The 461373-nt window shown below is 54.7% G+C and carries 346 protein-coding genes, 1 tRNA gene and 2 pseudogenes (2 of these 349 running past the window's edge); 184 read left to right on the forward strand and 165 right to left on the reverse strand.

What is annotated here, in order from left to right; all coding sequences use genetic code 11:
• From SD425_RS07235 to eutC, 6 genes are all read left to right on the forward strand, one after another.
• Positions 1 to 349, forward strand: partial view of a restriction endonuclease gene (locus SD425_RS07235; protein WP_324676915.1) — the final stretch only. Its footprint begins 410 nt before the window's first position; the window shows 349 of its 759 coding nt (coding positions 411-759); its start codon lies beyond the left edge, outside the window; its stop codon occupies positions 347 to 349.
• A 260-nt stretch (positions 350 to 609) separates the two neighbouring features.
• Positions 610 to 1839 (forward strand): CehA/McbA family metallohydrolase, encoded by a 1230-nt coding sequence (locus tag SD425_RS07240; RefSeq protein WP_324676917.1) that lies wholly within the window; start codon positions 610 to 612, stop codon positions 1837 to 1839.
• Between the two features lie 257 nt (positions 1840 to 2096).
• Positions 2097 to 4886, forward strand: coding sequence for a beta-galactosidase GalB (gene galB, locus SD425_RS07245; protein ID WP_324676919.1), 2790 nt, complete (start codon positions 2097 to 2099; stop codon positions 4884 to 4886).
• 177 nt (positions 4887 to 5063) lie between these two features.
• On the forward strand, positions 5064 to 5819 hold the full coding sequence (locus SD425_RS07250; RefSeq protein ID WP_324676921.1) for a DUF6882 domain-containing protein: 756 nt from the start codon (positions 5064 to 5066) through the stop codon (positions 5817 to 5819).
• Positions 5820 to 5870: 51 nt separating this feature from the next.
• Positions 5871 to 6284, forward strand: a complete 414-nt coding sequence (locus tag SD425_RS07255) for a DUF1810 domain-containing protein (RefSeq protein ID WP_324676923.1) — start codon at positions 5871 to 5873, stop codon at positions 6282 to 6284.
• Positions 6285 to 6430: 146 nt separating this feature from the next.
• The gene (gene eutC / locus SD425_RS07260) at positions 6431 to 7207 is read left to right on the forward strand and encodes an ethanolamine ammonia-lyase subunit EutC (protein WP_324676925.1); all 777 of its coding nucleotides are present in this window, start codon (positions 6431 to 6433) and stop codon (positions 7205 to 7207) included.
• Positions 7208 to 7401: 194 nt separating this feature from the next.
• On the opposite strand, the gene SD425_RS07265 is transcribed toward eutC, so the two are convergent.
• Together SD425_RS07265 and SD425_RS07270 are read right to left on the reverse strand one after the other, a co-directional pair.
• A complete protein-coding gene (locus SD425_RS07265) occupies positions 7402 to 8235 on the reverse strand; it encodes a hypothetical protein (RefSeq protein ID WP_324676927.1) in 834 nt (277 codons plus the stop codon).
• Positions 8236 to 8612: 377 nt separating this feature from the next.
• Positions 8613 to 10190 carry a PQQ-dependent sugar dehydrogenase gene (locus SD425_RS07270; protein WP_324676929.1) on the reverse strand — a complete coding sequence of 526 codons (1578 nt, stop codon included), beginning with the start codon at positions 10188 to 10190 and terminating at the stop codon, positions 8613 to 8615.
• Positions 10191 to 10562: 372 nt separating this feature from the next.
• Here SD425_RS07270 and SD425_RS07275 point away from each other — a divergent pair, with 372 nt between their 5' ends.
• The 3 genes and pseudogenes from SD425_RS07275 to SD425_RS07285 all read left to right on the forward strand — a co-directional run.
• The gene (locus SD425_RS07275; RefSeq protein ID WP_324676931.1) at positions 10563 to 11030 is read left to right on the forward strand and encodes an EamA family transporter; all 468 of its coding nucleotides are present in this window, start codon (positions 10563 to 10565) and stop codon (positions 11028 to 11030) included.
• 67 nt (positions 11031 to 11097) lie between these two features.
• Positions 11098 to 12114, forward strand: coding sequence for an NAD(P)-dependent alcohol dehydrogenase (locus SD425_RS07280; RefSeq protein ID WP_324676933.1), 1017 nt, complete (start codon positions 11098 to 11100; stop codon positions 12112 to 12114).
• A 170-nt stretch (positions 12115 to 12284) separates the two neighbouring features.
• Positions 12285 to 12980, forward strand: a pseudogene (locus SD425_RS07285) (SDR family NAD(P)-dependent oxidoreductase); the annotation flags it as partial.
• 115 nt (positions 12981 to 13095) lie between these two features.
• On the opposite strand, the gene SD425_RS07290 reads toward SD425_RS07285, so the two are convergent.
• From SD425_RS07290 to SD425_RS07315, 6 genes are all read right to left on the reverse strand, one after another.
• A complete protein-coding gene (locus tag SD425_RS07290) occupies positions 13096 to 14670 on the reverse strand; it encodes an amidase family protein (protein ID WP_324676935.1) in 1575 nt (524 codons plus the stop codon).
• A gap of 161 nt (positions 14671 to 14831) precedes the next feature.
• The gene (locus tag SD425_RS07295; RefSeq protein WP_324676937.1) at positions 14832 to 15089 is read right to left on the reverse strand and encodes a BPTI/Kunitz domain-containing protein; all 258 of its coding nucleotides are present in this window, start codon (positions 15087 to 15089) and stop codon (positions 14832 to 14834) included.
• 137 nt (positions 15090 to 15226) lie between these two features.
• Positions 15227 to 17359, reverse strand: a complete 2133-nt coding sequence (locus tag SD425_RS07300; RefSeq protein ID WP_324676939.1) for a glycoside hydrolase 43 family protein — start codon at positions 17357 to 17359, stop codon at positions 15227 to 15229.
• A gap of 256 nt (positions 17360 to 17615) precedes the next feature.
• Positions 17616 to 18311 carry a DUF3823 domain-containing protein gene (locus tag SD425_RS07305; RefSeq protein WP_324676941.1) on the reverse strand — a complete coding sequence of 232 codons (696 nt, stop codon included), beginning with the start codon at positions 18309 to 18311 and terminating at the stop codon, positions 17616 to 17618.
• Between the two features lie 9 nt (positions 18312 to 18320).
• Positions 18321 to 20195 (reverse strand): RagB/SusD family nutrient uptake outer membrane protein, encoded by a 1875-nt coding sequence (locus tag SD425_RS07310; RefSeq protein ID WP_324676943.1) that lies wholly within the window; start codon positions 20193 to 20195, stop codon positions 18321 to 18323.
• A gap of 17 nt (positions 20196 to 20212) precedes the next feature.
• Positions 20213 to 23488, reverse strand: coding sequence for a TonB-dependent receptor (locus SD425_RS07315; protein ID WP_324676946.1), 3276 nt, complete (start codon positions 23486 to 23488; stop codon positions 20213 to 20215).
• Positions 23489 to 24033: 545 nt separating this feature from the next.
• Here SD425_RS07315 and SD425_RS07320 point away from each other — a divergent pair.
• Both SD425_RS07320 and SD425_RS07325 read left to right on the forward strand, forming a co-directional pair.
• On the forward strand, positions 24034 to 25014 hold the full coding sequence (locus SD425_RS07320; protein ID WP_324676948.1) for an aldo/keto reductase: 981 nt from the start codon (positions 24034 to 24036) through the stop codon (positions 25012 to 25014).
• Positions 25015 to 25302: 288 nt separating this feature from the next.
• The gene (locus SD425_RS07325; RefSeq protein WP_324676950.1) at positions 25303 to 25953 is read left to right on the forward strand and encodes a zinc ribbon domain-containing protein; all 651 of its coding nucleotides are present in this window, start codon (positions 25303 to 25305) and stop codon (positions 25951 to 25953) included.
• Positions 25954 to 26055: 102 nt separating this feature from the next.
• Here the strand turns inward: SD425_RS07325 and SD425_RS07330 are convergent, their stop codons facing one another.
• The 6 genes from SD425_RS07330 to SD425_RS07355 form a co-directional block, all read right to left on the reverse strand.
• Entirely contained in the window at positions 26056 to 26505 is a 450-nt protein-coding gene (locus SD425_RS07330) for a GNAT family N-acetyltransferase (RefSeq protein WP_324676952.1), read from the reverse strand.
• A gap of 40 nt (positions 26506 to 26545) precedes the next feature.
• Positions 26546 to 27367, reverse strand: a complete 822-nt coding sequence (locus SD425_RS07335) for an aldo/keto reductase (protein WP_324676954.1) — start codon at positions 27365 to 27367, stop codon at positions 26546 to 26548.
• Between the two features lie 234 nt (positions 27368 to 27601).
• Positions 27602 to 28339 carry a 3-oxoacyl-ACP reductase family protein gene (locus SD425_RS07340; protein WP_324676956.1) on the reverse strand — a complete coding sequence of 246 codons (738 nt, stop codon included), beginning with the start codon at positions 28337 to 28339 and terminating at the stop codon, positions 27602 to 27604.
• Between the two features lie 110 nt (positions 28340 to 28449).
• Entirely contained in the window at positions 28450 to 29505 is a 1056-nt protein-coding gene (locus SD425_RS07345; RefSeq protein WP_324676958.1) for an SDR family oxidoreductase, read from the reverse strand.
• A gap of 152 nt (positions 29506 to 29657) precedes the next feature.
• Positions 29658 to 30551 (reverse strand): pirin family protein, encoded by an 894-nt coding sequence (locus SD425_RS07350; RefSeq protein ID WP_324676960.1) that lies wholly within the window; start codon positions 30549 to 30551, stop codon positions 29658 to 29660.
• Between the two features lie 155 nt (positions 30552 to 30706).
• On the reverse strand, positions 30707 to 31756 hold the full coding sequence (locus SD425_RS07355; RefSeq protein WP_324676962.1) for an alpha/beta hydrolase: 1050 nt from the start codon (positions 31754 to 31756) through the stop codon (positions 30707 to 30709).
• A 415-nt stretch (positions 31757 to 32171) separates the two neighbouring features.
• Between SD425_RS07355 and SD425_RS07360 the strand changes: the two genes are divergently transcribed.
• Both SD425_RS07360 and SD425_RS07365 read left to right on the forward strand, forming a co-directional pair.
• Positions 32172 to 34379, forward strand: a complete 2208-nt coding sequence (locus tag SD425_RS07360; protein ID WP_324676964.1) for a TonB-dependent receptor — start codon at positions 32172 to 32174, stop codon at positions 34377 to 34379.
• A 570-nt stretch (positions 34380 to 34949) separates the two neighbouring features.
• Positions 34950 to 36260: a glycosyltransferase family 4 protein gene (locus SD425_RS07365; RefSeq protein ID WP_324676966.1), complete on the forward strand. Its 1311-nt coding sequence runs from the start codon at positions 34950 to 34952 to the stop codon at positions 36258 to 36260.
• A 200-nt stretch (positions 36261 to 36460) separates the two neighbouring features.
• Here the strand turns inward: SD425_RS07365 and SD425_RS07370 are convergent, their stop codons facing one another.
• Both SD425_RS07370 and SD425_RS07375 read right to left on the reverse strand, forming a co-directional pair.
• Entirely contained in the window at positions 36461 to 37342 is an 882-nt protein-coding gene (locus tag SD425_RS07370; RefSeq protein ID WP_324676968.1) for an alpha/beta hydrolase, read from the reverse strand.
• Between the two features lie 238 nt (positions 37343 to 37580).
• Complete coding sequence (locus SD425_RS07375; protein ID WP_324676971.1) at positions 37581 to 38597, reverse strand: SDR family oxidoreductase; 1017 nt, start codon at positions 38595 to 38597, stop codon at positions 37581 to 37583.
• Between the two features lie 225 nt (positions 38598 to 38822).
• Here SD425_RS07375 and SD425_RS07380 point away from each other — a divergent pair, with 225 nt between their 5' ends.
• From SD425_RS07380 to SD425_RS07395, 4 genes are all read left to right on the forward strand, one after another.
• Positions 38823 to 39524: a hypothetical protein gene (locus SD425_RS07380; RefSeq protein ID WP_324676973.1), complete on the forward strand. Its 702-nt coding sequence runs from the start codon at positions 38823 to 38825 to the stop codon at positions 39522 to 39524.
• A 113-nt stretch (positions 39525 to 39637) separates the two neighbouring features.
• Entirely contained in the window at positions 39638 to 40726 is a 1089-nt protein-coding gene (locus SD425_RS07385; protein ID WP_324676975.1) for a sensor histidine kinase, read from the forward strand.
• A gap of 65 nt (positions 40727 to 40791) precedes the next feature.
• On the forward strand, positions 40792 to 41577 hold the full coding sequence (locus SD425_RS07390) for a LytTR family DNA-binding domain-containing protein (protein WP_324676977.1): 786 nt from the start codon (positions 40792 to 40794) through the stop codon (positions 41575 to 41577).
• Positions 41578 to 41642: 65 nt separating this feature from the next.
• Positions 41643 to 42257, forward strand: a complete 615-nt coding sequence (locus SD425_RS07395) for a hypothetical protein (RefSeq protein WP_324676979.1) — start codon at positions 41643 to 41645, stop codon at positions 42255 to 42257.
• 34 nt (positions 42258 to 42291) lie between these two features.
• On the opposite strand, the gene SD425_RS07400 is transcribed toward SD425_RS07395, so the two are convergent.
• From SD425_RS07400 to SD425_RS07415, 4 genes are all read right to left on the reverse strand, one after another.
• On the reverse strand, positions 42292 to 43062 hold the full coding sequence (locus tag SD425_RS07400; RefSeq protein WP_324676981.1) for a LytTR family DNA-binding domain-containing protein: 771 nt from the start codon (positions 43060 to 43062) through the stop codon (positions 42292 to 42294).
• 30 nt (positions 43063 to 43092) lie between these two features.
• Positions 43093 to 43590 (reverse strand): DoxX family protein, encoded by a 498-nt coding sequence (locus SD425_RS07405; protein WP_324676983.1) that lies wholly within the window; start codon positions 43588 to 43590, stop codon positions 43093 to 43095.
• 34 nt (positions 43591 to 43624) lie between these two features.
• The gene (locus SD425_RS07410; protein WP_324676985.1) at positions 43625 to 44650 is read right to left on the reverse strand and encodes a sensor histidine kinase; all 1026 of its coding nucleotides are present in this window, start codon (positions 44648 to 44650) and stop codon (positions 43625 to 43627) included.
• 314 nt (positions 44651 to 44964) lie between these two features.
• On the reverse strand, positions 44965 to 46290 hold the full coding sequence (locus SD425_RS07415; protein WP_324676987.1) for a hypothetical protein: 1326 nt from the start codon (positions 46288 to 46290) through the stop codon (positions 44965 to 44967).
• Positions 46291 to 46485: 195 nt separating this feature from the next.
• On the opposite strand from SD425_RS07415, the gene SD425_RS07420 reads away from it, so the two are divergent.
• The 25 genes from SD425_RS07420 to SD425_RS07540 all read left to right on the forward strand — a co-directional run bounded on the left by SD425_RS07420 (position 46486) and on the right by SD425_RS07540 (position 82647).
• Positions 46486 to 47958: a CoA-acylating methylmalonate-semialdehyde dehydrogenase gene (locus tag SD425_RS07420; protein WP_324676989.1), complete on the forward strand. Its 1473-nt coding sequence runs from the start codon at positions 46486 to 46488 to the stop codon at positions 47956 to 47958.
• A 164-nt stretch (positions 47959 to 48122) separates the two neighbouring features.
• A complete protein-coding gene (locus SD425_RS07425) occupies positions 48123 to 49475 on the forward strand; it encodes an aminotransferase class III-fold pyridoxal phosphate-dependent enzyme (protein WP_324676991.1) in 1353 nt (450 codons plus the stop codon).
• A 317-nt stretch (positions 49476 to 49792) separates the two neighbouring features.
• Positions 49793 to 51169, forward strand: a complete 1377-nt coding sequence (gene hydA, locus SD425_RS07430) for a dihydropyrimidinase (protein WP_324676993.1) — start codon at positions 49793 to 49795, stop codon at positions 51167 to 51169.
• Positions 51170 to 51407: 238 nt separating this feature from the next.
• Complete coding sequence (locus SD425_RS07435; RefSeq protein ID WP_324676995.1) at positions 51408 to 52274, forward strand: nitrilase-related carbon-nitrogen hydrolase; 867 nt, start codon at positions 51408 to 51410, stop codon at positions 52272 to 52274.
• Positions 52275 to 52455: 181 nt separating this feature from the next.
• The gene (locus tag SD425_RS07440) at positions 52456 to 53793 is read left to right on the forward strand and encodes an FAD-dependent oxidoreductase (RefSeq protein WP_324676997.1); all 1338 of its coding nucleotides are present in this window, start codon (positions 52456 to 52458) and stop codon (positions 53791 to 53793) included.
• Between the two features lie 215 nt (positions 53794 to 54008).
• Positions 54009 to 55412, forward strand: coding sequence for an NAD-dependent dihydropyrimidine dehydrogenase subunit PreA (gene preA / locus SD425_RS07445; protein WP_324676999.1), 1404 nt, complete (start codon positions 54009 to 54011; stop codon positions 55410 to 55412).
• Between the two features lie 465 nt (positions 55413 to 55877).
• Complete coding sequence (locus SD425_RS07450; protein ID WP_324677001.1) at positions 55878 to 56465, forward strand: DUF4255 domain-containing protein; 588 nt, start codon at positions 55878 to 55880, stop codon at positions 56463 to 56465.
• An 11-nt stretch (positions 56466 to 56476) separates the two neighbouring features.
• Positions 56477 to 57247 carry a hypothetical protein gene (locus tag SD425_RS07455; RefSeq protein WP_324677003.1) on the forward strand — a complete coding sequence of 257 codons (771 nt, stop codon included), beginning with the start codon at positions 56477 to 56479 and terminating at the stop codon, positions 57245 to 57247.
• Between the two features lie 24 nt (positions 57248 to 57271).
• Positions 57272 to 59062, forward strand: coding sequence for a phage tail sheath family protein (locus tag SD425_RS07460; RefSeq protein ID WP_324677005.1), 1791 nt, complete (start codon positions 57272 to 57274; stop codon positions 59060 to 59062).
• A 228-nt stretch (positions 59063 to 59290) separates the two neighbouring features.
• Complete coding sequence (locus SD425_RS07465) at positions 59291 to 59725, forward strand: phage tail protein (protein WP_188815841.1); 435 nt, start codon at positions 59291 to 59293, stop codon at positions 59723 to 59725.
• 3 nt (positions 59726 to 59728) lie between these two features.
• A complete protein-coding gene (locus tag SD425_RS07470; RefSeq protein ID WP_324677009.1) occupies positions 59729 to 60178 on the forward strand; it encodes a phage tail protein in 450 nt (149 codons plus the stop codon).
• 3 nt (positions 60179 to 60181) lie between these two features.
• The gene (locus SD425_RS07475) at positions 60182 to 60346 is read left to right on the forward strand and encodes a DUF5908 family protein (protein ID WP_324677011.1); all 165 of its coding nucleotides are present in this window, start codon (positions 60182 to 60184) and stop codon (positions 60344 to 60346) included.
• Positions 60347 to 60462: 116 nt separating this feature from the next.
• Positions 60463 to 61161 carry a LysM peptidoglycan-binding domain-containing protein gene (locus SD425_RS07480; RefSeq protein ID WP_324677013.1) on the forward strand — a complete coding sequence of 233 codons (699 nt, stop codon included), beginning with the start codon at positions 60463 to 60465 and terminating at the stop codon, positions 61159 to 61161.
• A gap of 108 nt (positions 61162 to 61269) precedes the next feature.
• Positions 61270 to 63045 (forward strand): type VI secretion system tip protein VgrG, encoded by a 1776-nt coding sequence (gene vgrG, locus SD425_RS07485; protein ID WP_324677015.1) that lies wholly within the window; start codon positions 61270 to 61272, stop codon positions 63043 to 63045.
• A gap of 20 nt (positions 63046 to 63065) precedes the next feature.
• Positions 63066 to 63362: a PAAR domain-containing protein gene (locus SD425_RS07490; protein WP_324677017.1), complete on the forward strand. Its 297-nt coding sequence runs from the start codon at positions 63066 to 63068 to the stop codon at positions 63360 to 63362.
• Position 63363: 1 nt separating this feature from the next.
• A complete protein-coding gene (locus SD425_RS07495; RefSeq protein ID WP_324677020.1) occupies positions 63364 to 63825 on the forward strand; it encodes a GPW/gp25 family protein in 462 nt (153 codons plus the stop codon).
• Between the two features lie 20 nt (positions 63826 to 63845).
• Positions 63846 to 66965 (forward strand): baseplate J/gp47 family protein, encoded by a 3120-nt coding sequence (locus SD425_RS07500; RefSeq protein WP_324677022.1) that lies wholly within the window; start codon positions 63846 to 63848, stop codon positions 66963 to 66965.
• Complete coding sequence (locus SD425_RS07505) at positions 66962 to 69649, forward strand: hypothetical protein (RefSeq protein ID WP_324677023.1); 2688 nt, start codon at positions 66962 to 66964, stop codon at positions 69647 to 69649. The genes SD425_RS07500 and SD425_RS07505 overlap by 4 nt, the downstream gene beginning before the upstream one ends.
• A 321-nt stretch (positions 69650 to 69970) precedes the next feature.
• Positions 69971 to 73000, forward strand: a complete 3030-nt coding sequence (locus SD425_RS07510; RefSeq protein ID WP_324677025.1) for a hypothetical protein — start codon at positions 69971 to 69973, stop codon at positions 72998 to 73000.
• 17 nt (positions 73001 to 73017) lie between these two features.
• Positions 73018 to 74382 carry a contractile injection system tape measure protein gene (locus SD425_RS07515; protein WP_324677027.1) on the forward strand — a complete coding sequence of 455 codons (1365 nt, stop codon included), beginning with the start codon at positions 73018 to 73020 and terminating at the stop codon, positions 74380 to 74382.
• A gap of 21 nt (positions 74383 to 74403) precedes the next feature.
• Positions 74404 to 78183, forward strand: a complete 3780-nt coding sequence (locus SD425_RS07520; RefSeq protein ID WP_324677029.1) for a hypothetical protein — start codon at positions 74404 to 74406, stop codon at positions 78181 to 78183.
• Between the two features lie 13 nt (positions 78184 to 78196).
• A complete protein-coding gene (locus SD425_RS07525) occupies positions 78197 to 79513 on the forward strand; it encodes an ATP-binding protein (protein WP_324677031.1) in 1317 nt (438 codons plus the stop codon).
• A gap of 156 nt (positions 79514 to 79669) precedes the next feature.
• A complete protein-coding gene (locus SD425_RS07530; protein WP_324677033.1) occupies positions 79670 to 80158 on the forward strand; it encodes an ankyrin repeat domain-containing protein in 489 nt (162 codons plus the stop codon).
• Positions 80159 to 80356: 198 nt separating this feature from the next.
• Positions 80357 to 81667 (forward strand): family 1 glycosylhydrolase, encoded by a 1311-nt coding sequence (locus SD425_RS07535; protein ID WP_324677035.1) that lies wholly within the window; start codon positions 80357 to 80359, stop codon positions 81665 to 81667.
• Between the two features lie 242 nt (positions 81668 to 81909).
• Positions 81910 to 82647, forward strand: coding sequence for an SDR family NAD(P)-dependent oxidoreductase (locus SD425_RS07540; protein ID WP_324677037.1), 738 nt, complete (start codon positions 81910 to 81912; stop codon positions 82645 to 82647).
• Positions 82648 to 82722: 75 nt separating this feature from the next.
• Here the strand turns inward: SD425_RS07540 and SD425_RS07545 are convergent, their stop codons facing one another.
• Positions 82723 to 83586, reverse strand: a complete 864-nt coding sequence (locus SD425_RS07545; protein ID WP_324677039.1) for a hypothetical protein — start codon at positions 83584 to 83586, stop codon at positions 82723 to 82725.
• Positions 83587 to 83625: 39 nt separating this feature from the next.
• Entirely contained in the window at positions 83626 to 84075 is a 450-nt protein-coding gene (locus tag SD425_RS07550) for an ABA4-like family protein (RefSeq protein ID WP_324677041.1), read from the reverse strand.
• A 182-nt stretch (positions 84076 to 84257) separates the two neighbouring features.
• Between SD425_RS07550 and SD425_RS07555 the strand changes: the two genes are divergently transcribed.
• The 3 genes from SD425_RS07555 (at position 84258) to SD425_RS07565 (ending at position 86722) form a co-directional block, all read left to right on the forward strand.
• Positions 84258 to 84989 carry a hypothetical protein gene (locus SD425_RS07555; RefSeq protein WP_324677043.1) on the forward strand — a complete coding sequence of 244 codons (732 nt, stop codon included), beginning with the start codon at positions 84258 to 84260 and terminating at the stop codon, positions 84987 to 84989.
• A 355-nt stretch (positions 84990 to 85344) separates the two neighbouring features.
• Positions 85345 to 86382, forward strand: a complete 1038-nt coding sequence (locus SD425_RS07560; protein WP_324677045.1) for an endopeptidase — start codon at positions 85345 to 85347, stop codon at positions 86380 to 86382.
• 73 nt (positions 86383 to 86455) lie between these two features.
• Positions 86456 to 86722: a carboxypeptidase-like regulatory domain-containing protein gene (locus SD425_RS07565; protein WP_324677047.1), complete on the forward strand. Its 267-nt coding sequence runs from the start codon at positions 86456 to 86458 to the stop codon at positions 86720 to 86722.
• 302 nt (positions 86723 to 87024) lie between these two features.
• On the opposite strand, the gene SD425_RS07570 is transcribed toward SD425_RS07565, so the two are convergent.
• The 11 genes from SD425_RS07570 to SD425_RS07620 all read right to left on the reverse strand — a co-directional run bounded on the left by SD425_RS07570 (position 87025) and on the right by SD425_RS07620 (position 102200).
• Complete coding sequence (locus SD425_RS07570; protein ID WP_324677049.1) at positions 87025 to 88182, reverse strand: AMP-binding protein; 1158 nt, start codon at positions 88180 to 88182, stop codon at positions 87025 to 87027.
• A gap of 446 nt (positions 88183 to 88628) precedes the next feature.
• On the reverse strand, positions 88629 to 89051 hold the full coding sequence (locus tag SD425_RS07575) for a hypothetical protein (protein ID WP_324677051.1): 423 nt from the start codon (positions 89049 to 89051) through the stop codon (positions 88629 to 88631).
• A gap of 179 nt (positions 89052 to 89230) precedes the next feature.
• Complete coding sequence (locus SD425_RS07580; protein WP_324677053.1) at positions 89231 to 90766, reverse strand: lipase maturation factor family protein; 1536 nt, start codon at positions 90764 to 90766, stop codon at positions 89231 to 89233.
• A gap of 719 nt (positions 90767 to 91485) precedes the next feature.
• The gene (locus SD425_RS07585) at positions 91486 to 91815 is read right to left on the reverse strand and encodes a potassium transporter KefB (RefSeq protein ID WP_324677055.1); all 330 of its coding nucleotides are present in this window, start codon (positions 91813 to 91815) and stop codon (positions 91486 to 91488) included.
• Positions 91816 to 92112: 297 nt separating this feature from the next.
• A complete protein-coding gene (locus SD425_RS07590) occupies positions 92113 to 93657 on the reverse strand; it encodes a serine hydrolase domain-containing protein (RefSeq protein WP_324677057.1) in 1545 nt (514 codons plus the stop codon).
• A gap of 81 nt (positions 93658 to 93738) precedes the next feature.
• Positions 93739 to 94557 (reverse strand): hypothetical protein, encoded by an 819-nt coding sequence (locus tag SD425_RS07595; protein ID WP_324677059.1) that lies wholly within the window; start codon positions 94555 to 94557, stop codon positions 93739 to 93741.
• 366 nt (positions 94558 to 94923) lie between these two features.
• The gene (locus SD425_RS07600; protein WP_324677061.1) at positions 94924 to 97449 is read right to left on the reverse strand and encodes a cellulase N-terminal Ig-like domain-containing protein; all 2526 of its coding nucleotides are present in this window, start codon (positions 97447 to 97449) and stop codon (positions 94924 to 94926) included.
• A gap of 110 nt (positions 97450 to 97559) precedes the next feature.
• Positions 97560 to 98384, reverse strand: a complete 825-nt coding sequence (gene menB / locus SD425_RS07605; RefSeq protein ID WP_324677064.1) for a 1,4-dihydroxy-2-naphthoyl-CoA synthase — start codon at positions 98382 to 98384, stop codon at positions 97560 to 97562.
• Between the two features lie 116 nt (positions 98385 to 98500).
• The gene (gene menD / locus SD425_RS07610; protein WP_324677066.1) at positions 98501 to 100330 is read right to left on the reverse strand and encodes a 2-succinyl-5-enolpyruvyl-6-hydroxy-3-cyclohexene-1-carboxylic-acid synthase; all 1830 of its coding nucleotides are present in this window, start codon (positions 100328 to 100330) and stop codon (positions 98501 to 98503) included.
• Between the two features lie 170 nt (positions 100331 to 100500).
• Positions 100501 to 101760, reverse strand: coding sequence for a chorismate-binding protein (locus SD425_RS07615; RefSeq protein WP_324677068.1), 1260 nt, complete (start codon positions 101758 to 101760; stop codon positions 100501 to 100503).
• On the reverse strand, positions 101757 to 102200 hold the full coding sequence (locus SD425_RS07620) for a hotdog fold thioesterase (RefSeq protein WP_324677070.1): 444 nt from the start codon (positions 102198 to 102200) through the stop codon (positions 101757 to 101759). Before SD425_RS07620 ends, SD425_RS07615 begins: the two co-directional genes overlap by 4 nt.
• A gap of 80 nt (positions 102201 to 102280) precedes the next feature.
• On the opposite strand from SD425_RS07620, the gene SD425_RS07625 reads away from it, so the two are divergent.
• Positions 102281 to 102901 (forward strand): histidine phosphatase family protein, encoded by a 621-nt coding sequence (locus SD425_RS07625; protein WP_324677072.1) that lies wholly within the window; start codon positions 102281 to 102283, stop codon positions 102899 to 102901.
• 219 nt (positions 102902 to 103120) lie between these two features.
• Positions 103121 to 103912 (forward strand): LytTR family DNA-binding domain-containing protein, encoded by a 792-nt coding sequence (locus tag SD425_RS07630; RefSeq protein WP_324677074.1) that lies wholly within the window; start codon positions 103121 to 103123, stop codon positions 103910 to 103912.
• A 168-nt stretch (positions 103913 to 104080) separates the two neighbouring features.
• Here SD425_RS07630 and SD425_RS07635 read toward each other — a convergent pair whose 3' ends face one another.
• A complete protein-coding gene (locus tag SD425_RS07635; protein WP_324677076.1) occupies positions 104081 to 104617 on the reverse strand; it encodes a hypothetical protein in 537 nt (178 codons plus the stop codon).
• Positions 104618 to 104828: 211 nt separating this feature from the next.
• The gene (locus SD425_RS07640) at positions 104829 to 106172 is read right to left on the reverse strand and encodes a glycosyltransferase (protein ID WP_324677078.1); all 1344 of its coding nucleotides are present in this window, start codon (positions 106170 to 106172) and stop codon (positions 104829 to 104831) included.
• Positions 106173 to 106315: 143 nt separating this feature from the next.
• Here SD425_RS07640 and SD425_RS07645 point away from each other — a divergent pair, with 143 nt between their 5' ends.
• The 5 genes from SD425_RS07645 to SD425_RS07665 all read left to right on the forward strand — a co-directional run bounded on the left by SD425_RS07645 (position 106316) and on the right by SD425_RS07665 (position 114684).
• Positions 106316 to 107710 carry a sensor histidine kinase gene (locus tag SD425_RS07645; protein ID WP_324677080.1) on the forward strand — a complete coding sequence of 465 codons (1395 nt, stop codon included), beginning with the start codon at positions 106316 to 106318 and terminating at the stop codon, positions 107708 to 107710.
• Between the two features lie 517 nt (positions 107711 to 108227).
• A complete protein-coding gene (locus tag SD425_RS07650) occupies positions 108228 to 109925 on the forward strand; it encodes a pyruvate dehydrogenase complex dihydrolipoamide acetyltransferase (RefSeq protein WP_324677082.1) in 1698 nt (565 codons plus the stop codon).
• 366 nt (positions 109926 to 110291) lie between these two features.
• Positions 110292 to 112865, forward strand: coding sequence for a TonB-dependent receptor (locus SD425_RS07655; RefSeq protein WP_324677084.1), 2574 nt, complete (start codon positions 110292 to 110294; stop codon positions 112863 to 112865).
• Positions 112866 to 113043: 178 nt separating this feature from the next.
• A complete protein-coding gene (hslV, locus tag SD425_RS07660; RefSeq protein ID WP_324677086.1) occupies positions 113044 to 113580 on the forward strand; it encodes an ATP-dependent protease subunit HslV in 537 nt (178 codons plus the stop codon).
• Between the two features lie 132 nt (positions 113581 to 113712).
• On the forward strand, positions 113713 to 114684 hold the full coding sequence (locus SD425_RS07665) for a deoxyhypusine synthase family protein (protein WP_324677088.1): 972 nt from the start codon (positions 113713 to 113715) through the stop codon (positions 114682 to 114684).
• Between the two features lie 201 nt (positions 114685 to 114885).
• Here SD425_RS07665 and SD425_RS07670 read toward each other — a convergent pair whose 3' ends face one another.
• Together SD425_RS07670 and SD425_RS07675 are read right to left on the reverse strand one after the other, a co-directional pair.
• The gene (locus SD425_RS07670; protein ID WP_324677090.1) at positions 114886 to 115173 is read right to left on the reverse strand and encodes a hypothetical protein; all 288 of its coding nucleotides are present in this window, start codon (positions 115171 to 115173) and stop codon (positions 114886 to 114888) included.
• Positions 115119 to 115853 carry a hypothetical protein gene (locus SD425_RS07675; RefSeq protein ID WP_324677092.1) on the reverse strand — a complete coding sequence of 245 codons (735 nt, stop codon included), beginning with the start codon at positions 115851 to 115853 and terminating at the stop codon, positions 115119 to 115121. Before SD425_RS07675 ends, SD425_RS07670 begins: the two co-directional genes overlap by 55 nt.
• 70 nt (positions 115854 to 115923) lie before the next feature.
• Here SD425_RS07675 and SD425_RS07680 point away from each other — a divergent pair, with 70 nt between their 5' ends.
• Positions 115924 to 116223 carry a hypothetical protein gene (locus SD425_RS07680; RefSeq protein WP_324677094.1) on the forward strand — a complete coding sequence of 100 codons (300 nt, stop codon included), beginning with the start codon at positions 115924 to 115926 and terminating at the stop codon, positions 116221 to 116223.
• Positions 116224 to 116311: 88 nt separating this feature from the next.
• Here SD425_RS07680 and SD425_RS07685 read toward each other — a convergent pair whose 3' ends face one another.
• The 3 genes and pseudogenes from SD425_RS07685 to SD425_RS07695 form a co-directional block, all read right to left on the reverse strand.
• On the reverse strand, positions 116312 to 117160 hold the full coding sequence (locus SD425_RS07685; RefSeq protein WP_324677096.1) for an SDR family NAD(P)-dependent oxidoreductase: 849 nt from the start codon (positions 117158 to 117160) through the stop codon (positions 116312 to 116314).
• A 262-nt stretch (positions 117161 to 117422) separates the two neighbouring features.
• Positions 117423 to 118262: pseudogene (locus SD425_RS07690) on the reverse strand (SDR family oxidoreductase).
• An 81-nt stretch (positions 118263 to 118343) separates the two neighbouring features.
• The gene (locus SD425_RS07695) at positions 118344 to 119246 is read right to left on the reverse strand and encodes a helix-turn-helix transcriptional regulator (protein WP_324677098.1); all 903 of its coding nucleotides are present in this window, start codon (positions 119244 to 119246) and stop codon (positions 118344 to 118346) included.
• A gap of 119 nt (positions 119247 to 119365) precedes the next feature.
• Between SD425_RS07695 and SD425_RS07700 the strand changes: the two genes are divergently transcribed.
• From SD425_RS07700 to SD425_RS07710, 3 genes are all read left to right on the forward strand, one after another.
• The gene (locus tag SD425_RS07700) at positions 119366 to 119782 is read left to right on the forward strand and encodes a hypothetical protein (protein WP_324677101.1); all 417 of its coding nucleotides are present in this window, start codon (positions 119366 to 119368) and stop codon (positions 119780 to 119782) included.
• A 5-nt stretch (positions 119783 to 119787) separates the two neighbouring features.
• Positions 119788 to 120213, forward strand: coding sequence for an AraC family transcriptional regulator (locus tag SD425_RS07705; RefSeq protein ID WP_324677103.1), 426 nt, complete (start codon positions 119788 to 119790; stop codon positions 120211 to 120213).
• Between the two features lie 66 nt (positions 120214 to 120279).
• Positions 120280 to 121041 (forward strand): SDR family oxidoreductase, encoded by a 762-nt coding sequence (locus tag SD425_RS07710; RefSeq protein WP_324677106.1) that lies wholly within the window; start codon positions 120280 to 120282, stop codon positions 121039 to 121041.
• Between the two features lie 87 nt (positions 121042 to 121128).
• Here the strand turns inward: SD425_RS07710 and SD425_RS07715 are convergent, their stop codons facing one another.
• Positions 121129 to 122991, reverse strand: coding sequence for a sensor histidine kinase (locus SD425_RS07715; protein WP_324677108.1), 1863 nt, complete (start codon positions 122989 to 122991; stop codon positions 121129 to 121131).
• Positions 122992 to 123089: 98 nt separating this feature from the next.
• Positions 123090 to 123893, reverse strand: coding sequence for a response regulator (locus tag SD425_RS07720; RefSeq protein WP_324677111.1), 804 nt, complete (start codon positions 123891 to 123893; stop codon positions 123090 to 123092).
• 327 nt (positions 123894 to 124220) lie between these two features.
• Here SD425_RS07720 and SD425_RS07725 point away from each other — a divergent pair, with 327 nt between their 5' ends.
• Both SD425_RS07725 and SD425_RS07730 read left to right on the forward strand, forming a co-directional pair.
• Complete coding sequence (locus SD425_RS07725; RefSeq protein ID WP_324677113.1) at positions 124221 to 124724, forward strand: T9SS type A sorting domain-containing protein; 504 nt, start codon at positions 124221 to 124223, stop codon at positions 124722 to 124724.
• Between the two features lie 30 nt (positions 124725 to 124754).
• Positions 124755 to 127151 (forward strand): hypothetical protein, encoded by a 2397-nt coding sequence (locus SD425_RS07730; protein ID WP_324677115.1) that lies wholly within the window; start codon positions 124755 to 124757, stop codon positions 127149 to 127151.
• 117 nt (positions 127152 to 127268) lie between these two features.
• On the opposite strand, the gene SD425_RS07735 is transcribed toward SD425_RS07730, so the two are convergent.
• The 4 genes from SD425_RS07735 to SD425_RS07750 all read right to left on the reverse strand — a co-directional run bounded on the left by SD425_RS07735 (position 127269) and on the right by SD425_RS07750 (position 129368).
• On the reverse strand, positions 127269 to 127403 hold the full coding sequence (locus SD425_RS07735) for a hypothetical protein (protein ID WP_324677117.1): 135 nt from the start codon (positions 127401 to 127403) through the stop codon (positions 127269 to 127271).
• A 290-nt stretch (positions 127404 to 127693) separates the two neighbouring features.
• Entirely contained in the window at positions 127694 to 128158 is a 465-nt protein-coding gene (locus SD425_RS07740; protein WP_324677119.1) for a hypothetical protein, read from the reverse strand.
• A 78-nt stretch (positions 128159 to 128236) separates the two neighbouring features.
• Positions 128237 to 128788, reverse strand: coding sequence for a 2'-5' RNA ligase family protein (locus tag SD425_RS07745; protein WP_324677121.1), 552 nt, complete (start codon positions 128786 to 128788; stop codon positions 128237 to 128239).
• Between the two features lie 22 nt (positions 128789 to 128810).
• Entirely contained in the window at positions 128811 to 129368 is a 558-nt protein-coding gene (locus SD425_RS07750) for a DUF1572 family protein (protein WP_324677124.1), read from the reverse strand.
• Between the two features lie 211 nt (positions 129369 to 129579).
• Between SD425_RS07750 and SD425_RS07755 the strand changes: the two genes are divergently transcribed.
• Complete coding sequence (locus tag SD425_RS07755) at positions 129580 to 131763, forward strand: hypothetical protein (RefSeq protein ID WP_324677126.1); 2184 nt, start codon at positions 129580 to 129582, stop codon at positions 131761 to 131763.
• Between the two features lie 65 nt (positions 131764 to 131828).
• Here the strand turns inward: SD425_RS07755 and SD425_RS07760 are convergent, their stop codons facing one another.
• Positions 131829 to 132854 (reverse strand): hypothetical protein, encoded by a 1026-nt coding sequence (locus SD425_RS07760; RefSeq protein ID WP_324677128.1) that lies wholly within the window; start codon positions 132852 to 132854, stop codon positions 131829 to 131831.
• 313 nt (positions 132855 to 133167) lie between these two features.
• Here SD425_RS07760 and SD425_RS07765 point away from each other — a divergent pair, with 313 nt between their 5' ends.
• Together SD425_RS07765 and SD425_RS07770 are read left to right on the forward strand one after the other, a co-directional pair.
• On the forward strand, positions 133168 to 134805 hold the full coding sequence (locus tag SD425_RS07765) for an amidase (RefSeq protein WP_324677130.1): 1638 nt from the start codon (positions 133168 to 133170) through the stop codon (positions 134803 to 134805).
• 215 nt (positions 134806 to 135020) lie between these two features.
• Positions 135021 to 135641: a DNA-3-methyladenine glycosylase I gene (locus tag SD425_RS07770; protein ID WP_324677132.1), complete on the forward strand. Its 621-nt coding sequence runs from the start codon at positions 135021 to 135023 to the stop codon at positions 135639 to 135641.
• Between the two features lie 21 nt (positions 135642 to 135662).
• On the opposite strand, the gene SD425_RS07775 is transcribed toward SD425_RS07770, so the two are convergent.
• From SD425_RS07775 to SD425_RS07785, 3 genes are all read right to left on the reverse strand, one after another.
• Entirely contained in the window at positions 135663 to 136088 is a 426-nt protein-coding gene (locus SD425_RS07775) for a hypothetical protein (RefSeq protein ID WP_324677135.1), read from the reverse strand.
• 264 nt (positions 136089 to 136352) lie between these two features.
• Positions 136353 to 136766: a hypothetical protein gene (locus SD425_RS07780; RefSeq protein ID WP_324677137.1), complete on the reverse strand. Its 414-nt coding sequence runs from the start codon at positions 136764 to 136766 to the stop codon at positions 136353 to 136355.
• Positions 136767 to 136935: 169 nt separating this feature from the next.
• Positions 136936 to 137088, reverse strand: a complete 153-nt coding sequence (locus tag SD425_RS07785) for a hypothetical protein (RefSeq protein WP_324677139.1) — start codon at positions 137086 to 137088, stop codon at positions 136936 to 136938.
• A gap of 553 nt (positions 137089 to 137641) precedes the next feature.
• Between SD425_RS07785 and SD425_RS07790 the strand changes: the two genes are divergently transcribed.
• From SD425_RS07790 to SD425_RS07800, 3 genes are all read left to right on the forward strand, one after another.
• Positions 137642 to 140188, forward strand: a complete 2547-nt coding sequence (locus SD425_RS07790) for an outer membrane beta-barrel family protein (RefSeq protein WP_324677141.1) — start codon at positions 137642 to 137644, stop codon at positions 140186 to 140188.
• A 301-nt stretch (positions 140189 to 140489) separates the two neighbouring features.
• On the forward strand, positions 140490 to 141602 hold the full coding sequence (locus SD425_RS07795) for a sensor histidine kinase (protein ID WP_324677144.1): 1113 nt from the start codon (positions 140490 to 140492) through the stop codon (positions 141600 to 141602).
• A complete protein-coding gene (locus SD425_RS07800) occupies positions 141599 to 142357 on the forward strand; it encodes a LytTR family DNA-binding domain-containing protein (protein ID WP_324677146.1) in 759 nt (252 codons plus the stop codon). The genes SD425_RS07795 and SD425_RS07800 overlap by 4 nt, the downstream gene beginning before the upstream one ends.
• A 93-nt stretch (positions 142358 to 142450) precedes the next feature.
• Here the strand turns inward: SD425_RS07800 and SD425_RS07805 are convergent, their stop codons facing one another.
• Both SD425_RS07805 and SD425_RS07810 read right to left on the reverse strand, forming a co-directional pair.
• On the reverse strand, positions 142451 to 143809 hold the full coding sequence (locus tag SD425_RS07805) for a hypothetical protein (RefSeq protein WP_324677148.1): 1359 nt from the start codon (positions 143807 to 143809) through the stop codon (positions 142451 to 142453).
• A gap of 49 nt (positions 143810 to 143858) precedes the next feature.
• Positions 143859 to 146906 (reverse strand): SusC/RagA family TonB-linked outer membrane protein, encoded by a 3048-nt coding sequence (locus SD425_RS07810; RefSeq protein ID WP_324677150.1) that lies wholly within the window; start codon positions 146904 to 146906, stop codon positions 143859 to 143861.
• 472 nt (positions 146907 to 147378) lie between these two features.
• On the opposite strand from SD425_RS07810, the gene SD425_RS07815 reads away from it, so the two are divergent.
• Positions 147379 to 148398: a chemotaxis protein CheB gene (locus SD425_RS07815; RefSeq protein ID WP_324677152.1), complete on the forward strand. Its 1020-nt coding sequence runs from the start codon at positions 147379 to 147381 to the stop codon at positions 148396 to 148398.
• A 12-nt stretch (positions 148399 to 148410) separates the two neighbouring features.
• Complete coding sequence (locus SD425_RS07820) at positions 148411 to 149499, forward strand: ATP-binding protein (RefSeq protein ID WP_324677154.1); 1089 nt, start codon at positions 148411 to 148413, stop codon at positions 149497 to 149499.
• Positions 149500 to 149578: 79 nt separating this feature from the next.
• Here SD425_RS07820 and SD425_RS07825 read toward each other — a convergent pair whose 3' ends face one another.
• The 3 genes from SD425_RS07825 to SD425_RS07835 form a co-directional block, all read right to left on the reverse strand.
• Positions 149579 to 150430 carry an endonuclease/exonuclease/phosphatase family protein gene (locus SD425_RS07825; RefSeq protein ID WP_324677156.1) on the reverse strand — a complete coding sequence of 284 codons (852 nt, stop codon included), beginning with the start codon at positions 150428 to 150430 and terminating at the stop codon, positions 149579 to 149581.
• Positions 150431 to 150610: 180 nt separating this feature from the next.
• Positions 150611 to 152383 carry a RagB/SusD family nutrient uptake outer membrane protein gene (locus tag SD425_RS07830; RefSeq protein ID WP_324677158.1) on the reverse strand — a complete coding sequence of 591 codons (1773 nt, stop codon included), beginning with the start codon at positions 152381 to 152383 and terminating at the stop codon, positions 150611 to 150613.
• Between the two features lie 78 nt (positions 152384 to 152461).
• Complete coding sequence (locus tag SD425_RS07835; protein WP_324677160.1) at positions 152462 to 155752, reverse strand: TonB-dependent receptor; 3291 nt, start codon at positions 155750 to 155752, stop codon at positions 152462 to 152464.
• 1178 nt (positions 155753 to 156930) lie between these two features.
• Between SD425_RS07835 and SD425_RS07840 the strand changes: the two genes are divergently transcribed.
• The 3 genes from SD425_RS07840 (at position 156931) to SD425_RS07850 (ending at position 162517) form a co-directional block, all read left to right on the forward strand.
• Complete coding sequence (locus SD425_RS07840) at positions 156931 to 159780, forward strand: TonB-dependent receptor (protein WP_324677162.1); 2850 nt, start codon at positions 156931 to 156933, stop codon at positions 159778 to 159780.
• Positions 159781 to 159825: 45 nt separating this feature from the next.
• Positions 159826 to 161352, forward strand: coding sequence for a T9SS C-terminal target domain-containing protein (locus SD425_RS07845; protein WP_324677164.1), 1527 nt, complete (start codon positions 159826 to 159828; stop codon positions 161350 to 161352).
• Positions 161353 to 161476: 124 nt separating this feature from the next.
• Complete coding sequence (locus SD425_RS07850; RefSeq protein ID WP_324677166.1) at positions 161477 to 162517, forward strand: type IV toxin-antitoxin system AbiEi family antitoxin; 1041 nt, start codon at positions 161477 to 161479, stop codon at positions 162515 to 162517.
• Positions 162518 to 162604: 87 nt separating this feature from the next.
• On the opposite strand, the gene SD425_RS07855 is transcribed toward SD425_RS07850, so the two are convergent.
• Together SD425_RS07855 and SD425_RS07860 are read right to left on the reverse strand one after the other, a co-directional pair.
• Positions 162605 to 163060 (reverse strand): hypothetical protein, encoded by a 456-nt coding sequence (locus SD425_RS07855; protein ID WP_324677168.1) that lies wholly within the window; start codon positions 163058 to 163060, stop codon positions 162605 to 162607.
• Positions 163061 to 163290: 230 nt separating this feature from the next.
• A complete protein-coding gene (locus tag SD425_RS07860) occupies positions 163291 to 164598 on the reverse strand; it encodes an LruC domain-containing protein (protein ID WP_324677171.1) in 1308 nt (435 codons plus the stop codon).
• A 626-nt stretch (positions 164599 to 165224) separates the two neighbouring features.
• Between SD425_RS07860 and SD425_RS07865 the strand changes: the two genes are divergently transcribed.
• Complete coding sequence (locus tag SD425_RS07865; RefSeq protein WP_324677173.1) at positions 165225 to 165419, forward strand: hypothetical protein; 195 nt, start codon at positions 165225 to 165227, stop codon at positions 165417 to 165419.
• A 99-nt stretch (positions 165420 to 165518) separates the two neighbouring features.
• Here SD425_RS07865 and SD425_RS07870 read toward each other — a convergent pair whose 3' ends face one another.
• From SD425_RS07870 to SD425_RS07890, 5 genes are all read right to left on the reverse strand, one after another.
• Positions 165519 to 167066: a TolC family protein gene (locus tag SD425_RS07870; protein WP_324677175.1), complete on the reverse strand. Its 1548-nt coding sequence runs from the start codon at positions 167064 to 167066 to the stop codon at positions 165519 to 165521.
• Positions 167063 to 168445, reverse strand: a complete 1383-nt coding sequence (locus SD425_RS07875; RefSeq protein WP_324677177.1) for an HlyD family secretion protein — start codon at positions 168443 to 168445, stop codon at positions 167063 to 167065. Before SD425_RS07875 ends, SD425_RS07870 begins: the two co-directional genes overlap by 4 nt.
• Complete coding sequence (locus tag SD425_RS07880) at positions 168438 to 169451, reverse strand: ABC transporter transmembrane domain-containing protein (protein WP_324677179.1); 1014 nt, start codon at positions 169449 to 169451, stop codon at positions 168438 to 168440. Before SD425_RS07880 ends, SD425_RS07875 begins: the two co-directional genes overlap by 8 nt.
• A gap of 501 nt (positions 169452 to 169952) precedes the next feature.
• On the reverse strand, positions 169953 to 170627 hold the full coding sequence (locus SD425_RS07885; RefSeq protein WP_324677181.1) for an LEA type 2 family protein: 675 nt from the start codon (positions 170625 to 170627) through the stop codon (positions 169953 to 169955).
• Between the two features lie 136 nt (positions 170628 to 170763).
• On the reverse strand, positions 170764 to 172056 hold the full coding sequence (locus SD425_RS07890; RefSeq protein WP_324677184.1) for a M48 family metallopeptidase: 1293 nt from the start codon (positions 172054 to 172056) through the stop codon (positions 170764 to 170766).
• 419 nt (positions 172057 to 172475) lie between these two features.
• On the opposite strand from SD425_RS07890, the gene SD425_RS07895 reads away from it, so the two are divergent.
• A complete protein-coding gene (locus tag SD425_RS07895; RefSeq protein WP_324677186.1) occupies positions 172476 to 174371 on the forward strand; it encodes an ABC-F family ATP-binding cassette domain-containing protein in 1896 nt (631 codons plus the stop codon).
• A 229-nt stretch (positions 174372 to 174600) separates the two neighbouring features.
• On the opposite strand, the gene SD425_RS07900 is transcribed toward SD425_RS07895, so the two are convergent.
• Both SD425_RS07900 and SD425_RS07905 read right to left on the reverse strand, forming a co-directional pair.
• Complete coding sequence (locus SD425_RS07900; RefSeq protein WP_324677188.1) at positions 174601 to 174951, reverse strand: DUF4844 domain-containing protein; 351 nt, start codon at positions 174949 to 174951, stop codon at positions 174601 to 174603.
• A 365-nt stretch (positions 174952 to 175316) separates the two neighbouring features.
• Positions 175317 to 175928, reverse strand: coding sequence for a transposase (locus tag SD425_RS07905; protein ID WP_416381027.1), 612 nt, complete (start codon positions 175926 to 175928; stop codon positions 175317 to 175319).
• 203 nt (positions 175929 to 176131) lie between these two features.
• On the opposite strand from SD425_RS07905, the gene SD425_RS07910 reads away from it, so the two are divergent.
• Positions 176132 to 177469 (forward strand): DUF5103 domain-containing protein, encoded by a 1338-nt coding sequence (locus tag SD425_RS07910; RefSeq protein WP_324677190.1) that lies wholly within the window; start codon positions 176132 to 176134, stop codon positions 177467 to 177469.
• 187 nt (positions 177470 to 177656) lie between these two features.
• On the forward strand, positions 177657 to 179123 hold the full coding sequence (locus SD425_RS07915; RefSeq protein ID WP_324677192.1) for a M48 family metalloprotease: 1467 nt from the start codon (positions 177657 to 177659) through the stop codon (positions 179121 to 179123).
• Between the two features lie 86 nt (positions 179124 to 179209).
• On the opposite strand, the gene ychF is transcribed toward SD425_RS07915, so the two are convergent.
• Positions 179210 to 180310 (reverse strand): redox-regulated ATPase YchF, encoded by a 1101-nt coding sequence (gene ychF, locus SD425_RS07920; RefSeq protein ID WP_324677194.1) that lies wholly within the window; start codon positions 180308 to 180310, stop codon positions 179210 to 179212.
• Positions 180311 to 180723: 413 nt separating this feature from the next.
• Positions 180724 to 181056, reverse strand: a complete 333-nt coding sequence (locus SD425_RS07925) for a DUF3276 family protein (RefSeq protein ID WP_324677196.1) — start codon at positions 181054 to 181056, stop codon at positions 180724 to 180726.
• Positions 181057 to 181397: 341 nt separating this feature from the next.
• On the opposite strand from SD425_RS07925, the gene SD425_RS07930 reads away from it, so the two are divergent.
• On the forward strand, positions 181398 to 182312 hold the full coding sequence (locus SD425_RS07930; RefSeq protein ID WP_324677199.1) for a DUF58 domain-containing protein: 915 nt from the start codon (positions 181398 to 181400) through the stop codon (positions 182310 to 182312).
• Positions 182313 to 182343: 31 nt separating this feature from the next.
• Here SD425_RS07930 and SD425_RS07935 read toward each other — a convergent pair whose 3' ends face one another.
• The 4 genes from SD425_RS07935 to SD425_RS07950 form a co-directional block, all read right to left on the reverse strand.
• Positions 182344 to 182967 (reverse strand): DNA-3-methyladenine glycosylase 2 family protein, encoded by a 624-nt coding sequence (locus SD425_RS07935; protein ID WP_324677201.1) that lies wholly within the window; start codon positions 182965 to 182967, stop codon positions 182344 to 182346.
• 17 nt (positions 182968 to 182984) lie between these two features.
• On the reverse strand, positions 182985 to 183638 hold the full coding sequence (locus SD425_RS07940) for a metallophosphoesterase (RefSeq protein WP_324677203.1): 654 nt from the start codon (positions 183636 to 183638) through the stop codon (positions 182985 to 182987).
• 64 nt (positions 183639 to 183702) lie between these two features.
• On the reverse strand, positions 183703 to 183999 hold the full coding sequence (locus tag SD425_RS07945; RefSeq protein ID WP_324677205.1) for a cation:proton antiporter: 297 nt from the start codon (positions 183997 to 183999) through the stop codon (positions 183703 to 183705).
• Between the two features lie 398 nt (positions 184000 to 184397).
• Positions 184398 to 185438: a GntG family PLP-dependent aldolase gene (locus SD425_RS07950; RefSeq protein ID WP_324677207.1), complete on the reverse strand. Its 1041-nt coding sequence runs from the start codon at positions 185436 to 185438 to the stop codon at positions 184398 to 184400.
• 108 nt (positions 185439 to 185546) lie between these two features.
• Here SD425_RS07950 and SD425_RS07955 point away from each other — a divergent pair, with 108 nt between their 5' ends.
• On the forward strand, positions 185547 to 186023 hold the full coding sequence (locus SD425_RS07955) for a hypothetical protein (protein ID WP_324677209.1): 477 nt from the start codon (positions 185547 to 185549) through the stop codon (positions 186021 to 186023).
• Between the two features lie 93 nt (positions 186024 to 186116).
• Here SD425_RS07955 and SD425_RS07960 read toward each other — a convergent pair whose 3' ends face one another.
• Positions 186117 to 186617: a metallophosphoesterase family protein gene (locus SD425_RS07960; RefSeq protein WP_324677211.1), complete on the reverse strand. Its 501-nt coding sequence runs from the start codon at positions 186615 to 186617 to the stop codon at positions 186117 to 186119.
• Between the two features lie 262 nt (positions 186618 to 186879).
• Here SD425_RS07960 and SD425_RS07965 point away from each other — a divergent pair, with 262 nt between their 5' ends.
• Both SD425_RS07965 and SD425_RS07970 read left to right on the forward strand, forming a co-directional pair.
• Positions 186880 to 187578, forward strand: coding sequence for an NUDIX hydrolase (locus tag SD425_RS07965; RefSeq protein ID WP_324677213.1), 699 nt, complete (start codon positions 186880 to 186882; stop codon positions 187576 to 187578).
• Positions 187579 to 187595: 17 nt separating this feature from the next.
• Positions 187596 to 188075 carry a hypothetical protein gene (locus SD425_RS07970; protein WP_324677215.1) on the forward strand — a complete coding sequence of 160 codons (480 nt, stop codon included), beginning with the start codon at positions 187596 to 187598 and terminating at the stop codon, positions 188073 to 188075.
• Here the strand turns inward: SD425_RS07970 and coaD are convergent.
• From coaD to SD425_RS07985, 3 genes are all read right to left on the reverse strand, one after another.
• A complete protein-coding gene (gene coaD, locus SD425_RS07975) occupies positions 188072 to 188539 on the reverse strand; it encodes a pantetheine-phosphate adenylyltransferase (RefSeq protein WP_324677217.1) in 468 nt (155 codons plus the stop codon). The two genes, SD425_RS07970 and coaD, sit on opposite strands and share 4 nt — an antisense overlap.
• A gap of 79 nt (positions 188540 to 188618) precedes the next feature.
• Positions 188619 to 189500 (reverse strand): DUF3822 family protein, encoded by an 882-nt coding sequence (locus SD425_RS07980; RefSeq protein ID WP_324677219.1) that lies wholly within the window; start codon positions 189498 to 189500, stop codon positions 188619 to 188621.
• A 93-nt stretch (positions 189501 to 189593) separates the two neighbouring features.
• Complete coding sequence (locus SD425_RS07985; RefSeq protein ID WP_324677221.1) at positions 189594 to 190091, reverse strand: NUDIX domain-containing protein; 498 nt, start codon at positions 190089 to 190091, stop codon at positions 189594 to 189596.
• A gap of 144 nt (positions 190092 to 190235) precedes the next feature.
• Here SD425_RS07985 and SD425_RS07990 point away from each other — a divergent pair, with 144 nt between their 5' ends.
• From SD425_RS07990 to SD425_RS08005, 4 genes are all read left to right on the forward strand, one after another.
• Positions 190236 to 190673 carry a PaaI family thioesterase gene (locus SD425_RS07990; RefSeq protein ID WP_324677223.1) on the forward strand — a complete coding sequence of 146 codons (438 nt, stop codon included), beginning with the start codon at positions 190236 to 190238 and terminating at the stop codon, positions 190671 to 190673.
• Between the two features lie 174 nt (positions 190674 to 190847).
• Positions 190848 to 192266 (forward strand): ATP-dependent DNA helicase, encoded by a 1419-nt coding sequence (locus tag SD425_RS07995; RefSeq protein WP_324677225.1) that lies wholly within the window; start codon positions 190848 to 190850, stop codon positions 192264 to 192266.
• A 96-nt stretch (positions 192267 to 192362) separates the two neighbouring features.
• Positions 192363 to 193025 (forward strand): hypothetical protein, encoded by a 663-nt coding sequence (locus SD425_RS08000; RefSeq protein ID WP_324677227.1) that lies wholly within the window; start codon positions 192363 to 192365, stop codon positions 193023 to 193025.
• 109 nt (positions 193026 to 193134) lie between these two features.
• Entirely contained in the window at positions 193135 to 193662 is a 528-nt protein-coding gene (locus tag SD425_RS08005) for a DUF1573 domain-containing protein (protein WP_324677229.1), read from the forward strand.
• Between the two features lie 76 nt (positions 193663 to 193738).
• Here SD425_RS08005 and SD425_RS08010 read toward each other — a convergent pair whose 3' ends face one another.
• The 5 genes from SD425_RS08010 to SD425_RS08030 all read right to left on the reverse strand — a co-directional run bounded on the left by SD425_RS08010 (position 193739) and on the right by SD425_RS08030 (position 197890).
• Entirely contained in the window at positions 193739 to 194116 is a 378-nt protein-coding gene (locus SD425_RS08010; protein WP_324677231.1) for a DUF423 domain-containing protein, read from the reverse strand.
• 30 nt (positions 194117 to 194146) lie between these two features.
• Positions 194147 to 194833, reverse strand: a complete 687-nt coding sequence (locus tag SD425_RS08015; RefSeq protein ID WP_324677233.1) for a YggS family pyridoxal phosphate-dependent enzyme — start codon at positions 194831 to 194833, stop codon at positions 194147 to 194149.
• A 107-nt stretch (positions 194834 to 194940) separates the two neighbouring features.
• The gene (locus tag SD425_RS08020) at positions 194941 to 195993 is read right to left on the reverse strand and encodes a VWA domain-containing protein (RefSeq protein WP_324677235.1); all 1053 of its coding nucleotides are present in this window, start codon (positions 195991 to 195993) and stop codon (positions 194941 to 194943) included.
• Positions 195994 to 196044: 51 nt separating this feature from the next.
• Positions 196045 to 196941 carry a hypothetical protein gene (locus SD425_RS08025; RefSeq protein WP_324677237.1) on the reverse strand — a complete coding sequence of 299 codons (897 nt, stop codon included), beginning with the start codon at positions 196939 to 196941 and terminating at the stop codon, positions 196045 to 196047.
• A 46-nt stretch (positions 196942 to 196987) separates the two neighbouring features.
• Entirely contained in the window at positions 196988 to 197890 is a 903-nt protein-coding gene (locus SD425_RS08030; RefSeq protein ID WP_324677239.1) for a DUF58 domain-containing protein, read from the reverse strand.
• Between the two features lie 37 nt (positions 197891 to 197927).
• On the opposite strand from SD425_RS08030, the gene SD425_RS08035 reads away from it, so the two are divergent.
• Positions 197928 to 198299 carry a DUF4296 domain-containing protein gene (locus SD425_RS08035; RefSeq protein WP_324677241.1) on the forward strand — a complete coding sequence of 124 codons (372 nt, stop codon included), beginning with the start codon at positions 197928 to 197930 and terminating at the stop codon, positions 198297 to 198299.
• A gap of 22 nt (positions 198300 to 198321) precedes the next feature.
• On the opposite strand, the gene SD425_RS08040 is transcribed toward SD425_RS08035, so the two are convergent.
• The 6 genes from SD425_RS08040 to egtB all read right to left on the reverse strand — a co-directional run bounded on the left by SD425_RS08040 (position 198322) and on the right by egtB (position 204531).
• A complete protein-coding gene (locus SD425_RS08040) occupies positions 198322 to 198672 on the reverse strand; it encodes a tRNA-binding protein (protein WP_324677243.1) in 351 nt (116 codons plus the stop codon).
• A 127-nt stretch (positions 198673 to 198799) separates the two neighbouring features.
• Positions 198800 to 199375 carry a DUF922 domain-containing protein gene (locus SD425_RS08045; RefSeq protein ID WP_324677245.1) on the reverse strand — a complete coding sequence of 192 codons (576 nt, stop codon included), beginning with the start codon at positions 199373 to 199375 and terminating at the stop codon, positions 198800 to 198802.
• 68 nt (positions 199376 to 199443) lie between these two features.
• The gene (locus SD425_RS08050) at positions 199444 to 200823 is read right to left on the reverse strand and encodes an MATE family efflux transporter (protein ID WP_324677247.1); all 1380 of its coding nucleotides are present in this window, start codon (positions 200821 to 200823) and stop codon (positions 199444 to 199446) included.
• 149 nt (positions 200824 to 200972) lie between these two features.
• A complete protein-coding gene (locus tag SD425_RS08055) occupies positions 200973 to 202061 on the reverse strand; it encodes a pyridoxal phosphate-dependent aminotransferase (protein ID WP_324677249.1) in 1089 nt (362 codons plus the stop codon).
• 52 nt (positions 202062 to 202113) lie between these two features.
• A complete protein-coding gene (gene egtD, locus SD425_RS08060) occupies positions 202114 to 203109 on the reverse strand; it encodes an L-histidine N(alpha)-methyltransferase (protein ID WP_324677251.1) in 996 nt (331 codons plus the stop codon).
• 120 nt (positions 203110 to 203229) lie between these two features.
• Positions 203230 to 204531 carry an ergothioneine biosynthesis protein EgtB gene (gene egtB / locus SD425_RS08065; protein ID WP_324677254.1) on the reverse strand — a complete coding sequence of 434 codons (1302 nt, stop codon included), beginning with the start codon at positions 204529 to 204531 and terminating at the stop codon, positions 203230 to 203232.
• 315 nt (positions 204532 to 204846) lie between these two features.
• On the opposite strand from egtB, the gene SD425_RS08070 reads away from it, so the two are divergent.
• The 3 genes from SD425_RS08070 (at position 204847) to SD425_RS08080 (ending at position 207677) form a co-directional block, all read left to right on the forward strand.
• Positions 204847 to 205143 (forward strand): KGG domain-containing protein, encoded by a 297-nt coding sequence (locus SD425_RS08070; RefSeq protein WP_324677256.1) that lies wholly within the window; start codon positions 204847 to 204849, stop codon positions 205141 to 205143.
• A 110-nt stretch (positions 205144 to 205253) separates the two neighbouring features.
• Positions 205254 to 206324, forward strand: a complete 1071-nt coding sequence (gene menC / locus SD425_RS08075) for an o-succinylbenzoate synthase (RefSeq protein WP_324677258.1) — start codon at positions 205254 to 205256, stop codon at positions 206322 to 206324.
• Positions 206325 to 206393: 69 nt separating this feature from the next.
• Entirely contained in the window at positions 206394 to 207677 is a 1284-nt protein-coding gene (locus SD425_RS08080; protein ID WP_324677260.1) for an aspartyl protease family protein, read from the forward strand.
• A 12-nt stretch (positions 207678 to 207689) separates the two neighbouring features.
• Here SD425_RS08080 and SD425_RS08085 read toward each other — a convergent pair whose 3' ends face one another.
• The 3 genes from SD425_RS08085 to SD425_RS08095 all read right to left on the reverse strand — a co-directional run bounded on the left by SD425_RS08085 (position 207690) and on the right by SD425_RS08095 (position 211969).
• The gene (locus tag SD425_RS08085) at positions 207690 to 208868 is read right to left on the reverse strand and encodes a porin family protein (RefSeq protein WP_324677262.1); all 1179 of its coding nucleotides are present in this window, start codon (positions 208866 to 208868) and stop codon (positions 207690 to 207692) included.
• Positions 208869 to 208961: 93 nt separating this feature from the next.
• Positions 208962 to 210083 (reverse strand): porin family protein, encoded by a 1122-nt coding sequence (locus SD425_RS08090; protein ID WP_324677265.1) that lies wholly within the window; start codon positions 210081 to 210083, stop codon positions 208962 to 208964.
• A gap of 149 nt (positions 210084 to 210232) precedes the next feature.
• Positions 210233 to 211969: a phospho-sugar mutase gene (locus SD425_RS08095; RefSeq protein WP_324677267.1), complete on the reverse strand. Its 1737-nt coding sequence runs from the start codon at positions 211967 to 211969 to the stop codon at positions 210233 to 210235.
• A gap of 456 nt (positions 211970 to 212425) precedes the next feature.
• Between SD425_RS08095 and SD425_RS08100 the strand changes: the two genes are divergently transcribed.
• Entirely contained in the window at positions 212426 to 214126 is a 1701-nt protein-coding gene (locus SD425_RS08100; protein WP_324677269.1) for a hypothetical protein, read from the forward strand.
• A gap of 68 nt (positions 214127 to 214194) precedes the next feature.
• On the opposite strand, the gene hppD is transcribed toward SD425_RS08100, so the two are convergent.
• Positions 214195 to 215331, reverse strand: coding sequence for a 4-hydroxyphenylpyruvate dioxygenase (gene hppD / locus SD425_RS08105; RefSeq protein WP_324677271.1), 1137 nt, complete (start codon positions 215329 to 215331; stop codon positions 214195 to 214197).
• Between the two features lie 169 nt (positions 215332 to 215500).
• Here hppD and SD425_RS08110 point away from each other — a divergent pair, with 169 nt between their 5' ends.
• Both SD425_RS08110 and SD425_RS08115 read left to right on the forward strand, forming a co-directional pair.
• Positions 215501 to 215899 (forward strand): hypothetical protein, encoded by a 399-nt coding sequence (locus tag SD425_RS08110; protein ID WP_324677273.1) that lies wholly within the window; start codon positions 215501 to 215503, stop codon positions 215897 to 215899.
• A gap of 91 nt (positions 215900 to 215990) precedes the next feature.
• The gene (locus tag SD425_RS08115; protein WP_324677275.1) at positions 215991 to 216284 is read left to right on the forward strand and encodes a DUF952 domain-containing protein; all 294 of its coding nucleotides are present in this window, start codon (positions 215991 to 215993) and stop codon (positions 216282 to 216284) included.
• 150 nt (positions 216285 to 216434) lie between these two features.
• On the opposite strand, the gene SD425_RS08120 is transcribed toward SD425_RS08115, so the two are convergent.
• Both SD425_RS08120 and SD425_RS08125 read right to left on the reverse strand, forming a co-directional pair.
• The gene (locus tag SD425_RS08120) at positions 216435 to 218345 is read right to left on the reverse strand and encodes an ABC-F family ATP-binding cassette domain-containing protein (RefSeq protein ID WP_324677278.1); all 1911 of its coding nucleotides are present in this window, start codon (positions 218343 to 218345) and stop codon (positions 216435 to 216437) included.
• A gap of 104 nt (positions 218346 to 218449) precedes the next feature.
• Positions 218450 to 218683, reverse strand: a complete 234-nt coding sequence (locus tag SD425_RS08125) for a hypothetical protein (protein ID WP_324677280.1) — start codon at positions 218681 to 218683, stop codon at positions 218450 to 218452.
• 188 nt (positions 218684 to 218871) lie between these two features.
• On the opposite strand from SD425_RS08125, the gene murI reads away from it, so the two are divergent.
• From murI to SD425_RS08140, 3 genes are all read left to right on the forward strand, one after another.
• A complete protein-coding gene (gene murI, locus SD425_RS08130) occupies positions 218872 to 219702 on the forward strand; it encodes a glutamate racemase (protein WP_324677282.1) in 831 nt (276 codons plus the stop codon).
• A gap of 641 nt (positions 219703 to 220343) precedes the next feature.
• The gene (locus SD425_RS08135) at positions 220344 to 223463 is read left to right on the forward strand and encodes a T9SS type A sorting domain-containing protein (RefSeq protein ID WP_324677284.1); all 3120 of its coding nucleotides are present in this window, start codon (positions 220344 to 220346) and stop codon (positions 223461 to 223463) included.
• A gap of 97 nt (positions 223464 to 223560) precedes the next feature.
• On the forward strand, positions 223561 to 225708 hold the full coding sequence (locus SD425_RS08140) for a T9SS type A sorting domain-containing protein (RefSeq protein ID WP_324677286.1): 2148 nt from the start codon (positions 223561 to 223563) through the stop codon (positions 225706 to 225708).
• Positions 225709 to 225795: 87 nt separating this feature from the next.
• Here the strand turns inward: SD425_RS08140 and SD425_RS08145 are convergent, their stop codons facing one another.
• The 3 genes from SD425_RS08145 to SD425_RS08155 form a co-directional block, all read right to left on the reverse strand.
• The gene (locus tag SD425_RS08145) at positions 225796 to 226122 is read right to left on the reverse strand and encodes an iron-sulfur cluster assembly accessory protein (RefSeq protein WP_324677288.1); all 327 of its coding nucleotides are present in this window, start codon (positions 226120 to 226122) and stop codon (positions 225796 to 225798) included.
• A gap of 195 nt (positions 226123 to 226317) precedes the next feature.
• Complete coding sequence (gene iscU / locus SD425_RS08150) at positions 226318 to 226734, reverse strand: Fe-S cluster assembly scaffold IscU (protein ID WP_324677290.1); 417 nt, start codon at positions 226732 to 226734, stop codon at positions 226318 to 226320.
• 118 nt (positions 226735 to 226852) lie between these two features.
• A complete protein-coding gene (locus SD425_RS08155) occupies positions 226853 to 228067 on the reverse strand; it encodes an IscS subfamily cysteine desulfurase (RefSeq protein ID WP_324677292.1) in 1215 nt (404 codons plus the stop codon).
• A 135-nt stretch (positions 228068 to 228202) separates the two neighbouring features.
• Between SD425_RS08155 and mce the strand changes: the two genes are divergently transcribed.
• From mce to SD425_RS08170, 3 genes are all read left to right on the forward strand, one after another.
• Positions 228203 to 228613, forward strand: a complete 411-nt coding sequence (gene mce, locus SD425_RS08160) for a methylmalonyl-CoA epimerase (protein ID WP_324677294.1) — start codon at positions 228203 to 228205, stop codon at positions 228611 to 228613.
• A 53-nt stretch (positions 228614 to 228666) separates the two neighbouring features.
• Positions 228667 to 229242, forward strand: a complete 576-nt coding sequence (locus tag SD425_RS08165) for an L-threonylcarbamoyladenylate synthase (RefSeq protein ID WP_324677296.1) — start codon at positions 228667 to 228669, stop codon at positions 229240 to 229242.
• 83 nt (positions 229243 to 229325) lie between these two features.
• Positions 229326 to 230774: a CCA tRNA nucleotidyltransferase gene (locus SD425_RS08170; protein WP_324677298.1), complete on the forward strand. Its 1449-nt coding sequence runs from the start codon at positions 229326 to 229328 to the stop codon at positions 230772 to 230774.
• 64 nt (positions 230775 to 230838) lie between these two features.
• On the opposite strand, the gene SD425_RS08175 is transcribed toward SD425_RS08170, so the two are convergent.
• The gene (locus SD425_RS08175; RefSeq protein ID WP_324677301.1) at positions 230839 to 233469 is read right to left on the reverse strand and encodes a PspC domain-containing protein; all 2631 of its coding nucleotides are present in this window, start codon (positions 233467 to 233469) and stop codon (positions 230839 to 230841) included.
• 49 nt (positions 233470 to 233518) lie between these two features.
• Positions 233519 to 233878, reverse strand: a complete 360-nt coding sequence (locus SD425_RS08180; RefSeq protein WP_086594019.1) for a PadR family transcriptional regulator — start codon at positions 233876 to 233878, stop codon at positions 233519 to 233521.
• Between the two features lie 337 nt (positions 233879 to 234215).
• Here SD425_RS08180 and SD425_RS08185 point away from each other — a divergent pair, with 337 nt between their 5' ends.
• Together SD425_RS08185 and SD425_RS08190 are read left to right on the forward strand one after the other, a co-directional pair.
• Positions 234216 to 235319, forward strand: coding sequence for a PorV/PorQ family protein (locus tag SD425_RS08185; RefSeq protein WP_324677303.1), 1104 nt, complete (start codon positions 234216 to 234218; stop codon positions 235317 to 235319).
• Positions 235320 to 235406: 87 nt separating this feature from the next.
• On the forward strand, positions 235407 to 240533 hold the full coding sequence (locus tag SD425_RS08190) for a C25 family cysteine peptidase (RefSeq protein WP_324677305.1): 5127 nt from the start codon (positions 235407 to 235409) through the stop codon (positions 240531 to 240533).
• Between the two features lie 73 nt (positions 240534 to 240606).
• On the opposite strand, the gene SD425_RS08195 is transcribed toward SD425_RS08190, so the two are convergent.
• The 3 genes from SD425_RS08195 to SD425_RS08205 all read right to left on the reverse strand — a co-directional run bounded on the left by SD425_RS08195 (position 240607) and on the right by SD425_RS08205 (position 243430).
• The gene (locus tag SD425_RS08195; RefSeq protein WP_324677307.1) at positions 240607 to 241092 is read right to left on the reverse strand and encodes a dihydrofolate reductase; all 486 of its coding nucleotides are present in this window, start codon (positions 241090 to 241092) and stop codon (positions 240607 to 240609) included.
• A gap of 126 nt (positions 241093 to 241218) precedes the next feature.
• Positions 241219 to 242151 carry a methionyl-tRNA formyltransferase gene (gene fmt, locus SD425_RS08200; RefSeq protein ID WP_324677309.1) on the reverse strand — a complete coding sequence of 311 codons (933 nt, stop codon included), beginning with the start codon at positions 242149 to 242151 and terminating at the stop codon, positions 241219 to 241221.
• A 49-nt stretch (positions 242152 to 242200) separates the two neighbouring features.
• Positions 242201 to 243430 (reverse strand): DUF1343 domain-containing protein, encoded by a 1230-nt coding sequence (locus tag SD425_RS08205; RefSeq protein ID WP_324677311.1) that lies wholly within the window; start codon positions 243428 to 243430, stop codon positions 242201 to 242203.
• Positions 243431 to 243478: 48 nt separating this feature from the next.
• Between SD425_RS08205 and SD425_RS08210 the strand changes: the two genes are divergently transcribed.
• Complete coding sequence (locus tag SD425_RS08210; protein ID WP_324677313.1) at positions 243479 to 244693, forward strand: ABC transporter permease; 1215 nt, start codon at positions 243479 to 243481, stop codon at positions 244691 to 244693.
• A gap of 138 nt (positions 244694 to 244831) precedes the next feature.
• Here SD425_RS08210 and SD425_RS08215 read toward each other — a convergent pair whose 3' ends face one another.
• Positions 244832 to 245518, reverse strand: a complete 687-nt coding sequence (locus SD425_RS08215) for a peptidoglycan DD-metalloendopeptidase family protein (RefSeq protein ID WP_324677315.1) — start codon at positions 245516 to 245518, stop codon at positions 244832 to 244834.
• A 164-nt stretch (positions 245519 to 245682) separates the two neighbouring features.
• Between SD425_RS08215 and SD425_RS08220 the strand changes: the two genes are divergently transcribed.
• Together SD425_RS08220 and SD425_RS08225 are read left to right on the forward strand one after the other, a co-directional pair.
• A complete protein-coding gene (locus tag SD425_RS08220) occupies positions 245683 to 246849 on the forward strand; it encodes a ferredoxin--NADP reductase (protein WP_324677317.1) in 1167 nt (388 codons plus the stop codon).
• 147 nt (positions 246850 to 246996) lie between these two features.
• Positions 246997 to 248742: a M3 family oligoendopeptidase gene (locus SD425_RS08225; RefSeq protein ID WP_324677319.1), complete on the forward strand. Its 1746-nt coding sequence runs from the start codon at positions 246997 to 246999 to the stop codon at positions 248740 to 248742.
• Between the two features lie 81 nt (positions 248743 to 248823).
• Here the strand turns inward: SD425_RS08225 and SD425_RS08230 are convergent, their stop codons facing one another.
• On the reverse strand, positions 248824 to 249120 hold the full coding sequence (locus tag SD425_RS08230) for a hypothetical protein (protein ID WP_324677321.1): 297 nt from the start codon (positions 249118 to 249120) through the stop codon (positions 248824 to 248826).
• 294 nt (positions 249121 to 249414) lie between these two features.
• Positions 249415 to 250008 carry a hypothetical protein gene (locus SD425_RS08235; protein ID WP_324677323.1) on the reverse strand — a complete coding sequence of 198 codons (594 nt, stop codon included), beginning with the start codon at positions 250006 to 250008 and terminating at the stop codon, positions 249415 to 249417.
• A 216-nt stretch (positions 250009 to 250224) separates the two neighbouring features.
• Between SD425_RS08235 and thiL the strand changes: the two genes are divergently transcribed.
• Positions 250225 to 251253 (forward strand): thiamine-phosphate kinase, encoded by a 1029-nt coding sequence (gene thiL / locus SD425_RS08240; protein WP_324677325.1) that lies wholly within the window; start codon positions 250225 to 250227, stop codon positions 251251 to 251253.
• 215 nt (positions 251254 to 251468) lie between these two features.
• Here the strand turns inward: thiL and SD425_RS08245 are convergent, their stop codons facing one another.
• The 5 genes from SD425_RS08245 to SD425_RS08265 all read right to left on the reverse strand — a co-directional run bounded on the left by SD425_RS08245 (position 251469) and on the right by SD425_RS08265 (position 260140).
• Positions 251469 to 251843, reverse strand: a complete 375-nt coding sequence (locus SD425_RS08245) for a hypothetical protein (protein WP_324677327.1) — start codon at positions 251841 to 251843, stop codon at positions 251469 to 251471.
• Positions 251844 to 251913: 70 nt separating this feature from the next.
• The gene (locus SD425_RS08250; protein WP_324677329.1) at positions 251914 to 252195 is read right to left on the reverse strand and encodes a GIY-YIG nuclease family protein; all 282 of its coding nucleotides are present in this window, start codon (positions 252193 to 252195) and stop codon (positions 251914 to 251916) included.
• Positions 252196 to 252267: 72 nt separating this feature from the next.
• A complete protein-coding gene (rlmD, locus tag SD425_RS08255) occupies positions 252268 to 253620 on the reverse strand; it encodes a 23S rRNA (uracil(1939)-C(5))-methyltransferase RlmD (protein ID WP_324679507.1) in 1353 nt (450 codons plus the stop codon).
• Positions 253621 to 253862: 242 nt separating this feature from the next.
• A complete protein-coding gene (locus tag SD425_RS08260; protein ID WP_324677331.1) occupies positions 253863 to 257834 on the reverse strand; it encodes a gliding motility-associated C-terminal domain-containing protein in 3972 nt (1323 codons plus the stop codon).
• A 77-nt stretch (positions 257835 to 257911) separates the two neighbouring features.
• A complete protein-coding gene (locus tag SD425_RS08265) occupies positions 257912 to 260140 on the reverse strand; it encodes a GEVED domain-containing protein (RefSeq protein WP_324677333.1) in 2229 nt (742 codons plus the stop codon).
• Between the two features lie 182 nt (positions 260141 to 260322).
• On the opposite strand from SD425_RS08265, the gene SD425_RS08270 reads away from it, so the two are divergent.
• Positions 260323 to 261129: an SDR family oxidoreductase gene (locus tag SD425_RS08270; protein WP_324677335.1), complete on the forward strand. Its 807-nt coding sequence runs from the start codon at positions 260323 to 260325 to the stop codon at positions 261127 to 261129.
• A gap of 107 nt (positions 261130 to 261236) precedes the next feature.
• On the opposite strand, the gene SD425_RS08275 is transcribed toward SD425_RS08270, so the two are convergent.
• Positions 261237 to 261761, reverse strand: a complete 525-nt coding sequence (locus SD425_RS08275) for a hypothetical protein (RefSeq protein ID WP_324677338.1) — start codon at positions 261759 to 261761, stop codon at positions 261237 to 261239.
• Between the two features lie 269 nt (positions 261762 to 262030).
• Between SD425_RS08275 and SD425_RS08280 the strand changes: the two genes are divergently transcribed.
• Positions 262031 to 262103: transfer RNA gene (locus tag SD425_RS08280), tRNA-Lys, on the forward strand.
• 437 nt (positions 262104 to 262540) lie between these two features.
• On the opposite strand, the gene SD425_RS08285 is transcribed toward SD425_RS08280, so the two are convergent.
• Positions 262541 to 263068, reverse strand: a complete 528-nt coding sequence (locus SD425_RS08285) for a hypothetical protein (protein ID WP_324677340.1) — start codon at positions 263066 to 263068, stop codon at positions 262541 to 262543.
• Positions 263069 to 263153: 85 nt separating this feature from the next.
• Between SD425_RS08285 and SD425_RS08290 the strand changes: the two genes are divergently transcribed.
• From SD425_RS08290 to SD425_RS08360, 15 genes are all read left to right on the forward strand, one after another.
• Entirely contained in the window at positions 263154 to 265898 is a 2745-nt protein-coding gene (locus SD425_RS08290) for an alpha-L-rhamnosidase (protein WP_324677342.1), read from the forward strand.
• 70 nt (positions 265899 to 265968) lie between these two features.
• A complete protein-coding gene (locus tag SD425_RS08295) occupies positions 265969 to 266340 on the forward strand; it encodes an L-rhamnose mutarotase (protein WP_324677344.1) in 372 nt (123 codons plus the stop codon).
• 543 nt (positions 266341 to 266883) lie between these two features.
• Positions 266884 to 268365, forward strand: a complete 1482-nt coding sequence (locus SD425_RS08300) for an alpha-L-fucosidase (protein ID WP_324677346.1) — start codon at positions 266884 to 266886, stop codon at positions 268363 to 268365.
• Positions 268366 to 268392: 27 nt separating this feature from the next.
• The gene (locus SD425_RS08305; RefSeq protein WP_324677348.1) at positions 268393 to 269838 is read left to right on the forward strand and encodes an alpha-L-fucosidase; all 1446 of its coding nucleotides are present in this window, start codon (positions 268393 to 268395) and stop codon (positions 269836 to 269838) included.
• 87 nt (positions 269839 to 269925) lie between these two features.
• On the forward strand, positions 269926 to 271788 hold the full coding sequence (locus SD425_RS08310; RefSeq protein WP_324677350.1) for a glycoside hydrolase family 35 protein: 1863 nt from the start codon (positions 269926 to 269928) through the stop codon (positions 271786 to 271788).
• Between the two features lie 88 nt (positions 271789 to 271876).
• On the forward strand, positions 271877 to 274273 hold the full coding sequence (locus SD425_RS08315; RefSeq protein WP_324677352.1) for a glycoside hydrolase family 3 N-terminal domain-containing protein: 2397 nt from the start codon (positions 271877 to 271879) through the stop codon (positions 274271 to 274273).
• A 72-nt stretch (positions 274274 to 274345) separates the two neighbouring features.
• Positions 274346 to 275386, forward strand: a complete 1041-nt coding sequence (locus SD425_RS08320) for a sialidase family protein (RefSeq protein ID WP_324677354.1) — start codon at positions 274346 to 274348, stop codon at positions 275384 to 275386.
• A 147-nt stretch (positions 275387 to 275533) separates the two neighbouring features.
• The gene (locus SD425_RS08325; RefSeq protein ID WP_324677356.1) at positions 275534 to 276784 is read left to right on the forward strand and encodes an ROK family protein; all 1251 of its coding nucleotides are present in this window, start codon (positions 275534 to 275536) and stop codon (positions 276782 to 276784) included.
• 112 nt (positions 276785 to 276896) lie between these two features.
• On the forward strand, positions 276897 to 278840 hold the full coding sequence (gene nagB / locus SD425_RS08330; protein ID WP_324677358.1) for a glucosamine-6-phosphate deaminase: 1944 nt from the start codon (positions 276897 to 276899) through the stop codon (positions 278838 to 278840).
• Positions 278841 to 279111: 271 nt separating this feature from the next.
• A complete protein-coding gene (locus tag SD425_RS08335; RefSeq protein ID WP_324677360.1) occupies positions 279112 to 280011 on the forward strand; it encodes an ROK family protein in 900 nt (299 codons plus the stop codon).
• A complete protein-coding gene (locus tag SD425_RS08340) occupies positions 280008 to 282365 on the forward strand; it encodes a family 20 glycosylhydrolase (RefSeq protein WP_324677362.1) in 2358 nt (785 codons plus the stop codon). Before SD425_RS08335 ends, SD425_RS08340 begins: the two co-directional genes overlap by 4 nt.
• Positions 282366 to 282530: 165 nt before the next feature.
• A complete protein-coding gene (locus SD425_RS08345; protein ID WP_324677364.1) occupies positions 282531 to 283823 on the forward strand; it encodes a sugar MFS transporter in 1293 nt (430 codons plus the stop codon).
• A 116-nt stretch (positions 283824 to 283939) separates the two neighbouring features.
• A complete protein-coding gene (locus SD425_RS08350; protein WP_324677366.1) occupies positions 283940 to 286591 on the forward strand; it encodes a glycoside hydrolase family 2 protein in 2652 nt (883 codons plus the stop codon).
• A gap of 16 nt (positions 286592 to 286607) precedes the next feature.
• Entirely contained in the window at positions 286608 to 288917 is a 2310-nt protein-coding gene (locus SD425_RS08355) for a family 20 glycosylhydrolase (RefSeq protein WP_324677369.1), read from the forward strand.
• 97 nt (positions 288918 to 289014) lie between these two features.
• On the forward strand, positions 289015 to 291321 hold the full coding sequence (locus SD425_RS08360; protein ID WP_324677371.1) for a GH92 family glycosyl hydrolase: 2307 nt from the start codon (positions 289015 to 289017) through the stop codon (positions 291319 to 291321).
• 89 nt (positions 291322 to 291410) lie between these two features.
• On the opposite strand, the gene SD425_RS08365 is transcribed toward SD425_RS08360, so the two are convergent.
• On the reverse strand, positions 291411 to 292502 hold the full coding sequence (locus SD425_RS08365; protein ID WP_324677373.1) for a LacI family DNA-binding transcriptional regulator: 1092 nt from the start codon (positions 292500 to 292502) through the stop codon (positions 291411 to 291413).
• Between the two features lie 1309 nt (positions 292503 to 293811).
• Between SD425_RS08365 and SD425_RS08370 the strand changes: the two genes are divergently transcribed.
• The 4 genes from SD425_RS08370 to SD425_RS08385 all read left to right on the forward strand — a co-directional run bounded on the left by SD425_RS08370 (position 293812) and on the right by SD425_RS08385 (position 300955).
• Positions 293812 to 296889, forward strand: coding sequence for a SusC/RagA family TonB-linked outer membrane protein (locus SD425_RS08370; protein ID WP_324677375.1), 3078 nt, complete (start codon positions 293812 to 293814; stop codon positions 296887 to 296889).
• 8 nt (positions 296890 to 296897) lie between these two features.
• Positions 296898 to 298493, forward strand: a complete 1596-nt coding sequence (locus SD425_RS08375) for a SusD/RagB family nutrient-binding outer membrane lipoprotein (protein ID WP_324677377.1) — start codon at positions 296898 to 296900, stop codon at positions 298491 to 298493.
• Positions 298494 to 298673: 180 nt separating this feature from the next.
• Positions 298674 to 299855 (forward strand): carbohydrate-binding family 9-like protein, encoded by a 1182-nt coding sequence (locus SD425_RS08380; RefSeq protein WP_324677379.1) that lies wholly within the window; start codon positions 298674 to 298676, stop codon positions 299853 to 299855.
• Entirely contained in the window at positions 299852 to 300955 is a 1104-nt protein-coding gene (locus tag SD425_RS08385) for a family 10 glycosylhydrolase (protein WP_324677381.1), read from the forward strand. The genes SD425_RS08380 and SD425_RS08385 overlap by 4 nt, the downstream gene beginning before the upstream one ends.
• 131 nt (positions 300956 to 301086) lie before the next feature.
• Here SD425_RS08385 and SD425_RS08390 read toward each other — a convergent pair whose 3' ends face one another.
• On the reverse strand, positions 301087 to 301713 hold the full coding sequence (locus tag SD425_RS08390; protein ID WP_324677383.1) for a TetR/AcrR family transcriptional regulator: 627 nt from the start codon (positions 301711 to 301713) through the stop codon (positions 301087 to 301089).
• 238 nt (positions 301714 to 301951) lie between these two features.
• Between SD425_RS08390 and SD425_RS08395 the strand changes: the two genes are divergently transcribed.
• Positions 301952 to 302830, forward strand: a complete 879-nt coding sequence (locus SD425_RS08395) for an NAD(P)H-binding protein (protein ID WP_324677385.1) — start codon at positions 301952 to 301954, stop codon at positions 302828 to 302830.
• A gap of 125 nt (positions 302831 to 302955) precedes the next feature.
• On the opposite strand, the gene SD425_RS08400 is transcribed toward SD425_RS08395, so the two are convergent.
• The 8 genes from SD425_RS08400 to SD425_RS08435 form a co-directional block, all read right to left on the reverse strand.
• Positions 302956 to 304002 (reverse strand): UbiA family prenyltransferase, encoded by a 1047-nt coding sequence (locus SD425_RS08400; RefSeq protein ID WP_324677387.1) that lies wholly within the window; start codon positions 304000 to 304002, stop codon positions 302956 to 302958.
• Positions 303999 to 304709, reverse strand: a complete 711-nt coding sequence (locus SD425_RS08405) for an HAD family hydrolase (protein WP_324677389.1) — start codon at positions 304707 to 304709, stop codon at positions 303999 to 304001. Before SD425_RS08405 ends, SD425_RS08400 begins: the two co-directional genes overlap by 4 nt.
• A 463-nt stretch (positions 304710 to 305172) precedes the next feature.
• Entirely contained in the window at positions 305173 to 306738 is a 1566-nt protein-coding gene (locus SD425_RS08410) for a hypothetical protein (RefSeq protein ID WP_324677392.1), read from the reverse strand.
• A 569-nt stretch (positions 306739 to 307307) separates the two neighbouring features.
• Complete coding sequence (locus SD425_RS08415) at positions 307308 to 308378, reverse strand: PmoA family protein (RefSeq protein ID WP_324677394.1); 1071 nt, start codon at positions 308376 to 308378, stop codon at positions 307308 to 307310.
• A 19-nt stretch (positions 308379 to 308397) separates the two neighbouring features.
• On the reverse strand, positions 308398 to 309762 hold the full coding sequence (locus SD425_RS08420; RefSeq protein WP_324677396.1) for a Gfo/Idh/MocA family oxidoreductase: 1365 nt from the start codon (positions 309760 to 309762) through the stop codon (positions 308398 to 308400).
• Between the two features lie 77 nt (positions 309763 to 309839).
• Complete coding sequence (locus SD425_RS08425; protein ID WP_324677398.1) at positions 309840 to 311219, reverse strand: DUF1080 domain-containing protein; 1380 nt, start codon at positions 311217 to 311219, stop codon at positions 309840 to 309842.
• A gap of 80 nt (positions 311220 to 311299) precedes the next feature.
• Positions 311300 to 312958 (reverse strand): RagB/SusD family nutrient uptake outer membrane protein, encoded by a 1659-nt coding sequence (locus SD425_RS08430; RefSeq protein ID WP_324677400.1) that lies wholly within the window; start codon positions 312956 to 312958, stop codon positions 311300 to 311302.
• A 35-nt stretch (positions 312959 to 312993) separates the two neighbouring features.
• Positions 312994 to 316077 carry a TonB-dependent receptor gene (locus SD425_RS08435; RefSeq protein WP_324677403.1) on the reverse strand — a complete coding sequence of 1028 codons (3084 nt, stop codon included), beginning with the start codon at positions 316075 to 316077 and terminating at the stop codon, positions 312994 to 312996.
• Positions 316078 to 316355: 278 nt separating this feature from the next.
• On the opposite strand from SD425_RS08435, the gene SD425_RS08440 reads away from it, so the two are divergent.
• Together SD425_RS08440 and SD425_RS08445 are read left to right on the forward strand one after the other, a co-directional pair.
• On the forward strand, positions 316356 to 317360 hold the full coding sequence (locus SD425_RS08440) for an FAD:protein FMN transferase (RefSeq protein WP_324677405.1): 1005 nt from the start codon (positions 316356 to 316358) through the stop codon (positions 317358 to 317360).
• A complete protein-coding gene (locus SD425_RS08445; RefSeq protein ID WP_324677407.1) occupies positions 317360 to 318577 on the forward strand; it encodes a Gfo/Idh/MocA family oxidoreductase in 1218 nt (405 codons plus the stop codon). Before SD425_RS08440 ends, SD425_RS08445 begins: the two co-directional genes overlap by 1 nt.
• A gap of 141 nt (positions 318578 to 318718) precedes the next feature.
• On the opposite strand, the gene SD425_RS08450 is transcribed toward SD425_RS08445, so the two are convergent.
• On the reverse strand, positions 318719 to 319525 hold the full coding sequence (locus SD425_RS08450; RefSeq protein ID WP_324677409.1) for an NIPSNAP family protein: 807 nt from the start codon (positions 319523 to 319525) through the stop codon (positions 318719 to 318721).
• 320 nt (positions 319526 to 319845) lie between these two features.
• On the opposite strand from SD425_RS08450, the gene SD425_RS08455 reads away from it, so the two are divergent.
• Positions 319846 to 322548: a glycoside hydrolase family 3 C-terminal domain-containing protein gene (locus SD425_RS08455; RefSeq protein WP_324677411.1), complete on the forward strand. Its 2703-nt coding sequence runs from the start codon at positions 319846 to 319848 to the stop codon at positions 322546 to 322548.
• A gap of 182 nt (positions 322549 to 322730) precedes the next feature.
• On the opposite strand, the gene SD425_RS08460 is transcribed toward SD425_RS08455, so the two are convergent.
• Positions 322731 to 323801: a nitronate monooxygenase gene (locus SD425_RS08460; protein ID WP_324677413.1), complete on the reverse strand. Its 1071-nt coding sequence runs from the start codon at positions 323799 to 323801 to the stop codon at positions 322731 to 322733.
• 428 nt (positions 323802 to 324229) lie between these two features.
• Between SD425_RS08460 and SD425_RS08465 the strand changes: the two genes are divergently transcribed.
• The gene (locus SD425_RS08465; RefSeq protein ID WP_324677415.1) at positions 324230 to 324484 is read left to right on the forward strand and encodes a hypothetical protein; all 255 of its coding nucleotides are present in this window, start codon (positions 324230 to 324232) and stop codon (positions 324482 to 324484) included.
• An 85-nt stretch (positions 324485 to 324569) separates the two neighbouring features.
• Here the strand turns inward: SD425_RS08465 and SD425_RS08470 are convergent, their stop codons facing one another.
• From SD425_RS08470 to SD425_RS08485, 4 genes are all read right to left on the reverse strand, one after another.
• Positions 324570 to 326795: a xanthine dehydrogenase family protein molybdopterin-binding subunit gene (locus SD425_RS08470; RefSeq protein WP_324677417.1), complete on the reverse strand. Its 2226-nt coding sequence runs from the start codon at positions 326793 to 326795 to the stop codon at positions 324570 to 324572.
• The gene (locus tag SD425_RS08475) at positions 326795 to 327787 is read right to left on the reverse strand and encodes a xanthine dehydrogenase family protein subunit M (protein WP_324677420.1); all 993 of its coding nucleotides are present in this window, start codon (positions 327785 to 327787) and stop codon (positions 326795 to 326797) included. The genes SD425_RS08470 and SD425_RS08475 overlap by 1 nt, the downstream gene beginning before the upstream one ends.
• A 3-nt stretch (positions 327788 to 327790) precedes the next feature.
• Positions 327791 to 328321, reverse strand: a complete 531-nt coding sequence (locus SD425_RS08480; RefSeq protein ID WP_416381028.1) for a (2Fe-2S)-binding protein — start codon at positions 328319 to 328321, stop codon at positions 327791 to 327793.
• 614 nt (positions 328322 to 328935) lie between these two features.
• Complete coding sequence (locus SD425_RS08485) at positions 328936 to 330072, reverse strand: acyltransferase (protein WP_324677422.1); 1137 nt, start codon at positions 330070 to 330072, stop codon at positions 328936 to 328938.
• Positions 330073 to 330479: 407 nt separating this feature from the next.
• Between SD425_RS08485 and SD425_RS08490 the strand changes: the two genes are divergently transcribed.
• Both SD425_RS08490 and SD425_RS08495 read left to right on the forward strand, forming a co-directional pair.
• A complete protein-coding gene (locus SD425_RS08490; RefSeq protein WP_324677424.1) occupies positions 330480 to 331298 on the forward strand; it encodes a helix-turn-helix domain-containing protein in 819 nt (272 codons plus the stop codon).
• A 65-nt stretch (positions 331299 to 331363) separates the two neighbouring features.
• Positions 331364 to 332494, forward strand: a complete 1131-nt coding sequence (locus SD425_RS08495) for an FAD-dependent monooxygenase (RefSeq protein ID WP_324677426.1) — start codon at positions 331364 to 331366, stop codon at positions 332492 to 332494.
• Positions 332495 to 332576: 82 nt separating this feature from the next.
• Here the strand turns inward: SD425_RS08495 and SD425_RS08500 are convergent, their stop codons facing one another.
• Positions 332577 to 332999, reverse strand: a complete 423-nt coding sequence (locus SD425_RS08500) for a VOC family protein (RefSeq protein ID WP_324677428.1) — start codon at positions 332997 to 332999, stop codon at positions 332577 to 332579.
• A 551-nt stretch (positions 333000 to 333550) separates the two neighbouring features.
• Here SD425_RS08500 and SD425_RS08505 point away from each other — a divergent pair.
• Together SD425_RS08505 and SD425_RS08510 are read left to right on the forward strand one after the other, a co-directional pair.
• Complete coding sequence (locus tag SD425_RS08505) at positions 333551 to 334372, forward strand: alpha/beta hydrolase (RefSeq protein WP_324677429.1); 822 nt, start codon at positions 333551 to 333553, stop codon at positions 334370 to 334372.
• 238 nt (positions 334373 to 334610) lie between these two features.
• Complete coding sequence (locus tag SD425_RS08510) at positions 334611 to 335177, forward strand: Crp/Fnr family transcriptional regulator (RefSeq protein ID WP_324677431.1); 567 nt, start codon at positions 334611 to 334613, stop codon at positions 335175 to 335177.
• A gap of 6 nt (positions 335178 to 335183) precedes the next feature.
• Here SD425_RS08510 and SD425_RS08515 read toward each other — a convergent pair whose 3' ends face one another.
• Together SD425_RS08515 and SD425_RS08520 are read right to left on the reverse strand one after the other, a co-directional pair.
• Entirely contained in the window at positions 335184 to 335504 is a 321-nt protein-coding gene (locus tag SD425_RS08515) for a putative quinol monooxygenase (protein ID WP_324677433.1), read from the reverse strand.
• A 140-nt stretch (positions 335505 to 335644) separates the two neighbouring features.
• Positions 335645 to 336337 carry a type 1 glutamine amidotransferase domain-containing protein gene (locus SD425_RS08520; protein ID WP_324677435.1) on the reverse strand — a complete coding sequence of 231 codons (693 nt, stop codon included), beginning with the start codon at positions 336335 to 336337 and terminating at the stop codon, positions 335645 to 335647.
• A 427-nt stretch (positions 336338 to 336764) separates the two neighbouring features.
• Here SD425_RS08520 and SD425_RS08525 point away from each other — a divergent pair, with 427 nt between their 5' ends.
• Together SD425_RS08525 and SD425_RS08530 are read left to right on the forward strand one after the other, a co-directional pair.
• On the forward strand, positions 336765 to 337631 hold the full coding sequence (locus SD425_RS08525) for an AraC family transcriptional regulator (RefSeq protein WP_324677438.1): 867 nt from the start codon (positions 336765 to 336767) through the stop codon (positions 337629 to 337631).
• Positions 337632 to 337713: 82 nt separating this feature from the next.
• A complete protein-coding gene (locus tag SD425_RS08530; RefSeq protein ID WP_324677440.1) occupies positions 337714 to 338520 on the forward strand; it encodes an inositol monophosphatase family protein in 807 nt (268 codons plus the stop codon).
• 35 nt (positions 338521 to 338555) lie between these two features.
• On the opposite strand, the gene SD425_RS08535 is transcribed toward SD425_RS08530, so the two are convergent.
• Together SD425_RS08535 and SD425_RS08540 are read right to left on the reverse strand one after the other, a co-directional pair.
• Positions 338556 to 339704 (reverse strand): MBL fold metallo-hydrolase, encoded by a 1149-nt coding sequence (locus SD425_RS08535; protein WP_324677441.1) that lies wholly within the window; start codon positions 339702 to 339704, stop codon positions 338556 to 338558.
• A gap of 322 nt (positions 339705 to 340026) precedes the next feature.
• A complete protein-coding gene (locus SD425_RS08540) occupies positions 340027 to 340899 on the reverse strand; it encodes an AraC family transcriptional regulator (RefSeq protein WP_324677443.1) in 873 nt (290 codons plus the stop codon).
• A gap of 220 nt (positions 340900 to 341119) precedes the next feature.
• Here SD425_RS08540 and SD425_RS08545 point away from each other — a divergent pair, with 220 nt between their 5' ends.
• The 3 genes from SD425_RS08545 (at position 341120) to SD425_RS08555 (ending at position 348862) form a co-directional block, all read left to right on the forward strand.
• The gene (locus SD425_RS08545; RefSeq protein ID WP_324677445.1) at positions 341120 to 342490 is read left to right on the forward strand and encodes a sugar porter family MFS transporter; all 1371 of its coding nucleotides are present in this window, start codon (positions 341120 to 341122) and stop codon (positions 342488 to 342490) included.
• A gap of 35 nt (positions 342491 to 342525) precedes the next feature.
• Complete coding sequence (locus tag SD425_RS08550) at positions 342526 to 345882, forward strand: DUF5107 domain-containing protein (protein ID WP_324677447.1); 3357 nt, start codon at positions 342526 to 342528, stop codon at positions 345880 to 345882.
• Positions 345883 to 345964: 82 nt separating this feature from the next.
• A complete protein-coding gene (locus SD425_RS08555) occupies positions 345965 to 348862 on the forward strand; it encodes a sugar-binding domain-containing protein (RefSeq protein ID WP_324677449.1) in 2898 nt (965 codons plus the stop codon).
• Positions 348863 to 348973: 111 nt separating this feature from the next.
• Here the strand turns inward: SD425_RS08555 and SD425_RS08560 are convergent, their stop codons facing one another.
• Positions 348974 to 349324, reverse strand: coding sequence for a nuclear transport factor 2 family protein (locus tag SD425_RS08560; RefSeq protein ID WP_324677452.1), 351 nt, complete (start codon positions 349322 to 349324; stop codon positions 348974 to 348976).
• 384 nt (positions 349325 to 349708) lie between these two features.
• Entirely contained in the window at positions 349709 to 350422 is a 714-nt protein-coding gene (locus SD425_RS08565) for a carbonic anhydrase (protein WP_324677454.1), read from the reverse strand.
• 480 nt (positions 350423 to 350902) lie between these two features.
• Here SD425_RS08565 and SD425_RS08570 point away from each other — a divergent pair, with 480 nt between their 5' ends.
• Positions 350903 to 351769, forward strand: a complete 867-nt coding sequence (locus tag SD425_RS08570) for a sugar phosphate isomerase/epimerase family protein (protein ID WP_324677456.1) — start codon at positions 350903 to 350905, stop codon at positions 351767 to 351769.
• A gap of 90 nt (positions 351770 to 351859) precedes the next feature.
• Here the strand turns inward: SD425_RS08570 and SD425_RS08575 are convergent, their stop codons facing one another.
• Positions 351860 to 352405 (reverse strand): GNAT family protein, encoded by a 546-nt coding sequence (locus tag SD425_RS08575; protein WP_324677458.1) that lies wholly within the window; start codon positions 352403 to 352405, stop codon positions 351860 to 351862.
• A gap of 68 nt (positions 352406 to 352473) precedes the next feature.
• On the opposite strand from SD425_RS08575, the gene SD425_RS08580 reads away from it, so the two are divergent.
• Positions 352474 to 352698 (forward strand): LytTR family DNA-binding domain-containing protein, encoded by a 225-nt coding sequence (locus SD425_RS08580; RefSeq protein ID WP_324677460.1) that lies wholly within the window; start codon positions 352474 to 352476, stop codon positions 352696 to 352698.
• Positions 352699 to 352800: 102 nt separating this feature from the next.
• Here the strand turns inward: SD425_RS08580 and SD425_RS08585 are convergent, their stop codons facing one another.
• The 3 genes from SD425_RS08585 to SD425_RS08595 form a co-directional block, all read right to left on the reverse strand.
• The gene (locus SD425_RS08585) at positions 352801 to 354126 is read right to left on the reverse strand and encodes a glycoside hydrolase family 28 protein (RefSeq protein WP_324677462.1); all 1326 of its coding nucleotides are present in this window, start codon (positions 354124 to 354126) and stop codon (positions 352801 to 352803) included.
• A 274-nt stretch (positions 354127 to 354400) separates the two neighbouring features.
• Positions 354401 to 356446, reverse strand: a complete 2046-nt coding sequence (locus SD425_RS08590) for a HelD family protein (RefSeq protein WP_324679511.1) — start codon at positions 356444 to 356446, stop codon at positions 354401 to 354403.
• A 170-nt stretch (positions 356447 to 356616) separates the two neighbouring features.
• Positions 356617 to 357057 (reverse strand): hypothetical protein, encoded by a 441-nt coding sequence (locus SD425_RS08595; protein WP_324677464.1) that lies wholly within the window; start codon positions 357055 to 357057, stop codon positions 356617 to 356619.
• Between the two features lie 568 nt (positions 357058 to 357625).
• On the opposite strand from SD425_RS08595, the gene SD425_RS08600 reads away from it, so the two are divergent.
• From SD425_RS08600 to SD425_RS08625, 6 genes are all read left to right on the forward strand, one after another.
• Complete coding sequence (locus SD425_RS08600; RefSeq protein ID WP_324677466.1) at positions 357626 to 358705, forward strand: glycoside hydrolase family protein; 1080 nt, start codon at positions 357626 to 357628, stop codon at positions 358703 to 358705.
• A 238-nt stretch (positions 358706 to 358943) separates the two neighbouring features.
• Positions 358944 to 359399: a hypothetical protein gene (locus SD425_RS08605; protein ID WP_324677468.1), complete on the forward strand. Its 456-nt coding sequence runs from the start codon at positions 358944 to 358946 to the stop codon at positions 359397 to 359399.
• A 199-nt stretch (positions 359400 to 359598) separates the two neighbouring features.
• A complete protein-coding gene (locus tag SD425_RS08610) occupies positions 359599 to 362808 on the forward strand; it encodes a TonB-dependent receptor (RefSeq protein ID WP_324677470.1) in 3210 nt (1069 codons plus the stop codon).
• Between the two features lie 18 nt (positions 362809 to 362826).
• Positions 362827 to 364347: a RagB/SusD family nutrient uptake outer membrane protein gene (locus SD425_RS08615; protein ID WP_324677472.1), complete on the forward strand. Its 1521-nt coding sequence runs from the start codon at positions 362827 to 362829 to the stop codon at positions 364345 to 364347.
• Between the two features lie 104 nt (positions 364348 to 364451).
• Complete coding sequence (locus SD425_RS08620) at positions 364452 to 368213, forward strand: DUF4450 domain-containing protein (RefSeq protein ID WP_324677474.1); 3762 nt, start codon at positions 364452 to 364454, stop codon at positions 368211 to 368213.
• Between the two features lie 48 nt (positions 368214 to 368261).
• The gene (locus tag SD425_RS08625) at positions 368262 to 370418 is read left to right on the forward strand and encodes a hypothetical protein (protein WP_324677476.1); all 2157 of its coding nucleotides are present in this window, start codon (positions 368262 to 368264) and stop codon (positions 370416 to 370418) included.
• A gap of 147 nt (positions 370419 to 370565) precedes the next feature.
• On the opposite strand, the gene SD425_RS08630 is transcribed toward SD425_RS08625, so the two are convergent.
• Positions 370566 to 372197 (reverse strand): glycoside hydrolase family 28 protein, encoded by a 1632-nt coding sequence (locus SD425_RS08630; protein ID WP_324677478.1) that lies wholly within the window; start codon positions 372195 to 372197, stop codon positions 370566 to 370568.
• Between the two features lie 303 nt (positions 372198 to 372500).
• On the opposite strand from SD425_RS08630, the gene SD425_RS08635 reads away from it, so the two are divergent.
• Positions 372501 to 373712, forward strand: coding sequence for a glycoside hydrolase family 88 protein (locus SD425_RS08635; protein WP_324677480.1), 1212 nt, complete (start codon positions 372501 to 372503; stop codon positions 373710 to 373712).
• A 129-nt stretch (positions 373713 to 373841) separates the two neighbouring features.
• On the forward strand, positions 373842 to 374219 hold the full coding sequence (locus SD425_RS08640) for a DUF4174 domain-containing protein (RefSeq protein WP_324677483.1): 378 nt from the start codon (positions 373842 to 373844) through the stop codon (positions 374217 to 374219).
• Between the two features lie 87 nt (positions 374220 to 374306).
• Here SD425_RS08640 and SD425_RS08645 read toward each other — a convergent pair whose 3' ends face one another.
• From SD425_RS08645 to SD425_RS08655, 3 genes are all read right to left on the reverse strand, one after another.
• Complete coding sequence (locus SD425_RS08645; protein ID WP_324677485.1) at positions 374307 to 377699, reverse strand: S41 family peptidase; 3393 nt, start codon at positions 377697 to 377699, stop codon at positions 374307 to 374309.
• 279 nt (positions 377700 to 377978) lie between these two features.
• Positions 377979 to 378446, reverse strand: a complete 468-nt coding sequence (locus SD425_RS08650; RefSeq protein ID WP_324677487.1) for a MaoC family dehydratase — start codon at positions 378444 to 378446, stop codon at positions 377979 to 377981.
• Between the two features lie 205 nt (positions 378447 to 378651).
• Positions 378652 to 380319, reverse strand: coding sequence for a PA14 domain-containing protein (locus tag SD425_RS08655; RefSeq protein WP_324677489.1), 1668 nt, complete (start codon positions 380317 to 380319; stop codon positions 378652 to 378654).
• Between the two features lie 377 nt (positions 380320 to 380696).
• Between SD425_RS08655 and SD425_RS08660 the strand changes: the two genes are divergently transcribed.
• Complete coding sequence (locus SD425_RS08660; RefSeq protein WP_324677491.1) at positions 380697 to 381416, forward strand: PD-(D/E)XK nuclease-like domain-containing protein; 720 nt, start codon at positions 380697 to 380699, stop codon at positions 381414 to 381416.
• Positions 381417 to 381640: 224 nt separating this feature from the next.
• Complete coding sequence (locus SD425_RS08665; protein WP_324677493.1) at positions 381641 to 381982, forward strand: hypothetical protein; 342 nt, start codon at positions 381641 to 381643, stop codon at positions 381980 to 381982.
• Positions 381983 to 382094: 112 nt separating this feature from the next.
• Here SD425_RS08665 and SD425_RS08670 read toward each other — a convergent pair whose 3' ends face one another.
• Positions 382095 to 383441, reverse strand: a complete 1347-nt coding sequence (locus tag SD425_RS08670) for an NAD(P)/FAD-dependent oxidoreductase (protein WP_324677495.1) — start codon at positions 383439 to 383441, stop codon at positions 382095 to 382097.
• A gap of 215 nt (positions 383442 to 383656) precedes the next feature.
• Between SD425_RS08670 and SD425_RS08675 the strand changes: the two genes are divergently transcribed.
• Positions 383657 to 384457 carry an SDR family oxidoreductase gene (locus tag SD425_RS08675; protein WP_324677497.1) on the forward strand — a complete coding sequence of 267 codons (801 nt, stop codon included), beginning with the start codon at positions 383657 to 383659 and terminating at the stop codon, positions 384455 to 384457.
• Between the two features lie 167 nt (positions 384458 to 384624).
• On the opposite strand, the gene SD425_RS08680 is transcribed toward SD425_RS08675, so the two are convergent.
• Complete coding sequence (locus SD425_RS08680; RefSeq protein WP_324677499.1) at positions 384625 to 385134, reverse strand: DinB family protein; 510 nt, start codon at positions 385132 to 385134, stop codon at positions 384625 to 384627.
• 351 nt (positions 385135 to 385485) lie between these two features.
• Here SD425_RS08680 and SD425_RS08685 point away from each other — a divergent pair, with 351 nt between their 5' ends.
• Entirely contained in the window at positions 385486 to 387609 is a 2124-nt protein-coding gene (locus SD425_RS08685; RefSeq protein ID WP_324677501.1) for an endo-1,4-beta-xylanase, read from the forward strand.
• A gap of 195 nt (positions 387610 to 387804) precedes the next feature.
• On the opposite strand, the gene SD425_RS08690 is transcribed toward SD425_RS08685, so the two are convergent.
• The 4 genes from SD425_RS08690 to SD425_RS08705 form a co-directional block, all read right to left on the reverse strand.
• Positions 387805 to 388755 (reverse strand): YafY family protein, encoded by a 951-nt coding sequence (locus tag SD425_RS08690; protein WP_324677503.1) that lies wholly within the window; start codon positions 388753 to 388755, stop codon positions 387805 to 387807.
• Entirely contained in the window at positions 388752 to 391421 is a 2670-nt protein-coding gene (locus SD425_RS08695; protein ID WP_324677505.1) for a PAS domain-containing protein, read from the reverse strand. The genes SD425_RS08690 and SD425_RS08695 overlap by 4 nt, the downstream gene beginning before the upstream one ends.
• A gap of 392 nt (positions 391422 to 391813) precedes the next feature.
• The gene (locus SD425_RS08700; RefSeq protein WP_324677507.1) at positions 391814 to 392137 is read right to left on the reverse strand and encodes a hypothetical protein; all 324 of its coding nucleotides are present in this window, start codon (positions 392135 to 392137) and stop codon (positions 391814 to 391816) included.
• Positions 392138 to 392355: 218 nt separating this feature from the next.
• Positions 392356 to 393114, reverse strand: coding sequence for an oxygenase MpaB family protein (locus SD425_RS08705; protein WP_324677509.1), 759 nt, complete (start codon positions 393112 to 393114; stop codon positions 392356 to 392358).
• 280 nt (positions 393115 to 393394) lie between these two features.
• Here SD425_RS08705 and SD425_RS08710 point away from each other — a divergent pair, with 280 nt between their 5' ends.
• From SD425_RS08710 to SD425_RS08775, 14 genes are all read left to right on the forward strand, one after another.
• Positions 393395 to 393550: a hypothetical protein gene (locus SD425_RS08710; protein ID WP_324677512.1), complete on the forward strand. Its 156-nt coding sequence runs from the start codon at positions 393395 to 393397 to the stop codon at positions 393548 to 393550.
• A 146-nt stretch (positions 393551 to 393696) separates the two neighbouring features.
• Positions 393697 to 394518: a hypothetical protein gene (locus SD425_RS08715; protein ID WP_324677513.1), complete on the forward strand. Its 822-nt coding sequence runs from the start codon at positions 393697 to 393699 to the stop codon at positions 394516 to 394518.
• A complete protein-coding gene (locus SD425_RS08720) occupies positions 394505 to 395737 on the forward strand; it encodes an alkaline phosphatase (protein WP_324677515.1) in 1233 nt (410 codons plus the stop codon). Before SD425_RS08715 ends, SD425_RS08720 begins: the two co-directional genes overlap by 14 nt.
• Before the next feature lie 845 nt (positions 395738 to 396582).
• Positions 396583 to 398202 carry a protein adenylyltransferase SelO gene (locus tag SD425_RS08725; RefSeq protein ID WP_324677517.1) on the forward strand — a complete coding sequence of 540 codons (1620 nt, stop codon included), beginning with the start codon at positions 396583 to 396585 and terminating at the stop codon, positions 398200 to 398202.
• A 160-nt stretch (positions 398203 to 398362) separates the two neighbouring features.
• Positions 398363 to 399691: a leucine-rich repeat-containing protein kinase family protein gene (locus SD425_RS08730; RefSeq protein WP_324677519.1), complete on the forward strand. Its 1329-nt coding sequence runs from the start codon at positions 398363 to 398365 to the stop codon at positions 399689 to 399691.
• Positions 399692 to 400226: 535 nt separating this feature from the next.
• The gene (locus SD425_RS08735; RefSeq protein WP_324677521.1) at positions 400227 to 401027 is read left to right on the forward strand and encodes a polysaccharide biosynthesis/export family protein; all 801 of its coding nucleotides are present in this window, start codon (positions 400227 to 400229) and stop codon (positions 401025 to 401027) included.
• A 15-nt stretch (positions 401028 to 401042) separates the two neighbouring features.
• Positions 401043 to 403355, forward strand: coding sequence for a GumC family protein (locus SD425_RS08740; protein ID WP_324677523.1), 2313 nt, complete (start codon positions 401043 to 401045; stop codon positions 403353 to 403355).
• Between the two features lie 400 nt (positions 403356 to 403755).
• Positions 403756 to 405075 (forward strand): O-antigen ligase family protein, encoded by a 1320-nt coding sequence (locus SD425_RS08745; protein WP_324677525.1) that lies wholly within the window; start codon positions 403756 to 403758, stop codon positions 405073 to 405075.
• Positions 405059 to 406501, forward strand: a complete 1443-nt coding sequence (locus tag SD425_RS08750; protein ID WP_324677528.1) for an oligosaccharide flippase family protein — start codon at positions 405059 to 405061, stop codon at positions 406499 to 406501. Before SD425_RS08745 ends, SD425_RS08750 begins: the two co-directional genes overlap by 17 nt.
• Before the next feature lie 372 nt (positions 406502 to 406873).
• The gene (locus tag SD425_RS08755; RefSeq protein ID WP_324677530.1) at positions 406874 to 407863 is read left to right on the forward strand and encodes a glycosyltransferase family 2 protein; all 990 of its coding nucleotides are present in this window, start codon (positions 406874 to 406876) and stop codon (positions 407861 to 407863) included.
• A 54-nt stretch (positions 407864 to 407917) separates the two neighbouring features.
• On the forward strand, positions 407918 to 408976 hold the full coding sequence (locus SD425_RS08760; RefSeq protein WP_324677532.1) for a glycosyltransferase family 4 protein: 1059 nt from the start codon (positions 407918 to 407920) through the stop codon (positions 408974 to 408976).
• 128 nt (positions 408977 to 409104) lie between these two features.
• Positions 409105 to 410022 (forward strand): glycosyltransferase family 2 protein, encoded by a 918-nt coding sequence (locus SD425_RS08765; protein WP_324677534.1) that lies wholly within the window; start codon positions 409105 to 409107, stop codon positions 410020 to 410022.
• 353 nt (positions 410023 to 410375) lie between these two features.
• A complete protein-coding gene (locus SD425_RS08770) occupies positions 410376 to 411173 on the forward strand; it encodes a HipA family kinase (protein ID WP_324677537.1) in 798 nt (265 codons plus the stop codon).
• Positions 411151 to 411534, forward strand: a complete 384-nt coding sequence (locus SD425_RS08775; protein WP_324677539.1) for a DUF3037 domain-containing protein — start codon at positions 411151 to 411153, stop codon at positions 411532 to 411534. The genes SD425_RS08770 and SD425_RS08775 overlap by 23 nt, the downstream gene beginning before the upstream one ends.
• 101 nt (positions 411535 to 411635) lie before the next feature.
• On the opposite strand, the gene SD425_RS08780 is transcribed toward SD425_RS08775, so the two are convergent.
• Together SD425_RS08780 and SD425_RS08785 are read right to left on the reverse strand one after the other, a co-directional pair.
• Positions 411636 to 412028, reverse strand: a complete 393-nt coding sequence (locus tag SD425_RS08780) for an STAS/SEC14 domain-containing protein (RefSeq protein ID WP_324677541.1) — start codon at positions 412026 to 412028, stop codon at positions 411636 to 411638.
• 126 nt (positions 412029 to 412154) lie between these two features.
• Positions 412155 to 412787: a chloramphenicol acetyltransferase gene (locus SD425_RS08785; protein ID WP_324677543.1), complete on the reverse strand. Its 633-nt coding sequence runs from the start codon at positions 412785 to 412787 to the stop codon at positions 412155 to 412157.
• A gap of 106 nt (positions 412788 to 412893) precedes the next feature.
• Between SD425_RS08785 and SD425_RS08790 the strand changes: the two genes are divergently transcribed.
• A complete protein-coding gene (locus SD425_RS08790) occupies positions 412894 to 413589 on the forward strand; it encodes an HAD family hydrolase (RefSeq protein ID WP_324677545.1) in 696 nt (231 codons plus the stop codon).
• 142 nt (positions 413590 to 413731) lie between these two features.
• Positions 413732 to 414826 carry an AI-2E family transporter gene (locus SD425_RS08795; protein ID WP_324677547.1) on the forward strand — a complete coding sequence of 365 codons (1095 nt, stop codon included), beginning with the start codon at positions 413732 to 413734 and terminating at the stop codon, positions 414824 to 414826.
• A 186-nt stretch (positions 414827 to 415012) separates the two neighbouring features.
• On the opposite strand, the gene SD425_RS08800 is transcribed toward SD425_RS08795, so the two are convergent.
• Together SD425_RS08800 and SD425_RS08805 are read right to left on the reverse strand one after the other, a co-directional pair.
• The gene (locus SD425_RS08800) at positions 415013 to 416395 is read right to left on the reverse strand and encodes a hypothetical protein (RefSeq protein ID WP_324677549.1); all 1383 of its coding nucleotides are present in this window, start codon (positions 416393 to 416395) and stop codon (positions 415013 to 415015) included.
• 175 nt (positions 416396 to 416570) lie between these two features.
• Entirely contained in the window at positions 416571 to 417467 is an 897-nt protein-coding gene (locus tag SD425_RS08805) for a DUF1080 domain-containing protein (RefSeq protein WP_324677551.1), read from the reverse strand.
• 157 nt (positions 417468 to 417624) lie between these two features.
• On the opposite strand from SD425_RS08805, the gene SD425_RS08810 reads away from it, so the two are divergent.
• The gene (locus SD425_RS08810; RefSeq protein ID WP_324677553.1) at positions 417625 to 418125 is read left to right on the forward strand and encodes a hypothetical protein; all 501 of its coding nucleotides are present in this window, start codon (positions 417625 to 417627) and stop codon (positions 418123 to 418125) included.
• Positions 418126 to 418400: 275 nt separating this feature from the next.
• Here SD425_RS08810 and SD425_RS08815 read toward each other — a convergent pair whose 3' ends face one another.
• From SD425_RS08815 to SD425_RS08830, 4 genes are all read right to left on the reverse strand, one after another.
• Positions 418401 to 419273 (reverse strand): alpha/beta hydrolase, encoded by an 873-nt coding sequence (locus tag SD425_RS08815; protein ID WP_324677555.1) that lies wholly within the window; start codon positions 419271 to 419273, stop codon positions 418401 to 418403.
• A gap of 336 nt (positions 419274 to 419609) precedes the next feature.
• Positions 419610 to 420188: a DUF4269 domain-containing protein gene (locus SD425_RS08820; RefSeq protein ID WP_324677557.1), complete on the reverse strand. Its 579-nt coding sequence runs from the start codon at positions 420186 to 420188 to the stop codon at positions 419610 to 419612.
• 38 nt (positions 420189 to 420226) lie between these two features.
• The gene (locus tag SD425_RS08825) at positions 420227 to 423604 is read right to left on the reverse strand and encodes a DEAD/DEAH box helicase (protein ID WP_324677559.1); all 3378 of its coding nucleotides are present in this window, start codon (positions 423602 to 423604) and stop codon (positions 420227 to 420229) included.
• 126 nt (positions 423605 to 423730) lie between these two features.
• Positions 423731 to 424189 carry a hypothetical protein gene (locus tag SD425_RS08830; protein WP_324677561.1) on the reverse strand — a complete coding sequence of 153 codons (459 nt, stop codon included), beginning with the start codon at positions 424187 to 424189 and terminating at the stop codon, positions 423731 to 423733.
• A gap of 316 nt (positions 424190 to 424505) precedes the next feature.
• On the opposite strand from SD425_RS08830, the gene SD425_RS08835 reads away from it, so the two are divergent.
• Together SD425_RS08835 and SD425_RS08840 are read left to right on the forward strand one after the other, a co-directional pair.
• Positions 424506 to 425135 (forward strand): hypothetical protein, encoded by a 630-nt coding sequence (locus tag SD425_RS08835; protein ID WP_324677563.1) that lies wholly within the window; start codon positions 424506 to 424508, stop codon positions 425133 to 425135.
• A gap of 82 nt (positions 425136 to 425217) precedes the next feature.
• Positions 425218 to 425832, forward strand: a complete 615-nt coding sequence (locus tag SD425_RS08840) for a porin family protein (RefSeq protein WP_324677565.1) — start codon at positions 425218 to 425220, stop codon at positions 425830 to 425832.
• Between the two features lie 144 nt (positions 425833 to 425976).
• Here the strand turns inward: SD425_RS08840 and SD425_RS08845 are convergent, their stop codons facing one another.
• Together SD425_RS08845 and SD425_RS08850 are read right to left on the reverse strand one after the other, a co-directional pair.
• On the reverse strand, positions 425977 to 428205 hold the full coding sequence (locus SD425_RS08845) for a M3 family metallopeptidase (protein WP_324677567.1): 2229 nt from the start codon (positions 428203 to 428205) through the stop codon (positions 425977 to 425979).
• Between the two features lie 138 nt (positions 428206 to 428343).
• Entirely contained in the window at positions 428344 to 430059 is a 1716-nt protein-coding gene (locus SD425_RS08850; RefSeq protein WP_324677569.1) for an FG-GAP-like repeat-containing protein, read from the reverse strand.
• A 487-nt stretch (positions 430060 to 430546) separates the two neighbouring features.
• Between SD425_RS08850 and SD425_RS08855 the strand changes: the two genes are divergently transcribed.
• The 3 genes from SD425_RS08855 (at position 430547) to SD425_RS08865 (ending at position 435757) form a co-directional block, all read left to right on the forward strand.
• A complete protein-coding gene (locus SD425_RS08855; RefSeq protein WP_324677571.1) occupies positions 430547 to 431407 on the forward strand; it encodes a phytanoyl-CoA dioxygenase family protein in 861 nt (286 codons plus the stop codon).
• Positions 431408 to 431585: 178 nt separating this feature from the next.
• A complete protein-coding gene (locus tag SD425_RS08860) occupies positions 431586 to 432587 on the forward strand; it encodes a glycoside hydrolase family 43 protein (RefSeq protein ID WP_324677573.1) in 1002 nt (333 codons plus the stop codon).
• A gap of 605 nt (positions 432588 to 433192) precedes the next feature.
• Positions 433193 to 435757, forward strand: a complete 2565-nt coding sequence (locus SD425_RS08865; protein WP_324677575.1) for a DUF5916 domain-containing protein — start codon at positions 433193 to 433195, stop codon at positions 435755 to 435757.
• An 84-nt stretch (positions 435758 to 435841) separates the two neighbouring features.
• Here SD425_RS08865 and SD425_RS08870 read toward each other — a convergent pair whose 3' ends face one another.
• Positions 435842 to 436654: an NIPSNAP family protein gene (locus tag SD425_RS08870; protein WP_324677577.1), complete on the reverse strand. Its 813-nt coding sequence runs from the start codon at positions 436652 to 436654 to the stop codon at positions 435842 to 435844.
• A gap of 217 nt (positions 436655 to 436871) precedes the next feature.
• Here SD425_RS08870 and SD425_RS08875 point away from each other — a divergent pair, with 217 nt between their 5' ends.
• Positions 436872 to 437423 (forward strand): hypothetical protein, encoded by a 552-nt coding sequence (locus SD425_RS08875; RefSeq protein ID WP_324677579.1) that lies wholly within the window; start codon positions 436872 to 436874, stop codon positions 437421 to 437423.
• A gap of 117 nt (positions 437424 to 437540) precedes the next feature.
• Here SD425_RS08875 and SD425_RS08880 read toward each other — a convergent pair whose 3' ends face one another.
• Positions 437541 to 438314: a hypothetical protein gene (locus SD425_RS08880; RefSeq protein ID WP_324677581.1), complete on the reverse strand. Its 774-nt coding sequence runs from the start codon at positions 438312 to 438314 to the stop codon at positions 437541 to 437543.
• A gap of 414 nt (positions 438315 to 438728) precedes the next feature.
• Here SD425_RS08880 and SD425_RS08885 point away from each other — a divergent pair, with 414 nt between their 5' ends.
• The 4 genes from SD425_RS08885 (at position 438729) to msrB (ending at position 441171) form a co-directional block, all read left to right on the forward strand.
• The gene (locus tag SD425_RS08885) at positions 438729 to 439490 is read left to right on the forward strand and encodes a hypothetical protein (protein WP_324677583.1); all 762 of its coding nucleotides are present in this window, start codon (positions 438729 to 438731) and stop codon (positions 439488 to 439490) included.
• Complete coding sequence (locus SD425_RS08890) at positions 439480 to 440214, forward strand: L,D-transpeptidase family protein (protein ID WP_324677585.1); 735 nt, start codon at positions 439480 to 439482, stop codon at positions 440212 to 440214. Before SD425_RS08885 ends, SD425_RS08890 begins: the two co-directional genes overlap by 11 nt.
• A gap of 141 nt (positions 440215 to 440355) precedes the next feature.
• Positions 440356 to 440694 (forward strand): hypothetical protein, encoded by a 339-nt coding sequence (locus tag SD425_RS08895; protein WP_324677587.1) that lies wholly within the window; start codon positions 440356 to 440358, stop codon positions 440692 to 440694.
• 30 nt (positions 440695 to 440724) lie between these two features.
• Positions 440725 to 441171 (forward strand): peptide-methionine (R)-S-oxide reductase MsrB, encoded by a 447-nt coding sequence (gene msrB / locus SD425_RS08900; RefSeq protein ID WP_324677589.1) that lies wholly within the window; start codon positions 440725 to 440727, stop codon positions 441169 to 441171.
• A 111-nt stretch (positions 441172 to 441282) separates the two neighbouring features.
• On the opposite strand, the gene SD425_RS08905 is transcribed toward msrB, so the two are convergent.
• Positions 441283 to 442329, reverse strand: coding sequence for an N-acetylmuramoyl-L-alanine amidase (locus SD425_RS08905; protein WP_324677591.1), 1047 nt, complete (start codon positions 442327 to 442329; stop codon positions 441283 to 441285).
• A gap of 174 nt (positions 442330 to 442503) precedes the next feature.
• Between SD425_RS08905 and uvrA the strand changes: the two genes are divergently transcribed.
• The 4 genes from uvrA (at position 442504) to SD425_RS08925 (ending at position 448466) form a co-directional block, all read left to right on the forward strand.
• On the forward strand, positions 442504 to 445047 hold the full coding sequence (gene uvrA, locus SD425_RS08910) for an excinuclease ABC subunit UvrA (protein ID WP_324677593.1): 2544 nt from the start codon (positions 442504 to 442506) through the stop codon (positions 445045 to 445047).
• Between the two features lie 359 nt (positions 445048 to 445406).
• Entirely contained in the window at positions 445407 to 446384 is a 978-nt protein-coding gene (locus tag SD425_RS08915) for a hypothetical protein (protein WP_324677596.1), read from the forward strand.
• A gap of 8 nt (positions 446385 to 446392) precedes the next feature.
• The gene (locus tag SD425_RS08920; protein ID WP_324677597.1) at positions 446393 to 447640 is read left to right on the forward strand and encodes a hypothetical protein; all 1248 of its coding nucleotides are present in this window, start codon (positions 446393 to 446395) and stop codon (positions 447638 to 447640) included.
• A 211-nt stretch (positions 447641 to 447851) separates the two neighbouring features.
• The gene (locus SD425_RS08925) at positions 447852 to 448466 is read left to right on the forward strand and encodes a class I SAM-dependent methyltransferase (RefSeq protein ID WP_324677599.1); all 615 of its coding nucleotides are present in this window, start codon (positions 447852 to 447854) and stop codon (positions 448464 to 448466) included.
• Positions 448467 to 448522: 56 nt separating this feature from the next.
• Here the strand turns inward: SD425_RS08925 and SD425_RS08930 are convergent, their stop codons facing one another.
• Complete coding sequence (locus SD425_RS08930) at positions 448523 to 449371, reverse strand: universal stress protein (protein WP_324677601.1); 849 nt, start codon at positions 449369 to 449371, stop codon at positions 448523 to 448525.
• A gap of 340 nt (positions 449372 to 449711) precedes the next feature.
• On the opposite strand from SD425_RS08930, the gene SD425_RS08935 reads away from it, so the two are divergent.
• Positions 449712 to 450695 (forward strand): ABC transporter ATP-binding protein, encoded by a 984-nt coding sequence (locus tag SD425_RS08935; RefSeq protein WP_324677603.1) that lies wholly within the window; start codon positions 449712 to 449714, stop codon positions 450693 to 450695.
• Positions 450696 to 450752: 57 nt separating this feature from the next.
• Here SD425_RS08935 and SD425_RS08940 read toward each other — a convergent pair whose 3' ends face one another.
• A complete protein-coding gene (locus SD425_RS08940) occupies positions 450753 to 451475 on the reverse strand; it encodes a potassium channel family protein (protein ID WP_324677605.1) in 723 nt (240 codons plus the stop codon).
• Between the two features lie 218 nt (positions 451476 to 451693).
• Between SD425_RS08940 and SD425_RS08945 the strand changes: the two genes are divergently transcribed.
• From SD425_RS08945 to SD425_RS08955, 3 genes are all read left to right on the forward strand, one after another.
• Positions 451694 to 453205: an NCS1 family nucleobase:cation symporter-1 gene (locus SD425_RS08945; protein ID WP_324677607.1), complete on the forward strand. Its 1512-nt coding sequence runs from the start codon at positions 451694 to 451696 to the stop codon at positions 453203 to 453205.
• Positions 453206 to 453324: 119 nt separating this feature from the next.
• Complete coding sequence (locus SD425_RS08950; protein WP_324677610.1) at positions 453325 to 454140, forward strand: alpha/beta hydrolase; 816 nt, start codon at positions 453325 to 453327, stop codon at positions 454138 to 454140.
• Positions 454133 to 455320: a PAS domain-containing sensor histidine kinase gene (locus SD425_RS08955; protein WP_324677612.1), complete on the forward strand. Its 1188-nt coding sequence runs from the start codon at positions 454133 to 454135 to the stop codon at positions 455318 to 455320. The genes SD425_RS08950 and SD425_RS08955 overlap by 8 nt, the downstream gene beginning before the upstream one ends.
• A 127-nt stretch (positions 455321 to 455447) precedes the next feature.
• Here SD425_RS08955 and SD425_RS08960 read toward each other — a convergent pair whose 3' ends face one another.
• The 4 genes from SD425_RS08960 to SD425_RS08975 all read right to left on the reverse strand — a co-directional run.
• The gene (locus SD425_RS08960; RefSeq protein ID WP_324677614.1) at positions 455448 to 456011 is read right to left on the reverse strand and encodes a GNAT family protein; all 564 of its coding nucleotides are present in this window, start codon (positions 456009 to 456011) and stop codon (positions 455448 to 455450) included.
• A 188-nt stretch (positions 456012 to 456199) separates the two neighbouring features.
• The gene (locus SD425_RS08965; protein ID WP_324677616.1) at positions 456200 to 456811 is read right to left on the reverse strand and encodes a hypothetical protein; all 612 of its coding nucleotides are present in this window, start codon (positions 456809 to 456811) and stop codon (positions 456200 to 456202) included.
• 151 nt (positions 456812 to 456962) lie between these two features.
• On the reverse strand, positions 456963 to 460211 hold the full coding sequence (locus tag SD425_RS08970; RefSeq protein WP_324677618.1) for an AsmA-like C-terminal region-containing protein: 3249 nt from the start codon (positions 460209 to 460211) through the stop codon (positions 456963 to 456965).
• Positions 460212 to 460427: 216 nt separating this feature from the next.
• Positions 460428 to 461373, reverse strand: partial view of a J domain-containing protein gene (locus SD425_RS08975; protein ID WP_324677620.1) — the 3' portion only. Its footprint extends 38 nt past the window's final position; 946 of the gene's 984 nt are visible here — the last part of the coding sequence; its start codon lies off the right edge, out of view; it ends in the stop codon at positions 460428 to 460430.

Raw genomic sequence — 461373 nt, forward strand, 5'->3', positions numbered from 1 at the left:
ACAAATTTATTTACCTAATGAGTATACGAAAGGAGAACCATTCTATGTGCTTATGGAAATGCAAAACAAAGTTTTAACCGGTTCTTATCATGTAGTAAGCTTTAAGGATACTCCAAGATCGATAATGTTGTTTTTGTCTAAAAATTTGGCAGCTGAGTATATAGAAAGAACAAAGGAATTTGATCTGGTTCCAAGAGGGATAAAACAAGAGTCTTATGACTTCTTAATACATTTTGCTAAAAGGATGGATCTAAAATTTCAGTTGAATATAATGCGTTATCCTGAGAGTGGAAATACCATGTCGGTATTTATAGAGCCTGATCAATTGAAAAGCGAATTTTTTGATTAAAGAAAACATTGCTAAAGTGGTTTTAACATGCGGAGTTAAAATACGTAAGATTAGATTTATTTTTAAATTATAGCCAAAAATATTTGTGTATGATCAATTTGTGTGTATTAATGTTAATAATTTACTAACGTCAATAAATAGGAGTGCACTCGCGGCTGCGCGTATTCTTGCCGACCAAAACAAGAATGACTACGCTACGCTTCTTGCTCATCCCAGGTGATTAGAAAAGCAGCGTGTTGACCAGAACCAAGCGCTGCACCATGGCATCTAAGAGTACCCTTAAAAACCATCTGTTCACGAGTGCCTTCGGAGCTGGCTTGCTGCTGATTACGTGCGGCGTGAGCAATACGGCCCTAGGGCAATCGAGCCACACTAGTCCGTGGGCGCCGACGATTATTAATACCCCGCCGCCAGTTGCTAGCATCACGAACGGGGTGTGGCTGAAGGGAGATCTGCACGTGCACTCTCGGCATAGCAAAGAGTCCTCGAACAACCCCATTGCGAAGATTCTGGCTTTCTCCCAGTCAGTCGGCATGGATTACCTAGGTATCACCGACCACGACAACCACGTGGAGGGCGACGTGGCGCACAACACCTGGGCCGACCCCGAGTTCAAATCCAACTCAGTATTGCTTCTCTACGGCGCCGAATGGACTACCACGCGCGGCCACGGCAACGCCTTTTCGGCTCGCCCCTACGATCATCAGCGGCTCTACGACGTGCGCGACCAGCGCGACATGGTAGTCGGGGCGGTGAAGAAGGAGCTAGGTATCCATCTGTCGGCCAACCACCCGAGCGGGAAGGACCATTTTGGCTACTCCTACGACATGCTCGAATCGCTGGAAGTGTGGAATTCCGTGCTGTGGTCTAAGAACGCCAATGCCATCATGATCTGGGACGACATGCTTTCCTCAGGCCGTAAGCTGACGGGTAGGGGCGGGAGCGACGCCCACCACGGCACTCCCGATGCGCCCGACAAAGCAACGCCCAATAGCAAGCAGGCAAAAGCCAACTACGTAGGCACGCCCACGACTTGGGTATTCGCCACCGCGCGTACCACGCAGGCCGTCGTGGACGCCCTGACCAACGGGCGAGTTTCGGTTAGCGCCAACCCGTACGCTCCGCGCGTTGAGTTCTACGCCGACCTAAACCAAGATGGCAAAATGGACCTGATGATGGGCGACAATGTCGTTGCCACGGGCAAGCCCGTCAAGTTTCGCGTGCAGCTCACGGGCAAGCTAGCGCCGGGAGCCGCCTATACCGTCAGCGTGGTGAAGAATGGCGGGCAGCTGGATACGTTGCAAATAAGCGGCAAAACGGCCATGGCCGAGTTTACCGATACGCCGGCAACGCTCGGGCGGACGTATTACCGTGTGATGGTGCAGGGGCCGCCTACGGCCTACCCGCAGGTGCCCGAGTCGATGGCGCTGAGCGAAAAGATGGTCGGGCTGTCGAATCCTATTTACTTCAACTTCGACCCTAACTTTTGAATCCGGAGCTTTCTACAATCAGGTTATGCCTGTTAGACCGTCGTGCTTCGGCTAGCGCAGCATGATCTACGGCTACCTACGGCTTTCTAAACTCTGCTCGGCTAGATTGCAAATTTGGTTGAGTCGGCTGCGCTGCTGCACCTAGCTTAGTAGTTGGTTAAGCGGCTTGTATGCAACAGGTCCGTATAGTTTTGGGAGGTGCGTTGCTTTACATTAGCCCTATAAACAACCAATTCACTGCACCTAGCTAGCCTTGCATGCTCAGAATATCCGCGCTTTTTCCTGTCGTCGTTGGCTTGCTAGCAGCCTTTTCCATTGATGGTGAAAAGCTTGCTGTTTTAACTAATCATATTTTTTCCAAGAAGATAGCTGATGCCGATAAGCCACCTTATGCGGTGCTAGCAACTAGGGAGCATATCCTGATCAACGAAGGCTGGAAGTTCTTCCGGTACGACTCGCCCGAAAAGGCCGACAGCCTGATCTACGACGTGCGGCCGGAAGTGCGGAACGAGCAGGACAGCAAAGCCGCCGACTCCCGACCCACCGAAGCTGTGGCTGTGACGGCCAACCGAACCGTGCTCAAGCCGTGGATTCTGCCCACGGGCAACGCCTTTCTGAAAGACCCGGCCAAGCGCCACGCCCGCCCCGCCGGTAATCCGGGCGGCAACTTCCCATTTGTGCAGACGCAGTTCAACGACCAAGCGTGGGAAAGCGTGGATCTGCCGCACGACTGGGCCATCAAAGGGCCTTTCTACGTGGGTGAGGGGGTGCCCATTGGCGGGGGCATGGGCCGCTTACCGGTGCAAGGCGTGGCTTGGTACCGAAAGAAACTTCAGATTCCGGCCTCCGACGCAGGTCGCACCATTTACCTGGACGTGGACGGGGCCATGTCGTACGCCATGGTGTGGATGAATGGCAAGCTGGTGGGCGGCTGGCCCTACGGCTACTCGTCTTGGCGCCTGGACCTGACACCTTATCTCATTCCCGGTGCCGATAACCAGCTCGCTATTCGCCTGGATAATCCGCCCGGCTCGGCGCGGTGGTACCCTGGGGGCGGCATCTACCGCAATGTGTGGCTGACCAAGGTAAACCCCGTGCACGTGGGCCAGTGGGGGACCGTCGTCAAGACCCGCAACGTGAGCAAGGCCGCGGCCACCATCGACTTGCGCGTGTCTGTTGCCAACAAGGCCACTAGCAGCGCCAGCGTGGACGTGGCAACGGAGATTTACGCCCTGAACGCCAATGGCGAAAAAACCGGCCGGTCCTTAGCTAAGCTAGCTCCGACGAAGGCGACGATTCGGGCCCAGTCCGCCGACACCGTTTCTGGTTCGGTTGTTATAACTAACCCCAAGCTCTGGGGACCGCCGCCTACCCAAACGCATAATCGGTACGTGGCCGTGACGACCGTTTCGGCCCAAGGTAAAACGCTCGACACGTACCAGACCACCTTTGGCATTCGCGAAGTGCGGTTTGATCCTGATAAAGGCCTCTTTGTCAATGGGGAGCACATCGTTATCAAAGGCGTCAACCAGCACCACGACCTAGGTGCCTTGGGTGCCGCCTTCAACGTGCGGGCTGCCGAACGCCAGCTGCAACTTCTGCGCGAAATGGGCTGTAATGCCATCCGCATGTCGCACAACCCGCCCGCACCCGAGTTGCTGGAGCTGACCGACCGCCTAGGTTTTCTGGTAATTGATGAGGTGTTTGACTCGTGGGAAACGAAAAAGACGCCGCTCGATTTTCACCTCATCTTCCCCGACTGGCACGAGCAGGACCTGCGGGCCCTAGTGCGCCGCGACCGGAATAGCCCCTCCGTTATCCTCTGGAGCTTTGGCAACGAGGTGGGCGAGCAGTACACGGGCGAGAGAGGCGCCGCCGTAGCGAGGGAACTGCATGCCATCGTGAAAGAGGAAGACCCCACCCGCCCAACCACCGTGGCCATGAACTACGCCAAGCCCGACATGCCGCTGCCAGCCGTAGTAGACGTCATCAGCCTCAACTACCAGGGCGAGGGCATCCGCTACGATGGCGCCTACAAGGGCTTAAAGGGCATAACCACGCCGCCGCTGTTCCCGGAGTTTCACAAGAAATTTCCCGGCAAGATGATTCTGAGCAGCGAGAACGCCTCGGCGCTGAGTAGCCGCGGCGAGTACCTGCTTCCGGTCTTCAACGGCAACAGCGCCCCCGTGCTCGACGGCCAGGGCGGCGACCCGACAACGCACCAGGTAAGCGCCTATGAGCTATATTCCGTCGCGTTTGGGTCGTCGGCCGATAAGGTGTTTGCCACCATGGCGCAGCACCCCTACGTGGCCGGCGGCTTCGTCTGGACGGGCTGGGACTACCTAGGTGAGCCCACGCCCTACTACTCCTCGCGCAGCTCCTATTCCGGCATCATCGACCTGGCCGGGTTCAAGAAAGACCGTTTTTACCTCTACCAAGCCTATTGGCGCCCGGAGGTGCCCATGGCTCACCTGCTGCCGCACTGGAACTGGCCTCAGCGCCTAGGTCAGGTGGTGCCCGTGCACGTCTTCACCTCCGGCGACGAGGCCGAACTGTTCCTGAACGGTAAGTCGCTGGGTCGCAAGAAAAAAGCAGCAGGTGAGTACCGTGTGCGCTGGGACGACGTGGTGTACGCGCCGGGCGAGTTGAAGGTGGTAGCTTACAAGAACGGCAAGCGTTGGGCAGAGGATGTCGTGAAAACTACAGGCGAAGCAGCTAGCCTCAAGCTCACCGCCGACCGTGCGACGATGGATGCCACAGGAACGGGCCTCATCTTCGTAACCGCGCAACTCACCGATAAAAACGGCTTGCCCGTATCGAATGCCAAGAACAAGATCCAATTCTTTATCGAAGGCCCCGGCGAGATTGTCGCCACTGACAACGGGGATGCAGCCAATATAGAGTCGTTTGCTTCGCCGGAACGGGAGGCATTTAATGGCAAGTGTCTCGTTATTGTGCGCGGGAAAAAAGGGCAAGCCGGAACGATCCGGTTGAAAGCGCAGGCTAGCGGGTTGGAAAGCGCGACTATTTCGTTGAAGAGCAAGTAAGGCTAGACACTGGTTTTGCTAGGTTTGTAGGCCACTCTGTAGGGCTAATACAATTAACGGCAGCTATATTGTCGCTACGAACTTGCACAAAAGCTGATTGCCGCTACTTCACGCAAGTACTGAATAGCGATAATGTAAATATCAGACGTAATTTTTGACAATATAACTGAGCATGGTTTGGAAGCTTTAGACTACAATGCTTTTGCTGGGGAATGTGTTGAGGAGTTGAAAGTTTTGCAAAACAAATTCCGAGAAGAGTACAATTTGAGCTGGTATGAGAACTGGTTCTATAATCAATCGACAGGATTATTTACCTTTTCGACTGATGATGTGGAATTAAATTTCAAATATTTCCAAGTGGGAAGTTTCTCAAAGAAGACAAATACTTGGAAGTGGGCGTGGGATAATGATAATACCCTTGATAATGTCAAAGAAATAACTAACGTCGCTAAAGAATTTGGACAAAAAAATAATTTTAACAAGCTCACAAACGCATATTTCGAAAGCGACGAAATTGAAGCATGGGAGTTTACTGCAATTGCAGCTAAATTGACAAATGGTATAGGTACTTATCGGCCTGTTGACGAACACTTGCAGATATTTTTGGTTATAACGGAGTTGGTTGATAGTGAAACTGCGCAAAGTATTAAAGCTAGGTACGTTGAGTGCGGTGCTCACGAATATAGAAGAATAGCCTTCGTCTGTAAGCATCTTAACCACAGTACTAAAGTTGGCTTTGAAGAAGCCTTTGAGACTTTTGGAGGTATGGAGTTATTAGAAGATGACGACTTTCAAGCCTGGTGTAATAAGTGTGAGCGTGTTAGAAAGAAAGAGAAAGGATGGAATGATAAGTCAATGGAATTTGCGCAAATAAAATTTGTTTGCGAAGACTGCTATTTTGAGATGAAAGAGCTTAACCTCGGATATAGATAGCGTAAGCTTTGGTAATTTAATTACTCATGCAATATGCCAACAGAAAATAAATTGCGTAGATTCCTCGACGCCCAACAAGCCGATTACCAAACCGCGCTATCCGAAATCAAAAACGGTAGAAAGCGCAGCCATTGGATGTGGTATATCTTCCCGCAGATTCAAGGGCTAGGCTTCAGTGAAACGTCGAAGTACTACGCTATAAAAGACGCAGCCGAAGCAGAGGAATACCTAGCTCATCCGGTGTTGGGGAGCCGGTTGGTGGAGATTTCCAGCGAATTGCTCAAGCAGCCGGGTAATGATGCGTACCGCATATTCGGCAGCCCGGATGATATGAAGCTGAAGTCTTCTATGACGCTGTTTGCGGCTCTGCCTGATACCAATCCGGTGTTTCAACAAGTGCTGGATAAGTTTTACGGCGGCGCGAAAGACAGCAAGACGCTGCAACTATTGAGGAATCAGCAATAGCTTATAAACAGATATTGGAGGCCCCAAGTCATGCTGAGCTTGTCGAAGTATCTCGCGTACAGTAGTAATTTCCTGATGATTAGAGTTAGCATAGCACGCGAGATGCTTCGACAAGCTCAGCATGACGTTCTACTTTCAACCTAGCTATGCCCGAAAATTTGCCCGCATTGCCTTCCCCCGACTCGCCCGAAGATCCTTGGGCGGGGCTGCGCGCCTTTACTGGTGCTCGCATTGCGCTAGGTCGCACGGGCACGAGCGTGCCGCTGCGGGAGTCATTAGCGTTTCGGATGGCGCACGCGCACGCTCGGGATGCGGTGTACTCGGTGCTGGCGACGGAGGAGTTGCTGGCTGAGTTAGGGCAGCTACAGTTAGCTGTGTGTCAGGTGAAAAGCCAGGCGCAGAATCGGCAGGAGTATTTGCAGCGCCCCGACCTAGGTCGCAAGCTAGATGAGGAATCCAAAGCGCTGTTGGTGGAACAAGCTCCTGACGCGTGTGATATTGCCATCATCCTAGCCGATGGTTTGTCGGCAACGGCTATCAACGAGCACGCGGTACCGCTGCTACGCCTACTGCTGCCTCAGTTGCAGCAAGTGGGTTTTCGGTTGGCGCCTATCACCTTGGCCGAGCAAGCTAGGGTAGCTATTGGTGATGAAATCGGAGAACTGCTGAAGGCTAGGCTCACGCTGATGCTAATAGGGGAGCGACCAGGGTTAAGCTCGCCGAGTAGCCTAGGCGCTTACTTCACCTACGCACCCAAACCGGGCCTTACCGATGAGGCGCGCAACTGCGTTTCAAACATCCGCCCAGAAGGCCTAGGGTATCCGCTGGCGGCTGATAAGCTGTTCTTCCTTATTCAAGAGGCGCTCAGAAGAAAGCTTTCAGGTGTAGGGTTGAAGGATGAGAGTGGCCTGCTGTCTGCCTAAGCACCTCAAGCTAATGCTAGGGTTAGAGCTAGAAAGCTCCCCTCCTTTTTTAAGGAGGGGGTTGGGGGTGGTTAAGAGCATTGAACGATCTAGAAGGCTAGGTCTAATCTTCTAGCCCTAGCCTAACCACCCCGGCCTGCGGCCACCCCTCCTTAAAAAAGGAGGGGTGCTCTCTAGCTCTAGACTTAGTGCGCTTAAGTCGTCTTATACAAATACCAGCCGTTGCCGATGGGTTTGATAACGATGATACTGTCGGGGTTGATGGCGGGCACGGCCTTGGCGTCGGGTTGGTAGAGTAGGCCAACGGTGTTTTCAACTAGCCCACCAATGAGAAACTCCAGGCAGGTGCCGCAGCCAGTGTCGCGGCGCGTGATGCGGCTGATAAACAGCGACTGGAGTATCTGACTGATGGCCGGGTCAGCATTGGCGGCTTGCTCGCCTAGGGCTAGCACGTCAGCACGCGGGGGGAAATACTGGCGGGCTTGCACCAAGTCGACCACCTGTTTGAACTCGGCTTGATTCTGCTTGAAGTGCTCGATGATGGTAGCATCGGCTCCGATCCACAGCTTGAGGTTGCCGACCGTGAAGGCATGCGGCGCGGCCGGGTGGCGTTGATCATACTGCGCTACTTCGGAGGCGGGCATGGTGGTGAGTACTTCCAGCATCTGTTGCCCTACGCCCGTCATGGCAAGGCCGCGCACGGCACGTAGTTTCCAAGTGCTTTCTTCCTTAGCAAAGTAGAGGTAGAAGTCGTTGCGGCTCACGGTATCACGCAGTTCTACCGTCACGACGGCTGAGGCAGAATCTTGCTGAAGCAGTTGGCAACGGCGCTGCAACTGCGGGGGGATCTGCTGCCCTAGGCTCTGCTGCTTGGCCTGTTGGAGCACTTCGCCACTGAGGTAGCTTCTCATCTCCGGCCACTGCTCTTTGGCAACAAACCGCTCCGCAATTTGCAGCGGCTTTTTCAGGGGCAGCGCGAGCAAGAGTTGGGGTAAGCACCAGCAAAGCAGGAAAAGAAAATATTTCATCAGAGAAAAGGTCAAAAAGCGGCTTGCTGAGGCGCAAACACTCAACCTTAACCTCCAAGATAAGTAGAAAATCAGAGTTTTAGGAGCGTCTTCTTGCCTTTGCAGATTGTGGATAAAGGCAAGTAAACGCAAGAGCACCATGCTGCGCTTGCCGAAGTATCTTGTGTGCTTTGTTGCCGACACCCGTACGATGTAGAGACGCAATACTTTGCGTCTCGTCGTTGGACGACCCACCTAGAACGACCTAGGTAAACAACATCAGCAACGACCAGACGCAAAATATTGCGCCTCTACATTGGGCAACGAAGCGGTAGAGATGCTTCAACCAGCGGACGCCAAATGAAGCATGATGCTCTTCCTTCCATAGGTTTCTCAGGCTACTGACGCCGACGCGATGTTGGGGTAGGAATGGCAGTCTTAGGGGCTGGCGCTTTGCTCGAAGATGGGCTAGGCTTAGGCGAGCTGCCGCCACTTTGGTAGGTGAATTCTACTAAACACCCTTTGCAGTTGGTGCCCTGCGGATCTTCTTTCGATGGCCCAGAGGTGACCGAGGAGCTATCCGTGGCCAGGTAGATTTTAGTGCCGTCGGGGGAGAAAGCTAGGTCACGGTAGCGGACGGGCGCCCGGAAATATGTGAGCGTATCGCCTACAACGCCGGTGCCGGCTGCGTTCAGTTGCAGGCGAATGAGCTTACCGTGCTTGAGGGTAGGCAGTAGGAGGGAGTTCTGCCAGCCCGGAATGGCCGCCGCTGTATACACAGCAATGTTGCTCGGGGCTTCGGAGGGCCACTCGGGCGTGTCAGGGTCATGGTTGCGGGTCTTGACGAAGAGCTTGTTGAGGAAGGCGTTCGAGTTTGGGTACAGCGTCTTGATCGGGTCGCGGTAGGAGGCACCGATGGCTTTCGCATTCTCGTTTTCGCTTTTAATGAAAGGATACGTCGTGTGCCACACACCGGGCAGCATGGCATGCTCCGACACGCCCGCGGCCAAACCGTTGTAGTTGTTGTCGTTGTAGCCAAGCACCAGCGGATGCCCATAGTTTTTGCCGCGTTCCAGCAAGTTCACTTCATCGTCGGAGAAGGGGCCGTGTTCGGAAGAATACAAATGTCCCACGCCGCCGATGACGGCATACGCTAGCCCCTGCGGATTGCGGTTGCCGTACGTCCACACAGCGTTTTGGCGGACGGCAGTAGAGAAGGGGTTGTCGTTGGGCACCCACTTGTCGGAAGCGTTGGTGTCGGCATCTGGCTCCAGGTTGAAGCGCAGAATTTTGCCTTCGTAATAGTTGGTTTGCTGGGCGTGGTTCGGGCGCCCGCCGTTGTCGAACTGTCCGGCACCTAGGTCGCCGATGCCGTAAAAGAGGTAGTCTTTGCCCTCAACGGGTGCAACAGCCAAGCGGCCACCGTTGTGGTCGCTGCTGCCGGGAATGGTGTCGCAGAGCGTGACGGGGTTACCTAGCTTTTGCGCCTGCGGGTTGTACTCGTAGCGCACCAAACGCGTGGTGAAGTAGTAGCCGCCGTAGTTGGGTTTGCCACCTTTGCCGGGCACATCGGCATTCGCAAAGCGGTAGAGGTAAACCAGATACACGTAGGGCTTGCCTTGCAAAAGCTGTGGGTGCAACGCCATGCCCATCAGGCCACCCTGGGGCCAGGGCTTACCGCCATCAATGCTCTCGGGGATCTTATCGTAGCGCGGAAACTGCCGCTCCTTGCTGATGTCGAGCAGCACTTGTTTGCTGCCGTCGGCGGGGTTGATGCGGCTGACGCGGTAACCTTTCGCCTCCGTGACCCAGAGGTAATTATCCGGACCATACGTCACCTCCCACGGGTCGCTGAGTTGGCGCGCAACGATGCGACGGCTGAAAACCTCTCCGCGCGGACCGGTTAGGTTTTGGGCTGAAACCGTTTGAAAGAGAAGAGTAAGTAAAGCAGTGAAGAGAATAAGCTTCTGACGCATAAATCGAGTAAGTAAAAGCATGTGCTGGTAGGCTGCCCTTTGCTGATGTTCGTCGGTCCGACACCCTAGGCGTCCGACCGGTTGTCGTCGCAGACCTAGGTGCACGCAACTCATTCTAGCATCTCATTCTACAACAACTAGTCGGACGCCTAAGGCGTCCGACCGGCAATCGACCGCAATACTGCCGGTTCGTCATCGGGTTGGGGCAGAACCAAACCGAGCCATTGTACCCCAAAACCGCCCCGCATGTTGTTAGCGCTGAGCTCCAACGAGGTAAACAACCAAGTGCCTAGGCAGCCGTACTGTTAGGCAGATAGCCTGACCGGCAGATCGGATAGGTGTGGTGTTATAAAAGCCGGATAGCCAAAGCGTATGTGGGTTCTTTTTTCTTTGTCGGCGGCGTTTCTGGCGGCGGTAGTGGTTACCCTGTCGAAAGCAGGCATCAAAAACGTTGATTCAAGCCTCGCTTTCGCCATCCAATCGGTGCTGATTCTGATTGTGTCGTGGTCAGTGGTGATTTTTCAGGGGAACCTGCCCGATCTAGGCCGTATCGAGCGCAAGGCTTGGATTTACTTGATCATAGCGGGCGTTGTCACGTGCCTGTCGTCGCTGTGCTCGTTTTACGCGCTGAAGCTAGGTGCCGCTTCGCGCACGTCGTCGCTGGACAAAGTGTCGTTGGTTTTCTCCATCACCTTAGCCGTCATTTTCCTGAAAGACAAAGTGAATTGGCAGCTTATCGTGGGGGCTTTGTTGATGGCTGCGGGTGCTATTTTTGTCGTTTTCTCCAGCGACATAACCAAAAAGGACGACAAGGCTCCAGCAAGCAACCAAGCACAGTAACACCGCCACGCGGAAAAACATCAAGCTTAGTCAGGGAGTTGAATAAGCTCGAATCAGCTTTACTCTCATGAAAGCCTATAAACTGCACGCCCCCAAAAGTCTGGACAACTTCCAACTCGGCGACTACGACGAACCCACCGTCAACGACAAACAAGTTAAAATTCAAGTAAAAGCGGTTTCTCTTAATTACCGCGACTGGGCCCTGGCCAACGGCTGGTTTGGCTATCCCGGCGAAAAGCTGCCATTCATCCCGTTCAGCGACGCGGCAGGTTTAGTGACGGAAGTTGGCGCGGCCGTAACTAAAATTAAGGTGGGCGACCGGGTGGCCGTCAACTTCTTTCCTGAGTGGCACGCCGGACCTTTCTCCCTTGCCAAAACGCACGCCTCCCTAGGTGGCAGTACCGACGGTGTGCTAGCCGAGTACGTAGCCTTCGACGAAGAAGCGGTGGTGAAAGTACCTGATTCGTTTTCCTACGAAGAGGCCGCGTGTTTTCCTTGCGCAGGCGTTACGGCCTGGCATGCCCTGGCGCTTCAAGCGCAGCTCAAGCCCGGCGATACGGTGCTGCTGCAAGGCACGGGCGGTGTATCCATCTTTGGCTTGCAAATCGTCAAGCTATTTGGTGCACAAGCCATTATCACGTCGAGCAGCAACGAAAAGCTAGGTCGGGCTAAAAGCCTCGGCGCCAACCTAACCGTCAACTACCAGGAAACGCCAGATTGGGAAACGAAAGTCCGCGAGCTGACCCAGGGCGAAGGCGTGAACTACGTGGTGGAAGTAGCGGGTAAGCTAGCCCAGTCGCTGAAGGCGGTGAAGGCCGGCGGCAGCATCTTCCTGATCGGGGCCGTGGGTGGGCCCGCCTCGCCCGAGGATGCCAAGAGCCTGCAAATGGCGCCCATTTTTATGAACCGGCTGCAATCCATCTATGTGGGCAGCACCGAGATGCTGACCGATTTGCTCAAGGCTTTCGACCAGAACAACATCAAACCCATCATCGGCAAAACCTTCGAATTCGACCAAGTGAAAGAGGCCTTGCAGTTTATGGGCAATGGCTCGCACTTCGGCAAAATCGTGGTGAAGTTTTAATTGCTAAGACACAAGTAGAAAGTCAACGCATGGCTGAGACGCAAAAGAATTGGTTTATCACTGGCGCTTCCACCGGCCTAGGTGAAGCACTAGCGACGCTGCTACTATAGAAAGGCGACCGGGTAGTAGCCACCTTCCGCAAGCCCGAACAAGTCGAGGAGTTCTCCCAAAAAGCGCCCGGCCAGAGCCTAGGAGTGCTGGCCGACATGACGAACGCGGAGCAAGTAACCACCGCCGTACAGCAAGCCATCGATGCCGTTGGTCGCCTCGATGTAGTGGTGAACAACGCCGGTTACGGCTCGCTGGGCAGCATTGAGGAAATTTCGGAGGAGGAAGTGCAGCGTCAATTCGACGTAAACGTATATGGGCCGCTGCGGATCGTGCGGGCGGTGCTGCCCCACATGCGGGCGCAGAAGTCGGGACACATTCTCAACGTCACCTCGGTAGGTGGAATTATTGGGATGGCGCACGCGGGCATCTACAACGGGTCGAAGTTCGCGCTAGAAGGCCTAGGCGAGTCGATGGCCGCGCAGCTCAAGCCGCTGGGTATCCACGTCACCAACGTGGAGCCGGGACCGTTCCGCACCAAGTGGGCCGGCGCCTCGGCCACGTACACCGAAAACAAGATTGCCGATTACGCCAGCTCCGTAGGTGAGGGTCTGAAAGCCTCGCTAGGCCGCGACGGTAACCAAGCCGGCGACCCGGTGAAAGCTGCCGAAGCCATGTACCAACTCGTGCGCCTACCCAACCCGCCCACGCACCTGCTGCTCGGCGGCTTCGCCTACCAAATGGTGCGGCAGAAGTTGCAAGCTATGCTCAAGGAAATCGACGATTTCGCTCACTTGGGCGAGCCAACTGATTTTTAAACGTAAGAACACTGCGCCCTCTGCGAAAACCTCTGCGCCTTCTGCGGGCTCAAGCCGTAACAACGACTTTTAGCCCGCAGAGGACGCAGAGGTTTTCGCAGAGGGCGCAGTGTTCTTACTTAGACAAGGCTGGAAAAAGCGCGGGCGCTTTACGGTGCTTAGTGGCTTGCTCGTAGGCGTAGGTGTACTTGATGAGCGTCGGCTCGTCGAAGGAGCGGCCTAAGAACTGCAAGCCTGCCGGTAGGTTGTCGTAGGTGAAGCCCATGGGCACGGTGAAAGCCGGTTGGCCGGTGTGCGGGGCAATGAGTTGGCTGTTATCGCCCTTGTACCCTTTGAAGTCGCCAACTTTCGCGGGAGGGTTGTTCCAGGTGGGATAGATGAGAGCCCCGAGCTGATAGCGGTCCATCACATCAGTCACGGCTTTGCGGAAGGCAATGCGCTTAGGGTCGGTGTACGGATCGGCGCAGGTGGTGCCTTCCGGCGTCACGGCGCTCTTTTGATGGTAGGTGAGGTTCTGGGCGATGTATGGGGCGAACTTACCGGAGGCAACAATCTCGTTGAGGTTCTTCACCGGCGCCTGCGGACCTAGGCCCGCGAGGTACTCGTTGATATCGTGCTCGAACACGGAGCACCACTGATCCTTGCTCACGTTGGCAAAGTCGGGAATCTCGACGGGGCCGACGATGATGGCGCCGGCTTTCTTCAAATCGGCTATAGCTTGCTCGAAGAGGACTTTCACCTGCGGATCAGGGTCCCGCTCGCTCAGGGTTCGCAGCACGCCGATGCGGGCGCCTTTCAGGCCGTTTTTGTCGAGGTACTGCTGGTAGCTTTTGGGAATTTTGCCTTCGCTGTATTTTGTGAGCGGGTCGGCGGGATCGTAACCAGCCATCACTTCAAGCAGGCGGGTAGCGTCGGCGACGGTGCGGGTCATGGGGCCGCCGGTGTCGTTGCGCAAGTACAGCGGCGCAATGCCGGCCCGGCTCACCAGACCTAGGGTCGGCCGGAAGCCCACCAGCGCATTGTGCGACGATGGCCCGCGGATAGAATTACCGGTATCAGTACCTAGCCCGGCCGTGCCAAAATTAGCCGCTACCGCCGCGGCCGTGCCACCGCTCGAACCGGCCGGCACATGCAGTAGGTTATAGGGGTTCAGCGTCTCGCCGGCAATGGAGCTGATCGACACCATAGGGCTAAACGCCCACTCGGCCATGTTCGACTTGGCCAGCACAATGGCCCCGGCTGCCTTCAACGATTTCACCGTGGTAGCATCCTCTGTCGGCACGAAGCCTTTCATCGCTAGCGAACCAGCGGTGGTCTGCAAGCCGGCCGTGTTGTAGTTGTCCTTTACGATGAGCGGAATGCAGTGCAGGGGCCGCAGCTTCTTGGTTTTCTGGTACTCGGCATCGAGCTGCCGGGCCGTTTCAAGCGCCTGGGGGTTGGTCAGGATAATGGCGTTCAGCTTGGTGGGCTGGTCGTAGGCCTCAATGCGCCGTAGGTACGCCGTCACGAGTTGCTCGCAGTTGCAGTCGCCCTTCTTAAGAGCTTGGTGCACGTCGGCAATGGTCGTTTCCTCCAGCTGGAACTTGGGTTTGAGCGGACGTAGGGGCGTAGGCGGTCGGCTGTAGCTGTGCAGCACAAAGGCGCTGAGCAGGAGCAGACCGCAAACGGAGAATAGTCGAATTCTATTCATGCGGGAAAGCTAGGGTTGATGCAATGTAGTACGTGAAAACAGACGCACTACCAAGCATGGTGTTGCAGCAATCCACAGAACCTAGCCTTATCCCGACAGGCTACCAGCAACTTTTAGCAGGTGTGTGCTTCGTAGCTCCCGGTTTTATGCCATGGCTGCTCCTATTTGCCTGCACAGTCCTTGCACTCTTGCAAGGTGTTGAAGGGGACAGTGCCTCCGCAACCACCCCAGGTAAATGGCATACACTTCTGCTCCTTGGGGTCATAGTAATACCGAACGAAAGCGGCATTGCACGGACCCGGATCAGGAGTAAGTTGACATTGCTCCGGTACTGCTGCTTCCGACTCTTTCTGGCAATTGGTGAGCAGCAACATGATAGCTAGGCCGGCAGCATACAAAGGGGTAGAGTAGCGTTTCATGTAAGCAGGAGCCTACGTCGCCTGTAATGGTTGCAAGCCTAACGTAACAAGGTAAGTACCCATACGGCTCCCAGAACAAAGCTGTCTGCCCCTAGGGCGTCCGGCCGGCAGATGGCTTTGCTCTGAGGTTTATCCTATTATTCAGTTACTACTTGCCACGAGAAGCACGCACCATCTTTTCGGTCGGGGTGGGTGCCGGGGGCGTCGGCGGCGCAAAGGCTGCCGCTGCGCGGGATGGCGAGCAAGTAGCGGTGGTTGCTGAGGTTCATCAGCATCAAATCGCCCCGCAGCATGTCTTGCCACTGAAACGTGCTGGCGTTGCTAGGTTCGCCCTTGATGATGCGCACTTCGCCCATACCTGCCAAGCCTACTGCCGTCACTAGGCCACCTTCTGACTCCGCGCCGCCCGCCGATTCGAGCGCAACGCGCCCTTGCCCTCGATCCACCACGCGGAAGCGCGAGGCGTTGCCTTTCGCCAGCGGACTGTTCAGCGGCACGGGGCGCAGCCAGCCGCGCCAGTTGATGAGCACCGTGCTGTCAGCTAGGCAGGTGAGGGTGATGGTTTTGCCCACTGGAATGGGTTGGGTTAAGCCTTTGGCGCGGGGCTGATCGACCACAAATCGGTCGAAGTCGGCGTAGCCACCAGCGGTGCCTTGCGTGTTGAAGTTGAACAACGTGTAGCGAATACCCTGGAACGTACGAAGCTGATACGGCAGCTTGATTTCGCCACCCATTGCCTGAAACGTGGCGCCGTCGGTGCTGTAGTGCAAGGTAGCTAGGTCGGTGTCGAAGTTACAGTGCGCCCGCAGCCACACTTTGGAGGCTTTGATCGGCTGGCGCTCTAGCTTCTCCGTTTGCTGGTCGTACTGCTGAACTTCAAAGCCTTCTGCCGTGCGCGCCACCCCGATCCAGGTGTACGGGAAGTTGAGCAACGCTAAGCCCGCCACGTCACCCACCTTTAAGCCTTTCAGCTCCAGTTCCGTTGTGGGTGTCGATTCGGGGCCGATGGCGCGTTGAGTAAGCGAGTTGCGCGCCGAGAAGAAGTCTTTGGCGGGTAAGGCGTGCAAGCGCAGGAAGCCCTTGCGCTCCGTCAGCGACCATTTGCTATCATCTGGCAAGTGGTTCCATTGCCAGAGTGGATTGAGCTTGCTGGTGCTGAACTCGTCGTTGCGCTTGAAGGGCGCCATGGGCGGCGAGCTAGCTCCCGTGTTGGGCTTGACCCAGGTGCGGGGCGAGCGTTTCAGGTTGCCGGGTAAGCCGAAGTAGGGCCAGCCGTTGGTCCACGTGACGGGTGAGATGGTCAGCAGGCGACCTACGGCATTGTAGTCCATCATCGAGAAGCCCCACCACTCGCCGGTGGGCGTCTGCACGATGCCGCCCTGGTGCATCGGGATGGCCGAGGAGAAATCATTGGTAGGCTGCGTGAGCTTGAACGGAGGTGTGCGGCCCGGCTGCAAGCGCCAGTTCACCCCGATACCTAGGGCCTCTTCGGCGCTGATGACCGTTACTTCATAGGGGCCGGTCGCCTTGTCGGCGCGGGCGCATACCATCATGCCAACTGGGTCGTAGATGGTGTTGGTGATGTAGTACTTGCCGTCGATTTTGTAGAAGTGTGAGCCTTCGCCCACACCGCTGCCCTTCGGGATGAGCACCTGCTCAGTGCCAGGCTTGGTATCGGTGAGGTCGTCGGTCAGCTCAGCAATCTTCAGCTCGTCGTAACCCCAGATAACGTAGGTTTTGCCATCGTCATCAAAGAGCACCGACAGGTCGTGGAACGATTTTTTTAGTTCTGTGTGCGTCCAGGGGCCAGCCGGGTTGGTGGCGGTGTAGAGTTGGGTGGTGCGCCCGTTCACGTTGGTAAAGATGTGGAACTTGCCCCGCGCGTAGCGAAACGAAGGCGCCCAAATGCCTTGGCCATACACGCTCTTGCCATCTTCGAGGCGGTAAGCCGGGCCGAAGTCTAGCTTCTCAGCCGCGTAGCTCATCAGCTCCCAGTTAACTAGGTCTTTGGAGTGCAGCACCGGCAGACCCGGCATGGTGTGCATGGTGGTGCCGGTCAGATAAAAGTCGTTGCCGACGCGGATTAGGTCAGGGTCGGAAAACTCCTCGTAGAAGAGCGGGTTGGTGAAAGTGCCGTTGCCATTATCGGCCATCCAGGTACGCTCGGTGGAGGCAGCAGTAGGTGCTTTGGCGCGGCGTTGGGCTTGTGTACTGTTCGGTAAAAAGCTAGCTGCTATCGTGAAGCCGAGTAGCAAAGCAGAGCGACTCATAGAAGAAAGGGGGACACAATGAGGCATGCGCGAGAATAGTAGGAAGAACAAGCTAGGGTCTCTCTGCTATTCGGTGCAACGTGGCGAAAAATCTGCGTGACTATCGCAGGCAGCGACTTACTCAGATTCCTCATGTTGCTCGGAACGGTAGAGAGTTCCTAGCTGGTCTATTGATGATTGATTGGGTTGGCAGCTTAAAAAAAGGACGGCCGATTGGCCGTCCTTTTTTGACAGTGATAAACGTATCTAATGACTGTTAGAAGTCTATTTTTTGCACCGGCGAATAGAATAACTCTGCCACACCTTGGGTTTTTACCCCTACACGAGCATAGCAGTAGCCCTTTAAGGAACCAGGTACAATGTAAGTTAGATTCAAGTCCTTATTCAGATCGGCTAATGCTGAACCGGCCAGTACGTTGCGTATGTTCAATTTTGTTTCGGCTTCTGTCTGTACCGCGCCATTGTTGGTGTCTACAAATTGCGTGGAGCTTACAAAGAGGGTAACAGATTCTATGTTCCGACCAGTAGCAACTCGGCTCACGCGGCAAGTGGCGTTAATATTGTTGCCAGACTTCTCGAAACGAGAATTGCTCACAACGTAGTAAGGCTGTACTGGCACGTCGACTACCGTATTGCCTTTCACTTGCACGTCGATGCTGTCGGTGTTGTTTACCCAAGGGCCGCTGTCGCGAAGGCGTACGAGCTTGTAGTTTCCATCAAACAAGGTGGCTGAATAAGTACCATCCTGGCTGACGTACACCGGAATCTTAGTGAATAGCTGATAGCCACGCTGCCAAAGCTCCAGTTGCACACCGTTGGTACGCACGCCTACAGGCTGATCCTGGTAGAGCACTCGTCCGCTGAGGGTCGAGCTAGGTGGGTCCACGTTATCGAGGTCACAACCGGTCAACAAGAAGGCGCCGACCAAAAAGAGGTTGAATAGTGCTTTCATGAGAAGACCTTATTGGAAAGGATTGCGAACAATCTTAGGGTTGTTGTTGATAACCGACTGGTCGATGAAGGAGTAGTAATTGAGCACCTGGAAGTTGCGCGGGGTGCGGAAGCGGGGTGCCACTTTACGGTCGAACACGTACTTGCCGTCGAGGGGGCTACCGGGGCGCACCACGCGGTAGGGGAACAGTACGTAGGCCACAGCGCTATACGTATTGGCGTTACCGTTCCACACTTGGTGCGCAATGCGCCAGCGCTTCAAATCCCACACGCGGTGGTCTTCGAAAGCTAGCTCTACCCGGCGCTCATTTTGCAGGCGCGCAATGTTCAGCGTGCTAGCTGTGAGGCTGTTGGCTGGGAAGCCAGCCCGCTCCCGTACGCGATTCACGTAGGTCAGCGCATCGTTCGTCTGCCCTAGCTCGAGGGCTGCTTCGGAGGCGTTGAGCAGTATTTCGCCAAGGCGGAAACGTACCCACCACACGTCGCTCAAGATACCGCGAGTACTCGTCTTAGGCACTGGGTCGATGTACTTGCGCAGATAGAAGCCCGTGTTGGAAACTTCCACCTGGGTAGCTTGTGGACCTGAGCTGCCCGTCAGCAGCTTGTTGTCGCCGTTGGGGAAAGCAGGTGGAGAATATGTGCTGCCAAGTCCCCCTTCAATGGTCTGATAGGCATTGGTCGTCGCATTCCAAACCTTTACGCCAGCCTGAATTTGTACCTCCTGCCCTTTGAAAGTAGAGCCGGGGTAGATAACGGTGCCGTAGAGGCGGGCGTCCTTGTTGGCAAAGGGAGCGCTCAGGTTGTCGTAGTAGATATAATCGGTGTCGGCGGCGTTGCGTGTTCTGATTTGCCCGGAGGTGCCATCCAGGTACTCGTAGGCTTCTACCAGGTTCAGGATGGGCGAGATGATGGAAGACGACAAGTTATCCTCCCGAATGCCGCGGGCAATGTTGTCGTAGGTGAAGCCGTGCCGTCGGCCTTTAGCCGTCAGAAAATCCTTAGCGAAAATCACCTCGGAGTTCGGCGCTTTCTTGGTAATAGCATCAAAGAAGTTTTCCCCTAGGTTGGGGTTGGTGCGGTACAGCGCGTACGGCCCGGCAATTACCTCTTTGGAAGCATCCAGTGACTTCTGGTAGTACTCCGTCGCCCGCGACGAAGGGATGCCAACTTCCCCGCCCGCCGTCTGAATGTTGAGGCCTGATAAGGAGTTGTACTTAGCAATAGAAGCGGCGTAGAGCATGGCCCGGCTCTTCAGCGCCATGGCTGTGTAACGGTTGGCGCGGGTGTTGCTGCCGTCATTGCCAATGGTGCCCTTAATCGCATCTAGCTCGCTGGCGATGAAGTCGTATACTTCCGACTCCTTGTTGCGTGGATTCTGCAGGGCAGAAGCATCGCCGCTGAAGTCGTAGATCAGCTGATTGGTGATGATAGGCACACCGCCCATCCGTTTCACCATTTCGAAGTACACGTAAGCCCGCAGGAAACGTAACTCCGATTTGAACTGCGTTTTCTGCGTATCCGACAGCGTTGTGCTGAACTTGTCGAGGTTATCGAGGGCTAGGTTAATGTCCCGGATCAGACCATAATCCCAGTACGTCCAGCGGTTGTTGGCAAAGGTGAAAAGGTCATTGGGCCCGTTGCCGTTGCCAGCCCACAGCGCCTCGTCGTAAGCGGTGAACTGTTCCCAGCCAGCATCAATCTGCGAGTGAGAAGGCAGGCGGTCGTAGTAATTAGCCAGCAAGCTGGTAATCAGGTTGGGGTCGTTCCAGATCTGCTCTTCCTTAACGATGGTAGGCGATTCGCGTTCGAGGAAATCCTTCTCGCAAGCCGACAAACCCGTCAGCAGACCTAGGCTCAGGATAAAGGTTTTATAAGAGAGCTTCATGAGTCAGGCGGGAAGAATTAAAAGCTAATAGCAAAACCGGCGTTGAACAAGCGCTGGGGAGGATAAATCAGACCACCGTTAGAAGAAATCTCGGGGTCAACATCAAGGTCTTTGATGTTCGTCAGCACGTACAAGTTAGTGGCATTCACATACACGCGGCAGGCCGAAACGCCAACTTTGCTCAGGACAGGTTTTGGGATGTTGTAACCTACCTCCAAGTTACGTAGGCGCAAGTAGCGGACGTTGCTGACCCAGAAGTCATTGCGGTTGTTATAGTTCGCATGACCAGCGGCGTCGCGTCGTACGGGCGGGTACTTGCCGGGTATCCAGGGGCTATCCGCGTTGTAAGGGTCGGCGTGGTGCCAGCGGTCTTCGAAGATGTAATTGGGTGAGGTGCCGTTGTTCTGGAATGGGATGCGTAGCTCCACCTCGCGGCGGAAGGTTTGCATGCCAGCCCCTACAATATCGAAGCTCAGCGTAAAGCCCTTGTAGCCTAAGGTCGTATTGAAGGCATAGTTGAACAAGGGTGGCGCCCCCTCAATGTAGCCAATAGGACGCTCATCGAGGCCATTGATCAGGCCGTCATTGTTCACGTCTTTGTAGATGAAGTCACCCGGTAGCTGCGTGCGGTTGCCCTGGCCATCGTTATTAACCGTATAGTCGGCAATTTGCTGCTCAGATTGGAATTGCCCAATCACTTGGTAGCCCCAGTTGATATTGCCCCACCGATCTACAAAGGAGTTGCGGTATTCATCCAAGGAGTTGCCAAAGCGAGGCTTATACTGTTGCAGGTCGCGGCGCCGGGCTAAGGTAGCGTTGGCGCTTACCGTATAGGTGAGGCCTCCGGCTTGGTTGGAGTAGGTTAATTGGCCTTCAATGCCACGAGTAGCATCGGTGTTCAGGTTAGCCTGCGGCAGCGCATAACCTACTTCGCTGGGTAGCAATAGGTCGTAGCGGGCAGCGGGTAACCCTTTGCGGCGACGCTCAAATACGTCGAACTGACCTGATATCTTGCCATTAAGGAAGCCGAAGTCTACGCCAACGTTCGACGAGATATTCGTTACCCACGAGAGCGTCGTAACAGGTAAGCCGCGCGGCCGCACGCCAAACACGTAATTGCCGTTGAAAATAGCGCTGCCGGAGGGGAAGTCGTAACCCGGTTGGTAGCTGTAAGGAGGAACTAAGTAGGTATTGTTGTTGGGGTCATCCAAGTCGTCCGCACCGGTGCGGCCATAGCTACCGCGTAGCTTCAACTCACTTAGTACGCTACTTCCTTTGAGGAAAGACTCCTCCGTGAGACGCCAGCCAACAGAAGCTGCTGGGAAGAAGCCGTAGCGCTTACCGGGCGCGAACAGCCACGAGCCGTCGTAACGACCGAGCACTTCTACCAAGTACTTCTGCTTGTAGTTGTAGTTTACCCGGCCAATGTAGCCTGCTCTAGCTCGTTCGTAGCGCTCATCAGCTAGGTAATCCTGGCTGGCAAATAACTGAATAGGAATGGTATTGTTAGGCGGTACAGTGTGAATAACGCTGTAGCGGTCGTCGGTGTCGTAGCGCTCGTAGGCCGCTACCGCCGCAACGCCATGGTCGCCAAACTGCTTGTTGTAATTCAGTTGAAGCTGTCCAAAACGGTCGAGGGTGTTGCGACGGCGGGTTTCGCGCCAGGGGTTTTGGTTGCCGCCCCCCGCCACCACGTTGTAGGCATCATTGGTTGGGTCGTATTTGTACGCGTTGTAGGTATACTCGAAGCCGTCGAAGTTGAAGTTAGTGTAGTTGTAGGAGCCCGTGGCGCGAGCCGTCAAACCAAAGTCAAAGCTGTACTCCGCAAAAATATTGGCTTTGGCCGCGCGGGTGTCTTCTTGAATAGGACCCGTAATATCGACGGCGTAAGTAGCCGGGTTAACGTTGACGTTGTGCGTCTGATTAATGTACTTGGGATTATCATTCGCATACGGCCGCTCGGTGGGCCACATGCTAAAGATGCTCAGGAAAGGGTTGAAGTAGTCATCCAAACCCGGCACGCCCGCTTGAAAGCGGTCTTCGTAACGGCCGCTGATCTGCGTACCAATTTTCAACCGGGGTGTTACCCTAGCTTCAATGTTGGATTGCAGGTTAGTGCGCTTAAAGTGAAAGTCTTTGATGAGTGCTTCCTGACTTAAGTGGGTGCCCGACAGATAGTACGTTACGTTGTCGCTTCCACCCGAGAGGCTGCCGTTCACAAAGTACTGCGGCACGTTAGGCCGCATCACCATCTTGTAGTAGTCGTAGCTCTGGTATCCCTTCTCGGTGCCCACACGCCACTTTTCAAGCTCAGCAGCCGTCAGAGGGGTGCCCGATACAGGGTCATTCACTACGTTGGGCGCACGGCGTGCCTGCTGGGCTAGGTTTTGCTCCGATTCAACCAGAGCGCGCTGGTGCTGGTAAGCATTCGCCGGGTGCGGGTACTTCGTAAAGTTCTGCAAGCCATAATAGCCCGAGATGCTGATGGTCGGCTTCTGCCCGGTCTTGCCTCGTTTGGTAGTCACTAGCACCACGCCGTTGGCGGCGCGCAGACCGTAGATAGCAGCGGAGGCGTCTTTTAGAATCGAGACGTTTTCAATGTCGGCAATACCTAGGTTGTTGAACTGGCCTACGTCGGACACAATGCCGTCGATTACATACAGCGGGTCGCCTAGATTACGGATCTGAATGGTCGAGCCGTTACCAGGACGGGCGTCGGGCTGACGAGCCGTAATGCCGGGCACACGACCTACCAGTGCGCTGGTGGCTGCTGCCGCCGGTGTACGCAAGATGTCCTCAGATTTAACGCTGCTTACTGCGCCCGTTACTGTCGCGCGCGACTGGGTGCCGTAGCCTACTACTACTACTTCGTCCAGTGCTTTCTCATCAGCCGCTAGCTTGATGCTCATGCGAGCAGTGCTCGAGGCGGGTAGCTCCTGGGTTTGGAATCCGATAAAGGAAAAGACGAGCGTGCTGCCTCCCTCTGGTACGTTCAGCGAGAACTGGCCCTGGGCATCTGTTGTCACGCCTCGGGTAGTGCCCTTCAGCACCACGTTAACGCCGGGTAGCGGCTCGCCTTTAGTATCAGTCACAACGCCTCGAACAGTGACGTCGGCTGCTTTCACGAGCGGCGCTGTGGTGCTCGTCGTAGCGCGTTTTAGCGCAGGTGTGTAGCGTGCATCTTCTTCTTCGGAGGCGCCGGAGGCGACGCTAACCGAGGCACATAAAGCTAATGGCACCAGAGAGCCACGAACTGCGCTACGAACAAAATTAGTTCGTATTGTTCTTTTCATAAGCTTAGGTAGGAGTTTAGTGACACAAAGAGGGTACGCTAGGGGTATTAATAACTGGGCCGGATAGGCGAGGTGGGAGTCGATGCATACAGTAGGAGAATTACATGGTGAGAGACGACGGAAAAAGTGTTTGACAAAGACTTACAGTAGCAGTATTCGGTAAGTTAATCTGTTCAATCGTTTGACGCAATCGATTTCTGCAATCGTTTGCCACAATCGATTGTGTCAGGTTTTTACTCGGTATAATAGTCTGAAGAGCAGATAGTTATACCGAAGTATCTAGTAAAATACTAGCGCTTGTAAGTAGATCGGAGGCGTAATACTAGAAAAATCATCAAACTATACCAACTTCATGATGCATTTTATTGTGCTTAAGCTATCAAGAATTGTATACAACCGGGGTCGTTAGCATAGGACAATCGAGTGATTCTAGCGCTTAGCTTGGAAGTGTGGTGGGGCTAGGCTAACACTAGCGGGCGCTACCTCAACAACGACCTCTCGTCGGAGGCCGGCGTATACAACACCACCAAACCAAAACACCCCTCATGGACTACATTCGCTTAGGCCAGACCGGCCTGAAAGTTTCTAAAATCTGCCTGGGCACAATGACCTACGGCACGCCCACCGACCGGTGGCCCTGGGCCCTGAACGAGGAGCAGAGCCGCCCCTTCATCCAGAAAGCGCTAGAGCTAGGTATCAACTTCTTCGACACGGCCGACGTGTACTCCAACGGTGCCAGCGAAGAGGTAGTAGGCCGCGCCCTACGCGACTTTGCCAAGCGCGACGAGGTAGTGCTAGCCACCAAAGTATACAACCCCATGGGGTCAGATCCGAACAACCGGGGCCTCTCGCGTAAGCACATCATGAGCGCCATCGATGCGAGCCTTAAACGGCTCGGCACCGACTACGTCGACCTGTACCAGATTCACCGCTGGGACTACGACACACCCATTGAAGAAACCTTGGAAGCGCTGCATGACGTAGTGAAGGCGGGCAAGGCTCGCTACATCGGCGCGTCATCGATGTATGCGTGGCAATTTGCGCAGGCACTGTACCTAGCTGATTTGCACGGCTGGACGCGTTTCGTAAGCATGCAGCCGCACTATAACCTCGTGTATCGGGAGGAAGAGCGCGAGATGCTGCCGCTGTGTGCGGATCAGAAGATTGGCGTGATTCCTTGGTCGCCGCTGGCCCGCGGGCTGCTCACGGGTGGCCGCAGCAAGGAGCGCAACGAAACTGAGCGGGCCAAAACCGACAACTTCGGCAAGTCACTCTACGGCCGCAATGATGATTTCGACGTAGCTGACCGCGTGACGGAAATTGCGCAGCAGCACGGCTTACCCAACGCCCAAATTGCCTTGGCTTGGATGCTATCGAAGCCGGTTATCACGTCGCCCATCGTGGGGGCCAGTAAGCCTGGTCACCTCGAAGACGCCGTAGCGGCTGTTTCGGTGAAGCTTTCAGGCGAAGAAATCAAGCGGCTAGAAGAACTGTATCAACCTCACCCGGTGCTAGGTTTCTCATAAGGCAGTAAGTTGGGCTTCCGTAAAAAGCCTTAATAAAAGCCGTCGTACTAAGCTTATTGAAGTTTCAAGCGTGCAAGCGTAACCTTAATCATTAGGTTTACCAATACACGCGTAATACTTCGACAAGCTCAGCACGACGGCTTTTTCTTATTAATTCAGCCTTTGAAAACTGAGCCTGTCTGATGAAATTACCTGAACAGATAAATAGCTTATTAGAAATGTTACTTTTGGCCCACCAGTAAACGATTCGAAGACAACTCCCTCCAACCGAGTATTACCCCAGCCGCTATGAGCAACATGATTCAGTTTGTCGCCAACCACGATGATCTGTCCACTGACAAAGGCTTTCAGTTCAAGTTCTACTGCGACAAGTGCCGCAACGGACACATGTCGCGGTTTCAGCCTAACGGTGTTGGTATTGCGGGTGAGCTAATGCGCGCCGCCGGCAGCCTATTTGGCGGGCTCTTCTCCGATGCCGGCAATGCCGCCTACCACGTGCAGCGCGCTATTGGCGGCAAAGCCCACGATGAGGCCCTGGAAAAAGCGGTATTAGAAGGCAAACAGCACTTCAAGCAATGTACGCGCTGCGGCCACTGGGTATGCCCCGATGTGTGCTGGAACAGCAAAGCCGGCCTCTGCGAAGACTGCGCCCCTGACGAACACGAGGAGCTAGCTTCCCAGCAAGCCCAAGCTAGCCGCGAGCAGATTTATACCAAAACTCGTCAGCAGGATTACACCAAAGACTTGGACTTCCTGAACCGTGGTGGCATAGCGCAGTGCCCGCAGTGCAACGCCAAACTGAACCCCGGCCAGAAGTTCTGCCCCGAGTGCGGCACGTCGAATATAGCGGCTCAAGGCAAGGAGAAGTTTTGTGTAGACTGTGGCACGAGCATGAAAGCCGATCAGCGGTTCTGCGCGGAGTGCGGCGCCAAGCAGTAGCAGCCATTGCTCCAAGTGCAGCGAGGAAGTTGAGCTATAAGTATTATAACTCAGCTTCCTCGCTGCATTCGGAATGACAACCGTTTTTTAAGTGCCTAGGTGTTACGGCCGCAGCATGTGAATGTGCTCAATATCATCTTCAAGGTAGATGTCATCTTGCTGCTCGAAGCCGAAGCTTTGGTAGAACTCTCGTAGGTAATACTGCGCGCCAATCTTAATGGGTTGCGGCCCAAACAGGGAATCGCACTGCCCGATGGCTTGCTTCATCAGCTCCCGACCTAGCCCGTAGCGCCGGTACTTCGGCGACACTACCACGCGGCCAATGCTCACTTGCTCGTAGCTCTTGCCGGCGTCGAAGAGGCGGGCGTAAGCAGCTAGGTCGCCGTTTTCGGCGAGGCCTAGCAGGTGATAGGCAGGCTCGTCTTGGCCGTCAATGTCTTGAAAAGCACAGGTTTGCTCCACTACGAATACTTCGCTGCGGAGCTGAAGCAAAGCATAGAGTTCGGTAAGAGCTAGGTCGTGAAAAGACTTGGTGGTCCAGTGTAGGATCATAGGAGGGACGGAAATAGCGTCAGGCAAAGGTAGAACGGCCTTACAAACTCCGCACAAAAGCGGCCATCTTCTCACGGGTGGCCTCATCGGGCAGCTCGCCTTCGCCCGCTTGCAAGTTGTCGGCGAGGTGCTGCGGGTCGCGGGTGCCGGGAATGACGCACGTTACGGCCGGATGCGAGAGGATAAATTTGAGTAGAAACTGGGGCCAGCTACTGATACCTAGCTCTGCCGCCCACGCAGGCAGCGGCTTGTTTTTTACGCGGCTTAGTAGGCTTCCTTCGGTGAAGGGCCGGTTGATGAGCGTGGCGACGCCGCGGGCCGCGGCCGCGGGCAGGAGGCGCTGCTCGGCGTGGCGGTCGAGGATGGAATAGTTGAACTGCACAAAATCAATGCGTTCCGTGGATAGCACCCGCTCCAATTCAGCATGCATGCTGTCGGTGTAGTGCGTGATGCCAATATACTTCACCTGACCAGCGGCCTGCCAGTCGCGCAGCGTGGCGAGGTGGGTTTGCCAATCCATGAGGTTGTGAATCTGGATCAGGTCGAGACTGGTGCGTTGCATTTTGCGAAGCGAGGCTTCCATTTGCTGAATGCCGGCCGTGCGTCCTTTGGTCCAGACTTTGGTGGCGTAGAAGAACTCCTCCCGGGCCGTCGACTGCGCCGTCAGGTCACCAATTACCTCCTCCGAGCGGCCGTACATGGGGGAGGAATCGATAACTGTTCCGCCTGCGGCGTGCAGGGTGTCAAGGGTTTGCAGAAGCGTTGGATAAGCGGCTTTGCTAGCGGTGTCGAACGTCTGCCAGGTACCTAGGCCGATGACAGGTAGTGGCTGTTGGGTGGAAGGAATGGGACGGGTAAGCATAGAATATAAGGTTTAGCGGGGCTTGTGCATGGCGTATCGCAGAACGATTCGCGTCTGCCGGTCCGATGCCCTAGACGTCTGACCGGTTGTCAGCTACGGGCGTTTGGTTGATCGTTCTTTCTGTCCCTAATAGGGTTGCATACATCCGCAACGACAACCGGTCGGACGCCCTAGGTGTCCGACCGGCGGGCGCGAGTCGTTTCGCGGTACGCGAAGTAGGGGCTTCGCGCTACATCAACTCATGTACAAGCCGCCGTTCACGTTGATTGTCTGCCCATTGATGTAGCCGTTGGTAGCGAGCAGCAGCACCGCGTCGGCTACTTCTTGCGGCTGGCCAAAGCGCTTCATCGGAATGAGGTCGGGGGTGATTTTGGGGTTGTTCCGGATCATGTCCGTCTCAACTAAGGCCGGCGCAACAGCATTGGCCGTAATGCCGTGCTGGGCTAGCAGCGACGCGTAGGAGTGCATCAGACCGATCAGGCCCGCTTTCGAGGCCGTGTAGTGCGGGCCGATAACGCCACCCGTTTGCGCCGCCGTCGACGAGATGGTAATAATACGCCCGAAGCCCTTCGCCATCATGCTCGGAATAGCAGCCTGACTGACCAAAAACGCCGACGTAAGATTGGTGTGCAATACCTGCTGCCAGTCGTCTAGCGTGATTTCAAGGAACGGCTTCGGCACGCCAATTCCCGCGTTGTTTACCAGGATATCGACCTCGCCGGCTCGCGCTCTTATCTGTTGGAAGAGCTGCGCCACTGCCTGTGCATCAGCTACATCAGCCTGAATAGCAAAGGCTTTGCCTTGCTGCTGCGTGATTTCCTGCACAAGGGCTTCGGCAGCTTCTTGGTTGGCGTGATAGTTTACGGCTACGGTAGCGCCCGCTCGGGCTAGGGTACGGGCAATGCTTTCGCCCAGGCCTCGGCTAGCTCCTGTCACCAAGGCTACTTTGCCGCTGAGGGGTTGGTTCTCCATAAGTACATGAAAGAGGTTGTCGGGACACGCCACGGCCCGTTCAATTATGGAACGGATTGGCTGCCTGATAGTCATAATGAACTGACGGTAAGGCACGCCGTGGCACGTGCCTACGGAATGATCTTTTCGGCTTTCAGGTGCTCAAACTGGTTGCGGAAGGACGTGAAGCTGTCCAGGTGCATTTCGTGGAAGCCAAAGCGGCGCAATTTATTCACGTCGAAGAAGGCGTCGGCTTCTACGTTGAAGATGAAGTCGCCGAAGGGCCACTGAGCTAGCTCATCCAGTGTGTGCTGCTTCAGGCCGTACTTCTCCACCATTTGCTGCCACAGCTCGGCTTTGTCTTCCATGTATTCGTGCAGCGGGAAGGTGATGGGCTCGGCATATTCCACCCCGAAGTACTCGGCGAACTTGGGCCACAGCTGACTCCAGCGGAAAATGTCGCCGTTGGTGACGTTGAAGATTTCCTCGTTGCACTCTTCGTGCGTCGAGACCCACTCCATGGCTTTGGCTAGGATATTGGCGTCCGTCACGTTCACTAGTACCTCGTAGGCTTTTAGGCTGCCAGGGAAGCGGAACGGCACCTTTAGCTCCTTGCACAAGCTGGCGTACACGGCAATGAGGTTGGCTAGGTTCATCGGGTTGCCCACGGCAAAACCCACCACAATATCGGGCCGCACGGACGTCCAGCTCCAGGCTTTTCCCACGGAGTGCTCACGCAGGAAATCTTCTTGGCTGTAGTAGAAATTGGGGGGAAAGTGGCGCGGATCAGTTTCCAGCGCGGGCGTTTTGTAGCGACCTAGGTGCGCGCCGTAGGCCTTGCCACCCTGAATAAACGTGACATGCTTGAAATTCGGCGCTACCTGTTCCAATCCAATCACGAGGTTGCGGAGCAAGTCCAAGTTGACTTGTGTTTGGGCGGCCAAGGTCTTGCCTTCAATATAAGCGGCGTAAAATACGTGCGTGACCTCGCGGAGCTGATCTGCCTGCTGGGCCACGGCTTCCGGGTTAAGCAGGTTTAGCTGCACGTATTGCGCTGTGGTTTCATAATCCAGCGGCGAAGCGGAGGTGACAATGGTATTCCAATTGCCGGTCGACAGGAGGTGGCTGACCGCGTTGCGGCCGATGATGCCGTTGCCGCCAACTACAAGAACAGTGTTCGTGGGCATGAGAAGCTAGGTTGAGGAAAAAGAATTGGTGAGCATGTAGAGACACATACTTGTGTCTCAATCGTTGCTGATGGTGTTTACCTAGGGATGTTCAAGGCCGGGTCGTTCAATGACGAGACACAAGTATGTGTCTCTACACCGGGCAACGTCGCTTAATGCTCGTGTTCGTCGTCTTCGAACTTGCCCATGCTACCGTTTTCGAAGTCGGCCATGGCTTGGATTAGCTCCTTATTGGTGTTCATCACGAAAGGGCCGTAGGTAGCCAGGGGCTCCTCGATGGGCTCGCCAGCTAGCACCAGCAGGATGCTGTCTTCGGCGCAAGTGACGGAGATATCCGACGAATCCCAGCCAAACACCACGAGCTGCTTGGTTTTTGCCGGACGGTCGCCATTGAACGTCACATCACCCTTCACCACGTAGATACCCACATTGTAGTCGGCGGGCAGGTGCAACGTGGCGTCGGCACCTTTGGCCAGGTGCACGTCCAGCATGATCATAGGGGAGAAGGTCTCGGCGGGACCGTGGGTGCCTTCGTAGTCGCCAGCGATGATGCGGATCGTACCTAGGCCGTCGGGCGTTTCGAGGCTGGGAATGCTAGTGGCAGGCAGCTCCTGGTAGCGCGGCGTAGCCATTTTGTCTTTCTTCGGCACATTCACCCAGAGCTGGGCTAACTCCAACGTGCCGCCTTCTTTGGCAAACTCCCGCTCGTGCCGTTCTTCGTGCAAAAGGCCCGAGCCGGCCGTCATCCACTGCACATCACCGGGTCCGATTTTGCCGCTGTAGCCGGCCGTGTCGCGGTGGGCTAGGTAGCCTTGGTACACGACGGTCACAGTTTCGAAGCCGCGGTGCGGGTGGGGCGGCGTACCCAGAGGCGCATCGGTGGGCGCTACTTCCATCGGGCCGGTGTGGTCGATGAGTAGGAAAGGGCTGAGCTGCCGGATACGTGGCCCCGGCATGGGACTGGTCACGTCGAACCCGTCGCCGACGAACTTCTTGTTGCCGTCGATAACCTGAAAGATCCGACGAGGTGTGGTGGCAGTTTCCATAAGGGGAAAGTTTGGGGGAAGGTGTTTGTAAGAAGGTCTGCTCAAGTTGTCATCCCGAGCTGCGCGAGGGACTGAGTTAGATACCTAGGTACCTAACTCAGTTCCCCGCGCAGCTCGGGATGACAAAGAGGCGCTTATACATTAACCGATAATGGCTAATCCAGTTCTTCCGTGAGGTTGAACGGCAATGGCTCGTGTTGCACGTGAAAAGCCTCTTTCAGCGCCCCGCGCATCAGGTTCCAAGCTTGCTCAGCGGCTTCTTTTGGGCCGTTGTGAGTGAAAGCGTGGTCTACACCCTGAAACTCCCGGTGCGTGACGGGTACATCGAACTGCCGCAGCTTCTCGGCATATGCATTGCCATCCTCGCGGAGCAAGTCGTACTCAGCCGTGATGATGAGAGCGGGAGCTAGGCCCGTCAGGTCGTCGGCTAGCAAGGGCGAGGCTAGTGGGTTCGTCCAGTCGGTGGGGCATGGGGCGTAGACGTGTTTGAAAAAAGCGGTTAGCTCTACGGAAAGTACCTGCTTGCGCCGGGAAAGCACGTGCTTATGGCGAGTACGCTCGGCAATATTGAGCGACGGATAATCCAGGATTTGCAGGGCCAGCGGAAACTCCTGCCGCTCCTTCACCAGCAACGCCAAGGCCGCCGCAATGCTGCCGCCCGCGCTGTGGCCGCCAATGGCGAGGCGGCTGGCATCGTAGCCTAGGTTAGCTGCTTGGTCATACAGCCATTTTACCACCTCATAGCTTTGCAGCACCGGCGCCGGGAACGGGTGCTCCGGGGCCAATGCATAGTCGACGTTCACTACTAGGCATTGCGCGTGATGGGCTAGGTAGCGGCACAGCGGGTCATCTTGCTGCGGGTAGCCGAGCATAAAGCCGCCCCCATGGAAATTCACATAGACTGGCAGAGGACCATTGAGTACGGCATTGGGCCAGTAAAAAGTAACCTTGGCGGGCCCGTAAGTCGTGGGTACTACTCGTTCCTCTATGGCGCGCATCTCTACTTCCGGCAGCCCTAGCTGTTTGGTTTTGAGGCGCATTCCTTTGATGAACTGGCGCAACAGCGCTAACCGAATACGGCCCGCCGTGGTGATGGTAGCACACTTATCAGCTTGAATTCGAAACGGTTTACTGCGGAAGGCCCACGTAAGTATGCCTGCGCCCAGGGCGGGCGCGAGGAGCAGGGCAGCGGTTTTCTTTTGCATAATCGGTTATGATGGCGCTGTTAAGAGCAGCGGGAAAGCTAGGTCGTTGGCGAGAGGCGTTTGAGCTGCTTTCATACGGAAGGCGGGACAAAAAGGAAGAAGCCTTTCCTCGTTCATTCATAATTGGGAAAGAGGCTAGTTCTAAGCTCCTTTCCTTTTTTAAGGAGGGGTTGGGGGTGGTTCCTTGTCGTTGAACGATACTAGTTTTAGGTTTCTAGCTCTAGTCTGACCACCCCCAACCCCTCCTCAAAAAAGGAGGGGAGCTTTTTAGCTCTAGCTTCTCTGGAAGTGGAAGCGCCCTACAGTTCGTCGGCGAAAGCCGCACCACATCCGCCTGATCCGACGCTTCGGTAACCTTTAGTTTCTGACGCCCCGGCTGGCGGCCACTTTTGGGTCATTCAAACGCCCCAAAGCCATGAAACGACTGCTACTTGCGCTGCTGCTCCTGCTAATTGCCACCTGCCACCTTGCCGCCCAAACCTCAACGACTACACTCAGCGGCACCATCCGCGACGCGGCTGGCCAACCTCTGCCCGGTGTGAACGTGTTTCTCAAAACCACCTTCGACGGCGCTAGCACTGATACGCTCGGGCACTTTCGTTTCACCACTACCCAGACCGGCACGCTACCGCTGTTCGTGTCGCTGCTGGGCTACGAGCCCCAGGAGCAGCCCGTCGCCCTAGATGGCACCAGCAAGAGCTTCGCGCTCCTGCTCAAGCCCGTGCGCAATCAGCTAGGATCGGTCGTTATTACCGCCGGTGCCTTCGAGGCCAGCGACGAGAAGCGCAGCACCGTGCTCACTACCCGCGATGTGCAAACCACTGCCGGCGCCCTAGCCGACATCAGCGGAGCCTTGAACACGCTACCGGGCACCTCGCGGGTGGGAGAAGAAGGCAAGCTGTTTGTGCGCGGTGGTGCCGCCGGCGAAACCAAGCAGTACCTCGACGGCCTGCCCCTGCAAACTCCCTACAACGCCAGCGTGAGCGGGGTGCCTTCCCGCGGCCGGTTTTCGCCCAACCTCTTCAAGGGCACGGTGTTCAGCACCGGCGGCTACTCGGCCGAGTACGGGCAGGCACTGTCGGCGGTGGTAGGATTAAACTCCTACGACCTAGCTCCGGAAACGCAAACGGGGCTCTCGCTTTTGTCGGTGGGGCTGAGCGTATCGCACCAACAGCGCTTCGAGCGGTCGTCGGTGGCCGTCACGGGCGACTACACCAATCTGCAACCCTACTACGGCTTGGTGCCCCAGCGCTGGGGTTGGATGAAAGCACCACAGAGCATGGGTGGCTCGCTGGCCTTGCGCCAACGCACCGGCGAAGCTGGCATGGTGAAAGTGTACGGCACCTTCACCCAATCGCAGTTTGCGCTGCGGCAGCCTGATCCAATGTTTGAGGGCGGTCGGCCAATTGCGCTGCAAAACAGCAACCAGTACGTGAATGCCACCTTCCGCAGTCCACTCACGCGGGGCTGGAGCGTGCAAACCGGCGTGGCTGGCACCCGCGACGAGCAAACCGTGCGCCCCGATGTGCAATATCTGCACGAGCTGGAGCAGTCGGTGGTAGGCCGGGTGGTGCTCACCAACGACTCGGCCAGCGCCGCCTTCAACCTGAAGCTAGGTGCCGAAGGCTTGGCCCAGCGCTACCAGCAGCAATACCGTAAGTACAGCGACGCCAACACCATACACCTAGGTTTTGAGGAGCAGCGTGTTACCACCTTTGCCGAGTCAGATGTGGCCTTCACCAACCAGCTCGTGGCCCGCGTGGGTGGCCGGGCAGAATACTCGCGGGTGCTAGGCCGTTGGAATGCGGCACCCCGTGTAGCCTTGGCGTATCAACTCAAGGAAGGAAGTCAGCTTTCCGCCGCCTACGGGTACTTTTACCAGACGCCCGCCAACGATCTGCTGCGCATTGGACAGTACAACTCGACCCTGCGCTTTGAGCGCGCCACGCACTACCTACTTACCTATCAGCGCACCCAAAATAGCCGCACGCTGCGCCTGGAAGCCTACTACAAAGACTACGCGCACCTGCTCCGCTATGACTCCACAGCGGCCCACCTGTATAATCCGGCCTTTTACCAAAGCACCGGCCACGGCTACGCCCGCGGGCTAGACATCTTCTGGCGCGACCAGAAAACGGTCAAGAACCTAGATTACTGGGTGAGCTACGGCCTAGTAGATACGCGCCGGCAGCAGCGCCTCGACCCCGTGCTGGCGGTTCCTACCTTCGCCTCGCGCCATAACCTATCAGTAGTGGGTAAGTACTGGATACAAAAGCTGCACACGCAGCTAGGTGCCACCTACAGCTACGGCTCGCCCCGCGCTTACTACAACCCCAATGAGGCGGGCTACAACCAAGGGCGTACCCCTAGCTTTCAGGACTTGAGTCTCAACCTGAGCTACGTAACAACGATCTGGAAAAACTTCACCGTAGTGCATGTGTCTTGTTCCAACGTATTGGGCCGCAACAACATTTACGGATACCGCTACGCTAATACGCCCAACGCCAACGGCCTTTACGACGGCGTTGCAGTTACACCCGCCGCCCCACGCATGATCTTCGCCGGCCTCCTGATTTCGATCAACAAGAAGCGCCCTGCCGATACCGAAACCGCACCCGAATAGCGGGGAAGTGGTTTTGGGCTGGTTCTAAAGTGAACAGTTGTGAATAAATTTTTGGCAAACCAGACGAACACAACCGGTGGCGCCAGTCGCCACGATAAGAACAGGAGCGAGGGCTGCCCCTAGCTTTTTGGTTGTTCAAAGCCTCGGCTAAGTAGCCGAGGCTCTTTTTATTAGCGCTGCCCTAGCCGCAATTGCACAAAACACCGATGTTGAAATCGAAGCGCAGGAGCAACTGCTAATCTGTTGCTCGTCGCATAGACACTACGCCAGGATACGTGCAGTTTGAAATATATTTTTAGGATATAAGCAAACTTTTTTTGCATAAAAACGATAATAGACTTAGAAGTCTTAGTAGAACTTCTAAGTCCAACTGAGTCAGTTTCCGCACCCCCCATTGCCTACTCCCATCCATTACCGCTTGTGTTTACCACAAGTAGCTGACCTAGGGCTCCTTCTGTGCATCAATCACCGGCGGTACCGCCTAGAATACCTGTGCGCCCGAAGGAAGCCGGAGATTACCTACAGCCACCTAAAACTACGTGGGCCCGTCCGGGGCTCGCACACCGCATCATGAAAATTCTCTTATCGGCTTACGCCTGTAATCCGGGGCTCGGGAGTGAGGAGGGCAATGGATTCAACTGGCTTTGGGAAACGGCTTCGCTAGGGCACGAAGTGTGGTGCCTGACTACGCCGCGGGGCAAAGAGAACCTAGAGAAAACCCTGGCTGCGCGCGCTGCGGAGCCCGCGGCGGCGCGTATCCACCCCGTTTACATCACGGTGCCGAAGTCCATTGATTATATGTACCGCTGGCAGTTTGGGGTGTACCTGCACTACATTGCGTGGCAGTACTACGCGTGGCGTGAGGCCAAGCGCCTCGACCAAAAGGTCGACTTCGATTTAGTACACCACGTTACCTACAATAGTCTGCAAATGGCCTCCTGGCTTTGGCGGCTTAAGAAACCGCTGCTGCTTGGCCCGCTAGGTGGCGGCATGCAGGCCCCGGCTTCCTTGCGCCGCTACCTGCCCGATTGGTTTAAGACCGAAACCATGCGCAACATCGTCGCGTGGCTGCTCACCACTTTTGACCCTAACGTGCGGCAGTCGTTGCGCCACGCAGCCCTAGTGCTGGCTGCCAACCGCGACACGGCCGAGCTGGCAAAGCGCCTCGGTGCTCGCAAAGTAGAGCTAGCGATGAGCGCCGGGCAACCCCTGAGCCTATACACACCCGCCTATGTGCCGCGACCGGCGTTGGAAAGCCGGGAACTACGCATCATGTGGCTGGCGCGCGTGTATCCGCGCAAAGGCCTGCACCTCGTGTTGGAAGCCTTGGGCAAAGTTGACCAACGGGTGAAGTTTCACCTCGACATCCTAGGCGACGGACCCGTGGGGCATTTAGTGCCCGGCTGGATTGCCGAGGCTGGCCTGCAAGACCGCGTGACGTGGCACGGCAAGGTGCCCTACGACACGATTCGGGAGCAGTACCTGAACCACGACTTGTTCATGCTCTGCACGTTGCGCGACACCTACGCGGTGCAGTTTACGGAGGCCATGGCCCTGGGCTGCCCGATTCTTACGCTCGATCTGCATGCCAACACGGACTTTGTGCCCGACACAGCCGGCATCAAAGTGCCCGTTTCAACACCTGAAGAAACGAGTGCGGCCCTGGCTCGCGCCGTTGAGCACCTCTACGATAACCCCGCCGAGCTAGAGCGTCTAGGTCGGGGTGGTTTTGCGTATGCGGCCCAGCAATCTTGGCCTGCGCTGGTATCACGCCTGCTGCACCGCGCGGCTTTGGCCTCGCACGAGCTAGCCGGCTTGGCCCCAGAGCCTACCATACCGCGCCTAGGCTTAGGCGGAAAACCTGCATTTAGCGCTGAGTAAATAAGTGACCTCTTAGGGAAAACAGAACATTAAGGCTTTGTAAGGAGCCGTATGGGCTGATTTGGTGCGCCTCATATAATCGCTCGTCAGAAAGGCCAGTCTGGATCAACGCGTTGCAGGCTCCACCCTTGCGGGACCCGCAACGTGTTAGCGGCACAAATATGTTGGGTGGTCACCTTAAGCATTACACGAAGTGCATGCTATTTTAATCTATCGCCAAATATAAAATGCAATGCATCATATTCTGTAATAAATGGAACCGACATATGGCTATCGTCTTTATAATACTTCCCCTGGTACTTCAATCCATTCTGCTTATTGTTTTCAAAATAGCTTTGCAATTTTAGTGCATTCCGCATGTGTATTGTATCATCTGTAGTATCAGCCAATACTTTGTCTATATCCATACTTTTATCTGCCGTGTTTGCAATACCTAGGTAGAGTGCTGTTCCTTGGAAATTTCTTTTTTCTAACGCCAGTTTTGTTTCTTTTAATAGGGTTTGGTTATCCCACCACATACTCGGATCAATACAGACATAGGAATTAAATAGATTGGTATGATGCACGAAAATTTGCATCGCGGTAAGTCCTCCTAGCGAGTGGCCAATCAGTATTTTGTACGGTTGTGTCGGGTAGTGCTGGTCAATGTAGGGCATCAATTCCTTTTCGATAAAAGAAATAAATGGTTTGCCCCCGCCAGTCGTTTTGCTGGACCCAGGAGCCCAAAAAGGAGGATCCGCGACATACGTGGGAGTTAAATCTTTTCTTCTATCCGGGTGAAGAATACCCACCACGATCATTTCCGGGCAAAGCGTATTGTAATTGGTGCTGAGGTATTGAATCATACTAGTCGCGGCGGCAAACTGGGCATCGGCATCAAATAGATAAACTACTGGATACCGTTTTTTTGCAGCCCCCTTGCCAGAAGCACCAGTGGGTAAATGGATATAGAATTTTCTATTTTCTTTTAATATGTTGGACTGAATACTGTGTGTTTTACCAAGGACCGTTTGGTTGCCTGGTTGCGCAGCACAGTGGAAGAATAAAAAAACACATGAAAGGAAAAGAATAAACTGTTTCATGTGCTTATCTGCTTATCAATGGCGTACAACATATACATTGCTGCTACTCCTTACTGCGACACTACCTCCTTGGCACACAAGATAGGAGCGTAAAGCATACGAATAGCTGCCTACTTTACGCTACTTAGCGTCTGCACTCCTACTGCGATAGAAGGTGCTACCAGCACCAGCCCATACAGACTTGGGAGCTGGTGTTGGTAGCGCCTTATGACTAGTGGCTTCGCTTATTCACATGCTCCTAGGTTAGCTTCGCTTCCTCACTAGCTGGCGCCTTAGTGCGTTGTTGCCAGGCCACTAGGCCCACTGCCAGACCAGCCGCTAGCGCGGCACCTAGCCACTGGCCATTGCGCGGCTTAGTGGGCTTGGCCCAACCACCCGAAATGCCCGTGCCGTGCGGGGCGGGCTGCGGCGTGAAGAGGCTGCCTTCTGACACTGGAGCAGGGTCAGCTTGCTGAAAATACGTGTCGAACAACCGGCGGCTGAGTCTGCCCACCGGACCCGGCGCCAGCGCGTACGACCAGCGCATAACATAAGCCGGCCAGCCGACCATCGTTGTGGGGCGTGGGTGCCGGGCTACGGCTAGTAAGGTGTCGGCGACTTTCTGGGCTGGGAACACTGGCGGCGCGGGTTTGATGAGCCGCCCCACGTAGTTGGCCCCGTGCTGAAAGCCGGGCGTGTCGATGTAGGAGGGATACACGTCGCAGACGTGGATGTGGGGCTCGGTGCTGAGCTCGGCGCGTAGTGTGTCCATTAGCCCGCGAAGCCCATATTTGCTAGCTGTGTAGGAGGCCGTGTAAGGCTCTGGGAGCCAAGCGCCCAATGACACCACGTTGAGCAGCATGCCCTCGCCCTGGCGCCGAAAGTAAGGCAGCACGGCGTGGGCGCCGTAGAGGTAGCCAAACAGGTTCAGGTGCAGAACTTGCTCGTGGGCGGCCAGCGGAACCTCTTCGAAGCGCCCGACGGCGCCGCTGCCGGCATTGTTGATCCAAACATCGATGCGGCCGGCACCAAACTCGTGCGCGGCTTCGGCGAGGTGGCGTACGGCTTCCGCATCAGTGGTGTCAGTAGGCACGGTGAGGACGCGGGCCCCAAAACGCTCGCATTCGGCGGCTACCTCGGCCAGCACCTCGGCCCGGCGGGCAGCCAGCACCAGCGTGGCACCTTCGCGGGCAAAGGTGAGGGCTGTTGCGCGACCGATGCCGCTGCTGGCCCCAGTAATCACAACGACGGCACCTTGTAAGGAATTCGTTTTCATAGCAACAAGCAGGTTAGAACGTGAGCTTCGTTTAACGCTAGGTTGTTGGTGAGGTTAGGCAAGGCAGACGCTGTGTGCGGATCCTGCTGCGAAGTACTGAGCGCGGAAATCAACACTTCATCGGCTTGATCCGACGCTTCGGTAACTCAAAATTTCAGCGCGCGGCGGCAGGCTGCACCTTTGACTCAATCAAACGCCACTAACACACTAACCCTGTTAAACGCCATGAAAAAGTCCGTCCTCCTGCTTGCCCTTGCCGCTGTTTCTTTTTCTGCTACTGCTCAAAAAACAGCCGCTCCTAAAGTTGCTACCACGCAAACTGCACCGGCTGGCTACACCGACATGATGGCCGCCACCATTCAGGAGTTGATGAGCACTGGCGACGTGGCCCAACTCAAGCAAGTAGGCAGCAAGTTAGAGCGCGCCGCGGCCGCCGTGCCCACCGATTGGATGCCTCAGTACTACCTAGCTTACGATCAGCTCATCATTTGCTTCCAAAGCAAAGAAGACGGTGAGGTAAAAGACAAATACCTCGATCAGGCGGAAGCGGCTCTTGCCAAGGCGCGCAAGCTAGGAGGCGACGAATCGGAGCTGCTCGTGCTGCAAGCGTATATCTATCAGGCCCGGCTCGGCATTGCACCCATGACCCGCTCCATGAAGTACTCGGGTATGGTGAAGGAGGCTCTGGCACAAGCAAAAAAGGTCAACGAAGCTAATCCACGCATTTACCTGGTGGAGGCCAACAACGCGTACTTCACGCCTAAGATGTTCGGTGGTGGCGCCGACGTAGCCAAGCCGCTCTACGAGGAAGCGAAAGCACGCTATGCGGCCTTCAAACCCGCCAACAACCTAGCGCCCAACTGGGGCGAGCGGCAGCTGCTAGGGCGGCTGAAAAGCTATGACACGGCTTCGGCCGCTACCAAATAAAGGCTTCCAAGGGGAGTGCCCGACCTAGGTCGGGCACTCCCCTTGGCACTTCCTGCGAAATTGCTGCAGCGTCTAATTCTGGTTAACTTGTCCTTATTCGTCTATCTAGCGCTATGGCCACGTCTTTATCTGCTCGCGACCGCACGAACGAATCGAGCTTACTTGGGAAGCATTATCCCAAAACCATCAAATGGTGGCGGAAGCTAGCCGGCATGACGCTGTTTGGCTTCTTGCTAAGCTTTCTGTTCTGCCCGAAGTGCGGCATTTTCACCGAAGATTTTGTGGTGACGCTGGGCTATACACTCTGCTACACCTACGGATTATGGCTGGCAAACGAGTACCCTAATCGCTGGCTCAACCGAAAAGCCGACTGGACCCAGAACCCCATCCGTAGTTTCCTGATTACGTTGGGCGCTTCCATGGCGGCCTCTCTGCTCGTTATTTCCCTGGTCAATATTGTCTTTTTGGCTTTTTACCACCACCGTCCGGTCAGCGCCATTCGCTGGCAGAATTTCATTTTCCCACTGATGACAACAGTGGTCGTGTCGCTGTTTATGCACAGCCGCTCGTTTCTGCTAGGCTGGCGCGATGCTGCCATCCGGGCCGAACGCATGGAGAAGGAATCGGCCGTGGCCCGGCTCGACTCGCTGCGTCGGCAGGTGGATCCGCACTTTCTGTTCAATTCCCTGAACGCCCTGACTTCGCTGGTGGAAGAAGACCCGACCCGCGCCGTGCGCTTCATCAAGCAACTCTCGCAGGTGTATCGCTACGTGCTCGACAGCCAGGACCACGAAGTAGTGACGCTGGCCGAGGAGCTGCGCTTCTCCGAGGCGTATCTGTATTTGCAGCGTACCCGCCTTGGCAACGGCCTCGACGTGCAGCTCGATTTACCGCCCGCCGATGAACTAGAGAACTTCATGGTGCCGCCATTGGCCTTGCAGCTTTTGCTTGAAAATGCCATCAAGCACAATGTGGCGCTCCAGAACCAGCCCTTGCACATCCGTATTCACCTCGATGAAACTAGCCACCAGCTCGTGGTGAGCAACTCGCTCCGGCCGCGCCGCCTAGCCCCCGGCGAGTCGACGGGCCTAGGGCTGAAAAACCTGGAGGCGCGCTACGGCTTCCTGACCCAGCAACTCGTGTCGGTGGAGAAAACGGAGCAGGAGTTTATCGTGACGCTGCCGGTGCTGGAACTCGTGTAGAAGCGCTTAGCTTGCGCCATTGTATTGCCTATTCATCGTATTTATTTGCCTACCTGTTCGTGCTTATGGCTCAACCTCTTCGCGCTCTTATAGTTGAAGATGAACCCCTAGCCGCTCGCCGCTTGGCCGAGCTGCTTAAAAAACAAGACTCGCCGGTGGAGGTAGTCGGCACGGCGGAGTCGGTGGCCGCGGCGGAAGCCTTTTTGCAAACCTTGCAGCCCGGCCCCGACGTGCTGTTCCTGGATATTCACTTAGCCGATGGGTTGAGCTTCGAGCTGTTTGAGCGGCAAGAGGTGAAATGCCCCGTTATTTTCACCACCGCCTACGACCGCTACGCTCTGCGCGCGTTCAAGGTGAATAGCGTCGATTACCTGTTAAAGCCCATTGACCCTGAGGAGCTAGCGGCGGCGCTGGTCAAATTGCGCAGCCTGCGCGCTACGCCAGCCGCACCGGCCTTCGACGCCGGTTTGCTTGCCGAAATGCTGCGCCAGGCGCAGCCGAGCACCAGCTACAAAACTCGCTTTGTGGTGCGCGTAGGCGAGCACCTGAAAGCCATTCCGACCGAGCAGATTGCCTACTTCTTCAGCCTCGAAAAAGCTACCCTGCTCCAAACCAAGGAGAACCGCCGCTTTGTGGTCGACTACACGCTGGAGCAGCTCGAAAACCTGCTCGATCCGCGCCATTTCTTCCGCCTGAACCGCGCCTACCTAGCTCACGCCGACGCCATCCAGGACATCATTCACTACACCAACAGCCGCCTCCAAACTGTGCTGCGCCCCGCTAGCTCCGATGAGGCTGTGCTCGTGAGTCGGGAGCGAGTAGCCGCCTTTAAGGCTTGGCTGGATCGATAAAGGAAAACTTGTGTAGTGGTAATTAGAAAATCGATCAGCTGGTCAGTCTTTTAGCCACTCTCCCTATGGCGCAGACTACTTTTCTTCCGCCTAAGCCTAGCATGAGAAGGCGGCGCGTAGCCACTTGGGTTTCCACGCTCGGGCATCCGTTGCTGACTGCCGTGCTGTTTTTGGGTTACGTCGCCTTTCGGCTGCTAGGTGGGCAAGGGGCGGCGTGGGTAGTGGGCTGTATGACGCTGGGTGTCGTGCTGCCGATTGCTTTCTGGAACTACCGGCAAGTGCAGCGGGGCGCTTACACCAACTTCGATGTATCGGTGCGGGAGCAGCGGCGCTCCTTTTATCCTCGGTTGCTGGTGTTGCTAGGAGCTGCAACAGCACTGCTGTTCTCGTTTCCGGCAGTGGCTCCGTTGCGGCCGGGCTTTGTAGTCGGCTTGGGCTTACTGATCGTTTGCTACGCCGTTAACTTCTGGTTGAAAGTGTCGCTGCACGCCGCCTTGTCGTTTTTCGTGGCGGGTTGCGTGGGCTCACTTGATGGGTGGAATTGGGGCTTGGTAGCCCTGGTGCTAGCGGTGGCAATAGCCACGTCGCGGCGAGTGCTGGGTCGGCATAGCACGCCCGAACTGCTAGTAGGGGCAGCCCTGGGAAGCTTGGCGGCGGGCGTTCTTCAGTTGTGGCGCTAGTTTGAAGATGCTAGCTGTTAGCCTCTTCCAGGTGTTAGCCTTCCAGCCAGTTCTTGAGTGCGCCGGCTTTCTCTCGACTTACTACCACTTCCTCGCTGGGCGCCGGGGCTAGGTCTAGCTTGAGCTTGCCATTGAAGTAAGGATGCAGGCGCTGCACGGCTTGCAAATGGGCCAAAAACTGCCGGTTAAGGCGAAAGAACTGCTGCGGATCAAGGAGCTTTTCGAGTTGCTCCAGAGTATAGTCCACCACGTAGCGGCGACCGTCGGTGGCCACCAGAGTTGTCACTTCGTTGCGGCTCTGGCACCAGGCTACTTGCGTGATGGGAAGCGGCAATAACTGCTCGCCGCTTCGTACCAAGAAGCGGGTTTTGTACGACTGATTTGGTTGGGGTAAGCTTTCCAGCAGGCGCTCAAGGCGTTGCGCCGAATCAGCGGCCGGGGCGGTGGGCGTGCGCCATTGCCGCAGTTTCGTGAGAGCCGCTTGCAGCTCGGCTAGCTTCACAGGCTTTAGGAGGTAATCGACGCTGTTGGCCTTAAATGCCTGGATAGCATACGCATCGTAGGCGGTCGTGAAGATGACGGGGCTGCTCACGACGGTCCGCCCAAATATTTCCAGGCTCAACCCGTCGGCCAACTGGATATCCGATAAAATAAGGTCGGGAGCGGGGTGCGCTGCCAGCCAAGCTAGGGTGCTGCTCACGCTGTCGAGCACGGCGACCACCTGGGCATCGGGCGCGGCTTGCTGCAGTATGCGTTGCAGACGCTCGGCAGCGGGGTATTCGTCTTCCAGCAGCAGGACGGTCATGTGGGTTCTGTGTAAGAGAAGCCTTGCGTGTTAAGGCTGGGGATGCGTGAAGGGATGCAAGATGGAAACCCAGAGCGGCAGCGCCCAGGAAAAATACCACACCCAGGCAATGAAGAAAAGTTGTAGCGGAATCCGAAACCATAAGTAGCGCGGACCTGGCCCATCGATCGTGCCTTTCTGATAGTCGATGTGGTGTAAGGCCGCGCGAATGTTCGCCGGCAGGATCAGTACGAAAAAGGCAATTAAGGGCCACGCAATCAAGATTCGCAAGGCGGGGACTAACAGGCCAACAGCGGCTGCCAACTCAATGATACCCGTAAAATAGACTAACGCTTTTTTGGCTGGAAGCCAAATAGGCATCATTGCTACCATGCCTTGGGTGAGCGCAAAATGGCCTGCTCCTGTAAAGAACAGCATGATTGCCATCGCCACGTTGCCAGCCAGCAGTGCGTCTGCGTGCCCCTGCACGAAGTACGTAGCTAGCACTAGCAGGCCGAAGGTGATGAGTAATACCAACAGAGGTTTCATAGCCTTGGGTTAGAGTAGAGCGGAAGGCAGCGCCTTACTGTGGGGTGAGCAGCGGCAAGCACACCCGAAACCACTCTGGGCCTTGGCTAATCTCTACCGGTTGTGAGGCTTGCAGCAGCTCATAGCGGTGAATAATATTTTGCAAGCCAATGCCCGTGCTGGAACCTAGCCCCGCTGTTCGGGGACGTAGCTTGTTTTCCACCACCAAGTACGGCCCGCTAGGCTCGTAGCGAATGGCTAGGTGCAAGGGGTGCTCCCGCGACGCAACGTTGTGCTTCAGGGCATTCTCGACCAGCAGCTGCACGCTCAGGGGCGCCACGTGCTGGAGCAAAGCTGCTGGCGGCACGTCTTGCTCCACCTGTAGGTTGTCGCGGAACCTAGCTTTTTGCAGGGCCACATATGTCGCCACGAAAGCTAGCTCCTTGGCCAGCGGCACGGTGGCTTTGTCGCGGCTCACCAGCACGTAGCGGTACACATCGGCGAGCTGCTCCACGAAGTCTTGTGCCGGTGTGTTGTGCTCGTCGATGAGGGCGGAAAGCGTGTTCAGGCTGTTGAAGAGAAAGTGCGGATCGAGTTGATTCTGTAGTGCTTCGAGTTGACTCTGCACGCCGGCACGGGTGAGCTGCTCGGCGTGGCGTACGTTCCGCTCCCATTGCTGAAAGGAATACCTAGCCTCGTACACCATGAGCACCACAACGGTGGGAATCAGGTTGAAGATCGAAGCTCGAAGATGATCGGGCCAAAAGGTGCTGAAATACTGCGGGAGCAGCTGCTGCAAAGGCAGGCGCAGCAGTACCGTAGCCACGCTGGTAAAAAGCACCGACAATGCGGCTAGAGTCCAGAGTCGCTTGGGGGTTTGCTCCACCTGCGGAAAACGAACCAGTACCCACGCCCACAACGCCCGGTTGCCAATCCACAGGAAGAAGGTGAAATAGAGTGAGATACTCCAGCTAATGATAAACCACAGCGGCGACACTGACCCAGGCGCAGGTCCTGTGAGCAGCGTAATGAGCAAGCTCAGCACGGGAATACCAATGAGGCGAAGAAGACGATCGTGCATGAACAGGGAGACGAATTCTGAAAGGCAGGGCTAAGCTAAGAACTTAGCCGGGTGTCGTCATTGGTGAGAAATGCCCACCTAAACGCCCACACTGTACCCGCAAAGGCAGAAAACTACTGGCAACGCCCAAATTTCCGCAAGAAGAAGGCTAGGTTTTAACGCAAAACGGGTGAAATGACAGCTGCGCAATGCGAAACGGCGGAACGGGTAGGGTGAGCCGAACCAGCCAGCACAAAGCTAGCCCGCAGACATGCCGGCAAGACATTCAGATAACCTTGTGAAACCAACTGAGCACCCCCAAAAAGCTAGCTTTTCTATTTCTTCAGCAGTGGTTCCAGCGCTTTCGAGTGACGAATGAGGAAGGCGTACTGCGCGTAATCGGTGGTAACGGCGTTGGGCTTGGTCGCACTCATGGTTTGGCCAAACAGCGGCGCCTTTATGTCGAGCATTAGCCGCGAGTGCTGGTAAGGCGAGTTGGGCGCATCCAGCTTAAAGAGCGTGAGGTTGCTTGTCGGGGACACTTCCGCTAAGTCTTTTAGACCCTGCACAAACACCATTGGGCCATCCTGGTTAACCCAGTCGAGTGCCACGTACGGAGTAGCGGGGCGGATGGCGGCCGGAATAGCGCCGGTTGGCATCAGCGTTTCACTTTCTAGGGAGAAGATCGGCAGCGACACCACTTTATGATGGTACGGCTGGTCGGCATTTTTCAGCAGCGCCGCCAAGGGCATCGTCTTATTAATAGGGCCTTGTAAAACGTGATAAACGCCCCACAAGCCGTATAGCTTCTCCTGCCCTAGGTGCTTGCGCTCGTATTCGGCCTGCAAGTTGAGCGACATCACACTGTCGCGCCGCACCCGCGGGTGCAGGTAGGTGATGTTGTGCACCAAGTGCGCAACGTCGGCGTACTGCGGACCCAACGCGGCGCGGTACGCTTGAGGCACGCGACCTAGCTCCCGTTCGAGGCGACGGGCGCATGTGCTGAGTACCTTATCCGAATCGGGTTGGGCCACGAGTAGCTGCTGGAGGGTATCGAGCGGCGCGAGGGTACCGGCCTTGTACTGAGCGGCTTGTAGCAGAGTGCGCACGTACTGGCTCGTAACGGTTAGATCCTGGAGCCGGTCGATGCCGATGAAGCGGATCTTCGCCGAGTCGGGCAAGGAGGCGTTCAGCGCCCGAATCTGCTTGATCTTATTGTAGAAGCCCGTGTTGCCCCACTGTGCACTATTAATCCACGGCTGAAAGGCCACGCGTAGGTTCTGCTCGTCGCCTGTTTGGAGGTACGTGTTGAAGTAATACGCTTGGCTAGGGTCGATTTCGGCCATGTAATTCCGCAACCCCGTCTTGGCGTTTAGGTGTTTGAGCAAGGCAAAATCCAACTCCTGCGGTGCTGCCGAGCCGTGCGACTCTCCCAGCAGGAAGATCTGGTTTTGATAAAATGCCTTGTCAAATAGCTTGAATGCTTCGGGGGCATTTGTTGCGAATGCCTCTTGGTGCTGCGCCAAATAGTGCATGTGCTCCGGGCTGGCACTGCCGCGCGCAACCAACCCGTAAATCGTGTAGCCGCCGAGCGCAATCAGCGGAATTCCAATCACTAATAAAAGGACGGCTATCAATAGGCCTTTTAGAATTTTCTTCATAGGTTAATGACTATAAAAGGCGTTGGTGTTCGTGCGCCACACCCACAAGCGGATTTACTCAGGCGCCGATGCTGCTCACGCTAGGTTAGCCAACGCCATTACTGATTAGCCAGCAAGCTACTCGTTCAGCAGCAGCTTAAAAGTTTCTTTTGTGCAGTAAACCTCTTACTTGCGTAAACTTAACAATTTGGTAACATGGAAGTCGAAACTTTGAAGTATCCGGCTGTGCGTAACTACGTTGCCGGTCAGTTTGTGCAGGCGACGAGTGCCCGCTCGCTGGAGGTCTTCAGCCCGCTCAGCGGCGGCATGATTTCCACGGTACCGTTAAGTGGAGCGGAGGCACTCAACCAAGCCGTAGAAGCCGCCAAAGATGCTTTTCCTGCATGGTCGGCTACGCCGATAAAGGAGCGGGTGCAGATCTTCTACCGCTACAAAACGCTGCTCGAAAAGCACATCCAAGAGCTAGCCGAGCTCGTGCGCAAGGAAAACGGCAAAACCATGGACGAAGCCCGCGCCGAAGTAGAAAAGGCCATCGAGCTAACGGAATTTGCTTGTTCGCTGCCCCAACTCATCGCCGGCGAATTGCTGGAGGTAAGCAAAGGTGTGGAGTGCCGCACGGAGCGCAAACCCCTCGGCGTAGTAGCGAGCATCGCGCCCTTCAACTTCCCCAACATGGTCCCGCACTGGACCATCCCGAATGCCCTAGCCCTCGGCAACTGCATGATTCTGAAGCCCTCGGAGCAAGTGCCGATCAGCGCTGGCCGTATTGCCGAGCTGCTGAAGGAAGCCGGCCTGCCCGACGGCGTACTGAACATCGTGAACGGCGATAAGGAAATCGTAGAAGCCATCTGCGACCATCCGGATATTCAGGCCGTGTCGTTCGTGGGTTCGACCAAGATTGCCAAGGTGGTGTACCGCCGCGCCACCTCCAACCTGAAGCGGTGCGTGGCCCTAGGCGGCGCCAAAAACCATCTGCTCGTGCTGCCTGATGCCCACGTAGACATGACGGCTTCCAACGTGGCCGCCTCCATGTCGGGGTGCGCGGGGCAGCGCTGCATGGCGGGTTCAGCGATGGTGGCGGTGGGCTCCATTGAGCCTATTATCAGCCGCCTGGTGGAAGAAGCCGCTAAGATTGTGCCGGGCAAAAACCTGGGTTCAGTTATCAGCAAAGAAGCCAAAGAGCGCATCGAGCGCTACATCACCGAAGCCGAACAAGCAGGCGCTAAGGTGCTGCTCGACGGTCGCAACGCCCTCGTGCCCGGCCACGAAGACGGCTACTATGTCGGCCCTACCGTCATCGACCACGTAACGCCCGACATGGCTATTGCCAAGGAAGAAGTGTTCGGGCCAGTGCTAGCCATCATCCGCGCTGATACACTGGATGAGGCGCTGGATATTGAAAACTCTTCCAATTATGGCAACGCCGCCTCGGTGTTCACGCAGAGCGGCGGCCTAGCTCGCTACGTGATGGAAAACGCCTCGGCCGGCATGATCGGTGTGAACATCGGCGTGCCCGTGCCACGTGAGCCGTTCTCCTTCGGCGGCTGGAACGAGTCGAAGTTCGGCGCCTGCGACATCACTGGCAAAAGCTCCATCGAGTTCTGGACCCAGCTCAAGAAAGTGACAACGAAGTGGAATCCAGAGTCAAGGGTGAACTGGATGTCATAGGAAGCTAGGTCGTCTAAAAATCTGTCATAACAAAAACGCCTGTCATCCTGAGCTTGCGAAGGACCTTTTGCCAGTTGAACGAGTCGTAGCTATGATTGTCGTTCTGCCGTGAGAAGGTCCTTCGCAAGCTCAGGATGACAGGAGAAAAATAGAAGTCCTCTCCCATGGAAACCTTCACCGACGTCGATAAGGAGCAGATCCTGCACGACAACCTAGAGTACACGCTTTTCTCGTGGTCGAAGCAGGCGGGGCTGAACCCGATCAATGCCGAGCGGACCGAGGGCGTATACCTGTACGACCGCGACGGCAAGCGCTACATCGACTTCTCGTCGCAGCTGATGAACGTGAACATCGGCCACGGCAACCAGAAGGTGACCGAAGCAGTGGCTACCCAGATGCGGGAGCTGAGCTACGTGTACCCCGGCATGATCACCAAAGCCCGTGGCGACCTAGGTCGGAAGCTCGCCGAAATCACGCCGGCCAACCTGACGAAAGCCTTTTTCACGTTAGGTGGCGCCGAGTCAATTGAAAACGCCATCAAGCTAGCCCGCCTCTACACCGGCCGCCACAAAATCGTGACGCTGTACCAGTCGTTTCACGGCGCTTCGTACGGGGCTATCAGCGCCGGCGGCGACCCGCGCAAGCTGCCCGTCGACAGCCAAGCCATGCCGGGGGTGGTACACGTCGAGAATCCGTTTTTCTACCGCTGCCCCTGGCACAGCCGCACGTCGGAAGAATGCGCCCAGCGTGCCGCCGACCACATGGAGCGCGTTATTGGCTACGAAGGACCGCAGAACGTGGCGGCGATTCTGCTGGAAGGCGAGTCGGGCACGTCGGGATGCATTAAGTACCCGCCCGGCTACTGGCAGCGGGTACGCGAAATCTGCGACAAGCACGGTATCCTGCTCATTGCCGACGAAGTGATGAGCGGGTTCGGGCGCACTGGCAAGTGGTTCGGCTCCGACCACCACGGCGTGAAAGTCGACCTGATGTGCATGGCGAAGGGCATCACGGCCGGCTACCTGCCCCTAGGTGCCGTGATGGTCGACGAGAAAATCGCGCATTCCTTCGACGATAAACCGCTGCCCCTAGGTCTGACCTACTCGGCGCACCCAGTTTCGTGCGCTGCCGCGGTGGCCGTGCTGGACATTTACGAAGAGGAAAACCTTATCGAGAATGCCGCCGAGATGGGTCGCTACATTGAGGAGCAAGTAGCGGAAATGGCTAAGCAACACCCCAGCATCGGGGACTTCCGCAATACGGGTTTGCTGGGCTGCATCGAGCTGGTGAAGAACCGCGAAACTAAAGAGCCCATGGCGCCGTGGAATGCCGCCCCCAGCCAAATGGAGGTAATGAACCAAGTGGCCGCCAAAATCCGGGAGCTAGGTATGTACACCTTCGTGCGCTGGAATTACATCTTCATCGCCCCGCCCCTGAGCATCACCAAAGACGAGGTAGACGAAGGCCTAGATATTATCGCGCAAGCCATCAGTATCGCCGACCAGCATACACATTAAGGTTGTAGGTACAACTAAAGATGCACCACTTCTCCGTCTGTCATCCTGAGCTTGCGAAGGACCTTATCACGCCACAACGATTGTCATCATAACGAATCGTTCAACTGAGAGAAGGTCCTTCGCAAGCTCAGGATGACAGACGAGGTAGACGCTGGCCTCTCATAAAAACTATTTTTCAATTCCCATTCACCTCCCGCATTTGCGGGAGACAAGGCGCTATTTTTCTAATACTAAAATAGGTAAGCCCTTGTATTTGAATTTAGAAAGAAAAAATACTATATTTTCCATCTACGTTCCTTTCTACTTCCTTCCGCCTGATGTCGTCTTTACTCATCAAAAATGGCCGCGTCGTCACGGCCGATTCCGACAGTGTGTGTGATGTGCTGATAGAGGGCGAAACCATCATGGCTATCGGCCGAAATCTGCCGGTGCAAGCTGACCAGGTGATTGACGCGACCGGCAAACTGGTAATGCCCGGCGGCATCGACCCGCACGTGCACTTGGACATGCCATTTATGGGCACCTTCAGCAGCGATACGCACGAAACCGGCACCCGCGCCGCCCTGCACGGTGGTACCACCACCGTCATTGATTTTGTGCTGCAAAAGCAGGGGCATTCACTGCGTGAGGCACTTACGGAGTGGCAAGGCCGCGCCACGGGTACCGCTGTCGGCGACTACAGCTTCCACATGGCCGTCACGGATTTCAACGAGAACACCAAAGCAGAAATCGCCGACATGGTGGCCGAGGGCATCACCTCGTTCAAGACCTTTATGGCTTACAAAGGCGCGCTGATGATTGACGACGCACAGATGCTAGGTTTGATGCAGGAGGTCAAGAAGCACGGCGGCTTGGTGACGGTGCATGCCACCAACGGCGAGATGATCGACACGCTCATTGCGCAGCACCGCACACAGGGCAAGCTTACGCCGCGCTATCATTACCTCTCCCAGCCCGAAGTAACTGAGGCTGAGGCATCGGGCCGCTTTACGGACATTGCTAATTACACGGGCGTCAACGCCTACATCGTGCACCTGACCTGCGAAGGGGCGCTGAACCAAGTGCGCGAAGCGATGCGCCGTAACCAGCGGGTATTCGTGGAAACCTGCATTCAGTACTTGCTGCTAGATGCTTCGCTGTATGGGGAAGAGTTTGAAGGTGCGAAGTGGGTGATGTCGCCGCCGCTGCGGGAGAAGAAGGATCAAGAGACGCTATGGGCAGGCATCAATCAAGGAATTGTGCAAGTCGTTGGTACCGACCATTGCCCCTTTATGTGGGAGCAGAAAAAGCTAGGTGCCGATGATTTTTCGAAGATTCCGAACGGGCACCCGGCCATCGAGCACCGCATGGAACTGCTATTTTCGGAGGGCGTGAGCAAAGGCCGCATCACCCCGCAGAAGTTCGTGGAAGTGACCAGCACCAACGCCGCCAAGATCTTCGGCATGTTCCCCCGTAAAGGCACCATCAGCATCGGCGCCGACGCCGACCTAGTCATTATCGACCCCGAACAAAAACACACTATCTCCGCCGACACGCACCATATGAACGTCGACTACTCGGCCTACGAAGGCTGGGAGCTGACGGGGAAAATTGACACCGTGATCCTGCGCGGGCAAGTAGCTGTGCAGGAAGGAGAAACGAAAGTGGCGAAAGGCTACGGTCAGTTCATCAAGAGAGGCAAAACGAGCTTTTAAGGCCTAGGTTAATGAAAGGATGGTCATGCTGAGCTTGTCGAAGCATCTCGCCCGCTTCGTTGAACAAATCAAACATGCTCGTTCAATATGTTGGGGCTTAAACCCTAGCCTACTGGGCGGCCTTCTGGCAACCAAGATAGCTTGGCAACATCGACACGCGAGATGTTTCGGCAAGCTCAGCATGACGTTCTGAATTGACATTCAACACGCAGTATTGAAAACTTAACACTTCACCGATATGCCCAGAATCATCAAATCAGGTCTTATTCAGATGAGTTTGCCCATGACCGAGGGCGAAGGCTCGATTGAGGAAATCAAGGAAGCCATGGTGCAGAAGCACATTCCGCTGATCGAAGAAGCCGGTCGGCAGGGCGTGCAGATTCTGTGTTTGCAGGAGATTTTCAGCACCCCGTATTTCTGTCCTGGTCAGGATAATAAGTGGTACGCTTCGGCCGAACCGGTGCCTGGGCCGACGACCGACCATATGGCCGAGTACGCCAAAAAGTACAACATGGTGATGATTGTGCCCGTGTACGAGAAAGAGGCCGCTGGCTTCCTCTACAACACGGCTGCCGTGATTGACGCTGATGGCACCTACCTAGGTAAGTACCGCAAAAATCACATTCCGCATACGTCAGGATTCTGGGAAAAGTACTTTTTTAAGCCCGGCAACTTAGGGTACCCAGTGTTCCAGACGAAGTACGCTAAAGTCGGTGTGTACATCTGCTACGACCGTCACTTCCCCGACGGCGCCCGTGTGCTAGGTCTGAACGGCGCGGAAATCGTGTACAATCCTTCCGCGACGGTGGCGGGCCTTTCGCAGTACCTCTGGAAACTGGAGCAACCGGCCCATGCGGCCGCCAATGGCTATTTCATGGGCTGCATCAACCGCGTAGGGGAGGAGAAGCCTTGGAACCTAGGTAAGTTCTACGGTACCAGCTACTTCGTGGACCCACGCGGCCAAATCTTCGCCCAGGCTTCCGAAGACAAAGACGAGCTGTTGGTAGCCGAGTTCGACCTCGATATGATTGACGAGGTGCGCGCCACTTGGCAGTTCTTCCGCGACCGTCGCCCGGAGACGTACGAGAAGCTAGTGGAGCTGTAGGCTAATTACTCTGCTCACCTTTCTTTTTCCACCTGTCATCCTGAGCTTGCGAAGGACCTTATCACGCATGAACGTGCCGTTATTGTAATAATCGTTCTCACGTGACAAGGTCCTTCGCAAGCTCAGGATGACAGACCAGGAAGATGTTAAGTGCCTTCTAATCTCTGCAATTACCTCTCCCATGGCCGAGTATCAACCCCCTACTTCTGAGCAGGAATTTCACGCAAATTTTGCGCAGCTCAAGCCGCGGATGAACAAGACAGAGGCGCTCTACGAAAGCGCCCGGTGCCTGTTCTGCTTCGATGCGCCGTGCATCAACGCGTGTCCGTCGGGTATCGACATTCCGCAGTTTATCCGCCAGATCAACACGGGCAACGTGACCGGTGCGGCCAAGACCATTTACGAGGCTAACTACTTCGGCAATGCCTGCGGCAAAGTGTGCCCTACGGAAGTGCTGTGCGAAGGCGCCTGCGTGTACAATGCGCAGGATATGAAGCCCATCGAAATAGGTCGCTTGCAGAGCTTTGCTACTCGCCAGGTGATTGAAAGTGACCGGAAGTTGTTCGGGCCGGGCGTACCGAATGGGCGCAAAGTGGCGGTGATAGGCGCTGGTCCGGCGGGTATTTCGTGCGCTTGCGAGCTGCGGGCCTTGGGGTACGAGGTCGATGTATTCGAGGCCAAAGCGCAGCCTTCGGGACTGACATTGTACGGGGTGGCGCCGTACAAAATCACGAACGAAGAGGTGTTGGCCGAAATGGCCTACCTGGAAGCGCAGTTTGGCTACCGGGTACAATACAACTCGCCTATCACCTCACGCGAAGATTTGTTGGCGCTGGAAGAAGCCTATGATGCTATCTTCCTGGGTATTGGGCTAGGTAAGACGAATGCCTTGCTCTTGCCTGGCGAGGAACGCACCAATTGCGTAGGCGCTGTCGAATTCATCGAAGAGCTACGCCAACAGCATCACCAGGTGAAAGTAGGGAAGAAGGTGATTGTGCTAGGTGGTGGCAACACGGCCATGGATGCGGCGTCGGAATCGTCGCGGCTGGGGGCGGAGAATGTAGTGCTGGCGTATCGCCGCGGCAAGGAAGATATGGGCGCATACAAATTTGAATACGACCTAGCTAAAGGCGTGGGTGTGAAAGGCTTGTTCAATGTGGCGCCCATCGAAATCGTCGGCAACGGCAAAGTAGAAGGCGTGAAGTTCATCCGCACAGCGACGCTCGATGGTCAGGTGCAAATCGTGCCCGGCAGCGAGTTCGTGGAGGCTTGTGACATGGTCATCAAAGCCACCGGCCAAGCCAAGCAGACGCACTTCCTCAGCCACATTCCGGGGCTGCAACTCGATACCAAAGGTCGCATTGTGGCCGACGCCCGCACCGGCCAGACGACCAACCCCAAGTACTTCGCCTCCGGCGACGCGCTGAATGGTGGCGCGGAAGTCGTAAATGCCGCCGCCGAAGCTAAAGTTGCCGCCCGCGGCATTCACGAGTATTTAACTGCCTTAAGTTCAGACTAAAGCTAGGCTAGAAAACTCCCCTCCTTTTTTAAGGAGGGGTGCCCGAAGGGCGAGGTGGTGAAACTAGAATTAGAAAATTAGATCTAGTATCATTCAACGACAAGGAACCACCCCCAACCCCCTCCTTAAAAAAGGAGGGGAGCTAGGTTCTAGTTCTAGCCTTCGCCCCGACCTAGCTTTTTAGCTCCTAGTCATAGCATCAAAATAGAACCACTATGCCGGACCTCTCCATAAACTTTGCTGGGATTAAGTCGCCGAACCCTTTCTGGTTGGCCTCCGCGCCGCCGACCAACTCCGGCTACCAAGTGATGAAAGCCTTCGATGCAGGCTGGGGCGGGGCGGTGTGGAAGACTCTAGGAGTGCCGGTTGTGAACGTGTCGAGCCGCTACGGTGGGGTGAACTACCGCGACAAGCGCCTGATTGGCTTCAACAATATCGAGCTGATTTCGGACCGCCCCTTGGCCGACAACCTGCGCGAGATTGAGGAAGTGAAGAAGCGCTTTCCCAACCATGCCGTCATTGCCTCGCTCATGGTGCAGAGTCGGGATGAGTGGCACCAGATTGTGCGCGATGTGACCAACGCTGGCTCTGACGGTATCGAACTGAACTTCGGCTGTCCGCACGGCATGTGTGAACGGGGCATGGGCTCGGCGGTCGGGCAGGAGCCGGAAGTGCTGCGCACGATTGTGGAGTGGGTGATGGAAGTGGCGCAGATTCCGGTTATTGTGAAGCTCACGCCCAACATCTCCGACATCACCGAGCCCGCTCGCGCCGCTCGCCAAGGTGGCGCTGACGCCATTTCGCTCATCAATACCATTCAGAGCATTGTGGGTGTTGATCTGGACAGCTTCGCGCCCTATCCGATTGTGGATGGCAAAGGCACCAATGGGGGCTACTGCGGTCCGGCTGTGAAGCCCATTGCTCTGAATATGGTTAAGAACTGCGCCCAAGACCCGAACGTGCAGCTGCCTATTTCCGGCATCGGCGGCATTGAGAATTGGCGCGACGCAGTGGAACATATCTTGCTAGGAGCTAGCTCGGTGCAGGTGTGCACGGCGGCCATGCACTTCGGCTTTGGTATCATTCGCGAGATGACGGCGGGCCTGGAGCAGTACATGACGGAAAAAGGCTTCAATACCATCTACGACTTCGTGGGCAAGGCCTTGCCGAACGTGAAGCATTGGGAAGACCTAAACCTGAAGTACAAGGTGACGGCCAACATTCACGAGGAGAAGTGCATTGGCTGCCAACTGTGTTACACGGCCTGTGAGGACGGTGCGCACCAGGCAATCCGGTTGCGCGAAGGCACCCGCGTGCCCGAAATTATTGAGGAGAACTGCGTGGGCTGTAACCTCTGCTCGCTCGTGTGCCCGGTGGAGCAGTGCATCACCATGGACCGCACCGACGCCGGCACCGAACACCTCACCTGGAAGGAGCGCACCGCCGCCAACAACATCCCGACCACCTTCAACGACGAGCGCGCCGGCGGCTTGCACCACTGGGTGCCTGAACCAGCCGCGGCGTTAGGAAAGGAGAAGCATAAAACCCTGCCTGGCAAAGCTAGGCAGCTAGGCAGTCCGGCTGCTGCTACGACAGCTTCGGATGTGCTAAGCGAATGAAATAATTGCTATTCCGAGCATTCTGCGTATTCAGCAGAGACGAGGAATCGGAACTAGCAGCGTGTTAAAACAAGCCCCTACTGAATGCAATGACATGCAGGCAGTAGGGGCTTGTTAGCTTCTAGCGCTGTAGAGACACATACTTGTGTCTCGTCGTTGCTGATGTTGTTTACCTAGGTTGTTCTAGGGTGAATGTTCTGACTTCATTCGTTCAACGACGAGACACAAGTATGTGTCTCTACAGCGCTAATGTAAAGGATATCACATGATTATGTGATTGTGCGCGGGGTGGTAGAAGCTGTACTTTAGGAATAATTTCTAGGCAGATACTTAGATAGAATACAAGCTAGGCTATTTGACAAATTCCGTCGCTCGAATGTGTGCCTCTTGCGAAAGGCTTCATCTATATAAGTCGGCAAAGTGAATCCAAGGGCCTATTAGCTAGATAATTCAACTACTAAACCGATGATCTACGAGGCATTAGCGATGATTTGCGCCGAGCTAAGAGCCTACATCAAGGCGTTCGATGCGACGGCGAATGTGGACCTAGGTAGCATCTGCGCGCCGGGCGCCGCTACTGATGCGTTGTTGCTGAGCCTGGTGAATGTGGAGGAAGAAAGCGCGCTGAAGAACAGCAGCCCCTATGTGCGCAACGCAGCCGGTAGCTTTGATTTGGTGAATCCGCCGGTGTTCCTGAACCTCTTCGTGCTGATTGGCACCAGTTTCACCGACAACGGCACCTACGCTACGGCGCTAAAGCGGCTGGCCTGGGCGGTTCAGTGCTTTCAGCGCAAAAAGGAATTGAGCGTAGCTAACACGCCCACCGACAGCCTGCCCGACGAAGCCTTGCGGCTGCGGCTGTCGCTGGACTTGTACTCGCTTTCGTTTGAAAAAATCAACCAACTGTGGGGCACGCTCGGCGGCAAGCAGGTGCCGTTTGTGGTGTACAAGGTGCGGGTGGTGGAAGAGCAGGCCGAAAGCCAATTTGGCACCGGCGCGGCCATTACCACGATCGAGGGGCGAACTGAGATTATCAACCCCACCTTAAACTGACGGTCATGGCCATGCAACGCTTTGTTACGGGCTACGAAACGCTGTGCAGGGTACAGGTGCTGCACCGCTACTTCCTGAACTTCGGCGCCACGCCGTTCGACCTAGCTAGCCCCACGCCCGCCCAGCAGAAAACCCTAGCGTTGGTGCGGGGCGACTACGACATCAGCAAGTTCTGGCGCATCGTGCCCGATGCGGCGACCCAGCTAGCGATGCGCAACGGCTGGATGGTATTCAAGAACCTGCCCGACGGCTTTCGGGTGGGCGTAATGACCGCCGCTCACCAGCCCGTCGTGCCCTTGGCCGACGATCTTACCTTGGTGTTTGCCATTTACCAGGCCGACACTTACTTCCCCTTATACACCGACCTCGACCGCACGGTGCTAGACGGTCTTGCGAAGCAAAACCGCGTTTTTCGTTGGCACAATGTACCAGGTAGCCTCCGCCTGAATGCCGACGAAACCATTCGCCCCGCCGACTTGGAAACGCAACCAGCGACAACCGACCTAGGTAGCGGCCGACCGATTGGCTTCATCGAGATTCAGCACCGGCCAGCCGACGGCAATAGCCTGCTCGATGAAACCGGACAAGTGCAAGACCTAGCCTTTGAGGTAATTCTGCGCAACCGCTCTACGCAGTGGGAATACCGGGCCACTAACCTAGGCCAGTTTCCACTGGTGCACTACGGGCGCATCGGCGTAGCTTCCGACTCCACGCCGTTGCCGAATCCGACCCCTGCCACCACCACCGACCGGGGAACTCAGTTTGTCTCCATTATTTATTGACGCCTTCTAATCCCTTTCAAGCGTATGGCCAGCACTCTAAACCTAGCTTCCGTCAGGACGCCCGGCGTCTATATTGATGAGGTGTCGTTGTTTCCGCCCTCGGTGGCGCAGGTCGAAACCGCCATTCCGGTGTTTATCGGCCCCACACAGGACCACGTGAAAGACGGCCAGAGCATCCGCAACGTGCCCACGCGCATCAAGTCGATGGTGGAGTACCGGCGCTATTTCGGCGGCGGCCCCGACCGGCAGGTGACGGTGCGGCTCGATGCGCTCAACAGCGTCAGCTCGGTCAATTTTGCCACGAGCTTCTATCTGCACGATAGCCTGATGATGTTCTTCGGCAACGGCGGGGAGAAGTGCTACATCGTGTCGCTGGGCAAGTACACCGACGTGCTGACCCAAACCGACTACACCAACGCCCTCGACACGCTCAAGAAGTTTGATGAGCCTACGCTTATTGTGCTGCCCGATGCTCTAAACCTGACGGCAGCTGGTGCCGTGGCTACGGTGCAGCAAGCCGCTATTGATCATTGCCGGTACATGCAGGATCGGTTTGCGGTGCTCGATGTAAAGGTGGCCGACCCCACCAAAATAGACCGGGACGACACGGATATTGACAACTTCCGCAACGGCGTTTCCAGTCACCTCAACTACGCCGCCGCTTATTATCCGTACCTGCGCACCACCTTGCCGCTGACCATCAGCTTCGCCAATCTGACGATCAAAACCGGACCGGACCCTGGCACAACCAAAACGCTCGATGAGCTGTTGGACCCCGGCCCGGCCAAGGACCTAGCTACTGCAGCTAAGAACATCGTAACCGACCTAGGTGCCGTGACAGGTTTGTTGCCGGATATAACCGATTACCAAGCCGCCGCGAGCAAAGACGATAAGAAAACCTACTTGCTAGGTTTGCTGACGGCCTTCACCGGCGCAGCCGCTTTTACCGACCCGACAAACCAAACCGATTTCAACAACTACATCAAAGAAAGCGCGCCAGCAACTTCCGATGGCTTAAAGCTGACCGCTCTGCGCGACGCCACCAACGCCCTGCAAACCAGCGGCGGCAGCGAATCGCCGCAGCCGCTTTTTGACAAGACCTTCGAGCAGATCAGCACCTACATCAGCGGCTTCCTGACCAAAGTGCAGGCTAGGTTGCAGGCCAAGGAAGTCGAGATGAAATCAACGATTCCGCTGTACTCGGCCATGACGGCTGCGGCTGAAGCCATGGGCATTGTGCTGCCGCCGAGTGGCGCGGTAGTCGGTGCCTACGCCCGCACCGACAACGACCGGGGCGTGTGGAAAGCGCCTGCCAACGTAGGCCTCAACTACGTGCTAGGTCCTACCGCGATGCTCACCGACAGCGAGCAGGAAGACCTCAACGTCGACACCAACGCGGGCAAGTCGATCAACGCCATTCGTGCTTTCACTGGCAAAGGCACGCTGATCTGGGGTGCCCGCACCCTAGCCGGCTCCGACAACGAATGGCGCTACGTGTCGGTGCGCCGCTTCTTCATTATGGTAGAAGAATCGGTGAAAAAAGCCTCCGCGCAGTTCGTGTTTGAGCCCAACGATGCCAACACTTGGGTGAAGATACGGGCCATGATCGAGAACTTCCTGACACTGCAATGGCGAGCCGGTGCGCTGGCCGGCATGAAGGCCGAACATGCGTTTTTCGTCCGCGTTGGCCTAGGTCAAACCATGACCGCCCAAGACATTCTCAACGGCTTCATGATCGTGGAAATTGGCATGGCCGTAGTGCGCCCCGCTGAGTTTATCATCCTGCGCTTCTCGCATAAGATGCAGGAGTCATAAGCTAGAGCGAGACTAAAAGGAAAGCTAGGTCTAGCAGCTAGTTCTCCTCCTTTTTTCAAGGAGGGGTGCCCGCAGGGCGGGGTGGTCCTTCTCGTTGAACGATCTAGCTCTAGCCTAACCACCCCGGCCTTTGGCCACCCCTCCTTGAAAATAGGAGGGGAGCTTTCTAGACCTAGCTCTAGCCTCCCAGCTCCTGATCATAAATCACCCTTATTCCCCCTGTGCAAAATGGCAAGCTATCCATTACCGAAATTCCACTTTCAGGTGGAGTGGGGCGGCTCCAAGGTCAGCTTCACGGAAGTGACCGGGCTGAACGTCGAAACGGACGTGATTGAGTACCGCGACGGGGCCTCGCCGGAGTTCCATAAGATCAAGATGCCGGGCTTGCAGAAGTTTCCGAACGTGACGCTCAAGCGCGGTACCTTCCGCAGCGACAACGAATTCTTCAAGTGGTGGAACACCGTAGCGCTCAACACTATCGAGCGCCGCGATCTGACCATCAGCCTGCTCAACGAGCGCCACGAGCCGGTAGTGGTTTGGAAAATCAAGCAGGCATGGCCGTCCAAAGTCATGTCGGGCGACCTGAAGGCTGATGCCAACGAGGTGCTGATTGAAAGCATTGAGCTGGTTCACGAAGGCCTCAGCATCCAGAACGGCGACTAACCCATGACTGGCCTGATCTACCCCCCAACTGGCTTTCACTTCTTGGTTGGTTTCGAGCTGTTTCCGCAGACGTTGCAAGACGCACGCTTTCAGGAGGTAAGCGGCCTGAATGTAGAAATGCAAATGGAAAGCGTGCGAGAAGGCGGCGAAAACCGCTTCGAGCACCAGCTGCCAGTGCGCTCCAAGTACGCCGATCTGGTCCTAAAACGCGGCCTGCTAATCGGCTCGGGCGTGTACCAGTGGGCCAAAAACGCCTTCGAGGATTTCACCTTCCAGCCCGTGAACCTGATTGTATCGCTGCTAAATGAGCAGCACGCGCCCTTGCTCTCGTGGCACGTGGTGCATGCCTTGCCAAAGAAGTGGGACGTTTCATCCTTCAACGCCGAGCAAAACACCATTGCCATCGAAACACTGACACTTACCTACCGCTACTACAACACCATCAGAATCTAATACATGCCTATTGTAATCAAAGAGTTAGTTATCACGGCCGTCGTTGATGGTAACGCGGATCAGCACGCCACATCAGCCGCCACAGCTTCTCCCGAAGCGCAGCAACAGATCATTCAAGTCTGCGTGGAGCAGGTGCTAGCGATTCTGGAAGAGAAGAAGGAGCGGTAGAAAGTAGCGCGAAGCTCCCGCTTCGCGCATCGTTGAACGACTAAAGCTAGGTGTCGCTCCAACGATTTCGTTCAACGCCGCGCGAAGCTGGAGCTTCGCGCTACAACAAACTTTTTATGCTCGGCGAACTGAAGAAAATGACCCTGACGGGCTACCAGAACGACCGGTTCGACCAGCCGACAGGAGACGTGTACACGGCCGTGGTCAACCCGGAAACCTACACGCTCAACTACGAGATTCAGAGCAACCAGGAGCAGGCCAGCGGCACGAGCGCCAACCAGCCGGCCTTCAACCGCATTGCGCCGCGCAAGTTAGAGTTCGAGTTCCTGTTCGATTCGACCGGCGCCTTGCAGCAAACGGGGCTAGCCCTGCCGCTCAGCGTGGGCACGAACCAGGGCGTGTGGGACCAGGTCGAGCAGTTCAAGAAGACGGTGTTCTACTACAACGGCAGCACGCACCAGCCGCCGTTCGTGATTCTGGAGTGGGGCAAGCTGCGCTTCAAGTGCAAGCTGGAAAAGGTGAGCGTCACCTACAAACTGTTCAAGCCCGACGGCACGCCCATCCGGGCTGTGGCCAAAGCTAGCTTCATCGAGACAACCAACGACGATCTGCGCGTAGCCCAGGAAAACGCCCGCTCCCCCGACCTGACCCACGTGCGCACCGTGCAAGCCGGCGACAACCTGCCGCTGCTGTGCCACCGCATTTACGGCGACGCCACGCTGTATGGCGAGGTAGCTAGGGTCAATCACCTCATCAACTTTCGCACGCTTACGGTGGGGCAACAGCTCTTTTTTCCACCCATTGAAAAGGCTTGAGTAACGCTTCGTTGCACAGTGTAGAGACACATACTTGTGTCTCCCCGTTGAACGACAGCACCAGAACGAACCAGTATAAACAACATCACCAACGATTGAGACACAAGTATGTGTCTCTACACGCAGATGCCCGAAAATCCGCGCACACCCGACACGCCCGCTCCGCGCGACCTGCCCACCTTCACCGTGAAGGTAGAGGGCCAGGCCTTGGCGCGAGCTTACCAGGTGTTGGCGGTACGCGTGCAGAAAGAAGCCAATCGCATCCCAACAGCGCACATCGTGCTGAAAGATGGTAGCGCAGCCGCGGGCACGTTTCCGGCCAGCAACGCGGACTTGTTTGTGCCCGGCCGTAAAGTGGAAGTGTGGGCGGGTTACCACGAAAAAGAGCAGCTGATCTTCAAAGGCTTGATTATCAAACACGCCATTGAAGCGCGCACCACCGGCACCACGCGCCTGAACGTGACCTGCAAGGATGCTTTCGTGAAAACCACCTTAGCCCCCAAGCGCCGCTACTTCCTGGATAAGAAAGATAGCGAAGTGGCTGAGCAGATTGTGGAGGCGTATAGCGGCCTCACCCTAGATGCCACAGCCACCACCTCGAAGCACGAAGAGCTGCTACAATACGACGCCACCGACTGGGATTTCATGGTGATGCGGGCCGAGGCCAACGGTATGCTCTGCCTGGTAGATGATGGCAAGTTGACCATCACCAAACCCAAGCTAGATCAAGCCCCCATAACTAAGCTGCAATTCGGCGCAACGGTGCTGGACTTCGACGCCGAAATCGACGCCCGCGACCAGCTTAGCAGCCTCACCACAACGACTTGGGACTACAGCGAGTCGAAAATGGCCAAAGCCGAAGCCGCCGAACCTAACTTCAAGCAGCAAGGCAACCTCTCGGCCGACAACCTAGCCGAAGCGCTTGGCACCAAGCTGACGCTACAACATGGTGGCTACTTGCCAACTGGGGAGCTGCAAGCCTGGGCCGATGCGACGCTACTCAAGCGCCGACTCGCGAAGATTCGGGGACGGATACGGTTCTACGGCAACGCCGATGTGAAGCCGGGAACCATCATCAATCTAGCTGGCATGGGCGAACGGTTCAACGGTGATGCTTACGTGACGGGTGTAAACCACCGGCTGGAAAGCGGCAGCTGGACCACTGATGCGCAGTTTGGGTTGAATCCGCAGCCGTTTGCAGCGGAGGTGAACGTGAGTACGCTGCCGGCTGGTGGCTTGCTGCCGTCTGTGTCTGGGCTCCAGATCGGAACAGTGACGGCCCTAGAAGGCGACGCGGCAGGGGAGGAGCGCATTGCGGTGCGGCTGCCCATACTCGATGCGGCCGGCACCGGCAGCCGGGCCCGCGTGCTGAGCGTGGATGCTGGCAACCAGCGCGGCTTCTACTTCCGCCCTGAAGTTGGCGATGAAGTAGTGGTTGGCTTTCTCAACAACGACCCGCGGGAAGCCGTGGTGCTCGGCGGCTTGCACAGCAGCCACAACCCTATCCCCGCGCCCTTCAAAACCGCCGATGCGAATCCGAAGAAAGGCTATGTGTCGCGCAGCAAGCTGCAAGTGGTATTCGACGACGAGAAAAAGAGCCTCACACTGGAAACGCCCGCCGGCAATATATTCAAGCTAGATGATGATGCGCAGAGCATCACGCTGCAAGATCAGCACGGCAACAAGATCGTGATGAGTGACGCCGGCATCAGCTTGGAGAGCATCAAGGACGTGATTATCAAAGCGGCTGTGGATGTGAAAGTCAACGGCGTAAACGTGACGCACACGGCCCAAACGCAATTCAAAGCCAGCGGCTCCGGCACCGCCGAAGTGAGCAGCAGCGGCAACACAACGATTAAAGGTGCTATGGTTCAGATTAACTAACCTATTCAAAACCAATTACAATGGGACAGCTAGCCGCCCGCGCCAGTGATATGCATGTTTGTCCGATGGTAAATCCGGGTGGCGCGCCCCATGTGGGTGGCCCGGTGCTGCCGCCGGGTGCTCCCAATGTGCTGATTGGCGGTATGCCCGCGGCTCGCGTCGGTGACCTAGCTACTTGCTCTGGTCCGCCGGATAGCATCATCAAAGGCTCAGCAACGGTGATGATCGGGGGCGCGCCCGCGGCCCGCCTTGGCGATACGACGGCGCACGGCGGAAGTATTGTAATCGGTTGTCCTACTGTGCTAATCGGCGGATGACATGGCAAATCTCGAAGCAAATTTCCTAGGTCGCGGCTGGAGCTTTCCGCCCACCTTCAACCCCAATCTGCACCCGAAAGGCGTGGAGATGACCACGGGACTGGAAGATATTGAGCGCAGCTTGCAAATCCTGCTGACCACGCGGCTGAATGAGCGCATCCTAGTCCACGACTTCGGCTGCGACCTACAAGATGCCGTGTTTCAACCGCTAGATACGACCCTGGAAACGCGCCTGAAAGACCTCGTGAGCACGGCCATTTTGTACTACGAGGCGCGCATTGATCTGCTGAATGTGACGGCCACGGAACCTCCTCAACAACCTGGCTTGCTGCTGATTGAAGTCGAGTTTAAAGTGCGCGCTACAAACGCACGCCACAACTTCGTCTACCCATTTTACAAGCAAGAAGGCACCGAACTCGCCCTCTCCAACGCTGGCCCCACGGCGACCCCTGTAGTCCGCTAACCTGACTCGTTTTCCGCCCCATGTCAACCAACTGCCCCGATACGAATCCGTTGCAACGGGAAGGCCTAAGCCAGCCACAGCGCCGCCTTGCGGCCTTGCAGCCGGCCTATGTCAGCCTCGACGAACGCTCGCCGGAGGACCTGTTGCAGTTTGCGAAGGCATATGCGGAGAAAGCTAGGGTGCGGTTTTTTGACCTAACCGGTACGCCCGACAACGGCGAAGCATGGCGGGTGCTGATGAACTACGAAAACTACGTGCAGCCCGCCGAGCTGGACAGCCGTAGCGACATCGAGCCGCATTTCGCACTGTTCCTCACCTTCTTACAGCTGTTTGGCTACGCTCAGCAGCACCTCAACTCGCTCACCAAGCGCCACCTCGATTTCTACTACAAAGAGGTACTGCAACTCACTAATCAGGCGTCCGTGCCCGACCGCGTGCACGTGGTGTTCGAGCTAGCCAAGAATGTCGCGGAACAGATCGTGCCGGCCCAAACCGAACTCGACGCTGGCCGCGACCTAAAGAAGCAGCCGCTACTCTATGAAACCACCGAAAACCGGACGGTAAACCAGGCCAAGATTGCCCACCTGCGCACCCTCTACGTGCACAGCGACCAAACCATCTACTACGCGCCCGCCGCCAACACACAAGATGGTATTGCCAAGCCCCTCGACAAAGACGACCCTACCTGGAATGCTTTCGGGCCGAAACATAAGCCGCTCGTCAGCTGCGAACCGCCCACGCCCGAGACCATCAATCTGCCGGAAGCGCAGCTAGGTTTTGCCTTGGCTTCGTCGATTTTGTTGCTGGCGGAAGGCGAGCGGAAGATTACGATAAAGCTAGCTTTAGCCCAAACAGCTAGTGTGCCAGCAGGCATTAAGTTGCGAGTGCAGCTCAGCGGAGCCAAAGCTTGGATTGAAGCGGGTGAAGCAGAACTAACTAAATCGGGCAACGACCTCACGTTCAGCGTCACGCTGCCCATCACCGAAAAGCAGGCCGTGGTAGCGTACAACGCGGCCGTGCTCGATGGCGGCTACATCACCACGGCGCCGGTGCTACGCTGCTACCTCGGTCGTTCCGCTGATTATTCCGTGCTGCGAAACTTAACGCTGCAATCGGCGAAGATCGACGTGAGCGTGACGGGGCTGAAAAAGACCCTGCTGCTCGAAAACGACCTAGGTAGTCTCAACCCCGAAAAACCGTTCATGCCCTTTGGGCCGACGCCGGTAGTCGGCTCGACGCTGTACGTGGGTAGCCCGGAGGCTTCAGCTAAGCCCTTGACTTCCGTGACCGTACACCTGCCGGAGTGGGTTGGCAAACCTGGCTCCTGGAGTTCGTACTACAATGCGTACGGCAGCAGCTACAAAGACATATCTAAGTTCACAGCCACCGCTACGCTGCAAAACAGCAGTCTGGCCGGTAGCCACACGGCGGCGCTGTTCAGCGCGTTTTCCAGCCTGAGCGTGCCGGATACCACGACCACAAGCAGCGCGGGTTCGTCGGTGCTGACGAGCTATTCGGGGTTCAGCCTCTACAAAGACTACGTGTTTTCGGGCGGCGTTTTTCAGGCCGTGTCGCCGCAGTTTTATCTCGCCAATAGTCTTACGCTGAGCGAAACTTCCGTTAGTGATAGTCTGCTGAAAATCGAGCTCAATCACAGCTTTGGGCATAGGTCGTACCCAAAGAAGCTCACGAATGCCATTGTCGCTGATCCGAAGGTCGAGATTCCCAATCCGCCTTACACGCCGGTGGCGAAGGAGCTGACGCTCGATTACCTAGCTTCTACCGGTGCCGTGTCGCTCACCTCCACGAGTGCCGAAGACTTTACCAGTCGTGACCTTCAGCTATTTCATAGCACGCCATTCGGGCAAGCGGAGGAACACGCTTTTCTGAAGCAGAACCTAGCTTTTCTGGATAATACGTCGAAGAACAGCGCCTTCCTGCTTCCGCAGCTAGCTTTAGGTGGTACGTTCCTAATAGGTTTACAGAATATTGGCACTTTGGAAAGCGTCGCCGTGCTATTCCAGGTTGCCGAAGGCAGCGCCAACCCCGAGCGCGCCGTAGCAACGGTAGCTTGGAGCGTGCTGAGCCAGAATCAGTGGCGCCGCCTCACGGAAGAGGAAGTACTGAGCGACGCTACGAACCACCTGCTGACCTCGGGCATCATTCAGTTTTATCTTCCTCCCGAAACCCGCACCGACAACACGCTGCTCGAAGCCGGCCTAGTCTGGCTCAAAGCCGAGTTGCTGACCACCGTCGGCAGCCCCGCGCCCATCGATAGCGCGAGCAACTTGGTGGCTTTGCACCCGCAAGCTAGCCTCGCCGTCTTCCACGACCACGGCAACGACCCGAGCCACTATGATGCGGCGCTGCCCGCCGACACCATCAGCAAAACGCGGCAGAGCCTAGCTGGGCTGAAGGCGGTGCACCAGCCGTATGCCTCGTTCGGTGGGCGACCTGCCGAGCCTGATGCGGCCTTTTACACCCGCGTGAGCGAGCGGCTGCGGCACAAGCAGCGCACCGTCACGATTTGGGACTACGAGCATTTGATTTTGCAGTCATTTCCTGGGGTGTACAAGGTGAAATGCCTGAACCACAGTCGGCTGGACGCTAGCTTCAAGCTGCATGAGCTAGCTCCGGGCTACGTGACGGTGGTGGTCGTGCCGGATTTGCGCAACGCGCATGCTATCAACCCGCTGGAGCCGAAAGTGGACCTGAATACACTGGCGGCTATCCAGGATTTCTTGCAGCGCCACGCGGGTAAGCTCGTTGGCATTCAGGTAGTGAACCCAGCTTACGAGCGGGTGAAGCTGCATTTCAAGGTGCAGTTTCTACGCGGCTACGCTTTCGCGACTTACCGCAAGAAGCTCCAACAAGACCTGCTAGCCTATCTCTCGCCCTGGGCCTTCGACACCAGCGCCGAGATTCCCTTTGGCGGCACGCTGACCAAGAGCGCGGTTATCAACTACATCGAGCGGCTGCGCTACGTCGATTTCGTCACTGACCTGACCATGCAGCACTTCACCACCAACCCCACGGTGCGCGATGATAATGAGGTAATTACTGCCTCCGACGCTCGGGCTGTGCTCGTGTCCTGTAGCCAACACGATATTCAACTCTTCACCGAGCCCTGCACCTCATGAGCGAGAGCATCACCATATCGACCGCGCCGCCGGAGTGGAAAGCCTCGGATTGGGAAGCGCTGCGCGAGGCAGGGCTAGCCTACATTGAGCAGTACGCCCACACGCTCTGGACCGACTACAACCGCCACGACCCCGGTATCACCACGCTGGAGCTGCTGTGCTACGCCATTACTGACCTGAGCCAGCGCACGGCGCTGGATATAAAGGACTTGCTCACGTCCTCGTACGGCAGCGCGGCCCAGATGCAGGCTAGCTTCCCGACCGTAGCGCAGGTGCTGCCGACGTGCCCCGTGTCGGAGCTGGACTACCGCAAGCTGTTTATCGACCTAGAGGGTGTGCGCAATGCCTGGCTGGCGAAAGCCGCGCCTGCTCAAACCATCTACGTCAACGCCAAAGAAGCTGACCCGCACAAGCGCCTGAGCCGCACGCCGGTGCCGGGCAGTTCGCTCTCCTTCGATCTGAATGGATTGTATGACCTGAAAATCGACTTAGATCCGTATTTTATTGCAGAAGAAGTAGAAGCCGGCCATGCCGCCGATGAGGCTGCGGCCCGCAAGGCAGTGCTGGAAAAAGTCCGGGGAACCTACGTGGCGCACCGCGACTTGTGCGAAGATTACGCGTTGATTGCGGAAGTGCCGGTGCAGAAAATCATGTTCTGCGCTGATGTCGATCTAGCCCCAGATGCTAATGTGAGCGAGGTCTACGCCCAGATTTTGCTAGTCGTGAATCAGTACCTAGCTCCGCCCATAAAGCGCTATTCGCTGGCTGAGATGCAAGCCAAAACCGACGCCGACGGCAACCCGCTCACGATAGACCAGATCTTCGAAGGGCCGCTGCTGGAAACTGGGTTCATCCTGGATAGTGAGCTGGAAGCCAGCGAGCTGCGCCGCGTAGTGTATACCTCCGACCTCATCAACCTGATTATGGGGATAGAAGGGGTGGAAGGGCTAAGAAAGGTGCAGCTAAACGAGTTGATTGAAGAAGCTGGCAAGCCGTGCACGGATTGGAAAACCAAGGACTCCACGGGGCACCGGTGGTGCCTGCCGATCCGCGAAGGGTATCAGCCGCAGCTTTGCGCCGAGCGAGTAGCCCTAGCTTTCTACAAAGACATTATCCCAGTCGGGAGCCTTGCCGATAAGAAGAAAGCCTTGCTGCGCCTCGCGGAGCTGGAAAAAGCTGCTTACCAAGCCAATCAGAAGCAGGTGAACGACTTGCCAGTGCCCACCGGCGCCGTGTACGCGCTGAACGAGTATCGCTCGGTGGCCAATGACTTTCCGCAGAACTACGGCATCGGTCCTTACGGGCTGCCCGACTCAGCCTCTGGGGAGCGCCACAGTCAGGCCAAGCAGCTGAAGGGATACCTGCTGTTTTTCGACCAACTCCTAACCAACTACCTAGCTCAGCTAGCTAACCTGAAGAACTTCTTTGGAACGGATGCTAGCGCGCTGCAAACCTATTTTGGCCAAGTAGTTAGTGCCCGCGACATGGTGGGCGTGGACGAGCTATACGTGAACTACGCCGACTTGCCAGATACCCTCGACGATGTGCTGGCGGAGCAAGAAGGCTACCGTGAAAACCCTGAGCGCAAGAACCGCTTTCTGGACCATCTGCTGGCTAGGTTCGCGGAGAACTTCAACGAGTACGCGCTGCTCATGCACAGCTTATATGGCGAGCGAAGCGACCAGGAAATAGCCCACGACAAAGCCGCGCTGCTCCAGGACTACCCCAACTTCTGCAACGCCCGCGCTTACAACTATTGCGAGCCCGCCTGGGAAACCGACAATGTAGCGGGAACTACGCGCCGCATTGCACGGCTGGCGGGTATGCGCAACTTTCAGGCGCACGGCGCGGCGGCTCTCATCGTGCTAGAAGCAGTACCCGATACCAACGACACAACCCAGTTCCGCTTCCAGTTGCACGCACCAGCTGCGGGTATGCCGAGCAAGGTGTATTTGATTTCAGAACAGCTATTTGCGACGAAAGCATTAGCTGAGAAGGTGATGCGCAAAGTCTTCAATCCCGTGCCGCGCCGAGAGCAGTTCTTAGTGGAAGGCGGTTCGGTGTGGCCCAACAACTACCTGCTGCGCGATCTAGAGGGTAATATCATAGCACAGTGCCCACGCGTGTTCGTGGATGCCGAGGAAGCCTGGGACGATATAGATGAAGCCTTGGATGCGCTGGTGTACGGCGGTGAGGCCTTGTTCTTGGTCGAGCACCTGCTGCTGCGCCCCGACCCGCTGAACCCGGCCGAAGGCTGGATGTCGGTGTGTGCGGAGCCGGACGGCACCTTCTGCGAGCCGCTAGACCCCTACAGCTTCCGTGTGAGCGTGGTGCTGCCGGGCTACACCACCCGCTTCCGCAACGTGGACTACCGGCGCTACCTCGAAAAGATAATCAGGCTGGAACTGCCGGCGCACGTGCTGGCCCGCATCTGTTGGGTGAGTCGGGAACACTTGGCCGAGTTTGAGCAGAAACTACAGCAGTGGCTCACGCAGAAGGCTGCGGCCTGCGGCACGAAGGATAATACTGCCTATGCTCTAGCTCTCAAAGAGCTGATTCTAATTCTCGAAAAGCTGCACACCATCTATCCGCCCGGCGTGCTGCACAACTGCGATAATGCCGACGAGGAAAACCCCATCGTGCTAGGTCGCAGCACCCTAGGGTCGGTTGAAAAAGAGAAATGAACCATAAAATAAGAACGTCATGCTGAGCTTGCCGAAGCATCTCGCCCGCTTCGTTGCGGACGCCAGAACGATGTAGAGACGCAATAGTTGGAGTATCCTCGTTGCACGATCTAGGTCAGAACGACTGATTTAGAACAACCTAGGTAAACAACATCAGCAACGCCGAGACGCAAAGTGTTGCGTCTTTACGCTAAGCAATGAAGCGGGCGAGATGCTTCAGCAAGCTCAGCATGACAGACGATTATAGCACGATAGCCGACCTGGTTGCCTGGGTCCAAAACCTGGCTAGCCTCCGCATTCCACATTCAGCATTTCACCGCCATGTCGAATCCTTATCTATCCACTCTGCCCGCGCCCTTCGACCCGAGCAACTATGGGCTGACCGTGTTTCAGCCTGACATGGTACTGACTGCCGATCAGTTGAACAAGCTCTTCGGCTTCTTGCTAGGCCAGGAGCAGCAAACCCGCACGCGGCTGATTGGCGTGGGCGTGGTGTGCGGCTTGCATGTGGGGCTAGGGCAGGGGCGAGCGGGTGGCGTGACGGTGTCGGTGGGCTGCGGCGTGACGACTGAAGGTGACCTGCTTAGCATCGAAGCTAGCACAACCTACACGCGCTTTGCACCTTATGATCTGAGCGCACACCCGGTGTACGCGCCCTTTCAGGTGATTGGTGGGCTGCAATTGTGGGAAATCTTTCCGGAGCCCAAAGCTAGCCCCACGCGCCCCGAACAGGACACGAACACATTGACGCAGCTCGACCTAGCCGACAAAGTTGTGCTGCTCTACCTGGAAAGCGCCGTGAAAGCGGCCGACGAATGCACCGGCGTGGCCTGCGACAACAAAGGCGACGCTTACAACAACCGCCTTCACGTGCTGCTGGTACGCCAAACCGACGCCGATGCACTCATTGCTGCCGAGCACCGCGAGCTAGCTGCTGCCTATACGCGCCTGCCGGTGCTGGCCATGCCCCGCGTGCGCTTAGATGATCGGGGCTACGCGCCGTCGTTGCAGCGCTTCCAGAATTTCCTGAGTCGGGCCGCTACTACGTTTGGCAATGAACTGAAGCATGCGTATAGTTTAATCAAAGACGTGGGCGGTATCACCTCGCCAGCGGTGTGGATTAAACTGTTGCTCAGCAAAGTAAACACTGTCAGCAGAGATGCGCGCAGCCAATACGTGTACGACTGGCTCAAGGATCTGCACGATGCGTACGAGGAGTTTCGGCAGGCTACTCGGCACTGGCTGGTGTTGTGCATGCCGCCCGAAACGGCCTTCCCGAAGCACTTGCTGCTAGGGGAGCTGGTGCTAGCTCCCGGCTTGTGCAAGCCGCAGTACCGGCATGCGTTTCGGCCCTCGCCCGCCGTGACGGAAGAGAAGGAAGCACGCGAACGAGCTGTGGCTTTCTACCAACGTATCGGCAAGCTGATTGAGAACTTTGAAGTGCCGGCCACGCGCACCACAACCCAAGCTTCGTTGAGCTTCGTTGCTGCGTCGCGGACTAACGTCTTCGCGCTACCAGCCATCGGCATCACACCGGACCACTACCGGGTCGCACCGATTGATAAGCGGGCCCTGCCGTTCTACTACAAGCCCGAAACTCGTCCGTTCTGGAGCTATGCGCTAGCTCGGGTGTGCCGTTCGGCGTGGGTGGCTTCGTATCATCCGCCGCTGGCGGGGGCACCGCCGGAGGTGGTGCAGTCGTTCCGTTTTGGCATCGAAACGGTTCCTTTTTATCGGATTGAAGGCTTCCTCGGGGCGGGCTTGGTACCGACGCTGACCAAGCTGCTGGCCCTCCGTCAAGAATACAACCTAGCTTTCGACGTACTCGCCCTGCGCGCCGACGCCAACCAGCGCCTCGTAACCTTCGGCGAAGCCTTTGACTTCGGCGACCTGCAAGCCGACTTTGATGACTTGCTGGCGCAGATTCATTGCCTAGAGAAGGAGTTGAAAACAGCCGCGCCCATCGCGCCGCTGAACGTGGTGCTGCAACTGCCAGAAGATGCCTTTGCCAAAACGCTGATTCCTTACCAGCGCGTTCTGCAAACAATGAGCAGAGAACAGCCGCCTGCGCAGTGCATCCTAGATAAGCTGCCGCTACTACAACGCCTCAACGCTGCCTATCACCGGCGCCGCACCACGTTTGAAGATGCGCTGACGTTTGGTCCCTTCCTGCGCGCCAATCCGGGCCTGGAACACGGGGCTGGCGTGCCGCGGGGTGGCACGTTCGTGCTGGTGTACATGGATAACGTAGCAAATGTGCGAGGCGGCTCGCCAGCAGTAGTAGCCGATTTCTCCCTGCCTTATATGCGGCCGGCGCGCGGCAACGGCGTGCAGTTTGTGCTGCCCCAACCACCGCCCGGCATCGCGCTACCCAAAACGACGTTCTGCCTAAACGAAGAACCTAGCCTGATTGAAATAACGCCCCTCGGCGGCTCTTTTGTGGATGCCCTAGTGACGCAAAAAGGCGGAAGTTTCTTCTTCAATCCCACGGTTGTGGGACGTCATACGCTCACGTACCGGGCGCCGGATAGCCAAACGGTTTCGATAGAGGTGGAAGTGCTGCCGCTACCCACCCCTAGGTTTCGCTTTAGCGTGCCCGCCCGGGCTAAAGTCGGCACCATCGCCTTTGCCAACCTAAGCTCCGATGCCACGGAAGTAACTTGGGATTTTGGCGACGGCTCGCCCACGGAAACTATTACGCTCAGCAGCACCGTGAACGGCAACACCCAGCACCTCTACCAACTCAAAGAAGATGGGTCGGGCGAGTTCCGGGTGACCTTGGCGGCCTCCAACGGCGGCTGCAACGCTAGCGCCGAGCCGCAGACGGTGACGTTCAAGCCGTTGCCTACCATCAAGCTGGAAATAAAGTCGCCTATTGTATGCTTTGGCACGGACAACCAAGTACTAGCGCAGCCGGAGGGTGGCGAATTTTCGTCGAAGACGCTGCAAGTCAACGCGCAAGGGCAGTTCACGGCGACGCAGGAAGGCAAAAACACGATTACCTACAAGTTGGAAGGCGCTACCGCTAGTACCGATGTGTTTGTATTGCCGGGCAACTTCACCATCGAAAACACGCGGCTCAACCCCGATCAGCGCACCATACACTTTGAAGCAAATATCCTGACGCCACCCGATAGCATTGCTTACGAATGGGTATTCAACAACAAGCCAGTCACGCCCACGGAAGTTGTTAAGATCGACAAAACGCGCAGCCGCTTCCTATTCGATGCCGACATCGCGCCCGTGTTTAGCACCAACATTCCGGTTGGTAGTGGCTTGCTGGTGCTGACCATGAAGCAAGGCGCAGAGCGGTTCTGTGGGCCCATTCGCGGACAGGTTCAGGTAGGGTAAATTGACTCATGACAGGTATGCCTTCGACTAGTCCGCACATAATCAATCGCTTGGTTCTGCGTCTGCACCTTGCAGATACTACGGATAGTCGTGAGGTGCAGCAGCGGGCCGAGCAGGAGCTGCAAAGCCGCCGCTTGTTCTCGTCCCTAGACGAGGTGCTGTCTGAGCTAGGTTCGCCGGACGAGTGGATAACCTTGGAACGAGTAGTGGTAGCCCTGGGTCCCTTGCAAAGCGCGTTGTTGGAGCGCCAGCTGACCGAGCGCCTACCTGACATGTTGCGGCCCGCAATGGCCGATGCGGTAGCAACAGCGCGCAGCCAAGGCGCCGTTCGTACCAAGGATGCGCTTGATTTTGAGTCGTTTGTTTACTTCCTAAGAAATGGGGTACTACCCGCTTACAGCTATGTGTTACCCGTACTGCGGCAATGGGAACCGCAACTGGTAGCGTTGGTTGGGAACCTCAGCAGTGACCAGCAAGCTAGCCTCCGACAAGCACTGACCAGCGCAAATGCCCGCCAGCGTCTGATGACTCAGTTCTCAGTGTTGCTATGGCTGGCCGTTGGAACGGCACTAGAACCCGCTGTCGCAACTCAGCTGCGGCAGTTAGCTGAGCTGTTGCTACAAATGCGGCATCTGCCATACGATGAGGCCGCGGTGCCTTTGGATAGCCTCATGTGGGAGAAGATAATGCAGCGGCTCAGCTATGCATTGCCTACCAACTGGCCTTTGGTAATCAAGCAGATAACAGCCGTGAATAAAGCGGCAGAATCGCGGCAGTTGGAAACCGCACGGAATCTGTTGGCGGAGCTACTGAGTGGCGAAAATCTGTTGGCGTCCGTCACACACCGCGATGCGGAAGAGGAGCTAGCCAGCGACGTTCATTTTGTGGAAAATGCCGGGGTCGTGCTGCTGCATCCTTTCTTGGCGGTTTGCTTCGAAGCATGTGGTTGGCTGACTGATGGAACATTTCGCAACGAGACAGTGCAAATGCAGGCCGTGCGGTTGATTCATTTTCTGGCTACCGGCAACAGCCAAGCAGCTGAGTACGAACTGTTAGTGCCCAAGCTACTGTGCGGCATGCCGGCGCATCAGCCGCAAAATGCCCGTGTGCGCCTCCCCAGGCAGGCCCGCGTAGAAGGGTTGGCGCTGTTGAATGCTGCGATTGAACACTGGCAGGCACTAAAAAACACTTCGCCGGCGGGCTTGCGTGAAGGCTTTCTGCAGCGTGATGGCAAACTGGAGCGTTCCGCCGATGGCCGTTGGACCCTAACCGTCGAGCAGAAAGCCCAGGATCTGTTGCTCGATCAGCTGCCCTACGGCTGGGGCCTAGGGGTGGTGCAACTGCCTTGGATGCCACAGCGGCTAATGATAAACTGGGGGTAAGCACCAGATGCTCGCAGCGCCATGAAAACCCACGCGAAAAAATCGGCTACCACTACCACCACGTCGGCGCCGACGCTGGCAGGGCGGCCATTTTTCCAGAAAGCAGACCGCCGCAATTTTTTCGAGCAAGCCAGGCAAGCTGCCTTAGCGCCAGGGAAAAGCGAAATAGTAGGGCGAGAACCGGGGCTACCGCAAAGCCTAGCTACTACGTCTGCGCTGCCTATTGTGCTGAATATAAGCACTGGCAAGAGGATGCCAGAAGCTTTTCGGCGCATCCTAGAAGTGAGGCAGCTACCTGACGGAAGTATCATGGTCAGCCGCCGAGACCATAAGTTGTTGCCGGTCAAAAAGCAGGTTGCTGCTGAGCCGTTCGTAGCGCCGCAGCCCAGAACGGATACCAATTCAGCAACTGTTCAACCTGCCGCGAGGGGCGCCGAGAGTAGTGCCAAGCCCAACGATAAACCTGCTCCCGGCCCTTCAGCGGCACCCATAAAAACGACCGAGCTAGCTACTGCGGAGGGTACCCCAGCGGCCATTCCAACGGCGCCTAAAAGTCCGCACGAAGACCCAGATTTTCAGAAAGTAATTGCCCAAACGCGGCAGGCCAAGCAGACCCAGAAGGCGCATCAGGAACCAGAGGCCAAGAACCTCGCGGTTGCCAAATCAGCGCACCTGCCGGAAGCCGATCAGAAAGCATACAACGACCGCAAACAGCACCTGCAGCTTATCGGCAAGACCGCTGATAACACGAAAAATGCGCAGCAGAAATTTACGGCTGCGCAATTCAAAATGGCTTTGCAAACCGAGCTAGATAGGCTGGGAGAGAAGCTGCCGCACAGCGAGGCTGATACCAAGCGCTTCAAGCGGGAGAAGCCCCTGGAAGGCATTAAAAACAATGTGAAGCGGCAGGTGGAATCTGAAAATCAGAAAGTAGCCAGCCCTATCGCCACCGAAGCTAAGCGCGCGGAACCACCTGCCAGCGGCATTGCGCCTATTAAGCCGGCGTCTTTGGCCGCCGAACCAACGGGTGCCCAACCTAGGTCTATCAGTCCGGTGGCGGCGGCGCCCAAGCCCATGACCGACCCAGAAATCTCACTAGAAAAAGACCGTCGCTCGCTGGACGAGCTGATGGAGCAAAACCACAACACCGAGGAGCAATTTGCGGACTCGAAGGAGCCCAAATTCCAACAGGCCCTAAAAACCAAGAAAGATGCGCAGGCCCAAGCTGATGCCGCTCCGCAGGTGTACCGCGCGAAGGAGCAAGCGATTATTAAAGGAGCTCAGCAAACGGCCCGGCAGAGCGCCGGTGCTGGCTTCGGGCTCATGCACTCTTTGCGAAACACGGCATTCGGCAACGTTTTTACGAAGCAAACTAACCACGACAAAAGCGACAAAGACGAGCAGAAACGCATAAAAGGCGAGCTTGAAACTATCTACAACGGCACCAAAAAGAAGGTAGACGAAATTTTCACGGCGCTGGGTACATACGTAGAAGAGACGTTTGAGAAAGAATCGACGGAGGCCAAAACGGCGTTCGAGAAGCGCGTGGAAGATCAGCTAGACGACATCCACGGTTTAGGCGTGCGGGATTTTTTCTTTGGCGAGGATACTGAGGCCATTGAAACGGTTTTTGCCGCTGAGAAGCAGAAGTTTATTGATGCCATGGATAGCACGCTCGGCAAGATTTCGGAGCGAGTAGCCAATGATTTAAATGAGGCTGTAGCGTGCATCCACCTCGGGCAGAGCAATGCAGAAACGTTTTATAATGGCCTAGATACCAAGCAGCAGGAGCTGGTGAGCGAGGCTATGACCACTTATCGGCTGCAGTTTGCAAACCTAGAGTCTAGCGTCGATGAAAAGCAAAAGGAGTTAGCGAGCAGCTTGGCCGACTCTTACCAGAAGAACGTGGGTGCGTTGCGCCAGACCTTCGATAAGATCAACGAAGAAGCGCGCAAAACCTGGATTGAGCGGGCCGCCGACTTTATCAAGGAAGTAGCCCTCACCATTTACCGGCTGGGCGAATTGCTCGTGACGGTGCTCGTGCGCGTCGCCCACGTCATTGGCGACATCCTGGCGCACCCGATCCGGTTTTTAGAAAACCTGGCGGCAGGTATCAAACAGGGCTTTGCCACCTTCGCCGGGGATTTTGACAGCTATCTGATCGAGGGTTTCTTCAGCTGGCTGAAGGGGAAAGTAGGTGGGGCCGGCATTAAGCTGCCCGCCAAGCTCGACACGGCCGGCCTGTTTGGTTTAGCCCTGCAAGTCATTGGACTGACGTATGATAACTTCCGCGACATTGCCATCAGCAAGCTAGGGGCGCCCGTAGTGGCTGCTATCGAGAAGGGCGTGGAAGGTGCGCAGGAGGTCTACAAGCTCATTCAGCTGGCGCGGGAAGACGTGGGTGCTTTCTGGGTACACATCAAAGAGGTGCTGGCAAATACCGTAGATGAGATCTTCGAAAAGATCAAGCAAACGGTGCTTTACGAAACGATTAAGAAGGTGCTGGCTTACATCGTGACGCTGTTTAACCCGGCCGGGGCCTTCATCAAAGCCGCGCAGGCCATCTACGCCGGCATTCAGTTTTTGATGAACAACATCGAGCGCATTGTCGCGCTGGTGAATGCCTTCCTGGACGGGGTAGAAATGGCAGTGCAGGGCAACGTAAGTGGCATTGCGGCCAAAGTCATCTTCGGGCTGAAAAACGCCATTGTGCTGGGCATCGATTTTCTGGCGAAACTGCTCGGGCTAGGTAACTTGTCGGAGAAAGTACACGCCATTATCAAGCAGCTCCGGACGCCTGTCGATCGGGCTCTAGGGTTCGTGGTGGATAAGTTGCTGAAGCCGGTAGTGCGCTTCATTCAGGGCGGCAACACGCCCGGCGAGCGAGTCAGCAACGCGTTGGCCGCGGCCGTGCCCATCGTCAACCGCTTCGCGGGCCGGCCCGTCGCTCGCGCCGTGCTCATGCCCTTGCTAGCGGCCATTAAAGGCCGCTACCAGTTGAGCTTACTGGAAGTGGTGCCCACGGAGCTAGGGGTATGGGCCGTGAAAGCCGCCGCTAGTCCGCCCCAGCAGCAGAATACGCAAGCGCAGGTGGAAGATGCCGCTGCTCCAGCCGCCGCAACGGTTTCTACCACGCTGCTCCGAACTGGGCAGTGGGTTAGAAACCTAGCAACTCAAAAAGTTGAGAAGATCATTACCACGAACGACGACCCAACTCACTTCCGGCGCGGACAGGCGAGGCCAGCACTGGCAAGTTTTGCCACTCGCACGGAGGCCGGTAGTGTTAGCAACTACAGCATGACGGAGGAAAAAGTGAAGTGGGAGCTGAGCACCTTCAGTCACAATTCCAACTTCGTGACCGATGGCGGTATAAACGCGGCGTTTATCTTGAAGCCTAACCATCAAGGTAGCGTAGCTATTCGCGCCACCTTCTACCGCGACCCCTCAACCCGACCTAGCCTTGCAGGCCGACTGACGGCTCTGCAAAAAGGAGCGCCAACCGGCATGTTTTTCAGCGAAGCCACGGCGGCCGAGGAAGCCGTTTTTGGCTACGCAACGCACGCCAATGGCAAAGCGCTTATTCCCCTCACCAACTATTCCGAAGATCATATTAAACCCGTTGCTCAACACTGGAATAGCAGCGGCAATGCTACCACGCAAGCCGCGCGCGAAACCTGGAACGGGATGGCCAGCAACTTTGCGCTGATTTCCAGTCGGCTTAACTCAAGCCGGGGTAGTGGCGGAGTCAACTACACACCAGCGGTGCTGCTTAGCTTCCGTGGCCCCGGCGACCCTCCGTAACAAACCCCAGCGCATGACCAACCTAATTCGCCTGCTTTCCTACTTGCGCGATGTTACCGCTTGGCGCCTGCGTGCCCCGGCGGGCGTTACGACGGTGCCCCCGCCGGGGCCACCAACTTTCAGCCTAGAGGAAGACACGGCCTTTACTGGTTTTATAGCTCAAACGCAGCCTAATCAGCTCGAACTTTTGTACCTAGGGTTGGCCTTGGTACCTCACTTACAACCGGGCTTCTTCGATGAGCTTATCAGGGAGCAGTTGCCCGACGGCGGTGAGTGGCCCGAGCTAGGTGGTGTGCGCGGTACCAATCACCGGGGCCTGCTACCTACCGGCGAAACCGCGCTGTTTTTGCTGGCCGGCACCGACCTGGAAAAGCGTCTGGAGTTTCTGGACCTGTTTAATCCTGACCATTTCTTTGCCCGTCAAAAAATACTGACGCTCGAGGAGGTGAAGCCCGGCGAGCCGCGCCTGAGTGGCCGGCTGATGCTGGCTCCTGAATACGTGGAGCTATTCACCCTCAACCGCATTTCCAGGCTCACGCTTGGTGCTAGCTTTCCGGCGCAACACCTCACCACGGAGCTAGAATGGACAGACTTAGTGCTGCCGCCCGGCACCCTAGCGCAAATCCGCGACCTGGAAAACTGGGTGCAGCACAACGAGACGCTACGAGGCGAGTGGGGCATGAAGGCCCGGCTGAAACCCGGCTACCGGGCCTTGTTCTACGGTCCGCCCGGTACGGGCAAGACCATGACGGCCAGCCTGCTCGGTAAGTACACCAGCCGTGAGGTATTCCGCATTGATCTTTCGCTAGTGGTGTCCAAATACATCGGCGAGACGGAAAAGAACCTAGCTAGCTTGTTCGATAAAGCGCAGTCGAGAAACTGGATTCTCTTCTTTGATGAGGCCGATGCCCTGTTTGGCAAGCGCACCGAAACCCGTGATGCCCACGACCGCTACGCCAATCAGGAAGTATCCTTTCTACTCCAGAAAATTGAAGAATTTGATGGCCTTGTGATTCTCGCCTCCAACCTGAAGAGCAACCTAGACCCTGCCTTCACCCGGCGCTTTCAGGCCATGATTCACTTCCCGCTGCCGAGCGTAGCCGAACGCTTGCAGCTATGGCAGAATACCTTACCGCCCCATGTGCCACTCGCCGCAGATGTAATGCTGGAGACCTTGGCGGCGCGCTACGAGCTGTCGGGCGCAGCCATCCTGAATATTGTGCAGTTTGCCGCGTTGCGGGCACTAGCGCGGGAGCAGCAGTTGCTTACGCTGGAGGACGTAATGGACGGCATCCGGCTGGAGTACCAGAAGGAGGGCAAGCTGCTGTAGGCTGAAGCTTCCGCTTCGCGCATCGTTGAACCCGGTTAGGTACCTAGGTCATCGGAATGGCAGGCGTGCTATTAGGTGAGCTAGGAAGAAAGCCATTCGATTTTGTTCTTGTTGCGTAGTTTATCAGTACTCGAAACCAGAACCCCTAAATCCACAATGTCTTTTTACTCTGCCCGACCTGAAGACCTGTTTTTTGATGCCGCCCGCAAGGGAGATGTGGCCTACCTCCAAGAGTTGCTCGGCGCCGGCGTGGACGTGAACGTGCAGGATGGCCGTGGCTTTACTGCCCTCATCCTAGCTAGCTACGACGGCCACCTAGAAGCCACCAAGCACTTGTTGGAAGCCGGTGCTGACCCGAATATCCAAGACGTGACCGGTAACGTGGCGCTCATGGGCGTGTCCTTCAAAGGGTACCCAGAAATTGCCAACCTGCTAATTCAACACGGCGCCGACCTGGACGCACGGAACGGCAACGAAGGCACGGCGCTCATGTTTGCCACGCTGTTTGGCCGCAATAATTTGGTGAAAATATTGGTGGAGGCTGGCGCCGATCAAACCCTGCGCGACCGCCGCGGCTTATCAGCCTACGACCTAGCTATTCAGCAGGGCAACGAAGAAGCTTTGCAGTATCTCCACGCTGGATAGTAAGCCCTGTCATGTAATGCCCTGCTTTGCGCGGCAATGTACTGCTACCAAAGCGCAACGTCGGGTCCACTGACTAGCGCGGCTTCACGGTAAGCTAATCTTGTTAGTCCCTTCTTCTCCGCCCAAAGAGAACACCCAAAAGGTCGTTGCCGGACAAACCCCGCAACGACCTTTTTCCTTCCCCCTTAAACCACCCTTATGGTACCCCACTTCCTCTTTGCTACCGGCATCGAAAACAGTTACCCAACCATCCAAGGCGGCAAAGTTCGGATGGATGAGATGGAAAAATGCGGCCACTACAAACACTGGAAAAAGGACTTCGACCTGGTGCAGGAGCTAGGTATCTGCTTTTTGCGCTACGGCCCGCCCATCCATACCACTTGGCTCGGACCCGATCGGTATGATTGGTCTTTCGCCGACGAAACCTTCCAGGATCTGCGGCAGCGCGACATTGTGCCCATCGTCGACCTGTGCCACTTTGGGGTACCCGACTGGCTGGGGAACTTCCAGAACCCTGACTTTCCGGCGCAGTTTGCCCGCTACGCTCGCGCGTTTGCCCAGCGGTTTCCGTGGGTGCAACTGTACACGCCGGTAAACGAAATGTACATCTGCGCGGAATTTTCGGCGCTGTATGGCTGGTGGAATGAGCAGCTAAAATCGGATCAGGCCTTCGTGACGGCGCTTAAGTACATCGTGAAAGCCAACGTGCTAGCCATGCAGGTCATTGCCGAGGTGCGCCCCGATGCGTTGTTCGTGCAGAGCGAATCGTCGGAGTACTTCCACGCCGAAAACCCCGCCGCCATTAAGCCCGCCGAGCTGATGAACGCCAAACGGTTTCTGTCGCTGGACCTAAACTACGGCCGCCGCGTCGACTCCGAGATGTACGAGTACCTGCTGGACAACGGCATGACCCGCGACGAGTACCACTTCTTCTTGGAAAACAAGATGAAGCACCAGTGCATCATGGGCAACGACTACTACAAAACCAACGAGCACCGCGTGCTAGCCGATGGCAGCACCCGCGCCTCGGGCGAAATATTTGGTTACTACGCCATTACCCGCCAGTACCACGACCGCTACCACCTGCCCGTGATGCACACCGAAACCAACCTGTGGCAAGGACCCTGCGGCGACGAGGCCGTGAACTGGCTGTGGAAGGAGTGGGCCAACGTGCTGCGCGTGCGCAACGACGGTGTGCCAATTGTGGGCTTCACCTGGTATTCCCTCACCGACCAAGTTGATTGGGACTCGGCGCTGCGCGAGAACAACGGCAACGTAAACCCCCTAGGTCTCTACGACCTCGACCGCAACATCCGCCCCGTGGGCGAGGCTTATAAGCAGCTGATTCAGGATTGGCGCGAGGTGCTACCGGCCCAAAGCGTGTGTCTGCAAGTGCCCATCGTAGTGCCCAGCGAAACCGACCAGCCCTGGGCCAAAAAGCAGCGCGAGCGTGCCAAGCGGGTCCGGACAAACCGAAAATCAGTGGAGGCCAACCAAACCACGGTGTAGGAAAGGGTGGCGGCGCCTGTTACCTAGGGTAGTTTCGGCGCTATGTAGCGTGAAGCTCCCGCTTCGCGCCTCGTTGAACGACTGACATCTAGGTCGTAGCATCGGTTTCGTGCAACGATGCGCGAAGCAGGAGCTTCGCGCTACACAGCGGCGGTAGTCTTCAGCGGTACTATTTCAGAACTAAGCTCGACAAGAGAACGTAACACGCGCGGCGCGTCCTTATACCCTCGCCCTACAATTGCATGAGATTTCAAGACAAAGTTGTCCTCGTAACCGGCGGTGCCAGTGGCATTGGCTTGGCAACGGCCAAACGCTTCGCCTCCGAAGGAGCCCGCGTTGTCATCATCGATTTGAAGCAGGAAAACATCGACAAAGCTCTGCCCGAGATAAAAGCCGCCGGTGCGCCCGATGTGTGGAGCTGTGCCTGTGATGTATCGGACGAAAAGCGAGTGGAAGTGGCCGTGCAGGGCACCCTAGCTAAATTTAATCGCCTCGATGTGGTAGTGAATAATGCCGGCCTAATGCAGTTCAAAGCCTTGGAAGAGCTAACTGGCGAAGACTGGCTCCGCGTGCTGAACGTAGACTTGCTCGGTACTTTCTACTTCACCAAGCAGGCGTTCTTGCACATGAAGCCCGGCGGCACCATCGTTAACGTGTCGAGCATTCACGCCATCGAAACGAGCCCGCTGGTAGCGCCTTACGCTGCCGCCAAAGCAGCGGTGTTGTCGCTCACACGTTCCGCGTCGCTTGAAGGCAAGCCCAAGGGAATCCGCATCAACGCCGTGCTGCCCGGCGCCATCGATACGCCCATGCTCTGGGAAAACCCCAACATTAAGAGTGGCGTGGAAAAAATCGACCGTGCCGATGTGGGTAAAGCCGAAGACATTGCCGCCACCATCGCCTACCTAGCTTCCGACGATGCTGCTTTCGTGCAAGGCGCGGAAGTACGCGTCGATGGCGGACGGTTGGATCAGCTGTAATCGGCTGACGTCTCAGTAGCCAACGCGGCGCCAGAACCTAGGTTCTGGCGCCGCGTTGCGTGTAGTAAGTGTCCGTTAGCGCACCGCTATTAGTGGAATGCCTTGCATGGCTTCCCAGAAAAGGGCACCGGTCAGCGCGACGTAGGCTAGGGCAAAAGCCCACGTACCTAGCACTGCCCGGCGCGGCGCATAGCGGCCCAACAGCCAGCCCACGAGCGGTACCAACTGCAACGCGTGTAGCCCGAGGAAGTGAGCAATGCGCAAATCGCCGGCGCGGGTGCTCCACCCTAGGCCCAACAAGCCGGGACCACCATCGGCGGCGCCCACCGTGTGGGCAGCTTGGTGCACCATCATGCCCCCGACCAGGCTGCCCACCAAGAACAGCAAGATACCGAGGCGCATTCCCCACACGTACGCCGTCGAGCCGTGTGGCCGGTGCCGTATCGTCAGCACCAACGCCCAGATAATGAGGACTGTATTTAGCATGATGAAGATGCCCATCAGGCTAAATAAGAGGGCGTTGAGCGGCGTGCTGCCGTTGTAGTGCGAGGTAGTGCCGCGCGCTGCCTGCACGAAGACAATAGTGATTTCAACCAGAATAGCCACTGCCACGCCCCAACTGATGCGCCGCACAGCCCGCTCCGCCGCCGCTGGTAAGTCGGCCAGTAGCCACCCTAGCGTCCACAAGTAGATAATGTCTGAAAGGACAAATTTGATCGGCTTGATCCACGCATTCATGCCCGTGATGATGCGGTGGTCGAGGAACATGGCGACCATGGCTATTACCAGCAACCCCACATGAATCCAGGCTGGCCACGACAGCACCGGATTAGCGCGGTGCAACACGGTGAGCATTTCACGGAGTCTTGTGAACGGGGCAAGGCCAGATGGCACCGACGCGGTAGAAGGGCGTTTCGAGAAAATGAGCGTTGTTTCCATAGTAGGTAGGGCAGAAGAGTGAAACGTGGAAAGGCAGAATCAGAGGGCAGAAGCTACTTGGGGCACGGCATACCAGCGGCGCACCACGTGGTAGAGCAAAAAGCCGACGGGGCCAAATAGAAACGTGAGCAGCAGCGCCGGCACCAGCAGCAGGTGAGGCACTCCGCGTTGCTGGGCGTCGCGGCTAGCCCAAGCGCCCACCGCTAGGTCAAAGCAGAGGTAGTGTACCCAGCCGGCCAACAGCGCCCACGGGTCGCGGAACAGAGCCGCTACTTCCGTGAGGGAGCCAAAGCCTCCTTCGCTGGCGTGCCCACCTAGGTAGTGGCTCAGAATCACGACGGTGTATACCACCGCCAGCCCCAGCGACCAAGCGCCGCTGACGATTAGTCGTTGGGTAAAGCGCCAGCGCGGCGCCACCAGCAATAAGAGCCAGCCGAGTAGGGCCGCTTGGTTGGCGTACTGAAACAGCGTGCTTGGGGTGAAGGTCATCGTAGTCGGCTTTTGATGGTCCTAAGGTCTTGTTATTGAATTCGCTAACCAGCCCAAATGAGGGTGAACCGGCGGGGTGCCGGGGGTGAAGCCGCGGAAGTTAGCAGGTGAACCGACGTTATTTCTAAGTAAACTTGCCTAGGTTGCCGTGCGTATCCGAGCTACTAGTCCTTTTCCACGCCGTGCGTTGTTTGCTCTTCAAGCTGTTGTTGCCCGGTTTCTTGGCGGGTTCGTTTTCCGTTGCGGCCCAAACAGCCCTGCCGGCGGAAAGCTTCAGCTTGCGTCCCGATTCTACGTATGTGCGTGCCCGGCACCGGCGCCTCGTTGCCCAATTTGATCAGCGCTTTTCGCCTCTCAATGGCAAGCTCGTTGGCATCAATGGCGTCAAGCTAGGGCTAGAATGGCGTGGCCGCTTGCGCACCGGCCTAGGCGTATACCTGCTCAGCGGCGGTGTGCCTACTAATCCTTCGGGGCCAGTCATCTTTCCGGCCGCTACTAGCACCGAACTGCGGTTTCGCTACGTGGTGGCGTATGGCGAATACGTGCTCATCGGCACGCCCCGGTGGGAGCTGAGCACCCCCACGCAAATAGGCTTTGGAAAAGTGTTTGGCCGCTATTACTTGCCCGATGGCAGTCGGCAACAGTCGCCCACCGACCACATCTGGCTGATAGAACCCTCGATAGTAGGGCACATGCGTGTCTTTCGTTGGGTAGGCGTGGGAGCCGGAGCCGGCTACCGGCAAATGCTTTTTCAGAACAGCAACCAGGAGCGCGAACTCAGCGGCTTTATTCTGATTGGGCGGGTAAAGTTATTCCTCGGCGACTTGTACAAGATTGCCCGGGGCCGTGAGCGGCTGTTGTCACAACGAGGCCTGCACCGCCGCAACAGGCGTGAGAAGGCGACTGATCACTAGATTCTAGCAGTTCGGGGAAACAGATGCGGCCAAGCTACGAGCGTGGTTCAGGGCTGTTTTTGTCCATTTTGCAACCAATATAACAAACCGAGTTTTGTTGCATATTATTGACTGTCACATATTTATGTGATTGACGTGGTCGTTTTAAACTTAGATATTTGAACACTGATTAGCTGATCAAATGCTCTATTGATCGCAGAGCAAGCTAGGTAGTGCTGGCAGTACTAGTAGGTTATCTTCTATTCTTATTACGGTTAAGGTTGCTATCCCATTACTTCTGGTCAGGCTAGGATCAGCGCTTACGAGCATCAACGAGCACTAGCCAAACTCCCACTTTTAAACCAGTAAAACATCAATGGATACCCTTCTGCAAGACAAAGAACCCGTAACTATCCCCAGTGTAGGCAAGCCTATGAATGGCCACACGCCCGTCTCTAACTTATCGGAAGAGGCAACCCAGGAGGCCGCGCAAGCCCCCGCCGGGCGGGCCCTGCCTTCCAGCCCACCCGCCGAAGGCACGAATCCTCAAACCATACAACCGGGCAAAGATGGCGTGGAAGCGGTAAGTGGCTTCAAGCTGCGCGAAACGCAAAACCTGAGCGAAGCAGCCCTCAGCAAGCTCTACAAGGCTCCCGATACCAGCAAACTGCGCGATATTGGCGAGGCTTCATACGGTGTGCGTGCGCTCAAAGACGATGGCACGCTTCCGACCAAAGCCGAAACCGTACACGGCCCCGACGACCGGGTGCAAATCACGAACACGACTATTTATCCGTGGCGAGCCATTGCTTCACTCCTGATTACGGCCCGCGATGGTTCGCAGTGGATCGGCACTGGCTGGTTCATTGGGCCACACACGCTCATGACGGCGGGCCACGTCGTATTCATTAAAAACAGCGGCGTGGCTGGGCGCGACGGCTGGGTGCGCAGCATCCAGGTGATGCCCGGCCGCAACGGCGCCTCGTTGCCCTACGGCTCCGTGACGAGCACCAACTTCCGCTCCGTAACCAACTGGACGAACAACGGCGACGAGAATTTTGACTACGGTGCCATCATCATTCCCACGAACCTAGGCAATACTACGGGTTGGTTTGGGTTTGGCATCTACTCCGATGCGGATCTTCTGAACACCGTGGGCAATATTTCCGGCTACCCCGGCGACAAGCCCGGCGGCACGCAATGGTTTGATGCCCGGCGCATTGCCTCCGTCAATAGCCGCAAAGTGTACTACGACATCGACACGGCTGGTGGACAAAGCGGCAGCGCTGTATACCGGCTCGTGAACGGGGCTCGTTATGCCTTTGCTATTCATGCGTACGGCGGCGCTACCACCAACTCCGGTACGCGCATTGTGCAGGATGTTTACAACAATATGGTTAGCTGGAAAGCGTAGGAAGCATTGGCTAGGTATCCTGGCCGGCGGCTTCTTGGTTGCCGCCGGCCTAGGATTCTGGCTACTACGAACGATGACCAGCAAATCTTACCTTATCGCCGGGCGGGTGCACGAACCGAATGGGACACCTGCCATTGGAGCACGCATCTACTTCCTGGCAGCACCAGTTGCCGTAGCCGATATGGCGCTCATCACGGACCAGAACGGCCAGTTTACGCTTCCCGCGCCTGCCCCAGGCACCTACCGGATTGGCTGCACCGCCGACGGTTTTGCGCCAGCCACTGTCACGGTTAAGGTTGCGGAGGAAGATGCACGCGTAGAAATAGAACTGCGGCACTAGCAGCGCGCATGTTCAACACAGATGTAGGCCACACCATACGGTGAGCCGCAAGGGGTAACGCCCGCCTGGCCATAGCTGGGTGGGCGTTACCCTTTTTTACTGATAGCTCAAGTTGTAAATTATAGCAAAAGCTAGAGGTGTAGTTCCCCTCCTTTTTTAAGGAGGGGTGCCCGAAGGGTGGGGTGGTCCTTCTCGTTGAACGATCATCTAGCTTTAGCCTTTTAGCTCTAGCCTAACCACCCCGCCCTACGGGCACCCCTCCTTGAAAAGGAGGAGAACTAGGTTTTAACGGTAATTCTAGACTACGCCGACTTAGGTTGGCCAGGTTCTGTCTGGCTTGGTGGGGTAGCATTCGCTAAATACCCAATCGTGCCTAGCCGGTCAAGCTTGCCAGAAGCAGTGGCCTGAAACTGCGGCGCGTAAACGAACGCGCGCGGCCGTTCGTAGCGGTCGAGGCGCGTGGCGAGTAGTTGTTGTAGCTGCTGGGTTTGTGCATCGGTGAGAGCTTCGCCTTCTAGGAACGCGGTTACTTGCTCGCCTAGGCGGTCATCCGGTTGGCCCGCTACAAAGGCTCGCCGAATGGGTAGCCCTAGCTCGGCTAGCGCCACTTCCAGCACCTTCTCTACCTTTTCGGCCTGCACTTTCACCCCGCCCGAGTTAATCACAAAGTCGGCGCGGCCGAGCCACTCAAAGGTGTGCTCGTCTACGAGGCGCACCCGGTCGTTGGTGGTAATAAGCTGATCGGCTGTTACATCGCCCCGAATAGCCAGGCAGCCACGAGCATCAAGCTCTACGTGAATACCTGGCAGCACCCGGTAATAAGGCGAGGCTTCAGGGCCGTTGATGCGCCGCAGCGCAATGTGCGAGGCGGTTTCCGTCATGCCGTAGGTGTGGTACACGGGCACGGTTAGCTCCTGAATAGCGCGTTCCAGCGTGCTTTCTACCGTTGCGCCACCTACTAGAATGACCTTCATCTGGTTGAGCTGCGCTGTGAAGTCACGATCTAAGAGCGTGCGAAGCTGTAACGGCACAAAAGAAGCAAAGTCGAATTTGGCGTTCGGTTCTACTTGCACCAATGGGTTGGCGTTCGGTTCCACGATGGTCAGGTGCATTTGATGCTCCAGGCCGCGCACTAGCATCATCAGACCACCCACCGATTCGCAGTTTAGGCACACCAGCTCCCGGTCGCCGGCACCTAGGTCGAAGTACTCGCACGTGCGCCGCGCACTGGCTTCTAGCTGCCGTCGCTCCATCTGGATAAGCTGCGGCGTGCCCGTTGAACCCGACGTATGTAGGTCAAACAGAAGAGTACCATTGAGCCACTGCCGGCAGAAGTCCAGCACTTTTGCTTCGTAGCCATTAAGGTCGGTAGGACTGTCGAGTGGGTATTGTTGAAGGTCGGCGTAGCGAAACACACGGCCATTCAGCAGCAGTGAATCGGGGACGAGAGAAGCAGTCATAAGAACTGAGAAGAAAATAATGCTTCGTAATAGAACAACAAAACTGCCTAATTATCACACCGCTAGCTACGCTCAGCAAACGTTTGCATAAATTTAAAACGTTTGCGCTTGCTTTTTTGAAATCACTCTTGTACATTTGGATCAGGATTAAATCATACTTGCTATGACTAATGCCAAGCACTTCTCAGTCGGATCGGTAGAAAATGCTCCTACCGCCACTTCTAGCACGTCTGCTAGCTTCTCCCAAGAAGCCGAGCAGAAAGCTCAGGCGAAAGCCATGAAAAAGTGGCGGAAAAACGAGCGGCTTCGCTTTTTCTTCGGCTGGTGCTCTGGTTGTCAAGCATACGGTTCAATATTCTAGCTCTAGTTACTGCACGCAAATCCCACCCAGAAAAGCCCCGCTGAAAAGCGGGGCTTTTGCTTTTTCAGCTAGCCTCAGTCCGCCATCAGCGCAACAACCACTGCCGGTACTTCGGCTCAGTAGGCGCTGTGAGCAAGCAAAGGAAAAGTAGCAGCGCTCCAAAGAACACAAGATCAAGCCAATGCCCCGTGACGTGGTAGATCATGAGAGGCGGCAAACCGAGAATACCTAAGAAGCTGTTTCGCAAGATGATACCGCTCAGGTACAAGCGGCGGTTTTGCTCTTCGGGGCGGCGCAAGTTCGGCCGGATGCGCTTGGAAACCAGGTAGAGACAGCCGCCCACGATGAGCAGCAATAGTGCAAGCGCTAGAATGGCCGGAGCAGGCGCAGGTGTAGTCGTTGTACTCCGCAGGCGGTGCCCCGCTGATAAGGTCAGGACGATCATCAGGGTAGCCTGCACGGGAAACTGTGCAAAGTGCACTCTCCGAATCCGTTGGATGGCGTTCATTTTCTTACCTACGGACCGGCGGGTTTCGTGGTCAGGTGGTTTCGTGCGGCTATTAGTAGAGTTTGCATGGCAGGACGCGCTAAGGACTCGTCCTGCGCAACGTGCTGTCCGCCGTGCAAGCTAGCTGATGAGCTATCTGGCCTAAGCTTGCTAGGAAAATAGCTAGCTTCTTGGCTCCTCTACGGTGTCCAGCCGATGCTTTTCAGGTACTCAACTAATTGCGGATTATTGGCGGAAAGCGGCGGAATCCACATGCTCACCAGTTCCCGATGCCACCAGAGGCCTTGCCGATTGTTTGGCTCAGCAAACCTGTAGCGGTACAGCACCGCCCGGATGTAGCGCGGCGGCTTATGAGGGAAGGGGTTGTCGGCAAACAAACCGACTATTTTGGGGTCGTTGTGAAGGAGCTTCCACACGAGATTCAACGTCCAGGGATATTCGTTGACCGACGCCATCGAGGCAAACCACATTTGCCAGTCGAGACGCAGTTGGTAAGGAGCAACTTGCGGCGGCTGTTGGTCGAGTAGCACCGGCAGGCCTTTGTAACGATAGGGCTGCCAGTTAGCTTGGTCGCTGGGGTTATCATCGTCGGTGCCTTCAAACACCACGTTCAGCCGTTCCCGTCCCACCGAGCCGAAAGCCCCGTAGGTATTCACCAAGTCCAGCGGATCGAAGGAGGTATTCATGATTTGCCCCGGCGAGACAATATTCAGGGCTGGCTGAATACTCAGAACAGTAATCAGCGCCGTCACGACCCAGGCCGTGACAAGCATCGGCTTTGATTCTTCAGCATTGGCAGCCGCAACTTCAGCTTTCCGCACGAACCAACTTGGGAGAATTCTAGACCAAAAACCATCATCCAAGCAAGCCAGGGCTGGAACGATCGTCAGCCAGTTCAGGAATGAAAGGTTGCCGCTAACGATAAGGTTGAGCTGAAATAGGATCATCACTACGCCCGCAACATGCCGGGCAAACCTAGGCCCGAAGGCAAACAGCGGCGCGGCTAGCTCAGCCAGCCAGTTAAACCAAACGCCAATCTTGAGCATGATGCGCGGCATAAAATGAAACCACCGGCTCAGCGGTCCCGGAATAGGCTGTGTTTCGAAGTGGTAAAAGAGCGCGGTACTGTTGCGCCACACCTCATCTCCGCGCACTTTGATTAGACCAGCCCCGAGCATAATGCGGAAAATTAACCACCGAAACAGCACAATGATCGGCATAGGTGGCGCGTACCGCGGGAAGGGTCGCATATCGAGCAACGGACAAAGAAAGATGGCCAGAAATCCGGTTTCGAGCAGTTGAATCTCCCAGCCGTAGCCGTACCATTCCTGACCCACGTGCACAAAAGACATGTACAGAAACCAAAGCACCGCTAGCAGCAGCGCGTTGGTGAAGCCCGCCACCACCACGCAGGAAAGTACAAACCCAATCCAAGCAGCCGTCAGTAGTGCCGCATCCGAGTGCCCAAACCAGAAGACAGACGGTAGGCGCAGAAAACCTGCGCTATCGGAACCTAGCGCCGCACTCACCTGCTTCAGATACAGCCCAACCGGCAGGAGTCCGTTCGCACCAATCAGTGGAACAATCTGGTTGATAGCCACCAAAAAGGCCATGGCGTAGATGGCGCCCAGCAACCGTAGCAGCACAAAGCGAGTGAGCCAGTAAGTGGGAGGGGTGCCTAGTGCACGAGTAGCTTCTGACGATTCGCTAGTCATGTCGTTTCACTTCCGTTCGTGGATGGTCGATGGAAGCTAAATACGGCTGTTCCCTAGCTTTAGGCGGTCAGTGTCGAGGTACAAAAGTGCACGCAGTAATACCTCTGCTGCTTTATCTTGGCTGTTTTGCGTATTTAAGCCGTAATCGTGTAGCTCTTGGCACTCGGCCATGCGAGGCATGTCGTACGGGAGCTATACAAACAAGCCCCGCAAAACCTGCTAAAGCTTCTTAGACTCAGTATCAGTTAGTTGCTCAGCGTGCTTGATCGAAAAGCGCTGTAAGCATATTTGAAAAGCCTAACTAGCATGAGGAAGACCATCCCAATTGCAAGTCCATTCTTTCTGTAGATGCTAGCAGGGTCAGCGTAAACCAAGGCGTATGTCAGCAATGACAGAGTCGCTAAAAGAACAAGGCCAAGAAGTAAGAGAATGACCTTTTTGCCGGTAGATAGTGCGCTCAGATTCATCGTAGTGCTTTACTAGCTTCTTCGTACTGACAGGGGCTATACCGAATAGCGAAGCCTTGAAGGATACATATTCTTAGGTACGGTAGCTTACTACCGATTCCAAAAGGAGGTTGCCGCTTCCTATAAGTAAGATATACCCTGATGGTGGCGGTTCTAGAAGTAGCGCTCTGCTGCTAGTAGTGCTGAGGCCTCCGTATTTGGAGGCCTAGGTATTTAAGAAAGTGTGCAAACACCTAAGAGACTAGCAACGGCTTAGTCCCACATGGTGCCAGCTAGGACAGTACCAAGCCACAGCCCCACGATGTACACCAGCAAGCTCAGCACAATGGCGACTACTTTGCGCCAGCCGCCCCGGTAGCGCAGATAATCTAGCAGGTAGTAGCAAACGCCGCCCATTGCACCAGCCAGTGGTACTACCACAAGTGGTCTAATCTGCCAGAACCTAGGCCAGGCGGGGTTAGGTTCTCCGGCTTTCAGCAGGAAAATGGCAATTAGTACAAAGGCAATCGCGGCACCCTGTAGGGCGCGTTTGCTAAGGGGCGCCGTATGCAGCGGACGCTGTAGTTCGTTTGAGTTGTACATGGTCTTTGCTTTTTGATGATCCTGTTTTTCAATAAGCTTCTACAAAGCGTTTCCAGTAGTAATGTGAATCATACTTAATTAGAAAGAACTTTGTATTTCAAAGTAAAAGCTACTTTGTGAACCGCGCAAATGATTTCTGGAAAAAATGTTGTCTCTCTGCTAGTTGGCGGTATCTACAGCACCTGCTCAGCCGCCTGCCTGCTACTTAGGTAATAACCGCATCGCAAAGCCATAGGCCCACCAAGCGGTGCTTACCCGTGGTAGCTGCGAGTCGGAGGCAAGGAGAGATGCTTATGCTTACTTCTTCTTCTCCGTCAGATGATACTCTTGGATTCGAGGTATTTGGTCGGGCGTGAGGGTAAAGCTTACTTCTAGGGTTTCCTTTTCTCCTTCAAGTAGGAAAGAGCCGCGGAGCCCGTTCTCTGGTATCAGCTCGCCCACCCGTACAATTTTGCCGGCTCGCTCGAAAAGAGTGGTCGCTTCCTTGCGCAACGAGGTGGTGAAGTAGTCGAGAAAGAAGTTTTCGGCGAAAATGCCGCTTGCTTCCGCGCCGGTCCAAGAGGGCAGTAGCTTTATAAGCTGCGCCTTCCGCTCATTCAGCACGCTGGAGGGGCGAAGCTGGCGGGGCTTGAGGTCGGCTAGGGTCGTGAGCGTGTCGAGCATCCGGATCATGATGCGCGAGGTGGGCGCGTAGGTGACGTTGGCAAAGCATGCTACGCCGATGCCATAGTCGGGCATGATGGACCAGTTGCTGCCAAAACCGGGGAGGCCGCCGCTGTGCCCCACCATCACGCGGTTGTCACAGTCCTTGCTCCACCGCATGCCGTAGCCATAGGCCGTCACCTGCGGACAAGCCCGCCCCGACGGGTATTTGTACTGCGCATTTAGGGTATTCAGATTCCACGGGTGCTGCATTTCCCGCACTGAGCTCCTCTTCACCGGGCCTTTTTCGGGCGCGCTGGAAGGTGGCCACGCCGACTGATGGAAGGCCATGTATTTACCAAAGTCTTCCATGGTGGTGATCAGGCCGCCCATGGCTCCGCCAGCACCATCATGCAGCATTGGTTGCTCTACCCACTGCTCGTTCAGCCAGCGGTAGCCGTGCGCCAGTTGGGCAGCGGGCACCTTGGCGTACTCCCAATAGGTGTGCGTCATGCCCAAAGGCTTCAGTATATTTTCGTTGATATACTGCTGATATGGCTGCCCCGAAACCTTCTGAATAATATAGCCTAGCGTCACAAAACCTAGGTTGCTGTACTCGTAGGTTATCCCCGGATCATTCGAATAACTGAGCCCATTATTGATAAAAGCTAGCAGCTGCGCATCGCTAATGGCAAGCTGCCGGTCGCCCCACGGGTTGTCTTCTGGCAAGCCGGCCGCGTGGGTAAGCAGGTGCCGAATGGTCACGTCTGGCGCATCCGTAGTCGGGAAGTGCTGCTTTTTGAAGCCGGGAATATACTGCGCTACGGGGTCATCGAGGCGGAGCTTGCCGGCATCTCGGAGCTTCAGAATGGCCATGGCCGTGAAGCTCTTGCTCATCGAGGCAATACGAAAAGCCGACTGCGGCGTGGCGGGTATCTTCTGCTCCAGGTTGGTGTAGCCAATACCGCCCGTAGCCAGCAACTGTCCGTCTACCATCACCCCGTAGACGAAGCCCGGTGCGTGCACCGCCGCGGCGTATTCCTTGTACATCCGCTCGAGTACGGGCAAAGCCCGGCGGATCTTCGTCAGGCGGGCCGTGTCGGCGAAAACCGGCGCCGCGTAGGTGATAGGGGCCGGCTTTAGTTGGGCAAAGGCGGTAGAAGTAACCAGCGTCAGCAGGAGTACAGAAGAAAAGCGCATAGCAGAGCGTTAAGCAATCAATATAGCTAGGCAATTCTAATAGGGGATCCTAACTACTGAATCCTTACTCGTTGCGTGAGATTACTCCAGATTCCCGTTGGGAGGGCGCTTTGCACTCCAACGATGTCCAAATGGGTTTTTCCAAATAACATCGAGGGCTAGATAATGAACGTAGGAAGGCGAAGTAGCCCCGAGCCGGTTGGCCATGTAGCCTAAGTCAAAAATCAAGGGCAGCGATTTGGGCGATAGGGAATAGTAGCCCACAAAGCGACTTTCATGGTACACAAGACCCGTCCATCGGTTTGGGTACGATAGTTCGCTTGCCGAAAACAGTTGTTCTGAGCTTATGACCAGTCGATGAACTTTTGCCGCGTCTAGGTTTACCGTCAGTTGCAAGCGTAGCCTTGAGCGGAGCTGAAAGCTTTCTGCTTCCTTGGTAAAAGCAGGCGTGAAGAACTTCCTAAACTCTTGCCGGAATGTGGGCACAAACTTGAGACGCGGCGTTTCGAGGAGGTAAGACAATCGGCTGTATAGCCTGAATTCCTGTTCGAAAGCAGGGTTCTCGTGTTCGAACGGGTATTCGTCACTGTACTCATCTTGCCGGCGGTAGCTGAGGGCGAAGGAACTCTGCCAGTGCTTGTGAAACCGGTAGTAGAACTCCTGATTTAAAACCAGAATAGACGACTTATAGAAGGGATTGTAGTTCGTGAGGTTGCTTTTTCGTCCTAGGCCGACATAAGACATAGATTCCCATTTCTTCAAAGAATCAAGATCCTGCCGAACGCCAAGTGCAATCCAATCGGCGGTATGGCCTGCTCCCAAACCTGGCGGACTAATCTGCGCCACGGCAGACCTAACGAAGATGCAGAGAATGAAAAAGAAGCCTTTTGTTACTTTCATCAACTCTTTTTAGGGTTCATCAGTAGTGCCCTATGGCCTGAAAACGGTAAGGAATTCGGCATTGGCTCGGCGCAAACTGACGACTATGTTTCTGAAGGGAACATGAAGGGGTGCATGGTCAGGCCAGAACGTACAACCCGATTTGCGGGAGCTTACCCTAGGTTCTTTACCAAGCGTGCTCGGCTTAATTGCGAGTATGATTTGAAACAAAAAAAGGCTCTACATCACTGCCAAGCAGGATGTAGAGCCTTTTGAGTTCTGATGCAACTGTTGGCCGGTTACGACAATTTCTTATGCTTAAAGTAGCCCGGCCCTAACAGCAATTATAAATGAATTGCTGATTTAAAATCGTTTGACGCAATCTGTTTATTTCACTAAATTTTTAAAAGCTGATCCAAAAATTAAATAACCAGTATTGCCTGCAATTGTGCCCTCATTTTCTCCCCACAGAAATGGCCAGTCGTCGTAGTTTTCGAAGTGATCGGGTTTTCTGAATAATACACCCGGCGCAACGTTGCCTGGAATAGCGGAGAAATCGGCCCTGTTATTTCCATAAAAAACTGCTTTAGGACGAGTCGCGCCCACCGTGGCCACAAACGAATAATTATGATACGGATGGCAGCCAAATAACCAATTAGCGACCTTGAAAGCATGGCTGGCGTCGACAATATCCGGGAAGTACTTGTTGGCAAAGCAAACGGTGGTGCCAAAACTCTGAATACCTCCGTTACCTGCCCAGTTAGCAAGGCCGATAGGTACTCCGTAAGGGTTGTCCTTTTCAAGCCCTTTTATGTAGTCATTGTATTTGACAACATATGGCCGCAGCTTCTCTTTGTAAGACGCGTCCATGTGCGGTATGGCATTTAATGCCGTGAGAAGGTTGAAGTTGAGGTTACGCTCAAGTCCAGGCCATAAAAGCTCCTGAAATTTATTGATGTATTGTTGCTCCCCGGTTGAGACGTACAGTTGAAGATTGGTAGAAATATCTGCCGATGGGCCCTCCCTACGTGCATCATTCTGCGGCTTGTTAGCGAGCAATTCCGTTGCCTCTTTCAGAAGCCTTTTCGACTGTTGTAAGGCTCTGGCCGAAAGATCGTCGTTGTACCCCTTCAAGGCCCGGCTTGCGGCGGCAAACATCGTTGCTGCACTGAGGTCGAGGCTAGGATTACGGCTTGTAAATGCCCACATATCATCCTTAACCCCACTCGATCGGCCGTCAGGAGCTACTTCGTAAGGGCGAAGGTTAGGATTGTACGGTAGGCCGTCAGTTAGTGAGGCTGCGTCACCTAGGTGATGGTAATTATCTAGAACGGAGTTAGAAAGCGTTTGTGACATGTGGCCAATATTCTCGGCCTGCGCTACCAGGTTCAAGGTTCCGTGCTCGATAAACTGCAACATGTCTGGCGTTCCGTCCGGCCGGTGAAGATCAACATAACGCTGCTTCTGACTAACAAACGTCTCATCGCGCAAGGGCTTAAAGTATTCCCATGTCTGAACGAAGTTCTGCACCACGCTGATGTTCGATCCGGTCTCGATATCAAAATCGCCGGCATCAAAAAAACCGCCCACGTTTAGCCCAGGAATCAATTCCAGTGCTTTATACTTGGTATCGGTTGTAGGTCCCTGGCTATGCAGGTCAAAGTGATCCGTGTTTGGCGGAGCCTGATGATACCCTTCCTTGAAAGGCTCGCCGTGCCATACCCTATACGCCTCGTTTACGAACATATGATCCATATGGATCGGGATCCATACATCGCTCGTGGCATCGGTAATTTTATCGTAAACGTTATTTTCTATTAGAAAATTATTCGTTTTGAACTTACCGTACTGGATATAATATATACCGGGAGTTTTAACGGAAGAAAAATCAAACTTCACATAGTTGTATTTATAATAATTACCCCAGGGTGCGATTTTGCTGCTAAATACTTCGGTAGCATTGCCCTCGTCGCCTATTTTATATAAAGAAGCTTTTGCAAGTGGTTTGTCTTTTTTGTCAAGTTCAATGACGGCAAGTTTTGGTTGCGCAGGAATATAGCCCACTTGGGAGAAACCAATATTTGGCTCTCTTACCCAACCTTTAATAGCATTTGGCTCAACTGTCCAGGTCAAAACCTTGCCTGTTTTGCCTGCTGGAAGTAGGCTGCGCGCTACAAACCAGCCGTTTTGTGCCAGCATCCGGCCGTCGAAGAGCATCAAGTCGGCATCAGGCGAAGTGATTTTCACCAAACGTCCGGGTTCATCGGGTGCCAGCAGAAAAGTATGGCCGGTTTCGAGAGGAAGAGGATCGATAAATTTGCCGGTTCCGCGGTCGTCGGAAGTTACATACCCCTTAAATTGTTTTATTTTTTCACTGTTCGGCTTTGTAACAGTGTTGCTTACCGCATAGCGTGGAAAGCGGTTGGGGCGACCGTCCATCAAATAGGCCTTTCCCCAATATTGCGAGGGCAGAAACTCAAGATTAAATCCGGCTTTTCCTTCAAGTGCCTTAGGAACGGGTTTATCAAGGTAGACGGATATCTCAACACCTTTACCCTTCGCGGTAACTACCACTCGAGAATCAAAATCGTACTCTTTGTATCCTAACGTAGTCTCAATGGTTTGAGACGCACGATCTACCTTTCGGTTTGATACTGCCGGCACAAGATCCCACTGCTCCGGAGTATTGGAAAGCCTTATAGCACCACCTTGCGCCGTTCTAACGCCGTGGTGAATCAACTCTATGCCGGCGTTTTTCTCATCGTTAAAACCTCCCGTAAAAAGGTTGTTATACACAAGGACATTGACGCCTTGCCTCTCGAAATATTCAAGATCGTTGAGTTTTAAGTCCTGGCCCGAAGCATAATTGAATGCCGCCAGTAGTATTGCAAACGAGAAAAGTATTCTTTTCATGTTGGTAAAAACAGCCCTCCATTTAAAAGATTTATCAATTTGTTAGCCTAATAGAAAGCCTCGTCCGCAAAGGCGAACGAGGCTTGATGAGTCAGATAGCCCCTCAGTCATTACGGGAATTTGGGGTACTTCGAGAAGTCCGGCTGCCGCTTTTCGATGAAGGCGTTCTTGCCTTCTTTGGCTTCCTCGGAGAGATAGTAGAGCAGGGTAGCATTACCGGCTAGCTCCTGAATACCGGCTTGCCCATCCAACTCCGCGTTGAACGACGATTTCAGCATGCGCAAAGCTAGGGGGCTCTTCTCTAAAATCTTGTGGCACCAGGATACTGTGGTTTCTTCCAGTTTTTCCAGTGGCACTACTTTATTTACGAGGCCCATGTCGAGGGCTTCTTGGGCGTCGTACTGGTCGCAGAGGAACCAGATTTCGCGAGCCTTCTTCTGGCCCACGATGCGGGCTAGGTAGCTAGCGCCGAAGCCGCCGTCGAAGGAACCGACTTTCGGGCCAGTCTGGCCGAAGCGAGCATTCTCGGCGGCAATCGTCAAGTCGCAGACCACGTGCAGCACGTGGCCACCACCGATGGCCCAGCCGGCTACCATCGCAATAACAGGCTTCGGAATGGAGCGGATCTGCTTTTGCAGGTCCAGCACATTCAGGCGGGGCACGGTATCCTCGCCCACGTAGCCGCCGTGGCCCCGCACGCTCTGGTCGCCGCCCGAGCAGAAGGCGCGGCCGCCTTCGCCGGTTAGGATGATGACGCCGATGTCGGTGCGGTCGCGGCAAATGTTCATAGCCTCAATCATTTCCTGCACGGTGAGGGGCGTGAAGGCGTTGTGCACCTGCGGGCGGTTGATACTGATTTTGGCGATGCCTCCGTGCTGGGTGAAGAGGATTTCGCGGAACTCCTTGATCGGGGTCCAGGTGAGTTGTTCTGCCATAATGTTCGTGATCAGCGCCCTCTGCGTCTCTTCTGCGCCCTCTGCGGGCTAACGTCGTTGTTACGGGTTTTAGCCCGCAGAGGGCGCAGAAGAGACGCAGAGGGCGCAGTGTTCTTTTAGGAGGTTCTTACTAACGTACGGTAATGCTCGAAAAAAGCGGCGTTGGTGGCGCTGTCGGTAGTTATTTCCAATAGCGCTGCGCCGCCTTCCGGTGCAAAGAAAATAGGTAGCGCCGATTCGAGTTCGGCCAAAGACGAAACAGGGAAGTAACGCAGTCCAAAGTCGCGGGCGGTGTTCTCGGCGGTGAGCGGCTGGCGGGTTTCGAAAAACTCTTCCAACTCTGGCTGCTGCCTAGGTCCGTCGATGATGCGGAAGATGCCGCCGCCGTGGTTGTTGAACAGCACCACGCGCAAGTTGGGCGTTGGATAGTTGTGCCAGAAGCCATTGCGGTCATAGAAAAACGCCACGTCGCCGGTGAAGAGCACCACCGGTCGCTCCGGCTGGGCCAGGGCCGACCCGACGGCAGTGCTATTGCAGCCATCGATGCCGCTGGTGCCGCGGTTGGCAAATACCTCGGTAGCAGGCTTGTCGGCCAGACCCAGGATGTTGGCGTAGCGCACGGCCATGCTGTTGGCGAGGTGTATTGCCGCGTTGCTGGGCACAAACTGCAAGGCTAGGTGGAAGGCACCGAATTCCGTAAACGGTTGCGTGGCAGCCTCAAAGAAGTTGGCCAAGAAGTCGTCAGCCCAACTCTCAGCGCGCTGCCAAGAAGCTAGGTAGGCTGCCGCGCCGGCGTGTGCCGATGCATCCGGAGGCGTGAGGAGCACGCGGGGAATGGGGATGGTGCGCTGCTGCGCCGAGCGCACGGCGGGGTTTGCTACCACAACCCTAGGTTCGCGGGCAGCGGGTTCGGCAAGCATCGCTTCGAAAAACGCGGCTGGCTCCATCCGAATGATGCGGGTCAACGACTTGAAGGTGTCGGCTACCGGACCAGCGGCTTGGATGTGCCAGTGCTGCTTCGGGGCGTATTCGCGCAAATACAGCTTGAGCGCTTTTGAGATGAGCGACTGTCCAAACGTAATCAGTAGCTCTGGCCGCAGCGCTTCTTTTTGCTCCTTATCTGGTACGGCCAGAAAGACATCCTGCCGCCCAATAGGCGCAAATGGCTCCTTCGATTTAGGCGTGGCCGCCAGGTAAACGTTGGCAATAACATCGCCTACAACTGGCACTTGATAATCGATGCCGAAGTGCCGCAGAGCCGTTAGGAGCGCCGCATCGTGGTGGTACTGACCGGCAACTACCAGCGCCCGCGACGTTTGACCTAGCTCTTGGCGCAAGGCAGCTAGCTCTGAGGTCAGTAGAGTCGGTGCACCCGGCTGCTCGCGGATTACCTTTACTTCCTCGAAGTGAAAAGCCTCCCCAGCTTTCGGATAGAAAGGCTCCCGCAGCGGGATATTCACCTGTACGGGGCCAGCGGGAAACTGTTGGGCTAGGTTGATGGCCTCCGACACGATGCGCGCCGAGTGCCACTTGGCATCGTGGTGCGCGGTGTCGGCGGGGAAGGTAGCGGAGCCTTTAACGTGGTTGCCGTAAATGTCGGTTTGACGAATCGTCTGGCCGTCGAGCTGGTCAATCCACTCCGGGGGGCGGTCGGCGGTGAAAACCACGAGCGGGATCTGCTGGAAAAAGGCTTCGGCGACGGCGGGTGCGTAGTTCAAGGCGGCCGTACCGGAGGTGCACACCAGCGCCACCGCCCGCCGCTGCGCCTGCGCCAGGCCTAGGCCAATAAAGGCAGCGGCCCGCTCATCGGGCACCGTGCGCACGTGCAGCTTGGGGTGGCGCGCAAAAGCAATGGTCAGCGGCGCGCACCGGGAACCCGGCGACAGCACCACATCCGTAATGCCGTGCTGCGCGCAGATTTCTGCAATGTTATAAACAGCCTGCATAGAGTGACTGAGTAACTGAGTGACTGAGTATAAACAATGATAGTGGATAAATGGCCTGCTGAGGCTAGGTAGAACGTTGTATTGCTGAGAACGTGAGAAGCTTCCTCTCATTAGTATGAAGTTAAGGCATCTACCATCAGTCACTCAGCTACTCAGTCACTCTAGCGAAGCTACTCCACCTTCCCACCTAGCACGGCCCCGACGGTAGCTAGCTTCAACTCCGTTTCGTTCCACTCCCGCAGAGGGTCTGAAAAAGCCGTGAGGCCCGTGCCGGCGTACAGAATAGCCTCGTCTTCCCGCAGCTGCAGGCAGCGCAGATTGACAAACACCCGCGCCACGCCTGGTTGGGGCAGATTCACGGGGCCAAGGAAGCCACTGTAGTAGGCCCGGTCGTAGCCTTCGTAGGCTTGCAGAAAGTCCAGGGCAGCTTGGCGGGGCATACCGCCCACGGCCGAGGTAGGATGCAGCAGGCGCAGCATGTCGGTGGCTAGGGTAGGATGGGGCACTTGGCGCAGCGGCACGGCAAAATCGGTGCGCAGGTGCAGCAGCTGACCCGCCGCCGCTGTGCGCGGGCCTATTTCGTCGTAGTCGCGCAGACGCAACTGCTTGAAGCAGCTCACAATATAGCGTGCCACCAAGGCTTGCTCCTCGATGTCCTTGCCCGCCCACATGGCTGTTTGAGGCGTCAGGTCGGGGGTGAGGGGTTGGGTGCCGGCGAGGGCCATGGTGCGGAACACGCCTTGCTCGTCTACTTCAACCAAGGTCTCCGGCGTGGCACCTAGCCACGTGCCCGCTGAGGGCGTACTGACCAGCGACACAAACGCCGACGGATAGCGCCGGTGCAATTCGCCGAAAGCAACTAGCGCATCGAAGCCCATAGGCAGCATCCGCCGCGCTGCCCGCGATGAAACGATTTTGCGGATATGCCCCTCTTCGATGGTCGCCACGGCTTTGCGCACCAGCGCCGCGTACTCGGCCCGGGTGGCGGTCTGCGGCACCGGCTGCGGGCTCACGTGCCAGGGCAGCGGGGTAGAAGAGGAGGGCGGCGCGGTGCGCAAAAAGGAAAGTAGCTCCGCTGCTTTCGCTTCGCCAGCCTCATCCAGTGCCGTGCCTAGTTGCAGCTCCGTGGGGGTAGCCGTGTCAAAAAACACGTCAGCGGACAGAAACAGCGCCGGGTTGTGGTCGGAGTCGCGGAAAGGAAAGAAGGCAAAGCCGGCCGGTGCCTTGGGCTCCAGCACAGGCGTGAGACCTACGAAGGCGGCTTCATCCGAAAAGCTCAGACAAAGCTGGGCTTGCTGGGTATTAGGCAAACGCCACAGCGCTACCGGCAAGCCTTGTTGCAGGGCAAAAGCTAGGATTTGGCGCAGCTGAATGCGAAAGTCGGGTGCCTCGCCCGGCCATTCCACAGCGCGCAATTGCGGCTTCTTCATGCCGCGTTATTTGATTTCTGGGGCAAGTCGATAACTGCCATGGTAATGCGGCTGAGGCACACCAAAGCGCCTGTTTCTTCGTGCGTGATGCGAATTTCCCACACCTGCGTTGTGCGTCCCACGTGGATGGCTGTAGCTCGTCCTACTACGTAGCCCGAGTGCACCCCTTTGATATGGTTGGCGTTGATTTCCAGGCCTACACAAGCCTTCTTGGTTAGATCAACTTGTAGGGCCGCCCCAATACTACCTAGGGTTTCGGCTAGCGCTACGGAGGCGCCACCGTGTAGCAGGCCCATGGGCTGGTGGGTGCGGTGGTCGACGGGCATGCGGCCCACCAGGTACTTGTCGCCTACTTCGGTAAGCTCAATGCCAAGGTGTTCACTTAGTGTATTGCGCGACCACTCATTGAGTTGGGCAAGATCGTGGGTGGGAAGATTCATGCGAAAAAAACAAGGCAACTAAGACTTTTCCAGCGTAAAACCGCTAGTTTGGAGCCTTGTTCAGCAAAGCTAGCGGGAAAGTGAGCGTCAAAAAAATCTACCTTATTCGACACGGACAAACGGACTTCAACGTGCGCGGTATCGTGCAGGGCAGCGGTGTGGATTCCAGCCTGAACGAAACCGGTCACCGGCAAGCAGCCCGCTTCTTCGCAGCCTATAAACACGTAAAATTCGACAAAGTCTACACCTCTACGTTGCAGCGCACGCACCAATCGGTGCAGGGCTTCTTAGACCTAGGGCTGCCGCACGAGCAGCACGCCGGCCTCAACGAGATTAGCTGGGGCGCCCGCGAAGGTACCCGCATCACGGCTGAGGAAGACGCGCAGTATCACGCCGTGCTGGAAGGGTGGAAGCAGGGCATCACCAACATCGGTCTGCCCGGCGGGGAAAGCCCCGACCAAGTGGCGGCCCGTCAGCGCCCTGTCATTGACCTGATTGTTTCGCGGCCCGAAGAAGAAACCATTCTGGTGTGTATGCACGGCCGGGCGATGCGCGTGCTGCTCTGTCAGTTGCTAAATTATCCGCTCAGCTGCATGGATTCCTTTGAACACCGTAACCTGTGTTTGTATAAGCTGCACTACACCGATTCCATGTTCTCCGTGCGCAGCTTCATGGATGTAGTGCACTTGCAACCTAGCTAGGGGCGTTGCGAGACTTCGGCTTTAAGACGTAGACGTAAGAAGAACTGCAGGCTTGCTTGCCGGTTCTTACATCTTCATCTATACTATCCAAGCTAGGTTTATACCGGTTCAGCCCACATTTCGGCGTTTTTGTGCACGTACCTCTTGAGGGGAGCAGCCAAATATAATAGCTTTATAACCTTGTGATTTACAAGTTTATGAGCTAGGCTCCTCTCCGCCATGAACGTACTAATCATTGAAGATGAAGCGCTGGCAGTCCGGAAACTGACCAAGATGCTGCATGAAGTGGCGCCTACCTTCAACGTGGTCGGTACGGCCGGCAGCGTGCGGGCGTCCGTTAGTTGGCTGCAAGCCAACCCCCCTGGCCAACCCTCCGCGCCTGACCTGATTTTGATGGACGTGGAGCTAGCCGACGGGCAGAGCTTCGAGATATTTGAGCAAACAACCGTAACGACTCCGGTAATCTTCACTACTTCCTACGACGAGTTTGCGCTTCGGGCATTTAAAGTCAACAGCATCGACTACTTGCTCAAGCCCATCAAGCGCCACGAGCTGGAAGCTAGCCTCGATAAGTACCGTCGGTTCAGCGGCAAGCCGGCCGCCGCAACGGCGCCCCCGGTATCTATCGATGCCCTGGTGCAGCAGCTCCGGCAGCAAGTAGCGCCCACCGACTACCGGCGCCGGTTCCTGGTGCGGTACCTTTCGCAATGGATTCCGATTGACGTGAGCGACATCGCCTATTTCTATTCCGAAGAGGGCGTAAGCCTATTTCGTACCCGCACCAATCAGAAGCACTGCCTCGACTACACGCTCGACGAGCTAGAAGCCATGCTCGACCCGACGCAGTTTTTCCGGGCTAGCCGCCAGTTTATTGTGCACAGCGGCGCCGTGCAGCAGATTCACGCCTACTTCAACAACAAGCTCAAACTTACCCTCAAGCCCGACCCCGACGACGAAGTGATTGTCAGCCGGGAGCGCGCCACGGATTTTAAGAAGTGGATGGGCAAGTGAGCAGGGGCGTAAGCCGCTTTTTTAGGATCTAAGTGGGGTGAAGCAGATTGATGCGAGATAGTGGAAGCCTACAAAACAAAACCGCCACCATCCAGCCCAAGGCTAGGTAGTGGCGGTTTGGCTAAAGCTAGGTCCAGTATTCAACTACGACCTAGCAAGCGGCATGTTTTACCACGATGTTGGTAGGAAGGTGCTGGTGTTGGCGTCGTCCTTGTTGAAGCGCACGACGATGTTGGGTTTGCCGTTGCTGCCGGTTTTTACTTCATAGTGATAGGTCTTTTCCTTCAACTCCGAGGTTTCCATTTTGCGGTCGATGTTCTTGCTCGGATAGCAGGAGTAAAAGCCGCGGTAGCGACCCTCAGTAGCTTTCGTGGTGAAAGTGCCGTCGGCTTCGTCGAATTTTACGGTGCCTTTTTCGTACGTGAAGGCTTCGGTGCGGCAACTGCTGTAGTCCCTAGTTGAGGCGATAAAGTACTGTTCGTAGGTGCCGTTGTTCTTGAAGTCGAACACCACGGCTAGCTCGAAGGGCTTACCCTGATACGCGCCGTCGTAGGACCAAAAGTCGGACATGGAGAAGGAGCCGTACATCCATTTGCCGGCAGCTTCGCTCGGCACATGGCCGCTCGGTGCTACGACGGGGTCGTCGGTCTCGCACCCAGTGTTTAAGAGGAGCAAGGAGGAAAGGGCAAAAAGGAGCTTTTTCATAGCTTGGAAAGGAAGAAATGAAGGTAGAGTGTGGAAAAGAAGTAATGAATTGGAGCGTAGCCCAATCAGGTGTCATTTAGGGCATCATTTCGACCAGCGGGAGAAATCTCGCGTGCGGTCGTTGAATACTATCTGGCGTCAGCACGCGAGATTTCTCCCGCTAGCCGAAATGACGAGCTAGCGGATATACTGCAGCGAGTCGGCGAAGAAGCTAGCTTGCCGAAATAGGCTGCGCTAAGGAGCTGTGAGGGGCCGGCTGAGACGCCCTGGTCATCATCTCTTGGAGGTAGGTGGTGGCTAGCTCGTGGGGGTGGTACTGCTGAAACTCCTGCGCTAGCTGGCGCACTTGCTGCCGGTAGAGCGAGGTGGTGAGCACCTGCGTGACGGCCTGCCGGATCTGCTTAGGTTTGGGCGTTTCGGTTTTCAAGTTGATGCCCACCCGGCAGTAGTCGACGCGGCCGGCAATTTCATTTTTGCCTTCGTAGACGCCCGCCACTACCATCGGCAGTTGGTGCTGCAAGGCGAGCATCACGCCGCCGTAGCCGCCGTTGGTGACGTACACGCTGGCGTAGGGCATCACCGCATCGAAGTCGATAAAGTCTTCAATGATAAAGTGACGTTGGGGGTAGCGGCGGCGCAGCTCCTCCGTGCCGGAGCCACCCGTAGTGGCAATGACCAGCGTATCGGCGTTGTCTTTGTAGGCTTCAAGCGTCGGAACAATAATTTTCTCGACGTTGCGCTCCAGGGTGCCCTGCGTGACGAGCACCACGTGCTTGTGCGCCAAGGCTTGACTTATGTATTTGAAGGGGGCTTTCTGACTTGAGCGGTGCGGGAGCAGAGCGCCTACAAATTTGACCGTAGGGCTGATGCGCTTGCGCGGGTACTCAAAGGCCGGTACGCCGCTTTGCAGAAACAGATCAGCGTACTGAAATACCGAATCAAACAGGAACCCTTGGAAAGGCGGCAGGCCGTGCTGCGCACGCAATTGGTTGTAGAGCTCATTGCAAGGCTTGAACATGAAGCGCTGCACCACGTAGCTCAGAATGCGTTGCCCCAGCCGACCTAGTCCGCTGCGAGCCGGCTGCTGACCTAGGCCGGGAGGACCTAGGTTCTCGTCGGTTTCCATCAGGGGCATGACGCCTATTGCCACGCCTTTTACCCCCAATAGCTGTTGGGCCAGCACCGCCCCAAGGCAGGCCTCGTCATAGATAAGAATATCAAAGGGCCAATCTTGGTGAATGGCGCGGATATCCTGCACGTATTCCGGCGCCCGCAGCAAGAACACTTGGGTGACATCAAGCTGGCCTCGCGCAATGGGGCTCTTCAGCTTGGCTCGCTCTGGCAGCAGCTCATCCAGGTTTTCCTGGTTGATAAGTTTCGCCTGCACTAAAGGATAATGGGGCAGACCTAGGTTCTTCACCCGCTCGCCGTAGTGCCCCCCAACGTACCAGCGTACATCGTGGCCAAGCTGCTGGAGGTGAACGGCTAAACCGGTGAGCGGACTAAAGTGCCCATCGAAGGGCATGGTGGCAAAAAGGATGCGGTAAGTGGTCATGGGGTAGGCGCGTTTTTGCGTTGGTAGACCAAAAATGGCGCTTGCTACTGCCCCTTGTCAACGGCTAGGTTGATGGACCGGAAAAAGCGGCAGATGAACCGGCTTTTTTTTACCTTGGCTTTGTATCTACTTCATAGTCAAGTATGAATCAGATTTCGCTCACCTACCAACAATGGTTGTTGCTGTTTGAAGGAGCTTCCGCCGTTATTCTGGCGGCCAACTTCATTCAGTGGGTGGTCAGCCGCGACCGGATCTATGCCTTGTACAGTGGCTATATTCTGTTGTGGTCGGGGTTCTTTGGCTTCGTGCAACTGCTGAGCCCTTTCCTGACGCGGGTGGTAGCATCCGTCTTCCTGCCCGTATTCTCCATCTTGTTTGTGGAGTTAGCTGTTGTCTTCCTGAACCTTAAGGCACAACCCCGCCAGATGCGTTGGTTTCGGGCCGGGCAATGGGCTATGATAGGGGTGGCGGCGCTGGAGCTATATTTCTACTTTTTCACTTCCTTCTGGCAAACACCATGGCATGAGTACCAGCTTAATGTGAGCCGCATTATTACGCTGTTGCTCACGGCTTACGTCTTCGTGGTGTATGCGCGCGCGCCTAACCGGCTAGCTTCTTTCTTTATTGCGGGCACGGGCCTGCTACTACTGGGCGAAATGGTGGGCGTGGCGCTTGTTCTGCGGTACGGCATCGGGGCTACCACGCTACCCATGCCCTACAATGGGCAATTTTTGATGCAGGTAGCTATCCTGTGCGATATAGTGAGTGTGTCGCTGGGTTTGTCGTACCGACAGCGCCAACAGGCCGTGCAGCGCGTGCTAGTAGAGCAGGAGCTCGATCGGGAGCGGGAGCAGCGTCTGCGTCAGCAGCTCGAAGCCGATTTGACTCTACAGCAGCTCAAGCAGCAGCACACCGACGCGCAGATGAAGGCCCTGCAAAGCCAAGTGAATCCGCACTTCTTGTTTAACAGCCTCAATACGCTCTCCTCCCTCATCGACGAGAACCCGCCGCAAGCCATCACCTACGTCGATGAGCTGTCGAGCGTGTACCGCTACCTGCTCCGGGCCAGCGACCGAGAGCTAACGCCGCTGAGCGTTGAGCTAAGCTTCATTCAATCGTATTTTCACCTGCTGAAAACCCGCTACGACAGCAGTATTTGCCCCGAAATAGACGTGGCCGAAGAGCACACCAACGCGCTGGTGCCGCCCCTTACATTGCAGCTGTTGGTCGAAAATGCCGTCAAACACAATCGCGCCTTGCCCGAAGAGCCCCTCACTATTCGGATTCGCACTACTGCTATGGGGCAATTAGCCGTGGAAAACAATATCCAGCGCCGCAACGTGCGCGTAGAATCGAACGGCGTCGGGCTAGCTAATATCGCCGATAAATACTGCTTATTGAACCAACCAGCGCCGCTGATTGAGGAAGTGGAAGGTTGGTTCCGGGTCACGCTGCCGCTGCTAAAGCCGTTGGATGCCGCTGCACCGAGTCATTTAGTTGGGCAAGCCAGCGGTGTAGTTGATAAGCAGCCGCAGTGAACCATGGGTTTTAGCCAAGAGCGGTACTAATCACATAGCAAGCTTTGTGGCCTATTGAACGTCATGCTGAGCTTACCGAAGCATCTCGCCCGCTTCGTTGCGGATGTCAGAACGATGTACAGACGCATACTTGCGTCTCCTCGTTGAACCACCTAGGTCGCGCTGTTCAGAACAAACAACATCAGCAACGACGAGACGCGAAGTGTCGCGTCTCTACACTGGGCAATGAAGTAGTAGAGATACGCCGACCAGCGCAACATGACGCCCTTTGGGCTCACAGCCTACCCACCTAGAAAGGGTGAAGACCAGTAGCGAGTGCGAAAAGCGGCTAGTGTTTTCTGCGTTTCCGGATAGACTCTAACTTCTTCTTGGACATAGCCAAAGAATGCGGCAGTCGAACAAACGTATGAGGAAAGCTAGCTCAGGCCTAGCTTTGACCCGTATCTAAGCGTACTTTGGTTTGCTTGCCCGGAAATTCGGGCTAATTTTGACGCCTCAACTCCAACCCAAGAAGCAAATGGCCGAAATCATAAAAATGCCCAAAATGAGCGACACGATGACCGAAGGTGTCATCGCAGCGTGGCTCAAGAAGGTAGGTGACAAAGTGAAATCCGGTGATATCCTAGCCGAAGTCGAAACCGACAAAGCCACGATGGAACTGGAAAATTATGAGGATGGCACCTTGCTTTATATTGGTCCGAAAGAAAAAGACTCGGTTCCGGTAGATGGCGTGCTCGCCATCGTGGGCAAAGAAGGAGAAGATATTTCCGGTCTGCTCGGCCAAGTAGGTGGCGGCGCTGCACCGGCAGCAGCGGCTCCTGCTCCGCAGGCTGCTGCTCCTGCTCCAGCGGCTCCCGCGCCTGCACCAGCCCCGGCGGCTGCGCCCGCGCCCGCTCCGGCCGCTGCTCCTAGCAACGGTAAAAAAGCTACCGTTATTCGGATGCCGAAAATGAGCGACACAATGACGGAAGGCACTATTGCGTCGTGGCTCAAGAAAGTAGGCGACAAGGTGAAATCGGGTGATGTGTTGGCCGAAGTTGAGACCGACAAAGCCACGATGGAGCTGGAAAACTACGAAGATGGCACCCTGCTCTACATCGGACCGAAAGACGGCGAAGCTGTTGCGGTAGATGGCGTGCTCGCCATCATCGGTGAAGAAGGCGCTGACGTACAAGCGCTGCTTGGCGGTCAATCGGGTGGTGCTGCGCCACAAGCTGCTCCGGCTGCTGAAGCACAAGCGGCACCAGCCGCTGCTGCTCCTGAAGCGGCTACTACGACCCAATCGGGTGGTCGTCTGTTTGCTTCGCCCCTCGCCAAGAGTATTGCCAAAGAAAAAGGTATTGACCTGAGCCAAGTAAAAGGCTCCGGCGAAAACGGCCGTATCGTACAGCGCGACGTGGAGAACTTCCAGCCTGGTGCTGCTCCCGCTGCCGCGCCGCAAGCCACTCCGGCTGCTGCCCCAGCTCCGCAAGCTGCTCCAGCCGCCGAAGCTCCCAAAGCCGCTGCTCCGGCGCCTGCCCCAGCCGCTGCCGAAGGCACCTACACCGACACGCCCGTGTCGCAGATGCGCAAGGTTATTGCCCGTCGTCTGTCGGAAAGCCTGTTTACGGCGCCGCATTTCTATCTAACGATGGAAATCCTGATGGACAAGGCCATGGAGGTTCGCACGCAGCTAAACGCGCTGTCGCCGGTGAAGCTGTCCTTCAACGACCTTGTTATCAAAGCGTCGGCTGTCGCGTTGAAGCAGCACCCCGCTATCAACTCGTCGTGGCTCGGTGACAAGATCCGCCAGAACAAAGTGGTGAATATTGGTGTGGCTGTGGCTATCGAAGATGGTCTGCTGGTACCAGTTATCCGCAACGCCGACGGCAAAGGTCTTTCGACGATTGCTACAGAGGTGAAAGACCTAGCTGGCAAAGCCAAGTCGAAGAAGCTCCAACCCTCAGAGTGGGAAGGCAGCACCTTCACCATCTCGAACCTAGGTATGTTCGGCATCGAGGAGTTCACTGCCATCATCAACCCACCGGATGCTTGCATCTTGGCCGTGGGCGGCATCAAGCAAACTGCCGTGGTGAAGAACGGTGAGCTAGCTATCGGCAACGTGATGAAAGTAACGCTCAGCTGCGACCACCGCGTAGTAGACGGCGCTACCGGCTCGGCCTTCCTCCAGACGCTGAAAGCGCTGCTTGAAGACCCGATGCGCATGCTCATCTGAGCCTAGCTTCAAAAGAGTTCTTTTACCAAGAAAGCCAGCCCGCAAGAGCTGGCTTTCTTGTTTTGTATGCATTGCTGAAAACCAAGTTAAAGCTAGGCTAGGCTTAAGCTCCCCTTCTTTTTTAAGGAGGGGGTTGAGGGTGGTTCCTTGCCGTTGAACGATGACTAGTTCTAGTCTTCTAGCACTAGCTAACCACCCTCAACCCCTCCTCAAAAGAGGAGGGGAGCTTCTAATTCTAATCCTACCTTAAGTTGCTGCCGGGATACGCTCTTGCAATAAGGCTAAGCTTTTATTGCTTTATTGTAAAAGAATACCGCTCCCGCTTGTAAATTCTACTATACCATACCATCACCATTCTTTCTCACGATGAACAAACATTTACTACTAGCGCCTATCTGCTGCGTGCTTAGCGTTGCGGCTTTTGGGCAAGGACAAGCCCTAACGGGGCAAGTGCTCGACCCAGCTGGTCGGCCGCTGGTCGGAGCAACCGTGGTGGAGAAAGGCACTAATAACGGCACCGGCACTGGCGGCGACGGACGGTTCACGCTGAAAGCGCGCACCGCGCAGCCTAGGTTGGTGGTCAGCTCCATTGGCTTTGCCTCGCAAGAAATAAGCGCCGCGGGGGGAGCTACAACTGTGCGCCTGGCAGAAGCTAGCACCAGCTTGGCCGGTGTGCAGGTAGTCGGCTCGCGCAGCCAGAACCGCTCTATCACCGATTCACCTTCGCCCGTTGATATCATCGACGTGCGCACCGTGACGGCCAAAACCGGTCAGCTCGACGTGAACCAGTTGCTGCAATTCGTGGCGCCCTCGTTCAACTCGAACCGCCAGACCGGCTCGGACGGCGCCGACCACGTCGACCCCGCCACCTTGCGCGGCCTAGGTCCTGACCAAACGCTGGTGCTCATCAACGGCAAGCGTCAGCACCAGTCGGCGCTGGTGAACTTGTTTGGCACGCGTGGCCGCGGCAATACGGGCACTGACTTGAACGTGATTCCGGCCGCCGCTATCGAGCGGATCGAAGTGTTGCGCGACGGAGCGGCGGCCCAGTACGGCTCCGATGCTATTGCCGGCGTCATCAACATCGTGCTGAAAAGCTCCAAAGACCTGACGGTTAATGCCAACTATGGGGCTTACGACGCTAAGTACCGCTTCGACGACCGAGATTTCGATGGCGGTAACTTCAACACCAACATCAACTACGGAATAGGGCTAGGGGATAAGGGTAGCTTCATCAACGCCACCGTCGACTACAACCGGCGCGAGCACACCCAACGGGCCGACGTGCCCTCGCCCGATGGCCTAGCTCGCCGCGAGTACGGCGACCCGCGCGTGACGAACACCTCGGCGTACATCAACTCCAAGTTTGCCCTCAGCGATAAGGCGCACATCTATGTATTCGGCGGTGGCAACAAGCGCAAGGGCGACGCCTACGCTTGGACGCGCTTTGCCGACAGCCCACGCAACGTACCGTCCATTTACCCCAACGGCTTCGACCCGATCATCACGAGCGACATCTGGGATGCCACCGGAGTAGCAGGCATCCGCGCGAACCTAGGAGGCTGGGACGTGGACTTGAGCAATGATTTTGGCTCCAACCGCTTCCATTACGGCGTGCGTAATACGCTGAATACTTCGCTGGGAACTAGTTCGCCTACGACGTTCGATGCGGGAGGCTTTCAGCTGCAACAAAACGTGGTGAACCTAGGTCTCACGCGCAACTATAAAACGGTGCTGCAGGGCCTCAACGTGGCAGCTGGCGCCGAGTGGCGCAAGGAATGGTACTCGCTGTTTGCGGGTGAGGAAGCATCGTACCGGAACTACGACCCGGCGGGCACCCCTGATTCGCTCCGGCGGCCCGGCGGCGCGCAGGGCTTTCCCGGCTTTCAGCCCAATGACGTGATCAAGGCAAGTCGGGACAACATCGGCATCTACGCCGATGCAGAGTTGAATGTAACGGTGCGCTGGCTGCTGGAAGCTGCACTGCGCTACGAGCACTACAGCGACTTTGGTAGCACGCTCAACTACAAAGTAGCTACCCGCTTCAACCTGACCGATTTTCTGACGTTGCGCGGTACGTACAGCACGGGCTTCCGGGCACCTTCGCTGGCCCAGGTCAACTTCAACTCCACCGTCACCAACTTCATTCAAGGGCAGCCGGTGGAAGTGCTATTGGCGCGCAACAACAGCGCCGTCACGCAAAAGCTAGGTATCCCGAGCCTGAAGCAAGAAACCTCGAACAACGCCAACATTGGCCTGACTAGCCGCATCGGCTCCAACTTGAGCTTGACGCTGGATGGCTACTACATCAAGGTGAAAGACCGGGTGGTGCTCACGAGCCAGTTCTCGTCCGACGACCCCGTTATTGGCCCTGACTTGCAAGCGTTGAATGTAGGGCAGGCGCAGTTCTTCGCTAATGCCGCGGATACCCGTTCCATCGGTTTGGATGTAGTGCTGAGCCACTCGGCCACGCTCGGAACGGCGGGGCGGCTGAATTCTACTTTCGCGGCGAACTTCAACAACCTCAAAATTGATCGGGTGCGTACCTCGGGGCGCCTGACGGGGCGGGAGGAAGACTTCTTTGGCGCCCGCGAGCAGGCGTTCGTGAAAGCTTCGGCGCCGCCGTCGAAGCTTAATTTGACCTTCGATTATCAGGTAGGACGTTTTGGCGCCTTGGTGCGCTTTGTACGGTTCGCCAAAGTATCGCTCATTGATTACAATGGCGACGTAGATAAATATACGCCCCGCGTCACGACCGACCTCACGCTGAACTACGCGCTAACCAACAACTTACAGGTTATCCTAGGTAGCTCCAACCTATTCAATCAGTATCCCAGCATGTTCAATCCGCAGATAACAGAAACAGGCGGCGCCTGGGACCCGGTGCAGATGGGCGCGAACGGCCGATTTTACTTTGCTAAATTGCAGGCCCGATTCTGAGTAGGTGCCAGCTGAGAACCATCTGTCATCCTGACGCAGGAAGGACCTTATTCCGTGAAAACGACTCGTCTATCGAAGATCGTTCTGACGGGATAAGGTCCTTCCTGCGTCAGGATGACAAACGTTTTTTCTGCTATTCAGTAATCGGTAACTGACACCCGCTAGGTATAAATCGATTATGAAAATACGCTCCACTACCGTTCTTGGCGTGCGCCACAACGGTGAAATTGCCCTCGGCGCCGACGGCCAAGCGACCATGGATAAGCACGTGGCCAAGAGCAACGTGCGCAAAGTACGCAAGCTGCAAAACGGCAAAGTTGTGACGGGTTTTGCCGGCTCCACCGCCGATGCCTTCATGCTGCTTGATAAGTTCGAGGAAAAGCTTTCCGGCTACGGCGGGCAGCTCCGTCGCGCGGCCATCGAGCTAGCCAAGGAATGGCGCAAAGACCAATACCTGCGTAAGCTGGAAGCCATGATGGTGGTCTGCGACAAAGACGAACTGCTCATCATTGCCGGCTCCGGCGACGTGCTCGAACCGGACTCTGACGTAGCCGCCATCGGCTCCGGCGCTATGTACGCGCAAGCTGCAGCCCTAGCCCTCAAAAAGCACGCGCCGCACCTCACAGCCCGCCAGATGGTAGAAGATGCCTTGCACATTGCCGCTGACATCTGCATCTACACCAACCACAACCTGATGATCGAGCAGCCGGTATAGCTAGCTGTTTGGTAAGCAACCCAGCCCGAGTTGTTCATTCTTCATAATCTTTTAACAGAGAGCCTGAAGAATGAACGATTTAAGGTTGCTAATTGATTGTAAACCGCAACCTATTCATTGAACAACGAGTCGATGCAAATCACGAACTTCCTTAAGCACCACTACCGCCACTTCAACGCCGCTGCGCTTATCGACGCGGCCGAAGGCTACAACAAGCACCTCGCGGAAGGTGGTAAAATGATGATTACCCTAGCCGGTGCCATGAGCACAGCCGAAATGGGTATTCAACTGGCCGAGCTAATTCGTCAAGATAAAGTACATATCATCAGCTGCACGGGCGCTAACTTAGAAGAAGATATCTTCAACCTGGTAGCGCACGACTTCTACGAGCGAGTACCCAACTACCGCGACCTGACGCCCGCCGACGAGCACGCCCTGCTCAAGCGCCACATGAACCGCGTGACCGACACCTGCATTCCGGAGGAAGAAGCCATGCGTCGCATCGAGCACACGGTACTGAAGTTCTGGGAGAAGGCCGACCAAGCTGGTGAAGCCTACTTCCCGCACGAGTTCTTCTACCAAATCCTGAAGTCGGGCGAGCTGGAGCAGTACTACCAGATTGATCCTAAGGACTCTTGGATGCTAGCGGCCGCCGAGAAAAACCTGCCGATCATCTGCCCCGGCTGGGAAGACTCTACGCTCGGCAACATCTACGCGGGCCACGTCATTTCGGGCGACATCAAAAATGTGCACACCATGAAGACGGGCATCCAGTACATGATGTACTTGGCCGATTGGTACACGGAGCAAGCTACGCACGAAAGCACCGTAGGCTTCTTCCAGATTGGCGGCGGCATTGCCGGCGACTTCCCGATCTGCGTCGTGCCCATGCTGCACCAAGACCTAGGCCGCCACGGCGTGCCGCTGTGGGGCTACTTCGCTCAGATTTCGGATTCCACTACCAGCTACGGTAGCTACTCTGGCGCCGTGCCCAACGAGAAAATCACGTGGGGTAAGCTCGGGGAGAACACGCCCAAGTTCATCATCGAATCAGACGCTACGATTGTCGCGCCGCTGATTTTTGCGATAGTGCTAGGGCAGTAATTAACCTAGGTTACCTTATCCAAAGGCCCGCCGCTGAAGCTCAGCGGCGGGCCTTTGTCTTAACACAGGGGTTGACTATCGTGGAAAGCGGCACTTCATTGCTGACGCTATTTACTTGTGTCTGGCTTGCCATGTAGGTTTTCGACTCAGTTTCGGGTCGATGCTCCTTTAGAAGGTCTTCTTCTGACGCGGTAGTTTTTGCTAATCAGCTAGGTAAGGCTTGTTGTGCTTCCATTTTACTTCCACCTTCGACAAATACCAGGTGCGCCCTTGGTCGTTGTTGCCTTGGTAGAACAAGTACGTGCGGCCGCTGACCGGGTCCTGAAAAATAGCCGGGTGGCCCGACTCGCTGCTGTTCCAACTGCCAGCGGGGCCGTTGGGGAGCAGCGGCTTGTCGGAGAGCCGCTCCCATGTTAGCCCGTCGCGGCTGCGAGCTACGCCGATCTGCTGGGGCTCGTTGTTGTAGGCGCCGGCGTAGAATAGGTACAAGTACTTGCCTTTTTGTAGGCACGAAGCTCCTTCCACGCAGTTCTTCTCCCAGGATAAGGTGGGGCTAGCACGGGGCCAGTACCCTGCTGTTGCCAAGCGGTGCGACCAAAGCCAGTGCTGAGCGGTGCCGTAGCCACGCCTTGCATCTGCACCTTGTAAGCAGGGTCGCGGGTGGCGAAGTAAAGAAAGTATTGGCCGCGGAAGGGTACCACTTCCGCGTCGATGGCACGGCCTACGGTCCAAGCGCCAGTCGGATGAAAGATAGGGTTGGAAGCATCGCGGCGGAAGTGCACGCCATCGGCCGAAACGGCGTGACAAAGTGCATCTTGCGGGCCGTTGCCGTAGGTCTGATAAAACAGGTGCACCGTGTCGCCGCGCACCAAAGCACCGGGCGCACACAAGCCCTTCTGCTCGTAGGCGGCCGCAGGCGTCAGCTCTCCTACTTTCTGCCAGTGCGTTAGGTCTGTGGAGCTAGCAATGCCGATACCCCAGCCGGTCGTTTTGTTTTCGGGAATGGAGTAGTAGAGCAAATACTGGTTTTTAAAGCGCACCACACAAGGGTCTTTGGCCATGGGCCGCCCTAGGCGAGTAGTGTCGCTGAAGTACATGCTAGGCCGTTGTTGCGTGTGCCCTGTAAATGCCAGCGAGAGTAGGAGAAGAAAAAGTAGAACGTTTTTCATGACCACAAGAAAAGCTATTTGGACAAGCTATGTTGGTTGACCAACGTAATCTTCCACGCAAATCAACGGTATGCAGCTAGGTACCGTGAAGTATACAGCTGAGCAGTTGCAGAATATTTTCAATACTCCTGCTGGAGGCAACGGTCTGATTTCTTTGGCTCATCAACTTATCGCGGCTAAGTTGAATGTCGCGAATGGAGCCGATGCCACGGCTGTGGCTGCGAGTATTGCTGCTGCCGATGCGCTTATCGGTGGGCTGGTTGTGCCGCCCGTTGGCGGGGGCAACCTAGCTCCAAAGAAGACGGGCGCACTTACAACTGCATTAGCCAATTACAACGAAGGTATCACTGGTCCAGGCTATTGTGAGTAAGGCTTCAACTGCCTTTCTACAAAAACACGAAAGGGTAACCAGCTGGTTACCCTTTCGTGTTTTTAAGGATAGTAATTGCCTCTGAGCCTTACGCCTCCACAAACGCGGTAGCTGTAGCAGCTTCTTGCCACTGCTGCATGTCGTGCTGCAAGGTGGCCATCTTTTGGCCAGCTAGCTGGTAGGCGTCGGCACCTAGGAGCAGGTGCACGGGCGGGTTTTCGGACTCGCTTACCTGAATTAGGAGCTCCATTGCCTTTTGCGGGTCGCCGGGCTGGTTGCCGTTGATCTGCTGCTCGTGTGCCGTTTGCGAGTCGCGCACGGCTTGGTAGGCGTCGATGGGTGTTTGGGGTTTGCCCACGGAGCCAGCCGAGAGAAACTCGGTGCGGAAGTAGCCGGGGTACACCACCGTGGCATACACGCCAAACGGCTTTACCTCGGCGGCGTACGATTCGGTGAGGCCAGCCACGGCAAACTTAGTGGCACAGTAGACGCCCCAGCCGGGAAAATCTCCGGAGATGCCCCCGATAGAGGAGATGTTGAACACGCGCCCGGAGCCTTGCTGGCGCAGGTGCGGGGTGGCGTAGCGAATCACATTCAGCATCCCGAACACGTTCACTTCAAAGTTGTTGCGCGCTTCTTGGTCGGAGAGTTCTTCCAGGGCACCAATCTGGCCGTAGCCAGCATTATTCACAACCACATCGAGGCCACCTAAGGTGCTGATGGTCGTTTCGATGGCTTGCCGCACGCTGTCCTCGTTGCCGAGGTCCATAGCTAGGGGCAAGAACTGATCAGTCTTAAGCGGCACGGCGCGCTTCAGTTCCTCCACATTGCGAGAGGTGGCCGCTACTGCGTAACCGGCGGTTAGAAGTTGTTGGACGAGCGTCAGACCTAGGCCCTTCGAGGCGCCGGTCACGAACCATATTTTCTTCGTAGTCATCGTGGTAAGTAAGAGAGTCGCTTAGCGCTAGCTGGGCAAATAAATAGAGCATAGTAGGAAAGGAAGAAGGTTAACAGATCGGAACACAAGCAGGCATTCCTGCGGAGCTTGCTACTCGTTGAACGATTGTCGAAACACAATATTTTGTGCCTCGCTATTGCAGTAGACGAATAACACTGGCTTTTGCTTGACGCCACCGCATGATTTTTTTGTTACCTGTCCTGCTATTCCCTGATTCCCAACGCTGATGCTCTACTAGCCTTTAGGCGTCGAAGCTGGTGGAAATAGTGAGAGGTTGCCAGGTTTGAAATTCTTGCTGCAAGGTGTCGAGTTTTTGCAAGGCGCGTTGGTAGGCGTCTTGGCCGAGGAGCAGATTGATTGGGGGTTTGGTTTCGGAGGCTAGCTGTAGAATGGCGGCGGCGGCTTTCTCCGGGTCGCCGGCTTGGGTGCCATTCATTTGCAAGTACTTCTCGTGCGAAGTGCGCACGGCTTGGTAAGCCTCAATGGGCTGCTGAGCGAGGCTCAGCGACTCAGTCGTGAGAAAGTTGGTGCGGAAAGCGCCCGGCTCTATCACCGTGACCTTGATGCCGAAGCTCGCCACATCTTGGGCTAGCACTTCCGAGAAGGCTATCATCGCTGATTTGGTGGCTGCGTAGATAGCCCAACCCGTCGCACCGGTGATGCCGGCAATGGACTAGATGTTGATGATGTGCCCGGCGCCGACCTTACGCAGGTGCGGCAGCACCTTCCGAATCACGTTTAGCGTCCCGAACACATTCACGTCGAAAGCTTGGCGCGTTTCGGCATCAGTTAGCTCTTCGATGCTGCCACCAATGCCATAGCCAGCATTGTTCACGACTACATCCAGACGACCGAACATATTGATGGCCTGCTCAATGCCTTGCTGCACGCTGGCTTCGTTACCTAGATTAACTTGCAGAGGCAGGAAAGCGGGGGAGGTGGTGCCAACGGCTTCGGCGAGGCTAGCTTGGTTGCGGGAAGTGGCGGCTACTTGGTGACCTTCGTGCAGAAGGCGCTTTACCAGCGCTAAACCGAGGCCCTGGGAAGCACCCGTGATAAACCAGGTTTTGGGATTGTTCATCGTTGCTCTGTTTGTACAGTGCAAAACTAGAACCCACCAGAGCCTAGGCGCTTGCCCGGTTCAAACAGATACTTGCAAAAATCAAACAGTGCGCACCGCGGAGGGTGTAGCACCCGCTCGTTTCTTGAAAAAGTTGCTGAAGTGCGCCGGTTCCTCGAAGCCTAGGGAGTAGCTGATTTCCGACACGTTCCAAGCGGTGTGTTTCAGCAGGGCGTGCGCCTCTTGCACAAGGCGGTCCGCAATGAGCTGAGAGGTGGTCTTGCCCGTTACTTCCTTCAGCGCCCGGTTCAGGTGGTTGACGTGCACGGCCAGTTGGGCAGCTAAGGCGTTGGCGTTGCGTAGCTTTACCTGTTGGCCGGGCAACTCAATTGGAAATTGACGCTCCAGTAGCTCCGTAAACAGCGAAGCAATGCGCGTAGCAGCGTTGCTGTCATGGTACAAGGTGGAGGCAGGTTGCAGCTTCATGGCCCCGTGCACCAGCTCAAACACATAGGCGCGCAACAAGTCGTATTTATAGGAGTAGTCCGAGTCAATCTCGGCAAAGATCTTCTCGAATAGCTGCTTAGTAGTCGCTAGCTGCTCGTCGTTCAGAAAGTAAACGGGCTGACCACCAGGCTTAAAGACGGGTAGCTCCTGCGCTAATACCGTCATGTGGCGTTGCAGGAAAGCTTCGGTGAAGATGCAGAAGAAGCCGGTTTGGTTATCGTCGAGGGGCTCCCAGTGGTAGGGCACTAGTGGGTTGGCAAACAGCAGCGCATTGCCGTTTATCTCCACCGTTTTGTCGGCGTAGTGATACCTGTTGTGCCCCGTCACGAGCGTGATTTTATAGAAGTCTTTGCGGCTGTAAGGCAGCGCGCACGCATTCGGACCCACGTAGTCATCTAGGCGGAATACGTTGAAATGTCCGATGTCCTGTTGCAGGTTTTCGGGCATCCAATGAATCTTGTGCTTGTAGAAATCTTCGAGCGTTTGGGTCTTCGGCATAGACCGAAGTTACGTAAATCAAACCAGAAGGAGCTAGGTCGTTTTAGATTAGGTATGTACTTTTATTGGACCTAGCTCTTCTGTACATTAGGTTTATCTATTGGTCTTAATGATAAAGTATGGGTTTCTGGAGCTTCTTGTTTGGGGAGAGAACTCGTGTAGAAGATAAGTATTTTGGAGACGAGCGACTCTTTAAGCCCACTAGTAAAGTAATAGGGCTAGGTATTAGCGGTAAGTTACCAGGATTAACAACTGCGCAGAAGGAATTTTATCGGCAGGTGGAGGAAAACTATCTCGCACTTATACCTGGTATACAAAAGCTTATCACAGCTAAGGTCAGAAACTGGAAACCTGACTTCACTATTCAGGATTTTACAAAGGAATTCTGGCCGGTTTATCTTTCGATACCTGCTATCGAGAAGAAAGAGAAAGAGTTGGAATGGGAAATAGCATTCGAAACCTTTCACGACCAGAATCATACATTCACGATATACATGAAAGGGTTCTTACCTGATTATGTTCATATAGACGGCTAGCAGCTATGCCCGCAACCACCATTCCCAAGAAAGTTCTAGCGCGCCAGCACGAGATAACCGCTGATTTTACTCGGCTTGTGCTCGCGCACGTTGATGACTTAGTAGCCGGCCGCGCTACGGAAGCACTCGAAATTCGCGACTTTGCTAGTCAGCTTTGCATTCACCCGACGCACCTGAGCAATACTTTGAAGCTTGCCACAGGCGAGGCAGCCTGCGCTATTTACGAGCGCAAGCTAGTAGCTGTGTCCAAGGAACTGCTGCTCGACCCGCGCTTGTCGATAGCCGAAATAGCGGCGCGGCTCACCTACGATCCGTCGAACTTTACCAAGTTCTTCAAGCGCTTTGTGGGCGTCACGCCCAAGCAGTTTCGGGAGCAGACGTGGGCAGAGCAACGGGCTGCTGCTTCGGAACTACTCACCATTTCTTCTTAACTACTCACCAGAATTAAGGCTAGTGGGCGCCCCATCTTTGCAGTGTTAACCTGAACACGCAAACACATGAGCACAAACAAAATAGCCCTGGTGACCGGCGGTAGCCGCGGCCTCGGCAAGAACATGGCCCTGAACCTAGCCCAAAAAGGGATCAGTGTAATCTTGACCTATCATACCCAGCAGGGTGAGGCCGAAGGTGTCGTGGCCGAAATCAAAAAACTAGGTCAGCAAGCCGTTGCCTTGCAACTTGATGCTTCCGACATTAAGACCTTCGACGGGTTCTTTGAGCAGGTAAAAACCGCCTTGCGCGACACCTTCAGCACCGATAAGTTCGACTTCCTGATCAATAACGCTGGTACTGGTCTGTACTCGCCCTTTGCTGATACTACCGAAGAGCAGTTCGACCAAGCGTTGAACATTCATTTCAAGGGACCTTTCTTCCTAACGCAGAAAGCCTTGCCCTTGCTCAACGACGGTGGTGGCATCATCAACATCTCGTCGGGCCTAACGCGTATTGTTTACCCTGGTTCTTCGACGTACGCCAGCATGAAGACGGCCATGGAAACCCTGACGAAGTACCAGGCCAAGGAGCTAGCTGACCGCCGCATTCGAGTAAACATTGTGGCCCCTGGCGCCATCGAAACGGATTTCGGTGGTGGCCGCACGCGCGATAACAAAGAGATTAACAGCCACATCGCCTCCCTAACGGCGATGGGCCGCGTGGGTCTGCCCGACGATATTGGTCCCGTAGTGGCCTTCCTCTGCACCGACGAAGCTCGCTGGATTGATGCGCAGCGCCTTGAGGCGTCGGGTGGGCAGGCCATCTAACTAGAAGAGCTAGCCTAGCTTTGTTCTACCGTTGTAACCCTGACAGGGCTTGAAGCCTCTGTCAGGGTTTTTGCGTTACTACCTAGCCTATGCGGCGGCTTCTAGCACGTGCTGCGAAATATGCAGCCGAAACAGCGTGCCGGCGTAGCTGCTCAGCTCGAAAGAGCCGCCGATCTGCTCGCTAAGTGAACTAATGAGACGCTTGCCGAACGACCCCGTAAATTGCTGCCATTGTAGCGGATTGATGCCGGGCCCATTGTCCTGTACTTCGAGCAACAAGCCACGTAGTGAATCTTCTGGGTCATGGCCTAGGTACACCCGCAAGCTAGGCTGCGCCACGTGCCCGTAGGCGTGTTTGAAGGCATTGGTCAGCAACTCATTCAAGATCAAGCCCAACGGCATAGCTAGATCAACGTCGAGTCGGGCTTTTTCAACCTGCACATTGAGGTCGAGGGAGCCGGGCTTGTAACCGTAGGCCGTCATGAGGTTATCTACTAAATCGGGAATGTAGCGCTGCATATCTACCGTCGTGACATTGTCGGTTTGGTAGAGGCGCTGGTGAATCAACGACATTGCCTCTACCCGCTGCTGCCCTTCGCGCACCGCTTTTGTCGCTACTTCATCGACCAAGCGGTTCGACTGCAACCGCAACAAGCTAGAAACGATAGCTAGGTTGTTCTTCACCCGGTGATGTAATTCCTTCATGAGGATCTTCTGCCGGTGGGCCTGCTCACTCATGCGGTGGTTGTTCTCCAAGATAACCTTGTTGGTGGCTTGCAGCTGCCCATTGGTGTGCTGAATGGTGCGGGACTGCCAAAGCGCAAGGCCCAGCAGCAAGCTCAGTCCTGCTGCACCAATACCAGCCAGCAGAAGCCCCTGCGTCTTACGCGCGTTAGCTTCGTGAAGGCGTGTAATCTGCGCCTCCTTCTTTTCGGCGGCGTACGTGGCTTCGAGTTTGGCTACTACTTGGGTCTTTTCAATATTAACGAGTGAATCTTCCCGCGTTTTCCACTCGGCTAGGTAGTCGAGGGCTTGCTGATAATTACCGGCTTCTTTATTTGATAAATACGCCACTTGCAAGGAGTTGAAGAGGCGGTGCGGGTCATGCAGGGTGCGCGCTAAGGCTAGCGACTGGTTAGCGGTAACAAGGGCTTGTTGGCGTCTACCTTGCTTTAGGTAAGTATAGCTCAAATTGCGGTACGCGTGTTCGAGGCCCGTTAGGTTGTGCTCTTGCTTGTAAAGCGCCACGGCTTGGTTAAGGTACCACACCGCTTTCGGGAGTTGTTGGCCCGCGTCCATGAAAAGTTGTGCGTAATCGGCATAGCAGACGGCCAAGGTCGTCGCCGAGAGATGGTGCTGATTCTCAATCGCCATCACCCGCAAGTAGCAAGCCTCCGCAGAATCAGGCTGATGCAAGTCGCGGTAGATGATGCCCGCGTTGATGTACGCTTTGCTCAACTCCTTCAGGTGCGGTCCCTTACGGGCATTCACTATCGCGAGCTGGGCAAAGTCTAAGGCTTTGCGCGAGAGTAGCTCCACATGCTGAGCATCGGCAATACGCTTGTAGGTGAGCGCCATAGTGCTATAAGCAGTGGACATCCCCATGGTACTACTCTGGGATTCAAACAACGTCAAGGCTTTCTGACTGCACGACAAGCTGGCCGAGAAATCGGCCTTGTTGCGCAGCGCGCATGCCAGCAAATTGTAGCCTAGCGCCTCTCCGTAAGCATACTGGATGCGATGCGCCACCCGAATGATTTCCCGGCTGCGTATTTCCGCCGAATCATTGTTGGCAGACAGCAAGCTTTGCGCGGCTTTACACCATTGCTTCACTTCACTGGAATCGGGAGGGCTGGCGGTAGAAGCGAGGGAAGTGGCACCTAGGTTCTGCGAATAAGCGTAGGCAAGTAGCAGAACCAGAAGGCGAAAGGCACGAAGCGGGTAGCGCATAGAAAGGGGCCTGACCGTATGCTGATCTTTAAGGGTAGAGTAGGGGCAATAGGCTGGGGTGTGGTAAGCTAGGATAGGAGGTAAGCAGCGCCAGATGATCAGTGCACCTGGAAGTGGCGTAGAAAAGCGTCTTTGTACTGTCGTCCAAGTGGAACGACCTGTTCTCCTAGCGTCATTTCGTTGTCGTTGAAGGATTGGATATGTTGGATATTCACTGCATAAGAGCGATGGGTACGCACGAGTTGCGGAAAGTTCATTCGGTCTAAAAGTATACTAAGCGTCAGCCGTAGTGCATACTTGCGGGTGGGCGTCACCAGGGTTGTATACGTGTTGTTGGCCTCTAGTAATATGATGTCCTTGAGCGGAATACGGACAAACTGGTAATTGTCTTTGATGAAGACGTACTCACCTAGTTGCAAAATTGTTTCCCGCGAAAGCATGTCCTTGCTCGGCTGCGCGGGAGTGGGGCAAGCCACAGCAGTGCCCGGTGTTTCTGGCAGCGCCGCGAGGGTAGTGGGCTGGCGGGCGAAGGCCCGTAGCGCCACCTCGATGGAAGCGCGCAGGCCAGCTGTTGTTGCTGGCTTGGTCAGGTAAGCCGCGGGCATTGTTTGCAAGGCCCGATCAAGGGTCTCTTTGTCGGCGAGAGCCGTCAGGTAGACGATGGGTACCGGCCGCACTGCCAGCAGTTGGGTTGCCGTTTCGATGCCGTCCCAATCTCCCTTAATGTTGACGTCGCACAAGAGTAGGTCGACCTGATTCTTCTGAAATAAATCCAATGCCCGCCGCCCATTGCTAGCTGTGCCAACCACAACGTACCCTTCAGCTTCCAGGGTATCGCACAAATCCATGGCTAGTACGGCTTCGTCTTCTACAATTAGGATTTGAACACGATGATCAAACATGATATTTACCCAGTAAATAATTGAATAAGGCTCCTAAAGTATGCCATTTGGCTTCAAGTTTCAACTTTAATTTTTGCCTGAATCATAAAAGGTTACAACGGTTGACATACCAAAAGCCGTCGTTGACATACCAAAAATAGTCCTTTATAACCTTTGATTAATTCCATTGCTGGCAAGGCTACATCTTTGAATAGTAAGTAGCTCCTACGCTACGATGCGCACCTGTTTGTCAAGTTTGACTTTGGAAGCAAAGTCAAGCTTGAAAACGGGTAAATAAAGCTACTCCTGATAAGAGTAGCAACGGACAAATCCCTGATACCAGCTACTATGAAGCATACTCTACTCACTTTTCTTGGCCTAGCTAGCGCGCAAGTAGCGTTTAGTCAAACCAACCAACCGCTTGCGGTGCTCGGGGCAGCCGGGCAGCCATCCCAAACCACCTCCGGCGCTAGCCTCGACTGGACCCTAGGCGAGGTAGCCATAGCTGCCTACGAAAACCCGAAAGCGGGCCAGGTGCTGCTGGAAGGCTTCCACCGCAGCGACCTAGACCCACTGCTGAGCCCTAAGATGGGACCGAGCCTAGCAAAGGCGGAGGCTTTTCCGAACCCGTTTCGCTCTAACCTGACCGTCAGCTTGCCCGTGAGCCCGGCCGCCACGCTCGTGCAGATTCTGGATGTGCAAGGGCGACTGGTGCGCAGCTTCACACTAGCGCCCGGAACCGGCTCTACCAGCCTCGATCTTTCCGATTTGCCGCTGGCCAACTATGTCCTGAGCCTTCGCAACACCGTCACGCAGGAACGCTGGACGCAACTGGTGCAGAAGAACAAATAACCATTTCACCCACTCCTCTTTTCTCGCTCTATGAAAAAAATATTACTCGCGTTGGGGCTTACGCTGGGCACCTCTTGGGCTGCTATGGCGCAGGTACCACAAGCAATGAACTACCAGGGCATTGCCCGCGATGAAGCCGGCAAGCTGTTAGGAGGCAAAGTAATTTCGCTGCGGATAAGTGTGCTGACTGGTGGAGCGAACGGCGCAGCCGTGTACACCGAAACGCACAAAGCCTTCACCAATGCCTATGGTTCCTTCTCCCTGCCCGTTGGCCGGGGACAAGTAGTAAAGGGGGATTTTGCTAGCATTAATTGGGGCGGCGGCAACCAGTACCTGCAAGTAGAGATGGACGCCGCGGGGGGCACCAACTACAAGCTGATGGGGGCCTCGGAGCTGCTGTCGGTGCCGTACGCCTTTTATGCCGGCACGGCCGCACGGCTTTCGGGAGAAACCTCGGCTAAGTCGGGACCAGTCGTTGGGCTGCAAGGAACCAACGGCATTCCCTCCCAAACTTGGTCGTTGTTTGGCAACTCAAGATCAGATCCCGCCACTGATAAGCTAGGTACCACGGATTTGGCCGATTTGGTGATGGTGACCAACGACCTCGAACGGCTCCGTATTACTAGCAACGGCGATATTAATATCAAAACCAACCTGAACGTGGGCAACGACCTACACGTTGTCCGCGACGCTGCCATCGACCGCAACACAGTGGTAGGCAATGACCTGACGGTAAAGCAGAACGTGTACTTGAACACCTTAGGTGGCACTACGACCAACAACGGGCCCTTCACGGTAGCCCGCACTAGTGCCACTGCCCTGACCGGCACGCTCACCGTCGACAAGGCCACGAACCTAAAAAGCACTCTTAATGCCGATGGCGCTGCTACTCTCGGCAGCACCTTGAACGTAACGGGTGCTACGAAGCTAGCGAATACGCTGGGCGTGACCGGCGCTACTAGCCTCGACAACATCCTCACAGTGGCCGGTGCTACCTCGCTCAACAATACCCTAGGGGTTACGGGCGCTGCCAACCTGAACAGCACGCTGGGCGTAACCGGCGCTACTACGCTGAAAAGCACCTTGGGCGTAACGGGCAGCACCACGTTGGGCAGCACGTTGGGCGTGACCGGACCCGCTACTCTCGGCAGTTCATTGCGAGTGAATGGCAGTACCTTCACCAAAGCTTTGAACACCGAAGGCAAAGTAAGTATTACGGCTGCGCTAACCGGGGATAAGTTTAATTCCGGCAACTACCCACTGGCTATTTCGGGTGCCAACCAAGGCATCATGATCCAAGTGAACGGTGAAAGCAATAGCAGCAAAAACTATCTTTCCTTCGTTAACGGCAGCAACACAATTGTCGGTAGTGTGGAGGGGCAAACATTAAGCGAGCTAAAGAATAGCTTCGACTACGGCTGGCAAGTGGCCATGAATGCTGGCAACGTAGCCTTTGTGATAGCCGAAGGCGTAGCAACCGGTGTGCAACTTGATCTTGGTGAGGTAGCTGTGATGGCATTAGAAGGTATTGTCGCAACGGCCGAAATGACCAAGCACATTGTGGACATGGAAAATAAAGCCGGCGTCACGTACGAGTCGGGCAGCGGCGACTACGCCGAATGGCTGGAGCGGAACGATGCGCAGGAGAAATTTTCCTTCGGCGATGTGGTAGGCGTGAAAGGTGGTAAAATCACTCACAACACCGCCACGGCCGACCACTTTATGGTGGTGTCGATGAGCCCCATCGTGCTCGGCAACTCGCCCGCCGCGGAAGCCAAAGCGAAGTCGGAGAAAATAGCCTTCATGGGGCAGGTGCCGGTGAAAGTGCTGGGTTCGGTGAACATCGGCGACTACATCGTGCCTTCGGGCAACAACGACGGGATGGGCCGCGCCGTGAGCCCCGCCGCCATGACCCTAGATCAGTACCGGCAGATTGTGGGTGTGGCCTGGGAAGCTGCCCCCAACCGAAAGGGGGTAGGCTTGGTGAACGTAGCCGTGGGCATCAACTCCAATGATATGGCCCAGAAGCTGCAACAACAGCAGCAAGAACTGGATGCCACGCGTACCAAGATGAACAGCATCGTGGCGTACCTGAAAGCCAAAGATCCATCCTTCTCCGAAGAGCCTCTGGGCGCACCGGCTTCTACAAGCGGTGCCACGCGCACAGCCCTGGCTACAGTAGCGGCCCCAACGCAAGCTGCGCCCGTGCAGATGAAAGCGACTCCCAAAAAGAACAGCTCCAACTACGCCAGCGTGACGCAGATGTTTGAGAAAAACCCGACGCTGCTGCGAGAAAGCATGGACAAGGCGCGGCTGGCTTTCGAAAAGCACGGTGTTGACATTAACGCCAATCCGGAGCTAAAGCGTCTGTTTACCGACGAACAGTACTTTATGGCAGCTTACAAAAAGTTGCAATCCAAGCAATAAGCTTAGGATAGTTATTACTTAAGCAAGTGCCAAATACCAGCGCCTCCCGATATACATCGGGAGGCGCTGTGGCATATAGACGGTAGCTAAGTCGAGAAAGGGGCTTCGCGTAGAAAGCTAGGCTGTCTGGCGGAGAGCAACCTCTTTGGTCTTCTTATAATCTTCTAGGTTCTGGCGTAGTGCCTCTAGCACGCGGCCATACTGATGTTGAGCGTCCAGAGAGGTTTCCAGCTTTTGCAAATGGGAATCCATCAGATAACAAAACTCCTCACGGGAGAAGCGAGATTTAGCCAATGACTTTTGCACGTTGCGTAGATGTGTTGCAGGTTAGAACTCAGGTTAAGTGTTGTGCTTAGGACTAATACGGGCAAGGAGACGGATTGTTATGTCTAAGTATTAATATTTTATTATATATAGAGCAATAATGTTGCTGTAATTCACAGAAGGCAAGTACAAGGGTAATAAAAACGGATAAAGATAATTAGGTAGTCATAAAGTACAAGAGCTGCGCCCTCTTCACAAGTGACGCAGCTCTTGGATACTTAGAGTCGGAACAGCGGGCGCGCCGGGTTCCAGATGCCCCACGGAATCATGAGGAGCACCAGCACTAGCGCAATAGTGAACCAGATAAAAGCTAGCTTATGCTTGCGCGCTGGTATCGTTGCCTTCTTCGAGAGCGAGCGGCCAACCTGCGCACAAACGACGGCGATGATCATGGCCGTAATATGCTCGACACCCCAAAAGCGGGTCACGGGGTTTTTCATGGCGGCGCCGCCCATCGTTTGCATGGCTTGCAAGCCAAGTGGGCTCAGCCCTAGGTACAAGATCAGACCGAGTAGCAACTGTAAGTGCATAGAGCCTACGAAAGCTGCACCCATGCCATTATCGGCGCCCAAGTAAGGCCGCCGTCCCTGCCAGCCACCTAGGGCGCGGAACACGGCAATCAGGCCAAAAATGATAACGAGCCAGCGTGACCAGGAGTGCAGGGCAAGTACGATGCTGTACATAAAAGAAGAATGGTTGGTTTATGAGGGCCCAAAGGTCGGGCACAGGCACGAGAAAACCGTCGGGGTGGCAGCAGCGGCTTAGACGCTGATTTTGTTGCCGGTCAGATTGAAGCACTCCTCACACACAAATTGCGTCCCTTCCTGCCGTAGAATGGTGATGTTGTTGACGATGATCTTGAGGTTGTATGTTTCCTTATTAAGAAATTGCAATACAGGGCCTAGCAGGTCGGGAGTAGTGTCATGCAGGGCGAGCGAAATGTGGGGCAGCCAGCAATCGGGGTTGCTAAATTTATCGGTGCGCAGGCAGAGTGGCGCCGTGGTTTCCAAAATGCGATGATGCAGCTGGTTGAGCGCGTCGGAGCGCAGCACCGGAATATAGATAACGGGGTTTGGCCCCGGAAAGACGCCTAGCCCTGTGGTGTGCACCGGAAAAGGCGCGGTCGTTTGGGCAATATCGTGTAGTACTTCCTTCAACGACTCCAGCTTGCGCACCCCAGCGAGCTGGTAGGTGATATGCGGATCAGGGGTGGCCTGCACATCGTCGAGGCCAAAATCCGTTTCAAGTCGTTTGATGATTTTGTTGATGCGCCGGGCATGCGGAGGGCTGAGCAGCGAAGTAATTGCGAGCATGGAAGTACTTTACTCTAAAACACTAAGAGTTGTTGGCTGAACGCTTAAGGTTGTGCGTAAACTGTTCGCTTTGGCCGCGTGGAATGCTGAGCGTCTGCCACGCGTGGCCGCGCAAATGCTTAGCTAGCTGCACCAACTGGCCCGCGTGGTAAGCATAATGGGCCACCTGCCGCTGCAAGGCCGCCAGCGCTGTGTGGCCCTCCCCGCGAATGGTGACGGTACGAAGTAAATCATCGGGCTGAAGCGTGTCGAGCAGCGTGAACAGGATCTGCCAAGCGGCTTCCCATTGCTGTTGCAGCTCCGGCACAACTGCTAGGTCAGCAGGTTCCTCAAACTCCCAGTCGCGCTGACGATCAGGCTTTTCCCCGTCGCTAGTCAGAAAATCGGTGAAGCGCGAGCGAAGGTTGCCCGTCATGTGCTGCACAATCACAGCAGCGCTGTTCGCACCCGGCGCCGGACAAAACAGCCATTCGGCGGGCGTAAGCTGCGCCAAGGCACGATCGGATAGGCTTTTATAGCCCGTGAAGCTGTGACGAAACGAGGCGAGCAACGCCTGGGCAAGCGGATCAGAATCGAGCATCGGAGCAGCCGGTTAGAGATGAGGTGTCACTAGTAGTTGGTAAACATGGAAAGAAATAGTGAAAATCTGATCGGCGCAACCATCGCAACCTAGCTTGGCGCCGCTAACCAAACATAAACCATAAATAATTCGCTATTCTGCTAGATTACAAACCCGAATAAGGAGGTTTATCGTTTAGGGAGTTCGTTTCTTACCTAAAGTATAGTTCGTCTTGTCTACGCTGCTGCCAGTCGCGCCATCTGCCGAAAACGCAATGACTGTCCACCCACGCAGCAACTGGCTGAAGTGGCTGGTCATCATTTTGCTCGTTCTGGGCGGTTTGCTCACGGCGGCTTCCCTGCTGTTCGATCCCTGGCTGCGTCGGAAGCTGGAAGAACAAGTTGCGGAACGCTCCGCGGGGCGCTATCAGCTACAGCTAGCCTCATTGCACACAAGTTGGTGGCGCCGCTCCGTGCGCCTACGGGGCATTCATTTGCGACCTGGTCCTGTCGCCCGGTTTCAAGGTGCCGGAGGTCAGTGGCCACGCGCTACGCTCGAGGTAAAAGAGTTGTTTATTACGGGCATCGGGGTGGGGGCGCTGCTCCGACATGGCGTACTGCCCATAGGTCACCTGCTGCTTGATACCCCCCGCGTGCAGGTGCTGTCCCTGCCGACTACTATATCTCCAAACAGCAACAAGCCTTTGCACGAGCAACTGCCTTTTAGCCTAGAAGGCATTCGTGTAGGGGCCTTGGAAGTGCGCGGACTGGAAGCTAGCTACACCACGGGGCGGCAGCCTCTAGCGTCGCTGCGCCGCGGCGATGTGCGTCTGCAGGACATACTGATCAGCGCGGCTGGGGCTGCCGACACGCAGCGCATCGGGTACGCGGCGAGCATAGAAGCTAGGGTAGCTGGCGTAATAGCTACCGTGCAAGCGCACCAGCTAGCACTTGCGGCCGTGCAGTTTTCTTCCCAAGCGCATCGGCTGACGCTGGATTCGCTGGGGGTAGTGCCGACGCGCAGCGGCGGGGCGAAAGGGGCCATGCAGGTGGCGCTGGTGCTACCCCACCTAGCCCTGACGGGCCTGCAAACTGCCGACCTGCAACGGCGGCAGTTCCGCGCCGACTCGTTACTATTTGAACGGCCCCGTATCACGTTTAAACCGCCCACCATACCACCGCCAGCCCTGCATAAGCTGCTGGCGCCCTATTTCGACCGGGTGCAGCTCGCGCATGCCGTGGTGACGCATGGGCAGGGAACGGTAACGATTCAGCGCGCTCCGAAGGTGCAGGAGGTGATGCTCAGCGGCCACAACCTGCGCATCGATGCTGTGGGTGCGCGCGATGCAAGTCGCGTCTACTATGGTCAGGCGTGGACCGCCCGTACCGGGGCGGGGGGGCTGCTGCTCGATGCGCCCAACTACCGGTTAGCGTATCAGCACATGAGCCTGGCCACTCACTCTGGGCTTTTACAGCTCCATGATGTAACGCTGGTACCAACCCTCTCCCCCGCAGCCCTCAATCGGCGGAAGCACCATCAGTCTCCGCACCTCACGGTGCGGCTACCTTCCTTGCGTCTGCTCGGGCTCGACTACGCCGCTTTGGCTAATCGTAAGATGCTACTGGTGCGGCAGGTTGAAGCTAGGCACCCCCGAGTAAAGGTGGCCGGTGACGGACGGTTTGCCCTCAACCCGGAAAATTCGGTGGCAACGCCCGATGCTATTGGAAAGCTGCCGTTTCGGGTGAACGTACGTCAACTGCGCGTCACAGACTGCACCATGCATTTTACCTATTTGTCGCCGCAGAGCGGGCGTGTCGGCTCGATGAGTCTGAACCGTATGCAGGGCACCATCACCAACATCACCAACGACCCGCGCCGCATGACGAACGCTCACCCAGTAGTAGCGCGCGTATCGGGGTGGATCCAGAACCAATGCCACGTGCAGGCTACCTTTTGGCTGCCACTCCTCGATCCGCAAGGGCGACACCGGGTGGAAGGTACGTTTGGAGCGGCACCTATCACGATGCTCAACTCTATCACCCAGCCGTGCCGCCTAGTTGGTTTTAAAAGCGGACAGGTAAAACACGTGTTTGTGCAGATGCGGGCCGACCGCCGCCACATCGAAGGTATTATGCGGGCGCAGTACGCTGATTTGCAGCTCACGTTTCTGGCAAAAGACGGCGGTGCCGACCACAAGAACCTACTCTCGAAAGTGAAATCGAAGTTGGTGAATGTAGTAGTGATTCGCGACGAGAACCCGCGCCGTCGCGGCACGCTCAAACCCGGCTACATCCAAAGCCGCCGCGACCTTCGCTTGTCCGTCTTTTCGTTGTGGCGTCAGGGCTTGGTGAGCGGTATGCTCAACAGCATTGGCGTGCCGCAGAACATGGCGCAGAAGTTTAGTGAAGCAGAGTAGGCGAACCTAGGTAGGCAAGCGGAAGCGCGAAAACCTGCTCCGCACTACTAGTCAGTTGGCTTCGCTTAGAACCGTACTTTCTGAATTGTAAACTCACGGACTGGTGGCTGCTGGTTATTTTGCAACGCATTCAGGTGCGAGTAGAGCACGTACGGCTCCTGGGCCGTGCGCCGGGCTAGGGTAGTCGGGTACACGTCGGGAGTGGTGAAGGTGCCCGTGGTAGTTGCCGTGAGCCAGTTATCGGTGCTGTGGAGCCGCACGATTTTGTTCTGCTTATTCAGCACTACTAGCAGGGTCGAGTCGCCCTGGAATTGCATGCCGTCGCCGCCAGTCAGGTCTTGGTCGGTGGTAATCTTGGTAATGGTGCCGCCAGTGCCATTGCCATTAACTGGGATTTTTAGCAGCGTACCCGTGTCCGACTTAACCGTTACTACAAAGCCTTTGGTGTTATAAGCGATGCCGTTAAGTCCAATTACTCCCGGTCCGGACGGAGCTAAGAGCGCATCCTGCTTGAAAATGGAAGCGGCATTCTGGGAGTTTATTCTGTAGATAACGGGCGAGAAGCTGTCGGTTACATACGCAGTGCCTGCGCCATCCAGCGCTATGTCGTTGGCGTAGTGTGGTTGGAATCGCTGAAAAAGGCTGTCTAGCGCAAGGTATCTGAGGCGGGCGCCAGTGTTATTATCGAAAATAACTACGCGGGCTGTTTTTCGCAAGGTGCGCGCCGTAGAGCGCGTTGTGTTGTAGCCAAGATCGCCAACGGCGACTAGCAGGCGGCCGCTGGCCCGGTCAACGTTCACGCCGACGCTGGATATTAGGCTGGTGTCGTTGATAAAGGCTTGGTAAGTGTTGTAGTCGGATACCCGGCCAATGGTGCCAAACGTCTGGGAACCAACCACGAAGCAATTATTCTGCGCATCGAATTGAACGCCTTCCGGATAAAGAGCCTGTTCCTTTTGAGTAACGGTAATAGTTTCTTGATGCTTCAACGACAAGTCGTCGGTGTCGTCGGTGCAGCCGGTCGCCAGCAGGAGCGTGCTCCCCAGGAGCGATAGGGTAGAATAAGAGCGGAAGAAACGCGAGATAGGCATTTAGAGACTATAATAACTTGACGGGTACAGGCTTGCCGAACAAGCAGACAGCAGATAATGCCTCCGCTTTTCAGACAAAGATCGAAGCTAGCTAGGTTCAACGCTTGCATAACGTTGAGCACGATGAATCGGTATGCCTAGGTTAACAACTTGACGCTTGGTAAAAGTAATACCTGTAGCGCCAACCCGCCACAAGCGCCCCACCGACGTTGGTAAGCTTACAGATGGCAAAAAGAGCTTGGCTCGCGAAAAAGCCCATCGCTAAGCTAGCTGCGCCCGGGTAGAGCACCTATCTTACCAGCAAAAAAGCTGCATGGACCGAAGAATATTCTTGCGCAATGGCGGCCTCACCGGCCTTGCTTTATCTACTTTCTCCTTCAGCGCGTGCACATCGGCGCCGGAGCAGGCTAAGCAGGCGGACAGCGCCGGCAATACGGACGCTAGCACCACCGAGTCGTTTGAGCTTAACGAGGCTACTATCGGCGACTTGCAGAACAAGATGAGCGGCGGCCAACTGACGTCGCGCGCCATTACGGAGCTGTACCTAAAGCGCATTGAGGCCATCGACCAAAACGGACCTAAGTTGCGGGCTGTGGTGGAAGTCAACCCCGACGCTCTGAGCATTGCCGATGCGCTGGATAGGGAGCGCAAAGCAGGCAAAGTGCGCGGGCCGCTGCACGGTATTCCGGTGCTCATCAAGGACAACATCGACAGCGGCGACAAGATGCAGACCACGGCGGGCTCGCTGGCGCTGGCTGGCCATAAGGCGGCGCAGGATGCATTCATTGTAAAGAAGTTACGCGAAGCGGGTGCCGTGCTGCTTGGCAAAACGAACCTGAGCGAGTGGGCTAACTTTCGCTCCTCGCGCAGCACCAGCGGCTGGAGCAGTCGCGGCGGCCAAACCAGGAACGCCTACATCACCGACCGCACACCCAGCGGATCTAGCTCGGGCTCGGGCGTAGCCGTATCGGCGAGCATGTGCGCGGTGGCTATCGGCACCGAAACAGATGGCTCAGTGGTATCGCCGTCGTCGTGTTCGGGCATTGTGGGCGTGAAGCCGACGGTCGGGCTGCTGAGCCGCTCGGGCATCATCCCGATTTCGGCTACCCAGGACACGGCCGGCCCCATGGCGCGCACCGTGCGCGACGCCGCCATTCTACTCGCTGCCCTGGCCGGCGCCGACCCCGCCGACGCCGTTACGCAGGAGAGCACCGGCAAAATGCAGCCCGACTACACCAAGTTCTTGGATGCCAACGGTCTGAAAGGCAAACGCATCGGGGTGGAAAAAGGCCACCTAAAAGGCGAATCGGATGCCGTGCCGCTGTTTCAGCAGGCCGTGGCGTTGTTGAAAGCGCAAGGCGCGACCATCGTAGAAGTTGACGTGGAAAAGCAAACCGATTCGCTCGGCGAAGCCGAGTACAACGTGCTGCTTTACGAGTTCAAGGATGGGGTGAACAAGTACCTAGCTACGGCTGGCGCACCGGTAAAAACCCTGCAAGACGTCATTGCTTTCAACACCCAAAACAAGGCCAAGGCCATGCCCTTCTTTCAGCAGGAAACGCTGGAATCGTCGCAGAAGCTCGACGGTCTCGCTAGCCCCAAGTACAAGGAGGCCGTGAGCAAATCGCGTAACGGTGCCCGCCGTGCCCTAGATTCAACCCTGCAGAAGGACAAGCTCGACGCCATCGTGGCCATCACCAACGGACCTTCGCCCTGCATCGATCTGGTGAATGGCGACTCGTGGAAAGGACCGGGCTTTTCGTCGCCGGCGGCTATGGCGGGCTACCCGCACATCACGGTGCCAATGGGCCTCGCGCACGGGCTGCCGGTGGGCTTGTCTTTCGTAGGCTCCGCCTACAGCGAAGCTAGCTTGTTCACCTTGGCTTACGCCTACGAGCAAGCCTCGAAGCTGCGCGTGGCTCCTAAGTTCCAGGGTCCGCTCGTCGGCTAAAAACGAAGCTTAGCATGTGTGCCCGGTCGGAGGCCCTAGGCGTCCGGCCGGCTTTCGGTTGTGGGCGTCCGTAGAAGCTGAGTGCACGTACTTCCAAAACCCTGACAGGGGCTTAAAGCCCTGTCAGAGTTGCAACGGCAGCACGAAACTTCTTAACAACTGGTCCGACGCCCTAGGCGTCGGACCGGAAAACGGCGATCCTACTATCTATTAAAATGCTCGCTTCAAGTTCTCAAACCTCTCAGCGTTGCCCTTGGGCCGAGCGCAGCGAGTTGCTACGCGACTTTCACGACCATGAATGGGGCGAGCCGGTGGCAGAAGCTAGCATCTTGTTTGAATACTTAGTGTTGCACACCTTTCAGCTAGGCTTCGACTTTCCGGTGGTGCTCAAGCGGCGCGAGGCATTCCGAGAGCTGCTGGCCAGCTTCGACCCGGTGCGGATAGCGCGCTTTGGGGACGACGATATTGCCGAACTGATGCTCAATCCGCGCATTATCCGAAACCGGCGCAAGCTGGAAGGCACCGTGCAAAACGCTCAGGCGTGGCTGAAGTTGCAACAGGAGCTAGGGGGCGAAGCGGGCCTGTTGCCGTTTTTCTACGAGTATGTGGGTGGCAAAACGGTTGACAACCGGCGTAGCGAGCAGAACCCCGTACCGCTCTCCACACCTGAAAGCGAGGCCATGAGCAAGGACCTGAAACGGCGCGGCTTCGTGATGACCGGCCCGATGACGTGCTACAACATCCTGCAAACGGCTGGTATCGTGAACGACCACTTGCTCACCTGTTCCCGGCACGCCGCATGCAACAGCCTCGCTATAGCGGAGGGGCGTACCTAGGTTGCACGCCTGTGTAGCACTTTAGTGTAGCTGCAACCAAGCTCGCGCCTCTGCCTCTGTCGGGAAAGAACGATAGGGCAGATGCAAATGCTGCGCCTGTGCAACGACCGGCACGGCGGAGAGCCGGGCAAATACATCTGTGGCAACCACACAAGCCACGGATTGGAAGCCGGCTAGGTTGGGTAAACATGGTAGCCATTCGTTCACCATCCAGCTTTTGGCGGCTTCCGAGTAAGGCGCTGCCTCGTGCTCATCGAGGAGCAGCTTAGGATAATGGGTAAGATGCTGGGCCCGCAAGAGTTGACTCAACAACGGCTGGAGCCCACTTACATCGCGTAGCACGCGGTGCCAGCACAGGCAGATGAGCTGTTGGTCAGGCTCTTGCGTGATGTGGCCGAGAGAGTTCTCAAACAAGAGAACAGAGGACGTGAGTTGCTGAGCAAGCATAAGGAACCCAATAAGACCGAGAAAAAAAGTGTATCGGTTGAACCATGCAGTAATGGCTTATGGGTTCCTAATAAAGATCGGGGTGCCTAGTGAATGCCTGATGAACTGGCTCTTAAATGGCGAGACCATGCAGCACGTTGAGGCTGAACCTGGGCTTGGTGTCGTTTGAGCGAACGAATAAACCTAGGTAGCTCAAACCGCCGGGCTTTCTTTTCCAACGGTCTGAACACCTAGGCTCGGAACTTCTTGAACCAGGCTAGGTGCTTATTGGCTGTCTCGTGGCGGACCTTGGCCGTCTTTGGGTGGCCGCGAGCGGTCTTTTTTCTTGGCTTGGTACTTCGCATACTGCTCGCTGGTCAGCGTCGCCTTCAACTGAGTATCAACCTGGCTTTCCAGCTTGCGCATGCCGCTCATCAGTTTGTCGCGGTCGTTGCCGGTGGTGCTGCGCAGGTCTTCTATTTCTTGCTGCTGATTCTTGAAGATGGCATCGACGCGCTCCTGCTGGTCGACCGATAGGTTCAGATCCTTCAGCAACTCGGCCGACAATGGGCCGGGGCCGCCCGGCGAGCGGCGGCCAGGCGTTTCCTGCTCAATACCTTGCCGGAAACCAGCGGCAACAGGATGCGTGGGCTTGCCGAGTACGCTAGCGAGGCACAAGCCCAGAAATAAAAGCTTCATAAAAGAAAGATGGAAGGATGAGTAGCAACCGGATGCAGTACCCGTTGTAGGGATGATGCCACCAAGCTATCCGGAAGGCTAGCGCAAAAGGAGGGAAGTCGGCCGAGGGGCCGATTTCCCCGATCAAAGCCGCTTTTCTTATCGTTGCTGACGGCAGCAAAGCACCACATTAGCGCCGCGGCGGCCGGCGCCCCGACATACCATTGTACTTGTGTTTGCCCGCGGCTTGCTGGCTCTGATACTTGGCGTACTGATCGGCAGAGAGTACGGATTGAAGCTGCATTTCTTCCTCGTCTTTGGGGCGCTGCTGGCTGTTTTTCATGACGAAAACCGTTTGAGTGTTAGTAAGTAGAGGCAAGCAGGTAGAAAGGACGAGAACCACCATGAAGTAAGGGTGAACTTCCTTTCTGACTTGACCAAAGCTAAAGAGCAGCTTGGCTGCGATCCACGCCAACTCGGCTATATAGCTGCTTCGCTCGACCGAGAGCCGCTTTTTACCCTTGAAGCGGCCAGTGTCAAAAGTGCTTTTCTCGACCGGTTTCAGCTCCTCGTCATCAACATGACGGGCCGGTGTAGAGACACATACTTGTGTCTCGTCGTTGAACGACTGGCGTTAGAACGACACACCCTAGAACAACCTAGGTAAACAACATCAGCAACGACGGAGACACAAGTATGTGCCTCTACATTGTCCTAGCATTACAGGAGGTCCGTGGAAGGCAAAGAAGCTAGGTGCTTGACCGCTCGGCGCCAGTTCTTGCAGGTTCAGGTCCCGAAAAACGCCATTCGGCAACATTGGTTTTAGGGGCCGCTATTGCGCTGGTAGTTTCGTGCCGTTATCAGTTCGCTTGGTATGGCGCTGGTAACGGCCTCCTATGAAAAAAACGATCCTCTGCCTAGCTCTGGCTAGTACTCCTCTCTTAACGAAAGCCCAAGCGCCCACGCCCGGCGGTGCTCCGCCTGCCGGGTTCACCCCGCCGACGGGCGCGCCTGCGCCTGCCCCAAAAGGCAGCGGCAAGCTCACAGGTACGGTCCTGGATGCGGCCACCAAGAAGCCCGTGCCCTTTGCCACGGTAGCGCTGCTGAACGTAGCCACCGGCAAAGCTGTGGATGGTACCGTGTGCGACGACGACGGCAAGTTAACCCTCAGCAGCATTGCCCCAGGCAGCTACACCGCGCAGGTCAGCTTTCTAGGTTACAAGCAGTTGGATAAAGTAGGACTGGTATTCACCGAGAAAGGCGAAGCTGTGAACCTAGGTCAGCTCACGCTTGCCAGCTCCACCACCCAGCTTGCGGAAGTGCGTGTGGAAGGCCAACGTGCTTTGATTGAGGAAAAAGTGGACCGCACCGTATACAACGCCGAAAAGGACGAAACCACCCGCGGCGGCGACGCCACCGACGTGCTCAAGCGCGTGCCACTGTTGAGCGTCGACCTCGACGGCAACGTGTCGTTGCGCGGCTCCAGCAATATCAAGGTACTCATCAACAACAAGCCAAGCACCATCGCGGCCAGCAACTTGGCCGACGCGCTGAAGCAGATTCCCGCCGACCAGATCAAGTCGGTGGAGGTGATTACCTCGCCTTCGGCCAAGTACGATGCGGAGGGCTCGGGCGGCATCATCAACATCATCACGAAGAAGGATAACCTACAGGGCAAGACGCTGGATATGCGTCTGAGCGGCGGTTTGCGCGGCTCCGACCTAGGTTTGAACGCGAGTTACAAGGTGGGCAAAATGGGCTTCTCGCTGGGTGGCGGCGGCCGCACGGGCTATAACACGCCCGGCCACTTCAGCAACACCCAGCTCACCACCAATCCGCTCGACGGCAGCCAGCTACTCACCACCCAGGAGGCTGACACCCGCTCGCGTTACACCTTTGGGCGCTACAACTTTGGCTGGGATTACGACATCGACAAGCAAAACTCTTTATCGTTGGGCGCGCAGGTGGGCGTGCGCAACTTCAACTCCTACCAATCGGGCCTGCTGACCCAAACCTATGCCAATGACGTGCTGCGCTCCAGCAGCTTGCGCAACGTGCGCGTGGCCGACGAAACGAACAACCTGGATGTAAATCTCACTTATACCCACCTATTTGAAAAGCCCCAGCACGAATTCAGCTTTCTCACGCTGTATAGCCGCACCAACGCCGCCAACAACTTCACCAACAACATCCTAGGTTCGGACAACGGAACCGCGCGGCGCCTCAAAAACGAGAACGACAGCTACAACCAGGAAGTAACGGTGCAGGCCGACTACCAGGTGCCCATCGGCAAAAGCCAGCTGCTGGAGCTAGGTGGCAAGGATATCATGCGCCGGGTGCGCAGCGAGTATACGTACCTGTCGGCTGAGGGCGACAACGGCGAGTTCCTGCCGCTGGTGAGCAGCAACCTCTCCAACGTGTTTACTTACAACCAGAACGTGGCCGCCGCTTACGTGTCGTACACGCTCAACTTCCTGAAAAGCTACACCCTGAAGGCCGGCACCCGCTACGAGCACACTACCATCGATGCCGACTTCCAGACGAACGAAACCGTGAGCCTGCCGTCGTACGGTGTGCTGGTGCCGAGCGTAAACCTGTCGCGTAAACTCAAGAACGGTAACTTGGTGAAAGTGGCCTACAACCGCCGCATTCAGCGTCCGTCGTTGCAGTTCCTGAACCCCAACTTGCAGGCCTCGAACCCGCTGAGTGTGACCCAAGGCAATCCGCTGCTGCGTCCCGAGTACACCAACAACGTTGAGTTGTCATACAGCACGTTCTTGAAGAGCACGATGCTCAACTTTAGCGCCTTTGCTCGCAACACCACCGGCTCTATCCAGGCGGTACGCAGCGTGCTAGGCGGTGACACCATCCAGACGACTTACGCCAACATTGGGCAGGAAAAGGCCTACGGCCTCAGTGCCTTTGCAAACGTAAACCTTAATAACAAGCTCACGCTCAACGGCGGCCCCGACCTCTACTACGCCGTGCTGAATAACAACGTAAGCGACCCGCTTTACAACGCCAAAAACCGCGGCTGGGTAGTGAGTGGCCGCTTGTTTGGCAACTACACCTTCGCTAAAAACTGGGGCTTGCAATTCTTCGGCTTCTACCGTGGCCGGCAGGTGCAACTGCAAGGTTATCAAAGTGGTTTCGGCATCTACAGCCTCAACATCAAGCGCGACCTGTGGGACAAGAAAGGCAGCATCGGCTTCGGGGCCGAGAACTTCCTGACGCCGACCTACAAGATGCGCAACGAGATTGTGTCGCCGCTCATCACTCAGAACAGCGTGAATGAAATGCGCATGCTCAGCTTCCGCGTGAACTTCAGCTACCGCATCGGCAAGCTGACCGTCGAGGCTCCGCGCCGCAAGAAATCCGTAAACAACGACGACCTGAAAGGCGGTGGTAACCAAAGCACCACTCAGCCTGGCGGCGGAAGCTAGGTGCGTTCTGGAAGGGCGCCTCACCCCCCAACCCCCTCTCCGAAAAGGAGAGGGGGAGCCTTTACCGAGCTGTTAGCTAGTAGCCGTTAGCTCTTGTTCTAAAAACTAATAGCTATAAGCCATTAGCTAGCAGCTAAGTCGTTTGGCTCCCCTCTCCTTTTCGGAGAGGGGCTGGGGGTGAGGCGCCCCGCGCGAATAGACCACAAAAATGCTCTAGCTTGTAGCCGCTCAGTAGCTCGGGGTTTATGCCTCTGACTATGAGTGAAACATACTCACAGCTAGGTCTGTACCATTTAGCTACATGCCTCTCCCCACAGATACCTACCGCCTGAGCAGTCGCCAGAAATGGAAGCTAGCCCTGAGCCTAATCATCATTTATTACCCCATCCTGACCTACGTCAACTTTCCGGAGTGGGACCGTAGCTGGACCGGTGTTCAGCGCAGTCTGCCAATGTTCTTCGTTGGTATTGTGGTCACGGTGCTGTTCTATTTTGTGTGGCTCAACTTGGTCGAGTGGATTCAGCACCGGCTGTTTGGCTGGTTTGGTGAAGATTTTCTGTTGGAGCTGAAAGTGCCGGCGCAGCTAACCACGCTCGTTATTTCGATGGCATTAGCTGCCGCTTTCATTATCGCTTACAGCAGCGTCATGTTTCTGATAAGCAGAGCGTTGCCGCATGTTGAGCACCGGCCACCCAAGATGGCGTTCAGCCCGGAACATATATCGCTGTTTCGGCGGGCTAACGAAGGCTTTTTTCTGATGCTGATGCTGTCGGCGTTTTACCTAATTGCCAATAGCCGGGCCTTGCTGCGGGTGCGCGCCTTTCACCAGCGCACCGAGCAGCTGGAAAATGAAAACCTGCAAGCCCAATTTGCGGCCCTCAAAAACCAAGTGAACCCGCACTTCTTGTTTAACAGCCTCAGCATCTTGTCGTCGCTGGTGTACGTGGATGCGGAGCTATCGGAGAAGTTTATCGATCAGCTTTCCCGCTCGTACCGCTACACCTTGGAGCAGAAAGACAACGACTTAGTGCCGCTCAGCACCGAGCTGGATTTTATTAAGTCGTACACGTTCTTGCTCAAAATTCGCTTCGAGGAGAAGTTCGATGTGATGCTGGAAGTGCCCGAGACCGACCGGCAACACTACCGCGTGGCGCCTCTTACCTTGCAGCTACTCGTGGAGAATGCCGTGAAGCACAACCAGATGTCGGCCGAGCACCCGCTTATCGTGCATATCAGCAGCGAAAACCAGGAACTAGTGGTGCGCAACAGCCTCCAGCGTCGCCCGACCGTGGCGGCCTCGACGGGGCTAGGTCTGCAAAACATCCTGAATCGCTACCGCCTCCTTACGCCACGCCCCGTGCGGATTGAGGAAACCGACGACACCTTTGTGGTTCGCATTCCGCTTTTAGCATGAGAGTACTCATCATTGAAGACGAAAATCTGACGGCCCGCCGGCTCGAAGGTCAACTGCTCAAGTACGACCCTAGCATCGAGGTGCTCGACCGGCTGCCGTCGGTGACGAAGGCGGTGGCGTGGCTGCGCACCCACCCGGCGCCCGACCTGCTATTCCTCGACATTCACCTGGAAGACGACCTAGGTTTCCGCATCTTCGAACAGGTGCAGGTGAGCACGCCCGTCATCTTCACCACAGCCTACGACGAGTACATGATCCAGGCCTTCAAGGTGAACAGTATTGATTACCTGCTCAAGCCAGTTAACTACGACGACTTAGCGGCGGCCATCGAGAAGTACAAAGCGCTACGCCAGCACTTCGCCGCCCCCGATTTGTCGGCCCTGTTACAACTGGTAACCAAGCCCGCTGAGCCTGCCTACCGCGACCGGTTCATGGTGAGCATCGGTCCCAAGCTGCGCAGCGTGGAAGTGGCCGACATTGCCTACTTTTTCCTCGAAGAAAAAGTCGTTTTCCTGACCACGCAGCAAGGCTCCATGCTGCCCCTCGAATACAGCCTCGATAAGCTCACCCAACTGCTCAACCCCCGGCAGTTTTTTCGGGTGAGCCGGCAATATCTCGTGAGCCTAGGTTCCATCGATTCTATTCACACTTACTCCGCCGGCAAGCTCCGGCTAGAGCTGCGCCCCACGCCCCGCCACGAGGTGTTCGTGAGCGGTGATAGGGTGACGGATTTTAAGGATTGGCTGGGGCGGTAGCTAGGTTTGCTGCTGAAACCACTTTTGCTTGTAACATAAAAAAGCCCGCGCCGACGAACTGGCACGGGCTTTTTGCTTGAACCTAGCTTTGAATTAGATAGCTGGGTCGGCAGGCGTGTTCGTGTTATTTACCCGCTCTTGCTGTGGATAGGGGTAGAAGTTCCGCGTGCGCTCAACCAAGCTGGCGGGCGGTGCAGGCCGGCCGAAACGGCGGCTATCTTCTAGCCGTTGCCCGCTGAGGTAAAGCTCGGCGCAGCGCTGCTTGTACACTTCCAATAACAACGCATCAACCGTTTCTGGACCGGAGTAGGCAGGTAAGCCAGGGTGCACTAAGAACGGGTCACCTGAGGTTTGGGTGCGCACTGCATTAATGTCTACCAGCGCGGCCGCTAGGTCGGGGGTAGCTTGGCGCAGGTAAGTTTCAGCCCGAATCAAGCGCATCTCATCCGGCAAGTACGTAGGGATTTCCGCAGTTTGGGACGTAAAGAAACCAGCCAACAAGCGTACGTTGTCGGTGCTGCCGTTGGTGCTATTCACGGTAGTAGGTCCTGCGAGATAAAAGTCCAACCGCTTATCGCCAGGAATTACCAAGGCTGCCGGCAGACCTAGGTTTTCGCGGGAGCGAAAGTTGCCGGTACCCACAACGGCAGTTGTCGTGACCACATTCTGGAAGATAGGGTTTGGCGACTGCGCCGAATAAGTAAAGGTAGAACGAGCCGTTAGGTTCACCAGGTTGGCCGCCGTACGAGCCGCCGCATAGTTGCCCGCCCGTAGGTTGAAGCGGGCGCGGTAGGCCTGCACCGTGTTTGGTAAGTTAAAGGTACTACCGAGCACCTGCGTACTGAAATCCGTCGGAATGGGGTTGGCTGCTAGCTCCTGGGTAGCTAGGTCGAGCAAGCGGACGGCCTCCGTCAGCAATGCTTGACGGGTCACGAATGGGGGCGCCGTGAGAGAAGTGGTAATGGGCCCTTGCTCGAAGCCTTGCGCAATACCTGCCAAAGCGGCGGCCTTAAACAAATACGCATGGGCCAGCACGGCACTACGCGCCGGCGCCTCGGCCGAGAGGGTAGCAGGAGCTGCATTCAGAATCTGGTCGGCCACAAGGATCACGCGGTAGCAACGGGCATACAGCGCGGTCACGTTGCCGTTGTTGGGGGGCAGCAGCGTACCGCCTTGTTCTATTTCGGTGATGTTGGTAAAGGTGGTTACGCCTTTTAACTCGCGGGCGGTGGTGCCAGTCGTGAGGATGATTGGCTCTAGTGCCGACGTGGAGTATACCTGACGCAGACCGATACTAAGAGCATACAAACCCTCGCGGGTATTTAGGGTGCGGTCTTCGTCGCTGGCGTTGGGGTTCGGTAAGTCGAGGCTACAGGCACTGGCAAACAAAAGCCCGGCACCAAGCAGCAGGCGCGCGGCGAAAGCACGCGGCCGGGTAGAAATAAGCTTCATATCAACAGGAAGTTAACGTTTGAGAAAACCAAGTATGGTGCGTACTTGGCTAGAAAGTGGCATTAAAGCCTACTGACACGGAGCGTGGAATCGGTACTTCCACGAAGTCAAAACCCCGTACGGCATTGCTCTGCCCGGCAGCATTCACCTCAGGGTCGTAGCCACTATAATTCGTGAATACTAAGAGGTTGCGGCCCGCTACCGACAAGCGCAAATCGCGCAGCCCGAGCACCTTGGGCTTGATGAGGTAACTGATAGATGCTTCGCGCAGTTTCACGAAAGAGCCATCTTCGATCCAGCGGTCGAAGGTATTGTAAATGGCGGCGCTGGTGCCCTTCGGTACCTCGCCGCGCAGCTCAGGCTCGTAGCCAGCTAGGCCGCCGTACAAGTCGCGGCTACCCACGCGGTTAGTGAAGTTGAACACGTCAAAATCCTGCTGGGTGTCGAATTGCAGGCGGAAGGAGAGACGGTTGTCGAGCAAACTCACTTCGTTGATGAGCGAAGCGATATAGCGAGGATTTGGGTCACCGATTACCCCGTTGAGCAGTGTGCCGGAGGGCTGACCATCGTTGCCGCGCTGAGGCGTATTGGCCTGTCCAAAAGTACCCTGAACACCTCGCTCGCGCTGGGGTAAGCCCGCCGGTGTAAGCAGCAGCGAACCATCAGGGTTACGCGCCGAGTAGCCACCGTAGTAGGTGCCGAGTGGTTTGCCTTCCACCCCAGCTACCAGGCCGAAACCGTTGGGGAACGTAACCAAGCCGTTCGGGATGTCCGTGATGCGGTTCTTGTTGTGCGTGAAGGTGCCAGTGACGGTCCATGTCACGGCTTTCGTCTTCACGGCGGTGCCGCGTACCAGCAACTCAATGCCCTGGTTGCGCATGTTGCCAATGTTATCGAAGCGGTTGAGGTAGCCGCTGCTCAGATTCAGGTCACGGGCCAGGAGCAGGTCGCGTACGCGCTTGTTGTAGTACGAAAACTCAATGCCCACCCGGTCGCCAAATAAGCTAAGGTCGGTGCCGACCTCAAACTCAGCTTGCCGCTCAGGCTTCAGGGCGGTGTTGCCCAGCAGCGTCGAGTTGAGCAGGCCTGGCAGGGAGCCCGCTACCACCGGGTTGTAGTTGGTGAATCGGTCGTAGGGGCCAATTGCGGTGAGGTTGCCTGCTTGTCCGTATGAGGCGCGTAGCTTGAGTTGCGGCAACAGCGTACCTAGGCTGCTTTCTTTCCAGAAGCTTTCTTCCGACAGCACGTAGGCGCCGCTCACCTTCGGGTAGTACTGCGTCCGAACATCGATACCATACACCGAAGCCGCATCTACGCGAATGGCACCCGTCAGGAACAGGCGGTTGCCGAGTCCAAAGGTTTGCTGAGCGAAAGCCCCACGGATTGTACGCTCCGAGCGGAATTCTCCCGACACAGCAATGCCATTGGAGGTAGTTTGGATGATGGGCGCTAGCACGGTGCTCTGCAACGAAGTCGAGAAGTTGCGCTGAAACTGAAGCGTACCGCCCACTGTGGTTGTGCTCGTTAGCCACGGTGTGAAGTCGCGTCGGTAGCTGAGGGTCAAGTCGTTGTTTGTTAGCAGCGACGTTTGGTCGGCGCGCCGGGCTAGGCCGGTGCTGTAGGTTGGGGCGGTGCTAGGATTGGGGATGTAGCCGGTAGCCAGCTGCGTGCTAGCATCATACCCCAATACATAGTCAATCGTGAAGCCCGCGAAAGGGGTGATGTTAACCTGCGCATCGCCGATAAAGCGCGAGGTGCGCTGGCGGAAGTTGAAGCGGTTGATGGCTTCCAGTGGGTTGGTGCGGGTGATGTTCAGCGCCGTACTCGGGTAAACTCCGCTGGCAGGATTGGGGCTAGGGTCAATGAAGTTGTTGGAGAAAATGAAACCCGTCAGGGCACCATAAGCTTCGTTGATACCGCCGTTAGGTACCTCGCGGCTCTGGCTCAAGGTGTAGTTGGCACCCGCGCTGAGGCTGATCTTCGAACCTAGGTTCTGCTGGATGCGCACCCGGCCACCGCCCCGGTTGAAGTCGGTGTTGTCGACGATACCCTGGTTGCGGAAGTAGTTGCCCGAGGCAAAATACTTGGTGGAGCTGGTACCGCCCGTTAGCGACACATAGTTATCGGTACCCACAGCGGTGCGGAAGATGCGGTCCTGGTAGTCGTAGCGCTGCACCGGCTCCTGGGTCAGATCGGTATTAGCAGTGCTGGTAAAGCGAAACGGATAGTCGTTGTAGTCCAGCTTCTTCCGGATTCGCGAGGTCAGAAACTGCGACGATACGGTTACCTGCGGGGCGCCGTCGCGGCCGCGCTTGGTGAAAATCTGCACCACGCCGTTGGAAGCCCGCGAGCCATAGATGGCGGCAGCCGCAGCTCCCTTAATCACCTCGATGCGCTCCACATCGTTGGGACTAATATCAACGAGGCGGTTTTGGGCGTAGCCACCTAGGTCTAGGAGTTGGGGCGAGTCGTTGTTGACAATCACGCCGTCGATGATGTAGAGCGGGTCGGAGGAACCGGCTACGGTGCTAGGTCCGCGCAGGCGCACCGAGATGCCGCCGGCGGGGTTGCCCGAGTTCTGGGTAATCTGCACGCCGGCAAATTTGCCCTGCAACGCCTGGTCAATCTGGGTGGGCACGGTGGTGCGCAGCTCGTCGCCACTCACCGTGGCGATGGTGTTGCCGAGCTGGCGCTTGCTGGTGGCTACCGAAGTGCCGGTCACCACCACTTCGTTTAGGCCGACTTGGTCTTCGCGCAAGGCTAGGTCGGGTACAGCTACGGTTGTTTCCGTAGCCAGCGTGAGGGTCGTACGCTGGGGGCGTGAGCCGATGGAGCTGGCTTCAAGCTGGTAGGTGCCAGGGGCTAGGCTGGCCGTTAGCTCGAAGCGGCCGTCGGTATTGGTGCTGGCGCCCAGTACGGTATTGAGGACGCGCACGGTGGCGCCGGGCAGTGGGTCGCCGCCGGCGTTGGTGACGCGGCCTCGGAGCAAATAGCGTGTGGTCTGGCCCGCTGCCGGTCCACCCACCAGGGTGAGCAGCAACAGCAGCGGTCCGATGAGCCAGCTTCGCCGGCTCAGAACGGGGTACAGGTATGGCATGGAACAAGAAATGGGGTGAAGTGAAAAAAGCGTTGTAAGGCCCATTAAAGCAGCTGAAATGGAAGACCTTAACCGCAAAGTAGTGAGGGAAGCAATTGAAACCTAGGTCGTGCTGCCTGCCCAAGCCGACAATAGCTGGGCCCATTCGCCAAGTGCAGCCGATGCAACTAAATTTTAAGCGACCAACAAGCCGCGGCTAGAAGGAGTAATCCGTAGCGCAGAGACGGCACAAAAAGCCATTGAAGCACAAACAGCCGACTTTTTAGACTGCCTAAGCCTAGCTCTTTTGTAGGCGGTTTTGCTGTTCAGGTTCACGACTTGGGCTTGCAAATCTTCCCCAATTCGCACAAACCAATGGGCATAGGGCGCGTAAGCCATGCTATGTCTGTGCGGCCTTTTCCGTGCGTTCGGCCGCATGAAGTACCTAATGCGGCGGTAGGTTCAAGTAGCAACTCTTATATCGCTGCCCACAGTGGTTACCCCTGATATTATTGTAGTTGGCGCCTCTGCCGGGGGCATACCCGCGCTGGTAGAGTTGGTGCAAATGCTGCCGCCCGGTTTTCCCGCGGCCTTATTCGTCGTGCAGCACATTCCGGCCTACGTCACCAGCTACCTGCCTGATTTGTTGAGCAAGGCCGGCTCCTTGCCAGCCCGACATCCGGAGCACGGCGAGGGAGTACAGCACGGTGTCATCTACGTGGCCCCACCCGACCACCACCTGCTCGTAGAGCAAAACAAGGTGTTAGTTACGCGTGGGCCCAAGGAAAACCGGTTTCGGCCGTCTATCGATGCGCTGTTTCGGTCGGTGGCCCACGCCTACGGGCCGCGCGCGATTGGCGTGGTGCTGAGCGGCTACCTCGATGATGGCACCTCGGGGCTGTGGACCATTCAGCGCCTGGGTGGCGTCACCATTATCCAAGACCCGGAGGAAGCCTACGCACCGGCGATGCCCCGCAACGTACTGGAGTACGTGCAGCCCGATTATACGGTGCGCTTAGCGGAGCTAGCGCCGTTGCTGATACGTCTGACAGCGCAGCCCACCGCCAACCTAGCCACCCTCACGCAGGCGGAGATAGATCGGATTCGCGTGGAAGTACGAGTTGCGCACGGCGATTCCACCATCGATTTGAAACTTCTTCAGCAGGGCGAGCTAACGCCGTTTTTCTGCCCCGAATGCCAGGGCCCGTTGGTGCAGCTGGTGGAAGACAACCTCGTGCACTTTCGCTGCCGCATTGGGCATGCGTTCAGCCTAAGTGCCTTACTAGCTTCGGTGACGGAAGGCGTGGAAAACCAGCTCTACCAAGTGATGCAGAGCCTGGAAGAAGCGCAGCAACTATTGAAGCACCTCAGCGAACGTTTTGCCGACCAGCCCGACCTTGCCCACTCCCTTGCTGTGCAGGCCGAGCAGGCGCGACGGCGGGCCCAGGCCGTGCACGAATCCATCATGAAAAACGAGGCGCTCGGTGGCAGCACCCGTTCCCAGCATTCCTAGCCTTTAGTAGTCATGGTCGATGTTAGCACCTTTTTGCTGGAACAAGCCCAGACGAGCCTGACTGTGCAGTTCGTTTACGACCTAGCTAGCCGCCGCGTCGTGTTCGTGAATGCAGCTTACGAATGGGTACTGGGGCAGTCGCGGGCGCGCACCAATGAGGAGCTGCCGCAACTGCTGGCGCGCCTGCATCCCGACGACCGCGCCTACCTAGCCGAGTGCTGGGCGCAGTGGCAGCTAGGCAAATGGCACAACCCGATTGAGTTTCGCCTGCAAACGCCAGGGCAACCCGACCAGTGGCTGGAGCTTACCCCGAGTTACCTCGCCGATAGCAACGGCCCCGGCGCCGTTGGGGGCGTGCTGCGCGATATCAGCGTGCAGAAGTACTACAAAGCCCACGCCGACCGCTTCAACGCCCGCAAGAACACGCTGCTGGAAATTCTGTCCCTCGACCTGTCGGATGCGCTTGTTCTCTCACAAGGATTGCGTCATCAGGCCGAAGCAGAACAAGCGTACATCCAGGAGCGGCTGCTAGAGGGCTTGCGCCACATAGAAGCCATATCGCAGGAAGGAGCGGAGTTGGTGCGCAACTTCACCAGCGAAGAAGCGCAGACCTCGGTCAACGTTGCCCTGAACCTGGAGCGGGTAGAGCTTGGCGACAAGCTGCAACAGACCATAGAAGATTATGCGCGTCCGGAGGCCTACAAAGCCCATGTGCTCGACCTACAGCTGCCCGATTATCCCGTGTACCTGGAAATGGACGTGAACAAATTTTTGCAGGTCGTGACCAACCTGCTCGGCAACGCGTTCAAGTTTACCCCCGATGGCGGGCGCTTAGTCATCCGGCTCGAGGTGATACGCGACGTGCTGGTGCAGCTCACCTTTTCCGACGATGGCATTGGAATACCGGAAGCCATGCTGCCGCACGTGTTCGAGCGTTTCACCCCAGCGCGCCGCCTAGGTCTGCGCGGCGAGCCAACGGTAGGCATCGACCTCTCGCTGTGCAAACACATCGTCGAGCTGCACCAAGGCACGCTCACAGTGCGCAGCCGCGAGGGGCAAGGCAGCACGTTCATCGTAACGCTCCCCAAGCAACTGAGCTAGGGTACAGTTCTGCCCAAAAACGACAGCGCCCAGCGAGTAGAACTCACCGGGCGCTGTGCTTTCAGGCGAAAAAGCTAGGTTACTTCTTCGCGGTGTATTGTACCTCAATAGCCACCGGATAGTGGTCGGAGGGCGTCTTTCCGCCGCCGTAGGTGTCCGTGAGGATGCCGTAGCGGGTCGGCGTGAAAGCTGAGGTCAGGAAGATGTGGTCGATGCGGGAGTCGGTTTTGGTCTTCGTATTGAAGTTGTTGAAGGTACCGTTGGGTGCGTACACCACCTTGGCCGTCGTGAAGGCGTCCTTCATCACGCCCGAGGTATTGAGCAACGTGTAGCTTTCGTTGCGCTGATCCACGTTAAAGTCGCCGCTCAGGATGGCGGGCGTAGTGCCGGCCATTTCTTTCACTTTGGCCAAAATCAGCTTCGCGCTTTCCCGGCGAGCCTCAACGCCCACGTGGTCGAAGTGGGTGTTAAACATGTAGAAGGTGAAGCCCGTTTTCTTATCCTGAAACTGACCCCAGGTGCAGATGCGCGGTAGCGCGGCGTCCCAGCCCTTCACCGGAGCCGTGGTGGTAGGCGCGAGCCAGAAGGTGCCCTGTTTCAGGAGCTTGTACTTGTCTTTCTTGTAAAAAATAGCCGAGTACTCGCCCGCCTGCTTGCCGTCGTCGCGCCCCACCCCGATGTGGTCGTAGCCGGGGAGCTTGCCGGCCATGTCCTGAAGCTGGTTAGCTAGCACCTCTTGGGTGCCGAATAGATCAAAGTCTTGAAACTTAATCAGGTCGGTGAGGTAGGGGAGGCGCTTGAGCCAGGCGTTGGTAGTATCTTGCTTGTTGTCGTAGCGGATGTTGTAGGTGGCAAGCCGCATGGTTTGGGCCGATGCGTTTGCCGCTCCGCAGAGCAACAAAAGCGCGACGAAAAGGAGCTTTTTGAGCATGGCAAAAGAATACTAGGAAAGAAAAGAGTGTTTAGGCAGGCGGGAAAAGGAGCGCTTCAAGACATGTTGCTTGCCTGTAAAGTAAAGCGGTTTTTCAGTTGGGGCAGGTGGAGCGCGGACTTTTTAGTCCGCGTCCGGGAGTGATAAGCGCGGACTACAAAGTCCGCGCTACATATATTATTACCAGCCGGGGTTCTGACCTAGCTTCGGGTTGATCAACCGGTCGGCTTCCGGGATGGGGTAGAGGTAGTACTTCTCCTCCCAACGCCGTGGCACGTTATTCAGCCAAGTGAGTTCGCCGGAGGTGCCGTTGCTGAGCTGCTGTGGGTTGGTGCCGCTGCTGATGGTGGGCGCCACGTTCACGTAAGTCACGCCGGCAGGGCGGGTGGCGGGCAGCGTGGTATAGAAGGCCACATTCTGAACGCCATCTTCGTTCAGATCAAGCGGCTGGTTAAGAGCAGGCACGTAGAAGCCATTCCACGGCATTTCCATCAGCTCGCCGCGGCGCCAGCGCACGATGTCGTAGAAGCGAAGGCCTTCGAAAGCTAGCTCGATGCCCCGCTCGCGGCGCACTTCTAGCAGCGTAGGGTCGGAGATGTTGGGGAAGTACTTGGTTTGTAAGTAAGAATCTACCACCGTGGGCTTGGTAGCGAAGCCTCCGGTGATGCCAGCACGTTGCCGCAGAGCGCCTACGGTTTTGGCCCAATCGGCGTCGGTGAGGGTACCTAGCTCGGCTTTGGCCTCGGCGTAGTTGAGCAGCACCTCGGCGTAGCGGAGGGTCGAAATGGAGTTGATGTTGCGGCTGCCTCCATCATAATAGGTGTCGTCGAGCGTCCACTTGATGGGCTGGTAGCCGGTGTAAGTGTAGGAGAAAACGGGCGGGGCCGCCTCCCGTGTGCCACCATTGAGGCGCTTGTAGTCGCCCATCCGAATGGTCTGTTGCAGGCGCTTGTCGCGGCCTTTTACCTCCTGGGCAAAGGTCATGGTTTGGTAGCCTGGCTTGCTGGTGAAGGGCGTGCCATCCTCGTTCAAGTAGGTGTTCACGAACGTACGAATCAGGCTAACGCGCGAGCCGTACGTGGCGCTGGTCCACCACCAGTTGGCGTCGTTGTAGATGCTCAGGGCGGGGTCCGATACGGCAGCTAGGATGATTTCGGAAGCCACAGGCGCCTGACTCGTGAACAGCTGACGGTACGAGGCGGTGGGGCCACCGGCCGTGTTCAGGCTGAAGCCGCCGGTGGTCATCACCGTGTTGGCGGCCGAAGCGGCTTCGTTCAGCCAGGTGTTGGCGCTGCTACCTAGGTTGTAGCCGGTCTGGTACTTCCGAAACGTGCCCTCAAACAAGCACACCCGCGACTTGAATGCGTAGGCCGTTTGCTTGGTGATGAGGCTGCGGCTGTTGTCGGCGGCCGTGGTGATGTTGGCGCAGGCAAAGTTCAGGTCGGCCAGCACCGAGTCCATTACCAGCGTGCGCGGGTCGCGGCCGTTGTAGAGCGCTTGGTCGTTCACGGCCATCGGCTTGCTGATCCACGGCACATCCCCGAAGCGCTGCACCTTATCGAAGTAAAACCAAGCCCGGAAAAACCGCGCAATGCCTAGGTAGTTGTTGCGCACGGCGGGCGCAATAGCGGGGTTGTTGCAGTTGGCAATGAAGTAGTTGATGTTGCGCAGCTTCGTCCAATCCCAACCGGTGCTCTGGCGGGCACTGAAGGCGCCGGGCGTGAGGAAATCGGGGACTTGGGTGCGCGCCGCGTAGTCGGCCATGGCGTCGCCGCGGTGGATGTCGTTGGCCGTGGGCAGCACGTCGTAGAAGGAGTTGGCGTAGAGCTGCAAGCCCGTTTCGCTGCTGAATACGGCCTCGTTCGTCACGGTGGCCTGCGGTTCCTGATCTAGCTTTTCGCAGCTAGCAAAGGCCATACTTAGTAAAACGAGCCAACCTAGGTGTCGCTTCATGATATTGTAAGTCAAGGTTAAGTTGGTGACCTCCCCCCCGCCCCTCTCTTTTGGAGAGGGGCGGGGGGGAGGTCTGCGTTAGAAAGTCACCGACAACCCGAGCGTGACGCTCTTCAGGATGGGGTAATTGTTGGCGTTGCCGCTGCTGTTGCTGTTGGGGTTCGAGGCAGTAGCATCCGGCGGGCTCAGCACAGCGTCGGAACGGCCGATGCTCTCCACGTCGATGTCTTTGGTGATCTTGTAGAAGGGCGACCAAGACCACAGGTTCTCGCCCGATAGATACACCCGCGCCGCGTTCATCTTGATGCGGCTGATAAATGCCACGGGCAGGTTATAGCCGATTTGCAGGTTCTTAAGGCGGATGTACGCTACGTTTTGTAGGTACTTCGTTTGAATCTGGGTGAGCTCGCCGGCACCGTTTTGGGCCACGTAGCCGCGGTAGCGCGGGAAGTAGGCATTCGGGTTATCCTCCGACCAGATGTTGCCGAGCTGCGATGTCGGAATCTTGTTGTAGGGGCGGTTATACTGTCCCCAAAAGGTGCCCGCTTCAGAACCAGGATACCAATCTTGGTGCCCCACGCCTTGGAAGAAAACCGACACGAAGAAGTTGTTCCAGCTAGCATCGGCCATGGCACCGTAGGTGTAACGCGGTAGGGCGTTGCCAATCACGCGTCGGTCGCCGGGGTTCGCCACGGTGTTGTCGCCGGGGTTAATCACACCGTCGCCATTCACATCCTTAAACTTGATGTCGCCGGGCAACAGCTTGCCGCTAGTAGAGGCGCGGAACAGGGCCTGCGAAGCAGAGGTCGTAATCTGATCCTGCGAGGTGAAGAAGCCATCCGTCGTGTAGCCCCAGATTTCGCCTAGCTTCTGGCCTTCGTAGTAGCTCAGGTTGGCGGGGTTGCTGTTGGGGTCGTTGAGGCGCTTCTCGGGGTTGTTGTACTTCGTGATGCGGGCTGTGTAGTCGGCCATCGTGAGGCGCAGGCCGTAGTTCAGCGGCTTGGCACCTAGATTCAGGTTGTCGCGCCAGTTCAGGGCCACTTCCCACCCTTTGGTTTTCAGGTCGGCGTAGTTGCCTTTGGGCACGGCCGTACCGAATACCGCTGGCAGCGTCATACCCACCGTGAACATGTCGGTGGTGTTGCGAATGTAGCCGTCGGCGTTCAGCGTCAGGCGGTTATTCAGCATGCTCAGGTCCAGACCTAGGTCCTGCGTCGTCGACTTCTCCCAAGTCAGCCCGTCCGGTATAACGCCCGGCTGGCTCGTGAGCTGCGGGCGCACGCCGTTCAGCACCCGTCCCGACTGCGAAATACCGAACTGCTCCTGGAAGGCGTAGGAGTTGATGTTACCGTTGCCCAGCGCCCCGTACGAACCGCGCAGCTTCAGTTCCGAAATCAGGTTAGGCGACACCTTCCAGAACGATTCGTTCGAAATACGCCAGCCCGCCGAGAACGAAGGAAAATAAGCAAAGCGCTGATTCGAAGGAAATTTCGACGAACCATCGTAGCGGCCGCTAGCTTCCACCAAGTAGCGGTCTTTGAAGGAGTAGTTCAGGCGGTAAAATCCGCCCAAGATGTTCCACCGCTCCCAGCCACCAGCCGTCGAAATCGACTGACCTAGGGCTAGGTTCAGGTCCTGTGCATCGGGGTAAATGAGGCCGTTGCGTTGGGTCTGGAGGCCGCGGAAGGTCGATTGCTCATAGTTGTAGCCGACCATGGCCTTGAAGTAGTGCGCCTCCTGGAAGTGGTTTTCGTACTCGCCGTAGAGGTTGGCGGCTAGGTAGCGCGTCTGCCCGAAGCCGCGCAGAAAGTCGTTGGTGTTGGTGCCCACGTACTCAATCACGCCGGGCTTGCGGCTGTAGGGCACTGGCACGCGCGTTTGGGTGCGGTCGTTGTCGGTGTTGCGGAACGTGAAGTTGCCGTTGATGCGGAATTTGTTGTCGAAGAAGTGCGCCAGGAACGCCGATGTATTGCGCGTCACGCGCTCATCCAGGTCGATGCCGTTTTTGCCGTACCACATGTCGCCCACGGTGTAAGCCGCCGAGTAGGTGAGCGTGCCGTCGGGGTTAAACATGGGCGCCACGGTGTGGCCTTCGTCGGCGATGTTGCGCCAGATACCGCCGCCCTCGCCCACGTTCAGCGGGTTGTGGTAGCGCATGCTGGAGTAGTCGGTATTGTTGTCGATGCGCAACCACGGGAACAGGTCAATCGACCCCTTCGCCCGGAAGTTGTACATGCGGTAGTCGTCGGAGTTGTAGCGGAACAGGCCGTCTTGCCCGAAGTAGCGCCCCGTTACGTAGAAGCTAGCTTTGCCACTGCTGCCCGACAGTGACAGGTTGTGCTCGGTTGAGCTTGTGCGCTTCTTATACAGCTCTTTGTACCAGTCGGTGTTGCCGTAGTACACGTATTCGCCGGCGGCATTCACGTCGACTTTCGGCAGGCTAGGGTCTTCGGAGCGGCGCTTTAGCTCGGCGAGGTACTCGGGCGAGAACTTCACCGTTTTGTTGATGTTCTGGGGCGTCTGCGAGTAGTCGTTCCACGCCGACCAGCCCTCGTTGAACATGCGGGCGAACTGGTACCCGTCCGTCACGAAGTCCGGCACCGTGGTTGGGCTCTTGATGGATTGGTTGAAGGAGTACGTCACGCTGGTTTTCTCCTTCGACGGCGTTTTGGTCGTAATCAACACCACGCCAAACGCGCCCCGCGCTCCATAGATAGCTGCCGCCGAGGCATCTTTCAGCACCGACACCGAGGCCACGTCGTTAGGGTTGATGCGGCTCGGGTCACCTTCCACGCCATCAATCAGCACCAGCGCGTTGCCGCCCTGCCCAATCGACGTGGCTCCCCGAATGTTATAAGCGGGCGACTGAGTAGGTTTACCGTCGCCGGGTATCAGGTTCAAGTTGGGCAACACGCCCTGCAAGCCCTGCGTCAGGTTGGGTATCGAGCGGTTTTCCAGTACCTGCGAGGTCACTTGGTCGACGGCGCCGGTCAGGTTCACCTTCTTCTGAGTGCCGTAACCGACCACCACGACTTCGTCCAGGGCCTTAGTGTCTTGCTCCAGCGTCACGTTGATGGCCGTACGCTTGCTAATGGCCACCTCCTGCGGCTTGTAGCCTAGGTAGGAAATCACCAAAGTGGTAGCATCGGGGGGCGCTTGCAGGGTGTACTTGCCTTCCCCGTCAGTAATGGTGCCCGCCGTCGAGCCTTTGGCCAGCACCGTGACGCCCGGCAAGCCTCCCCCCGCCTTATCGGCAACGCGGCCGCTGATGGCTTGGACTTGTTGCGAAAATGCGGCGACGCTGTAGCATAAGGCTACTGATGTCAGCAAACTTCGCTTCCAGTTAAAAGCGCAAGTAAATGTTTCCATGCATCTGCTAGGTTATTTGACAAAAAGCAAGAGAATAGGGTAAGCACACAGTGCTTCTGCTCGGCCATAAATACCTACGGCGAGCTACTACTTTTCTGAATTGGGTGGGGCAGCAAACGCTATTGATTTGCTGAAATAAGAGACAATGGGATTGGGCGGACGCTACTGGTCTCTTGGTGGCGCAAAGATAAAAGCACCGCCTATGGTTTATTCAATATAAAATAGACTTTACAAATTAGTAATCTTAATTCCCTAATTAATTATTGCTTTGGTAATATACAGGTAACAAATAAGCTCATATGGCCGAGTACTCGAAATTGAAAAGAGTACTCTGCTTACCATGTTTTATGCAAAGGCGCATTCATAGTCGTGGGTTTGATCTTGCTCCTTAATTATATGACACGCTGATCTTCTATACCTACTACTTCATTGCTTTGTCTGATAGTTCGCGCGGTGAAAAAATCCGGCAAGCGCAGTAGACCCAAACCTAGCTCTTGTATAATATTCGAGTAAGATATTGATGAGTTAATTTTATTGTGTTACTGGCTATCTACTTTATATATAATAAGAGGTGCGATTGATTTTAGTATCTCTTATTATATATAGCATGCTTTCATGCCGGTGCATGTAAAAAAATAGCGGTGCATGTTGCTGTTTATTAACCTCTATTTTTTGTCATTCACTGCTAAAATCACCTAAATGATTTTAATAACAATTGCGTAATATATAAGTAATGGTACTCGCCTATTTTTGTCATGCAAAAGGTACAGTGCGTTATACTAAAGTGTATTCCTATAAGGAAATTAGCTAACTCCGTTATACAAATGAATTCTTATAAGAAGTATAGTAGAGAGCTAGCGTGCTAGGTACTAAGCATGCTAGCTCTCTTATGCTTATCGAGTAGTTGCCCCTTGTATAGGGCTTCTTGTACCGCAAGTAGAATAGGGTCAAAACCTTGATTTTAAGTAAGTTTCAAGTAAGGCCTACCTAGGTGCTGTTGCGTCAAACTAAGGCTCTTGTTATCAATTGATGCGTGGGTAACAATTCGGTAATGCCTGTTACTTTATAACCTATTGATCTATAGATAATTGAATTTGGTGCTTGGTAACGCGAAGTAACAATTAGATAAAGAACGCGGCACATTGAGGTAATCCAGGGGCTCTAGTTTTGCCCCCACTATGCAGAACACACCTACCAAGATTCTTTACGTTTTTCTGCTGAGCTGCGGTTCCGTCGTGGCAGCAGTAGCCCAGGGCACTGGCAGCATCAAAGGCCTTATTAAAGACGCCAAAACCTCAGAAACAGTCGTGGGCGGCACGGTTCGGCTAGAAGGCACCACGCTCGGCGAACAAACCGATGCGGACGGTAACTTCACCATCAAGCAAATACCCGCGGGCAAGTACACGGTTATTATCTCCTCCGTATCGTACAAAAATCGCACGATACCGGATGTGGTGGTAAAAGCCAACGAAACCACCGTGCTGAATTCGACGCTGCAATCGGACAGCAAGCAGCTCAACGACGTTGTAGTGACTGGCGTGCGCCGCACCAACACGGAAGTATCGGTGATCAACGAAATCCGGCAGGCCAACGTGGTCGTGAGCGGGGTGTCGTCGGAGCAGATTGTAAAAACCCAAGACCGTGACGCCGCCGAAGTCGTACGCCGCATTCCGGGCGTAACCATCGTCGACAACCGCTTCATTCAGGTGCGCGGCCTTAGCGACCGGTATAACAACGTGTGGCTGAACGACGTGACGGCTCCTAGCTCGGAAACCGACCGCAAGTCGTTCTCTTTCGATATCGTACCTAGCTCCCTGATCGACCGGGTGCTGGTGTTTAAAGATCCCTCGCCCGAGCTGCCCGGCGACTTCGCTGGCGGCCTGGTAAAAGTATATCTGCGTAAGCCCGTGTTCAATGAGCGCGTGCTGAATATCAACTATGTAACGGGTTTCCGCGACGGCACCACCGGCAACGACTTCTATACCGACAAATCGCAAGCTGGTGACGCTTTCGGCTTCGGCGCCCGCAAGCGCGAATTCCCGCGCGGCATGCCACCGCTGACGACCGCTTATCAGCAGTACGAGCGTGATTTCTATGCCAAGCAGCTGGAAAATACCTTCGGAATGTACCGGATGAAGGCCATGCCCGACATGCGCTTCAACCTGTCGTACATGGACCAGATCAAGATTAAGGGTCGGGAGATTGGTAGCGTTTCTTCTCTGAACTACACCAACACGTTCACTCGCTTCAACATCGACCGCAACCTGTACGATGTAAGCGGCGCTCGTACTGACCAATTCAAGGACGACCAGTCGACCCAGAACATTCGCCTAGGTGCTATCCAGAACTTCAGCTACGTGCTGGATAATGGTGACCGGTTGGAGTTCCGCAACTTGTTCAACCAGCAGTCGCGCAACCAACAGGTAACGCGCCAGGGTCTTGACAACGATGGAACACTAAACCGTCGTAGCTACCTGATGGGCTACCAGGGTCGCTCCACTTATAGTGGTCAGTTGGCGGGTACGCACAGCTTTAATAAAGAAAAGACGCACTTCGATTGGGTAGGTGGCTATGGTTACTCAAGCCGTAATGAGCCCGATTTGCGTCGTGTTTCTTACCAAGTAACCCCCGCTAGCACCGACGGAACGCCTGAAACGCAAACCGTGCTAACCCCTGCTGCCGGTGGCGTCGACGTGAACAACGCGGGCCGCCTGTACCAGAAGCTCGACGAGCACATCTTCACCATTAATGCCAACCTGAAGCATAAGGTGAACGTGGCCGAGCGGGATATAGAAATCGGTGCGGGCACGTACCTAGAGTATCGTCGCCGCCACTTCAACGCACGGGCCTTCGGTTACTCCTTCAACGCGGGCAGCGACCGGGGCCTGCTCAACGAAGACGTGGGCAACATCTTTGCCCCCGGCAACATTGCCAAAAACGGTTTCCGTCTCGACGAAGATGTGAACTCCACCTACCGCTACGGCGCTTCCAATGAACTGGAAGCTGGGTACTTGAGCTTTAACATTCCGGTTACTAGCAAGCTGAAACTGCTCACCGGGGTTCGCTACGAGCGCAACGTGCAAAAGATCAACACGGCTGTCAATGGTCAGCCAGTGAACCAGGATGTACCCACCAACTTCGTACTGCCCTCGGCGAACTTCAGCTACAACTTCACCGAGCGGAGCCTAGTACGTGCCTCGTACGGCCGCAGCCTCAACCGCCCCGAATTCCGCGAATCCGCGCCGTTCTACTACTACGACTTCGATTTCAACGTTCTGAACTTCGGCTCGCTGTATCTCAACCCGACGACGCCGCTGAAGGTTGCTACCATCGACAACTACGACCTGCGCTACGAGTTTTACCCAACCACGGGTGAGCTGATCCACGTGGGAGCGTTCTACAAGAACTTCAAGAACCCAATTGAAAACTCGGTGGTGCTGACCACCAACCTAGCTTACACCTTCCTGAACGCTCCCAGCGCGACGGCCTACGGGGTAGAGGTAGACGTGAAAAAGAGCCTGAACTTCTTGGATGACGCGTTTGGCACGAGCGCCTTCAAAAACCTATCGGTGGTGTTCAACGGCTCCTTAATCAAGAGCGAAGTGAAGCTAGGTAACAACTTCGTTTCGTGGAACGGCAACCGCGCCCTGCAAGGCCAGTCGCCCTACGTGTACAACGGCGGCCTGTACTTCCAGACGCCTGACAACAGCTGGCAGGTGACGGCCCTCTACAACGTGTTCGGTCCGCGCATCGTGTTTGCTGGTAGCAACGACTATCCCGACGTAGTAGAGCTGCCCCGTCACACGGTTGACCTATCGCTGACCAAAACGGTATCGAGCCGCGTGTCAATCAACGCCGGCATCCAAGACTTGCTGAACCAGAAAGTAAACCTGGTGCAAGACTACAACCGCGACGGCAAGTACAAATCAAGCGACCCTTCCCTACAAGGCTATCGTCGCGGCACTTACTACACAGTGGGCTTGCGCTTCAACATCGAGCCTCGCACGCCTAGCATCCCGGTTCCATAACCTAGGGTAGCTCCTCTAACTCTCGCCTATTTCACTCACTTTTGTATGAAAAAGAATACCCTTTCCCTGGCCCTCGTTGCTTCGTTGATGCTAGGTGCGTGTCAGAAGGATGCCATTACGCCCGCTCCTAACGTAGTAGGCACCGGTACAAATGAGCCTACGACGCCGATAAGCCAGCTACCTACCACGACGGTACAAGGGGACATCACCACGAATACAACTTGGTCGGCAGCCAACCGCTACCTGATGAAAGGTTTCGTGTATGTACGCTCGGGTGCTACCCTCACCATCGAAGCAGGCACGGTTATCAAAGGTGATAAAGACACCAAGGGCACGCTGATCATTGAGCCCGGCGCGAAGATCATGGCGATGGGCACGGTTGCAAAACCGATTGTGTTCACCTCCAACCAAGCGAAAGGCTCGCGCAACTACGGTGACTGGGGCGGGGTCGTTATTGCTGGCAATGCCCCTGTTAACTCAATCGACGGCACCAACTTGCCAACGGCAGAAGGTGGTATCACGACCAAGTACGGCGGAAGCAATGCCGCTGACAACTCGGGTACGTTCCAGTTCGTGCGCATCGAATTTGCTGGAGTTGCCCTCACGCCCAACAACGAACTTAACGGTCTCACGCTCGACGGCGTAGGTAGCGGTACCACCATCGACCACGTGCAGGTCTCGTATAGCGGCGACGACGCCATCGAATGGTTCGGCGGCACCGTGAATGCCAAGTACCTGGTAGCACACCGCACGTTCGACGACGATTTTGATACAGATAACGGTTTCTCGGGTAAAGTGCAGTTTGCCGTAGCGCTGCGCGACCCCTTGCAAGCGGACCAGTCGGGTTCGAAAGCCTTCGAGTCGGATAACGACGCCAATGCTTCGACTAGAACGCCTATCACGTCGGGCGTGTTCTCGAACACGACGGTAGTAGGTCCTATCCTGAACCCAACAGCGGGTGCCTACAGCCCGCAGTACACGGCCGGCGCTCATATTCGTCGTAACTCGTCGTTGAGCATCATGAACTCCGTCATCATGGGCTTCCCTACGAGCTTGCTGGTCGACAACGGCCTGACCGCAGCTAATGCGGCGCGTGGCGACTTGCGCTTCAAGAATAACATCGTGGCGGGCAACCTTGCCGGATCTAACTCCAAAGGTGGGCAGCGGGCCATCATCTACGTAGGACCTAGCGGCGGCGCTGGCAGCTTGACGGTGAACAACGTGATGAGCGATTCAACGGCTGCTAACACCTGGACCACGGCCATCGGACCGCTGACATGGTTTGGCTCGAACACGAACAAGCGCTACACGACTTCCGACGAAGTACGCCTCGCTAACCCGTTCAACCTGACGTCGCCTAGCTTCTCGCCCTTGTCGACTTCGCCGATTGTGTACACCGGCACTAGCGCGCCAACGACGCCCGTAGTCGCTGCTAACTTCACCGATAGCAAGACCTCAGACGCCTTCTTCACCAAAGTAAGCTACATCGGAGCCTTCTCCGGCTCGGGCTTGTCGGCCGACAACTGGCTAGCTGGCTGGACGAACTTCGATCCGCAGAATACTGACTATTAATCTATCAGAAATAACGCCTTTAGAAGCCGGGGCTGCACTGTAGCCCCGGTTTTCTATTTCTATCCAGTTTAGCTGTAGCTGCTGGCTATGCCACTGGTCCGGCACAACCTTACGCTCCATACCGTTGTCTGCCTCTAGCTTCTTCAATCCTACTGCGCTGTTCGAGCAGGTGCGCAAGCGCTTGCAGGCTATTCTGGCAACGAACATCACGGCCTCACCAGCCGCCGCTGGCTCGCCGGGATCAGACACCCAGGTTTGGGAGATAGGGTCCGTCATCCGGTTTTTAGCCACCGTACCTAGCGTGGGTACTGCTGATGGATTAGCGTTGCCTAGCTGGCGCTCCTCGGCCGAGGGGCCGCTGCTCGTTATCTACGATTACGTATCCAATGAGCTTGGCAAACAGCTGCGGGCGCGGGGCCTGTGCTACGCCGACGCCGTGGGCAACGCCTGGGTGAAGCACCCAGCCACCGAGCTGATGGTGGTAATTCAAGGGTGTAGCCGCCCCAAAGAAGATCCGCGCGTGGCCTCTGCCAACTTGCCAGCCGATCATATGCGGCTGTTGTTTCAGCTAATTGTCGAACCCTCCATTGCCACCTATTCGGTGTTGGAGCTGGCGGCCGCTACCGGCATCACACCAGTAGCCGTTGCGCGGGCGCTTCGCGGACTCACGGCCCAGGGCTTATGGCTCGATGATGCCTCCCTGGCTCCGAACAAGCTCCGCGACCTAGCTGCTTACTGGCTGGAGCACTACGGTAAAACCCTACGCAACCGCCTGAACGTGCACCGCTACCGGTGGCGTGACTCCGTTGCGCAGGCTAACTGGCATCGTCTGTCGTTGCCCGCCGACTGCCTGTGGAGTGGCGAAGCGGCCGCGCACCAGTTGCTCAACAAACCGGAAGTGCCGAACTGCTTCACGTTGTATAGCCGCATGCCCCGGCTCAAGCTAGCGCACTACCTAGGGTTGGTGCCCCACAAGCACGGCAACGTGGAGTTGCTGAACACGTTTTTTCCCGTCAGTGCGTCCCCGCTTTTTGCCCCGAATGTGCAGCGGTGCGTGCATCCGTTCCTGGTGTACGCCGATTTGCTGGAAAACCAGAGTGCTCACAGCCAGTCCCTGGCCCAAGAGCTCCATAGCAAGCACTTACTGAATTTGTTGGCGCGCTAGCCTCTGGCTTACCCAGGTGCCACAAAGCTAGGCAACAACTCCTTAGGCAGCCCCCACGCGGGGCTGTTGTCGTTGTAGGACAGGGGATCAGGAAAGCAGGCGAGCTTGGTGCGCAGCGTTGATGAGGGCCGGGGCATTCTTGAGCGTGGCCAGCACCACTTCCTTGGCGGCTTGCTTCAGTTCGTCGTGGCTGATGTCCCGGGTTTCTTCCCGCACCAGCTCTCCTAGGGCGTGGAAAGCGTGCGTTAATGCCTGGCGTTTGGGGCGCTCCTGCTTGAGCTCTTCGTACACTTCGGCAAAATGCGCCTGGATCTTCTTGCGCCGCGTCCGGAATACCGACTCGCTAGCGACGTGCGGCTGAATGGTCTCCACGAGCTTTACCAGGGGCAGCAACTGGGCTGCCTTGTTCAGCATAGCCCCGCTGATCCGTTCGCGGCGCCGCGTACCAGCAGTTGCCGGCGCATCGGGTGGAACTACATTGTGCTCGGGAAGAGGGAAGGAAGATTCCCCTTCGCCCAAGGGCTCAAGCGGGCTAGCATCCATGCAAAAGCGGTGAGTAATAAAAAGGCCGTACGTTTCTCTAAACGAGAGGCAAATTAAACAAAGTACTTAACCGGATGCAGGAGGCAGCTACTGCTCACCTCATCCTGCACGCAGTCGAAAATAACCTACGCTGGTGCGTAACTGGTACCTAACAAAAAGCCCTCCGCAATACGAGTTGCGGAGGGCTTTTCTATCAGACAGCGTGCCTATTGAGCTAGCTGACTAGCTATTTATTGGCAAGCAGCTTTGTTGAACGTTTTAGAAGGATCGGCCAGTGGCGTGTACCAGTCGGGCGTGAAACCTGCGGAAATGCTCGTGAATCTAGGATAAGGTAGGGTGATGGAGGTTTGCTCCAGTGGCCATCTCCAATCCAGAGGAATAAGGATGCCGTTCGGGTAAAGCTCGCCGTTGTATTCATATGTATTGGTACTGCCAGGGCCTGATACCTCGTAGATGTAGAGGTCATAGAACTCGCCTGTACCAACCGTTTTGGAAGGCCACACCCGAATGAAAGGCTCATACGGCTTTGCCTTGTTGTAGACGAAACCTGGCTTGAGCGTGAGTGTCACTGAGGCAGTGGCGAATGGCGTGCACGCCGCGCCAGCTTGCGTATTTGCGTAAATGCCGTTCTTCTCGGGCAACACTTTCTTGGTGCTGCCAAATACCGTGACGTAGTAGTAGGTGCCATCGTCTGTCACCGGGAAGTTCGGGTCGGAACCGAAGACAGCGTTGATGCCTGCCATTGGAATGCGGAACTTGAAGCTGTGGTCGTAAGCAGCACCGCGAGCCGTGGCCAGGAAGTTAATCTTCATTTCCGTGAAAGATTTCGTGACTTTCGACTGTACTACCAAGTCGTTGTAGTCACGGTCGTTGCTAGCCTTCAGGTCTTCCCAGGCGTAGGTGAAGTCGATGGTCTCGCTGCATTCCTTTTTGCAGAACTCGAAGTAAGCACCCCAGTTATTGCCCGGAAACTGCTTGGTATCGTCGAGCTTCACTCCTTTGGGGCCCTCGTCGCATATGCCACCCCAGGCCGTTTCGCCGTTGGAGAGTGCCGCGTGGGTAGCAATGAAGAAGCACTGGCCTTCGCCTGTCGATTGCGGTAGTTCGCTCGCCTTCAGACGGATGGTGGCGGTTGTGGTGCGCGAAGCCCCGCTGAACGACTGCTTGTAGGTGAATTTTCCAGGAATGGCCCCGCCATTGTTTAGCTTCTTGGCGTTGCGAAGATCATCCAGACTAGTAAATGCTTCTACATGAATCTCTTGTAGGAAGACGTTGGAAGAGGTCAGGTTGTAGGTTACGAGTACGTCGTTGCCGTCCATTGCCACGTTTACCGCGCCCACGTACGTGTGCTGTCCGGCTACTAGGCAGACCTGTTTGCAGTAGTTTGTTAGTGCATTAGTGCCTTGCGTACTGGCACTGGTCGTCGCATTGGAGCTAGGCTTGAGCTCTTCCTGTTTTGTACAACTTTGAAAGGAAAATAAGAGTAATCCGGCAGCGGCTAGCTGACGGAGCAAATGAGGTACTTGTTTACTCTCCATAGTGCGCGTGCGTTTGGGTGAAAATAGGTGGAAAACAAGGTAAGCTCTGCTATGAACTACCAGTTGCTAAATGTATATAAACTTAACTTATCTATTATATTTTTATACTAAATATAGAATAGTATGCAATAAAAGAACAATTATCCAATTGTTAGTTAGCTGAAACGACAGATAGGATGCTTTATATTATATGAATATTATTCTATAAGCTCGACAGCTATTTCTGTTGAGTTGTCACAATAATAGCTGTGATTAAATTGTCACTAAGCAGTTCAGTTGAGTGACACTAGTCAGTGCAATTCCACAAGCACAAATAAGTAAGCCACTAGCCGCGCAGCTAGGTTGAATATTATTACCGAAAGCATCAAGGTTGCTTCAATAGAACTCTTGAATAATAGGCGGAGCAACCCTGACGCTTTCGGTGTTGCTACCTAGCAGAGGCAGTATATAAAAGAGCCCTACCTAGGTACCTAGGTGGGGCTTTGTCGTTTTCGGCGCTGCGCTGGCTCTTCCTTTTGCTGCCACATTCTTGCACAGTTTAGCACCTTCATATTAGCTGCGTAGAAGGTTGCCGCCATGGGCAAATCGCGCTTGCAGATCGTAGCAAAAGGGCGTAACATCACGCCATGATTAAGTTCGCCTTTCGCGTGCAGCGCTGTTTTCCGGAAAGTCTTGCCCAAAGCTGGGGGGAGATGATTACGCAGTTTCACCTAGACACTCCGCAGGCTCGAATTCTAGAAATTCAGCACCAAACGACCGCAATTGGGAAGTCGCTGCATCCAGAAATCATGCTGTCGCTGCTGATTAAATACGAGGAATAAACAGATAGAAGCCGTTGGCGTTTTCTAGGCACAAAAAGGGGGCGCGCACGCCGTAGCGTGTGGCCCCCTTTTAGGCATCTTGCAGGAAAAATGGCTGATCTATTCAGTAGCTGGCTCGGCACCTAGGGTGCGAGTGCCAGCGTAGTAATACAGTTCTGCTAGCGTCTTTTCGTAGCTGGCGCGCATGCTTTCCTGCTTGAGTCGGAGGTCGATGAGCTTGGTTTCGCGGCTATTTACCAAGAAGATGGTGCTTTCTCCTAACTCAAACTTTTGCAGCTCGGCTTGCAGCAGGGTGCGTTGGTTGGCAATGGTTTGGGCTTGCAAGGTAAGTTGGCGCTCGTAGGCTTTGAGCGTGTTGTACACGGCGCTAACCTGGTTCAGGATGGTGCGGCGACTCTGCTGTTGTTCCAGGGTTGCGTCCTGTACCTTCAGGCGCGTTTGCTGGAGTTTCCCGCGCTCCTTGCGCAGAAACAGGGGAAACGCAAAGTCGACTCCTAGCTTGTAGTTGTTCCAGCCAATATCGTAGTAGGCCGGCACCTCGGGGCGGTAGAAGTCGCCGCGGCTGAGCAGGCTACCGCTCACGTTAACGACCGGCTTGAGCATCTCACGCTGATAACGCTCTTCAATGCCGAGCTGCCGAATCTTGGCGTCGAGCTTGATCAAGGTGGGATGGCGGTTGGAAGCTAGGTCGCGCAGCTGCCCAAACTGCGTCGAGTCGACAGCCGTGAGGCGCGGAGCCTGGGGCACGGCGTAGGCGGGTAACTCCACCGGCTGAGCCTCCTTGTTCCATAAGTTATTCGACAGCACCAAGCGGGCGTTTTGCAGATCTACGCCCAGCTGTTCGGCCTGCACTTGCCGGTCTTGCACCGTGATGCGCGCCTCGACCGAATCGATGGGCGCCTGGTCGCCGAGCAGCGCCTTGCGGCTGGTTGCCTGAAACCGGGTATCGGCTAGCTCCACGCCTTCCTGAATGAGCAAGGCCTGTTGATAAGCATAGTACCAGTTCCAATAGTCCTTCACCGCTTGCAGCCACACTTCGTTGATCTGCTTTACCTTGTCGGCCTCAGCGGCCGTCACCATGATGCGGGCTTGGCGCAAGGTGCTGCGGCGAGCGTCAATTAGCAGACCCTGACCCAAGGGCACTGATATGCCGACCGCTGCCAAGCCGTTGAGCGGCGTGCGGTGTTCGGGGTTCACGTAGGTGCCCACCATGCGGTCGTAGCCAGCCTTCAGATCGATGCCGCCCGGCCATAGTGGTACCTTCAACTCGTTAGCCCACAAGTTATAGTAGTCGGTGCTACCAAACAGCTTCCGGTCGAAACCCGAACCTAGCTTGGGGTCGAAGCCGCCGCGGGCTTGCTGCACCTGCGCTTGGGCATCGGCGCTGAGCAGGGCTGCCTGTTTCACCACGGGGTGATTAGAAAATACCAGATCTGCAAGGTCTTGCAGGGAGAACACGCGCGCTGTGTCGGTGGGCGACCGATCGGCAGCCAACTGGTGCGATTCCAGCGGCGCCGGGGCTCCCGTGCCGGGTGGGCTTATTGGCAGCGCCTTTTGCTGCGAATAGGCGCTAAAAACTAGCACAACAGGACTGAGTAAGAGCAGCCACTGCCGCAAGAAACGCCCAGGAAGTAAGGGCTTCTTCATGACTGTTTTTTGTCTGCTTTGTCTTTTACAGGAGCTTCTTCAGGAGCAGCTTGCAGGCTAGGAGGGAAGCCGTTGAGTTGACGCCAGATTTCGTACCACACCGGCACAGAATCCAGAATCACCCAGCCGTACACGCCCGAACCTAGGCGTAGCTGCGCAGGCCACGCACCGTCCTCATTTTTTTGGTCGAGCCTGGGGCGCACCAGCAGGCGGTACTTGCCATTCGTGCTGCTGACCACATCAATGACCGTGACGGTGCCGCCGAAGGTGCCCACGGCTACCGAGGGCCAGCCCGAAAACTGCACCGCCGGCCAGCCATCGAACTGCAAGCGCACCGTGCGCCCGCGCTGAATGAGTGGTACATCCATGGCGCGCACGTACAGTTCAGCCGCCAGCACCGGGGCGTCGGGTTGCAAGGTGGCAATGGATTCGCCTTCTTTGATCGTCTCGCCGATACCGGCTTTGAGGGTGCGTACTACGTAGCCAGCTTGCGGGGCCCGCACCACGTACAGGCCGCGGCGCACCTCCACGTTGCTGATCTTGTTGCGCAGCGACGCCACTTCACCTTCCGAGCTCGATAGGCTCGACACGGCCGAGCTGCGGTCGGAGAGGGTTTTGGCGAGGTCTTGCTCGTACTTGGCGCGTAGGTTAGCTAGCTCAATGGCCGCGTTGGCCAACGACTGTCGGGAGTTCAGGAGCTTGTTGCGCTGGGCCGTCACCTTGGCTAGGTCTTCCTGCAACTTCAGGCGCCGCGTTTCAATGTCAGTCAGCGAAAACAAGCCATTCTTATAGCCAGCTTCATAGCGGGCAAGCCGCGCCTGCGCAATCTGAAAGGAGTTGTTGACGGCCACTAAGTCGGCGCTGTCAATCGAGACGGTGTTGCGGGCCTGCGTTACGCGGTTGCGAGCGGCGGAGAGCTGCACGTTGAGGGTAGCGCGCAAGGCTGCTACTTGCTGATCGGTGGCATTGATCTTGGCCGCATAAGCCGAGACGGTGCCGCGTTTGGCAGCTAGCTGCTCGCGCAGACGGAGCGGTAGGTTGGGATCAAAGTACTCGTCCTTGATTTCGGAGATGGTCAGCAGGGTGTCGCCTTTTCTCACCAATTGGCCTTCGCGCACGTTCCAATGCTCAATACGACCCGCAATGGCGTTCTGCACGGTTTGTGGGCGGTCTTGGGGGCTCAGGGTGGTCAGGCTGCCGGTGCCTTCAATGGTTTGGCGCCAGGGCAAAAACAGGATGATCAGGAACACGACGCCTACCACCGTCAGGACACGGCCAATGCGGCGGCCACCTTTGGGGTCGAGGAGTTCTTTCTGGGAACGGCTAAGCTCTTCATCCCAAACAGCTTCGTCTACATGTTGATTTGATAGATTAAGCATGGGCTTCTGATGTCTTTTTTTCGTCGAGGGGTAAATCCGTCACTACGGCGAGTTTTTCCACGCCGGTCAGGATGTCAAATATGGTGCTGACGCCAGTAACCAGCTTTTCAATCGCGCTGCTAATCTGCACGATAAGTACCTCCGCCGCCACAAATTGACCTAGGGTCATTTGGCGCGACACCACGAACAGGGTACCGGCAATAAGCAAACCTCCCGTGAGTACCGTGCGCAATGCTATCGACCAGCCAAAGTATTGCTTTAGCACCCGGAAGTGGTCGTTGCGGGCGTGTAGGTAGTCAGCAGTGAGCTCGTCGGTGCGCTGAATGGCGCGGCGTTGTTCTTCGGGGTTGTCGCGGTATTTGGGTAAGGCACCCGCCACTTGCTCCAGCCAATCGACGGTTTTGTACTTGTACGACGATTCTTCCAGGCTCGTGCGCAAGGCGCGGCGGTAGTTCACCCAGTAGATGAACACCAACATGATCAACGTGAACAAACCAAACCCAATAAAAATGGGGTGGTAGAACGACAGCACAATTACGCCGAACAAGATCTGAATACCGGCAAACATCAAGTCAATCAGAAGCTTAGTGAGGCTCTTTTGCACCGTCAGGATGTCGAAGAAGCGATTGACCAGTTCGGGTGGGTTCTCGCCATCGAGGGCACTAGGCTGAATGCGCGGCAAGCGGTAGGCAAATTCGGCAGCAGCTTTGGCATACAGCCGCTGTTCAATGGCTTCTACCAGCGTTAACTGCCCAATAAGCAGGAACCCACCGAGTAGCACACCTAGCACTACCACCCCGATTAGAATGTAGGTGGAAGCAAACACAGCCCCCGTCGACACCAAGTTGAACACGGCCTGCGTACCGAGCGGCAGCGTGAGGCTGATGAGACCCGTGAGAATGGCGTAGTAAATGATGTAGCGGATGGAACGACGTTCGGTATCGAGCATGCGCGTGAGGCGCTGCCAGGGAGTAGGCGGTGGTAAGTGAAGGTTTTTAGAAGCCATGTAAAAAGGTGATAACTACGGGGTAGCGTGCGGCGCATGCCACGCCCTATACGCTACAAAAGATGCTGGGATAAGCTGAACTGTAGAAAAAAACAAGGACAGCGAGAAGAAGAAAATTAACCAGCTTTTGGGTACTAGTAGCTTAAAGGACATTGCTAGCTTTTCCTGATGCAAAGGTAATATCAGGAACACTAAATAGGATTAAAATCAAATTAAATATGAATAATGAAACTTTTTGACTTCTAAATTGTACTATAAAGTTTGCCTATAACAATACTAATACTGCACCTGTGCAATACTAAGAAAGCAGCGCGAACTCCATAGTGGATGTCCATCATGAACAAGGCAGCCTACAGATTTCGCGCTACACGCACATTGACTTTGCAGCTATGCTTCTACAAGAGCCGACCTACCTAGCACAGGGATGTTCGTTGGCTTTCGTCTACTTGTAATGGTTGGAGATGCTAGCAAATAGCTAGCTCCCGACATGCGCTGGACCCGCTAAGGACGCTGGTTGAGTGAATCGCGATGCTGTACGGCGTCGAGCGCTTCACGGGCCGTGAAGTCTTTGTTCACATTGATGTAGCCAGTAGGCGAAATACGACGTCCGTTGCTGGTAATGAACGTCGGCCGCAAGCGCAATGTCAAGCGCATCGGCTGCTGATCTTGGTTGGCTAGCCCTAGCACCAAGTCGGTTAAGCTCGCGCCCGATTCTTTACCGAGTGCTTCGTGTAAGTTGCTTTCCAGTGTAACGGGTACCGTGGCTAGGCCGCCATTGGGTGCCACTTCGATGCGCTCGGTGGTGTGGCCCGTAGCTACCTGCTTTCCATCAATAAGCGCAATGTAGTCTAGCTCGTTGAGCGCGGCGGTTTCGTCGTTCGGGTTTCGCACTTCTAGGTTCACGCGCATACGCAGCGGCAGGTTGCCGGAAGCATACGAGGTAGCAAGCCTGGCTTGATCCAGAATGCTCAAGTCACTCGCCTTCCGGATACCCAGCACGTTGACCCCCGCAACGGTGGCCTGCTCGATAGAGGCCAGGCGGATGTCGGCATCTTTAAAGGCCTTGGCCTGCTGCACTTGTTCGCCTATGCCGCAGCAACTCAAGCCTAGCAGTAGAAACACGCTGACGGTAGCAAGCGAAATTCGATGCTGCTCACGGTAAAAGTAGCGAAGCATAGGAGGGCGGGTTTGGGGAGGAGAGGAAGTAATTATCTTCCTACTCGCTCACCCCAAAATAGTTGTGCCAACCTGTGCTACATAAGCTAGCTTCCGCTGCACCGTCGTGTAGCAGGAGGCTCAGCCCCATGCAGCATCATGGCTTGTCGCCTAGGTGCTCCGCCTTCCACTGCATGGCGGTATGCACGCGCGTATGACCGCTGGGGTGGTCGAAAAAGAAAATTTCCTCCCAGTAGCCCGGCGAAATCTTGCGGTATTCGGAGAGCTTCATCGCAATAGAAGCAAAGCCATCGGGCTGTTGGGCTGCATTCAGGCCAAACTGATCGGCCTCCATCTCGCTTACCCGGGTGATGGTGTTCGTGGCAGGCGTAATCAGAAAGCTATACACGGAAAACAGGACCAGTAGCAACGGCAACCCGCCAATATCGGCTAGCCCGCTTACGTTCCAACGCGCCCCGTAGCGAGCGACTAAGCGCCGAAATGCCCAGTTGACGAGCGCAAAACCGATTAGCACGAGTAAACTGAAGAAGATCAGGCCTTTCACAATATGGTTCAGCACATAGTGACCTAGCTCGTGCCCCATCACACCCTGTATTTCTGCGGGTGTGCTACGCTTCAGGAGGTTGTCATTCAAAGAAATCCGAATGGTGCTGCCAAGTCCGCTCACGTTGGCGCTGATGCGCTTGCTCTGCCGCGAGGCATCCACCAGGTACACATTGGTCGCCGGTACCAGATTGGCCCGCGCCATCGACAGGATGCTCTCTCGAACGGGGCTAGGAGGTAGGGGCGTGTATTTATTAAATAAAGGACTAATAAAGATCGGGGCGAGAAATACGCCGATAACTAAAAAGATAACCGTCAGGCCCGTGCCCCACAGCCACCAACTCGCGCCCACTTTCCGAATGGCTAGGTAGAGCAACATAATCAGCAAGCTGCCAATGACTACGGATAAGACTAACCCGATGAGTGACTCGGAAAACCAGGCCCCGAAGGTTTGGTTGGACAAACCGTATTGGTGCTCTCGGAAGAAGCCCGTGTATATCGTCCACGGAAAGCTCAACACCGCAGCTAACAGCGTGTATAGAGCGGCGTAGAGCAAGTTGCGCAGGTTTTCGCTCCGGATTCCTCGCAGCCACCCACGTATCCGCGCCGAGAGACCTAGGCCTAGAAACACGCCGGCTACTGCCACATTATAGAGCACACCCCAAAGGAGCAGCCAGTAACCGCCTTCAAAGTAGGCGTCCGACTTTGCTTTTTGCGCTGGGGTTAGCGTGTCGAGGTAGCGTTGAGTTGCCGCCTCTACGTCGAAAGAAGGCGCCGCGGCAGCTAGGGTAGGGGATGGGCTAGCTTTACTAGGCCCCGCAATTATAGAGTAACTTAAAAGGCTCAGCAATACGAAAAAGACGAGGGCTCGTAACGGTACAATCATCAGGCGAGTAGATAAGGCAGCGAATAAGTGCTTGCTGGGTCGGCTGGTAAGCTACTAGCTTTCAGGAAAATATCAAATGATTTCTCGTAGGTGTGGGCTTGCAACTGATGCTTCCCATCCGACGGACTTGTCGCCCGCAGTTGTGCCCTAGCTAAGTCCGTTGTTATTAGGTTGCCGACAAGTCCGTCGCCTACAGTACACGGGCTGTAAGCCCACGCCAGCAAAGGTGGCACTTCGGCTTAAGCGCGGATGTTGTACCTAGGTCTATACGGCGTGAATTGTTGTCTGGTGCGGTCTTCGCTTAGACAACTGCTTGAGCGTAATAGCCATTTGGTACCGCTCAGTGGCCACCGAACCCTACAGTTCTTATCCAAGCACAGCGTATAGATAGTATCTTTGTTCTCTCATAGCAAAGTAGGATGATTTCCATTACCGATCTAGACTTCCATTTTGGCTCGCGTACGCTCTACGACAAAGCCAGTCTCCACATAAAGCCCAAAGACAAAATCGGCCTGATCGGGCTGAACGGTCGGGGCAAATCCACGCTGCTGCGCATCTTGGTGGGCGAGTACAAGCCCGACGGTGGCAGCATCTCCATGAGCAAAGAGGTAACTCTCGGTTTCCTAAACCAGGACTTGCTCAGCTACGACTCCCACGAGTCGATTTTGGTGGTGGCCATGCAGGCGTTTGAAGAAGCTCTGCGCCTTCAAAAGCAGATCGACGAGATCCTGCTGAAGTTTGAAACTGACTACACTGACGACCTCGTCGACAAGCTGGCCGACTTGCAGGAGCGGTTCGAAGCCCTAGGTGGCTATACCATGCAAGCCCGCGCCGAAGAGATTCTGGAAGGCCTAGGTTTCACAACCGAAGAGCTCCAGAGGCCCTTGAAGCTGTTCTCGGGGGGCTGGCGCATGCGCGTGATGTTGGCCAAGATTCTGCTGCAGCAACCCTCGCTGCTGCTCCTCGACGAGCCCACCAACCACTTGGACTTGCCCAGTATCAAGTGGATCGAGAACTACCTGGCCGGCTACGAAGGCGCCGTGATCATCGTGAGCCACGACCGGGAGTTCTTGGACCGCACCACCAACACCACCGTGGAAGTGACCGGCGGCAAGCTGGTGCCCTACGCCGGCAACTACAGCTTCTACCTCGAGGAGAAAGAAGAGCGCAACCTGATTCAGAAAGGCGCCTTCGAAAACCAGCAAGCTCAGATCAAGCAGGCCGAGCGTTTTATTGAGCGTTTCAAAGCCAAAGCTAGTAAAGCCAAGCAGGCTCAGAGCCGCATGAAGATGCTGGACAAGCTAGAGCGCATTGACGACGTAGCCGGCGACGATGCCCGTGTGAACATCAAGTTCAACTTTACGGTGCAGCCCGGCCGTCACATCTTGCGCATGGAGCACGTGGGCAAGAAATACGGCGAAAAGATCATCTTCCGCGATACACACGTGCACATCGAGCGGGGCGACAAAATCGCGCTGATTGGTGCCAACGGTAAGGGCAAATCGACGCTCATGCGCCTGGTAGCCGGGCAGGAGTCGCCCTCCAACGGTAACCACCAGCTTGGCCACAACGTGATTATGGCCTTCTACGCCCAGCACCAGCTGGAGTCGTTGAACGTGGATAACGAGATTATTCAGGAGATGAACGAGGCCGGCTCGCGCCGCAACGAGATGGAACTGCGTTCGGTGCTAGGTTCCTTCCTGTTCACGGGAGAAGAGGTGTACAAGAAAATCAAGGTGCTATCGGGTGGTGAGAAAAGCCGCGTGGCCCTAGCCAAAACCCTGATTTCGGAAGCCAACTTCCTGCTCCTCGACGAACCGACCAACCACTTGGACATGCAGTCGGTGAACATCCTGATCCAAGCGCTGGAGCAGTACGAAGGCACCTACATCGTCATCAGCCACGACCGTTTCTTCGTGGAGAACGTGGCCAACAAGATCTGGTTCATCGAAGATTACCAGTTGAAGGAGTACCCCGGCACCTACGAGGAGTACGAGATGTGGCAGGAAGATCGGGAGAAAGCTGCCAAGAAAGCTGCTCTCACTGCGCCCGCCCCAACCAAAGCCGCTGCTCCCAAACCCGCCGAGACGGCCAAGCCAGCTAGCAGCAATGGGAGTTCGAAGAACAATCGGGAATTGCAGGAGGTAGAAACTCGCATCACCAAGCTAGAGAAAGAGCTAGCGCAGTACGAAGCGCAACTCGCCGATCCTACCACGTATAACAACGCATCCCAATTAAAAGACGCGACGCTGAAGTTTGAGCAAGTCAAAAAAGAGCTAGCCGCCCAGACAAAGCGCTGGGAAGAATTGGTGTAGAAGCTAGCTTAAGTATTCTTTGAATAAAATCCCTCGTTGGCAAAACAATAATGTTTTTGTCCGACGAGGGATTTTTGCTGTGTAACCGTTTCGGGTTTTGCGTTCCGGTAAGCTTCAGAGTATAAATTTCAATTTATTACTAAAATTTATTATAAGCGCAAAGCTCCAAAATTGCACGTCAGCCCGCCTGACGTAAAACCCGTGTTATAAGGCACTTTTCCCTCTGTTTTTATTTTATTGTCGGGTCAAAACCGTACATAAAATTATTTAAGTGACCATCTGAACTTTCAAGTCCGACAATGTCCATAAGTTCTTCATAGTAACTGCAAACCCGTTCTCTATCTTCTGTGTCAAGGTCAATATAAATTTCGGCGAACCGGTCAAGTCCTTTCTTAATCGCATCCTGATACTCTTTGCTGGTCACATTTCCTTTGTCTGCAAGAGTTTTAAAGTCGTCAGCTGAAATGTTAATTTTCTCGGTCAAGATTGGTTTCAATCTAAGGTCACTAATTCCTGGATAAAACAATTTATTATCCTGTAGAAATTTCTCTTTGTTTTTGAACTCATCGAATTTTGCCATTGCGTTTGCTGGTATTTTTACTTGTCCTTGTCTACAAGTTGCGAAAAGGAAAATAGTCAGTCCAATTAGTAAGGTTATTATTTGTTTCAAAGTTGTCTTTCAAAATGTCCTATGATATTTGTATTGACGCTACTCAAAGTAGCGTCAAGCATATCAAGTCTAGCATGGTTGACGCTACTGAGTAACTCTTTATAGCTCTAGGCTATTGAAGGGCGAGGCCGGTTATGCTGTGCCACATGGGTATAGATTGTGGTTATATTTATGCTAGAATCGTACTGTTTCTATTTTGTGGCTGTTGAACGGTAACCGTGGTCTGATGATAGCAAACGCGAGTCGTTCAACGCGGCGCGAAACGGAGCTTCGCGCTACAGCTCATGCCAATAGGTGTGGGGCCAGAGCTGCCAGTCGTCGGTCAACCTAGCTTTTACCGGGTTTTCCAGCACGTAGCTGATGATACGCTCCATCTCACCGGCGTCGCGGATGAGGTGGTCGTAGCTTTCGCGCTGCCAGAACTGACCGCTTCTGCCCAGCAGCGCATTGCACTTGGTTGCCGAGTAGCTTTTGATGGATTGCAAGGTGCGTAGGAGCGGCAGGGATGCATCCGGGAGTGTAGCGACGAGATGTACGTGGTTGGGCATGATGCAGTAGCAGACCAAGTGGTAGCCGCAATCATCATAATAGTGAAGCGCTTCGGCCACGACGCCCGCCACGGTGGGTTCATCCAGCCAAGTTGGGCCGATGCTAGCTTGGTCGAGCAGCTTATCGAACCGACCGAAGTAGCGTTTCTGGCGGGCGTACGAATCTTCCATGGAGTGCTGCTTATCTAGCTGCTCCCATTCGGTTCGGAGGTTATCCAGCACAGCGCGAGGCAGCGAGCCAGCTAGTCGGAAAGTAATGAACAGGTTCACGCCCGGTGGCAAGCGGTGCGGCAGATTGCGCCGATAATAGGTTAAATCCGTATCTAGCACAGATATCAAATAAAGGCAGCAGAACGTCGTAGCGCGAAGCTCCCGCTTCGCGCCCGCGCCGCGTTGAACGATGTCGTAGGATGACAGCCACAATAATGCCGTTCTGTTGCTGTTGTTCTAACGGTGCGCGAAGCGGGAGCTTCGCGCTACGACGTTCTGCTGCCTATTGCTTTAACGGTGCGCGAAGCAGAAGCTTCGCGCTATATTCGTCTATGCATCACCTCCGCTACCTAGCCCTGTTCTTCCTAGCTACGGCCTGCGTGCCGCTCGGTACGCCCATCACCGACCCCAATGCTGCTCGCCAGCCTGGCCAGCAGAAGCCCCCGGAATACTACGCCGACCGTACCTTACGCTACCAGGATTACACCTATGATCCCAATGTGCGCTCGGTGCAGTGCTACGTGTACACAGGCGTAAACACCGAGATATTCCAGCCGCCCGTGGTGCCGCTTTCCCAGGAGCAGCCGATTCAGCTGGAGTTTGACTTGGTGAACACCGGTTCTCAGCGCCTCACCGCCAAGCTCATCCACTGCGACATAGACTGGAAGCCGTCGGTGCTCACGGACATGCAGTTTCTCAGCGAGATAAACGAGTTTTTGCTGACGAACTATCGCACTTCCATCAACACCAAGATGCCGTATTACCACTACAAGCTGCAAGTGCCACGCGTGAAACTGAGTGGCAACTACTTGCTAGTAGTGCAGGGGCAAGGCGGCACGCCGCTGCTAAGCCGGCGCCTGCTAGTGTACCAGAACAACGTAGAAGTAAACCTAGCTCAAGGCATTCCGGTGGCTGGCTCGGAGCGCTACACCTTGCAGCAGGTAGATTTTGGCATCCGCTACAATGGCATGGAAATAATCAACCCAACGCAGGAAGTGAAGGTGATTTTGCGTCAGAACTTCCGCTGGGATAATGCCAAAATCGGGCTCAAGCCTACCTTTGTGCGTGACGCCGAGCGGCGCCTCGATTATCAGTACTTCAACTTCGAGAATGCCTTCGCCGCCAGCAGTGAGTTTCGTTTTTTTGATACTCGCTCGTTGCGGCAGCTAGGAGTGGGCATGGCGCACCTAGACCAGGCAGCTACCCCCCGCGAGGTAACCCTGACACCAGAAGCCACGCGCAACGGCCAAAGCTATACGCAATACCAAGATATCAACGGCCAGCGCGTGTTCGAAAACCGTGAGTACGGCAACGGCGAAACCAACGGCGATTACGCCAACGTCACCTTTCAACTCCACGCGGAGCAAGCCGCACCTGGCCCGGTCTACGTCTTTGGCGCCCTCACCGATTGGCAGTTGAAAGATGAGTTCCGCCTCAACTACGACGCGGCCACGCAGCAATACACCTGCAAGGCTCTGCTGAAGCAAGGCTACTACAACTATTACTATGTGGTCGGAAAGCAAGGCACCGCCCCCGACGATGTATACTTCGAAGGCAGCCACCAGGAAACTGAAAACCAGTACGATCTGCTCGTCTATTACCGTCCGCCTGGCACCCGCGCGGATTTATTGATTGGCTATAAATCGATTGACTTTAATGCTAGACCTTAGCTACTCACCAAGCTAGCTTTTGCGCTGCCTTTCAAGGCGTAAAGTTGTAAAAAGCCTACCCTCTGCCGCTGCGGAAGGTGGGCTTTTTGCTTGAAAACGAAGCCGTAACCAAACATTAACCTCAACGTTGCTAACAACTGAGTCCCCTCCCGACCCTACATTTTGCAAACCCACCTAGCTCTCTCCCATGAAAAAGCCCGTCATCCTCGGCCACACGCTGGCCCTCTTGTTCTTGCTCAATTCTTGCGCCACCAACCCTGTCACTGGTAAGAAAGAAGTGATGCTCGTGTCGGAAGGACAAGAGCTAGCTATGGGGCAACAGTCGGACCCATCGGTTATCAATCAGTTTGGTCTGTACCCAGATCAGAAGATTCAGAGCTTTATCAACGATAAGGGCAAGAAGATGGGCGCTGTGTCGCACCGCGCCAACATCAACTACCAGTTCCGTGTTGTCGATTCACCCATCATCAATGCCTTCGCGGTGCCGGGTGGCTACGTGTATTTCACCCGCGGCATCATGGCGCATTTCAATAATGAAGCGCAATTTGCGGGTGTGCTAGGTCACGAAATCGGGCACGTAACGGCTCGGCACTCGGCTAAGCAGCAGACCAATGCCATTCTGGGGCAAGTAGGCTTGATGGGTGCTATGATTGCTTCGCCGCGCTTGGCGCAGTTTGGCGATCAGGCCTCACAAGGCATGCAACTGCTGTTCCTCAAGTTTGGGCGCGACGACGAAAGCCAGTCGGATGAGCTAGGGGTGCAGTACTCCTCCCAAATCGGCTACGATGCTGCCCAAATGGCTGATTTCTTCCGCACGCTACAACGCCAGCAGGAGCAAAGCAGCGCCGAACCCGTTCCGGATTTTCTTTCTACGCACCCCAATCCTGCCGACCGCTACGAGCGGGTACATCAGCTAGCGGCCCAATGGAAGCAACAAAATGGTAGTGCTACAACAAAGCTAGCTGTCAACCGAGACCAGTATCTGCGGCTAATTGATGGCATCGTGTACGGAGAAGACCCCAAGCAAGGCTTCGTGGAAGGTAATGCCTTTTACCACCCCGAGTTGAAGTTCCGTCTGCCGGTGCCGAGCGGCTGGAAGCATCAAAATACGCCTCAACAATTTCAGATGGCTGACCCCGCTGGCAAAGCGCTCCTCATGCTTGCCTCCGCTCCCGGTGCTTCCTTAGACGAAGCGGCTCAAGCCATAGTGAAGCAATTCAGCCTTCAGCCCTCCGATTCAAAGCGCGTCACGGTCAATGGTTTTCCGGCCCTGGCTTTTGTGGCCGACCAAGTGCAACAAGACCAGCAGACCGGACAGCAGGTAGCGGGTGTTCGGGTGCTTTCGTATCTGATTCAGGACGGTAAAAGTATCTTCATGCTGCTAGGTGCCGCTGCTCCCGCCGACTTCAACACGTACGTCAGCACTTTCACGAGCACGATGGAAGGCTTCGCCCGCCTCACTGACCTTAGCAAGCTGAACCGCCAACCCGAGCGAGTTCGCATCAAAACAACTAAAACTAGTACGACACTTTCGCAAGCTCTCAAAGCCAATGGCATACCGGAGAAGCGGATGGAAGAAATGGCTATTTTGAACGGAATGCAGCTTTCGGATCGGCTAGGAGCGGGGATGCTGTATAAAGTGGTAGGCAAGTAAAAGAAATCAGCACGAAGCTATCAGTTACAAAAAAGCGCCCCGACCATACGGCTGGGACGCTTTCATTATTGCTGTTAAGCGAGCAGTTACACGTTGAAGCGGAAGTGCATGATGTCGCCATCTTGCACCACGTATTCTTTGCCTTCTACGGCCATCTTACCAGCTTCCTTGATCTTCGCTTCTGACTTGTATTCCTGATAGTCAGCTAGCTTGATAACCTCGGCGCGGATAAAGCCTTTTTCGAAATCGGAGTGGATAACGCCAGCAGCAGCAGGCGCTTTGTCGCCGCGGTGTACAGTCCAGGCACGTACTTCTTTCACGCCCGCGGTGAAGTAGGTGATGAGGTCGAGCAGGTCGTAGGACGCACGAATGAGGCGGTTCAGGCCAGACTCTTTCAAGCCGTACTCACCCAAGAACATTTCCTTTTCGTCGGGGTCTTCCATCTCCGCAATCTGCGATTCGATGGCAGCCGATACGACAACGATTTGCGCGTTTTCGCTCTTCACGTGCTCACGCAATGCGTCCACGAAGTGGTTGCCGTTGTTCTGGATGCTTGCCTCGTCCACGTTGGCCACGTAGATAACGGGCTTGATAGTGAGTAGTTGCAGATCTTCCACCGCTTCCAGATCATCTTCATTGACCGCGAGTGAACGGGCGTTGTTGCCAGCTTCCAGGTGATCTTTGAAGCGCGTCAGCGACACGACTTCCTTCTTGGCCTTCGCATCGCCACTCTTGGCCGAGCGCTCCGACTTCGCCAGCTTCTTATCGATGCTCTCTAGGTCCTTGAGCTGTAGCTCGGTGTCAATGACGTCCTTGTCGAATACCGGGTCGACGCCACCTGCTACGTGCACGATGTTAGGGTCGTCGAAGCAGCGCACTACGTGGATGATAGCATCCACTTCGCGAATGTTAGCTAAGAACTTGTTACCTAGGCCCTCACCCTTGCTGGCGCCTTTCACGAGGCCGGCAATGTCAACAAACTCGACAATGGTAGGTACCACACGCTCCGGCTTCACGATTTGTTCCAGAATCTGAAGACGCTCGTCGGGCACGGTGATAACGCCCACGTTGGGCTCAATAGTGCAGAAAGGATAGTTGGCCGATTCGGCCTTGGCATTCGAAAGGGCGTTGAACAAGGTGGATTTGCCTACGTTCGGCAAGCCCACAATTCCGCAGCGGAGACCCATAATGGAGTGACTGAGTGACTGAGTAACTAAGTTAGAAATCGGGCGGTTGGCTCGATTTGGGTGCAAAGGTACGGCTGTTTTTTGGGTAAACCGTCGTGTGCTAACGCATTGCACCTAGGTTTGCTGTTTCGAAAACGCTCGTAGGTCGCAACTAGCGCTAGGGTTAGAAGCTCTCCTCCTTTTTTGAGAAGGGGTTGGGGGTGGTTCCTTGTCGCTGAACGATACTAGTTCTAGTCTTCTAGCTCTAGTCAACTACCCCTAACCCCTCCTTAAAAAAGGAGGAGAGCTTCTAACCCTAGCGCTAGCTTCATAACTGGTTTGACTAGCCACAATAAAAAACAGCGCGCACCTACCTAGGTAAGTGCGCGCTGTGTAAAGGGAGCGTAAGGATTTGCTTCGATAGGCAGAGAAGGCTAATAATTTTCTTCGCGGCCGCTGTACTGGTCGTCGTTGTACTGCCGCGGACGGTCTAGCTCGGCTACTTCTTCAGGCGAAAGCAACTCTTCACGCACGTAATCAACGGCATCTTGCAATGCATCAACGAACTTGGCGAAATCCTCTTTATACAGGAAGATCTTGTGCTTCTCGTACGAGAAAGTATCATCGTCGCGGAGTTTGCGCTTGCTCTCCGTGATGGTGAGATAGTAATCCTGGCCGCGCGTTGCTTTCACGTCGAAAAAGTACGTGCGCTTGCCGGCTTTAATGCGTTGAGAATAGATTTCTTCCTGATCTTGACGGTCTTCCACGGGTCCTACAGTCGGTTGGTTTTTTCTGAAAAGGGTTGAATTTCAGGCCAAAATACAACGGTGAGTTGGGATATAAAAATTCAGGAGTTTAGTTTTTTGTGACCAGATTTGATTTGGCTTTGTTAAACAGCAACAATAAGTAAGCAACCAGCTTGTTATTGGTGTGTCTTTGTCTGAATATCTGCGCTAGCTGGACCGTAATGCGCTATAGCGCGAAGGGGCTAGCTAGGTAGGAGGGAAGAAGTAGATTGCCGAAAAGAATGGGGCGGCGATGAAATGAAAGCCGCCTGTTGAAGTTTGGCCCAACGGCATCCGCCTTTTATCCTTATACTGTTACCATTATGGCCCAACCGCTTGACCTAGCTGCCGTTCGTCCCTTCGAAAACCTGGAGTTTCTGGCGCGTCAGCTCGTCGAGGGCTTTATCACGGGCTTGCACCAGTCGCCTTACCACGGCTTTTCGGTGGAGTTTTCGGAGCACCGACTCTACAACCCCGGTGAAAGCACCCGCCACCTCGACTGGAAAGTGCTAGCCCGCACCGATAAGCTGTTTGTGAAGCGCTACGAGGAAGAGACAAACCTGCGCTGCCACTTGCTGCTCGACGTGTCGCCAAGCATGTACTACCCCGAGCCAGGGCACGATAAGTTGCGCTTTGCCGTGCTGTGTGCCGCGGCTATCACGACGCTTCTGCAAAAACAGCGCGACGCGGTTGGCCTAGTTACTTTCGCCGACCAAATTGAGCTGCAAACGCCGGTGCGCTCCACCAGCACGCACCGCCATACGTTGCTGCTCACGCTTCAGCAGCAACTGGAGCGTCCCGTGGTCAGGCGCTCAACGGACGTAGCTAAGGTTATCCACCAAATTGCGCAGCAGATTCCAAAACGCTCGTTGGTGGTGCTTTTCAGCGACATGCTAGGCCGCGGACGTGAAGAACAAACCGAAGCGCTGGCCGCCTTGCAACACCTGCGCCACCAGCAGCACGAGGTACTGCTCTTCCATATCATGGACCGCACCACCGAAGCTGACTTTGACTTCGCCGACCGCCCTTACCTGTTTGAAGACATGGAGACCGGTGAGCAGGTGAAGCTGCAACCCTCGCAAGTGCGCGAGCAATACCGCGCCGCTATGCGCCAATATGAGCAGGAGCTAGCCTTGCGCTGTGGTCAGTATAAGATTGACTTTGTGCCTGTTGACACCCGCGAGCCGTTCGACAAGGTGCTGTATGCCTATTTGGTTAAGCGCGGCAAGGTGAAGTAACTGTCATTCCGAACGTAGTGAGGAATGACAGTTAGGCAGGCATATTGTCTAATGACCGCCACAAATACTTACTAGCCAGGGTCCGGTAGGGGCGCCACGCTTCGGCAATCTGGGTCATGCGGGTAAGCAAAGCGCGGCCGGTTTCATCTAGGCCGTACAAGCGGCGCATGGCGTTCTGAATACCTAGGTCGCCTTCAGGAAAAACGTCGGGTTGATCGAGGGCAAACATCTGGATCATCTGGGCCGTCCAGCGCCCGACACCCCGGATGCTAGTGAGGTGACGCGTCAGGCCTTCTTCATCGAGGCTGCTGATGTGCTGAAAATCGAGCTGGTCGCGTTGAGCAAAGTCAGCAATGGCGCGCAAGTAGCTCGCTTTTTGTCGCGACAAACCTACGGCCCGCAGTTCCTCATCCGATAGCGCCAACACGGCCAATGGCTCGGGGTAGCCATCGGGTGCAAACAAGCTCTGAAACTTGCGCCAGATGGCTGCTGCCGCCTTCGTCGAAATCTGCTGGCTCACAATGGAGCGCAGTAAAGCTAGGTAAATGTCTTCGTGCGGGTTAGGTTGCACGGGCGGAACACGGTCGAACACAGGGGCCAGAATAGGGTCGGCCTGACGCAGATAGAGCAGAGCGGCTTCGGCGGAAGTAGACATGCCGCAAGCTAGAGAAATCAGCTGATATCGTTAGGATCGACCGGAACGGCGATAATCTGTAAAATATCTCCCTGCGGCGTGAGCTTCACGCCTGTGAGCGTGCGCCCTAGGTAAGCACCTGTATCGATGCTGAGCGTGTGTGAAAGCCGGTCGAACAGAGGAAGGCCGTTGGGAGTTGGCGTGTGCCCAATTACTTGCAGCTTGCCCACATTGCGCAAGGGGCCGCGCCGCCACAACACACCATCGAGGTTTTCTTCATCATAAGGCTCGGGCGTATCGGCTAGGCCCGCGTGGCTGGCAATAACATGGTCATTTTCCCAGATCAGAGGGCGGTGTTCCAGCCAATGCAAATGCAATCGGAGTAAGGCAGGCTGCGCGGCATATTGTTGTACCGTAGTTCTACCTCCCCAGTTCAGCCACTCTGGGAAGGGACCGTCGGGCCCGTAGTGTCGAATCATGCCCGCCTCGTGGTTGCCCCGTAGAAAGACCGTTTGACCAGGATACGCCGCGTTCAGCTCCATGGCAAGACCTACAGTTTCAGGCGCAAAATTACCGCGGTCGACTAAGTCACCTACTTGAATAAGAAACTCCTCCTGCGGCTGCCAATAGCGAAGCAAGGTCTGAAAAGTATGGCAGCAGCCGTGGACGTCACCGATTAGAAAAAGATTCATGAATACGAAAAATAGGCAGCGCACTGACCGAATCACTACGTAGCTCGGCTGACTTACGAATGATTTAGTGAGAAGCGGGTGCTGGATCTTCCGGTGCGGTGCTTAACCCCAACCGCTTTACCAGTGGCCCGATAGAAAGACCCTGAATAATGATAGAAAAAACGACGACTACGTAGGTGATGCCCACGACCCGGTCGCGTGTATGACCCGGAGGCAAAGACAAGGCCAACGCTACCGAGATGCCGCCCCGCAAGCCACTCCAAGTTCGAATTGTGGAGGGCAGCCGCAAAAAGCGGTGATTGACGTAGCCAACCAAAGCCGCCGCCATCAACAAGCTAGCAAAGACGGTGTAGAGCTCCATAGGCCGTACAAGAAAACGAATAATTAACCTGCAATTTCAACAATCTCCTTTCTTCGTAAGAGAACTCCCCCTCTGGACCACTTACATGATACAAGCAACCGCATAGAATTCTGGGGAAGCTGCTACCCTGGATGCTACTACGGAAAATTCGCAAGACCATTCTAAGCTTATTGAAATTAGGTAAGCAGACTGGCTTCGGGTTTGGAGCTAATAGCAGACATACAAAGCCCTTAGCAGACGTAGCGCCCCCACTCGGAGAAGAGCCGAGGGAGGGCGCTACGTCTGTTCAACAACCTTCAGAAGTAAGGGAAAAAGCTAGCTAAGAACCATAAACGTGCAGCCCGTGCCGCCGCAACAAAAGTGCGTGTGACCTTGGCCAGCTGTGTGAACCCAAACGCTTAAGCAGGCACAGGCATGGCAGCCAAAGCAGCTTCTACGCGCTGAAGCATGGCGTCGTCGAAGTCTAGGTGCGTCACGAAACGAATCATCTGCGGACCGAAAGAAGAGGCACGGATTCCTTGCTCTTCTAAATTTTGTAGAAACATCTTTTCAGGTAGCTCATCGGCCAGACGAAAAATAACCAGGTTGGTTTCGGCGGGTAGCACCTTCGTCACGTACGACTGCGCCGCTAGCGTGGCGCTGAGCTGCTGGGCGCGGCGGTGGTCGTCGGCCAGGCGCTCCACGTTGTGCTCCAGCGCGTACAATCCTGCTGCAGCTAGGTAGCCCGCCTGACGCATCCCACCACCCATAGCTTTGCGAATTCGCTTCGACTTCTGGATCAGTTCTTTACTTCCTAGCAGCACTGAGCCAACTGGTGTACCTAGGCCCTTGGAAAGACAAACCGAGATAGAGTCGAAATACTGACCGTATTCCTCCGCTTTTTGGCCAGTGGCTACCAGGGCGTTGAACACACGGGCGCCGTCGAGGTGCAGCTTCAGGTCGTGCCGGCGCGTTACTTCCGCAATTTCTTGGATGGCCTCAAGTGAGTAGCAACTGCCGCCACCGCGGTTGCTGGTATTCTCCAAACACACGAGGCGGGTAGGCGGGTAGTGAACATTGTTCTTGTCACGAATAGCAGCTTCTACTTGCGCTGCTGTAAGGCGGCCCCGGTCGCCAGGTAGCAAGGCCACTGAGGCGCTAGAGTTAAAGGCAATACCGCCAACTTCCCAAAGATAAATATGGGCAGTATGGTCGCAAATTACCTCCGTCATCGGCTCCGTTTGAGCTTTAATAGCAATCTGATTGGTCATGGTGCCGGAGGGGCAGAAGAGGCCGGCTTCCAAGCCGAAGCGGGCAGCAGCCACTTCTTCGAGTTCGCGCACGGTCGGGTCTTCCCCATACACATCATCGCCAACGCGGGCATGAAACATGGCTTCCAGCATGGCTGGCGTAGGGCGTGTAACGGTATCGGAGCGCAGATCAATGATAGGTTCAGGCATAGTGGCTGAGGGTAAGGCCGAAAGAGAAGATGAGGTATGTTTTCGCGATTCAAAAATAAGACTTACTTTTGCCCTCCAATTTACAAATCGACTTTAACCGACCCGGATATGAGCACTACTCGCCTCAAGCGGAAGCATCGCAAGAACATTGCGCGTGCTAACAACAAGCAGCGTATCATCAAGCAACTGCTCCTGACGCCCGTTCTGAAGAACGTGGACCTCGAAGAACTCAAGTCGCGTTTCACTACGACTGGTGCTAGCCCTGCAGTAGCCAGCGCACCAGCTACTACTGGCGTAGTTGCTTCTGTTAAAGAAGCTGCTACCTCGGCAGTCGATAAAGTGAAAGAAGTTGCTGCTGACGTAGCTGACGCAGTAGCGCACTCTGACGTGGTGGAGAAAGCCAAAGAGGCAGTAAGCGACCTAGTAGAGAAAGTAACGCCTGCTACTTCGGCGCCTTCGCAGAACGAAGAAGCAAAAGTAAACCAAACTGGCACTGAAGGTTTTGATGAGGCTGAGGCCATCACCAAGCCTGTCAACGAAGACGGTCAGGAAGGCGAGCACCCCAAGCCCGAAATCGCCCTGTAAAGCGGCCTGCCACCGGTGTCGGTCGGCTATAGAAAGTCAAAAAGCGCTTTTCTTGTACAAGAAAAGCGCTTTTTGTTTGTCTAACGCAGACGTTCATCCTACTCGTAAGCCAAGTTCTACGGCCTGCAACTTCTGCACCTTGCCCGCTTCTACTTCGAAGCGCAAGAGCGTGCGAACTTTATGAAAACCGTGGCGACCGGCCGCGCCAGGGTTCAAGTGCAGCAGCTGCAACTTCGGATCGGGAATTACCTTCAGAATATGCGAATGCCCACTGATGAACAAGCCCGGTCGCTCGTGCGTCACTAGAGGGCGTGCGGCGGAACTATAGTGTCCTGGGTAACCGCCAATGTGCGTCATCAATACGCGCAAGCCTTCTACCTTGAAGCGCTGCACCAAAGGCTGGGTCTGTCGCACGTCTTGGCCATCGATGTTGCCATACACGCCACGCAACGGAGCTAGCTCCTGCAGCGCCTCCACTACGGCGGCCGTGCCGAAATCGCCAGCGTGCCATATCTCGTCGCAGTCGGCTAGGTGGTGCAGGATGCGTTCATCGAGGTAGCTGTGGGTGTCGGAGAGCAGACCTATTTTTTTCATTAAGTTGAAGCAGCGTTAGGTAAAGAGCTTGCATAAACGTTTACGTAGGCCAGACGGATACTATTGCGTCCTGCTTACGGTGCAGCTTTCATGTTCAGCTTCTACTATCTATTTTCATTTACAGGCGTTACCTGCACAACTGAACCGGACACATCACGTATCTTGCCCGACCTAGGCGAATTTCCGTTTGCCAATATTTATGCTGTGTTTTGTGGCATAAATCGTCTCATTCCCCCCATTTGCCCTCATATCATCCTGCGCGATGAATGTTTTTATTAATGATATCCCGCTGATTATCAAAAAGAACAGCGAGAAGGTGTACAAGCACCGTTACGACCTGATTCTGAACCCAGAGGACGAATTTACGTCCAAGGATTTGATCGGCGACGTGCTGATTCGTGACGTAACCGATGGCTTCATCGACCGGCTGCTGCGCTTAATGGAGGTGAAAAAGCTTAAAAAGCTAAAGTCATTGACGCTGCTGGCGCGCAAGAAAAAACGGTTGATTCTGCACCTGAAAGATCAGTTCCGCATCGTAAAGGCCGCTGGCGGTCTGGTCGTGAAAGACGGAATGATCCTGATGATTTATCGTTTAGGGATGTGGGATTTGCCGAAAGGCAAACTCAAGAAAGAAGAGGACCCTGGTGTGGGTGCCCTGCGCGAAGTAGAGGAAGAATGTAGTATCACCGTCGTTTTGGGAGAAGAGCTGCCGAGTACATGGCACTCCTATGCCTACAATGGCAACAAGATTCTGAAGAAGACTAGCTGGTATATCATGCAGTGCCTCGACGATTCGCTGATGAAGCCCCAGGCCGAAGAATCGATTGAAGAAGTGCGGTGGATGACGCCCCAAGAGGCCCTAGCCGTGCTCGACGAGTCGTATGCTTCTATTGCGTTAGTAGTGCGCCACTACCTCAGCGAACAAGCTGGCACTGATTCTGCCAAGGAAGCAGCAAAATAACTCTAGGCGAGTTGCCTATGCGTCGACTCTACTATTCTGCTCTTGTCTTAACATTTATTGGCGTAGCGGCTTGTACCGGTCGCTCTACCGTTCCGGAGAAGCGCGTGTCGACCGTGGAGCCACCTCCCGCCGAACACGCGCCCTTCGACGTGACGGCTTTATTGGGGCGTAACATCGACCAGGTTCGTCGGAAACTAGGCTCTCCTCGCGAAATAGCAACTCAGGACCTAGGGCCGGAGCCAACGCTCGCACAAAAGCACACAGCTGCGAGCGAGAACTGGACTAACACGTTCGAGAAAAACGGCACAACACTCATCGTCAACTTCAGCGCCCGCACACGCAAGGTGCACGATATCATCGTGGTCGGTGAGGATGAAGAGGAGTTAATGCGCCGGAGTAAGCTGACCCTTACGGCGCTGAACTACATTGTGCTGCCGGTACTCAACCCGCAAAACACCAGCCGAGTGCTAGGCCTACGCGTGATACCACTCCACTAATGGCTAGTTGCCGGTGGCAATGCGAACGGCACAAAATCATTGACGGGGCCTCCAAAGCGGTGAATCTCGCGGATGATGGTGCTGCTGATTGCTGCTAATGCGGGCGATGTAATCAGGAAAACTGTTTCCAACTCTGGGTTGACATGGCGATTAGCCTGAGCAATTGTGTTCTCGTACTCAAAATCGGTCGTGTTGCGTAGCCCGCGCAGCAAGAAGCGAGCACCTACTTGCTTGGCAAAGTCAGCCGTGAGGCCTTTGTAGGATTGTACCGATACGCGGGGCTCGTCCTGAAAAACAGACTCAATCAGCGTAATCATTTGCTCTACCGGCAAGTAGCGCGTCTTGCTGCTGTTGTTACCAATGGCAATAATCACTTGGTCAAACAAGGTCGTGCCGCGGCGCACCACATCGAGGTGCCCGTTTGTAAACGGATCAAAAGAGCCAGGGAATAGCGCAATACGCATACAAGAATGACTGAGTGACGGAGTGAGTTGTGCGACGGAATAGAGGCGTTTAACAGCATACTCCCTCGCCTAGCCACTCTTATTTACAAAGATGCAGGGTGTATAGCTCGAAGTAGCGATAATCGAAAGTATCGTTGAGGCGGTAGCTGTAAGCTAGGTCGAAGGGGCGCGTGCCGAAGCGAACGTTCCGCACATACTTGCGCAGAATGGTAAACAGCTCCGAATCGGGCAGCAAGTCGCCCCACAACACTAGGTCGTCTTGGTCGGGGTTCAGTTGCAATTCTTGCATGACCAAGATGGTGTAGTAGATAAAGTCTTCGGGGCTGCTGAAGGGAAATACGTTACAATACTCCAAGCGCTTGCCGTGTACCGCCACCAACGTCACCTCTTGAGGGTTGACGTGCAAGTACAGCTGCCGCGGTGCTGACTGTTTACTTTGGTGAACTACACCCTCAATCAAAGCACTGGTTTGGTGCAGTAAGCGGCCCGTCGGGTAAGCTGTTTGCAGCCAATCGGCCAACGATTGCTCAGCAGCAAACACGCTCACCATATCCAAGCCAATGTGCTCGTAGTGATGAGGGCTTTCCTGATTTGGGTCGAGGTGATGGTGCAAGCGTAGGTACGTAGCTTCGTCGCCGAGTCGGAACAAAGGCGCTGGCAGCAGCGTGAAGTGACGGTTTTGCACCGCAAGCCGTACGTGTTGCCAGCCCGACTGATGCAAAAACTCGTGCTGTGCGGCCAAGGCCTGCAACTGAGCCGCCAAGGAAGGAGCAGCTTCTACCGTGTAGTCTTCCAGCAAAACGAATTTGTTCCGCTGTACTTCGACTAGCCCCAGGCGGATGCCTGCCGCGCCGACTGTGATGTAAAGGTTATAGGCGCTCGGGTTGGCTAGGTTCAGCGTTTCGTCGCGAAAACGGTGTTGGGCAACGGGTACGGAAGCAGCAGGAGCAGAGGCAAACACGGAGCAATCAGGAAAGAGACGATACGGAATAGGAGCCCAAAGGTACGAAGTTCACCTCTAGCTGTGCGCCGCTACTCCATAGATGCACTCCAACTACTTGAAACGAATCTGCGGAATGTAGAGGTCGTCGGGGCTGATGATGTGGCGTAGCACGGGGTGCACTTGGTGGGGCGGCAGCTTTACTAGTTGGCGCGGCGCTATGAAAGCTAGCTTGGTGAGCAGCTGGGCATCAGCGGCGTGTTCGGGGTCGGCGCCGAGCTGGGGTACTGCCTTCGGGTCGGTTGGCGCGACGGCGAAGAACAATTCCAAAGCCTGTAGCTGGTCGCCGCCGAACTCGTGCAGGTGCAGAAAACGACCAGGCGTAATAGCTAAGCCAGTTTCCTCTAGGAATTCTCGCTGCAAGCACTCCTGCACCGATTCGCCAAACTGCCACCCGCCGCCCGGCGGCGACCAGAACAGCGCCTCATCGGGGAGGAGGCCGCGGTGAGCAGTGAGCAAAATTGCGCCTTCGTGCACAAGCAGCCCGCACACGCGCACGCGGACTTGGTTGGTGTAAGCACCTAGGAAGTTAGGAGTAAAGGAAGTTGACATTGGTGTGGAAAGGTTGGTCGGGAGCGGCAAAGGGGGTACTTTTGATAACGAATGAAACGACTATTTGACGAGCTGACAAGCAAATTTTTCGCTCATCAACAGTCGCATCAGCCCAGTAAAAAATCAGCGTATAGCTTCTGATCAATGCCTCCTACGGAAAATTCCATCTCAACGCTAGATTTAGCTGCTCGAATTCGGCAGAAGCTCACCACGCAGCGTTTCATGCACCTCGTCGGCGCCGACCTGACCACCATCGAGCCCGGCCGGGTAGAAGCGGAGCTAGCATTGGAGCAGAAGCACCAGCAGCATCGCGGCTTCGCTCACGGCGGCTTGATAGCGACCATGGCCGACTTGGTAGCTGGGTTTGCTGCCGTCACGCTCGTGCCTGATAATCACGGCGTCGTAACGGCTGATTTGCGCATTTCTTATTTGCACCCAGGCGTGGGGGAGAAACTACGGGCCGTAGGCTGGGTGCTGAAAGCTGGCCGGCGCCTGCACTTCTGCGAGGCTGAAGTGTGGTGCGATGATAAGTTAATTGCGAAGGCCTCAGCTACAATGGCAGTTGTAGAACCACAAAGCTAGGTTGATAAGAATACTATGGTTGCGAATAACAAACCAACTTTAAAAGCTATTCAGGAATTCAATACCTCGTCTCCGCACTTATTCTTCTTTCTTATTTGTTAGATGACAGCTCTGGTCACCAATCAGCTAATATTAGACTCGGGGCTATAGCCTCGTGCCAGCCAATAGTAAAACATGCTTACCGTAAGAACTCCCTCTCTCCGCGACTACTTTCCCTTTGAACCCACCCAAGACCAAGCAGCCCTTTTTCAGCAGCTCGACGCATTCTTGCGCGATGAGTTGCCGGGCCGCAAGGCCTTTGTGCTGCGGGGCTACGCCGGCACGGGTAAAACGACTGTGGTGAGTGCGCTGGTGCAATGGCTGCACCGCATGGGGCGCAAGTACACGTTGATGGCGCCCACTGGCCGGGCTGCCAAAGTAATGAGCGCCTACTCGGGCGTGCCGGCGAGCACCATTCACAAGAAGATTTACCGTCAGACCTCGGGCTCAACGTCCGATAAGCTGTCGTTTCAGCGCCAGCCCAACCGCACGGCCGATATGTTCTACATCGTGGACGAAGCGTCCATGATTTCGGATGAGAAGGCTTTTGGCGAAAATGGCCTGCTCGACGACCTGATGGGCTACGTGTTCGAGAAGCCTACTAACCGTCTTTTGCTCATCGGGGATACGGCGCAGTTGCCGCCGGTCGGGCAGCTACTGAGCCCAGCGCTGGACCCTAGCTTACTGGCGCACCGGTTTCGCGCCAAAGTGGATTCGGTAGAGCTGCGTCAGGTAATGCGTCAGGCGGAAGAGTCGGGTATCTTGATGAACGCTACGGTGCTACGAGATGAGTTGCGAGAGGAAAAACCGGCGATTCAGTTCTTCACCAAAGGCTACAGTGACATCTTCAAGATGGGCGGCGAAAAGCTAGAAGATGGCCTGCGCTGGGCCTATAAGAACTTCGGCTACGAAAACACGACTATCATTTGCCGCTCCAACAAGAACGCCAACCAGTACAACCAGTACATCCGGCGGGTGCTGTTCGATGCGGAAGACGAAATCCAGGCCGGCGACTACCTGATGGTGGTGCGTAACAACTACTTCTGGCTGCCCAAAGACTCAGAAATGGGCTTTTTGGCCAATGGCGACTTTGTGCAGGTAATGAAAATCGTGCGGCGGACGGAAGAGTTCGGCTTCAACTTCGCTGATGCCCGCGTTCGGCTTGTGGACTACCCCGACGAGCCCGAACTAGAAGTGAAGCTGCTCCTCGACACGCTGCACACCGAAAGCCCCGCCTTGCCCGCTGACCGCAGCAACGCGCTTTACACCGCCGTGAGTGAAGACTATGCTCACCTAGGTACGAAGCGCGAGCGGAGTGCTGCCCTGCGCCAAGACACGTTCCTGAACGCCTTGCAGGTGAAGTTTGCCTACGCTCTCACCTGCCACAAAGCCCAGGGTGGTCAGTGGCAAGCGGTGTTCGTCGACCACGGTTTTCTGAAAGATGACATGGTAAACTCCGAGTTTGCCCGCTGGCTCTACACCGCCATAACCCGCGCCGCTGATCGACTTTTCTTGCTGAATTTCAACCCTAAGCTGCTAAACGGCCAAGATTAACTATCGCATGTTATTATATAGTATAACTATTTTATAGTTGAGGATAGTGACTTAGCTTTACAGAGTTCAGTTAACCTATTTCCACAACTTATTATCATGAAAAAGTTTGCGCTTACGGGCCTATTTCTGCTGTTAGCTTTAGTAACCACCTTTGCGCAAACGCGCGAGATTTACACCAATCCTAAGTTCCGTATTATAGCGAAGGAACACAAGTTATTAGCTGTATTGCCCTTTAAAACCACCTTGCAATTGCGGCCCCGTGAAGTAGAAAAGAATGGCGGCGTAGAAGGCGTACGGGTTCTGGAAGAGCGGGAGGGGCTAAGTGTACAGAGTGCTCTACAATCGTACTTTCTGAAGCAGAAAGAGAGCAGAGACATGACGGTAGATGTGCAAGATGTGGCTAAAACCAACGCCCTGCTTGTGCGCAACGGCGTGACAGCTGACAAGATAGCTGGCTATACGCCGCAAGAGCTAGCTCAGATATTAGGAGTCGACGGCATTGTGTCGGGCACGTTTGAGAGCACACAGCCCATGTCGGGTGGAGCTGCCGTTGCGATGACCATGGTCGTGGGTTTCTCCGCGCCAACTAACACGGGAAAACTGTCCATCAACATTGCAGATGGTTCCACGGGCGAGCTGCTTTGGAAATACGACAAGAGTTTGTCGCGCGGGTTTGGCTCTGATACAGGCACCATCATCACCACGATTATGCGTAAGGCATCGCGACAATTTCCGTATTCGAAGGAATTTAAAAATTGATTAGTACCTTACCTATCTGCGAGCCAGTGGATAGCAACTAAAGCTGCACGCAACCAGTGGCTGCAAACGTGTATCTTTGTCAAAATTACCTCTTTAAATAACCGTAACGATGAAAAAAGCACTTGTTCTGGCCTTAGCCCTCTCGCTGGCTGGCTTCGCTTCGCAAGCGCAGACGGCTGCCGTTAAGCCTGCTAACGCTACTACCAAAGTAGCTGGCCCCCAGATTCAGTTCGAGACCGACAAGTTTGATTTCGGCACCATCAAGCAGGGCGACATTGTTGACCACACGTTCAAATTCAAGAACGTAGGCACGCAGCCACTCGTGATTTCCAACATTGGCGTAAGCTGCGGCTGCACCACGCCCGACTGGACGAAGGAGCCCGTGATGCCCGGCAAAACCGGCACTGTGACGGCCAAATTCAACAGCGCTGGCAAAATGGGCATGCAGAACAAAGTGCTGACCATTGAGTCGAATTCGGCTGCTGGCAATGCCATGGTGTCGCTGGTAGGTACGGTAGCAGATGCTACGACGGCTTCGGCCTCTGTAGCTCCCGCTAAATCGGACGTTGACGCTGCCGACGGCAAGCAAAAGATGAAAGCTACCGACAGCAAAATGAAAGCAAAGAAGAAGTCGTAATTGACTTTTTGCCAAGCTTAAAACAGAAAGAGCGACCTAGCTAGGTCGCTCTTTCTGTTTTAAGGGCTAGTTTATCTTATAACTGACGTGCTGCCCACAGCAAGGCTATCCAGCCAGCTATTAGCGCAAGGCCGCCAATAGGAGCAACGGCACCTAGCTTGGTGATGCCCGTGAAACACAGTGTGTAGAGGGCGCCACTGAATATGAGCACCCCCACTAGCCAGAACCAGCTAACCGTACCTAGCCCGCGCAGGTCGGGTCGGGCTTGGAAAAGAATTCCTACTGCCAGCAACGCCAGCGTATGATAAAACTGATAGCGTACGGCCGTTTCAAACGTATCGAAGCGGCCGGTAGCCTCCAGCATAGCGCGCAAACCGTGAGCGCCAAAGGCACCGATAGCCACACCTAGGCCACCAAGCAGAGCAGCAATTTGAATGATAACGCGAGCAGTCATGGGCAAGAGAAAGAGAAGTATAACAAAGCGCTAAGACGCTGCAGTAGCGTAGTTGCGGTGCCCAAAAATAGCGCTACCAACCCGGATGAGCGTGCTGCCTTCCGCAATAGCAAGACGGTAATCGGAACTCATGCCCATGGAAACTTCGCGGAACGTCTCGCTATCAGCGAAATAACTAGCTTTTAGCTTTTCAAAGTAGCCACGCAATTCCTGAAACTCGCGGCGTAGTAGGACTTCGTCATCCGTGTTGGTGGCAATGCCCATCACGCCAGTGAGATGCACGTGGCGCATGGCGCGGTACGCTTCCGATTGGAGAATCGCTTCGGCTTCGGAAAAGGAAAGCCCGGTTTTGGTTTCCTCGTCGGCAATGTGAAATTGGAAGAAGCAATTGATAACACGGTCGTTTTTAGCGCCTTGCTTCTCAATTTCTTGCAGCAGCTTTAGGCTGTCGACACTTTGGATCGTGTGTACAAATGGCGCAATGTACTTAACCTTATTCGTCTGTAAGTGACCAATGAGGTGCCATTCAATATCAGTAGGTAGCTCTGGCTGCTTGGCGGCCATTTCTTGCACTTTATTTTCGCCAAAGAGCCTAGCTCCAGCATCATATGCCTCACGGAGTAGCTCTATCGGGTGCGTTTTAGTGACGGCTACGAGGCGACAGTTGGTACCTTGAAGCTGCGCTTCAAAGTGGTGAATGTTTTCGGCAATAGACATTATCAGGTGTCAGTTAACAGGTAACATTTATCAATTTTTGTGGCACGAACTTTTTAGTCCGTGCTAGATAGGTGACCCGTTCGGTAACTGATGAATGTTAACTGAATTCAGTCTTCCAACGCATTCGTCAGGAAGGTGTTTTTCAGGGCAAGCCACACGAGCCACAAACCTACGCACCAAAACAGGTAAAGCCGGTAATAGTCTTTCGTGTTGCGAAAGCGGGTCTGCTTGATCTCCGACTTCTCGTACTTGTCGATCTGACCGAAGACTTGGCGGAGAGCAGAGTTATCGGTGGCGCGGAAGAATTGGCCTTCGCCAGCCTGGGCAAGTTGGCGCATGGTGGTTTCGTCGAGGCGGGTTTCCACAAAGCGGGGGCGGCCATTTTCATCGGTGCCATAAGGCACGATACCGTCTTTGCCTAGGCCGATGGTGTAAAGCTTTAGGCCGTAGGCGTGGGCAAGTTGCGCGGCCGTGAGCGGGTCGAGGCTGCCGGCTGTGTTTTCGCCGTCGGAGATAAGAATGCAGATTTTGGAGCGGCTGCGAGAGTCACGCAAACGGTTGGTTGCCACACCCAGGGCCGAGCCGATGGCGGTGCCATCGTTCGGAATCATACCTAGCTTGAGGCCGGCGATGCTCTCGCGCAGCAACTCGTAGTCGGTGGTGAGCGGCACTACAGAGTAGGCATCGCCGGCGAATACCACTAAGCCTAGCCGGTCCCCCACTCGGCCGTTGATGAATTCCTGCGCTACCCGCTTGGCGGCTTCAAGGCGGTTGGGGCGCAGGTCTTGCAATTCCATAGAGCCCGATACGTCGAGCACCAGCAGGATATCTACGCCTTCACCCGTCTGCACCACCCGTTCGTCGGTGCGCTGCGGCCGAGCCAGCGCTACGATACCGAAAGCTAGGCTCAAGGACAGCACTATGTTGGGCACGAAGCGCAGCAGCGCGCTCCAGTCGCGGCGCACTTGGCCAGCTATGAAGGCCACACCTAGCCGCGACCGGCGCCGGTGATTCAACGCCCAACGCGCCAGAAACAGCAATGGCACCAGCGGCACGAGCAACAAGAGCCGCGGCGCTTCCCAGGAGTAGCTAGCAAGCGTTGCATAACGCAAGCTATCCACCAACGGACCTAGGAAATGTTGCCAAAGCTGTTCAAACATGAAAGAGTAACTGAGTAGCTGGGTGAGGAATAAACGATAGTTGCTACCTGATCAGCTGGTAACGGGTGACTGATAATTGGTAATGGTCATCTGATATCGGCGGTCGGCAAAGTTGCGGAGAAGCGTAAAGGCTAGGTCCGTTTCCGCTTCATCTTCCATAAACTGATTGGCATAAATGACTTTGTCCGCAATACGCAAAGCACGTTTTACGTCGGGGTCGTTCTGGTAGAGCGCTACGATCTCCTTTGTTGTCAAGCTATTAATGCCATTGTCTTCGAGGCCGGTGAGGTAGTTTTTCCACAACGTGATGGCGCGCTCCATATTCGTGAGCGAACGGGAAAGCGTAAAACGCTCTACGTGGCGTGCGTATTGAGCCAAGAAGTACACGTGGTTCTTCCGCAGCTTATAGCGCTGATAGCGTTGCTGCAACCGTCGCCCAAACCCAAGGCCTAGCACAGCCATGGCCAATGCTAGCACTCCCACGGCAGCCAGTACATACGGGTAGTTGAACTCGGAAGCAACGGGCAGCAAGGCCATTTCTTGGCGTAGCGCCGGCGGCTCCTCCGCGCTAAGCAAGGGTGCGGTGCGTGCCAACCGTACAACAGCCGGCGGCGTGGCCACGGTCAAGGTGTCTTCGCCGCGCAGGATGGTGATGGGCAAGCTCAGTTGCTGCACCGAATCAAGCGCGAAGGTACGCAGGTGATAGATGGTGCGGTCGAGGCTGCGGCCTTGGCGGGTGCGGGTTGGCTGGTAAATTTTGCCTACGTATTCGAACGGCTTGAACGCCGCCGTGGAATCCGGAAAGATAACTTCTAAGCTAGGAGCGTGCTCAAAGCGGAGTTCGTAGTCGACGATTTCGCCTACCTGTACCTTTAGCCGCAGAAAGCGCCCTTGTGGCTCGTTGGGGCGAGCGGGCGCCTGGGCTAGGGTAGGAGTGGTAAGAAGCAAAAGCAGCCCAAACACACCCATCCCGTTCCGCCTTCTTACCATCGGCTTAGCCACGTCCACCCCGCTGATTGCGCCGCCGAAATAAACTCACAAGCTGAGGTACGTAATCGGTGTCGGTGGCGATGGATAAGAACTCGGTGCGGTGACGGCGGCAGATCTGCCCGATCTGCTCCCGGTTTTGCTCGTACGTGGCTCGGTAACGCGTCCGGAACTTCTCCGACGAAGTATTCACCCACAGCGTCCGCCCAGATTCTTGGTCGAACAGCGGAATGATGCCGAGGGGCGGGAACTCCCGCTCACGCTGGTCGAGGAGCTGCACCACAATCAAGTCGTGCTTGCGAGCGAGCATCGTGAGCTCCCGCTCGTAGTTAACATCAATAAAATCGGAAATCAACAGGACGATGCTGCGGCGTTTGAGCAAGCCGAGCGCCTGCTTAATACCGGCGCCTACAGCCGTGCGCGGCGACCTAGGTTGCAGTTCAAATAGCTGTTTAATAAGAGCATAGGCATGGCGGATTCCTTTGCCCGGCGCCATGTACAGTTCCTTCTGATCAGAAAAGGCCACGATACCTAGGCTGGCATCTTGCCGGGCTGCCGTGAGAGCAAGCAAGCCACAAATCTCCCGGCCAACATCTAGCTTTTGGCGCCCCGTGGCCCCGATCTTTTGGGAAGCGCTGACGTCAAGGAGCAGCATCACAGATTGTTCGCGCTCTTCTTTGTAAGTCTTTACGAACGTACCGTGGCCCTTGCTGGATACGGCCCAGTCGATGGCGCGCACCTCGTCGCCGTACTGGTACAGGCGCACATCGTCGAACTCTAGCCCGGTGCCTTTGAACACTGAGTGAAAATCACCTTGCAGCTGCGCATCTACCGTTTTGATAATGCGTATCTCTAGTTGCCGCAGCTTGCGAATAAGTTGTTGAAGTGGTGAGCCAGGTTGCGGATTCATTAGGACTAAGCTACGGCTTCTGGCTAACTTTGCTGCTGTGAAAAACCTCCCCGCCCGTTTGCGTTTGTTTTTGAGCGTGCTGCTCACCCTAGCTTTTGCGCAGTGCCAACGGCCCGAAGAGCCGATGCGCCCACAGTTGTTGCTGCCTAAAGATAAGATGACCAGCTTGTTAACGAATCTGCACCTGGCTGAAGCGCGAGTAGAGGCTTCGCGCCTGGCGCCTGATTCGGCGCGGGCCATGTTCAACCAGCTTCGGCGCGACCTTTTCTGGCGCTACGAAACCACTGACTCGGCGTTCTACCAAAGCTACCGCTACTACGCCGTGCACGACAAAGACCTCGATAAAATCTACGGCGACGTTATCGATAGCCTGTCGATGCGCGAAATGAAGCTCGGGGAAAAGAAGTAGCTAGGTAACTAGCTGCGGGCACCTAGGCCAGGCGACTACCGTTCGGCACCGCTGCTGCCAGCGTGGCCAGCACAATGTGTCCATCGGCATCGGGGGCGCCCGTTACCAGTACTTCGGAGCGGAAGGGACCAATCTGCTTGATCGGAAAATTCACGACGCATAACACTTGGCGTCCGACCAGGTCGGCGGGTTGGTAGTGATGCGTGATTTGGGCGCTGGAGCGCTTTGTGCCGAGTTCAGGACCTAGGTCAATGAGCAGCTGATAAGCTGGCTTGCGTGCTTGCGGGAACTCGCGTGCTTCCAGAATGGTGCCCACGCGCAGGTCAACGCGCTCAAAATCAGCCCAGGAAATGAGGTTTGTGGAATCAGTCATGCAGTAGAGAAAAGCGCCCCGGCGCGTTCAGTGTTGCGTGGGAGCGAAAGGCTGCAAACATACAGCTTCCCGCTACTCCCACGCAACACTGAACGCGCCGGAGCGCTTCCTCTACAGGCTATTGCTACTACTTGGCCGCAAACTGCGCGAATTGAGTAAGCTGATTTTGGACGTTGATTTCCCAGCTCCGTTGCCGGTCGGCGGCGAGGCCATGGTTGGTTTCTTGGTCGTAACGGGCCTCTTCCTTCTGCCACTCAGCAAATACAGCTTTCGTCAGATTTTTGAAGCGCGGCTGTAAATGCTCGCAGTCGAACTTCGACAAGCTGATCTTTTGGCGAAGCTTGCGGGCGTACAGCTCCGTGATGTCGAAATGAACTTGCTCGTGGCGCAGCAAATTGGGCGTTGCCTTGGTTGCCTCACGCACCCACGATTCGGTGGGAATAAATACGGCCCGCACGGTAGAGGCAAATTTGAAATCTTGGCAAGCGGCCTGCACGTCGATATTAGCCGAGGTGAGAGCGGCTAGCCTGTCGGCGGGAGTAGGCTTGCTCTTGAAATCGTCCCAGGTTAGCGGCCGGGTTGCTGACCACTCGAAAGTGCCGGGCGCCGCAGTACCCGTCGGAGTGGACTGCGTGCCCTGGCCGGGGCCCTGCAATAAATTACTAACGAAAAGAATTGGGGCTAGGAAAGAGACGAAGGACATGGAAGGGTGGCGTATGAAAGGCAGTTAGTGCTAAAAAGCGTTGACAGCCTTTTAGCAAGAATAACGCCTTAACGCGCCACCACAGGTGCTTCGTTCACCAGTGGTGCTACGGCGCTGTGCTGACGAAAGCGCCATAGGAGCACCACGGCCACCGTTGTGAGCCCTGCTAGCAACCCAATCCAGACCCCTAGGCTACCTAGCTTCAGCCCAAAGCCCAGGCCATAGCCAAGAGGCAGCGCCACAACCCAGTAGGCGAGAAGCGCGACCAGGGAAGGCACTTTCACATCCTGCAAGCCGCGAAGCGCACCTAGGCCCACCACTTGCAATCCATCTGAAATCTGGAACAAGGCAGCAATCAGGAGCAGCGTAGCGGCCTGAGCCACCACCGCTGGGTCTTGGTGGGGGTTGTATAAGTAAGGAATCAGCTGGCGGCAGCTAATCAGCACTAGGCCCATGGCCGCCATAAACACAAAAGTGAGTGCGTAAGCGGTAAAGCCTGCCTGCCGAGCGCCGAGCGCATCACCTAGGCCCCGCAAGTTACCAACCCGAATCGTGGCTGCCGCCGCCACGCCACCCGCCGCCATGTACGTGACCGATGAAACGTTGATGGCAATCTGGTGCGCTGCCATTGCCGTGGCCCCAAGCCACCCGATCATAATGCCCGAGAAGCTGAACGCGCCTACTTCGCACATCATTTGAAGGCCAATGGGCAGTCCCAAACCTAGCAGGTGTCGCAGTGTAGTGCCCTGCAGATGCAGCCAGCTGGTAATCGTTTCGCGATAGGGTCGCAGCCGCTCCGCCCGCAGCACGTAAGCGCCCATGAGCACCGCCATGATGATGCGGGCCGTGAGGGTAGCCCAAGCGGCGCCCATCATGCCCATTGCTGGCGCACCAAAATGCCCGAAGATCAGCATATAGCAGAGCAGGGCATTGATAACGTTGGCTAGAATAGAAAGCTGCATGGCTTGCCGGGTTAGCCCTAGCCCCTCAGCAAACTGGCGGAAACCCTGAAACACCATCAAGGGGAAAAACGACAGAAAAATGACTCGTAGAAAAGGGGTGGTAAGCGTTACTACGGCAGGGGGCTGGTGAAAATAGGGTAGGAGCGGCGTGATAAAGAGCCCCAGCACGCTCAGCAGCAAACCGCCTAAGCCACTCAGCAGCACACCATGCACGAGCAGCTCCCCGAGCCGGCGCACGTTGCCTTCGCCATTAGCGGCCGCAACCAGTGGCGTGATGCCCATGGACAAGCCCATGCCTAACACCATCACCACCGTACTCACGTTGATATTCAGCGATACGGCAGCCAACGGTAACGATCCGCCCAGGCGGCCTACCATCACACTATCACACACGTTGACCATCACATGGCCTAGCTGGCTCAACACAACAGGATACGATAGGAGCAGCGTCGGCTTTATATGCTGGCGAATAGTAGCAAGCGGCATCGTGGTAAGATTGGGTGGAGTGCAAAGGTACGACAGCCGGGAGAAGCCGTTTGTGCCAGCCAATGCGGGAGCGTCTAATAGCGCGGAGCTGGCCAGGTTACCTAGGTACAATGATACCTCGACTAGCAGCTACTTACTTCGACTGCTGCCTACTGTAGTGCTCTGCGCAGGCGTTGTAAGGCTTCCTGCAAGTCATTGGTAAGCAGCGCGTAAGAAAGTCTAGCGAAGCCAGGAGCGCCGCAGGTGGCGCCATCTACAACGTTTACACCCGCCGCTTGTAAGCGAGCTACTAAAGCTGCTGAGGCTGCCTCCGGTGAAAGGCTAGGGTCGAGATAGGCCGTAAAATCAGGAAAGGCGTAGTACGTTGCTTCGGGCCACGGACAGTGCACGCGGGGCAAGGAAGCTAGGCCGTCGAGCAATAGGGCGCGGTTGTCGGCAAGCTGTGCCAGCAGCTCATTCGCAATACTTTGGGCGGCTTCCGTAGCAGCTAGGGCCGCCAGTTGATTGGGTACGGGTACAGCTGCTGCCGTACTGAACTGCCACGCCGCACAAGCACGTGCCAACGCGGGAGGTGCCACCAAGTACCCCACTCCCCAACCAATCAGGGCCAGCGACTTCGAAAAGCCATTCACCACCAGATGCTGGCCGAGTGGATCAGCCCAATCCAGCAACGACGGCACCGGCTCAGCACCAAAGGTGATAAAGTTGTAGATTTCATCAGAAAGCACAAGCAACTTCGGATGCTGGCGTGTGACAGCTAGCACCGCCTCGAGTTCGGCGCGGTGGTACACGCGGCCGGTCGGGTTATTGGGATTTGAGAGGAGGAGTACGCGGGTCCGGGGCGTAATGGCTGCTGCCAGAGCCTGTGGTTGCAGCGCATAGTCGTCCGCGGCGGTCAGCGGTAAGGGCCGCACGACGCCACCGGCTTGCTCGATGAGTTTCCAGAACCCAAACCAATTGGGCGTAGGCAACAACACCTCGTCGCCGGGGCGAAGTACAGCCTTCAGCAAAGCAAAAATCGCCGGCTTCGTACCCGTCGTAACAACGACTTGCTCCGCCGAAACCGCGGCAGCCGGATACCGGGCTGCTAGCGCTTCGCGCAAAGCAGGCAGGCCTTCAATCGCTGAAATCGGCAACTGACCGCCTCGCAGGGCCGCTACCGCCCGCGTAACAGCCGCTGCTGGCGGTGCAAAATTCCCGTAGCCCGAAGCCAGACTAATTATGTGGTCAGCTACCATTTAACAATTGCTGTTGTCTGTAAAAGCGCTGTAGACCTGCCCAAAAACGAACCTAGGCCGTTGGCGTCAAGATGACGTCGGCAAAATAATCCTGAGCGTCCGTAAAGAAGTTGGACACCTGAAAACCGGCGTCCGCTGCTAGGTTCTGTATTTGCGCCGCCGTAAACTTATAGGAGTTCTCCGTGTGAACGATTTCCCAAGCGGCGAAATCGAAGCTAATATCGAGCGCCGCAATAGGCACCGTTTGTGCGCGCGTGCTGACGAGAAAAGAACGCACGACGCCAGCGAGCGGGTCGTAATCGGTGTAATGACGCCAATAAGCCAGGTCGAACTCGGCGCCAAGTTCGCGGTTAAGGCGCGTGAGCAAGTTGAGGTTGAACGCCGCCGTCACGCCCTGCGCATCGTCGTAGGCGGCTCGAATCAGGCGCGGATCTTTCTGTAAGTCGAAGCCAATCAACAGGCGGTCGTCGGAGGAAAGAGGCTGCACAAGTTGACGCAGAAAGGCCAGCCGTTCGTCGGGCAGGAAGTTGCCAATGTTGGAGCCCAAAAACAGCACGGCTTTGCGGCCAGGCTTGGTTGCCATGAGTTGCAGGGCCGATACGTAGTCAGTCACTACGGGTTCTACGCGCAAGCTAGGTAGCTCATCGCGCAAGCTAGCTTCCAATCCATCAATAGCAGCCGGCGAAATATCGACGGGCACGTAGCTGAAGTCAATGCCAGTTGCGAGCAGGTGACGAAGTAAGATTTTGGTTTTCAGACCATCACCAGCACCTAGCTCAATCATATAGAACGGAGCGCCATCGGCCGCCCGCAGCGCATCGATGATGGCGGCGGAGTGCGTGCTCAGTAGTTGGTACTCGGTGCGGGTGGGATAATACTCCGGCAGCGCCATAATTTGCTGAAAGAGCCGGCTCCCTTCGTCGTCGTAGAAGTACATAGACGACAAAGTTTTGGGGGAGCGGTTTAGGCCTTGCGCAACGTGGCGGGCTAACTCTTCGGCTTGTTGAGAAGTGGCTGTGCTGATATCCGGTGAAGGCGATGAAGGCATAGGGAGGGGAAGGGGGCAGAAGGGGCGCAAAGCTCGCTTGAATAATGACAAGCCGTTTGCGCCTTAATGAAAAGGAGAATCAATTAATCAGCACAACAGCCCACCAGCACATTCGACGAGTTACCTAGCCAGACGAATACCGGTAAACTGCCAGCGCTTATCAGCGTGGAAGAAGTTGCGGTACGTTAGGCGGATATGGCTCTCGGGGGTTGCGCAAGAGCCGCCACGCAATACGAGTTGGTTGATCATGAACTTGCCATTGTATTCGCCCAAAGGCCCCGCGGCGCGCTCATAACCGGGATAAGCATGATAAGCCGAATACGTCCATTCCCAACAGTCGCCCAGCAGCTGGTGACACTGCGTCGGGTCGGCGTCTGGGGCAAGAGGCTGCGGGTCGTATAAGGTGCTCTCCACGAAGGTGCCCTCAGCCGCATCCGGATTAAAGCGCCGAGCGGCTATTTCCCACTCCTGCTCGGTAGGCAAGCGCAGCCCAGCCCAGTTGGCGTAAGCATCGGCCTCATAGAAGCTGATGTGGGTGACGGGAGCGGCCATGTTCACGGGTTGCAAGCCGTGGTGGGTAAAGCGAAACCACGTGCCGTCTTTTTGCATCCAATAGAGCGGGGCTTGCCACTGCTCCCGCTGCACTAGGTCCCAGCCTTCGCCCAGCCAATAGCGAAAGTCGTGGTAGCCGCCGGCCTCAATGAATTGCAGAAACTCTTCATTCGTTACCAAACGGTTTTGTAGCTCAAAATCGGCCACGTACGTCTCGTGCGGTGCTTGCTCGTTGTCGAAGCAAAAACCATCGCCTTCGTACCCAATGCGGTAAACGCCGCCAGGTACCGTCAGCCAAGCAGCAGGTGGCGCCGGCTGCGAAGTGGGCAATGATGCGGGCGCAGGCAGGTAAGCCGGCGTGAGCGGACTCGTGCTCAGGATGTACTTTATATCAGTAACCAGCAACTCCTGGTGCTGCTGCTCATGCTGAAGACCTAGCTCAAACACAGTCGTGAAAGACGCTGGTAGTTCGGCGACGCGTGCCAAGAGCTGCTGCATGTGCTCATCGACGTAAGCGCGGTAGCGGTACACATCGGCTAGCGCAGGGCGGGAGAGGGTGCCCCGGTCAGCCCGATTCACGCGGCTGCCGAGCGAGTTATAGTAGGAGTTGAATAGGTACGCGTAGTCGGGGTGAAAGAGCGTGTAGTCCTCTTTGTACTCACGCAGCAGCATAGTTTCAAAAAACCAGGTGGTGTGCGCTAGGTGCCATTTCGGCGGACTCACGTCAATCATGGGCTGAACTACTGTGTCTTCGGGCAGCAGCGGCTGGCACAGGCGGGCAGTTTGCTGGCGCACGGCCTGGTAGCGGTCTAGCAGAGAAGCAGCCGGTGCCACAGCGGATGCCGGAGTAGGAGCAAGAGAAACAGCCATATAGGGAGCAATGAAGTGCGTGAATGTGTAACTGTAAAAGCTAGGTTGAGTTTCGGCGACCTCGTAAAAATGCTGAGTGGGGTCTGCGTATTAACTGCAAGAAGTTAAGAAACAGAGGGATAAGCAGTGCTTTCTGTCGAGTCTGAGTATTTAACGCAAAAGGTAAGCTCAACTACGGAGAGTACCCTAGGTACTATGTGGTATTTTACCCTAGATACTCGCTTAAATAGCTAACATGCTCGACCAAGCCTCTATCTTGACCGTTAGAAAGGTAAAAGCAAGATGCTCCTCTAATCCACACTAAACAACTAAGCTATGGCCACGAACGGACAAAATCAGCGCGGAGGTACCTCGGCGCAACAAGCAGAAGCAGGTCGCAAAGGCGGTCAGGCTAGCAGTAAAAATGGTCAGACGAGCCCAGCGGGCAAAAGCTTGCGTGGTTTTGCTGCCATGGATCCCGCTGAGCAGCGTCGCATCGCCAGCGAAGGCGGAAAGGCTTCGCACGAAAGCGGCCGTGGTCACCGATTTACATCAGAAGAAGCCCGCGCTGCCGGCCGTAAGGGGGGCCAGGCAAGTCGCGGACGGGGCAACCAGGGCGGTGCAACCCAATAGCAACTTCTGATGCAACGGCAGCGCTTGATAGCACTGCCGACTATAACCCCTAGCTTGCGTACACGTTGCGGCAGGTCTGCTGTTTTCCTTGTCTTCCACGCTGCTTTTGTATGCTCCTACTCTCTTACTCCAAGCGTGTTTTGCGCTTCAACTTTCCGGCCCGTACCTCGCGCGGTGCCCTCTCCGAACACACCGCTTACTACCTGCACCTGCGCGACGACCAACAGCCCGCACGGGTAGGCTACGGAGAAGCGGCGCCCTTGGCCGGTCTTAGCCCCGATGACCGACCTGATTTTGAAGCGTTGGTTGCTGCGCTGTGCGCCCGCGTAACGCAGGCTAGGTACGCAACCCTAACGCTAGAAGAAGTACAAGGCTTGGTGCCCGCTACGTTGCCGTCACTACGCTTTGCACTTGAAACAGCGCTACTTGACTGGACAAATGACGGACAGCGTCATTTGTATGACACCGCTTTCACTCGGGGCGAAGCTGGTATTCCCATCAACGGGCTCGTGTGGATGGGCGACGCCGCTTTCATGCGACAACAAATCGAGAAGAAGCTGACAGAAGGTTATACATGCCTGAAGCTGAAAATTGGTAGTCTAGATTTTGATACAGAGCTACAGTTGCTCGCCGAAATTCGGGCTGTAGCAGGCCCGGAACGCCTCACCTTGCGCGTAGATGCAAACGGAGCTTTCGCGCCCGCCGAAGCTTCCGCGAAGCTAGCTGCCCTGGCTGCCTTCGAGCTACACTCCATTGAACAACCAATTCGGGCCGGTCAGCTAGCTGAAATGGCGGCCTTGTGTCGCACGTCACCTATTCCTATTGCCCTCGACGAGGAGCTAATTGGGGTGACCGAACCAGCCGCGCAAGTGCAGCTGCTCGATACTAGTAAGCCGCCGTACATCATTCTGAAACCTACCCTGCTCGGTGGCCTAGCCGCCGCGCGCCGCTGGATGACCCTAGCTGAAGAACGCGGCATAAGCTGGTGGCTGACGTCGGCACTAGAATCAAACATTGGCTTGAACGCCGTTAGCCAACTAGCCAGCGCCTACGTGCAATCCGATTTCCCGCAGGGCCTAGGTACGGGGCAGTTATACGATAATAATGTAGCGGCACCCCTGCATATTCGGGCGGGCCAGCTTCATTACGAGCCCCAGGGCGAGTGGTCGTTACCGGCCTGATTTCGAGGAAAAAGTGCGTGCGTGGTGGCGGTTTTTTAAGTAACTTCCCCGCCTACACCCACCCTCAGTATGCGTGCTTGTTGGTCGTTTGTGCTGTCAGTGCCGGGCCTCTGCCGGCGCGGTTGGCTACTCAGCATCCTTGTTGCGCTGAGCGGGTGTCTGCTGTGTAACTACGTGCAAGCACAGCCACCCGCATTCCGCTTCATGAAAGCCAAGGCTCGGCACATTACGTTTCCGTTTGAGTTGCAGCGCAACTTAATTATCGTTCAGGTAATGCTGAACGGGCACGGACCTTATAATTTTTTGCTGGATACGGGCGTCAACATTTCCCTCATCACCGAGCCGCGCATACGCGAAGAGCTAGGTTTGCGTCGCAAAGAACGGTTTCGGGTGATGGGTGCTGGCAATGAAGGAGGGCTTGAGGCTTACCAAGTAGATAGCGTGCATGTCACGATCAATAGGGTGGAGGCGCCTTACCTGTCGTTTTTGGTGCTCTCCGACGATGTGCTCGACCTTTCTGGCTACGTAGGCATGCCCATGCACGGCATTATTGGCAGCGACTTGTTTCAAAGCTTTGTGATGCGCATTCATCCGCAAAGCGCCGAACTAGAGCTATACGACCCCTTGTACTATAAAACGCCCCGTAGCAAGCGCTGGGCCTCGATACCGCTCACTTTGGAAGGGGGGAAAGCCTACCTCAACACCACAGTAGCCTTAGACGACACGCTCAAGCTGCCGCTCAAGTTTGTCCTCGATACGGGTGCGGGCCATGCTCTGTCGCTCGAAACGAAGTCGGATCCGCGTTTGGCCGTTCCTACAAAACGGTTGCGCTCTCAGCTCGGCCGCGGCCTGAATGGGTTTATCAACGGCTATATAGGGCGGGTCGCAAGCTTGCAGCTAGGCAAATACCAAGTGACGTCCCTGCTTACTTCTTTCCCCGATGCCGACCAAGTCCGAGCCGACGTCGCGCGCAACGGTAACATCGGGTTTGAGCTGCTTAAGCGCTTCGATCTAATTATCGATTATCCGCATAACCGCTTGCTGCTCCAACCCAATAGTCTGTTCCGAGACCCCTTTGAGCATGACATGTGCGGGATTGAGTTGCTGGCGGCTGGTCCCAACTTCCGGCGCTATTTTATCTTGCGGGTCGAACCTAGCTCCCCAGCCGACCAAGCCGGGCTGAAGGCGCAAGACGAAATTCTCTCAGTTAACTTGTTGCCAACAGCCGGCCTCACGCTCACCCAGATGAGCCGTCTGTTCCACTCCGTCGATGGCCGGCAGCTTCTGCTCATTATTCGCCGCCCCGATGGAGAGCTATTCACGACGGCCGTGCGGTTGAAACGGCAGATCTGAATTGAACATGGTTTAGAACATAATCCCCAAATCGAAGCGTAGCGAGTTGTGGTAGGTGGTTGATAGTGAACCAAAGCTATCCAACATACGGTCGAAACGTAACTCAACGCTTAGCACCGGAAGAGAAGGCTGATACAGCAGCATGCCCGCTCCAGTAGCTAGCCCTACACTTCGGCTATCTGGGGTCACAATAGTGCGACTATTATCTACGGGGCCAGCAGCTTGATTGCTATCCATGGTGTAGTGGAAATCACGGACGGAACGATTGCCAAAGTTTAAGCCGTAGCTTATTCCTGCGTTCAAGTACGGTCGCATGCTTCCATGGCCTGCTGTGTAGCGGAACAATAGGGGGACCTGAACTTGTGAGTATTGGATGGAGATACGTTGATTCGTCGTGTAGTAAGCGTAACCGTTAGGTATGGGTGTTGGACCATACACACTCCGCAACGCTAGGTAAGTAGGCTCGATCAGCACCGAAAATTTTGATTGACTATAAAATCTTAGGAACACGCCTGCCTGATACCCAACAAAGTCTTGGTGCTTGCCCGAAAAAGGCTCAATATCCGTTGTGAAACTTGAAGCATTAATACCCGCCTTTATGCCAAAGGCAGTATGCAGGCCGTAGGGATGGTAGTTTGCAATGCTAGGTTGCTGCGGCCGCTGACAAGTATTATAATCTATCACCATCTTCGACATGCCCGACGGTGTGTAAGAGTACATGTGTGACGTTTCCGCGTATTCAAGTCGTAGCGCAGGGCAATTGGGTAGAAGAGGAAGAAGAACGAGTGGAGTAAAAACCGGAGGAATCTCTACGATGTGGGTTGAATCGGCGGGCTGTAGGTAAAAACGCCGAGCTCCATCCGCATTTGAACCGCTGTAAAGACTGACATAGCCTCTAACAAGCGATGTGACAAACATAGGGCTACCGGCTGCACCAACTTGCTTGCTTACGCCTACCGGGCCAGAGGCGTCACCATAGCTGCTAGCCTCCGTAGCAGTGAAACGGCTAGGCTCCTGGTCATAACGGTATAGAACAACGGTTTGATTATGTTTTCCGGTAAGCTGAATTTGACCACGTAGTGTATCCCCTTTGGCCGTCACTACATAATCCTTGTAATCTTTTGTAGTGCGCTGGGCATTAGCAGCTAATACGGTCAGCCAAAGAGCTGCTGCTAGAGAATAGCATTTCATAGAATAGTGAAGAGTAGCGTAATTCAGTAGGCTCAGGGCAAGTAAGATGCCGCTTCTCCACAAACTCTGCGCGCAGAGTGGGATAATGTAGCCTTAAAAGGCAATGCCTAGGTCGAGGCGAAACGTGTTATGATGTGGCGTATAAGCAATATACCCGAGCCCGTCCACTAGCTTGTCGAAGCGAGCTTCAACGCTGAGTATTGGGAGAGCAGGACGATCAATGAGGAGCCCGACCCCACCAACCCAACCTAGGCTGCTGCGGTCAGGATGGCCAAGGGTATAGTGCTCGGCTTGAGCCTGATCCGAGCGCTGACGAATAGTAGCCGACTGGTTCTTGAAATTCAGGCCGTAGCTCGGACCTGCGTTTATATAAGGTCGTACGTTTCCGTAACCTAGGGTATAGCGGAGCAGCAAGGGCATCTGTACCTGCGAATACCGGATAGATACGGAGCTAGTAGCCGAATACAGCGAAGTGCCTGTGTAAGCGTCAGTGGGGCCGTAGTTGCTGCGTAAAGCTAGATAGGTAGCTTCTACCTGCACGGAAAACCTGGTCTTAGTTGTAAAGTGTAGGAAAGCGCCACCTTGGTAGCCAATGGCTTGTGTATGATTGCCTTCGTACGGAGTTGCAGAAAGAGAAAAGTCAGACCAATTCAGGCCTGCTTTCAGGCCAAAAGAGGCTCGCAGTCCGCTAGTCGCTTTTGCTAGCTTACTTGGTTGGCTCGGTTGTCGGCAAGTATTGTAAGCCATGATCAGGCGCGTCATGCCGCTATAGTTGTACGGATATTGGCGTACAGTCGCATCATCGCCGAAATCTAAAGAGGAGCACCCTGCCAGCAAGCGGTGAAAGGTAAGGCGGGCAGTGCTAGGAGGCACTTCAATCAGGTACGTCGAATCCGTGGGTTGCAGATAATAGCGCTTGTCACCCTGGGCGTTTTCTCCGCCATACAGCGTAACATACCCCTGTACCAAAGGTCTGACAAATTGCGGCGTACCATGCGGCCCCACGGTTTTGCTTATGCCAATAGGTTCGCTTGCGTCGCCGTAGCTACGGGCTTGGTTGGCGCTAAATTCGGCTGCTGGCATGCCGGGCCGATAAAGTCGTATCAACTGTGCATGCTTGCCAACTAGCTGGATTCGGCCGCGCAGGGTGTCACCGGCTGCCGTGACTACATAATCTGTTGCGGTATGTTGAGCTGCGGCGGAACCTGCGAGCAAGCACAGGGTAAAGGATAACGCGTAAAACTTCACTTAAGCAAAATATAGGATAGGTAAAATCGAAGCGGTTGTTATAGCTCACCAAAAGCAAAAAAGAAGCTAGGCTCCGTGAAACCTAGCTTCTAAGAAGAAAATATAGAAACAGCTTGTTATTTCAGCTGCATGTCTTCAATAATTGCCCCGATACGGTCAGTGAGCTTCTTGTCGACCATGTCGAAGTCGACGGCCGACGCGAGCGGGTGTTTCACGCTGAAGTAGAACTTGATCTTTGGCTCGGTGCCTGAAGGACGCGCCGAAATCTTGCTGCCATCTTCGGTGATGAACTGAAGCACGTTCGACTTCTCCAGGCCAGTTGAAGACTCTTCGCCCGTGCGCGTATTACGAATCCGACCTAGCTGATAGTCACGGATTTCGACCACCGGCGAACCGGCGATAGTAGCGGGCGGGTTGGCCCGCAGGTCGCGCATCATCTCCTGAATTTCTTCGGCGCCGCGCTGGCCTTTCTTCGTCAGCGAAATCAGGTTTTCCTGGTATAGGCCGTAGGTAGCGTACATCTGCATAAGGGCTTCGTACAGCGTCTGGCCTTTGTCTTTGGCTACGGCAGCCATTTCTGCAATCATGGCGCAGGCCGAAATAGCGTCTTTGTCGCGCACGAAATCACCGATCATGTAGCCGTAGCTTTCTTCGCCGCCGCCGATGTAGGTTTCATTGCCTTCTAGCTCGCGGATGACACCGGCAATGTACTTGAAGCCGGTGAGCGTCTGGTACGACTTCACGCCGTGGGCCCGGCCAATATCACCTAGCACGTCGCTCGTCACGATGGTGTACACGATGTAATCTTGGTCGGTCATCTTGCCGGCTTGCGCGCGAGCCGAGAGCAGGTAGTGCGTGAGCAGGGCAGCCGTCTGGTTGCCGTTCACTAGCACCCACTCGTTCTTGTGGTTTTTCACGCCAATGCCCACGCGGTCGGAGTCTGGGTCGGTTGCAATCACGAGGTCCGCGTCAAGCTGCTTGGCTTGGTCGAGGGCGATTTGCATAGCGGCCTTCTCCTCCGGGTTCGGCGACTGCACCGTGGGGAAGTTACCATCGGGTGTTGCCTGCTCCTGCACGATGTGCACGTTGGTGAAGCCGAAGCGTTGCAAAGCCTTAGGCACCAAGGTAATGCCCGTGCCGTGCAGCGGCGTGTACACAATCTTCAGATCGTGCTGGCGCTGGATGGCGGCAGGGTTGATGCTAAGCTTCTGTACTTCACTGAGGTACGCCTCGTCAATGTCGGCGCCAATCATGTGAATGCGCGACTCATTGGCAGCAAATTTCACTTCATCAACCGAGTGAATAGCATTCACTTCTTGGATAATGTTCTTGTCGTGGGGCGAAACTACCTGGGCACCGTCCTGCCAGTACACTTTGTAGCCGTTGTACTCCTTGGGGTTATGCGAGGCCGTGATAACCACGCCGCTCTGGCATTGCAGGTGGCGAATAGTGTACGAAAGCTCAGGCGTAGGCCGCAGATCCTCAAATAGATAAACCGTAATGCCGTTGGCAGAGAAAATGCCGGCCGCAATGCGCGCAAACAGATTGCTGTTATTACGCGAGTCGTGGGCAATGGCTACTTTAATTTCCTGGTTCGGAAACGACTTCAGCAGGTAGTTGCTCAGGCCCTGCGTGGCCATGCCCAGCGTGTAGCGGTTCATGCGGTTCGAGCCAACGCCCATTACGCCGCGCAAGCCGCCGGTCCCGAACTCTAGGTCGCGGTAGAAAGCATCGTTGAGGGTATCTTCCTGATTATCGGCGAGCATCTGCCGAACTTCGGCTTGGGTGTCGGCGTCGTAGCTGCCAGTAAGCCAAGTATTTACTTTCTGCTGGATTTCAGGGGTGAGAGCCATTGTACAATAATCAAGGATTGGTTGTGAGGGTAAAGAAAACAAATAATGCCAGCAAACCATGTTGGCAGCTATTTGTGCTTACGTGTCTGATGAAAAAGCGCCTTCCGAGCTGAAAAGCGCGCTGCAACATTAGTGATAATTCCACATTATATCACGATAACCGAATATTATGTATCTGTTGGGCGATATAGGTGAGGAGCGTTGAAGATGGGGATATAGGCACAGTATACGCAGAATGTGATGAGGTTGCTGAAACAAAGAAGCAGTTAGGTATGAGGGCCTGCCGCTACATGCATTTACCTGAAAAATACAATCGAAGTAACTGTACCCCGTTCATCATCACATACATATGCGATTGAAATGCGTTGATTTTTTGGCGCACTTGCAGCCGCAAAAGCTGCTTGCCCTCACGCATTGACCTAGGTAGGCAGCAGACTCTCTTCACAAACTGTTGCTATGTACGCCACACACCGTCTCACCAATTTTCTGTTCTCTCTTCTGACTTTGCTGCTCGCCGCACTTTTGCCCGCTGCTGGAGCATTTGCACAGAAGCCTGTCAAGGCCGCAGTACTTCCGCTCTTCGACAAAGTGCCTGCTCCTCCCACTGCTCCTAGTTGTAGCCTAAAGCTGCCAGTCGGCTTTGCGGACTTGCAGCGGCAGGTAGATCAGCTGAGTTATGCCATCGGAAGTGGCCGTACCGCTGAGCAGTCGAAGCAAGAGACGCAGATGCGGTCAGTGAGCCAGAAGGTAGCCGCTGATGGTGTGGAGCATATGACCGATGCGCAAAAGATGGCTTATATGCAGCAGCAAGGAGCTAGCTTACCTGGCTATAATCCGCAGGCTATGCAGCTCGCTCAGCAGATGAAAGACCCCGCGTTTGCTGCCAAGTTTGCTACAATGAGCGACATGGAAAAGGCGCAGTACATGCAAAAGCAGCTAGCTGCGCCTGGCTCTACGCAACAACGCATGGTCAACGATCCTGCCTTCCAAGCCGCGCAAGCCGACTTCATGCAGCAGATGCAGAGCCCTAGCTTCCGGACAGCGTGGGAGAAGAAATCGGAAGCGGAGCAGGATGCGTATATGCAACAGCTCATGCGCAAGCACGGCCTCAGCGCGGCGCGCATGGAAGCCGTAGCAGGCAACGTTAAGCCCTCGGCACCTGCTGCGCCCCTAGTAGCAGCGGCTGCTCTGGACGCCAACTCGAAACTGATCAGCACCATAACGGCCGACATCAACAACCCAGATGGTTTTCAGCGTGTGCAGCAGCAACTACAAGCTAACTTAGCAGCCGTTGATGAAGAGGTAAGAGCCCACCCGCAGAAAGAAGCCAAGGAGGGCGACTGCCAAGGCCAGCGCCGTAACTATGACCAGAATCGTAGCTACCAAAAACAGCGCCTCGACCTAATGGCCAAGTATATGCCGCAGCTAGCAGCGGCTTGGCGGGCCCGCAAGATGGAACTGGTAGCGCGCGTCACTCCCTTTCACGCGGAGTTAGCCAAAATTCACTACGGCGACGATATCAAGCACGAAGGAGAGAAAAACTTTATTCCTGCCTTGGCCGAAGGTCAGCAGCTAATGCTAGGAGAGGTGACGCAGTTGGCTGGCTACAGCCAGGCTGTGTACGAACTGAACAAAACGTATTGCGACCTAATGGCTAGCTATAACAAGCCATTTGCGTGCGAAGCAGCCGTGTGCTTTCCTCCGTCCGCGCGCGTAACCTTGCCCGACGGGCGGCAGGTGCATATCAGTAAAGTGCGCCCTGGCGATGAAGTGCTCGGCTATGATGTGGCCACCGGCCAAGTGCGTGCCACGCGTGTGCTTCGCCTCGATATCCACAGCGACCATGATTACCAACTGGTACAGCTGACTATCGGAACACCGGCCGTGTACGCCAGCCTCGCTTCTGCGGCGGCACCTAGCACACCCGTTGCGAAAATACTCGTGACGCCCAACCATCCCTTTGTCACGGCCGACCGCCAAGCGTTACGCGCCGATCAGTTGGAGTCTTTCAACGACCTGCTGCGCCTCAACGGCCGAGGTGTAGAAGCTACGCACTTGGTTGACCGCCAACCTGCTGCACCCACCTGGGAGGTGTATAATCTGCGTACTGAAACCGGTAATTATTTTGTTAGTGGTGTGCTAGTAAGCAGCAAGTAGAAGCTAGGCTATACTACCCTGAAGCCCGCCTACCCAACCCTGAGGTAAGGCGGGCTTCAGAGCAAATGTTACAAGTTGCCGCGCAGTGCTTGTTCCCGCTCAATCGACTCGAACAGGGCTTTGAAATTGCCCTTACCGAAACTCTTCGCGCCTTTGCGCTGAATGATTTCGTAAAAGACCGTGGGACGGTCCTCCACTGGCTTCGTAAAAATTTGGAGCAAGTAGCCTTCCTCGTCACGGTCGACCAACAGGTTGAGTGCTTTCAAGGAAGCTAGGTCTTCGTCGATGGCGCCTACCCGGTCTAGCACATCGTCGTAATAAGTGGCGGGTACGCTCAGGAATTCTACGCCGCGGCGCCGCAGCTCAGCAACTGTCGTTCGAATATCGTGCGTAATAATGGCAATGTGCTGTACGCCAGCCTCGTGGTAGTAATCGAGGTACTCCTCAATCTGCGACTTCTTCTTGCCCTCGGCTGGCTCATTGATCGGGAACTTCACGTAGCCGTTGCCGTTCGAGACGACCTTCGACATTAAAGCCGAATACTCAGTACTGATATCGTCGTCGTCGAAGGTGATGAGTAGTTTGAAGCCCATAACGTCTTCGTAAAACTTCACCCACTGGTTCATTTGTCCCCAACCGACGTTGCCAACACAGTGGTCAATATATTGCAAGCCAACAGTGTTGCCTTGTGGCACTGCACTAGTCCGCGCCACAAACCCTGGCATAAATGGCCCGGTGTACTTCGTGCGTTCCACGAAGGTGTGAATCGTTTCGCCGTAAGTGTAAATGCCCGCGAGCGTGACTTCACCATGCTCATCGGAAAGCGTGTACGGCTCGAAGGCCGGGCGGGCGCCGCGCTTGGTTGTTTCTTCAAAGGACTTGCGGGCATCATCTACCCACAGCGCCATCACCTTCACGCCGTCGCCGTGGCGGCGCACGTGTTCCGATATTTCGGAGTCGGGGAGGAGGGAGGTAGTCAGTACCAAGCGAATTTTATTCTGCTGGAGCACGTAGCTAGCTCGGTCACGCAGGCCTGTTTCCGGACCAGCGTAGGCGACTAGCTCAAACCCGAATGCGGCTTGATAGTAGTAGGCCGACTGCTTGGCGTTGCCCACGTAAAATTCGATGTAGTCAGTGCCTTTTAAAGGCAAGAAATCGGCGGCCGTTTGGGGTGCCGCCGCGAGCAAGGGAGATGAGGTCTCCATGGGTGGTGGGAGTTTGGGTGGAAAAGAGTGGAGTAGTAAAAGTAACCTTTTGCGCGTAACTGCCACAGTTCTAGCCTCAAGCTCGTATTAAAGAAAGCAGACGATCTGCATGTCGTAGATTTGCAGAATCCTACGCAACTTTGTGCACAAACTTTATTGAACTGTGGCTATGAACAAGGAGGACCTGAACCGCGCCCTCGTAACGCTAATCGAGAAGAAGCAGGAGCTGCTAAAGCTGCCCTACAACCACGACAGCTACGATGACATCGAGGAGGAACTACACGATCTAGAAGACGATTTTAACGAAGAATACGGCCCTTATCTAGAGGAAGTGCTGGAGAAGGTACACGAGAAACTTTGCCCCGACACCGACGTGTTGTTGCCCACGGCGTACTTGCCCAACGACCTAGGTGGTGGCTCCGGCGATACGCTCTCCCACAAAGAAGGGGTATGGGTCGACTCTGACGAATTTCCTGGTAAAGAAGCTCGCCTCGTGCTTATCCCTAACCCGACACGTTTGATTTTGTCGGTTGGCAAAAGCGTCCGTAAAGAGGTTTGGAAAGCCTAGGAATACCTATTGCGTCTTAGTATATGATTTCACATATATAATCTCCAGTAGATTGTATTTGTGATTTATATATTAGCTCAATAGTGGAATCTTGCTTTACCGTATTACTTCATCAGCAGACTGGAAGCAGGCGCAGCTGCAAGGCTTTTTCACTAGCCCTGATCTGCTCGTTGCTGGCTATATTCATAGCTCAGTACTCTCACAAGTGGTTGATACTGCCAACATGTTTTGGCTTGGCCGTGAAGATGTGCTGATCTTGGAAATAGATGGGGCGTACTTACGAGCCGAAGGAATAGAGGTAGAGGTGAGACAACAATGGGCCGCTGAACGGGGACAGGTGTTAAACTCCATCCTGGGCTCCATTCCCTTGGCTGCCATCGTGTGAGTATTACCTATCGCTTCGGACGCAACAGGAACGTTTTGTCTGCCAGAGGAGCTAGCTCAAATCTTAGTAAGACAGTAGCACATGCTTCGGCAACAACAAAAAGGCCTCTGCTGATGATAGCAGAGGCCTTTTTGTTGTTAGGAAACCAGATTACATTAGGTCCGCTAGTTCCAGCCACCGTTCGCCTTTGGCATCTAACTCTGCGTCGGTACGCTTGAGTTGAGCAGCCCAGTCGGCGAGTTGCTGGTGTGTGCCTTGGCCAGTGTTAAGTTGCTCGATAAGCTGCTGTTTGCTGGCTTCAAGCCGCTCAATGTCAGCTTCTATCTGCTCGTATTCTTTTTTCTCGGCGAAGGTTGCCTTCCGCTTAGCTGGCGTTGCCACAGCGGGGCTAGCTATCGGAGCCGCAGCTGGAGCTACGCCTGCGGCAGCTTTGGCCGTGCGTGCTGCTTCTTGAGCATACTCGGCGGCGTTGTGCTCCTTTTGCCACTCGCGGTAGTCGGTATAATTGCCAGGGAAGTTGCGCAGATTGCCACCTGGCTCCAGCACGAACACATGCTCCACCAGTGCATCCATAAAGTAGCGGTCGTGCGATACAATAAGCAGGCAGCCAGTGAAGTTGAGCAAAAATTCCTCTAGAATATTGAGGGTAATGATGTCGAGGTCGTTGGTCGGCTCGTCGAGTATAAGGAAGTTGGGGTTCTTGATGAGCACGCGTAATAGTTGTAAGCGACGCTTCTCTCCGCCGCTCAGCTTATTCACCAAGGTGTACTGCTGCGCGGGTGGAAACTGGAAGTGCTGCAAAAATTGTGAAGCCGTCACTACATCACCATTGGCCATTTCTACTACCTCGGCTACTTCCTTCACAATGTCAATCACGCGCTGGCTCTCATCGAACGCTAACTCGCTCTGTGTGTAGTACCCAAAGACTGTATTCTGGCCTTTGTCGATAGCACCACTATCGGGAGCTAGCTGCCCTGTGAGCATATTCAGCAGCGTCGACTTGCCCGCGCCGTTGGGCCCGATCAAACCGATGCGGTCCTTTTTCTTGAACACGTAGCTGAAGTCTTGCAGCACGACTTTGTCGCCAAACTGCTTGTGCAGGTGCTCCACCTCAATGATCTTACCGCCTTGGCGCGTCGTTTTCACCGACAGCTCTAGCTGTGGCCCACCAATCTTCGTCTTGGCTTTCTCCTGTGTTTCGTAGAAAGCATCGATACGCGCTTTCTGCTTGGTGCCGCGTGCCTGTGGCTGGCGACGCATCCATTCTAACTCTTTCCGCAATAAGTTGCGCGCTTTTTCTACTTCGGCCACTTCCATCTGCTCGCGCTCCGCTTTCTTCTCCACAAAATAGGAGTAGTTGCCTTGGTAGCGGTGCACACGGCCTTGATCGAGCTCCACAATCTCATTGGCTACCTTATCTAAGAAGTAGCGGTCGTGGGTTACCATGAGCAAAGTAAGAGACGGAGAAGCGAGCCGATTCTCAAGCCACTCAATGGTGTCAAGATCCAAATGGTTGGTTGGCTCGTCCAGAATAAGAACTTCCGGCTCCTCGATGAGGACACGGGCTAGCGCCACGCGCTTACGTTGCCCACCAGAGAGCTTGCTCACTTGCCGGTCGAGCAGCTCACCCAGAATACCTAGGCGACCTAGGATCTGTTTTACCTGCGAGTCATAATCCCACGCGTTGAGGGCGTCCATGCGCTCCATCACGCGCTGTAGATCGTCCGGCTTGTGGTTGGGGTCATTCACCACATGCTCGTAGTCGCGAATGGCGGCTAGCGTATCATTTTGGCTGGCAAAAATAGTTTGCTCAACGGTCAATGATTCATTGAAGACCGGTTGTTGGCCCAAGAAGGCCACGCGAATGTCTTTGCGCACACTCACCGAGCCGGTATCAGGTTGCTCCTGACCAGCCAGAATACGTAGCAGCGTGGTTTTGCCGGCGCCGTTGATGCCTACTAGCGCCACGCGCTGCCCTTGGCTCAAACCAAAAGCTAGCTCGCGGAACAACCAGCGGTCGGCGTAATTTTTTGATATATTTTCAGCAGAAAGAAGATTCATAAGACAAAGGTAGGCGCTAGGAAACAGAAGCTAAGAGCTAGCCCTAAATACTATTGTGGCAATGGCTCTGAGCCTTCGTAGGTTCCTTTGTTACTAACTTCTTCTCAGATCACCCGCACCTGATCTACGTTTATGTCATCGCGCAAGATCTCCAATCCACGGTAAGCCAGCGGGCGCCCGGTGTTCGTCGTAAGCTCGCCACCGGCTGAGTGTAAGTGCGCTACGTCGAGCACAAGTTGGGTGTATTTACGCTCCCCAAGCTCAATAGCTACGGGCCGCCCGTGGCTTACATCGTAAGTCGCCAGCGCATGATCGATTTCTTCCAGAATTTTGCTCATTGTGCAAAGAGGATAGATTGGGAGCTAAGATAGAATTTGTTGGCTTATTGTTGTTGCCGGTGGGTTTGACAAGCAAAAAATGGCGTGGTTGGTGTGCAACTTTAGTCGTATTACTAGTGAGCAGAAAACCGTGGGCACGGTTGTCAGCAATGGCAATTAGCCCCCGATCATAGTACCTTCGCCCACCTATGGCTCCTACTTCTTCCGACCTAGCTACCCGACCTATTGGTGTATTCGACAGCGGCATTGGCGGTCTGACTGTGGCACGGGCGGTCAACCGCGTATTGCCCCACGAACGATTAATCTATTTCGGCGACACGGCGCACCTACCTTACGGTGATAAGTCGCAAGCTGCTATTCAAGCGTATAGCATCAAGATTTGTGACTTGCTGCTACGCCAGCAATGCAAGGTTATTTTAATTGCCTGCAACTCTGCCTCCGCCGCTGCTTATGAACTAGTGCGCGAATATGTAGGCAGCAAAGCACGCGTACTGAACGTGATAGACCCCATCGTTGCCCATATTGGTGAAGTGTATGCTGGCCGCACAGTTGGCCTGATTGGAACGAAGCAGACAGTAAACTCCAACGTTTATAAGAAGAAAATCGACGACCTAGATGCCAACGTGCAGCTTCAGTCGCTGGCCACTCCGTTATTGGTCCCTATGATTGAGGAGGGCTTCTTCGAAAATAATATCAGTGACAACATTATCCGAACCTACCTAGCTAATCCTCACCTAGATGGAATTGACGCCTTGGTACTAGGTTGCACTCATTATCCTCTTATTCAGGAAGAAATAAAAGCTTATTACCAGGGGCGAGTGGCGGTTCTAGATGCTTCTGATGTAGTTGCGCAGCATGTGAAAGCTTATTTGCTTGACCACCAGTTAGCTGCTCCCACTACTGCCAACTCACCAGAGCACCTATTCTACGTCTCTGACTTCACGCGTTCCTTCGAGGAGAGTACACGAATCTTCTTCGGATACCAAGTGCGTCTGGAGCATTATCCACTCTGGGAGTAGAAGTGCCACTTCAAGTCAGGATCAAAACTGCAGGACGGTAGCTTATTGCTAAGTCGTGTGGTACTCGCATGTTTTCCTTAGAAGCTTGGCTGCTAGCTAGTAAGATGGTACGATTCTTACAGGACGCTTTCGAATAGCTCTAAGAACTGAAAATCCGGTCAGGTACATACTCTGTTATCAACAGGTATACTTGTTATATTGGCGTGTGAATAAATTTATAATTTGTGGATTTTGAAATCTTTAACAAGAATATAAAAAAGCTAAATTATGAGTTCAGTTATAGCGGTAGTTTGTGTGGCACATGCTATGCTGTTTTTTGTAATATAATAATATTCTAGCAAGATAGATGACTTACTAGTGGGCGCGTTGTCTAATTTGTAGTACACCCCAATATCAGCCATATACGTGAAAAATAACCCGCCATTTGGCACGAATTGTGGTTAGTTCAGGCGAGCTAACGGGCTCTGTGTACTTTCTTGATATAGGAATAATTATACTTATAACTAGAAATTTCATGATCTTAAGTTTGAATTTGTTCGTATTGCATTTCGTCGTTAATGGCAATTTGTAATTGCATCTGTGATGAGTAGGGGCATTGCATTTTTCCAGTAATTCTTTTACCTGTCATCCTATTCCATACCATGAAGAACTCTTACTTGAACGCTGTGTTACACTACTTACGACCTCCTTCGTGGATGTTGGCTTTAGTGGCTCCTTTGCTGTTTATTTCACCCTTAACGTTCGGACAAACGTTCACGGAGAACATGGGGAATACTCCTGGCACAGGAGGTAGCCCAACTAATCTCAACGGGTATAATGCAGGCGGTATAGGCTCGCGTGAAAGTATTTCGCATGCTAATACCCGCGGAGCTTTCAAGAATACTCAGTTTACCTTTTCAGGATCAGCTGTTGGAGCGGGTACTGCTCCTGCTCCAGGTGCGAATCCTCCAGCATTGCCTGGTATTTTCTTCGGCCCTCAGTCTGGAAATCCAACTGCGGCTGGCGAGTATACTTTTCAGATAAGTAATATTAACACTTCTTATCTACAGGATCTGAAACTGTATTTCAACCTATACAGCGCTACTACAACAGGTTCAACCTTTATTGTTGAGTATAATACTAATACAGGTGCAGGGTGGATTGAAGCATACAATAGCTCGACCGCTAATTCTACTTGGACAGTTAAGGATGCTACTCTTTCAGGTGCGAAAGGAGCTTCCAATCTGAGCATTCGTTTTAGAAAACCAGCGAATACCACTGCTCGTGAGTTTCGGATGGATGATGTGCAGCTAGTAGGTACACCGATGCTTGTAGTAGATCAAAGCAGTATCGATTTTGGTCCGCTTCCTATAGGACAGTCCACCGTTAAGTCTTTCACGGTGAAAAGTGCTGAACTAACGAAAAACGTAGCTATTACTCTACCTACAACTTCTCCTTTCTCGATCAGCACTAGTAATACGGCGTCTACTTTTTCTAACAGCGTTACTCTCACTCCTGCCAATGGTAACGTGAATAGCACAGTTTACGTGCGGTTTGCGCCCACACAAGTATCCGATTACTCAGAAACGATTTCATTAGATTCTGATGGTACAAGTGGAAATGTAGTTGATTTAGCTGGGTCAGGTACCCCTTCAGCCCCCACACTTGTAGTAGATCCTAGTTCGCTAGATTTCGGAACCGTTGCATCTAATGGTTCGGGGCAGACGTTAACTTTCAAAGTAACAGGTTACAACTTAACTGCCCCTATTGCTATTACCGCAACTAACACTGCTATTCAATTTCGCGATCCTTCTACTAATGGCAACTTTGGTACAACTTTATCGTTGACACCTAGCTCTTCTAACGGCGGTATATCAAAGACGATAGAGGTGCGCACCACATCAGGTGTGCCTGTTGGTGCATTCACAGGCTATATCAATTTAAAGGGTTCTTCTACGGATGGTGTTTCTGCACAAGTAACTATCACGGCTATCAACAACGGTGCTGACGCTGAACTCTCTCTTTCTGGAACAGCACCAACTAAGTTTTCAACTGTAGCCAATATAGCTTCTGCTTACCAGTCTTATAACGTGGGTGGCACTAATTTACAGAGCGACATCACAGTTACTGCTCCTAGCTTATTTCAGGTGTCACTCACTTCGGACTTCTCTGATATCACAGTTGGTGCTACCGGTAACTCTATCCAAATCCTTCGCCCACGTGACGGTAGCGGTAATGTGACTAACCTGAATATCGCCGGTGTGCCAATTTATTTCCGGTACCTACCAAGTGATGCTCGTGATGTCAACAACGTCAACATCTTTATCACGAGTCAACCTGCCACAACTAAAGCCATTCAGGTGTCTGGTACGAGTGTGCCCTCGGTGGAGCTAACGAACGGTTTTACCCCAGCAGCTAACATTATATTAGGTTCGGGTCCAACCAATGGTCAATCTATGACCATTAGTGCTAAGCGTGTATCAAATGCAATCACTATATCAGTTGCAACCGATGCCAATGATTACAACGCAAGCAAGACTCCTCAATACGAACTGTCAGACAACAACAGCACTTGGGGTAGCACAATCGTAATCAATCCGGATGCAAGTACTTATACTGCTACAAAGACGATTTATGTACGATATAATCCAACTTACCTAGGGACGTCTACTACCTTTTTGTTGTATCAAACAAATGATTCGAACACCAAAACTGCGCAAGTATTTAGCAATAACACAGATGGTACTAACAACGGTACGCTAACAGGAAATGCGCTTGCTAATGAGCCTGTTAAAGATGTCGCGGCTACTATCACGGTGCAACGCGACTTGGCGGCAGGATCTGCCGTAGTGAACTTCAACTTACCGTCTGGTTATGACAGCCGAACCAATACGCAAGGGTATGGCGAAAGCCGTTTGTTAGTTGTAAGTCTCAACTCAAGTATGCCGGCAGACGCACAGCCAGTTGATGGTACTTCTTACAACATTAATAGTGGTGTATATGGTGGTACAGGAACTAGCCAACAAGTAGCGTCGGGTTACCATGTCGTATACGCTGGCTCTGCTCCTACTGCAACAATAACGGGGCTGGACAAGACGAAGACTTACTACTTCTACTCGTATGATTTCAACAACCTATTTACTTACATAAATAGCAGCAACCAGCAAGTAACTGTAGGTGTGCAGAATGCTGAAAACTACAAGACTCCCTCTGTATCGGTTGCTGGCATTGTAGCGCCAGGAGCACCACTACCAGTTGAGCTTATGGCTTTCGGAGCGAAGCTGCAGAAGGGACGTGTATATATAACGTGGTCCACAGCTTCCGAAAAAGATAACGAAGGATTTAACATAGAGCGTAGCCAAGATGGCAAAACGTTCACGAGCATTGCCTATCAAAAAGGACAGGGTACGACAGCCAACAAGACGTCTTATGATGCAATTGACAATCAGCCGCTAGTAGGTACCTCTTACTACCGTCTCAAGCAAACTGATTTTGACGGTACTATCTCTTACTCGCCAGTAGTGACCATCTTGAATGCGGTCAGCTCGATGAGCGCGAGTGTGTATCCAAATCCAACGCAGGATGTAGTAACGATTAATTTGGGTCAGCTGGCAGTAGAAGGGGTACAAGTACAGGTAACAGACATGATGGGCCGCGCCGTCCAAGCTCAAAAGCTAGGCGCCACCGGCGAACTAAACCTGCGTGATCTTAAGCCTGGCACTTACCTTATTACAATTAATGCAGGCGAACAACGCTTCATGAGCAAAGTGGTTAAAAACTAGTCAGCATTCTACTCCACGAAAAAGCCTTCTCTACATGAGAAGGCTTTTTCGTGGAGTAGAATGCTGACATTAGGTTATATATTATATAAAATTGATTATGCATCCATCTGATATCTTCAGTGTTCATCAACACGCCAAAGCGATTCGGGTACCATTAGCAGTAGTAGCACTGGTATTTTGCTCGTTCATCGGGAAAGCTCAAACGGGCGTTATTTGTAGATGGGATGGTGGCGCTAACACAAACAACTACTTAGATGCAGCAAACTGGGAAAATGATCAAGTGCCAAGCAGTATTGATAATGCTGTTTTTGATCATTCCTATATCCATGGAGAGTACACTGTATCATTAAACACTACACTAAATAGGGTAACCTTAAATTCCATTAACATTGACCCAGGTCTTGGTGATAGTATCAGGGTAGAGGTACCTAGCACGAATACGCTGATTGCGATTGCCGCTACTTCTACTTCTCCTGCACTCTCTCCGGCACTTACCATTATGGGAAATGGCGGAATGGCACTAGCTATTCACGATAAAGGTGTATTCACCAATGCCTCTGGTGCAAGCAGTGGAACTGCCGTCGAAATAGCCGGTACTGCAGCAACCTTGTTCATTTACAATGGCGGAACTTACCGGCACTATAGTGCAACCGGACATGCTACTGCCGTCGAAAACCTCTCAACTATTCCTGGTACCGAAAACGGCAACTGGGTTTTCCGCCGGGGTAGTGGAACCTTATCATTGTCGAATCGAAGCTATCCAAATCTAATTTTACGCTGTCCTTCTAACCAAACAGCTACTAACTACGGGGGCTCTGGGTCGGGTATCCTGACAGTTCGTGGCAACTTGATTATAGGTCCAAAGGCAACATTCGGCCCTACAATGGCGGGAGAAATTCGTGTGGCAGGCAATGTTGTTGTGCAAGGTGCCATGCGCTTTGTGCCAGACAATAGTGGTGCTTCCGGTACGGGAACATTAACCTTAAACGGGCAAACGGCCCAAGCAATTAATGGATTGGCTTTCGGTGCGACAACAACTAGCCCTAACTACCTAGGTCCGGGAGTAACATTGAGAATCAATAACACCAGTGCCAGTGGTGTCACATTGCAAGCACCAATGATGGTGAATGGCACACTAGAGCTACTTAAAGGATCATTGAATACGGACGGTGTCAACTTACTGACGCTAGCCAACAATGTCCAAGGCGCGTCTAGTACCAGCTTTGTGAATGGGCCGGTAGCCCGTACTGTAAGCATACCAGGAAGCGTTGTTTTTCCAGTGGGACGCGCAGCTGCATCAGATGTAGCCTATCGACCAGTAAAGCTAGACATTACCACCCTCGCTTTACCCACTACATTCACTGTAGTGCAGCAGGAAGGAGCTTTCGATGCAACGAACTTAAACGGAGACTTGAAGCGCGTAAGTAAGATGCGCTCCTTTCAGGTAACACCTTCTCCTATTCCAACTGCTGGTCAGTTTGAGGGCACCATCACCCTAAGCTTTGGTCCGGATGATATGGTGACGAATCCAGAAGCTAGCTCACTAGTGATTGCCAAGAACAGCGGAAGTGGCTGGATCAATATTGGACGTTCTACTTATACAGGTGTAGCAAGTAACAATATGAGTGTAGCAGGGACACTTACCTCAGCCCCGTTCACCTCATTTAGTCAGTTTACATTGGCTAACACTGAGATAACTGCTGGTCGAAACCCACTTCCTGTTACCCTCACTAGCTTTTCTGCTACACAAAAGGCAACGCGTGTACATCTCCGCTGGACGACAGCAACGGAAAAGGATAACAGCTACTTCGATGTACAACGTAGCACCGATGGTCACAACTTCGAAACAATAGAAAGAGTACCAGGGCAACAACAGAGTACTCAAGCTACTGTGTATAGTAGCTTCGACCCCAACATACCAGCTATCACAGGATCAATCTACTACCGTTTGTGTCAGGTGGATGATGATAACACCAAAACTTACTCGTCAGTAGTAACTATTCAGCACGTAACAGGCGAGATTTCTATCTATCCTAATCCAACTTGTTCTCAGCTAATCATAGAGGTGCCTACTAATGAGAAGGTTGCGTATAGCATTACGGGCGCCATGGGGCAGATAGTGCTATCTGGGGAGCTTTCGAATAGCGGCATTCTAAATGTGCAAGACGTGCCGGATGGTATTTACTATATAAAGCTAAATACAGACGGTAGCTCTGTAACTCGCAAATTCATTAAGCAGCAATAATTGGCTGTCACATGACTGCCAAGTACACCAAAAAGGCCTCCCTCATTGTAGAGGAAGGCCTTTTTGTAAATGATAGTATCAGTACTTTTAAACTGAAAAGCTTTCACCGCAACCACAAGTGCGGGAAGCGTTGGGATTGTCAAAGAAGAATCCTTTGCCATTTAGGCCGTCGGAGAAGTCTAGTTGCGTACCTGCTAGGTACAGAAAGCTCTTCATATCAACGACTACCCGAACGCCTTTGTCCTCGAACTCTTGGTCCATGGGCTTTACTTCGTTATCGAAATCCAATTTGTAGGACAACCCCGAGCAGCCACCACCTGCTACAGAAGCACGTAGCCGATACGTCTCATCTAAGTGAGCTTCATGCATGAGGTGTTCAACCTTTGTCTTTGCTTTATCAGAAACGGTAATCATGGTTCGTAGAATGAAAGCGACCTTGACTAAAACTTGCCTGCTGGTCGTTGAACAAAGTTATTGAGATTCCTTCTAATTAACCTTGTAGCAAGCAAAAATGTTCAAGAGCATTCATGCAAAAAGTAAGATAAACGAAAAAGCCAACCAAGCTCTAATGGATAGAGCCTAGTTGGCTTTTGTCAATTCCAGCACAGATTAATGGTGTGACTTGGCTTCTTCTAGCGCAGGTAGACCGTTTTTCACGCGGTAGTCGCTGATAGCCGACTTGATGGCGTCTTCAGCTAGTACTGAGCAGTGAATCTTAACAGGAGGAAGAGCTAGCTCTTCTACAATCTCCATGTTGTCGATGCTCAGAGCCTCGTCAATAGTTTTGCCTTTCAGCCACTCAGTTGCTAGCGAAGAAGAGGCAATTGCCGAGCCGCAACCGAATGTCTTGAATTTAGCGTCGGTGATGGTGTTGGTCGTTTCGTCTACCTCGATCTGCAAGCGCATTACGTCGCCGCACTCAGGAGCACCTACCAAACCAGTACCTACGTTTTTTTTGCTTTTATCCAGCGTACCTACGTTACGTGGGTTGCTGTAATGGTCGATTACTTTATCGGAGTAAGCCATGGTATTTTCAGTTAATAGTTATCGTTGATCAATTCAGCAACCTAAGCGCTACATCGAGTCACTACCTAACCAACAGGACAGAGTGCCTGATACATTTAGATAATGACTGATAAACGGCTTAGTGCTCAGCCCACTCAATAGAGTTGAGGTCGATGCCTTCTTTAAACATCTCCCATAGAGGAGACATTTCGCGAAGCTTTGTTACTGCTTCTTTTACGTGGTTGATGGCATAATCGATTTGCTCATCAGTAGTGAAGCGGCTCAGGCCGAAGCGCAGCGAAGAGTGAGCTAGGTCGTCGCTCAAGCCAAGTGCTTTCAGTACGTAGGAAGGCTCCAGGGAAGCCGAGGTACAAGCAGAGCCTGACGATACAGCTAGGTCTTTTACACCCATCATCAAACCTTCGCCTTCTACATACTTGAAGGAAATGTTTGTTACGTGGGGCAAACGGTGCTCGCGCGAGCCGTTTACGTAGCTTTCTTCAAGGTCCAACAATGCAGTTTCCAAACGGTCACGCATTACAGACAGGCGGGCAGTGTCAGCAGCCATATCTAGGCGACATAACTCGCATGCTTTACCAAAACCAACGATACCAGGTACGTTCAGGGTGCCTGAACGCATGCCGCGCTCGTGGCCACCGCCGTCCATCTGGGCAGTTACTTTTACGCGTGGGCTCTTGCGGCGTACGTACAAGGCACCAACGCCTTTCGGGCCGTACATTTTGTGCGCGGTAAACGCCATTAGGTCAATGCCGTCAGCAAGCACATCCACCGGGATTTTGCCTACTGCCTGGGTGCCATCCGTCATAAATAGAGCGCCGTGCTTGTGAGCGATGGCAGCAATTTCGCGGATCGGCTGAAGAACACCAGTTTCGTTATTGCCGTACATGATGGTCACCAGAATGGTTTCGGGTGTCATGGCGGCTTCTAGATCAGCTAGGTTAATGAGGCCTTCGCCGTTAACGGGCAAGTAGGTTACGCGGCCACCTAGCTTTTCAATGTGTTTACACGTATCGAGCACAGCTTTGTGCTCGGTAGTAGCGGTGATGATGTGGTTGCCCTTCTGGGAGTACATCTCGAACACGCCCTTGATGCCTAGGTTATCTGACTCGGTAGCACCCGAGGTAAAGATGATTTCCTTAGGATCACAGTTGATAAGCTGAGCAATTTGCTCACGGGCATAGTCAACTGCTTCTTCAGCAGCCCAACCGAACGGGTGATTACGGGAGGCAGCATTGCCGAAAACCTCGGTCAGGTACGGCATCATGGCCTCAAGTACCCGTGGGTCAAGAGGGGTAGTGGCGTTGTTGTCGAGGTAGATAGGTAGCTTGAGCATGGCTCGGAGTCAGTAAGTCGACGTAAGAATGATTCGAAAGTAGAACACAGAAAGAACAGAACTGGTTTTACTTTGCTCCCACAAAAGTAGATATATTACAAATAAGCTGCACTACTCTTCTTACGTCCATCTCACATGTTTACCAACGTAGAACACCTAGGCCTCGCTGTACACGACTTAGAAGCAGCTACTACGCTATACACGACCCTATTAGGTATAGCTCCTTATAAGAAAGAACACGTGGCTAGCGAAGCAGTCGACACGGTGTTCTTTCAGGTGGGCGGTGCTAAAGTTGAGCTGTTGGCCGGGACGGCGCCCGAGAGTGCCATCACCAAGTATCTGAGTAAAAAAGGGGAGGGCATTCACCACGTGGCCTTCGCAGTGGCGGACATTCGGGCGGAAATGAACCGGCTGCGGGCCGAAGGATTTGTCCTGTTGAATGAGGAACCGAAGCTAGGAGCCGACAATAAACTAGTTTGCTTTGTGCATCCCAAAAGCGCCGCGGGCGTGTTGGTAGAGTTGTGCCAGGAAATAATCAAAGCCTAGCTTGCCTGTACTGCGATGCTAGAAATAACCATTCAGCTGAATATTAGCTAACTATGAGTTCTTTTTTTCGCCAAGAAGTTGATGCAGCCATTGACTGCTTGCTAATGCAGCAAATCATTCTTTATCCCACTGACACTGTGTGGGGACTTGGTTGCGACGCCGAAGTGCCCAGGTCTGTAGAGAAACTCTACAAAATAAAGGGTCGGCCGGAGGGAAAGCCGAGTATTGTGCTCGTGGCTGACCTGAAGATGCTGACACGCTACGTGACCGAAATACCCGAAGGATTGGAAGCTGCTCTTGCTGCCCAAACTCGTCCTACAACCTATATTTTACCAGCGGCGCAGCACCTAGCTCCGCAACTCGTGGGTCCTGATGGTACGGTGGGCCTGCGTATCCCGCAAGATGAATTTTGTCATAAGCTCGTGCTGCGCCTAGGTCACGGTTTGGTTTCAACCTCCGCCAATTTGAGTGGCGAACCTACGCCTGCCACCTTCGCCAGCGTTGATCCACGAGTTATCCGTAGTGTTGACTACGTAGTAAATTGGCGGCAGGACGATACAACCACGGTGGCGCCGTCGCGCGTGGTGCGCCTTGGCGCTGATGGTCAACTGGAGGTAGTGCGCGAGTAATCTGGAAGACATTTCTAAAACGGTTGCCCACCGCGAAAAAGGGAGTTGCTACCTTTGCGGGAAGTTTCGATCCTGATCTGCCCATGAAGTCTCCCCAACTCCCTGATCTTCCTTTGTTTCAAACCATTGCTGCCGCGGCCGGTGAGCTAGGGTATCCGGCCTACGTAATAGGGGGCTTTGTGCGTGACCTTGCTTTAGAAAGACCGAGCAAAGATGTGGACGTGGTGTGCGTGGGCAATGGTATTGAGCTAGCACAAGCCGTTGGCAAAAAACTGCCGGGACGGCCACGGGTTACCGTGTTCAAGAACTTCGGAACGGCTATGCTGCCGACGCCGGAGATAGAAGTTGAATTTGTGGGTGCCCGCAAAGAAAGCTACCGATCTGATTCGCGGAAGCCGGAAGTGGAAGCCGGTACGCTGGAAGAGGACCTAGCTCGGCGCGACTTTACGATCAATGCCTTAGGGTTGAGTCTCAACCCAGAAGACTTTGGGGCTTTAGTCGACCGTTACGATGGAGTGGGGGACCTGAGACGTAAAACTATTCGCACCCCGCTCGACCCGGATGTTACCTTCTCCGACGACCCGTTGCGCATGATGCGGGCCGTGCGCTTTGCCACGCAGCTCGACTTTGATATTGAGCCGGATACCTATGATGCTATAGCGCGCAACAAGGATCGGATCAAGATCGTGTCGCAGGAGCGGATTACGGTAGAGCTAAACAAGATCATTGAGGCAACCAAACCTAGCTACGGCTTTAAGCTTCTGTTTCAAAGTGGGTTGTTGCAGTTGATCTTTCCTAAAATGGCGCAGCTCTACGGTGTGGAGCGCGTGGGGCAGCACGCTCACAAGGATAATTTCTACCACACTTTACAGGTGCTAGATAACGTCGCTGCGGCGGGCGGTGACTTGTGGCTGCGGTGGGCTGCCATTCTGCACGATATTGCAAAACCCGCAACCAAGCGCTTGGATCCAAAAGTTGGCTGGACTTTCCACGGGCATGAGGACAAAGGAGCGCGCTGGGTACCGCAGATTTTTACTGACCTCAAGCTGCCCCTAGGAGAAGAAATGCGCCAAGTGCAGAAGCTCGTGCGGTTGCATTTGCGTCCGATTGCCTTGGTAAAAGAAACTGTGACGGATTCAGCTGTACGACGCCTGCTCTTTGAGTCTGGCGACGACATTGACCGCCTGATGACGCTATGCCGAGCCGATATTACCAGCAAAGACCACCAGCGTGTTGCGCGTTATCTGCGCAACTTCGCCGTGGTCGAGCAGAAGCTGAAGGATGTAGAAGAGAAAGACCATCTGCGTAACTTCAAGCCTGTTATTACGGGCGAAGTCATTATGCAGACTTTTGGCCTAAAACCTTCCCGTGAAGTAGGTGAGTTGAAGGATGCTGTATTAGAAGCCATCTTAGACGGCAAGATCCGAAACGAAATGGAGGAAGCCTTTGCCTTCCTGTTGCAGCTCGGAAAGACAAGAGGACTTCCTCCGGGAGACAGCTCACCACTTGCCTCCCCTGTTTCAGAAAACTAACTGTGTACAAGTGAGTAGCTGAGTAAATCATGGAATACCATTACTCAGCTACTCACTTGTTCCGTTACTCCGTTATGTGCCGTACCCGCGAAGAGCCAGACGTTTCGTTTTTAACTTCGGTAGGGTTGCCGGCATAATCCACGTGGCAGGCGCCGCTCAGGTCGGTGCGCAACTCGTTGGCTACCCGTACCCGTGCCCGGCTCACACCGCTTAGCTCAAGGTTAGCCTTGTCAACCTGAAGGTCGAGGGCTTGGATCTGGCAGGCGCCAGAACCTTCAGCGTGGAATTCGTTGGCCTGGCCTCGCAAGTCGGTGCGGCAGGCACCACTCAAGTCGAGGTCGAGGCGAGGTACGTCTACATCCAAGATAGCAGCACTAGCCCCCGACTGGCCAACACTCATGGCCTCGCCTTTGAAGCCTGCTACGTCGGCGCGGCAAGCGCCACTCAGGTCCAAAGAACGGAGCGTGGGCACCTGAATGCGGATCAGCACAGGGCTACGTGTGTTTTTGGAGAAGTTGAACCATGAGCCCGAGTTACGGTTACGAATCACCAGCTTGCCGCCATCCGTGTCTACGCGCAGGTCGCGTAGGTCGCGCTCATCGCCGGCAGCTTCCACTTTGAACTCGCCGCCTTGCCGTACATAGACGCGGTAGGCGCCGCTGGCCTCAACACGTTCAAAGCCACTTTCATTGAAGGTACGCCGGCCGGAGCCATAGTCATTTAGCTCTGTAGGAAAGCTAGCCCGGTCGACGTCTACTTTCACATTTACGTCTCCATCTTTGTCGTCGTCAGTGTCGACACGAACGTGCACGTCGTCGCCATTCCCTAGGTCCACATGCACATCGCCGCCGTCGCTGTTGTCATTGTCGCGGGCTTCATTCATCTCCTCTGGAGTGCAGGTAATACACTCTAGCTGATTGCCACGCAGACGGAAACGGCGCTTTTCTACATTCTCGGGACGGTGGTCGTTTACAAAAGCTTCGTCATCGAGCAGGTAACCAAAATCATTGGACAAGCGGTACGTTTTGTTTTTAGGCAGGTGAAGTACCAACAATATCTTTTGGTCGCGGAACGAGGCACCAGGACGGAAACGAACGCTCTCATCGAATGTAAGCACTGAGTCGCGCTGCTGTACGCCGTAGGTTACGCTGTTGGCGGCGGTTTCGATGGCGGCGGTTTCGTTGATTCCACGAGCTGAAACCTCCTGCTCCATCCGAATCACCTCGCCGCTATCGGCACTCACCAGTGTAATACGCGGACGAGTTATGCTGTTGTCGAAATCGTGTGTCTGCATCACTACCGTTGGGTATGCTATGGGGGCAAACTTCCGGGTAGTAGCGTACGAGCCTTCATCCTGAAAATCACGGCTGATACGTACTCCTGCAATACTAGTTCCTACCACACTCAAGAGCCACAAACCTAGGAGCGACAAGCTCGTAGTGCGCGTCATGACAGAGCGGCGCAGCATCAATCCAAGCCCTAACAAGAGCATCGCCAGCGAAGGGATTCCTACAATGAGGTAGAAGGCTAGCAGAGACCAAATGGGTACTCCATTCGTGAAGAGGTAAGGTGGAAAAGGACCCGTGTGGATAAAGCCCTGCGATTCTGGAAGCAAGCCTAACGCCACACCTAGGGCGATGGTAAAGCCCAGGAGCATAGAGAAACCAGTGATGACAAGCATGATGCCCACAAACCACCGGATGGCAGTGCCCACGAAGGCAAAGAGAGGACCTAGGTTCCGAAACAACTCTTCCAGAAACGTACCTACAGGTCGGCTTGAGCTAGCTCCGTTGCCATCTGCTACGTTGTTACGCAGAGAGTTATCGATGCTTGATAACGTAACGGCATCGCCACGCATCCGCATTTTGTCGGAAACCGTTTTGGCTTCGGGCAGCAAAATCCAAAGGATGATGTAGAGCGGGATAGCAAAGCCACCAGCAAAGACAAACGCTACAAACAGAACGCGAATGAGTACTACATCGGTCTTGAAGTAAGCAGCTAGGCCTGCCGATACGCCACCTACTTTGCCATTGTCCGTGTCGCGGTAGAGCTTCCGAAAAGTCGGATCGTCGTTAGTAGGAGGGGTGTCGAAGCGCTTGGGTAAGGCAATCCACAACACGATGTAGCTGATGAATGCCAGGCCCGCTAGTTTTCCTCCCAAGTCCTCTAAACGCGTATCATCGAAGAGAACCGGTAAAGCAATGAAAAGCCCCAAGAAGCCTAGCCGGAACCATAGCGGGTTAGTGGAAAAATAACGAGCTAGCCCCGCGGCCACACCCGCAATCTTCCGGTTGGCCATGTCGCGGTACAGGCGTTTGGGCTCTGTTGCGGTGCTGGTAGTGGCACCTGCTGCTGCCGTGCCATTCGCCGTATACTCAGAATAGGTAGCTGCCCCACCCGCCAATGCTTCCTCTTCCTCCTCCGCCTCGTCGGCCGATTGGAAATCACTGACCCGTCCCATTTTGGCTACCATCTCCTGCACATCATCGAAGGTGATGACCTGCTTGCTGGTAGATACCCGAGCGGAGAATAGCTCGGCGATGCGGCTCTCGATATCGGCCACAATTTCTTCGTGGCCGCGGTAGCTGCTGAAGTGCGATCTTACCTCGGCCAGATAGCGGCTGAGCACTTCGTAGCCGTCTTCTTCAATGTGGAAGATCAGGCCTTGGAGGTTGATGCTGATGTTCTTTTTCATCTCAGTGCTGCAATTCAAGATTAACTCGAAAAAAACTGGACCGGGGCATTCAGGCCTGCGGCGGGGCGGAGCCGTTGGCGTGCGGCTTCTGACGAATGATGCGAATGGAGTCCGACACCTCTTCCCATGTTAGGCGGAGTTCGTGCAGAAACTCCTGCCCGGTGGGCGTAAGCGTGTAGTATTTGCGGGGCGGGCCGCTCGTGGACTCCTTCCACGTGTAGTCGAGCAAGCCGGCATTTTTCAGGCGGGTCAGTAGCGGGTAGAGGGTGCCCTCTACCACGATCATGCGGGCGGCGGTGAGTTCCTCCAGCATGTCCGACGCATAGACCTCGCCGCGGGCAATGATTTCCAGGATGCAGAACTCCAGAATGCCCTTCCGCATCTGCACTTGGGTGTTCTCTACTTTCATGGCTGAGGCAGAAATCGGTGAAGAATGAGACAAAGATAGCAAAAGGTACTATGCAAAGCAAGGTACTAAAGCAAAAAAAGTACTGTATGAAATTCATGACCTTCTCACAGCTAGCGGGGTGTTTGGATAAAATAATGATATACAATAAGTTATACGTAGGAAAAACTTTTACTCAGAAGTCAATAGAGTTGCTTTAATCTTCAAAGTGAGGAAGAATCTGAAAAAGCTAATGGTCTGATTTGTGTTAAGATGGCTAGTAGTCGAGAACTTGGGACGCACTATAATTAAGTATCTTGCGTTCGACTGCGGATTAACCGTTCGTCTCTTTTCTTATTCTATGCTGCACTTCTCTACTATTGCCAAACTACTTCTGGGAACTAGCCTCACGCTCGGCTTGGCAGCTTCGGCTGCTGGGCAATCGAAGGATGTCACTCCTAAATACAGCAATGAGTTTCTGAACATCGGCGTGGGTGGCCGGGCCCTAGGCATGGGCAAAGTGCAGGCTAGCTTAGCTACCGATGCTACCGCCGGCTTCTGGAATCCGGCTGGCCTAGCTAATCTCAAGAATAAGTACGACGCCGTGCTTATGCACTCCGAGTTGTTTTCCGGCATCGTCAAGAATGATTATGCGGGCTTTGCCATGCCTCTGGACGATAAGACGACTATAGGGGCGAGCATCGTGCGCGTGGGGGTCGACGACATTGCCAACACGTTGGAACTCGTCAACTCTTACGGGTACATCGACTACAATAAGATCACCTATTTCTCGGTTGCCGATTATGCCTTGCTACTCTCGTACGCCCGCAAAATCGGTAATGTAGAAGGGCTGTCTGTTGGGGTGAATGGCAAGATTATCTACCGAAACGTTGGTGATTTTGCTAATGCATATGGATTTGGCATCGATGCGGGTGTGCAATACAACCACGGCAATTGGCGCCTAGGTCTTCTGGCCCGCGACATTACGACGACGTTTAACGCGTGGCAGATTAATACAGAGGCCTTCAAAAGCTCCGCTAATGTGGGCGTCCCAACTCCCAAAAACGGAAATGAAATTACGCTGCCTCGCTTTATCCTAGGGGTGGGGCGTAGCTTCCAGTTACCCGGCCAGTTCACTGCTCTCGCCGCTGCCGATTTCGACATTACTACCGATGGCAAGCGTAACACGCTGGTCTCGTCTAGCTTTGCAAGCATAGACCCGCACGCGGGCGTCGAATTGGGATACAACAACTTGGTTTTCTTGCGCGGTGGCGTGAGCAACATCCAGCAAATTGACGCTTCCATTTCAGGCGAAAAGGAGTGGACCGTGCAACCTAGCCTTGGGGTCGGCGTGATGCTGAGCGGCTTGCGGCTCGATTTGGCGTTGTCGCGGTTGGCGGTTGAGAAGCTAGGTGGTACGAATGCCAACTCGATTATTGTCTCGCTCGGCTACGGATTCAAATAACGAGCAGCTAGGGTACAACTTTTGATAAGAACACTGCCGAGTTGGGCAGTTGTCTGACCTATCCGTGACATTCCTATTTATTACCGGATGCTACAACGTTACCGTTTTTACCAGCTACTGAGTTGGTGCCTGTTTTTTAGCTTGTTCCTGTTGGGCACTGGCTCAGCGGTGGCGCAGTCAGGGCCTTATGGCAACGAGTGGATTGTGCCAGGTCAGCAATACTACAAGATCAAGGTTGCCCAAAACGGCTTATATAAGCTCGATTATCAATATCTGACGCAAGCGGGCTTAACTAGTGCCGATCCACGTCGGGTGCAGTTGTGGCGCCGAGGTAAGGAAGTCGCCATCTATGTCGGAGGCAATCAAGCCTCCTTAGACCCAACGACCTTCGTCGAGTTTTACGGGCAGCGCAACGACGGGCAGCTCGACCGGGGGATGTACAAACAGGCCAGCGACCAGCCGCACAACTTATACAGCCTCTACACCGATACCGCTGCGTACTTCCTAACAGTGTCTGCCACTGCACAAGGCAAGCGCATGAGCGAATCGAACCTAGCGGGTACGGGCACGCCGCATCCCTATCGGATGCAGACCGCTACAACTATTGAGACGTTTCGTTACTCCGATATCAGCATGGATAGCTTTGTGTGGCAGGCGTGGGCTGAGCCTCAGGAGGGCTTTATGTCGGATCAGGCTCGCTCTACTTCTTTTCCATTTTTCTACGTGGATTCAATCCGGAGCATCTCGGCTAGCGGACCCAAACCACGCCTAGAAGTTCTCTATTCGGGCAACACGTCGGTCAACCATATTACTAAGACATATATCCGGTACCCTGGCGGCGGTGATTCAGATAACCGAGACCTAGGTAACGTACAGTACCTCGGTTACTCGCAGACGAAGGGCCGTTTCGAGTTTGAGCGTTCCGATATAAGCCGGAACGGTCGGCTCACGCTATTTACCAAAAGTCAAGTACCAACCCCAACGGGTGGTATTGAGGATCGGTACCGAATTGGTTACGAACGGGTTACTTACCCACAAACGAACCGATGGTTCGCTAACCGCCGGAGTGTAGCATTCTCCAACGATTCCACGCTGGGTGGGCAACCGTATTTTGTGTTGGATACAATTCCAAGTACCACTCGGGGCTACGATGTGACGGATGCTTATAACGTGCAACGTATTGAGGGACAATCTGTCAGCGATACAAAACGGGGCTTTGTCTTTCCGGCGGCGGTTAGTCGCACGCGGCAATTATTAGTAGCGGATATGGCCCGGCCACTGGTGCCGCTGCCTGCGCAGAGAATACGGTTCCGAACCATCACGCCCAGTGCCCATAACTTCCTGCTTGTGAGCAATACGGCCTTGATGAAACCTGTGGGCAGTGTTGCTAACCCAGTGCGCGCCTACGCCGATTACCGAGCTTCCATCAGTGGTGGTCGTTACGATACATTGGTTGTTACATCAGAGCAGTTGTACAACCAGTTTCACTACGGGGAAAAGTCAGCCCTAGCTATCCGGCAGTTTGCGCAGTGGATGCTAACTGACAGCCGCCCTAAGAGCTTGCTGCTCATGGGTAAGGGCCTGATTACGGGTGAATATTTGTATGCGTATCACCGGCAAGCCCCTAACTCGTGGCCTGTTAAAGACTTAGTGCCGACAAGTACCCGTAGCGCTTCCGACGCCTTCTTTACGGCTGATTGGCAAAATGATGATTACGTAGCAAAAATGGCCACCGGGCGAATTTCAGCGCAAACGCCAACAGATGTGCTGAACTATTTAAATAAGCTAAAAGAGCACGAAGCAACTGGCTTGGCCCCTTGGCGCAAAAACGTGCTACACTTGGCAGGTGGCGAAGATCCTAGCCAATTTGCTCAGTTTCAAGGTTATTTAAACAACTATAGGTTACACGTAGAACGGCCACTTTTCGGGGGGAAAGTCGTGAAGACCTATACCCGCTCCACGGTGGGTAGCTACGACAGCTTCCCGGTTAACATCAACATTGCGTCGGAGTTGAACAATGGGCTGTCGTTGATGACGTACTTCGGGCACGGCTCTCTGAATACTTTCGACCTGAACCTAGGTAACGTAAACGACCCAACCAATAACTACAACAACAAGGGTAAGTACCCAGTCATGTTCTTCTATGGCTGTGCGGCGGGCAATGCTTTCACCATTGGCGATTCCAATATTTCCTTTGGTACCCAATGGACGCTTGCTGCTGACAGAGGCTTGATCGGGTTCATGGCCGAATCTAGCTTTGGCTTTGACTCCAATCTGGATACCTACGCCGACCTGCTGTATAAGCTACTGTTCAACGAACCAGACTGGTACGGAAAGCCAGTTGCCGTAATTCAGAATGAAGTAGCACGGCGGCTCATGCCACTTTACGTGAGCAGCACTCCGGGCGGTAGCAACGCTGCGGGCATCAATATGCTGATGAGCACCATCTGGCAAGGCGACCCCGCACTGAAGCTCTACGCACCCGCAAAACCTGACTTTGTAACTGCCGATAGTTTGTTGCAAATCAAGTCGATAGGCACAGAGCCCGTGCAGGCTTCATCGGAGAAATTTAACCTGCTGGTAAAAGTGAAAAATACGGGCAAGGTTACCTATGATTCGGTCCGCATCTCCGTTTCGCGTCAGATTACGGGACAGCCTCCCCGCTTAATTACGCCCAAGGCTTTCCGACAGGCGTGGCGCGATACCACGTATGCTATTGAAATTCCAAATACAGGCCTTGTATTCGGTGACAACCGGTTTGTGGTCAATGTGGACTACAAGAACGAAGTAGACGAGCTTGATGAAACAAACAATCAGGCTAGCATCAACTTCAGCTTTTTGCAAGGTGGCGTAACGGCGCTTAATCCACCCGAGTTCGGCATTGTAGCTTCTAACGCTGTGCATTTGGTTGGGCAGACTAATGACCTGAAAGGGGCCCAGCGTAAGTATGACATGGAGCTAGATACCGTGCCAACGTTCAATAGCCCACTGGTGCGTCGCACGCAGGTCGATGGTACATTGCTAGCTGAGTGGCGCCCCACGCTTCCGTCCATCGCCGGGCGCGACAGTGTGGTGTGGTACTGGCGTTTGCGCTTCCAAGCGCCGCAGACGGGTGAGAACCCTGAGTGGGCTACTAGCTCTTTCCGGGTAATTACGGGTAGTGCCGGCGGCTGGTCGCAGAGCCATCATGGGCAGTTTCAGCGCGATGCACTTACGGATGGGTTGAACGTGGCGGCGCCATCGGGTAAGTGGGCCTTCAGTGAAGTGACGCAGGGACTAACGTTGCGTACGCAGGGAGGAAGCACTGGAGCAGGACCAACTTTCCAGAATTCATATGGTATTACGGTGCTCAATAGCAGCAGCCCTTACGTGAATAACTGTTCGACAGGGTTGCCCAATATATTGGTGGCCGTGTTTAACGGGCGTTCTTTCAAGCGCGTGCCGAAGTTTGGCAACCGCTATTACATGTGCGGTCAGGAAGATCAGTTCTTCTATCATTTCGCCAGCAGCGGCTCAGATAATATCAATACATCAGCTGAGCAAAACAGGCTGCTAGAACTGCTCAATGAAGTGCCGGAAGGTGCTTACGTGGCCATGGTTTCTATGAACCGGGTAAACTTCTCCACGTTTACGCCCGCGTTGAAGGCAAAACTAGCAAGCCTCGGCTCGCGACTTATTAATCAGTTGCAGGATGGTGACCCATTTGCTTTCGTAGGGCAAGCAGGAGCCGGTGCTAACCCCGTGCAGGAACTTAGCTACGACGCAAGCAGCACGGTGCCGCGGGCTGAACAAGTAGTTGCGCTAAGTGCTACTATGCGTACCCAGACCGGAAAAGCAACCATCACCTCCACGCGCATCGGGCCGGCTCAGCAGTGGAATACGCTCTACCACACCGTCCGGACGGAAGCTTCTGATAGCTACACGCTACGCCTCGTAGGGATTGATGCGGCTGGTACAGAGACGGTGCTAAACTCGAACGTAACCAACCGAGCTCTGGCGCTCAGTAGCGTATCAGCTAAGGAATATCCGTACTTACAACTCGTGCTGGAGTTGCGCGATACCCTCAACCGGACGGCGCCACAGTTGGAGCAATGGCTGGTCGCATACCAGGGAGTTCCTGAGGGCGTTGTACGGCGTGACCTAGTAACGCCTGTCACGGCTTACGATGCCGCTACGCTGCTACAACAGGCCACTACAACGGGCTACATTACGTTGCCGGTTACCTTCCAGAACGTATCCGCCGTGGACTTTGGCACTCCGCTGAAAGCTAGGATTACGGTTCGTGACGGCAAGAACGTGGTGCGCACGGATGATATTACGGCTCCCGCTACGCTCAAAGCTGATGGATCGGTGGTGTTCCCCGTGAAGCTTAATGTAATTGGGCTCACTGGGACTATTACGGGGGAGGTAGACGTGAATCCACGCTTGCTGCCGGAACTGAACTACTTCAACAACCAGCTTCCATTGCCCCCTTTCACAGTACCAGATAACAACGTGCCACCGGTGCTAGATGTAGCCTTCGATGGTTTGCATATTCTAAACGGAGATATCGTATCGCCGACGCCTGCTATTATGGTGCAATTGAAAGATGAGAACCGTCTTCAGCCGGTTACGAAGGCAAGCAACTTCAATCTGTATCTCACGCGGCCTGGCCAAGCAACGCCGGTGCAGGTAGATATGGCCAGCTCTAGCATTATCTTTAGTGCTGATTCAACAAAAGGCATTGCTAGGGTAGAGTATCAACCAGGTAAATCAGCGCCCCTGCCCGACGGGGTATATACCTTGGAAGCGCAAGCCCGTGACGCCAACAACTCGGCGGCTGGTACGGAGAACTACAAGATTTCTTTCGAGGTAATCAGCGCTTCGACCATCACGAACGTCTTTCCCTATCCGAACCCAATTACCAGCAAGGCTAAGTTTGTGTTCACCCTGACGGGCTCTGAACTGCCGCGCAACATGAAGATTCAGATCATGACGCTGACAGGCAAGGTGGTGCGCGAAATCTTGATGAACGAGCTAGGTCCTTTGCACATTGGCAACAACATCACCGAGTATGCTTGGAACGGCACCGATGAATTTGGTGACCAGCTTGCCAACGGTACTTACCTCTACCGCGTGGTGATGGACGACCCCACAAACCAGTTTGGGCATCGTCGCACTGGTACCGATAAGGCCTTTAAAAAGGATTGGGGCAAACTTGTGCTGCTTCGCTAGACGATAACAGAAGGTAAGCACTGAAAAAAGGAATGGCCTAGCTGCGCAGCTAGGCCATTCCTTTTTTCAGTGCTTACCTTTTTTGTAGTGTTACAAAGCTGAAGGCGTAGGCGTGCTGGTCGTCGGGCTCGTGCCGCTCGCGCGTTGTTTCGCGCCACTCATTGGAGTTGATTTCAGGAAAGAAAACATCACCCTCGAAGGCGTGGTGCACTTCGGTAAGATAGATGGTGTCGGCGGCGGCTAAGGCTTGGCGGTAGATTTCCGCCCCACCAATAACGAAGACTTGCTCATCCAGCTGGCGAGCTAGCTCCAGCGCAGTCGGTACTGAGTAGGCTACCGTGCAGCCCTCAGCTTGCCAGTCAGGGTGCCTGGTCACAACAATATTAGTACGCTTAGGCAATGGTCGGCCAATCGATTCGTAGGTGCGCCGACCCATCACGATAGGGTGACCTAGGGTCAGCTCCTTGAAATGGCGTAAGTCGGCGGGCAAGTGCCAAATAAGTTGGTTATCGCGGCCAATTACGCCGTTGTCTGCAACGGCTACTACGAAAGCGAGCATTTGATCAAGTAGAAGTTAACAACTCTATTCATTATCAGTTGAATAAAGCTGCTAACAGTGGTCTTTAAGAAAAGAAGGTGCAAGAACGATACAGGTGTTACGGCCTAGGTCTTCCTGTGAGGACTGCTAACTGGCAATTACTTTCACACCGCGCAGGAATTCGGCAACGGGCATTCGTTTCTTCCCTTCTAGCTGCACATCAAGTAAGTCGAGCTGACCAGCTGCCGTCTGCACGCGCAAGTACGTACGACCGTCGGATAGCCATGTGCCAGCTGATCCTGTGGCTGCTTCGGTCTCGGGAAGCGCCGCTGCTTTGAACACCTTGAGTGTGCGGCCATCTGGGAGCTGGGTGAAAGCCGTTGGGATAGGCGACAGGCCGCGGACCAAGTTGACGAGATCCGAAGCTGGCTGGGCGAAATCCAAACGGCCGGTTTCCTTCTGAATCTTGGGGGCCATGCGCAAATCACTGGTGGTAGCTTGCGGAAGGCTAGGCGCAGTGCCGGCCGCAATGGCTTGCACGGTGCGTAGGGCTAGGTCGGCTCCCGTAGTTTTCAGCTTCTCGTAGAGGGAGCCGAAGTCGTCGTCGGGTGTGATGGGCACTACGTCCTGGAAGATCAGGTTGCCCGTATCAATTTCGTGTTGTAGGAAAAAAGACGTAACGCCTGTTTCCGTCTCACCGTGGATGAGCGCCCAGTTGATGGGAGCTGCGCCGCGGTACTGGGGCAGCAGCGACGCATGAATGTTGATAGATCCTAGCCGTGGCATGTTCCAGACGGCCTCGGGTAGCATGCGAAAGGCTACTACTACTTGCAGGTCGGCAGCGTAGCTTTTCAGTTCGGCTTGAAATTCTGGTGATTTCAGGTTAGTAGGTTGCAATACCGACAGACTGTGCGCTACAGCCGCTTGCTTCACGGCCGAAGCCGCAAGCTGCCGGCCGCGGCCGGCAGGCTTATCGGGCGCCGTCACGACGGCTACCACTTGGCAGCCCGACCAGCTGAGCAAAGATTCTAACGTGGGCACCGCAAACTCGGGCGTTCCCATAAAAATGATTCGGAGCATAGGAAGAGGTGAGTGGCTAGGTGGTTAAATCAGTTTGGCTATTCAACCATCAAAAATCAGTGTACAGCAAGTACTTCTTACGCGCTTGCTTGAACTGGCTCAAACCCGGCTCCCACGATTTGCGGATTTCTTGTTCCGACTTGCCTGCTTCGATCTGCCCGCGCAGCGCTTTCGTGCCCGCTAGCCGTTCAAAAAAGTTATTGAAGAACTTGTCCTTTGTCGTCGACTGCCGGTAGTAATCTAGCAAATAAGCTAGGGTGAACCCGGGCTTCTCATCAGCTTGCGGCTTGGTCAGATCCTGGCCGTAGCATAGCACGTTCAGATGCATCGGCTTCGCTGCCCCGGCCGTTGGTTGAGGCGTAAACTTGTAAGGCCGCGTAGCCGGTTGGGTCGGGCTACCAAGCAACTGGAACGGCGTATCGGTGCCGCGCCCGACGCTCACGTTGGTGCCCTCGAACAAGCACAGCGATGGATAAAGTGCTATGGCGCGGTCGTTAGGTAGGTTGGGGGAGGGGCGCACCGGCAGTGAGTAACGCGTGGTGTGCGTGTAGCCCTGCATCGGAATTACAGTCAGAGGGCACTGCGCACCCTTCGGCAGCCACTTCTCGTCATTGATCATGCGGGCTAGCTCGCCTACGGTCAGGCCGTGCACGATGGGCAACGGGTCGAGGCCAACGAAGGATTCCAGGCCTGCTTCACGGATCGGTCCATCTACGTACCATCCGTTCGGGTTAGGACGGTCGAGGACGAGGAGCGGCTTTCGGTTTTCGGCGCAGGCTTCCATCACGTAGTGCAGCGTGCTGATGTAGGTATAGAAGCGCGTGCCCACATCCTGAATATCAAACACCACAACATCTACTGCCGCCAATTGCTCGGCTGAGGGCTTTTTGTTGGCGCCGTAAAGCGAAAGCACAGGCAGCTTCGTGCGAGCATCGAGGCCGTCCTGAATGGTGGCACCGGCGTCGGCGTCGCCCCGGAAGCCATGTTCGGGCGCGAAAATAGTCTTGACCTGAATGCCCTGGGCAAGCAGCGTATCGACGAGGTGGGAGCGGCCTAGGCGCGAAGTTTGGTTGACAACCAGCCCTACCCGCTTGCCTTTCAGCTGCGGCAAATAGCGTTCGAGTTGCTCGGCGCCGGTCTGCAAGCTAGGCTTCGGAACGGAAGTTGACGTGGTAGCAAATGGAGCCGTTTGCGGCAGGTGCGTGGTTGCTGAGACGCAGCTGCCATCAGTAAAGAGCAGTGATAGACTAAATAAGCCGGTTAAAAGCGGTAAAGACATCTGAAAAGTGAACTGGAAAACTGATTACAGACGTGTAGCTTTACGGCAGTGAACATTGCGCGCTACATATCCCACAAGATTGATGGGGCTGACTCAGGTTCTTTTACCTCGTCGGTCACAAAAATAGCCATAATCAGCGTTGCCCTTGGCGTGGCCGTGATGATTGTGTCGTTTGCGATTCTCGAAGGCTTTCGGAATGAGATACAAAGCAAGATTTTCTCCTTCGGGTCGCACATGCAAATTAGCAAGTACGACACCAATAACTCGCTGGAAGTAGAGCCCATTGGCGAGCCGCGGCTGGTATCGGAGCTCCGACGCTTCCCGCAGGTAAAAGCCATTCAGCCCTTCGCGCGCAAAACGGCCATCATTAAAACCCGCGACGAAGTGCTCGGAGTGGTGCTGAAAGGTATCGACGAGAAAACCTCGCCTTCTACCATGCGGCAAAACTTGGTGTCGGGCAAGTTTTTGAGCTTCCCCGATACTTCTGCTAGCACTGATGTGCTGCTCAGCCGCAAGATTGCCGATAAGCTACGGCTGAAAATAGGGGATGAGGCGCTGTTCTACTTTATCCAGAATCCACCTAGGGTTCGCAAGTTCCAGGTGAAAGGCATCTACCAAACCGGCCTCGATGAGTTCGACGACGTGTTTGTGCTGGGCGATATTCGCCAGATTCGGGAGCTGAACGCTTGGCCCGATTCGCTGGTGGGTGGGGTGGAAGTGGTGTTGCGCAACTTCAAGCAGCTCGACCCCGTGGCGGAGAGCATGTATGAGAATCTACCCTATAACCTGAAGTTGGATAAGATCACCGAGCAGTACGCGCAGCTCTTCGACTGGCTGCAACTGCTGAATCGTAACGTAGTTATCTTCCTGCTGCTCATCATCTTCGTGGCAACATTCAACATGGTAGCCACTATTTTTATCATGATCTTGGAGCGCACCAACATGATTGGAGTGCTGAAAGCCATTGGGGCTACCGACAACCAGATCCGGAGTATGTTTTTCTTCCGAGGACTGAGTCTTACGTTGCGCGGGATGCTTTACGGCAACTTAGTCGGGCTAGGTTTCTGCGCCTTGCAGTACTTCTTCCACCTCATTCCGCTCGATCCCGAAAACTACTACATGGATCGGGTGCCGATTCATTGGGACCCTTTCATCATCGTGGTGCTGAATGTGGCTACCTTCTGCACATCGCTGCTCGCCGTACTGATTCCCACGTATTTGATTTCGCGCATCAGACCTGTGACGGCTATCAAGTTTGACTAACTTCTTCGTTACCTAGGCTGAAGAAATTTCTTCTTAAAGCTCAGCGCCCTTGATCAATCATACGGTTGATCAAGGGCGCTGAGCTTTTTAGCTACGTATAGTCTTCCCTGCAAACCAAGCTCAGGAGAATAGAGAAGACTATAACCAGCGGCTTTGCAGAATTAAATTGGGATCGGGGCACAATGCTGCCCACTGCTTCTGCTCTGATGGCAGGGCCACTCCAGGAAAGTCGCCAGAGCGGCCTTGCATGTCTGCCATAACCTGGAAGTGCAGGTGTGGCGGCCAATCACCATTCTCAGGGTATGGACCGACCGTAGCAAAAGCGGCCCCTTTTTCTAGCTTCTGGCCTTTGCGCAGATTGTCGTACTCGCGACGACCTAGGTGCCCGTAGAGCGTGTAAAATGTGGTGCCTTCCAATTCGTGTTGAAGAATAACCGTTGGGCCATAGTCGCCGAAGCTGGCATTATCGGCTAGGCTGTGCACGGTGGCGGCTAGCGGCGCAAGCACGAGTGTCTCCGCAGGCAGCCATACGTCGACACCTAGGTGCAGCGAGCGAGCCGGTAGCGCAGGGTCGCCAAATAAGCCAGGACTACGCCGATAGATGATGCGGTTTTCTAGATAGCCACCTACCCCAATTCTGGCATTTTGAGCCGTCAGCATCGCCTGCACAACTTGTTCAAACGAAGTACTGTCGCGCAAGTCGGCGGTGGCAAGGCTCGGGTTAGTGGCCGAAAAATCGAGGCGACACACGTCGGCGCCGTTCAGATCAACCGGGAGAACTGGGCCAAAAGCAGCTTGGTGCTGCTGGAGCAAAGTGGAAAGCATATAGTAAAGGGCCTAGCGCCAAGCTAGATCTTGCCCAACGATAGGCAACAAGTAAACAAAGATGCAAGCTAAGTCGTCCGCAACAAAAGTCCTTACTTTGCTGCTGTGCCGAACCAGCGGCACCCTATCTCGGTTATTCTACTCAACCTAGCTTTTTTGCTTTCATGAGCAGCCCTTACTTTACACTCAACGTTGTCGAGGTTACTCCCGAAACCAGCGACGCTGTTACTATTCACCTCGAACACCCCGATCGTCAGCCGATTGCCAGCGAGCCGGGCCAATTTTTAACCTTGATTCTACCCTGTGGACCAGGCGGCAAAAAGGAGCGCCGGGCTTACTCGCTCAGCAGCACGCCCCACGAAGCGCCTCGCTTGTCGGTGACGGTAAAGCGTGTACATGGTGGTTTGGTGAGCAACTATTTGCTTGATACAGTGAAGGTAGGCCAGCAGATAGAAGTGATGGCGCCGCTCGGCAACTTCACCGTGAAGCCTAGCTTCAAAGCGGCGCGGTCGTTGGTGCTGGTGGGAGCGGGAAGTGGCATCACGCCGCTCATGAGCATCCTGAAAGCAGTGCTACGCGAGGAGCCTAACAGTCACGTGCTCCTGGTGTACGGCAACCGTAACGAGGAAGCCGTCATCTTCCACAAGCAACTCCAAAAGCTGCAAGAGCAATATCCTAACCGGTTTCAGGTAGAGCACGTGTACAGCCAGCCCACGGGCAAAGCGGAAAGCAAAAGTACCTCTTTCTTCAGCCGGTTCACGTCGTCTAAGCCAGCCGCTCCCGACCCGCATCAGCATACGGGGCGTCTGAATCGGACCATGTTGCTGCGTATTCTGGAGCATAAACACCAGTTTCCAGCCGAGCAAGCCGATTACTATCTCTGCGGCCCAGAGGGCATGATGAACGAGGCACGCGCTGCGCTCGATTTGTTGGGCGTACCGGCCAGCCAGGTTCGGCACGAAAGCTTTGTAGCGGCGGCCGAAACAATGGAAGCCGCAGCGGCTCAACCTAACGGCCACGGCGACGTATCAGCAGCAGCGGACGATGGCAAAGTGACGGCGCGTACCGTAACGATTCAGTACGAAGGCAGTGAGTATGAAATAGAAGTAGCGCCTTCCCAGACGATTCTGGAGGCGGCGCTCGACCTAGATATTGATCTGCCGTATTCCTGCCAAGCTGGGCTCTGCACGGCTTGTCGGGGTAAGTGCTTGTCGGGTAAGGTGCATTTGGATGAGCGAGAGGGCCTTTCTGATTCCGAATTGAAGCAAGGGTACGTACTCGTCTGTGTGGGTCACCCACTGACCGACGATGTCGTGATTGAGATTGATTAGCTTGTTGGCCAGTGCCAAACAAAGCGTTTGGCTGTCGTTTTTAAACCTACGATACTCTTGATATGACTCGGATCAGCGCTGCGGGAAATTGCCGTCGTGCTGTCAAAAAGTCCTAACAAGAAAGAAACGTTAGTGTATCTTGTACCCATGATAAATGCCGCCCCTGAACCTCAATTAGCCTCGGCCACGGAAACTCGGCGTCCACCGCGGCAGTATTTACCCGAGGGTTTCACCGTCACAGATTGGGCTACCCTTGAACCCTATTTCTTGGAGCTTCGTGACCGTGACATTCCTTCCTCGGAAGACTTAGAAAGGTGGCTTCTTGACCGTAGCGAACTGGAAAGTGTGCTGAGCGAGAACCTCGCTTGGCGCTACATCCGCATGACGTGCGATACCCAGGATACGGTTCGTGCAGAGGCCTTCCAGTACTTTGTCAGTGAGATTGAGCCGAATGTCGCCCCTTACGACCACGCGCTCAACGAAAAGATGATGAGCTCGGATTACCTAGGAGGGCTCGACCCCGCGCGCTACCGCGTGTTTATTCGCTCCGTGCGGCAAGCCCTGGAAATCTACCGTCCCGAGAACATTCCGCTCAAAACAGATATTAGCACCAAACAGCAGCAGTACGCCGCTACGGTAGGTGCCATGACCGTGACGCTCGACGGCGAGGAAATGACCCTGCCGCGGGCTGCCGACCGGTTGAAGAACCCAGATCGGGCCGTGCGAGAAGACGCGTGGTATGCCGTTCAGACTCGCCGCCAGCAGGATGCTTTGTCCCTCGATCAGCTCTTCACCGAACTGATTCAGCTACGGCATCAGATGGCCCTGAACGCGGATTTTTCTAACTTCCGCGATTACATGTTTGCCGCGCTCGGGCGTTTCGACTACACGCCTGAAGATTGCTTCGCTTTCCACCGTGCTATTCGTGAAACGGTTGTGCCGCTCATCGACGAGTTGGATCTGGAGCGTCGCCAAGACCTAGCTCTGCCAGAGCTACGCCCCTGGGACCTCGACGTAGACGTGTCAGGTAAAGCCCCATTGCGTCCCTTCGAAACAGGAGAAGAGTTGCTGGAGAAAACCATTACGGTCTTTCAACGCCTCGATCCTTACTTGGGTGACTGTTTGCGCACGATGCAGCAAATGGGCCACTTAGACCTAGAGTCGCGCAAGGGAAAAGCGCCAGGTGGCTATAACTACCCGCTCGACGAAACGGGGGTACCGTTCATTTTTATGAACGCCACTTCTTCGTTGCGCGATGTCGTGACGATGCTACACGAGGGCGGGCACGCTGTGCATAGCTTCCTTACGCGTTCCTTGCCGCTTTCCGCCGATAAGCACCCACCGTCAGAGGTTGCTGAGCTAGCTTCTATGAGCATGGAGCTGATGAGCATGGACCATTGGGACTTGTTCTTCAACGACGAGGATGAGCTGCGCCGGGCAAAGAAAACGCACTTGGAGAGCGTGCTCGAAACGTTCCCGTGGGTGGCCACCATCGACAAGTTTCAGCACTGGATCTACGAAAATCCGAACCACAGCGTGGAGCAGCGCCACGACTGCTGGGTAAAGATTTTTGATGAGTTCAACCAACGGACGGTAAGCTGGAAAGGCTTAGAGCGCTTCAAACCCTATATGTGGCAGAAGCAGTTGCACCTCTACGAAGTGCCGTTCTACTACATTGAATACGCTATGGCGCAGCTCGGAGCTATTGCGGTGTGGCGCAACTTCCGCCAGAATCCACAGGAAGGCCTAGCTGCCTACAAGCGAGCGTTGGCGCTAGGCTACACAGCCCCAATTGGGGAAATCTACGCCGCCGCTGGCATTCGCTTCGATTTCAGCACCAGCTATTTGCGTACGTTGGCTGACTTCGTACACGAGGAAATGGCAAAGCTGTAAGGCAAGTCGCTAAGTAGTCAAAAAGAAAAGCGGCCCGGATTATTCCGGGCCGCTTTTCTTTTTGGGCTGTAAGAAGCTAGGTTAATATTGCCCCGATGTAGGCTGAATTTCAGTGATACAGTAGATGTGTACGGGCCGACCAACCTGGCAGGTCGTGGCGCGATTTATCTGCTGAAACCGAATCATCACCTGCTGTCCTTCGTAGGGTGTAAAGCCTTCCCAAACCTGTGCATCCGGCGACAGGCGTACGCCGTTAGGCAGCTCTAGTACAAAGCCACAGCCATCAAGTGCGGTCAAGTCGCGCACGGTAGCGCGCACGTTGCATTCAGGGCCGACCGTCATCATCCGAGCATCGCGGCAAGCAGGCGCTATTACCATGACAAATCCCAGAATAAGTGCCGTAAGAACTCTTGACGGACGTAGAAGATGTATTCGGGATGACATAGTGAGGGGTAGAGTGCACCGCAGAAGAGCGGCTGATAACGCAGCGTGCAAAAATGTAGGAATTAAACCGGTTTATAATTGATCCTAGCCTGCCTAATAGTGTTTTTTGTAGAAATTGTGATTAGGTGGTGAAAGATAACGCTTTGTCTATCAAAGCACAACAGTGCCTGCGTAAGCATTCGAGCAGATGGAGTAGGCAAAAGGCTCAAATTGGCTACACAATGCGCGCTATTGCTGAAGTTCGAACAACGGCAACGGCTGAAGCTTGCTGTACTTTCCTCCTAGCTTTGAGAACTGTTCTTGGTGTACCTGCAAGTAGTTATTGAACTGCTTAGCTGCCTGATCATAGCGCAAGCGGTACCCAACGACTTCACTGTCGGAAGACTGAATACCTTCCGTCAAATTGCGTACTAGTTCGCTCGACTGGCCGCTGGTAGGTTGTGCTATGGGGTAGAGTACATGCAGCAGGGAGTCCTGAGCAGCATCGTAGGCATCTATCTGCGCTGAGTTGGCCATCGTTTGCTGGTTATAGCGTACGTTTTTCAGTCGGTCGTTAGCGCGTGTTAGCTGTTGCAATTGAGCACGATCAACGCCGGGCTGGTTGGCAAGCTCACGCAACACTTGCCGGGTGGCGCTAATCTTGGCATCGTCACTGGCAATCATCTGCGTCCAACGAACATCCACGGAGTCGCGCAACACGTCAAGCTGCGCTTTAGCCGCGGCCGGCGATGCGAGATCTACGGTTTTAGAGGAACGATCGGTTTTACAAGCCTCGAGGCTCGCGAGGGCAATAAGGAAGGCTAACGGGAGAATCTTTTTCATAGAAGCAATAATGAGTAAACAAAGTTAGCTGTTCACGGCAGCGATAAGTAGCACGAAGATCTTGCTTCGCGTATGCTAGAACGATACTTGTCAAAAATATAGTCTAGTAAGCCACGCAACAACACGCCAAATCAGTACTTCGCTGACGCTCTGCTAGTGGTTCGCGCTACAACGCTGTGGCCCTTACCTTTGTCCCACGCTAATCTGCATTCTTTCATGAGCGACGTAACTCCCTTAGAAACCCTGGGTGAATTCGGCCTGATCCGACGCCTACAAAATACCATCACCCTCCGGCAAGCCAGCACCAGCCTAGGTATCGGCGACGATGCTGCCATCATCGCACCACCCGCTGCGCACGATATCGTGGTAAGCACTGATCTACTGGTAGAAGGTGTGCATTTCGACTTAACATTTGCCCCCCTGAAGCACGTGGGCTACAAGGCGGTAGCGGTTAACGTATCCGATGTCGCTGCCATGAACGCCTTGCCAACCCAAATTGTGGTGGGGCTAGCTATTGGGGCTCGCTACTCCGTAGAAGCCATTGAGGAACTGTACGAAGGCATGCGCCTCGCCTGCGAAGCCTATAACGTGGACCTGGTAGGCGGTGACACCACCGCTAGTCGGGGCGGCCTCACCATCAGCATCACGGCCATGGGGCAAGTGCCGAGCGGCCAAGCCGTGCGCCGCAGTGGTGCCCAACCCAACGACCTTATCTGCGTAACCGGCGACCTAGGTGGCGCTTTCATGGGCCTGCAAGTGCTGGAGCGCGAAAAACAAGCTTTCCTCGCCGACCCCGACATGCAGCCCGAACTCGGTAGCTATAGCTACGTGGTGCAGCGCCAGCTACGCCCCGAGGCACGCATGGACATCGTGCACGAGCTGAAAGACCTAGGTATCATGCCCACCAGCATGATCGATATTTCGGATGGCTTGGCTTCCGAGCTGCTGCACTTGTGCGCAGCTTCCGGCGCGGGTGCCCGCATCTTCTCCGAAAATCTACCCATTGCCAACCCCACGCTGGAAGCTGCCAGTGAGTTCAACCTCGACCCCATCATGTGTATGCTCAACGGCGGCGAAGACTACGAGCTGCTCTTCACCGTGCCGCTCTCCGACTACGACAAACTCAAAAATCACCCGGACATCACAATCATTGGCAACATGATGGTGAAGAGCGAAGGCGTAAATCTCGTGACGAAAGCTGGTCAGGCGGTGCCGTTACAAGCGCAAGGCTGGCAGCATTTTTAAGCTAGGCTCTCACTGCTTCTATTCTTTCTCGCTTGTCGTCCTGAAGAAGGAGGAACCTTCCTTTTTTACTGACAAGGCTTACATAACTCAAACGCCCTTGATCGACCACCTAGGTGGCTGATCAAGGGCGTTTGAGTTATGTAAGCCTGGAACTCAGGAGCGAAAGATCCTGCCTTCTTCAGGATAATAGATGAGTGAAAGCAGACCAGCGCTTATTAGTCCTCGGGGTAGGGGATATATACGAAGTTGGTAAACTCCTCATCTAGCACGAAGAGGCAGCAGTACTCATTTGGGTCCTTATAAGTCTGCTCGAAGGCTTCTACATTTTCGGCCGCAATGACGTGCTGCTGCACGAAGAGTTCGAGGTAAGAGGCAAATACGTGCCACTCCAGACCTAACTCATCGGCATTCACCAGCAAGCCACCCAGTGGCACTTCTTGGCGAGCAAACACGAAAATCGGATACTTGGAAATGTCGCGCTTCCGAATCTGCGACGACGCTTCCATCAGCGTATCAGAAACCGTGGCGAAATCCTTGGTGATGGTACCTAGGTATTTACCGTTCAGTTCGGGGGCGTTGGCGTAGTCCATTTGGGTGTGCTAATATTGTTTACTGTGTCATCCTGAGCTTGCGAAGGACCTTATCACGTTCGCTTCTCAGTTAAGTAGGCAAGAAAGTCCAGTCAGGGTTATCATTGGCAATCAATGCTTCCTTCTTTGCCCGCGTCCATCCTTTCAACTCCTTCTCACGGGTAATGGCAGCTTTACTATCGACATACTCTTCGAAATACACGAGATTATAGCAAAAGTAGCGTCCTGCAAATGTTTGGGTAGAACCTCGATTAGCATAATGCTGTGCCATCCTATCAACCAGGCTATTAGTAATGCCAATGTAGAGCACTGTCTTCGCCGGGTTTGTCGTAATGTATACGTAGTAGGGCATCAGGCAGTCGATTGCGACGTGATAAGGTCCTTCGCAAGCTCAGGATGACAACACTTTCTTAGCTAAGGTTGTCTATCGCAGCTCCAGCAGCACTACATTTTCCACATGGTGCGTATGCGGGAACATATCCACCGGCTGCACACGCGTTACTTTGTACGCTTCATCCAGCAACTCTAGGTCGCGGGCTTGAGTGGCGGGGTTGCAGCTCACGTATACGATGCGTGGGGCACGCATTTCGAGCAGGCGCTGCACCACGTCCACGTGCATGCCGGCGCGAGGCGGGTCGGTGATGACAACGTCGGGGCGGCCGTGCTCGGTGATGAACTCGGCCGACAGCACATCCTTCATGTCGCCGGCGTGGAATTCGGTGTTGGTGACGTTGTTGATTTCGGAGTTTACGCGTGCGTCGGCAACAGCTTGCGCCACGTACTCTACGCCGACTACGTGCCTAGCTTGGCGGGCCACGAAATTGGCGATAGTACCAGCACCGGTGTAAAGGTCATACACGAGCTCATTGCCGGTGAGGCCAGCAAAGTCACGGGCAATTTTGTAGAGACCGTAAGCGCCTTCCGAGTTGGTCTGGTAGAACGACTTTGGCCCGACGCGGAAGCGTAGCCCTTCCATTTCCTCGTGGATGTAGGGCTCGCCTTTGTAGCACACCACCTCCAAGTCATGAAAGGTTTCGTTGCCCTTGTCGTTGAGCACGTAGTTGAGTGAGGTGATCTGCGGAAACTTCTCGTAGATATAATCGAGCAGCGGCTCAATGGCTTGGTGCTGGCGGTAGCACTGCAAAATCACCATCAGGTCACCAGTGTTGGCGGTGCGGATAATTAGGTTGCGCAGCAATCCCGTTTGCTTCACCAAGTTGCCGAAGCGCAACTCATGCTCGCGGGCGTACTCACGGATAGCTAGCCGAATAGCGTTGCTAGGTTCTGGCTGCAACCAGCAGTGTTCAATGTCAATGATCTTATCGAAGCGGGAAGGCGTGTGGAAACCCAGCACGCGACGGTCGTACTCCTGCGTCTCGTCTTGGATCTGCTCGGCCGTCAGCCAGCCCATGAAGCTGAATGTGTATTCGAGCTTGTTGCGATAATAGGTCAGCGCGGGCGAGTGTTTGATAGGCAACACCTCAGGAAGCGCTACTTTGCCAATACGCTCCAGCGTATCTTCCACCTGCTGCTGCTTGTAGTGCAGCTGAGTATCGTAGCCGATATGCTGCCACTTGCAGCCGCCGCACACGCCAAAGTGTTGGCAGAATGGCTGCACGCGCAGCTCGGAGTACTTATGGAAGTGTGTAGGTACAGCTTCCAGAAAGCTCTTCTTGGATTTAGTAATACGTAGGTCAACTACGTCGCCGGGGGCAACGCCCGTCACGAAGATGACCATATTGTTGTGGCGCACGAGGCACTTGCCCTCGGCTACCATGTCGGTAATTTCGACTTCGCGGAGTGCCTCCGCCGGGATTTTTGATGCTTTGCTCACGAGGACAAAGGTAACAACGATTTGCCTCACCCTAGGCCCCATTTCTGGCCTGCTTTCCCTGGAAAAGCGCTGCATCTTCTGCGTGCACACTGCATCCTTTGCGGGCAACGACGTCTGTCTAGCCAAAAAGGGCATCCACAAAAAAAGCCTCCCACTTACGCAGGAGGCCTTTCAAAGCTAGGTTCTTACTTCACAATCTCAAACCAGCCCTTCTTCTTCGTGCCGTTGGCTAGCTTGAAGATGTAGTAGTACACACCAGCCGAAGTTCCTTCGCCGCCCCAAGTGTTGCGGTAGTTGGCGGTATTATAGATTTCCTTGCCCCACCGGTTGAAGATGGTGAATGTGTTGCCGGGGTACAGCTGCACGTTGTCGATGTACACCACGTCGTTGAGCCCGTCGCCGTTGGGGGTAATGATGTTGTAGAAAGCCAATGGGTTTTCAAAGTCAACGCACGCTTCGTTCGATAAGGAAGGAGCTAGGTTCGACGCCGACGAAACCGCCCGAATACGGAAGCATTGGTTGAAGCCTTGGGCGCCGGTAGTTAGTTCCTGCGTGTACTGGGTGGCAGTCGTCGCCGGTACAGTCTGAACAAGCTCTTCGGTGCCACCATCTGCGCGGCGGTAGATGGCATACTGCGTGATGGTAAGACCTAGGTAAGAGTTCCAGCGTAGCGTCACCCGACCTTCGTCCCGGCCGCCTCGGCCCTGGGTGGCTACCGCTTCGAGGCGTACGGTGGTGTGCTCGGTGCTGCTCAGCACGGTGCCGCATGCGTTGGTGAGTTGCACTTGATACTGGTAGGCGCGGGCATCCGCGTCGGCGCTGGCGTCGGCGAAGGTGGTGACGGTATTGGCCACGTTGCCCACGTTCGTGTAAGCGCCCGTGCTGCCCGCGTCGCGCCGCAAGATGTTGATGCGGTTGCCATTGCCGGCGTTGCTACTAGCAGCTAGGTTCAGGTTGATTTTGGTGTCGCTCTGCGCATCTACGGAAGCTAGCTGCAAAGCTAGGCTCACGTTGTCGGGGCTAACGGTGAGCGTATTGGGGGCACTGTTGCAGCCGAAGCTGGAGGTTTCGGTTACGCTAACTGTTTTCGCCGCCGTGCCTGCGGTAAAGTTCACCACTACGTTGTTCGTGCCTTGCCCGCTTACAACGGTACCGCCCGCTACTGCCCACTGGAAAGTGGAGCTAGTGAGGCCGGTTACGGAGTAGCGCAGTCCATTCAGATTTTCCGGGCACACGTTGCGCGGGCCGCTAATCGTCACTGGTGCTGGTGTCGGATCAACGATGAACTGCTTCGTATAGATCGGGCCAGCGCAGCCGCTGGTGTTCGTTTCGCGCGCCGTGAGGGTGTAGGTGCCCGCAGCGGGCGTGGTAAAGGTGGCCGTGCTGGTCGTGCTAGTCAGAGCCGTGCCATTCAGCGTAAATTGATATCTGGAGTTGGCAGCGCCGGGCAGTAGGAAGCTGATGTTTCCGCTGCTTGCGCACACCCGATCCGGGCCACTGATAGCTAGGTTGGCTAGCGGCGAAGGCAGCACGTTCACATATAAAGTGTCGGACTGGCCTAGGCACCGGATAGCGGCACTAGGGTTGCTAGTTTCGGTCACCACGATTTTGCCGACGCCTACCCGATTCCAGCGCACTTGTACCGACGATTGGTTGGTGCTCACCTGGGTACCCCCAATGACTTGCCACGCGTACACGGAGCCATTGGTGTAAAGCGTCTGATACGTGTAGGGACCATCAGCCTGGCACACGCTAAGCGGACCCGTTGGCCTAGCCGTCGCTAGCTGCTGGTTGATGCGCACGGGCAACGTAATCGTATCGGAGGAGCAGCTGAACGAGTTCAGGGTGAAGGCACGTACGCTGGCATTGGCGTTCGTATCACCCCAGTTGACGGTGATGCTGTTAGTACCTTGTCCGCTGGCGATGGTGCCACCACTCACCACCCACTGATACGCTGCGCTCCGTGGATTCCGGATGCTATACGTCACGCCTTGCACCGTCGGACACACGGAAGCGGTGCCGTTGATGCTATCAGTTGCAGGCCGTGGATTTACGGTAATACGCACAGTGCTGGTCGCGGTGCAGCCACCAACGGCCGTAGCAGTCAGCGTATAGGTCAAGGTAAGGGGGCTAGCTGTTGTATTGACGGCCATAAGCAAAGGCTGTGCATCCGTGGGGCTACTCAGGTTGGCAATGGGGCTCCATTGGTAGCTCAAACCTGGTAGCGCGGGGGTACCTAGTCTAATCCGTTTGTCAGCGCACAAGGTAGCGTCAGGACCAGCGTTGGCCACGGCAGCAGCGTTCACCGTCACCACCACCTGCCGCGTGCCCGTACATTGGCCATTGGTGGAAGTCACCGTATAGGTGGTGGTTTGGGTTGGGCTAACGGTAATAGAGGCGCCGCTAAACGTCTGACCACCGCCCGTCCAGGTATAGTTTTGCCCACCCGCAACGGTTAACGTTGTGGCACTGCCTAAACATATAGCTGCTGCGCTAGGGGTAACAGTCAGCTCAACCGGCCGCACGTCTACCGTCCGCGAAACGGAGTCGGAAAGGCAGCCCTGCGCCGAAAGGCCGCGGACGGTAATGCGGCCTGTGCCTAGGGCATTCCAGCGCACCTGCACGGTGTTGCCGGTGCTAGGGCCCTGTATCGCGCCGCCATACACACGCCACTGATATGTATTAGCGGAGGTACTCCCCGTCGTGTACGTGTAGACCGCGCTCCGATCACAGATGGTATTATCGCCGGCTAGGCTGGTCGGGCTTGCCGCTTTCACAACCGTAATCTGAAACACCTCGGATACGCTCTTCGCCCCGCAGGTCACGTCGGTAGCTGTCACCACTACGTCGTAGGGTGCTAGGCGGGCGTTGCCGCATTTGGAGTTAAAGACAAACTGACCGTTGACGCTGCCGCCCGTTCCGGTTATGGATACCGTACCCGTCACATTGCCCGCTTGCACAACGCCGGGCTGCCCGGCAAAACTCGCATCGAAGCCCCCCGCGCCGTCCAGCAAGACGCTGTTCACGCGCAACGTAATCGGATTGCCATCGGCATCGGTGGAGGCTAGGTTGAAGTTGGCCGATTGTCCTTCTTCAATAGTGATGGAGCGAGTAGCTAGGGTTGGTGCTGTGAACTTGGGGCTCTGGTTGGGCTGGCATTGCCTTGATACCAGCTGGACCTCGCGGCGCGTGGAGCCGATCAGTACTTCGAGTCCGTTGATGGTACGATACTCTTTCACTTCTACAGCCACCACGAAGCGCCCGATGAGCGCCGCCTGGTAGCGGCTCAGCCCCGTGCTGGCGTTCAGCGAAGCGAAGTTACCCGCGCCAGCCCCGAAGGGCGTGGTGGCACTATAGCCGGCATTGTACGTGACGGTATTAGGCAGCGAAAAAGTCGTGGGCGAACCTAGGGTACCGCTGTAAGGCGTGCTGAAGGAGTAAATCAGCCGGTCGCCGTCGGGGTCAACAGCGTTATTCAGGAGAAGACTGGTGTCGCCCTGGCAGATAACCACCACGGCCGTGTCAGAGAAAGTAGGGGAGGAGTTGGGCAGCAGGGGAGGCGCCATCTCCACGTAGATGGTCTGGTTTTGCTGGTCGGGGTTCCGTAGGTTGGCAATATCAGCGTTGCGGGTGCCGTCGCTATACACGGCGTAGTACCCCTGAAAAGACAGCGGCAAATCAATATCCGCTTCGTAGCGGCACAGGCGTACTTTGGGTTGAACGCTGCCCGAAGTAGTGCAGCCGCCGGGGGTGGGTGGCGTAATGGAAGGATTTGCAACTCGTGGCAGCCGGAAAGTACCGTTCGGTTGCGGTTCATTCTGGGTAATACTTGAGCCACAACCCGTTTGCACCGACGTGTACACGGGGTTGCCCTGCCCACTATTGATGCGGTTGCCCGAGGCTTTGTCGTAGAGACTAATAAAAATGTTGCTTCGCCCGTCGGGTACGTTAGAGAGGTTTGTGCCCGGTGTACAATCCGAGTTGATATAAATAAGAGCCGTAACCCGGTACCGGTAAAGCGTATTATTAGCTGGGCTAACACCTAGGTAGCGGTAACTAATGTCACCTCCGATAAGGTGAGACGCAGCAGCGGGCACTACCTGCGCAATAAGTAAGACCAACCACGCTAAGAGGCTGCGCAGTAGAGATTTTTGCATAGAAATAGGCAAATGAGAAGCTAAAGCAAGCGCAGACCACATCAGCAGAATGGATCCACGCTTAAGCAAAAAGGGGATTAATCACGAATCACGCGGCGCACGGCCGTGTGCCCGCTACGGTCTCGCAAGTGGACCAAGTAAAGCCCACGCGGCAACGCAGAAAGATCAAGGTCTGCGTCGTTGGCGGGGGTGAGGCGAAGGGTCGTGCTGAGCACGCGGGCACCTAGCACATTCTCCACGGTGGTGGTGTATAGACCGGCCGCGCCCGCATCGGCTAGGTGCAAGTGCAGTATACCGTCGGTGCTCGGGTTAGGGAAGACAGTAAGAGCGGGCAGGCTGCTAGCTTCTGTCGTAGCAGTAGGAGTGCTTACGATCAACGTGTAATCTTCCGTCTCCGAATTGGCCTGGTTGACTAAGCAAGCATTCGGCGTATTAGTGTTCAGCCGCGCCACTACGCGCATGCGTATCAGGCTGCTGGTCAGATTCGGTACCGTCAGCGTTCCGCTGAATGTCCCCGTCGTGCTAACGTCCGCAAGGCGCTCGGAGATATCAAAGGTGCCATCCTGATTCCAGTCGATCCACACCGAAGTAGTATGAAAATTGGTCAAGTTGGTAGCAATTGTTAGCGTATAACTCTGGTTGCGAACCAACGTAATAGGGCGGTTGATGTAGTTTCCATACCCGCCGGCGTCAGCGCCCGAAATACTAGTGAAAGGCGTCGGGAGAGTAGCCCCCGTCAGGCCCACGCTGGTAATCCAAAATGCCGTGCCTGTGCCGTTGGAAGGACAATACGACAAGCAGGGAACGGTTAGCACTATGTAATTAGCAGCCTGTAACGTATTGGTGCCGTAAGCATTTGTAGCCTTCAACGACACTGTGTAGCTGCCCGAGGCGGCGTACGTGTGCGTCGGATTCTGCTGGGTACTGGTGGTACCGTCGCCGAAACTCCATAGCCAAGAGGTCGGTATGTTCTGGCTCTGGTCGGTAAACTGTACGGGGTTTTGGCAACCACCGAGCACGTAGTTGGAGTTGAACGCAGCTACCGGTGGTTGGGTATTCGGTAGGATCGTAACGGTGTAGTCTTCTGCCTGCCCGTATTTTAAATTGGTGCAAGGGCCGAAGTTGGCGTTCACATAATCCGACGATACGCGCAGGCGCAATGGCTGATTCTTGACCGCCGTGCCCGGTATCGTGTATGAGCCCGTTGGATTTGAGCGGTTGAGGGCCTGGAAGATCAGCTCCGTGGTCGGGTCGAAGGTGCCATCATTATTTAGGTCTAGCCATACGCGGGTGTCCTGCGGATTGCCAGTGCCCGTCGTAATGCTGAGCGGATACGCCTGCCCTTCCGTAAGCTGCACCTTGCCCGAGCAGGTAAAGTCCTCGTAGCTAGCTTGTCCGCCGGCTGAGGTTTTGGTCAGTGTCCCTAGAGTAAACTGTGTGATGCCGTAGTTGCAGCAGTAATCGGTGGTGATGGGCGTGCAGCTAGCCGCTTTAGGCAACACGTTGTCGTAAGAAATGTAGTTGCTCCGCGTACGGGTATTTGCGCCAATGGTATTGGTTGCCGTGAGCGTCACCGTGAACGTGCCCGGGGTGGTATAGCAGTGCTGTGGATTCTGCTGGGTGCTGGTGGTGCCGTCGCCGAAGCTCCACAGCCAGGAAGTTGGCGCGTTGAGGCTCTGATCAGTGAACTGCACACAACCCGAGCAGGTAAGTGGTTGAGCGGCGACAAATTCTGCAGCGGGAGCTAGAGTGTTTGCGCTCAGCGTTACGCTATAATCCTCGGTCTGTGAGTAGTCGGGCGTAGAGCACGGCGTGGGCACAGGCGAGGTGAAAAAGTCGGCGGCTATTCGTAGTCTCAAACGCGTGCCAACAACAGCAGTGCCGGGCACGGTAATCGTGCCCGTATGCTTGCCCGTAGCGAGGTCACTATAAACCAGTTCCGACGTGGCATTGAAAACGCCATCATTGTTCAGGTCGATCCACGCTCGCACGTTCTCGCCAACAGCAGTATTGGTTTGAACGGTAAAAGGAACAGTGGTGCCTAGGGTCAGGTTGGTGTTCTGCGTGCAGGAATAATCCTTATAGCCATCCGTGACGCCTGAGGTTGAGTTGTTGATTGTGCCCAGCGTCACGTTGAAAATTCCCATGCCATAGGGAAAGTTGGTGCTCGGAGCAGAGCCGGGCGTGCAGGTGCTCGTGGCAGCAGGGCACGTCTGCGCGTGGCTCAGGACAGGTAACACAGCTAGCAGCAATAGAAAAAAGGAATAAGCTGACGCACTGCGCCCAATGCGTAAAAATGAAAGCATAGATATTGCCGTAGGTGTGTAGAAAAAGATTGCCTAAATGTACTGACTTAATTGTATACCCGAAGCGGTATATACTCCATTTAAGTACCTCGCCACGTGGAATCAAATTACTGATCTACGAGGGAAAAGCGGCTACTTTTGTTTGGAATAGGAAGAGCAGCTTTTTCTCCACGACTCCATATATGCAAGGGAAAGTAGTACTAATAACAGGCGGAACTTCGGGCATCGGCCGAGCAAGTGCCGTGGCCTTTGGGCAGGCCGGCGCGCAAATAGTTATCACGGGGCGGGATGCCGCACGCCTGCGCGAAACGGCCCAGCAACTTACCACCCTAGGTATCCAACACCACACTGTGCGCGCCGATGTGGGCATCGTAGCCGACTCCGAGCGTGCCGTTGCCGAAACCATCGCCACCTTCGGTCGACTCGACGTGCTGATTAACAACGCCGGTATTTCCATGCGGGCGCTATTCCAGGATGCTGACCTCGACGTGATTCAGCGCCTTATGCAGACCAACTTTTTTGGGACGGTGTACACCACCAAGTTTGCGCTGCCCCATATTCAGGCTAGCAAAGGCTCTATTGTGGGCATCTCCAGCATTGCTGGCTACCGAGGTTTGCCGGGGCGTACGGGCTACTCTGCTTCTAAATTCGCTATGAACGGCTTCTTGGAAGCACTACGCACCGAACTGTTGCCTCAAGGCGTGCACGTGCTAGTTGCCTGCCCTGGCTTCACGGCTTCCAATATCCGCCAAACGGCCCTCGCTGCGGATGGCTCCGCGCAAGGGGAGTCGCCGCGCGATGAAGGCCAAATGATGAGCAGCGAAGAAGTAGCCCAGCACCTGGTGAGTGCCGTACGCCAGCGCCGCCGCGACTTGGTGCTCACGAGCCAGGGGAAGCTGACTGTGTTCCTCAACAAACTACTTCCCGGTCTCACGGATAAATTAGTCTTAAATCACTTCCGCAAAGAGGAGAAAGACTTTAAAGTGTAGCTGCACCTAGCTCAACAAACGGCAACGGCCCCGAACCTTCACGTTCGGGGCCGTTGCCGTTTGTTGAGCTAGGTGATACATCTAGTGCTATCAGCAGAGGCATGCCACTATTTGATGAGCAGCAAATCGGAGCGACGGATATAGGCGGCTTGTCCGCGCCATTCTACTTGGTACCAGATATCCTTGCGTCCGCGCACAATTAGTCGGTCGCCGGCAGCAGCCGTGGTAAGCCAAGCGGCACCAGCACCAGGTCCTGTCATTAGGGCTGCATGGGAGCTAGCCACAATTCCAGTTTGATTTGGTCCTAATACGTTCAGGAACACCAGTACCAAACCTAGGTAACAAGCATACGCGAGCCACCAGCCCCTCTCCACCGAGCGCCGCCGGATCAGCAAAAGCGTGCCGCCGATAACTGCGGCTATCAGCAACAACTGAAGCAAGCGGTAGTAATACCGCCGGAACGTAATAATCAGGCTCTGCCGCCACGAGTCTGGGTAGCCGGTTACGCGCTGGTTTTGGGCTAGCTCGGCTATCTTATGCCAGGTAGCATGGCGCGGCTGACGTATCTGGGCGAGGTTTAAGTAGTAAAGCGCTGCCGGATAATGTCCCAACCCTTCCTGCACGTATGCCATGCGGAGCAAAAGTTGTGGCGAGGCCTGCCGCTCTTGCCGCAAAATTTGTCGGTAGAGTGGATACGCTTGCTCATAAGCACCCGCTTTGAACAAAGAATCTGCCTGGGAAAGTGTTTTGCTAACTTTTTGAGCTAGAATGATTTGGTGAGAAAACGTCCAAAACAGGAGAAAAAAACACGTTTTTTTTATCAAGATGCTTGCAGGTTAAAAGATGACCCCCTACTTTTGTGCCCACAATAAAGGAACACGCTTCCACAACACAAATAAACGATTCTGTAGCTCAGCTGGTAGAGCAATACACTTTTAATGTATGGGTCCTGGGTTCGAATCCCAGCGGGATCACAAGGGTAGTCAGAAATGACTACCCTTTTTTCTTGCCCTATTGGCTGCAAACAGATGTTTTGGTGGTACTCAGCAAATGGCTGTACCTAGCATTTTTGATTTGTTAGGTGAAGAATTCCTGATTTGCTAGCTGCAAAAAGGTTGGTTCTAAGTTGATTCAGACCCTTCCTACTTCACTTCTGCCCGCTACATTTTCTATTTAGAAATCGTGTCGAGGCTGGAAAAGCCCTGCTTTCACGTTTCTTACTTAGAAACAGAACTGCTATTTAGCAAATAGTGAACGTACAGTGGTAGACTTATTTTGGGGCAAATTTGAGTCCCAATATGGATGGTAAGGGAGTGTAGATTCTGCTGAGCTTAGTAAAGACGAATAGCTATAAAGTGCGAAGGCCCACTCGTTAGCAGGATCTTAAAATCGCACGCAGAGCACTAGTCACCTACATAGAAGGTTTGGTAGCGGGTTTATTTACCCAAAGACTGTATAGCAAGCCATATACAGCACCCCCAATTCCAAAGCCAATTACATCAAGCTCTTTCCTCTCGCTGAAATGAGGAAGGGAGGTGATAACAGGATATGTTTTGGCTATTGTATGAAGTGTAATAGCGAGAACACCACCAACAAGGGATGAAAGCCACCAATTACTACGGTTGAAGAAGCGTAGTAAAAGAAAGTGAATACCGGCGAAGGGCAGATAAAGCCACCATCCATAAAAGAGTATTATATAAAGCATATACATAACCGTTGATGAGTATTGTAAGCGGGTAGGAATGCTCAATAACAAGCAGGTCACAGCCAAAGCTATTAACAGGGAGAGAAGTAGCTTATATCCTTTGTTCATAATGGTTTTTGGGACGAAGATGCGCGGCAAAAGTGCCCGTAGCAGACAAGCATTAGCAGCAGAATAACGCAAACCTCTAGACTTCTGATAATTTACAACCGCAAAAGCAAGCTTGTTCAGCAGCACGGACTTCTCAGTTATGCTGGTTATGCTTGCTTCCAGAGGTAATTCACTGAAGCGTTAGCTGCTTCCTTTTCTCATGCACACTGCTATGTTCGTACTCCGTGCGAAGCTTGTCGCTTCGACATCTTCCGCTTTCTCCCGCTGTATCCTAGGTGCTAGCTTACTACTGGTCAGTTTGAGTGCACAGGCCTACACCCCTGCGGGAGCCGTAGACTTGCGCTGCGAGTACTTGGTAAATCCATTAGGCTTAGATGCCCCGCGGCCCCGGTTATCATGGCGACTGGATGATAACCGGCGCGGGGCTAGGCAGCAGGCTTACCAGCTGGTGGTGGGTACCGACTCGCTGAGCGTTAGCCAGGGCAAAGGAGCCGTGTGGAACCCCGGCAAAATTGCCTCGGACCAGCAACTGGTCACTTATGCCGGTCAGGCGCTACGCCCATTTACCAAGTATTTCTGGCGGGTACAGGTATGGAATGGAGGCAACGCGCCAGCGAGCCGGGTAGCTAGCTTTGAGACGGGGCTGATGACCATGAAGAACTGGCAAGGCACTTGGATCAGCGACACGCGCGACGTAGCTCTGCGGCCAGCGCCATACTTCCGAAAAGGGTTTGGGGTAGCTAAAAAGGTCAAGTCGGCGCGGGCGTACATTGCCGCCGCGGGGCTCTACGAACTGTTCTTGAACGGGCAACGCATCGGCAACCATCGCCTCGACCCCATGTACACGCGCTTCGACCGCCGGACGCTGTACGTGACGTATGACGTGACTTCTTACCTGAAAGCCGGGCAGAATGCCGTAGGCGTGCTCCTCGGCAACGGCTGGTATAACCACCAGTCTACGGCAGTCTGGTACTTCCACGAAGCCCCGTGGCGCAACCGTCCCACGTTCTGCCTCGATTTGCGCGTGACGTACACCGACGGCTCGGTAGAAACCGTCACGTCAGGCATTGACTGGAAGACGAGCTTAGGTCCATTGGTGTTCAACAGCATTTATACGGCGGAGCACTACGATGCCCGGTTGGAGCAAACTGGCTGGAACACCGCAGGGTTTGATGACACCAAATGGAAGCCAGTGATGAACCGCGCCGCGCCATCGCAGAACATTGTGGCGCAGGTCATGCACCCCATCCGGAACGTCGAAAGCATACCTGCTAAAACGATTAAGAAGCTTAATGACACCACCTATGTGTTCGACCTAGGTCGCAACATTGCCGGGGTGAGTCAGCTACGGGTGCAAGGCCCCGCAGGAACGGCGCTGCGGCTCAAGCACGGCGAACGGGTGTATGCTGATGGCCGGGTGGATCAATCCAACATCGACGTGCATTACCGGCCCACCGACAAGCGCGACCCCTTCCAAACGGATGTTTTTACGCTGAGCGGTAAAGGGGAGGAGACCTTCATGCCGTCCTTCAATTACAAGGGCTTTCAATACGTGGAAGTGACGAGTAGCCAACCGGTTGCGCTGACTACCGGTAGTCTGACTGGGTATTTTATGCACAGCGACGTGCCAGCCGTGGGCCAGGTGTCTTCTTCCAATCCCACGCTCAACAAGATCTGGCAGGCGACCAACAACTCTTATTTGTCGAACCTGTTCGGGTATCCGACTGATTGTCCGCAGCGGGAGAAGAACGGCTGGACCGGCGACGCGCACATTGCCGTAGAAACGGGCTTGTACAACTTCGATGGCATCACCGTTTACGAGAAATGGCTAGCGGACCACCGCGATGAGCAGCAACCCAACGGGGTGCTGCCTTCTATTATTCCCTCCAACGGCTGGGGCTATGAATGGGGTAATGGCCCCGACTGGACCAGCACGATTGCGCTGATTCCTTGGAATATCTATCTGTTTTACGGGGATACTAAGCTACTGGCCGATTGCTACGGCAACCTCAAACGCTACGTGGACCACATTCATGAGCAGAGCCCCACAAACCTCACCAGTTGGGGGCTAGGTGACTGGGTGCCGGTCAAATCGAAGTCGCCGGTGGAGTTGACTTCGTCGACGTACTACTACACCGATGCGCTCATTCTGGCCAAAGCTGCCAAGGTACTGGGCAAAACTGCCGACTACACGTACTACGCCGCTTTAGCCGAAAAAATTAGGGCGGCCATCAATGCCAAATACCTGAATCGGGAGACGGCGCAGTATGGCAATGGGGTGCAGACGGAACTCAGCGTGCCCCTGTATTGGGGAGTAGTGCCACCCGAACTGAAGAGCCGCGTAGCCGACAACCTAGCCCGCCGCGTAGCCGCCGATAATTACCACCTCGACGTCGGTTTGCTCGGCACCAAGGCCATTTTGAGCGCGCTCAGCGAAAACGGTCACGCCGACCTAGCCTACCGGGTCGCTGCGCAAGAAACATTTCCCTCGTGGGGGTGGTGGATTGTGAACGGCGCGACGACTCTCTACGAAAACTGGCCTATTGATGCCAAGAGCGATATTTCCATGAACCACATCATGTTCGGGGAAATAGGAGCTTGGCTTTACAAAGGACTAGGTGGCATTCGGCCCGATCCGCTCCAGCCGGGCTTCAAGAACACGCTGCTGACGCCGCATTTCGTGGCCGGTCTCGATCATTTTGAGGCGAGCCACGCTAGCCCCTACGGCCTCATTCGGTCGGCGTGGCAGAAAATCGCGGGTAGCATTTCCTACAAAGTGACTGTGCCGCCTAATGCCACCGCGACCTTGCTCTTGCCCGTAGCGAGTGGGCAGCAGGTGTACGAAGCCGGTAAGCGGTTAGATTCAGCCTCCCCATATATCCGTCTGGTGAAATCAACGCCAGGCCTCTACCAATACCACCTAGCTGCTGGCTCCTACGAGTTGGCAATTCGGTGACGCACCTTCGCTACCTAGGTTTACTAGCCACTACAAAAACATCCTCCCTCCCTAGCTTTCCCTTTCGTCCATGGAATACATAGAATCAGGTTATCCGGCGCATTTCAAAAGGTATTGCAAAACGCTGACCTTGCAAGATGACAGCGCATTGATCGAGCAGTACAAGCAAGCGCACGGGCCAAGCGCCGTTTGGCCAGAAATAGACCAGGGCATGCGCGAGGTAGGCATTCTGAAGATGGAAATCTACCTGTTTGGGAGGCAGCTCTTCATGATTATGGATACTGTCGCTAGCTTCGACCACGAGCAGGCCATGGCGGAACTCGCCACCAAACCCCGGCAGGCAGAATGGGAAACCTACGTTTCTCAGTTTCAAAAAACCACAGCCTCCAGTACTGCCAACGAAAAGTGGCAACTCATGGAGCGCATCTATGAGCTAGGTTGATCTAGTAGAGAACGGAAAGCGCGGCCCTCGCTGGTACCAGTACTGGCCGAGGTGGATAGGTGTGCACTACACTGCCCTGAATGGTATTCTTTCTTTTCTGCTACACCACCATTGTATTCTACTATGAGCCTAATTTGCACTCATGTATGAGTGTTGCCGCACACATCAAGTGAGTTTGCGCGCACATTTTTAAATTTTCCAATTGTTTGTGTCAATACTTTCTTACTTTAGGCCCACGTCTCCAGCATTTCTATAGCGGATAGAAGGCGAAGCAATCGGCACAAACTGCCACCAGTCGGGCAGACACGAGAGGATTTGTAGTCGCAAATGTCCTCCTAGCTAGCGCAGCCTCCTCGCAGCCCTTTGCTGCCCGCCACCTGAGAGGCCGATTACTTGGCGCAACTGCGCTAAGCTAGGTACCACCTAACTCACCTAACGTTGTACACTAGAGTGAACGAGCACATTATCAACTGCTTAAAAGGGCTGAGATGGAAGAAGGCCGTGCCACTACTACTGGCCGGTTGTTGGGGGGTGACACCTTACGTGAGTTTTGCCCAAATCTATACGGAGAAGAACTACTCGAAAATTGCCGCAGGGAGCGCCGAAACAGATATAATTCGGAAGGCAGCCAACGTAACGCCTTCCCCCCGGCAACTGCGGTGGCAACAATTAGAACTGACCGGCTTCATTCACTTCGGAATGAACACCTTCACCAACAAAGAGTGGGGGGATGGCACGGAGAACCCGCAGCTATTCAACCCCACGGCGCTCGACGCCAAGCAATGGGTGCGCGCTTGTAAGGAAGGCGGAATCAAGCAAGTAATTATAACGGCCAAACACCACGACGGCTTCTGTTTGTGGCCTTCGAAGTACACGGAGCATTCCGTGAAAAATAGTCCGTGGAAAAAGGGCAAGGGCGACGTAGTAAGAGAAGTTGCCGACGCCTGTCACGCCTACGGGCTAGGTTTTGGTGTGTATTTGTCGCCCTGGGATAGAAACTCAAAGTTCTTCGGGGACTCGGCCAAGTACAATAACTACTTCGTGAACCAACTCACGGAGCTGCTCTCCAACTATGGCCGCGTGGATGAGGTGTGGTTTGATGGGGCCAACGGCGAAGGTCCTACCGGCAAGAAGCAAGTGTATGATTTCAACCGCTGGTACGCGCTCATCCGCAAGTTGCAGCCCACGGCCGCTATTGCCGTGATGGGCCCCGACGTACGGTGGGTAGGCACCGAATCGGGCTACGGCCGCGAAACCGAATGGAGCGTGGTACCGATGGAGGCACAGCGCCAGGACAACGTGGCCGCCAACTCCCAGAAGGAAGCGGCCTTTGCTCCCAAAAATATGATGGAGGATGACCTAGGTAGTCGAGCCAAAATCAAGAATGCGCAAAGCCTGGTGTGGTACCCGGCCGAAATCGACGTGTCCATCCGCCCGGGCTGGTTTCATCATCCGGCGGAAGATACCAAGGTCAAAACGCCGGCGCAGCTGCTGGATATTTACAACAGCTCGGTGGGCCGAAACGGGGTGCTGCTCCTGAATATTCCGCCCGATAAAAGAGGCTTGATCAATCAAAATGATATTGCCAGCCTGAAAGCATGGAAAGCGGCAATTGCGAAGACGTACTCTAAAAATTTGTTGAGAAGTGCCCAGGTAAGTGGCACCAATGCTGGCCAAGTGAAGGCCATGCTAGACGACAAGTACACCACCTATTGGACTACCACCGGCACTGACACCACGGCAACGATCAACTTCACGCTGCCGTCGCCGCAAGATTTCGACGTGCTACAGTTGCAGGAAAATATTGCCGTCGGGCAGCGCATCGAAAACTTTGTGTTGGAATACAAGAGCGGTGAAGACTGGAGAACGGTAGCGGCTGGTACCACCGTGGGCTTCAAGCGGATACTTAAGTTTGAACCGCTCCAAGCGCAGTACTTACGCCTTCGCATCACCTCGTCTAGGTTGAATCCTACGCTTTCATCAATCGGACTTTACAAGCAAGCTGTGCTACCGGAAAACAGGTAACTGGCGGAAACTTCAGACTACTCGCATATGGATTTAAAGAAAGTTACCCTAGCTCTGGCGCTGCTTACTGCGGCTAGCTCCTTGCCATTGCGTGCCCAGGAGCAAGGCATTCACCAGCAGTCAACTACGTACGAAGCGCCCACCGACCCGCTGGTAAAGCAAAAGCTGGAAAAATGGCGTGACCAGAAGTTTGGGCTGATTCTTCACTGGGGCTTGTACGCGGTGCCGGGCATCATCGAATCGTGGCAAATTTGCTCCGAAGACTGGATTGAGCGCGACAGCACCATTGCCTACGAGGATTACAAAAAGTGGTATTGGGGCTTGAACAAGGAGTTTAACCCGGTGAAGTTCAACCCCGAGCAGTGGGCGAGCGTGGCCAAAAAGGCCGGCATGCGCTACCTGGTGTTCACCACCAAGCACCACGACGGCTTCAACATGTTCGACACGAAGCAATCGGACTTCAAAATCACCAACGGCCCCTTCAAAGACAACCCTAGGTCGAACGTGGCCAAGTACGTGTTCGACGCGTTTCGCAAGGAAGGCTTTATGATCGGGGCTTACTTCTCGAAGCCCGACTGGCACTCGCAAAACTTCTGGTGGTCGAAGTACGCCACGCCCAATCGCAACGTCAACTACGACATCAAGAAGTATTCGTGGCGGTGGAATCAGTACAAGCAGTTCACGTACAACCAGATCAGTGAGCTGATGCACGACTACGGATCCATGGATATTCTGTGGCTCGACGGTGGCTGGGTGCGGCCCAAGGAAACCGTGAATGCGGAAGTTCGCTCCTGGGGAGCTCCCATCCCGGAGTTCAGCCAGGATGTGGATATGCCTCGCATTGCCACCATGGCCCGGCAGGCGCAACCCGGCTTGCTGATGGTAGACCGCACCGTGCACGGCCCGTACGAAAACTACCAGACGCCTGAGCAGAAGGTGCCTGAGAACAAGATAGATAACCCATGGGAAAGCTGCCTGACCCTAGCTAACAACTGGGGTTACGTGCCAAACGACAAGTACAAGTCGCCGACGAAGATCATTCATTCCCTAGTTGAGGTAGTGGCCAAGGGTGGCAGCCTGCTGCTAGGTGTGGGGCCCAAACCCGACGGCACTCTGGACAATGAAGCCGTGACGCGGCTAGAGGCTATTGGTAAATGGCTGGACGTGAACGGCGACGCCATCTACAGCACCCGCGCCACCGACCGCTTCCAGGACGGCAGCACCTACTTCACCCAGGGCAAGAAAGGCACGTGTTACGCCATTGCCTGCTTGCCCGAAGACAAAGCGGCGCCTACTACAGTGGAATGGACCGGCAACACCCCGAAAAAAGGCAGCAAAATAACCTTGCTCCAAACCGGAAAAACCGTGAAGTGGACCAAAGAAGGCGACAAGGTGAAGGTGGTGTTGCCCGCGACGCTAGCCAAGCAAGCCGGTGCATACCCAGCCCTAGCTTTCGCTTTTTCAGCGGAGTAAGTTCGTTCTGATGGGGTTGGGGTAAAGCGCCTCACCCTGTCAGAACGATATGCTTCTCACGGCTATTCTCTCAAATCGATACCGCTCATGGTAAAAGCTATACTCATCCGTGGTCTAACGTGCTTGCTGCTGCTAGCTAGCTTGTCAGCCCACGCGCAGAAGAAACACACGTTTGAGATAAAGGACGGGCAGTTTCTCTACGACGGCAAGGCCACTCAGATTCACTCGGGCGAAATGCACTACGCCCGCGTACCGAGGGAATATTGGCGGCATCGGCTGAAGATGATGCGGGCCATGGGCCTGAATACGGTAGCGACCTACGTGTTCTGGAATTACCACAACACGGCTCCGGGCATATGGGATTTCAAAACTGGCAACCACAACCTAGCCGAATACCTCAAAACGGCCCAGGAGGAAGGACTTTTCGTCATCCTGCGGCCGGGGCCCTACGCCTGCGCGGAGTGGGAGTTTGGGGGCTACCCATGGTGGTTGCAGAAGAACAAAGACTTAGTTATTCGGGCCAACAATCAGCCTTTCCTAGACTCTTGCAAAGTCTACATCAACAAGCTAGCCCAGCAGGTGAAGGGCATGCAGGTAAGCAAAGGCGGCCCCATCATCATGACCCAGGTGGAGAATGAGTTTGGGTCGTACGTAGATCAGCGCAAGGATATTCCGCTGGAAGAGCACCGCAAGTACAATGCTGCCATTAAGAAGCAATTGATGGATGCAGGCTTTGAGGGGCCATTCTTTACCTCCGATGCCGCCACGCTGTTTGAAGGCGGTGCTACGGCTGGCGCCCTGCCCACGGCCAACGGCGAAGGCAACGTGGAAAATCTGAAAAAGGCGGTCAATCAGTACAACGGCGGCAAAGGTCCTTATATGGTGGCCGAGTACTACCCCGGCTGGCTCGACCACTGGGGGGAGCCTTTCACCCGTGTGAACTCCGAGCAGGTGAGCAAGCAGATTGAGACCTACCTGAAAAGCGAAGTAAACTTCAACTTCTACATGGTGCACGGGGGCACTAACTTCGGCTTTACCTCGGGCGCTAACTACAACGAGGAGCACGAGATTCAGCCTGATATCACGAGTTACGACTACGACGCGCCCATCAGCGAGGCCGGTTGGGCGACGCTCAAGTATACCGCCGTTCGGGAGTTGATGAAGAAGTACGTGAAGTACCCAGTTCCGGCAGTTCCGGCTCAGATACCCGTGATAGCACTACCGCCTATTGCACTCAGCAAAACCGTCGATCTGTTTGATCTGAAGAAAGATAGTAAGCCCGTTGTCAACGACACGCCACTTTCCTTCGAAGACTTAAACCAAGGCCACGGCTACGTCCTCTATAGCCGACGCTTTACCCAGCCAGTACAGGGCAAACTCCAAGTAAAAGGCCTGCGTGACTTTGCCACGGTGTATGTGAACGGCAAGAAAGTGGGCGAGCTGAACCGGCAGGATAACAAGTACGAACTGGACGTAACCATTCCATTCAACGCGACGCTGGAGCTGCTGGTGGAGAACATGGGCCGCATCAACTACGGCGCCGACATCGTGCACAACACCAAAGGCATCATTTCGCCAATCGTCATCAACGGCTCCGAAGTCACCGGCGACTGGAACATGTATAAGCTGCCCTTCGACAAGGTGCCGGACCTAGCCAAGTACACCGCCAAGAACAAAGAAGGCAAGCCCACGTTGTACGCCGGCTCTTTCGACGCGAAGCAAACCGGCGACGTGTTCTTGGACATGCGCGGCTGGGGCAAGGGCATTGTGTTCGTGAACGGCCATAACCTAGGTCGTTATTGGAAAGTCGGGCCGCAGCAAACCTTGTATCTGCCCGGCTGCTGGCTAAACAAAGGCAAAAACGACGTGGTGATTCTGGAGCAGCAGAACGACGTGCTGCAAAAGGACTTGAAGACAACGGATAAGCCGATTTTGGAAGCAGCTCAATAGGCTGGCGCTTTCCTATATTCTATTTGCCGCGTGGCGTGTCGTTCAACGACAAACGCGCCGTGGCGTGTTTCTACATTCTGTTTCCCGCATGATCAAGCACTTTACCCTCGGCTTATGCCTGCTTGGCGCCACCGCCACTTACGCCCAGAAAACTAAGCCGCTTTACAAAGACAGCAAAGCCTCGACCGAAGCTAGGGTCAACGACCTGCTCGGGCGCATGACAGTGGAAGAAAAAGTGGGGCAGCTCTCGACGATACTAGGGTGGGAGATGTACCAGAAAGAGGGTCAGAAGGTTGGCATTAGTGAGGCGTACAAAAAGGCCATGGACGAGCGCCACATTGGCGGCCTGTGGGCCACCCTGCGCGCCGACCCTTGGACGAAAAAAACCTTAACAACCGGCCTCAACCCCGTTCAGGCAGCTGAGGCAGCGAATGCCTTGCAGAAGTACGCCGTGGAGCACACCCGGCTTGGTATTCCCGTATTTCTAGCGGAGGAATGTCCGCACGGTCACATGGCCATCGGCACAACGGTTTTCCCGACGTCTATTGGGCAGAGTAGCACCTGGGACCCGGCTCTGGTACAGCGTATGGCGTCGGCTATTGCGGCTGAGATTAGGGTGCAGGGCGGCCACATCGGCTACGGCCCGGTGCTGGACCTAGCCCGCGAGCCGCGCTGGTCGCGGGTGGAAGAAACCTACGGCGAAGACCCCGTGCTCACCAGCCAAATGGGCGTGGCCATGGTGAAGGGCTTGCAGGGAGCTAGCCTGAAAAGCGGCACCAATGTGATTTCTACGTTGAAGCACTTCGCGGCCTACGGCGTGCCCGAAGGCGGCCACAACGGCGGTAGCATTAGCACCGGGTATCGGGAGCTGTACCAAAGCTTTCTGCCACCCGTGCACGCCGCGGTGAAGGCCGGCATTTTGTCGGTGATGACGTCTTACAACTCCATCGACGGGGTGCCGTGTTCTTCGAACGAGTTTCTGCTCACTGATTTGCTGCGCAAGCAGTGGGGTTTTCAGGGCTTTACCGTCTCCGACCTAGGTAGCATCAGCGGTATTCTCACCAGTCACCACGTAGCGGCCACTCCGCCAGAAGCTGCGGCTCTGGCCATAAACGCCGGACTAGACGACGACCTAAGCGGCTACGGCTACGACAAGGAACTGCTCGCCGCATTCAACCAAAAGCTCGTTTCCACCGAAATTCTGGACCGCGCCGTATCCCGCGTATTGCGTCTGAAGTTCGAGATGGGCCTGTTTGAAAACCCGTACGTTGACCCCAAGAAGGTAACCAAGCTGGTGAAGAGCCCGGCCAACGTGGAGCTAGCTCGTCAGGTAGCGCGCGAATCGGTAGTGCTGCTGAAGAATGACAAAGACTTGTTGCCGCTTGCTAAGTCCCTGAAAAGTATTGCCGTTATTGGCCCAAACGCCGACAACATCTACAACCAGCTCGGCGACTACACCGCGCCCCAGCCCGAAAGCAATATTGTGACGGTGCTGGAAGGCATTAAAAGCAAAGTGTCGGCGGGCACGAAGGTGACATACGTGAAGGGTTGCGCGATTCGGGATACGACGAACGTGGATATTGCGGCGGCTGTACAAGCTGCCCGCAATGCCGAGGTAGCTGTCGTCGTGCTCGGCGGCTCTAGCGCCCGCGACTTCAAAACGGAGTACCAGAGCACCGGCGCGGCCAATGTAACGGCGGCCGGCGGTGCCCAAGCCATCAGCGATATGGAAAGCGGCGAAGGCTACGACCGTGCTACCCTCGACTTGCTAGGCAAGCAGCAGGCGCTACTCCAAGCCGTGGTGAAAACTGGCACGCCGGTAGTCGTGGTGCTCATCAAAGGGCGGCCACTGAACCTGAACTGGATGGCTGCCCATGTACCGGCTATGCTCGATGCCTGGTACCCCGGCCAGGAAGGCGGCAACGCCATTGCCGACGTGCTCTTTGGCGACTACAACCCCGCTGGTCGTCTGACGATTTCGGTGCCTAAGTCGGTGGGCCAGCTGCCGGTGTACTACAATGCCAAGCGCCCGGAACGGCGCGACTACGTGGAAATGGATTCCAAGCCACTCTACAGCTTCGGCTACGGCTTGAGCTACAGCAAGTTTGAGTACGCTGACTTGCAAGTGAATACCACGGAAAGTAACGGCGCTGTGCAAGCCCGCGTGCGGTTCAACGTGAAAAACACCAGCTCTCGGGCCGGCGACGAAGTAGTGCAGCTTTACCTCAGCGATGATGCTAGCTCGGTCGTGACACCCGTGAAGCAGCTGAAGAAATTTCAACGCCTCGCGCTGAAAGCCGGCGAGCAGAAGGAAGTCGACTTTGAGCTGACCGCCGAAGACCTGATGCTACTCAACACCAAGATGGAGTGGGTCGTGGAGCCCGGCACCTTCACGGCGATGGTGGGCGGCTCGTCAGATGACATCAAGGTGAAAACGCAGTTCAAGGTTGCTAATGCAATTAAGTTAGCCACGGCTGCAAAGTAACGTTGCAGGCCACGTTCCGCAGCAACGATCTTCTTGCCAAGTGTTGATTACGAGGCTTTTACTTACTAAGATATGAAAAAGCACCTTTTACTTGCTTCAGCTTTTCTGCTAAGCTTTCCCGCGAGCATAAGGGCCCAAACTACCTGGGTGAAGACCAAGGAAGAGTTGCTTTTCACCACGCCCCCGTTTCAGCAGTGCCACGCGTCTACGCTAGTGGAAGAGACTGGGGGAAACCTCTTGGTGGCTTATTTTGGCGGCCCGTATGAAGGGAGTAAAGAGGTAAATATCTGGTTGACAACCATTAGCAAAGCAGGTAGTGTTTCACAACCTAGGTCGGTAGCCGATGGCGTGGTGAGCGACACATTGCGCTATCCGACCTGGAACCCCGTCCTGTTCAAAGCGCGCGAGGGCAAGCTGTTCTTGTTCTATAAAGTTGGGCCGAACCCGCGGGAGTGGTGGGGCATGGTCAAAACCTCCGCAGATGAGGGCCAGACGTGGTCAACTCCGCGCCGGTTGCCAGCGGGCGTGTTAGGCCCCATCAAAAACAAGCCGGTGCAACTAGCCAACGGGACCATCTTGGCCCCGTCGAGTATCGAGGAGAAAACGGAGCGCTGGAAAGTCCACCTGGAGAAATCGACCGACCTAGGTCAGACGTGGCAGATAATTCCGGTGGATAACGCCTCCACGTTCGACGTGATTCAACCTAGCATTCTGGTGTATCCTGGCAATCGGCTGCAGATTTTGTGTCGCAGCAAGCAGGGCAGTGTGGTGCAAGCATGGTCGACGGACGGCGGTAACACGTGGGGCGCTTTGTCTAAGACGTCTTTGCTCAACCCGAACTCGGGTACCGATGCCGTAACGCTAAAGGATGGGTCGCAACTGCTGGTGTACAACCCTGATGTGCCTGGGAAAGATTGGTTTAATGGCCGTAGCAAACTGCGAGTGGCCCAGTCGAAGGATGGGCAGACGTGGCGCGACGTAGCCGTGCTAGAAAACGGAACCAAGGAGGAATACAGCTACCCCGCCATCATTCAGACCCGCGACGGCCGCGTGCACATCACCTACACCTACGACCGGAAAAACATCAAACACGTGGTGCTGCAAGCTAAGTAGTCAACCTAGGTAGCTGCTTGCGATAACTGGCTCCGTTCTCTAATTCTTTCGCAGTTCTGTAATAACTTTTATAAAGATTTAACATAAGTATTTTGACTTCACGAAAAGTTTAGCTTCATTTATCAAAACAATTGGAGCAGCTTTCAGATGGGGTCTTTACTAGCACTGGAGGAAACGCACCTAGCTCGGCTCAACAACATTGAGCGCCGGAAATACATACAGAAGCTGAAGATCGTCAAGCACTTGTATGTAAAAGGAGCGAAAACTAACGCTGATATTTGCAGCCGCTTTAATATTAGCTCGCCTACTTCTATTGCCATGCTCAACGAGCTTATCGTGGAGGGGCTGGTAGAAAAGCAGGGTAGGGGCAAATCGATAGGTGGCCGCAAGCCGGAGCTATACGGGCTCTGCGACCGGTCGCTGTTTGTGCTGAGCATCCAGATCGAGAAGTTCAAAACGCGGATGGCCATTTTTGATAATAACAACCAGATTATCATAGGGGTACAAACGTTCAGTATTGAACTTACCAAAGACCTAGGTGCCCTGGAGCAAGTATATGCGCACGCAAGCGAACTGATACAGGCTTCGGGAATTGACCCGAAGAAGTTAGTGGGTGTGGGTATTAGCATGCCGGGTTTGGTGTCCTCGAAAGAGGGAAACAACCAAACCTACCTGCTCACCACCGAGGAGCCAGATTCGTTGCAACAGCTGCTGGAGCATCGATTTGGCAAGCCGGTCTTTATTCAGAACGATGCCAAGAGCGCAACGCTAGCGGAGTACCGTTTTGGGTTGGCCCACGGCCGGCGCGACGTGCTGGTGCTGTCCATGGATTGGGGCATCGGTATGGGCGTGCTACTTGATGGCAAGCTTCGCAGCGGTGCTTCGGGCTTTGCCGGTGAGTTTGGGCACATCCCGCTCGTGGAAGGCGGCGCGCTTTGTCACTGCGGCAAGCGCGGCTGCCTCGAAACGGTAGCATCTGGGAGTGCCATCGTCCGGAACGCAAGAGAAGGCATTAAGGCGGGACAGAACACCTTGCTCAACAAGCTGTCTGCCTACGAGATAGAGCAGCTGGAGCCCGAACAGGTGATCAGCGCGGCCAACGACGGCGACCAGTTTGCCATCAACATTCTGGCCGAAGTGGGCACTAACCTAGGCAAAGGCATCGCCATCCTGATTCAGCTTTTCAACCCGGAGCTGATCATTTTAGGGGGCGAGATTGCGCAGGCCAAGCAGTTCTTGATGCCCGCTATTCAGCAGGCCATCAACACGTACTGCATGACCCAACTCCGGGAAAAGACCAGCATCATGGTTTCGGAGCTAGGTACCAATGCCGTGATCCTAGGTTCCGTCGCCACGGTGATGGAGAACATCTTCGAAAGCTACATGGAGCTAGCATGAGCCTGAGCGACAACCCCGCTGCCTCTAACTGGACGACCTAGCTCCGCTGGCGCTTCCCCTCGCATCGAAACAAGAACATAAGCATTTCCGCAAACTCCCAAGCCTCGCACCAATGCAAAACGTCGCGCTACCGATCAAGACCCGATTGAACCTTCTGGAAGAAACTCGCTTTGAGAAACTTCCCGTGACCGTTTATCCGAACAAGGATGTTGCCTCCGCCAAGGTTGCGGAGCGTATTGCCGAACTGATCAGAAGTAAGCAGGGAACCGGGCAAAAAGCTGTACTGGGGCTAGCTACCGGCGCCACGCCGGTTGGGGTGTACGAAGAGCTGGTGCGCTTGCACCGCGAAGAGGGGTTGAGCTTCCGCAACGTGGTGACTTTCAACCTGGACGAGTACTACGTGATGCAGCCGACGGCGCCGCAGAGTTACGTGACGTTCATGAACGAAAACCTGTTCAACCACATCGATATCGAGCGGGAGAACATTCATATCCCCGATGGTACCCTAGCGCCGGAAGAGGTAGCCGCCTTCTGCCTCGACTACGAGCGTCAGATTGAGTCGTATGGCGGGCTGGATTTTCAAATCCTAGGTATCGGCCGTACGGGCCACGTGGGCTTCAACGAGCCGGGCTCGGCGCCGAACTCAGGTACGCGCCTCGTGACGCTGGACGACCTCACCCGCCGCGACGCCTCGCGCGACTTCGGCGGCAAAGAGAACGTGCCCACTAAGGCCATTACCATGGGCATCGGCACCATCTTCAAAGCCCGCGAAATTGTGTTGATGGCATGGAGCGGCAAAAAAGCGCCCATCATCAAGAAAGCCGTGGAAGGGGAGGTGTCGGGCGAGGTGCCTGCTACCTACTTGCAGCTAGCCGACAACGTGGAGTTTGTGCTGGACGCCGACGCTGCCTCCGAGCTGACGCGCTTCGACACGCCTTGGCTGGTGAAAGACTGTGTGTGGACTGAGATGCTGATCAAGAAGGCTGTTATCTGGCTTTCGAACAAGCTCTGCAAGCCCATCCTGAAGCTCACCGACGAAGATTACAACAACAACGGCATGGCCCAGCTGGTGACCGAACGCGGCCCGGCGTATACTATCAACATCCACATTTTCAATAAGCTCCAGCATACCATTACGGGTTGGCCCGGTGGCAAGCCCGGCGCCGATGACACGCAGCGCCCGGAGCGTGCGTTGCCGGAGAAGAAGCGTTCCATCGTATTCTCTCCCCACCCCGACGACGACGTGATTTCGATGGGCGGCACGTTCATCCGCCTTATCGACCAGGGGCACGACGTGCATGTGGCCTACCAAACCTCCGGCAACACCGCCGTGTGGGATGATGACGTGCTGCGCTACATGGAGTTTGCCATCGACTTCGATGCGAGCCTAGGAAAAGACACCAGCCACTTGCAGTCGATCTACGAGAGCATGCGGCAGTTTATCCAGTATAAGCAGCCCAATCAGATTGACACCCAGGAAATTCGGAATGTGAAAAGCTTTATTCGGAAGAGTGAGGCCATTGCCGGTGCTCGTTATGCGGGTTTGCAGGACGACCACATTCACTTCCAGGCGCTGCCCTTCTACGAATCGGGTAAGACCTCCAAGAATCCGGTGACCGACAAGGACATTGAGCTGACAATGGAGCTGTTGCAGCAAGTGAAGCCGCAACAGGTGTTTGTCGCCGGTGACTTTGCCGACCCCAACGGTACGCACATTGTGTGCTTTAACATTGTGACGGAGTCGTTGCGTCGCCTCAAGAAAACGGAGGCGTGGGTGGAAGACTGCTGGATGTGGATGTACCGTGGCGCTTGGCACGAGTTTAAGCCTTACGAAATCGAAATGGCCGTTCCGTTGTCGCCGCAGGAGGTGATTCGCAAGCGCAACGCCATCTTCAAGCACCAGTCGCAGAAGGATACCCCCGTGTTCCCCGGCGACGACTCCCGCGAGTTCTGGGTGCGCGCTGAGCAGCGCAATCGCGAAACGGCCCAGCAGTACGACAAGCTAGGCCTAGCCGACTACGAGGCCATGGAAGCTTTCGTACGCTGGAAGTTCTAGCTATACCTAGCAAGGTGATTAGCACTAGTGCTAGAAAGCTAGCTCCCCTCCTTTTCTAAGGAGGGGTTGGGGGTGGTCCGGCTAGAGCTAAAAAACTAGAGTTAGTTTATCGTTCAACGTCAAGGAATCACCTCAACCCCTCCTTAAAAAAGGAGGGGAGCTTCTAATCTTAGCGCTAGCTTTGGTTGAGGAAGTGTAAGCCGGTGGTATAAGAGTTTTTCTCTATAGGAAGAGAGTACTTCTGCTTTTCGGAGGAAATCAGAAGAAGTACATGTATCGAAATCGCATGACCAATAACAAGTACATAGGAATAGATATTGGCGGGACAAAGATTCAGATCGGTGTCGTGCAGGATGGGGAGATAATTCAGGAGACCAAGTTTGAGACCTCCGCCAGTGCGCCTAAGGAGCAGATCCTAGGGGAGCTGGTGCGCAACTTGGACTCTTTTATTGATGCCGATGTGGTTGGCATAGGCATCGGGGTGCCGGGGCTGGTGGATGAGGCAAATGGCATCGTCCACAACGTGCAGAACATCCCTTCCTGGCAAGAAGTCCATCTGAAAGACTACTTGGTGAGCCACCTCGATAAGCCGGTGTACCTCACTAATGACGCCAACGCTTTTGCCGTGGGCGAAAAGATTTATGGCAAGGGAAAGCCGTACGCAAACCTGGTGGGTATCGCACTCGGAACAGGGTTTGGGGCCGGCATCATCATCAACCATGATGTGTACTCGGGGACGCTTTCCAGCGCCGGCGAATTCGGAAGTGTGCCTTACCTCGACAAAACTATTGAGGATTATTGCAGCGGCAAGTTCTTCACCCAGCAAACGAGTCGCTCGGGTGGGGAGTGGCATAATCTGGCAATCCTAGGTGACCCTGACGCCTTAAACGTTTTTGCAACCTACGGTCGGCATCTAGGCAACGCTCTTAAGACCATCTTGTTTGCGCTTTCGCCTGAGGCAATTTTCTTGGGTGGCTCCGTGAGTAAATGCTTCGATTATTTCCGGGACGGCATGTACGAAAGCCTCCGGGAGTTCCCGTTCAAGATCGTAGCAGAACGGCTGGTGGTTGAACCATCCGCCATCGATAATGCTGCTGTGCTGGGCGCCGCCGCCCTCTGCAAAATGAAGCATGAGCATACTTCCCACCCCCATAAAGTGCTTTCTCTATGATCCGGAAATCCTTGGTGTCACTGGCTGCTGTGCTCAGCCTAGGAAATAGTGTCGGTTTGTTGGTCGGGCCTGCGTACGGCCAGCAAGCTCCTGCTAGCTCGCAGGCGCTATCGATTATTCCGCAGCCAGTGCAGCTCACGCCCCAAAGCGGCAGTTTTGCCATCACCTCTGATACCAAGATTTACGTCGACCCCAAAAATGAGGAGTTGCGGAACATTGGGCAATCGTTGAGCCAGCAGATAAAGCTAGCGACCGGTGTGCAGCCGCAGGTGGTGCAAGCAACGCCGGGCAAGCAAAGTACCGGCGGAATTTACCTGACACTTGCGCAGCCCACCGAAAACCTAGGTCCCGAAGGCTACACGCTCAAGGTGCAGCCTGCGCAAGTTGTGTTGGCGGCTAGCAAGCCCCAAGGATTGTTTTTGGGCACCCAGACCATTCGGCAACTGCTACCGGCGCAGCGCTCCGCCACGGCCGCAAGCATTCCGGCAGTAGAAGTAACCGATAAGCCGCGCTACGACTGGCGCGGTATGCACCTAGATGTGAGTCGGCACTTCTTCTCAGTTGAGTTTGTGAAGAAGTACATCGACTTTCTGGCGATGCACAAGATGAATACCTTCCATTGGCATCTCACAGATGACCAGGGTTGGCGCATCGAGATTAAGAAGTACCCCAAGCTGACGTCGGTAGGCGGGTGGCGCGACGGCACGCTCATCGGCCACTACACCGACCAGCCGCATAAGTTCGACAACATTCGCTACGGCGGCTTCTACACGCAAGAGCAGATAAAGGAAGTCGTGAAGTATGCGCAAGACCGCTACATCACGGTAGTACCGGAAATTGAGATGCCTGGTCACGCGGTGGCGGCCCTCACGGCGTATCCGGAATTGTCGTGCACCGGCGGCCCCTTCAAAGTAGAGGGACTGTGGGGCGTGTTCGACGATATTTTCTGCGCCGGCAACGAGCAGACGTTTACGTTCTTACAGGACGTGCTGACGGAAGTGATGCCGCTGTTCCCTAGCAAAGTCATTCACATCGGGGGCGACGAAGCCCCGAAAACCCGCTGGCACGAATGCCCCAAGTGCCAGGCCCGCATGAAGGCCGAAAACCTGAAGAGTGAGCACGAACTGCAAAGCTACTTTGTGCAGCGTATGGAGAAATTCGTGAACTCCAAGGGCAGAACCATTATGGGTTGGGATGAAATCTTGGAGGGTGGCCTAGCGCCGAACGCGGCCGTGATGTCGTGGCGCGGCATGGAAGGTGGAACCGATGCCGCCAAGCAAAAGCACAACGTGGTGATGACGCCCGGTGCCTACGTCTATTTCGACCACGCCCAGGGCGAAGCTAGCTTGGAGCCGCTATCCATCGGTGGCTACTTGCCGCTCGCCACGGTGTATTCCTTCGAGCCTACGCCGAAAGAGCTGAACGCCGAGGAACAGAAGTATATCCTAGGTGCCCAGGCCAACCTCTGGACCGAGTACATCCCGACGGAGCAGCAGGTGGAGTACATGGTGCTGCCGCGCATGTCGGCACTATCCGAAGTGCTCTGGACGCCAGCCAGCCAGAAGAACTGGCCTAGCTTCAAGGAGCGTATGCAGAAGCAGTACCAGCGCTACGAGGCTATCGGGGCCAACTACGCGAAGAGTGCTTTCAACGTGCACCAGGAGCTAGCTATCGACACCACCCAGCACGCGGCCATCGTCACGATGCAGATGGATGCAGCCGGCCCCCAGATCTACTACACCCTCGATGGCTCGGCCCCGACGGCTTCGTCGCAGGCGTACAGCAAGCCGTTTGCCGTCTCGAACTCGGCTGTCATCAAGGCCGCTTCTTTTGACAATGGTAAGATGATGGGCAAGGTTACTTCTAAGGAGGTGACCACGCACAAGGCCTTCGCTATGCCCATCAAGCTCACCAACGAGCCAAACAAGAGCTACAAAGGCCAAGGCGCTCTAACGCTAGTGGACGGCTTGAAAGGCTCCACGACTCACACCGACGGGCAGTGGCTAGGTTTCCAAGGCAATGACTTGGTAGCCACGCTGGATCTGAAAAAGGCGACGGATATCTCCACGGTTAAGACCACCTTCCTGCAAAATACGGGCTCCAAAATCCTGCTGCCCACCACTGTGGAAGTTGCGGTGTCGAAGGACGGGAAGAAGTACAAGACCGTGTATTCCGCGCCCGTCACGCCTTCTCCTAAACAGGAAGCTACCATCAACGAGGTGAAAGCTGACCTGAAGAAAACCAAGGCGCGGTTCGTCAAAATCACGGCCAAAAATGCACAGGCAAAAGCTGCTGGAACGGATCCGAAGGACTCCGGCACCTGGTTGTTTGCCGACGAGATTGTCGTGCAGTAAAGCCCGTTCATTAGATGTAGAGACACATACTTGTGTCTCGTCGTTGCTGATGGTGTTTAGCTAGGTTGTTCAAGACCAGGCCGTTCAACGACGAGACGCAAGTATGCGTCTCTACATCCTTCACACAAGTAAGCGTACCCTAGCTCCATTTTTAACTTGTAAAGAATGTCTAAAGTAGCTACCACGGCCCCCGCTGCCTCGGCAGTGCCGACGGCCACGACGCAAACGGGCCGATCCATTGTGATCATCGGAGCGCTGTTCTTCATTTTCGGCTTTGTGACCTGGCTGAACTCCGTTCTGATTCCTTACCTCCGCATTGCGTGCGAACTCAACAACTTTGAGTCGTATCTGGTAGCCTTTGCCTTCTACATCTCTTACCTGGTAATGGCCATTCCGTCGGCGTGGGTACTGAAAAGCACTGGCTTCAAGAACGGTATGTCGGTGGGGCTATTAGTAATGGCCGTAGGGGCACTCATCTTTATTCCGGCAGCCTATACCCGCACGTACGGGCTGTTTCTGCTGGGGCTGTTTGTGCAAGGTACCGGCCTAGCAGTTTTGCAGACGGCCGCTAATCCGTACATCACCATCCTAGGTCCGCGCGAAAGTGCCGCCAAGCGCATCAGCATAATGGGCATTTGCAACAAGGTGGCCGGTGCGCTAGCCCCGATTGCCCTAGGTGCTGTTGCCTTGAAAGACGCCGATGCCCTCATCAAGCGCCTCGGTACCATGGATGCCGCCGCGAAAGCCACCGAACTAGATGCTCTAGCTTCACGCGTTGTGACGCCGTACCTGATCATGCTTGGCGTGCTGGTGCTGCTGGCTGTGCTGATTTACTTCTCTTCGCTACCCGAAATTGACACCGACCACGAAGACGAGGCCGTAGCCGCTGCCAACACAGGCAAGACTAGCGTGCTTCAGTTTCCGCACCTACTGCTCGGGGCATTAGCCATGTTCTTCTACGTAGGCGTGGAGGTTATTGCCGGCGACACCATTATCAGTTACGGGGCAGCGCAAGGCATTGCTCTGTCCACGGCTAAGTTCTTTACGGCCTGCACAATGGGTGCCATGATCCTAGGGTATGTGATTGGCATTGTGGCTATTCCAAAGCTCATCACCCAGGAAAAGGCGCTACAGGTTTTTGCAGTGGCGGGGGTACTTTTTGCACTGGGGGCGCTGTTTACCAGCGGCTACACGTCGGTGCTATTTATCTCGCTGCTGGGGCTAGCCAACTCGCTCATTTTTCCCGCTATTTGGCCGCTAGCTATCACGGGCCTAGGTCGGTTTACGAAAATCGGTTCGTCCTTTCTCATCATGGCTATTGCCGGGGGCGCGGTGCTGCCGCCACTCTACGGCTGGCTCGCCGACCACTTCAGCGCCCAGCAAGCTTATTGGCTGGTCATTCCTTGCTACCTGTTCATCCTGTACTACGGCATGGCCGGGCACAAAGCACGGAGCTAGGTTCTTGTAGCGCGGACTCTATAGTCCGCGCTTTCTATTAAACACGCACTAATCACTAAGCCGGCGCGGAGACTGCAAAGTCCGCGCTACTTCAAACTGTTCCTGAGTTCTTTCGAATGAACAAGTATCGACTCCTGCTGCTGGCGCTGACTCTGGCTAGCCCCTTGGCGGCGCAGCAACGCTACGAGCTTAATTCTGGCTGGAAAGCCACACCCATTGCCAAGGTAAAAGCCGACGGCCAAGCCATTTCGCAGTCGTCTTTTGCTACCACCAACTGGTTGCCCGCCGTGGTGCCCGGCACGGTGCTGACCACCCAACTCGAAAACAAGCAGGTGCCCGATCCATTCTTCGGGATGAACAATAACCGCATCCCCGACATCTACAAAACGGGCCGCGACTACTACACGTATTGGTTTGCCAAGGATTTCAAAGAGGCATCCGCTAAAGGCGACGACCAAGTGTGGCTGCACTTCCGCGGGGTAAACTACAGCTGTGAGGTGTTCTTGAACGGGCAGAAGCTCAACAAGAAGACGCACCACGGCATGTTCTTGCGCCAGACCTATAATATCACGCCCTACCTAGCCAAGGACGGCAACAACCGCCTAGCCGTGGTGGTGTACCCTCCTGACCCCGTGGGCAACCCCAACGGCGGCCAAGGTGGCGACGGTACCATTGCCCGTGGCGTGGCCACGCAGTACACCGCAGGCTGGGACTGGATTCGGCCCATCCGGGACCGCAACACTGGCATTTGGGACAAAGTAACCATCGAGAAAACCAAGCAGGTCAATCTCAAAAACCCGCACATAATCACCCGCGTGCCCGGCGTGCGCCAGTCCAAAGGCGCGCAGCAGCCCGCCACTATTCAGGTAACGACCGAGCTAGAGAACCCGACTGCCAAAGCCGTAACCGGCGTGGTGCAGTACACCCTAGCGGGCCAGACGGTGAAGCAGTCGGTGAGCCTGCCTGCGCGCACCACTAAGCAGGTGAGCTTGCCTGCCCTAACCCTGCAAAATCCCAAGCTGTGGTGGCCCAACGGTTACGGCCCGCAAAACCTCTACCAGCTGAAAATGCAGTTCCTGGTAGGGGGCAAAACGGTATCGGATGAGGAAAACGTGCAGGTAGGCGTGCGCGAAATCCGCCATCAGTGGAACGACAAGACCCAGAGCATGCAAGTGCTGCTCAATGGCCAGAAAGTATTTATAAAGGGCGGCAACTGGATTATTTCTGATGCGATGCTGCGCTTCACCAAGGCGCGCTACGATACCGAAATCCGGTTTCACCGCGATATGAATTTGAACCTTATCCGTGTGTGGGGTGGCGCGCTCGTCGAGCGGCCCGAGTTTTACGAGGCCTGCGACAAGTACGGCATGCTCGTAATGCAGGACTTTTGGATGTCGGGTGACGCGAACGGCCGCTGGGTGGACCCTATGAAGCTGGAAGATCAGTGGACCCGCCGCCAGTACCCCAACGACCACCGGCTGTTTGTGAACTCGGTGGCCGACCAAGTGAAAATGGTGCGCAACTACCCCTCGTTGGCCATCTGGTGCGGCGGCAACGAAATCACGCCACCCAAGGATATTCTGACGGCCATGCAAGATACCCTCTTGCCCCGACTCGACGGCACGCGCTGGTTTGTGCCGTACTCCAACTCAGACAGCATGTCCTACAACAACCAGGGCGGCAATGGCGACGGACCCTATGGCATTCAACCCATCAGCCGCTTTTGGGCGCACCAAACCTATCCTTTCAACTCAGAAGTAGGCTCGGTAGGCGTCGGTGATTATGAGTCACTGGAACGCTTCCTGCCGGCTGCCAACATGGTGCCGCCCCAGTACCTAGGTCCGAAAAGCAAGCCCACCGAGAAAGTGGATTCGGTGTGGGATTACCACACTTACATCGGCTACGAGCAGTACCTGCTGCCCTATGGCGCCCCCAAAGACGCCCGCGACTTTGGCCTGAAAGCTCAGCTCGTGAATTATGACCAGTACCGCGCCCTCATGGAAGGCTTCAGCTCGCACATGTGGGAGTGGTACACGGGCAGCATCATCTGGAAAACCCAAAACCCCTGGACCGCCATGCGCGGCCAGATGTACGACTACTACCTCGACCCCAACGCCTGCCTCTACGGCTTGCGCAACGGCAGCGAGCCGCTCCACGTGATGTACAACCCCGTGGACACGATGGTGATGATTACCAACAATACCTTCGAGGTGAAGCGCGACATGATGCTAGTAGTCGACACCTACGACATGGCCGGCAGAAAGACCAACGTCACGCAGGTAATCGTGGAAATCAATCCATCGATGTCGAAGAAGTACCTGCCCGTGAACGGGGTAGTGCGGCAGATGGCAAAGGAGAAAGGTATGTTCCTTTCGCTTCAGTTGCAGGACTTCAATAAGAAGGTCATCAGCAACAATTTCTACTGGCTTTCAGATGCCAAAGGCGAGTACTCGGGCCTAAAAGGTATGGCCAAAACAGCAGTGAAAGTAACCACCAAGCAAAGAGCCAAGGATAAAATCGAAGTAACGCTAACCAATCCCGCCAACGGTCCGGTGGCTTTCTTCAACCGCCTAGCCTTGGTAAACCCCAAAACGCAGAAGCGTATCCTACCCGTGTTCTACACCGATAACTACGTGTCGGTGCTGCCGGGCGAGAGCAAAACGGTGATGCTGGACTATACCCCCACCTCGGATGTAACGGCGCCGGTGGTGTCAGTGGAAGGTTGGAACGTGGAGAAGCAGCTGCTGCCCGTAGCAGGCAGCAACTAATAAGCGCCCCCCTATAATGAAGCCAACGCTGCCGATCAAAACGCTCTTCTGCCTACTCTTTTCCTTACTTTGTGGGGGAGGCGCGGCGGCTCAGTCATCCACTGACGCATACGCGCTGATTCCGTACCCGACGTCTTTGGTGCCGGCGAGTGGGAGCTTCACCATCACGAACGCCACCAAGCTAGCTTTGCCGGGCGAGGCCAAACGGTTTGCGCAGGAAGCAGAGCAGTTGCAAGGCTTGCTGACAAATAACCTAGGTCAGCCGCTGAAGAAGACCACGGCAGCGGCGGCGAATACTATCGTACTGGTCTACGACAAGTCGATAGCGGCCCCTGAAGCCTACCGCCTGACGATTACCCCCCAGCAAGTAACGCTCACCGCCAAAGAGCCAGCGGGCATGTTCCGGGCCATGCAAACGGTGCGACAGTTACTGCCTGCCACCATCGAAAAGGCGCAGAAAAGCGCGGCTCCGCTGCGTTTGCCGGCGTTGCAGATTCAGGACCAGCCCGCTTACTCCTGGCGTGGCATGCACCTGGATGTAGCCCGGCACTTCTTCTCCCTCGACTACTTGAGGAAGTACATCGACCTGCTGGCCCTCTATAAGTTCAACAAGCTGCACCTGCACCTAACAGACGACCAAGGCTGGCGCCTCGAAATCAAGAAGTACCCAGACCTGACGACCAAAGGCGCGTGGCGCACCTTTAACAACCAGGATTCCAGCTGCATCAGAAAATCGAAGGATAACTCTGATTTTGCTCTGGAGCCAAAGCACTTGCGGCAGCGCAACGGCCAAACGGAGTACGGCGGCTTCTACACCCAGCAGCAGATGAAGGACCTCATTGCCTTCGCCGCGGCCCGGCACATTGAGATCATCCCGGAAGTAGACATGCCCGGCCATATGATGGCTGCCATCAAAGCCTACCCGTTTCTGACGTGCACCGGCAACGTCGGTTGGGGCAAAGAGTTTTCCGTGCCCCTGTGCCCGTGCAACGAAAGCACCTACGAGTTTACCCAAAACGTGCTGAGCGAAGTAGCCGCGTTGTTCCCAAGCCAATACATCCACATTGGCGCCGATGAGGTGGAGAAAACCACGTGGGCTCAAGCCGGCGTTTGCACCGAGCTGATGCAGAAGGAAGGGCTCAAGAACGTCAATGAGTTACAGAGTTACTTTGTCCGTCAGATCGAGAAGTTCTTGCAGTCGAAGGGCAAGAAGATGATCGGGTGGGATGAGGTGCTCGATGGTGGCGTGGATGCCTCGGCCACCGTGATGTACTGGCGCAGCTGGGTACCCGACGCGCCGGCGAAGGCCGCCCGCAACGGCAACCAGGTTATCATGACCACGAACAATCCGCTCTACTTCGACTACCTACCCGACAAAAACTCGGTTGATAAAGTCTACCACTTCGAGGTAGCGCCCAAAGACCTAGGTCCGGAAGGCGCCAAGGCTATCCTAGGTGCCCAGGCGAACCTTTGGACGGAGCAAGTGCCCTCCGAGAACCGCGCCGACTACATGGTGATGCCCCGCATGACCGCCCTGGCCGAAGTCGTCTGGACGAACAAGTCGAATTACACGTCCTATCAGCAACGGCTCAAACAGCACTATGCCCGATTAGCTGAGCTCAACGTGCACTACCGCGTGCCAGACCTAGCGGGCTTCGCGGAAGAAAGCGTGTTCACGACGAGCACCAATCTGACCGTGCAGAAGCCCCTAGCCAACCTGATCCTGCATTACACTACTGACGGCAGCGCTCCAACGGACACCTCGCCCGTGCTGACCAAGCCGCTGCCCATCAACAAGCCCACTACCGTAAAGCTAGCTGCGTTTACCCCGGAAGGCCTGAAAGGCGACACCTATACCATCAACTACAAGCAGCAGACGTACGCGGAGCCTACCAATGCAAAAGCAACCGAAGCGGGCTTGAAGGCCACTTACTTTGAAGGGTATTTCAAGGCTGCCGCTCGAATGCAGGAAGCTACGGCCAAAGGCAGTACTACGGTGCAAGCCATTGCCGTGCCTGCGCAGGCCAACGCTGACAAGTTTGGAGTGCGGTTTCGCGGCTACCTAGCTATTCCCGAAACCGGCATCTACACCTTCTACCTGACCTGCGACGACGGCGGCACGCTGCGCATCGCCGACCGTCTGGTAGTCGACAACGACGGCCTGCATTCGGCCATCGAGAAGAGCGGACAGGTTGCCCTCGCCAAAGGGCTCCAGCCCCTAGCACTCGACTTTGTGGAGGGTGGGGGAGGGTACACACTCCTGCTCAAATACAGCAAAGATGGCAGCGAGCCCCAACCGGTGCCAGCTAGCTGGCTGAAGCAGTAGGCCTCAAAACGAAGCGAGTACCCTAGCCAATTTTCGACCTAGCCTGCTAAGTAAAGCCTCTATTTTCCGCCCTATTTCATTTGATCAAGGAAGCTTCATGGATCATTACACCACCCGATTAAAACTCTCTATTGTCGCGCTGACTAGTGGTCTGATAGCTTTGGCGGCCTGCACCAGCACCCAGCAGGCTGCTACCACAAGCAGGGCAAGCAAAGAGCGTAGCCTCACGCAGTACGTCGACCCCTACATCGGCACGGGTTTTCATGGCCACGTTTTTTTGGGCGCCAATGTCCCGTTTGGAGCGGTGCAGCTCGGGCCGGTGAACCTCTCCGAAGGCTGGGACTGGTGTTCCGGATACCATTACTCCGATTCGACCATCGTCGGCTTCTCCCACACGCACCTGAGCGGCACGGGCATCGGCGACCTAGGTGATGTGGCCGTGATGCCGACCACGGGCGCGGTCTTGGTTATTAAAGGGAAAAAAGATCCTAGTAAGGGCTTTGTTTCGCTGTTCTCGCACAAGGAAGAACGCACGAAGCCAGGCTACTACTCCGTGCGTCTGAAGCGCTACGATATCAAAGCGGAGCTGACGGCTACCGAACGAGTAGGCTTCCACCAATACACCTTCCCGAAGGCTGAGGAGGCGCACCTCGTCATCGACTTGCAGCAAGGAATCGGGTGGGACCTAGCGACGGATGCCCACATTGAGCAGCTCAACGACTCTACGCTCATCGGCTACCGCTACTCCAAAGGGTGGGCCGTCGACCAGCGTCTGTATTTTGCGGCGGTACTCTCGAAGCCTATCCGCAATTTCACCAGCTTGCAGGTAACGGACTCGCTCGGCAACACAACGCCTACCGCGAAAGGCAATCGACTAAAAGGAGTTGTGACCTTCACTACGAAAGCAGGGGAGAAGGTAAAGCTGAAAGTGGGTATCTCGCCCGTGAGCACTGACAATGCCTTGGCGAACATCCGCGCCGAAGTTCCCCATTGGAACTTCGACAAGATCGTTGCCCAAGCTGACGCGGCCTGGAACAAGGAGCTGCAAAAGGTGCGCATCCAAGCTGATGACAAAGCTCGGCTGACGACTTTTTACACGGCTCTGTACCACACCATGATTGCCCCCTCTATCTTCAACGACCACAACGGCGACTATTGGGGCACGGATAAGCAGGTACACAAAAATGCTTCCTTCACCAACCTGACGACCTTCTCCCTCTGGGATACGTACCGGGCCGCACATCCGCTGTTTACCATACTGCAGCCCGAGCGGGTGAATGACATGGTGAGCACCATGCTCGCTATTTACCAGCAACAGGGCAAGCTGCCCGTGTGGCACCTGATGGGCAATGAAACCAACTGCATGGTGGGCTACAGCGCCGTACCCGTGGTGGCCGATGCGTACTTGAAAGGCTTCAAGGGCTTCGATGCTAACCTAGCCTACGAGGCGATGAAGACCACCGCTATGCGCGACGAATTAGGCTTGGCTTCCGTGAAAGAGCTAGGGTTCATTCCCGCCAACAGCGAAGCTGAAAGCGTGTCGAAGGGCCTGGAGTACGCCATCGATGACTGGTGCATTGCGCAAATGGCCAAGAAGATGGGCAAAGCCGACGACTACGCCTACTTCAGCAAACGCGCTAAAAACTACGAGAATTACTTCGACAAAAAGGTAGGGTTTATGCGCGGTCGGGTTTCGCAAAACGAGTGGCGCACGCCCTTCAACCCGTTCACCTCCGTGCACATGAAGAGCGACTTCACGGAAGGCAACCCCTGGCAATATACCTGGCTGGTGCCGCAGGATGTGGAAGGCTTGATTGGCTTGCTAGGTGGCGAAAAGCGCTTCAGCCAAAAGCTCGATTCATTGTTTGTCGTGAAGGGGAATATGGGCGAGGAAGCCTCCAATGACATCTCGGGGCTCATTGGCATGTATGCCCACGGCAACGAGCCCAGTCACCACATTGCTTATATGTACAGCTACGTAGGTCAGCCGTGGAAAACAGCCGATCAGGTGCGGTTCATTACCAATAACTTCTACACCACCAAACCCGACGGCATCATCGGCAACGAAGACGTGGGCCAAATGTCGGCGTGGCACGTCTTCTCGACGCTAGGCTTCTATCCCTTGAACCCAGCCAACGGCGCTTATGTATTCGGGAGCCCCGTCATCAAGGAAGCTACTATTTCCCTAGCCGATGGCAAAACGCTCGCCATCGAAGCCAAGAACAACGGCCCAGCCAACAAGTACATCCAGAATATTACCCTGAACGGCAAGCCATACACCAAGTCCTACATCACCCACCAGCAATTGATGGAGGGCGGTAAGCTTGTATTTGAGATGGGCAGCCAACCTAGCTCCACTTGGGGCGTTGCACCAGAAGATCGGCCTAGGTCGGTAATGCAGTAGGATAGCACGCTGTAGCCGTGGTTCCACACCTAGGCTATTGGACAACGGCTTGTAAGCCGGCGGCTTGCTGGAAAGGCAGGCGGCCGGCTTTATTTTTCTACGTAGTAGTGTAAATTTTCTTTCGCAATAATATCGAGCGGTAAGTACTTCAAGGGGGAAACATCTTTCTTGAAAATCAGCTGATCGGCCAGGGCATAGAGTCCGTAATAGCCTTGCTCTTTCGGGTTCTGGTTGATCAGAAAATCAATAGTCCCTTCTTTCAGGAAGTGAATATTTTCTTCCAATAAGTCGTAGCCTACCAAACGAATGTCGGTAGGGTACTTCTTTAGGTAAGGCGCAATTTCGTACGCTTTGGAAGTACTGACGAAAATGCCACGCAGTTGCTGCTGCTCCTGGTCTAGCAGCTGCGTTAGCTTCTGCGCAAACGATTGCTCCGTGGGGTAAGGAAGATCGATGCTGATAATCTTATACGGATTGTGGCCATCCTGCTTGCTTGAGCCAGGCTGCGCTGCCGCTAACTGAGCGAAGTAGTCCCGAAATCCCCGTTCTTTCTGGGTAACGTGGACGGAGTTGGCAATGTCCTCGGCAATGTGCGCAATGAGAAAGGTGCCGGGCTGCGACTGCCCAAATTGCAAAAGCTTACCGGCCAAGAAACCACTCTGGTAAGAATCCTGTCCTACGTAGCTCAGTGGCTTGATCTCGGCTATATCCGTGTTAAACAGTACGTACGGAATTCGGAGTTGGTGCCACCGCTCGAAAAACGGCAGTGACTCCCGATAAAACAGTGGCGCAATCAGAATGCCGTGGGGGTGTGACTGCGTTGCTAGTTCGGCCTGCTCTAGGAAGGAGCCAACCTGGGCCATATCGTACGAGTAAATGGTCAGTTCGATACCGTACTGCTGTAGTTCCCGGGCTGCTTTGTTGATGCCATCCCACGGCGCTTGCCAGTAAGGGTCTAGGGTGTGATTGGGCTGAATGGCAGCTAGGTGGTATGTGCGGTTAGAACCTAGGGTGCGCGCAATCATGTTGGGCTCGTATTCGAGCTCCTTCATCATGGAGAGCACCTTCTGCCGCACATCCTCCGCCACACGGCCGCGGTTATGAATGACCCGGTCAACTGTTCCGACCGAAACATTCGCTTTGGCTGCTATATCTTTAATACGTACCGCGTTTTTTCCCATAGCTGTACTTAAGCTTAATTAAAGGCGGACCATCCGTATAGTCGAGAGATGCAGATGGCAATAAATTGAAAAGACACTGTGATAAGGCAGGCTATGGGGTATGAGGCCACAGCCTGAAAGCGTAGAGCGAGGTTGAATACGAATTCTGATCCAAGATCATGGCAGAGCTGCAACTGCATTGCCAATAGAAGCAGCTTGTTCTCCTTCTATCTCGGCTAGGTAGGCGTAAAATACGCCTGGCAAGGGCCTAATTGGGTAGAAAGTCGGTCAAATGTCGGTGACGTTGCACCCTAATGGCCGAATTTCTACCCGTTTTTGGCGGTGAACCCTGAATTCATATAAATGAGTTTACGCTACGGTTTGATCCTATAAGCTGCACACGCTTTGTTGGCAGTGCCACTACCAAGCAAACTACCGCTCCTTACTCCTGCCAAAGCTTACATAACTTTCCGGAAGCTATGCTCGCCAGTAATGCTGTCTTTTGCCTACTTCTCCACCAGATTAGCTTATTCCTATCGGCTAAGCTAATCTAGTTTTAGTTCTAAATACTTAGTAAAAGTGCAACAGTAGGGTACATAGATAATAAATATTTGCGTGTGCGCACACTTATGGAATATTTATTTGCGTGTGCACACACATTTTTATTTTATTTATTTGGTTTGTAACAAAAGGGTGATTACGTTTGAATTAACTCAATGGTAATTGCTTCTTAAAGTACAGTTAAACACAGAAGCACAAATCGACGTCATCTTCACGCGTTCCGAAGTAGTTAAATCGAGTTCAGTTCTAATTCGCTAAATGCTCTAACGGCCAGACGGCGGAGTGATTTGGTGAAATGTAATTGCTATGTACTTACCCGGAAAAGTCTATTTCGCGGTAAGGCTAGCTTGTGTGAACGTCCTTTCTCTTAATGTGCAATAACTGATAAAAAACAGCATCAAAAGTAGATTTGTGCTTTGCGTGTACGCACACATTTCTTTCCTGATTATTTGTTTTACTAAACGGCATTCGGTATGTTTGGAAACTCCTACTCAATCAGTTACCGGAAAAGTATCAATTTTGACTTGCTGTAAAACTGAAAACCCCACCGTTTAAACGTTTTAGCAGTATTGCCGCCGCAGTGATGTAGCAGAGACCTTGTCTTTCTCTGCCTGCTATAGCTGTCGCTTTGCCTTATTCTTCTCCAAGGCAAGGGATAAATCCTAATTGCCCACCAATTAGGAATAGAAGCCAACAAGGTCCGCCTTGTTCCAAGCCTCTGGGCTTGCAATTCAATTAACTCATCTTCATCCCCTTATATCAACTCACCATGGTAAGAAGAACTTTACAGTTAATTGTTTTACTCCTGCTGCTTTGTCATGGCTACAGCTATGCCCAAGCCAGCAAGGTGTCGGGCAAGATAACCGGCTCCGACAATGAGCCGCTTATTGGCGTAAGCATTCAGGTCAGCGGCACCACGCAGGGCGCCACTTCCGATGTAGAAGGCAACTATGCCCTGGAAGCTCCCAGCAATGCTTCGCTCGTATTCTCGTACATCGGGTATGTAAGCCAGACCGTTTCCGTTAACGGACGCTCTTCCATCAACGTCATCATGGCTACCGACACCAAGCAGCTCGGTGAGGTAGTCGTAACGGCCTTGGGTATCAAAAAGGACGAGCGCAAGCTAGGGTACGCCGTAACGAAAGTGGAAGGCAGCGCCTTGAACGTAGCGCGCGAAACGAACGTCGCCAACTCCCTAACGGGCCGGGTAGCTGGCCTGAACGTAGGCGGCACCAGCGGTGGTCCGGGCTCCTCGGCTCGTCTGAACATCCGCGGGGTTACGTCTTTCTCGGGTACGTCTTCGCCCTTGATCGTTATCAACGGTGTGCCAATGGATAACACGGTGCGGGGCAGCGCTGGCGAATGGGGTGGGGCCGACCTAGGTGACGGTCTGAGCAACATCAACCCCGACGATATCGAAACCATGACGGTGCTGAAAGGCTCTACGGCTTCGGCATTGTACGGCGCCCGCGCCGCTAACGGCGTTATTCAAATCACGACGAAAAGCGGCATCAAAGGCAAAACCACCATTGAATACAACACCAACCTGCAGTTCGATCGGCCAGTAGACAACACTGATTTCCAGTACGTTTATGGGCAAGGCAGCCAGAATGGCCGGCCAACTGATGCTGCATCTGCTATCATCTCGGGCAACACGGCCTGGGGCGAAAAAATGGACGGTGCCCCCACCGTGGGCATCGACGGCCAGCTGCATCCTTACTCGCCGGTTAAGAACAACATCGAGAAATTCTACCGCACCGCTCCTTCTTGGACGAACACCCTCGCTATTTCGGGTGGCGGCGACAAAGGCACCTACCGTTTGTCGGTGTCTAACCTAGATGCTAAGTCTATCCTGCGCAACAGCGGCCTAGATCGGAGAACCGTTAACTTCAACACGGGCTACGAACTGACCAAGAAGCTGAGCTTCAACCTGACTGCTAGCTACATCGATCAGAAAGACCAGAATCGGCCTTATCTGAGCGACTCGCCGCTGAACGCCAACAACATCATCTTCCTGGCGCCGAACATTGATCAGGCAACCTTGAAGCCGGGCTACGACCCAAACAATAACGGGTTGGAAACGGCCTGGAACGCGGACAGCTACGCCACAAACCCTTGGTTTGTCGTTAATCAGTTCAAAAATGACATCTCGCGCAAGCGTCTGATCAGCTCGCTGTCGGCTAAGTACGCGTTTACGGATTGGCTTTCGTTGATGGGCCGCGTGGGTTACGACTACTCCAGCGACCGTCGCTTCAACGTGACGCCTTACGGCACGCTTTACTCCGCTAATGGTGAGGGTGGGCTAGAAAACCTGACCCTAGGTTCGCGCCTAGAGTTGAACACGGACGCCTTGCTGTCGTTCAGCAAAAACCTGAACCAAGACTTCTCGATCGACGCAAGCGTAGGGGCTAACTACCGTCGCAATAACTTCGAGAGCAGCCGTTTATATGGTGGCCAGTTCATTGTGCCTTACCTGTACTCGCCCTCTAACTTGCGTACTCGCAACTCGGAGTATCAGTACACCCGACTGGAAACACCTTCGGTTTACTACACCGCCGACTTTACCTACAAGTTCTTAACGCTGAGCACTACCGGTCGCTACGACCAGTTCTCGACGTTGCCGCGCAACAACCGCAGCATCTTCACGCCATCGGTGTCGGGTAGCTTCATTTTCTCCGACCTGCTTCAGTCGCCAGTACTGAGCTATGGTAAGTTGCGCGCTTCGTACGCCGAAACCAGCGGCGAACCAGCCCTGCCTTACCAGACGGCCTTCTATTACAACATTAACAACAACATCAACGGTACTGCTCGCAGCTCCTTCGACAGCCAGTTGCCTAACGCTAACCTGAAGCCGTACAGCTTGAAGGAATACGAAATTGGTACGGAACTGCGTTTCCTTAACGGCCGGATTGGCTTAGACCTGGCTTACTTCAACCGGAAGACCAACGGGGAAATTGTTAAAGCAAGCCTTTCGTCTTCCACGGGCTTCGAGAGCCGCTCGGTTAACCTAGGTTCGACCCAGAACAAAGGTGTCGAGGCCATGCTAACTGTGACGCCGGTGAAGACGGGTGCTTTCAACTGGACGTCGTCGTTTAACATCACCAAGCTACGCAACAGAGTACTGGACATCGACAAGACTGACAACCCGCCGCCCTTGCAGACCGGAACGTACCGTCCGATGAACGCCTTTATCGATGTGGTGAAAGGCCAAGCCATTGCCCAGATCATGGCGTACGACTACAAGCGTGATGCAAACGGCAATATTATTGTGGGCGCTAACGGTGTACCAGTGCGTGGCGACCTAAAGCCAATGGGTTCGGGCATTGCTAACTTGTATGGCGGCTGGAACAACGATTTCACCTTCAAGAACTTCAACCTGTCCTTCCTAATCGACTACAAGTTCAACAACAAGGTGCTGTCGGCTACTGAGTACTATTCTATCTCACGCGGCTTGAACAAATCTACGCTGGAAGGCCGCGAAACTGGCATCTTGGTGCCAGGGGTGAAAGAGAATGGCGAAGTCAACAACATCACGGTGCCGGCCTATACTTACTACCCACAGCTAGCTACCAACATCTCGTCGCTGTCGGTACTGGATGGCAGCTTTATCAAGTTCCGCCAGCTCACGTTCGGGTACACGCTCAACCAAGCAGTGCTAGCAAATACGCCTTTCCAGGCCGTGACGCTCTCGTTGGTAGGTCGTAACCTGTTCACGATCATGAAGCATACCGACAACATCGATCCGGAGAACACAATATCTCCTTTGGTTACCTACGCCGGTGTTGAGGGTGGTTCTTTGCCCTTCACCAGAACGTACGGCTTTACTCTCAACGTCAAATTCAAGTAATCGGAGCAATGAAAAAGCCGATCTTCTACATAGCTTTTGCCGCCGTACTTTTTAGTACTTCCTGTTCGGAGGACCATTTGGATGAGGTGAACACCAACCCCAATGCCGCGTCGGCCGATAACCTTAACCCTAACTACCTGCTGACAGATGGCCAGCTGACGTTTGCCAACACGGGCTACTCGCAGCTGCTGTACCCGGGACCAGCCATCCAAGCCATTGCTAGCACGTTCAACTACTACGGCAACGGCGATAAGTACGTCAACGCAGGTGGCTTCACGGGCTATCAGGCGCTAATCTTCAACGATGGCTACCGGGCACTCAGCCGCCTGCAGCAAGCCATCGACGTAGCCAATACCCAAAATGCTGCGCGCTTCACCAACGTAATCGCTATCAGTAATATCATGAAGGTCATGATATTCCAACGCATCACGGATACGTACGGCGATATTCCCTTCTCCCAAGCATTGCAGGCCCCGCAAGGCATTGTGACGCCTCAGTACGACAAGCAGCAGGACATCTATCCGGCATTGCTCACGCAGCTGGAAGCAGCTATCAACAGCCTAGATGCGAACGGGGCGAAGGCCTCGGGCGATTTGATGTACGCCGGTGATGTGGCCAAGTGGAAGAAGCTAGGCTACTCGCTGATGGTGCGCGTTGCCATGCGCCTCACCAAGGTAGACCCCGCTACTGCCAAAACGTGGACGGAGAAAGCGGCTGCCGCTGGCACTCTCGCTAGCGCCGCCGACAATGCCATCGTGCAAACCGACGCTGCTAACGGCGACACACAAAACGCCAGCAGTGGTGCCTTGCTCACGACTGATGATTTCCGGGAGCTAAAATGGAGCAAGACCCTGATTGACTATCTGCGTGCCAACAATGACCCACGCTTGGGCGTGATTGCGGAAATCCCGCAGGCGGGCAAAACAAACAACGCGAACCAATCATTGACAGGCAACACGGACCCTACGGTGCAACGGGGCTTGCCAAATGGCTACGATCTGACAGGTACGGGTGCTTTTGACATCCGGAAGCGTGCCGACTATCCTGGCCCAACGGGTACCGGCGATGACATTGCACCGCTCGGCAACTACTCTCGTCCGCGCGTTAACGTGTATTACAAGAGAAATGCACCCGATTTCGTGCTTACCTACGCTGAAACCGAGTTCTTGCTCGCCGAAGCCGCTACTCGGGGTTGGAATGTAGGAGCTAACGCGGCTACGCACTATGCGAACGGTCTGCGCGGTGCCTTACAGTCGCTCGCGCAGATGGATGCTGCCGCAACGATTAGCACGTCTGCTATCGAGACATACGTAACCACTCGTCCGCTAGTGGCTGCTACGGCTTTACAACAAATCAATGAGCAGTACTGGGTAGAAACGGCCACTACTTTCAGCTTTATCGAAGGGTGGTTCAACTGGCGGCGCTCGGGTTATCCGGTACTTGTACCCGTGAACTACCCCGGCAACGTGACGAACGGCACTATTCCGCGCCGCATCATTTATCCGTCAACTGAAGTTTCTAACAACCCCAGTGGCTATGCCTCGGGGGTAGCTAGCCTGAGTGGCGGCGACCAGCTGACCTCACGAGTATGGTGGGATAAGTAGTAGACCAAAGTTCTCATGAAATAGGGAGGCTTTACTCCGGGCAAGCCTGGGGTAAAGCCTCCCTTGTTTTAACAAGCGGCTGTGCCATCCGAAGCTAGGTACAGCAAGTGGTGGTCCTTACCTGGCGACTGCTCCTGGGGCCCCGATTAAAGCAGCCGCTCTGCTCAGCGAATAGCGTACATGAAAACAAACAACAATCTTTTCCGACTGCCTCAAACCATGGCTAAGAGGAAACGTCGGCAAGAGCACTCAATAACCAACACCGCCGCAAAAAGACTAGGCCGCTGGGCTAGCTTGCTCTGCTTTGTGGCGCTAGCTTCCCCGCTACAAGCCCAAACTGCTTTCCAGGGAATGGAGGCACTCTTCACACCGCCCAAGGGCTACGTGGTGCAGCACACGAGCCAGCCCCTCGCCATGGATGGCAACTTGCAGGAAAGCGACTGGCAAAAAGCGGCGTGGACCAGCAACTTCGTTGACATTGAAGGTGCGGCCAAGCCCCTGCCTACTTTTCAGACGCGGGTGAAGATGCTGTGGAACGACTCCACCTTGTTTATCGCTGCCACCATGCAGGAGCCCCAAATCTGGGCCACGCAAACGCACCACGATGACATCATCTACAAGGATAACGACTTCGAGGTATTCATCGACCCCGACGATAACACGCATCAGTACTTCGAAATCGAGGTTAACGCTTTAAATAAGATCTTCGATCTGTTCCTGCCCAAGCCGTACCGCAACAAGGGGGATGCTTTGATTGGCTGGGACGTGGCCGGATTGCAGTCGGGAGTAAGTATCGACGGCACGCTCAACCAGCCCCAAGACCAAGATAAAAGCTGGACCGTGGAAATGGCTATTCCACTGAAAGCTTTGCGCATGGGCTTTCCCTTTCAAGCGCCCACAGAAGGCACCTTGTGGCGCATTAACTTCTCGCGGGTCGAGTGGGATACCAAGGTGGTGGGCGATAAGAACCCTAAGCTCAAAGATGCCGCCGGCAAAGACCTGCCCGAGCACAATTGGGTGTGGTCGCCGCAGGGTGTTATCAATATGCACTACCCGGAGCGTTGGGGGTATTTGCAGTTTACCCGCCAAGCCAACACAACGTTTCAGCTGCCACCGGCCGAACTTCGCAAGCGCTATTTATGGCTGGTGTATTATCGCCAGCAACAGTACCGGGAAAAAGCTGGGCGGTATGCTGCCACGCTAGCCGAGCTGAAAATAACGCCACAGGTCGAAGTCGATAAGCAAGCTAATCAGCTGCAACTAGCCGCTACACCTTACCAGTTTACGGCTACCCTGACGGCCGTTGGCAAGGCCACTATTCGCATCAATGACGAAGGATTACTAGAAACCCTAAAACCATGACCAGCCGCCGCCGATTTGTTAAGAACAGTTTGATGACAGGCCTCACGGCCTCTGTATTGCCCGCAGTAGCTCAGGCCGCCCTACCCGCTGCCGCTCCTAAAGTAGGTTGGAAGCACTGGGTATGGATCAATCCGGACCATAAGGACACGGCGCCGCAGCTAGCCGAACGCTACCGGAAGTATTACGACGCGGGCATTCGGGGAATTTTCTTTGAGCAGGATAGTGAAAAGCACTTTCGCGCCGCAAAAGCACAAAAAATAGAGGCACACCGCTGGATTTGGACGATGAACCGCGGCGAAAAAACGCTGCTGCAAGCGCATCCTGAGTGGTATGCCGTCAGCCGTAAAGGTGAGTCGTGCGCGACCAATCCGCCTTACGTTGATTATTATCGCTGGCTGTGTCCTTCCCGTGAGGAGGTGAAAAAGTACTTGGAGCAGGATTACGCCGCCGCCCTGAAGAAGGACTACATCGATGGCATTCACCTAGATTACGTACGTTTTTGCGACGTGATTCTGCCCGTCAATCTGTGGGATAAGTATAAGATCGTGCAGACCAGCGAACTGCCAGAGTATGACTTCTGCTATTGCTCGGTATGCAAAGCAGCCTATAAGGCCGAGCACGGCATCGACATCGATACGGTGCAGTACCCGGAAGCTAGCCCTTCGTGGCGGGCGTTTCGCTATCAGCGGGTGAACGAGGTCGTGCGGCGGCTCACCAACGTGGCTAAATCGTATAAGAAACCGATAACCGCCGCCGTTTTTCCTACTCCTGATATTGCCCACCGCAACGTGAAGCAGGACTGGGTCAACTGGAATATCAGCGCCGTGTGCCCCATGATTTATCACGGGTTTTACAAAGAAAACGTGGCCTGGATTGGGCAAGCCGTAGCGGAGGGTGTGAAGGCGCTCAATGGGAAGTTTCCGCTGTACGCCGGCTTGTTTCTGCCCGATTTTAAAAATGACACCGAAGTGCAGCAGGGCATAGAAAACGCCCTGAACAACGGGGCAGCGGGCGTTTCGTTGTTCGGCGACGTATCGGATGGCGCCTTGGCCGCGCTGAAGTCAGCCTCAGCGAAAGTACAGAACAAGGCAGCTGGGTAGGCCGGCTGCAGTAGGGCTTGCTTCTATAACAAATGAACCTAGGTCAGGAAAGCACGTCTTCCTAACCTAGGTTCATTTGTTATAAAAGAAGTCTATCAAATTAAAATAGCATCTGCCTTCGCGGTACGTAGCTAGTCACCAGTGCTTTGTAGTGCGAGTAGCGCAGATACCATTTGCCGGATAGGGGCTAGATCGATGGCTGGCCGCGAACCTAGGTCGTCGGACCACACCGTCTGGGGTTCTACCACGCCGAACAGGGCGCGTGTAAAACGGGGGTAGAGCAACTGGCCCATCAGCTCCTGCGCCAATAGTTGGCTCGCTTCAGGCGCTGTGGTTAGTCGTTCGCTCAGAAACAACGCTATGCGCGCTTGGGCATTATCAAAAAGCGCCTCGTGCAAACGCACGGCTCCCTGCGGAAAACGCTCGGCTTCGGTGATACCTAGCCGGCAGAAGCGTAGCGGTTTGCTGGATAAAATCGTTTCGAGAAACCGGCTGCAGAACAGCACCAAGGCTTCTTCGGTATCCTGGGCATAGTCGGCCGGCGACTTGAGGTGGTTTAGCTGTAAAGCGAGGATCAAGTCGAATACGGCGAGAAATAAGTTGTCTTTATTGGTAAAGTGGGCGTAAAGCGTGCGTTTGGTTGTGCCCGCGTGCTCGGCAATCTGGTCCATCGACGCCCGTTCGAAACCGGCCTCTAGGAAGATTGCTTTAGCCGCATGTAGCATCTGTTGCCGAAGCTCGGCACCCCGTTTGGCCATCTGTTTCAGTGAGGAAAGTACTAGCTGCGCTTCGGCACCCGCACTTCAGTTCTTAGGTCTGGTTAATGGTTTGTTAAACCAGTCGGTGCAAAAATAAGCTCTTCTGCCAGTACTAGCGCTGGTATGAATACGCTTCGCTGCTTTTATGATGCCGCTGGTAAAACAATCCCGTTTAAAGCTTGTAAGTATACTATACTGTATAGTATACTTACACATTCAAAAATCAACGCTCAACTCCATGAAAATCGTCGTAACAGGCTCGTTAGGAAATGTCAGTAAACCATTAGCTCAGCGTCTGACGCAAGAAGGGCATGCTGTCACCGTCATCAGCAGCAAACCAGACAAGCAGCCAGACATCGAAGCCCTAGGTGCCACGGCAGCTATTGGCTCTGTGGAGGATGCTGACTTTCTAGCTACTGCCTTTGCCGGAGCCGATGCTGTGTACGTGATGATACCGCCCAACTTCACCGAGCCTGATCAAGTGGCGTATTACCGGCGTCTGGGCAACAACTATGCGCACGCTATTCGTCAGGCAGGCGTTAAGCGGGTAGTTGGGCTGAGCAGCTGGGGAGCTCACCTAGATAGGGGGACAGGGCCTATCCTAGGTTCGCACCATGTAGAAGGCATTCTGAATGAGCTGCCCAGCGTCGCCCTCACGCACCTGCGTCCCACGTCCTTCTACACCAATCTATACGGCTTCGTTGGCATGATAAAAGGAGCCGGCTTTATTGGGGCCAACTATGGGGGCGACGACAAAGTAGCTATGGTGCACCCCCGAGACATTGCCGATGCCGCCGCCGAGGAGCTAACAGCATCCGCTGCTCCTGGCCAGCACATACGCTACGTTTCGAGTGACGAGTGCACCTGCAACGAAGCCGCCCGCGCCCTAGGAGCCGCCATTGGCAAGCCAGACCTAGCCTGGGTTCTCTTCACCGACGAGCAGATGCAGGAAAGCCTAGAGAAGAACGGTGTACCAGCCTCAGTAGCTACGGGTGTTGTAGAACTGTACGCCAGCATTCACAACGGCAGATTGGGCGAAGATTACGAGCAGCATAAACCCGTGATGGGCAAGGTTAAGCTGGCCGATTTTGCGAAAGAGTTTGCCGCTGCTTTCTAATAGCGTGTTTGTAGTAATATAAGATCACTAAGAGTTCCTAAGTAGGAGCCTAAGAAGCAGACAGCGCAACAAAAAGCCCTGCCTCGTGAGAGGCAGGGCTTTTTGTTGGTAGTAAAGAAAAGAGCTTAGAAGCCCTTGTTTAAGCTATAAGGCTCGTTGTTCTGTAGATTGCTAAGGAAGGGGAGGTCAACAAACATCAGCGTAACGAGCAAGGCGCAAAACAGGAACACATACAACATGAACCACTTGCGCGTGTAAAGCTTTTCAGAGCCCTGCACAGGAGAGTTTTCGAGCAGACCAATCTTTAGATACCAAGCGAACAGCAAGGCAAAGAAGGGGAAGCTAATCAAGAGCTCAATGCGGTTTTTAATCAGGAAGATACCTAAGAAGAAAGCCGAGGTGAGAGCGTAGAAGAACATCGAAATCAGGAGGCTGTGCTCCGTGTAGAACTTGAACGAGCGACGGTATAGACCGGCTAGCTCAGGGTTCTTGATCAAGCGATATTCGGCAAAGCGCTTGGTTGCCATTAGGAAGGCGCCGCCCATCCAGTAGGCAATGATGATGCTGGACGGCGGAAGGCTATTGAAGAAAGCTAGGCCGTTGAACGTGCTTACCGTCAACGCTGGCGCCACAATGAACCAGCCAAGCGCAAAACGGATCGGGTTGTTAACGGACTCAGACAGCACGTCAAGGTATACGCGCTCTTTGGTCCGGAACGGACGCACGTTATACATCACGCCCATGAACAGCAGGAACACCGAGATGATCAGGAACTGCATGCTAATTTGTGCTGCCAGAATAAAGCCGACGGCGGCTAGCACAAACCACTCGGTGTACACCAGGGCTGGGCTAACCACCCGCACCACCGAAGTACGTTGCTTCTTGAGGGGGTGAAACTTGTCGAACTCAGCGTCGAGGTACTCGTTGATGACGTAGTTGGCCGAAGCGACGAGGCAAGTGCTTATCAAACCCATCACCAGCTTCGTGAGCAGGGTGGCATCGATAGGGGGGCCGTAGATGAGCAGGGCAAACAGCACCCCAGGCATCATAAAGACGTTCTTCACCCAGTTATCGGGGCGCGCAATGGCGATGTAGTCTTTCAGACCCGCCGGGATGGTTGCAACCGCCGGTTCAGCCGCGACGTTTTCGGGTAATGCTGAGGATTGGCTCATATGGTTGTGGGGATAGTGACGGAGGATGTAGAAGCTTGGTCTTCAAGCTTTCGGTAAAAATCAAACCGATCAAATGGTTGCTTGTCAACGATGAGGTAGGGCATGCCTGCTTGTTCGGCACAAATACCATCCAACTCCTGCCGGTCGCCGATGAACAGGCATTCACTTGGAGCCAGACCTAGCTTATCGGCCACGTAAAGCAGACCATCGGGAGCGGGCTTCAAGCGGTTAATTTCCGGATCAGTGGAGCTAACAACTACATCGGCCACTAAGCCCATAGCGGCTAGCTTGTCGTGGGCTTTGTAGTCGGAGTAGATGCCTATTTTGATGCCTTGGCGCCGTAGCGCATCGAAAAAGGATTGTGTGCCCGGGTACACACAGTTGAGTAAATACTGGTTCGGGTGCTGGAACATCCAGCGGTTTACCACACGCTTAACCTTGTCAACCGGAATGCGGCCATTATCGGTACACCACGCGTACTGGGCATTCTCCAGATCAGGCTCATCTGCGCCAGGGCGTTTTTCGCGCTCGACGCGGAAGCGCTGCAAGATCCGCAGTTCCTGAATTTGCCAGGGGCGCAGGGCATAGTGGAACAACAAGTCGTAGAGCATGCGGCGTCGTAGCTTCGATTGCCGGTACAAGGTGCCGTCTACATCGAATATGACAGCCTTTATCTTATGCCACTGAATGTCTGCCTGTAAGCTCATACATTAGTAAGATTCTTACCAGTATAGCACCCACTTAAATATAAACTTATCGGCGCCAATATGGATTTTGTCTGATAATATTCAAAGATATAGCAAAAAGGTTAAAAGAATGCTAATGGTAAAAATTTAATAACTTATTATAATAAGACAAGATAGACGAGCTTGAAGCTAAAAAGTGGGCTCAGACACTGCGCAGAGTGCGATTTTGCCTCTACGACCGCCTGCATAAGTAGAGTTATAAAGCATCATAATTTCAGACAATCGAAGGCCGGCGCACGCTTCACACCATTGCCCGTATCATCAGAAACCTAGGTGCAAGAAATGCTCTTTAGCAGAGGCGTTTGCGATTTGTAGGCAGGGCCAAAAGACTAACTCTTCTAGTAAGTAGAGTTAATCATTCGAAGTGCTCACAGCCCTGTGCAGTGACAAAACTGTGAGCAGCTAGTGTTAGATGCGTGGGTGTTTAGATGCTTTTGCGTTTCAGCAAATGCCAGTTGTCCACGTCTTTCACTTTGGTGAATGTATTTAGTGAGTCAAGAATTCGCTGGTGATTCGCCGGAATCTTGCCTCTCACTAGGAGGTAGTCCGCCTTTTGCAACAATTTTCGAGGGTTCTCATTGAAATACATGCGCTCTTGCGAAGGCAAACCACCGCTTTCTTTTCTCCTAATCATGCCGAAGCGGTAATCAATGATCTTACTCGTGGTAATGCCTTGGTGCTGTATAATATAATAGCACTGATAGTGGTCATATACCATTCGCCCTCTGTAAAAAGGATCATAATTCATATAAGAGAGAACTTTGCTATTATCTTGCGGAAAAACTTGTGCAAAGTTCTTGTTCTCCTGATTGAATTGGTAAAGGTACTGCGCCCATAAAGCTAGGTGCAGTACGGCTACTAGCGTAGCTGCATAAGCGAAAAACCTACTGTTGAATTCAGGAATCTTACTGCCGATAAAAATCAAAGCAAATAGAAGAATAGTAGAGAAGCGCTCATACAAAGGTTCTTGCCCGGGAATGCGAGATGGTAGAATAAAATAGCAACCTAGGCTAACAAAGAAGAAAATAATAATGTAGGTAAACTTATTATTTGGATCTAAGAGCGAATTAAGCGGAATTGTTTTACTGCGTTTAACAAAATATTGATAGAGTAATACGGCAATGGGTACTACAATAATTAAAGTGAGCAGGAGCGCTACAACCTTTCCTATAATGCCAGCGAAGAGTTGCGCATTATCAGCAACTAAGAATTTTACTCTATCCAGATACGTCACCCAGAACTCACGTGCGTAGTATTCCTTCATAAAAGCACCCGTGGATACTTCGGTGGGGGTGTACTCCGTGGTGCCTTCCGCCGACTTTTGCAGGAAAAACCACCAATAGGCTATCAACGCTCCCAACGGAAGGAGGCTGAAAGAATTTAGAACGAGTTTACCAAAGTTGTTCTTGTAGCGGTAAAGCAAGAAAGCCCCGACCATCATCAGGCCGAACAAGGCTACCATGGCATGTGAAAAATAAACCACAATTAGGAATGCGGCTATTCCTATCATGTTCAGAAGATGGTTGCTCCGCTTCTCAATCGTTCGTAGCCACAACCACAAGATCAATAATATAACATCATTAGCTAGGGCATTGCCCGTAAAGCCAAACGTTAGATTATAGCCGTATATCAATACAAATGAAGTAAGTGCAAACCATCTGTTGCCATTTATTTCTCTTATGATAAGATAAACTAACAGCGGAAGGCTTGTGATAATGAGGAAGTGCAGAACTCTATTGGCTACTTCTACGCTTGAAAAAATAGGAAGCGAGAAAAAGAATAAATGAAAAGTGTTTGGGTAAAAGAAATAATGTAAAGTGTAGTACTCGTTAAATTTGTTAGATGCTTCGTTGTAGTACTTGTAAATAGTTCCTTCTGCTAAATGGCTAGCCACATCTGCAAAAGGGAAATACCGGACGCTCAAAATAACAATTGCATGGACCACCAAGAGTAGGAAAAAGATGATCCAGAAATTACGTTTGCTTTTCATGAGGTATATAGTCTTAATGCGAAAGAACTAGTTTGCTAGGTTAGGGTCGAGTTGATCTGAGGAGCAGTTAAATACACAAGTAGGCAAAGGCCTACATGCCAAGAGAAGCGGTTGTGCTCAGTAATGCGAAGAGGTTGGGCAATTCAGTCAGTGGAAAGTTCATTGACGGTTGTATTTGGCTACACCGTTTCTCAGCCTTTCCTGCCAGCCCCTACAACGCTGAACGTAGGAGCTATATCTGCACTAGTTGCCTGTGTTACTAGTAAAATGCGACGAGCAAGATTGCTGTCATCCGCAAGTTTAGAACAATAGTTTGTTAAAATGATACTTTATAGTGTCGTATTGATATAAATCTTTGGCTGATGGCTGTTGCACCAGGCAATTTGAAAAGAGAATGATAATAACTATGTTGTGTATAAGTATTTGTTTTTCAATGATATAAAGCGGTGTATTGTTGCTTGAATTCTGCGATTAAGCTGGCTACTACGCAAAGCGCCCTGAACCTAGCTGAAAGGTTCAGGGCGCTTGAGGGGTGAGCGTAAAAGCAAAAAAGCTAGGTGGCGCTTGTGCTACTTAGCAGAGGCCACACTCTTTTTGGCAAAATCGGCCGCTGCGTCGTTCAACTGCTTGGTGGTCGGGGTCTTGCCACCCTCGTCGATGAGGACGCGGTAGCGGAACGTGACCGATTCCCCCTTCTTCAGCTGTAGGTTTTTGGCCGACTTATCATTAGTGAAAATCTTCTCACCTAGGGGGTTAGCCGCAAACAAACCGTAGCCGCGGGCGTGCCAGAAGGTAGGATAGTTCACGTTTTTCGGATGGTCGATGATGGTGATGCTCACCGAATCCTGGCCCATCTTCCCGTAAACTTTACACCAGGCGGCGCGGGTACTCCACGCGTCATTGCCGCGCTTGCCAGCGCTAGTCACGTAGTTGCCGTTCGGCGTCTTGTCGGTGCCGGCTTTCACCACCGTCACGATGCCTTTGCTATCCGTGAACTTCTCGTCCTTATCAGACGGGATTTGCAGCTCGTGCGCTAGGCGTAAACCTAGAAGCCCGTCCTTTGCATCCGTGAAGGTCACCACGTCCATCACCGCTTTCAGCGTCGTGACGCGGTCGATGGTCCGCTCACGCTCGGTTCCGCTGAACTCGAAGCGGGTGGTTTCCTCTAGCAGTACCTCGTTTTTCTGGTTTGTCCAGTTGGCGTGGTAGGCTAGGGTGCCGGTTGGGCCGCTGGTGGTGGTCAGGATCTTATCCGTTTTGATCCAGCCGTACGTGCTCTTTTTCTCCTGCGGAATAGCGTAAGAGTTGTTCCAGAAATCCAGCCCGTTCACGTTCTCGAAGTTGAGCCATAGACCTAGGTGGTGAGGGTGGTCGGTGGGGTCGCCGGGCCTGGGACTAACGGGGAAGCCGCGCGTAACCACGGTGCCGTTGGCCGCACGGATGGGATACAGCACGGGCTTCTCCAGCGTATCAGGATACATGAAGGTGGTGAACACCTGCTTGCCCACGTACACGTCGATCTTTTTGGCTTTCGGATCTTTCACCACCCGCACCGCTTCCGATTTCTGGGCAGTGGCTTCCGAAAAGCTAGCTAGGGTCAGCAGCAGCGCTACGCCACTAGGTAAAGCAATTTTTAACATTGTTCGTTGCATTTACTCGTTAAGCAAGAAAGGCTTTTCCGCCGGCCATCACCTCTTGGCTCTTCTCGTCGAAAGTGGCTTTCTGGCCCGTATGCACCGACGCGTTGGTCATGATCGTGGCAATAGAGTGGCTGTAGCCGGCCTCAACGGGTGCATTAGGCGTTTTGCGGCTGCGCACGCACTCCATCCAGTTGCGGATGTGGTTGGACGTTAGCTTATCGCCGCCGGTGTTGGCCGAGGCAATGACGGGCTCTACCTCCGACAAGCTCATTTCGGATAGCAGGTTAGGCTTCATCTTCATGGCGTCGGCCATCCGCTGGGTCAGGCCACCGGTGGGCGACACCTTGTTGGTATTCAGATTCAGCTCGCCGCCGTTGGAGTAGTAGATTTCGGCGGGGTGCTCGTCGCCGTTGTGCATGCGTGAGCCGAAGGTAACCTGGAAGCCGTTGGAAAGGTCGTTCTGGGGGCCGTAGTCGAATACCGCCGTGATGGTATCCCAGTTGCGGCGGCCATCTTTCCACATGTAAATGCCCCCGTTGGCTACCACGCTGCGTGGGTGCTGCAAGCCGCTGAACCAGTGTACCGTATCGATTTGGTGCGACATCCACTGGCCAGGCAGGCCCGAGGAATACGGCCAGAACAAGCGGAACTCTAGGTACTTGCGCGCATCGAAGGCTTCCTTAGGGCGGTTCATCAAGTAACGCTTCCAGTCGGTGTCCTCTTCCTTCAGCAGCGGCACCACGTCGGGGCGGCGCCACCGGCCGGGCTGGTTCACGTTCCAGGTCAGTTCCACCATCGTGATGGGACCAAACTTGCCCGATTTGATGAAAGCCTCGGCGGCGTGGTAGTTGGAGCCGCTGCGGCGTTGCGAGCCAATTTGCACAATCTGCTTAGACGCCTTCACGGCTTTGAGGGCGGCGCGGTTGTCTTCCATCGTTTCGGCGAAAGGCTTTTCCACGTAAGCGTCGCAGCCAGCTTTCACCGCCTCGATGGTGTGCAGAGCATGTTGGAAGTCGGCGGTGCTGATGAACACGGCATCCACCGCCTTCTTGTCGTACATCTCCTCGTTGTTGCGGTAAGCCACCACGTCGTGGCCCATCTTCTCTTTCCAGGTAGCTGCGCCTTGCTCCCGGCGCATTTTCCAGATATCTGAAACGCCCACTACATCGAAGTTCAACTCCTTGTAATGGTTCATGAAGCATGGAATGTGCGTGGCGCGGTGGCGGTCGGAGAAGCCGACTACGCCCACCCGAACCCGGTCGTTGGCGCCAATAATGCGCTTGTAGCTGCTAGCCGACCACGCTACTTGCGAGAACATAACACCGGCGCTAGCTAGGGCCGCTTGCTTTATAAAATCGCGACGAGGATTTGATTCGTTTGACATGGGAATAAGTTTTTGAGGGTATGATTGTATGCCCAGCGTGGTACGACGACCTAGGAGCCGTCGTACCACCAGCGGAATTATTTCAGTTCTTTGATCTTGATGCTGCGGAATGATACTTCATTGCCGTGGTCCTGGAGCAAGAGGTGCCCGGCCTTCGCTTCGCCGAAGTTAGGCCACACTTTATGCTTGCTCAAGGCTACTAAGTCTCTGAATTCCTTAGAGTCACGCTTGTATTCCAGCACTTTCGAGCCGTTCAGGTAGTGCTCCACGCGGTTGTCGGGGTACGCAACCACGCGGCCCACATTCCACTCGCCGATCTTGTGGATGAAGCGCGGGTTCTTGTCGGCTTTGATCAGGTCGTACAAGGAAGCGAGGGTGCGGTTGCCGTCCCGACCTAGCTTGGCGTCGGGGTGCAGCTCGTCATCCAGCACTTGGTACTCTGGACCAATGGCCGAACCTTGCGACTGTTCTTTGAGGGTGACAAAGTACTTCACGCCGCTGTTGGCGCCGGGCGTGAGCTTGAACTCAAACGACAAATCGAAGGCGCCATATTCACCGTCGGTTACGATGTCGCCGCCGTTGGCTGCTTCTCGGCCTTCTGAGGAGAGGACCGTCATGGTGCCGTCGTTCACTTTCCAGCCCGAGCCGGGGAACTTCGGTCCTTTGGCACTATGCCAACCCTGCGACGTTTTACCGTCAAATAGCAGCTTCCAGCCGTGCGACTTCTCGTAGGGCGTCAGGTAGTTCGGGACGAAGTTGACGACGTAAACGTCGGCCGGGAAGGGGCTAGGTTTCAGGCCAGTCGTCTTGATCTTGACGTTCTTGAAGTAGACGTGCTTGCCTGCCTGGGCCTCGGTGGTAACGGCGTGCACCTGCAAGCCAATGAAGCCGCTCGGGTCGATCGGGTCAACCACGTAGGCCACAGGCGTACCGTTGAGCCACGTCTTGGTTTCGTTGCCGATGCACTCGATCTTGAGGTGGTTGTACTGACCTAGCTTGAAGAGGTTTTTGGCCTTCGGGTTCAGATCGAGCGGGTACAGCCACTGCCGGCGCGCCTCGTCGTATATGCCACCCGACCAAGCCCGCTCCGAGGGGTCGAACTCCACTTGCCGGCCGTACACTTTGTTCTCAAAGCCGGGCGTGTTGAAGTGACTGCGCGTCTGCACGCCCGAGTTGCTCACGTTGCTTTCCAGCATGAAATCTAGCTCCAGCTGAAAATCACCGTACTCTTTTTCGGTGACCAAGAAGGTGTTGCCCGAGTTCATCACCGTGGTGCCCACGATGGCGCCGTTCTCTACTTTGTAGTCGGCCGTGCCTGCGACGCGTTTCCAGCCGTTCAGGGTTTTGCCGTCGAAGAGGTTTTGCCAGCCGTCGCCGGTTTGGGCCAAAGTCGGCCTAGGCTGCCCGAAGGCTAGGGTCGCTAGAAGGCTGGCGGCTAGGTAGGTACGTTGTTTCAAGGTAGTTTAGGGAGTTTGGGTTGTTGTAAAAACTACAGACCGTCATGCTGAGTGGGCTCACCATAACGGTCTGAAAATGCTTAGTAACCAGGGTTCTGCGGGAAGGCGGTTATGCCACCCGCGGTTCGGTCAATCTGGTCTTGTGGAATGGGACGCAACTCATGCTTACCGGCCTTGATGTTAGGAGCTGCGTCGGGGTTGTAGAGTTTCACCCGATCAATCAGCACGCCCCAGCGCTTCAGGTCAAACCAGCGGAACATCTCACCTTGTAACTCTCGCTCGCGCTCTTCCATGATGAAGTCCATGGTAAGCTGGCCGGCCGTGATTTGCATCGCGGTTTCCTTGCCAGGGAAGGCAGCCCGCCGGCGCAGCGTGTTGATAAAGGGGAGGGCATCGGCCGTTTTTCCTTGCTTGAGCAAAGCCTCGGCGGCAATCAGGTACGTCTCGGCGAGGCGGAACATGAGAAAGTCGCGGCTGCCGGGCTGGTACTGCAAGTCGGGGCGGAGAGGGTCCAGGAACTTGGTCAGCGTCGGAAACAGGTTGGGCCGGTACAAGCTAGGTGTCATCACCTGATAGGGCTTCTTGGCTCGTTGGGCCAACGGCATTTCGTAGCCGGGCAAGTAGATGGCCGTGTCACCAAGCTTAAGCGTCACCGAAGGCTTCGACGTGTCGAAGAGGTTGGTGAAGGTGCCGGGGTTGTTGCAGTAGTATACCGTGCGGTAGCTCTTGTTGTAGCGGGAGTCGTTTACGCGGTCCGCGAATACCTTCTCCAGCATGTAGGTAGTCGGACGGAAGCGGCGGAACGGCCGACCGATGGATACGTCGCGCTTCATACCGGCCTGTGCGTCGTACTCCATCACGAAGTACAAGTGCGTCTCATTACCAACGCCGTTCGTTGTAGGGTCGGCCGTGTATTGCGTAGCAAAAATTACTTCATCATTGATTTCGCCTGAGCCCTGCTGAAATACACTAGCGTAATCCGGTAGCAGTTTGTAGGTGTAGTTCTTGATAACATTCTGCGCGTAGGTGGCCGCCTTCGCGTAGTCATCAGGAGCAGCCGCTTCTGAAGTGGCTTTCGTGAGGTACACCCTAGCTAGCAGGTGCTCGCAGGCGCCTTTTGTAACCCGGCCGTAGTCGGGCGTAGTGGCCGTCAGATCAACAAGGGCAGATTCTAGGTCGGAAACGATGGCTGCGTACACGTCTTTCACGGGCGTACGGGTGGCTTCTTTAGTTGCGCTTTTAATCTGGTTTAGCACCAAAGGCACAGCACCATACAACTGCACCAGCACGAAGTAGTGGTGGGCGCGCAAAAACTTCACCTCTGCTACCCGACGCTTCTTCACGGCCTCATCTAGGCCCGTCACGTTGGGAGCCTGATCAACCACCGCGTTAGCTGTGTTGATGCCAACATACAGCGCATTCCAAATATCAACAATCGGCTGCGTGCGGCTATCTAACTGCGTGGTGTACTGGTTCATATACTTATAGGAGCCGTCGGATCCAAATGTATAAGTATCCGTACCAAACACCGTCACGTCCATGCCGTTTTCGCGGCCATAAAAGTCTCGTAGAGAAGAGTAAACGGCCTTTGTACCCGCTTCGAAGCCAGCGGCAGTAGTGATGTAGTCGGAGCCTACCTGTGAAACTACTTTTTCGTCCAGCAAATCTTTGCAGGAAGAAGTGGCCACCAGGAGTATAGCCGCGGCCAGAGCTAGTTTAGAGTATTTTAAGGTCTTCATGTCTCAATGATGTGATAAAGAGCTAGGCACGGGCCTTAAAACTTAGCGTTGACGCCGAATGTGATCAAGCGAGCCGACGGAATCTGGTCACCATTCACCACGTCCGACGTTTCGGGGTCGATGCCTTTGTACTTCGAGCGGAACGTAGCGAAGATGAATGGCTGCTGGATGCTAGTGTACAGGCGCAGCGAGGAAAGTTTCAGCGTTTGAGCCCAAGCAGGGGTGAAGTTGTACCCGAAGTTGATGTTGCGCACCTTCACGAAAGAGCCATCGAAGTACTGGAGCGTTGCGCCATATACCGGATCTTCCTGATCCTTATTCGGCCGGGGAAACTCGTTGGTCGGATTGTTGGGCGTCCAGTAATTGACGTCTAGGTTGTTGTAGCGCCCAGCTAAGTGGTTGGTAGCAATGTGAAAGTCGCTGCGGATCATGTTGCCGATGCGGGCGTAGATGAAGAACGACAAGTCGAACCCTTTATAGGCGAATCGGTTCGTGATGCCACCGGCCCACTTTGGGATGGTAGAACCTAGGATAATCCGGTCGTTAACGGCATCGATCTTGCCATCACCGTTCTGGTCTTTGATCTTGATCTGCCCTACTTTCTGGCCGTAAGCTTTGGCCGCATCTTCTTCACCTAGCTGCCAAATTCCGATTTTCTCGTAGTTGTAGTACACTTGCAGCGGCTGCCCGATAAAGCGCTGGTTGCCGACGTCATCCGATTTGCCGTTGAACAACTCGATGATGGCTTCGCGGTTGCGCGTGTACTGCAAGTCGGTTGACCAAGTGAAGCCGTTCGCCGAATTCACGTTGACGGTGGTAAGGGTCACCTCCACGCCGCGGTTGCGGGTATGTCCTACGTTTTGGAGCACCCGATCAAAACCGTTGGAAATAGGCAGTTGGTTGTATAGTAGCAGGTTGCGCGTATCGGCTTGATATGCTTCCACCGAACCCGAAATGCGACCTTTCCACAAGCTGAAGTCCATGCCGACGTTGCCAGTGCTGGTGGTTTCCCACTTCAGGTCGTTGTTGCCGAGCGTGCCCACCCGGTAGCCGTACGCGGGAGACGTGCCGAACGCGTAGCTCGTGCGAGCCAGCAAGCTTTGCGTTTGGTAAGGCGCAATACCTGTGTTGCCGATGGAGCCGTAGCTGGCCCGCACCTTAAGCTGGTCGAGCCAGGTAAGACCCTTAAAGAAGGTCTCATCGCCCGCGTTCCAGCCCACAGCCACCGACGGGAAGAAACCATACTTGTTGTTGGAACCGAAGCGGGAAGAACCATCGTAGCGACCCGTCAAGGTCAGCAGGTACTTCTCTTTGAAGTCGTAGTTAACCCGGCCCATAAACGATTGGAGCGTCCAAGTTTGCAAGTCGGTACCGGGCGCGTTGAAGGAGCCCGCTTGGCCTAGGTTGTAAAACGACTGGGACTCCGCCGAAACCGCGTTTACATCAATAAAAGACGTCTCGTAGTTGTCGCGCTGAACAGAGTGCAGAGCCGTAATACCTAGGTTATGTACCCCGTTGAACTTCTTATTATAAGTTAAGATGTTCTCTACCGTGTAGTTGAAGCGCTGTCCGTTTTCGACGCGCGCCGTAGGAGCCCCTAGACGACGAGCGTTCGTAAACGTGCCCGTAAAGCGTCCGAAGCGCTGGTTCGTGAAGTCAGGCCCAAAGTTGACGCGGTACTTCAAACCATCGGCGATTTTCCACTCGCCGTAGATGCTGTTGAAAATGCGGACTGTTTTGGTTTGTGCGATGTTGGCGCCCGGCACTACTTCTGCTGCTGGGTTGGAGCGCAGGCCATCAGGCGTAGGCAGGAATATTAGGTTGCCGTTGTCATCATACGGCTTGCCGAGTGGGTTTTCCGACAAAGCCCCGCCAAACGGGTGGAAGCCACGGGCCGTGTAGTTGGGATTGGGAAAGCCATCAAAGCTAGGGTTGTTGATTGGGCTGTCGGAGCCATTGTTGAGGCTGTAAACTCCAAACGTAGACGTGCCCACCCGGATACGGTCGTTGATCTGATGGTCGAGGTTGACGCGGAAAGTAAAGCGGGTGAAGTCGGTCTGCTTCAAAATCCCCTTTTCCTTGAAGTAGTTACCGGAAACCGAGAATTGCGTCTTTTCACTGCCGCCTTGCATACCCACTTGGTGGCTCTGAATAGAGCCTGTGCGCAGGAGCATGGATTGGTAATCAGTGCTGCGGTTGTTGGCAATGCCATCTAGCTCAATGGCTGTGAAGGTTTTCTGGTCTGAGGCCGTCGGGTTGCTGTCGTCATAGATGCCGGCGGTCCGATAGGCTTCGCGCTTATACTCGGCAAACTGAGGGCCGGTCATGACGTCGACTTTACCAAGTGCTTGTGAGAAGCCGCCATAGCCGTCGTAGCTCACCACGGTCTTGCCGGCCTTACCGCGCTTGGTGGTCACGAGCACTACCCCGTTAGCGCCGCGCGACCCATAAATACCGGTAGCGGAGGCGTCTTTCAGGACTTCTAGGGAAGCAATATCCTGGGGGTTGATGTCGTCGATGCCACCAGCCACTGGAATGCCATCTACCACATACAGCGGGTCGTTCGAGGCGTTGATCGAGCGCCGGCCGCGGATACGTACTGTCACGCCACCGCCCGGTTCACTGCCCGACTGAATAACGTCGACACCAGCCGCGCGGCCCTGTAGCGCCTGACGGGCATTGGTGAGTGGCTGCTCCGCAATTTCCTTAGACGTAACCGAGGAAATGGCGCCCGTAGTCTGGCTTTTCTTCTGCGTGCCATAGCCCACGACGATTACATCACCTAGGGCTTTCACGTCTTCTTTCATGGAGATGTTAATCTGCCGGCGGTTGCCAATGCTGACGGTTTGCGCCGACATGCCAATGGAGGAAAATACCAACGAGCTAGCTCCAGCGGGCACTTTCACCGTGTATTTACCGTCGCCATCGGAACTGGTGCCCGAGGTCGTGCCTTTCACCTGCACCGTCACGCCGGGTAGTCCGCTGCCTTTTTCGTCCGTGACCCGGCCACTGATTTCGGTTGTGGCTTGTTGCGCCCACGCTCTGGGGAGAGTGAGGGTTAGCAACAAGATTAGCAATAGCGTCACTTGCCGCAAGTGACCAGAGTAGAGTACCATCATATGCAGAGAAAAGAATTGGTGGGAAAAAGAGATGTATATCTGTGACTATGGGGGACATAGCCAATTCTTCAAAAGCCACTTAACTCTGGGACAATGTTTCTACCTAGATCTGCAACTAATGTGTAGCAACAGCGTATTTGCGCGGCGAGAACAAGTCGTTTATGTCAAAGGTAATTTTTAGTTTGATTTCGCAAACGTTTCCGCTAACGTTTGCAAGAAATTATTATAAATTTTGCATAATTGTCTTCGGGAAAGCTAAGATTCTATAGTTCAGTAATATGTTGTACACGCTACTGCTTTTTTTAGGCTATAGCCTTTTTTCGCCTAAGCAAGCTGTTAAGCAAGTCTACCACCTCGACGGATATGCGCAAGGCACCACGTACAGTATTACTTACTACGCCACCGATAGTACTATTACGCGGCAGCGCATAAGCCAAAAGCTAGCTGAAATAGATGCTTCGCTCTCCCTGTATGTTCCGCAGTCTTTGATCAATCAATTTAACCATGCCACCAGAGGCGTAGTAGCCGACCAGCACCTGCGCCTAGTAGTACACAAGGCTTTGCAGGTGTACCGAGACACGGATGGACATTTCGACGCTACAGTCGAACCTCTGGTGCGTGCCTGGGGGTTTGGAGCGCAACACGTAGAAGCGCCACCGGCACCTGCCACAATCCAAGCGCTACTGCTACAAGTGGGTTCCGACAAGATTCACCTGCGCGGCGATTCATTGGTGAAAGACCAGCCGGGCGTGCATCTCGACCTGAACGGCATTGCCCAGGGATACACCGTGGACGTGCTAGCTGAGCTTTTGGAACAGCAGCACATCCACGATTACTTGGTAGAGCTAGGTGGCGAAATCCGGGTGCGCGGCCGCAAGTGGCCTAGCGGCGAACCAATGCGCATTGGCATCGAACGGCCCGACACCACCGATTTGCCCGGCGCTGGTATGCGGCAGATTATCCGGCTGCCTGCAGGCGGGGTAACGACCTCTGGAAACTACCGCAAGTTCAAGCAATGGGGCTCAGTGAAAAGTGCGCACCTTATCAACCCTAAAACGGGTTATGCCTTTCAAAACGAAATGGTAAGTGTTACCGTGATAGCACGCGACGCCATGACTGCCGATGCTTATGATAACGCATTGATGGGCATGGGTTTAACAAAAGCGTTAACTTTCCTGAAACGTCACCGCGACTTACAAGCCTATCTGATCTACCAGCGCCCTGATGGCGCTATGGCTGATACTTCTACGCTAGGATTTCAAAAGCTAATCGTTCAACAATAATGGACTTTCCAAGACGAGACTTTCTCAAGAAAACGGGACTGCTAACCAGTAGTCTGCTGCTCGATAGCGGGCTAATGAATGCCATAGCAGCACCTGCCGCTGGTAAGCTGCGCATCGCGGTTATTGGCTGCGGCGACCGGGGCACGGGGCTCTTGAAGATCCTGCAAGACCTAACCGACAAGTTTGAGGTAGCAGGCCTGTGCGACGAACTGCCCTTCCGTTTGCGCGACGCGCAGAAGATAGGAGGGACGAACAAGGCCAAAGCCTACTCCGACTATCGTGCCCTGCTCGACAACAAAGCCATCGACGCCGTCATTATTTCGGTGCCGCTGAATATGCACTTTCAAGTAGCGAAAGATGCTCTGATGGCCGGCAAGCAGGTGTACTTGGAAAAAACCATGACCTACAACATCCCGCAGGCCATGGAGTTGGTGCAGCTAGCGCAGCGGCGTCCAAACCAGATTTTGCAAGTAGGGCACCAGTACCGGTACTCACCGCTATATTACCGCGTTAAGGAGATGATTAAGCAGGGCTACCTAGGGAAGGTGACCCAAATCGACTGCCGCTGGGACCGGAATGGCAGCTGGCGGCGCCCAGTCCCAGAACCTAGCTTGGAGCGCAAAATCAACTGGCGCATGTACCGCGAGTACTCCGGGGGGCTAGCCGCCGAGTTACTCTCGCACCAAATGGACTTTATCAACTGGGCCTTCGAAACCCACGCTGATGAAGTATTCGGCACCGGGGGCATTGATTTCTACAAAGACGGCCGCGAAACCTACGACAACGTGCAGGTGATGGTGCGCTATACCAATGAAGGCATGGTAGGCAACTTTGGCGCGACCTGCGGCAATGCGCGTGATGGCTACCTATTTAAGCTGAAAGGCACAAAAGGCACCATCTCACTGCTGGTCGACGAAGGCGTGTACTACCCCGAAAAGGAAACGCTGAAGGAGTATGGCACGGTGGACGGCGTAACCGGCGCCACCAAAATTACTTGGGACAAAAACGGCGGTATCCCCATCACGACCGGTGTGGAGCCGCTGAAAGATGGGTCGTGGTACGCGCTCAGCGACTTCTACCGAGCCGTAAACGAGAAGAAGCTTCCCGATTCGAACGTATTCACCGGTGCGCGGGCCGCTTGCACGGTGCACCTAGCGAACCAAGCCATCTACAACCACACTATTGAGAAATGGCAGCCTGAGTACAACTTTACCTAGGCCTAAACGCCCCGGTCCGACGCCCAAGCGCCCGACCGGTATCGTTGAACGAGCCATCACAACCATGATGTGCAAACGTCAGCAACGATACCGGTCGGACGCTTGGGCGTCGGACCGGGGCGATTTTATTTGATCTGGTCCTTAGATATCGGAGTAAGTAGCGGGGTGCAGCAGGTACACATCCATGTGCTGCATGTTATTCGCGTACTCGGGCATCGCTTTCATCTTTGCCCATTCGGGATCAGCACCGAAGGTCTTCCAGTGGGCTTCCTGCTCGGCTTTGTTTTCGAAGGCAGATATATACATCAAGTTGGGCATCTTGTTGCCAGATACCACCTGCCCGCAGAAAATAGTGTTGAAGTTCAGGCGCTTGAAGATGCCTAGCTCCCCATTGTTGAACTGTGCTACCTTGTTCTGGTGCAGCTTTTCGGAGGCGCTTTCGTAGCTGCGCAACTCATATACTCGTTCCGCCGGGCCCGATTTCAGCGCTGGCATGTGAAGGGTAGGTAGGCCCGTGAAAGCTAGCATCGATATGCCCTCCAAGCGGCTGTACACAGGTTTGTCGAAGGCAGCATTTAGGTAGTCCTGCGCGGCCGTTTGGTACTGCTTGTCTTTCTCTAAGTCAGCGTCAAGTTTCAGATACTGGTCTGCGGAAGTACACGGAACAAAAACGAAAACGAGCTGCTCGGCTGGAGTAGGTGCGTTTGCATCAGTGCTAGCAATGGGCTTAAAGACGCCGACTTTGCTGATGCCGGCCCGGTGCAGCGCTGGTACATACGCTTGCTGGAGGTAGTTGTCGAGGCGCTGCTCCTGCTCCTTGGTTTGCAGATGATAAATCTTGAGTTGGTAGAAGTCGCGCTTCGGGGCCGCGGCAGTGCCGACCAAGGGGCCACTTAGTCCGAGCAGGACGAGCGAAAGAATAAGCAGCGTAGATTTCAGGTGCTTCATAGCATTTATTGGGTTAGGTGAGTTTGGGTGCGACGTTGCGAAAAGTGTACGCGCCAGCAAGGCAAGCCAGGAGTTCACTTCGGAAAAGCTCATATCACAATCGATTGCATCGATTTTTCCTAGCTTTAAGCCTCTAGTTTACGGCTAAAACGATTGCGGAAGCAAGGATGGCAGCTACTTTAGGGCAGTACTCGGAGGTTTTCTGCGATACTATTGGGTAGCACAAGGGCAGTAAGTGGTGGCGTTCTTTCCCGACAGGTTGCCCCACGACCTAGCTAGGTAATAGAAGCAGAGGACTTGACTTTCACTATTGTCAACGAATGAAAAGATCCTTAATCGTTCTGTCGATGCTCGCGCTGACGGGCGGAATCCAAAGCCAAAACCAACCACACAAGTCTGGTCCAAATGCACCGCTTACGGCTGCTGATCAAGAAGCCGACTTGCCTTTCCAGAACCCTGACCTGCCCATCGATCAGCGGGTAGACGACTTGGTAGGCCGCCTGACGCTACCCGAAAAGGTGTCGCAGATGCTGAACGCCTCACCAGCCATCGACCGGCTGGGTATTCCGGCTTACAACTGGTGGAATGAGGCCCTGCATGGCGTGGCCCGCACCAGCATGAAGACGACTGTCTTCCCGCAGGCCATCGGCATGGCAGCGACTTTCGACAAGGCGGCCATGCTGCAAATGGCCACCATCACCTCCGATGAAGCGAGGGCCGTGCACCAGGAGTATGTGCGCCGCGGGGAGCGAGGCATTTATCAGGGTCTGACCTTTTGGACGCCCAACATCAACATCTTCCGCGACCCGCGCTGGGGTCGGGGCCAGGAAACGTACGGCGAAGACCCGTACCTAACCGGGCAGCTAGGTTCGGCGCTGGTCAAAGGCTTTCAGGGGGATGATCCGAAATACCTGAAGATTACAGCCTGCGCCAAGCACTTTGCCGTGCACAGCGGCCCCGAACCCTCGCGCCACGAGTTCAACGCCCAGATCAGCGACTACGATTTGTGGGATACGTACTTGCCTGCTTTCCGCGACCTGATTGTGGATGCGAAAGTGGCCGGCGTGATGTGCGCCTACAACGCCTACGCCAGTCAGCCCTGCTGCGGCAGCGACAAGCTGATGAACGACATCCTGTACAGTAAGTGGAAGTTCAAGGGCTACGTCACCTCCGACTGCGACGGCCTGAACGACTTCTGGCAGCATCACAAAACGGACCCCGATGCGGCCACGGCCGCCGCAAATGCCGTGTTGCACGGCACCGATATTGAATGTGCTACCGGTAAGTTGTTCACGTACAATTCGCTGCTGGAATCAGTGCAGAAGAACCTGATAACTGAAAAGCAGCTGGATGTGTCGGTGAAGCGCCTCTACAAGATTCGCTTTCAGCTCGGTATGTTCGATCCGGTGGAGCGCGTGAAGTACGCTCAAATCCCAATGAGCGTGGTAGAAAGCAAGCCGCACCAGGAGCACGCACTCAAGATGGCGCACGAGTCCATTGTGCTGCTGAAGAACGACAAGAACACACTGCCGTTGCGCAAAGACATCAAGAAGATTGCCGTGCTAGGTCCGAACGCCAACAACGAAAGCGTGCAGCTCGGCAACTACAATGGCTTCCCCACCGACATCATTACGCCGCTCGAAGGCATCAAAGCCAAAGTAGGGAAGAACACCGAAGTGACCTACATTCAAGGAGTTGACTACGCCAGCAACACCGTGTACGAAACCTTCGACATCAACAAGAACCTAGCGTACAACGGGCAAAAGGGTTTCCGGGCCGAGTACTTCAAGGGCACGAACCTGGAAGGGCAGCCAGTAGCCACGGTGATGGAGGCAGGGTTAGACCGTTACCTCCCCAACACGAAAATGGAAATTGTGAAGGGCTTACCTTCCGAGAACATCTCGGCGCGCTACGTCACGACGTTCACGCCAGAGAAGTCGGAGGAGCTAGCTCTGCAAATCACCGGCGACGACGGTTACCGCCTGTACGTAGACAACCGCGTGGTGATTGACAACTGGAACAGCCGCGGGGTATCAACTAACCAGTATATCATCAAAGTAACGGCGGGCCAGAAGATTGACGTTAAGATTGACTACTTCCAGGGCGTAAGCCGGTCCATTTTGAAGTTTACCGGCGCGCACGTCGTACCGATGAATGCGCAGAACATCCTGGCCCAAGTGAAGGACGCCGACGCTATTGTGTTCGTGGGCGGCATCTCACCTAGGTTGGAAGGCGAGGAAATGAAAGTGGACGTGGAAGGCTTCAGCGGTGGCGACCGGACGAGCATTGCCCTGCCGAAGGTGCAGACGGAACTCATGAAAGTGCTGCAATCTTCGGGCAAACCCGTGGTATTTGCCATGATGACGGGCAGCGCTATTGGGTGCCAATGGGAAGCGGCCAACTTACCGGCCGTCCTCAACATTTGGTACGGTGGGCAAGCGGCCGGTACGGCCCTAGCTGATGTGCTCTTCGGCGACTACAACCCCAGTGGTCGTCTGCCGGTCACGTTCTACAAGTCGGAAAGCCAATTGCCGGCCTTCGATAACTACAACATGGATGGCCGCACGTACCGCTATTTCAAGGATACGCCGCTGTTTCCCTTCGGTCATGGGCTGAGTTACACCTCCTTCAAGTACACCAACTTAAAGGTGGCGCCGAAGCCGCAAACAGGTAAACCTGTCAGCGTCAGCGTAGAAGTTCAGAACACGGGTCAGCGCGCTGGCGACGAAGTAGTGCAGCTTTATGTGCGGCACCCCGACGCAAAAGGCCGCGTCGCACTTCACGCGCTAGAAGGTTTCCAGCGGGTGTCGCTGAAGCCTGGCGAAAAGAAGACCGTGCAGTTCTCGCTTACGCCTCGGCAACTATCCTTGCTCGATGCTAAAACTCAGCGTGTGGAGCAGCCCGGTCGCGTGCAACTGTTTGCCGGTGGCGGCCAGCCTCTTAGCCAAGACCTAGCTGCCGGCCGCGTGCTAAAAGCCGATGTGGCGCTAACGGGTGCCGCCGTGGTAGTTGATAAAGACTAGAGCTAATTACTAGCTGCCCGAGCTAGGCTAGATCAGCTCCGCTCCTTGTCATCCTGAGCTTGCGAAGGACCTTATTACATTTGAACGAATCGTTGTTGCGTCGTTCTGGCGTGATAAGGTCCTTCCTTTGTCGGGGTGATGTGAACTGCCGCATTGTAGCAGTACCAGCTTCGAGCTATCGGCTAACCTGCGCTGCTAGCCTCTTGCATTTCGGCTACTAGTACCCGCACGAGTTCGGCCGCTGGCAGGGCCCGAGCTAGGGCGACGCCTTGTCCGGCCCAGTGCGCAGCAAAGTCGGTGGGGGTACCGTGTTGCTTGGCAGCCGCAATGAGCAGCTTACCAGCGTCGTAGGCTTGGGGAAAAGGAGCGACTTCTGGCCGGTCAGGTCGATCTATGTCGCGTGCGAACCGGTTGACCAGCCCACGGGCAGGCCGACCAGAAATAGTAGGAGTAATTGCCGTGAGAGGCGGCGGATTTTGTAGCAAAGCAGCCCGGTAGGTTTCATCTGCCGCCGACTCGGGGCAGCCGACGAAAGCGGTGCCCATCTGCGCCGCCACGGCACCCAGGCGCCGCACGGCTGCAATGCCTGCGCCATCCATAATGCCACCCGCCGCCACAACAGGAATACGGAGGCGTTGAACCAGCAAGCGTGTGAGCGCCAGAGTACCTAGGCCTGTATCACCATGCTCAGGCTCGAATAGGCCGCGGTGGCCGCCTGCTTCCACTCCCTGCGCTACTACCACGTCAATACCTGCCGCTTCCACTGCTTGCGCCTCGGCCAAAGTAGTAGCAGAAGCGAGCAGCGTAGCGCCAGTAGCCCGCAAGGCAGCGAGCTGATCGGCTGTGGGCAACCCAAAGTGGAAGCTAACGACTGACGGACGCGTTTCGAGCAGCATCGCCAGCATGGCCTCATTCTCTACGAAGCTTTGGTAAGGCTTAGGCAAGCTAGTCGGCGGCTCACTACCTAGCTCTGTGAAGAACGGTCGCAGATACTCCAGCCAACGGCTTTCGCGTGCTAAGTCGTTCTGGCTAGGGCGATGACAAAACACGTTCACATTGAAGGGCCTGTCTGTGGCCTGCCGCACTTCAGCTATCATCTGGCGTACTGCTTCTACCGAGGCGCCGCCTACCGCAATGGAGCCTAGGCCGCCAGCATTGCAAACTGCGGCTGCCAAGCTAGGGGTAGCCGTACCAGCCATTGGCGCTTGAATGATAGGATGTTCGAGGGTGAGGCGAGAACCGAGTGTCACCATTCTGATAGGTAGTATAGATAAAGTGCAGGCTTTAGCACAAGGCCTGTACACTCCATCAAGGTTAAAGAAGTTGGGGCTGCAAAATAAAAACTAAAAAAAGTGCAGCGACTTTATCTGTGCTTACTGCTGACAAGTACCAAGCGTAAGTGTGCTAATAATTAGAATTAATAGAAGATTAAAATGATTATATACAGTTTGTAATCAGGATAATAGGTAGATGATATTTCTTTTACTAGGTTGAATAGGATTGTTGCAAAACAAAGGAACCGAACTTAACTACTCTCATAGCGCAATCCACCTCTAGACTAACTCCGTAAATTTCGACTTTGCTGGCCTGATCTTAGCAGATAAGCCTGTTAGACGCAAGCTCGATCCTCGACTTAAGCCCTTTCTAAGTTACTATCGTCCTATTTTAGCGCTTTATTAAGTTGACACCAGATCCCCTCCTGATTTATCGTACCCACGGGTACCGGGTAGAAGTGCTGCATCACATTGGCCATTGTCAGCTCACGCGCGCGCATCATGCAGCCGCGGAGGACGTCTATATTGCCACTTGGGGCATATACAAGGTAACAGCCAAAAGCGCTGATTTGGCGCTGGCGCAGCTACGAGAATGGCGACGCGTGGAGCAACTTTATGGTCAGTTGTGGCCTCAGGAAGACGGCCAATGGCAGACCGAGTAACAAACTAGCGGCTCATAACAACTCACATCAACAAAAAAGCCTCGCTGTATAAGCGAGGCTTTTCGTGCAACGGTTAGGCTATGAATTACAATAGCTTATCCAAGGTAATGGGGAAATCACGGACGCGCTTGCCGGTAGCGTGATAAATAGCGTTACCGACTGCGGCGGCCACCCCGACAATACCAATCTCTCCGAGGCCCTTAGCGCCTAATGGGTTCACAATGTCGTCGTGCTCTTCGACGAAGATCACCTCAATATCATGAATATCAGCGTTGACGGCTACGTGGTATTCAGCCAAGCTATGGTTCATAAAGCGACCTAGGTTGTGGTCGAGCACGCTTTCTTCGTGCAAGGCCATGCTAATACCCCACACCACACCGCCGACGATTTGGCTATGGGCGGTTTTGGGGCTGATTACGCGGCCACCAGCAATAGCACTCACCACGCGGCGGACGCAAATCTGACCTAGGTCCTCGTCTACTTCTACTTCCACAAACACCGCCGAGTGCGTGTTGCGGGCGTATTTCATCTGTTTCAGAAGGTTAGGTATTGAGGTAGTTTCCTCCTCAATGAAGTTTACTTCGCCCTGACGCATGGCATCAATGATGGACACCCCGGAAGCGTAGTCGCCTTTCAGCTGCACCTTGCCATCCACAAATTCCACATCCTCGAAGCTAGCGCCCGACAGCGGCGAATCCTTTACCTTCTTAGCGAGCTTAAGCAGCTTCTTACCAACTGCTTCGCAGGCTTCTTTCACAGCTGTGCCTACTGAAGATACGGTCCAGGAGCCGCCTTGCAAGGGGGCTTGCGGCAGCGTGGTATCCCCAAGCTTGAAGGTCACATCCTCCAGCGGCAGACCTAGGGTCTCGGCTGCAATCATCGTCATGGCCGTGTAGGTACCAGTGCCGATATCGGCAGTACCGCTGCCCACTACCAGTTTGCCGTCGATGGAAAGGTTGGCTTTGGCGGCCGCTTTCTGCTGCTGCGCATCCCACATGCCCGTAGCTACGCCCCAGCCGATAAGCTTTGTGCCTTCGCGGGTCGAGCGGGGTAGGGGCTTGCGCTTAGCCCAACCAAACTTCTCTGCCCCTTGGTGGTAACACTCCCGCAAGGCTTTGCTCGAGAAAGGCTTGCCCTCGAACTCGTTTTCTTCGGCGTAGTTGATCAGGCGCAGCTCCAAGGGGTCGATGTTGAGCTTATAGGATAGCTCATCCATTGCCGTCTCGGTGGCCAAGATGCCCGTCGCCGCGCCTGGTGCGCGCATATCGAGCGGCGTAAACAGGTCAAGGTTGCGCAGGTAATACCCTAGCTTCACGTTGTCGCAGTGGTAGAGCGAGCCCGACCAGTTCACAATCACCTCAGTGTACTCTTCAAAGCGAGAGGTTTCAGACAACGCTTCGTGCTTGATGGCTTGCAACGAACCATCGTTGGCAGCACCAAGCGATACGGTTTGAAGCGTGCCAGGGCGGTGCCCGAAGCTAAACATCTGCTGACGCGTGAGGACCACGCGCACCGAGCGTTTTAGCTCCAAAGCGGCCATCACGGATAGGTACAGCTGGTATTGCGGCCGCAGGCCCGAGCCAAAACCCCCGCCCACAAACGGCGAAATTACGCGTGCTTCCTCCTTGCTCAGCCCGAATACCTTGGTTACGTACTCTTGGCTATTGAAGGCGCCCTGGATTTTGTCGTAAATCTTCAGCTTGCCGTCCTCTTCCATGATCACCGTGGTAGCAAACATCTCCATCGGGTTATGGTGCTCGGGCATGTGGAAGTATTCCGCTTCAAACTGCACATCGGCTTGCTTGAAGGCTTTGTCGGCGTTGCCGCGGTCTTTGGGTGGCGTAAAGCCCGACTTGCCTTTTGGTGCTTTGTGACCTTTCGGGATTCTTCGCAGGTCAGTTTCGGGCTTTTCGGCTTCGTACTCCACCTTCACCAGCGACGCAGCGTAGCGGGCTACTTCGAAGGAATCGGCTACTACCAAGCCAATCGGCTGTTGGCTGAATTTGATTTCGGCGCTGTAGAGAGGCTTAAACGGCGAGCCAGCGACGGAGTCTTGATCCTTGAAATTTCGGTCGAAGTGAGACGGCCGAGGGGCGTTTTCGTGCGTGAACACTTGCAGAACGCCGTCTAGGCTCAGTGCCTGTGAGGCATCAATTTTCTTGATTTTGCCCTTGGCAATGGCGCTTGAAAGCACAAAGCCATAGGTCAAACCGGGCGTATTAAACTCCGCGGCGTATTTAGCCTCGCCTGTTACTTTGGCGCGACCATCCACGCGGCTGGTCGGTTTGCCGACATAGGTAGTTGCTGCCATTATTTCTTTTTCATTTCGGTGGCCATCACCAGCGCCCGCACGATAGCGCGGTGAGCTAGCTCAATCTTGAATGTGTTCGAGCCGAAGCCCTTAGCGCCTTGCAACAGGGCATCGGCCACTTTGCGGAAGTTCTCCTTCGTCGCTTTTTGGCCTTTCAGCAGCGCTTCCGCCTCAGGCTTGCGCCATGGCTTGTGCGCCACACCGCCAAGGGCCACACGGGCTTCCCGTACGGTGTCGCCTTCGAGGTCGAGGCCCACCGCAACGGATACCAGCGCGAAAGCATAGCTAGCTCGGTCGCGCAGCTTGAGGTAAGTGTAGTTCTTGGCGAAGCCTTCGGCTGGCAAATCGATGCTAGTCACGATTTCGCCAGCTTTCACGGTGTTGTCGTACTGGGGCTCATTGCCGGGCAAGCGGTGGAAATCCTCGAACTCGATTTGCCGCTCACCTTCTGGCCCTTTCACGTTCACTACGGCGCCGAGCGCAGCCAACGCCACACACATATCGGAGGGGTGTGTGGCAATGCATTGCTCGCTGGTACCTAAGATGGCGTGAATACGGTTGAAACCCGTGATGGCAGAGCAGCCCGAGCCGGGTTCCCGCTTGTTGCACGGCGTGGCCGTGTCGTAGAAGTAGTAGCAGCGGGTGCGCTGAAACAGGTTGCCGCCATCGGTAGCCATGTTGCGCAGCTGCGCGGAAGCACCAGCCAGAATGGTTTTGGAGAGCAACGGATAGCGCTCTACTACCTCGGGGTGGTAGGCCGTATCGGCGTTGGTCACGAGAGCACCTAGGCGGAGACCACCAGCGGCGTTGGGTTCTACTTGTTGCAAAGGCAAACGCGTGATGTCCACCAAACGGTCAGGACGCTCCACGTTTTCCTTCATTAGATCCAGAATGTTGGTGCCGCCCGCAATGAACTTAGCCGCCTTATCCTGCGTGACTTCGCGCACAGCGGTATCGACCTCGTTGGCGCGGGTATAGGAAAAACTGTTCATCTGTTATTGGTTAGGCTGACTTACTTTCAAGGCCTGCTCTACGGCGGCCACAATACCGGGGTAAGCACCGCAGCGGCAGATATTGCCACTCATTAGCTCCCGAATGTCATCAGTGGTTTTCGCGTGGCCTTCGTTAATCAGGCCTACGGCCGAGCAGATTTGGCCTGGTGTGCAGTAGCCGCACTGGAAAGCATCATGCTCAATAAATGCTTCTTGAACGGGGTGCAGCTGGTCCCCTTTGCTCAAGCCTTCGATGGTCGTGATTTCGCAACCATCTTTCATCACGGCTAGGGTGAGGCAGGAGTTGATGCGTTTGCCATCAACCAGCACCGTACAGGCGCCACACTGGCCATGGTCGCAGCCCTTCTTGGTGCCCGTTAGATCGAGGTACTCGCGCAGAAGATCGAGCAAGGAGGTCCACGGGGCTACTTCGAGCTGTTTTTCGGCGCCATTAATGGTGAGCGTTACGCGCTGCATAGGCGGCAACCCTACGGCCACGCTGCCGACTGGTTCAGTTAAAATTTTAGTGCTCATAGAGCAGATAGTATGTAGGTGGTTGGATAAACAGAAGCAAGTGGGGCTGACACAATCGGATGAGCGCCCTTATCGAAGAGGTCACCTAATGCCAAGCGCACTACTAAGCTGCACGAGGTCTGTGCCCACTAGAATTGGTTCTGATAGTACGCCTACTGTAGAACTTGGTTAACTAGATTGATTCTAATGAATAGCACGTATCTGCTTGATATAGCGTGCTATACAAGCGTATATAGCGGTAGCAGCTGTGAAGGGCAAGCGCAACAGTATCAGCTTATTGAAGCTAGTATAGTTGTGCCTTACTAGTCTGAGGAAGAGGCCAAAAGAAATAGGGTGCAGGGGCTAAGAGAAGGAGGGAAGCATCCGGGGCACGCCGTTATGAATATCATCGTCCGGACCCTGCGGCTTAGGTGCAGAACTACGGCAGCGGCCTAGCAAGGCAGCATACGATGCAATAGCTCTATTGTATTTTCCTAGTCGTGTTCCTTGAATGGTGCTACTATCTAGTATAATCCATTAACAATAGCATAAGGGTTTATGAAGAATAAAAGAGAATATATACTCTATGCCAATTAATACTTGATAATAGATTATCGTAGGCTATAGTTGAGAGTTTAATGCGGGTTTTTTCGTAAAAGCCGATTCGCTAAAAGATTACGTATAGGCTCATCATATAGCTTCAAGCATAAATAAGCTAACACGATACACCCAACAACAAGCGATATGGTACCAGGTAAAGATTGTGTGAATGTAAGATTATTGTTTTTAACCCAAGCATAATACAGATAAATGAATGGGTAATGTACCATATATAAAGGGTAAGAAATATCTCCTAGGAATTTGCATAATCGGGTCGTTGTATTATCAGTTGTCCTGCCTGAAGCTCCGAAATAAACGAGCAAAGGAAAAATAATAGCGAAGCAGGCTGTGTCATATAAGCCGTTCATCCATAAGTTTTCGCTGCCGCCAATTCTCGGTATTGCTGCTACAATAACAATAGCTAAGCTACCCAACCAAAAAGTCCCTTTTACATAGGTAGGTTTAAATACGCGAGATAAGAGCAATCCTGCCGAGAACGAGAATAATAGACGCAAAGAACCACCGACTATATTCTCTTCTGTTAAAGCAAATCCGACGCATATATCGCCGTATGGCCCCCAAATGGCAAATGCTGCCAAGCCGCAACCTGCAACTAGAACTAGTGCAGAAAGTGCTTTAGTCGGAAGCTTACGGATGAAGAACGCGTAGAGGATAGTGCCAACATATTCAAAAAACAACGACCAAGTTGGACCGTTCAACGGAAACATTTCACCGACTCCCCGAATCTCATGACTCGGGGTAGCCGGAATTAAGCAAGCATTTATCAGCGTAGCTACAAATAACCTAGGAGCAGATATTTTTGAAACGTCCCAAGTAGCGCAACCTTGAAAGTAGAACATGATGGCTCCAATAATAGCCCCAAGTACTACCATAGGATGCAGACGTATAAACCTACGTTTGATGAAGTCTGTTATGCTCATCGTTTTCCATCGGTCGTCATAAGCATAGCCAACAACAAAACCGGATAGAATAAAGAAAAAATCGACGGCCAAATACCCGTGATTGATTTTTTGATCTATATGGCTGGTTGCATAGGCTTCGAATAAGTGAAAACATACAACTGTTATTGCCGCTACTCCACGTAATCCGTCGAGTATAGTATAATGTGGTTTTGTGTCCGAAAATGCAGCAGAATTTTTGTCGTTTAGCATTGATATTCGTTTAGCAGTAGAGCTGGTTTAAAAATGTATAAGCACGCAGTTGTGATTTGATAAGTACTTAAATGATCCGTGCAAATTAACGCCGTATTCCACCAGCTTGATGAGTTCATCCTAGCAAATGGTTGCTCTGTTTTCAAAAGCATCAGTATCACTTAAAATTAGTCAACTGATTTCCCTCAACTACTTCTAAAATCAGTTTGCGCAGTTTTTATTCATCCTACCAACTTTTGAGCTAGCCCTAAGATAGATTGATTCTGTTTCTTGTAGGCTTGCTCCACTTGTTCCTCACTACCTTGGAACGCTCTACTAACAAGGCGGCGACTACTGCCCGCGCTTCGCGTCGAAGTAGGTTTCCTGACCAAAACGCGCCCAGCTAGCACGCGCTACTCCCTTTTCACATGCAGCACCAAGAAGTTGAACCTCCGGAAGAGCTTCGGGATACTATCAAGGATTTTTGGCATATCAGCAGAGACTTTGGCGAACGGCCAACGAGTTTTGAAGTGACGCCGGATGGCTACGCGGAAATTATATTCTATTTTGGTAGCCCCTGTAGCATGTCGACGACGGACGGCTTGCAGCTTCTGCCTTCTCCGTTTCTGGTGGGGCTGCTCAACCAACCCGTTCTGTTTTACGCGCAAAACCGGTTGGAAATCATTGGTATCAAGTGCTTTCCCTGGGCCGTATTCGAGTTGCTCGACCTGCCTTCCAGTAAAGGCGGCGTACGCATCTTTGAGCATCCTATCGCCCAGTTACAAGCCACCTTGGCAACGTGTATTCAGGTGGGTAACATAGCCGAGGCACTCACGCAGGTGATGCAGTATTTCAGACAGGCCCGGTCGCAGATGGTTACCGACCGGTTGCTCGGCAAAGCGGGCGGAGCTATGCGGGCGGCGAACGGCACTCTGCCAGTTAGCCAGGTGGCAACGGCAGCGCATGCCACGGTTCGAACGCTGGAGCGAAAGTTTAAGCAAGCGGCCGGCTACACGGTAAAAGATGTGTCGGGGCTAATGCGCTTTGAGCAGGCGCGCAACCACCTCTGGCTGGACCCAACGGCCAACTTAGCCAGCTTAGCGCAGGAGCTAGGTTATACTGATCAATCGCACCTAGGCCGGGAATTCAAACGCTACAATGGCACGACGCCTGCGGCCTTCGCCCGCAAAGCAAGACGCTGGCAACAGACCGTAAGCACCGATTTTGTCGCGTTTATTCTATCCTAGTGTTGGCGCGTTCCAGAATTTTGTAGTGCCATCAGGCTAGCACTAACGAACAAAATTGACTGGAAATGAAATCGGCAACTGGAAAGAAAGTACTCGTTTCGGGCGCAAGCATCGCCGGACTCTCAACCGCTTATTGGCTGAATAAGCTAGGGTACTACGTCACGGTGGTGGAGCTGGCAAACGAACCTAGGCTAGGTGGTGCGGCAATCAATGTGCAGGGAGAGGCATTAGCTAGCGCCAAGCGAATGGGCATATTTGAGCAGTTGAAAGCCAGTAGATTGCAGCTGGAACGGTTGGAGTTTAAAAACGCCGATGATGTAACGGAGGGCTCTATGGTGCTTCAAGATGAGGAGGCACTTCTATCGAATGACATCGAAGACATCGAAATTGAGCGCGACAAGCTAGTGCCTATTCTGGTAGATGCTCTGCGGAATGAGGTTGACTTTCTATTTCATGACCGCATCACCGCCTTGCGCGAAACAGCAGACGCTATCCAAGTGACGTTTGACCACGAGGCCCCAAACGACTTTCACTTGGTGTTCGGCTGTGATGGTGCTCATTCGGGGGTACGAAAACTATGGTTTGATAACGAACCGGAATACGTCCGTTTTCTGGAACATTATTTTTCGCTTACTATCGTAAATACCTCGCTGATAGAAGAAAATACTGCCCAACTGTACAATGTGCCAGGCAAGGGTATCATGCTGAATGCATACAATGGCAAGTCGGACATCATTTTTTGGTTCTTCTCCGAAAAGGAGATTTCGTACGACTACCGGGATGCTGAGCAGCACCGAAAAATGATTGTGGAACAGTTTGCCGGACAAGGCTGGCGAACTGCCGAATTACTGGAAGAAGTGAAGCAGGCAAAAATTTCTTACTTCGATAAGTTCTGTCAAGTAAGGATGCCATCGTGGACCAAAGGCCGTGTGGCGCTGGTGGGCGATGCCGGCTATTGCGCCTCGCCTGCGGCGGGAGTAGGGGCTTCACTAGCCATGACCGGGGCCGCGGCCGTAGCAGAAGCGTTGGAAAAGCACGACGGTAATTTTGGCCTAGCTTTTCAAACGTACAACCAAAAGCTGCGGCCATTTATTGAGGAAGTGCAAGCCAATGCCCTCACCATGTTAAGCGACTACTTTGTGCCCAAAACCGAAGAGGCTATTCACGCCAGAAACACGCAAGGCATACCCTTTTAGCAATTGCACCCCCTAGCTACTGCTAGCACGCTTCGTTTAGCGGAGTTCGGAATCCTCAAACGCGCTCTTATCGGCTCACTTATCAAGGTTCCCAGAGTTCAATCTTGTTGCCGTCGGTATCCATGATGTGCACGAATTTGCCATAGTCGGAGCTAGCAATGTCGTCCAGTATGGTTACCCCGTTTTCTTTGAGTTTGTGCACAAGCCCTTCAATATTCTGAACCCGGTAGTTAATCATGAACTCCTTTTTTGAAGGCGCGAAATAGTCACTTCCTGTTTGGAAAGGGCTCCATTGCAGATGAGTTACTTCGTCAGGATTGTTCGCACTTCTAGACTCAAAACTCGAACCCCACTCCGTAATGTCGAACCCTAGGTTTTGAGCGTACCACTCTCTCGTCTCCTTCGGATTGTCTGAAAAAAAGAAAATCCCACCAATGCCAGTGACCTTAGGGGTTGCATTGCTTGGTGCAGAAGTGTTGGGTATTACATTTTTTTGCTCTTCCATTTTATGGTCTTTTTGGTTGAGTAGCAAACTAGTAGGAACGGTTACAACTGAATAGATTATCAGCGTTAGCTCACGGTATTTTCTGTTTTTTACGGGCGTATAATCTGTAAAAACCTGTTTGAGACATGCGGTCAGGAGACAGCGCAACAAATCAGTGAGGAGCGGGAGAAGTTCTAAACTTCGTTTCGCATCATGGTCGTGTGCTGTAGCCGCCCACCTGGCTCTTAGATAGGCAAGGTATCATTCCTTCGCTACCGCTGCAATGCAAATAGCGTTTGTGTATGCATCAGGTAGTCAACGTGGTGCGCTGTGTGTGCCGCATCGGCTTGCTTTCTTTCACCACTTGGTTATAGATTGCCAGTATACGCCGACCGATAGCGTTACCTATCTTTTCTAAGCCTAGTAAAATCCGCTAAAAGTACCGGTAAAGCTGGCCTTTTTACCGCCCAGATAACCTGCCAATCGGATAGTTTTGCACGACAAGGCTACTGAGTGGCGTACGGCAGCAGATAGCTTGGCTCGTTTCTCACTTCACTTACTACAACAGCGCTATGCCTACCATCACTGTAAAAGACGGCACCGAAATTTATTATAAGGATTGGGGCACCGGCCAGCCGCTGGTATTCCACCACGGGTGGCCGCTATCGAGCGACGACTGGGACGCCCAGCTGATGTTTTTCCTCAATAAGGGATACCGGGTTATCGCGGCCGACCGGCGCGGACATGGCCGCTCGGCGCAAGCCGCGACTGGCCACGATATGGACACCTACGTGGCCGATATCGTGGAGCTAGGTGACTACCTCGACCTGCACGATGCCGTCCACATTGGTCACTCGACGGGAGGTGGCGTTGCCATTCGCTACGCTGCCCGCGCCGCTAAGGGTCGCGTGGCGAAGGTTGTGCTCATCAGCGCTGTAACGCCCCTCATGCTGCAAACTCCCGACAACCCCGATGGGGTACCAATGTCAGTGTTTGATGAAATTCGCGAAGGCACGGCCACCAATCGGCCACAATACTTCCAGGATTTTACCCTGCCCTTCTACGGCTACAACCGCCCAGGTGCCCAAGTGAAGCAGGGCATCCGTGACAATTGGTGGCGGCAGGGTATGAGCGGTGGGATCAACGCGCACTACTTCGGCATCAAGGCTTTCTCGGAAACTGATTTCACCGACGATCTGAAAAGCGTGGATGTCCCTGTGTTGGTGCTGCACGGCGAAGACGACCAAATCGTGCCTTTCCCTATCAGCGGTGCCAAGTCTATCAAGCTGCTGCAACACGGCAAGCTGATTTCCTACCCTGGTTTTCCTCACGGTATGCCCGCCACCGAGGCCGCTACCATCAATGCGGATTTGCTAGCCTTCATCCAAGGATAGAACTGCATCCCTTCGATGACATAACGAAAAGCTGCCCTATAGCTAGGGCAGCTTTTTTCGTTATAGGTCTAGGGAAAAAGGACGCTAGGAAAGAGGTTGCCTTAATTAGCCGCTTACAGAAGCTACATCTTTTGATGGGTTCGGTACAGTGCCACCCATTTTCTCTTGGTTTACCCGACCACCCTTATCTTCACCGCTTCAGTCCGCCACGTGAGATTTGAGTTGATTCCATTGCTCTATGCACCATCCTCTCCGTCAACATATTGAAAGAATCACACCGCTTTCGGATGAAGAGTTCGACTATGTACTAGCGCACTTTACCCGTAAGAAGGTACGCAAACATCAGTTTCTGATCGAGGAAGGAGAGCCGGTTCCGTATGAGTTTTTTGTTGTGGCGGGCTGCTTGAAAGCCTTCAACATCGACCGAGAAGGGAAAGAGCATATCATCCAGTTTGCGCTAGAGGACTGGTGGATAAGCGACTATCAGGCGTTCTTCAACAAGGTGCCGGCCACGATGCTCCTCAGCAGCTTGGAAGAGGGAGAGGTACTAACCATCTCGTTGGCTGACCGGAACAAGCTATGCGCGGAAATGCACAAAATAGAGCACTTCTTTCGCTTGAAAATCACGGCGGGTTTCATTGCCATGCAGCAGCGTATTCTGGCCAGCATGAACCTAAGCGTACAGGAACGGTATGAAAAGCTGCTTGCTCTTTATCCCAACCTTTCCCAACGCGTACCTAAACAGGCTATAGCGGCCTATCTGGGCGTGACGCGAGAAACACTCAGTCGCCTTCGGCGCTCCTAAAGCCGGCTAGAAACGGGAGTTTACCACTTCGGCAATAGGAGTGACGTCGACCACTTCCCGGGAGAGCAGCAACGGGACGATTGTTCCCAACACAATTCGCTGGAAATGCTCTGTTTCCCGATGGGCTAGGGCGGCTGCGGCGCTAGCGTATACTTCGTAGATATAGACCAAGTCCGACTGCGCGGTACTTACGTGAGGCTGATAGTAAAGGCACCCCGGTTCTAAGCGGCTATGCGCGACCAGTTGCGTGAGGGCTTGACGAACTACTTCCTCTTGACCCGGCTGAATCTGCCACTTAACCATGAAAAACACTTTATTCTCTTCCATGTACTTGGGAGTTTGGTAAGGATTGAAATTGAAGAGCTTGTGCGACCAATGGGCGGCACGTGAGGATGCTGCGAGTGGCGCTGTATGCCCCATTCAGGAAGATACAGGAGCAAGCTAGGTTGGCCCTACGCCTTTGGTAACTAGTTGCTAGCTGAAGTCGTCACAGGCTTCGTTTCCAACAGTTTGATCATATCCAGGGCTACGGCAGCCGCAGAAGCAGGATTTTGGCCCGTTACCAATAGGCCATCTACCACGCTGAAGGCTTGCCAGGGTTCTACTTCGGCAAAGCGCGCGCCTTGGTCTCGGAGGGCTTTTTCCAGGATGAACGGCACATCTGCAATGGCGTAGTTTCTTTCTTCCTCTTCTGTGAAGGCCGAAATCTGCTTGCCGTCGACCAGGTATTTTCCGTTGGAGAGTTTAGCATCGAGTAGTGCGACTGGCCCGTGGCAAACGGCCCCGAGAACTTGGCCACGCTCATACACCTCTGCCACGGTCTTTTTTACCAACGGGTCCTGAGCAATGTCTACCATCGGACCTAGCCCACCCGGAATGAAGACCGCATCGTAGGCACTCGCGTCTACCTCGCTCAACTTGCGGCTGTTGTTGAGACGTGCAAAGCCTTTGCCTTCGTAGAACTCCTTCATGAGCGGATCATTCGCGTCGTAGGAATCATAGGGAGGCGTTCCGCCTTGAAGCGTCGCAAAATCCACGGTGTAGCCTTGCGCAATGAATTCGTGGTAGGGGTGTGCTACCTCTGCGAAGAAATAGCCAGTTTTACGATGATTGGGGCCAATTTCGGCCGCGCTGGTGACGATAAAAAGAACGTATTTCATCTGAAATTGGAGTGAGAGTGAACTGACCTTTTGCTTGTTTGTGACGGCGCCGCAGCGGCTTGGTTTATTGATCATCCTTAAGCGAATGAGAGCTTTCCTTGCTGCTTGATGACAATGCAAAGGTGAGCCATCGAGGCAGGGAGGCGAAGGAGCTAGGTCACAAAATGCATGTGATTAATGTCACAAGGAGCCTTAAAGGCGCGCATCCGAGAAGGTGACGCGCCTGTGGTGAATCGGCCATCTTTTTTCGATTAATTCAGTGGCGAATTAGACTCGGCACCTCCGCCTGCACACTTAGGTAGAAGGCTAGGTGAAGCGGAACACGGCAGTTCAGACATGGGATATTAGGTCAGGCCATGTGCTACAAACCCATTTCGGCCAGATACCAGTAGTATGAGCTCCTGACCGTTCAGCCTACTGGTTATCCGTGAAAACCGCTATTTCCCTCATGCCGAGCTACCCACTCTCCCCACTAGCGAGAGCCGGCGTGCTGGTACGTTCCTTATCCTTACCCGCTCCGGAAGCCGAGCATTCGCACCGAGCCCCACACCGTGACGCGCACTACCTGTTGGTGTTACTGCAGGCGGGAGAGCTGCGGCTGACGCTGGATTTTGAGGACCTAGCTCTGGCTGGGCCGACGTTGCTGCTCATCAGCCCCGGTCAGGTGCACCGGCTACGCGAGGCGATAACGCCTCAGGGCTGGGGTGTCAGCTTTGAGCCTAGCTTAGTAGACGAACAGGCCCGCGACTTGCTGGAGCAACGCTTGCGGCAACCGCTACCGCTAACCGGGCACTTCACGTTTGAGGGGCGGGCCAATACCTTGCTAGCATTGCTAGCCGACTGCCAGACGGAGGTAGCGGCTAACGCCCACAGCGGGCCAATGCTACACGCATTATTGGCGGCGCTGCTCCACTTGGTGGCCGGACTACTGGCCCCGCCGGCCACCAGCGCTGAGGTGAGCATTACCCGGGGTGAAGCCTTGCTCGATGGTTTCCGGCAATTGTTACGCCAGCACTTTACAACTTGGAAGCAGCCTGCCCAGTATGCCGCAGCTCTGGCTGTAACTCCGTCGCACCTGAACGATACGGTTAAGGCATTGAGTGGCTCCTCGGTGAGTACGCACCTGCAACAGCGTACCATTCTCGAAGCGAAGCGGTTGCTCTATTACTCCGACCAAAGCGTCAAGCATATTGGCTACACCCTAGGTTACGACGAGCCCGTGTACTTTGGCAAGCTCTTCAAGAAAGTTACTGGGCTGACACCCCAACAATTTCGGCGTACTATCCGCGAATAGGACTACTATTGCCGCCTCTGGGCCTACTTTTCAAGGTAAGGAACCCGCTTCCTTTGCTAGCATACTTCACCCTCTTTTTCGTATGCTACTTGCTTCTGACACGGCAGCTATTCACGCTGCCATTCGCGCCGCGGGCGACTTGTTTCTGCCGAATTTTCGCCGCTTACCCGTGCCCCAGACGATGCCTGACTTACAGGCACGTCTTGCCGATATCGAAGCCCGTTGCTTGGCCGCTCTGCAAGGCGCGCTGGCGGAGGCCTTCCCTAATACTCCCTGGCTGGCGGCTGACGAGTTTGCCCTCTCCGCTGACGCCACTGCACTGCCAGCCGAGTACTGGCTCTGCGATGCCATGGACGGAGCCATCCAATACGTGCAACAGCTGCCGGGCTGGACCATTAATCTCGTGCTGATGCGACAAGCAGAACCCATCTTCGCGGCCATCTACGACCCGCTGGCTCAGGAGCTATTTTGGGCCCAGGCAGGAGCTGGTGCCTTCGTGAACGAGGCTCCGCTGCACCCTAGCACCAAGCGCGAGCCAGGAGGTATGGTCGCTGTATTTGAGCATACCCACGGGCTAGACCAAGATATGATGCTGCGTCAGCGGGTAAGTCAGGGTCTAGAAAACTTGCTCGGCAACTACGGGGTGGTGCGCAACTATGGCCCACACGGCCTACAGCTAGCTTATATAGGAGCGGGCCGGCTCGATGTGTTCTTGCAAGTGGGACGCGACCTAGAAAACTGGCTTCCAGGACTGCTCATTGCGCGCGAGGCCGGCGCTGAGGTGCTGACGGCTGCCGGCCAGCCCTGGCACTGGGCGGCTGATAGTCTGCTCGTCACCGCGCCGGGCCTAGGGAGTGCCTTTGTATCATATGGCTATGATAGTCAGTAGTATATACCAACACCTCGCATGGCATGCGCAGCGACTTACTCATGCCGTTTCTGTAACGGCCCTTCCCACCAACGCTTTTGCGGTAACGGCGCCCCGAGTACCACTGGCTGACCTAGGTAAGGGGTAGTGAGCTGTAGGTTAGGGTGCGCGGTTGCCGCCGCGGTTGCACGCCGCACCGACTCGTTCCAAGCGTGGCGAGCTTCTGTGAAGGCGCCCCAGTGCACGGGCAGCATCACACGGGCGCGTACATCCAGCGCGGCTTGCACGCTTTGCTCTGGCTTCATGTGAATCTCGGCCCAATCATCGTCGTACTGTCCGCATTCAACCAGGGCTAGGTCGAAGGGGCCATACTGGCGTCCGATTTCGGCGAAATGAGTGCCGTAGCCACCGTCTCCGGTGTAGAACAGCCGCGTGCGAGAGGCTCGAACTACCCAGGAGGTCCACAGGGTGGAGTTGCGATTTCCTAGGCCGCGCCCCGAAAAGTGGCGACTGGGCGTGCTGATCAACGTGAGGCCAGGTAGGCGTACACTGTCGCCCCAACTCACTTCCCGGATGTGCTTTGGGACCACGCCCCAGGCCCGCAGATGAGCTCCGATGCCGAGCGGTACGCAGAACAAACCTACCTTATCCTTGATTTTCTGCACGGTCTGGTAGTCGAGGTGATCATAATGGTCGTGCGAGATCAGCACCGCTGCGAGGGGAGGGAGTTGCTCGGGACGGATGGCTAACTCAGGATTGTAGCGCTTCGGCGTGGCCCAGCGCACGGGGCCCATGCCAATGCTTAGCATCGGGTCGAGCAACAGGTTCTGGCCGGCAATTTCCACTAAGCTTGCCGAGTGGCCAAACCAAGTCACGCGTACCAGCTCGGGCGTTTTGCGGGTGATTGTCAGCGAATCGAGCGGTTGCCAGGGGAGGGGTCCTGTTGGTTCCGCGTCCGGCACGGTTTGCGTGAGAAACTTCCACAGAACGCCGACGGTGCTCCCACCAGTCATCACCTGAGTAGGTTGCAAGTTCTGAAATTCGCCGTCTCGATAGTGACCCTTCTGAGCGAAGGCTAGGCGTTCATCTTTGGTGGGCTTGCCGCCCAACTCGGGGCTCAGGAACAGGAAGGCCACGGCGGCCAAGAGCACGGTCCCAACCAGCCCGCCGGTGGTCATAAAGAAATGCTGGAAGGATCTGCGCATGCTTGGCGTTGGTTGATAAGGGCCTACTTATGACTTTGTCGCTATTAAGCAAACCTGCATAGGTCGAGTCGGCGTACTACTTCAAGTAGTTGCTTGCCAGAATCTCTGGAGAGCTGTCTGCAAGAGTAACCGGTCAAATGTAAGGGATGAACTAACTCATTAGGTCTGAGTGAGAGCTAGCAATTGTGTGTGATGCTCGACCTAATTACTGATTAAGACCAACAATACGGCTACACCGAATGCACTGCCGTGGCTTGCTCGGGCAGCCAGGAAATTAAGGTAGCTAACCTATTCCCTGGCATGTGGCCTATACTAGTCTGACTTACGCCCGGTCGCCTTGGCGAAACTGCCGGGGCGAGATACCCATTACCTTGGTGAACACGCGGGAGAAGTAATACACGTCGGCGAAGCCTAGCTGATGAGCTATTTCCTTGATGCGCAAGCTGCTATCGGTAAGTTGCTGGCAGGCGTGTTGCACCTTCAAAAAGTTGAAAAACACAATGGGCGGCCTCCCCACCTGTTCCCGGAACAGTGTGGTATAATGCGACGCCGACAAGCCCGCTTGCGCAGCTAGTTCCTGTACCGTGAAGCTACTCGTTAGGTGTTCACGCATGAACTGGATAGACTGCGTAATGCTCCCTGCGGCAGAAGAAGGCTGCGCAAGCTGGCTGACGGAAGGCAACAGGGAGAGCAGAAAATGCCCTAGGCGTGCGCTGGCCTGCACCATACCTGCTAGGGTAGCGGTCAGCGTGAGCTGCGAAAAAATAGCTTCGAATAACTGAAACCGTTCCTCCGTCGGCCGGATGGTGGTGGGAGCTTCTGGCGCCTGCTCTTGCAAATGCGCGTGCAAGACGGCCGCCTGCGTGCCGGCAAAGTGTAACCAGTAAATCGTCCAGGGTGTGGCTTCGTCGGCGCCGTACTTGTGGGGCACGTGCGCGGGCAAAATGACCCATTGGTTGGCTCGGAGCGGCCGTTTTTCAGCGTGGTTTAGCTGGTACCAACCACTGCCCTGCACGCAGTAGAGCAAGAGGTGCTGGGCACTACCGGCGCGTCGGTTTCGCTTGTGGGCACGGGCCACGGGGTAAAATCCAATATCGGTGACGTAGAGACCCTGGCACAGCGGGTGCTGAGCGGCTTCGTGTAGCAGCGTTACCGGTAAGCTATAGGCTCGTTGCCCCTGAAATCCCTCTTTCATGGAACGTAAAGGTAGCTAAAGCGGCGACCGTTGTATCGTCCATCTTTTCGTTGGAAAAGCTATTTCCAAGCGGTAGCTAGGTACTCATCTTTGCAGCAGGTCAGGGATACTTCTTAGCGACTATCTTACCGCCCTAGGATTACCCGAACCCGCTCTCGTGCTACTAGCTGAGGGATGAACTTCCTGTCTGCTGAGCTTCCCTCCATTCCCACCCGTGCCTATGGCTTCCTTCTCATCCGTGCCTGCTACCCCAGCAGTGGCATTTCACTCGGCTTATATCGTTGGTATTGCGTTCATCGCAGCCCTAGGCGGCTATCTGTTCGGCTTCGACTTTGCAGTAATCTCTGGGGCGCTGCCCTTTCTGCGCCAGCAATTTGCGCTTACGGCCTGGTGGGAGGGTTTTCTAACTGGCTCGCTGGCGCTAGGCTGCATGGTTGGATGTCTAGTGGCCGGGCAGCTGGCCGACCGCTATGGTCGGCGGCCCGGCCTGCTGTTAGCGGCGGGTATCTTCGCGGTATCGTCGCTGGCGATGGCTCTGGCGCCGAGTTTGACGCTGTTTGTAGTGGCACGCTTTGCCGCCGGAATAGGGGTCGGGATGGCATCTATGTTGAGCCCGCTCTACATCGCCGAAGTATCGCCGGCCGCCGTGCGGGGCCGCAACGTGGCGATTAATCAGCTCACCATTGTGGTGGGCATTTTGGTGACAAACCTGGTGAATTACTTCCTGGCGGATCAAGGCCCAGACGCTTGGCGCTGGATGTTTGGGCTGGGCGCGGTGCCGGCCGTACTGTTTCTGCTGGGAGTGCTGTGGCTGCCCGAAAGTCCACGCTGGCTGGCCCAGGCGGGGCAAGTGGCACGTGCCGAAGCCGTGCTGCACAAAATCGGCAATCCGGCGTTTGTCGAAACCACGTTGGCTGGGTTGGACACGCGAGCAAATAGTGACGAACCTAGGGCTCGGTTTGGGGATGTGCTGGGCGCCGATGTGCGACCAGCTGTAGTGGTGGGGGTAGCGCTAGCCGTGTTCCAGCAGTTTTGTGGTATAAACGTGGTGTTTAACTACACCTCTACCATCTTCGCGGCAGTAGGCGCTGACCTAAACCGTCAACTGCTCGAAACCATCGGGATTGGGGTTGTCAACCTAGGTTTTACACTAGTAGCCATGTTCTTGGTGGATAGGCTAGGGCGGCGGCCGCTGCTGCTGTTTGGCTCGCTAGGACTGACGATAAGCTATTTGGCACTGGCCTTCTTGCTCCAGACCCACGCTGCGCCAGGGCTAGTGTCGGTGGTAGTGCTGGCGGCCATTGGTACCTATGGGCTGTCCTTGGCCCCAGTAACCTGGGTTGTGATTTCTGAGATTTTTCCGACCCGCATCCGGGGCGTAGCCTCGTCGGTAGCCACGGTGGCGCTGTGGGGTGCCTACTTCATCTTGGTGTTCACGTTTCCGATTCTGGCTCAAGCTATTGGCACCTACGGGCCCTTTTATCTCTACGCGGGTATTTGCCTGCTCGGCTTCTTCTTCGTGCGGGCCAAAGTGAAGGAAACTAAGGGGCAAACCCTGGAGCAGCTAGAGGGCACCTTCGCCCGGCACTAACTTTTGGATAGCGAACAAGCTAACAGCGAATAACTATGCAATCTTCGACGGTATCCGTGTGGCAGGAAACGGTGACTATCCCCACCTACGGGGTGGGCGAGCCCGACAAAAACCCCATGTTCTTCGAGAAGCGGGTGTACCAGGGCAGCAGCGGCGCGGTGTATCCGCACCCGGTCATCGACAAGATCTATGACGAGAAGCAAGACCGTGACTACGTGGGCTTGTTTCTGGAAAATAAGTATTTGAAAATCTTGATTCTACCCGAGCTAGGTGGCCGTGTGCAGATGGCCTACGATAAGCTCAAGCAGCGCCATTTTGTCTATTACAATCAAGTAATTAAACCGGCGCTAGTTGGACTAACAGGTCCTTGGATTTCGGGAGGGATTGAGTTCAACTGGCCTCAGCACCACCGCCCCAGCACGTTTGAGCCGGTGGATTTTCGGCTGGAACAACACGCCGACGGCAGCGCCACGGTCTGGGTAAACGAAGTGGAGCGCATGTTTCGCACCAAGGGCCTGACTGGCTTCACGCTGCACCCCGACCGTGCTTACCTGGAAATTAAGGCTCAGCTCTACAATCGTACCTCGCTGCCTCAAACGTTTTTGTGGTGGGCCAACCCGGCCGTGCACGTCAACGACGACTACCAGTCGGTGTTTCCGCCCGATGTGAACGCCGTATTCGACCACGGCAAGCGCGACGTGTCGACGTTCCCCATTGCCACGGGTACCTACTACAAGGTCGATTATGCGCCCGGTACCGACATCTCGCGCTACAAGAATATTCCGGTGCCTACGTCTTACATGGCCGTCAACTCCGACTACGACTTTGTGGGCGGCTACGAGCACGACACGCAGGCCGGACTGCTGCACGTGGCCGACCACCACGTGTCGCCGGGCAAGAAGCAGTGGACTTGGGGCCATGGCGATTTTGGCCGGGCCTGGGACCGTAACCTAACCGACGAGGATGGCCCCTACATCGAGTTAATGACGGGCATGTTCACGGATAATCAGCCAGATTTCAGCTGGCTAATGCCCTACGAGGAGAAGTCGTTTACGCAGTATTTCTTGCCCTACCAAACCTTGGGCGTGGTCAAAAATGCTACCAAGGATGTGCTGGTGAACGTGGAAGCGACCGGTCCTGATGCGGCTCAAGTGTTGGTGTATGTGACTTCCGCCCAGCCCAACTGCCGGGTGCAGCTGCTGGTAGCTGGTCAGCCGGTGCTAGATGAAACCCGCGACCTAGCTCCCGAACAAAGCTTTGCGCAGCAGGTGGCCCTACCTCCCAGCACAACCGAGCAGCAGTGGCTAGTGCTTATCCACGATGCTCAAGGGCGAGAACTGCTGCGCTACGCACCTGCCGCCAACAAGCAAAATGAGGTGCCCCAGCCCGCCAAACCAGCCCTGGAGCCGCAGGCGGTTGCCAGCACCGAGCAGCTATTCTTGACTGGCCAGCACCTGGAGCAGTACCGGCACGCCACGTACAGCCCCGTGCCCTATTATGAAGAAGCGCTCCGCCGTGACCCACAGGATGCGCGCAACAACAATGCGCTGGGAGCTTGGTATTTGCGTCGGGGGCAATTTGCCAAGAGTGAGCCTTATTTCCGGCAGGCCATTGCTACCCTCACGCAGCGTAACCCTAATCCTTACGACGGCGAGCCTTACTACAACCTAGGGCTTAGCCTGAAGCACCAAAATCGACCTGACGAAGCGTACACTGCTTTCTTTAAGGCGACATGGAACAGCGCCTGGCAAGACAGCGCCTACTTCGCGGTAGCCCAACTGGACGTTGCGCGAGAACATTATCAGCTAGCTCTAGAGCACGTCGGCTGGGCGCTGGACCGCAACGCCCGCAACAGCAAAGCGTACGTGGTGCAAGCCGCGGCCCAACGCCTGTTAGGCCAGCCTGCCGCGGCCTTGGTCACCTGCGCCGAAGCCCTGCGCCGCGACGGCTTCAACTTAGGCGCTCTGCTAGAGCAAGCGCTGGCGCACCGCGCAGCTGGCCGTGCCGCCGAAGCCGATGCTAGCCTCGCCCAACTGCAAACGCTGGCGCGCAACGAAGCGCACAACTACCTCGAATACGCCCTCGACTACGGCGCTATGGGCCGCTACCCCGAAGCCACTGAGCTCCTGACACTGGCCTTGCGCGCCGCTGCTCCCGATCCGCTGGTGGCGTACCACCTAGCCTATTTCAGCCAGCAAGTGGGGGACGAAGACGAGGCACGGGCGTACGCCCAACAAGGCGCGACTATCCCATTGGCCACACATTTTCCCAACCGGCTGGAAGATATTGCCGCCCTACAGCTCGCGACGACTCTTAACCCCGCCGATGCCTACGCGCCGTATCTGCTCGGCAACCTCTGGTACGATAAGCGCCAGTACGACGAGGCAATAGCCGCCTGGGAGGTGGCCGCCGCCCGCAACCCTACGTTTCCGACCGCCCTGCGCAACCTAGGTATCGCCTACTTCAACAAGCGCCAAGAGCCCGAAAAAGCGCTGGCGTACTTGGAAAAAGCCTTTGCCCTGGCTACCAATGATGCCCGCGTGCTCATGGAGCTAGCCCAGCTATATCGTCGGCTTAACTACGCACCCGCCGCTCAGTTGGCTTTGCTAGAAGCGCATCTGCCGGCGGTGGAGTTTCGCGACGACTTGTACCTGGAGCGAGTAGCCTTGTACAATCAGCTCGATCAGCCCGCCCGAGCGTATGAGCTGCTGATGGCTAGGCGCTTTCACCCATGGGAGGGTGGCGAGGGCAAGGTGTCGGGCGAATATGTACGTAGTCTACTCGCCCTAGCGAAGGCCGACCTGCATGCCGGGGAGCCGGCCACGGCCGTCGTCCGCCTCAGCCAGGCGCTGGCGCCCAGCTACCCTCACAACTTAGGTGAGGGCAAGCTACCCGGTGCGCCCGAAAATGAGCTGCACTATTGGCTTGGCTGCGCCTACGAGGCCCTAGGACAGCTCGAAGCTGCGCGCGGCGCTTGGCAGCAGGCCACCACTGGCAGCAGTACCCCCACGGCCGCGCTGTTCTACAACGACCCGCAACCCGACCAGATATTCTACCAGGGCTTAGCCTGGAGGCAGCTAGGCTCGCCCGAGCGAGAACAAGCCATTTTTAACAACCTGCTGCATTACGGTCAAGCGCACCTCAACGACGAAGTGAAGCTCGATTACTTTGCCGTGTCTCTGCCTGATTTATTGATATTTGAAGATGATCTAAGTCGGCGCAACGCCCTGCACTGTCGCTACCTTATCGGGTTAGGTTACCTAGGGCTAGGCCAACTAACGGAAGCCGAAGCTGCCTTGACAGCCGTGTTGCAGCAGGACAGCCGCCATGCTGGCGCCCATACTCACTTGCAGCTGCTGCGTCCATCAAATGCCCCTTCGCTGCCTGCTTAGCGCCGGGCTCCTTCCTGCCCGATGCCAGCTAGGATCTAGCTGCGCAAATAGTCTTTAATCCGTCCTTACCTCTTTCCAGCGCATGACACGTCCTTCCTATCCTTCTGTTTCTTTCGTCCGAGCTGGCAAAAACTTGATTCTGTTGCTAGTGTGGCTGGTGACGGTAGGAGTGGCCCGTGCCCAGAGAACGGGTAGCCTAGGTTCTCAACAGGACCGGCTCGACTTAGCAGGCGAGTGGCGGTTTGCGGTCGATTCGCTCGACCAAGGAACGAGTCAGCGCTGGTTTGCGCGGGATCTGGCAGATAAGATTACGCTGCCTGGCTCTATGACGACCAATGGCAAAGGCAACAACATCAGCTTGAAAACACCCTGGACCGGTCAGATTGTGGATTCGTCCTGGTTCTTTAAGCCAGAGTACGCAGCGTACCGACAGCCGGGCAATATTAAGGTACCCTTCTGGTTGCAGCCTGTGAAGTACTACAAGGGGGCGGCTTGGTACCAGAAAACCATCGACATTCCCGCTGCCTGGGCGGGCCGTCCTATCGAGCTGTATCTGGAGCGGGCGCACTGGGAAACCACCGTATGGTTTGATGATCAGCCTCTAGGCACCCAGAATAGCCTAGGTACTGCCCACGTGATAACCTTAGGTCGTACGGCTACGCCCGGCCGGCACCGACTCACCGTCCGGGTCGATAACCGGGTGAAGGACTTCAACGTGGGCCAGAATTCGCACAGCATTTCCGACCATACCCAGAGCAACTGGAATGGCCTAGTAGGGCAGCTGTACCTAACCGCTCGCCCGCGAGTGTACGTGGCTGACGCGCAGCTCTTTCCCAATATTCAGCGACAGCAGGTAGTCGTGCGCTTACGGCTTCGCAACACCACCAACACATCCGCTACAGCCACCCTCAGCCTACAAGCCACGTTGCTTGCGCCAAACGCCAAAGGGCTACCCGCTCTCACCAAAAAAGTACGCCTTAACCCGGATACCACGGCGCTGGAGCTAACGTACCCAATGGGTACCCAGCCGCAGCTATGGAGTGAGTTTACCCCAAACGTGTACCAGCTCACCGTAGGCCTCGACGCGGGCAAGGGCCAACAGGAAACGCAGCAGGTGCGCTTCGGCATGCGCGAATTCGGAGCGAAGGGAACCCAGTTCACCATCAATGGCTTGCCAACTTTCTTGCGGGGCACGCTGGAGTGCGCCATCTTCCCGAAGACCGGCTACCCGCCGACCGACGTAGCCGCTTGGCAACGCATCTTCACCATTTGTAAAGCGTATGGCCTCAACCACATACGCTTCCACTCCTGGTGCCCTCCTGAAGCGGCTTTCACGGCTGCCGACCAAGCGGGGATGTATTTGCAAATCGAATGCTCGTCGTGGGCCAATCAGGGAGCTACCGTGGGTGACGGTGCCCCGCTCGATGCCTACCTCTACGCCGAGAGCCGGCGCATGGTGCGCGCCTACGGCAACCATCCGTCCTTCTGCATGCTGACGTATGGCAACGAGCCGGCCGGCAAGCAGCACATTCCCTACCTCACCAAGTTTGTTAACTATTGGCAGGCCACCGATACGCGCCGCCTCTACACGTCCGCTTCGGGCTGGCCGGTCATTGCCGAAAGCAACTACAATGTCTCGCCTGATCCGCGCATTCAAGCCTGGGGCCAAGGCCTAAAAAGTATCATTAATGGTCAACCGCCCCGCACCGATTACGACTGGCGTACTACTATTACCAAGTGGCAGCATCCCACCGTGAGCCACGAAATTGGTCAGTGGTGCGTGTATCCCGATTTCAAGGAAATTGCCAAGTACGACGGGGTGTTGCAGGCTAAGAATTTCGAGATTTTCCGCGACCGGCTAGCTGCTAGCCACCTTTCTGCCTTAGCTGATAGCTTCCTGCTAGCCTCGGGCAAGCTGCAAGTTCTATGCTACAAGGCTGATATCGAAGCAGCGTTGCGTACGCCCGGCTTTAGCGGCTTTCAACTGCTCGACCTGCACGACTTCCCTGGGCAGGGCACGGCGCTAGTAGGGGTGTTAAGTCCTTTTTGGGAAGAAAAAGGTTACGTGACCGGCCCCGAATACCAACGCTTTTGCAACGCCACCGTACCGCTAGTGCGGTTTCCGAAGATGGTGTACCTCAACTCCGAAACGCTGGTCGTGCCCGTTGAAATTGCTCACTTTGGCCCCGCGCCCCTGCCGCACGTTACCCCCACCTGGGTTATCGAAGATGCTCAAGGCCAGCGGTTGTTCAGCGGCACGTTGCCAGCCCGCGACATTGCCGTGGGCAATGGACAAGTGTTAGGCGAAGTTCGGCAGGCGCTCGGCAGCCTTGTGCAGCCTCGTCAGCTGCGGCTCCGCGTGGCGGTAGGCACCTTCGAGAACTCCTGGGATTTCTTCGTGTACCCTAGCGTTTTACCCTCGGTCAGCAAGCAAATACTGGTAACGCAGCGGCTGGATAAGCAAGCATTGGATAAGCTCAAGAAGGGGGGGAGTGTGTTGCTCACGGCACCTAAAGGCACTATTCGACCCGAGGCGGGGGCTAACATTGCGCTGGGTTTTTCCAGCATCTTCTGGAACACCGCTTGGACTGGCGGACAGGCGCCCGTTACGCTCGGCATCCTCTGCAACCCCCGGCACCCTGCACTACGGGATTTTCCCACCGCCTACCACAGCAATTGGCAGTGGTGGGACGCCGTGAGCCACGCTAGCGCTATCCGGCTCGATTCGGTGGCTACGGATTTGCAACCCATTGTGCGCGTCATCGATGACTGGGTTACGGCGCAGTCTCTGGGACTAGTTTTCGAGTGCAAGGTGGGCCAAGGCAAGCTGCTATTCTCATCCATCGACCTGCTCAGCGACGCGGCCACTCGCCCCGAGGCTCGGCAGCTGCTTTCTAGTTTGGAGCAGTATATGGCCAGCCCTCGCTTTCAGCCGGCTACGCCGGTGGCGCCTCAGCGCATTGCTGGTTTGCTTAAGTAGTAAAAGGCGCTATTTGTCACAAGTCAGATTGCTCCGATTTATACTCAACAAGCTACCCGGCTCAGAAGGAGCTAAGGCACAGCTCGCTCCTGTGCCTTGCAGGACCAACGACTACACCTGCTCGATATCCATTTGTTGTAGCAGCCCATCCTGTAGGGTGTAGAGGTGCTTTACCGGGCCCTCAAAAACTACTTGCCCCTGCATATCCTTTACTAGTTGGTGCACTGCTACTTCTAGTCGTCCATCGGCCCGCTCGCTGATGCGCGTTGGCTCGACGTGTGGATCTAGTTCCTGCCACTGCCGCTGCCAATAGTCGCGCACTTCGGCGTGGCCCGTGGCGTAGTCGCCCTCCCAGGCTCTCGACCAACGCACTTGCGGATGAAGCGTCTCGAGGACCCTAGGAATGTCGCGCGCATTGAACGCTGCATATGCTTGTCGGATGAGGTTGTGAGGAGTGTCCATGAGTCAGAGTCGTTGAAGTATACCCCCTTAATCAAGTTTAGGCGCAACTATCACCAAAGTCAACCCTTAGTAGCTAGTGCTCCGTGCGGTAGCCGTCATGGCAACAGGGTGTTTGTAAGATCCAACTCCACCTTAACCTAGCACAGGGCAGAGAGTTTATCGCACCCGCACCCAGCTTTAGCTATTGGCGATAAGTGCAAATAAAACACCCACGTAAACGCATATAGAGCAGTTTCGAGGGAGGCCATACGCCACCCTCGAAACTGCTCTATATCAATAATTCAAACGCATTCGTGCTACTAATCCCTGGTACTTGAGCATGCCGCATCAAATGCTAGGTGCAACACCAACGCAGGTAGATCGTTCGCTGCGCCAGGCAGGCGCTTACTTCAACGGAGGGCCAACTGGGGCGGTGCTAATAGCTTCGGCGGGCGTTTCTGGTTCTTTCCCAGCCGGCAACACTTCGCCGCTGAGATCATAGATTTGCTGAATATCACGCAAGATATGTTCGAAATCGAGGTGCAGGTCCTTAAGTAGACCCGTCTGTAGGTCGAACACCCAGCCGTGTACCACCGGAAACTGGTTGAGCAGGTACTGCTGCTGTACCACAGCTGATTTGATCACGTTGATGCATTGCTCCTGCACGTTGAGCTCCACTAAGCGGTTGTAGCGAGCGGCCGTGTCGGCGATGGCATCTAGCTCGAGGTGGTGCAGGCGGTACACATCGCGAATATTGCGCAGCCACGGATTCAGAATGCCTAGGTCTTTGGCCTGCATGGCCGCCTTCACACCCCCGCAGCCGTAGTGCCCGCACACCACAATGTGCTTGACGCGCAGGTGGCGCACCGCATATTCCAGCACAGACAGGGCGTTCAAGTCATTGTTCACCACTAGGTTGGCAATGTTGCGGTGCACAAATACCTCACCGGGCGTGACGCCCATCAGGTCCTCGGCCGTTACGCGGCTGTCGCTACAGCCGATGTAGAGGTAATCGGGTGCTTGGTCGGCGGCTAGTTGAGTTAAAAAATCGGGCACAGTGGCCGACTTCTCAGCGACCCAGCGCTGGTTATTCTCAAAGATTTGCTGGTACGTAATCATAAGAAGCGAAGGAGGCTGCTGAAAAGGGAAAAAGTAATAATGCATCGTAGCCGGAAGGCTACCGGACAAGTTTACGCAATAACTGGGGTGGTACAAGCGCGAAAACAGAAAACTCCTGCCAAGGATTATCAGCTCATAGCGTCAGCTTCGCAGGTGCTATTCGACCGCGAAGCTGAAGCCTAGGTCGCCGGTATGACCTTTCTTATGGGCATCATTCGCTGGCTTTACCGCTGCTATTCGCCTGTCTAGGCTGCTTCTAGCAGTTGTATTATGAGTTACGAAAAGAATACTCGTTGCTACAGAAATATCCATTTGATTAAGAGTATTTTGCCGCCCAGTCTCTGCTGCTACTAGTTCCTTTATGGTATAGTCACGCTAGTGGTGTAACGACCCTTTTTATTGCCGGATAAATACTGTTAGGACCTAGACGGGGTCCGCGGCATTCGTTTTTTAACTCACTCACCTAATCAAAGCTGTTCCATGAAATTCATAACCGTGCTGGTGGTTTCTGTTGTGCTAATGGCTTTGCTCAGCTTGGCTCCACGCAAAGCGTACGTTCCGCAGATAGGCTTGGTGGCCCCACTTGAGCAGGACAGTCTGTTATACGCCGCTGGTTTTCGGATGCTAGGCGAAACTGTAAGCCGTATGGTTTCGCCGTCGCTATCGGAGCAGCAGTTCGAGCAAAATCTTGCCCGGATAAAGAAGGCGAAGTGCAAAGTATACCTCTGCAATATTCTCTTCACCGGTAAAATAAAAATTGCCGGACCTGCTGTGGATGAGGCCAGAGTAGTCGCCTACGTCGATAGTGTGCTTGCGAGGGCTCAACAGGCTAGCATCCCCTTTATCGTTTTAGGCAGCGGTGGTGCTCGCCGGATTCCAGAAGGCTATGATGCGCAGAAGGCGCAAGCCGATTTTGTGGTCTTGTGCCGCAAGTTGGCTGTTGCTGCCCAGAAGCACGGCGTCATGATTGCCATCGAAAACCTCAATGCCTCTGAGACGAACTTTCTAAACACGGTAAAATCAGCAGCGGCCGTGGTACGCGCTGTCAACCATCCCAATTTTAAACTAAACGCAGATATCTTTCATATGCTGCGCGAGGGCGAGTCGCCACAGAGCATTGTTGAGGCCAAGGACATCCTGGTTCACTGTGAAATTGCAGAGAAACAGAGCCGCTCTTTCCCCGGGGTGCAAGGAGAGGACTTTAAGCCGTACTTGAGAGCCTTGCGGAAGGCGAACTACAAAGGCAATATTTTTATCGAGGGTAACACTAGCAATCCGAGCACTGATATACCCACTTCCTTTGCTTACCTGACGAAGCAGATACAAGAAGTGTATGCCGAGAAATAGGTAGCTCATTGGTAGCGGGTTCAGGCAGATACACACGTAGGCCAAGCTGCTTTTACACACAGTAAGTTACCTAGCTAACCTTATAAGGTCTCATTGCTCGGAGTACTCACGTGAGGCGTTCTGGGCGAGCCACTCCGGGCGCAGTACCGCCATTACGAGTTTATCATGAAACGCATCTTGGCGGTAGCAGGCCTGCCGCAAGCGTCCTTCTAACTGAAAGCCGGCGCGCGCATAAGCCTTAAGGCCGCCCTGGTTGGGCTCAGATACGGTCAGCATAATACGATTGAGACCTAGCTCCTGAAAGCCTCGGGTGAGGACTTGGCGGGTAACCTCGGTGCCAATGCCTTGGCCCCAATAGTGCTTCTCCCCCAGCAAGATGAAGTACTCGCCCGACTGATTGCGCGTGGATATACCGCTGATTCCGGCGTAGCCAATCAGCTCCTGAGTAGCACCTAGGTACACCCCCAAATTTAAACTTTTAGTGTCTTGTAGGGTGGCCGCTAGCCACTGCTCTACCAGTGGTAGGGTAGTGAGTTCTTGGAAGAGAGACAAGGAGTAGCGAATAACTTCTGGATCACGCAGCCAACGGTAAAAAACAGGTGCCTGACTAGAGTGTAACGGGAGCAGCTGGATCATGAAAAAGATAAAGCAAGAGCGTGGCAACGTACGCAGGGAATTCTGGGAGCCCCTTCTTGCCTGCCCCAATGACACGCCGAGCCCGAGCGCTACCAAAAGCACACGTACTTACGTCACCTAATAACAGTCCTTCGGGCCTGATTACCTACCAAGCGCTTAAAGAGCTAGCCGATACCTTGCCGCAACCGCCATTTCTGCGCATACACAAGTCTTATATCGTCTCGCTTGATAAAATTCAGATGGTGGATGGCAACACACTCTACATTGCGGACAAGCAAGTCTCCATCCAGTGAGACCTACCGTGAACAGCTGTATCGCCTGATTCGGGAAAGATAAGTGGGTAGCTAATGCTGAATCAGATGGATGATCAAGCTAGGTTGTCTGATAAGGCCGATTTAGTCCGGCTTCAGCGGAGTCACCACCGTGCCTTGCGCCTGGGTGGCTTTCACAGGGGCACCATTGAGGGTGACTTTGTTGAATTTTACGTCGGGGTACTTGTTCGGAAAGTCGGCCGTTTCTGCCGTGGCTTCCACGTTTTTAAAGGTGATGTTCGACACTTTGTCGGTCGGGTTGCCATTCAACACAGCAAATTGCTTGCACTTCACCTTCACATTGGAAATGGTGATGTTACGGATCGTGCCAAAGGGTTTTTCCGTGCTGCCCGCCATGTTGAAGAACTGCGTCCAGGGCGAAAGCGTGACAATCGTGCCACAGCGCCCAGTTATATTCTCAACCGTAATGTTCTCGTAGAGTTGATACGTATCAGGACGCATCTTGAAGAGCAGCAGCGGCCGGTCATTATCTACCTTGCAGTTGCGCACCGTGATGCGGTTGGCATGAATACATTCGCTGCCGCAGGTCACGGCCGCGTGCACCTCTCCAAAGGTGCAGTTCTCCACCAGCACGTCTTCGATTGGCCCATTTTCCGGGAGCTGCTGGGCGTTAGGGCCTTTGCCACCCTTCATAACGATACCATCGTCGTTGACGGAGATGTAGCAATTGCGAATGGTGACTTTCTTACACACGTCGATATCTACGGCGTCGGTACTAGGGGCCTTCACCGGACGGAAAGGTGACCGGATATCACACCCATCGATAAGCACGTTATTGCACTGATATAAATGCGTGGTCCAGAAGCCGGAGTTGTGCAGCTTCACCTTCTCGATAGTCACGTTGTTAGAGCCCCAGATAAAGAGCAATCGGGGCCGATGCACCTCTAGGTTAGTGGACGATTTGCCGACTTTCTGCATAGAATCGCGGTGCGCCCAAAAGTTTTTCCAGAACCGCAGTCCATTGCCATCGATGGTGCCGGGCCCCGTGACCCGAAAGCCATTCACCTTATAGGCATTTACGAGGGCCGCATAATAATCCAAACTTTGGCCCTCCATCCGCGACGGAATCAGGGGGTAGTGCGCAATATTATCAGAGCCTTTGAGCTTGGCACCTTCCTGCAACCGCAGTTGGGTATTGGGCTTAAAAAACAGGGCGCCACTCAGAAATACTCCCTTCGGAATCACCACCGTGCCGCCGCCATCGGCGTTGGCTTTGTCGATGGTGCGCTGAATGGCTTCAGTACTAAGCTGGGTACTATCGGTGCCTGCGCCGAATTGGGTGATGATGTAGTCTTTGGGTGCGGCTTCTTTCGTAGAGAGAGTTTCCGGCGTGAAAGGCAGGGAGAGAGCAGTTAGCGCAATAGGGAGCAGCGCAAGAAGAACTTTCATAGGGTAGTAAAAGGATGCCTAGCACAAAGAAGCAGCGCCACCGCGGGAGTACTGTTCTGTAGTTACCTGATGCTGCGCTGAATCGCCTGCAGTCTCAAAACTTAGATCAGCACGTTGAGTGCCGTTGAAGTATAAGCGGATGCTATTAGCAAGCCTTCTATAAGTTAGGTAGCATTATAGGGATAGGAACAACGCACCCGTTTTGCCTTGCTTTAGCAGCAGTGAATCTAACCCGTGGTACCAACTTTCGCTTGGCTGCGGAAGCTTAAACTTTTTAGGCGGACAAGAAAGTTGTAACAGCACCTGAATACGTCAAGGTGAGCTCGTGCATGGCCCGCGTGCAGGCCACATAGAGCATACTTTTATCGACCTCCGTTTTGTAGTTGTGGGCGGACGCAAACGGCACAATGACCGCATCAAACTCCAGTCCCTTCGCCACGTGGGCGGTGGTGATAATGATTCCTTCTTGAAAGGACCTAGATTCCGAGGTGAGCAGATGAACATTGGGCGCTTGTAGCACTTCGTAGGCTCGCGCGGCTTGCCGCTGAGTTTTGCAGATGATGCCCAGCGAGTTATTCCCGGAGCGTTGGAAGGCTGTGATCAGCTCCTTAATTGCCTCTAGCTCCTCATTCTGGCTATTGTAATGTGCTACGATGGGCTCTGGGCCGTGCCTTTCCAGCGGAATGAGGTCGGGGTTTGGGGTGATCCGCTGCGCGAAAGCTGTAATCTCGACGGTAGAGCGGTAGCTGCGGTAAAGCTTGACCACATCAGCCTGCGGGAAGACGCGTTCGATCGTTTCGGCGGAGGAAGCGCTGTACGGGTTCACCGTCTGGCTTACGTCGCCTAGGATGGTTTTTCGGCACAGAAACAAGCGGGACAAGACCGCATATTGAACCGGCGTGTAATCCTGCATTTCATCCACCAACAAGTGCTTTACCTGATCGTAGGTGGTGATGCCTTCTAGGCGTAGACGCAAGTAAATCAGGGCAAATACATCCGCGTATTCCATCGTCATGGGGTGGTCGATCCTGAATAGCTCGGGTCGGCCAATCCAACGATAAAAGTCCCGGTAGAGGTCCAGCACCTGATGGAACTTGAACATGCGGGGAATAGCCTCTCCAATCGTTGCTTTCTCCTGCCCGGTAAGCTTGCGGCCAGCCGCGCCCCGCACATGAGCCCGGATATCTTCTGCCACCAGTGCAAACCGCTTTAGAATCGGCACCCGGTGATACGCCTTGAACCTCTCTAAAACCAACGAGCGGGGAACAACGGTTTTGCCGACCTTAATTTCACTAACCGTGAAGTAGTTGTTCTCTATATGAATAAGGTATTGATTCAGCTTGCTGAGAAAGTCGAACGATGACTTGAACCGGATACGCTCAATGAAAGCTAGGTCGTGCTTTTCTAACAGCGCCGATACTTGGTCGGAGAAGGTTTGGAATGTGTACCTGTTGTCGAGCAAGTCGGCTGCTAGCTCTTCCATACCCATCTCGGGAATGTGTTCTTCCCCGAGCTCAGGCAAGACGTTCGAGATATAATCTGCGAAAACCTTATTCGGCGAAATAATCAGTATGTCTTTGGCCGCAATAGACTCTCGGTACCGGTATAAAAGAAACGCAATTCGGTGCAAAGCAATGGACGTTTTGCCCGAGCCGGCTACGCCCTGAATGACCATCACCGGAGCCGTCTCGTTGCGAATCACCGCATTCTGGTCGCGCTGAATGGTCGCGACGATGTTTTTCATCTTGTCGTCGGAGGACTTCGCAAGTTCCCGCTGTAGCACGTCGTCGTGAATATTGACGCCGTTTTCGATCATGAACTCCATACGGCCGTCTCGGATCTTGTACTGCCGCTTTAGCTCGATGGTGCCCTGGATTGTGCCGGAGGGAGTGGTGTACGAGGCTTCCCCTAGCTCAAAGTCGTAGAACATGGAGGCAATCGGGGCGCGCCAATCGTAGATTAGGTTTAGGCGCTGCCGCTCGTCTAAGAAGGAATGCACGCCAATGTATACCGGCGACTTCACCTTCCCCGAGGTGACGAAATCAATGCGGCCAAAGTAAGGCGACTGACCTAGCTTGATGAGTTTTCGTTTGCGGGAAACGGCCGCCTCGCCCGTAAAGGCCATGCGGTTAATAGATTGGCCGGCGGCGACCATATCGGCATCGTCCATGCCCGATTGGTGCTCATGGATATACTGCTTTTTCTGCCGGAGCTCGTCGGAAAACTGCTTGACGGCGTCGTCTACCCGCCTAATAGCTAGCTCAAGTTTCTCCTTAATCTCCTCCAGATATTCTCTTTCTTCTGATTCCGTTGCGTTCATCACGTGCTACTCCTGAAAAATAGACCCCAAAGGTGGCATCAAATTCCGGTCGTTAGAAGAGCCTTGCTGCTTTTATTGAATGCATTGATTACTGGCATCAAAACAATAAGGATAGCGCGCTGATGAGCAGAGCTAGGGGAGAGTGACTCCTACTAGCTGGTTTGCCGTTATCAGGGCGCCGGGGTACCTAGGTAGCGCTGCGCCGGAAACCAGTGCTCACAGGAGCGGAGCCATTGATGGGCACCAATAAGCTCATCGAAAACAGCAGCTAAAGGAGTTTTCGTAAGCCCTACTGCCTGATCGGCATACAGACGGCACTCCAGCGAGGGCGACAGTACCCACGCTACATACTGCAACCCGGCTTCCGCCAACCGCGGCATCGCGTCGTACGCTATCCATTCAGAGAAATACCAGGTAGCAGCCAGAACGTTGGAGTTGTCATTCAGAATCTTGCGGCAAGGGGTCTGGTGCAAGCAACTCAAAATACGATCGATGCCGGCTTTGATCTGCGCATTGCTTAGCTCACCCTGCCAATCAGCATACAGCCATTGGTTTTCGTCGTCATATGAAATGACAAGTGAATCTGATTCGAGAAGGGTAGAAAGGCTCATTTCCGAAAGTGATAATACGTGCTGAGGAATAGTAGCCTGCCGAAATCTTCGCTGTTCTTAAACTGAACAGTCGCACTCTTTTCAAGCTGTAGACGTAACTGGTTGTGTTCGGTTCTATTGTGAAAAATGTTTTCTTGATTAAGGAGCGAAGCATTTCAGCCGAAAACTTACTTTTAGGCACCAACTATCCCAGCTTATAGTCCTCGGGTATTTGCTCGATACAGTCTGATCAAGTAGAGGAAATTTCGCTGGCCTAATAAGTACGTGCTATTTTGAGAAGTGCCGAGGAAATATAAGGATGAAAAGTTAGTTGTACATTTTCCTAAGCGTTAGCTAGCCTTACAGGAGATATCGGTAGGGCAACTACCCAAAGAGTGCAGGAGGGTTTGTGTGGCACAAGCCACTTACTTGGTAATCTGAAATCTGAACTTACAAGCCTTAGTGTGCCGCTGTTGATTGCTGCAGTAGCTACCAGCAGAGATAACCAAGAATCTGCCAGACCCTAGCTAACGTGTGCTGCTTGACGCATTGATACATTGTGCTCTGGTAGAATAAAAATGTTTGCAACATGCTGACACGCAGAGATTTTATTGCCGGGCTAGCTTTGGCACCAGTTGCCCGGGCCGTAGCCGGCTTTACAGGTAACCGGCTGCTAGACTTTCCGAAAAACAGCCTGTCCAAGTTCAGCAAGCATCTGCATCCTGTTGGGCGAGCGTTGGAAATGCCCGATTGGTACGTGTGGTGCAATAGTCCCATCTACGGCCCCGATGGAAAAGTGCATGTGTTCTTCTCGCGCTGGCCCGCTAAGCGTGGCATGGGAGGCTGGATCAACAGTTCCGAAATCGCACACGCCGTCGGCGACTCGCCTGAGGGTCCTTTTCAGTACCTCGAAACGGTGCTAGCGCCACGTGGCCCTGGCTTTTGGGATGCTACCACTTGCCATAATCCACATATTCAGTTCGTGGATGGCAAGTACTGCTTGTTCTTTATGGGCAACTCCAACGGCAAAACGGATACGAAGCGCATTGGCCTAGCTACGGCCGACTCGCTCAATGGCCCTTGGAAACGCCCCGACCAGCCCTTGCTGCTGCCAGGCGAAACAGGGGCCTGGGATGACCATTGCACAACCAATCCCGCCTTTGTCAAGCTCCCAAATGGACAATATTGGCTGTATTATAAATCTTGGAATACAGCCGACTACGTCAACTCGAAAGATCCGGTCATTCGAGGTAACCGCAAATATGGCCTTGCCATTGCAGATCAACTCGAAGGGCCGTACGTGAAGTACGCGGGCAATCCGGTAGTTGATTTCTCCAAACAGGGCAATAACAAGCAGTTTGAAGATGCCTACGTCTGGCGCCAGCACAACAAGTTTCACATGCTAGCCCGTGATATGGGTGTGTACAGCCAAGAGGTGGGACTGTACCTAGAATCGGAAGACGGCAAAAAATGGGATTATCCGCTGATTGCCTTTTTTCCTGTGCGCGATTACTTGCAGGAGCCACCTGCGCCCGCCAACCTAAAGCGATACGGCCGTTTGGAGCGCCCACAACTGTTGATGCGTAACGGAAAGCCCGAGTATATGTTCTGCGCCTCACAAGGTGGAAAAGCCATGACAGCTTCTTCGTTTATGTTCAGGATTAGCTGAACGGCAGACCCAACAATGTGCTCTGCTAACAGCAAAAATCTCAGCAACAGGAGAGTGCGGGAAGGATCAGCAAAGCCAATAGATCAGCTTTGTGCTATAAGAGATATCGCCAGGGTCTGTGCTAGGCGATGTGATGAACTATCAAAGATTACAATCTGTGATAAACAAACGTTTGCATTGCAAACGTTTTCATGAAAATCTCTTAAATTTATAGTCCGATTTCCTCGTTTCCAGACGTATGAAGCTCATTCCCGCCTTTTTAATTCTCGCGCTTACTTGGATTAGCTTACGTACGCAGCCAGCTACTTCAACCGCAACCGTAGCTAGAGTGCCAGCTTGGGAAAAGGGGGGAAATGCTGAAGTGACTTCGACGAATAAGGCGCTTTCCTCTGTAACCGGATACAAGGCTGTGAATGCTGGCAATACGCTCAATGTGCAAGCCGTTCAGACCGCCCTTCATGCTGCTTCGAAGAGAGGCGGCGCTGTGACGTTTGCCCTAGGTCAGTACCTCACGAGTCCGCTGTTTCTGCAGAAAGGCGTTAGGCAAGCTAGCTCTCTCCTGGAGAAACTGACGATAGGCGCTGTGACCATCACTAGTGCGACAGCAAGGGATTGGAGCTTCCATAATGTCAATATCAAAGCCGAAACTAAAGAACCCGTAGCTGTTCTGAATAGCACCCATGAGAAGCCATAGCGCACGTTGGTGCTAGCTCACCAGTAATGCCTAGCTACCTTCCTCAGAAGAAAGTCGACAGAATCATCTTTGCTATGTGCAAACATACCGCCTAGGTCCACCTGACCGGCACTCTACAGGAGAGTTTACTACGGTCCAAAAGCTAGCTTAGAACTATTCCACTCAGTCTTCCTCACGCTCACCTATTACCTCCCAACCCATGAAGAAAACGTACAACTGGCGGCGTGGTCAGCCGGTGGCGCTTGCCGCGCTGCTGCTGCTGACTAATCCCGCAGTCAGCTCCTTACAAGCCCGCCCGCTGCGGAAATCAATTGTCGACTGGCAGCTTACCGGCCGCGTAGTTTCTGCTAAAGATGAGGGTTTGCCCGGTGTGACTGTAGTGGTGAAAGGCACCACAAACGGTACTACGACGGGTGCCGACGGAAGCTTTAAACTATCGGTACCAGAAACAGGTGGTACGCTGGTATTCAGCTACATCGGTTATCAAACCCAAGAACGCAAGTTCTCTGGCTCGGAGACGCTGACTATCAAGTTGGTGGAGGATACGAAAGCGCTAGATGAGGTAGTGGTAGTAGGCTACGGCACGCAGAAGAAAGGCGACGTAACGGGTGCTATTGCTTCCTTCAATGCTGAAAAACTGCAAGAGCGCCCACTCGCCCGCGTTGACCAGGCTTTGGTAGGACAGCTGGCAGGTGTGCAAGTAAAGCAGACAACGGGTGTACCAGGGCGCGGCTTTAGCGTGCAAGTACGCGGCGCTGGCTCCATTACAGCCAACAACGAGCCCCTGTACGTGATTGATGGCTTCCCCTTGGAGGCTGCATCGCAGAACTCCTCTGGCCGTTTTGGTAACGGTAGCCCATTGGATAACATCAACCCCAATGACATTGAGAACATTGAGGTACTGAAAGACGCCGCCGCTGCCGCTATTTATGGTTCGCGGGCAGCCAACGGGGTGGTGCTTATCACCACAAAGCGGGGCAAATCGGGTAAACCGAAAATCAACCTGAACACCTACGCGGGCTTTACGCGGGCCGTGCGCAAGCTCGACATGCTCAATGCCGACGAGTGGATCGACCGCTCTGTTGAAATCATCAATGCTAACTGGGTCAACTCGGGCCCTGGGCGCCTGGCCACCCAAACTACGGCTGAGCGGCAGGCGGCGCTGAAGGTAACGACCATTGACCCTAAGTACATGATTGATGACCGGTGGCTACAGCCCGGGCATCCAGGTCTGGACTATGTGGATTGGCAAAAGGAAGCATTCCGTACGGGCTTTACGCAAGATGTACAACTAGCCGCTAGTGGCGCTAGTGACTTCGTAAACTACTATGTATCGGGCGACTACCTAAAGCAGGATGGTATGGTAATCGGCCTAGGCTACAAGCGCTACTCAGGCCGCGCCAACGTAGAAGTGAAAGCCAGCGACAAATTCAAGTTCGGCCTGAATATTTCGCCTTCCTACTCCATTACCTCTGACCCTGGCGTTGAAGGCAAGGATAACCTACTGCACTTGGTGGTAACCAGCTCGCCAGTGGTAGAGAGCACCGCCGGTCTGAATACCAACACAGGCGACTTCACCTATTATAACTGGGGCACCACGCGCAATAGCCCTCTTCGGTTGCTCCAAAAATCAGTTGGTGATACGCGTACCTTCCGTACCCTAGGTACTATCTACGGTGAATTCCAGATCGTTAAAGGCTTGGCTCTGCGCTCAACGGCCAACATCGACAACACGGACGCCGAGTCGAAATCGTACACGCCCGCTTTTGTGAACGGCAGCCTAGGTAGCCGGCAAGCAGCTGGCTCCTATAGTGGCTTCCGCAAGCAAACGTTTGTAAACGAGAACACACTGACGTACAACAAGACGCTCGGTGGCAAGCACGACATTACGGGCTTGGCTGGTTACTCTTACAACTTCACGAAGCTATACGCACAGGCACTATCGGCTACGGGCGGCTTCGTCAACCAGGCGGTGACGACCCTAAATGCGGCCACGAACATCAGTGGCACGGGTAGCAACTACACGACAGAAACCCAGAACGTTCTAATTTCCTACTTCGGACGTCTGCAGTATGCGTATGCCGGCAAGTACTTGCTCTCCGCCAGTATCCGGCGCGATGGTTCTTCGCGCTTCGGGGAGAACACCAAGTTTGGCGTGTTCCCGGCAGCATCATTGGGCTGGCGCATTTCCCAGGAGAACTTCATGCAGGGCATAACGCCGATTAGTGACCTAAAGCTGCGGGCTAGCGTGGGCTACTCCGGCAACAACGGTATCGGTGACTACAGCAGCATCGCGACCCTAGGTATCTACAACTACACGTTCGGCGGCGCCCAGTCTAGCGGCCAGGCACCCAACCGCGTGAACAACCCCGATCTGAAGTGGGAAAGATCCCGCACGTATGATGTTGGCTTTGATTTCGGTCTGCTCAAGAATCGTCTGACGGGTTCATTCGACTACTATACTAAGACGAGCAAAGACCTGTTGCTCAACATCCCGGTGCCATCAGCAGCCGGCTTCAGCACCCAGCTGACCAACATCGGCGAGGTGGTAAACCGCGGTCTGGAGTTGGAATTGACGAGCCACAACTTGGTAGGCGCTTTCCAGTGGAACACGTCGTTGAACGTGAGTCATAACACGAATAAGGTTGTGCACCTAGGTATAGGAGATACGCCAATCGAAATCACTTCCGCGTTCGACATTCCGAACAACATCTTGAAGGTAGGGCAGCCACTGTACAGCATCTACGTGGTAAAGCAGAATGGCATTCTGTCGCAGAGTGACATTGACAAGGGTGCAGCGCTTTACGGCTCGCAGACCGTAGGCGACCCCAAGTACGTGGATTACAACGGAGACGGAAAAATTGACCCAAGTGACCGTCAGATTGTAGGCCACCCAAATCCGAACTATACCTGGGGTGTGACCAACAGCTTCCGCTACAAAGGTTTCGACCTGAGTGTGTTGGTGCAGGGCCAAAATGGTGGTTCCATCTATTCGCTCTTCGGCCGCGCGGTAGACCGTACCGGTACCGGACAGGTAGACAACGTATTGGGCTTATACCGCGACCGGTGGCGCTCACCCGAAAACCCCGGTGCGGGCCTGCGGGGCAAAGCATACTCGACTTTCGGCCGCATCAAGAACACCGACTGGTTATATTCTTCCGACTACTGGCGCGTACGCAATATCACACTGGGCTACGACCTAGGTCTGGTTATCAAGAAGAGCATCGCGCAGGGAGCTCGCATCTACGTAACGGCTGAAAACTTCTTCGGCCATGACAAATACACAGGTGGTTTCAACCCCGAAGCTGTGAACACCGGCGGCGGCGACAACAACTTCCCGGTGGGCGTCGACTACGGCGGGCTACCGCTCGCTAAGTCGCTCATCCTGGGTTTGAACTTCACCTTCTAAGCCTAGCCTTCTTTTCTAATGAAAAAAATAGTTTTTCTTCTGTCTTCGATCTGCTGGCTATCGTTGAGTGGTTGCGAGAAGGATCTGGAGCAAGCACCGCTTTCCAGCGGCTCAACCCCCACGTTTTACCAAACTCAGGCCGACTTCGATCAGGCCCTGACGGCCTCCTACGCCCCACTTACCGCCTACCCAACCCGGGCGCTTAACCTCTCCGAAACCCGTTCCGATAATATTTACGGTGTTGACGACCTAGGGGTACGCGACTGGGCTCCGGTCAATAACTTCTCGACGGCGTTGGCGAACAACCCGTACATTGCCGAAGCGTGGAGCGGCAATTACAATGGCATTTTCCGGGCAAATACACTGCTTGATCAGCTGGCCACCAACGGAAGCGTTGTGAGCGACGCCAACCGCACCCGCTACGAAGGGGAAGCCAAGTTCCTGCGGGCCTTTTACTACTTCGATCTGGTGCGCTTCTTCGGCAAAGTGCCTTTGATCGATAAGGCCTTGGTGCCAGCGGACGTGCTGAAAGTGCCCCGCTCGCCCGTCGCCGATGTGTACAATCTGATCATCTCAGATTTGCAAACGGCCATTACGAACTTGCCCGCCACCTACGATTTCAGCGTTTCGGCTGATAAGCCCAACGTAGGACGTGCTACGGCTAACGCGGCCAAAAGCTTGCTCGCTCTGGTGTACCTGACCCGCTCGGGACCCACGTACGGCATCGAAGGCCCAGGCCTGGCCACGAACGAGTACAGCAAAGCCTTACCGTTGCTAAACGAGGTGCTTACCAGCGGAAAGTATGCGTTCCTAGCTTCGTACCCCGATATTTTCTCCTACACGAACGAAGACAACAAAGAAGTTATCTTCGATATTCAGTTCCAAAGCGGTGGTGCAGGCCTAGGTAGCGACTTCCCCGGTTTGCTTGTGCCCGATGCGTATTTCACGGCGCTGAAAATTCCGTTTGCATCAGGAGGCCTAGAAATCCGGCCGATTGCTAACGATCTGCTGAATTCTTACCCAACCGGCGACGTACGCAAGACCTTCAACTTTGCGCAGGGCTATACCAGCACTACGGGTTTCAAGGAAACGCGCTGGCTGATGAAGAAGTACCTGAATGAAAATACCAGAGGCACTACCCGCACCGACTGGGGCATCAACTGGATTGTGCTTCGCTACACCGATGTACTGCTGATGAAAGCTGAGTGCATTCTGCACGGCGCAGGCGGCAGTCAGGCGGAGGTAGACGACGCCGTGAACCGGGTACGGGCCCGCGCCGGTATCACGACCAAAGTTACCGGCGTTACCCTGCCGCAGCTGATGGAAGAGCGTCGCCGCGAGCTAGCAGGTGAGGGCTCCCGTTGGCACGACCTAGTGCGCGAAGGTGTTGTGCTCACCACTATCAACGCCTGGATTCCGAAAGAAGACACGCGCAACCGTATGAGCCGTAGCGTAGATGCCAACCAAATCATCTACCCAGTGCCACAGGCAGAACGCAGCGCTGCGCCTGACCTGTATGATCAGAATCCTGGGTACTAACCTTTAAGAGTAAGCAACAGAGAGAAAGCTCGGTTTTCGCAGATGAGTCATACTGCGGAAGCCGGGCTTCTTCTTTAAAAAAGCACACACAGCTGCTTCCTGAAATGGGCGTTTCAACAACGATTCTGCATTATCTTCATCTAAATCGAGTGAGCCGGGTATTTAGTTATGCGGTGCTGAGCAGTAGCTTCGTCTTATCACACCTAGCTTTAGGACAGGCCGAACTTGTTGTGAGTTCTGGTTCGCCGCTCTGGCACAACCAGCAACGCACGCTCCGTTACCATCCGGATGGGCAGGACTTCGTTATTGTCAACGGCAGCAAGCGCTTTACGCGGGCGCTCTACGGCACTAACACGGCTTTCCGAGTCGAGGCCGGCGACTTACCCGAGTTTGCGCTTTACCTGCCCGGTATGGGTGGCAACTTGAAGTTCGGTTTGCTCGGTGACAATGGGCAAAGCAAGTGGCTGATTAAAGCGGATAAAATAACTGCCCGCTACCGGCCCGGCGGGATGTTTTACGATATCGAGGACCCGCTGCTAGGTGCCGGGAGCCTGCACGTAGAAGTGCTAGCTATGGCCGACGCAGAAGGCTTAGTGGTGAAAGCTAGGTTCGACAAAGTACCAGTAGGCCAAGTACGCCTGTTGTGGGCCTACGGCGGCGCCACTGGCAAGAAGTTTAGCCGCGACGGCGACATCGGAGCTGACCCTGAATCGAGCTTCTATCTAAAGCCGGAGTACTGCCAGGGCAACACCTTCGATCTGAAAAACAACACGTTTACGCTCTCTTACGGGGCCGAAGCGAAGAGCACGGAAGCTGAGCGTTACGAGATTCAGCCGGCTGGGCAGGTGAAGAAGCCAACGCCAATGGTGCGTAAAAGCCTGCTCGGGTTGATGCCTACTGCTTCTACCATGCACCTAGCTGATGCAGCTCAGCAGGACTCACCGCAGCAACTCTTGGCGTCGAAAGCGGCTACTGCGCCGGTGTTGGCGGGAGCAGTGCCAGCCAAGCCAGGGGAGGACCTGTATTTTGCCGTACAGAAAGCGGAAGATGCCGTGGCGCTGCGCTATGCCGATCTGCCGAAAGCCGTGGCCAAAGCCGAAGCTGCGCGCCAACAGCTCGCCAGCCGGGTACAAGTCGTGACACCCGATCCGTACATTAATACCCTAGGCGGTGCGCTGAGCGTGGCCGCCGATGCCATTTGGGAGAGTCCTTCGTTTATGCACGGCTCAGTCGCGTGGCGCATGCGTCTCAATGGCTGGCGCGGACCATACGTAGCCGATCCGCTCGGCTGGCACGACCGGGCGCAGGCGCACTTCCGCGCTTATTCCAAGTCGCAACTGACGACACCAGCCGGACCAGTCGTGATGGATACCGCGCTGCACCTAGCGCGCAGCCTGGAAAAGCTAGGCACCAGTGTGTACAGCGACGGCTACATCAGTCGGAACCCTGGCGGCGACTTCCGACCGCACCACTACGACATGAATCTGGTGTACGTCGATGCGCTGCTACGCCATTTTTACTGGACCGGCGACCTCACTTTTGCCAAGGAAATGTGGCCCGTGCTTCAGCGGCACCTAGCTTGGGAAAAGCGCAACTTCGACCCCGACAACGATGGCCTTTACGATGCCTACGCTGCTATCTGGGCCAGCGACGCCTTGCAATACAGCGGTGGCGCCGTCACGCATTCGTCGGCATATAACTACTGGTCCAACTCGGTGGCGGCAACCATCGCGGCGCAGATTGGCGAAGACCCAGTGCCATACCAGCAGGAAGCAGCGCGTATTCGGCAGGCGCTGAACGCACGCCTATGGCAGCCGGGCAAAGGCTGGTATGCGGAGTACCAGGATGCCCTAGGTCTGAAGCAGCTCCACCCCAGTGCCGGCTTGTGGACCGTATATCATTCCCTCGACTCAGAAGTGCCCGATGCGTTTCAGGCCTACCAGGCACTGCGCTACGTGGATGCGGAGATTCCGCATATTCCGGTGCGTGCCGTAGGGTTGCCCGACGAGGGGTATCATCTGCTGGCAACGACCAACTGGCAGCCCTACGATTGGTCCTTGAATAATGTAGCAATGGCCGAAGTGCTGCACACCACGCTCGCCAACTGGCAAGCCGGCCGCGCTGAGGAGGCCTTTGTGCTGTGGAAAAGCGCCTTGCTGGAAAGTATGTACCTAGGTTCCAGCCCCGGCAACATCCAACAGATTTCGTTCTACGACGCCAACCGCGGCGAACTGTACCGGGACTTCGCCGACCCCATCGCCATGACGGCGCGCTCTTTGGTAGAAGGCTTGTTCGGCATTGTGCCCAATGCTTTAGCCGGCACGCTCACTATTCGGCCCGGCTTGCCGATGGCTTGGAACTCGGCCGCGCTGATAGTGCCTGATTTGAGCTTTGATTTCAAGCGCCAAGGCTCCCAAGACACCTACATGCTCACACCGCATTTTGCGAAGCCGCTGAAGCTTCAGCTCCAAGTGAAAGCGCGCACTACTTCCGTTAAAAGCGTGACTGTGAACGGGCAGAAGGCCATTTGGAAAAATGTAGACGCAGCCGTTGGGCAGCCCAGCATCGAGATTGACAGCGCTCCGGCCGCGCAGTACGTGGTTAACATCGAATGGCAAGGTGACGCGCCTGACGTGCCAAGCCTAGCTGCCGAATATGCCACCGGCGCCGCGTTGGCCGTCCGCTTGCCGCATGCTAGCATCACGAAAGTATTTGACCCGCAACAAATTTTGCAGGAACCTACCACGCAAGGGCAGGAGCTAAAAGCGCGTGTAGCGGGCGAAATTGGCAGCCGCACTGCTTTCACGCAGTTGCGCCAGGGCGACCTGACCTGGTGGGCGGCGCTGCCGGTGGAGGTGCAGCCGGCGCTAACGCTGGTAGAAGCATCCGAGACAAACGGACTTCAGTTCCGGGTCCGAAACCACACCGATACGCCCGTGCAAGCGCGCGTACTAGTTGGAGCTGGTAAAAAGGCTTTTGCTGACAACATCAGCGTGCCCGCGCATGCCACTTCAGCGGCCATAACAGTACCGGCGGCATACCTCATGCCGGGTAGCAATGCCGTAACAATAACGTGGGGCAATAACCAACGGCTAACGAAAAGCCTCCTCACCTGGGCAGCTTCTACCCCAAGCAAGCTGCGCTACGAACCAGTTGACCTAGTTCCTTATTACAACGACCAGGTCACGAAGATCTTTCAGAACAAATACCTGTCGCCCCGCCCGAAAGGGCCTACGTTGCAGCTACCCACGCAAGGCATCGGTAACTGGTGCTATCCGCTCACGGAGGCCATCATCAACGATGCGGGGCTGCGTAAGCTGGCTGGGGCGCAAAACCAGATTCAACTACCGTGGGGCGCGCCGCTGCGCACGCCAAGTGCGGCGGGGGAGAAGAACGTGCTTTTTGTGTCGCAGTGGGACAATTACAAGCCCGAGCAGACCGTGCCGCTCAAGGGAAAAGCTAGGCACGCCTACCTGCTGATGGCGGGCTCCACCAACCCCATGCAAACCCGCCTAACCAACGGCGAAGTTACGGTGACGTACGCCGATGGCTCGCAGGAAACCCTAGCGTTGCGCAACCCCGAAAATTGGTGGCCCATCGAGCAAGATTACGCCCAAGATGGCTTTGCGTTCACCACCGACGCCCCGAAGCCGTGGCGTGTGCACCTGCAAACTGGCCTCATCACCCGCGATTTTGACCACTACATCTCCATTAAGGGCTTCAGCACGCGTGCCATTGAGGGCGGTGCTGCCACCGTCCTCGACTTGCCACTTGATCCCAAGAAAAAGCTGAAGAGCTTGACTGTGAAAGCCCTAGCCAATGACGTGGTTATCGGCTTGATGAGCGCGACCTTGGTGCGAGAATAAAACCTGCTAAACAACCTACCAACAGAGAAAACAACCTGAACACTGCCTATGCCTTATCCTTCCAGACTACTAACGGGCTTATTAGCAACCTACCTCGCCCTGAGCAATGTGCCGCTGCACGCCCAGCAAACCCCTATTGATCGGAAAGCCCTGGTGGAGCGGCACAAAGTCGTGAATACCAAGACGGACTCCTTGGCCTCGCTCACGGTGGGCAATGGTACGTTTGCGTTTACCACCGACGTCACGGGGCTGCAAAGCTTCCCTGAGTACTACCAAAAGGGCGTGTCGCTCGGTACGCAGTCGGAGTGGGGCTGGCATAGCTTCCCGAATACCAACCACTACACGGTGGAGGAATCGCAACGCGAGTACTTGCTGAATGGTCGCAAGATTCCCTACACGGTGCAAGTCAAAGCGCCGGAACGCGCGAAGGATGCGCAGGATTTCTTGCGCGCCAATCCGCACCGTTTGCAGCTTGGTAACCTAGGTTTTGTGTTGCTGAAGAAAGATGGCTCGAAGGCTACCATCAAAGACCTGCGCAACATTCGGCAGGTGCTGAACCCCTGGACGGGCGAAATTACCAGTCACTTCACCTTGGAAGGCTCACCAGTGGATGTGATAACCGTCGGGCACCAGGCCGAAGACTTGGTAGCCGTGCAGGTGAAGTCGCCGCTACTGAAGCAACAGCGGCTGAAAATAGCCTTGCGCTTTCCTTTCCCGACTGCGCAGTGGGACGACACCGGCGTGAACTACACCCAAAACGATCAGCATACGTCTAAAATCGAGCGACAAAAAGGTCACACCGCCGTGGTGTCGCACAAGCTAGATGCCGATCAATACTTTGTGGGGTTGCTGTGGAACGACGATGCCGCTAAGCTAGCTCCTGGCCGGCCGCACGAATTTGTGCTCACGCCAAGCAAGGCCCAAGACACCTTCGAAGTAAGCTGCCGGTTTACCGCCGCGAACAAGACTGACACCGTGCCGCCGTTTGCTGCCGCCCGCACGAACAGCCAAACGCGTTGGGCCGGCTTCTGGACCAGCGGCGGCGCCGTCGATTTCAGCGGCACCACCGACCCTAGGGCGGCCGAGCTAGAGCGGCGTATTGTGTTGTCGCAGTATCTCATTCGGGCGCAAACCACCGGGCACTTCCCGCCCCAGGAAACGGGCCTGACCTATAACAGCTGGTTTGGCAAGCCCCACCTAGAAATGCATTGGTGGCACGACATGCACTACGGCCTCTGGGGCCGCACCGATTTGCTGGAAGAAAGCCTGGAATGGTACCTGCGCCCCGAAATTCAGGCTGGGGCCAAAGCCATTGCCAAGCGCCAAGGTTTCGAGGGCATGCGGTGGCAGAAAATGACCGACAACCAAGGCAAAGAAGCGCCTTCGTCGGTGGGCGCATTTCTGATCTGGCAGCAGCCGCACCCCATCTACATGGCCGAGCTGGTGTACCGGGCACACAAGAATCCGGCGGTGCTGAAGAAGTACCAGGAGATGGTGTTTGCCACGGCTGAGTTCATGGCCTCGTACCCGTTCTATGAGAAAGACAAAGACCGCTACATCCTAGGCAAGGGCGTGATTCCGGCCCAGGAGCGCTTCAAAGCGGAAGAGACGTTTAACCCCACGTACGAGCTGGTATACTGGCATTGGGCCCTGAACGTGGCCCAGCAGTGGCGCGAGCGGGCGGGCCTAAGTCGCAATGCGAAGTGGGATGAAATAATCAAAAAGCTCTCGACGCTACCGCAAGCCAACGGCGTGTACCTGGCCGCCGAAAGCGCCCCTGACTCCTACACCAACCCCGAATACAAAACCGACCACCCGTCGGTATTCGGGGCACTGGGCATGATGCCCGCCACCGGTCAGCAGGACGCCGCCACCATGCGCCGTACCTTCGACCTGATCTGGAAAGACTGGAGCTGGGACAAAACCTGGGGCTGGGACTTCCCCATGACGGCTATGACTGCCACCCGCCTCGGTATGCCCGACAAAGCCGTGGATGCCCTGCTGATGAAGGTGCACACCAACGTCTACTTGCCCAACGGTCACAATTTTCAAGATGACCGCTTGCGCATCTACCTGCCCGGCAACGGAGGCTTGCTCGCCGCCATTGCGCTCATGTGCGCTGGCTACGACGGCAGCACGGAAGCAACGCCGGGCATTCCGAAAGACTGGAAAGTGAAGTGGGAAGGCTTGCAGAAGATGCCATAAGCCAACCTAGGTGCCCGCATAAAGCTGCTGAGCTGTATAACTAGCACCAAACGAAAAGCCTCCTATTCTCCGACACTCGGCAGAATAGGGGGCTTTTGTATCAATAGATTATGCTCGTGGCGCAAGCTTCAAATAACCAGTAATCGGTTACTGGTTCCAGGCTGCCTGTTGCCAGCTCGCCGGCTTATTAGGCGTGCAATCCTTAAACCGGATATCCGCCGACTTCTCGCCCGATACGTCGGCCACAAGGGTAGCTCCTGGAACGATGAACTGCACTTTGTCAAAGAGAACATTACGGGCATCAATGAGGCTAATCTGCGCATCTGTGGTGCGGATGGTGGCGTTGCGGACGGTGAAGTCTTGCACATCAGCGGCGGTAAACAGCTTCTTGGCGTTTATATCTAGGTTTTCTAGTACCACATGAGTCAGCGGCGTTTCCGGAATGGCATTCACTTTCACAAACTGGCTAGCATTTTCCACGATGATGTCCTTCGCGGTAATGTTGGCAAAATGCGGGGTAAGCGGGTTGATGGAGCGCGCCGGCAGGCGGACCGCTAGCTCGCCTACATAGGTTTTGCTGCCGAGCATATCCCAGTTGAAGGCGGCGTCTTTCAGGTTCATGCGGATACGTTCGTAGGTGAGGTTCTCGCCCCCACCACCCCGCGGCCGGCGGGTTTTGAACCGGATGCCCACGCCAGTGTTGTCGAACACACAATCGTGCACGTATAGGTTGCGAATCATGCCCGCCGTTTCGCTGCCGCACGTGATGCCGCCGTGTCCTTCCCGGGCCAGGCAGTAGCGCACTACTACGTTCTCGGTCGGCTTGTTTACCCGCAGGCCATCTTCGCCCCGCCCCGCCTTGATGGTAAAGCAGTCGTCGCCGCAGCTCAGGGTGGAGTATTCAATCAGCACGTTGCGCGACGACTCTACGTCGATGCCGTCGCCGCGGGGTATGCCCACGGAGTTCACTGTGATGCCCCGGATGATAACCCCATCGCAATACACGGGTACAATGTTCCAGAACGCCGTGTTTTCCAGCGAGATGCCCTCGATGTATACATTGCGACAGTTGATGGGCGAGATAAACATGGGCAGGAAAATGGGGCTACCGTTGTAACCCTCATACACCCGTTCGGCTACCGGCATGGAGGCGGTAATGATGTTTTCGACCACGTCACCTTCCATGACCTGCTTCCGAACCGAGCCACCCTGCATTGGGCCGATCAGCCGTCCTGAGCCGGTCACGGCAATGTTCTCCTGACCATTGGCGTAAATGCAGGCGCCTAGCGACATCACCTCCACGCCTTCGTTGCGGGTAAAAACCGCGGGGCGGTAATCTTCCACTTCGCCGCTGAAATACAGCTCCGCGCCCGCATCGAGGTGCAGGTTTACGTTGCTTTTCAAGCTGATACGTCCGGTGTGCCATTTTCCGGCCGGAATAAGGACCGTGCCGCCACCGTGCTGACTTACTGCATCGATGGTAGCTTGTATCGTCTGGGTCACTTTAGCGCCTGGCTGCGCGCCCCGTTCAGTGATGCTGAGTGTATAGGCCGGAAAAGAAGGTTTTTTAAACTGCGGCACAACAAAAGGAGCCTTCACGGGGGCAATGTCGATGGGCAAACGGAGTGCTCCCACCTGTTCCTTCGTCGGAATAGTGGCTTTTGCAGCAGAAGGTTTGCTAGGCGGGGATGTTGAGCACGAGGTGCTTAGCAGCAGCACGAGCCACAACAGATGTGCGGAATAGCCAATGATATTGCTGTAATCTAGGCGGTTCTGCATGGAGCGACCAATTAGTTGTGGTAGTAAACCAACTGGTCGGCGCAAGAAGAACCGTCCTGCACCATCCTGACGGTGCGCCGCGTAGCTAGTAGGTGACCTAGCCCCCTTCCTCCCGATGGTCGAGAAGGCGGGCTCCTGGCTGTTGCACTTTCGTAGGATAGGCGCTACGTGGTAGAAAGGAAAAAGCTAGAGGTAACCGGAAATAATCAAGTTTTCTCCGTTGGTTTTTTGTGATTTATGCTGAGCCTGACTAACCTAGCTTCAATTTTCTTTTTAGCCTTATTCTTCTCATCCTTTCCAAGCATGACAAACCCACTACGTTTCCTGCTCCTTGGCCTAATGCTGCTCAGCCAAGCTAGCTGGGCGCAAACCAAATCCAAGGTGGCAGGCGCTGCAAAGCCGCTTTCTCAGCGCATGGCCGATTCGTTTATGGCTGAATATCCTGATTCGCTTGGTATTGCTAAAAGCAAGGCTGCGCGCTGGGGCTATGAGCAAGGCGTCATGCTGACGGCGCTGGAGCGGGTAGGCCAGCGCACCAACGACCCACGTTACTTCAACTACGTGCACAAAATCGTGGACTACTCGGTGCAGCCTGATGGCACCATCACCGGCTACAAGTCCGACGACTACAGCGTCGATAACATTCCGACGGGCCGCTCGGTGCTCACGCTCGCTCAGCGCTTCCCGAAAGAAACCAAGTACCGCAAAGCCGCCGACCTATTGCGGCAGCAACTCACCACCCACCCGCGCACCAAAGAAGGTGGCTTCTGGCACAAGAAGCGTTACCCCAACCAGATGTGGCTCGATGGCCTCTACATGCTGGAGCCCTTCTACGCCGAGTACAGCAAAATCTATAACGAACCCGCCAACTTCGACGACATCGCCAAGCAATTTGCCTTAATTGAAAAGTACTGCGTCGATCCAAAAACGGGCTTGCTCTACCACGCTTACGACGAAAGCAAAGAGCAGAAATGGGCCAACAAGCAAACTGGGCAATCGCCTAACTTCTGGAGCCGCGGCATGGGCTGGTACGCTATGGCCTTGGTCGATGTGCTTGATTATTTCCCCAAAAGCCACCCACAGCGCGCGCAACTCATCAAAGACCTGCAGCGCTTGGCGCCAGTGCTGACCAAGTACCAGGATCCAAAAACCGGCGGCTGGTATCAGGTAACTGACCAAGGCACCCGCGCTGGCAACTACATCGAAACCTCTTCCTCCAGCATGTTTGTGTACGCGCTGGCGAAGGGCACACGCCTAGGGTACTTGGATAAGGCTTTCCAAAAGGTAGCACAGCAGGGCTACGATGGGCTCGTGAAGAACTTCATCGAAACGACTCCTAACGGCGCACTTGCTATGAACGGCACGGTGAGCGTAGGCGGCCTAGGTGGCGACCCTTATCGCGACGGTAGCTACGAGTACTACCTAAGTGAGAAGATTAAGCAAAACGATTTTAAGGGAGTAGGTCCTTTTATTATGGCTAGCCTCGAAATAGAAGCTGCCAAGAAAGGTTTGTAGGAACGCGCCACGGCGGGTTCCTACAGGCATAGCGGCAACTTTCGCCGGCAAGAGTAGGTTAGGTTTGGTATGAGGCTATCATTTCGTTTCATCATCCTAGGGTGCCTTTTGTTGGCGCCGCTTCTAGCAATGACTCAATCCACTCAGCAACCATCCTTGGCGGAGACGCTGCGCGCCGGCAAGTGGGAAAAGCGTATGGTGCTGCTCTACGCTCCAGCTGCCGACAATGCCGAGTTCAAACAACAAAAGAGCCTCTTAGCTCAAGCCCAAGGCGCGGTGCACGACCGAGACATCCGGGTGCTAGAGCTAACCGCCAATCAACTATCGGCCGCCGACAAGCAGTATTTGCAACAGCAGCTGAAAGTAGAACCGACCCAATTTACGGTGTTACTAATTGGCAAGGACGGCGGCGTGAAGCTGCGGCAGACCAAGGCCCTGACAGCGCAGCAGCTATTCGGCACTATTGATAAGATGCCGATGCGGCAGCAAGAAATGAAAAAGCACTAGGGCGAACCCAACTGGGTTCGCCCTAGTGCTTTTGAATGAGAATGGTCCTGCTAAGCTTGTCGAAGCATCACGGATCGTTATGCGCTTCTAATTCCCGCCGCCTGTACTGTTTGGCTTGCCTTTGCCGAAGCTAGCTAGCTGGCCGAGCAATTCCCGCACGGCTGTATCCAGCTGCACGTCGCGACTGGCGTAGCTCTCGCCGATGGGCCGGGTTACGGGCACGTCGACGGGGCGGGGGTTCATCTCCATGACCTGGCCGTCGCGCGTGGCGCGGATAGTAGTGTTGGGCAAGCGCAGGCTGGAACCGTCGAGCAAGGAGACGTTCGAAGTGAAGATGATCCAGCCGCCTGTTGGTTCGCCCACGATCTTACCTAGGTTCAGGGCGCGGTAGCCTTCGGTGAAGTCTTCGGCGTCGGAGAGGGAATGTTGGTTGGTGACCAGGATAGTGGGCAATTCCACAGCGCGCTGACCTAGCGAGCCCCGCGCCGGTATGGCTTGGGCCATGTTGCGGTTGGTCATGGTCAGGTAGCTACGACGGGCTAGCACGTCGATGGCGTACACGTTCACGAAGCCGCCGTTGTTGTTACGCACGTCCACCACCACGCCTTCCCGACCTAGGTTCTCGGCGTCGAGATCTAGGTAGAGTTGAGCTAGGGAGTTGGCCGACATATCATACATGTGCACGTAGCCCAAGCGCCCGCCGCTGGCCTTGGCCACGTAGGCGCGGCGCTCTTCCACCCACTGCCGATACGCCAAGCCTTTCTCCGTGTCGCGGCTCAGGGGGCGAACAACTACCTCGCGGGCCCCAGTGCCTTTGGCGTTTGATGCCACACGCAGGGCCACGCGCCGGTTCACGGTGTATTGCAAGAGCTCGTCGAGGTTCGTAGGCGCCGCTAGCTCTTGGCCATCCAAGGCGAGCAGGTAGTCACCCGTTTTGAGGCCGGCCAAATCACCGGCGCTGAGGGGCAGCACGCTGGTAATCCGCAAGCGGCCTTTCTGCTCGTACTCCTCCCGGTCGAAGGCAACACCTAGCCGCCCCGTTGATGGCGACACGGTGCCGGTGGTGGGAGCTGCGGGGTTTAGGCCCGTATGCGAAGCATTGAGCTCCCCGATCATCAGGTTCACTAAGCGGCGGGCTTCGTCTACGGTGCGGGCGCCAGCGATGTAGGGGGCATACTGATAGTGGAGTGCCATCCAATTGACCCCATTAAAGCTAGGATCGTTGAAATGGTCGCGCAGGTAGCTCCAGGCTTGCTCAAACACCGCTTGTTTTTCGTGCTCAAAGTCTACGTCCATCTCTGCCGATACGGCAATGGGGCGCGCTTTGCCCTTGTCCGGATCTACCGGAATCACCTGAATCTTGCCTTGGTCGAGGTAGTAGATTTCCTTACCATCGGGCGAAAACTGGGCGTTGCGCTTTAAGCCCGTCGTGGAGGTGAGTTGCCGTACCACGGAGGTCTCTTTACCTAGCTCATCCAGCGAGTAGAGGTAGAGGTTAGATTGATTCGCGACAAAAGCCGTCAACAGCAGCCACTTACCATTAGGACTGATGGCGTGCGAGTTGACATTAACGCCAATGGGCAGCAAACTCAATCGGCGCCGAATATCCTCGAACACAATGCTCACCGGGCGCTTGGCCAAGGAATCGGGGGTTGCAGTAGTAAGGCTATTCTTATCCTTGAGCTTTTTCCCACGGCTCGTTGCGATGCTAGGTGTCGTGGCGCGCGCTGAGTCAGCGGCGGGCAGTGGGGTAGCAGGCTTCACCGTCGGGGCGGTGTTCTTATCGGGCGCGGTAGGCGTGGGAGTTTGCTGCTCCCGGAACAAGTCCCGGAACTGGTCCTCACGGAAGCGCGGCGTGCGGGGCAGCAGATCCACGCGGGCCACTTGGGCGTCTTCGGTGCGCTGGCCCGTGTCGAAGAGCAAGAACTTGCCATCGGGGCTCCATGATACGCCGTTGCTGTTGGTATTGGCCACAAAGCTGACCGGCCGCGCCTCCTTGCCCCCGGCCACGGGCACCACCGAAACGTTGGTGAAGCGTCGCGCCCCACGGGGCAAAAACGCCAGCCACTTGCTGTCGGGCGACCAAGTGAAGGAGCGCTCGGCGTGCAGCGGTATCCGGTCGAAGTTGGCCGTCGTCACGACGCGCTCCTGCTTCGACCCTAGGTCCAGCACGCGCAGCTCGCGGGCGTTGCGCTCAAAGGCCAGCAGCTTGCCGTCGGGCGAAAGGCGCGGCGCGGCGTCGTTCATCTTGTCGTTGGTCAGGCGCGTTTCCTTACCCGTGGCAAAGTCGTAGCGGTATACGTGCGTGGCCGCGTCGCGCTCCGAGAGGTAGATAAGGCTGCGGCTATCGGGCGACCAAGAAATTTCCATCTCAGCGGCCGGCGTAATGGTCAGCCGTGTAGCCTCGCCGCCAGCCGTAGCACCGGCCGCAAACACTTCGCCATGCACCACGAAGGCAACCTTCTTGCCGTCGGGCGAAAGAGCTAGCTCCTGCAAGCGGTCGGTGAAGCGCACGCGCTCCACGGGGCTGCCCGCTGGCGCACCCCGCCGCCGAATAGCCACTTCCTTCACCTGTCCATTGTCGGTATTCATAGTCCAGAGGCGGAAGTTGCGCTCAAACACGATCAGCTTGCCATCGTGAGAAATGCTCGGCCAGAGCAAGCGCCCATCCTTGAAGCTGGTTACTTGCCGGGCGGGCGCTCGGTCGAGGCCAATGGTCCAGAGGTTTTCCGCGCCGCTGCGGTCCGACACGTAGAACAACCGTTGGCCCGCTGCCGCCCACATGGGCCACAGCTCCTTAGCCCCGCTCGTGGTCAGGGCTTCATAGCTAGGTTTGCCGTCCTTTTCGCGCCGCAGCCAGATCTCAGCTTCGTCTAAGTGACTGTGGCCGTGGCGCCACCAATAGTTAGACGCCACCCCACGGGCCGAAAAAGCTAGGGTCTGACCATCGGGCGCCGGGGCGGCGAAGAACTCGTTGGCGTAGCGGTCAGCACTCACCGGCATGGGCGTGCCCCCATTTAGCGACACCCGGTAGATGTCGTTCATGGAGGCAATATCGTGGCTCGTAGACGAGAAGTAGAGCCACTTGCCGTCGGGCGACCAGGCGTCGAGTTGGTCGTTGGCGTCGTCGAAGGTGAGGCGGCGCAGCTGTCCGCTTTCCAAGTTCAGCACGTACACGTCGCCGGCGCCAGTGCGAGTAGAGGTGAAGGCCAGTGACTTGCCGTCAGGCGAGTACAGAGGGCGTGATTCGTTGGCTGGGTGCGCTACTAGGAGCCTGGCTTCGCCACCGCCCACTGGCACGGTCCAGATGTCGCCACCCGAAACGAAAGCTAGCTCCGTACGGTCAGGCGATACAGCAGGCTCAGTGAAGTAAGCGGCCGTCGGTGGATCGGCTGCTAAGGCAGGCACCCAAGGCAGAGCGAGCAGTGCGGCAAGTAATAACGGCTTAGATGCACGTTGTAAGAAGGTAGAAGTAGGCATAGCGTAGGGAAAAGCAGAAGATTAAACCCGCAAACTGTGAGAGCTTAACGCGTGGTAGTATCGCAAGATAAAACGACATGCCTAGCTAGCTAAGGGCTGCTTGAGTTTTCTTGCGAAGAACGAAGTGTTTGGTAGTCAAGATAATAGTTCTGGTCGTGAGCGGAGTATGCAAAGCACAAGCTAGCTTTTGTAGTAAAATATTTGATAAGTAGCTTAATAAAAAAGCAGCCCTACCGGACGGCTAGGGCTGCTTGGGTTTGAACGGAGCGCTTGGGTTTATTACTTATCGAAGTGGTAAAGGAACGTGATAACACCGGTGTAAGCAGGCTTGGGCTGATCCTGAATTTCCAAGGTCACTTCAATTCGGGTTTTGGCTACGCCTCGCAGGTTTTTCACTGACAATAGCTTGGCTCGCAGCCGGACGTGGCTATCTACCTTCACTGGCTGATTGAAGCGCAGGCTCTCGATTTCGTAGTTCACCTGAAGCTTTAGGTTGTTGATGGTAACCACCTGCATCCATAAATAAGGCAGCAACGAAAGCGTCAGATAGCCGTGGGCAATGGGCGCCTGAAAGGGCGATTCGCTCTGGGCCCGCTCCGCGTCGACGTGAATCCACTGATGGTCGAGGGTGGCTTCGGCGAATAAGTTGATCTGCGGCTGCGTGACCTGAAAGTAGGACGAGACGCCTAGCTCCTGACCTTCATAGCGGGTAAGCTCTTCTAAGCTGCTGATAGTTACGTGACTCATGCGGGCTACAAGTTGTGGAATAGTTCGTGTGGCACACGGACGGTAATGCGGCCGCAATATCGGGTAAAGGCTGATAAGAGCGTATCATCAGTCGCTAAGCTTGGCGCACAAAGCACAGCGGCCCGGCTACTGACCTCTTCGTGAGTGCCAATAGCCGGGCCGCTGTGCTTTGTGCGTAGCCAGCCGGTGCCGTTACCGAGCTAGGTTACTTAGAAGCCTCTGCATTGCTCGTATCTGACTTTGGGTGCCGGATAACAACAGGCTGCTGCGTTGTGGTGGTGCCTACCGTCAAGTGCAGGTTATAGTCGCCGGTTGGTAGTGCCACAAAGTCGAGGGTCTGGTTATGCGGCCCCGCTGTCTGCCGCCGGTAATCAGAAACGCGCACTACCACCCCACGTTGGTCGTAGAGGACCCAGCCTAGTGGCAACGACTCAGTTAGCTGGTAATTCATCTGCACCACACCGTTCGATGGATTGGGGTACACGCTCATGTTGTTGGCACCCACGCCCGGTACGTTGTTCGCCACCATCGTTGGAGGCTTCACGGTGGCGGGCTCAAGCTTCCATTGCTGGTCCTCGCGCCCGCTGTAGCGCCACTGCTGAATACCGCCTTCCGTCGGAATTTTTGAGGTTAAGGCTTTGCGGCTGTGCTTGGCAATTAGCTTGTAATAACCCTCGCCTACGGGCTCAATGCGCCAGAGCTGGTTGTTGCCGCTGTAGTAGGTCCACAGGCTCATGGGCGTACCGTTGGAGGTTTCGCTTCCTAGCACTTCAAGCACTTTGTTGCTGCCCTGCACCACCACGCGATAATATCCGTCGCCTACGCTTTCAATCTTCCATTGTGGATCAGTAGGAGTAGCAGCCGCCGCTGCTAGGCCTTCACCAGTATACGGATGACTAGGTTCGATTACTTCGAGCGGGGTACCCGTCGTGCGTACCTTCAGCGTAAATACGCCCGACAAAACCTCCGTCGTTTCCGGAGCAGATACAGGCTTGGGCGCCCGCACGAGCTTCGGTGCTGTAGCCGAAGGCTTTAATGGTTTTGGGTCTTTGCTTTTCGATTCCGCTGCGGCTACTGCTTTGGGTGCGGGAGCAGCCACTGGCTTCGGCGCAGGTGCGGCCGGTCGAGCAGCGGCAGGGGTGGCTTTGGCTACGGGAGCTGGCATAGCAGGTACCTCCACCGCAACCGCTTCCGTGGTAACAACCGGCGCTGGTGCAGGCGTTTTAGCCGCCGTGCCATTGGGCGTAGCCGCTGCTGCTACGGCTGGCTGAGCCGATACTGTAGGATCGGGCGTGGTGGGCGAGCCACTCGGATACAGGTACGCCATCGGAATAATCTGAGGCGCTTTGCCTGGTGGCGTCCACATCAATTGCACAGTGGCGTCGCCTTCTTCTTCGTAGTACTCAAGCTTTATGCTCGTTTTTTCCCCAGCAGCTAGGCTCACGGGTACTCCAATAATGCCAGTAGTGCCTTTTGAGCTCCACGTATCTATTACTTTTTTTCCGTTTACCCACAGCCGTACGCCACTATCGGAGGGGACGGCAAACGTGTAGCTGCCGGTGGCGGGAGCAGCGAGTAAACCTTCCCAGCGCACAGAGAAATAATCGGCGGGGAGGGTGGAAGCCGGAGCACCTTTGCCCCAGCGAAAATCAACGGCAGTATCAACGCGCTGGAGTACTGGAGCACCAGCTAACGTACCATTATTAAAATATGAAGCTGTAAGACCCGTGCCGGCGCCTTGCACCAAGATCGGATCAGCAACACCCGAGGTCGTTTTGGTGGGATCAGTAGCCCCAAGCCACACTGGCAAATCAGCCAGCGCGGAGTTGGTTACACCAAGCCCAAGAATAGAACAGAAGAGTAGATGTCGCACGATTTAAAGAAGATATTGAACCAATCAAAGAGTGATAGCCAGAATAGCTAAGTGCAAAAATGGCTTACAAATTTCCGGCCGCATATGCTTCTTTCTAGTGTATTGTCAAATTCTTATTTGTTAAGAAATAGAGCCTTTCAAGCTTCAATAACAAGTTTTATGGTTGAGCTATCCGATCCATTCGTAACCGTGAGGCTGCTCTCGTGCAAAACTATGAGTGCTGATAAGTACCAAAAAGAATCCTTGATTACGCCTGAGAGATTTTTGTACGAAAGAATTATAGGTGCCGAATTAGTGGAGAAAAAGATACCTAGGCACAATCCTGCGAACCTAGGGTGCGTAAGGAGTTATTTTATAGTTTCCTTTGTTCTATTCTCGTGTCTGTACAACCCGAAAATTTCCGCCGCCCTGACTTGTTGCGTCTGTCGTACGACGACTATCGTGCCGCGCCTGCCATTGCTAATTCCGATTTGTCGCGCCTGCGGGATGCCCTGAATGGCCGGCCACCCCGGCCGATTTCTGCGCTGAATGCGTTGAGCCTAGGTACCGCCTTTCACACGGCCTTGCTCGAGCCTGCGTTGTACGAGCCAGGGCAACCCGGTATCAACGATACGCTTGTGTGGTGGCTGGTTGAGGGGGTAAAGCTTAATCCTGAGCTCAACGCGTTGCTGCAAGCTGGTACGCCCGAGCCAAGCTGCATCTTCACGGAGCCGACGACCAACACGTTGTGTAAGCTGCGGGCCGATTTGGTGGTAGATCAGCCGGGGCAACCTTATACCATCATTGATTTCAAGACAACCCTAGCCCGCGACTACAACCACTTTTTGGCTCAGTGTAGCGGCTACGATTACGACCGGCAGGCGGCGTTCTACTCCGATGCATTGCGTGCTGACCGCTTCCTATTGGTTGGGGTGCAGAAGGTAGAACCGTTTGGTGTGTTTACCGTGGAAGTATCTCCGGTGATGTTGACGGAAGGACGGGCGAAGTACTTGCGCCTGCTAAAGTTGCTGCTCCCCGATGCGGAGGTGCCTAGCTACCTAACCGAAACAGTGCGCGAAGTAGCTAACAACCTAGGGCAAACGCCAGCCGAGTCGTAGAAAAAAGATTTTGGATAGTAAACCTGTAGGCGAAGCCGTGCTCTTCGGCGGTAAACTTGAGGTATTCATAGATAAAGTAGGAGGTAAGCAGGCTGATGCGGGGTGCGTGGCATCTCGCTTGCAATGGGGTAGACAAGCGCTTGATATTTTTTCACCGGATAATCCTAGGTTAGTTAACGCCTTGATTATCTAAGGATTTCAACCTTTTCAACCCTTTCCTTACTATGAAAACTGCCCTGCTTTCGTTCGCCGCTGCCATTGCTATGTTGGCTACTACTCCATCATTCGCCATGGCTCCAGTCGACCACCACGACAATGACCGCCGCGAACGTAACTATAAAGAAGACCGCCGTATTGCTGCTGAGCGCGCTCGTTTGGAGACAGCCCGCCGCAAAATGGAGTTTGAACGTCAGCGCAAAGAAGCCGCTGAGCGTGCCCGGTGGGAAGCCCAGCAACGTCGCAATGACCGTGACTCCAACTACGGCTACGACCGCAACCACCGCGTAACCCCTGCCGAGCGGGCCCGTTGGGAAGCTGCTCATCGCAACGACTACGGTCGTCGTTAGGCCACATACGCTGAAGTAATGCAAAGCGCCCCACCAAACTCAGTGGGGCGCTTTGCTATTAGCCGATAGGTTAGGTGCCGGTGCAGGAGAATTAGCTCAGGAGCTTTAAACTTCAGCGTAACGCCTGGGGTTCTGAAGAGCTAGGGGTTAACTGTTGATTGATGATGGAGGCTGCCACGTCTTTCCCGCTCTGTAGTGCCGCTTCTACCGTGCCCAGTGCTGGGCCGGCGTACACGGCTTCCCCGGCAAAAAACAGCGTCTGCTCAATGGGTTGCAGCAGTACAAGGCGAGCCGTAGCCGTATCGACGGTGGAGTAGGTGTAGGCCCCGAGGGCAAATGGATCAGCGGCCCAATTAGCGACCCGTTGGCCCCGCAGCTTTGCGCGCAAGTAGGCAGGCGTGGTCGTAAAAATGTAAGCCAGAGACTCCAGCGCTTGTTCGATAATTACTTCATCCGGAGTGTCGCGGAGGTGGAGAGCGGTGGGTCCACCGAGCCAACCAGTGAGGAGTGGGCGCGGATCAGGCAACTGAGCCCACCAAGTTGGAATAGGAGCATCCGAAAACAAGAAACCTAGGTCGGAGAGAGGCTGTGCTAGCTCCGCAGCACTGTGTTCCCAAAACGCTTCATCAAATTCGAACAACACCTTAATGATTGCGCCAAAGCCCATGGCCGCCGCCGCGGTGCGCTTTTCTGACAACTCGGGGACAAACGCCACATAGCCTGGCTGCTCTTCTGTGGCCTGCAATACCCCCAACGGCACCGTCAGGACAACTTGTTGAGCCTGGTAGTACCGGTCATTATCGCAGCGCACTTCTACGTGGCCGGGTTGCCAGTGCACTGCTTGCACAACGGTACCTAGCTCGATGGTGCCGCCTGCTGCTTGTAGCTGTTGAGCAAGCAGTTGCAGCAAACCTCCGTAGCCTCCTAGTGGACGCGGTGAGTCCTCGGCCCCGCCCCCCGACCACTCGTCACGCAGCGCAAAAACGCTAGCGCGTTGCGAGTCAGCGGCATCGTAGCCCTCGGCAAAACGAGTGGCTTGGTCGCGCAGTAGCTGATAGCGGTCTTCGGGAAAGTACTGGGTTAGAAAAGCAGCCAGCGGCATGTCATCTGACAGCGTGTACAGCGTATCGAGCAGCAGGGGCAGGTCTTCCATATAGTCTCCTGTTTCTTGCGCGTGACCTTGGCCTACTTCGTAGTTCTTGCCGCCGGGGTCTTGGTACGTGATACTCGCCTCGCGCAGCAACTCCTTAGTGAGTGGCACGTCGCCGTGCATAAACTCGGCACCTAGCTCCACGGGTGCACTAAACTCCGAACTGGTGAAGGTGTGAATACGCCCACCGAGACGGTTGCGAGCCTCGATGATCGTAACCGATTTGCCGGCACGAGCTAGGTCGCGGGCGGCCATGAGGCCAGCAGCGCCGGCGCCAATAACTAAAATATTAGTTTGCTGATGCAGCATACTTAGGTGAAAAAGCACCGACCACCAGCGCTGCCGCTGATGAGGTGAAAGTGGTTGGTATTGAATCTACTATGTATCTGACGAGCAGAACTGTTGCCGTCTTAAATGCAGAACAGCTACGGCGCAGCTGTTGGTTTACACGCCATAATTCTTTTAAACTAAGTGCTACTGCGGTCGTAAAAATTTAGCAAACAACACTTTAGCTCGACAATAAAATGGCAGACGCACAAAAATACGCGCTCATTACGGGCGCAACCAGCGGCATAGGTCTCGAACTAGCTAAGCTATTTGCCCAAGACAAATACAACCTCGTACTCGTGGCGCGCAGTGAGGAAGAGCTAGCAAGTACGTCTTCCCAGCTCAGCCAACAGTATGGCGTGCAGGTAAACACCATTGCCAAAGACTTGTTCAAGCGTGAGGCTCCTTTTGAAGTATACGAGGAGGTAAAAGCCAAAGGCATTCAGATTGATGCGTTGGTGAACGACGCCGGTCAAGGCCAGTACGGCAAGTTTACGGAAACGGATATCAACCGGGAGTTGGACATCATTCAGCTGAATATTGGTGCGTACGTGGTGCTCACCAAGTTTTTCCTGAAGGAAATGGTAGCTCGCAATGAAGGCAAGATTCTGCAAGTATCGTCCATTGGTGGCGAACTGCCTGGCCCATTGCAATCGGTGTATCACGGCACGAAGGCCTTCGTGACTTCTTTTACGGAAGCCATCCGCGCCGAGAATAAGGACACCAACATTGCTATTACTGCCTTGCTCCCGGGTGTGACCGACACCGATTTCTTCGATAAAGCCGATATGGAAGATTCGAAACTGGTGCAGGAAGGCAGCAAAGCGGACCCCGCCAAAGTAGCCAAAGATGGCTACGAGGCTCTGCTCGCCAATAAGGATAAAATCATATCGGGCTTCAAGAATAAAGCCCAGGTGGCCATGAGCAACCTCATGCCCGACGACATGGTGGCTAACAACATGCTTAAGCAAGGGGAGCCAATTAATAAAAGCGAATAACTAGGTTCTGGAAGCAATGCGGCAGGCAGCTGACCAGAATTTTTGAACAAGGTTTTGCAGACAGCTCATCGAGACTAGTCGGCTGCCTGCCATGCCTCACCAGAGCTAAAAAGCCCTAGCCTACTCAGTAGGCTAGGGCTTTTTGCGTTTTGGGAGAGACTAGGCTTCTACTTTTCGTCGGCAGAAGGGCCGTACACGCCGGGTACTGGTATGTCGAGCAGGCGTAAATACACCATGATTTGACCGCGGTGATGAATCATGTGACTGATAATATGGCGCACGACTTCTGAGCGCGGTTGGTTGATAACGGTCTGCCCGGCGTAGTGCATCTTCCAAATCTGCGCAAAAGCTTCTTCATCAACAGTGGCCAGAGCGCTCCGGGCGGCGGCTCCATTTGCTTCAAAGCGTTGCAGCAGCTCAGCGCTAGTAGCTGCTGGCTGCCAGTCGCCTACGGCTTCTGAGATGTCTAGCTCCGGCGTTTCTAGAGCAGTGGCCATATAGCTAGGCATGTCGGCTGTGTGGCTTGCCAAATGACCCAGGGCCATAGATTTTGGGTGGGGCTGCCAGGAGAAATGCGCTTCGGGGGCGCGCTCCAGTATGCGGCGCGTAAGGGCTAGCTCTTGGTCGAGTTCGGGCAGGATAATTTGCGCGAGTGGCGCGGCAGTGGCAGTTAGCATAGGAGCTAGGTTTTAGATGAATGATGTCCCAAACCTAGCGGCCGGTAGTGACAGCCCTGTGTCAGTAGGAAAACGGAAAATCGATTTTTAATGGGAGAGTGCTCTGCTACCTAACAGCAGCCTTTTATAACGAATAGACACTTGACTTCGGAAGCATGCCCCTTTTATTAAATGTTTACCACAAACGATTGTGGTAGTTACCGGAATCGTTTGTGGTGGTTTATCTTCTTCTGGCATTGGTAGTTATGATGCTGTTAAATATATCTTTCGTCAACAGCTCAATCGTTTGCGCAATCAGTGCAACTCACGCATCCCAATCCACTCTTAATACCCACTTACCTTCCAAAGCCTATGAAAAATTCCGTACTATTTATTTCCTGCCTAGGGCTGTGCCTGCGCAGTTTCACACTACAAGCGCAAAACGAACCCATTCCGCAACAAGCTGAATCCGGCGTTGTAGGCGCGGATTGGAACACGCTCGACGAGACGGATGTGCGCTACGTAACCGTCAAGCCTACCAGCACAATCAATTCGCAGAACCCAGGTACCCCAGCGCGGATCATTACATACTCGGTGACCTTTCCGTCGGCTGGCACTTATAACCTCTACGTTCGAGTGCGGGTAGGACCGGCTGGCGCTAATGATGACAGCTTCTTCTATGGCAATGGTTTTGGTACCAAATCGCCCACCAACGATGCCGACTGGACTACCGTAAATGGCCTCAACATTGCGGGCTTTACGGCGGGCACCGACGTCGTAACTGGCTCTGGTACGGCTCCAATTGGGGTCTGGAAGTGGATTAACTTATCGCGACTTAACCTGACGAATACTGGTAGTGAATCTCCCATCAAGTTTGAGGTGACGGCCGATGCCCTTACGCGGACGTTGCAGATCGGGGCCCGCGAAGATGGTTTGGAAATAGACAAGTTTGCTTTCGGCCGGGCCGCTGCCACGTACACCGTGGATAACCTAGACAAAGGGGAAACGGGCACGATACCGCCGCCGCCACCACCTTACACACCTACCGGGCCTCCGCTGGCTACGGGCAAATCGAAGTTCTTCGGTGGCATCTGGAGCCCGGCGCAACTCACCAACTTCACGGCTTATTGGAACATGGTCGTGCCGAGCAATGTCGGTAAGTGGGGCTCGGTGGAAGGCACCCGCGACGTGATGAACTGGACCAGTCTGGATGCGGCCTACAAGCTAGCCAAAGACAACGGCTTCCCTTTCCGTTTGCACGTGCTGATCTGGGGGAGCCAGCAGCCAACGTGGATTGCCAATCTGCCGCCAGCCGAACAGCTGGCGGAAATTAAAGAATGGTTTGCCGCCGTCGCGCAGCGTTATCCCGGAATCGACTACCTAGAAGTCGTGAACGAGCCACTCCATAACGCGCCAGACGACTCTCCGACGACCAACGGCGACGGCGGTAACTACATTAACGCGCTAGGCGGCACCGGCACCACCGGTTGGGACTGGGTAATCACTGCCTTTACGCTTGCCAGGGAACATTTTCCTAATGCCCGCCTGATGATCAATGATTACACCGTAGAGAACTCCGTAGAAAATGCCACGCGCTACCGGACGATCATCACGCTGCTGCAACAGCGGCAACTCATTGATGCCATCGGTATACAAGGCCACTCTTTCTCTACGCGCCCGACTACTGCGGCTGCCCTGAAAAGCAGTTTGGATGTGTTAGCTGCCAGCGGGTTGCCCCTGTATATCACAGAACTTGACATTAATGGCTCGGAAGATGAAACCCAGTTGTCGGAGTACCAACGCGTCTTTCCCGTGTTCTGGGAGCACCCGGGCATTAAAGGTATTTCGCACTTCGGGTGGCTGCCAGGAGCAGATGCAGAAGCATACCTAGCTTACTCGAACGGGGCCGAGCGCCCGGCCTTGATGTGGTTGAAGGACTACGTGCGCAACACGGTGCTGCCGTGTAACATCAGCGTAACTTCCCGGCTGAAGACACCTACCTCTTGCGCGGGAAAAGATGGCGTTATCAACTTAACTGCGCAGGGTGGGGGTACGGTCAACTATACCTACAACTGGACGGGCCCAAACGGCTTTACGGCCACCACGGAAGACCTGACGGGCCTAGCTTCCGGCACCTACAAGGTTACTGTAACCGCTCCCAACAGTAATTGCAGCACCACCGCCGAAATCGTGCTGCAATGCGGTGTACTCGCGACGAACCAGCCGGCTGCAATTCTTGCTGATTTTCAGGCGTATCCAAACCCGGCTACCGATCAAGCGGCAATCTCATTCCGGCCCGAGCAAGCTGGTAAAGCGCAGGTGAAAGTTTACAATCAGCTAGGGGCCTTGGTCACCACCCTCTACGAAGGCCAGGTGCAAAGCAATAAGCGCTATAACTTGGTGCTGGATAGCCGCACGCTAACAAGCGGTGTATACAACTGTCGGCTTGTTCTTAATGGCGAGTCGCAAAGCTTACGCTTGTTGATTACCAAGTAAGTAGCGACAGAAGTAATGCTGTGCAAAGGGCTGATCGGTATCGTACCGATCAGCCCTTTTTCGCTTTCAATTGGTAGTGGTAAACCACGTAGTAGTTCGGTTTAGCAGGAACACAGCTGTTGCTAAACTTGCGGAATGCAGATAAAGAGGATTGCCAGTTGCGCCCGCCGCTCGTTGGGCGAGCTGCTTCCTTACCTAGCTAAAATGCGCATGCGCCACTTGGGCTAGCTTGCGAAGTTCATCCTGCAGGGCGGGCGGCGACACAATGGTCACATCGGGGGCAAACACCAACAGCCACCGGGCGAGCTGCTGTAGGCAGACGGTTAGAAAGGTCATTTCCAACCAGCCGTTTGCCATCGTTGTCTCGTGCGCCCAACCGAAGTACTGCTTGTTTTCGTGTGCGTGGGACAAAACAGCTGGACCAAATTGCACCACGGCCGCGTGCACCTGGCGCCGCTGAGCCTGCTGCTTCCAGTACGTTTGGAGTGTTTCCGGACGTGGGGCAAATGCTTCCTCGCGCACCTGTAAACCCGCAATACGATCCAACCGAAAGTCGCGGTACTCCTGGCGTAACCGACAGAAAGCCACCACGTGCCAGTACTGGCCGAAGTATACCCCGATAGGCTCAACATCGCGCTGGGTAGGGGTGCCTTGGTAACCGGCGCGATAGTCTAGGGTCACCAGGCGCTGCCTCGCAATACTATCTAGGAGCTGCTGGTGAGTGTTGCTAGGCAGCAGAACCGGAGCCGCAGGCCGGGGCGAGCGCAGCACGCTAATGTGCGGACTGAGCGCTTCGAGGTAGTCGCGGTCGGAGCGGCGGAGCACAGCCCGCAGCTTGTCCATGGCGGCGTGGCTTACCTGGGCCGTGTGTGCATCGGTGAGCTGCGTCACGAGCTTTTCGGCCGTAACCAAGGCGGTGGCCTCTTCACGGGTAAACATGACGGGCGGCAGCCGATAGCCATCAGCTAGGGAGTAGCCTACGCCTGCCTCCCCGCAAAGGGGGACGCCCGCTTCCTCCAGCGTGCGCAAGTCGCGGTACACCGTGCGCAGACTTACGCCGTAGCGGGCAGCTAGCTCCGGACCTTTCACCACGCGCTTCGCTTGCAGCTGAATCAGAATAGCGGTGATGCGGTCAAAGCGGTTCATAAGGTCGGCACGGTAGATAGAACTGTGGCTGGAAAGTAAATGCGGAACGTGGTGCCCTTGCCCACCTCACTCTCTACCTGCAAACGCCCACCTGCTTGCTGCACAATACGATTCACCAAATACAACCCTAGGCCCGACCCCGACACGTGGTCGTGGAAGCGACGGAACAGCTGAAAGAGGTTGGCACCGTGGCGCTCCATGTCTATTCCTAGTCCATTGTCCTGCACCACCAGGGTCGGGTCACCCTCGGCCGTCAGTTCCGTGCGAACGACTATGATCGGTGGGCGGTCGGGATGCGCGTACTTCAGGGCGTTGCTGAGCAGGTTGTATAAGATGCTCTGTAAGCTGAGATGGGCGAAATACACGACCGGTACCGCCGAAAAGTCCAGCTGAAAATCGGCTTTAGAAGCTGCCGACTGGCTCGACATGCTTTGTAGTACTTTCTGGGTGAGAGGAAGCAAGGCGACGTGCTCGGCTGGTAGCCGCTCGCTGTGCCGCTGCACCTGCACCACTTCTGTTAGGCCCTGGATGGTGCTGTTGATCTGCTCCAGGGCCGTTTCAAACATCTCAACCAGAATGGTGGCCTGCGGGTCGTGAAATGTGGCCGTGCGCTTTAGCTCCTCAAACACGCCCGCCATGTTATTAACAGGCTGCTTCAGGTCGTGCGAGGCCGTGTACACAAAACTATCGAGGTCAGCATTGGTACGCGTGAGTTGCTGGTTGGTGATACCTAGCTCTGCGTTGGCGGAGCGCAGAACCTCGTTGGTGTTGGCTAGCTGCTCCGTCAGGGTTTGTAGCTGCTGACGCGCCCGCTCTCGTTCTGTCACGTCAGTTATCACCCCGGCCACGCGCAACGGCTTGCCACCATGATCATAAAAGATACGGCCGCGGGCCTCAAGCCAGCGCAGCTCCCCATCGGCGCGCCGAATGCGAGGGTTCAGGCGTAGCACGCCCGTGTTCATAGCTTGCGTGAGATTTTGCTGAAACTCTGCTTGGTCTTCGGGCAGCATGTGCGACAAGAGCATCGGCAGATTCCACTCAGGCAATGGCGTTTCGTAGCCAAACAAAGTATGGTGGTTCTCGCTACGCTCAATCTGGTTGGTGAGCAAGTCGAGGTTAAAGGAAGCCATGTTGCTAGCTTCGAGGGCTAGCTGTAAGCGCTCCTCGTTTTGCTTGAGCTGCTGGCGGGCTAGCACGTGCTCCGTGACATCGAGCGCATAATGAATGATGCCATCAATGGCGCCTTGGTCGTTGTAGGTAGCCTGCAACACCAGGTCGAAGTAGCTTTCCTGCGCGCTGCCGTTTTTGGTGGCTGGGCTAACCCACACACGCGTTTCTTTGGCAAAGAACAGTTCGCCAGTCTGGTACACGCGGTCCAGCATGCGCAGGTAGCCTTGGGCCACGAGCTCAGGCACCGCTTCTTGCAGAGGAAGACCGACGAGCTGGCGGTTCCCAAACCGTTGCTGATAGTGCGAGTTGACGAGTTCGTAGACATGATCCGGCCCGCGGAAAACGCACATCGGCGCAGGCATCTGGAGAAGAAACGCTCGTAGCCGCTCCCGTTGCAGCTGTGCTTCTTGCAAAGCGCGCCGCAGCTTAGCCGTACGGTCCGTTATATGGGCTTCCAGCTCCTGGTTCAGTTCCTGTAGGGCAATCTGCGTTCGGAAAAGCTCTTCGTTGTTAGCCAATATTTCTTCATTGGCATTCTGAAGTTCTTCGTTGGCGGTTGCTAGCTCCTCGTTGGTAGAGGCTAGCATTTCATTAAGGAGGCGCAGCTTATGCTCCTGCAACTCAATCTGGTGGCGTGCTCGTACCTGCGCCGTTACCTCGTAGGCAAACACCAAGATACCGTCGACTGCACCGTCTTGGCTGTGAGTGGGTTGGTAGATAAAGTTGTAGTAGTTGTTACCTAGCTCGCCCGAGTTGGTATGGTCGAGCTTCACCAACATCTCCGTTGCGTAGAACGGTTCGCCAGTTTGGTACACACGGTCGAGCAGCCCGAAAATGGGTTGGCCGATCAGTTCTGGCATCGCCTCGCGGATTGGCTTTCCCAGAAGGGGGCGGGGGCCCACCAGTTGCTGGTAGAGCGGATTGACCAGCTTAAACGTATGCTCGGGCCCTTCAAAGATGGTAATCATCGCCGGTGCATCCATAAACAACGCTTCCAGGCGTTTGCGCTGCGCTTCGGCATCCGCGCGGGCTGCTTTTGCGCGGGCTTGGCTCTCGCGCAGGGCTTCTTCGACAGCGCTACGGTCTTGGTCAGCCGTATCCGAGAAACTGACGAGCAGACCGTCTCCTACGCGCCGGGCAGAAAGATGAAAGTAGTTGTCGAGGCCGTCGCCTTGGTAGTTTATGCTGTAGCGTTCTACCTTATCCGACGCAAATGCCCGGCGGTGAAAATCGAAGACACCGGTAGCTAGGGTATGCGGGAAGAGCTGGAGGTACGTGCCGGTGGGGCGAGCAGGCAAGCTTAATATTTGCTGAGCCGCCGGGTTGAGCAGCACAATCTCCATGTCGGTGATAGTACCGCTAGCCTCCCGAATCGGCTTATAAAGCGCTACTCCAGTCAACGAAGCATCTAGCAGACCTTGCAGCAAGTCGTCGGTCGGAAATACGTCCTGCAAGGCGGAGAAGCTAATAGAAGAAGCTGCGGCGGAGTCAGGCATGGATAAGCGGGTGAAAAGCGAAGCGCAGACGAATAGCGTGCGGCCTGCCTTTTAACAAGTTAGTTAACTCGCAAGAGTAGGAAGCAGGGGGCAAACCATCCACTCCTGATCCGAGGGCTTGCGCATGTAAAGTACCAGCCTAGGCTAAGTACGGCGTTCTACAAACCTGATAATAAGCAGCAAAATAGGAAACCTAACCTAAACCACAACGCCAACTGCCGCTCAGAGTCTAGCTTGCTCTGTCCTGTTTGCGCAGGCAGAACGGCAAAGCAAATGAATAAAAACAAAGGCCAGCGTACGACGGATGGACATACCTGGCCTTTAAAGGAAGCTAGCAAAGCAGATACACCAAGCAGAGAAATAAGTGCTCCTGCCCGGAAGAACGGGTGAGGTTACGTAGTAGCTCGTTCCGCGTGACTGGTTATTGAATGGTTGGCGAGCAACGTCGCCCCAACTAACTGCACCTGCACGATGGGCGTAGTGGCAGTGATATTGCCGCTCGCGTCGCAGTGGCATACCATGTACTCGACAACGCTGCCGGCCGCTGCGAAGGAGTTATCGAAAGAAGGGCTGCAAGCATTGCGGGCAATGCACTGCCACCCGCCATAGTCGGAGCGCCGATATACATAAGCGAAGCGACCAGGCTGAGTGCTGAAGTCAAGCCGGCGGCCTGCCGGAACTTGATGGAGTTGGAGCGTGGGGGTAAACGTGGACATGGGGAAAGAATAGGTTGTTTGGCTGATGAGGTTGGAGTAGCTTCCTTAGGGGTAGGTAAGATACTCGTCTCAACGGCTTGTCGCTTTCGGTTTACTCCCGGATTTATACGTATTTACGCATGATTAAATTCGGATTTTTGACGGAGCTGCTGCGGTGTAAACCATCCGATGCACCGGACAAGCAGAAGCAAACAGCGCCTTTCGGCTGCTTGGGTATGCTACTGCGCGTCAAGTGCCTGGATTTGGGCTTTGTAAGCAGTCGGCAATAGAGCCGTCTTGATCCACTGACTCAACGAAAAATGGTGCGTATGGCGGTAAACGGGCACCACCGGCCGCAGCCACGACCACGCCCCAAACCCGAGCAAGTGGCGCACGTGCTCGGGTAGCACGAGACGCTGGCCTTGTAACAGCAACCAGTACCGCAACGGACCTAGGTGCCGCCGGTATTGCTGGAACAGATCATCGGTATAATGGCTGTGGGCTAGGTCTTGAGAGAGATGCTGCGCACGGGCCACAAGCCATTCGGCGTACGTGGTAGGCAAATCCGGAATGCCCATGCGCAGCCCTACGCGGTTGAACACGTGAAACACTTCCTCTTTTTCCGGTGTGGTGAGCAGGCGCTCCAGGGCCTCAAACGACCGAATGGAATAATCGATTAGCATGAAAAGCACGTCGCGGTAGGCCCAGGCCGGGATGGCCGCGCCGCGCTTGGCTTCCACGGCCCCGTGAATGGCCGTGATGGTATCAATGGCTTTTTCGGCGCCAACGCGAGGCGCAAACACAATCTGCCGCGCGTATTCGACGGTAGAAAACAGTCGCCCCAGCGGATCGGCTGGCAGCCGGCCGGTGAAATAGAGCCAGTCAACGGCCTTGTTCAAGGCAAACTCAGCCGCGGCACCGGCAAAGATGAACAATACCGTATCTGCCTTACCCCAAATAGTACGCACGATGGAGTGCTTTGCTACAAAATATTCCATGCCCTAAGAACCGGAAAATTGGGCAAAAGGCTCCTACTAAGTGTTGTGCCTAGATTCATCTTTTAAGGGGTGAGTGAAATGAATTGAACAAAGCGTAACCAGGCAAATACGCGGTATTGGGTTTTTAGCTTGGGCAATAGCACAATTTAATGTTTTGGTAAACGATAGCATGGCAAGCAGTCGAGCTAGGTGCGCTTCATTTGTGGACTCGTAAGAGGAGACCAAATGATGAGCGCAACCTGCTGGGAAGCCATCCGCAACGATTCAGAGCAGGCCTACAATGAGCTGTTTGCGGCTTACTGGCAATCTAGCTTTACAGCCGCTTACCGCCCGCCGACCTCGTCCGCTGGGCGACGCCCAAGCTACCTACGCCAAGCCCCAACGTGGCCGCGACTACGTCCAAAATCGCCCACAACCAAAGCTGGTAGATGCCTGAACAGTGTAGAGACGCAATACTTTGCGTCTCGTCGTTGAACGACCAACGTTAGAATGGCCTAGCCCTGAACAACCTAGGTAAGCAATATCCGCAACGGCCAGACGCAAAGTATTGTGTCTCTACACCGTCCAAATTTCATTACGCTTATGACCAAAACCATCCGCACCACCCTAGCCATCCTGCTGCTGAGCGCTGCTAGCGCGCACGCCCAAACAACCGTCACCCTGGCGCTGCCCCTGGAGCAAGGCCACTCCCATAACGATTATTGGCGCCCGCATCCACTCACGGATGCCTTGCAGCTAGGTTTTAAAAGCGTAGAAGCGGATGTGTTCTTAGTAGACACCACCTTGCAGGTTGGCCACGACCGAGCTTCTTTGCAGCCAGAGAAGACGCTGCAAACCCTATATCTGGAGCCGATGCGCCAAGTACTGCGGGCCAAGAAAGCGTTGTACACTAAGCCTGCGGAGCTGTGGCTGTACATCGATTTCAAGAACGATGGTCCGGGCACCTACGTTCAGTTGGAACGCGTGCTGGCCCGCTACCAGGATATTCTTTCTACCCCGCAGCAGCCACGTCAAGGGGGCGTGAAAGTGATTCTGAGCGGTGGGTACCCGCGCCAAGAAGTACTTGCCGATAAGCAGCGCTTGGTGTACCTCGATGGCTCGCTTGAGGACTTGCAAGCCGGCGCTAGCGCGACTCAGTTTCCGGCGGTGAATGGCGACTGGCAGAAGTCTTTCAAGTGGAATGGTGAGGGCGCTATGCCCGCCGCCGAAGCCGCTCGCCTGCGCCAGTGGAACGACCAAGCTGTGCGCAACGGCCAGAAAATCCGCTTCTGGAACCTGCCTGCCAAGAACCCGGCTCACCTGCAAGCCATATGGCGCGAATTGCTGCGCTACCCCGCCGTACTGGTGGGCGCCGATGAGCTAGTGGAGCTAAAGACAACGATTGACACGCATGCAAAAAGCTAACCTAGCCCTGGGCTTGCTGCTCGGCAGCGGCCTCTTGGCTTGTTCGTCACCTAGGTCGGCGGCACCGTCGCGGAGCGCCGTGATTGAAGCCATCAAGCACACGCCTGATCCTAGCCCAGCCGCGCCGATACCGCTGTATAAGACGGAATACCAAGCACCCACTGCCTACCAAGTGCCGCCTTTGGCGCCGTATGCAGGTCCCAAAAAACCACTCAAAAACATCATCCTGATGATCGGGGATGGGATGGGACCGACGCAAGTAACGGGCGGGCTCATTGCCAACCAAGGCAAGCTGTTTATGCAGCAGGCCCAGGCCACTGGCTTCTCTATCACCCACAACCAATACGGCAAGATTACCGATTCGGCGGCTAGTGCTACCGCTATGGCGACGGGCCATAAAACCTACAACGGCGCCATCAGCATAGATTCTCTAGGGCATGAGTTTCGCTCCATCATGTGGGATGCGCGGGAACACGGCAAATCCACGGGCCTGGTGGTGGCCTGCGAGCTGCCCGACGCTACCCTCGCCTGTTTTGCCGTCACGCACCCCGACCGCAACCAGCCGGAAGCCATTGCCGCCAAGTACCTCGACGCGCCCATCGACTTTATGTACGCCGGTGGCCTCAAGTTCTTCACCCAGCGCCAAGACCATGTGAACTTGCTAAAACAGTGGGAGGAGAAAGGCTACCAAATAGTTACCTCCCCAGCCGCGGTGCCGCCAATTACTGGCCCGAAAGCAGTGGCGTTGCTCGCTGACGCCGGTCCGTCCGCCGTGGCCGGGCGCACGGCTGCTTACATGAACCTAGGGGTTGACAAAGCCCTAGAAGTGCTGAGCAAGAACAAGCAGGGCTTTTTCCTGATGATTGAAGGCTCGCAGATCGATGACGCTGGTCACTTCAATAACACGACTCAAAATGTGCAGGAAGTCCTGGACTTCGACCAGCAGGTAGGCAAGGCTTTCCGGTTTGCGGCTGCCAATGGCGAAACACTCGTCATCGTGACGGCTGACCACGAAACTGGCGGCTACAGCATCATTGAGGGCAGCATTTCGGAGCGGAAAGTGGTAGCCAAATTTGCCACCAACAAGCACTCGGCCGTGATGGTGCCGGTGTTTGCCTATGGCAATGGCAGCGAGTTGTTTACCGGCATGTACGAAAACACCGATATCTATTACCGAATAAAAAAGGCGCTAGGCTGGGACGAGCAAAAGATGCCCTAGGTACGGCCCCGCAATTATTTGTAGTACTTAGTAGCACCTATGATAGATGAGGGGCGCAGTCAAATATGACTGCGCCCCTCGACGAACGCCTCCCCCAGAGGAATCCGCGCTGCAAAACACAACACTTTAGTGGGTGAAAGCTAGACCAGCAAGCAAGTTTCACGAAACCGTAAACTACGCCTGTTAATAGCTGATGATTGTGCTAAAACATAACCTGGCCTTCACCGCTGCATAATAGTAGACGAGCAATTTTGCTGCTGCAAAAAGCCATATGGTGAGGAGCTTTTTTGTGTGCATTGACCAAGCCCCGGCGCTGCAACGCTGGGGCTTTTGTCTTCTTTTCTCTTCCCGGGTTTCTCTTAAAGCAGAGCTTTCAATCGGGTGTCAAGTGTTGAGCTAGGTGGTAGTCAGTCGTTTGTCAGGCTGGGGTGAAAACTTAACATGGAAAAGTGATGCTACTGTGGCGCTACAAAGGGGAAAGGTCTACCTTTGCCGCAACTTTTAGACCCTATGGAACCTACTTCTACTTCTTCATCCCGCGACGAACTGATTGTAGTCGTCTTCATGGCCAGCTTAGTTGTACTAGCCGCCGTGTATTACCTGATACCTTAACGGCCCACCCCCTTTAGTCGGCGAGTAGCTCTTGCTCATCACCCACTTAAAAAGCCGCAGCCATTCGCTGCGGCTTTTTGCTTTCTGCCGCAATTGGCCCACAAAGCTAGCTCAGCAGCTAGGTGCCGCAGTTGCTGACCAGCGAAGCTCGACCAAAACAACCACTACCATTAAGCGTTGATAAAGGAGCAAGCCTCTGCATTGGAGACGTGCTTTTAGAAGATATTCTCTCAATGGTCACATACTCACAACAGGTCGAGCAGCTTGCTCCGCTGGAGCAAGCTGTTTTTCAAAATTCGTTCGTGGAGGAGTTGCACGGCGAAGCTTCGATGGACAAAACGCCACGCCAAGTGCCTGGCTATCACTACTCACGGGTAGAGCCCACGGCCGTGCAAGCCCCGCAGCTACTAGCGTGGTCCGAGGACCTAGCGGCTTACCTAGGGTTGGAGCGTCCGTCTGAGCGCGGCCCAGCCGTAGATATGCTGGCTGGTAACCAATTGGCACCTAGCATGAAGCCGTTTGCGGCGCGCTACGGTGGGCATCAGTTTGGCAGCTGGGCCGGACAGCTCGGCGACGGACGCGCCATTTCCTTAGGCGAGCTGACAGCAACCGACGGTACGAACTGGGAAATACAGCTGAAAGGAGCCGGTCCCACGCCGTATTCGCGTCGCGCCGACGGACGGGCCGTGCTGCGGTCTTCGCTGCGGGAATTCCTGTGCAGCGAAGCCATGCATTACCTAGGGGTGCCCACTACCCGGGCCCTGAGCCTGGTAGCTACCGGCGACGAAGTTGTTCGCGACATGTTCTACAACGGCAACGCCCGACCCGAGCCCGGCGCTATTGTGGCGCGCGTGGCGCCAACGTTTGTTCGCTTCGGTAACTTCCAACTCATGGCTGCTATGGGTGAGTTGGACAACATGCGTGCCCTGGCTGATTACGTCATTCGTCACCATTACCCCGAGCTAGGAGCTCCGTCGCCGGCCGTATACGTGCGCTGGTTTGAAGAGATCTGTCGGCGCACGGCTGTGATGATAGCGCATTGGATGTCAGTGGGTTTCGTGCACGGCGTGATGAACACCGACAACATGTCAATCCTAGGTCTCACGATTGACTATGGCCCTTACGGCTGGCTTGAGCCCTACGACCCCGACTGGACCCCCAACACCACCGACTTCGGCTCGCGGCGTTACGCCTTTGGGCAACAGCCGCAGGTGGCTCTCTGGAACCTTTATCAGTTGGCCCGGGCGCTTGCCCACTTAGTAGAAACGCCACAAGACCTACAGCAAGGCCTGGAAACGTACCGCACCACACTGGCCCAGACCCGACACACAATGCTCCTGCAAAAGCTAGGGCTCACGTCCTTAGCGTTGGAGGAAGACCGGGCGTTGGTGGAAGAACTACTCGAAGCACTGGCTGGCTCCGAAATCGATATGACGTTGTTCTTCCGGCAGCTTTCGCATACGGCGCCATCTCTACTGTTGAATGCTGAGAACGAGGATGCTACGTGGCGCGAGCTGCTTGCCAAAGCGGCTTATTCTATGTCGATGGAGGAGGAGCAAACACTGGTGCAGTGGCTCCAACGGTACCTCCAACGGCTGCGGCAGGAGTCTGCGAGCCCGGAAGCTATTCGGGAAAGCATGCTGCGTGTAAATCCGAAGTACGTGCTACGCAACTATTTAGCACAGAAAGCTATAGAAGCAGCTGAAGCCGGCGACCTAGCTTTCTTAAATACTCTGATGGAAGTGCTCAAAACGCCCTTCGCCGAACAGCCCGAGCACGAGGAGCTAGCCGCCAAGCGCCCCGATTGGGCCCGCGAGAAACCCGGTTGCGCCACCCTCTCGTGCAGCTCGTAGCATAGAATGGTGTAAGAAAACACCAGGACGGTCATACTAAGCCCTGCGAAGTACCTCGTATGCTGTAGTAACTCAATCGTTAAGGGTTGCTATTGCATGCCAGATGCTTCGTGGGGCTTCTTACATGCCTTAAGTGCTGGTCCTTTACGACCTTTGCCGCATGCACACCCTCAAACAACTGCGCGCTGGAGAGCTAGCGGGCATTCAACGCCTCGATTTGTCGGCTGGCCTTACGGAGTTTCCAACCGAGATTTTCGACCTAGCCGATTCACTAGAGATTCTTAATCTATCCGGCAACGCTTTGTCCTCGCTGCCTGATGACCTAGGGCGCTTGTACAAGCTGCGCATTATCTTCTGCTCTGATAATCAGTTTGTCACTCTGCCCGAGGTACTAGGGCGATGCACGCAGCTGAGCATGATTGGCTTCAAGGCCAATCAGATTCGTATGGTGCCGGCAGCAGCCCTGCCGCCGCTGCTGCGCTGGCTCATTCTTACCGACAACCAACTGACCGCTCTGCCTGAGGAGCTGGGTGCTTGTACGCATTTGCAAAAGCTCATGCTGGCCGGCAACCAGCTTACGTACCTGCCCGCGAGCATAGCGGCGTGCACTAACCTAGAACTGCTGCGCATTGCGGCTAACCGTTTTGAGGCGTTGCCGGAGTGGCTGCTTTCGCTCCCGCGGCTTTCGTGGCTCGCGTACGCCGGCAACCCATTCTGCGAAGAAATCGAAGAAGCAGTAGTGGCACAGCACCCAATTGCTAGCATCAATTGGCGCACCCTGACGTTGCGGCAAAAGCTAGGGGAAGGCGCCTCGGGCGTCATCTATCAGGCCCAATGGCAGCCAGACGCTGCCCTCGCGAAGGAAGTAGCTGTGAAGCTGTTCAAAGGCGCCGTGACCAGCGACGGATTACCGCACAGCGAAATGGCTGCGTGTATCAGTGCTGGCAGCCATCCTAATCTGATTGCCGTCGAGGGGAAAATAACGGATCACCCAACCAACGCCGAAGGGCTCGTGCTCGACCTGATTGACCCATCGTTCCGGATCTTAGCCGGGCCACCTAGCTTTGCCAGCTGTACCCGCGACGTATATGACGACGGCACCGTTTTGGGCTTAGATGCGGTGCTACGTCTGGCACACGGCATTGCTTCCGCCGCGGCGCACCTACACGCTAGCGGCATCTTGCATGGCGATTTATATGCCCACAATATTCTGACTACTAGCGCCGGCAGCTGTTTGCTAGGTGACTTTGGCGCGGCTTGTTTCTTTGATTCTAGCTCAACGATGTCCACGCAGCTCCAGCGTTTAGAAGCTAGGGCATTTGCCTGTTTGTTGGAAGAACTCCTGGATCATTGTGAACCAACCGCTTCAGCGGCCTTCCACGCTTTATCAGCTTTGCAACGCCAGTGTGCCCAGCCGGAAGTAGCAGCGCGACCATTGTTCGCCGAGATTGAGCAAGTGCTACAGAAGCTTGTACTGGGAAGAAGATAATATGGGATGTTTGGCGCAACAAAGGGTTGATGCGCAAGCATGTTTTTGGAATCCTAGCATAATGAGGCACTTTGTCTCAAGTACAAGCTGTAATTATGGATAGTCAAACATATCCGTTGAGCTTGCTAAGATGGTTACTAGGTGTATTAACTTGAGTACTAGCGACTGAATTCAGTTGAACAAAGATGAGTTTATATTTATAACATTCATCTGTTTATCAATATTTTGTGTAAATTTGTAACTAATAATAGTAAAAAAATATAACTATTAATATTTTTATATTATAAATATACCTTAATTTGTCATAAGTAGGATTAGGTATTTGCTTAGTGACGTACTCACTTGTTCGAGAACTCATAACAGGTAAGAGCTGCTAGGCACACCAATAGCTTAAACTTTGCACTTTCGACTTAGAAGTTTGCATAGAATACAAGAAGAGTATTTGCTGAATCTATCTCTCTGCTAAACATCTTTGTCTTTCAATACTGCTCTATTCGACATTGGCTCATTAAGCCGATACACACCTAGTACATTTATGTTGCACCTGTTTCTCAAGCAAAAAAAATTACTCGTTCTTTGGTTATTTACTACAGCTTACGCTTCGACTTCATGTAGTTCTTACAAGAACATTCCTTATTTTAAGGATTTGAGCAAGACGAGTATAAGTGACGATAATATTCAAAATTACACTCCCATAACGATACAGCCTGAAGATATTTTAGGGGTTAATGTTAGTAGTTTAAATCAAGAGGCAGCTGCAGTATTTAATTATAATCTTAATCGCGTAAACGGAAACAACTACGATGTAGCTCCTGCGAATCCAGTTGTAGGCTATCGTGTTGATGCAATTGGGAATATACAGCTGCCTCTAATTGGTGAATTCAAAGTAGCCGGTTTTACCACAAGCGAAATACAACAAAAATTACGACAGAGGCTCGTGACTTATCTCAAAGAGCCTGTGGTAAATATTCGTTTGCTAAATTTCAAAGTGTCTATAATCGGTGATGTATTAAAACCGGATACCTACACTATTCAAAATGAAAGGATAACAATTTTAGAAGCACTTACTCTAGCTGGTGATCTGAATATAACTGCCTTGCGGACAAACGTCTTGCTTGTAAGGGAGCAAAATAATAAGCGGGAGTATATACCGATAGATCTTACTTCCAAGAAGCTTTTCGCCTCGCCTTACTATTACCTCAAAAACAATGATGTGATCTATGTGCAACCTGACAAAACCAAGTTTGCAACTGTAGACCGAGGGTATAGAACAGCTACTTTGGTGCTTTCGGGCTTATCTATCATTGCTATCGTGCTATCTAACTTGTATAGATAATAACATTACACTGATATGAGCCAACAGCAGTACATTGTTCGTTCGTCTTCTTCCGAAGGCGAAAACAAGTTGCCAGATTTAAAAAGCGCTTTTGCTGATTATTTGCCTTATTGGCCCTGGATTTTAGGAAGCCTTTTGGTGTTCGCTACTATAGCGATTGGTTATTTAAAGATTGTAAAACCTACGTATGAAATAAAGGCATCTATATTAGTTCAGGATACTAACAAGAACCCTAACAACAAATCAGCGCTACAAGAAATTGATTTAGCAGAATCGCCTAAAGTAGCTGAAAATGAAATAGAGGTATTAAAATCACACGAGCTAATTAATCAGGCAATTGTCAATTTGCAGTTGTGGACGCGTTATTTTACTTCAGACGCCTTTGTACCGGAGGAACTATACACGAACAGTCCGGTAGCATATCACCTTATAACAGCAAGTAATTCGACTTATGATCAGACGTTGAAGGTTGTAGTAGTGAGCAAAGATTCTTTCAACGTAATTGGGAAAGATGCTAAAACACATACTTATGCTTTCAATTCGCCCATTCAGTCGGATGGAGCTACTTGGCAGCTTCAAGCGAAGCAAAATATTCAAGATTTTTTAGGAGAAACAATAACAATTCAGCTTGAAAATCCAGAGAAAGTAGCTGAACGTTATCAAAAGTCTATGGTAGTCGAGTTGCTGAACAAACAAGCACCAGCCATCGGATTGGCAATTGACGACCAAGTGCCTGAACGTGGTAAGTCGCTATTAGATCATCTTATTCAGTTATATAACGGGAAGGCCATTGCAGAGAAGAATCGTACTACTCAGAGCACCTTGGATTTCATCGATAAGCGTCTTGCAGTACTCAGTGGAGAGCTTAACAGCTTGGAGAGCAAAGTGGAAGGCTTTCGTAGTAGTCATGGGCTCACGGATATCACTTCTCAATCGTCTATGTACTTAGAGAATGTGCAATCGAACGACACACAGTTAAATAAAGTTAACATTGAGTTAGGTGTTATTGATGAGATTAGCCGCTACGTCAACGCGCCTGATTTTAAAGGTGTGCCTGCAACAATGGGTATCGACGATCCTACCCTAAGCAGTTTGATTGAGAAACTATCGTCTTTGCAACTGCAGCGCGAAAAGCTGTTAGCTACTACTCCCGAAACAAACCCCGTCTTCGAGCCAATTAATAAGCAGATCAACGCAACACGCTCTGCTATTATTGGTAGCGTCCGGACGTTAAAAGCATCATTGTTAGGTACTAAAAGGCAACTGCAAGCGACAACTGGTAAGCTAGCATCTTCTATCCGGAACGTGCCTGTACAGGAGCGACAATTAGTGAGCATCAAGCGACAGCAAACTATCAAAGAGAACCTGTACTTGTATCTACTCCAAAAGCGGGAAGAAGTAGGCTTAAGCTACGCGCCCCTGCTGGCAGACGCTCGCATTGTAGATCAGGCATACACTGCTTCCGTCAAATGGCCTAAGAAGCCATTTGTACTGGCTTTGGCGATGCTACTAGGCCTAGCTCTACCTTGTGGCGTTATACTTGTAAAAGAAGGAATTCGCAACCGAATTAGAGGAGGCAAAGAAGTTGAAGCGTTAAGCCAACTACCACTTCTAACGGAGTTGGTTATGCAAAAAACCTCAACTCCATTAGTGGTTTCTTCAGCTGATTATGCAGCCATAGGTGAGCAGTTTCGGTGGCTCAGAACTAGTCTACGGTCCTTGCATGGTCATATCAGCAAGGGTAGAGTGACGTTGCTTACCTCAAGTATTAGTGGTGAAGGCAAAAGCTTCGTGTGTAGCAACTTGGGCGTTACACTAGGGCTAGCGGGTAGAAAAACTGTTCTTTTAGAATTAGATCTTCGCAAACCTCGTCAGTCAGCTGTGTTTGAGTTGGATGAGAATCACTATGGGGCCAGCGACTTTTTACTAGGTGCTTGCTCGATAGAAGAAGTTATTCAACCGTCACGAGTGACACCGAACCTGGACATCATTGCCAGTGGAACGTTGGTGCCTAACCCTTCGGAATTGCTAGAGCATGAGCACTTAGAACTTCTAATAAAGCAGTTGAAGGAGCGTTACGATGATGTACTGATTGATACTCCGCCAGCGTACCTCGTAACGGATGCTATAATTGTGGCGCCGCTTAGTGATGTCACATTGTACATCATGCGTGAGAGCTATACGCTGAAGTCGCTGTTGCCATTTGTACAAAAGCAGTACAAAGAAGGGGTATTTCCCCGGATGAATGTTGTGTTCAACGGCGCTAAGCTGGATAAAAGCAGCTACAACTACCAAGACTATTACGCCAAAACGGCGGCTCATTCGTGATTATCCTGTTCCGTCGGGCGACATTTTGCACAAGCTCGCCTGTTATGAGTGCATTGTACTTTCTAAGTCTATGAATCTAGACTACAACTATGCATTGTTAGAAATGCGTTAGCAGCACTAGCCCTACTAACGCAGCCTTATAACACGCCTCATCGGGTAATAGCGATAAAGATTAAAGCGCATTTTGAGTTGCTACATATCTTCTGAAATATAAGAAAAATATTATATCCTTCAGTATAATACTATAAGTAGTTACTCTCCTCTCTATGAGCCGTCCCAAGTACACAAACAGGAATGTGGTAATTCGTAACACTCTCTTATTGATCTTGCGCAAACAAAACGAATTGCTTGCTGCATTGAAACAGTATTTTACCTCATCAGTGAGCAGCATCTAGGTGTCATGGGCGAAGGAAAAATAACTTACGTTCTAGCAGGCGCGACTATCATAGCTTTTCTCTTCTTCTTTCATCGAAAACGAGAAGTAAGAACCTATTTGCTTTTTAGCATCTATGTACTACCCTTCATGAACCTGCTGGTAACGAAAGTTACCTGGGGTGGATTTAAAGTATTTGATGCGATTACCATCTATTGCATAGTGTTCTGCTTTAAAGACTTTATGATCAGTATTGCGTCGAGTAGGAGCTTAGTGAAGTTTTTGCTAATTACTATGCTTGCCTTGCTGTTGCTAAGCAGTCTATATTCCGAATTCGTGACAAATTCTACTTTGACCTTTTTGGAACTACTGCCCCTATTTATATACGTAAGTTTGTTAGCAGCAGAATGTCGGAGAGATGAGTTCTTCTTTTATAAAGTCATCAAGGCCTTGAAGTATATGTATGTAGTCGCTCTTGGCTTCTTATTAATTCAATTAGTTGTAGGCTTAAATTTTACGTTTTACCCTGACCTGAATTCTAATACACTGGATGTTGAGAACAATACCATCAGATATCCAGGTATGTTTCATGATTCACAGGGGCATGGGCAGTTTTTGGCCCTAGGTAGTTTCTTGTTTTTGTTCTCTCACAACAATTATCGGGGTGAGTATAAAAATATTGTAAACTATTCTTTATTTGTTCTGCTGATAATTGGATTGTTGCTAACGGGTAGCCGATCTGCACTGGGTGGCTTCTTAGTAGCACTTATAATTTTTGTAGTGAGCAGTAGTAGTAAGTTTCGCTTGTATTTTGTTGCCTTGTGCATGATATGTGTTTCACTTTTTTCAACGCTTGCTTCAGAATTCCCTAACTTACGTAGATTAAATAATGTAAGTGAAGACTATAAGTTTCGTCAAAAAATATGGGCAGAAGCGTATAGGATTTCAGAGAATAATCCTGTCTTAGGAATCGGCTTAGGTAATTTTCAGAGTTATACTAAACGTCACAACCAAGACCTGTATTTAGAAATAGGAGAAGAGATATTATTTTTTGATCAACCAGAAAGTGGTTACCTTAAAATATTGTCAGAGACAGGGTTTTTTAGCTTTTTACTCTTCTTACTTCTTATTGCTTACTGCGTTATAAGAGCTATTAAGAAGTGCGTTCAAAGTAGCGAAGCCAAGGTATCTGCTGTGCTGCTATGCTCTTTGGTAAGTTGGTTGATAGCATTCAATACAGTTTATACTCTCTTTGATATTAGAATAAGTATTGTTGTAATTACAATTATGGTTATATTAGCTACTATTTCTATGAATAAATATTTTGTTTATGAGAGTAGTAAGTAATATGATTTTTAAACTTAAAGCTTCTTCCTTGGTAATTAATAGCGCCTGGGGGGTGATAGCTAATATTCTTCAAAATATTTTTAATAGTTTATTTTTTGTTCTTATTGCTAGGTACTATACATCTGAACAACTAGGCCATTTTCTGCTTTCGAATACTGTATACCAGCTTGTAGCTGTGTTCTCTTCTATGGGACTTAGCTCATGGTTTGTACGAGAGTATACAAGTGAGTTAGATAAGTATATTTTTACTAATAGGTATTTTAAACTACAAGGGTTTTTAGGTATATTATTTTACATAATAAATGTTCTACTGATTTTTTCTCTATACTCAGATTATAATATCAGATTCATTGGTGTTGTTCTCGGGTTAAATATAATATTTGATAATACAATCAACTCAATAAAAAGTTTGAATATTGCCAAGTCACTGCAAAAGCGTACGGCTAATGTATTGGTTATGGATGGGTTTTTTAAACTTGTTGTTTCTGTCTTCTGTGTTTATTTGAAGTTTCCTATTATTTATTTAGCCTTTGCACTAGTGTTTTCTCGTGTTATTACATTGAATATATTTATGATTACGGGAGGATATTATAAAAATATTGTTACTAGATCGGTAGGGGAGATTGTTTCCTACACGTACTTAAAAGAAGTGGTGTTTAGTAATTGGCGATTTGTGGTGATAGGAAGCGTATCAGTAGTCTATTGGAGTTTTGCTAATATAGTCATTTCTAAGTTTATGCCAGTCTCTGCTGTGTCTCAATATGAAATAGCATCTCGTATATTCTCTTTAACTATTATAATTCCAATTATTATATCTGGTAGCGTCTATCCGCAATTTGTACAGTATTTTAACGATCAGGATAAGGACAGGTTGCGTGTGCTATATGATAAAATGTTTGTTGTTTATACGCTATTTTCGTTAATTTCTTACAGTTTTATTGTTGCTTTCGCTCCAAAGCTTATTCCGTTTATTTTTGGTGATAAGTACCAAACAGCTATATTTTGTATAATTCAAATGTTTTTAGCGATTCTTGTGTTTCCTACTACCTTGTTGCAAGCAAATCTTATTGTAGCAATGAAGTTAGAAAACCTAGATATGTGGTTTAATTTAACCAGCTTGATTATGCACGTTTTCTTGAGTATTATAGGTTTGTATTTTTTCAAATCATTATCTGTTATTAATTATTCTATCTTTATGTCGTTCATAGTATTTCATATAAGCCAGGATGTAGTTCTAATACGTAGAAAAATTACTACACTGAGTAGATGTTTTCGCCATTATGTCTTACTCGCTAGTTTTGTTAGTGGTTACCATTTCCTTTTAAAAACTACTAATGCTTATTTTGCTTTTGGGCTAATGAGCTGCGCAGTATTGATTGTTATTGGTTTTACGCCGGTATATAAAAGAAAGATTATCATAAATTGAATTAAAAGAAGATTTGACTTGTATTTTATTGGGCATATTTAATGAATGGTTAAGTGAGTAAGCATAAGCTTAACTGCTATTCCTATATCCTAGTAGCACGTAGAAGGCATCGTAATATTGTCAGTACTTTAAATCGTCATACATCCCTTACGTATTTGACTATTACAAGAGTTAAATATGGACGAGCGTCGTTTACTTTCTTGTTTAGCTTACTTAGTATAATTTAATAAAGCTTTGATCATGCTTGCTTCTTAATCATATAGGTATAAGCAAAAAAAGACTTTGTTATGTCATAATACTAAGGAAATTTGATTTGATTTTTTTATATTTGAGTAAAGAATAGTCTAAATAGGACTGTAAACTGGCTTTTTTATGGCTTCACTGTCAATCATTGTTCCTGTCTACAACAAGGAAAAGTACCTAGACGAAGCTATTGCATCTATCTTAGCTCAGACTTGGACAGATTTTGAGTTAATCTTAGTCGATGATGGCTCCGAAGATGGTAGTGGGGCCATATGTGACCGCTATGCTAGCCTAGATTCTAGAGTAGTAGTTGTTCATCAAGCAAACAGGGGAGTATCAGCAGCTAGGAACACGGGATTGGAGATGAGCCAAGGCACTTATATTGGATTCGTGGACAGTGATGATGTCATCGAGGCCGATATGTACGAGTTGTTGCTATGCAACGCGCGGCAGTATAATGCTGATATTTCAGTGTGTGGTATGAAAGTAATTCCTATGTTAAAAAAACATCAGGAAGTAGGAGACCACAAAGAAGTCCGTGTAGTGAATAGACGGAATATTCTTCCTCTTGTATTTGATGGAACTTTAGATTGGAGTGCTAACAACAAGGTATACAAAGCAGACATAGCTAAAAGCGTACAGTTTAGCGGTCGTATCAATGAAGACTTGTTTTATGTTTTTCTGACGCATAAGCAAGCAGAAGTAGTAGTGTTTGATGAATCTAAAAAATATTATTATTTAAAAAGAGATAATTCGGTAAGTAACCAACGCTTTAATAGATCACAGATGGAAGGTGTAGCTGTTTCTGAAAAAATTCTGAAAATAACTACTAACGAGTACCCAGAGCACATTGATCATGCAAAACGTCTGGATTTAATATCGACTATATCTATACTTAATTTAATGATGTTTTCCTTTCAAAAGGATTACGTAACAGAATACACAAGTATAAAGCAAAAGCTACTCAGCTATAATGGATTTGTTAATAATAGCGGTTTGGTATCAAAGAAACATCGATATGCATATCTAGCTTTCAAGATGAGTCCAGCCCTGTACCAATGGTTGCTGCAAGTTTACTGTTATTTATTTGAGTCTGAGGTTGGGAATAAGGTGATGTAATCCTTGCTTTTCTGTAGCAACGTTAACAAGCACTAAAAAGATAATTTGTAGAGTATGAAAAAGGTATTGTTTGTTGGAGAAAACGCATATCAGTCTAAGTCTGGTATCGTAACAGTTATGAAGCAATTCTTAGAAGATGAAGAACTCAACAAATGCGTGAACTATAAAGTGGTTTTCACCATCGTTGATGAAACTTCATCGCTGCAAAGATTAAAAGCTTGGATTAAGGCATGTATACGGTTCTTTTACTTGCTTCCTCAAGTTGACCTAGTTCATATCCATCATGCTTCTGATCTAAACTTTTGGCTTTCTGGCTTACTGATTTACATTGCTAAAATCACAGGTAAAAAAACCATAATGCATAATCATGCTGCGGATTTTCACCTGTTTTATGCAAATTGTTCTAAAGTTAAAAAGAATTTAATTAGAAGAATTCTTAAGCGTACGGACGTCAATCTAGTGTTGTCCACTGCTTGGTACAATTGGTATAGTGCTCTCGTGCCTAATGCTAACTGGACTTTGCTGCGCAATTCTATAGATATTCCGAAAGATGTTGAAAAGAAGGTGCTAGCAAATGGTAAAGCAAAATTATTATTCCTAGCACGCTTAGAAGAAAGGAAAGGTATATTCGATTTAGTTGATATAATGCCTGATTTCTTTGCACAGTATCCTGATTGTGAATTATATATTGCAGGACAAGGTGATACTACTCAGATACAGAAAGTAATACAACAGTATAGATTGGAAACTCAAGTTAAAATATTGGGTTATATAAATGACAAGCAAAGGGACTTATTATTGCGAGATAGTCATCTGTTGATTTTGCCAACTTACAATGAAGGCTTGCCTATGTCTTTGTTAGAGGCAATGGCTTACTCTGTTGTTCCGATTACTACTCCAGTTGGTGGAATACCTGATGTTGTTGTTGATAAAGTGAATGGATATTTAGTGCAACCAGGAAATAAAAAAGAATTATTAGAGACTATATGCTATGTTGTAGAAAATGCGCACTTGTACCGAAAAGTGTCGGATAATGCTCATAACTTAGTTGCTGATAAATTCGATTTCGCTAGGTATAAGGAAAGTGTGATAAATATGTATGAATTAGCTTGATTGTAATGAATCTATGCTGTTAATGTAGATTGTTGCGTGTATTTTATAACAGATCTGTTTTTCATTCAGCTCCTTCAAGAGCTAATTGACTCGCCTTTTTTGCACACCGTTCTTCCCCATCTCTATTTATGATTTCTACTCTAATACTCACCAAAAATGAGGAGATAGATCTGCCGGGTTGTCTAGAATCTTTGTTCTGGTGTACTGACATACATGTCTTTGATTCTTATAGCAGTGATGCAACCATCGATATTGCTCTAAAGGCTGGTGTAACGTTAACGCAGAGAAAGTTTGATGATTATGCATCTCAACGGAATGCTGCATTAAATCAACTTGATTTCAAATTTGATTGGGTATTAATATTAGATGCAGACGAGCGTATTCCACCTGCTCTGATTCCACAATTACTTTCGAACGTTCAGCAGGCGAAGCCTTCGGTGAACGGCTTTCGTATCCAGCGGAGAGATTACCTAGGGAAATCGTGGTTAAAGCACGCCCAGATTTCACCGTTGTACATTCGTTTGGTCCGGCGTGGGAAGGCGTCGTATCATCGCGCTATCAACGAGGTGTTGCAAGTAGATGGGTTAGTTCAATTGATAGATGGGCACTTTGACCACTACCCTTTCTCAAAAGGGTTTAGTCATTGGTTGAATAAACATAATAATTACTCCACAATGGAGGCGCGCCGATGGATAGAAGAGCAAAATGGTGCGGAACAATTCTCGCTTGTTAAAGCACTGTCCAGCAAAGATTTTAGCGAACGCCGCTTTCATCAGAAAGGCTTGTTCTACAAGTTGCCAGCGCGCCCATTGATAAAGTGGTTTTATATGGTGTTTGGTCGTCGGGCTTTCCTAGATGGATGGGCCGGTCTAACTTATGCAACGTTGCAAGCCATTTACGAATATCTAATCGTGCTAAAAACAAATGAGATGATAGACGTCACTCCGGTGGAAGTACTAGAGGTGGTTCCCGCTACTTTGGCAAAAAAGTTTAGACGTCTCCAAACTTCATATTTCCGAATGCAATCGAAGCAGATTGAGGCTTAAGGTTGATTAGCAGTAATTTTCTCGTGTCAAGCTAACGAGTATTTGATGGTTGCAGGAGAAAGTACGAGGCACTGGCACCATCCATAGTTGACTTAGTGCTATGCATTGGAAGTACTAGTTCAGCTTCTGCTGCTACTATCAGTTTCCGTAATCACGAACAGATACTACTATAGAGGCAAGCTTTTACTCATCGTTAAGCGCCTGCTACTGCTTACGGTGGCGTTCTGAGACGCCCGAAGCAGTAATTCATCAAGTGCAGCCGTGCAATCAGACACATTACATGGCTGCGTGACTGGCGTATATTCCTGCGGTTCGGGTTACATTCGCGCTTTACATGCCGAATGATGGGGCCTATGAAACAAAATGAACTTCCACTCCGCACCGTAGACGTGACGCGGTACGTGAAGCCTTTGCGTGAGGGTGGCTCCCTGCCCGCTATCGTAGAGGCCGACGACGATTTTCTGTACGTCATTAAGTTTCGCGGAGCAGGACAGGGAGTAAAAGCCCTCATTGCCGAGCTGATTGCCGGTGAAATAGCTCGTGCCCTTGGGCTGCGAGTGCCCGAAATCGTGTTTGCCACGCTCGATGAAGCTTTCGGTCGGACCGAGCCTGATGAGGAGATTCAAGATCTGCTCCGTGCCAGTGAGGGCTTGAACCTAGCTTTACATTACCTCTCCGGTGCTATTACCTTCGACTCGCTGGTGACTACCGTGGAGCCAAAGCTAGCTTCACAGATCGTGTGGCTCGACTGCCTGATCATGAACGTCGACCGCACCGTGCGGAACACCAACATGTTGATGTGGCATAAGGAACTGTGGCTTATTGACCACGGCGCGGCGTTCTATTTTCACCATTCCTGGCCGAACGTGGAGGAGCAGGCCCGGCGTCCCTTTGCACAAGTAAAAGACCACGTGCTGCTGTCACAGGCTGCCGAGCTAGAAGCCGTCGATGCTGAATACCGAGCCTTGCTTACCCCCGAGCTGATCCGCAACATTGTAGGACTCATCCCCGACGAGTGGCTCTTGGGCGACTCGCCATTTGCCACGGTAGAGGAGCACCGCCAAGCCTACATCCAATTTTTAGAGGTCCGTCTCGCCTCGTCCGAAATCTTTGTCAAGGCCGCCGAGCATGCAAGAAAAGCACTTATTTGAGTACGCCGTCGTGCGCGTGATGCCTAAGGTAGAGCGCGAAGAGTTCTTGAACGTCGGCGTCATCCTGTATTGTGCCGGCCGAGGGTTCCTGCAAACCCGTTACGAGCTGAACGAGTCGCGGCTACGAGCTTTTGCGGGCGAGCTAGATGTGCAAGAGCTACAGGAGCGCCTCCGTGCATTTGAACGCATTTGCGCCGGAAGACGAGAAGGTGGCGCTATTGGTCAACTAGCCATTGCTTCGCGTTTCCGCTGGCTCACAGCAGCCCGCAGTACGGTGGTTCAAACCTCGCCCGTGCATCCTGGCTTGTGCGCCGACCCAGCCGAAACGCTCGGACGCTTATACGCACAGTTGGTACAATAAGCTAGCCTCGTCTGTCATTCCGAGCAGCGCGAGGAATCTTAGGTCTTAACGTAGCTCGTACTCAGATTCCTCGCGCTGCTCGGAATGACAGATGAGGTTACCTAGGCTTGCCGGGATAGCCAATCATAGCCAGAAGCTACGTCGTCGAAGAGGATGACGACGGGCTTGGTCACAAATTGCATGGCTATTTCCATGGAGCGGCGTGCCGACCAGTGAGGCGGGCAAACCCAAGCGACGAAACGCATGCCGTGCTCGGCGAGTAGCATGTAGTATTGACTGCCTACCCAGCGCGCGCCCGCTTCCCAGTTGCTCGTTACTTGGCTGTTGTCGTTCAGCATTTTGTAGCACGGGTGCACCTGAAGGTAATGTAGCACTAGCTCGCCACCAGTCTGCGCCGACTGGGCATCATGGTGCCCTTTCCACTCCACGTACAGCCACTCATTGGCCGTATCATAGGAGATAGAAAGGGAAGGCGTGCTGTAAAGTGGCTTCATGCCTTAGGCAAAACGAAGAGGAGGGGAGGGTGCTAATTATGCTTGTTTAACCCTAGCAAGATACATGATGCGAGCAGCTTTATCGTGCTTTTTATATACTGTCGTGCTTTGCCGCGTAAATGGCTCCTAGGATTGGCTGAGCAAGCGCTGAAATGCCTCCAAAAACAGTCCGACGTGATAGCCATCAGCGAGGCCGTGGTGCACATTCACAGCCACCGACATGCGCAGCGTAGCGCCTTCCTGGTAGGTTTGGCCGACCGAAATCTTGGGGCAGCTGTCGGGGAATTGGAAGCTACGGGCGTGCGTCAGACCAGTGAAGCGCACCCACGGAATGGCCGAGAAATGAATCACATCGGGGCGGCCGGTGGTGTCGTTGAGGCGCAGCCCGAAGCTTTGCTGCACGGCTTCTATTTCGGCGTTGGCGCCTGCTACAAAAGCAGCTAGGGTATCGTGTTGCTCAATAAACGAAAACCCAAATGTGCGGTCGGGGCGGCCGATGGTGGCTGATGCATGGATGCGGTCGTAGCAGTAGACCTGCCCGTCTTCAATACGGTAGCGAAACGCCTCGGCTTCGTTGGCAGCTTGTAAGGCTAGGTGTAGATAATACAGGAAGAAGGAGACCCCTAGGCGCTTAGCTTCGGCATAGGCGTGGGTACAATCAACGTCGGCCACTAGGCCAAAGAACGGTTCGTCGAACTTGGAAAAGAAGGCGAAGTGTTCCCGACGGGGCCACGTCGAGAGGTCGATGAGCTGTTTCATGGGGCGCAAGTTCGGTAACTTTGCCGGTACCGCGCCACCTAGGTTCGTCTGGCTGCTTTGCCAAAGGAGACTACGCGGCAAGTGTTAAACATCCTGTTCGTTGATTATGCCAACCCCTCAACTTATTGCCTTCGATGCCGACGATACGCTGTGGCCTAACCAGCCCCACTTCGATTATGCTGAGGCGCAACTCTTCGCTCTGCTCACTCACTACGCCGATGCCGACACCCTAGGCAAGCGCTTCTACGAAGTATGGCGCTCCAACATGCACTTGTTCGGCTACGGCGCGAAGTCATTCATGCTCACCATGATTGAAACGGTTATTGAGCTTACCAACGGAACCGTAACGGGTACCGAAATCCAGCAGATCCTCGACCACGGCAAGCGTCTGCTCGACTTTCCTATTGAACTGCTGCCTCACGTGGAAGAGGTGTTGGAGGAACTACGGCACCGCGGCATACCGCTTATGCTGCTCACTAAGGGCGACCTGTTCGACCAGGAAAGCAAGCTAGCCCGCTCCGGCCTCGGCGACTACTTCGACCACGTCGAAATCGTGAGCGAAAAGAACGAGGCCACGTACCGCCGCATCCTGACGCGTTACGGCGTGCAGCCCCAAGATTTCGCCATGGTCGGCAACTCGTTGAAGTCGGATGTGCTGCCCGTTGCTAAGCTAGGTGGACTGGCTATCCACGTGCCGTATCACGCCACTTGGGTTCACGAACAAGTACCAGCCGACCAGCTAGCGGGCATCCCGTTTCAGCATGCCGAATCGTTGAAAGAAGCACTGGCATATTTGATCTAAAGGCGCCTCTGCGGAGCCAAATGGTAAGGTTGAGCTAGGTAGCTTTTCTGCCTCTGGGCAAGCTCAACGGCCCCGCGCAGATGCTAGATCTTTCCATTCGGGTGTGCGTATCAGGTTGGAAATTAACTTGAAACCCCTCCCGATGAACGATAATCCTAAACTAGAGCTACCCTTCTACGCCAAGGCTCCGCTAGTGATGCTGGGCCTGGCGTTGCTGGTGCTCACGATCTACCTGGCCGGTGACATTCTGTTCCCCATTTTCTTCTCGATCATCTTCGCTATTCTGCTGCTGCCAGTAGAGCAGTGGCTGCTGCGACATCGAGTACCCGAATTGTTGGCTATTACCCTGACGGTGTTGCTTGGGGTGGCGACACTGCTAGGGGTCATGTACTTTATTTATTTACAAGCCGGCGAGCTAGCTACGCAGTTGCCGCTTTTCAAAACCAAACTGCTACAAGCTCAACAGCAGCTCGTCGCTTGGCTCGATGCACGCTTTGGCATCACCAACCAGCGTTTGCTCGGTTGGTTGCAGCAAGCCACCAGCCGCGCCACCGCCTTAGCTGGTCAGGCACTCTCGACAGTGTCGGGGTTGCTGGTGGTGGTTACGCTGGTGCCGGTGTACATCTTTTTGCTGCTGCTGTACCGCGAACGGCTGGTCAATTTTCTCATTCAGGTATTTTCAGGCCAGCGGCATGATCCCGAGGTGGAAGAAGTGCTGCACGAGAGCAAAGGCACCATCCAAAGCTACATGACGGGCCTGCTAATTGAAGGCGCCATTGTTGCGGTGCTCAACGTGATTGGGCTGCTGATCCTAGGTATTCCGTATGCTTTGCTGCTAGGCGTGCTAGGGGCCTTACTGAATTTTATTCCCTACGTTGGGGGTATAGTTGCCATTCTGCTGCCGGTGCTCATGGCCTTTGTCACCAAGCCTGGCTATCTCTACCCGGTAGGGGTGGTGGGCGTGTACATGGTCATTCAGTTTATTGATAATAACCTGCTGGTACCCCGCATTGTGGCGGGTAAAGTGCAGGTGAATGCCTTGGCGGCCGTCGTCGGGGTGTTGGTTGGCAACTCCATTGGCGGCATTCCGGGCATGTTTCTGGCGCTGCCAGGCATGGCCATCCTCAAGATTATCTTCGACCGAATTGAGGCGCTGAAACCCTGGGGCCTGCTGCTCGGCGACGACGACCGCCCACGCAAGGTGAAAGACAACAACAGCGAAAAGGTGCTGACCTAGCTCTGGTCAGTAGCTAACAACAGCTACCTTTCGTATATATAAGAACGTCATGCTGAGCTGGTCGAAGCATCTCTACTGCAGTAGTAATCATTTACTTTGGCGGTAGAGATGCTTCGACCAGCTCAGCATGACGTTCTTTTTGCTCTCTCTATCCAGACACCTAGGTCTGGAGCAAGCGTTAGCGGATTATTTGCTCTTATCCTTATACGTGCGCTTCAGCCACGACTCCGGCACAGGCACAATGCAGATATTCATCGACTTATTATCAGCTGACAGCATCGCCGACTGAATCTGGATACGGGTGCCGTCGGGGCTGAACGTGGGGTGGGGGTGGTCGGCGGCGGTTTCCTTGTGGCCGGTCGTTAGCATGAGCATCTCGTGCGTGTGCCGGTCGATGAGGTAGAGGCTGCGCGAAAAGTCGTCGCCGACAGCAAAGCGGCCGTCGGCCGAGCCGCTCACGTGCCACAAGCCACTGCCGCTGGGCGTTTGGCCGGCAATAGTCATCTCACGGGTGCGCAGGTTCACAATACCTAGGCCCGTGGGCTTCTCACGGGTACCCGACTCGCCCCAACCAGCTTCCTGGCCGGGGTTGCGCGGGTCGCTGGCTTGGGTGCTGGCGGTAACGGCGTCTTTGTTGAAGTTGATTTTGCGGTGACCCATGAGGGCAAAGGCCACTTCATCGCGCGTAATCACGGCCTCGTGCGTTACCCATTCGTAGTCGGCTTCGGGGTAAAGCGGCCGCAGCCCCGAGCCATCGGCTAGCACCGTCCAGGTCCGTTGGGGCGATTTGCCGCCAGTTTCCCAGCAAAACACAATCTCGCCCGGCACCCACGGATTCGTCTGCACGTGCCCGATCTGGAATGGCACCGACACGACGTGCTTGAAGGCACCGGTTTTTAGGTTCATGCTGGCTAGCCCAGCCGGCCCGGCGCCCATATTTCGGGGGCCGAAGTTGGTTTCAACCTTTGTGTTGGCCGCTAGGTGCTTGGCTGCTTCCGCTTTACCTACCCGAAAATAGACCACGTCCTCGTTGGCATCCAGGGCCATGTCGCCGCCGGCGCCCATCTCGGGTGGCGTGGTGCCACACACTCGTTGGTACACGCTGGGGGCTTGCATCTTGCCGGCTTTGCTATCGGCAAACACCTTGGCTAGGTCCACCTCCACAATCTGCACACTCGTCGCAGGGTTGTCTTTGGTGGTGCCGGCGGGGTTGCGCATGAAGTACAGCTTCATCGACTTGCGGCCGATGTTGAGCATGCCCGTGTAGCCACCTTCTGTTACCTGCACCATCTCGCCGGTTTTCTCATTCACGGCCATGGCTTCGCCTGGCACCCGCCCCGAGCGGAAGATGAGCCATTGCCCATCGGACGTCCACTGGTTGTGAGTCTGATAAATCTTGGAGTCGCCTTGGGGCGTGCTAGTCAGGAAGGTGAGCATGGTGCCAGTCACGGGGTCCTTCACCACCTTGCGTTCGGAGGGGAAGCGTTTGCCGATTTGGGCGGAAGCCGGAGCGACGAGCAGGCAGGCAGCGCTTAGCGCCGCAAAGAACAAGGTAGGTTTGCTTTTCATGGTGGGTTGGGTGAGGGCTAGCGTCAACGAGGAAGCTCGCAAGTAGGTGCTTGCGAATCAGTCCTCTAAAGACGCTGCCCTACGCTACCACTCCATCCTGCACCCTCCTGTTACTTTCCTACCTAGCTCGTGCTTCGCTGTAGCTTGGTTCTGATCGGGCGTAATGGCCCGACGTCTACTTAAAGTAACGAGTATACTCGGCCGGCATAGCATCCAGCGGCTTGATCATGATGTCTTTGTAAAAGACTTCGGCCGCTTCGCTTTGCAGTTGGATTTTCCCGTGCGTCAGAGGCTGACGTTGCCCGTTGACTACAAACCCGGAGTTATTCACGGCTAGCACCATGTGGCCGTTTACCAAGTGTATGCTCTGGCCGTTGACGCTGATCAACTCCAGCTCACTCCATTGGCCGTTAGGCGATTCGTAGTTGGCTGCGGCTTGGCAAAAGCCCGGGCCGCCCCTGCCCATTCTCAGCGGAGCTGCTGTTGGGTTATACTTCAGCGTGTCTTTCGTGGAGTTGTAGGCCGCGTTTATATCCGCCGTCGAGTTGGCGATGCACCAGAAGTCACCCATGGCATTGCCTTTCTCGTGTTCCGATACCTGAAACTCCTGAGCTAGCATCCAGCTGTGCCAGTAGTCGACGCCGCATTCGCCTTGGCTGTTGTAGAGCACGCCACTGTCGCGGGGCTCGTCTAGGCGTGGTATCCACTTCTTCGTGCCCCACTTCACTTTCAGCTTCAGGTGGTAGTTTTTGAAATCCTGCTTGGTGAAGACGCAGCCGTATATCTCGCCGCTGATGCGCAGCACTGGTTTGCCTTCTTGCATCACCACGGTAAATACTTGCGCCTCGTTCTTATCGTAGCCAATGGGCGGAATTGGTTTGCCTTGGGCGTCGGTGGGCGTCTGGCCTTTGTAGCCTAGCTGGTGGCGGTAGCTTTCAAAGGTTCGCCACTTGCTCAGGTTTTTGTCGAGCAGTGGCTGCCAAGCAGCAGGAGCTTTGGGAGAGGGACCCTTGAAGGAAATAGCGGGGAACAACAGCGTAGCGCCGAGCAACAGGGTAGTCCATCTTTTCATAGCTGGAAGGGTGGTTGGGTTAGGTAGAAACCAAATCTAGTCATTTCAAATTGTTAGCTAAACAGTTGAGAAATTAGCATTCTGGATAACCTTCACCAGTCGGCCTAGTATGAAGTAAGTAAAGCTCTCCCTTTACTCACCTCCCCACCACTACCTAATGGCTACTTCCAACCAACCCGACGACCAAAACCAAACGCCTGATCCCGCCCAACTTGGCGGCGACCAAGGCCCCGTAACGCGCTCAGAAGATGATCCGCGTGATATGTCCACCATCATGGCTGATGCCGATGCAGACCGTAGCAAAGCCCCTGGCGCGGCCTTCGGCAACAGCAACCCGCAACCCGGCCAAGGCTCCGAGTTCGACCAGCAGCGCCGGCAAGGTGCCGCAGGAACCGGCAATAACTCCGACGATGCTGTAGGGCAGGGCGAAGGTATGGGCCGGGCCGGCTACAACGGCGACGAAGACCGCAGCTACGACCAAAGTGGCCACCGCGGCGGCCTAGGTAGCAGCGGCGGCCGCGAAGACCTCACCGAGCGCAACGTCGATACCGAGCAAAATCCCTACACCGGTGGCTACGGCGGCAACGACCACAGCCAACCCGACAAAGCCGAAACCCAAAACCTAGGTCTCAACAGCAAAACTCCAACAGAAGAGTAGGCTTTTGCCTCCTCTAGCTTCCCTGTACTAGGCCGTCATGCTGAGCTTGCCGAAGCATCTCGCGTGCAATGGTAAACCCTAGTGATTGGAGTTACTATTGCACGCGAGATGCTTCAGCAAGCTCAGCATGACGGCCTTATTTTAAGATAATACTCAAAAAAATTTCCTGCAAGCTCAAACAAAGAAGGTCCTGCTTAATTAAGCAGGACCTTCTTTGTTTGAGCTTGCACCATAGCTGTCAAAAGCAGCCCTCGCTAGTTAAAAGAGTCTAACGTTTAAGGTTTGTTATTGCTTGCAGGATTTAGCAGCCGTAGAGCATTAAATACCGCTTGGTGCGTAATAGTGGCGTGATCTTCCTGCGGTAAATAATCGAAGCTGATTTGTAGATTTTTATTTTTCAGCAGCATCAATTTTTCTACAAGCAAATTGGCGTCGACTTCCATAACGTGGGGAATGTCGCTCGGACCTAGCCCTTCTTTTCCAACGCCTATATAGATTCCTTTTTTGGCTGTAACGGTTTGAGTTAACACCTCCGTATTGGCTTTCAAGAGCGAACCGTTGTCCCACCAAAGGCTCGGACTGATAATAACATATTGGTTGAATAGATTGGGTTTGTTGAGCAATATCTCAGTAGCTAGCAATCCGGCTAATGACTGTCCAATCAAGGTTTTGGAGGCGCTTGTTTTGTAGTTACTTTGAATGTAAGGCTGTAATTCCTTCTCTAAGAAGGAGATAAATTTATCGGAATGACCGGCAGTTGGATACCGTTTTTTATCAGCTTCAACCGTGGTTGGATACGTGAAATCTCGTTTGCGGTCCACATTGGCGATGCCCACAATAATTGATTTTGGCGTCCGATTTATCCAAGGAAAGTTGTTGAATTGATATAGGCCGACAATATGAATGAAGTCTTCATTGGCGGAGCCATCGAGCAGATAAACGACCGGGTATTTAATGGTGTCACTCTTACTATAGCCTTCAGGTAGATAAATATTAACAATTCGTTTTTCAGAAAGCTCCTTAGACTGAATTTCATGGATAGAGCCAAGAATGAAGGGCTTACTTTGGTCAACGTTTTTCGGCTTTTTGGTTTGGCCAAACGAAGCGGTAGTCAATAAGATTAGCAGAACGGTACAAATAGTTTTCAAGGGCGATGTTGTTTTAAAACTGCTTGTGCCAATTACCTGGCAGCAGTACGCGAGGAACGAAGAGCGTGCTTGAGCTTTTGACCTAGGTCTTGCCTTGATAAGCGGAGGCAAGAGGAGACATGGCTGATCCGCGTTGTTTTGCAAAATCTAAACAGGCTCTACTCTGATTGGACTGTGAAAATGAGCGATATGAAGGTGTTACCTAACGCCTCCGCGCCGAAGTTACGACTTGGTCTGTGAGCAGCAGATTGTTCATGCAGCGAAACTGAGCCGACAGTGTTTCTACTAGAGCCCAACAACTTTCCTCTCTGCTGCTAAGCGTGTAGAACGATGCCATCAAACGACATTGGAATCGACAAAGTATTGTGCTCGTAGCTGAGCATCCGAGTAGCTTTCAAGTCGGAGTAGCTCGGCATACGGGTCGCCCGTCAAACCTAGGCAAGCGGCAAAAGCTGGTTCTGTTTTTAGACCAGTTGCTCGCTGGGCTTGCACACGCGCCCGAAACACAGCGCCTCCTAGTTGCAACAACCGATGCTCAACGACCAGATGTCGGTAGCCTTGTTGCTGCGCACTCGGCACTGGTTGCCCGAACACCTCCACCGGCCACCCCTCTACCACAAACGTGGCCACGCTACATAGGTGTCCTTGGCGCTCAGTACGGCGTAATTCAAAACCCGCATAATGGCCAAACTGCTCCCGTAGTAGTGCTTCAAACGAACCTAGGTTGTAGACTTCGCAAATAATATCTAGGTCGCTGCCGGGTTGCTGCAACCCTAGCGGAAACGTGCCAACCAGCAACGGCGAGTAGTGGTGCAGCACTTGCATTAGCTTGGTTGTGGTAAGTAGCTGATAAGCTGCATGCTGCACCGCCGTGCCGTGTTGGAGGTAACCTAGGTTTTGAAAGGGGAGCGGCATGCAGCTTGGTGTCGTATTGATGATATAGTGCCTAATAATCACGTGAACAACTCCAGCAACTCTTCCTGGGTCAAAGACTTCACCAGCCCAGCATCCGTTTTAATCAGCTCATAGGCTAGGTCGCGTTTGGCTTCTTGCAAGTGCATGATTTTTTCCTCCACCGTGTCGGGGCAGATGAGGCGCACGGCGACGACCTTTTTGGTTTGGCCGATGCGGTGACTGCGGTCAATAGCCTGGTTCTCGACAGCCGGGTTCCACCATGGGTCCACGATGTAGACGTAGTCGGCTTCGGTCAGATTCAGGCCGGTGCCGCCGGCTTTCAGGCTGATGAGGAACACACGCGCCCCGGTCTCCTGCTGAAATGCCTCGACGGGGGCGGCGCGGTTTTTCGTTTGGCCGGTCAGCTGCTCAAACGGAATGTCGTGGGCGCGGAGGGCATGCCCGATTAGGTCGAGCATCTTCACAAACTGTGAGAAGATCAAGATTTTATGCTGCGGGGCCTTGTTGCGGATTTCCTCCACCAACGCCTCCAGCTTCGCTGATTGGTGACCGTAGCTTTCCTGGTCGGGGAGCAGGGTGGGGGAGTTGCAGATTTGCCGCAACTTGGTGAGGCCTTGCAGCACGTGGGCGCTGCTTTTTAGGCGCGTTTCCTCGTGCTTGCCTAGGAGTAGGTCGCGAAAGTCCTTTTTGCAGGCCTCGTACAAGCGGCGCTGCTCGTCGCCCATCTCGCAGTAAATCACCATTTCGGTTTTGTCGGGCAACTCGCGGGCCACTTGGGCTTTAGTGCGGCGCAGCACAAATGGGCTGATCTTGCGTTGCAAGGCCCGTAGAGGCTTCGATTCCTTGAACTTGTCGATGCGGGCGGCGAAGAGGTCCTGAAAGTTTTGTTTGCTGCCCAGCAGACCAGGGCAAGCGAAGGAAAGCTGCCCATACAAATCAAACGTGTTGTTCTCGATGGGCGTGCCCGTGAGCACCACCCGGTTGCGGGCTTGCAGTAGGCAAGCGGCTTTGTAGCGCTGCGAATCGGGGTTTTTGATGGCTTGGGCCTCGTCCAGAACTACGTAGTTGAACCGATATTCCCGCAGCTGGCGAATGTCGGAAACGACGGTGTTGTAAGTTGTCAGCACGATGTCGGCGTGGTCGAACAGGGCCGCGTCGTGGCGGCGGGCGGGGCCGTGCAGCAGGTGCACGCGCAGGGAGGGCGCACACTTCTCAATTTCAGCCTGCCAGTTGAATACTAGCGACGTGGGCACCACTACCAGGTTGGCGGCGGTACGGCCTTTGGCTCGTTGGAGCAGCATAAAAGCTAGCATTTGCAGCGTCTTGCCCAGGCCCATATCGTCGGCCAGGCAGCCCCCGAAGCCGAAGGTGTCAAGGAAGTTCAGCCAGTTCAGCCCCTGCCGCTGGTAGTCGCGCAGAGTAGCGCCCAGATCGGCGGGCACCTCTACGGGCTCGATGCTGTCGAAATCGGCCACGGCAGTCTTGTACAAAGCTAGCTTTGCCTGTGCCTCAGCGGCCAGCAACTCGGGGTCATACAGCTCCTCGATGGCCGAGAAGTTGATGCTAGGCGTGCGGATCGTTTCTTCCACCACGGCGCCGGCCGCGAAGTAGCGGGTAAATTTATCGACCCACTCCTGGGGCAGAATGCCACGGGTGCCGTCGTCGAGGCGCACGTAGTGGCTGCGGTTGCGGATGGCTTGTTGGAGCTGTCGCAGGGTTGCTTTCTGCTTGCCAAAGCGCACGCCTAGGTGAGTTTCAAACCAGTTCGTTTCGCCCGTCACGCGTACCGTAATGCGGGCGCGGTTGGGGTTCAGCGTGTTGTTCTTGAGTTGGTTGAAACCTAGGATGGTGATTTGCTCGCGCTGCCAGTCCTCGAAGGCTGCCAGAAACCATTCTTCGTCCAGAAACAGCGCCTTGGGCACGTACAAGGTTGCCTGCTGAAGCTGCTCCCGGAAGTCGGGGTAGTGGCGCAGCAAGGCCGTAATAAAGTGCAGCTCGGCGGCCGTATCGCGCTGCAAGGCAAACGGCTTACCTAGCTCATCGACGCCAAAAAGCTGCCGGCGCGAGAGCACTGACACCTCACGCGTGCCGTAGCGCATCACGGGCAGCGCCTCCACGTGGGCACCGGCATCGGTGAGGTAGAGCAGCTTCTCCGGCGCCTGATCAAAGCCGTGGCTGACGACCTGCTGCGGGGTGGCGGGCCGTGTGTAGGCGTAGTGCACGTGCAGTTGATCTTCGAGGTTGGTCAGCACATCGCGTCGAAACTCCGCGAACTTGCTCCGGTGAATCAGCAGGGTGTTGTTGCGCTTCGAGAAGAACTCAATCACGCGCCACACATCTTGGCTTTCAATCAGGTATAGTGCGTTATTGGCCGCTACAAAGTATTCGAACCGAATAGCTAGGTCCTTCAGGTCCACGGGCTGATCGTGAAGGAGCAAGTGGCCAACTACCTCGTAGAAGTCTTCGGTTTCGGTTACCGACAAGCGCAGGTCCACTGGTGCGTGGCGCAACTGCAAGGGCGTGAGGGCCGGCGCCGTAAGCTTATCCGACACGCTCGGGTTGTGAACAAACACGGGCAACCCGGCCGGATTGTGCAGAATAGCACGCAATGCCTCCACCGCCGCCACAGAGCGGGCATCGTCGTAGTTGTTCTGAAAACGGGCGAGGCCGCTGTAGAACTTCAGCTCGGCTACGTCGTTGGTATGCCAGCTAGCATCCAGCGGGTTGAGCACCGTCACGGGGTTCTTGACCTTACCCGCGGCCGTGAAGCTAGCTTCGGCTAGCTGAATGGTGAGGTGGCCGTAGTACTTGTGCTTGCTGAAGATGATAAACCGTTGCGTGTTAGTCGCGGGCGGGCTAGGTTGTGGTTGCGGGCGCAGGAGTTGGCTGACCAACTCCTGCTTGGTAGCCGTCGTCACGGGGCACAGCCCCGCGTCGCGCGGCGTGACTACCACCGAGGGGCGAGCATACGTGAGTTGAAAGTAAGCATCGAGGTCGGGGGCGTTTTCCAGGCCGTAGTCGCGGGCGGTGGCTTGCAGCAGTTCGCGGCGCACCCTAGGGTCGAAGAACACGCGCAGCTCCCGGCGTTGCAGGATGCTGAGTAGGACCTGGGCTTGGTGCTCGCACAAGGTTGTTTTCGGAGTTGAGCAGGCGCAGGTTAGCACTAGGTCGTGCGCCTGCTGCTCTACCGTTACCGTCGGGAAACCTAGCTCCGAGCTGCCAAATGCGCCGGCTTCCATCGTGAGGCTTTTGGGCTGAATAGCGGTTAAGGCGCGGTTGTCGGCGAAGAATCCGGGTGGGCAGTGCCGGGCCACGTCGGCCGGGCTGAGTGTGGCAACGGTAGCCGCCACAAAAGTGTACTGGTGCGGGTCCGGTTCGTTTTCGGAAAGAGGCTGAAGTTCGGGCTGCTGCGACATACACCTAGGTTACGAACCTGAAAGGTACCTAAAATGCGTTGCTGAGCGAAGAAGCAGAGGCTGCCTTATATAGCGCGAACTTTGTAGTCCGCGTTACATAAGGCAGCCTGCCGCGGCCAGGGCAACTCACAGCTGCAAATTGAATTTGCCGTTGGTGATGGTTTTGGTAGTTGAGGGAGTACTGAATTTGTCGGTGCCCGTGAAGGTGAAAGTGCCCTTGAGCGCTGTTGCCGTCAGGGTTGTTACCGTAATTGTGCCACTTGTGGACGTAAATAGGTGATTTTCACTGGTATATGAGGCCTGTGCGCCGTTGCTGCTTACTGCCAGATCATAGGTACCTACCCTTTTAGGGATGATGAGGTAGAGGCCAGGTGTTATTGTGCTACCAACTCCAGCTTGATTAATTGATAGATAAATATCGGCAGTGTTTACTTGCGTGCTTCCACCTGTCTTGGTCTCCTGGCCGTCAGCGGTCCAGCTGGTGCCGATATATTCGGGTTCAGCATCTTTCTTCGAACAGGCCACAAAGGACGTGAGTACCAGCAGGGAAGCCGTGATGCGTAGGGTGCGGAAACTTGAAATCATAGCGTATAAAGATTGAAGTAGACGGCCAGCAAGATAAGTGTTTCGCTGCTAAGCAAGACTTGTAATCAAGCTCTTAATAGCGGCGAATTTGCGATCCTCTGGAACCACGCCGTTTGGGGCTATTCTGGCGAGCCTGTTCGCTGTGCAGATGGGGATTAAAGACCCCCAACTCCTGACAACCGAATTATTAAATCCGGCCGAGCGAAGGATTATAAATATGTGTCGAACAGACAGGTAGATTGAAAACTGATATGAGTATTATTAATATTAAGTATAATTTAGTTCATATAATTTTTAACGCTATTGCCTTATCTATATGCTTAAAGCTATCCTCATCTCTGTTATTGGTTTGTCGTCTCTTGACAGCTCTGCTGCTACATTGTATTCGCTTGCGGATTCAACGCGTACTACTTACCCTAGTCAACTGATTAAAGTAGGGCTACTCGATATTAGGCCTGTAAGCGTTGCTGCTACCTACGAACGGCAATTGTCGCCTCGTTTCGCAGTGTTAGGCAGTATTGGGTATTGGAACGTTAGTTTCGAAAGCAGTAATACCTACTACGATCAGGCCGATATTCTCATTGAAGACCACTCAAATTGGCGGCAACGTACCTTTACGACCGACGCACAGCTCCGCTATTATTTTCGCCGTCATCGCCCGCATCGGGCGCTGGGTGGCTGGTACACAGCTCTCAATCTGCACGGTTCCTATCAGGCTAGTTGGGAACGCCATACTCGCTACGTAGAACAAAACAGGGATGAAACACGGCTGAACGTGCAACCTCAACTAGTGCTAGGTCGCCAATGGTCATTCGGCAAGCATCTAGTGGCTGATACGTTCACGGGAATGAATATCTATCGTCGGTCCTCCGCTAACCGGCCCAACCCGCGAGCTTACCGCGGAGGGTTAAACTGGGGACTACAAGTGGGTTGGCGGATAAAGTAAATAAGCGGCTACACCTATATGATACGAAGTAAGATGATCGTTGAAACACCATTCTATACTTCTTTACCTATTCCTCCTAATTATGAGAAAGCTTTTAGGCCCCGGTTTGCTGCTAATCTGCAGTCTTTGGGGCGCAAACACGCAGGCGCAAGGGTTTCGCTATGGCATTCGGGCCGGTGCTAACCTCTCAACGGCCGCTGGGCCCGACGCTACTAAACCAGAAGCTATTTGGGGCCCCGTTGCAGGGCTGATTGCGAATGTGCCTCTCACGTCGGACAGCTTCTTTTCCTTTCAAACTGAGTTGCTGTATTCCCGCAAGGGATACTGGATGACCAACAATACCGTCAGCTCTCCAACCCGCGTACTTTTACATTATTTGAACCTGCCTTTGCTGGCCAAAATCAAGGCAGGCGGTCTGGTGCTGGAGGCAGGACCACAGATAGGCTATCTGCTCGACATCAGAGATTACAGTCCTATAGTCAACAACCGTGATCCTAATAAGCTAGATCCTTATCGGCGGTGGGAGCTAGGTTACGTTGCTGGTGTCGGCTACGAATTGAAAAATGGCTTAGGTATAGGGGTGCGCTACAATGCTGGTCTAACGCATGTGCGTCAAGTGCCAAAGAACGTTACGCCCATTCGCTTCCACAACGCTGCTTTTCAGTTTCAGCTGAGCTACTTGGTCACTCGCCGCTAAGATTTTATTGGGTAGAATTGAGCGAAACCCTACCTGTTATTGTAAACAAAGGAAGCCCTGGCTGCTGCGGCAACCAGGGCTACTATGGGTTTTTGTGACAACTAACGAGCTTGCCTTTCGCGTGAAGCTCTACCCTTCAGCAACCTAGCTTTTCTTGCTAGCCGCTTTCTTGTCTGGCGCTTTGCTAGCGCCCTTCATCGGGAAGCCGCGTTCTTTCATCAGGGCGTCGATTTTTGGGTCGCGGCCGCGGAAGCTGCGGTAGGCGTCAGCGGGGTCTACGGTGTTGCCGACGGAGAGAATTTTCTCTTTTAGGCGCTTTGCCACGGCTTTGTCGTAAGGGCCGCTGGCTTCGGTGAAGGCGCTGAATGCGTCGGACGCCAGCACCACCGACCACAGGTAGCTATAGTAGCCAGCCGAGTAGCCATCGGAGGAGAAGACATGCGAAAACTGGGGCGTGCGGTGGCGCATCACGATTTCGCTGGGCATGCCAAGCTGGGTCAGGGTTTCGCGCTCAAACTTATCGGGGTCAATCTTCTGGTCGCCGGCTAGGTGCAGCTTCATGTCGATGAGGGCGCTGGCCAGGAACTCAGTCGTTTCGAAGCCCTGATTAAAGGTCGACGCCTTTTCGATGCGGTCGACCAAAGCCTGGGGGATGGGCTTGCCGGTCTGGTAGTGCACCGCGAAGCGCTGGAGCACCTGGGGCGTGGGCAGCCAGTTTTCCATCACCTGCGACGGGAACTCTACGTAGTCGCGCACTACGCTGGTGCCTGATAGCGTCGGGTAGGTTACGTTGGATGAGAGACCGTGCAAGGCGTGGCCGAACTCGTGGAACAAGGTCGTAGCGTCGGTCCAGGAAATGAGGGTAGGCGCGCCGTCCTTGCCCTTCACGAAGTTGGAATTGTTCGACACGATAGTGGCTATTTCGCCATCTAGGCGCTCCTGCTTACGGTAGGCGTTCATCCAAGCGCCAGAGCGCTTGCCGGGCCGCGCGTATGGATCGAAGTACCACAGACCTAGGTGCTTGCCGGTGGTTTTGTCTTTCACCTCCCACACCTTCACATCGGGGTGATAGACGGGCACGTCGGTCACAGGCGTGAAGGCGAAGCCGTAGATTTCGCCGGCAACCCAGAACATGCCCTCGCGCATTTTGTCGAGCTGCAAGTACTCTTTCACCTCGTTTTGGTCGAGGTCGTAGCGGGCTTTGCGCACCTTCTCGGCGTAGTAACGGTAGTCCCAGGGCTCAATTTTGAAGCTGGCCGGAGCGCCTTCTTTCTTCGCAAGTGCCTGCATATCCGCTACTTCTTCCTTCACGCGCGCTACGGCGGGCACCCACACTTCCTCCATTAGAGCCATGGCCGCTTCAGGCGTTTTGGCCATGGTGTTGTCGAGGCGCAGGTGAGCGTGGGTTTTGTAGCCCAGCAGCTTGGCCCGTTCGGCGCGCAATTGCAGAATTTGGGTGATGAGGGCGTTGTTGTCGTGCTCGCCGCCGTTGTCGCCGCGATTGTAGAACATGCGCCACGCCTTCTCGCGCAGCTTGCGCTGATCGGAGTAGGTCAAGAAGGGCTCAATAGAGGAGCGAGTGTTAGCAATGACACCAGGCGCCGTGATCTTGCGAGCCGTGGCCGTATTCGCGGCGTCGTCGCGCAAGGATTGAGGCAAGCCACCTAGGTCGGCGGGCGTTTTCAGCACCAGCACCGAGTCATTTTCGTCGGCCAATACGTTTTGGCTGAACTTGGTAAAGAGCCCAGCTAACTCTTGGTTTATTTCCGAGAGGCGCGTCTTGGCTTTAGTGTCGAGCTTGGCACCAGCGCGCACAAAGTTGTTGTAGTACACATAGGCCAGGCGCTGCTGCTCAGGCGTCAACTTCTTCTTATCGGGCGAGTTGTACACCGCTTCGATACGCTTGAACAGCGCTTCGTTTTGGGTGATTTGGTCGCTGAAGGCGGCCATGCGGGGCGCCATTTCGCGTTGCACCGCCTGCACCTCGGGGTTGCTCATGTTGCCCGACCAGATGCCGTATACTGTTTGCACCTGATCTAGCGTGTTGCCGGCGCGCTCCATTGCGGCAATGGTGTTCTCGAAGTTGGGTGCTTGCTTGTTGTTGGCAATAGCTTGAACCTCCGCCAGATTTTGCGCCATGGCTGCTTCCAGCGCTGGCTTGAATTGACTTACCTGCACCTTGTCGAAGGCCGGGTAGCCGCCGTAGGGGCCCGACCACGAGGCGAGCAGCGGATTATCGGCGCGAACCGCGAAGCCAGTCGCGGGTTGGTTTTGGGCAAAGCTAGGGGTAAGAGTCACGGTAGCAGTAAGGCTAGCGGTGAGCAGCACCGGTAAAAAGCGCCGGCCACCGAAAGAGGTGAAGGAAATAGACATAAGAGAAAAAACAGGTCTTCGCAGAAATGCAGCCCTGAAGATAGTACAAAACCGACTGGGTATAAACACAACAGCCCCGATCTAAGTCGAGGCTGTTGCACTGGTTGGTGTCGTGGTAATGGAGAAAAAAGGAGCCGTTTAATGCGTAATCATTATTTTTTGGCTTATCGCTAACGATTCGCCGGGGGTAAGCGTGAGGTGATAAATTCCTTGTGGCAGCGTTGCGGCCGAGAGCGGAAACTGGTTATGTCCTGCCACCAACCGCACCGATTGCTGAAATACCAAGCGCCCCAACGGGTCAGCCAAGGTAAGCGTGGCGGGCTGGGCAGCGGCAGCGGTGTACGCCACCGTGAAAGCACCCTGGGCGGGGTTGGGGTACACGTGAGCGGCCTCCACCGCCTGGCCCGAAGCCGCCGCCAACACAGAAGATCCGTTGAAAAGGACACGGACCTTATCGGCTATGCGGTTGCGGGTCAGCAGATCTAGGTCGCCGTCGCCATCGATGTCGGCTGCTAGCACACCCGCTGCATAGTTGCCGGCGGCTAGCTCCGAGCCGGCGCTGAAGGTGCCCTGGCCATCGTTGCGGCATAAGCTTACAGTACCCTCGGTGTCGTTGGCGGTGAGCAGATCGAGGTCACCGTCGCCTTCTACGTCAGCCAAGGCTAGGCCGCTGGGCGTTTTTCCTACGGGTATGGCAACTTCGTTGTTAAGAAGTCCAGAACCGTTATTACGCAGCAGTGTTACCGCGCCCGGCGCGGTGGTGCTAGCATAGGTTGCCACGAGAGCATCTAGGTCGCCGTCGCCGTCCACGTCAGCGGCGGCAAGGGCTGACGGCGACGCGGGTAGGTTCACTTCGTAGGCACTGCTGAACTGACCCGCCCCGTTATTGAGCAACACTCGAAGTTGATGAGCGGAGGTAGTCGCGACCAGCAGGTCTAGGTCGCCATCGTTGTCGATGTCGGCGATAGTCATGTCGACGGCAGTGGCTTGGCCGAGGGCTAGCTTCGGGCTCAGCGCACCGAAGCGACCCGCCCCGTTATTCAGGCTGACAAAAAGGCCCCGATCAGCAGCGATGATCAGATCCTGATTGCCGTCGCCGTCGACATCTCCGATGGTAACGATCCGGTCGGTAGTGGTGGTAAAACTAACATCTACTGACGTATGGCTCGGAAAGTGCCCCGTGCCATCATTCAAACACACCGTTGCATTAGCACCGTTGCCTCCTCCGCTGATCACGACAAAGTCTAGGTCACCGTCGTTGTCAAAGTCCGCGGTGTGGAGACTTTTGGGGCCCCGACCCACGCCGCTTTCCGTCCAATCTTCGCTGAAGCCGCCCTTGCCGTTGTTCAGGTGAACGCTCACCCAGTTAGGGCTGCTGTTTGTCGCCAGTATATCTAGGTCGCCATCCCCATCGACGTCGGCCACCGCCATGCTGCTCGGGCTGAACCCCAGCGCTGCCTCGGGGCCCGCCACGAACGTGCCCACGCTAGGTTTTGCTTGGGTTGTAAACTGAAATACCCAGGGCTTGCTGGGCGTTTCGGTGCTGCTGAGTACCGAAGCGGGAGAGGTGACCAGCACGGTTTCGCCCGGCTTGAAGTTCGTGGTGGGGTTAAACGTAATGGTGCGGCCTGTCACCGTAGCGATGCCCGCTTTGCGCCCGCCTGCTTGCTGACTGAATACGCGCACGTTGGCGGCGGTGCTCGGGTACACATCCTGGCTGTACGTCAGGCGCACGGTCGTGGCGCACGGGGCAGCGTTGGCGTTACGGGCCGGGTCGAACTGCTGTACCTGAAATTGGGCCTGCGCGTTTAGTGTTAAAAGGAGAATGCCGCTCAGCAGTAAGGGTGTTTGCATAATAGCGAAGTAAAGAGCGGATTAGCTAGCGTATTGATAGACAAAAAGAACTGCGCCAGGATACTGGGCGAACGTTGTAGCGTTTGTTGTGCAGGCTGGTAGTGAAGGTAGTTATACGGCGAACCTAGCTAATTGATTTAAATAAATATATTTTTATATTAAATAAATGTGCCCACGAGAAAATAACGGACCTAGCTTCGTTTAGCACGTTGTATTTGCGGGTGAATGGAAGGAGATGATATAGCTAGGAATACCAAATCTGCGTGATGCCAGTAGGCTTTCGATAACGCATCGACAACAGCTCGAAGCCGTATACACTAAGAGGCTAGCCAGTTCTCTCCGGCGTTCGGCGGCACATGGGTTGAGCAAGCACGTAGTTGGCGTAAAAGACGCCAGTGCTAGGCTTTCGAGGAAGGTGGTAGGTTACACAAAATAGCGGCTAGGAGTGAAATAGTATTCTGAAGAACAATGAGTTAACAACAGCATCATGAACACAGAACAGCTAGTAGAACAGTCGGTAGCAGCAACTACCCAACCCGCCTACGATGTAGCCCAAATTATGGGCAGCCTGTACGGCGACGGGATTATCGGATTCAAAGGGGCTTTTTCGCGTGAGTGGGCGCAGCAGCTAGGGGAGGACATTGCCAAGCTGTACGAGGAAGCCCTGAAGCGCCCTGGCGGCGCCATCGGGCGCGGACCTAAGCGCCACTACGTTGAGATTCACCCAGAAGACATCCGCGGTTTTGTGGAGCTAGCAACGCACCCATGGGTGGTGGCCGTTTGCGAGGCCGTGCTAGGGCCAGAATACAAGATTGTGGAAATTGGCTTCGACGTGCCCAACCCCGGCGCCGTGCACCAGCCCTGGCACCGCGACTTTCCCGCGCCGGAAGATACCATCGTTGGCCGGCGGCTCAACTCCTTGGCTTTCAACCTCACAACGGTGGATGTGTACGAGGACATGGGCCCGTTTGAAATTGCCCCCGGCACGCAGTGGGACTTGCCCATCGGCTTTGAGCACGGCATGTTTCCGCCCAAGAGCAACAGTCCGCGCTACGAGCAGCGGGCCCAGCGCAAGATGCCGCAGATGGGTGACATCTCGGCTCGTTCGGCCCTGACCATCCACCGCGGCACGGCGAACAACTCCGACAAGCCTCGTCCAGCCTTGGTGCTAGGTGTCGACGCGCCGGGCGCCAACAACGCGGAGCGGCACGATCTGCAAATTACCCATGCCTTTTACACCACCCTGCCCGAAAGCCTTAAGCAGCACCTTACCTGCCGCTTAGTCGATGCGCTGGAGCCTATTGTACAAGGCCACACCATTGAGGGATTGATGATGGGTGAGGCGTAAGAATCAAACGTTGAAACTTTCAAACCCGTCTGTCATCCTGAGCTTGCGAAGGACCTTCTCACGTTAGAACATCAGGCATGACAACGACTCGTTCACGCGTGAGAAGGTCCTTCGCAAGCTCAGGATGACAGACGAGTTTAAAATTCATTCCTAGGTCACAAGCCTCATCATCACGCGTATGCATACTCCCGACGACCACATTTACCAGGAGGCGCAACTGTCGCCCATGACGGTAGATGAGATCAACAAGCTGACGGAACGAGCGCGGGCGCTACCACCCAGCGGCGACCAAACGCGCGTGCTGGTAACCGACGGCGAAGACCCGTGGGTAATCACGTATCAAGACCACTTGTATTATTGCACGGTCGACCGGACGAAGCAAAAGATCATGGTAGCCAAGTTCTCCGAGCTAGGGGAGATGGCCGATGCTGAGTTGGTGCAGGTGTGGCCCGGCAAGCAGGGCGTTACGCCAACGTTCGTCGAGATTTGGTCGCCGGAGCTGCAAGTAATTGATGGGCAGCTATTCATCTATTTCGCTCTCTACAATGCCAAGCTAGGAGAGGAGCGGCTCTACGTGCTACAGGCGCTATCCAATGATCCGCAGGGCGAGTACGAGCTGCAAGGCAAGCTAGAAGTCCCAACGGATCGGTGGGCCATCGATGGTTCGGTGCTGCTGCTTAACAACGGCGAGAAGTACTTCATTTGGTCGGGGTGGGAAGGCTTCACCAACACGAGCCAGAACATTTACATCGCCAAAATGCGCGACCCCTGGACCATCGCCTCCGACCGGGTGTGTATCTCCAGGCCCGAGTATGACTGGGAAAAGCACGGCTACCCGCACGTGAACGAAGGCCCACAAGCCTTAGCACGCAACGGCCGCATCTTTATCATCTATTCCGCCAGCGGCAGCTGGACCGACGACTACTGCTTGGGGCAGTTGACCTACTTAGGTGGCGACCCGCTCGACCCCGCTGCCTGGCGCAAGGAACCCCAGCCAGTCTTCTCCAAAACCGACACCATTTTCGGCCCCGGTCACGCCTCGTTCGTGCAGATTGAAGGGCAAGACTACATTGTGTACCACGCCGCCCGCAGCAGTCAAGCCGGCTGGGCCAGGCAGATTCGGGCCAAGCCCTTTACCTGGAACGCCGACGGCTCGCCCTACTTTGGCAAGCCGGAGTAAGCTGCATAATGAGTTTGTGAGCTAGGCTCCAAACCTAGGTGCGGAAGCGCATTTCAAAGAAACCGAGCCCCAGCAGGCGGCACTCTCTCGAATGAGTTGGGCCGCTGCGCTGGGGCTTCTTTGTTTTCTTGCTATTCCAATAACCTCCCCCGCCTGTCATCCTGAGCTTGCATTCCGCGCATCAAGCGGCGTGACCTTGTATCGGTTGAACGAGTCGTAATTATAATTGTCGTTATAGCGTGAGAAGGTCACGCCGCTTGATGCGCGGAATGCCGGTTCAGAATGATAGGCGGGGGAGCAGAGTAGAGTTGAGAGCTAGGATGCAGAAGAGGGCAGCTAGGCTAGCTCCAAAAATATTTTTCGCGAAATCTGTAACGTTCGCAAAGTCGCGCAGTATCCCCGTGGAATTTTCTTCCAGCCCTTTCTCCGCACCTTCTGTCTGGCTAGGTAGATGTGTTTTTGCCTCCTGGCAAAGGCGCCTTTTTCGTTCTGCTAGCTGGTTTTGAGCGCCGCTTTTTGCTGCTGCCGGGCACTGCTGTGTCCGCAGTTTTGGGGCGGTTTGTGCTTCTTTTTTCGTCCTATTGCCCCTTAAGCTTATTGAGGATATGCTACTTACCTCTACACTACGTTGTTTTTTGTTGCTCCTCGGTACGATCGGTGGGCTTCAACTAGCAGTAGCCCAAACTCCTGCCACCACACCGGCCACGGGTACTGCCGCTGCGGTGCCCGCCCCGAAGCGCCAACTGCAAGCCGTGCGCATTCGCGAAGCCATTAAGCTCGATGGCGTGCTCGACGAGGCGGTGTGGCAACAGGCGCCCATTGCCACCGACTTCATTCAGCAACGCCCCAACCCTGGCGTGCCGGAGAAGAACAAAACGGAGGTGCGGGTGCTCTACGACGATGCCGCGCTCTACGTGGGCGCCATCATGCACGATTCGTCGCCGGATTCTATCCTGCGGGAAATAACCCAACGCGACCAGTTTGGCAACACCGATATCTTCTCGATATTCCTCGACACGTACCACGACCAGCTCAACGGCTACAACTTCACTGTGACCACCTCCGGCGTGCAGCTCGATGGCCGCTATTCGCCCGCCGGTGGGGAAGATTTTAACTGGAACGCCGTGTGGGACGCCCGCACCAGCCAGCGCGGCACCGATTGGATTGCCGAAATGCGTATTCCGTACTCGGCTATTCGGTTCAGCAACGCGCCCGAGCAGCTGTGGGGCCTCAACTTTGCCCGCCAACGCAAGCGCGACAACGCCCAGTTTTTCTGGAATGAAGTGAAGCCCGCTGTCAATGGCTTCGTGAACCAATGGGGCGACCTGCGCGGTGTGCGCGACATCAAGCCACCGCTGCGTCTCTCGCTCACGCCCTACGTGTCGGCCTACGTGAACCACAACCCGCTGAACGCTGCTGACACGCGCCGCACGACTACCAGCTTCAACGGTGGCGCTGATTTGAAGTGGGGCATCAACGAGAGCTTCACCCTTGATGCGACGCTAGTGCCAGATTTCGGGCAAGTGCAGAGCGACAACCAAGTGCTCAACCTCTCACCCTTCGAGGTGCAATTCAACGAGAACCGCCAGTTTTTCACCGAAGGCACCGAGCTATTCAATAAGGGCAACCTGTTCTACTCGCGGCGAGTGGGCGCCACGCCGGTTGGCTTCTACAACGTGGGGCTAGGTGCCCACGAAAAGGTACTGCGCAACCCCGCCGAAACACGCCTGCTGAACGCTACCAAAGTATCGGGGCGCACGAGTAAGGGGCTAGGTATTGGGCTGTTCAACGCCGTGTCGAGTGAGATGTACGCCACCGTGCGCAACGAGGAAACCGGTGACGACCGCCGCGTGCTAACCCAGCCGCTGAGCAACTACAATATCTTCGTGCTGGATCAGTCGCTAAAGAACAACTCCTACGTGAGCCTGATCAACACCAACGTGACGCGGGCCGGCAGCACCTACGACGCCAACGTGACCGGCGGCTTGTTTCGCTTTGCCAACAAGAAAAACGCCTACGCCGTGGATGGCAGCCTGATCTACTCGCGGCGGCGCGGCATGAGCTTCGGTACTGAGAAAAATATCGACGACCGCGACGGCTACAAGTACACCCTAGGGGTGGGCAAAATCAGCGGCAACTTCACCTGGAGCGTGAACCACCGCATTGAGTCGGCCACGTACAACCCCAACGACCTAGGTATCCTGTTCGGTAACAACAACATCACCCAAACCGTGGACCTAGCGTATCGCAAATACAAGCCCTTCTGGAAGGTCAACAACATGTCCTTTTTCTGGGAAATTGGCCATTCACTGCTGTACCAGCCCACGCGCTATCAGAACTTCTACGTGTATCATGGCTTCAATACCACGTTCACCAAGAGTTTCCTGCAAGTCGGCTACGATTTCGACACTAATCCCACTTCCTACGACTTCTACGAGCCGCGCGTGGCGCCCTTAGGCCGCTACGTGGTGCGGGTGCCCGGCAACACGGGTATCGTGTTCTTTCTGAACTCAGATACGCGCAAAAAGCTGTCGTATGGCATCAATGCCGGCAACCGCGTCTACGCCCTCGACGGACGGCTGCCGCGCCCGCGTCGCTTCAACTACAGCTTTGGCTTCTACCCGCGCTACCGCGTCAATGACCACCTCACGTTTCGCTACAGCATCGATTGGAGCCTAGCCCAAAACCAGATCGGCTACGTCAACGGCGGCCTCAACGACGACGAGCCGCTCGACCAACCGTTCAAGGGGCAGATATTACTAGGGCGGCGCGACGTGGCAACGGTGTCTAACGTGGTGTCGGTGGCCTACACCTTCAACAACCGCATGTCGTTCACGCTGCGCACGCGCCACTACACCAGCAACGTGCGCTACGCCGACTTCACCACCCTAGCTCCCAACGGCGACGAGCAGCTAGCCGATTACCGCCGCAACCGCGACAATACCTACAATGCCTTCAACGTGGACGCGGTATACGCGTGGTGGTTTGCGCCCGGCTCCCAAGTGAGCATCGTCTGGAAAAATGCCGGCTACACGTCGCTGCTCGCCGAAGAGGCTACGCCCCAGTTTTTCAACAATTTCAACAACACCATCAACACCCCGCATAATAACTCGCTGTCGGTGAAGGTGCTGTACTACTTGGATTATCTGACGTTTAAGCGCCACAAGTAAAACATCTAACCTAGCATTGCTCAATAACGAAAGAAGCCCTAGCTGCACCAGCAGCTAGGGCTTCTTTCGTTGCTCTAAGCTATTTTAATAGTCAGAATAATCCGTTGGGTGCAGAAACATCTGCTCGTTTTTGGAGACGTTATGCTGGTACTCGGGTAAAGCAGAGAGCTTTTTCCACTCTGGGTCAGCGCCGAAGGTTTTCCAGTGCTCATCGCGGGCTGCTTGGTTCTCGAAAGTGGTCATGTACATCAGGTTGGGCATGTGGCTACCTGCCATGACCCGTGCGTAGAAGACCGCATTGAAACCTAGGCGTTTGAATAGCCCTACTTCGTCGCCTTTCACAAACATCTGGACCTTGTTCAGGTGTAGCTTTTCGTTGGGGCTTTCGTAGCTGCGCAGCTCATACACCCGCTCGGCGCGTTGCCCTTTTAGCGGGGGCGCTTGCAGCTGAATTTTATCCGCGAAAGATTGTAGCTGAATGGTTTCCAATCGCTTGTAAGGTGGGTTGTCGTAGGCAGCGGTCCAGTAGCCTTGGTTGCTGCCGAAGCTTGGGCTTTGTTCTAGGCGTTCGGTTACGCTTTGTAATTGGTTGAAGGACTTGTAGGGAATCAGCACCATAATGCGCCGATCGGCAGCCGTATCGTTGCCGATGGGTTTGAAAACGCCAATCCTTTGGATACCTAGCTTGTGCAGTTCGGGCAGGAAGGCATCTTTCAGAAACGCATCGACTCGGTCTTCCTGCTGCTTGTCCTTCAAGTGGTAAATCTTGAGCTGGTATAGTTCGCGGTCAGCAGCAGTTGCCTGGTGGGTCTGAGTCGTTAGCAGCGCCACAAGGAGCAGCAATAGCAGACTGGTCTTGCTCAGCCACGGGCGAGCTAGGGTTACCTTCATCTTCATACGTTTTTAGGTGGGAGTTGAGAGCACGAAACCTAACAAAAAAAAACTTCCCCGCGCAGCAGGTAGGGAACAGCTAGGTGGAAATTGCTCCAATGAAAACGGCCTCTACAGTTCAGCTAGGCATGTTTCTTCCCAAACTACCTGCTTCCGCACCCGTAAACCCCAGCATATTTTGCCTCAATGAGAGGCAAGCACAACGGTAGAAACAAGCAGTTTCTTGAAGCTGCGTAAACAGTTCGGCGGCGTTGCAGCTAGGCCGAACAGGGAGAAGACAACCATGACTGGCAAATCAATACTATATGGCCTAGCAGCTGGCGCGGCCGGCGTGGCCGCCATGACGCTGGCCGAGAAGATCGAGCAGCGCTTCACCAAGCGCCCCAACTCGTACGTGCCCGCTCACGTGTTGGAAAAACTGCTGAAGCTCCCGCACAAGCCCGACGAAGAACGCTTGGGCCTCAACTGGGCCATGCACTGGGGCCAAGGCATTGTGCTGGGTATTGTGCGGAGCATCATGGCCGAGCGCGGCCTGCGCGGCCCCGTGGGCTCGTTCATGTTCATGAACCTACGCCTGCTCAACGACCAAACCTTGGAAAATGCCACCGGCGTCGGCGCCTTGCCCTGGACGTGGCCCAAAGATGAGCAGGCCATTGACCTGCTACACAAAGGTATCTACGCCTTTACCACCGGCTACGTCCTCGACCAGCTCATTCCTGGTCCCGACCAAACGCCTGTGCCCCGCAAAGGGTGGACGGTGGGAGAGAAGGCCTAGGGCTTCCTGCCATTCAGGGCGGGAAAAGTATGAATGGCTACGCTTATTTCGCGTAGTCGAGGATAGCTTTTGTCGCTCCGGAACTGCATTGTGCCAAGCTTTCCATCTGGCGCTAACCTAGGGGCGGCTTTGCAAGATGGCTTGTAAGTCCTGCAGGTTGCGGTAATTGGGCCGGATGAAACCAAGCTCGGGGTCGTCTAGGTCACGGATGGCTTGGATGGTAAGCATGGAAATAACGACAAATAGGACGGGGACGAAGTAGTGACGGGTTTCCTGCGCGCTGTTTGTGAAGCCCACCAAAATACCGATGGCCCAAGAGGAAACCAGCAACAGCATCGTGATAGGGGAGGGCGTCCGCTCTTGGTAGGAGTAGTGTAGCCGCGACGTGGCCACGTGGAGCCTGTGAAAAGCTGGCAGAAGCTGTCGTAGTTCTGCTGCCTGAGCTGAGTTCGTGCGGGCATATTTGCGGAAATACTGCCAAGCTTGGGAGTCGAGGCTAGCTATTTCGCGCATGTGTGTTGGGCTGCCTGGCTGCCCAGGGCGATGCTGTGCTAGCTCCAGCGCCAGAAGGCGTAGCAAAAACGTCCGCGCAGCCTGGTAGGTGGGCGTCGTCAGCAGTTGGCTTTCTTGGTACAGCTCCGTAACAGCCTCCGACGACTGGTGAATGAGCGTGGTTCGTTCCTTCAGGGCGTTGTTGGACGAAAGGAGCGTGAAGGAAAGCAGCAGACCGTAAATCGTAATGAAGGCACTTTCGATGCCCGAAGGCTTCCAGATGCGCTGCCGCCGTCGGTAGTTCACCTCCGCCACCCAATAGCCGATCAGCACGGCTACCACCAATGAGACGGGGTACGCCAGCGAAAACCAGAACACGTCAAACAAACTGCGCCCCATAAGCTAGGTGGAGTAGGAGAAAGCAAGGCCACCCAGAAGCGGAAAGCAGCGCTAACCTACTAGTTGTCGCGCGCATCTTAGGCACCGCTGGCTTGGTATTTTATGCAGCAGCTTGTTCCTGGTCTTACCGGGTAATATAGGTTGAATCAAAAAACTGATAATCAACGCATAATTCCGAAAACAAGCGTAAATTATTGTTGTTCAAGAAGGGCGAAAAGTCGAGTCAGATCTGCCGGCCGTATCAGGCATATTTTGCTCAGAACATAGTGCGAGGCGGGCAGGAAATAGTATCGTAGACGTGACCTAGAAAGGTCCCAGCAGTTGCTGGCTAGTTGTGGAGAATCAGGGGCAGTTTGGCCATGCATCGGCCGCCCCCCTGACGAGTAGAAAGATACGCTGCCAGACGACTGCGCCATGAGAAAACACTTACCCTATCTACTTACTCCCTGCCACCCCCGCAGCCTAGGTTTTTGGCTGCGCTACCTAGGGTGTTTAGCGTTTGCTTTGGAATGCAACAATGGCTTCACACTGAATACAGCATCGGCCGCAGAATCGCCTGACGCTCAAGTTACAGCGTTGCTACGCCAACGCGTCTTCAGCGGCAGCCTCGTCACCACTACCGATGCGGCGCAGGTCGCCCAGTTTTACGGCCTCACCAACTATCTGCCGGTTTGGACGCGCAGCACGTCGCTCGTGCCCGAAGCTTGGACCGGGCTGCAACTGCTTTCCAAGGCTGCGGATTTTGGGCTGAAAGCAACAGACTATAAGGTGGCTCGCTTGCGCAGCATGTTCGATTCGTTGCAGCAGGAGCAGGCGTTATCGGTGTCGCTGCGCGTGCGCACCGAGCAGCAGCTGACAGCCGAATTGTTGCGCTTTGCGCGGCATCTGCGCAATGGCCGTATCAACGATACCCTATTGCGCCCAACCCAGTCGGGCAGCGAGCTAGCTTTCGACCCGGTGGTACACGTGCTGCAAGCGCTGCGCAGTGGGCAGTTTTCGACGCAACTGTTAGCGGCGCAGCCCACTTCTCGCAGCTACGTGCGCTTGCGCTGGGCGTGGCAGCGCCTACTGCAAACCGACAGCGTCGCGGCCCGCCGCCTCGCGCTACCCGTGGCCCTGAACCTAGTAACGGCTGCGTTGGGAACCGCAAGCGGATTCTGTGTACATGGTGGTTAATATCCCGGCGTACAGCCTGCAAGTGATACGCGGCGCGCAGGTGGTGGCAAGTTACCGGGTGGTAGTTGGCAAAGCCGACACCCCAACCCCGGAGCTGTACAGCCAACTCACGTATTTTCAGGCAGCGCCGGAGTGGCGTGTGCCGCATAGCATTGCCGTCGGCGAGATGCTGCCTCAGCTGCGCCGCGCGCCCAACTACCTCGATCGGCACGGCTATAAGCTGTACACGGCGGGTGGAGAGCGAGCCAACCCGTATCGCATCAACTGGAAACAGGTAACCCCCGAAACGTTTCGCTACCAAGTGCGCCAGGCACCATCAGGCCGCAACGCGCTAGGGCGAGTGGTGTTCAGGTTTGTGAATCCGTATTCTATCTACCTGCATGATACACCCACCAAGGCTGCCTTTCGGGCAAATAACCGGGCGCTGAGCCATGGCTGCATTCGGGTGGAAAAGCCGTTGGAGCTAGCGCGTTTTCTGCTGCAACGGGATGATGCCGCTCAGGCCATTAAGCGCGTAAAAGACTTGCAAACGAGCTTAAGCCAGAACCGCACGCAGGTATTTTCGCTGAAAGCACCGGTGCCCTTGTATGTGCGCTACCTTACCTGCGAGGCAGAAGGCAGCCAGCTCCGCCAATTGCCCGATGTGTACCAATGGGATAATGCGCTCGCGCAGGCTTGGAACACAGGGCCTAGCGCTCTTGCTGGCGTTGGGGCAGGCCAATAAGCTTACGCCGCACCAGAGTAGAAGGGAAACAAACACTTTTTTACAGCCTAGCTTGTGTGGCTTGTATGGCCGCTTGCTAGCTAGGTGTGCAGCTTAGGCCGCGGGAGCGTGCTATCTTGTCCACTTGTCGTATACTGCGGCATGAGCCTAGACCTTGAGACCTTCCTGCAACATGCCCCCGACGCCGAGAAGACCGTCATTCACACGTACAAAGGCAAACAGCGCCAGCAGTTTCCGGCTCTCCTCGTTGCGCAAACGTTCCGCCAGAAGCTGTTCATAACGCTGGAAGTCCAGCGGCGCTACGTTACGCACACCCTAGCCGAAGACAATGCAGAAGAGATAGAGCTAGATTTCGTGGAAGACTACGCCGAGGTAGAAGCCCTGATGGAAGACGCCGGCCTTTATGGGTTACACGATGGAGAAGTTGGCATCGTGTACCACAATTTGCTCTTTCTTTTGATGAACCCAGCTGTCAATTAACTCTTTCATTATCAATAGTTCTCTGCACTCGTGTTGCGCTGGATCGACGTCCTGAAATTTGCCAAATATAGCAACCCCGAACCGCCCCGGCGCGTGGAGAAAACAGAAGCGGAATGGCAGGCGCAGCTTACGTCTGCGCAGTATCGGGTGCTGCGGGAGAAGGGCACCGAGTCGCCGTACCGCAACGCGTACTGCCGTTCCTACGAGCCTGGTGTGTATGCCTGCGTGGGCTGCGGTAGCCTCCTGTTCAATGCCACTGAGAAGTACCACGCCATATCTGGCTGGCCTAGCTTCACACAGCCAATGGCCAAAAACGCCATCAAGTACGCCTTCGACGACAGCTACCACATGCAGCGCATCGAGGCGCTCTGCAACGTCTGCGACGGCCACCTAGGTCACGTCTTCCCCGACGGCCCCGAGCCAAGCGGCTTGCGCTACTGCATGAATTCGGAAAGTATGGTGCGGTTAGATCAGTAGCATTCTGACCTCACCCCCGGCCCCTCTCCAAAAGAGAGGGGTGCGTTCTGACGGATCAATGACTTGGATCGTCTGGCACCCCTCTCTTTTGGAGAGGGGCTGGGGGTGAGGTTAACGACTTCTATAATCGGCGATAATGCCCTCGCAAATCCAGTTAGCCATGGCTTGACGGTTATCGGGTACCACAAAACGACGTTGATCCTTGGTATTGCGGATATTGCCTAGCTCCAGAAACACGGCGGGCGCGTGACTATTGCGCACCACGTACAGGCTATTGCGGGTTGAGACGGTGCCGGAATAGGGCCGATTCGGCTGGGCGCGCTTGTAGCGAGCCGTGAACGTCTTGTGGATGCGCTCCGCCAAGCGCTTGCCGGCGGCGCTTGCCGAGTTGTGGTAGAAGAACACGTCAATGTTCTGGCCACTGCTACGACTGTCTACGTGCAAGCCAATAAAGCGCTGGTAGCTGTTCTTGTGCGCAGCTTTGAGCTTGTTTACGGCGTTGATGCGCAGACGCAAGCGCGCAAGCTGATTGATGGGCGTAACCTGGTGCGGGTACGTCACTTCGTCGTTATCCATCTTGAGCACCGCTTGGTCGCGGATGCCGTCGTTGGGGTCTTGAATGATCATGTACGCCGTGGCGCCGTGTTCTAGCAGGGCCCGCACTAGGCGTAGACCTACGTCGTAGGCGTATTCGTCTTCGGCCAGCGAGTTGCCGCCGTACTTGCCAATAGCGCCTGGATCGGGGCCGCCGTGCCCCGTCGAAACGTAGAGCACGGCTCCGCGCAATTGCTGGTCACGTACGCTCACCTGGCTGTAGGCAGGTCCAAATAGCACTGGCAGCGGAATGCTCAGCTTCGAAGGTTTGGCCGCAAGCTTTGGCACCACGGTGGAAGCTGGCACGTTGCGCTTGGCAACAGGCCGCAATAGCGGGCGCGGCAGCGTGTACTTTCGGCCCGCAACCAGCGTATTTTTTCTGCCAAGCTTGCCCCGGTTGAGGCTCAGAAAGGCTCGAAGGTTGGAGCTAGGGTCGAGCCGGTTGCGCCGCAGCAGCGTTACCACATTGTCACCACGACGTGCCACCACTTTCCGGTAGCCACTCTGGCCAAAAGCTAGGACAGCAGCCAGCAGGAGGGTTAAAAAAAGAGAAACGGTACGCAAAAGCAACAGACGGTAGAGGGGGACAGAATCGTGATGTACGACGATGATACTAGGAAATGTTCGGAGCTAGGTGCGGTGCCCTGCAAGAAATGTTCCTGACACGCTCTGATTCGGCGAATTAAGCTAGGTCTGCGTATTTGAGCTCAGCAGCACTTACTGATTGCGCTTTACAACATGGCGAAAGATTCACCACTTCTTGATAATAAAGAGTTTACTGGTTTTGTCCGTGTCCGCGGGGCACGAGAGCACAATCTGAAGAATGTTGACCTAGAAATTCCGCGCGACGCGTTGGTCGTGTTCACGGGCGTATCGGGGTCGGGCAAGTCGAGCCTAGCATTCGGGACGCTATACGCGGAGGCGCAGCGGCGCTACCTGGAGTCGGTTTCGCCGTACGCGCGGCGGCTGTTTCACCAAATGGCCGTGCCCGAAGTCGATGCCATCGACGGGTTGCCGCCGGCCGTGGCCTTGCAGCAGCAGCGCGGCACGCCTACCACGCGTTCTTCTGTGGGCAGCGTCACGACGCTCTCCAACCTGGTGCGCATGCTCTACTCGCGGGCAGGCGACTACCCCGCAGGCCAGGGCATTATTTACGCCGAAGCCTTTTCGCCCAACACGCCCGAAGGCGCTTGCCCAACCTGCCACGGCCTAGGTTGCATCTACGAGGTAACCGAAAGATCCATGGTGCCCGACGACTCGCTCACTATCCGGGAGCGGGCCATTGCGGCGTGGCCCCAAGCTTGGGGCGGTCAGAACCAGCGCGATATCCTGGTCACAATGGGCTACGACGTAGATACGCCCTGGCGCGACTTGCCCCAAAAAGACCGAGACTGGATTCTGTTCACCGATGAGCAGCCGGTTGTGCCTGTGTACCCCGGCTACTCGCCCGAGGAAACCCAGCGCGCCCTGAAGCGCAAAGAGCCGCCCAACTACATGGGCACCTTCACGAGCGCTAAGCGGCACGTGCTGCACACCTTCGCCACCACCCAAAGCCCCTTGATGAAAAAACGGGCTTTGCAGTACATGCTCAGCACCGAGTGCCCGCTGTGCCACGGCAAGCGCCTGCGGCCCGAGTCGTTGTCGGTCACGTTTGCCGGGCTCGACATTGCTGATTTGTCGGGCCTGCCGCTGAAGCGCGTGACGGGCTTGCTGCAAGCCTACGCCGACGGCACGGCCACGAGTCGCCAAGAGCACGACGCCGCGCAATTAATTGTGAAACAGCGTATCGCGGCCGACCTCGTGGCTCGCCTCGCCGTGTTGCTCGACCTAGGCCTAGGCTACCTGTCGTTAGAGCGGAGCACGCCCACGCTGTCACCGGGCGAGTTGCAGCGCTTGCGTTTGGCCACACAGCTGTATTCCAATCTGTTTGGGGTAGTGTACGTACTCGATGAGCCCTCCGCCGGTTTGCATCCTTCCGATACGGAAGCCCTGCTGAAGGCGCTGGCAGGGTTAAAGCAGGCAGGCAATTCGCTCTTTGTCGTGGAGCATAACTTAGATGTAATTCGGCAGGCCGATTGGCTCGTGGATGTGGGGCCCGCCGCGGGCGAGCAAGGTGGCGAGGTGCTCTATAGCGGACCACCGAAAGGCCTCGCGACTATTGAAACGTCGCAAACCCGTCGTTTCCTGTTCACCTCCGACGCTGAGCAGTCCTTGCGTCAACCGCGTACGCCTACGGGCTGGCTTCGGCTGGCTGGGGTCACGCGCAATAACCTCGAACAGCTCGACGTGGCGTTTCCGCTGGGTGTGCTCACCACCGTCACGGGTGTGTCGGGGTCGGGCAAATCGAGCCTGGTCAGCCAGGTACTGGTGGAACTCGTGGCCGAGCAGCTAGGTCAGGAGGTGGAAGCCGAGGAGGAAGAAGCCGACCCGCTGGAGCGCACCGAGTCCGCGGAGCTAGGTGGACAAATCGTGGCGGGCATGGAACAGATCAAGCGTCTGGTGCGCGTGGACCAAAAGCCGATTGGCCGCACGCCGCGCTCCAACATGGCGACCTACACCGGCCTCTTCGACCACGTTCGTAAGCTGTTTGCGGCTACCAAAACGGCCAAAGCGCGCCGCTACGATGCCGGTCGGTTCTCTTTCAACGTAGCCAAAGGGCGCTGCGAAAACTGCCAAGGCGAAGGCTTTGTGATGGTAGAGCTGCTGTTTCTGCCAAGCGTGTACGCCCCGTGCCCCGTCTGCCACGGCGCCCGCTACAACGCCAAAACCTTGGAAGTCACCTACCGCGACAAGAACATTGCCGAGGTGCTCGGTCTGACTGTAGATGCTGCCTGGGAGTTCTTTGCCGACGAGCCGACGATTTTGCGTCCCCTCACCGTGCTGCGCGAGGTGGGTCTAGGGTATCTGCGCCTCGGCCAGCCGGCCACCGAGCTTTCGGGCGGCGAGGCCCAGCGCATCAAGCTAGCTACCGAACTACAACGTGCCCAACGCGGCAACTCGCTCTACGTGCTCGATGAGCCCACCACCGGTCTGCACCCCTCCGATGTGGAGAAGCTGATGACGCAGCTCGACGGCCTCGTGGAAGCTGGCAACACGGTCATCGTGGTGGAGCATGATATGCGCGTGGTGGCTGGCTCCGACTGGGTGCTTGACATGGGTCCCGGCGCCGGCGACGAGGGTGGGCAGGTCGTAGCCGCTGGTTCGCCTGCCGAGGTAGCGAAGGTGAAGGCAAGCCGCACGGCACCATACCTTGCTAGGTTTCGCAGCGGCGCATCCCAGTAGTGTTAGAAGGTTCTTGTTGAACTTGTGAAATTGCCTTTTTTGCTGTGTATCACATCATTATGTGATTGTTGTGCTGTACTAGTGGTACTACCTTGGCGAAAGATACCACTAGCCAATAGGGTTGTGGGAGGCCGTTAACAGGCTGTTCAGATGGAGCGCAAAGCCCAGGGAACGTCAGCAAAACAGCTGCGCGCAACCTAGTAAGCACGCCTGCCTGCTACTGCTTGCTAAGCCGCAGTAGGTGCGTGATTACTTCTAGAGTAATAAGCTAGGGTCAGGCTTACTGAATAAATAGCCGCGCCCTAGGTACGCATTAGTAAGCACAACAATAGTCTATACACTTTAGAGACAAGCTCAGCATGGCAAATTTGACAGGTGATTCCGCGGATGCTACACTGCCCGGCGTAAAAGGAGAAAATACGGCCGGGGACGGCGTAACGGGCACCAGCAATACCGGCTACGGCGTTCATGGCACTAGCCAAACGGGCTATGGCGTACTGGGCGAAAGTCAGGGCAGCGGCGTGGTAGGAAAAAGTACTGGCTGGTTCGGGGTTGTCGGGCTTAGTGACACTGGTTCTGGCGTTTATGGCGAAGCTACTGGTTCCGGCGTGATTGGTAAAAGCAAAACCTGGCACGGTACGGCTGGCTTTAGCGAAAGTACTACGGGCGGCGCTGGCCTGTATGGCGAGGCAACTGGTCCCGGCGTCATTGGCAAAAGCAAGACCTGGCACGGCATCTACGGCGAAACGACGAGCACCACGGGTGGCGCCGGCGTGTGGGGCGAGCACAAAGGCGACGGTAGTGGCGTGGTCGGCATTAGCCAGAGCGGCGCGGGCGTGTATGGCAAGGGTGGCCGAGTAGCTGGCTTCTTCGAAGGAAGGGTAGAAGTGAAAGGCGACCTAGACGTAACGGGTGACATCCGGCTCGCCAACGCTGACTGCGCCGAAGACTTTGACATAGCCGACGCTAGCTCCGTGGAGCCCGGAACGGTGATGGTGCTGGGGGAAGATGCGTTGCACGCCAGTCAGCAGCCTTACGATAAGCGCGTCGCGGGCGTCATTTCTGGCGCTGGAGCCTACAAACCCGGCATTGTACTGGATCAGCAGCCCGCGCGAACGAACCGTAAGCCTCTTGCTCTGATGGGCAAGGTGTATTGCAAAGTCGATGCAGGCTACGCCTCGATTGAGGTGGGTGATTTGCTAACGACCTCTGCTACGCCCGGGCACGCCATGAAAGCTTCCGAGCCGCTAAAAGCCTTCGGTGCAGTACTTGGCAAAGCATTGCGGCCGCTCAAAGAAGGCCAAGGGCTGATTCCGGTTTTAATTGCTTTGCAATAAGCGTCGCCATGAAAAGCGTACGGCAGGCAATTCAAAAATCGTGGTTTCCGGAGCTTCGCATACTGAGAAGCGACCTAGGCACTGCGCTTCAGCTAGGGGAGCCCTTGTCGCTCACGGCGCTCACACGCCACCTAGAGCAGCCGGAGGAGCGGATCTTCCGCGCCCCGCTCGACGCCGACGCACTGCATGGCGAAGTCGAGTTCATAATTCGAAGCGACGGCACGTACACCTTCCGCGGGCATGTGCGCGCCACGGGTTTTCCTTCATTTGCTTACCGCGTGCAAGCGGCAATTCGCTCAGCATCGGCGGGTATCGTGGTGGTGGCACAAACCAAAGGGCGGGTGTTCGGCACCGACACGCCCGGCGACCGGCAGCGAAGTTGGGATGAAAGCAATAGCAGCCCGTCGTTGCGTCAGTTTTGGATGGGCCTGCGGGCCGATGCGAAGCTCGAAACCAACTTAGAAAAAGACTTGTCTGGGGTCACTGGTGCCGTGCTCGACGTGGCTACAGTTATCGTAGAAACCTACGTGGCGGCGCAGTTCGCCGGCGCGGTTGGTGCCGTACTGGTGTTAGGAGCGGAGCTAGGGTCGGCCACGGGCCAAACCTTCATCAATCCTAATGTACTGGCGGGTATCACCGTTGGGGCGGGTATTCTACTAGTGTTTGGACCTAGCGCCATTATTCCGGCCTTGGTGGCCGGCACGGGTACTGCTCTGCTAGCTGATATTCGTTCACGGTCGCTGAATGAAGCCGAAAAAGCATTAGCACGCACCGTTTTCGGGAATACGTTGCCTTTCGACCGCATCAGAATCACCGACTTGTACTCGCCCAGTCACAACGAAAAAGGGTTTGTAGCGCGCGAGTTTGTGGTGCCCGGCATCGATGGATCCATCTTGGTGAACATGGGTAAGAACTTCGACCATACGCTGGAGGCTGATGTGCAGGCTGCGGTGCGCGGCTCCTATACGAATCCTGGGGAGGTGCTCATTCACGAGCTAACGCACGCCTGGCAAATTCACCATTCTTCCTTTACACCAGGTCTGCTGTGCGATGCGCTGCTGAACCGTAACTATCACTACGACCAAGCCAAGGTAAGCGCGCGTGCTCCTTGGTCGGATTTCGGGGTGGAAGAGCAAGCCACCATTGTGAACGAATGGTTTGGCAAATACAATACAGCAGGTTTACAGAGCCCGGAAGCGCTAAACGATGAGCGGTTCTTCTACGTGGCCCAAAACCTCCGGCTAGAGCGCACCTGAGGGGGGCGGTAAGAAGGGAGGAAGGCTAGGCAACACTGTTTCTTGGATCGAGCTGACTAGATCGTAATGCCGCAGCGCGTGGCTTACAGTACGGTTGGGGTTGCTGAATGGAAGGTTGAGCGAGCAGAAATAGGCACTAATCAAAAGCCAAAAACTGTCGTACAAAGTCGTTTTTACCTAGGCTTGCTTTCGCTCCATTCTCTGCATCGTCATGCCCTCATTCGTAGAAGAGTTCTTCCGTAACCCCGCTATGGTCGGTTCGCTCATCCCGAGCTCGCGCGAGCTGACCGACAAAGTGATAGAACCCATCGACTTTGCCGCTGCCCGCTGTATCGTGGAGTACGGCCCTGGCACGGGCGTCTTCACTGATATCTTGGTGGCGCGCCGCCGCGCCGAAACGGTCATCGTGCTGGTAGAAACCAACCGCCGCTTCGCCACGCTCCTGCAAGAGCGCTACGCCCACCAGCCCAATGTGCACATCATCCACGGCTCAGCCGACAAAACCGGTGACTACCTGAGCAAGCTAGGTATCCAGGAGGTAGACTATGTAGTCTGTGGGTTGCCTTTCTCCTCACTGCCGCGAAAGCTAGGCTGGCGCATTGTGGAGCATACCCAACAGCTACTACTGCCCGCCGGCAAGCTGATCCTGTTTCAGTACTCGCTCCAGAATCGAAAGCTGTTCGAGAAGTTCTTCCGCCTCACCAGTCATGCCCACGTGTTGCTGAATCTGCCGCCTGCGTATGTGCTGGTATATGAGCCAAGAGCAGCGGCCGATGACGATAAAAGGGAGAACCAGCCGGCTGAAGCCGTGCAAAAGCAGGCGTAAGGCTGTTGGGCCGATAGCCCTGGGCTCGTAGCCTAGGGCAATCGGCTTCACCGCACCTAGGTATGAACCGTCAACACGGGAGCCGCTGCCCGCACGGCTACGCTTTCGGCTAGGTTGTGGTGCAGCAAGTGCCCCAGACCCGTGTGCGCGTGGGTAAGCATGACAACCAAATCGGCGTGGGTTCGGGCGGCGTAGCTCGGGATACCGGTCCGCACTTGTGGCGCACTGAATACTTCGTGCTGGTAGGCGGTTAGCTGGTGGCGCTGGGCAAAGGCATGAATGCGCTCAAGCGCGGCCGGAGCCTCGCTGGCGCTGGTGACCACATCAAGCAGATACAGCGTGGCCTCGGGGAAGGCAGCGGTGAGCTGACGCAGGCTGCTCACTGCGCGGTCGGCTTCGGGGGAGAAGTCAGAGGCAAACACAATGGAATGCATGACGAACTCGGGCGCGGGGTGCTTCACGGTGAGCACCGGACAGGGCGACAGGCGCACCAAGCGCTCGGCGTGCGAGTCGGGCGCGAAGAGATGGGTAGTAGGAGAATGCTCCTCCGTTCCAATGACGATCAGGTCGATATGTCGTTCGCGAACCACCTCCAAAACGGCTTCGTCGACGGTGCCGGTGGCAATGTGGTCCTGTACGGCTACCTCGGGCCACTTGCCGGCCATTTCGGCCATAAGCTCGTGCATGCGGCGCTTGGTGCGTTGCAGCAACTGGACCATAAACACGCCCTCAAGCGACGAACCGCTCGCCACTCCGCCGGTCGTTACCATTCCAGAGGTTTTGGGAGCGTCAATCACGTGTAGCAAGGTAATGTGACCGCCCGTACGATGAGCTAGTTGCAGCGCGAGCTCAAAAGCATGATGCGACTGCGGGGAGAAGTTGGTAGGAACGAGGATGTTTTGCATGGCACGGGTGGAAGAGAAAGAAGGGAAAACCGAGAGCAAATCGCCTCAGATAAGGTACAAAAAATAAACGGTTAACGCTTATTTATGACGCGTTTTCTATCTGTATGCTAGAGGGTTATATGGAGCGCAGTCAAAAGCCAAGCTGGGCTCATCATCAGAGCAAAGCCACCATACGCTTTTCCTTTGGTCCGAAGGACGGATTGGCTCGCACGTAACTATTTCCCTGCCCACTAGTAGCCTGGAACGCGCAGGCTGTACCTTCGCCTTGCGCAACTGCCACTGACGGCCCCACCCAACCTAGGTGCTCGGGTAGTTCACCCAAAACTTCTCCTCGAATTATATGAGTTTATTGAGTGTCACAGGAATATCGCTACAGGAGAATAATAAATTCGCTTTAAAGGATATTAGCTTCACCTTAGAAAAATTTCAGAAGCTAGCTATTGCGGGCGAAACCGGCGCCGGAAAAAGTACCTTGCTGCAAATTACCGCCGGCTTACTTCAGTCCGAAACTGGTGAAGTTCGCTTCGAGGATAAAATTGTAAGAGGGCCCGCCGATAAATTGGTGCCGGGCCACCCAGCTATTGCGTACTTGTCGCAGCAATTTGAACTGCCGCAGTTTTTGCGGGTAGAACAGGTACTGCGCTACGCTAATAAGTTAACAGCTGAACAGGCGCGCACGCTGTACGACGTGTGCCGCATCAATCATTTAATTACGCGCAAGACCAACCAACTTTCTGGAGGCGAGCGTCAGCGTATTGCGCTGGCTAAGTTGCTCTTAGCTTCGCCAACGCTGCTGCTGCTGGATGAGCCTTTTTCAAACTTGGATCGGGTGCACAAGAATATTCTGAAATCAGTTATTCACGACCTCGGCGAAAAGCTAGGTATTACGTGTATTTTAATTTCGCATGACCCGCACGATACTCTTTCGTGGGCCGATGAAATTATGGTGCTGAAGGCTGGCCAATTAATTCAGCGCGGCACGCCTGCGCAGATTTACCGGCAGCCCGTGGATGAATATACCACGTCACTTTTCGGAGATTATAATTTAATAACCGGCGAAGCAGTGCCTGTCTTCGCAGAATTAGCTGGAATAGAAATTACGAGCGAGGCGCTGGTAATTAGGCCGGAGGATTTTAAAATATCGTCAGAAGATAATGGGGGCCTCTTAGGCGAAGTGACGCAGGCTAGGTTTTTTGGCGCTTATTCCGAGCTAGAAATAAAGCTCGCAGGCACCAGCATCACGGCCAAAACCGGCGCGCACGATTATGTACCAGGGGCTGCGGTGTATGTCACGCTTGCTCCGGAGAGCGGCTGGTTTCTGTAAGATTTTTGGCGCTGAACCTAGATAGCAATTACTTACGGCAAGGAGCCCGCAACAGCATCAGAAGCCAAGGCCTTGTTTGAAACCTTGAAAGCTGCCGTGCAAGCTCACCAGACGGGCGAGGAACACGCCCAGGAAGAGCTGCCCCGACACGGCCTCCAAATTAGCGAGACTGCGGGCCAGCGGGTGCACCGGCAGAATGTCGCCGTAGCCAGTGGAAGTAATGGTGGTTAGGCTGAAGTAAACCAGCTCGCCAGATTGCAGCGGGGCCTTACTCAAGGTCATGAAGGCGTCGGGAAACAGGCATTTCACGCCCGCAAAAGCGCCCACAAACAGCAACGCAATGTTCAGGTATACGACCACAGCCCCTAGCAGTTGGTGGCGCGTGACCTTACGGGCCTGAAACACAGCTTGCGCCACGGCAACTGTCACCGCCAGCGTCACGAGTGTGCGCAGCAACATGCCAATGTAGATGTTGGAGCCCGCAAACAGAACCCATATCATCGGCGCAATGGTCACCAGGATGAGCAGCCGCACCTTATTATGACGCTGCAAGGCGAAAAAGGAAACCATCGGCATCACCACTTGCGCGCCATCGAGTAGGTAGTGGGGAAGGGCATTGATGTTAGACAGCGGCCCGACGATAAAGAGAAAGGTGAGCTGAATGACTAGCAGCACCGTAAGGGCCGGCTCCCGTACCTGATCTTGCCACCGCTGAAATCGCACCCAGAAAACGGCCGCCGGTTGGTGAGGTAAAGCGGGTCGAACAGAAGTAATTGCCATAAAAAAGCGGACGAGGATGAAGCTAGGTTGACGCCAGAGAGCGAGAGGAGTACGGTAAAGGTGGCGCCATCTCGAAGTCGAGCCAACGCAAATCGACCAGCAGTAATCCTCAATCGACGGCGGCCTCGGTGAAAGACCAACAGCGGCGAGGAAAGCCTTGGTTGCGAAAGACTTGCGCAACTGCTTTATTTACCAAGAACCCTCTTAAGTTCTTGCGCATGAAGCCGATCCAGAATGTAGCAACCGATTCGCAGAGCGCCGCCGGGTTGCTGAGCGACGACCTCGCGCCCGTGCCCACCGCCGCCCGCACCTGGACCACCGCCAACTACGCGGCCCTCTGGATCAGCATGAGTTTGTGCATCCCGACCTATATGCTGGCCAGCTCGCTCATCGAAGGGGGCATGAACTGGTGGCAGGCGCTACTCACTATTCTGCTCGGCAACACGGTGGTGCTGGTGCCTATGCTGCTCAACGGGCACGCTGGGGCTAAGTATGGCATTCCGTTCCCGGTGTTTGCGCGGGCTAGCTTTGGGGTACGTGGGGCCAATGTGCCGGCGCTGCTGCGCGCCATCATCGCGTGCGGCTGGTTTGGCATCCAAACGTGGATTGGGGGCTACGCGCTTTACCAGATGCTCGTGCTCTGGGTGCCAAGCCTTGGTACACTGCCGGCCGTGTTTCCCACTTCCTGGGGCTTGGCAACGGGACCCGCGCTGGTGTTCTTCCTATTCTGGCTCGTGAATATGTACGTGGTGTACCTAGGTGTCGAGAGCATTCGGAAGCTGCTGGTATTCAAGGCATTTTTTCTGCCGGTGGCGGCGGTGGCGCTGCTGGCCTGGGCTATTTCGGCGGGTCATGGGTTGGGTCCGATCTTGGCGCAACCAGCTAAGTTTACCTCGTCGGCGGCGTTTTGGGCGTACTTTTTTCCGGCCCTCACGGGCATGGTGGGCTTCTGGGCCACGCTGTCGCTCAACATCCCCGATTTCACGCGCTACGCCGTCAGCCAGCGGGCGCAGGTGCTTGGGCAGGCGCTGGCCTTACCCTCGTCGATGACGTTGTTTTCGTTTGTGGGCGTGGTGGTTACGTCGGCCACGTTTGTAATTTACGGCCAAACGATCTGGGACCCGGTGGTGTTGGCGGGCAAGTTCGATAGCAAGCTGCTGGTGAGCGTGGCCATGTTGGCCGTGGCGCTGTCGACCCTGGCTACCAATATTGCCGCCAACATTGTGAGCCCCGCCAACGACTTTGCCAACTTAGCTCCCGCCAAGATTGACTTCAAAACGGGCGGCTACATTACGGGCGTTATTGGGCTGCTGATCTTCCCTTGGAAGCTCATTGCCGACCCATCGGGTTATATATTCACTTGGTTAGTAGGCTATTCGGCGCTGCTAGGACCTATTGGCGGTATCATGATTGCTGACTATTACCTGCTGCGCCATCAGCAGCTCGATGTACCCGACCTGTACCGCTACGAGGGGCGCTATGGGTACCGCAATGGTGTGAACCCGCAGGCCATGCTAGCGCTGGTCGTTGGTATTTTGCCCAACATTCCCGGGTTTTTGCAAGCGGTCGGGGCCGTGCCGGCGGGTGCCGTGTGGCCGTGGCTGGCCGCCGTGTATAACTACGCGTGGTTTGTGGGCTTCCTCTTGTCGGGTGGGTTGTACGTGGTACTCATGCGTCAGCGGCCGGTGGTGGCGCCCACCCTGACACCCGTCGAAGCTATGGGAGGCTAGCGGCTAGCGCTTCCGGTGCCACTTCGTCGGTAGCTAGGTCTACTGGCAACAAAGCTATTACCTTCGCAAAGCGGAGCGGCATCTTATTGCTTTGCTTCTGACACATGCAGCGGGCTGGTATGAATGTATTAAAGCGCAATAACGTCACGATTTCTGGTGCAGGAGAGCAGGCGATGGTATTCGTCCACGGCTTTGGCTGCGACCAGCGAATGTGGCGGCTAGTGGCCCCCGCTTTCAGAGAACACTACCAAGTGGTGCTGCTCGATCTGGTGGGCTCCGGGCAATCAGACCTAGCCTCTTACGATCCGGTTCGGTATAGTTCGCTGGAGGCCCACGCCGATGACGTGCTAGAAGTGCTGCATACGCTGAACCAGCACCAAGTGGTGCTGGTGGGACACTCCGTAAGTGCAATAATTGGCCTGTTAGCTTCCATCCGGGAGCCAAGTCGTTTTGCACAACTGGTGCTGGTGGCTCCCTCGCCGTGCTACATCAACAACGGAAATTACATCGGGGGCTTCGAAAAGGCAGATATCGAAGAGCTGCTAGAAGCTATGGACGAAAACTACCTAGGTTGGTCGAGTACGATTGCTCCCGTTATCATGGGCCACCTCGAGCGTCCAGAGCTGGCTGCGGAGTTGAACAACAGCTTTTGCCGGACCGACCCCGCCATTGCTCGGCACTTCGCCCGGGTCACATTTTTGTCGGATAACCGCAACGATTTGCCTAAGGTGAGCACGCCTTCGTTAATCTTGCAGAGTGCCCACGATCTGATTGCGCCTATCGTCGTAGGTACTTACCTGCATCGGCAGCTTGCCAACAGTCAACTGTTTGTGGTAGAGACGTCTGGTCACTGCCCGCACCTCAGCGTGCCGCAGGTGACCATCGAAGCTATTAATCGTTTTTTGAGCGCAGGCGTATGCAGGCAATATGAGTGAAGCCGACGACGAGCTATTACCGGAGCTGGATTTACGCCTGACCCAGGAAAACCTGGAGGACTTGTACGAGCATGCGCCCTGCGGCTACTGCTCTTGCCTGCCCGATGGCACGTTGGTAAAGCTAAATCACACGCTGCTAAGCTGGCTAGGCTACACGCGCGAGGAGCTAGTGGCTCACCGCTGCCTGCAGGACCTATTCACCATGGGGGGGCGCTTGCACTACGAAACGCATTGCGCACCCTTGCTGCTGCTGCAAGATCACGTACGGGAAATCAGTTACACGCTACGGCGCAAAGACGGCACCACGCTGCCGGTGCTGATGAGTGCCGTGCTATTGCGCGACATCGACGGACAGCCGCTAGTCGTGCGCATCACTTTGTTTGATATCACCGACCGGCGCCGCTACGAGCAGGAACTGCTGCGCGCCAAAATGCAGGCTGAGGATCAGCGCGAGCAGCTAGCCCACGCCAACGAGCTGCTGCTCACAAAGAACGAGCAACTCACGCGCACCAATGCCGACCTCGACAGCTTTGTGTATACCGCTTCGCACGATCTGAAGCAACCCGTAACGAACATGGCCGGGTTGTTTCAGGAATTGAAACGTACGGTTTCCTTCCACGACCCCGAAGCGGCCGGCATGATGGGCATGTTTGAGGAAGCGCTACAGCAGATTCTAGCCACCATTCAGGGGCTCACGGAAGTCGTACAGCAACAGCGGGAGCCGGAACAAACTGCCTCCGATATGGTGGAGTTGCAGCCGTTTGTGGAGGATATTATCCGCAGCTTGCAGCCCAGCGAGCAGGCCGCTACGTTCGCGCTCGACTTTGCGGCGGTGCCCGCGTTGCGCATGCCTCGGGCTAGCTTGCACAGCATGTTGTACAACCTGCTCAGCAATGCCCTCAAGTACGCCGACCCTGACCGGGCACCGCACATTCAAGTCAGCACGGCTCAGCTAAAGGACAAGGTGGTGCTCAGCGTACAGGATAACGGCCGTGGCATTAACATGGAGCGGCATGGCGCGGAAATATTCCAGTTGTTCCGGCGCTTTCACCCCGGCGTAGCTGGCTCAGGCGTAGGCTTGTACCTAGTCAATCGGCTGGTGCACCAAGCAGGAGGGCGGGTAGAAGTTGCTAGCCAGGTAGGAGAGGGCACTACTTTTCACATCTATCTACCGCAGTAAGCGCATAGGGCCGGCAGTAGCCGGGTGAAGAGAAAGCCTTACGCTTAACAGGCTGCTTATGCCTTCTTTGTTGCCAGGGGCCGCCTCACTAGTTTACTGAACCAACAACGTATAGCTAGCTTCCAGACTAGGCAGTCTGGGCAGAAGCTTCTGCCTCGACTTGTGCTGGCTGCCATTCGTGCTTTAGCATGCCCATTTCCACCAGCGACCAGTACTCGTCGCCGTAGCGAACCACGTCGCGCAGGGTTCCTTCGGTGCGCAGGCCCGCGCGGTGGTAGCAACGGATGGCACTGTGGTTGAAGTCGTATACGCCCAAGCTGATGCGGTGCAGACCTAGGTCCTCGAAGCCAATGGCCAAGATAGCCTTTACCATGGCTTGGCCGTACCCCTTGCCACGGGCAGCCGAGTTGCCAATCAACACGCGTGTGATGCGGCCGGCGCTATGGTAGCGGCTGATGCTGCCCAGGGAAATGTGCCCAACGGTTTCGCCAGTGTCAGTGTCAATGGCTTTGTATACAAATGCTTCGGAGTTCTCTAAATCGTTGGTATCCTCGATGTACCAGCGTAAGCTGTCCTCGGTCAGCGGAAACGAAAACAGGCCACCCGACCATTCTTTGAGTAGGCGCTCGTTGTCAATCCAAGAAATAAGTTGAGAGAAATCGGCTTCAGTGAAAGGTTCCAGTATAATCATAGTGCAAGATAAGCTGAGCAGTACGCAAAGCAACATAGCACAAGGTTATGAGCTTCTTCTTATACTACAATCCTGAAGCCTTGTCAGTGCCTGCTCGCTGCACTTTTGCGTATTTATTTTCCAAAATTTATGCAGATCACATTGGAGTGCAAATGCTCACTAGCGTAAGCTGATTGGGTGGGTAGAAGCTAGCTTTCTGGGTTGGTGCGCACGGCGTACCCCAAAATCATCCAAGCGCTGGTACTGTAGCAGGCGTCAAATAGCATAGCGCCTGCGTTGCTCCCCAAACAACCATACACCAGTGTGATGCTAGGCAGCCACAGCCCAACCAGAAGCGGTACGTAGCGGCGCCAACCTATTAGCTCCTCAGCGCGCAGCACGCAGATTCCTACCAGCAACATCATGAGGTTACTGATTGGCCAAAACATGTTCAAGGCCCTGTAGAGCAGCGTCCAGGCGTTGGGATGAAAGGCGTGGTACATGTTCCAGAAGTTGGCCAGAATCAGAGTGCTGAACATGATGTAGAGCACGCCACGACCAATGCGGTCGGGGCCCGTGGCGCGCAGCTGCGCAAGGCCAAGCAGGCTGCACATCCACGCCGAGATGTACACCAAGCAAAGCACACCATCGAGGTAAGAAGGATTAAGCCAGTGGTTGCCCCACAGGGCTCCCCAGAGCATTGCCAACGCCAAGAAGGGTGCCCCCAGCATGCCCACCGTACCGAGGGTTTTGTTGCTGAAATAGAACCTGGAAGGGGAGCGAGGAAGCCTCACCACAGCACTTCCGACCTGGTCTTGCATAGCTGCTGAGTTGATTAGCAATGATGAAAGACAAAGGTAAGCTACCTCCAAAAGCACAACAATCGCATAATAATGTGGGAGTTACTGCGGCATACTAGCCATGCCACATACCATGGGGCGTGACCATGGTACCCCTAGGCTCAACAGCGGCTCAGCGCAACAGCCGCAAGGTGGTATCTAGGCGCTGGGTAAGCAGGAGTTGCTGGTACTGCTTGCGGAGGGCCGCTTGCTGTTGGCGCTGTTCGCTTTTCTTGAAAAGCCGCACGTTGTACTTAGCACCGGGGGATGGGCGTTTCAGATTCACGTAGGTGAGGGCGCGGCTGGGACGCTGCGCGGCTTCGCCGCTCTGGATGCGGGCGATGCGCTTTTCGTTGTTGCCGAATAATGCCTGCAGAGGACTCAGGCCGATGTACAGATCTGACCGCCCATCTAGGCCGTAGCGGCCGCTGATGTGCAGATCGGAGAGGTTACTGTTCAGGTGCAGCGACGGAATTAGGAGCTGGCCCCGATCAAGAATGAAGCGGGTACTCACTGGCTCGAAATACAAGTGATTGGTGCGTTTATCCTTCAGGAAGCGCAGCGTTTGCGTGAGAGCCTCCACATCCATCAGCTCCAAATCGCGCAGGTCGGTGCGCAGGTACCCTAGGGTTTGGTCAAAGTCGGGGAGGAAGTCGGCGTTGAGGTCGGTGCGCACGTCGGCGGCGCAATGCATCGAGCCGCGTACGTTGTCGCCTTTCATGATGTTGAGGTTCATGGCCGTGGCGGCCGTGAATAGCTCTGAAAGCTGAATATTATCGAGCAGCGCTTGCACGTGCAGCGGGTGATGGCGCCGACCAGCGTTGGTGCGCATAAAGCCACGCAGCTGTATTTTCCCCTGAAAAGCGTTCAGCGAGCAATCATCGAGGCGGGCGGCGCCATCGCGCAAGCGCGAGACCAACCGGAAGTCGCTGCCGGTCAGAGAGGCGTAGCGCACGTGGGCGGCTTGCACACGTACCATCGCCGTGAGCGAGCCATCTGCCAGCATGGCCGCAGCAGCTTGGCGGTTCTTGGGTACGTTCGCAACAGGTTGCGCGGTGGACTCATCGTCATCACCGGCTGGGTTGATGCTAGCTAGCAGCTTCAGCAGCTCTTGCACGTCGAGGGTGGCATAGCGTAGATCCAAGCTGGCATCGGCGGCTTTCAGGTGGTTGCCGGCTACTTGAGCCCACGCCGTGGCGTTTCCCTGCCCGCCCCGTGTGGTGTTAAACCGAAGATAGGGCATGCGCAACTTGTTTTCTTGCTTGTCGAAGCGCACCTGTAGGTTCCGAAGGTGCTCCTGGCTCGACAACTGCACAGCATCTATTGTGCACGTAATATGGCCATTGGCAGCCAGCAGTAGCTCACGCAGCGCCGGACTAGTAGGAGCCTTCGTCGAGCGCTGCGGGGGGCGCGACATCTTGGCGAGTAAGTGCTGGTAGTTGATCGTTGCGAAGTGCACGCCTACCTCAAAATCGACGGGCGCCACCCGGTGCGTGGTATCTGTAGACCACCGTACCTGGCCCCGCACCTGGCCGCCCCACACGTCGCCGGCTAAGTTGGAGAGCTGTACTTGGCGGCCATCATGGCGAACCGTTACGGCGAGATGCCGGAGCGTATCGGTTGGTAAGAGCAACTGCTGGCAGCGAAGCGATACATCTAGGCGCAAACCGGGCGGGAAAAGGTCCGGACCTAGGTTCGTAGAATGCTGAGTTTGCTGGTTCTTGTTGCGCTTGCGTGCCAGGCCAGGCGTAGTGGCAGGTTTGGCGGCCAAGGGTAGGGGACGCAGCAACTCGCGTAGGCGGCTTATGTGCAGTTTGTCGACGGTAAAGTTGCCCTTGATAGAAGTAACTGGCTGCTGGCCGGTCAGATAATCCAATAGGTTTTTAGTGGTGGCAGCGGCTTTGAACCGCATCTTATCCAACACGCCTGAGGCATCCGACAGCTGCCAAACGCTGTTTTGCAAACCGATCCGTACGTTCAGCTCCGACATGTCGGCACCCCGATCGAGCAATACAAACGAAGCATTGCGCAACGCCACGGAGCCCTGAACCGATAAGCTAGGTTGGTGCGCTATTGCTGTGCGCGTACCCGGTGGGGGCGGTAAGAGGCCGCGCAGGCGCACATCGAGCTGGGCGGTGCCGTGGCGGGCCCGCCACAAGCCCGGCGACACCACCGCGGCTAGTTCCGGTAACTCGGTGCGCCCAGTCAGGCGGCCATTCACAAACGGGTGGTCAAAGTCGCGCAGCTGCATGGCAATATTGAGCTGCCCGGCAGAGGAGTAGATGCGGCAATGGTCAAACGTGAGGCTTGTGGTGCGGCTATTCTGCTCCGGGCCGTTGTCGTAGGTGCCTGCTAGGTCCCACCGATCGATGCGGCGGGTTGAGTCGGGCCACTGCAAGCTAGCCCCGCGTAGCGCAAACTTCAGCACGTTGCGGGTGCTAACGGTGGGGCCGTTCAGCCCCGAAATGGTGTACACGATGTGGGCCTTACTCGGGCTGGTGGCACCCGCCAAATAAGTATGCAAGCTAGGAGGCAAGGCCGTGTAGAGCACTTCCATCAGCGGCTGCTTGCCCTCAAAGCGCAGGTTCATGCGCGTCCCGGCCTTCTCGTTGTCGGTGCCCGTGTGGGTGCCACTGACCTGAATCGTGTCTTCGTTGAGAGTGGCCCAGGAATGCGAGAAGGAGCCCTGGCGCTTTTTGAATTCAAAACGATAGTTGGCCCACGCATGCACGGGCTCTTTTTCAAACAACGTGGTGCTGCTGTTACGCAGATAGTCGATTTGGGCATCGAGGGCGCCGCGGGCGTAGAGAGAGCCATCTTGCACCCGCACGCCGAGGCTAGCCCGCCGCACGCTCGCCCCAAATGAGCTTTGGGCGTACTCATTGCGCGTACGCATCCGGAAGTTGTGTACGATGAGTGAGTCGAGCACCAGCGTCATCCCCGGCCCGTCGCCACGTTCTTTGCTGCGGTGTTTGCTGTGCAGCCCCCAGCTGTGGCCCAACGAGTCGGTCCGCTCCTGGAAGAGGACGCCGCTTATTACCAACCGCGTGACGCGCACGCGGCTGCGTAGCAGGCCAGCTAGCTCTAGGCGCATATCCGCACGGTTTATGCTGAGTACTACTTCGGGTTGATGATACGTGGTGTCCGTCAGTCGCAGGCCACGCAAGGAAGCCGTGACGTGGGGAAAGTCACGCCAGGGCGAAAATTCAATATCGAACGGCGCCACTACTAGGCTTGAATTATGGCTAATTCGGTCGCGCACCAGCTGCTCTAGTCGGCGGCGTCCATACGCCGAGCCGATCAGCCAAGCGACTAAGCTCAACAGTAGCAGTACCAGCAAGAACCCAGCGACGAGCAAGCGCCGAAAAGAAAACCATTTCATAAAAGCAGGCTACTGATCTCGGCGCCGGGAACGAACAGCAGCCCTCGTGCTACTTCCTGTCGAGCCAGAATCTGAAAGCAATACGAGAAATGGAAGGAATTGGCTGAAGTGAAAAGCAAAGGCTAGCAAGCACCAACAACGGCCGGTGAAGCTCCTACAAGGCTACCGCCATTGGTGCCTGCTTGGTGGGCGCGAGTTGTTCCGTACTGTTCTTTTCTAGAACGTGTCGTGCTCGGCGGAAGCTAGGTCCTTCAGCGCATCGCGTAAGCCTGCCGGCTCCGCAATGATACCGGCCACGTGCGCGAGGTATTCAGCTTCGGCGCGCAGGTGGCGTTTGAGCTGGCGCAGCTCGGCTTCCTGCTTTTTGCCGGTGCTGCCCGAGAAGCCATTGGCGCCGTACTTCAACTCGTTGAGCTGCTGTTTGAGCTCAGTTTGCTGCTGCTGCAAGGCTTGGGTGTAGCGCGCGAGCAAGTTGTCGTCGGGTGCTTCGGCAGAATCTTCGGCCAGGAGTTGCAGGAGCGTGTAGAGGTCGTTTGCTTCATACGCTTCTGTGATGCGCTGCATGCGGGTCGTCTTTGCGGCGGCACGTTCCGGGTCACGCTCTAAGTCGGGGTGGTTGACGCGGGCTAGCTGCCGGTACACGGTTTTGGTGTTCGACAGCAGCCGTTGCTGCTCCTCGCGGGCCTGTTGGGCAGCCGCCTCGGCGGCACGCTCCGCTTTCGTTTTGCGCGTAGCCTTGGCTTGTCGTGCGGCTTCTTCGTGCGAGCTAGGTTCGGTGGCGGGTTCCGGTTGAGTTGGGCGTGGTGGCTTGGTCGCCGGGTCATACTTCTGCAAAATCTCCGCCTCATCCTCCCCGAAGCGGTCTTGCAGCGAACGGGCATTGCCTACAATTACTTCCACAATCTGCCGCTCCTCGCCGCGGTTGAAATAGCCGAGCAGCAAGGCTTCTTCCAGCGGCTGATACAGTGCTCGTCGCGCCGCTACCACTGTTTGAGCCAACGGCCCAACTTGCTGCCAGTAGCGTCGGCGAGCGTCGGCCTGCTCCGCCTTCAGGTCGCGCAGCCGTTGACGCAAGCTCTCCACGTCTTGCACCGCCTGCCGAAACGCTTGCTGAGCCGGGGAGCTAGGTGCTTCTGCCGGCTGCTTCACGGGTACGTGCTGG

Source organism: Hymenobacter sp. GOD-10R (assembly GCF_035609205.1).
Lineage (GTDB): Bacteria > Bacteroidota > Bacteroidia > Cytophagales > Hymenobacteraceae > Hymenobacter.

Bases quoted from the DNA above. Each gene is read 5' to 3' on its own strand.
- SD425_RS07730 (WP_324677115.1), top strand. From the start codon at position 124,755: ATGAAAAAAATATTACTCGCGTTGGGGCTTACGCTGGGCACCTCTTGG.
- murI (WP_324677282.1), top strand. From the start codon at position 218,872: ATGGCTCCTACTTCTTCCGACCTAGCTACCCGACCTATTGGTGTATTC.
- SD425_RS07885 (WP_324677181.1), bottom strand. From the start codon at position 170,627: ATGCTTCGCTACTTTTACCGTGAGCAGCATCGAATTTCGCTTGCTACC.
- SD425_RS07350 (WP_324676960.1), bottom strand. From the start codon at position 30,551: ATGGAAACTGCCACCACACCTCGTCGGATCTTTCAGGTTATCGACGGC.
- SD425_RS08760 (WP_324677532.1), top strand. From the start codon at position 407,918: ATGAAAAAGGTATTGTTTGTTGGAGAAAACGCATATCAGTCTAAGTCT.
- SD425_RS08930 (WP_324677601.1), bottom strand. From the start codon at position 449,371: ATGCAAAACATCCTCGTTCCTACCAACTTCTCCCCGCAGTCGCATCAT.
- SD425_RS08890 (WP_324677585.1), top strand. From the start codon at position 439,480: ATGGTGGTTAATATCCCGGCGTACAGCCTGCAAGTGATACGCGGCGCG.
- ychF (WP_324677194.1), bottom strand. From the start codon at position 180,310: ATGGGTCTCCGCTGCGGAATTGTGGGCTTGCCGAACGTAGGCAAATCC.
- SD425_RS08405 (WP_324677389.1), bottom strand. From the start codon at position 304,709: ATGAGCTTACAGGCAGACATTCAGTGGCATAAGATAAAGGCTGTCATA.
- SD425_RS08605 (WP_324677468.1), top strand. From the start codon at position 358,944: ATGAAGCTCATTCCCGCCTTTTTAATTCTCGCGCTTACTTGGATTAGC.
- SD425_RS08070 (WP_324677256.1), top strand. From the start codon at position 204,847: ATGGCCACGAACGGACAAAATCAGCGCGGAGGTACCTCGGCGCAACAA.
- SD425_RS08175 (WP_324677301.1), bottom strand. From the start codon at position 233,469: ATGAAAAAGAACATCAGCATCAACCTCCAAGGCCTGATCTTCCACATT.
- SD425_RS07630 (WP_324677074.1), top strand. From the start codon at position 103,121: ATGAACGTACTAATCATTGAAGATGAAGCGCTGGCAGTCCGGAAACTG.
- SD425_RS08080 (WP_324677260.1), top strand. From the start codon at position 206,394: ATGCGTGCTTGTTGGTCGTTTGTGCTGTCAGTGCCGGGCCTCTGCCGG.
- coaD (WP_324677217.1), bottom strand. From the start codon at position 188,539: ATGCGTATTGCGCTATTCCCTGGCTCTTTTGATCCGTTTACAAACGGG.
- hppD (WP_324677271.1), bottom strand. From the start codon at position 215,331: ATGGAGACCTCATCTCCCTTGCTCGCGGCGGCACCCCAAACGGCCGCC.
- SD425_RS08345 (WP_324677364.1), top strand. From the start codon at position 282,531: ATGTCTAAAGTAGCTACCACGGCCCCCGCTGCCTCGGCAGTGCCGACG.
- SD425_RS07780 (WP_324677137.1), bottom strand. From the start codon at position 136,766: ATGAAGCTTTTATTTCTGGGCTTGTGCCTCGCTAGCGTACTCGGCAAG.
- SD425_RS08190 (WP_324677305.1), top strand. From the start codon at position 235,407: ATGCTACAACGTTACCGTTTTTACCAGCTACTGAGTTGGTGCCTGTTT.
- SD425_RS07465 (WP_188815841.1), top strand. From the start codon at position 59,291: ATGGCAAGCTATCCATTACCGAAATTCCACTTTCAGGTGGAGTGGGGC.
- SD425_RS08015 (WP_324677233.1), bottom strand. From the start codon at position 194,833: ATGTCTATTGCCGAAAACATTCACCACTTTGAAGCGCAGCTTCAAGGT.
- SD425_RS08685 (WP_324677501.1), top strand. From the start codon at position 385,486: ATGAAAAATTCCGTACTATTTATTTCCTGCCTAGGGCTGTGCCTGCGC.
- SD425_RS07395 (WP_324676979.1), top strand. From the start codon at position 41,643: ATGGCGCAGACTACTTTTCTTCCGCCTAAGCCTAGCATGAGAAGGCGG.
- SD425_RS08420 (WP_324677396.1), bottom strand. From the start codon at position 309,762: ATGTCAAACGAATCAAATCCTCGTCGCGATTTTATAAAGCAAGCGGCC.
- SD425_RS08785 (WP_324677543.1), bottom strand. From the start codon at position 412,787: ATGAAACAGCTCATCGACCTCTCGACGTGGCCCCGTCGGGAACACTTC.
- SD425_RS08355 (WP_324677369.1), top strand. From the start codon at position 286,608: ATGAAGCCAACGCTGCCGATCAAAACGCTCTTCTGCCTACTCTTTTCC.
- SD425_RS08850 (WP_324677569.1), bottom strand. From the start codon at position 430,059: ATGCAAACACCCTTACTGCTGAGCGGCATTCTCCTTTTAACACTAAAC.
- SD425_RS07855 (WP_324677168.1), bottom strand. From the start codon at position 163,060: ATGGATGCTAGCCCGCTTGAGCCCTTGGGCGAAGGGGAATCTTCCTTC.
- SD425_RS08515 (WP_324677433.1), bottom strand. From the start codon at position 335,504: ATGGAAGAGAATAAAGTGTTTTTCATGGTTAAGTGGCAGATTCAGCCG.
- menC (WP_324677258.1), top strand. From the start codon at position 205,254: ATGCTCCTACTCTCTTACTCCAAGCGTGTTTTGCGCTTCAACTTTCCG.
- SD425_RS08950 (WP_324677610.1), top strand. From the start codon at position 453,325: ATGAATGTATTAAAGCGCAATAACGTCACGATTTCTGGTGCAGGAGAG.
- SD425_RS08730 (WP_324677519.1), top strand. From the start codon at position 398,363: ATGCACACCCTCAAACAACTGCGCGCTGGAGAGCTAGCGGGCATTCAA.
- SD425_RS08165 (WP_324677296.1), top strand. From the start codon at position 228,667: ATGAGTTCTTTTTTTCGCCAAGAAGTTGATGCAGCCATTGACTGCTTG.
- SD425_RS08625 (WP_324677476.1), top strand. From the start codon at position 368,262: ATGCCTTATCCTTCCAGACTACTAACGGGCTTATTAGCAACCTACCTC.
- SD425_RS08125 (WP_324677280.1), bottom strand. From the start codon at position 218,683: ATGAGCAAAATTCTGGAAGAAATCGATCATGCGCTGGCGACTTACGAT.
- SD425_RS08170 (WP_324677298.1), top strand. From the start codon at position 229,326: ATGAAGTCTCCCCAACTCCCTGATCTTCCTTTGTTTCAAACCATTGCT.
- SD425_RS07270 (WP_324676929.1), bottom strand. From the start codon at position 10,190: ATGCGTCAGAAGCTTATTCTCTTCACTGCTTTACTTACTCTTCTCTTT.
- SD425_RS07585 (WP_324677055.1), bottom strand. From the start codon at position 91,815: ATGTACAACTCAAACGAACTACAGCGTCCGCTGCATACGGCGCCCCTT.
- SD425_RS08885 (WP_324677583.1), top strand. From the start codon at position 438,729: ATGAGAAAACACTTACCCTATCTACTTACTCCCTGCCACCCCCGCAGC.
- rlmD (WP_324679507.1), bottom strand. From the start codon at position 253,620: ATGGTAGCCGAGGGCAAGTGCCTCGTGCGCCACAACAATATGGTCATC.
- SD425_RS07745 (WP_324677121.1), bottom strand. From the start codon at position 128,788: ATGCTCGCAATTACTTCGCTGCTCAGCCCTCCGCATGCCCGGCGCATC.
- SD425_RS07760 (WP_324677128.1), bottom strand. From the start codon at position 132,854: ATGCCTATCTCGCGTTTCTTCCGCTCTTATTCTACCCTATCGCTCCTG.
- uvrA (WP_324677593.1), top strand. From the start codon at position 442,504: ATGGCGAAAGATTCACCACTTCTTGATAATAAAGAGTTTACTGGTTTT.
- SD425_RS08805 (WP_324677551.1), bottom strand. From the start codon at position 417,467: ATGAAAAGATGGACTACCCTGTTGCTCGGCGCTACGCTGTTGTTCCCC.
- SD425_RS08260 (WP_324677331.1), bottom strand. From the start codon at position 257,834: ATGCAAAAATCTCTACTGCGCAGCCTCTTAGCGTGGTTGGTCTTACTT.
- SD425_RS08795 (WP_324677547.1), top strand. From the start codon at position 413,732: ATGAACGATAATCCTAAACTAGAGCTACCCTTCTACGCCAAGGCTCCG.
- SD425_RS08720 (WP_324677515.1), top strand. From the start codon at position 394,505: ATGCAAAAAGCTAACCTAGCCCTGGGCTTGCTGCTCGGCAGCGGCCTC.
- SD425_RS07305 (WP_324676941.1), bottom strand. From the start codon at position 18,311: ATGAAAGCACTATTCAACCTCTTTTTGGTCGGCGCCTTCTTGTTGACC.
- SD425_RS08220 (WP_324677317.1), top strand. From the start codon at position 245,683: ATGAGCAGCCCTTACTTTACACTCAACGTTGTCGAGGTTACTCCCGAA.
- SD425_RS07940 (WP_324677203.1), bottom strand. From the start codon at position 183,638: ATGAATCTTTTTCTAATCGGTGACGTCCACGGCTGCTGCCATACTTTT.
- SD425_RS07775 (WP_324677135.1), bottom strand. From the start codon at position 136,088: ATGCTTGCTCAGCAACTCACGTCCTCTGTTCTCTTGTTTGAGAACTCT.
- SD425_RS07640 (WP_324677078.1), bottom strand. From the start codon at position 106,172: ATGACCACTTACCGCATCCTTTTTGCCACCATGCCCTTCGATGGGCAC.
- SD425_RS08830 (WP_324677561.1), bottom strand. From the start codon at position 424,189: ATGATTTCAAGTTTCCGCACCCTACGCATCACGGCTTCCCTGCTGGTA.
- SD425_RS08960 (WP_324677614.1), bottom strand. From the start codon at position 456,011: ATGATTATACTGGAACCTTTCACTGAAGCCGATTTCTCTCAACTTATT.
- SD425_RS07570 (WP_324677049.1), bottom strand. From the start codon at position 88,182: ATGACTGCTTCTCTCGTCCCCGATTCACTGCTGCTGAATGGCCGTGTG.
- fmt (WP_324677309.1), bottom strand. From the start codon at position 242,151: ATGCTCCGAATCATTTTTATGGGAACGCCCGAGTTTGCGGTGCCCACG.
- SD425_RS07385 (WP_324676975.1), top strand. From the start codon at position 39,638: ATGGCCACGTCTTTATCTGCTCGCGACCGCACGAACGAATCGAGCTTA.
- SD425_RS08085 (WP_324677262.1), bottom strand. From the start codon at position 208,868: ATGAAATGCTATTCTCTAGCAGCAGCTCTTTGGCTGACCGTATTAGCT.
- SD425_RS08695 (WP_324677505.1), bottom strand. From the start codon at position 391,421: ATGCCTGACTCCGCCGCAGCTTCTTCTATTAGCTTCTCCGCCTTGCAG.
- SD425_RS08940 (WP_324677605.1), bottom strand. From the start codon at position 451,475: ATGGCAATTACTTCTGTTCGACCCGCTTTACCTCACCAACCGGCGGCC.
- SD425_RS08895 (WP_324677587.1), top strand. From the start codon at position 440,356: ATGAGCCTAGACCTTGAGACCTTCCTGCAACATGCCCCCGACGCCGAG.
- SD425_RS07735 (WP_324677117.1), bottom strand. From the start codon at position 127,403: ATGGATTCCCATTTGCAAAAGCTGGAAACCTCTCTGGACGCTCAACAT.
- SD425_RS08755 (WP_324677530.1), top strand. From the start codon at position 406,874: ATGGCTTCACTGTCAATCATTGTTCCTGTCTACAACAAGGAAAAGTAC.
- SD425_RS08555 (WP_324677449.1), top strand. From the start codon at position 345,965: ATGACACGTCCTTCCTATCCTTCTGTTTCTTTCGTCCGAGCTGGCAAA.
- SD425_RS07810 (WP_324677150.1), bottom strand. From the start codon at position 146,906: ATGCCATACCTGTACCCCGTTCTGAGCCGGCGAAGCTGGCTCATCGGA.
- SD425_RS08855 (WP_324677571.1), top strand. From the start codon at position 430,547: ATGAACACAGAACAGCTAGTAGAACAGTCGGTAGCAGCAACTACCCAA.
- SD425_RS07530 (WP_324677033.1), top strand. From the start codon at position 79,670: ATGTCTTTTTACTCTGCCCGACCTGAAGACCTGTTTTTTGATGCCGCC.
- SD425_RS08290 (WP_324677342.1), top strand. From the start codon at position 263,154: ATGTTCGTACTCCGTGCGAAGCTTGTCGCTTCGACATCTTCCGCTTTC.
- SD425_RS08410 (WP_324677392.1), bottom strand. From the start codon at position 306,738: ATGAAAAGCAAACGTAATTTCTGGATCATCTTTTTCCTACTCTTGGTG.
- SD425_RS08470 (WP_324677417.1), bottom strand. From the start codon at position 326,795: ATGGCAGCAACTACCTATGTCGGCAAACCGACCAGCCGCGTGGATGGT.
- SD425_RS08400 (WP_324677387.1), bottom strand. From the start codon at position 304,002: ATGAGCCAATCCTCAGCATTACCCGAAAACGTCGCGGCTGAACCGGCG.
- SD425_RS08800 (WP_324677549.1), bottom strand. From the start codon at position 416,395: ATGAAAAGCAAACCTACCTTGTTCTTTGCGGCGCTAAGCGCTGCCTGC.
- SD425_RS07600 (WP_324677061.1), bottom strand. From the start codon at position 97,449: ATGAAAAGAATACTTTTCTCGTTTGCAATACTACTGGCGGCATTCAAT.
- SD425_RS08690 (WP_324677503.1), bottom strand. From the start codon at position 388,755: ATGAACCGCTTTGACCGCATCACCGCTATTCTGATTCAGCTGCAAGCG.
- SD425_RS08230 (WP_324677321.1), bottom strand. From the start codon at position 249,120: ATGGTAATAGCGCCTGCTTGCCGCGATGCTCGGATGATGACGGTCGGC.
- SD425_RS08050 (WP_324677247.1), bottom strand. From the start codon at position 200,823: ATGCCGCTTGCTACTATTCGCCAGCATATAAAGCCGACGCTGCTCCTA.
- SD425_RS07510 (WP_324677025.1), top strand. From the start codon at position 69,971: ATGTCGAATCCTTATCTATCCACTCTGCCCGCGCCCTTCGACCCGAGC.
- SD425_RS07335 (WP_324676954.1), bottom strand. From the start codon at position 27,367: ATGCTTACCCGTCCCATTCCTTCCACCCAACAGCCACTACCTGTCATC.
- SD425_RS08735 (WP_324677521.1), top strand. From the start codon at position 400,227: ATGTTGCACCTGTTTCTCAAGCAAAAAAAATTACTCGTTCTTTGGTTA.
- SD425_RS08235 (WP_324677323.1), bottom strand. From the start codon at position 250,008: ATGAAAAAGATTCTCCCGTTAGCCTTCCTTATTGCCCTCGCGAGCCTC.
- eutC (WP_324676925.1), top strand. From the start codon at position 6,431: ATGCCCGAAAATTTGCCCGCATTGCCTTCCCCCGACTCGCCCGAAGAT.
- SD425_RS08135 (WP_324677284.1), top strand. From the start codon at position 220,344: ATGAAGAACTCTTACTTGAACGCTGTGTTACACTACTTACGACCTCCT.
- SD425_RS07515 (WP_324677027.1), top strand. From the start codon at position 73,018: ATGCCTTCGACTAGTCCGCACATAATCAATCGCTTGGTTCTGCGTCTG.
- SD425_RS08640 (WP_324677483.1), top strand. From the start codon at position 373,842: ATGACTCAATCCACTCAGCAACCATCCTTGGCGGAGACGCTGCGCGCC.
- SD425_RS08955 (WP_324677612.1), top strand. From the start codon at position 454,133: ATGAGTGAAGCCGACGACGAGCTATTACCGGAGCTGGATTTACGCCTG.
- SD425_RS08480 (WP_416381028.1), bottom strand. From the start codon at position 328,321: ATGAGCACTAAAATTTTAACTGAACCAGTCGGCAGCGTGGCCGTAGGG.
- SD425_RS07840 (WP_324677162.1), top strand. From the start codon at position 156,931: ATGCAGAACACACCTACCAAGATTCTTTACGTTTTTCTGCTGAGCTGC.
- SD425_RS08350 (WP_324677366.1), top strand. From the start codon at position 283,940: ATGAACAAGTATCGACTCCTGCTGCTGGCGCTGACTCTGGCTAGCCCC.
- SD425_RS08770 (WP_324677537.1), top strand. From the start codon at position 410,376: ATGAAACAAAATGAACTTCCACTCCGCACCGTAGACGTGACGCGGTAC.
- SD425_RS07935 (WP_324677201.1), bottom strand. From the start codon at position 182,967: ATGTCTACTTCCGCCGAAGCCGCTCTGCTCTATCTGCGTCAGGCCGAC.
- SD425_RS07575 (WP_324677051.1), bottom strand. From the start codon at position 89,051: ATGAACGCCATCCAACGGATTCGGAGAGTGCACTTTGCACAGTTTCCC.
- SD425_RS07460 (WP_324677005.1), top strand. From the start codon at position 57,272: ATGGCCAGCACTCTAAACCTAGCTTCCGTCAGGACGCCCGGCGTCTAT.
- SD425_RS08965 (WP_324677616.1), bottom strand. From the start codon at position 456,811: ATGCAAGACCAGGTCGGAAGTGCTGTGGTGAGGCTTCCTCGCTCCCCT.
- SD425_RS08765 (WP_324677534.1), top strand. From the start codon at position 409,105: ATGATTTCTACTCTAATACTCACCAAAAATGAGGAGATAGATCTGCCG.
- SD425_RS08020 (WP_324677235.1), bottom strand. From the start codon at position 195,993: ATGTTTGAACAGCTTTGGCAACATTTCCTAGGTCCGTTGGTGGATAGC.
- SD425_RS08045 (WP_324677245.1), bottom strand. From the start codon at position 199,375: ATGTCCTTCGTCTCTTTCCTAGCCCCAATTCTTTTCGTTAGTAATTTA.
- SD425_RS08250 (WP_324677329.1), bottom strand. From the start codon at position 252,195: ATGCCCTACTACGTATACATTACGACAAACCCGGCGAAGACAGTGCTC.
- SD425_RS07910 (WP_324677190.1), top strand. From the start codon at position 176,132: ATGCATCACCTCCGCTACCTAGCCCTGTTCTTCCTAGCTACGGCCTGC.
- SD425_RS08195 (WP_324677307.1), bottom strand. From the start codon at position 241,092: ATGCTCGCTTTCGTAGTAGCCGTTGCAGACAACGGCGTAATTGGCCGC.
- thiL (WP_324677325.1), top strand. From the start codon at position 250,225: ATGAGCGACGTAACTCCCTTAGAAACCCTGGGTGAATTCGGCCTGATC.
- SD425_RS07700 (WP_324677101.1), top strand. From the start codon at position 119,366: ATGGGTTTCTGGAGCTTCTTGTTTGGGGAGAGAACTCGTGTAGAAGAT.
- SD425_RS08790 (WP_324677545.1), top strand. From the start codon at position 412,894: ATGCCAACCCCTCAACTTATTGCCTTCGATGCCGACGATACGCTGTGG.
- SD425_RS07340 (WP_324676956.1), bottom strand. From the start codon at position 28,339: ATGGAGAACCAACCCCTCAGCGGCAAAGTAGCCTTGGTGACAGGAGCT.
- SD425_RS07420 (WP_324676989.1), top strand. From the start codon at position 46,486: ATGGAAGTCGAAACTTTGAAGTATCCGGCTGTGCGTAACTACGTTGCC.
- SD425_RS08580 (WP_324677460.1), top strand. From the start codon at position 352,474: ATGACACGCCGAGCCCGAGCGCTACCAAAAGCACACGTACTTACGTCA.
- SD425_RS08550 (WP_324677447.1), top strand. From the start codon at position 342,526: ATGCAATCTTCGACGGTATCCGTGTGGCAGGAAACGGTGACTATCCCC.
- SD425_RS08740 (WP_324677523.1), top strand. From the start codon at position 401,043: ATGAGCCAACAGCAGTACATTGTTCGTTCGTCTTCTTCCGAAGGCGAA.
- SD425_RS07820 (WP_324677154.1), top strand. From the start codon at position 148,411: ATGGTCGATGTTAGCACCTTTTTGCTGGAACAAGCCCAGACGAGCCTG.
- SD425_RS08915 (WP_324677596.1), top strand. From the start codon at position 445,407: ATGGCAAATTTGACAGGTGATTCCGCGGATGCTACACTGCCCGGCGTA.
- SD425_RS07900 (WP_324677188.1), bottom strand. From the start codon at position 174,951: ATGGCAAAATTCGATGAGTTCAAAAACAAAGAGAAATTTCTACAGGAT.
- SD425_RS07265 (WP_324676927.1), bottom strand. From the start codon at position 8,235: ATGAAATATTTTCTTTTCCTGCTTTGCTGGTGCTTACCCCAACTCTTG.
- SD425_RS07345 (WP_324676958.1), bottom strand. From the start codon at position 29,505: ATGCCCACGAACACTGTTCTTGTAGTTGGCGGCAACGGCATCATCGGC.
- SD425_RS08945 (WP_324677607.1), top strand. From the start codon at position 451,694: ATGAAGCCGATCCAGAATGTAGCAACCGATTCGCAGAGCGCCGCCGGG.
- SD425_RS08435 (WP_324677403.1), bottom strand. From the start codon at position 316,077: ATGATGGTACTCTACTCTGGTCACTTGCGGCAAGTGACGCTATTGCTA.
- SD425_RS08820 (WP_324677557.1), bottom strand. From the start codon at position 420,188: ATGCCGCTCCCCTTTCAAAACCTAGGTTACCTCCAACACGGCACGGCG.
- SD425_RS08365 (WP_324677373.1), bottom strand. From the start codon at position 292,502: ATGGGAAAAAACGCGGTACGTATTAAAGATATAGCAGCCAAAGCGAAT.
- SD425_RS08540 (WP_324677443.1), bottom strand. From the start codon at position 340,899: ATGAAAGAGGGATTTCAGGGGCAACGAGCCTATAGCTTACCGGTAACG.
- mce (WP_324677294.1), top strand. From the start codon at position 228,203: ATGTTTACCAACGTAGAACACCTAGGCCTCGCTGTACACGACTTAGAA.
- SD425_RS07750 (WP_324677124.1), bottom strand. From the start codon at position 129,368: ATGCTCGATTCTGATCCGCTTGCCCAGGCGTTGCTCGCCTCGTTTCGT.
- SD425_RS08535 (WP_324677441.1), bottom strand. From the start codon at position 339,704: ATGCGCAGATCCTTCCAGCATTTCTTTATGACCACCGGCGGGCTGGTT.
- SD425_RS08010 (WP_324677231.1), bottom strand. From the start codon at position 194,116: ATGACTGCTCGCGTTATCATTCAAATTGCTGCTCTGCTTGGTGGCCTA.
- SD425_RS08140 (WP_324677286.1), top strand. From the start codon at position 223,561: ATGCATCCATCTGATATCTTCAGTGTTCATCAACACGCCAAAGCGATT.
- SD425_RS07915 (WP_324677192.1), top strand. From the start codon at position 177,657: ATGAAAAAGCCCGTCATCCTCGGCCACACGCTGGCCCTCTTGTTCTTG.
- SD425_RS07330 (WP_324676952.1), bottom strand. From the start codon at position 26,505: ATGATCCTACACTGGACCACCAAGTCTTTTCACGACCTAGCTCTTACC.
- SD425_RS08415 (WP_324677394.1), bottom strand. From the start codon at position 308,378: ATGTTAAAAATTGCTTTACCTAGTGGCGTAGCGCTGCTGCTGACCCTA.
- hslV (WP_324677086.1), top strand. From the start codon at position 113,044: ATGAAAATACGCTCCACTACCGTTCTTGGCGTGCGCCACAACGGTGAA.
- SD425_RS07280 (WP_324676933.1), top strand. From the start codon at position 11,098: ATGAAAGCCTATAAACTGCACGCCCCCAAAAGTCTGGACAACTTCCAA.
- SD425_RS08485 (WP_324677422.1), bottom strand. From the start codon at position 330,072: ATGCTAAACGACAAAAATTCTGCTGCATTTTCGGACACAAAACCACAT.
- SD425_RS08500 (WP_324677428.1), bottom strand. From the start codon at position 332,999: ATGGAAGAGCAAAAAAATGTAATACCCAACACTTCTGCACCAAGCAAT.
- SD425_RS08615 (WP_324677472.1), top strand. From the start codon at position 362,827: ATGAAAAAAATAGTTTTTCTTCTGTCTTCGATCTGCTGGCTATCGTTG.
- SD425_RS08445 (WP_324677407.1), top strand. From the start codon at position 317,360: ATGGACTTTCCAAGACGAGACTTTCTCAAGAAAACGGGACTGCTAACC.
- SD425_RS08645 (WP_324677485.1), bottom strand. From the start codon at position 377,699: ATGCCTACTTCTACCTTCTTACAACGTGCATCTAAGCCGTTATTACTT.
- SD425_RS08040 (WP_324677243.1), bottom strand. From the start codon at position 198,672: ATGACTGATTCCACAAACCTCATTTCCTGGGCTGATTTTGAGCGCGTT.
- SD425_RS08825 (WP_324677559.1), bottom strand. From the start codon at position 423,604: ATGTCGCAGCAGCCCGAACTTCAGCCTCTTTCCGAAAACGAACCGGAC.
- SD425_RS08320 (WP_324677354.1), top strand. From the start codon at position 274,346: ATGAAAAAGCACCTTTTACTTGCTTCAGCTTTTCTGCTAAGCTTTCCC.
- SD425_RS08680 (WP_324677499.1), bottom strand. From the start codon at position 385,134: ATGCTAACTGCCACTGCCGCGCCACTCGCGCAAATTATCCTGCCCGAA.
- SD425_RS07710 (WP_324677106.1), top strand. From the start codon at position 120,280: ATGAGCACAAACAAAATAGCCCTGGTGACCGGCGGTAGCCGCGGCCTC.
- SD425_RS07425 (WP_324676991.1), top strand. From the start codon at position 48,123: ATGGAAACCTTCACCGACGTCGATAAGGAGCAGATCCTGCACGACAAC.
- SD425_RS08715 (WP_324677513.1), top strand. From the start codon at position 393,697: ATGACCAAAACCATCCGCACCACCCTAGCCATCCTGCTGCTGAGCGCT.
- SD425_RS08100 (WP_324677269.1), top strand. From the start codon at position 212,426: ATGTACGCCACACACCGTCTCACCAATTTTCTGTTCTCTCTTCTGACT.
- SD425_RS07455 (WP_324677003.1), top strand. From the start codon at position 56,477: ATGCAACGCTTTGTTACGGGCTACGAAACGCTGTGCAGGGTACAGGTG.
- SD425_RS07770 (WP_324677132.1), top strand. From the start codon at position 135,021: ATGCTCGCTTCAAGTTCTCAAACCTCTCAGCGTTGCCCTTGGGCCGAG.
- SD425_RS08600 (WP_324677466.1), top strand. From the start codon at position 357,626: ATGCTGACACGCAGAGATTTTATTGCCGGGCTAGCTTTGGCACCAGTT.
- SD425_RS07825 (WP_324677156.1), bottom strand. From the start codon at position 150,430: ATGCTCAAAAAGCTCCTTTTCGTCGCGCTTTTGTTGCTCTGCGGAGCG.
- SD425_RS08315 (WP_324677352.1), top strand. From the start codon at position 271,877: ATGATCAAGCACTTTACCCTCGGCTTATGCCTGCTTGGCGCCACCGCC.
- SD425_RS08450 (WP_324677409.1), bottom strand. From the start codon at position 319,525: ATGAAGCACCTGAAATCTACGCTGCTTATTCTTTCGCTCGTCCTGCTC.
- SD425_RS07655 (WP_324677084.1), top strand. From the start codon at position 110,292: ATGAACAAACATTTACTACTAGCGCCTATCTGCTGCGTGCTTAGCGTT.
- SD425_RS07355 (WP_324676962.1), bottom strand. From the start codon at position 31,756: ATGCAAAAGAAAACCGCTGCCCTGCTCCTCGCGCCCGCCCTGGGCGCA.
- SD425_RS08380 (WP_324677379.1), top strand. From the start codon at position 298,674: ATGAAAACAAACAACAATCTTTTCCGACTGCCTCAAACCATGGCTAAG.
- SD425_RS07645 (WP_324677080.1), top strand. From the start codon at position 106,316: ATGAATCAGATTTCGCTCACCTACCAACAATGGTTGTTGCTGTTTGAA.
- SD425_RS07790 (WP_324677141.1), top strand. From the start codon at position 137,642: ATGAAAAAAACGATCCTCTGCCTAGCTCTGGCTAGTACTCCTCTCTTA.
- SD425_RS07890 (WP_324677184.1), bottom strand. From the start codon at position 172,056: ATGATTGTACCGTTACGAGCCCTCGTCTTTTTCGTATTGCTGAGCCTT.
- SD425_RS08495 (WP_324677426.1), top strand. From the start codon at position 331,364: ATGAAATCGGCAACTGGAAAGAAAGTACTCGTTTCGGGCGCAAGCATC.
- SD425_RS08430 (WP_324677400.1), bottom strand. From the start codon at position 312,958: ATGAAGACCTTAAAATACTCTAAACTAGCTCTGGCCGCGGCTATACTC.
- SD425_RS07500 (WP_324677022.1), top strand. From the start codon at position 63,846: ATGTCAACCAACTGCCCCGATACGAATCCGTTGCAACGGGAAGGCCTA.
- SD425_RS07535 (WP_324677035.1), top strand. From the start codon at position 80,357: ATGGTACCCCACTTCCTCTTTGCTACCGGCATCGAAAACAGTTACCCA.
- SD425_RS07865 (WP_324677173.1), top strand. From the start codon at position 165,225: ATGATTAAGTTCGCCTTTCGCGTGCAGCGCTGTTTTCCGGAAAGTCTT.
- SD425_RS08630 (WP_324677478.1), bottom strand. From the start codon at position 372,197: ATGCAGAACCGCCTAGATTACAGCAATATCATTGGCTATTCCGCACAT.
- SD425_RS08530 (WP_324677440.1), top strand. From the start codon at position 337,714: ATGCTACTTGCTTCTGACACGGCAGCTATTCACGCTGCCATTCGCGCC.
- SD425_RS07725 (WP_324677113.1), top strand. From the start codon at position 124,221: ATGAAGCATACTCTACTCACTTTTCTTGGCCTAGCTAGCGCGCAAGTA.
- SD425_RS07320 (WP_324676948.1), top strand. From the start codon at position 24,034: ATGGACTACATTCGCTTAGGCCAGACCGGCCTGAAAGTTTCTAAAATC.
- SD425_RS07785 (WP_324677139.1), bottom strand. From the start codon at position 137,088: ATGAAAAACAGCCAGCAGCGCCCCAAAGACGAGGAAGAAATGCAGCTT.
- SD425_RS08110 (WP_324677273.1), top strand. From the start codon at position 215,501: ATGAACAAGGAGGACCTGAACCGCGCCCTCGTAACGCTAATCGAGAAG.
- SD425_RS08925 (WP_324677599.1), top strand. From the start codon at position 447,852: ATGCCCTCATTCGTAGAAGAGTTCTTCCGTAACCCCGCTATGGTCGGT.
- SD425_RS08750 (WP_324677528.1), top strand. From the start codon at position 405,059: ATGAGAGTAGTAAGTAATATGATTTTTAAACTTAAAGCTTCTTCCTTG.
- SD425_RS07415 (WP_324676987.1), bottom strand. From the start codon at position 46,290: ATGAAGAAAATTCTAAAAGGCCTATTGATAGCCGTCCTTTTATTAGTG.
- SD425_RS08700 (WP_324677507.1), bottom strand. From the start codon at position 392,137: ATGTCCACGTTTACCCCCACGCTCCAACTCCATCAAGTTCCGGCAGGC.
- SD425_RS08245 (WP_324677327.1), bottom strand. From the start codon at position 251,843: ATGGACTACGCCAACGCCCCCGAACTGAACGGTAAATACCTAGGTACC.
- SD425_RS08155 (WP_324677292.1), bottom strand. From the start codon at position 228,067: ATGCTCAAGCTACCTATCTACCTCGACAACAACGCCACTACCCCTCTT.
- SD425_RS07740 (WP_324677119.1), bottom strand. From the start codon at position 128,158: ATGTACAGCATCGTACTTGCCCTGCACTCCTGGTCACGCTGGCTCGTT.
- SD425_RS07635 (WP_324677076.1), bottom strand. From the start codon at position 104,617: ATGAAAAAGCTCCTTTTTGCCCTTTCCTCCTTGCTCCTCTTAAACACT.
- SD425_RS07800 (WP_324677146.1), top strand. From the start codon at position 141,599: ATGAGAGTACTCATCATTGAAGACGAAAATCTGACGGCCCGCCGGCTC.
- iscU (WP_324677290.1), bottom strand. From the start codon at position 226,734: ATGGCTTACTCCGATAAAGTAATCGACCATTACAGCAACCCACGTAAC.
- SD425_RS08610 (WP_324677470.1), top strand. From the start codon at position 359,599: ATGAAGAAAACGTACAACTGGCGGCGTGGTCAGCCGGTGGCGCTTGCC.
- SD425_RS07960 (WP_324677211.1), bottom strand. From the start codon at position 186,617: ATGAAAAAAATAGGTCTGCTCTCCGACACCCACAGCTACCTCGATGAA.
- SD425_RS08455 (WP_324677411.1), top strand. From the start codon at position 319,846: ATGAAAAGATCCTTAATCGTTCTGTCGATGCTCGCGCTGACGGGCGGA.
- SD425_RS07300 (WP_324676939.1), bottom strand. From the start codon at position 17,359: ATGAGTCGCTCTGCTTTGCTACTCGGCTTCACGATAGCAGCTAGCTTT.
- SD425_RS08620 (WP_324677474.1), top strand. From the start codon at position 364,452: ATGGGCGTTTCAACAACGATTCTGCATTATCTTCATCTAAATCGAGTG.
- SD425_RS07685 (WP_324677096.1), bottom strand. From the start codon at position 117,160: ATGACTACGAAGAAAATATGGTTCGTGACCGGCGCCTCGAAGGGCCTA.
- SD425_RS07580 (WP_324677053.1), bottom strand. From the start codon at position 90,766: ATGACTAGCGAATCGTCAGAAGCTACTCGTGCACTAGGCACCCCTCCC.
- menB (WP_324677064.1), bottom strand. From the start codon at position 98,384: ATGGCAGAACAACTCACCTGGACCCCGATCAAGGAGTTCCGCGAAATC.
- SD425_RS08865 (WP_324677575.1), top strand. From the start codon at position 433,193: ATGCTACTTACCTCTACACTACGTTGTTTTTTGTTGCTCCTCGGTACG.
- SD425_RS07720 (WP_324677111.1), bottom strand. From the start codon at position 123,893: ATGTTTGATCATCGTGTTCAAATCCTAATTGTAGAAGACGAAGCCGTA.
- SD425_RS07705 (WP_324677103.1), top strand. From the start codon at position 119,788: ATGCCCGCAACCACCATTCCCAAGAAAGTTCTAGCGCGCCAGCACGAG.
- SD425_RS07360 (WP_324676964.1), top strand. From the start codon at position 32,172: ATGAAACGACTGCTACTTGCGCTGCTGCTCCTGCTAATTGCCACCTGC.
- egtD (WP_324677251.1), bottom strand. From the start codon at position 203,109: ATGCCTTCATCGCCTTCACCGGATATCAGCACAGCCACTTCTCAACAA.
- SD425_RS07475 (WP_324677011.1), top strand. From the start codon at position 60,182: ATGCCTATTGTAATCAAAGAGTTAGTTATCACGGCCGTCGTTGATGGT.
- SD425_RS07295 (WP_324676937.1), bottom strand. From the start codon at position 15,089: ATGAAACGCTACTCTACCCCTTTGTATGCTGCCGGCCTAGCTATCATG.
- SD425_RS07560 (WP_324677045.1), top strand. From the start codon at position 85,345: ATGGATACCCTTCTGCAAGACAAAGAACCCGTAACTATCCCCAGTGTA.
- SD425_RS08505 (WP_324677429.1), top strand. From the start codon at position 333,551: ATGCCTACCATCACTGTAAAAGACGGCACCGAAATTTATTATAAGGAT.
- galB (WP_324676919.1), top strand. From the start codon at position 2,097: ATGCTCAGAATATCCGCGCTTTTTCCTGTCGTCGTTGGCTTGCTAGCA.
- SD425_RS08970 (WP_324677618.1), bottom strand. From the start codon at position 460,211: ATGAAATGGTTTTCTTTTCGGCGCTTGCTCGTCGCTGGGTTCTTGCTG.
- SD425_RS07595 (WP_324677059.1), bottom strand. From the start codon at position 94,557: ATGAAAGTAACAAAAGGCTTCTTTTTCATTCTCTGCATCTTCGTTAGG.
- SD425_RS08590 (WP_324679511.1), bottom strand. From the start codon at position 356,446: ATGAACGCAACGGAATCAGAAGAAAGAGAATATCTGGAGGAGATTAAG.
- SD425_RS07875 (WP_324677177.1), bottom strand. From the start codon at position 168,445: ATGCTTAATCTATCAAATCAACATGTAGACGAAGCTGTTTGGGATGAA.
- SD425_RS07540 (WP_324677037.1), top strand. From the start codon at position 81,910: ATGAGATTTCAAGACAAAGTTGTCCTCGTAACCGGCGGTGCCAGTGGC.
- SD425_RS08370 (WP_324677375.1), top strand. From the start codon at position 293,812: ATGGTAAGAAGAACTTTACAGTTAATTGTTTTACTCCTGCTGCTTTGT.
- SD425_RS07675 (WP_324677092.1), bottom strand. From the start codon at position 115,853: ATGAAAAACGTTCTACTTTTTCTTCTCCTACTCTCGCTGGCATTTACA.
- SD425_RS07955 (WP_324677209.1), top strand. From the start codon at position 185,547: ATGAGCACTACTCGCCTCAAGCGGAAGCATCGCAAGAACATTGCGCGT.
- SD425_RS08880 (WP_324677581.1), bottom strand. From the start codon at position 438,314: ATGGGGCGCAGTTTGTTTGACGTGTTCTGGTTTTCGCTGGCGTACCCC.
- SD425_RS07665 (WP_324677088.1), top strand. From the start codon at position 113,713: ATGCAAATCACGAACTTCCTTAAGCACCACTACCGCCACTTCAACGCC.
- SD425_RS07520 (WP_324677029.1), top strand. From the start codon at position 74,404: ATGAAAACCCACGCGAAAAAATCGGCTACCACTACCACCACGTCGGCG.
- SD425_RS08570 (WP_324677456.1), top strand. From the start codon at position 350,903: ATGAAATTCATAACCGTGCTGGTGGTTTCTGTTGTGCTAATGGCTTTG.
- SD425_RS07370 (WP_324676968.1), bottom strand. From the start codon at position 37,342: ATGAAACAGTTTATTCTTTTCCTTTCATGTGTTTTTTTATTCTTCCAC.
- SD425_RS07765 (WP_324677130.1), top strand. From the start codon at position 133,168: ATGGACCGAAGAATATTCTTGCGCAATGGCGGCCTCACCGGCCTTGCT.
- SD425_RS07315 (WP_324676946.1), bottom strand. From the start codon at position 23,488: ATGAAAAGAACAATACGAACTAATTTTGTTCGTAGCGCAGTTCGTGGC.
- SD425_RS08095 (WP_324677267.1), bottom strand. From the start codon at position 211,969: ATGGCTCTCACCCCTGAAATCCAGCAGAAAGTAAATACTTGGCTTACT.
- SD425_RS08935 (WP_324677603.1), top strand. From the start codon at position 449,712: ATGAGTTTATTGAGTGTCACAGGAATATCGCTACAGGAGAATAATAAA.
- SD425_RS08460 (WP_324677413.1), bottom strand. From the start codon at position 323,801: ATGGTGACACTCGGTTCTCGCCTCACCCTCGAACATCCTATCATTCAA.
- SD425_RS08375 (WP_324677377.1), top strand. From the start codon at position 296,898: ATGAAAAAGCCGATCTTCTACATAGCTTTTGCCGCCGTACTTTTTAGT.
- SD425_RS07310 (WP_324676943.1), bottom strand. From the start codon at position 20,195: ATGAAGCTCTCTTATAAAACCTTTATCCTGAGCCTAGGTCTGCTGACG.
- SD425_RS08335 (WP_324677360.1), top strand. From the start codon at position 279,112: ATGTATCGAAATCGCATGACCAATAACAAGTACATAGGAATAGATATT.
- SD425_RS07985 (WP_324677221.1), bottom strand. From the start codon at position 190,091: ATGTCAACTTCCTTTACTCCTAACTTCCTAGGTGCTTACACCAACCAA.
- SD425_RS07565 (WP_324677047.1), top strand. From the start codon at position 86,456: ATGACCAGCAAATCTTACCTTATCGCCGGGCGGGTGCACGAACCGAAT.
- SD425_RS08325 (WP_324677356.1), top strand. From the start codon at position 275,534: ATGGGGTCTTTACTAGCACTGGAGGAAACGCACCTAGCTCGGCTCAAC.
- SD425_RS08340 (WP_324677362.1), top strand. From the start codon at position 280,008: ATGATCCGGAAATCCTTGGTGTCACTGGCTGCTGTGCTCAGCCTAGGA.
- SD425_RS07835 (WP_324677160.1), bottom strand. From the start codon at position 155,752: ATGGAAACATTTACTTGCGCTTTTAACTGGAAGCGAAGTTTGCTGACA.
- SD425_RS07880 (WP_324677179.1), bottom strand. From the start codon at position 169,451: ATGGCTTCTAAAAACCTTCACTTACCACCGCCTACTCCCTGGCAGCGC.
- SD425_RS07375 (WP_324676971.1), bottom strand. From the start codon at position 38,597: ATGAAAACGAATTCCTTACAAGGTGCCGTCGTTGTGATTACTGGGGCC.
- SD425_RS08675 (WP_324677497.1), top strand. From the start codon at position 383,657: ATGGCAGACGCACAAAAATACGCGCTCATTACGGGCGCAACCAGCGGC.
- SD425_RS07845 (WP_324677164.1), top strand. From the start codon at position 159,826: ATGAAAAAGAATACCCTTTCCCTGGCCCTCGTTGCTTCGTTGATGCTA.
- SD425_RS08185 (WP_324677303.1), top strand. From the start codon at position 234,216: ATGCTGCACTTCTCTACTATTGCCAAACTACTTCTGGGAACTAGCCTC.
- SD425_RS08520 (WP_324677435.1), bottom strand. From the start codon at position 336,337: ATGAAATACGTTCTTTTTATCGTCACCAGCGCGGCCGAAATTGGCCCC.
- SD425_RS07990 (WP_324677223.1), top strand. From the start codon at position 190,236: ATGCCTCCTACGGAAAATTCCATCTCAACGCTAGATTTAGCTGCTCGA.
- SD425_RS07405 (WP_324676983.1), bottom strand. From the start codon at position 43,590: ATGAAACCTCTGTTGGTATTACTCATCACCTTCGGCCTGCTAGTGCTA.
- SD425_RS07380 (WP_324676973.1), top strand. From the start codon at position 38,823: ATGAAAAAGTCCGTCCTCCTGCTTGCCCTTGCCGCTGTTTCTTTTTCT.
- SD425_RS07440 (WP_324676997.1), top strand. From the start codon at position 52,456: ATGGCCGAGTATCAACCCCCTACTTCTGAGCAGGAATTTCACGCAAAT.
- SD425_RS08310 (WP_324677350.1), top strand. From the start codon at position 269,926: ATGGTAAAAGCTATACTCATCCGTGGTCTAACGTGCTTGCTGCTGCTA.
- SD425_RS08860 (WP_324677573.1), top strand. From the start codon at position 431,586: ATGCATACTCCCGACGACCACATTTACCAGGAGGCGCAACTGTCGCCC.
- SD425_RS08710 (WP_324677512.1), top strand. From the start codon at position 393,395: ATGAGCTGTTTGCGGCTTACTGGCAATCTAGCTTTACAGCCGCTTACC.
- SD425_RS08120 (WP_324677278.1), bottom strand. From the start codon at position 218,345: ATGAATCTTCTTTCTGCTGAAAATATATCAAAAAATTACGCCGACCGC.
- SD425_RS08265 (WP_324677333.1), bottom strand. From the start codon at position 260,140: ATGCTTTCATTTTTACGCATTGGGCGCAGTGCGTCAGCTTATTCCTTT.
- SD425_RS07590 (WP_324677057.1), bottom strand. From the start codon at position 93,657: ATGCGCTTTTCTTCTGTACTCCTGCTGACGCTGGTTACTTCTACCGCC.
- SD425_RS08595 (WP_324677464.1), bottom strand. From the start codon at position 357,057: ATGAGCCTTTCTACCCTTCTCGAATCAGATTCACTTGTCATTTCATAT.
- SD425_RS08510 (WP_324677431.1), top strand. From the start codon at position 334,611: ATGCACCATCCTCTCCGTCAACATATTGAAAGAATCACACCGCTTTCG.
- SD425_RS07400 (WP_324676981.1), bottom strand. From the start codon at position 43,062: ATGACCGTCCTGCTGCTGGAAGACGAATACCCCGCTGCCGAGCGTCTG.
- SD425_RS08565 (WP_324677454.1), bottom strand. From the start codon at position 350,422: ATGATTACGTACCAGCAAATCTTTGAGAATAACCAGCGCTGGGTCGCT.
- SD425_RS08275 (WP_324677338.1), bottom strand. From the start codon at position 261,761: ATGGCATACGTGCAGGAAGGGTTGGGACATTATCCGGCAGCGCTTTAC.
- SD425_RS08295 (WP_324677344.1), top strand. From the start codon at position 265,969: ATGGAATACATAGAATCAGGTTATCCGGCGCATTTCAAAAGGTATTGC.
- SD425_RS07830 (WP_324677158.1), bottom strand. From the start codon at position 152,383: ATGAAGCGACACCTAGGTTGGCTCGTTTTACTAAGTATGGCCTTTGCT.
- SD425_RS07895 (WP_324677186.1), top strand. From the start codon at position 172,476: ATGATTTCCATTACCGATCTAGACTTCCATTTTGGCTCGCGTACGCTC.
- egtB (WP_324677254.1), bottom strand. From the start codon at position 204,531: ATGGCTGTTTCTCTTGCTCCTACTCCGGCATCCGCTGTGGCACCGGCT.
- SD425_RS07620 (WP_324677070.1), bottom strand. From the start codon at position 102,200: ATGAATCTTCCCACCCACGATCTTGCCCAACTCAATGAGTGGTCGCGC.
- menD (WP_324677066.1), bottom strand. From the start codon at position 100,330: ATGCAGGCTGTTTATAACATTGCAGAAATCTGCGCGCAGCACGGCATT.
- SD425_RS07450 (WP_324677001.1), top strand. From the start codon at position 55,878: ATGATCTACGAGGCATTAGCGATGATTTGCGCCGAGCTAAGAGCCTAC.
- SD425_RS07930 (WP_324677199.1), top strand. From the start codon at position 181,398: ATGGCCCAACCGCTTGACCTAGCTGCCGTTCGTCCCTTCGAAAACCTG.
- SD425_RS07615 (WP_324677068.1), bottom strand. From the start codon at position 101,760: ATGAAGAAGCCGCAATTGCGCGCTGTGGAATGGCCGGGCGAGGCACCC.
- SD425_RS07325 (WP_324676950.1), top strand. From the start codon at position 25,303: ATGAGCAACATGATTCAGTTTGTCGCCAACCACGATGATCTGTCCACT.
- SD425_RS08670 (WP_324677495.1), bottom strand. From the start codon at position 383,441: ATGCTGCATCAGCAAACTAATATTTTAGTTATTGGCGCCGGCGCTGCT.
- SD425_RS08215 (WP_324677315.1), bottom strand. From the start codon at position 245,518: ATGCTTTCCACTTTGCTCCAGCAGCACCAAGCTGCTTTTGGCCCAGTT.
- SD425_RS07435 (WP_324676995.1), top strand. From the start codon at position 51,408: ATGCCCAGAATCATCAAATCAGGTCTTATTCAGATGAGTTTGCCCATG.
- SD425_RS08665 (WP_324677493.1), top strand. From the start codon at position 381,641: ATGAAAACTGCCCTGCTTTCGTTCGCCGCTGCCATTGCTATGTTGGCT.
- SD425_RS07525 (WP_324677031.1), top strand. From the start codon at position 78,197: ATGACCAACCTAATTCGCCTGCTTTCCTACTTGCGCGATGTTACCGCT.
- preA (WP_324676999.1), top strand. From the start codon at position 54,009: ATGCCGGACCTCTCCATAAACTTTGCTGGGATTAAGTCGCCGAACCCT.
- SD425_RS07805 (WP_324677148.1), bottom strand. From the start codon at position 143,809: ATGAAGCTTATTTCTACCCGGCCGCGTGCTTTCGCCGCGCGCCTGCTG.
- SD425_RS08545 (WP_324677445.1), top strand. From the start codon at position 341,120: ATGGCTTCCTTCTCATCCGTGCCTGCTACCCCAGCAGTGGCATTTCAC.
- SD425_RS08360 (WP_324677371.1), top strand. From the start codon at position 289,015: ATGGATCATTACACCACCCGATTAAAACTCTCTATTGTCGCGCTGACT.
- SD425_RS07480 (WP_324677013.1), top strand. From the start codon at position 60,463: ATGCTCGGCGAACTGAAGAAAATGACCCTGACGGGCTACCAGAACGAC.
- SD425_RS08000 (WP_324677227.1), top strand. From the start codon at position 192,363: ATGAAAAAGTTTGCGCTTACGGGCCTATTTCTGCTGTTAGCTTTAGTA.
- SD425_RS07545 (WP_324677039.1), bottom strand. From the start codon at position 83,586: ATGGAAACAACGCTCATTTTCTCGAAACGCCCTTCTACCGCGTCGGTG.
- SD425_RS07290 (WP_324676935.1), bottom strand. From the start codon at position 14,670: ATGAATAGAATTCGACTATTCTCCGTTTGCGGTCTGCTCCTGCTCAGC.
- SD425_RS07470 (WP_324677009.1), top strand. From the start codon at position 59,729: ATGACTGGCCTGATCTACCCCCCAACTGGCTTTCACTTCTTGGTTGGT.
- SD425_RS07490 (WP_324677017.1), top strand. From the start codon at position 63,066: ATGGGACAGCTAGCCGCCCGCGCCAGTGATATGCATGTTTGTCCGATG.
- SD425_RS08560 (WP_324677452.1), bottom strand. From the start codon at position 349,324: ATGGACACTCCTCACAACCTCATCCGACAAGCATATGCAGCGTTCAAT.
- SD425_RS07275 (WP_324676931.1), top strand. From the start codon at position 10,563: ATGTGGGTTCTTTTTTCTTTGTCGGCGGCGTTTCTGGCGGCGGTAGTG.
- SD425_RS08390 (WP_324677383.1), bottom strand. From the start codon at position 301,713: ATGGCCAAACGGGGTGCCGAGCTTCGGCAACAGATGCTACATGCGGCT.
- SD425_RS07680 (WP_324677094.1), top strand. From the start codon at position 115,924: ATGCAGCTAGGTACCGTGAAGTATACAGCTGAGCAGTTGCAGAATATT.
- SD425_RS07995 (WP_324677225.1), top strand. From the start codon at position 190,848: ATGCTTACCGTAAGAACTCCCTCTCTCCGCGACTACTTTCCCTTTGAA.
- SD425_RS08490 (WP_324677424.1), top strand. From the start codon at position 330,480: ATGCAGCACCAAGAAGTTGAACCTCCGGAAGAGCTTCGGGATACTATC.
- SD425_RS08705 (WP_324677509.1), bottom strand. From the start codon at position 393,114: ATGGAATATTTTGTAGCAAAGCACTCCATCGTGCGTACTATTTGGGGT.
- SD425_RS08775 (WP_324677539.1), top strand. From the start codon at position 411,151: ATGCAAGAAAAGCACTTATTTGAGTACGCCGTCGTGCGCGTGATGCCT.
- SD425_RS08835 (WP_324677563.1), top strand. From the start codon at position 424,506: ATGCTTAAAGCTATCCTCATCTCTGTTATTGGTTTGTCGTCTCTTGAC.
- SD425_RS07650 (WP_324677082.1), top strand. From the start codon at position 108,228: ATGGCCGAAATCATAAAAATGCCCAAAATGAGCGACACGATGACCGAA.
- SD425_RS08635 (WP_324677480.1), top strand. From the start codon at position 372,501: ATGACAAACCCACTACGTTTCCTGCTCCTTGGCCTAATGCTGCTCAGC.
- SD425_RS07860 (WP_324677171.1), bottom strand. From the start codon at position 164,598: ATGGAGAGTAAACAAGTACCTCATTTGCTCCGTCAGCTAGCCGCTGCC.
- SD425_RS08810 (WP_324677553.1), top strand. From the start codon at position 417,625: ATGGCTACTTCCAACCAACCCGACGACCAAAACCAAACGCCTGATCCC.
- SD425_RS07550 (WP_324677041.1), bottom strand. From the start codon at position 84,075: ATGACCTTCACCCCAAGCACGCTGTTTCAGTACGCCAACCAAGCGGCC.
- SD425_RS07505 (WP_324677023.1), top strand. From the start codon at position 66,962: ATGAGCGAGAGCATCACCATATCGACCGCGCCGCCGGAGTGGAAAGCC.
- SD425_RS08725 (WP_324677517.1), top strand. From the start codon at position 396,583: ATGGTCACATACTCACAACAGGTCGAGCAGCTTGCTCCGCTGGAGCAA.
- SD425_RS08385 (WP_324677381.1), top strand. From the start codon at position 299,852: ATGACCAGCCGCCGCCGATTTGTTAAGAACAGTTTGATGACAGGCCTC.
- nagB (WP_324677358.1), top strand. From the start codon at position 276,897: ATGCAAAACGTCGCGCTACCGATCAAGACCCGATTGAACCTTCTGGAA.
- SD425_RS08395 (WP_324677385.1), top strand. From the start codon at position 301,952: ATGAAAATCGTCGTAACAGGCTCGTTAGGAAATGTCAGTAAACCATTA.
- hydA (WP_324676993.1), top strand. From the start codon at position 49,793: ATGTCGTCTTTACTCATCAAAAATGGCCGCGTCGTCACGGCCGATTCC.
- SD425_RS08305 (WP_324677348.1), top strand. From the start codon at position 268,393: ATGGATTTAAAGAAAGTTACCCTAGCTCTGGCGCTGCTTACTGCGGCT.
- SD425_RS08840 (WP_324677565.1), top strand. From the start codon at position 425,218: ATGAGAAAGCTTTTAGGCCCCGGTTTGCTGCTAATCTGCAGTCTTTGG.
- SD425_RS08440 (WP_324677405.1), top strand. From the start codon at position 316,356: ATGTTGTACACGCTACTGCTTTTTTTAGGCTATAGCCTTTTTTCGCCT.
- SD425_RS08055 (WP_324677249.1), bottom strand. From the start codon at position 202,061: ATGGTAGCTGACCACATAATTAGTCTGGCTTCGGGCTACGGGAATTTT.
- SD425_RS08870 (WP_324677577.1), bottom strand. From the start codon at position 436,654: ATGAAGATGAAGGTAACCCTAGCTCGCCCGTGGCTGAGCAAGACCAGT.
- SD425_RS08225 (WP_324677319.1), top strand. From the start codon at position 246,997: ATGATAAATGCCGCCCCTGAACCTCAATTAGCCTCGGCCACGGAAACT.
- SD425_RS08145 (WP_324677288.1), bottom strand. From the start codon at position 226,122: ATGATTACCGTTTCTGATAAAGCAAAGACAAAGGTTGAACACCTCATG.
- SD425_RS08270 (WP_324677335.1), top strand. From the start codon at position 260,323: ATGCAAGGGAAAGTAGTACTAATAACAGGCGGAACTTCGGGCATCGGC.
- SD425_RS07715 (WP_324677108.1), bottom strand. From the start codon at position 122,991: ATGCGCTACCCGCTTCGTGCCTTTCGCCTTCTGGTTCTGCTACTTGCC.
- SD425_RS08575 (WP_324677458.1), bottom strand. From the start codon at position 352,405: ATGATCCAGCTGCTCCCGTTACACTCTAGTCAGGCACCTGTTTTTTAC.
- SD425_RS08780 (WP_324677541.1), bottom strand. From the start codon at position 412,028: ATGAAGCCACTTTACAGCACGCCTTCCCTTTCTATCTCCTATGATACG.
- SD425_RS08205 (WP_324677311.1), bottom strand. From the start codon at position 243,430: ATGTCTTTACCGCTTTTAACCGGCTTATTTAGTCTATCACTGCTCTTT.
- SD425_RS07410 (WP_324676985.1), bottom strand. From the start codon at position 44,650: ATGCACGATCGTCTTCTTCGCCTCATTGGTATTCCCGTGCTGAGCTTG.
- SD425_RS07495 (WP_324677020.1), top strand. From the start codon at position 63,364: ATGGCAAATCTCGAAGCAAATTTCCTAGGTCGCGGCTGGAGCTTTCCG.
- SD425_RS08180 (WP_086594019.1), bottom strand. From the start codon at position 233,878: ATGAAAGTAGAGAACACCCAAGTGCAGATGCGGAAGGGCATTCTGGAG.
- SD425_RS08005 (WP_324677229.1), top strand. From the start codon at position 193,135: ATGAAAAAAGCACTTGTTCTGGCCTTAGCCCTCTCGCTGGCTGGCTTC.
- SD425_RS08920 (WP_324677597.1), top strand. From the start codon at position 446,393: ATGAAAAGCGTACGGCAGGCAATTCAAAAATCGTGGTTTCCGGAGCTT.
- SD425_RS07970 (WP_324677215.1), top strand. From the start codon at position 187,596: ATGCGTCGACTCTACTATTCTGCTCTTGTCTTAACATTTATTGGCGTA.
- SD425_RS07965 (WP_324677213.1), top strand. From the start codon at position 186,880: ATGAATGTTTTTATTAATGATATCCCGCTGATTATCAAAAAGAACAGC.
- SD425_RS07695 (WP_324677098.1), bottom strand. From the start codon at position 119,246: ATGCCGAAGACCCAAACGCTCGAAGATTTCTACAAGCACAAGATTCAT.
- SD425_RS07870 (WP_324677175.1), bottom strand. From the start codon at position 167,066: ATGAAGAAGCCCTTACTTCCTGGGCGTTTCTTGCGGCAGTGGCTGCTC.
- SD425_RS07390 (WP_324676977.1), top strand. From the start codon at position 40,792: ATGGCTCAACCTCTTCGCGCTCTTATAGTTGAAGATGAACCCCTAGCC.
- SD425_RS08650 (WP_324677487.1), bottom strand. From the start codon at position 378,446: ATGAGTCACGTAACTATCAGCAGCTTAGAAGAGCTTACCCGCTATGAA.
- SD425_RS07795 (WP_324677144.1), top strand. From the start codon at position 140,490: ATGCCTCTCCCCACAGATACCTACCGCCTGAGCAGTCGCCAGAAATGG.
- SD425_RS08585 (WP_324677462.1), bottom strand. From the start codon at position 354,126: ATGAAAGTTCTTCTTGCGCTGCTCCCTATTGCGCTAACTGCTCTCTCC.
- SD425_RS07945 (WP_324677205.1), bottom strand. From the start codon at position 183,999: ATGGAGCTCTACACCGTCTTTGCTAGCTTGTTGATGGCGGCGGCTTTG.
- SD425_RS08745 (WP_324677525.1), top strand. From the start codon at position 403,756: ATGGGCGAAGGAAAAATAACTTACGTTCTAGCAGGCGCGACTATCATA.
- vgrG (WP_324677015.1), top strand. From the start codon at position 61,270: ATGTGTCTCTACACGCAGATGCCCGAAAATCCGCGCACACCCGACACG.
- SD425_RS07365 (WP_324676966.1), top strand. From the start codon at position 34,950: ATGAAAATTCTCTTATCGGCTTACGCCTGTAATCCGGGGCTCGGGAGT.
- SD425_RS07950 (WP_324677207.1), bottom strand. From the start codon at position 185,438: ATGCCTGAACCTATCATTGATCTGCGCTCCGATACCGTTACACGCCCT.
- SD425_RS07240 (WP_324676917.1), top strand. From the start codon at position 610: ATGGCATCTAAGAGTACCCTTAAAAACCATCTGTTCACGAGTGCCTTC.
- SD425_RS08030 (WP_324677239.1), bottom strand. From the start codon at position 197,890: ATGAATCCGCAACCTGGCTCACCACTTCAACAACTTATTCGCAAGCTG.
- SD425_RS08475 (WP_324677420.1), bottom strand. From the start codon at position 327,787: ATGAACAGTTTTTCCTATACCCGCGCCAACGAGGTCGATACCGCTGTG.
- SD425_RS08845 (WP_324677567.1), bottom strand. From the start codon at position 428,205: ATGTCTATTTCCTTCACCTCTTTCGGTGGCCGGCGCTTTTTACCGGTG.